This window comes from Bacteroides sp. A1C1 (assembly GCF_004328515.1).
Lineage (GTDB): Bacteria > Bacteroidota > Bacteroidia > Bacteroidales > Bacteroidaceae > Bacteroides > Bacteroides uniformis.
In genome coordinates this window covers 1211099-1672471 of the sequence record NZ_CP036491.1, presented here as the reverse complement: position 1 = coordinate 1672471, position 461373 = coordinate 1211099, and the positions used below count along the sequence as shown (strand labels likewise).

The following is a 461373-nucleotide window of genomic DNA, read 5'->3' as shown; positions in this document are numbered from 1 at the left end:
CAGATTGCTTTCATAATAAAAAGATTTGCCCCGCCCCCCTATGAAAGGGGTTTTGACACACTCTTGAAAGGGGAAGGGGATAATTAATCGGGTTAATTGTTCTTGAAACTATTCTTCTTCCTCTTTAGTGGCACGAGGGGCTCTGTACGCATCCACTGCCTTCTTCACCGAGCCGTGCATCAACAGCAGTGCCTTGGCTTTGCCATAGTCCAGTCCAAGTTCCTCTACAATCATACGGGTACCACGGTCCACAAGCTTTTTGTTACTGAGTTGCATATTTACCATTTTGTTGCCTTTCACGCGTCCCAACTGTATCATGACGGAAGTGGTAATCATATTCAGTATCATTTTCTGTCCTGTTCCCGATTTCATGCGTGAGCTTCCCGTCACATATTCAGGTCCTACAATCATTTCGATGGCTACATCTGCCTCTGCTGCCATTGGAGAGTCCGGGTTGCTGGTGATACAGCCGGTCAGTATGCCGTGTTCGCGTGCCTCGTGCATGGCACCAATCACGTAGGGGGTGGTACCGGATGCAGCAATACCGATGACCGTATCCTTATCTGTAATATTGCGTTCCGTCAACTCTTCCCAACCGCGGTGAATGTCATCTTCGGCATTCTCTACCGGATTTCTCAATGCAGTGTCACCACCGGCAATCAAGCCGATAACCAGCGTGGGGGGCATACCGAAAGTCGGTGGAATTTCCGAAGCGTCGAGTACGCCCAGACGTCCACTGGTACCCGCACCCATGTAGAAGATGCGTCCGCCTTGTTTCATGCGGGGCACAATCTGGGTTACCAACTTTTCTATTTGAGGGATTGCCCTCTGTACGGCAAGCGCCACTTTCTGGTCTTCGGTATTGATGTCTTCCAGAATTTCACGGACTGATTTCTTTTCCAAGTCATTGTAGAGCGATGGTTGCTCTGAGATTTTTACGAACATAAGGCTATTTACTATTTGACGATTTACTATTTACGATTTGTCACTTTCAGTTGTGATATTTGATGAGTCCTTCCATGGGGCTCTTGATGATTGCACCCAGTTGGATACCCATTTCTTTGGCAGCTTCTGCCAGAACTTCCTTGTAATAGAAGGCTACGGAACCGATGAAATGTACTTTTTGATGCTGATAGTCTTCATATTGCATGACATTGCGTTTAAGGAATGCCTTAAAGCTGTTCAGTACCAGAGCGCGTACACAAGGTTCACCCAGATTCTGTGCAAGAAATGGTGACAAGCTTGCCAGGAAACGGTTGGGGAAAGGTTTACGGTAGACACGGTCGATGATATCAGCAGGTGTCAGGTCGAACTGTTTGAGGAATTTCTCTTTCAGCTCGGGTGTCATCTGATTTTTCAAGATATCGCCTACCAACAGTTTGCCCAAGCAGGCTCCGCTGCCTTCGTCTCCCAAGATGAATCCCAGAGGAGATACATTGGTGACAATGCTTTTTCCGTCATAATAACATGAGTTGGAGCCGGTCCCCATGATGCAGGCAATGCCTGAGTCATGTCCGCAGAGGCCACGTGCGGCAGCCAGCATATCGGTATTGACTTCCACTTCATTTTTCACACTGAGGTGTTTGGTTATGGCACGGTGCACCATACTTATCTTGTCGGGAAATCCGCATCCTGCACCATAAAAGTATACGGCATCCAGCTCACTTGTCTTCAGCTGAGGTAATAGCGCTGTTGCTATTTCATTACTGATTTCCTCTTCCGACTGAAAGAAAGGGTTCGTCCCTTTCGTGAATATCTGTTGGAGAAGTACTCCATTCTCTACAACACACCAATCGGTCTTTGTAGAGCCACTGTCTGCTATTAGAATCATATAAATAATGTTTAATGATTAGGGATTAGGGGTTAGTGATTAAGGATTAGTGATTAATGGTAGGTGATACTGTTTCTTAATTATAGGCAACGTATTAATCACTAATCCTTAATCACTAACCCCTAATCCTTATATTTTGATATATATTTTTCGTTTGTACAACTGGTAGCCGATACACCAGTTAATGGCGATAAACAGCAGGGCAAAGGCAAGGGAACCGGCGGTTTCACCGAAAACGGGCATGAGGACTATATTGTATAAGAATCCGTGTATGCTGATGCTGCTGTTTCCCCACGGGAAACTGATACTACCGAAAAGTATGCTAAGTACGCCGCCCAATACATACATGAACAGCGGATTCACACCGAATGCCTCGAAAAACATGCTCCACTTCTTATAGCCTTTCACATCAATAATCCAGATAAGCAATGCCAGAAAACTGGATGCCAGTCCGCAAGTGACGAGTACGTAGGTAGGAGACCATATTTTCTTGTTGATGGGGCAGCCGTAGCTTAGCAGGAAACCGGAGAAAGTAAGGATAACACCTACCAGAAACAGTGTGATAAGCTGCGAATTGAGAAATGAGGCACGGTCTTCCGACTTGTTGCCATCCAGCATCAGCCGCCCTACACAGAAGCCCAGCAACACATGTGCAATGGCAGGAATGGTGCTTAACAAACCTTCGGGATCTATGCCGTTATCCTTGTACATGTGTGCAGGGGTCAGGATGGCACGGTCTACCACGGAAAGAATGTTTGTTTCATTATAGGCGAAACCGTTGCCGCACATCAACAGTATGAAGTAGCCTGTCAATAGGCCGGCTATCAGATAAGGTATATGTTTATGCTTCATGGTTAGTGCAATGATGGAGGCTGCTCCGTAGCAAAGGGCCAGCCGTTGCATGACACCCAGAATACGGATACGGTCGAATGTCCAGACGGAAGCCCATAGCTTCTCTCCGAAACTGAGGTCGTCCGGAGCGGAGGCCCAGTAATAGCAGAAACGCGAGAACCAGCCGATAGCCATGCCTATAAGGAAAATGACGATGGTGCGTTTCAGTATCTTCATGCCGGCGGCGTGGCTGAACTCGAAGTTGTATTTCTTCAGGGAAATGTATGTGGAAATTCCCATGATAAACATGAAGAAGGGAAAGACGAGGTCGGTGGGGGTCAGACCGTTCCACTCTGCATGCCGCAAGGGGGCATAGATATGTCCCCACGAACCGGGGTTGTTTACCATAATCATACCTGCGATGGTGACACCACGGAGAATGTCGAGTGCAAGGATGCGTTTACTTGCTTTTGTACTGTTCATTGTAATATTTGTGTGTTAAGTTAATTATCAATCCTAATTATCAGCTGCCTTTGTACATTCGTCTACCAGATAGGCAATGGATACATAGGGGATACCTGAGTTTGTTGTCAATCCGATTTCACAAGTACGGCTGTTAGAGTAGCCTATATTCACTCCGGACGCTTCTATTTGCGGGCGGAGTTTGCGTAGGGCGTACGAGTTCAGCTCAGGATAGGTGAATCCCCGGTCTCCGGCAAAACCGCAGCAACCTACTTCTTCCGGCACGATGACTTTACTGGAGCAAAGGCGTGCAAGGGCTATAATGGTATCTGCCAGTCCCATTTTCCGCATGGAGCAGGTGATGTGGATTGCTACGGGGCGGTTAATAGGTGTGAAAATCAGCTTCTCACGTAAGAATGTATAGATGAATTCTGCAGGTTCATACAGTTTCATCTTCTTGATACATTCGCGCATGCGGTGCAGACAAGGGCTTTGGTCACAGAGGACGGGGTATTTGCCTTGTTCGCTGGCTTCCCAAAGTGCGGCCTCCAGTTCGGCTGTCTTGCGATCGGCAATGTCCAGCATCCCTTTACTTTCCCAAATGGTGCCACAGCAAAGCTTGTCCATATCTTTCGGGAAGATGATTTCGTAACCGGCTTTTTGCAACAAGGACACCATTTTATTTACCAATGGCTGCTCTACGGGAGACTTCTTTGCCAGACCCATAGTCTGGTTGATGCAGCTGGGGAAGTAGACGACTTTGTAGTTACGAGTTACAGAGCTACGAGCTACAAGTGCTGCGCTATTATGCTGCATAGTGCTTGTAGCTTGTAACTCCGTAGCTTGTAACTGATAACTTTTCGGCATAGCCGGCGTCCATAGAGGTATGCCTAATGCATTGTGCAGCCCCTTGGTAATGCCGCTCATCGCCTTTGTCCCTAATAGTGAATGTCCGAAGTTGGCTAAGGACAATACGGGACGCAGTGCACTCTTGACACCAGCGAAATGATTGGCGACAAAGTCTCCGGCTTTGTATCCCAGACTGCCTTTGGGTAATGCTTCCTGGCGGATTATATGGGTAAGGTCGCCCGTATTGATACCCATCGGGCACGACATGGAGCAGAGGCCGTCTCCGGCACAAGTCTGGTTGCCGGGATAGCGGTATTGTTTTTCGAGCAGTGCAAGGCGTGTCGGGTCCTCGCCGCTTTGTTTCAGCCGGGATATTTCGCGCTGCAACACGATACGCTGGCGCGAGGAAAGGGTAAAGCCGCAGGAGAGACAGTTGACTTCGCAGAAACCGCACTCGATGCATTTGTCAGCTACGAGTGACGTAGCTTGTCTCTTGTCACTCATCACTAATAAAGGCAGCGGCTTGAAGTTCTTGATATGGCATTGCGGGTCATCATTGAAAATGACACCGGGGTTTAGCAATCCTTGTGGGTCAAACAGCTCTTTGACGGCTTTCATGGCTTTGTAGGCGTCATCTCCCCATTCATGGCAGACAAAGGGAGCCATATTCCGGCCCGTGCCATGCTCGGCTTTCAGGGAACCGTCATATTTATCTACTACCAAGGTCTTGATGTCATTCATCAAGTCTTCGTAGCGTTTCACTTCCGCTTGGGTACTGAAGGACTGGTTGATGATGAAGTGGTAGTTGCCTTCGAGAGCATGGCCGTAGATGCAGGCGTCATTATATCCGTGGCGGGCTATGAGCTGTTGCAGTTCTGCCGTTGCCTCCGGAAGGTCTTCAATGTGGAAGGCGATGTCTTCGATGAGGCAAGTGGTTCCCGGCTGGCGCGTACCTCCCACAGAGGGGAAGATGCCGGAACGGATGGCCCAGTATTTGGAATATTCCTCCGGACGGTCGGTGAAGCGTACCGGAATATAGGTGGTGAAGGCTTGCAGGCAAGCTTCAATGGCAGATATGTTCTGTTGCAGTTCTTCCGGGGTACGGGCTTTGGTTTCGGTCAGCACTGCTGTCAACCCGGTTTCGTCGCCGGGCTCCACGCCGGGGAGGGCAGAGGAGGCAACTTCGCCTTTGTATTTTAGGAATACGGGGTCGTTGACGGAAGAAAGGCTCTTATAGTCTAGCATTTCAGCCCCTTTTACTGTCCATTCGCCGGTTTCGTCGACCAGCTTCTTCATGGCTACCACAGCGCGGCTCGCTTCTTTGATGGTCTTGAAGTAGAGCATAGCGCTGGCCTTGTAGGGATAATCATATTCAGTCTTCATCGTCACTTCCGAAAGGAACGCCAGTGTACCTTCGGAACCTACCATGAGGTGGGCAATGATTTCGAATGGGTCGTCGAAACGGACGAAGGGCAACAGATTGAGCCCGGTTACATTTTTGATGGAATATTTGTAACGGATGCGTTCGGCCAGTTTTTCGTTGGTACGTATTTCATCGCGCAGTTCGCAGATGCGGCGAATGAAGTCACGGTGACTCACTTCGAAGGAGGCGCGGCTGACGGGATTTCCGGTATCCAGCAGGGTACCATCCATCAGGATAATACGGGCGGAAATAAGCACCTTGTCGCTATTGGCGTGCGTACCGCAGTTCATGCCGGAAGCATTGTTCATGACAATACCGCCTACCATGGCGCTTTTCACCGAGGCGGGATCCGGTGCAAACTTACGGCCGTAGGGAGCCAACAGTTCGTTCACACGTTGTCCGATGATGCCCGGTTGGAGGGTTATCTGTTCGTAGTCGGCGGATATGCTGTATTTTTCCCAATTCTTGCCGGCTACGATGAGGATGGAGTCGCTAATGGCTTGACCCGACAAACTGGTCCCTGCCGCTCGGAAGGTGACGGGCAGCCCGTGGCGGCTCGCCAGTTTCAACAGTTGTGAAACTTCATCTTCGTCTTTCGAACGGATTACAATCTGGGGAATCAGTCGGTAAAAACCGGCATCCGTACCCCAAGCCAGCCGGCGAAGTTCGTCGGTGTAAATCCTTTCCTGCGGAATGAATTGTTTTGCTTCCTGCAGGAAAGCCATGTAACTATGCTCTTTCATGTTCACTTTTTTTATTGCATCACTTCGCTTTAAAGTGCTCTGTAAACGTGTCTTACGAGGGGGTACATTCAGTCGTATACTGAATATATTTAAGTATACGCCTGAATGTGGTTCTGTATACGACTGAAATAGTCTCCGTATCAGGCTCTTTTCCCTTCCTTATTTATCTGTAAATTTATTTATATAAATAATACTTTTTCGACAACTTACGGAAGTCTTCGGCATCTTTATACCAGTAGTCGCGTATGTCCTCCCAACGGTTCCGTTTCGAGAAGCGCTCGCGTATCTGCCGCGAACCGCTTACTTTGTCGAACATGTTGAAACGCCCCTTGTCGGCATGGTCAAACACGGCACGGTCAGGATAGAGGGCGGCGACTTCCTGCATGACCAGGAATTGCAGGTCGCTCAACGGTGCTTTGCCGAAATCCATGATGTGCACTTGCACACCTTGCAGCAACTCGCCTTTGCCTACGCTATAGAACGGCTTCAGGTACATCGGTCTGAAGATGACCCCCGGTACGTTCAGACGGTTCAGGTTTCCGGCCAGCTTTTCCGCTTCCATCCATGGTGCGGCAAACATCTGGAACGGAATGGTATACCCCACGCCGATAGACATATATCCCAGTTCGCCCAGAATGCCGCTGACGGGGTAGAAGAATGCAGAATGAGGATGTGGAATGTGTGGAGAGGAGGGAACCCATTGCAGTCCGGTTTGGGTATAATCCATCTTGCGTTTCCAGCCTTTCATCTTCACTACGTGGAGATTGCATTGTTCCCCATCCTTCAACATCTTCTCGCCATTGAGCATCAGTGCCAGCTCACCGCAAGTGAGGGCGTAAAGGTACGGAATTTTAAACTGGCTTACAAAAGAAATGCAATCATCTTCAACCAAGTTGCCTTCAATCTTCAATCCGCCTACGGGATTGGGCCGGTCCAGCACAATGAATTCCTTGCCGTTTTCGGCAGCGGCTTCCATGGCCAGTCCCATGGTGCTGATGTAGGTAAAGGAACGGCAACCGATGTCTTGGATATCATACACTAATACATCCACATCTTTCAGCATGTCCGGCGTGGCCTTGCGGGTCTTTCCGTAAAGCGAATAGACGGGCAGTCCGGTAGTCGCGTCTTTGATGTCCGTCACATGGTCGCCTGCGTGCACATCGCCGCGCACGCCGTGTTCGGGGCCATAGAGTGCCACAAGGTTCACGTTGGGCGCCTCGTGCAGGATGTCAATGGTGGACCTCATCCGGTTGTCCACCCCCGTCGGGTTGGTAATCAATCCTACACGCTTACCTTCCAGGCATCGGAAATTCTGTTCTTTCAGTACCTCGATACCGGTCTTTATTCTGATCTTCTGTGCTTGCATCGCACCTCCGCAAAGGAGGCAGAGCAAGGATATAATAATAGTCCTCTTCATAACCAATCACTAAATATTACTCACAAAACATTAATCATTAACCATTAATCATTTTTTTCCATATTCCGGGTCTATCCTTCTGTCTGCAAAAATGGTGACAGCAACCGTGGCGAAACAGCATATCATTACCAACCAGAAGAAGTCCGTATATCCGATAGCCTCCTGGATATATCCCGCAAACATACCTGGTATCATCATGCTTAGTGCCATGAATGCGGTACAGATGGCATAGTGGGATGTTTTGAATTCACCTTCGGAGAAGTACATCATGTAGAGCATGTAGGCCGTGAAACCGAAGCCGTAGCCAAATTGCTCGATGGCGATGGCGGTTGAGATAGCAAACAGATTGTCGGGCTGGGCAATGGCAAGATAGACAAACGTCAGGCATGGCAGAGTCATGCATCCTGCCATCCACCAGATGGATTTTTTCAAGCCAATGCGTGATGCGAACAATCCTCCGAGGATACCGCCCAGGGTGAGGAATATGACTCCGATGGTGCCGTATACGATACCTACTTCTGCTGTCGATAGTTCCAGACCTCCCGATTCTTTGGAGGCAACCAGGAAAGGCATACACATTTTGATGAGGAATGCTTCAGGCAGGCGGTACAGCAACATGAACACGATGGCCAGCAATGCGCCCGGTTTGGTAAAATAGGTGGCGAATGTTCGTCCGAATTCTCTGAATATAGCTCCTGCAGTGGCGGCATCGGCAGCCAGTGTTGACTTATCTGAGGTGGGTTTGGGGACTGCAAAGAGGTGATAGAACGTCACCAGGCTGAACAGAACGGCTGTAACCAGCATCGTGATGGTCCATGACAGCGGAATGTTTTCGGTTCTCAGTTCGATGGCGCCGGCAATGGCTACGAGCACGCCTTGTCCGAAGATAGAGGCGAGCCGGTAAAACGTGCTTCGGATGCCAACGAAGGCTGCCTGGTCACTCTGTTTCAGTGCCAGCATGTAGAAGCCGTCGGCGGCAATGTCGTGTGTGGCAGAGGCAAAAGCCGTGATGATGAACAGCATCAGCGTGATGCTGAACATGCTGATGGGGGTTGTTCCGGCCGCCATAGTCGCCTCGTCCGGCCGTGGAATGGACAGCGTCAGCAGGATGAATGCCACAGACATCAGAATCTGCATGGAAAGGGTCCACCATCTTTTGGTCTTGATGATGTCGACAAACGGGCTCCAGAAGGGTTTGATAGTCCATGGCAGATAGAGCAGGCTTGTGAACAAGGCCATTTCTCCGTTCGGTACGCCCATTTTGGTAAACATCATCACGGAGATGTTGTTTACGATAAAATATGGAATGCCTTGTGCAAAGTACAAGGTGGGTACCCATGCCCATGGCGATATGTTTTTTGTATGGTTCATGATATTGATTTATTGTGTTCTATTCGATTATTCATACAGCTTGTCAATGCTGGCACCTATATAGTAGTGCAGCAGTATTGCATCATACTTATACCCTTGCTCGCCCATCACGGCTGCACCTATTTGGCAAAGTCCCACACCATGCCCCCAACCGGCGCCGGTGAGGATGAAGCGTCCGGGAATGCCTTCGGCGGACAACTCCTCTTTGTCTACCACGAAGGCAGAGCTGTAGAGGTGTGAAGTGGAGAACGTGCGGCGGATTTCCAGTTCCTTGCCGATGGTGAGTGTGCGTTTGGTTCCCACAATCTTCAGTTTCCAGAGGCGTCCGCTGGTTCCGCGGGCTATGGGGATAAGGTCGATGATTTGTCCGTAGTCAATGCCTGAACGTTTCAGAATGAGGGCTGAAAGCTCTTCCTGGGTATATTCCACTTTCCAGCGATAGAAGTCCGTAGTCTCCTGGTCATAGTTATTGAGTACCTGCGAGAGGATTTTCTTGTCGGTGGTGTTGCAGAATGCTTCGGGGGAGGTACGAATCCAGCGGTCCGCTTCGACTTCCTGCGTCAAATCGGGCAGTGTGGCGTGCGTTTTGCTGTCTCGTTGTTGGGCAAGATAGGGGTATTTGATGTCTTCCCAGCAGTATTGGAACTCCTCGAAAGCACCGCCGCAGCATTTGGAGAAACGGGCGTCGCAAATCTTACCATCAGATGTCAGTACCTGGCCGCGGGTAGCGGAGATGGCTTGTTTCACAATATCGGTAGAGGCACGTGTAATGCCCTGGTAGCGTTGACAATGGTCGTCGGCGCATACATCGAAACGTGTGTGGTCTTCTCGGTCGTACCAGCGAATCAGCTCTTCGTCGGTCTGCGTAAAGGCCGAGTAGTTAGCTTGGGCTTCGGTGATTTCCTTATTCTTTTGTATTTGTGCCAGTAGCCAGCTTCGGGAGATGACAGCGTGTGCCTTGAGCAGCTCCAGAGAAGCGGTGGCACTCATCTCGGAGGAGATGACGCTGGTCAGATAATCTTCTACATGGATGACGTTGATGCCGGTGAGCTTTCCATTCTCAACGATGATTTTGAGAGCACCCAGAAAACGCTGGTCTTCCTTGCGCTCCCAATGGAAATTGATGCCGATGGTAACGTCCAATAGTTCGAAGGCATCGGTCTGCTCGTGTTGCGGTTCAAACAGCAGTTCGTCATACCGGCGTCCATTCCAGAGAATCTTGCCTTCGTCGTAGGTCACTACCTGCTTGCCGCTGACTTCCGTTCCGTCCATGCGATACGGATTCAGCAAAACGAATTCTATCTGCGGTTCAAACAGAATGCCTACTTGTACTTTGGGCTCTTTCATAATGGTATTTCTTTAAAATTAGAGTTCTTGGATTTCAGAAGTCATATTTTTTCCCTGATACGCTGCCGTACCTTGTGGAAATCTGTGGCAGAGAGGCATACTTCACTTAATATCTGCGCCACGTCTTCCGCAGTGATTTTCAAGAAATCCTTTTCTACGGGGGTGATAAAGACACCTCCCAAGTCGACGGATGCCGGGCTGCTCAACAGATTGGCTTCTCCTTCGGCAGTATAGCAGGCGGGGCGGTGTTTCTCGCGCGGGAAGACAAAGACCACCCAACGGTCGGCCTCGTATAGGACCAGTACGTTCATCATCGGCTCGTCTTCTTCGGGTTTCACGTCCAGAGAACGGTAAATGATGTCGAACAAGTCTGCCGCGTCCTCTTTGGAGATGGATTCAATCACAAGTGTGGCACGGGGAGCGTCGTCAAGATACCACAGTGCTGCTTTCCTATAATCGGCTATTTTCCCGGCAGTCTGTCCGCGCCAGTCCTTTTCAATAGGCATGAACCCTTTGTTTCCTGCCTGGAAATGAGCATGGTCGGGGGCGGAAGCACCACATTTGGGACCGTTGTAGAAGATGGTGTAATCCGTCAGCGCCTCGGCCAGCTCCAGCATGTCGGTGAAGCGGGTGGCTATGCGTTGAGGGGTATGTGCCAGTTCCGGTACTGTCAGGTGGCGGGGGAAGATGGGGAACGGATTCACCAGAATATTGTAGTGTCCTCCGAACGGGATACCTTTCTGTACCGGCGGCAAATTGGCCGGGCACAGAAAGCATTTCCGTTCCAGGATGGACTTGGCATCCACTTTGGCACCGGAGGAAACGATGCGTGCGGGGTTGAACTGTACCTTATAAAGTATCCCGTTTACATTCAGCTCTTTCACCCGCACACCGGAGAGGGCGGCATAGTTGTTGCGTGCCGTCTCCCAGGATGCCAATTGTCCAGTCAGAAGATGGTGTATCGTTTGATTCATATCACTTGTTTTTGTTCATCGCTATGCGTGCCTGAAGTTCCCAGGTACGGATGCGGTCTTTGTAGAGGTTGTGTCCGTTCATTTTCACGATGTCCAGTGAGGCATCGGAGTTGTCGTCCCAACGGCGGCAGAGGTAGACCACGTCGTACACACGTCCTATCTGGTATTGGCGGGAGAAGTTCAGTCCCAGTGCATAGTCTTCGCCATAGCTGGTATTGGGTACTTTCACTTCGCGCAGCACCGGGGTATAGAAGGCGCGCGGGGCACCCAGACCGTTGATGCGGAGGGCGTTGTTGCGTCCGTTTGCCGGAGTCCATTCCTTGTGGTCGATGATGCCCGGAGCAATCATGTTCATGTTGAAGTCCGTCATCATATAGGTGCCTACTACCATGGCGCAGTTCTGCTCGTAGAAGGCGCGGACCATGATGGCGAGTGTATTTTCGTCTTTGTATACGTCATCGCTGTCCAGCTGCACGGCAAACTTGCCGCACTTGGGGTGGTGTACCCCCATATTCCAGCAACCGCCGATGCCGAGGTCGGTACGTTCGGGGATGATATGGATGACGCGTTCGTCATCCTTGAATTCATCGATGGCCTCCGTAGTGCCGTCTGTGGAATGGTTGTCGATGATGATAAGATTATATTTAAAGTCTGTCTTCTGCATCAATACAGATTTGATGGCGTCACGGATGGTACGGATACGGTTGCGTACCGGAATGATGACGGAGGCCTCATATTCGAAGTTACCGGCAGAGAACTCAATCTTCTTGAACTCCGGTGCCAGATATCCCCCGATTTCTTTCAGATGTTCGGTACATGCCTGCTCCATCTCAATCTGGCGGTCACGGTTTTTGGGGTCTACATAGTCGAAAATCTTTTCGCCGCTCTTGCGGGTATCGTTTTCCACCTCGCTGTATAAGTATTCGTTGATATGTACCAAGTCTGAATGTTGGCTCAATTTCAAGCGCAGGTCGTAAAGTCCGGCGAAGTTGTAGTCAGACTTCATGTGTCCGGCGGCTTCCTTTAGTTTTTCGGTGTTGAAAAGGAGCAGGGAGCCAAAGTTGAAGTCATCCCTCAAGGAACCGAATTGGTAGTCGATTACCGGAGCGTTGCTCTGCTTGCCGTCTGCTATTTGGTAGTGGTCGGCATATACCATACCGGCGCTTGAATCTTCAAGGATGTGTATCATACGTTCCAGTGCAAACATACCCATTTCGAGCGTAGTCTCTTTGGTATAAAGCAATGTGTATTCTCCTTTGGCTGCATTAGCAATAGCTTTGAGGGTTGCACTGCTGTAGGGCATGTCAACAAACAATATTTCGCAGTCCGGGAGCGATTCCAGAGTGGCATCGGTCGTGATTAACCGGATTTCTTCTATAAGTCCTGTCGCCTGTAGGCTATTCACTGTTTTTTCTACTTGTTCTTTTCCTGCGTAGGGAAGAAAGCAACTGATTTTATTCATGATATATCTTTTAATTTTTAATTCTCAATTTTTAATTCTCAGAAGTCCCACTTCCCCGCTGGTTGCCGTGAATAGAACTTCGTGGCCGTTCAACGGAACTACGGTACTGATGAGTGAATTTCCTATTTTATGTTTCCACAGTACTTTGCCTGTTTTTCCTTCCAGTGCGAAGATAAGTCCTTCTTTGGTACTGCCAAACATTACCCCCTCTTTTTCCACTTGCATGGAGGGGGCATGCTCATAACCGAAACCTACATTGGTTGCCCACAACTCCCGCGGAGTATCTCCTTGAGCTGCATAGCAAACAATGCTGTCGTTCATCGTTTTGCTATAGATACGTTCACCGTCTTCGGAAAGTCCGATGGTCTCGCGCACCATGGACTGGAAGGTGCGCCACACGGTATTGCCCGTATGGATGTCTATGGCGGTCATGGCGCGTTGCGGGTCGGTAATGAATACTTTGCCGTCGGTGGCTACCGGCCATACGGCGGCTGGAGAGAAGTGCATACGGGTCAGTCCGCCCGTCCATTTCCATAGTTCATGCCCGTTTGCCTTGCTCAGGGCATACAGTGTATTGTCCCATGCGCCGAAGATAACTTTGTCTTCCGTCACCAACGGCTTGGTCTCGATGTAGCCCTTCACGCTGGTGTAGGCCCAGATTACTTTTCCCGTATGGATGTCTATGGCACGGAAAGTGGCGTCACTGGCACCGATGTATGCTCTGCCGTCTGCGATGGTCACGGCTCCGAGCACCGGTTCGGCGGCTTCTACCGTCCAGAGCAGGCTGCCGTCTTTGGCGTTCAATCCGTAGATGCGACGGTCAGCAGACCCGAATACAACGATACCCTCGCTTACGGCCGGAGTACCGACAATGCGCTTGCCGGATTCAAAGCTCCATAGCTTTTTACCGTTTTTCAGGGCGTAGGCTGTCAGCTGTCCCATATCGTCTCCTACGAACACTTTATCTTTTTCTACGGCGGGAGAGCAGTAAATGCCTGCGCCCGTCTGCACCATCCATTGCTCCTTTACTTGCGGATACTCCTTGTTGACCGAGAAGTCAGGATATTTCTCTGCCTTTCCGTTGCGGTCGTAATACTGTCCGGTCAGCGAGAATGCTGTCCACTGCTTCTTGGGCTCGCCGATACGTTGCGTGTATACCCGGATGGAATCCCCGGTTACTTCATAGATGCCGTAACCCGGTTTCCCTTCTTTGTCGCACAGGTTGCTGCGCATCAGTACGCCCGGAATGCCGTCGTAACGTAAATCCCGGTTGCTGTGGTAGTGTCCGCCGATAAACAAGCGCACGTTGTAGGGGCGGACGGCATCCGTCACCTCATACCAATTGTCCACATCACCTTCCATTAGCGGGTAGTGGGTGACAAGTATCACCGGTTTGTCTTTGCCGTTTTTATCCATTTCTTCCGTCATCCAACGGATATCTTGCGGCACTACATGCCCGTAGGCCATACGCATCAGCGGACCGGAGTTGAAGCCGAGGAAAAGGAATCCCTTATGCTCGAACTCGAAGCGTTCGCCGCCAAAGATTTCTCCGAAAGCGGTACAGCCGGAGTCGCTCCATTTCGTTTCATGGTTGCCTAGGACTACGTGGTAGGGGACCTTCAGCAAGTCAAGGCACGATTTCACTTTTTCCATGGTAGTACGGTCGCCTTCTTCGGTCAGGTCGCCCGTCACCAGGACAAAGTCGATACTGTCGGTGGCATTAATCTGTGCCACGGAACGCAGCAGGTCCTCTGTGGGATTCGGATTGTTCGGGGTCAGATGAATGTCCGTCAGTTGGGCAAAACGGAATGTCCCTTGCTGTGCCTGCATCCCCAGGGGGAGCAGGCAAGCCATCAGGACGATTATTAACAGTCTTCTGTTCATAGATGATGATTGGTTGATATTACTTGTTGTCATTGAAGAATGTCAGTACAGCATTCATGAATGCCTCTCTTTCAGAATCAGTACGTATGGATTCAAAAGGGAATCCCAATACAACAGTCTTGTAGTCGCCTTGGTAGGCCACACCGGCACTCAGGTTGTTTTCAGAATACCGCATCACGGTGTGTGCATCTTTGGTTGCCGGTTCAATGGCGTCCGGTGATTCCACCACATACGAATCGGCATTCAGCTCATTGTGATAGGTATAGTTTCCTGAAAGGGCGGGGAACGGAGAAGCTACGCTTTTCACCTTACCCATTGTAGCCGCTTGTCCCACACGCCACTTATATTTCAGTACTTCCATCGCAAATTTCTTGTCGGCTTCGTCGGCGGTTGCAAGGCGGTTGTCCCATAAATCCGTTCCTACAAAAGCGCCCGAAACAAAGATATTTCCACCTTGCTTACAATAAGCCGCAATAGCCTCCTGCATCGGTTTGCTGAAAGTCTTGAACTCCAACGGTTTTACGCCTCCCCGTCCCATCTTGGTCTGGCATTGCTTCCCAAGTATCAAGTCCACATACCTATACTCCCTCATATCCACCGGAATATTCTTCTCTCCCTTTCCTACGGGGGAGAGACTTTCATTACTAACCGATACAAACGAATATCCCGCTTTCAGGATAGCGGCACCATGTATGGCAGGATAATCGAACGTATTTCCTGCGATGACTTGGGTCTCGTAATTTCCATAACTGTCGCCGAAACCGGAGGCGTCGTCGTCCATCCAGGGAATGGAACGGCGGTATTCCTTCATCTTGCCAATGTAGCTGATGTCATGGATATAGGGGACCCCGTGGTCCTGCTCATCCAGAAATCCGGCAAGGAGGGTGTCGGCGGGGGCGGGGGCCGTAAAGTCGGCAGGGGCACTGATGCGGTCGAATCCGTTTATCACCAATACGGTACCTTTGGAATTGAACGCCCGTCCGGCGGAAAGAATTTCGGAAGGGAAACTCTCGCCGCCCTTGTTGACAGCGGTAACCTTGTAGCTGCATACCATGCCGGCGAGGAGCGTGGTTCGGTAACTGTTGCCGTCCACCAATACTCCGTTGTCGAAATCCCCGTCGCCGATACGGGTATAAACAATGTATTTCTCTGCTACGGCAGTTGGTTCCAACGCATCCGCTACGGGTTGCCAGGTCAGTTCCACTTCGTTCTCGCTGGTCATGCGCAAGGTCATGTGGTCTACCGGTAACGGTTGCACTACATAATCCATGTTGTATTGTGAGCAGAGGAACTGAAGCATACCTTTGTAGATGGCGCGGCTTACGGTGAAACGGAAACGCGGGTCCAGTCCGTAGCGCATGTCTGCAAAGTTTTGATGGGAAAGTAGTTCGAGTAGCATGGTAGGTACGCGGGGTACACGGGCCTCATAGTAGGATTGGTTCCATTTGCCCCGGCGTGTCCATTGGGGTTCGTAGAGGGTACGCACGTCACGCACGATGTTGGACTGAATCAAGTCTGTCAGGTCGTGGCTCAAGTAGCGGGATGCTCCGTTGGCGAATTTCTCATTGTAGGCGTTGGTATAGTAGATGCCGAGTGTCCCGATGATGGAATCGTTCAGTGTAGTTCCTGCATCGGAGTGGAAGGCAAAGGCCATGTTGACAGGGATGTTCAGCCCTTTTTCCGTCGGGTTCACGGCAGAGCCTCCGGAAAGGTAGTTCACCCAGATACCACGGCATTTATAGTCGTCGGTATAGTCATTCTTGCCGTTGCTTTCTGAATATACGCTGTCCGGTATGCCTGCCCATTGCAGCCAGTAGCGGGCGGCTTCGCAGAAACGGGGATAACCGCTGACTTCTCCCCGGGCTATGTTCCCCATGCCGCCGCCTATCTTCACGGCGTCGGCAGTGATGATTCTTCCTACTTTGGAGGAAAGGTTGCTCAGAACGACTTTGCATTCATTGTTCCGGCCGGCATTGAAGCCGAAGGTGCCGAGGTAAATCCAGGTGCCGCCTCCCATTTGCTGGTTTACCTTGAACTGCGTGGTGCCGCCTTTGTGATAGACGGTGTAAAGGGCATCGTCCGCGCTGTTTGGCAAGGTTTGGTAAGAGACGTATACGGCGTATTGTCCGGTCGAAGGGATTTCGGGAATCCATTCGGCGGTGCTTGCGTTTCCTTTCTTGATGGTTTCTATGGCGCGGTAGGTGCCTTCCTTGAAAGGATTCTCAAAGTCTATGTATTGGGGGCGCAGGTGGGCGAAGCCTTGTCCTTCTCCCTGACTCCAGAGCTTGTCACCGGAATTTTCTGTATAGACGGAACGGCCGGTCAGGCAACCGTCATTGTCTACGATGACTTCTGCCGTCTGGCAATCGCGTTCGCGGGGAAGCAGCACATTGGCACCGGCATTTTCCAACATCGGTACGAGGAAGGGCAATACGTAGCTCTGGGTGTAGAGGTCTTCCACTGTCTGGAAGATACGCGCACGCTGCCATTCCCAGCGGTCGAGTTTTGATTCGTAGTACCAGCCGTGGCTTTGCCATAGGGCGATATGCCGGTTATGCAAGCCGTTGGTGGGGGTGTAGGGGGAGGAAACTTCGGTAACCAGAGGCTTGGAAGCGACGGGGCTGAATGTCTTCGTCTTTTTGTCTTTTTTACTGCGCAGGGCTTGGGGAACCAGTTCTTCGATACTGCGCTTGTTGGTACGGATTTGCAGCTTGTATTTGGCAAACTCCACCGGCAGCAGGGCGCTTACGCCTTGGTAGATTTCGGCCACATTGTCCTCACGGAAAGGAATATAGGCACAGTTCATGTTGGCAAACAGTTGCAGTGTATTTCCTTCCACAGCCACTGAGTCGATGCTGATACGTCCTACGGAAACTTCTTTTCGTGCGGTGGTATCCAAGAATTTCCCGATTGCCTGGCGGACATCCGTCGGAAGTCCTTGCGCGCCTCCCGCGTGGGGGAAGAGGGAGGCGGCAAGCAGACTAAGTAAAAACTGACGTCTTACATTCATAGATGATGTATTAAGTTAATTGTTCTTTTTATCTTTCTTAATCAATAGACAGAGACCGATGAAAGTGAACAGTGCATTGAAAATCAGCAATTCGTAGCTGAATTGATAACCTCCGAACCAGACTTCGGAATTCTTCTGCAGAATGAAGCAGAGAACCGGGGAGGCGATGGCAACTAACGGGATGTACTTGTCACGCACTTGTTGTTTCATGAAAATGCCGAAAGCAAACAGACCCAGGATAGGACCGTAGGTATAGCTTGCCAGAATATATACAGCGTCGATGACACTGGTGTTGTTGAGAAGATTGAATACGAAAATGGTGATTCCCATGACAACCGCCATGCCGATGTGCACTTTCTTGCGCATCTTCACAACCGTCTCTTCCGACTTGCCTTTCGTTCCCAGAATGTCTACGGTGAAGGAAGTGGTCAGCGCGGTGAGTGCCGAGCCTGCGGCTGAATAGGCAGAAGAAATCAGGCCGATGATGAACAGTATGCCCACAATGGCAGGGAAATAGTTGCCGGTGGCAATCAGCGGGAACAGTTCGTCACTCTTCTCCACCGCAATCTGCTGGTTGGCGGCAAAGATGTAGAGCAGCACGCCCAGCATCAGGAAAAGCAGGATGACGAAGAACTGCGAAATGACACTGGTAATCATGTTCTTCTGTGAGTCCTTGAAGTTCTTGCAGCTCAGGTTGCGCTGCATCATGTCTTGATCCAGCCCGGTCATGGCAATCATGGTGAAGGCACCGGCGAGGAACTGCTTGAAGAAGTACTGCTTGCTGTTCACATCGTCGAAGAAGAAGATGCGGGACATGTCACTGTCGGCAATGGTGCTTACCATACCGGTAAATGACAGATTGAGGTCGGAAGCGATATACCAGATGCAGAGTACGACCGACACCACCAAGCAGAATGTCTTCAGAGAGTCTGTCCAGATAAGAGACTTTACGCCACCCTGGAAAGTGTACAACCAGACCAGTGCCACCGTGATGGCCACGTTCAGCAGGAAAGGCAGTCCGAAAGGTTCGAATACCAGCAGTTGCAGCGTCAGGCATACGAGGAACAGACGGACAGCGGCACCGAGCATTTTGGAGATGAAGAAGAACCAGGCACCCGTGCGGTAGGAAGACATGCCGAAACGGTTCTCCAGATATTCGTAGATGGATACCAGGTTCATTTTGTAGAACAGCGGTACCAGCAGATAGGCTATGATGAGCTGTCCGGCAATGAAGCCCAACACCATTTGCAGATAGCCGAAGCTGCTGGCGGCAACCATGCCGGGTACGGATACATAGGTCACACCTGAAATGGCGGAACCGACCATGGCGAACGCCACGACATACCAGGATGACTTGCGGTTACCCACAAAGAAGCCGGCGTTGTCTGCCTTCCTTCCTGCAATATAGGATACCGTGAACAGTATCGCGAAGTAGGCGGCTATGGTGATGATTACGGATAGTGGAGTCATAATGTTTATTTACAATTTGTTCATTTACAATTTACAATTTGCCATGCGGCGTTTCTTTAGTATAAACTGTTGTACCTTCCCATTTACTTTTGAATTGTACCTTCTCTGAAATTGTACATTGTAAATAGTGAATTGTACATGTCTTTATTCTTCGTAGAGCAGGTAGGGCTTGCGCTGTACCTTGAATTTCTCTACGTCGTCTTTCCATCTTGCCTTGATTTCTTCGGCGCTCTTCCCTTCCTTTATCATTTTGCGCACGTAGTCGGTGCCTATCAACAGTTCGAAGAAGGAACGGAAGAAGTGGTCGTCCATGTTCAGATTCCGGTAAGCGTCTATCACGTAACTCAAGTCAATACCGCGTTTCCAGATTTCCTCGTCGCTCATGTTGCTCAGGTTCACGCCGTGGCAAAGCTTGCCCAGCTGGGGCGGATTCTTGGCTCCGGGAACACTGCGCGGGGTGAAGCTGTAGCTGTAGCCCGTCATGTTGGGATGCCCGTAGACCTGGAAGGGGAGGTCGGTTCCTCTTCCCAGACTGACCGGAGTGGCCTCGAAATAGCAGGTCGAGGGGTACAGATAGATGGACTTCATGTTCGGCAGATTGGGGGACGGGGGAATCGGCAGCTTGTATAGGGTCTGGTGCGTATAGTTCTTGCAGGGAATGACGGTCAGGTCGCAAGTGCGTGACGCCGGCAACCAGCGTTCGCCGTTTACCATCAGGCCCAGTTCGCCCAGCGTCATGCCGTGCACCACGGGAATCGGCAGCCAACCTACACCGGATTTATATTTCATGTCCAGTATCGGGCCGTCCACGTAGTGTCCGTTCGGATTGGGGCGGTCCAGTATCAGCACCTTACGGTTGTATTCTGCACAAGCGTCCATCAGCCGGCACATAGAGGCATAATAAGTATAGAATCTCAGGCCTACATCCTGGATGTCTACCACAAGGATATCGAACTTGCGCATGGATGCTTCGCTTGGTTTTCCGGATTTCCCGTCGTACAGCGAGAGGATAGGTACTCCGGTCTTCTTGTCTACCGAGCTGGACACGTGTTCGCCTGCGTCGGCATCTCCTCTGAAACCGTGTTCAGGGGAGAAAATGGCTACTACATTGAACTTGTTTTCCAGCAGAATATCCAACAGATGCTTGTCTCCTATCATTCCTGTATGATTGGAGAATATGGCAATTCGTTTATCTTTTAGGATTGGAAAATACTCGGAAGTCTGTTCATCACCTAAAATAATTCGTTCTTCTTGTGCCCGGCACAGTAAAGAACTACATAGCACAAAGGCTAAAAGCAGCAGTTTCTTCATAATAGTATTATTAAGGAGGACGTTGTTTGCAACAAAGATACGGTTTATTTTAATATCAAAAACACTTATTTGGGTATTTTTAGTATTATCAATCATAATTTGCAAATAGTCAACTGTTCACCTTATTAATAATGGTTGAACTGCATCAACTGCGTACGGAAATACTTTTTATAAAAAGAGTGAGGGCCAAGTTTGCCCTCACTTTGGTACAATCGGTGGGAGTGCCGGTTCATTCTTCTATTCTTACCAGATGATAAAGTGTTCCCCGGTTCGATTTCTTGTTGAGGATGTCCAGCTTGCGGAGCGTGCGCCCGAAAGCTGCTATCCGGTTGATGGCCAACTTATCCCTCGTTTTCTGTTGCAGGTCGTTGAAAATCTGCATGGCTGTGAGCCATTCGCCTTCTTCGCTCTCCTCCGCGCCACGGAAATGGCAAAGGAAAAGTTCTTCCAATGGGTCTACCCGCTCGAATTCCCGGTTGTACTCCTTTACGATTGCTTCGTCAGTGTCGTCCAGCCAGTAGCGTTCACCCTTCATGATGTCGTGCATGGCTTGGGCATAGAGCTGGTGATAATTGATAGTGACGTTTGTCTGGATAGGACCGGTCACTTCGATGCAGATGAAACGGCGACTTCCCGACGGGTCGGTCAGCAGGTCTTTCAGATTGCTGGTCCCGATGAAGGAGGCATAGCGGCGCATTTCCTGAATAGTGGTACCGTAGGGCTTTCGCAGGTTGGCAACCGGTTTTTGCAGGAGGTGCTTCAAGAAGCCTTGCTGATTGGCGTTTATCTGGTCGAATTCGTCGATGTTAATCAGAAAAAAGCGGCCAAGGCTGCGCTCCGCTTCCTGCTTGCTCTTGAAGTCGATACTGTCGGTGTAGCCGAAACGCAGTTCCGGTGGCAATAGGATGCGGCAGAAAGTACTTTTGCGGTAACCTTGCGGACCTACGAGCAGGGGCGAGGTATTGTTGCCGTGCTGTTTGTCGGTTCCCCGCCAATGTGCCACCATGCCAAGAAACCACCGGTAGAACAGTTCCCTCCAGTGGGGATTGTGGCAGGGCACGAGGTCGGCCAATGCGCGGATGCGGTCTTTGCCGTCCCAGCGTCCGGTGTTATAGAGATATTCTTCGATGGGGTTGTATAGCGGCACGTAGTCCGAAGACAGGAAGCGGGTGATGTCGCGGTCCCACACACGTACTCCCTCTTTCAGTGCCTTCATGGCGATGCTGCTGCGTACGCGCTGGTCGGCAGGTTGGAAGTAGAAGTGGATGGAGTCGCGCTGCCGGTATTCCAAGTCGCCAAGCACGGTGTTGTAGCGGAATTCGTAGCGGCGTTTCATGAACTCCTCCAGCCGGAAAGCAGTTTCCTGGTCTTTGTTCAGGCTGCTGCGGGTGCCGAAGCCTTTCAATTCCCCGTAAAGGTTATGCAGCGTCAGGCGTACAAGGGGTTCGTCTGCCTCCCGGTAGTAGTGCATCAGTGTCTGGCGCACCGCTTCTTCTTCAGGAATGCCGGCTTTGAAGCAATGTTCGGCAAGGCGGGACAGCAGCGGGCGCAGGTCGTCGCCCCGTCGCCAGTTGTCCAAATCGCGGAAGGCACGGTCGAGGGCGGCCTCGAAGAGCAGGTTGCATGTGTCCGCCACTTCGTAGCCGGGAGTCATTCTCAGCAACGGATTGCTTTCCTGCTGTTTCCGTTGGCGGTAGTTGTCTTCCGAGGGCAGGGCGCAGGGCTGTTCCGGGCAGAAGGCCACGGCGGTGGGGCTATAATAGGGCTGTTCGTCCACGGTCATCCGGCAGCTTTGTAGGAGTGAAGGAGCCTGGAGGGTGATGGGGAAAGGGAGAAGGGGTTGGTAGCACTTCACTGCCAGGCGGTAGGCGTGGGCGTGGAATAAGGCGATATCGTCTTCATTCTTTGGAAGCCCTCCGTCGGGCAGGGTGAAGCGTACCCATATTTTGGCGCTTCGTCCGCTGGAGCCACAGAAGGCGGCAAAGGTTTGCGGCAGCAGGGCGGCTTGTTGTTTCACCAGTTCGGCTTCGGCCACCCCGGCCAGATTGTTTACTTCCAGTAGTATCAGCCCGTTGTAGGTCTTTATCCGATGTTCTCCTGCTTTGGTGCGGGTCATTTCTACGGCGGGATAGAGACGCGGCAGTCTGTCGATATGCTCATATCGGGCGTTGGTCCCTTTCAAATGCGGGATGATGCTACGCAGCTCCGTAATGTATCCGGTCTTGTTCTCGGTTTTCAGCTTTTCCATCAACATGTCCGTTTCTTGTGTGCTGACGGCCTCTTTTCCGCTTTCGCGTTCCTCTCTGATCAGTGTGATTTTCATTCTTTATCGTGTATGTAATATTCTTGTAAAGATACGCCGGGAAAGGGGGGGATACAAGCTTTTCAAGGATTATTTTCCGATTGGCTTCTTTTTTGGGGTGGAATGTCTATATGTTTCTTTTATAAAAGGTGTTTGTTTCTTTGCTTATCCCCATAGTTTTGTCTATTTTTACACCAGAGTTTATGAACAGTCCACTAAAGTGGTCTTTCTTGTTCATATTAGTGAACGGAGCAGCTCACTACAGTGAACGGTTCTGCTCACGGGCTGGGCTGTGATATAACCTTTGTACTTCAACAGACTGCGTACGTACTTCGCACGTGTTCCGTGCAGTGCTTTATCGTATAATGTAACCCTTTAACGCAGTTTGAACTATGGCTATTTTGTTTGATTGGTACGAGAATCCGGACTCGTACGACAAATCTCCGGAAGATAAAATCCTTCATCCCCGTCTCCGCCTAAATGGGAGCAGGTCTACCGATGAATTGCGGCGGGACATCCAGGCACGTTGCTCATTGACAGAAACCGATGTGACGGCTGTGCTTGATGCTGTGTCGCACGTCATGGGCAGGGAACTTGCCGAAGGAAGGCAGGTGCATCTCGACGGCATCGGCTACTTTCGCGTGTCGCTCACCACGACCGAACGGGTAGTGGCTGCTACCAAGCGTAAGTTGACGAAGGTGAAGATGGCGGGTGTGAAATTTCGTGCCGACCAAAAACTGAAAAATGAAATTGGTACCATCAAGGCAAAGGCTTTGAAGGCAAACGAGCATTCGGCTAAACTGACGGATAAAGAGATAGACCGTCGGCTGACCAACTATTTCGCCACTCGCCCTTTTATGACACGGAATGACTTTCAAAGCGTTTGCGGCATGATGCGTACTACTGCCATGCGGCATATCCGTCGGCTGCGCACCGAAGGAAAGTTGAAGAATGAGGGAACAATGCTGCAACCGATTTATGTACCCGTTTCAGGATATTACGGTAAGAATGAGTGACTTATAACTTTGAACGAAGAAATCTTGTGGTGAGGGCAAATTTTGCCCTCACTTTTTAAATTTGCTCTCACCCACCTCTTGAATGCCGATGAATAGGGCGATGCGTGCGAAAGGTGAGGGTGGTGAGGGTGGATGTGTGAAATTTAGTTTAGTTTGATGGGCGGCTGAATATGGGTATTCCCATACGGTGTATATGTTCCAAAAGGTCGGCATTCTTTAATTTGCCATAGATGGAAAGGTCTACGCTGTAAGGCAAAAGCAGGTCGTCTATTTCATCGGAAAGGCTGCTTAAAGTATTATACGTAAGTCTGTCTCCCATCAGCGTGATGTCTATGTCAGAAAAAGGCTTGAAATTTCCTTTGGCTCGTGAGCCGTACAAAACAGCCTGCTCTATTTCTTCATGTTTCCGGAAGAGATTGCATAGCTTTTCCAGTTCATTGTCGGTCAATCCGTACATAGCTCAATCGAATAAGGATGGTGTATTCAAGGATTGCATTTTCTCTTCAGAGACTACATCGTTGTCATGATTGTGCGATGTCAGATTTCGGGCTTCTATAGTCTCCGTCCATTGCTTGTCATCAATCAATCCCATTTCAAGGGCTTTGCGTATGGCATCACGGGAGCTGCGGATGTCGGTATACCCCTGATATTCTGCATAGTCCTTCATCACTTTCCAGGCCAGTTCGTGGGTATATTCAAAACGCTGTATCCATCGTATGTCTTGCTGTACCATGATAGCTGTCTGTTTTTAAGTAAGCAAATATAAGCTTCTTTTGTGTAACGAGCAAATGGATGGGGGCTTTTTCGTGAAAGCTGTCTGGGGCTATTTTGGAGAAAGGCTGTTTTTAGGTGTGGAATAAGTTCCTGAATTTGTTGAGCCGATGTCGAAATAGTTATATATGTATGTTCTGGTTCCACATGCATTTATGAAATCAACCGTTACGCAAACTCGTTCAATTTCATGACTGTTCCGACTGCTGAAAGTAGTGAAATAATATCCTTGCATGTCTACCTCCCAATCGCAGTCAACACTCCAATGAAAATCATGCGCACCTTCAGGAATAGGATTCAATCCGCATTCACCTCCGCTTTGTGACAGATAGCCATATATAATGTCATGGTCATTTTCTTGTATTCCTGATACATTGAAAGTAATTGGTTTGGAAAACTGAACAGTGTATTCCTTTGTGTGTACTATTGCGGTTAAGGTCGTATAAATGGAACTGCCTCCGGGTGTCCCTAAATTATTCAGGGTGATAGCAGGTGATGCCTGATTTAATTGCGAATATAAATCGTTGCCAACAATCCAATCCACTGTTGCTTTTGTGGGAAAATTCTTGATACTGAATGTCCCGTTGTCACAGATTACGTCAGGGCCAATCAGTTGCATTGATGTCTTAGATACACTCAAAGGTAGCTCATTGGTAAAATTATCGGTTTGATTTTTATATTTGTAGCTCACTTTGACACTTGCGTTACCGGGTTGTGTCGGTACGATTGTTACCGTAGAGCTGTTCTGACCACTTACTATCTTAATATTCTTCCCGGTCCAATAAAATGTATGTGCCTTGCTGTCATTGATGGAATATATGTATTCTTTATATTGTTCAATATTTCTGTAGCCATCTATTTGAGGACCCATATTGGGAAAACTGATATTGCTTTTCCGAGCCATGAAATACTCTTTTGCTCCGATAGAATTTATGTAGAAATCATGGACTTCTACTCCGACATCGCTGTTCTTGAAGGCTTGCTTTGATTTCAAATTTATTTGGAATCTACTTTGTGTGACAGATGCACTTTGAGAGACTTCAGCGAATAGATTTTTATCGTAAGTCCACTTTATGCCCGTATCTTTGTTTATGGAATAATTGCACCAAAGTGTTATCGTATCTCCCAATTCAAATGTTGAAGGGGCATTGATTGGCATAGGTTTCATTTTGACATTGATGTTTCTTAGATCTGCGGTAAGTTCGATTGTACTTTTTTCAGGACGTACCATCAGGGTAGAATTACTACCTGCTTTAGTCCATAATACATTTATTGGAAAATGGTTTTTTCCTGCTGGAATTTGGGTTACCCATGTACTCTCGAATCGTTCTTGGTAGTTTGTTTTGAATCGTGCTTCTCCACCGACTGCTGAAATTCTTATACCTACAGATTGTTTTTGTATAGGAATACTTAAATCATAAGTGTAGTAACCATCACTAACATAGGGGTTCATTTCGCCCGTAATAGTACCGCTTATGTAGGAAGCACGTGTTGTGACATCAGAATAGAAATCCTTATCTTGTAACTCGTCTGTTTGTTCTTCTTTGTTGCAACTACTATTGATGAAGCAGATTAGTAGTACGAAAAATATGTTCTTCTTTTTCATGATATGTTTCTTGTTAGTATGTTATGAACGAAGGGAAAGTATATGATATTGATTTATGGTTCCTTTTAGAAGGTGCTATTCGTGTTTCTATACACCTTTTAAAGGGAATAACAAAAGCGTCCATACATTTGTATTTAGATACATGGAATGTATGAACGCTTTAATTAAATCCAAACGAGGTACAGCGCGATATGCTGTTTTTAGTTGATTACCAACCCGGATTCTGCTTCATGTTTTTATTCAGGGTCAACTGTGTAGTTGGAATCGGGTAGAAATAATGTTTGGCTTCATAAGTACGGATTTGTGCATCGGAGGCATCTATATATCCGTTCTTGGTCGCTTCTTCACAGTCAGGCACATTGCTTACGTTGGCGCCCAACATGGTGTTCGGGTACTTGGTTGAATCCAATTTGTCGAGCTGGTGCCAACGGATTAAATCCCAATATCGGTACCAGTTATCCATAATCAGTTCGCAACGGCGACAGCGGCGTATCTCCCAAATCAGATTGCTTACTCCCATATTATTGGCAGGATCGGCATCTGGAGTAGTTGTCATAGCCGGCAGGCCGGCACGAGCTTGAAGCTTGTTTATGGAGTTGTTGAGATCGTCTTGTGTGAGAGAACCCATTTCGGCTTTGGCTTCTGCAAAGTTCAGATAAATAACTGAAATCCAATAGAGCGGGCAGTCGGTGTATTGGTAGCCGATGTTGTTTCGGTCGCTTACACTCAATTCTTCGGGGTTATCATACTTGGCGATGCCATAACCGGTCGATGTGGTGAAGGCTGCTACACCGGCACGGCTGTAGGCGTGGCCTCTGAAAGAAAGTACCGGGTCAAGAATTTCGGACAGGCGCTTGTCGCGTACGGCCAAAACCTCTCTTATAGAGTAATTTTTGTCTGCATCCAATACGGCTGCATCGTCCTTGTTTTTCGAGGTTGTTGCCAACGGTTTTCCATCAAGGAAAAGGAAACTGTCGAATGCGTCCTTTGAAATGCCGTGCGTACCACTTGTGTTGATTGTGTAGTCAATGGTGGAGTGCCTTAGCGAACTTTGTGCATAAGGCTTGTAGAAAATCATTTCCGGATTGCTTGCCAGGCTGACAGAATTATAGTTGGCTTTGTAACTATTACTTAGAGAGTAGTTTTTGGCCATAAGATATTCGCAGGCTGATACACATTCTTGCAAGTATTTGTTGGCGCGGCTCTCATCAGCGGCTTTGCCATTCTCGGCTTGAGTGCGATATTTGCAGTATGTACCTTCATATAAGGTGATGTCTGCTTTCATGGCATATGCCATGTCGGTGCTGAAACGTTGCCGATTGCTGTTTGCGGTAATGTGTTCGCACGCATAATTGATGTCTGCCAGCACATGGTCCATCACTTCATCCCGGTCGGTGCGTGGTCCGTAGAGGGCTTCGTTGTCGGCTGGGTCGATAACTTTGTCTATCCATTGAACATCGCCGTACATACGGACCAACTGATAGTATTCCCACGCACGGTTCATGCGTGCAAGACCTTCATAGTGGGCCTTTGTTGCTTCATCAAGAGAGGAAGACTGTACACCGGCAATGATATAGTTGGCGCGTCGGATTTCTGTGAAAGGGGCTGACCAGTTTGTGGAAGATGCGACCACGTTAGTGTAAGTCCAGTTATGGCTTTCTGCATCTACCTGGTCATCGCTTATTGTTTTGAAGTAGAACCATCCTCCACTGGCTCCGTTGCCAAAGCCGGTAAAGTTGTTATAAAAAGTATTGCACTGATTATCCAAATTATCGGTGTTGCTCCAGTATGCCGGAGTATTCGTGAAGGTATCCAAGGGGGATTTGTCCAGCAAATCGTTGCAACCGGTTAACATCGCCAGCGCTGTGACCCCATATATAAATAATTTCTTCATTGTTCTTAAGTTTTTGAGGTTGTTATAATGTTACCTGGACTCCAAATGAGAATGTGCGTGTAATAGGAGCTATACGTCCCCATCCACCGGCTGTAAGTCCATTGCCTGTACTGATTTCGGGGTCGACTGGAAGGTCATTCCCTTTGTGGAGCAGAAAGAGGTTGCTGCCACTGAAGTAGATACGTGCTTTCTCAATGTAGGCTTTGCGTGTCCACTCTTTCGGAAGGGTATATCCCACAGTTACGTTCTTCAGACGAAGATAGGACATGTCTGTCAAATAGCGGGATTGGGGATAGTAGTTGTTGCAGCCGTTAGCTATACCGGATACGGTACCTCCACTATTATTTGTACCACGATAAAGACGTGGATAACGGTTGCCTTGATTTACCTCATAACCGGTAATGGCGGTATAGTCTGAATTCCAAAGCACTTTGTTATAGCTTGTTTGGTGGGAATAGATGGCTACGTCGGCATGTACCATGGCGGGAAGGTTTAGGGAAGAAGTCGTCCAGTCCTCACGTTTGCCTACACCTTGGAAGTAGAGGTCAAGGTCGATACCTTTCCACGCTCCGCCTAAATGGAAGCTGTATTCGTAGCGTGGCATAGAGTTTCCGATGACTTTCAAATCGCCGTGGTCGTCTGCTGTGCCTTTTCCACCGTCAATCTTGCCATTGCCGTCCAAATCCTTGAACTTGACGTCTCCCGGGCCGTAATGGAAATTACCGGATTCCAGTCCTGCCTGGCTTGCAATGCCGTTTGCATAATTCCATGAACCGTCTGCATTTTGGCTGGTGAAGTCTTTTTCCTCGAAGTAACGGTCGGTTTCAAAACCGAAAATGTCACCGTAGGTTTTACCGGTGTAATAGGTGCTGAGCAGTTTGGAATCATTGTCCCACTTTGTTACTTTAGTCTTGGAGTCACCGATGTTGAAGTTGGCATATACGTCGAAGTCGCCGAAGGTATGGCGCCAGTTCAAGTTCAACTCCCATCCACGTGTACGTAAGGTACCGGCATTTTCATAAGGAGCAGAAGCACCCAGAGTGTTCGGCAATACTTGTGCCGGTGCCAGCATGTCACGATTCTCACGTTGGAACCAGTCGAAACCTATAGTCAGTTCGTCATTCAAGAGACCCAGGTCAAGACCTATATTGAGGGTGCGGATACGCTCCCAGGTCAAAGTACTTGATACCAAATCCGGCATGTTATACATGGTCAGGAGATTAGCGTTGGCATTATTGTTTTCAATCCAATAGATATAGCCGGTACTTTTATTGTTCAACCGTTGGCTTATTAATTGTTCGAACATGTAGTCGCCCACAGCCTCGTTGCCGATTTCGCCAAAAGAAGCACGCAACTTACCATTGCTGACAATATGTTTCAGTGGGGCGAAGTAGGCTTCTTCGGAGAAGCGGTAGCCGATGGATGCAGAAGGGAAGAAGGCCCACTGGTCGGTATGGGGGAAACGGGAAGAACCGTCGTAACGTCCGTTCAGTTCCAATAAATAAATGCCTTTGTAGTCATAATTGATACGGCCGAAATAACCGGCAGAAGCGCGGGATGTATGATTCCAACTCAAATCTTGTCCATCCTTGCCAGCCATATTCAGTTCGGGGTATCCCTCTTGATCGTACATCACATTGCGGGTACCATACAGATATTTGTATTCCTCTTCTTCTGCGTTGACACCTGCCATTACATTCAGATTGTGTTTTTTGGCAAATGTTTTGGTATAGTTTACGTATGCGTTGGCCGTCCATGTGTTCTGTTTGGAAAAGTCTCTCCAGATACCGCTATTGCCTTTAGTGACGATGTAAGAGGGTACCGGTTTCCCGCTCCAATTGATGCCGTAAACGGAGTTGTCCTGCGAACCGCTGTTCATATTCTGAATGGCATATGTAAAGTCTGCATTAAGGGTCAGTCCTTTAACGATTTCAGCTTTCAAGAAAGTGTTCATACGGGTCAGGTCTGTTGTCACTTCACGATCGGCAGCTTGCTTCTGCATGGCCATGACGCGTGTGTCATAGCCGTCGATTGTGCCCGAAGGAATGAAATAAGAACCCCAACGCCACAAATATTGGTAGGTGTTGGCCCATGTGTCCGGGCGTTTATAGTTCTTACGACTATAGTTGATGCGTGCACCCACCTGTAGCCAGTCGTAAACATTAGTGGTGACATTGACTGAGGCATTGTACTTTTTTAGTTCGTCCGGGTGAATCTTCATCTGTCCTTGCTTTTCGTTGTAGCCGAAAGATAGGTAGTAATTGGTCTTACCAGATGTTCCTTGTATAGAAACATTGTGGCTCATGGAAGGAGCAGCTTTGTTGAAGTAGATGTCCTGTACATCCCAGTCAGCATAATAAAAAGGAGTGCCGTCCAATACGATATAGTCACCCACGTTACTATCGCTTTGGTAGAGGTTCATAGGACGGTAGCCGGTCTTGCCGCCGTTCTGTTGCTGCCACTTTTCGGCGTAAGGTAACAATTTGTCGAAATACATACCGAACAATTCAGGCATACCGGCACCACCGTTCATACTGGCTTCGATACCCATCTTTAATTGTGTGGGTACATCGGGATAGTCCGGCAGGTAAGTAGCTTGATCCCATGCAAAATTGTTGCTGTAATTGATGGTAACCTTTTCGCTAGGCTTTGCGCTCTTGGTATTGATTAGAATCACACCGAAAGCGGCGCGCGTTCCATAAATGGAGGAAGCGGAAGCGTCCTTCAGTACGGAAATATTTTCGATGTCTTGCGTATCGAGGAAAGAAATGTCATCCATCGGAACGCCGTCCACTACAATGAGTGGATTGCTGACTTCTCCATTACTCAATGTCCCCAAACCACGTATACGCATGGAGGCTGTCTCGTCGATGGCACCACTTGTGGTGAGAATGCTTAGTCCCGGAACAGCCCCTTGCAATGCTTTGGCTACATCTTGTTGTGGACGACCTGCCATTGTCTTGTTTAAGTCCACTGTAGAAACTGCTCCTGTCAAGTTAGCCTTCTTTTGTACACCGTAGCCTACTACTACTACTTCATCCAGCATCTCGGTATCTTCTTTCAGAGTTATTCTCATCGTTTTGGCTGCCTTCACTTCTTGTGTCTGATAGCCCACAAATGATATTTTTAGTGTTGCTCCCGGTGTTATGGTCAATGTAAACTTACCGTCTAAGTCGGTAATTCCGCCGTTGGTAGTCCCTTTTTCTACTACGCTGGCACCGATAATCGGTTCGCCGGCTGCATCGACAACTAAACCGCTGATGGTGATAGCTTGTAATTGTTCTGTTACACCAAGCGATTTATCAGGATTGGCTTGTGCAGCCATCACGTTGCCGCTACTTAATAACAGTGAGCTGATTGCCACTACTGTGAGGAGTTTGCTATGTGTTAGTCCTCGTTTTTTGTGATCTTCATTCATAAATGATTGATGATTTGTTGTTAATTAAATACTTCTTAAATTTAGGGTAAGGGTAATAAGGGCCGAATAGTGAGACTATTCAACTTGCAGGATTGTTTCTTCTTCCATAGGCATTTTCTCTTTTTAAAGGTTCATAACTTTATATTATCTCTTGTTTTCCTATTTGTTTGCTAAGTTCAGATGGAACTTGGAATTCAGTCAGATAGTATCTTATTGTTAGTCTGTTATCGTCTTGTTTTGACTAAAACGCGGTTGCGTTGGAAAAGTGGGAATACTTTGTTGGATGATTGAGGATATGAGCAAAAGGGAGATGTATGGCCAGTAAAATGATTTTTTCTTGAAATAGCCTTGGAAAGATTAAAAAAAGCTATATATTTGTATTCAATTCTAAAACTAACTACCTATGAAACTAATTGCAGAAAGTGGTTCTACGAGAACAGAATGGGCGCTGGTTGAAGATAATCGTCTGATACAGCGAGCCTTCACAGAGGGCTTAAATCCTTTCTTTCAAACGAGAAGAGAGATTAGCCGAAGTGTGCGGTTAGGATTACCCGAGCATTTTTTCAAAAGGAAATTGGAACAAGTCTATTATTATGGTGCCGGATGTACTTCTTATGAAAAGAAAAATGTATTGGGAGCTTCATTGGTAGCACAATTCAAAACTCCAATTCAGGTAGAGAGTGATTTGCTGGCAGCTGCACGTGGCTTGTTCAAATGCGAGGCCGGCATTGCTTGTATTTTGGGAACCGGCTCAAACTCATGTTTTTATGATGGGAAAATCGTTGTAAAGAATGTCCGGGCAGGAGGTTACATTCTGGGGGATGAGGGTAGTGGTGCTGTATTGGGCAAAATGTTTTTGTCTGATGTACTGAAAGGTTTGGCTCCTAAAGATGTAACGGCGGATTTCTTTGAGAAGTTCCGTATAAGTCCGAATGAGGTTATGGAATCTGTGTATAACCGCCCGTTCCCCAATCGCTTTTTGTCTACTATATCTTATTTTTTGGCTGATTATACCAATGATGACTATGTATTTGAGCTGATTACCGGTAATCTGAGAAATTTCTTTACTCGTAATGTCTGCCAATATGACTACAAAAATTATCCTATTCGTTTTGTGGGTTCATTGGCTTACAGCTACGCGGCCATTTTGCGGGAAGTTGCCCGTGAATTTGGCATCGAACTGGAAATCATTGAAGAAACACCAATGAATGGCTTGATTGAATTCCATTCTTTAAATATAGAAGAACCTTAAATTCTTTATATAATAAGGTGTATAACTTCCTTTTTGCAAATGTATAAATATAAAGTTAAATAAATGCAAAGGAATGTTCTTGATATTAAATAATAATGTATCTTTGTTAGGACGAAATGAATGAATCATTTCTCACCTTTGTTAATAACGAGTTTTTTATCTCTTAAAACAACCAATAGAGTTAAGTAATTAACAAGATTTTAACCTTGTATAATATATAACTAAGTTCCATCTGGACTTGGTAAATAAATAGAAAAAAGAGAGATAATATAAAAATGTGAACCTTTAAATAAAGAAAACGCCTATGAGAAATTAAAGAAGCCTTCGGAAATAGTCTGACTAATCCGAACTATATGATTCCCTTACCCTAATTTTGAAAAACTGGTTTAATTAACAAAATCATCAATCACTTATGAATGAAGATCGCAAAAAACGAGGACTTGCCAATGGTAAGTTCTTTACGGCGGTGGCAATCTGTGCTCTGTTTTTAGGCAGTGGCAACGTGATGGCTGCCCAAACAGCATCCAACGACTCACAAGGAGTACAAGAACAGATGCAATCTATCTCTGTGACTGTCACAGTTGTAGATACAAAAGGTGAACCTATTATTGGCGCCAATGTCATTGAGAAAGGTACGACCAATGGTGGTATTACGGATTTGGATGGAGTTTCCAAATTAAATGTAAAGCCCGGTGCTATTCTGCAAGTATCATTTGTGGGATATACTACTCAAGAAGTCAAGGCAACTTCGGTAATGAAGGTTGTTTTGAAAGATGATACGGAATTGTTGGATGAAGTTGTCGTAGTAGGTTATGGTGCACAGAAAAAGGTGAACCTGACCGGTGCGGTGGCTTCCGTGGATGTGAACAAAACAATTGATAGCCGTCCTATCACGGATATAGGCCGTGCCTTGCAGGGGGCGGTACCGGGATTGACCATTACTACTAACTCCGGTGAGATAGGTGGTGCGCCTACTATCAAGATTCGTGGTAGTATCGGTTCTCCGAATGGTGACTCCAAACCGTTGATTCTGGTAGATAATGTGGAAGTAACGGATATTTCTATGGTGAATCCGGACGATATTGAAAGTATTTCTGTATTGAAAGACGCCGCTTCTGCTTCTATTTACGGTGCCCGTGGTGCATTTGGCGTATTGCTGATTACCACAAAATCAAGAAGTAAACATGAACGTCTCTCTGTAAAATATACCAATAACTTTGCATGGCGTACGCCGACCAAGACACCCGAACAACTTCCGGGATGGCAGCAGGCTGATATTAACTTGCAAGGTGTAATCAATCAGACTAAGGGGTCTACCGCATTTTATAACGTAGTGGGTAATATGCGTGTGGATGCTACACATGTGCAGAAAATGAAGGATTACTGGGACAAATATGGCTATGGTGACCAGTTTGGTCGTGAGATGGAATTGGGTCGTGACTTTGAGTTCCGCGATGGCGGTATGTTCTTTATCCGTACTTGGGACTGGTATGATGAATACATCAAGGACTGGGCTCCGCAGCAGAACCATAGCCTTTCTATCAACGGTGGCAACGGAAAGACTAATTACAATATCGCTTTGGGATATCTGAGCCAGGATGGTATGATGAAAGTCAATTCGGACAACTATAAGCGTTACAATGCCAATATCTCTTTGAACTCTGAATTAAACAAATATGTGTCTATCCGTACAGGTGTCATGTTCACCCGTTCTGACTACGACAAGCCATTCAACTATAATACTGATCTTTACGACCCGATGTACTATCTGTATCGTTGGCAGCCGATGATGCCTTACGGTACTTTTGAAGGCAAGGAGTTCCGTAACGCCTTGACCGAACAGAAAAGTGCTCCTATTACCACAAAAGAACGTGAGTATCTGCGTTTGACAGGTGGTGCAACTATCAAGCCTATCAAAGATTTAACACTGGATATAGATGTTGCTTATAGCAGCGTGGAAAATCGCTATAAGAAGTATGGTACACCGAGCTTGACCAGTGGTTATGAAATCTTCACTGCCCGTCCGTCTGTTGAGGCATTACGTGATTCTTATGGCAGTTATCTATCTGCTGCTACTTATGATTATGTATATCAGGAAACCGGACGCACGGAGAATCTGACAGCCAATTTCGTGGCAACTTATGCCAAACGCTGGGGAGATCATGATTTTAAGGCAATGGCAGGTTCCAGCCTTGAAAAGAGCGAATATGAATATTACTGGGCGCAACGCAAAGGTCTGCTCGACCCCGCAAAACCGGAATTGAATCTGGCTACAGGTGACCAGACTACAAGCTCCTCGCATACTTGGTGGTCTGTAGCAGGCTTCTTCGGACGTCTTAATTATTCTTATAAAGACCGATATATGTTGGAACTGAACGGCCGTTATGACGGTTCCTCCCGTTTCCCCTCTGGGAATCGTTTCGGTTTCTTCCCATCCATGTCTGCCGGTTACCGTATTTCTGAAGAACCGTTCATGCAGTCACTGAAGCCTTATCTGAGTACGTTGAAGATTCGCGGCTCTTGGGGTATGATTGGTAACCAGGATGTAGGTACCGACCGTTATATCTCCACTCTGTCCACTTCTGTAGACAGTTGGATTATCGATGGAAAGAAAGTACAGTCAACACAAAAACCGACTATTGTGTCTTCAACCCTTACTTGGGAGAAGGTTACTACACTTGACCTTGGCTTGGATGCCCGTTTCTTCAATGACGCTTTGGGAGTAACGTTTGATTGGTATAACCGTACTACCAGTGATATTTTGACTACTGCCAACCTACCTGCCACATTGGGTGCTGACGCTCCATATGAAAATATGGGTACTATCCAGACCAAAGGATGGGAACTTGCCATTGACTATCGCCATACCTTCAAGAATGGTCTGCACTTTGGCGTGACGGCTTCTGTTGCCGATGACAAGACTGAAGTAACCAAGTGGACGTATAATACAAAGATTCCTTCTTATGGAGCTACCGGCTGGTGGGATAAGAGTGCTTATAAAGAAGGTATGGTTTTGGGAGATATCTGGGGCTTGCAGTTCGACCGTTTCTTGACGGAAGATGACTTTAATGCTGACGGTTCTTTGAAAGCCGGTTTGCCCGACCAGACTAAAGTATTCCCTGCCGGTTATCAATTTGCTCCCGGTGATGTGCTTTATAAAGACCTCGACAACAACGGTGAAATCGTAAAACAGACCAATACAAATGACAAGGGTGACCTTAGTGTTATAGGTAACGCCCTGCCGCGTTTACAGTTTGGTTTGAATCTGGATGCTGCTTGGAAAGGCTTTGATATAAGCATGTTCTTCCAGGGGGTAGCCAAAAGAAAACTTTGGGCGGCAGGTAACCAGGTATTACCAGGCTTTACTACCGGTGAACCCTTCTACAAAGGTGCTGAGGATTATTGGACTCCCGAAAACACAGATGCTTTCTATCCCCGTCCGATGGATTACAAGCAGTCTGCTTCGGGTAACTATAGCGTGAATGACCGCTATTTGCTGAATATGGCTTATCTGCGTCTGAAGACGTTTACTGTAGGATATTCTCTTCCTAAGGTTTGGTTGAGTAAATTCAAAGTGCAAGGTTTGCGTGTTTATTTCACTGGTGAAAACCTTTTCACCATCGACGGTGTGAAACCTGCTATCGATCCGGAAATAGGAATACGTACGGCCAGTGGTAAGAGTGACCAGCGTAACTTTGGCCGTAGCTATCCATACCAGAAGACAGTGTCGTTCGGTATTCAGCTTAGTTTATAATCTAATAGTAATTGCAGTTATGAAAAAGAAAAATTTATTATACATCGTTTGTGCGTTGGCAATGGGCTCGCTCTGCGGTTGCGACGATTTTTTGAATAAAGACCCGCAGGACAAGCAGACCAATGACACTTATTGGCAGACTGAAACTTCTTTGCGTACTTATGCGCAAGACTTCTATTCTTCCTACTTTACAGGATATGGTACCGACTATACTGTTTTTGCCGGTTATTTCTCTGGAGATGACTATACGGATGATTTTATCAATCTGAATAATGCAAATACAAACGGTTCAGGATATATTTATTTCTCCACTTCTGCCACTACGGACTGGAATAGCCAGACAGGAACTTGGTCGGGCAATTATAGTGTTATTTATAAAGCCAATGTCATGCTTGAGAAGATTCCCGGAATGAATATTTCGGACGAAGCCAAGAGACACTGGGAAGGTATTGCACGCTATTTCCGTGCAATGGCCTATAGTACGCTGGCAAAGTATTATGGCGGTGTTCCTTACTACGATAAGGTGACAGACCCGGCAGACCCGGCTCTTTATAAAGACCGTGATTCTTATTTGTATGTAGCGCAGAAGATACAAGAGGATTTTCAATATGCATTGGATAATGTACGTACGGATGATACGAAGCGCCAAGTCAACAAATATGTGGTTGGTGCGTATATGTCACGCGAAATGCTGTATCATGCCACATGGCTGAAGTATCACGGTACTACTGTAGGTCCTACTTCAGAGAAGGTGGCGGATGGTGATATTAAGAACTTGCTGCAAGGAGCCATTAATGGTGCAGAGGTAGTGATGAACTCTGGTATCTATTCAATAGGCAATACCTATAATGCTTTGTTTACTACGGACGATTTGGCTAACAATCCGGAAGTCATCTGGTATCGTGAATATACAAGCGGTTTGCAGTGTAATGCTTTGATGTCCTACAATGGTCCGGAAGATCAGACTCAGGGTGGTGTGACGCAAGATGTAATCAACACTTATCTTTGTAGTGACGGTTTGCCGATAGGTCAGTCTCCGCTGTATCAAGGTAAGGAAGACCCGAGTATTCAGAAGTCATTTCAAGACCGTGACCCGCGTTTGTATCAAACAGTTGCCGACAGTCTTCGTATCATGAGCGCCATGGGGACAAATTATACCGAAGGTACATCACCAACGGGATATCCTACCAAAAAGTTCTTGAACGACGAGTGGTGGGTGGCTGGTCTGGATTATTGTACCGGTAGATTAAGTCCGGCTGATGCGCCGTGCATCCGCTATGCGGAAGTATTGCTGAACTATGTAGAGGCGCGTTATGAGATTGCCCAAGTGGGTGGTAACGCTTTCACTCAGAGTGACCTTGACAAGTCTATCAATGAACTCCGTGACCGTCAGCTGACGAAGTGGGGAGATACTGAAGCCAAGACAATGCCGAAAGTTCAACTGAACGGCGGCAACTTGAGTGTGAATGGAGTTGTTATCAATGACCCTGCCCGTGACCCTGATGTCAATCCGGTTTTGTGGGAAATCCGTCGTGAGCGTCGTATTGAGTTGATTATGGAAGGCCGTCGTGGTGAAGACCTCCGTCGTTGGGCCAAGTTTGAATACTTAAACTCAGAAGATGCAAATGGTTATCCTGCCATGTCTTTCCTGGGTGCTTATGTCAATATGGCCGATTATCCGGAAATATCTTCAAAAGATGATTCCGGCAAGAGAGTGCTCTATCTGTTCGACCCGGAGAATCCGGGTAATGAGGATACTGAAAAAGGGTATATTTATTATCTTCGTGAAAAGGAACTTCGCATATTCAAGGCTGGTGAATTGAATTCGGAACGCTACTATTTGCGTGCCATACCGGCTGCACAGTTGACTATTTATGAGAATAAAGGTCAGGCGTTGACTCAGAACCCAGGTTGGTAATATTATAAAGTAGATTATAAAAATAAGGGATGTCCTCACAAAACGAGGACATCCCTTATTTTTTATTCATTGTTCTCTTACAGTGCCTTTTCCTTAATCAGGTATTCTGCAATCTGCACCGCATTCAGTGCAGCCCCTTTTTTGATTTGGTCACCTACAATCCAGAATGTCAATCCGTTCTCATTGCTGAGGTCCTTACGGATACGACCAACGTAAACCGGGTCTTTGCCGGCGAGGAACAACGGCATGGGATATTCTTTTTCTGCCGGGTTGTCCATCAGAACCAAGCCGTCGCCTTTGGCAAATGCTTCGCGAGCTTCTTCAGTGGAGATGGGACGCTCTGTCTCTACCCAGATGCTTTCGGAGTGGGAACGGAGGGCAGGAACACGTACACAAGTAGCACTGACTTTTACGTCAGAGTGCATAATCTTGCGTGTCTCGTTGTACATCTTCATTTCCTCTTTGGTATAGCCGTTTTCGGTGAATACGTCGATTTGCGGAATGAGGTTGAATGCCAGTTGGTAAGCGAATTTCTCAACGGTTACGGGTTCGCCTGCCAATACCTGGCGGTATTGCTCGTACAACTCGTCCATGGCAGCAGCGCCGGCACCACTAGCAGCCTGATAGGTAGAAACGTGTACGGTCTTTATATGGGAAAGCTGTTCGATGGCTTTCAGTGCCACTACCATTTGGATAGTAGTACAGTTGGGGTTGGCGATGATGCCGAGAGGACGTTCTTTGGCGTCGGCGGCATTCACTTCGGGCACTACCAAAGGTACATTGTCGTCCATACGGTAAGCGCTGGAATTGTCAATCATCACTGCTCCGTACTTGGTAATGGTTTCGGCAAATTCTTTGGAGGTGCCTGCGCCTGCGGAAGTGAAAGCGATATCAACCCCTTTAAAGTCATCATTGTGTTGCAAGAGTTTCACCTCGATCTGTTTACCGCGGAAGGTATATTTGGTTCCGGCACTGCGTTTAGAACCGAACAATACTAACTCGTCCAACGGGAAATTTCTTTCATCGAGCACTCGCAGGAACTCTTGTCCCACGGCTCCGCTTGCTCCAACAATAGCTACTTTCATTTTTCTTTTGTTTTAAATTAAGTTTATAAAAAAGTGAAATACTATCTCTAAAAAGATAGAATCGGTCGCAAATTTATAACAAAATGCTGTATAGCACCGCATAAAGTGAAAAGTTTTTCGTTATTTTGCATTCAAAACCTAAAACTTATAGCCTATGGATTGGTTTGACTTCAGCTTGAAACTTCCCATCACCGACCCTACATGGATATTCCTCCTTGTACTCCTCATTATATTGTTTGCTCCCATATTGTTGAATAAGCTTCGTATTCCGCACATTATCGGAATGATACTGGCGGGGCTTGTCATTGGGGAGCATGGTTTCAATATCTTGGTGCGTGACAGTAGTTTTGAGCTTTTCGGCAAAGTAGGCTTGTATTACATCATGTTCCTTGCCGGTCTGGAAATGAATATGGGGGACTTCAAACAGAACCGGGGCAAAGCGCTTGTACTGGGACTCTTGGCTTTTATTGTGCCCATAGGCATAGGCTTGGTAACGAATATAGCTTTGTTGAAGTATGGGGTACTGACCTCTGTCCTACTGGCAAGTATGTATGCGTCGCATACGCTGGTGGCCTATCCCATCGTGATTCGTTACGGTGTGTCGCGGCATCGCAGTGTGAGTATTGCAGTGGGGGGGACGGCGGTTACGGATACACTCACTTTGCTGGTTCTGGCCGTTGTGGGTGGTATGTTCAAGGGGGAGTCGGACGGCTTCTTCTGGGTATGGCTTGTCATAAAGGTTATCTTCCTGGGTATTTTGATTGTATATCTGTTTCCACGCATAGGCCGTTGGTTCTTCCGGAGGTACGATGACAACGTGATGCAGTTCATATTTGTGCTTGCCATGGTTTTCCTCGGAGCCGGATTGATGGAGTTTGTGGGGATGGAAGGTATCCTGGGTGCTTTCCTTGCAGGTTTGGTTTTGAACCGGCTGATTCCGCATGTCTCTCCGTTGATGAACCATCTGGAGTTTGTGGGCAACGCCTTGTTTATTCCCTATTTCCTGATAGGTGTGGGTATGTTGATTGATGTGCATGTGATTTTCGGTCATGGCGATGCTCTGAAAGTAGCGGCTGTAATGATTGTGGTGGCATTGGCAGGTAAATGGATTGCCTGCTGGCTGACGCAGAAAATATATAAAATGGGAGGGATTGAACGGGAGCTGATGTACGGATTGAGCAATGCACAAGCAGCGGCAACGCTGGCGGCTGTGTTGGTGGGGTACAACATCATTCTGCCCAATGGGGAACGCTTGCTGAACGATGATGTTTTGAATGGTACCGTCCTGCTGATTCTTGTAACTTGCGTTGTGAGTTCGTTCATTACGGAACGTGCCGCACGGAAGATTGCCATGGAGGAGGCGCATCTGGAAGAAAACCGCTCCGTGGAAGCGGAGAAGATATTGATTCCGATAGCCAACCCCGATACGATTGAAGACCTGATAAATCTTTCTTTGGTGATACGCGACCCGAAGCAACGGGATAATCTGTTGGCACTGAATGTCATCAACGACGATAGCAGTTCTGAAAGTGCCGAATTGCGTGGGAAACGCTATCTGGAAAAGGCTGCTATGATAACGGCCTCGGCAGATGTGCCGTTGAGGCAAATCACACGTTACGACTTGAATATCGCTTCGGGCATTATCCATACGGCAAAAGAATATGCGGCAACGGATGTCATTATAGGTCTGCACCGTAAGGTCAATATTGTGGATTCATTCTTCGGTATGCTGACGGAGAATCTGCTGAAAGGCTTGCATCGCGAGGTGATGGTTTCCAAATTCTTGATGCCTATTAACACAATCAGGCGGGTGATTGTGGCGGTACCTCCGAAAGCCGAGTATGAGGCGGGATTCCTGAAGTGGGTGGAACATTTCTGTCGGTTGGGGAGTACTTTGGGTTGCCGGGTGCATTTTTATGCCAATGAAGAGACTACCGCCCATCTTCAAGGGCTGGTGAAAGCCAAATATGGACAGACATTGACTGACTTTTCTCGCCTGGACGATTGGGGGGATTTACTGATATTGACCGGACAAGTGAACTTTGACCATCTGTTAGTGATTATCAGCGCTCGTCGGGGCTCCATCTCCTATGACAGCTCCTTCGAGAAGTTGCCGGCACAAATCAGTAAATATTTTGCAAACAATAGTCTGATTGTGTTGTATCCAGACCAACTGGGTGAACCGCAGGATGCGGTATCCTTCTCAAATCCGCGTGGCAACAATGAGTCGCAGCATTACGAGAAGGTAGGCAAATGGTTCTATAAGTGGTTTAAGAAAAGCTAAAATGGAAGATTGGAAACAGCGAACACAACTCCTGCTGGGAGATGAAAAGATGGAACGGCTATGCAAGGCGCATGTACTTGTCGTAGGACTGGGTGGTGTAGGTGCTTATGCGGCCGAGATGCTATGCCGTGCCGGAGTGGGGCGGATGACGATTGTCGATGCCGATACCGTGCAGCCAACGAACATAAACCGTCAGTTGCCGGCTCTGCATTCTACCCTGGGGCAGAAGAAGGCGGAGATATTGGCATCACGTTTTAGGGACATTAATCCGGCTCTGGAATTGAGAGTGTTGCCCGTATTCCTGAAAGATGAGAACATACCGGAACTGCTGGATGCTGCGGCTTATGACTTTGTGGTGGATGCCATTGATACGCTTGCTCCAAAATGTCACTTGATAGTGGAAACCATGAGGCGGCATATCAAGATTGTGTCCAGCATGGGGGCGGGAGCAAAGAGTGACATTTCGCAAGTGCGCTTTGCCGATATATGGGATACCTATCATTGTGGATTGAGCAAGGCTGTGCGTAAGCGTCTGCAAAAAATGGGCATAAAGCGGAAACTTCCAGTTGTTTTTAGCACTGAACAGGCTGACCCGAATGCCGTTTTGCTGACGGACGACGAGATGAACAAGAAGTCCACCTGTGGAACAGTGAGCTACATGCCTGCAGTTTTTGGCTGCTATTTGGCCGAATATGTAATTAAAAGACTATAGTAATAGCACTTGAAAGAAAACTATCAAATAGTAAATAGTAAATTGTCAAATTGTAAATAGCCTAGTGATTCATTTAGAGAATATAACCAAGAGTTTCGGTAACCTGCAAGTGTTACGGGGTATTGACCTGGAGATAGAGAAAGGGGAGATTGTCAGCATTGTAGGCCCTAGTGGAGCGGGTAAAACTACCTTGCTGCAAATCATGGGTACGTTGGACATGCCGGATGACGGTTCAGTGGTTATTGACGGTACACAAGTCAACCGTATGAGGGAGAGGGAACTTTCCGCATTCCGCAACCGGCATATCGGCTTTGTGTTCCAGTTCCACCAACTTCTGCCGGAGTTTACGGCTTTGGAGAATGTAATGATACCGGCCTTTATTGCCGGAAAAGGACAGCAGGAAGCCAAGGAAGCAGCTACGGAAATTCTTGAATTCATGAGGCTTGCCGAACGGGCCTCCCACAAACCGAATGAGTTGTCGGGAGGTGAGAAGCAGCGTGTGGCGGTGGCCCGTGCTCTCATTAATCATCCGGCAGTGGTGCTGGCAGATGAACCTTCCGGCAGTTTGGATACCCATAATAAGGAAGAACTGCACCAGCTCTTTTTTGATTTACGTAACCGTTTCGGACAAACGTTTGTTATCGTAACCCATGATGAAGGACTGGCGCAGCTCACCGACCGGACGATACATCTGATAGACGGGGAAATCAATAAAATGGTCTGAGCCTGTCAGTGCGGTTTTTCCAAGTTCGATATGGTGGTTTGCCTCGTTGAGAGAGTGGCATGTTATTCAAAGCAGATGTAGTGGCTGATTCTCTCTAAGTCGGTATCGGAGAATTCCTCGTAAAGTGCAAAAGGTTTCAGGCTATGAAGGTCGCCTTTCTTCTTTCGGTATTCTACAAAGGCCTTTGCCTGGTAGAAGTTGATGTAAGGATGGTTGCGCAGCCTCTCTATGCTACTATGGTTCAGGTTGATGAGGCGGATGGCTCGGGTGTCGATGGAAAACCAAGACTGCAATTGGCTGGTGTCCAAATGGATTTCTTGTAGTTGCGTGATGTCGTAGAACCCTCCCAAGCGTTGCCGGTAACCGATGATTAGACGGGCAATGCCGCTACCGATGCCTGGTATTTTCTTCAGCTCTGTGGTGTCGGCGCGGTTCAGGTCGACAAGGATTCCAGCCGGATATTTTTCCGGTGCAATTCGGGAAGTAGCAGCGCTATTATTACTCGAAGGAGAGTTGTACAACTGGACGGTTCTTGTCTCTGTGTCTTCCGGAGTGATGTGGATATAGGGCAGGAGTGTCTGATATTGTTTTTCTGTCATTCCATATATTTTCCGGAAATTTTCTGCCTTATGGAACTTCCCTCCTTTACTACGGTAGCGGAGTATGTTCCGCGCCATCCATCCGGGCAGTCCCAGTCGGCAAAAAGTAACGGAGTCGGCAGTATTGGGATTGAAACGGACCAGGGAGACGGTTGTCGGTTGTTTTGGAGAGGAAGAATTAAGTCTGTTGTCCCATTTTTGTTCCTTTTCTTGTATGGATGCGATGAACGATTCGTATTCTGCCATGGCAGTGGCCTGCCGCCGGATTGCTTCATCGGAGAGAGGGCGGTGTTCTCTTTGGTATATATAAATATACCCGGAGAGAAAGACGAGAATGATGCCGATAATCAAAACCAGTATTCCGCGCCTTTCTCCCCGGGAGAAATAAAGGAATTCTTTGAAGGGGTTCTGCATGATGGCCTATTTCAGAAAACCCAGTTCATTGATAAAAATCAGTGCAATTCCTATAGGAGCAATGTATTTCAGGATGAATATCAATAGCTTGTAGACGGATACTTTCAGAGTGCCGTTGTTGCTGACTTCTTCCCATACGATTTTCTTGTCCAGATACCAGCCTATGAAGATGGAAATGAACAAACCGCCTAACGGTAACATTAGCTTGGCCGTTACAAAATCGAACAAATCGAATAGGTTTAACCCGAATACGGTATAGCTCTTGCCGATACCGAGAGACAGTGAGCAGAATACTCCTAAGAAAATACAACCTGCTGTCACATATCTGGCTGCTTTGCTGCGTGAGAACTTGAACTCTTCATGCAGATAGGCGGTTACCACTTCGTGCAGGGAAATGGTGGAAGTAAGTGCTGCCAATGCCAGTAGGATATAGAACATCAGAGACAGCAGTATCGCCAGCCAGGGAATATTGCCGAACGCTTGCTGAAAGACATTCGGTAGGGTGATGAATAGCAGGCTGGGACCCGCATCCGGTTTGATACCCACAGAGAAGGCGGCAGGGAAAATGATGAATCCTGCCAAAATAGCTACCATAGTGTCGATGGCGGCCACGTTGAGTGCCGTTTTGGGCAGGTTCGTATCATTGCGGAAATAGGAGGCATATGTACAGAGACATCCCATCCCCAAGCTCAAGGAGAAGAATGCCTGGCCCATAGCTCCAAGGAACACATTGCCGTCCACTTTGCTGAAGTCCGGTTTCAGCAGGAATTCAATACCTGCTCCTGCTCCGGGCAGAGATATAGAGCAGATGGCAAGGATTATCAATAGGACAAACAGCATCGGCATCATGATTTTGGCTGATTTTTCAATACCTTTTTCCACTCCTTTGACAATAATGAGATGGGTGGCCAGCAGGAACAGCACCAGCCAGATGACCGGACGCCAGGGGTTGCTGACAAAGCTGTTGAAGGATGCGATGAAATCGGCTGCCGATTTCCCGGCAAAACTGTTTGTGGCTGCTTCCCCGATAAACTCAAGCGTCCATCCTGCCACAACGGAGTAATATCCCAGAATAAGGAATCCGGCCAGTACGCCCATACGTCCTACCCAGCGCCAATGCGTGCCGGGTGCTAATTTTTGATAAGCCCTTGCTGTATTGGCACGCGAGCGCCTGCCGATGAGGAATTCTGCAATCATGATGGGGATGCCGAGAATGAGCACGCAAACCAGGTATACAAGGATAAATGCTGCACCTCCGTGATTCCCGGTCTCAAACGGGAAACGCCAGATGTTACCTAAACCGACTGCGGAGCCTGCCGAGGCAAGTATGACACCTAATTTGCTTCCGAAGTTGGCTCTGTCACTTTTTGTCATAAAACGTAGATTTTTCTTTCAATTCGTTATTAATACCACCTAAAACATGCAAATATAGAAAATGTTCTGTACTTTTGCGCACAGTTCGTTGATTATTTGGTATATGCTATATTATATTAAGAAATATCCGGTGTCGCTTTTTATTATTCTGACGGTGATTTATCTTTCATTCTTTAAACCGCCTTCTACAGAAATAAGCAAGATTCCCAATATAGACAAGGTGGTGCATATCTGTATGTATTTCGGCATGTCGGGAATGCTGTGGCTGGAGTTTCTTCGCGCTCACCGGAGAGACAACGCCCCTTTATGGCATGCATGGGCAGGGGCGTTTGTCTGTCCCGTTTTGTTCAGCGGAATGGTGGAGTTGCTGCAAGAATACTGCACGACATACCGCGGCGGAGACTGGCTGGATTTTGCGGCCAATACCACGGGAGCGGTGCTTGCATCAATGGTCGGCTATTTCATTTTAAGGCCAAGGATGAAATAGGATTATAAGTATTCAACTACGGAACTTAGCTTGATGCCGTTCGACCCTTTTATCAGAATTGTTTTCCCACAAGGTTTCTCTCTTTGCAGCTCTGCGATGAGTGCGGTTACATCGGGATAACTCTGATAAGAGTGGCGTGTGGCGGCAAACAATTTCCCAACAAGAGCTACGTCCTTGAATCCGCATTCTTCCAGATAGTCTGCAATCTTCTGGTGCTCGTCGGCACTGTCTTTACCCAATTCCCGCATATCTCCCAATATCAGCATTTTGTTTTTGGCCTGCATGTTCCGGAAGTTACTGATGGAAGCCATCATGCTTGTGGGATTGGCATTATAGGCATCGATAATCAGTGTGTTGTCCGCTGTTTTTTTCAGTTGTGAACGGTTGTTTTGTGGGGTATATCCGGCCAGTGCTTTATCTATTTGCTCCGGTTCCACACCAAAAAAATGTCCGATGGTGACAGCTGCCAGAGCATTGGGGAAGTTATATTCACCGATAAGTTGGGTTTGTACTTCGTGATATTTGCTTTCGTTTCCCGTTTTCCACTCGAAGGTGAGGTAAGGAGAATTGCCGGTGACGTGTCCGTTGATGTACAGCTCGTCCTCGCTGCCGTAGGCAATCTGGTGGAGTCCGTAGGCTATCTTTTTCAAGTAGGGGTTGTCGTTATGGATGAAGATGGTAGCTTCTTTCCGCGTCCGCAGATAGTCGTACATCTCTCCTTTGGTCTTGATGACTCCTTCAAAAGAGCCGAATCCCTCCAGATGGGCTTTTCCTACGTTGGTAATGATTCCGTAGTCAGGTTCGGCTATCTCTACCAGCTCCTTGATGTCTCCCGGGTGGCTGGCGCCCATTTCCACTACGGCAAGTTCGTGTTCAGGGCGCAGGCGGAGTAAGGTGAGGGGAACACCGATGTGATTGTTCAAATTTCCCAAGGTATAGAGCACGTTGTGAGTTTGCGAAAGTACGGTGGACATCAGTTCCTTGGTAGTGGTCTTTCCGTTTGTACCCGTAATGCCGATGATGGGTGTACGCATCTGCCGACGGTGGTAATTGGCAAGTTGTTGCAAGGTTTTCAAGCTGTTTTCCACCACGATGTATCGTGTATCGCCTGCGGGGGCATAGGCTTCTTCATCTACTATGGCATAAGCACTTCCGCTTTCCAGCGCCCGGGCGGCAAAGGCATTTCCGTTGAACGACTCGCCTTTCAGTGCAATGAATAAAGAACCTTGGGGGCAGTTACGGCTGTCAGTAGTGACACTGGTACATGTTAGGAATATCTGATGTATAGCTGTTATATTCATGACTTTATAATTAAATCAATCTGTGTGAATCTGTGTAATCTGTGGTAAACCATCGTGCAAAGATATAGTTTTAATCCTCTCCCTTCCCGGGTACAAGCAAAAAACTTATCAGTTTTATGAGTTTATGTATTTTGAAACCACTTTTTTGTTTACATTTGCAGGTACTATATAGAACAGACTGCCTATGGAAATTACAACTGCCCGATATATAAATGTCAACGGTTCGCTGCTTGACCTTTCTCAACCCCGTGTCATGGGCATACTGAACGTTACTCCAGATTCCTTTTATGCCGGTAGCCGTACACAGACAGAGGCGGAAATAGTACGCCGGGTGAAACAGATAGTTTCGGAGGGAGCGGCCATTATTGATATAGGCGCTTACTCTTCCCGTCCCAATGCCGACAATGTCTCTGCCCGGGAGGAGATGGAACGGCTGCGTATGGGGCTGAAAATACTTTTTGAGATACAGCCGGATGCTGTGGTGTCGGTAGACACTTTCAGGGCGGATGTGGCAAGAATGTGTGTGGAGGAGTATGGGGTTGCCATCATCAACGATATTGCGGCCGGTGAGATGGATGCGGATATGTTCCATACCGTTGCGGCGTTGAATGTGCCTTATATTATGATGCACATGCAAGGCACTCCGCAAAGTATGCAGCAGCATCCTCATTACGACAATCTTCTGGAAGAGGTTCTCTTGTATTTTGCACGCAAGGTGCAGCAATTGCGTGACTTAGGTGTGAAAGACATCATTCTGGACCCCGGTTTCGGCTTTGGAAAGACAATAGAGCATAATTATGAATTGCTGTCCCATCTGGAAGATTTCCGTATTTTTGAGTTGCCTTTATTGGTAGGTGTTTCACGTAAATCGATGATATACCGCTTGTTGGACATTACTCCTCAGGAGGCGCTGAATGGTACTACGGTGCTCGATACCATCTGTCTGCTGAAAGGTGCTGACATTCTCCGCGTACACGACGTGAAAGAAGCCGTGGAAACCGTACGGATTGTGCAAGCTATGCGAAATAATTCCTAGTCCCTAACCCCTAATCATTCGATATCGTGTTTTTTGAATTTGGAATAAAAGATTTTATAGATATTCTGTTAGTGGCTTTTTTGCTGTACTATACGTATAAGCTGATGAAAGCCTCCGGTTCTATAAATGTGTTTACGGGTATCCTGGTGTTTATCTTGATATGGCTGGTGGTATCGCAGGTGCTGGAGATGAAATTGCTCGGTTCTATCTTCGACAAGCTGGTCAGTGTAGGCGTGCTGGCGCTTATCATTTTGTTTCAGGACGAGATACGGCGCTTCTTGCTGACACTCGGCTCGCATCAGCATGCCAGTGCGCTGGTGCGCTTCTTCACCGGTAACAAGAAAGAGAAGCTGGAACATGACGACATCATGCCGGTGGTAATGGCATGTATCAGTATGGGGAAGCAGAAGGTTGGTGCCCTGATTGTCATTGAACATAATCTGCCTTTGGATGATGTGGTGCGTACGGGAGAGATTATCAATGCCGATATAAACCAGCGTCTGATTGAGAATATTTTCTTTAAGAACAGTCCGTTGCACGATGGAGCGATGGTTATCAGTAAGAAACGTATCAAAGCGGCGGGATGTATCCTGCCTGTTTCCCATAATCTGGACATTCCTAAGGAACTGGGGCTGAGGCATCGTGCTGCCATGGGGATTTCCCAGGTGTCTGATGCGCATGCCATCATTGTATCGGAGGAGACCGGAGGCATTTCAGTGGCTTACAAAGGACAATTCTATCTGCGTCTGAATGCAGAGGAATTGGAAAGTTTGTTAACAAAGGAAAGCTGAGGTGTGACAAAATCTCCTATTTTTACGTCATATAACTATGATATAAAAAACAATATCTTATAACTAATAACTGAAAAGGATGGATAGACGAAATTTCTTGCGGACGGGAAGTCTGGCGATGTTAGGTTCGCTGGCAGTACCCTCGTTGGCTATGCCTGCGTCAGTACGCGGAGCTTTAGGAGGAGCAGATAATCAGTCTGCCGTAGCTTCGGCAATGGTTCACTTCGGTGTGACGGAGGCTGACTTGAAGAAAGTGATGGCTGCCGCTCTGGAAAAAGGCGGCGATTATGCTGACCTTTATTTTGAACACACATTCAACAACAGTGTGGTTCTGATGGACGGCAAAGTAAACAACTGTGGAGCTAACATTGACTTCGGTATGGGCGTACGCGTATTGGCAGGCGACCAGACGGGTTATGCTTATGTGGAAGGGGTAACTATGGAAGAAATGCTGCGTGCTGCACGTACTGCTGCCCGTATCGCCTCTTCGGGCAAGGCCGGAAAATCTGTAGGACTGACGGAAAAGACAATTGCCAAAAGCCGCTATGCCGTCACTGAACCTTGGGAGGACGTGAGTGTCAAGGCAAAGATACCTTATTTAGAAAAGCTGAACGAAAAGATTTTCTCTTTGGACAATCGTGTACGTAAGGTGCAGGCTTCTCTTTCTGACAGTACATCGCACGTGCTGTTCTGTAATTCCGAGGGCGTGAGCTACTACGACTACCGTCCGATGGTTTCTTTTATGGCAGTCTGCATCATGGAAGAGAATGGAAAGATGGAGAACGGTTATGCCGGTCGTTCTTACCGCAAGGGTTTTGAATTCATGACGGATGACATCGTGGATATTATTGCACGTGAGGCGGTGGATAAGACTGCTATCTTGTTCAAGGCTGTGAAACCCAAAGGTGGCGAAATGCCCGTCGTGATGGGGGCTGGCGGTTCGGGTATCTTGTTGCACGAAGCCATAGGACATGCTTTTGAGGCTGACTTCAACCGTAAACGTACTTCCATTTTCTGCGACCTTTTGGGAAAGAAGGTGTGCGATGAGCATATCAACGTGGTGGATGACGGTACCATCGCCTTCAATCGTGGAGCCGTGAATTTCGACGATGAGGGTGTGGAAGGTCAGAAAACCTATATCGTGAAGGAAGGTATCCTGACCAGTTATCTGCACGACCGCATCAGTGCCAAGCATTATGGGGTGGCTCCTACTGGAAACGGACGTCGCGATACTTTCCGTAATACTCCTATCCCCCGTATGCGTGCCACTTATATGGAAGCCGGCAATATGAAGGAAGCGGACATTATCTCCACCGTGAAGAAAGGTATCTATTGTGACCAGTTTACCAATGGCCAGGTGCAAATCGGTGCCGGAGACTTTACCTTCTTTGTGAAGTCGGGTTACTTGATTGAGGATGGCAAGCTGACGCAGCCCGTCAAGGATATAAATATCATCGGTAATGGTCCGAAAGCATTGGCTGACATCACGATGGTGGCAAATAACGATAAGATTGACAACGGTACTTGGACTTGTGGTAAAGACGGTCAGTCTTGTCCCGTTACCTGCGGTATGCCATCGGCACTAGTCAGCAAGCTGACTGTAGGAGGAGAAAGTTAATTATCAACTATCAATTAAAGACATGATTACAGACGACAATAAGAAATTGGCACAATGGGCAATGGAATATGCCTTGAAGAACGGTTGCCAGGCAGCCAAACTGGTGCTATATACAAATTCTAATTCTTCTTTTGAACTGCGTGACGGCAAAATGGACCGTTTGCAGCAGTCTACGGAGAATGGTTTGGGATTGAATCTTTATGTGGACGGACGTTTCGGCTCTTTTTCCACCAATCGGCTGGATAAGAAAGAATTGGAAACTCTTATCACGAATGGTATAGAGTCTACCCGCTATCTGGCGGTGGATGAGTCGCGTATGCTGGCCGACCCTGCACGCTACTATAAAGGAGGCAAGCCTGACTTGCAGCTTTTTGATAAGAAACTCTATGAAGTCAACCCGGATGATAAAGTGGCGATTGCCCGTGCTGCTGCAGAGGAGGTATTGGGCAAGGATGAGCGTATCATTTCGGTTGATTCTTCTTATAGTGATGGTGAGGGTTCTTCCTATCGTTTGATAAGCAACGGATTTGAAGGCGAGTCGAAGAGTACCTGGTTCTCTGTCTCAGCCAGTGTATCCATTAAGGGAGAAGGTGAAGCGCGTCCTCAGGATTACTGGTACGACTCGGCTCTGTTCTATGATAAATTGACGAAGACGGGAATCGGTGCCAAGGCATTGGAACGCGTATTGCGCAAGCTGGGACAGAAGAAAGCAAAGTCGGGTAAATATACAATGGTGGTTGACCCTATGAATGTGGGAAATCTGCTCAGCCCGATGCTAAGTGCATTGTATGGCAGTGCTCTGCAACAAAAGAATTCCTTCCTGATGGACAAGCTGGATGCGAAGGTGGCTTCGGACCTCTTCACGTTGCGTGACGAGCCGCATGTCATCGGTGCAAACGGTTCGCGCTACTTCGATAATGAGGGTGTGGCTACTGAACCCCGCACTGTCTTTGATAAGGGGGTGCTGAAAACTTATTTCATCGATACCTACAATGGTAAGAAGATGAATATGGCTCCTACTATCAGTACGCCTTCACGCCTGATTCTGGTACCGGGTGATAAAGACCTGAACGGGTTGGTGGCAGATGTTAAACAAGGCATTTTGGTTACGGGCTTCAATGGCGGTAACAGCAATAGCAGTACCGGTGACTTCTCTTATGGTATAGAGGGGTTCCTTATTGAAGACGGTAAGCTGACACAGCCTGTCAACGAAATGAATGTGACGGGTAACATGGTTGCTTTGTGGAATTCCTTGGTTGCTGTGGGCAATGACCCTCAACCAAACCGCTCATGGCAGATTCCTTCGTTGGTATTTGAGGGAGTCGACTTCAGCGGATTGTAATGCTAGTTCAACATCAAGCTCATATATGGGCTTGATGTTGCAAATATTTTTTCGGTGAGTTCACCGATTGTAAGTGCCAAGTGGCTGCCTGGCAGACGCTTGGCACTATTCATACATTTACCATTGTTGAGGTAGTAGTAACCGTTATTGGCACTGACTTGCTCATCAGTAAGATGAATGCTGAGTTCCAGTTCCGGATGGACCGTAGCATAGAGTTGCAGCATGGTTTTGGCATTGATGATGCGTGCCATGCCCAAAAGTTGGCTTTTATCGGTAGTGGGAGGAGTGAGAACCCGGATGGACGGGAGATTCAGGCTTTGGCAGATATGTTGAAGCAGTAAAGTGTTTGTTACGGGAGTATCCGACACGATTTCTCCAATGTGCCAGTTGGCTTTCCCTATCGGATAGGTAATGGCCAAAGCCGTGATTTCCTTCCCATTGCTCAAAGTGCAAACGAAGCCCTGCCCCAGTTGTAAATCGGCAATGATAACCTGAAAATCCTCTTTCGTATGCTGAATGCAGCAAGGGCGCTCCCGCAATTTCCGGTCGAGATATTCATATCTTTTTTCACTATACTCGGCAGACATTTCCAAAGTAAGGCCCGTATCGGCTGCCGGTATGCCGGAAGCGATAAAAGTCTCTTCGGCATAGCGGAATACGGGTGCATAACCACTGCGGGCATAGTAGTCGAACAGCCACGGCTCTGCCGGTATCAGGGTGGATAAGGCGACATTATTGTGTAGCATCCGTGCAAAGGCTTGTGATAACAGCTCGTGCATTACGCCCCGGTTACGGTAATCAGGGTGTGTGCAAGCGCCGGATATATAGGCTGTATGAATATCTTCTCCTTCGAACGTCATAGGATAAGGCAACATTTGTAGGGAGGCAATCACTTCTTCGCCGCTTTGGATGGCAATATTGATATCATTGTTGTAGCGGAGCCGAAAATACAATTCAGTAAATTCCTCACTATCATTGAAACAGAGCTTCCATAGCTTCTTTACCTTTTCCCGCATCATCAATCCCTTATTCTTTTAATCCTTAATCCTTACTCTCACCACTTAATCGCTTCCACCGGCTCGTCTTTCAGACATGCCACGTATTTTTCCAGAATAATGGCAGGCTGGTACGAAAGTTTGGCCTTGCGCAATCCTTCAATACCCAAATCCTCTTCACGGTTGAGGTAGACATATTGTTCGGGGATGTGGTTGGCAAATTCATAGTTAATCATTGCGTATGCTCCGTCTATGCTGGTATCGGCCTTTTCCACATGTACCCCGAAGGTATCTTGGTTGATGGGCATTCCGAAAGTGAAGGCGGCAATTTTGCCGTCTACATGCAGGATGCCTCCGGTCAGTCCCAGTTCTTCAAAATTGTGGAGGGCGTAGACCAGTGCGCGACGTTCGTTGCCCGTTCCTTCATGCTGGTCGCAGTTGTTGGCCTTACACCATTCAGCTTCCAGGTCCAGACATTCCTGGATGCGGTCGGGAGTGATGGGAGTATATTCGTAATTATAGGTGCGTTTAAATTTGTTGACATGATTCCGTTTGGACTGGAATTTCTTTCCGGCAAGCGTAGCGAGCTCTGTACGCAGATAGAGGTAATCGGCATAATCCCGGTCTGCTGTGAACTGGAATTTTCCGGGCATGAAGGCTTCCAGTTCCGAGCACATGCCCGAACATATTCCCAGCAGGCAGAAAGGTTCTCCTTCCCGGTGTGCGTCTTCGACCAGTGCGTCCAGTACTTTTGTCAAATCTCCGTTGCCTATCGGCATCATGTACACCAGTTCGTCGTTTGCCCAGAATTTCAGTAGGAGGAAGCCGTCCATGATGGCAAACTTTGTATTGTATAGAAAACGCCAGCTGCATAGGTTGGAGAAAGAGAGGTCGCAATTCCGTCGCGGACTGTTCTGTGTATAGGAGGTAATCAGTTTTTTGTCTTGTAATTCGATATCTTTAAATGAAATCATACGTTGTTTTTAGTTGGTTATGATTATAGATAACAAAAATAAGAAGATTTTGTTAGAGTAGCCCTAATAATCGCAGGATAGTTGGGGTCAGCAATGCTGTGAAGATACCGTTCAGGGTCAGGCCGAGGCTGGCGAATGCGCCGTATTTGCGGCTGATGTCCATGGCAGTGGAAGTTCCTACCGCGTGGGCGGCGGCTCCCAAGGAAAGGCCTTGTGCCATAGGACTGCCGATGTGGGTCAGTTTCATGGTCTTGAAGCCCAGTATTCCTCCCAGTAAGCCTACGCAGACCACTACGGCGGCGGTAAGTGAGGGAATGCCGCCCAGCGACTTGGTTACTTCCATGGCTATCGGCGTAGTGACCGACTTGGGTGCCAGGGAGTAGATTATCTCGTCGGAAGCCCCCATCAATTTAGCTATCAGCACGACAGAGATAACTCCCACAATGCAGCCGGCAAGTTGTGACAGCATGATGGGGAGCAGTTGTTTCTTAATCGTTTCCAATTGGAGGTATAGGGGGACGCCCAGAGCTACAACAGCGGGCTTTAGCCAGAATTCTATCAGATGTCCTCCTTCATTGTAGGTCTCATAACTGATATGTGTCATCTTCAGGAAGACAATGAGGATGGCGATTGTCAGCAGGATGGGGTTCAGCAACATGATGCCGGTCTTTTTCTGCAGGAGTTTGGCTAGAAAGAAAATCCCGAAGGTGACAGCCAATAGGAAAAATTCGTTTTCTAAAAAGTTCATTTGATTTTACGTGTTAGTTGGTGAACCCATCCGGTGACTACAATCACCAGCAGGGTGCTGATTATGGAAGCGGTTACTATCGGCCAGAACTCGGAGGCGATGACATCGAAGTAAAGCATGAGGGCTACACCGGGCGGTACAAAGAAAAAGCCCAGGTTGGCAACCAGGAAGTCGGACATACCCTGCACCCAGTGCAGTTTAATCCAACCCAATTTCAAGAATAGGGTGAGCAGCAACATACCGATGATGCTGGAAGGCAACTTGATACCTGTAAGGAAAACAATCAGTTCACCCAAAGCTAAGCATCCGAAAAGGATGGCGCATTGACGAATCATACTATTATAATACCTATTGTTATATGTTGAAAACGCTGCAAAGGTAGGTATTCTATGTATTGCTTGTTATCGTTATAACCTGATTTTTTTCATGTCGTTTGCAGAGTCGGGTAGGTTATTCCTGCCGGACGGGTAATTGTTTGTTGCAGAGGGGTACGTGCGCGTACACACGAATGCGGGGAACAGCTAATGTTAAATAATATAATAATTATGGACTGAACAGTAAAAAGACCGACATTTGCAATGTAGATATTGCAAAATTGTGTACTTTTGCGGCGTGAATAACACATACTGCCGATTCTTAATAGACAATTAAAATATCATGCAAAGATTAATTAATGAAATTGTTGAGCGCGCCAAAGCAAACCGCCAACGAATTGTTCTTCCCGAGGGTACGGAAGAACGTACATTGAAAGCTGCCAATCAGATATTGACTGATGGGGTGGCCGACTTGATTATCCTTGGAAAACCTGCTGAGATAGAGGCTTGTGCCAAAGAGTGGGGATTGGGGAACATCAATAAGGCTACCATTATCGACCCGGAAGACCATCCTAAGAAAGAAGAATATGCCCAGTTGCTTTGCGAACTTCGTAAGAAGAAAGGCATGACCATCGAAGAGGCTCGCAAGCTGGTTGTCGACCCGCTTTATTTAGGCTGTCTGATTATAAAGAATGGAGATGCTGACGGCCAGTTGGCAGGTGCACGCAACACTACGGGCAATGTACTTCGTCCTGCTTTGCAGATTATCAAGACTGCTCCGGGCATCACTTGCGTTTCGGGTGCCATGCTGCTGCTGACGCATGCTCCTGAATATGGAAAGAACGGCATCCTGGTGATGGGTGACGTGGCTGTGACTCCGGTGCCCGATGCAGAACAATTGGCACAGATTGCCGTATGTACGGCACGTACAGCTCAGGCAGTTGCCGGTCTCGATCCGAAAGTTGCCATGCTGAGCTTCTCTACCAAGGGCTCTGCCAAGCACGAAGTGGTGGATAAAGTGGTTGAGGCATTGAAGATTGCCAAGGAAATGGCTCCCGACATTGCCATCGATGGTGAGTTGCAGGCCGATGCTGCTTTGGTGCCGGAAGTAGGTGCAAGCAAGGCTCCGGGTTCTTCCATTGCCGGACATGCCAATGTACTGGTTGTTCCCAGTCTTGAGGTGGGTAATATTTCCTATAAGCTGGTACAACGTCTGGGACATGCCGATGCTGTAGGTCCTATCCTGCAAGGTATTGCCCGTCCGGTGAACGACCTTTCACGCGGTTGCTCCATCGAGGACGTTTATCGCATGATTGCCATTACTGCAAATCAGGCTATTGCAGCCAAAAAGAACGCTGAATAACTTCTAAATCTGATATATAATATGAAAATCTTAGTATTGAACTGCGGTAGCTCGTCCATCAAGTACAAATTGTTTGATATGGACCGGAAGGAAGTTATCGCCCAGGGTGGTATTGAAAAAATTGGTTTGAAAGACTCTTTCCTGAAGTTCACCTTGCCCAGCGGTGAGAAGAAGATTCTTGAAAAGAATATTCCCGAACATACTGTAGGTGTGGAATTTATTCTGAACACCTTGACAAACCCTGAATATGGAGCCATCAAGTCTTTGGACGAAATCAATGCCGTAGGCCACCGTATGGTGCATGGAGGCGAAAAGTTCAGCGAGTCTGTACGACTGACGCCGGAAGTGCTTGCCGCCTTCACTGCCTGCAACGACCTGGCTCCGCTCCACAATCCTGCTAACCTGAAGGGTGTAAATGCAATATCTGCTATTCTGCCGGATGTTCCGCAGATTGGTGTATTTGATACGGCTTTCCACCAGACCATGCCGAAGCATGCCTATTTATATGCCGTGCCTTATGAGCTTTATGAAAAGTATGGTGTACGCCGTTACGGTTTCCACGGGACATCCCATCGTTATGTATCACAGCGCGTCTGCGAATTCCTGGGTGTAGAGCCGGCAGGAAAGAAGATTATCACTTGCCACATCGGTAACGGCGGTTCCATTACTGCCATTAAGGACGGCAAGTGCGTGGATACCAGCATGGGCCTGACTCCGCTTGAGGGGCTGATGATGGGTACCCGCAGCGGTGATATCGATGCCGGTGCTGTTTCCTTCATTATGGAAAAGGAAGGTCTGGATGTAAACGGTATATCCAACCTCCTGAACAAGAAGAGTGGTGTGCTGGGTATCTTCGGTGAATCCAGTGACATGCGCGACCTGGAAAATGCCGTAGCTGCCGGCAATCCGAAGGCTGTCCTGGCTGAAGAAATGTACTTCTACCGTATCAAGAAATATATCGGTGCCTATGCCGCTGCTTTGGGTGGTGTGGATATCGTAGTATTTACCGGTGGTGTCGGTGAGAATCAGGCAAGTGCCCGCTGGGGTGCATGCGAAGGCCTGGAATTCATGGGTATAAAGCTGGATGCTGAGAAGAACAAAGTACGTGGTGAAGAAATGGTTATTTCTACCGAAGATTCTCAGGTGAAGGTAGTGGTAATCCCCACTGACGAGGAGCTGATGATTGCTTCGGACACGATGGATATTCTGAAGAAGTAATATCGCTGTAATATCTCCCGGTTCCGGCTTCCCGGAGTCCGGATGTGGTTTCGCCCCTGCAAATATGTAATGTATTTGTAGGGGCGAAATGTTTTCCGAATCCTTTAAAATTGCTATCTTTGTTACTCGGTTAAAAACAATAAAGGCAATTTTCCGAATAACTTTAAATAAGAACTGCTTATGAAACGATTAATGTATGTGTTGTTCTTTGTACTGCTGACCAGCGGCATGGCCTATGCCCAGCAGGCGAAGTACGTGTTTTATTTCATCGGTGATGGAATGGGTGTGAACCAGGTGAACGGTACGGAGATGTATCTGGCCGAACAAGAAGGGCGCATCGGTGTAAAGCCTTTGCTGTTCACTTCTTTCCCGGTTGCCAGCATGGCGACTACCTTCTCTGCTACCAACTCTGTGACTGACTCTTCTGCTGCTGGAACAGCCTTGGCTACCGGTGTTAAGACTTACAACGGCGCTATCGGTATGGACGATAATAAGAGTGTGCTCCAGAGTGTGGCCGAGAGAGCTAAAAAGTCCGGTAAGAAAGTTGGGGTAACTACCAGCGTCAGCGTGGACCATGCTACTCCCGCCGCATTCTATGCCCATCAGCCGGACCGTGGCATGTATTACGAGATAGCCCTCGACCTGCCGAAAGCCGGTTTCGACTTCTATGCAGGCGGTGGTTTCTTGAAACCGACTACCACTGTCGACAAGAAAGAGGCTCCGAGCATCTTCCCTATCTTTGAAGAAGCCGGTTATACCGTTGCAAGAGGCCTTGACGAATATAAGTCGAAGTCTGTCCAGGCGGACAAGATGATTCTTATCCAGAAAGAAGGGGCAGAGCCTTCTTGCCTGCCCTATGCCATCGACCGCCAGGAAGGCGACCTGACACTGGCCGAAATTACCGAGAGTGCCATCTCTTTCCTGACCAAAGGCAGTAACAAGGGTTTCTTCCTGATGGTTGAAGGTGGAAAGATTGACTGGGCCTGCCACGGAAACGACCCCGCCACAGTCTTTGAGGAAGTGGTGGATATGGACAACGCCATCAAGGTGGCTTACGAGTTCTATAAGAAGCATCCCAAAGAAACGCTGATTGTGGTAACTGCCGACCATGAAACCGGCGGTCTGGGGCTGGGTACCGGTAAGTACGAGCTTCAACTGAAAGCCCTTGCCAAGCAGAAGCAGTCTCAGGATATCCTTTCACGTTCCATCACGGACTTACGCAAGATGCGCAAGGTTATCAACTGGCCGGAAATGAAGGAATTCCTGGCAGAAAAGATGGGTTTCTGGAAAGAACTGCCGGTAAGCTGGGAGCAGGAGAAGATGCTGCGTGATGCTTACGAAGAATCATTTGTGAACAAGCATGTAGTGTTTGAGGAAAGTCTTTATGCCAAGACTGAGCCCCTGGCCGTTGCCGCCAAGAAGGTGATGAGCCAGATTGCCATGGTAGGCTGGACCAGCGGTGGCCATACAGCCGGATATGTGCCGGTATTCGCAGTAGGTGCAGGTTCCAAGCTGTTCGTGGGTAAGATGGACAACACGGAAATCCCGAAACGCATAGCCAAGGCTGGCGGATACAAATAATAAAAGGTCACCACAGATTACACGGATTCTCACAGATTGGAAGCTCTGAAATCAAGTATAAGAGACTAATCTGTGAGAATCTGTGCTATCTGTGGTGGCTGTCAATTTATTCCTTAAGGTCCTTCTTTATAATTTCATCCATCTCCCGGATACGTTTCTCCCGTTCCTTGGCGGATTTTATTTTCTGGTCCTTGTATCCGGTATCTGTCCGTTCGGAGACCTCTTCGCTCCATTCCTCGAATTCATCCGTTGCCGGACGTCCGTGCGGGTCTATGTTCTCTTCGGCAATCGGGTCGTTTCTGTAAATCATATCATCCATGACGCTAATGTTTTTAATGTTATGATATTACTACAACCATGCCGGGAAAAAGTTCCGGTGACCTTCACTTTTTTGTAATCATTTATAAGAATAAACGTTTTATAGCGCGGGCAGCAGGTACTTCCATATTAGATTCAGCTCTGCCTGCATGTCGGGGATGTTGGCGGTGACGGCAATGACGGCATCCTTGTCCGGCAACACCAGTATGTATTGTCCGTTGGCACCATCGGCACGGTAGGCGTTGTGGCGGCAGCGCCACATCTGGTAGCTGTAGCCCTGCAGCCAGTCGCTTGTCTTGGCGCTCATCTTCGCTTTCTTCAGCATCTCCGGTTTCATGCCGGCGGGCAGTGAGGGCACTTGGCAGGCAGATGCCTCCTTTACCCATTTTTCGGGCAGAATCTGCTGTCCGTTCCAGTTTCCTTTCTGCAGGAACAGTTGTCCCATCTTGGCAAGGTCTTCCGTTTTGAGGTACAACCCCCAGCCTCCGGTATTGATGCCTTGCGGGCTTTCCTGCCACCGGGCGTTGACGATGCCAAGCGGGCGGAACAGACGGGGATAGAGATAATCCACCACTTTCTCGCCCGTCACTTTCTGTACGATGGCTGAGAGCATGTAGGTTCCCAGGCTGTTGTAGGTGTAGAAGGTACCGGGCTTGTGCTCCACGGGGAAGGCAAGGAACTCCTGCACCCAATCGGCGTCCGCCTTTTTGCGTACCGTTCCGGTGGGGTCGGTGTCGTGCCCGCAGTTCATGGTCAGCAGGTCGCGTACGGTCATGGCTGCCAGATTTTCGCTGACGGTTGCCGGAAGCTTGTCGGGGAAGAAGGAGATGACCTTGTCCGTCAGCTTCAGCCTGCCTTCGGAGGCGGCAAGTCCCACGGCGGTGGCGGTGAATGTCTTGCTGACGGAGTTCAGGATGTGAGGCTTATCCTCTTTCCCTTCGCCCATCCATTCTTCGGCAATGACATTGCCGTGTTGCACAATCATGATACTGTGCAGGTCTTGTCCGGCTTTCTTTACGGCATCCAGATATCTGTTCATGGCCTTGTCCAGCTCCGGAGTAGCGGCGGTGCGGGGCAGGCCCTTGGTCAGTTGGTTGATGGAAATCAGCTTTATGCCTTTGTCCTCAATGGCTTTCCGGACATGGGGGCTTGTCAGCAGGTCGGTCACTCCCTGGCGGTCCAGCGCCACGTCCTCATATCCGACGTGGAAGACGGTTTTCATTTCATCGTTGTCCAGTGCCGGGTGGTCTAAGAAAAGGTAGCGCTGGCCCGGCTGCAACTTCTCCAATGCTTTGATGAAGCTGGCCTCCTTTTCTTCGGCGGTTCTTTTGGGGCCGTCGTATCCGATGTAGGTAAACCGGTAGTCCTTGGAGGAGTCCATGCGGTCGATGGACGGCAGGTTGTATTCTTTGGCGAGCCGTTGCACCAGCTCGTTCACTTCTTTGCTGAAACCGGTGGAGAGCATGTGTCCGGACAGATGGCTGAGTTGCGGAATGCTTTTCAGCGTCGTCTCTATCTGCGCGCGGAACTCCTGCTCTATCTCCTTGATGTCCCATTTCTGCTCCATGATGGACTGTCCCGGATAGGCGGGGTTAGGGGACATCATCGGGTAGAAATAGCCGTTCTCGTCCGTCAGGCTGGGGCAGTGGGTCAGCGGACGCCACTTCACGTTCTCCCACTCGCTGGTGATGACGAGGTGCAGGCCGACGTCCAGTCCCGGATTTTCTTTCAGCATCTTGATGGCTTCCGGATACCAGGCTGCTACGGGCATCACTTCCACGCTGCGGGCAATACCCGAGCGGTAGGTCTGGATGCAGGCTTCGTTGACGGAATGCAGGGCACCGAGATCGTCAATGCGGATGACAAGTGTCGGGGCGCCGGATTGTCCCCATACCGGCAATGCTCCTGCTGCGAGCAGGCATCCGGCAATCATGTTTTTCAGTCTTAAAGGTTTCATGGGTGGTAATGGTATGATGGTTAACAGTTTGGAAATGCGGGTTATAGCTTCGTCTCTCCCTCCACAAAATTCTCAAGGAAGAGGTTCTCGCCGTCAAAGACGGCGTACGAGAAGTAGTTTATCCAGTCGCCGAGGATGAGGATGCGGGCGGTACTGCTCAGCATTAGGTCCAGTTCGATGTGGCGGTGACCGTAGATGAAGTAGTTGATGTTGGGATGGCTTTTCAGGTATTCCTTGGTGTAGAGCACCAGGTATTCGTTGTTTTCTCCCATGTATGCGGGTTCTTTCCCGTCTATGCGTTTCAAGCGGCTGTGCTTGGCCCAGTTCAGTCCCAGCTCCATGCTCCAGCGGGGGTGCAGGGCAGAGAACAGCGTCTGTAGGGTACGGCTGCGGAACATGGCGCGCAGCATCTTGAACTTCTTGTCCGGGTCGCCTAGCCCGTCACCGTGGGCAAGGTAGAACTCTTTTCCGAAGATTTCGGTGGTCAGCGGTTCGCGGTGTATCATGACGCCGCACTCCTTGGTCAGATAGTCGCCGCACCAAAGGTCATGGTTTCCCGTGAAAAAGTGGACTTCTACTCCCAGGTCGGTCAGTTCGGACAGCTTGCCCAGAAAGCGGGTGTATCCTTTGGGCACTACGGTACGGAATTCGTACCAGAAGTCGAACATGTCTCCCAGCAGGTATACGGCCGATGCCTTGTGCTTGATGCTGTCCAAGAAGTTGACCAGCCTCCGTTCTTGGGTTCGTCCGTGTTCGATGGCTCGTGAGCCCAGGTGAGCATCCGAGAGGAAATATACATTCTTCATTTTCAACTTTCCATTTTCAACTTTGAACTTTCAACTGATTTAAAGGAATCCCAGCTCCAGTTTCGCTTCTTCGCTCATCATGTCCTTGTCCCACTCGGGTTCGAAAACGAGATTGATGGTGGCGGAGGTTACGCCGTCGATGGATTCCACCTTCTGGCGCACATCTTCCATGATGAAGTCGGCTGCCGGACAGTTGGGGGCAGTCAGCGTCATGTCGATGGAGGCTTCTCCCTGGTCGGAGACGTCTATTTTGTAAATCAGTCCCAGGTCGTATACATTTACCGGTATTTCCGGGTCGAATACGGTCTTGAGCATGGAGACTATTTTCTCTTCTATTTCAAATTTGGTCATATTCGTAGGGTTTTATATATAGGTTTTCAAAGAACAAAGCTATGGAATTTAATTGAAAATGCAAAGGAACGCCCTCCTTTTCATTACTTCGGGGAGGGTTTGACGGTGGGTGAACATGCTTCACCTTCTGGGGGAACTCCCTTTACCCCTGGGGAAACTCCTTTTACAATACGCGGTAAAGGTCTTTACAATATGGGGTAAAGGACGTTACAATATAGGGTAAATACGTTTACATACTGTGGTAACGGCTTTTACATTGGCTGGTAAATAGCAGGTAAATACAATGTGCTGATAGTTAGTGTTATGACCGCTTTTGTCTTTCGTATAGTATGTCCGTAACTTGGATTATTTATAGCAATCCTTCGTCGTTGAAGCTGTAATGGCTTCCGTCCGTGACGATGACGTGGTCGGTCAGGTGTATGTTCATGGTTTGGGCGGCTTTCCTCACGAGTTCCGTCAGCCGCTGGTCGTCGTTACTGGGGTGCGGGTTGCCGGAGGGATGGTTGTGGATAAGGGCTATCTGTGTGGCGCGTTGCAGCAGGGCTTCGCGCAGGATGCTGCGTACGTCGGCGGTAGTCTGGTCGATGCCGCCGCGGCTGATGCGTACCTTGTCTATCACTTTGGCGGCGTGGTTCATAAGCAGTACCCAGAATTCTTCTGTGGCAAGGTCGCAGAGCAGGGGATGGAACAGCTCGTAGATGTCGGCGGAAGAGCGGATGGCGGTACGTCCGGAGCGTTCCTGCAGCTTGCGGCGTTTGCCCAGTTCCAGGGATGCCATGACGGTGATGCTTTTGGCGGGGCCCATGCCTTTGAATCGGGAGAAGTCCCGCACCTCCCATTTGCCCAGGCGGTTGAGGTCGTTGCCGCAGGCGGCGAGTATGCGCTGCATCAGTGTCACGGCGGTTTCTTCCGTATTGCCGGAGCCGATGAGGATGGCTAGCAGTTCGGCATCGCTCAAGGCTTCCGCCCCTTTCTGCATCATCTTTTCCCGCGGGCGGTCCTCTGCAGCCCACTGGTTGATATTCAGTTTCTCCATATCATCCCTAATCCTTAACCCCTAATCCTCCTTATTTGTAAAAGTTCTTTTTGAATGCCTCGAACTCGTCCTTGCCAAGTATGCAGCGGTTCCACCAGGCGCGCAGGAACCCCGTCCCGTATCCGATGAGCTGGATGAAGGAGGCGGCGACGGAGTAGAGCCCGATGCTGAGGCTACGGTTCCGGATAGTGGAATCGATGCATACCAGAAGCGCATAAAGAGCGATGGGCAGCAGGCTGTACGGACAGAAGAGCGTTCCCAGCAGGAATATGGCCACTCCCAGGGTAAATGCGGCCGGCAGCAGGTGGACGAGCTTCAGCGATTCCGGATACTTCTTGTACAGATTGATGCGGGCAATCCCGGAATTGTGTACCTGCTTGAAGAACTTCCGAAAGTCTGTCCGGCGCTTATGGTATACCCAGGCACCGGGGAACAGCCGGCATGTATATCCTCCCTTGAAGATTCGGATGCTGAAGTCGATGTCCTCCCCGAAGCGCATCCGCGAGAATCCGCCCAGGGCTTGGTACACTTCCTGCCGCACACCCATGTTGAAGCTGCGCGGATAGAACTTGTCCATCTTCTTCTTCCCCCCACGGATACCGCCGGTGGTGAAGAAGGAGGTCATGGAGTAGTTGATGGCTTTCTGTATGTTTGTGAATGATTCGTGCGCGCGGTCGGGGCCTCCGAAGGCATCGGCGGCTTCGTGCTGCAGCTCTTCTTCCACAGCAAGGAAATAACCTTCGGGCAGGATGCAGTCCGAATCCAGTATTATCAGGTATTCGCCCTTGCTTCGTTCCGCCCCGTAGTTACGGGTCTGCCCGGGGCCGGAGTTGGGCTTGTCATAATAATGCACGTCCAATAGTTCCTGATACTTCTCTGTGACCGGCTTGCAGGGGATGGAGGAGCCGTCCTCCACCACAATCACTTCAAAATCCTTGAAACTTTGCTGCGTCAGGCTTTGCAGCAGTTCGTCTACCTCATCGGGGCGGTTGTATACGGGGATGATGACGGAGTATCTCATGGGTATGGCTCTATGTTTTGGTTATCTCCGCAAAGATATATCATTTAAGCTTTGCAGATGAATAAATGGAAAAAAAATCCCCGGATGCCAAGTGGAGCACCGGGGATGATATGAAAAGGGCATTTGCCTGATTTCCAAAAGGGATTATGCTTTTACGCGGCTTACGTAAGAACCGTCGCGCGTATCGATTTCGATAGTCTCGCCTTCGTTGATGAACAAAGGAACGCGGACCGTTGCACCTGATTCTACCGTAGCGGGCTTCAGCGTGTTGGTGGCTGTGTCGCCTTTCAGTCCCGGCTCCGTATAGGTAATCTTCTGCTGAACCTTGATGGGCACATCAGCATAGAGTACGGTTTCTGTAGAAGCGTCTGATACCACGTCTACTATCATTCCTTCGAGCAGGAAGTCAACACCGTTGATGAGGTCGTGGGCGATGGGAATTTGGTCAAAAGTCTCCTGGTTCATGAATTGGTAGTTGTCACCGTCATGATAGAGGTATTGGTGGGGACGACGTTCTACACGTACGTCTTCCAGTTTCTCACCGATGTTGAAACGGCGTTCCAGAACGTAGCCGTTCACTACGTCTTTCAGCTTGGTACGCATGAAGGTATTACCTTTTCCTGGCTTTACATGCAGGAAGTCGATGCAGAAATACAGCTTGCCATCCATGCGGATGCAAGTTCCGATTTTAATGTCTTGGGCATTAATCATACTTATAGTCTTTAATATTATTATATTGGTATTTACTTCTTTAGTGCTGGTTTGCGGGTGCAAAAGTAATGGAATTCGGTAAAAAACACAAAAACTTTTGAGAGAAAATGAGTTATCTCTTGGTTTATTTGAAAAAAGTACCTATTTTTGCAGCCCGAATTCGTGAGAATAATAACATAAAACAAGATACAGTAATGAAAAGAACATTTCAACCCTCGAACAGAAAGAGAAAGAACAAACACGGTTTCCGTGAGAGAATGGCTACAGCAAACGGCCGCAGAGTATTGGCAGCACGTCGTGCTAAAGGCAGAAAGAAACTGACTGTTTCTGACGAATACAACGGAGTAAAGGCATAATAGGCCGTTCTCGTTCGTATTAAAGAAATAAGGGAGCTGCAAAAGACTGATTCTGGTCTTTTGCAGCTTTTCTTATGTTTTGTGCCTGGTTCTCCGGAAAAAACTATTGCCAACTCCGTGTACTATGTGGTGAAAATTGTATCTTTGTCCCAAATAATGCATTATCGATTATGACAATAAAAGATTTTTTCTCTTTCCGGCAGAACCGGTTCTTCTGGGCGAACATCCTTGCGATGGCCGTTGTGGTAGTGGGATTGCTGTTCGGAGTGCTGAAAGGACTGGATATATATACCCGCCACGGCGAGGCTGTGATAGTGCCCGATGTGAAGGGCATGGGAGTGGAGGAAGCCGAGAAAATGTTCCGTAATCGCGGCTTGGTCTGCATCGTTTCGGATTCCAGTTATGTCAAGACTCTTCCTGCAGGCTGCATCCTCGAATATAATCCGGCAGCCGGACAAAAGGTAAAGGAAGGACGTACCATCTATCTTACAATCAATACGATTGAAGTCCCTCTGCACATAGTGCCCGATGTGGCGGACAACAGTTCGCTGCGGCAGGCGGAAGCGCGTATTCTGGCTTCGGGCTTCAAGCTGGCCGAGATACAGTATATTCCGGGAGAGAAGGACTGGGTGTATGGCGTGAAGTATAAGGGCCGTCAGCTTTCCATCGGCGAAAAAGTGCCTACCGGCGCAGTGCTGACGCTGATGGTGGGAGATGGGGGCGCCTTGAAGGCAGACTCCCTGGGAGTGGATTCCGTGGGAGGTACCGTTGAACCCGTGTTGTCCGAAGACTCTGCGGCAGATGAGTCCTGGTTCTGATAAACATCTGACTCCAATCGTAAATTGTAAATAGTCAAATTGTAAATGCCGTGATGATAGAAGAATTGCCGGATGATATAGATAATGATGAGCTGGACGACGTAGAGCCGGTGGGTGACGAGGCGCAACTCTATGAACACTTCCGTGTGGTGGTGGACAAGGGGCAGGAGATGATGCGGGTGGACAAGTATCTGTTCGACCGCTTGACGAACTCTTCGCGCAATCGCATCCAGAAGGCTGCCGATGCAGGCTTCGTGATGGCGAACGGCAAGGCTGTGAAAAGCAGCTATAAGGTGAAGCCGATGGATGTAATCACTGTGATGATGGACCGTCCACGCTATGAGAATGAAGTCATCCCCGAAGACATCCCCCTTGATATAGTATATGAGGACAAGTATCTGATGGTAGTGAACAAACCTGCCGGTCTGGTGGTGCACCCCGGTCATGGCAACTATCACGGTACGCTTGTCAACGCCATAGCCTGGCATATGAAGGATAATCCCGATTATGATGCCAATGACCCGCATGTGGGACTGGTGCACCGCATCGACAAGGACACCTCCGGCCTGCTGGTGATAGCCAAGACTCCGGATGCCAAGACGAATCTCGGCAACCAGTTCTTCAACAAGACGACAAAACGCCGTTACCGGGCGCTGGTCTGGGGAAATGTAGAGCAGGATGAAGGGACCGTTGTCGGCAATATCGGTCGTAATCCCAGAGACCGCATGCAGATGACCGTCCTCCCCGACGACCAGGGAAAGCATGCCGTCACCCATTACCGGGTGCTCGAACGTTTGGGATACGTCACACTGGTGGAATGTATCCTTGAAACGGGACGCACCCATCAAATCCGTGTGCACATGAAGCACATCGGACACATACTTTTCAACGACGAACGTTACGGTGGACACGAAATCCTGAAAGGAACCCACTTCGCTAAATACAAACAATTTGTAAACAACTGCTTCGACACTTGTCCGCGGCAGGCATTGCATGCCATGACGCTGGGGTTTGTGCATCCCGTCACCGGAGAAGAAATGTACTTCACTTCGGAATTGCCCGATGACATGACCCGGCTGATAGACAAATGGAGAGGCTATATCAGTAACAGAGAATTAGAATGAAACGCACGATTGCTATTGTAGCCGGAGGAGATACCTCCGAATTCCACGTCTCCCTGCGTAGTGCACAGGGGATTTACTCCTTCATCGACAAGGAGAAGTATACCTTATATATTGTAGAAATGCACGGACTGGACTGGCATGTACAGCTGCCCGACGGCGCTAAGGCTCCGGTAGACCGCAATGACTTCAGCTTCGTGCTGGATGGCGAGAAAGTGACATTCGACTTTGCCTATATTACCATCCACGGAACTCCGGGTGAGGACGGCCGTCTGCAGGGCTATTTTGATATGCTCCATATCCCTTATTCGTGTTGCGGAGTACTGGCAGCGTCGCTCACGTACGATAAGTTTGCCTGCAACCAGTATCTGAAAGGTTTCGGTGTGCGCATTGCCGAATCGTTGTTGCTGCGCGGCGGACAGTCGGTAACGGATGAAGATGTGATGGAGAAAATCGGTCTGCCTTGCTTCATTAAGCCCAGCTTGGGAGGTTCCAGCTTCGGCGTGACCAAGGTGACGGTGAAAGAGCAGATACAACCTGCCATAGCCAAGGCATTTGCGGAAGCGCAGGAAGTACTGGTGGAGGCCTTTATGGACGGAACCGAGATTACCTGCGGCTGTTACAAAACAAAAGACAAGTCCGTAGTGTTCCCCATTACGGAGGTGGTGAGCCACAACGAGTACTTCGATTATGAAGCTAAGTATAATGGTGCGTCTGACGAGATTACTCCCGCCCGCATCTCGGACGATTTGACCCGCCGGGTGCAGACGCTGACTTCTGCCATTTATGATATACTTGGGGCCTACGGCATTATCCGTGTGGACTATATCATTACCGAAGGGGAAAAAATCAATCTGCTGGAGGTGAATACCACCCCCGGAATGACTGCCACCAGCTTTATTCCCCAGCAGGTTCGTGCTGCCGGAATGGAGATGAAGGATGTAATGACAGATATTATAGAAAACAAGTTTAAGGATTAATCATTATTCATTATGAATGCGAACGTAGAATTTGATGAAATCCGTCCTTATCATGATGAGGAACTTCCTCAAGTCTATGAGGAACTGATTGCCGATGCGGCGTTCCGACAGGCAGTGGATACAGTGATGCCTGGTGTACCTTTTGAAGTCTGGTCGCAGAAAATGCGCGCGTGTAAAACCAAACTGGAATTTCAGAAGACCTTCTGCTATGGGCTTCTGTGGAAGCTGGCGAAGGAGGCTACGGATGGATTGACTTTGGACCATACCGCGTTGCCGGCAGACAAGTCGGCGGCGTATACCTATATCTCCAATCATCGCGACATTATTCTCGATTCCGGTTTCTTGTCCATTCTTTTGGTAGACCAGGGTATGGATACGGTAGAGATAGCCATTGGCGACAACCTGCTTGTCTATCCGTGGATTAAGAAATTCGTGCGTGTCAACAAGTCCTTCATTGTGCTGCGTGCGTTGACCATGCGCCAGATGCTGGAGGCTTCCGCACGCATGTCCCGCTATATGCATTATACCATCAGTGAGAAGAAACAGTCTATCTGGATTGCACAACGTGAAGGGCGTGCCAAGGATTCCAACGACCGCACGCAGGACAGTGTGCTGAAGATGCTGGCAATAGGCGGTGAAGGCGACGTCATTGACCGCTTAATGGAAATGAATATAGCTCCGCTTGCCATTTCCTATGAATACGACCCTTGCGACTTCCTGAAAGCGCAGGAGTTCCAACTGAAACGGGACATTGAAGGCTATAAGAAAACGACGGCTGACGACTTGCTGAATATGCAGACCGGACTGTTCGGCTATAAAGGGCGGGTACATTTCCAGACGGGTGCCTGCATGAATGATGAATTGGCGAAGATAGACCGCTCGCTTCCGAAGCCCGAACTCTTTGCACGCATGTCTGCACTGATAGACAAACGCATTCATGCCAGCTACCGGATGTATCCCAATAATTATGTGGCGCACGACCTTCTCGAGGGGAAGGAGGATTTTTCCGGCCATTACACTGCCGGGGATAAGCAGCGCTTCACGGCCTATATAGAACAACAGTTGGAGCGTATCTCCATTCCTAATAAGGACGTGGACTTCCTGCGCGGAAAAATGCTGCTGATGTATGCCAACCCGTTGAAGAATTATCTGGCGGCTATAAAAGAATGAATACATGAAGAAGTACTGTGATTGGTGGCTTTTGCCTTTGTTGGCCTGTCTGTTGACTGGTTGTGGCGATGATGATTATCATTATCCTTCCGTGAAGCTGGAGTTCCTGACTGCCTTTTCGGGGGCTGACGGCTATCTGCAGTCTGTTGTGACGGATGAAGGGGAAACCTTGCCGGTAGTGGAGGACAAGACAAAGACGAACATAGAGGCAAACGCCTCGGTACGTGTCATCAGTAATTATGCTTCGGAGGTAACTGCCGATGGAACTGCCGGTGCGGTGCTGTATGCCTTGAGCGGTGTTCTTTCTGTCGCTCCCCAAACGGCTGACAAGTTCGAGGAGGGCGTCAGGACAGACCCTACTGATGTGCTGGGTATCTGGATGGGACTCGACTATCTCAATATGACACTGATAGTCAAGGAGAATGGTGAGCATAAGTTCCATTTTGTTGAGGATGAAGTGATTGTGGATACTGCTATCGGGTGTAGTGAAGTATATCTGACGCTGTATCATGACGCAAAGGAGGAGGTAGTGTCTTATACCAGACGTGCCTACGCTTCCGTACCTTTGCGGCAGTATGCGGCAGTGGGTATACAGAAGGTTATGGTTCATTTCAGTGTGCACACTTATTCCGGTGACATCAAGACTTACGATTTTGTTTATAACCCTGACTAAAATGAAATATTCGATGAAGACATTGTTCGCGGGCCTTTGCCTCGTTTTTACCACCCTCTTTTCCTGCCAGCAGAAGGAGGGACAGTTCAAGTCTGTTTCGGTAGATGACTTTTCCACATTGATAGCCAATCCGGAGGTGCAGCTTCTGGATGTGCGTACTGTTGCCGAATACTCGGAAGGACACGTGCCCTACAGTATCAATATCAATGTGCTGGATGAGTCGTTTGAAACGATGGCCGACTCCACTCTGCAGAAGGACAAACCGGTTGCAGTATATTGTCGTAGTGGTAAGCGTAGTAAAAAGGCCGCTGCCATACTGAGCAAAAAAGGATATATAATCTATGACCTTGACAAAGGTTTCATCGGTTGGGAAGAAGCGGGCAAGGAAGTGGAAAAGTAATAGCGGTGCAGCTGAAATGCATTTGCTATAATTTCTTTTTAGGCGCGGATTACGCGGATTTCACGGAAAAATTTAAGAAAAGAATCCGCGTTTTCCGCGTAATCCGCTCCTAAAAAGAATAAAGTAGTCTTGTCCTCTGGTTAGAGGCTTTCAAGCAGTCTCTTCAGCACCACTGTTGCTGAAATCTCCCGGTTGGCCGCTTCGGGGATTACGATGGACTGCGGGCTTTCTATCACATCATCCGTCACAATCATGTTACGTCGAACCGGCAGGCAGTGCATGAAGTAGGCATTGTTGGTAACGGCCATCTGGCGCTCGCCTACTGTCCAGGTGCGGTCTTTGCTCAATATTTGTCCGTAGTTGTCGCCTGTATAGGCCGCCCAGTTCTTGGCATAGACAAAATCGGCTCCTTCAAAAGCTTTCATCTGGTCATATTCTACGCGGGCATTTCCTACGAACTTGGGGTCGAGTTCATAACCTTCGGGATGTGTAATCACAAAGTCATAATCAGTTGCATTCATCCATTCGGCAAAGGAGTTGGGGACAGCCTGGGGCAATGGACGCGGATGTGGAGCCCATGTCATCACTACTTTGGGGCGTGCCGTCTTCTTATATTCCTCAATGGTTATCAGGTCGGCAAAACTCTGCAGCGGATGGCGTGTGGCAGCCTCCATGGAGAATACCGGCCGACCGGAATGCTTGATGAACTGCTCCAGTATCACTTCGTTGTAATCGTCTTCCTTATTTTCGAAGCGTGCAAAAGAACGTACGCCGATGACGTCGCAATAGCAGCCCATCACGGGAATGGCTTCCAGTAAGTGTTCCGGTTTGTCACCGTCCATGATGACACCACGCTCTGTCTCCAGTTTCCAGGCTCCCTGGTTGATGTCCAGTACAATTACGTTCATGCCCAGATTCAATGCAGCCTTCTGTGTACTGAGGCGGGTACGCAGGCTGGAGTTGAAGAAAATCATCATCAGCGTTTTGTTACGTCCCAGTTCCACATATTTGAAACGGTCTTTTTTAATCTCGAATGCTTCGTCCAGTGCAGACTTTAGGTTACCGATGTCCTGCACGCAAGTAAAGTTCTTCATATTTACAGTCTTTTTAGTGTATCTATATCTTTGTTATTCGGCTGTCAAGGTCTGGTCTGTCCGGAACCTTCGACAATCCATTTGTATGTGGTGATTTCTTCCAGAGCCATCGGACCGCGGGCGTGCAGCTTCTGTGTGCTGATGCCGATCTCGGCACCGAGCCCGAATTGTGCGCCGTCGGTGAAAGAGGTCGGCGCATTGACGTATACACAAGCAGCGTCCACTTCCCGACAGAACCATTCGGCACGTGTCTTGTCGTCCGTAATGATGCATTCGCTATGTTTGGAACCGTACTTCCGGATATGTGCCAATGCTTCCTGGAAAGAATTCACGGTTTTAATGGCTATCTTGTAGTCCAGGAACTCTCTGCCGTAGCAGTCTTCAGTGGCAAGTCTCAACAGCTCGACGGGATATTTGTCACGCAGACTGTGGTAGGCGGGTTCATCGGCAAATATCTCTACATTGCTTGATTGCAGAGGCAGGCATAGGTCGGGCAAATTAGCCAGGCTGTCGGCTTCGATAATCAGGCAATCCAAAGCGTTGCATACACTGACCCGGCGTGTCTTTGCATTGGCAATGATAGATGGACCTATGCTTATATCGCCATAGCGGTCGAAGAACGTATGGCATACGCCGGCACCTGTCTCTATAACCGGTACTGTGGCATTCTGGCGTACGAAGTTTATCAGGCTGCTGCTGCCGCGCGGAATTATCAAATCTACATAATCGTTGGCATGCAGTAGTTCGGCAGTCGCCTCTCTGTCGGCAGGAAGCAGTTCCACGATATGTGTATCTATGTTGAAATGCTCCAGTACCTCGTGTATCACGCTGATTATGGCACGGTTGGAATAGTCTGCATCGCTTCCGCCTTTCAGAATACAGGCATTGCCGCTTTTAAGGCAGAGTGAGAATACATCGAAACTGACGTTGGGACGGGCTTCGTAGATAATGCCTATGACACCGAAAGGTACACTGACCCTTTTTATCTTCAATCCGTTGGGTAATACGTTCTCTTTAAGGACTTTTCCCAAAGGAGAAGGGAGGGCGGCTACGTTGCGGATGTCCGCAGCGATGTCCTGCAAACGGCTTTTTGTCAGTTTCAGGCGGTCGTATTTAGGGTCGGTAGAAGGCATACGCTCCAAATCCTTCTGGTTTTCACTCAGAATGAAGTCTGTTTTGTTTATGGCAGCGTCTGCAACAGCCAGTAATATTTGATTGATTTCTTTGTCGCTCAACGCTAACATGTTACGGCTGGCATCTTGTACGGCGACAAAAGTTTTGTTTAAGTTCATTTTTTTATTGAATATAGAGTGATAAATATGCAAGTATATATATCGTGGGATAGTATCCGTCTGTGGCTTATTCTATATATAGGTAGTCGTAGTGCACTACGGGTTTCTTTCCATGTTTTCCCATCGTTTCCCGTGCCTGGCTGGAGTCACAGTTGGCTTTTCCCACACCGATGGGTTTACCGCCGAAGTCGATAATCCGTACGATGTCGTCCTTCTCGAACTCGCCTATAACGTCAGTGATACCTACCGGTAGGATGCTTACTGCTTTGTCCGAGAAGAGCAGTTCGGTGGCACAATGATTGATGTGCAGTTCCCCTTTGGCAAACCCTTCGCTGTGTGCAATCCATTTCTTGATGCTCGATACCGGTTCCGGAGACGGAATGAAACGGGTATAGTTTAATTCTTCATTCTTCATTATTTTCACGAGGATGTTGTCCCGCTTCCCGTTGGCTATGATTACTGTGATGCCCTCATCCGCCACTTTGCGGGCAATGTTGGTTTTTGTCAGCATGCCGCCGCGTCCGAAGCTGGATTTGGAAGTTTGTATGTAGGAGGAGAGATCTTTGCCTTGTTCTATTTCACGGATGACTTGAGAATTCGGGTCGGCGGGTGAACCGTTGTAGATACCGTCTATATTGCTGAGAATGATTAGTGCCTGGGCATCCATCATGGAGGCTATCAGGCCGGACAGCTCATCGTTGTCAGTGAACATCAGTTCACTCACGGAGATGGTGTCGTTCTCATTGACAATGGGAATGACGCCGTTCTCCAGCATTACGGTCATACAGTTTTTCTGGTTGAGGTAATGGCGGCGGGTGGAAAAGTTCTCTTTCATTGTGAGCACTTGTCCCACGGGGATGCCATGCTCCCGGAACAGCTCGTAGTAACGGTTGATGAGTTTGGCCTGCCCTACAGCGGAAAAGAGCTGGCGCTGGTCTACGCTGTCCAACTTCTTGGTGGGGCGCACTTCGCTACGTCCCGAAGCAACGGCTCCGGAAGAAACAAGTATTATTTCTATGCCGGCCTTGTGCAGCTCGGCTATCTGGTCCACCAAAGCGGACATACGGGTGACGTCGAGAGTGCCGTCACGACGTGTCAAAACATTGCTGCCTACCTTGACAGCAATTCTATTGAAATCAATCTCCATTTTCTCTCTTTTCGTATTCACGGACTACTTCCATGGCGGCTTCGTAGTCCTTCTCATTGACGAGAACGGAAACATCTACCGCAGTGGCAGGCAGTACAACGTTTACTACCATTCCGTCTTTTGTTACAGCTTCAATATCACTATTTCCCAGCAGGCTCTTTACAAGTTCTGCTTCCCACGGTGAACCGGTGAACACCTCAATGAGTTTGCTTTTATCTTCTTCTTTCATGATGGTAAGAATTTAGAGGTTTCTGTCTTACAAATATAACAAATGTTTTTGTTTTAATGTTTAATGCTGATGGATTTATAGTTCAATCCTCTCAACTCTTATCGATTCATTCAGGAAAGTGGAAGCCGATTCTGTGAATTTCTCCTCCGATTCTGTGGTGCGGTAGACGCATCTTCCACCTTTGGTGCATTTTCTGTCCATTTCCGGATGACGGTGAAGATAGTCTTTCAGACTGTCTGCCACCAGTTCCCCTTGGGTGACGGTCGTGATGCCGTCGGGCATGTATTGTTGTATCTTAGGCAGCAGCAGCGGGAAGTGCGTGCAGCCTAGAATGACGGTATCTATCTGTGTGTCTTTGGCCAGCAGGTTGTCGATGTTCTTGCGTATGAAGTAGTCGGTACCCTCACCTTGTGCCTCGTTGTTTTCTACGAGGGATACCCATAGAGGGCAGGCTTCACCGCTCACTTTGATGTCGGGGAAGAGTTTATGCACTTCCAGCGGATAGGATTCAGACTTGATGGTTCCTGCTGTGGCAAGCACTCCCACATGGCGGCTTTGGGTTATGTTCCCTATGCATTCTACGGTTGGGCGGATTACTCCCAACACACGACGCATTGGGTCGAGGCGGGGCAAATCATTCATTTGTATGTTGCGCAGGGCTTTTGCCGAAGCTGTATTGCATGCCAGGATGACGAGATGGCATCCCATCTCGAACAGTTTGGTGACTGCCTGTAAAGTGAATTCATAGACAATCTCGAACGAGCGGGTCCCGTAAGGCGCACGTGCGTTGTCGCCCAGGTAAATGTAGTCATATTGGGGAAGAGCTTCCCGTATCTTGCTTAGGATGGTCAGTCCGCCATATCCGGAATCGAATATTCCGATGGGACCGGCTGCAGAAGGTAATGTCTGTTTCATGCTTTCTAAAGACTATGTACCATGCAAAGATAATTCAAATTTCTCAGTAATGTATAAAAAATAAGCGCGGATAAAACTATCCGCGCTTGCTTTATCATAAATAATTCTATTATTTAATGCCCAATTGCGTTTTGACTTTGGCAGTTACATCAACGCTCTGTGCTCCTACGAATGGTATCGGGGTACGGGCTAAGTCGAAAATGTAGACAACACCTTCAGTTTTGCCGACAGCTTGGATGGCTTCGTCCAGTTTCTTATAGATGGGAGCCATAGCATCTTGCTGTGCTTTCTGCATACTTTGATAAGCTTCTTGTTGGAACTGTTCCTGACGTTGAGCCATATCCTGCAGCTCTTTCTGACGTCTTTCTGCAATGTTTTTCGGCAGAGAGTCGGCTTGTGCCAGGAATTCTTGGTACTTCTTTTGGAATTCTTCGTTGGTACGCTGCATTTCATCCTGGTATTTTTTAGACATGGCGTCCAAGTCAGCTTGGGCTTTGGTAAATTCAGGCATAACAGCGATTACATCTTGAGAATTCATGTGAGCGAATTTAGCTTGCGCCATAGCTCCCAGCGGGAGGGCGAACATAACTACGAGTAGTGCGATTTTTTTAAGCATAATGTTTATTATTTATTTGAATGATTATTCGTCGGGGGCAAATATAGCGCAAACTGAACGCAATACAAAATAAGCAAGCTTATTTTTAATCTTGAATGCAGTCTATATTCTGAAACAAATGTATGAAATTAATTTGAATATCCCAGTTTTGCAAGTACTTCATTGCTGACGTCAATACTTGGCGAGGCAAAAATGATACTTGATGCGGAAGCACGGTCTACAACTACCGCATATCCGTTCTGTGTAGCAATTTCCTTTACAGCATTGTATATTTCATCTTGAATGGGTTGCATCAGACTTTCACGTTTTTTATACAGTTCGCCTTCCGGACCGAAGTATTTGCGGCGTAGCTCGGCTGCCGATTTCTCTTTAGCGACAATCTCTTCTTCCTTTTTGCCTCTTTGTGTTTCAGAAAGGGAAGCAATCTGAGACTGATAGTTCTTGTACAGAGTCTTGGCTTCTTCGGAAATCTTTTCGACTTCACTCTGCCATTGTCTGGAGGCTTGTTCCAGTTGTTCATTGGCACGTTCGTAAGCAGGAATATTTTTCAGGATATATTCCATGTCAATCAAGGCGAACTTCTGTGCACCGGCTGTTATACTTACTGCAAACAGCGTAAAAAGGATCAATAAACTCTTCTTCATAACGATATTTATTTAATTGACGATGGATAATTGTCTATCGTCCATTGCTTAGAATTCTTGTCCCAGGATGAAGTGGAACTGGCTACCGCCATATTGCGAGGAACCCATTATTTTGTCGAAACCGTAAGCCCAGTCAATCCCCATCATACCAATCATCGGGAGGAAGATACGGACACCGACACCGGCTGAACGTTTCAACTCGAACGGGTTGAACTTATTGACATCATGCCATGCATTACCGGCTTCCACAAACGTTAACGCATAAATACTGGTACTTGTTTCGAGCATCAAAGGATATCTTAATTCCAGTCCGAGACGTGTATAGGCATAACCTTCAGAACCGTATGGAGTCAATGAACTGTTCTCATAACCACGAAGTGCGATACTTTCTGTAGCATAGCTGGAGTAGCCGGTCATACCGTCACCACCCACGTCAAACGTTTCGAACGGAGACTTTTTGTATTTGTTGTAATGTCCCAGCAAACCGAATTCTACACGTCCCATCAATACCGGAGTACGTTTAACGGTAATCGGATCCATTAACGGGATATAGATTTTGGATTTGAATTTCCACTTGTGGTATTCAATCCACTTGTGCATCTTGTTCATGTCTTCCTGGCTGCTGGTGCTGTACTTGCTGTAATCGGTACCGTCGAACAGAGAGAAAGGCGGTGTGATTTGTGCAGACAACGAGAACTCGGAACCTTGGCGCGGATAAATCGGGTTGTCGATAGAGCTACGGGACAAGGTCAAGTTGAGGCTGAGGTTATTACACTTACCGTTGGTAACCGGGAAGTACTGCCAGTCACTCAGAACATAGCGTTGGTAAGACAACTCGGCTGTGAATTGGAAATAGTCATCCGGCCACTTCAAGCGCTTACCGAACATCACTGCAAGACCATACATCTGGATAGATTTGTCCGGGTCGTAATAGTTCTCGTAGTTGTTGTAATTGCCGTAGTTGTACATACCGTAGCCATACATACCACTATAATAGCTGTTGTAATAGCTGTTCATGTAGGCCGAATTGTAATAACGGCTACTGATGTCGGTCTGGCGGGAATAGAAAGCCGATACGGAGAATGCATTCGGGCGTTTACCGCCAAACCACGGGTCGTAGAATGAAACGCTGTATGACTGATAGTATTTGGCATTGGTCTGGCCGCTGATGGTCAATGTCTGGCCGTCACCTTGCGGGAGGATACCGCGGTAGTTCTCACCCGGGTGAAGCAGGTTGGCCAGAGAGAAGTTAGTGAACTTCAGACTTAACTTACCGATAATACCTGTTTGTCCCCAACCGGCGGAGAACTCTACCTGGTCGTTGGCTTTGGATACAAGGTCATAACCGATGTCTACCGTGCCGTCTTCCGGTCTCGGCTGGATGTCGGGTTGGATTTGTTCGGGGTCGAAGTGTCCCATCTGCTGGATTTCACGCATGGAACGCATTAGGTCTTCACGGCTGAAGAGTTCGCCCGGACGGGTACGGAGTTCACGGCGTACTACGTTTTCATACAAACGGTCGTTACCGTTGATGCTGACTTTATTGATGGTAGCCTGGCGGCCTTCGTAGATACGCATTTCCAGGTCGATGGAGTCGCCCACGATGTTTACTTCCACCGGTTCGAGGCTGTAGAACAGATAACCGTTATTGTAGTAGAGGTTGCCGATGGCATCGTCATCGGTCATTGTACGTTCTTCAAGTAACTTTTGGTTGTAGACGTCACCCTTCTTCATCTGGAGGAGGAAGTTCAGTTGTTCGGAAGGATACAGTGTGTTACCTACCCAGGTTACATTGCGGAGGTAGTATTTCTGTCCTTCCTCAATCTGCATGAAGATGTCTACCGTGCGGTCATCGTAGGGCTTGATACTGTCTGTCACGATGATGGCGTCACGATAACCCAGTTCGTTGTATTTGTCGATAATCAGTTGTTTGTCCGCTTCGTAGTTGTCCTCAATGAATTTCTTGGTGCGGAACAGATTGAGCAGCTTGCCCTTTTCGTTTGTTTTCTTCATCACACGCTTCAGCTTCTTGGTCGTGAGGGCCTCGTTGCCTACAATGGTGATTTGATGTACTTTCACTTTCTCCTTCTTGTCGATGTCGATGTTGACAATCACTTCATTCTTCTTTTCCGGATCATCACGTTGGGTGATGATTACATCTGCATTCTTGAAGCCCTTGTCGTCAAAGTAGCGCTTTATCAGGGTCTTGGCGCGGTCCACCAGGTTAGGTGTAATCTGACCGCCCTTTATCATGCCGATTCTGCTTTCCAGGTCTTCACGCTCCGACTTCTTCACACCGTTGTAGCGTATGTCGGAAACACGCGGACGCATGGTCAGATGAATGGTCAGCCAAATTTGGTCGCCTTCAATCTTGTCTGCTGTAATTTCCACGTCAGAGAACAGACCGTGGCGCCAGTAGCGCTTACAAGCTTGTGTAATCTCGTCACCCGGCACGGTGATAGTCTGCCCTTTGGATAGTCCGGACAATCCGACAATTACATAATCTTCATAGTTCTGGGCTCCTTCGACCTTAATGTCGGCTATTTCATACTTCTTGGGGGTTCCCGAATAGAGTATAACCGGCTTTTCGGTTTCATCGGTGTTGTTTACGTCCTGTGCTGCTGTTGTCAGTGCGCAGCCGAAAAGGCAGACAAACGTTACGAGTATGGAGAAAATACGATAGTGCATCTTTTTATTTACTATTTTACAATTTACTATTTACTATTTGTGTGTCCGGTGATTAATTGATTTGCTCGCTGGTCTTGCCGAACCTGCGTTCGCGTTTCTGATAGTCACATATGGCTTTGCGTAGTTCTTCTTCACGGAAGTCGGGCCAATAGGTATCACAGAAATAAAGTTCCGAATAGGCGCATTGCCAGAGCATGTAGTTACTGAGGCGGAGCTCTCCTCCGGTACGTATCAGCAGGTCGGGGTCGGGCATGAAGTGGGTCGTCAGATGACGGGATATGAGCTCACTGTCGATTTGTTCGGGTTTCAACTCACCTTTCTGTACCAAACCGGCTATTTGCCGGGCAGCCTCCGTTATTTCCCAGCGGGAAGAGTAGCTCAATGCCAGCACCAGGCACATTCCCGTGTTGTGGGAGGTGTGTGCCACGCAAGTGTTGAGCCGTTGCTGTACGTTGGCTGGCAGTTTTTCAATATCTCCTATTACTCGGAAACTGATATTGTTCTTCATGAACGTCTCTTCCTCTATGGAGTCGAAGAGTAGCCCCATCAAGGCAGCTACCTCGTCCGACGGACGATTCCAGTTCTCGGTAGAGAACGTATATAAAGTAAGGTATCTGACTCCTAATTTAGCGGCTTCCTCTGCAATGACGTGCACAGTCTCTGCGCCGGCCTGATGTCCATAGCTGCGTTCGTGTCCACGTTGCTTGGCCCACCGTCCGTTACCGTCCATGATAATCGCCACGTGCTGGGGTATCCGGTTTAGATCGATTTCTTCCTTATATGACATCATTATTATTGTATTTCGAAGCCCAATCTGTTAAGACGTCCGCGCCATACTTCATTTTTGGTGCCGTTACCGCCGAATATCACCCAAATGAAGTCCCGTTTGTCTGCCGGGGCCACAGTTTTGTCTTTTGTCGGTTCCACTATAATGGAGTACGCGCCTTTTCCTTTGAATTCCTGGGGTAACAGGAATTTGGTTTCTGTCTTGCTCCATGCAATGCCGGTGATGGAGCTGTAGATAGCGTCAAGTTCCCCTCCGAAGCAATAGAACATGCCGCCATAGTACATGATGGCTGGGTTGTCCATGCCGGGACAATATGTGTCATACATGGTGTTGGCCAGGCTTGCCCAACCTTTGCCGTCCAATGAGAACCAAGGTGTTGTCTCTTTTTCGTTGGCTAGCGGCATTCCTGCCAGAACCACCTTCTCTACACCATTGCCGGTGCTGGTCTGGGTGGTGGATATGTTTTCGGTAGGGAATCCTGCCGGGACTTCTTCAAGGATAAGGTTGTCAGCAGTGTTTTCCGCTTCCCAATTCTTTCCGTCTTTACAGATGTTGAAATATTGCTTTCCGTTGATTTCCACAATACCCGAGAGCCGGTCGGAGAAACCATTGATGAGGACTATAACATTGTCTCCCAATGTAGTGACTTCTGTCCAGGCGGCGCCGTTGGTGGAACTGAATACTCTTTTGCTTTCTGTAACCATATAAAGCGCACTGTTATACTCTACGGCAGATGTCAGCTTTACGTCTGAGGGGAGGTTGCTGACATTGACTTTGCTCCAGTTGTATTTATCGGGCGCAGTCGATGTCTTGTAAGCAGTAGTGTTGGAAGTGTAGACAAATAGTTCGTCTCCCAGTACAACCGCTTTTTGCTGACCTGAATTGATGGTATTGGAGAATACATTTCCTCTTTTCTGCATGTCTGTCCAAACGAGTGAGTCCGGGTCTTGCAGATGTACATTAACTTTCAGTTTATATTCGCGGACTGTAACGCCGTCGGCGGCATGTGCTTTGAACAGCATGCCGGCATCGTTGTTCATGGCGGGTCTCAAATCCACGGAGTCCGATATGACGAATACCGTGTCGGTAGGCGAGCCTGAAGTTATCCAACCGGTAACGGTCATAGTATCAATCAGAATACGGTCAATGATGGTGTCTGAACCTACAGGCAATGAGTCTCTGTTATAGATGAGTCTATTGAGCTGGTCAATTGTAAATTTGTAATGTTTGCCATGTATGGTATCGATACCAAAAGCATGTATAGTAGCATCGGAGCTGAATTCATAATTGTCGTCAGAGTCAAGGCATGAACTTAGAGCAAATGACACAATAAGAAAACTCACAATTACTGATAGAAACTTTATTCTCATTTTGAAAGTTAGTGTTTATTTACAAGTTGCAAAAATAGGAACATTTTTTTCTATAAACAGCTTTACGGGGAAGTTTTATATAAAATTATAGATAATATCCCCCTTTTTCTCGATAAAAAAGCCCTGAAATGAGGCTATTGACTGTTTCTTGAGGCCGTATAATGGCGAAAACTCCTGCCAAAAGAATACTCTGTTGCAAATGGATATCCGTCACTGATTTCGGGTGCTTTGACGCCGGAATGAAGAAGGTACGGAGCTTCTTCCACAAAGATTTCGTCCCACAATCCGGCATCAATGAAGGATTGGAGCGTTTGGCTGCCACCCTCTACCAAAAGGGATTGTAATCCGCGTGTATACAGCGTTTCCATGATTTCGGGGAGTACATCCCGCCGGTAGTCGCTGACTGGCAGATACTCTACATTCGGTAGCGGAGCGTGCGGGGCTTCTGTAAAAACGAGGGTCGGCACGCTACCGTCAAATAGGTGAAGGTTGGGGGATAGCTTTTGTTGCCGGTCCAGCACGATACGTACCGGTGAACAGCCGTACCAATGGCGGACATTCAGGCCGGGATTGTCCAGTTCAGCCGTACGGGTACCTACTAATATGGCACTGTGCTCTGCCCGTTTCTTGTGTACCAGCATCGAAGTCAGCAGGCTGGAGAGGATAACTGGTTTACCGTCCGTGCGGGAGTAATCGATATATCTGTCAGAAGATTCCGCCCATTTTAGGGTGATGTAGGGGCGTCGCAAAGTATGGAAAGTGATGAACCTGCGGATGAGCTGCCGACATTCTGTTTCCAGCACTCCGACAATAACTTCACGTCCGGCATCCTTCAGTTTCTGTATGCCCCGGCCCGCAACCTTAGAAAAAGGGTCCCGGCACCCGATGACGATACGTGGAATCTGCTTCTCGATGATGAGGTCTGCACAAGGAGGAGTTTTGCCATAGTGCGAACACGGTTCCAGGCTGACATAGATGGTGGAACGTTTCAGCAGGGACGTGTCTTTCACGGAACGGATGGCGTTGACCTCGGCGTGGGCTTCTCCACAGCGCACATGGTATCCCTCGCCTATGATTTTCCCGTCACATACTATTACCGCCCCCACCATCGGGTTGGGTGCTGCATTGCATAGCCCGTTTTGTGCCAGTTGGATACATCGCAGCATGTATTTCTCTTCTTCTGAATTCATATCCTTGCTTACCTTTTGGTTGAATAATCAAAATTAATGATTACTTTTGCAGCCCGAATAAAACCGGACCCCGAATGAATGTAACCGTTTCACATATCCGCAGTGCTTTGCAGGAATGCTACCCTCCCCGGGAGGCGGCCAATCTTTCCCGTATTGTCTGCTGTGAAATGTTTGGTCAGGGTAATATTGACTATTACCTGGGCAAAGATATGATTTTATCTCCAAACGATGAAAGGGAATTGGAAAGCATTCTTTCCCGTCTGTGCAATTTTGAGCCCATACAGTATGTGCAGGGTACTTCCCGTTTCCTGGGGCGTACTTTTCGGGTGGCTCCGGGGGTGCTTATTCCCCGTCCCGAAACGGAAGAACTGGTGGAGAGGATGCTGAAGGAAGTCGCTCCGGTTTCCCGTATTCTCGACATTGGCACCGGAAGCGGGTGTATTGCCGTCACTTTGTCTAAGGAGTTGCCGGAGGCGGAAGTAACAGCTTGGGACATTTCCGGAGAAGCTCTTGCCATAGCCGGCGACAATAACCACCTTTTGCAGGCCTCCGTGCTATTTGTACAGCGTGATGTCCTGACGTATCAACCGGTTGAGGGTGAATGTTTTGATGTAATCGTCAGTAATCCGCCTTATGTTACGGAAACAGAAAAGCGGGATATGGAACCAAACGTCTTGAACTGGGAACCCTCACGGGCTTTGTTTGTTCCAGATAGCGACCCGCTCCGTTTCTATCGGCGTATAGGTGAACTGGGACGGAGCATGCTGACGGCCGGCGGCCGACTCTATTTTGAAATCAACCGGGCATTTGGAGAGGCTGTCGCTTCGATGCTTCGCAAGCAAGGCTATACGAATGTCCGTATCCGAAAAGATATTTCCGGCAACGACCGGTACGTAATTGCAGAACGATGATAGAAATAACTGAAACTGAAGCTTTGAACAGAGTGGCGGCATATTGCTCCACTGCCGAGCATTGCCGGGCGGAGATTGCGGAGAAACTGCAACGCTGGGGCATTGCCTATGATGCCATAGACCGTATCATCAACCGTCTGGAACAAGAGAAGTACATTGATGAAGAGCGCTTCTGCCGCGCTTTCATCAACGACAAATACCGTTTTGCCAAATGGGGCAAGATGAAGATAGGGCAGGCGCTCCAGTTGAAAAAGATATCTTCATCTGTCTATTGGCCCTATTTGAACGAGATTGATGAGGAGGAATACCACGCCGTCCTGCAGAAGCTGCTGGTGGCAAAGCGTAAAAGCGTCCGTGCCGAAAGTGAGTATGAGTTGAATGGCAAATTGGTGCGTTTTGCCTTGAGCAGAGGGTTCGAAATGAAGGATATATGTCGTTGCATAGAGGTTTCTGAGGAAAATGACTACTCCGAATGAAAATTATCGGCTTTCTCTTTTTTATTCTCATTCTGTTTCCGTATTTTTGCGCCATATTTATCATATATAGATTAGTTTTGCTATGAAAACTTTAGAAAGATTGTTTGCAGAGAAGTTGCTGAAGATAAAAGCGATTAAACTACAACCGGCTAACCCGTTCACTTGGGCATCCGGATGGAAGTCTCCGTTTTATTGTGATAACCGCAAAACCCTTTCTTATCCTTCTCTCCGTAGTTTCGTGAAGATTGAAATTACGCGTCTGATTTTGGAACGTTTCGGACAGGTGGATGCCATTGCCGGTGTGGCAACGGGGGCTATCCCGCAAGGTGCCTTGGTGGCCGATGCATTGAACCTGCCGTTTGTATATGTACGCTCCACTCCGAAAGACCATGGACTGGAGAATCTGATTGAAGGTGAACTTCGTCCCGGCATGAAGGTGGTAGTCGTGGAAGATTTGATTTCTACGGGTGGAAGCAGCTTAAAGGCTGTAGAGGCTATCCGCCGTGACGGATGTGAGGTCATCGGCATGGTGGCTGCCTATACTTATGGTTTCCCGGTTGCCGAAAAGGCCTTCAAGGATGCCAAAGTGCCTTTGGTGACGCTGACCAATTACGAGGCTGTGATGGAAGTGGCGTTGCGTACGGGCTATATCGAGGAAGAAGATGTGGAGACTCTGAATGAATGGCGTAAAGACCCTGCACATTGGGAATCCGGGAAATAAGAACTTATTTGTAAAAATGTTAATATGGATAAAAGAACCATTCGGATAGATTCTGTCCGGATAGTTCTTTTTTCTTTTTGAATACGATTGATTATGACGAAATTTGAGAGTGGAGTGAAAGTTGTACCGGCTTCACAAGAAGCTGTTTATGAAAAGCTTTCCGACTTGAGCAATCTGGAGAAGGTGAAAGACCGTCTGCCTGAAGACAAAGTGAAGAACTTGAGTTTTGATGCGGAGAGCATGACGATAGAGGTGGCTCCCGTGGGAAAGATTACGTTGCAGATTGTGGAGAAGGAACCTTGCAAGTGTATCAAGTTTGCAACAACCACTTCACCGCTGCCCTTCAATTTGTGGATACAGATTGTACCCGTCACTGAAACCGAATGCAAGATGAAGCTGACCATCGGCATGGATATAAATCCGTTTATGAAGGCCATGGTGCAGAAACCCTTGCAGGAAGGATTGGAGAAGATGGCAGATATGCTGGCGATGATACAATATTAATCATTAATCATTAGAAACAACGTGGCTCAGAAACTTTGGGAAAAATCCGTTCAGGTAAATAAGGATATCGAACGCTTCACGGTAGGCCGTGACCGTGAAATGGACCTTTATTTGGCAAAGCACGATGTGCTGGGTTCCATGGCGCACATCACGATGCTCGAAAGCATTGGCTTGTTGACGAAGGAAGAACTGCGGCAATTGCTGGCCGAATTAAAGAAAATCTACGCGATGGCCGAGCGTGGAGAATTTGTGATAGAAGAGGGAGTGGAAGACGTTCACTCACAAGTGGAACTTATGCTGACGCGCAACTTGGGTGATATAGGTAAGAAAATACACAGCGGACGTTCGCGCAACGACCAGGTGTTGCTCGATTTGAAGCTCTTTACCCGTGCAGAGATAAAGGAAGTGGCGGAGGCTGTGGAACAATTGTTCCATGTGCTGATTATGCAGAGCGAACGCTACAAGGATGTACTGATGCCGGGTTATACACACTTGCAGATAGCCATGCCATCTTCTTTCGGACTCTGGTTTGGGGCATATGCCGAGAGCCTGGTGGACGATATGATGTTCCTTCAGGCAGCTTTCAAGATGTGCAACCGCAATCCTTTGGGTTCTGCTGCGGGATACGGTTCCTCGTTCCCGCTGAACCGTACGATGACTACCCGTCTTTTGGGATTTGATTCCCTCAACTACAACGTAGTGTATGCCCAGATGGGGCGTGGCAAAATGGAGCGTAATGTAGCTTTCGCCCTTGCCAGTGTGGCCGGAACCATATCGAAATTGGCTTTTGACGCATGTATGTTCAACAGTCAGAACTTCGGTTTTGTGAAGCTGCCGGACGATTGCACTACCGGCTCCAGCATCATGCCTCACAAGAAGAACCCGGACGTCTTTGAACTGACGCGTGCCAAGTGCAACAAACTGCAATCCCTTCCCCAGCAGATTATGATGATAGCCAACAATCTTCCTTCCGGCTATTTCCGTGACTTGCAGATTATCAAAGAGGTCTTCCTGCCTGCTTTTCAGGAACTGAAAGACTGTCTGCAGATGACGACTTACATTATGAATGAAATCAAGGTGAACGAACATATTCTTGATGATGACAAGTATCTGCTTATTTTCAGTGTGGAGGAAGTCAACCGCTTGGCACGTGAAGGGATGCCTTTCCGCGATGCCTACAAGAAGGTGGGACTGGATATTGAAGCCGGAAACTTCTCGCACAGCAAAGAGGTACATCATACCCATGAAGGCAGTATCGGAAACCTTTGCAACGATGAAGTCTCTGCCTTGATGCAGAAAGTGGTAGATGGTTTCAATTTTGAGACCATGCAAGCTGCAGAGAAAGAGTTGCTGGGCAGGTAAAAGGTTCTGCGGGTTCAAGTCCCGCTGCGAGTACTGTACTTTTATAAAAAAAAATTTGGCAGAAACGGGAAAACTGTTTATCTTTGCACCCGTTCTCCAAATGCGGAAATAGCTCAGTTGGTAGAGCATAACCTTGCCAAGGTTAGGGTCGCGAGTTCGAGTCTCGTTTTCCGCTCTCTTTTCCCTTTTTAGGATGCTCGAATGGTGGAATGGTAGACACGAAGGACTTAAAATCCTTTGGCCATTGCGGCTGTGCGGGTTCAAGTCCCGCTTCGAGTACTCGATTAAGCTCTGTGAATCATTGATTTGCAGAGCTTTTTCTTTATAAGCTCTTGATATGAAAGACCGTTTCTCTATAGCGAACAAAGTGTTTCCCTTAATAGAACAAGTTGTTTCATTATGGCGAACACTTTGTTTCCCTTAACAAAACATTTCGTTTCATCATATGAAAACAAACTGTTTTTCCTTATTGGAACAAACTGTTTCTCTATACTTGAACAAAGTGTTCATCGCTGTGAACTAACAAACTAACTATAATATATAGTAGATGATATGCGCGTGGCACTTGCTAATATGTGCTTGCAGATGAAATAAAAGAATCTATATAAATAGCCTCCTCTTTATTGTTCAGAACAGCTTGGGGCGTTTGTTATTGAACCGATAGCCGATACCCAACATCAGATAATTGGGCTCATGAAATTCCCGGAGGTTATATCCTATATGGAGATACGAATTGCGTGTTACGTCTATTTTCAGGGCAAGAATCTGATAGAAAGACTTCATGTCACCGCCGCCGTGCAGAACGTTGGCTCCCAGACCGATACCTACCGTGAAGTAAGGCATGACAAACTCTCCGCGGGCAGATAAGCCCAGCGCCATCTGCTTTTTGGCAGGCGGGGTATAGAAGCCGTTCTCTTCTTCGTACGATTCTTTCATGTTCGCACTGTGGTCGTATACGCCGTCCAACGCCACACCGGCGCGGAATTTATAGCCGAAGTTGTACATGGGTGCAAAGCTGAAACCGAACACGTTGTAAGTGCCGGGTGCGGGTACCTGGCCACTACTGCCTTCATGGGCCACTGCTTTCTTTCGCCAGGAGCCGAACAAAGTCAGGTCGTAGCTGACGTGGCGGGGGAATGGAGGAACGATAGGGCGTTGCCATGACTGGGCAAGCTCATCCGCTCTGCGGTTAAAGTTATATACCAGCCCCACTTTACAGTCCACCGTGTTCAGACCGGAGTTGGGATATTGGGTGTTTCCGTTGGAAAAGTGGCTTCCGGTAGCTCCTATCATCAGGTCGAACTTGGGGGAGAGTGCCCACTTTAAGTAGAGGTTCACATTGAGATAAGCATTCACTTTCGAGCCGATAATCTGGTTCTCCGGGTTGTCGTATTCATCGTAGGGTTTCCAGCCGAACGATGCGCCGAAGTTCCATTCATAGTTCAAGGATATGCGGGGGCTGAATTGGGCGATACGTCCCCCTTGAAACAGATAGACCGCCAGCGGGTTGCCCAGCTCTTCCGGATTGCCGAAGTTGAAATAGCCGACTCCAATCCCTTGATAGGCTCCTATATAAGCCTGGTCGGCAACGGTGTGGGGACGGAGCTGGAAGGAGTATTTCAGATGGCCGGCATAGGCATTTTTCATGGGCTTGTATTGGTGGTTGGAGTACTCCAGAAAAGGGTTGGTCTGAAAAATATAGCCAGCACGCCCTTCTACGCCTAATCTGTGGATGAAGCGCTGTGAGAAAGGGAGTGTGTCCCGTTTGTATTCCGAATGGCTATCGGATGTCCATTGTTGGGCGTATATTGTATCAGACAAGAAAAGTACCGCTCCTAAGAAAGCCAGTATTTTCCATATCTGCATGCTATTTTTCATATGCCGTGTCGGTCTTTCTTGTTTATAAATGTTCCGAGTGAAGTTTAATTTCGTGCAAATATAGTTTTTTTATCCTTTTGACATTCACAATGAGACAACTATTTGTAAAAAGAGGGGGTAAAACTGAAATCGCCAATAGAATGGCCGACTTCGGTTTTACCCCCTCCTTATTCATTCACCCGGATGCTGTCTTATGATTCGGATGCTGGGTGGCGAGCATTATTTCCGGTCGTTCTCCCGGATTTCCACCCGGCGGATTTTCCCGCTGATGGTTTTGGGGAGCTCATCAACAAATTCGATGACACGTGGGTATTTGTAGGGAGCCGTCACTTTCTTCACATGGTTCTGCAACTCCTTGACAAGCCCTTCTCCAGCGCGTGCCTTGTACTCTTTTGCCAACACAATCGTAGCTTTTACCACTTGGCCGCGGATTTCATCGGGCACACCGGTAATGGCACATTCCACTACGGCTGGGTGGGTCATCAATGCACTTTCCACTTCGAACGGACCGATGCGGTAGCCGCTACTTTTGATGACGTCGTCGGCGCGGCCTACGAACCAGAGGTAGCCGTCTTCGTCCTTCCAGGCTACGTCTCCCGTGTAGTAAATGCCGTTGTTCCATGCCTCGTGGGTGCGGTTGGCATCGCGGTAGTATTCCTTGAACAATCCCAGCGGTTTGCCTTTGTCGGTACGGATTACAATCTGTCCCTGTTCACCGGCTTCCACGGAACGTCCTTCGTGGTCTATCAGGTCTACCTCGTATTGCGGATTGGGCAATCCCATGCTGCCGGGTTTCGGTTCCATCCATGGCATGGTGGCAACGGTAAGGGTCGTTTCGGTCTGTCCGAATCCCTCCATCAGCTTGATGCCCGTCAACTTCTTGAAGGTCTCGAATACGGCGGGGTTCAATGCTTCTCCGGCGATGGTGCAGTATTCCAGACTGGATAGGTCGTACTTCGTGAGGTCTTCGTGAATGAGGAATCGGAAGATGGTGGGCGGCGCACAAAGCGACGTGACGTGATAATCTTGTATCTTCTCCAGTATGGCTGCGGGAGTGAATTTCTCGTGGTCGTATACAAATACGTTGGCGCCGGCAATCCATTGTCCGTAGAGCTTGCCCCACACGGCTTTTCCCCAACCGGTGTCGGCAATGGTGAGGTGTAGGCTGCTCTCTTTCAGGTTGTGCCAGAAGCTGCCGGTGACGATGTGTCCCAACGGATAGGTGAAGTCGTGGGCCACCATTTTGGGCTCTCCGGTAGTGCCGCTGGTGAAGTACATCAGGGAGATGTCATCGTTCGTATTCGGATGTTCAGGTTTCACGAAAGGAGCGGCAGCCTCGATACCTTTGTGAAAGTCTTCGAATCCTTCGGGAACTTCCGGCCCGACGCTTACGAGGCGTTTCACAGAAGGAGACTCCGGCATGGCTGCCGTGATATGGTCGGTGATGACGCTTTCGCCGGCGCAGACTATCATCTTGATGTCTGCGGCGTTGCAACGGTATACGATGTCTTTCTTCGTCAGCAGGTGGGTGGCGGGAATCACCACTGCACCGAGTTTGTGTAGTGCCACAATGCTGAACCAGAATTCGTAACGGCGCTTCAGTATCAGCATCACCATGTCTCCGTGGCCGATGCCGAGGCTTTGGAAATAGGAAGCCGTCATGTCTGTGTACCGTTTCATGTCGGCAAAGGTAAATTGCCGGCATTCGCCCTGGTCATTGGTCCACAACAGTGCGGGTTTGTCGGGTTGCTCGGCGGCCCAGGCATCCACTACGTCGTAGCCGAAGTTGAAATTCTCCGGTACGTTTATCTTCAAGTTCTTGATGAAGTCCTCCTGTGAGGTGAAGGATGTTTGAGATAAAAATCTTTCTACCATAACTTTATTACATAATTACTGCCAGGAATTTTACAGTCTTTCCGTCAAGCGCCTTCATGCCGTGCGGCAGTTTGGAGTTGAAGTACAGACTGTCTCCTTCATTTAAGATTAAGTCTTTGCCGTCGATGCTGACCATCATACGGCCTTCCAGTACGAGGTTGAACTCCTGACCGGCATGGCTGTTGTAATGTATCGGCTCGCTGTCCGGTTTCGGTTCTACGGTCACAATGAATGGGTCTGCCGTGCGGTTGATGAAACCGGCTGCCAGCGATTGGTATTTATATGCCTTGGTACGTTCTATACTGGTTCCTTTTCCGGCACGTGTCAGGAAGTAGGAGCTCATTTTGGGCTCTTGCCCAAACATCAGTGCGTCCAGTGATATGCCGTAGTGCCGTGCTATCTTCTGTAGCATGCTGACCGAGATGTCGAATTCTCCGGTTTCGGCAAGGCGGTACTCTTCTGCAGAGATGTCGCAGTCGCGGGCGATATCGTCGGCAGTCAGTTCCAATACGTCACGCAGTCCGCGCAGGCGTTCGGCTATTTGTCTGATTTGTTCGTCCATAATTATATTTGTTTTAAATGGGTTGTTATTGAAATACACCGTTACACCGCAGGGCATTGGCATATTGGCACATTAAATACTCGCTTTGATGGCTTTAATCACAGTGGAGGTGAATCCTTCGTGTTCCAGTTCGTTGATTCCCTTGATGGTAATTCCTCCGGGAGTACACACCTTGTCAATCTCAACACTGGGGTGTGTGTCACTGTTCAGAATCAGCTCGGCTGCTCCCTTCACGGACTGTGCCACCATGCGCATGCCGTCTTTGGGGTAGATGCCCATTTCAATGCCGGCCTGCATAGCTGCCTGGATGTACTTCAGCACATAGGCGATGCCGCAGGAAGTCATGGCGGTGGTTGCCGCAATCTTTTCCTCGGGAATGAGCATGGCAAGTCCCATCTGGTTGAAAATGTCCAGCATCAGCTGCTCCTGCTCCTTGGTGGCATTGCGGCTGGCGATGAGTGTCATGCTTTCCATTTCGCTGATGGCTGTATTGGGAATAAGACGGAACATGGTCATTTCCTTGTCTGCTGCATAGTGTGTCAGTTCTTCGAAGGGAATACCGGCTGCAACGGAGATAAGAATCTGTGTGCCTTTCAGTTTCAATTCCTTTACTACAAGTTTCATCAGCCATGGCTTCACGGCAAAGATTATCATATCCGCACCGGTCACTGCTTCCTGATTGTCATTAGTTACTTGCAAAGCGGGAAATTCTGCTTTCAGTTTGTCTAATTTGTTCTGGGTGGGGTTGGAGACAATGATGTCACTGGCAGGGATGATTGTTCCTTTTGCCAGCCCGCGGGCGATGGAGCCTCCCATATTTCCGGCACCGATAATTGCTATTTTCATATTTTCTTGTTGTTAAAAGAGTTGTCTGTTGGCAAAGGTAGATAAATTAAAGAACTTTCTTGAAGCGTTTCAAGAATTCCTTTGCTTCGTCCATGCTGAGGCACAGAGGCGGCAGCAGGCGGAGCACATTCGTACCGCTTACGCCGGTGAATACATGTTGCTCTTTCAGCAGTCTTAGGCGCAGTACCTTGATGGGGGCTTCAAATTCCAGTCCTATCATCAGTCCTCGTCCGCGAACATCCTTGATTTGCGGGAACTTTCTCAGTTCTGTCATCAGGAAGTCACCGACTTGCGCTGCATTTTCTATCAGTTTTTCTTGCTCTATGACGTCCAGTACGGCAAGGGCGGCACTGCAAGCCAGGTGGTTTCCACCGAAAGTGGTTCCAAGTTGCCCGTATACCGGTGTAAACATTGGGCTGATGAGTACGCCTGCCATCGGGAAACCATTGCCGATGCCTTTTGCCACGGTGACGATGTCGGCTTTGATGCCGTTGTACTGATGGGCGAAGAACTTGCCGCTGCGTCCGTAGCCGCTTTGGATTTCATCGAGAATCAAGACCGTGTTGTGTTCCGTACAAGTCTGGCGGAGAGCCTGCATGAATTCGTCTGTCGGCAGTTGGATGCCGCCTACACCTTGTATGCCTTCGATAATCACTGCGCAGACATCTCCTTTGGACAATTCGGCCTTCATGGCTTCGATGTCGTTCAACGGGAGGTAGGTGACGTGCCCGCAGTTGTTGATGGGAGCGATGATTTTAGGATTGTTCGTTACTTCCACCGCCAGTGAGGTACGTCCGTGGAATGCTTTTGAGAAGGATATCACACGGGTACGGCCATTGTAGAAAGAGGCGAGTTTCAAGGCGTTTTCATTGGCTTCGGCACCGCTGTTGATGAGGAAGAGTGAGTAATCATCATAGCCGCAGACCTTTCCCAAACGCTCTGCCACTTGCTGTTGCAGCTTGTTGATTACTGAGTTTGAGTAGAATCCTAACGTAGCAACTTGATTGCTCACCATCTCTACATAATGTGGATGTGCATGTCCGATTGAGATGACTGCATGGCCACCGTAGAGGTCGAGATATTCGGTACCGTTCTCGTCCCATACATGGCAGCCTTTTCCTTTGACGATGTTGATGTCAAAGAGAGGGTATACGTCGAATAAATTCATTTTTTTTTAGAATGCAGAAGGTTTCAACCGTAAACCTACGGTCTCTTCCAGGTTAAACATTAAATTCATGTTATGGACAGCTTGTCCGCTGGCGCCTTTCAGGAGGTTATCGATGCAGGAAATGATAAGCAGTTTGTCGCCGTGCTTCTCCAGATGGATGAGGCACTTGTTGGTGTTTACCACTTGCTTCAGGTCGATATTCTTCTCCACGATGTGGGTAAAGGAATCTTTGGCGTAATATTCTTCGTACATGCGGACGATTTCTTCCAGGGCCACTTTGGTCTTCACCACAATGGTGGTGAAGATGCCGCGCGGGAAGTCGCCGCGGTAGGGGATGAAGTCAATGTCCGCATCAAAGCTGTTCTGCAGCTGTTTGAGCGATTGCTTGATTTCGGGCACATGCTGGTGCTCGAAAGCTTTGTAGACACTCATGTTGTTGTTGCGCCAGCTGAAGTGGCTCGTGGCGCCCGGTTTCACACCGGCGCCGGTACTTCCGGTAATGGCGTTCACCATGATATCATCATTCAGCATCAGATGTTTGGCAAGCGGTAGCAGCCCCAGCTGTATGCAGGTGGCAAAGCAGCCCGGATTGGCTACGTGCTTCGCTTTGCAGGTGGCACGGCGGTTCAGCTCCGGCAGGCCGTAGATGAAGTCGTGTTCGGGAGAGGCTATGCGGTAGTCCATGGAGAGGTCGATGATTCTCAGTTCCTCGGGCACGTTGTGGCTTTCGAGGAACTTCTTCGTGTCGCCATGTGCCGTACAGAAAAAGAGTACGTCGATTTCTTCCAGCGGGAGCTGGTCGGTAAATACCAAGTCTGTTTCGCCGTACAGTCCTTCGTGTACGTCGGTAATTTTGTTGCCGGCGTTGCTTGAGCTGTTTATGAAAACGATTTCCGCTTCCGGATGGTTGAGCAGCAAACGTATCAGTTCGCCTGCCGTGTATCCGGCTCCGCCGATGATTCCTACTTTAATCATTTCGATAATATCTATTTGGTTCTTGTGGTATAACAATTAGCATTATAATGTATATGGGTATGCCTGCAAATGCAGTAAAGATCGTGGCGAACGTATAAACGATACGCACCAATGAGACATCGAGTCCGAAAAAGTTTGCCAGTCCTGCACATACGCCTGAAAGCATCCTTCCAGTCCGGGGACGTGTCAGTTTTTGCTTCCTGCCGGTCATTTAGATTTTCTCGTCTTTATGATTTGAATAATAAGCACGCAGTGCTGTGGAGGTTACTTTGATGAAGCCCTTGGCATCTTCTGCCGTCCATCCTTTCTGCATCTCACCGTATTCACCAAACTTGTTTTTCACAAGGTCATCTTTGCTTTCTACACCTACGGTAGAAAAGCAGAGCGGGTGAAGTTCGAGGATAGCCGTACCGTTTACGTTGCGTTGCGAGGATTCCAGCATGGCTTCGATGTCGCGCATTACTGGTTCCAGATATTGGCTTTCGTGCAGGAACATGCCATACCAGTTGGCTACCTGGTCCTTCCAGTATTGCTGCCATTTGCTCAAAGTGTACTTCTCGAGGAACTTGTGTGCTCCGATAATCAGCATAGGTGCGGCAGCTTCGAAACCTACGCGGCCTTTGATACCGATAATCGTGTCGCCTACGTGCATGTCGCGACCGATACCGTATGCCGCACCAATCTCTTCTACCTTCTGGATGGCTTTGATGGGGGCGTCGAATGTCTCGTCGTTCACGGCTTTCAGCTCACCTTTTTCAAAAGTGAGGCGCAACTGCTCGCTGCCCTCTTTGGTGCAGTGCTTCAGATAGGCGCTTTCGGGCAACCCTTGCGCGGAATCCAGAATCTCGCCACCGCAAATGGAAGTGCCCCACAAACCTACGTTATAGGAATATTTCAGTTTGGTGAAGTCGGCGGCAAAGCCGTGTTTGTTCAGATAATCAATCTCTTCCTGACGGCTCAGTGCCATGTCGCGTGTCAGCGTGATGATTTCCACGCCCGGAGCCATGACGAGGAAAGTCATGTCAAAACGAATCTGGTCGTTACCCGCACCCGTAGAACCGTGGGCGATGGCATCCGCGCCGATTTCGTTGGCATAACGTGCAATGGCCAATGCTTGGAAGATACGTTCGGAACTTACAGAAATAGGATAGGTACCGTTACGCAAAACATTGCCGAATACCATGTATTTCAAGCTTTTCTCATAGTATTCCTGCGTCACGTCGAGGGTGACGTATTCTTTGGCGCCCAGCTTGTAGGCATTTTCTTCGTTTGTCTTCAACTGTTCAGCACTGAAACCGCCCGTATTGGCACAAGCTGCATATACTTCGTACCCTTTTTCTTTGGTAAGATACATCACCGTAAACGAGGTATCCAAACCTCCGCTGAATGCGACTACTACTTTCTTCTTCTTTTCCATATCCTTAGTATTTTTATATTTTATCCTCTTCGTGCAGCTTCGGGTCGTAAAGCATTGCTGTGCAAATGCAGAATTTACGGTTCTTAGCTACCAATATATCATGGTTTATACAGCCTTCGCAACCTTTCCAGAACGATTCGTCATCGGTCAGTTCGTTGAAGGTGACGGGCACATATCCCAGCTCGGTATTCATTTTCATGACAGCAGCTCCGCTGGTGAGACTGAAAACTTTAGCATTAGGCCAGCGTAGGCGTGCCAGGCGGAAAGAAGCGGTCTTGATACGTTTTGCCAGCCCCAGTCCCCGATATTTGGGGTGTACTATCAAACCGGAGGTTGCTACATATTGCTTGTTACCCCAGCTCTCTATGTAGGTGAAACCGGCAAAATCATCTCCACACAAGGCTATGATGGCCTTTCCTTCTTTCATTTTAGTAGCTACGTATTCGTGTGTGCGTTCTGCGATGCCCGTTCCGCGTACCTTGGCAGCTTCCCGGATGGTATCCAAAATCTTGTCTACGTAAACTTCATGTGAGGCGTCAGCCACCATCACATCAATTTGTTTCGAATCCATTTCTTATTTAATTTCTTGTTTTTTGTTGTTATCTATCATTTAATGTTCGGGATGATTTGCGATAGGAAGCTGCGTACCTCGTCATGTGACGCTGCTTCGTGCACCACCAGCATGATGGTGTCATCTCCGGCAATGGTACCCAGAATGGCGGGACACTCTCGGTTGTCGATGTCGTAGGCCATGCTGCTGGCATATCCGGGCCGGGTACGGATGACGGCAATATTGCCCGAAAATTGAAGTGAAACGAATCCGCTTGTCATCAGCATTTCACTTGCACTCTGGTCGTTCGAACGTTTATACATGATGTTGTTGGGCAGCACATATACGTATTTACCGTTCATGTTCGCTGCTTTCGCTACTTTCAGCTGTTTCAAGTCGCGTGACAAGGTGGCTTGTGTCAGTTCAAAGCCTTCCTTGCTCAAAGCTTGCAACAGTTCTTCCTGAGAACTGACGTCTTTGCTTGAGATAATCATCTTGATGGCGTCTAACCGATTGGCTTTTTTCTTCATTTTCTGTATAATTATTCTAAGAGTAGTGCAAAATTAGGGATTATTTCGGAAAGAATATGCAAAAATGAGAGCTTTTTTATTCTTTTTATACATCGGGCGTACTGTATATGTTGTTTTTGTTCTCTTTGTTGGAGTCTTGTTTGTTCTTTTACGTTATTGGAGATTGTTTCCGTATGTCTTTGGTAAATGTTGATATAATATAGAATAGATATGCAATTGTCAAATCTGACACCCTTTCAATCAAAAACTGTACAAAAATTATATGCATAGAAATAGAATCCCTCAGGTTTTTACGTTGGTCCCAGATTGTTACGTTGCCCCCCCCCTCTCTTATGGTCGGGAAACCGGAGGAGAGGAGGGATGAAATAAAAAAGGCTTAACTTCTAAAAGTTAAGCCTTTTCTGTCGGAATGAGGCGACTCGAACGCCCGACCCCTACGTCCCGAACGTAGTGCGCTACCAACTGCGCTACATTCCGATTGCTTTTGAAAAGTGGTGCCACCAGGAATCGAACCGGGGACACAAGGATTTTCAGTCCTTTGCTCTACCAACTGAGCTATGGCACCTTTTTCGTTTGCGGGTGCAAAGATAAAGAGTTTTTTTTATACCGCAAGGCTTTTTGAGGAAAAATATCTAAAAAAGGTGCCTCTTGCTCTATGGAGCGAGGCACCTTACTTCTAAAAATCATTTGCTATCGAAGACATCAGTCGATATTCGGATTGATGCTGTGCCAGTCTTTGATGGCAGGCAGTACTCCCATTTCTATCACTTCGTCACGAAGTTTGCAGAGGTGGGCATAGCTTTCTTTCAGTTTGGCTTCTTCTTCGGGTGTGCCGTTCAGTTCCTTGTAGTGTACACCGTCTTTGGTAATTTCAGTTTCCATTGCCATCATGATGTGGTCGAAGCCGTGGCTGTGTACATATGTACCGGCAGGCCAGCGGAACGGTTTGCCACCCATCGCTGCAGCTATCATTTCGATAGAGACGTATGCCGGACTCTGGAAGGAAGAACGTCCACGGAGGGCGATGATGTTGGCACCGCCTTTGGTTACCTTAGTCTGGATTTCGACCCACTGCTCTTTAGTCAGGGCAGGGGTACCGATGATATCAAGTAACGGTTTACCGTCCACCTTGGCGGTAGAGGCATATACAGCCATCTGTTCACCATGACCGCCGTAGGTACGGCAATTTTCGATTTTGTCGGGGGCAATGCCGAAGTGCTTGGAAAGTTCACTGCGCAGGCGGGTGCTGTCGAGGGCAGCCAGTGTGGTCACTTGTGAAGGTTTCAGGCCGGAATACAATAGGGTAATCAGACCGGTGATGTCGGCAGGGTTGAAAATGACAACCACGTGCTTCACATCCGGACAGTAGGCTTTTACATTCTTACCGAATTCTTCGGCAATAGCGGCATTGCCTTTCAAAAGGTCTTCGCGGGTCATGCCGGCCTTGCGGGCGGCACCGCCTGATGATACCACATACTTGGCACCGGTCAGCGCTTCTTTGATATCGGAGGTAAATGTGATGTTCATTCCTTCGAATCCGCAGTGGAACAGCTCTTCGGCCACACCTTCCAGTCCGGGAGCATAAGGGTCGTACAGACATAGGTTGGGAGTGAGATGCATCATGATTGCAGTCTGTGCCATGTTTGAACCGATCATGCCGGCTGCGCCGACGATTGTCAATTTGTCATTTGTCAGAAATTCCATAATCTTTTTTATTTAAAGGTGAGTAATATCTTTTCTTGCTGATTGTCACGATACAAAGATAACCCTTTTTGAAGAGAGTTGTTCATAGAAAAAAGTTATCTTTTAGAGCAAAAAGTTATTTCTTCTTTCCGAACTGCTGTATTGTACCTAAATTACTTATCTTTGTTGGGAAAATGAAGATAAGTAAGAAACTATGAGCATTAAGTTAGGAAAGTACAATACGCTGGAAGTGGTGAAGGAGGTAGCCTTCGGCATGTATCTGGACGGTGGCGAAGAAGGTGAAATTCTGCTTCCGTCGCGTTATGTCCCCCAAGACTGTAAGGTGGGAGCCAAACTGAACGTTTTTATATATCTTGATAACGAAGAACGCCTGGTAGCCACTACTCTGACACCATTAGTGCAGGTCGGGCAGTTTGCCTGCTTGGAGGTGGCGTGGATAAACCAGTATGGCGCTTTCCTTAACTGGGGATTGATGAAGGATCTTTTCGTCCCCTTCCGCGAACAGAAAATGAAGATGCAGGTGGGAAAGAAGTATGTGGTTCATGCCCATTTGGATGATGAAAGCTATCGTATCGTGGCATCGGCCAAGGTAGACCGTTATCTTTCCAAAGAGAAGGCCGCCTATGAGTCGGGGCAGGAGGTGGATATCCTGATTTGGCAGAAGACGGATTTGGGATTCAAGGCGATCATCAACGATGAATATAGCGGCTTGCTATATGAGAGCGAGATATTTCAGCCACTGCACACGGGCATGAGGATGAAAGCCTATGTGAAGCAGGTACGTGAAGACGGCAAGATAGACCTGCTGCTTCAAAAAACGGGGCAGGCTAAAGTAGAAGATTTCTCAGCTACGCTGCTGGACTATATCCGTGAACAGGGCGGACGGATAGCTTTGAATGACAAGAGTCCGGCAGAAGAAATCTATGCAACTTTCGGTGTCAGCAAGAAAACCTTCAAAAAGGCTGTGGGAGATTTGTACAAAAAACATCTGGTTGTATTGGAGGAAGATGGAATCAGGATTAGGAATTAGTCCCAGTCATTAGGAATTTCCCTACTTGTAAATAGAGACAATCATTAGGGAGGGGAATTTCCTCTCCCTATTTTTGTCGTACAATAAAAAAGAAAAGTCATGATACGTCATTTGATATTAAGTGTTTGTCTAGTTCTGGTAGCGTTTCCCGCAATAAAAGCGGCGCCCATAGACGGAATCCGTATAGAAAGTCCATACCGTAGAGTGGTGGTATTGGTCGACGGACAGCAGGTTTGCCTGCCTACTTTCAGTTGTTTTGTAGCCAATCTGCGTGGTAGTTGTCGGGTGGAGGTTTATGAAGCGCCATCCCGTGGGGGGAATCCTCGAAGAGGAAAACTCCTATATGATGAACGTGTGCATTGCTCCATCAATGAAGTGGAAGATATTTTCATTCCAGAGGACAAAAGACCTGGTGGAAACTGGGGTACTTCTAATCATCACAAGCCTGGCAGACCCGGTGACAGACCGTCAGGGGGCGGGCAGTATGAACGGGTAATGTCTCCCTCTGCCTTCGAACAGTTTATGGGGCTGATGGAAAAACAGAGTTTCGATTCAGACCGTAAGGAAGTGCTCGACCATGCCTTGCTGACCTCTTGGTTCACTACTGACCAGTGTATCCGTCTGATGGATTTTTATCGTTTCGACAGTGAAAAGAAGCAGTTGATGAAGAAGATTTATCCTAAAATAGTCGATAAACCGAATTTCTATTATGCGATAGACAAGCTGACCTTCTCGTCGGACAAGAACGAGATAAATGCCTTCATCAAACAATATCATGAGAAGAATAACTAAAAAAGGAGGGATTATGAAACGGATTATATTTCTTGCCGCTATGATGAGCACAGCTGTTTGCAGTGCGGCAATGAGCAACAGCAAAGTGCGTAAAGAGACCCGCTTTCTTACGGACAAGATGGCCTATGAATTGAACCTGAATACAGAACAGTATAATGACGTGTACGAAATAAACTATGATTTCATTTCCGGTATACGCTATCTGATGGATGACGTTCTTCGGGGGGAGGAATGGGCCTTGAATCGCTATTACGATTATCTGGATGTGCGCAATGACGATCTTCGATGGGTGCTGAATAACCGGCAGTATGGCCGTTTCATGCAGGCCGCCTATTTTTACCGTCCGGTTTATGTAAGTGGTGGGCGTTGGTCTTTTAGGGTTTACATCACTTACACCAACCATAATCATTTCTATTTCCCGCGGCCGTATCATTACCGTACATATTGCGGTGGGCATTGTCGTACGCACTATCACAACAGCTATTATCGCGGTCGTTACCATCATCCGCACTATACCGGTTCGTGGAGCATTCGGAATGATAAGTCGTACCACACCAGCCGCCGTTCAGATTTCGGTTCGGTGAACATCCGCCCTAATTCGCATAAGCGTCCGGCAGGCAGGGATGATGTATATACCACGCGACGTAGCAACGGTAGTAATAATCGCATTAGTACAGGTACACGTAACAGCAGTACGCGACGTAGTAGTGTGGATAGTGGCAGAAAGTCGAGTAAAGAGAAAATAGAAACCACAAGAACTAAAAATAATGATAAGAGCCCCAGCCGTAGCAGGGTAAAGACGGAAAGTAAGGAAAGAAGAAATGCTTCCGGCGTACGGAATTCCGAAAGCCGTCGCAGCAGCTCTTCAAGCACTACCCGCAGTAGCTCTTCCCGTTCTTCGGAAAATACAAGGAGATAGAAGAACAAAAAACTCCCCTCTCGCCTGCATGAAGCAGGGAGAGGGGAGAATCAAACACAACAACTAAAATTATACTTCGTTTTTTACTCAATCGGTTCTCCTTTATAGAAATCCAGAATCTTGGTACGGAACAGATAGTCATACTTGGCCTGCAGTTCGTCTGATTGGGATTTCATAAGGTTTTGTTTTGCTTCATTGTATTCCACGGCATTTGCTTTACCATTTTCATATTTCTCGCTCATCAGCTTGAAAGATTCTTCGCTGGCAACGGTGGCTGTATGGCTGCTGGTATATTTGCTTTCGGCAGCGGCGGCGTTGTACCATGCTTGCTGGATTTCCTTGTAAAGCGTCTTTTTGGCATCATCCAGTTGCAAGGCATAGTTTTCACGTTGCAGGCGTGCCGTGCGCACCCGGTTACGGGTAGAGAGGCGGTTGAAAATAGGTACGCTGAGGTTGAAGCCTACATATTTGTTGAAGTTATCGTTCATCTGCTGGCTGAAGGTGCGGTCAATGGTAGAATAGTAATTCGTACCGAGGCTACCGTTCAGGCTCAGTTGTGGGTAGTAGTTGCTCTGGGCGATGCGGATGCTGTGCTTGCTGCCTTCCAGACGGAACTGTGCAGCCTGGATGGAGGCTTTGCTTACCATAGCTGTTTGGAATATTTCATCCGGAGGAGTGAGAGGAACCAACTTCAGATTGACTGCCGGAGATTCCAGATTGAACCCTTCAGGTGTTTCCAGCTCGATAAGCTGGCTGAGGTCGAGCAGAGCCAACTTATAATTATTGTTCGTCTGTACCACATTCATCTCGTCTTGTGCCACACGTGCTTTGGCTTCTGCCAGTTCTGCCGGAGAAGCCTTGCCCAGTTCTGCCAGCCGGCTGATACGGACATATTGCTCTTTACTCAGTTGTACTTGTCCCAGCGCCACCTGGTGGAGCTCTTCATTGAACAGCACTTGCAGGTAGGCCGAAGCTATATTGATGGCAATATCTTCCTTGGCTTTGTCCAGGTCGGCAATGGCAGCTTTGAGGTTCAGTTTGGCCAATGCATACTGGTGGGGAATTTCCAGACCGGTAAAAATAGGTATGCTGGTATTGACGGACATGTTGGTTCCGTGACTGCTGGTGTTGACGTATACAGTGGAGTAGTCTCCCGTATCCTCGTTCTTGATGGCTGTTTGCGTACGTCCCCAGTTCCAGCTCTGGCCGGCACTGGCATTCAGGTTCGGCAGTCGTGCCCATTTGGCTGTATTTACCTCGACAGCACTCTGTTCGGCAGCGTTGGCTGTTTGGCGGATACTGATGTTATGCTCGATGGCATAGTCTATGCATTGGCGCAAAGACCAGCGTTCCTGCGCCTGCACTGAGATACTGCCGAATATGGCGAGGTATAAGAATATCTTTTTATTCATGTCGTATATCTTTTTAAGCTATTCCGTTTGTTAATCCTTTTTCTCTGCACCGCGAAGCTTATCCTGGGCACTGATGCCGCTTTTGATGGCAATCTTTATGCCGTCGCTCATGCCGACCTGGATGGGGCGGCGTTCGAACTTTTGTACCGGTACGCTGTCCGTCATTACATATACAAAGGTACTGTCCCCATTGAATTCAACAGTACTTTCCGGAACGGCAAGCGTTTTCTGGGCACGGTCCAATACGATTTCTGCGTTGGCAGAATAGCCGGAACGTATCTGTACGCTGTCCGGTGCGGCAATGGCAGCTTTGATTTCAAACTGGTTGGCACCGTTTTCTTCCACACCCTTCGGAGATATGTATTCCAGTGTGGCATCGAACGAAAGATTCTGCAGGGCGCCGATTGTCAGTTTCACCGGCATACCTTCGTGTACACGGCCCACTTCCGTTTCGTCAATGTTGCCGCGGAAAATCAAATCGTTCATGTTAGCAACGGTAGCGATAGTGGTTCCGTCATTGAAGGTGTTACTCATGATAACCGAGTTACCGACTTTGATGGGCACATCCAGAATCAGACCGGTAATGGTGGAACGAATCAGCGTACTACTGAAAGAGGCGCTGTTCTTGGTGATGCCTTCCTTTACAATTTCCAAGTTGTCTTTTGCAGTCTGCAGTTCCTCGCGTGCTTGCTTTACACTTACCTCTCCTTTTTCATACTCTTCAGCGCTGATAAGCTTGTCGTTGTACAACTTCTGGGTACGTGCGAAGTCTGTTTCGGCTTGGGCAGCGTTGATTTCCGCCAACCGTACGCGGCTTTCGGCTGAGTTTAATGTGCCTAGTTCTGGAATAACCTTCACTTTGGCAATCACTTCGCCTTGTTTTATGCTTTGTCCGGCCTCCTTGTACACTTCAGATATGATACCGGAAATCTGCGGTTTAATGAGTACTTCGTCTCTTGGTTCCACTTTGCCGGTGGCTACGGTGGTCTTTTCGAGGTCTGTCACTTCCGGAACTACTGTTTCGTATACCTTTACTTTAGGTTGGGACTTCTGATATAGGAATATAAATGTCCAGATAAACAAGGCAGCTATTACTACCAATAATGCAATTTTCAGATACTTTTTAGTTCTCATCTTATATTTATGATTTAATTATTTACTATTGATATAGTAACCATTGTTTCATGGTTTACGGTTGATAATCTTTTATAGGTTTATTCATCCCTGATTGCTTCAATTGGTTTGATTGCCATGGCGCGATAGGCAGGTGCCAGTCCGGCAAGCACTCCCAATGCGATGAGGAGGATGCAAGTTCCGATAGCCAGTCCGAATGAAACCTGGTAGTGGGTTTTGATAACTCCAGGGTCGTTGGCAGCCTTTTCAAGTATTTGCAGTACAAATACGGCAAAAGAAATGCCTGCCATACCCGCTATAGTGGTCAGTACCATGCTTTCCGAAAGAATTTGTTGCAGGATGTCTTTAGGACGGGCACCGATGGCACGCCGTATGCCTATTTCCGTAGTACGCTCCTTGACGGTTACCATCATGATATTCGATACGCCGATGGCTCCGGCGAACAATGTACCCAGACCTACCATCCAAATAAGAAAGTGTACTCCGGTCATCAGGTTGTCCATCATAGAGAACATAGCTTCCGCATTCAGGAACATGACGGCTTGTTTGTCATCGGGAGCAATGTAATGCGCTGCTTTTACGAGGCGTTCCACTTCGGGCTGTACGTCTTTTACTTTTATTCCCGGTTTCATGATGAAACATACCACATCCAGTTTCTTTCCGAGGTTGTAGGTCTGCTGCATGGTGGAGAAAGGCAATACAATGGCTTCGGAGGCTTGTCCTTGTATGTTGACATTGCCTTCGGATGAACACATTCCGATAATCCGGTAATAGATTCCGTTCACCCGAACGTATTTGCCGCAGGGGTCTTCTCCCGGTTTAAAGAGACTTTCGTATACACGTTTGCCGATAACACACACTTTACGTGACTCTTTGATGTCGACGTCGTTGATAAAACGGCCGTAAGTCATTTCCTGATGTTCTATCTGCTCATACTCCGGGTACAGCCCCTTTACACTACATTCATATTTGTTTTCTCCATAGACAGCGGTCTGTCCCCAAAGGGCAAATGAAGGCGTGGCGAGTGCGATGCCGTCCACACTGCGCACACGGTCCACATCTTCCATCTCCAAGTCCCACCAGCGTCCCTTGCGGAATCCCTTGTAGGCTTCGCTTGTCTTTTGTGCGGCGATAAAGCCCGAGTTGGTCGCAAATCCTTCGAACTGGGATTTCAGTTCTTCCTGCATGCCTTGTCCGCCACCGATGAGTGCTACCAGCATAAAGATGCCCCAGAATACACCGAATGCAGTCAGCAGGCTTCTTGTCTTGTTTCTTGTTATTGTGATGAGGATTTCCTCACATGTATCTATGTCTATTTTCATAATCTTTAATCTGCTCTAAGTGCTTCGATAGGACTGATACTCACGGCTTTCTTTGCCGGGAAGAATCCGGCAAGTGTACCTGCTATGATGAGGGTCAGTGTGGCTTGGACGGCAATGCTGAGGTCTACGGTGGGATCGGAGAACATGGTCTGCTGGAACATGCCGGCATCCATCGTCTGGTTACCGAAAGCAGAGTTCATCCATTCCGTCACCCCGATGCCTGCCACCATACCGATATAACCGAATAGCGTAGTGATAGTCACGCTTTCCACAATAATCAGCCAAAGGATGGAGAAGGGCTTTGCTCCCAGTGCCTTGCGGATACCGAATTCACGGGTACGTTCTTTAACGGTAATCAGCATGATATTCGATACACCGACAATACCGCTCAACAAGGTAAAGATACCGATAACCCAGATGGCGGTGCGTAGAATACCCATTGCGTTTTGGGCTTGCAGATAGTTGGTGAAACGGTTCCATATCCAGATGGCGCTGTCGTCGGTAGGGTCGAAGCGATGGTTGGTGGCAATGGCTTTACGGTATTCTTTTTCAAAGGCCTCATTGCTTTCTATACTGCTCAGGTTCTTGGTCGTGAAGATGATGTTATTCAACTTGTCTCCTTTATTGTAGATGGTCTGTAAGGTGGAGAAAGGAATGTAGGCCTCGTTTGCCTCGCGGTCTCCCTGGTCATTGTAGAGCCCCACTACCTGATAGGCCACTCCACCTGCATTGACAAATTGTCCGATAGGTTCGGTATGTGTTTTGCCGAAGAGGATATCTGCGGATTTCTTATGGAGGATGATTACTTTACGCCGGTCTTTCAGATCGCTGTGGTTGATGAAACGTCCGTCTGCCGTCTTCACGGTTTCCACTTCTGTGTAGTTAGGGTATACGCCCAGCAGGGAGATATTGATATATTCTTGTCCAAAACTGACGTTTACATTGCTCTGGCGTACTGTGGCACCGGCACTAATGACATTTTCTGTAAATTGCTTTTCCGTGTCGTCCATGTCCCGATTGTCCAGTTGGATGAAACGTCCTTCCTTCAGACCGTCGTATGATTTGGTAGTCCAGCCGGGAAAAATGCGGATGGAGTTCAAGGCACGTTCCGACGCATTCTGTTCGAAAGCATGTATGATGCCGTTCCCGGCTCCGAGCAATACGATGAGCATGAAGATGCCCCATGCTACGGCAAAGCCCGTCAGGAACGTACGCAGCTTGTTACGTTTGATGGTTCCGTATATTTCTTGCCAAAGGTCTATCATTGATAATTAAAGATTAAGAATTAAAAATTAAAGAAAGAAGGGAAAGAGGGCTCTTCCTTCATTATTTCATGAACCCGTCTTTTCCGAACGGGCTTGCATCGTGATTCAAGTTTGTTTCGATGCTGCCTATGACGCCGTCTTTGATGTGGATAATCTTGTCCGTCTGGTTGGCAACGCCGCTTTCGTGGGTCACGACTACGATGGTCATGCCCGTATCGTGCAGTTCCTTCAGAATCTGCATCACCTCTACGGAAGTCTTGCTGTCGAGCGCGCCGGTAGGTTCGTCGGCAAGGATAATCTGCGGCTGGGTGATGAGGGCGCGGGCGATGGCTACACGCTGTTTCTGTCCGCCGGACATTTCGTTGGGCATGTGGTGTGCCCAGTCTTTTAAGCCCAGGCGGTCGAGGTACTCCAATGCCATCGCATTGCGTTTCCGTCGGCTCACTCCTTGATAAAAGAGGGGAAGTGCCACATTTTCTACTGCGTTCTTGAATGAAATCAGATTGAAGGACTGGAAGATGAAGCCAATCATGCGGTTGCGGTACTCGGCAGCCTTCGTCTCGCTGAGATTTTTGATAAGAGTACCGTTCAGATAGTATTCTCCGGTGTCATAATTATCCAGAATGCCCAGTATATTGAGTAAAGTGGACTTTCCCGAACCCGATGAGCCCATGATGGAAACAAATTCACCCTTCTGAATGTCGAGGTTGATGCCTTTGAGCACGTGCAGTGGTGCTCCGTTGTAATAGGTCTTGTTAATGTCTTTTAGTTGTATCACTGTTTTCCCTGTTTTTTTGCTTTACTCTTATTAATTTTCACTATTAGACGCAGCTATGCTACGAAAAGTTGCAAAAGTTGCAAACTTTTTTAAAAAAAGATTTTGCAGTGTCGTTTTTCTTTGTGATTTTTGTAACCATGAATATGATTAACTAACCCTTTAAACAAACGTAGTATCATGAATTCAAACATGGAAAAGCCCTATGTAGTGGGCATTGACATAGGCGGAACGAACACCGTCTTTGGTATTGTAGACGCACGCGGAACTATTATTGCAAGCAGTTCCATCAAAACCGGAGCTTATGAAGACGTCAATGATTATGTAGACGAAGTTTGCAAGAATCTGTTGCCGCTCATTATTGCCAATGGCGGTGTAGACAAGATAAAAGGTATCGGTATCGGCGCTCCTAACGGAAACTATTACAGCGGTACCATTGAGTTTGCTCCGAATCTTCCTTGGAAGGGCGTAATTCCTTTGGCTGCCATGTTTGAGGAGCGTTTGGGTATTCCTACCGCTTTGACAAACGACGCCAATGCTGCCGGTATCGGTGAAATGACTTACGGTGCGGCTCGCGGTATGAAAGACTTTATCATGATTACGCTGGGCACCGGTGTAGGTAGCGGTATCGTTATTAACGGTCAGATGGTATATGGCCATGACGGTTTTGCCGGAGAGTTGGGACATACTATTATCCGTCGTGAAAACGGTCGTCTCTGCGGATGCGGACGTCACGGTTGTCTGGAAACTTACTGCTCGGCTACGGGTGTGGCACGTTCTGCCCGTGAGTTCCTGACCAAGAGTACCGAGCCAAGCTTGTTGCGCGACATTCCAGCAGAAAACATTACTTCCAAGGATGTGTATGATGCAGCTGTGAAGGGCGACAAGATTGCTCAAGACATTTTTGAGTTTACCGGAACTATCTTGGGTGAGGCTTTGGCCGATTTCATTGCTTTCTCCAGCCCGGAAGCTATCGTACTGTTCGGTGGTCTGGCAAAAGCGGGCGACTATATCTTCAAGCCTATCCAGAAAGCCATTGATGACAATGTATTGAATATCTACAAAGGCAAGACTAAGTTGCTGGCTTCCGAGTTGAAGGACTCTGATGCCGCTGTGCTGGGTGCCAGTGCATTGGGCTGGGAGCTGAGAGATACCAAGTAATCGATATCAGGGAAACTGATAAAGGAGGGGGATGTGTCAAAACTCCCCTTTTCTCGAAATCACCCTCGCTACAACTACCTGTGGCGAGGGTGATTTTTAGTTTAGGAGAGTTTCGACACACCTTTTTTCTTTAGTGGCACATATTCCTCAGCAATAAAGTTATGTCACAAGTTGCTTCCACACTTCCACCCATTCTCTGTATCCCTTTATTCATCGGGGTTGCGGATGCTGTGGAAGCAACTTGAAAAGGTGGAAGCAAAAGTTGCTTCCACCTTAAATTTACACCAAATAATCTATTAATATATTGTAGTACAATAAATTAATAGGATCTGGAGCAATTTGCCAATATCGTGTAAACAAGCTATTGGTTTCCTGCAAACACGGTATTAACTTTGTAAAAGCCCGTGCGATAATAGGTGGAAGCCAGGCATTCGGTATGGATAAGATAGGTATTCAGTATGGAAAAGCTATGCCTATGACAGCTGTTTAACGGCCGTGAGGCGCTCGTCTAACGGCCATAAAGCACCTTGTTGACGGTCGTTAGCAGAGCGTCTCACGGCCGTTGGGCGCTGATAAACTAACATATCAGCAAGAAGGAAGGCTTATGTGAAAGGAAAGGAGCGCAGGCTTACAATGTTTTGAATGAGGGAGTAGCAGTAGAGTATCGCATGGTGTGTATGCCTACTGTGTATATCACTAAAAAAGGGAAACTGACATTGTCAGTTTCCCTTTTTTATTTCGAAATAGGAGTCTGGAATTAACCGTTAACTCTTTTTTCTTTGATTCTTGCTTTCTTACCGGTAAGAGCGCGCAGGTAGTACAGTTTAGCGCGACGAACTTTACCCACCTTGTTCACTTCGATGCTGTCGATAGCCGGTGATTCAATCGGGAAAATACGTTCTACGCCTATGGTTCCTGACATCTTACGTACTGTAAAACGCTTCTTGTCTCCATGTCCGGCAATCTTGATAACAACACCACGGTACAGCTGTACACGTTCCTTGTTACCCTCGACAATACGATATGCTACTGTTACAGTGTCACCTGCCTTGAAGCTCGGGTGCTGTTTTCCGGTAGCAAATGCTTCTTCTGCAATTTTAATTAAATCCATTGTTTTTATTATTAAATTGTTTCATCGTTACAACGCAACATACCAGGCTTCTCTCTTGGTGTCCTGACAGCGATTGCGCGAAAGCGGTGCAAAGGAACGAATTATTTGCCAGATACACAAGTGCTTCAAGCTTTTTTTCGCCAGTTGGGATGATTTTTGAGCGTTTCATTCTGCTAAACGCAAGTCTAAATAATCGGTTAATTGTGTGGCTCAGTCGCAAAAGAAAAGTATATTTGTAGCAATTTAAAACTAAATGAATATGAAGAAACAAACTTTCAGTCTCCTTGCGGGGGCAGTGTTGGCGGTTGCACTTCTATTGGTTTCCTGCCATTCTTCCTACGAAGTGACCAAGGTAGAGGGAGGCAGAATTCCCATGAACTCTGTCTGGGATGCCGAGCCGGATGCCGAAGCCGTGGCTCTGCTGGCGCCTTACAAGGCCCGGATGGACAGCGTTATGTATCATGTGGTGGGAACCGCAGAAATGTCGATGGACAGATTCCGGCCCGAAAGCCTTTTATCCAATCTGATTGCAGATGTACTGCGTGAGGCTGCGGTGGAAGTGCTGGGCAAACCGGCAGATATGGGGCTAATCAATATCGGTGGAATCCGGAATTCCCTGACGGAAGGAGATATCACTACCGAAAACATCTATGAGATATTGCCTTTTGAGAATTCGCTCTGTGTGCTGACGATGAAAGGCTCTGCCATGAAGCACTTGTTTGAAAACATTGCGGTGAGACTTGGTGAAGGGGTGAGTGGTATACAGTTGGAAATCAGCAAGGATGGCAAGCTGCTCCAGGCTTCCATTGCCGGCAAGCCGGTGGAGGATGACCGTGACTATACGGTTGCCACGATTGATTATCTGGCTGATGGAAACGATGGAATGACGGCTTTCCTGCAGGCGGATAAAAGGGAGTGCCCGGATGGGGCTACACTGCGTGGTCTGTTCATGAAGTATGTGGAGAAGCAGACGGCAGCCGGCAAGAAGGTGACTTCGCGCATGGAGGGAAGAGTGGTCGTTAAAGAGTAAGCATTAAAAAAACAGAAGTTCTATGAAACATATGTATTCCTTGGCAGCCCTGCTGCTTTTCATGCTCCCCGCATCGGCACAGCAAGAGGGGCGTGTCATTACTGAAGAACCCCTTTGCCTGGTGTCCGCCGATTCTGTATCGTCCGGCCAATCCGGAAAACAACTGTTTATCCTGCACACCAGCGATACGCACAGCCGTATAGAACCCATCAGCGCCGAGGCTGCCGACGAGTATGCCGGGATGGGCGGTGTGGTGCGCCGTGCCGGTTTTGTAAAGCAGTTTCGCGGCAAGCATCCGGATATGTTGCTGCTGGATTGCGGAGACATCTCGCAAGGTACCCCTTATTATAACTTTTTCAAAGGCGAGCTGGAGGTCAAGATGATGAACCTCATGGGCTATGATGCCATGACGATAGGTAATCATGAATTTGATTTCGGACTTGAGAATATGGCGGAATTGTTCCGTATGGCGGATTTTCCCGTGGTCTGTTCCAATTATGACGTGACGGGTACGGTACTCGAAGGGCTGGTGAAGCCTTATATCACCTTGGTGCGCGAAGGGGTGAAAATCGGAATCTTCGGCCTGGCCCCCAAGATGGAAGGGCTGGTGCAGGCGGATAAATGCATAGGCATTGTCTACAACGACCCGATAAAGGTGGCCCAAGAAATGACAGACCTTCTCAGGGAGAAGGAGAATTGCGAGGTTGTGATTTGCATGTCTCATTTGGGTATCCGCAGTGCAAATCCCGAAGGCGCTTCCGACGAGAACCTGGTAGGCAAGACGCGTGGCATTGATGTCATTTTGGGAGGACATTCGCATACTTTTATGGAAAAGCCTGCCGTTTATCTGAATGCGGACGGCAAGAGCGTTCCCGTGCTGCACACCGGAAAGAGTGGCATCTACGTAGGAGAAATGGTACTTACTTTAACTGAAAAATAGCATGATGAAAAGACTCACCCTCCTTTTATGGGTTGCAGGATTGTTTATATTGGGATTATCTTCACTTCACGCCCAGACGGGAGGCCCGTTTCTTCCTTCGGCTGCAGACAACCGGTGCCGGCAATGGGTGGACTCCGTGTTGTCAGGTCTGAATGTACACGAAAAAGTGGGGCAGCTCATCGTTGCCACCATTCCGGCCAGAGCAGACAAGGCCACGAAAAAGCAGATGCGCGAGCTGGTAAAGAAATACAAGGTCGGTGGCTTGCTGTTTTCCGAAGGTACTCCGGAAGAGCAGGCTATCTTGACCAATATGGCCCGGAAGGATGCCAAGATTCCCGTTATGGTTACTTTCGATGGAGAGTGGGGACTGTCAATGAGGCTGAAAGGCGCTCCGGACTATCCCCGTAATGCCGCCTTGGGATGTATCGAGGACAATGGCCTGATTGAAGAATATGGACGTGAGGTGGCCCGCCAGTTCCGCGAATTGGGGGTACACGTCAATTTTGCACCCGATGCGGATGTCAATACGAATCCGCTGAACCCGGTGATACACGTACGCTCCTTTGGCGAGAACCCGCAGCGGGTGGCGGAAAAGGTGGTGGCATACAGCCGTGGGCTCGAAAGCGGGGGCATACTTTCCGTTTGCAAGCATTTCCCCGGGCATGGCGATACGGATGTGGATTCTCATAAGGCGCTTCCCGCCTTGCACTACGACCGTGCACGCCTGGACAGTGTGGAACTTTATCCCTTCAAGGAAATGGTACGTGCCGGATTGGGGGGTGTCATGGTAGGCCATCTGCAAGTGCAGGCGCTGGACCCGGACGGGGTGACTCCTTCTTCCTTGTCGCGGAATGTGGTGACCGGGCTGTTGAAGGATGAACTCGGCTTTAAAGGGCTGGTGTTTACCGATGCCTTGGACATGAAGGGTGTGTCTGCCATTCCGCAGGTAACTACCAAAGCGCTGCTGGCGGGAAATGATATGGTGCTGGTACAGTTCAATACGAAGAATGCGGTGCAGGAGCTGGTAGATGCAGTGGAGTCGGGACAACTGAGTAAGGACGAACTTGATGCCAAGTGCCGCAAGGTATTGATGTACAAGTATATGCTTGGCTTGAGAAACCGCCAGCCGCAACTTCGGGTCAGCGGAATGAGCTATCGCATCAATACGGAGGAAGCGCAGGCGTTGGCTGCCAAGTTGCGCCGTTCGGCAGTGACTGTATTGAACAATTATTTCGATGTCCTCCCGCTGGCACCGGTGGAAGGTGATATTGCCGTGCTCAGCATCGGAGAGAAGGAGGCAGATGCTCCCTTTGTGGAAGCTATGAAAAAGAATGCAGGCATCAGCCATTTCCACTTGCCTTGGAATGCCGATGAGGCTCTCTGGCAGGAAGTGCAGGGGCAGTTGGCTGCTTTCCGTCGCGTGGTTATCAGCATCACCGGTTCGGCTTATGTCAGCGACCGTGATGTGGCCTTTCTGGAAGGCTTGAACCTGCGTGCTCCGCTGGTCTATACTTTTTTTACCTCTTACCGTACATTGCAACCTCTGATGCCCGCACTTGCCAAATCTAGCGCTGTGGTGCTGGCACATTCGGCAGAGACGGATTTGCAGCAATACGTGGTTGATGTTCTTTTTGCCAAAAAGCCGGCCAGTGGCAGAATGTCGATGAGTATCGGTAAACTGTTTCCAGCGGGAACGGGCTGTATGATTGAACCGGGCATGAAACCGGGGAAGACTGTTCCGGAAGATTACGGCATGAAATCGTATGTGCTGCAAAGTATCGATGCCGTTGCCCGGAAGGGACTGGAAGCGGGAGCTTATCCCGGTTGCCGCGTGCTGGTGTGGAAAGACGGACTGCCGGTATATGACAAAGGCTTCGGAACCCACTCTGATAAGGATACCACTACTGTCCGTTCTTCGGACCTTTTTGATTTGGCTTCGCTGACCAAGACTACGGCTACGTTGCTTGCCGTCATGAAACTGTATGATGAGGGCAAGATAAAACTGGATGACAAGGTTTCCGCTTATCTGCCCTTCTTGCGCAATGGCAACAAGCGGAACATTACCATCCGCGAACTTTTGTTCCACGAATCGGGGCTTCCTCCCTATATCCGCTTCTACCTGGACATCATAGACCCGAATTCGGTACACGGTCCGTACTCCCAGAGTTGGGTGGACGAGTGGCATCGTACGCAGGTAAGCGAGCATAGCTATTATTGTTCCGATTTTAAGTTCCGGAAAGGGATGGTGTCCGACAAGAATACACCGGTCTATACCCTGCACATGGCAGATGGCATGTGGCTGAACAAGAGTTTCAAGAATTCTATCCTTCAGCGGATAGCCAAGTGCGAGTTGGATGGCAAACGTTATGTTTACAGCGACCTCGGCTTCGTGCTGTTGCAGCAGGTAGTGGAGAAGGTGACGGAGCTGCCGATGGATTTGTACCTTGCCCGTGAGTTCTATGCCCCGATGGGATTGCAACGTACTATGTTTCTGCCTTTGACGAAGTTCACCAAAGCGGAAATCATGCCCACGGCATCCAATGACTTCCTGCGTCGCCAGGATATATGCGGATATGTGCATGACGAGACTGCTGCCTGCATGGGTGGGGTGTCCGGTAATGCAGGACTTTTCTCTACGGCCGAAGAGGTGGCAAAGGTTTATCAAATGTTGCTGAACGGCGGTGAATTCAATGGCAAGCGTTTCTTGAGTGAGGCAACCTGCCGTTTGTTTACGACGGAGAAATCTGCCATCAGCCGTCGCGGTCTGGGATTCGACAAGCCGGATGTATCCATTGTGAAGCGCAGCCCTTGTGCTCCTTCCGCTCCGGAAGCAGTATATGGACATACCGGATTTACCGGTACTTGTGCTTGGGTGGACCCGGAAAACAAGACAGTGTATGTATTCCTCAGCAACCGCTTGTGCCCCAATGTATGGAACACGAAACTGGGTGACATGAATATAAGAAGAGATATCCAGGAATTGATTTATAAAAGTATTATTCCGCAAATCCCCTAAAAACAATCTATCTATAAGGAATGAAGAGAATATACCTGCTTGCCTATATCACTATATTGTGTTGTCTTTGTCCGCTTCTGAAAGCGCAGCTTGGCCCGATGCCGTTTACTCCGGTGCCGCCGAACGACCCTTCGCTTGTACGTCTCTTGAACAGTGACGTGCGGTGCAGGCAGTGGGTGGATTCCGTCATGCAGCGTCTGACTCTGAAAGAACGCATCGGACAACTGTTCATCTATACGATTGCCCCCCAGCAGGACAAGGCCAACAAGGAACTGCTGCGTAAGGTGGTGGAGGACTATAAGGTAGGCGGTCTGTTATTCTCCGGCGGATTGATGCAGAACCAGGTGATGTTGACCAATGAGGCGCAGCGGATGGCGGAAGTTCCGCTGATGATTACCTTTGACGGTGAATGGGGACTGGCTATGCGCCTCCGCGGTACTCCGAACTTTCCGCGAAACATGGTGCTGGGCTGCATACAGAACGATACACTGATTTATGAATATGGGCGCGAAGTGGCCCGCCAATGCCGTGAACTGGGGGTGCAAGTGAATTTTGCTCCTGTAGCGGATGTGAATATCAATCCCAAGAATCCGGTTATCAATACCCGTTCCTTCGGTGAAAGTCCGTTCAATGTGGCGAACAAGGTTGTTGCCTACTCCAAAGGGTTGGAGGATGGTGGTGTACTTTCTGTCAGCAAGCACTTTCCGGGGCATGGGGATACGGATGTGGATTCTCATAAGGCGTTGCCCGTGCTGCCTTTTACCCGTGCCCGTCTGGACAGTATAGAGCTTTATCCTTTCAGAAAAGCCATTCGTGCCGGATTGGGAGGAATGATGGTGGGGCACTTGGAGGTGCCTACCATAGAGCCGCAAAAGGGGCTCCCGTCTTCGCTTTCGCGTAAGGTAGTTTCCGGTCTGTTGGTGAATGACCTCGGCTTTCAGGGGCTTGTCTTTACAGATGCCCTTGCCATGAAAGGGGTATCGGGCAATGAAAGCATCTGTTTGCAGGCGCTGAAAGCCGGCAATGATTTGCTGCTTGTCCCCCGGCGTATTAAGGAAGAAGTGGAGGCTGTGCTTGCCGCTGTGAAAAAAGGGGAGCTGACAGAGAAAGAGATAGAGGCGAAATGCCGTAAAGTACTGAAATATAAATATGCCCTTGGGTTGGAAAAGAAACCCCATGTACAGCTTTCAGGTTTGGGGACCCGCATCAATACTCCGAAAACGCGTGATTTGATGCGCCGGCTGAACTTGGCGGCCATCACTGTGCTGGATAACCGGGACGAGGTACTTCCGCTGGACCCTTCCATCGGTGAAGTTGCCGTGCTCAATGTGGGAGAAGCGCAGGAAATCCAGCCGTTCCTCAAGGAACTGTCGCAGTATACCCGTCCTGTGGAGTTCCATTTGGGCAAGAATCTGCCGGAGGCTGACGGGAACCGTTTGAGGAATGCGCTGGCCAAGTACAAACGTATTCTGGTCTGTGTCACCGAACACCGTTTGACGCCCTATCAGAATTTCTTTGCAAAGTTCGCTCCTGACGTACCGGTGGTTTATCTGTTCTTTATTCCTGGCAAGCAGGTATTGCAGATAAAACAAGGGGACGCTGCTGCTGAAGCGGTGATTTTGGCACACTCCTCCAACGAGGAGGTACAGCGGCAGGTTGCCCGGATTGTTTATGGCAGCGCTTGTTCAGAGGGACGCTTGTCTGCCAGTATCGGTAGTCGGTTTGCTGCCGGTGCGGGAGTGACGCTGACTCCTCAAAGCGCCCCCCGCTTTGTACCCGAAGAGCATGGTATGAATTCCCGTCTGCTGGCTGAAATAGACAAGATAGCTGAAGAAGGCATTCGTGAAGGGGCTTACCCCGGTTGCCAGGTGGTGGTGCTGAAGGATGGTAGGGAGATGTATAATAAAGCTTTCGGTACCCACGTCTGGAACGAGGCCGGAAGCAAGGCGCTTCCCGTAAAGAAGACGGATGTATACGACATCGCTTCGCTGACAAAGACCACAGCCACGCTGCTTGCTGTGATGAAGTTGTACGATGGCGGACGCCTCAATCTTACAGACCGGGTGTCGGATTATCTGCCTTTCCTACAGGATACGGACAAGAAGAATATTACGGTACGCGAACTGCTGATGCATGAATCCGGTCTACCTTCTACCTTGCTATTCTATCAGGAAGCGATTGATGAAGAGAGCTACACCGGCACTTTGTTCAAGGCACGTCCCGATGCCCGGCATTCCGCACGCATCGGACGGCAGACTTGGGCGAACCCTAAGTTCCGCTTCCGTCAGGGACTGACGTCGAAGGTGCAGACACCGGAATATACGATGCAAGTGTCCGACAGCCTTTGGCTGAACCGTTCCTTCAAGCAAGAGTACTTGCAGAAGATTGTGGATACTTCGCTTAGAGATAAACGTTACCGTTATAGTTGTGTGGGCTTTATCTTGTTGCAGCAGTTGGTCGAGGCGCGCACCGGCATGTCTATGGACGAATATCTGGCCAAGGAATTCTATACTCCGATGGGATTGGAGCGTACGGGGTATCTTCCTCTGCGCTTCTTGAAGAAGGAAGATATTGTACCTTCATCAACAGATCCTTTCTTGCGTAAGACTACCTTGCAAGGATTTGTACATGATGAATCTGCAGCTTTTCAGGGCGGCGTTTCCGGTAATGCCGGGCTGTTCTCCACTGCCGGAGAAGTGGCAAAAGTCTATCAGATGTTGCTGAATGGGGGTGAACTGGACGGTAAGCGCTATTTGAGCAAGGAGACTTGCAGGGTATTTACTACCACCGTCTCAAGGATAAGCCGCCGGGGGCTGGGATTTGATAAGCCCGACCGGCGTAATCCCCAGAAGAGTCCCTGCGCAGAGTCTGCCCCTGCTTCTGTCTACGGTCATACCGGTTTCACGGGTACTTGCGCCTGGACAGACCCGGAGAACGGCTTGGTTTATGTCTTTTTGAGCAACCGCACCTATCCGGATGTGTGGAATAACAAGTTGATGAGGCTGGATATAAGGATGAGGATTCAGGAGGCGGTATATAAGGCGATGCTGAGAGGAAAAAAATAATTGGTACAAATTAAAAAGAGCCTCCCTTGCTCACGCAGGAAAGGCTCTTTTCTTCTTCAATTTTGAAACAATTAAATTCTATCTGTTAAGCTTTAAGTGTGTGTCTTATCAGAACGCAATACCTACGCGCAGACCGAAATTGCTCAAACCGTCTACGCTGTACGTAAAGAGGTCACCTTTGTTCGTACCGTAGCTGTAATAGGCTGCGAAATGCAAGCCCGGTCCATAAGCCCAAGGATACACATTGAAACCAATTTCAGGAGATACATAGAAACCCCATGTATCTTTGTTGGCTTCGAATACGTTGAAAGTTGACTTCAACTGTGCATATTCAGCACCCAGTTTTACACCGGCATACGGCTGGAATGCACCTCCACGGTTCCATACATAGCGGGAGGCCAGCCCGAAAGGCAACTGGAATGCAGTGTGCTGCTGGTCGGTATTCAGACTGCCGCCTTCGCCTACGGGAAGTGTCTGCCGACCGAAATACTCATGGTTGCTATGGTAGTTCAAGAAAGCTCCCAATGCAAAATTGTCTGTCAGGAAGTAACCGCCTTCAAAATTCATACCCCAGCCGCTTGATTTGTCGGCGAAGTTGTTGCTGAGAGGAAAGTTATATTGCCAGTCGATATTGGCATAACCGTTATCGGTCATCTGTGCCTTCGTCGGTAGGGCGAAGACGAGAGCAAGAGCGGTAACCGCAAATACTCTCAAGGAAAGATATTTTATTGTTTTCATACTTTGTTCTTGTTTTTTGGTTCAATGGCAACTTCCCAGTCCGGAAAGGATGCTGCCGTATTATTCTTGTTACCTTAATATTGGGTAACCCGTCATTTGTCACTTATAGCTCGTAGCTTGTCACTACTTGTTAGTCAGGTAAGTTGATTGAGTGAAAGCTTGGTTCACACCTTGCACGGCAAGTTTGGTATTGACAGAAGTAGAACCACTCAGCAAGCCGCTCATATAGCTGGTCCACAGAACAGGAAGTTTCTCGCTCTGGCCTTGCGGCGCCTCCAGATTCAACAATTCGCTGATAAAGGAACCGGTGCTGTAGGAATAGTTCACGGCATAGGGATAATACCATCCGCCCCAGTTGCCCCAGTAAGGAGCATCCCAGTAGCCTGGATAGTTCCACCACCATTCGGGACGTCCGTAGTCGGTGAAGTAATAGGTACTTCTGACATAGCTTACCTGCAAGCCAAGGTCGGCTTCTTCCCGGTCATCCACACGGATGTAGCCGCGGCTATTCATGTTAGTGACATAAGCGTTGAGAATTTCCTGGGCATTCTCATCTTTCCAGTATTCGGCGTTTTCCTTATCACCGATGACCAGAATGCTGTCCGGCAAGTAATAAGTTTCGAAGGTTTTGAAATCCGCCTTCTTGTCATAGTTGGTATAAACCAGATAATTATTGTCCAGCTTATCCATGTCAGGGTCTTTTTCGCAAGATGCAAGCGTCACTGCAAAGACCGCTAATAATAGGGGAATAAATTTCTTCATACTTTTATAATTGTTTAGGTTTAATATAAATTCCTGCCCTATGGTACCTTAGGCTTTTGTGAGAAAAAACAAGATAGGATATAAAAGGTTCACGTAGAGGTATGTTAAAAGTGATAAAGGAATAGGGTGACAGCACTTTTAACGTAACTGTCACCCTATTGCACTTATCATGTCATTACTTTATCCCCCTGTCATCTTTTCCATATCCGTGCTGTCCATCCTCCTCCGGGTGCCATGTGTATGTTCAGCTTGTCCCCCGAGGTCACGGTGCGTACTTCTTTCTTGTAGTCGGTTGCTTCCCGGTCGGCATTGATGCCGTCGGAAAAGATTTCGGCTTCGTAACTTCCTTCTCCGAGGAAGGAAAGGTCGATGGTACAGTCGCGTGGTGTCCAGTCGGTCATGGAGGCGACGTACCAGACGTCTCCCTTGCGGCGTGCCAGTGTAAGGTATTCACCTACTTCACCGTCCAGTGCCACGGTCTCGTCGAAAACGGTAGGCACTTTGGCAATGAAGTCCGTGCATTCCTGCTCCTTCATATATTTGCTGGGGCTGTCGGCAAGCATTTGCAGCGGGGCTTCGAAGAGGGTGTACATCGCCATCTGGTGGACGCGTGTACCCTGGCTCATCGGATGGTCGTTGACGGCACGGAAGGTTTCGCGGGTTGCGTTCATCATGGCTCCCGGTGTGTAGTCCATCGGACCTATAAGCATGCGCAGGTAGGGAGCAGTCACGTCATAGCGCGGGAAGTTGTGGAGGGGGGCTCCGTTCACTATCGGTTCCCATTTGGCGTTCTCCAGTCCCTTTACACCTTCAAAGTTTAGGACGTTGGGATAGGTGCGCTGTATACCGTATGGCTTGAGTCCATGCAGGTCTAATACCAGGCGGTGCTCGGCGGCGCAGGCTACAATGCGTTCTACGGACTGTACCAGTGGCTGGTCGTCACGGTCGAAGAAGTCTATCTTGAAGCCTTTGATACCCATCTGTGCATAGTGGCTGAATGCGGCTTCCGTATCTTTGGCAGAATTTCGCCAGCTTGCCCAGAGAATGATGCCGACGCCCTTCTGGTTTCCGTAGGCTACCAGTTCCTTTAAATCGATATCCGGATTCAGGTCTTTCAATAAGGATTCGTTTCCGCTCCAGCCGTCATCGATGATGATATATTCCAGGTTGTTGTCGGCGGCAAAGTCGATGAATGCCTTATAAGTCGGAGTGTTCATGCCGGCTTTGAAGTCTACTCCAGTCAGGTTGCAGGTGTTCCACCAGTCCCAAGCCACTTTGCCGGGTTTAATCCAGGAAATGTCTTTGATGCGGCAGGCGGGGGCAAGACGCTGTGCCATGTCGTTGTCGGCAAGCTGCGTGTCCTTTTCGGTGACGAGCACCACACGCCAGGGGAGCTCCTGCTTGGCACAACGGGCGATGTAGTCTGCACGCTTGGTCGGTATCAGGTTCAGCCGGTTGTGTCCGCCGATTATTTCTTCCAGCGGATAGGGGGCAAATGCTGCCTGCACTCCTTGACGTGTCTGGGGATTTACAGTGAGGAACATGCCGGGATAGTTTTCCAATCCGGCTTCCATGATAACGGCTTTCTTTCCTCCGTCCAGGCAAACCATCAGTGGGGTGATGGAGAGTGAGTCGGTGTGCATTTTGGACAACGGGGCTTCGTCGTAGTAAGACTCGAAGGAGAAGCAATAGCGCTCACCGTTGCGGTTGTCGTTTATGTAAGGTACAAATGCCTGGTAATCCTTGTCGAAATTGAAGTCCGCAGTTTCGTTGAGGACGATAAACGGCTTGTTCTGTTCGGAAATGAAGCGGTAGGCAGCGCCGTCATCGTATGCGCGGAACTGTACGCTGTAGCCTCCTCGGCATTTCAGTGTCAGCTGGTTGTAGACATCCTCCACACTTGCCTTTTTGTAGAGGGGAGTGGGGAAGGAGGACTCCACAGACTTGCGTTCTGCACGGATTACTTTTACATTTTTACCGAAAGTTATTGCTTTCTTGGCTGATTTTTCATCTCTGCCTTGCAGGGCGATGACAGAGGGTTGCAGCACTGTGGTGCCGTCGTGTGCAATCTGCCAGGTGAGGGCTTCTCCGGCATCTACCGTAACGGATAGTTTTCCGTTGGGTGATACAAGTTGGTATTGCTGTGCACGGACCGTGCCCAAGCAAAGGAATAATAAACAAAAGGTTTGAATAAGGAGGCTTTTCATGTTGATTTATTTTTGAATGATTTTCTTTATCTTCTCCAGTTCCTCGGCAGAGAAGTCTGTATTTTCAGTCGCTTTCAAGTTATCTGCCAGTTGGGCAACGGAGCTCGCTCCGATGATGACACTTGTCACCAGGTCGTCCTTCAACAGCCAGGCAAGTGACATCTCGGCAAGGGTTTGCCCGCGTGAGGCAGCAACTTCGTTGAGTGCCTTGATTTTTTGCAGCGTCTCGTCGGTCAGTGCTTCTTTCTTCAGGAAAGCCCCCTTTGCCATGCGCGAATCTTCGGGAATACCATTCAGGTAGCGGTTGGTCAGCAGGCCCTGCGCCAGCGGGGAGAAGGCGATGAAGCCGGTTCCGTTCCCTTTGGCTTGCTGCAGGATACCTTCTTCTTCCGGTTCGCGGTTGAAGAGATTGTATCTGCCTTGATAGAGCAGGCAGTGTACATCCCGTTCTTCCAGGTATTTGCAGGCAAACTCGGCCGCCTCTTTGGGATATTTGGAGATTCCTACATAGAGTGCTTTGCCTTGCCGTACGATATCAACCAGTGCTTGCAGGGGCTCTTCAAGCGGAGTATCCGGGTCGTAGCGGTGGGAGTAGAAGATGTCCACATACTCCAGGTTCATCCGTTTCAGACTTTGGTTGAGGCTGCTCATCAGGTACTTGCGTGAGCCCCACTCCCCGTAGGGGCCGGGCCACATGTCGTGTCCGGCCTTGGTGGAGATGAATAGTTCGTCCCGATAGGGCATGAAGGATTTCTTCATAATCATTCCGAAAGTCTCTTCGGCGGAACCGTAGGAAGGACCGTAATTGTTGGCGAGGTCGAAATGCGTGATTCCACGGTCGAAGGCATAGTGCGCCATGGCCTGGGAATTGGCAAATGTGTTCACGTCGCCGAAGTTGTGCCACAATCCGAGTGATATTTCCGGCAGCAGGATGCCGCTTTGCCCGCAACGGCGGAATTTCATGCCGTTGTCATAGCGTTCGGGCGCTGGAGAATAAATAGGGTTTATCATGATATTGTATTTTGTGGGTTATCCCATTATTACTTCTACTGTATGCGTGCCCGGCAGATGGTTCACCACATTGCCTTCTATCGGCTGGCCGTCTACTGTGACGGACTTGATGCCTTTGCACACACCATCGGGATTCTTCACGGTAATATGATATTCTGCCCCGCGGAACCTACGCTTCACGTTGAAGCCTTTCCAGCCTGCCGGGATACAAGGATTGATTTCCAGACCTTCATACGAAGGCTTGATGCCGAGTATGAATTGCGTGATGGCATACCACATCCAGGCAGCCGTTCCAGTCAGCCAGCTGTTCTTGCCTTCACCAGGGCGGGCGGCGTCCTTGCCGGCCACCATCTGGCAGCATACGTAAGGTTCTACTTTATGCAGGGCACTGTGCTCTTCGGTGTACGACGGGCATATCTTGCGGAAATACTCCCAGGAACGGTCACCCCGTCCCAGTACGGTTTCTCCGATGATGACCCACGGGTTGTTGTGGCAGAAGATACCCGCATTTTCCTTGTAGCCGGCGGGATAGGTGGAGATTTCTCCATACTCCACAACATAGCGGGTGAAGGGTGGATTGTTGAGTACAATACCGTGCTCGCAGTCCAGGCGTTCCTTTACGGAGTCCAGCGCTTTTTTTACCATGCCTTCTTCCAGTCCGATGCCTGCCATGGTGCACCAGCCTTGCGATTCGATGAAGATTTGTCCTTCTTCGTTCTCTTTGGAGCCTACCTTGTGGCCGAAGTAATCGTAGGCGCGCAGATACCAGTCTCCGTCCCAGCCGTGTTTTTTTACGGCTTCCACCATATTGTCTATGTAGGTTTGCGCTCTGTTTGCTTCGTCGTCTTTACCCAGGCGGCGGCACAGCTCCACGTAGTCGCGTCCGCATACCACGAACAAGCCGGCAATCATCAGCGATTCTGCCTGGCTGCCTTCCGTCTGGTTTTCCGTGGTCTGGAAGGATTCATTCGGATCCCAGGAGAAGCAGTTCAGGTTCAGGCAGTCGTTCCAGTCGGCACGGCCGATGAGGGGCAACATGTGGGGGCCGAGGTTCTCGATGACGTGGTTGAAGGAGACGCGCAGGTGCTCGAACAGAGACACTTCCGAACCTTCTTTGTTGTCGAAGGGGACGGGCTCATCCAGGATACTGAAGTCTCCCGATTCCTTGATGTATGCCACCGTACCGAAGATAAGCCACATGGGGTCATCGTTGAAGCCGCCGCCGATGTCGTTGTTGCCGCGTTTGGTCAGCGGTTGGTATTGGTGGTAGCATCCTCCGTCGGGGAATTGGGTAGAAGCTATGTCGATGATTCGTTCGCGGGCTCGTTCCGGTATCTGATGCACGAAGCCCACGAGGTCCTGGTTGGAGTCGCGGAAACCCATTCCACGACCGATGCCGCTCTCGAAGAAAGAGGCGGAACGGGACATGTTGAAGGTAATCATGCACTGATACTGGTTCCAGATGTTCACCATGCGGTCCAGTTTTTCTTCGTCGGTCTTCACGACGTAGATGTCCAGCAGGCGGTCCCAGTAGGCTTTCAGTTCGGCAAAGGCAGCATCTACTTTGGCGGTAGTGTCGAAGGCCGAAATCATCGCCTTAGCCTTTACCTTATTTATAATAGGTGAAGAGGGTACACTCTGCTTGAACGCTTCATGCAGAGATGCTTCACGTTCCTCGAACTTTGCCTCCTGCTTGTTTTCCACATAGCCCAGCAGGAAGATGAAGTCGCGGCTTTCGCCGGGTTGCAGTTCTACTTCCAGATAGTGCGAGGCGATGGGACTCCAACCGTGGGCAATGCTGTTGCCCGGTCTGCCTTCTACTACCCGTTCCGGGTCGGCAAACTCGTTGTAGAGTCCCACGAATGTTTCGCGGTCGGTATCGAAACCGTCTACGGGTGTATTGACACTGTAGAAGGCGTAGTGATTGCGGCGTTCCTTGTATTCCGTCTTGTGGTAGATGACAGACCCGTCCACTTCCACCTCTCCCGTGGAGAAGTTACGCTGGAAGTTCTCCATGTCCGTAGCGGCATTCCACAAGCACCATTCGGCAAAGGAGAATAGTTTGAGTTTTCTCACTTTGGCAGAAGTATTCCGCAAGGTCAGCTTCTGCACCTCTCCCCAGGTCTTCAGTGGGACGAAGAAGAGCAGGCTGGCTTCGATGCCGTCTTTGGATCCGGTGATGCGGGTGTAGCTCATGCCGTGGCGACACTCGTAACTGTCGAGTGCAGTCTTGCAGGGCTTCCAGGTGGGAGACCATACGTTGCCGCCTTCATTGATGTAGAAGTAGCGTCCCCCGTTGTCCATCGGCACGTTGTTGTAGCGGTAGCGGGTGATGCGGCGGAACTTGGCGTCCTTGTAGAAGGAATAGCCTCCGGCAGTATTGGAGATGAGTGAGAAGAAATCTTCATTGCCCAGGTAGTTAATCCATGGCCAAGGTGTCTTGGGGTCGGTAATGACGTATTCGCGGTTGTCGTCATCGAAATATCCGAATCTTTTGTCTTGCATATTATTTCTTGTATTTAGTTTGATACATTCTTCATTAGTTGTGCCATCCGGCCATTTTCCCGGAAGCACGCTTCAAATTTAAAAACTTTTCTCCTATCACCCTTGTTTGCCCGGCGTGTTTTTTCCCCTCGGAAACATGAAGTACCGGAAAATGATACAAAAGTATCACCGCACGAATCTTTTTCGCTCTATCTTTGTAAACACATTTTATGATTAACCGATATGAAACACTTATTCGCATTTCTGTTCCTTCTTGGAATTACCTTTTCTCTTTCTGCCCAATCCGTCCGCGAACGTATTTTGCTGGACGACGGCTGGCAGTTTGCTTTTGGCAATGCTTCCTCACCGGAGAAAGACTTCGGCTGCGGAACGGAGTACTTCAACTATCTGACCAAGGCAGCCTCTATCCATAATGAGGGCCCTTACTCTCCCAAGTTCAATCCGGAGAAGTGGGGTGTGGACTGGAAGACGGTCAATCTTCCGCATGACTGGGTGGTTGATTTGCCTTATGCCAAAGAAGCGAGCCACAGTCATGGCTATAAAGCCGTCGGCTATAAATTCCCCGAAAACTCTGTGGGATGGTACCGAAAGACCATCACCGTGCCACAAGAGGACCTCGGCAAACATCTTTATCTTCAGTTCGACGGTATCTTCCGTGATGCCCGTATCTGGATAAACGGTTTCTACCTGGGACACGAACCGAGCGGCTATGCCACGCAGGTGTATGACATTACGGAATACCTGAATTACGGAGAAGAGAATCTTATCTGCGTCCGTGCGGATGCCACGCTCGAGGAGGGCTGGTTTTACGAGGGTGCGGGCATCTACCGCCATGTATGGCTGAACAAGACGGCGCCGTTACATGTAGCTCCTTTCGGAACCTTTGTGCACAGCACGCTGGCCGCACCTTTTGACAAGGCCAAGCTGACGATAGAGACCACTGTTGAAAACTCCGGTCTGCAAACGGAGGATTACCGCCTCTGCCATATCCTCCGGGATGCCGACGGCAAGGAAGTGGCACGCTGCGAAACGGCCGGTAAGCCGGTACTGCCGAAAGACCGCCAGCTCACCGTCGGTGAAATAGCGCTGGACAAACCTCATCTTTGGAGTGTGGATACACCTTATCTATATACACTGCTTACGGAAGTCTATCAGCATGGCAAGCTGGTGGATGCTTATACCACTACTACGGGTATTCGTGACATCCGCTTCGATGCCGACAAGGGCTTCCTCTTGAACGGACAGCCTCTGAAACTGAAAGGTGTGAACATGCACCAAGACCACCCCGGAGTAGGTGCCGGCATTCCCGATGCCCTGCAAGTGTACCGACTGAAGGAACTGAAGAAGTTCGGCTGCAATGCCTACCGTTCTTCCCATAACCCGATGACTCCCGAAATGCTCGATGCCTGCGACAGCCTCGGCATCCTTGTGATAGAAGAAAACCGTCTGACGGGTGTCAACGAGGAACATACTCGCCTGCTGAAACGCATGATAGACCGCGACCGCAACCATCCGTGCATTATCCTTTGGAGTGTAGGCAACGAGGAGTGGGGCATCGAGTGGAAAGAAAGCGGTACACGCATTGCTGCCACGATGCGCGAATATTGCCACCGTTTCGACCCTACGCGCCTCATGACCGTTGCTTCGAGCAGTGGCCCTGCCATCTTGATTCCCGCAGACGTGGCCGGTTATAACTACATCCTTCAGAATCCAGTAGAGCAGCACCGCAAGGATTATCCCGGCCGCCGTGCGCTCGGTTCGGAAGAGACTACGGGCTGTGGTACGCGCGGCATCTACTTCGATGCCCACGACAAAGGCCACATGGTGGCGCACAACCGCAAGCCGAACGGACCTGACAGCCTGCTGAACTGCATCGAGCGTGGCTGGAAATTCTATGACGAACGTCCCTATTTGGCGGGTCTTTTCTATTGGACGGGTTTCGACTACCGCGGCGAGCCCAACCCCATGAAGTTCCCGGCTACGGGCTCACAATTCGGCATTCTGGACTACTGTGGCTTTCCCAAGGACGAAGCCTGGTATCTGAAGTCCTGGTGGACGGATGAGCCGGTGCTGCACATCCTTCCTCACTGGAATCTGCAAGGTCACGAAGGTGATAGCATTGATATTTGGGTATACAGCAACTGCGATGAAGTGGAACTGACCGTGAACGGCAAGAAACTGGAGCGCAAACCGATGCCCCGAAACGGTCATCTTTCTTGGAAAGCCGTTTACCAGCCCGGTGCAGTGAAGGCTGTAGGCTATAAGAACGGCAAAAAAATATTGGCCCGTACTGTGGAGACTACCGGTGCTCCTGCCCGTATCTCCCTGACGGCAGACCGTTCCGTCATTCAGGCAGACAATCGGGATGTGGCAGTGTGTAACATTGAGTTGCAGGACAAGAAGAAACGTTTTGTCCCCACTGCCTGCAACGACTTGACGATAACCGTCTCCGGTCCGGTACGCATCCTTGGGGTGGGGAATGGAGACCCCGCTTATCAGGCTACGGAACGTCCGGCCGACGCCGATGCCCGCACCTATCAGGTAAAAGCATTCAACGGACTTGCACAGGTGCTGTTGCAAAGTATCGGCGAAGCGGGAGAAGCCACACTGACGGTCGTTTCGAAAAACCTGCCGGAAACTTCCTGCGTTTTGAAGCTGCAGAAGTAAGCAGCTTATCATTCATATCATCCGGCGAAGCGGAGATCTTTCTTTTGTCTATGGGGCAAGAGAGGGATCTCCGCTTCTTTCTTCCTCAAACTATAGTGTGTAAGTGTGCGAGATGTGCATCTCGTGTTGTATGAGATGTATATCTCGTACAACATGAGATATACATCTCATACATCCTTACATTAGAGCTTGAGGAGGAGAAGAACGGAAGTTTTGCTTTTCCGGGCGGGACTTTCCCGGGTATCTGCTCATATATAACAATTATTACCTCTAAATGTAACAAATGGTACTGTTGTGGGATTAAAAAGAATGAGTATATTTGTGGCATGATATTTTTTTAACCAATGCCTATGGAAAACCAGAACTATATCATGAGGGAGATAACCCCTCTGTCGGAACGTGACTGTTTCTATATTGCCGATCGTCACAAAACAGAATTTACCTACCCCATCCATTGTCACGCAGAGTATGAACTGAACTTCACGGAACATGCTTCCGGCGTACGTCGTGTGGTGGGCGATTCTGCCGAGATTATCGGTGATTATGACCTGGTACTGATAACCGGTAAGGAGTTGGAGCATGTATGGGAGCAACATGAATGTACCTCCGGGGATATTCGGGAGATTACCATCCAGTTCTCTCCCGACTTGTTCTTCGGGAACGTTGTCAACAAGAACCAGTTCGACAGTATCCGCCGGATGCTGGAGCGTGCACAGTGCGGACTTAGTTTCCCCATGCAGGCCATCATGAAGGTGTACAACTGGCTGGATAAGCTGGCTTCCGAGGAGCAGGGCTTTTATGCCGTGATGAACTTTCTCCGTATCCTTTACGAACTTTCCCTCTATGACAATGCTCGGGTGTTGTCCAGTTCTTCGTTTGCCAAGATAGAGACTTTCTCTGACAGCCGCCGGGTACAGAAGGTGCAGAAATACATTTCCACCCATTATCAGGAGGATATCCGGTTGGCTTCATTGGCCGATATGGTGGGCATGACCCCGGTCTCTTTCAGCCGTTTCTTTCGCCTGCGCACCGGCAAGACGCTTTCCGACTACATTATTGATATCCGTCTGGGCTTTGCCACGCGTATGTTGGTAGATTCCACGCGTACTATTGCAGAGGTGTGCTATGACTGCGGCTTCAACAATCTGTCCAATTTCAATCGTATGTTCAAGCGGAAGAAGGGATGCTCGCCGAAGGAATTCCGTGAGAATTATCGGAAAAAGAAGCTGGTGATATGATAAAAAAGTATTGGTATTCTTCATTGAAAGTGCCTATTTTTGCACCAATGATTAATACTAATATCTGATATCATGAAAAGAGTTTTTTCCTTATTTTTATGTCTGCTGTGTGTATGTGCTGTGACGGCGCAGATACGCGGCAATGAAATCCGTGTAGTCGTTTCACCCGACCATAGCGATTGGGTGTATCGTCTGAATGAGAAGTGTACGTTTACCGTCCGGGTGCTGAAGGCACAGAACCTCTTGCCCGATGTCAAGATTGACTATGAACTGGGCCCCGAAATGTATCCTACTGAAGTAAAGAAAGACATGGTGCTGAAAGATGGTACCTTGAAGTTGCAAGGCACGATGAAGACTGCAGGCTTCTTGCGTTGCAAGGTCAAGGCGCATGTGGACGGCCGGACTTATGAAGGGCTGGCTACATCGGCCTATGCTCCTGAGCAGCTGCAACCCGTGACGAAACTTCCTGCCGATTTTCAGGATTATTGGGCCAAGACCTTGGAAGAGGCGCGCAAGACTCCGTTGAATCCCCTTATGACGCTGCTTCCCGAACGCTGTACGGAAACGGATAATGTATATCAGGTCAGCTTCCAGACAAAAGCCTGGGGAGGACGTTTTTACGGTATTCTCAGTATTCCCAAGAAAGAAGGGAAGTATCCGGCTTTGCTGCGTGTGCCCGGTGCGGGTGTCCGCCCTTATGCGGGAGATACGTATACGGCTCCTGGAAAGGTAATTATATTGGAGGTGGGTATCCACGGCATTCCCGTCACGATGCAGCAGTCTGTATATGATGCGCTGGCAGGTGGGGCGCTGAGCAATTATTGGACGTTCGGCCGCGACAATCGGGATGCTTCTTACTATAACCGTGTGGTGGTAGGCGCTTTGCGTGCTGTGGATTTTATCTGTTCGCTGCCGCAGTACAACGGGAAAGCGCTGGGCGTTACGGGCTCCAGCCAGGGCGGTGCCTTGTCTGTGATTACGGCGGCTCTTGATTCACGCGTTACTTTTCTGGCGGCAGTTCATCCTGCCCTGTGCGACCACGAAGCCTTCTTCAAGAAGCGTGCTTGCGGTTGGCCCCATTATTTCTATTATTACGGTGCTCCCGATGAAAAGCAGCTTGAAACGGTACGCTATTATGATACGGCAAACTTTGCCCGCCTGCTGAATGTGCCCGGTTGGTTCAGTTGGGGGTATAACGATGAGGTCTGTCCTCCCACTTCCATGTATGCAGCCTACAATGTGATTGCTTCTCCGAAGGAATTGCATCCTTATCTGGAAACCGGACATTATTGGTATCAGGAACAGTGGGATGAATGGCTGGACTGGATACGGAGACAACTTGATGTGCCAATGTGATTAATCACATTGGCATATTAATCTGATAATATAGTATCATTTTTTATGATATGAGCCGCGTATCTTTGTGTATCGCTTAAAAACTGATAATATGAAGAAACAATTCCTTTTACTGACAGTACTTTTATTCCTTTTGGGAGCATGTGCCCCTAAGCCTGCGGAGCATTCGTTTATTAAGGTCAATGCCGATGGACAGTTCGTTCGCGACGGAAAACCCTATTATTTTGTAGGTGCCAATTTCTGGTATGGTGCCATTCTTGGTTCCGAAGGTGAAGGCGGCAATCGTGAACGGTTGCATAAGGAGCTGGACTTTCTGAAAAGCATTGGCATCAACAACCTGCGCGTATTGGTGGGTGCTGACGGTGAAAATGGCATAAAGACGCGGGTAGAGCCCTCTTTGCAAGTGGCACCGGGCGTCTATAATGATACTATCTTGGCCGGATTGGATTATTTCATGAATGAACTGCGTGAACGTGATATGACAGCTGTACTCTATTTGAACAATTCCTGGGAATGGAGCGGCGGCTATTCTGTTTACCTGCAATGGTCCGGACACGGTGATGCCGTGGTACCTGCCGTAGACGGATGGCCCGCCTATATGGAGTATGTCAAGCAGTTCCCCAAATCGGACAGCGCGAAGGCCTTGTTTGCCAATCATGTCAATTATATTGTTTCGCGAACCAATAGGTATAATCAGATAAAGTATGTGGACGACCCCACTATTATGTCTTGGCAGATTGGTAACGAGCCTCGCGCTTTCTCTGACGAGAACAAGGAGCCGTTTGCCCGTTGGATGGCTGATGTAGCTGCACAAATCAAGTCCCTCGACCCGAACCACATGGTGTCTTCCGGCAGTGAGGGCGCGTGGGGATGCGAAATGGACATGAATCTTTTCGAGAAGATTCATGCCGACCCCAACATCAATTATCTGAATATCCACATCTGGCCCTACAACTGGGGCTGGGTGAAGGCTGACAGCCTGACGGAACTTCTTCCGCGTGCCAAGGAGAATACTAAGAAGTATATAGATGACCACATGGTCATTGCCCGGAAGTACAGCAAGCCGATTGTTTTGGAGGAGTTCGGTTTTCCCCGTGACGGCTTCAGTTTCTCCAAAGAGGCGCCGACCACTGCCCGCGATGAATATTACCGTTATGTATTCGACCTCATCCGCCAGGATCGTGAGAGCGGCGGACTCTTTGCCGGATGCAACTTCTGGGCATGGGGCGGTTTTGCCGGACAGAATCCCGACCATGTATTCTGGGAAAAGGGAGATGACTATACCGGTGACCCTGCCCAAGAACAACAAGGACTGAACTCTGTCTTTGCCACGGACAGCACTATTGAAATAATTAAAGCGGAAAACCGGAAGTTGCAAAATTAAACCTATCCTTTCCGTGTAATCCCTGCCTGAAAATTAGAATGTAAGCGTGTACAAAGCGTTTGTACCGTTATATAAGAAAGATTATTACTCTAAATACTAAGTATGATATGAAAAGCATATGGAAAGTTATGTTGGCGGTTTGTTGCCTAGGTATGACCATTGGTTGTGGAACAAACCCGTCGAAGAATGAAAATGTAAAAGAAACACTACCGGCATTGGTGGTCAATGGTACGCAGTTGATGAATACCGAAGGAGACACGGTGGTATTGCACGGTGTCAGCTATGGCTGGCATCAGTTCTGGCCCCGTTTCTACAATGCCTCTTCGGTTGCTTATCTGGTCAATGACTGGGGCGCACAAGTGCTTCGGGCCTCTATGGGAGTGGATTTGGATAGCGCCTGCTATGTGAACAAGCCCGAGTTCGGTATTGAGTGTGTTACGAAAGTGGTGGATGCCGCTATCAAGAACGGCGTTTACGTCATCATTGACTGGCATAGCCACAATCTGCGGCAGGAAGAAGCAAAGGAATTCTTCACCCAAATGGCTACCCGTTACAAAGGGGTTCCTAATGTTATCTATGAGGTTTTCAACGAACCGGTGGAAGACAGTTGGGAACAGGTGAAGGCATACTCTGTGGAGGTTATCAAGACAATTCGTGCCATAGAGCCGGATGCCGTTATCCTCGTAGGTTGTCCGCATTGGGACCAGGACATCCATTTGGCTGCAGACGATCCTATTACCGGATATAGCAATATAATGTATACACTCCACTTTTATGCCAATACCCACGGACAGTGGCTGCGCGACCGCGCCGACTATGCTCTGGGCAAGGGCTTGCCGATTTTCGTTTCCGAATGTGCCGGTATGGAGGCAAGTGGGGACGGCCCCATCAATAAAGAAGAGTGGGGGAATTGGCTGGAGTGGATGCAGCGGCATTCCATCAGCTGGGTGGCCTGGTCTTTGTCTGACAAGGATGAGACTTGCTCCATGTTCTATCCGTCGGCTTCTTCCGAGGGAAACTGGAAAGATGCAGACATGAAAGAGTGGGGGAGAATGGTTCGTGACGAATTGACGACACTGAAAAAATAGCCCTTTAAAAACAATATGATTTAACCATTAATAATTAAGAAAAAAGAATTGTGCTTATGGAAGAAAAGAAGAATGATGCTGTGAAAACATGAATTGTTTGGAAGTAATTTTAAGTGTCAACGCCTTGATTGCATGTCACGGTTTCTTGACTTACTCTCATTTTGTTAACTAAAAAAATCTTCTTTTGGGAGGTTTTGTGTTTGTTTTAAATCTAAGAAATGCAGTATGAATTTAAATTTTAGAAAGACAGCGCTGCTTGCGGGTATATGTTCGGTGTTCAGCCTGGGTTATACCCCTCAGCTTTTCGCAGTATCATCGGTGGATACCGTTGAGGCAGTGCAGCAAACAAAGAAAATTACGGGTGTCGTCAGCGATGCGATGGGCCCTATCATTGGTGCCAATGTATTGGAAAAGGGCACTACGAATGGTGTAATTACCGACATTGACGGTAATTTTGCCTTGAATGTGAAACCGGGAGCTACCATCGTGGTTTCCTTTATAGGCTATGTCAGCCAGGAAATAAAGATAACGGACCAGACAACGGTGAACATCACGTTGAAGGAAGACTCTGAAATGTTGGATGAAGTTGTTGTGGTAGGTTACGGTACGATGAAGAAAAGCGACCTTTCCGGTGCTTCCGTTTCCATGAGTGAAGACAAGATTAAGGGCTCTATTATTACCAACCTTGACCAGTCATTGCAAGGACGTGCTGCGGGTGTGACGGCTGTCAGCACTTCCGGTGCTCCGGGCTCTTCCTCTTCTATCCGTGTACGTGGTCAGGCCACTATCAATGCCAATGCCGAGCCGTTGTATGTAATTGACGGTGTGATTGTACAGAGTCAGGGACAAAGCGGTTCATCTTATGGTTTGGGCGATGCATTGGGTAATGGCTCGGTTTCCACCATTTCTCCGCTTTCCACCATCAACCCTGCTGATATCGTCAGTATGGAAATTCTGAAAGATGCTTCGGCAACCGCCATTTACGGTGCGCAAGGTTCCAATGGTGTGGTTTTGATTACGACCAAACGTGGTAAGGCGGGTGAGGCTAAGTTTACTTATGACGGTATGTTTGCCGTTCAACGCCAGACAAAGCGTCTGGATATGATGAATCTGCGTGAGTATGCCACTTATTATAATGATTTGGCAAACATGGGTGAAATCTCTGACCCTAGTAATTATTATGCCGATCCTTCTCTGCTGGGAGTAGGTACAAACTGGCAGGACGCCATCTTCCAGACTGCTTTGCAGCATCAGCACCAGATTTCGGCACAAGGTGGTACAGAGAAGATACAATACTACGTATCAGCTTCCTATATGGATCAGGACGGTACCATCATCGGTTCAAACTTTAACCGTTACAGCTTCCGTGCCAACTTGGATGCCCAACTGAAGAAGTGGTTGAAACTCGGTTTGACTGCCACCTATACAGCAACGGGTGATGACCTGAAACTGGCAGACAGTGATGAAGGTTTGATTAACTACTCGTTGACCACTCTTCCTGATATACCTATCTATAATCTGGATGGCAGCTATGCCACCGTTGTTCGCGAAGGCTATACGAATCCTAACCCGATTGCCCTTGCCATGATGGATGACATCCTGCTGGACCGTCAGAAACTGACAGGTAATATTTTCTTTGAGGTCACTCCGATTAAAAATCTGGTATGGCATGCCGAACTGGGTTATGACATCAGTTCCAGCAAAGGTGAACGCTACAAGCCGATGGTTGATTTGGGTGGATGGGTACGTTCCAGCAATGAAAGCAGTATCCAGAAGAACAGCAGTACATTCTGGCAATTGAAGAACTATGTGACCTATTCCGGAAACATAGGCGACAAGCATCATTATACGGCCATGGTGGGTCAGGAGTGCTGGGAGTCCAGCTATGACTTCACGAGTGTGTTCAATAGCGGTCTGCCTTCGGATGAAGTGCACAATCCGGCCTTGGGTACGGGAACACCGACTATCAACGCAGGTTTTGGAAGTTCGTCCATGGCATCTTTCTTTACACGTCTGACTTATAACTATGCCGACCGTTATCTGGGTACTTATACCTATCGTTATGACGGTTCTTCAAACTTCGGCCCTGAAAACCGTTGGGCAGGCTTCCATTCGTTGGCTGCTTCCTGGCGCTTTTCCAATGAAACGTTCTTTGAACCGTTGAAGAAGGTAATCAGCAACGGTAAGCTGCGTTTGGGATGGGGACAAACAGGTAATGCCAACATCGGTGGTTATGCCTGGGGTACATCCATGAATCGTATGCCTTCTGGTCTGGGTATGGGGTATCGCCCCTCCAATATACCGAACACTTCCATCAAATGGGAGTCTCAGGAGCAATGGAACGTCGGGGTGGATTTGGGATTCCTGCACGACCGTATCAACCTGACGGTAGAGTGGTATAAGAAAACTTCCAGTGATATGTTGATGCCGTTGCAATTACCTTCTTATATGGGTACTTCCGGCAATGGTTCTTCTGCATTGGCTGCTCCGAAAGGTAATTATGGTGACATAGAGAATACCGGTTTTGAAATCTCTCTGAACACGCATCCCATTACGGGTAAGTTTGAATGGGACTCCGATTTCCAGATTTCTTTCAACAAGAACAAACTGAAAGGATTGGCAGGTACAGCCAATGCCCAGATTGTAGGTTACGGACAGTGGACCGATGTAGTCAGTGTGTCCAGTGTAGGCGAATCACTTTATAACTTCTATGGATTTGTCTGTGATGGTGTTTACAAGGACCTGGAGGACCTTCAGACTTCTCCGAAACCTGCCAAGTACCCGGCAAACGGTGTATTTGACCGTACCAATACCGTATGGGTGGGTGATGTGAAATATAAGGATATCAGTGGTCCTGACGGTGTGCCCGATGGCGTTATTGACGACTATGACAAGACCAATATCGGTTCTCCGATGCCTAAGTTTACTTTTGGCTGGACCAATACTTTCCGTTACAAGAACTTCGACTTGTCCGTTTTCATCAACGGTTCCTATGGCAACAAGGTGTACAACTACCTTTCCATGAAGCTGACGCATATGAACTCTCCATGGACCAACCAGTTGAATGCTGTAAACGGACGTGCACAGCTTGTTCCTATCAATCCGAACAAGGTCTACGAAGATGGAACCATGTGGTATAATGATGTGTCTAACGTCATGGTGGCAAACCCGGGAGCTTCCATTCCACGCGCCACTATCAATGACCCGAATGACAACGACCGTATCAGTGACCGTTATATTGAAGATGGTTCCTATATCCGTCTGAAGAATATCTCTTTGGGATATACTTTCCCGAAAAAGACGATTGACAAGCTGGGGCTGAGCAACTTGCGTATCTATGCCAATATTCAGAACCTGCTGACCATTACCGGTTATGATGGCTATGACCCTGAAATTGGTGCCAGTACTTCAAGCGTCAATGTATATGGTCTGGACAACGGACGTTATCCGTCTCCTACAGTTTATTCATTCGGCTTGAACGTTTCATTCTAACACTTTAATTTGAAGAAAACATGAAAATCAGATATATTAAATATTGGGCGTTTGCAGCTGTACTCGGTATGGGAACAGTTTCATGCGAAGATTTCCTGGACCGTCCTACTGAAGATAATTATAACGAATCGAATTTTTACCAGAATGACGAGCAATGTGTGCAAGGAGTCAATTACCTTTATAACTCACCTTGGTATGACTTTCAGCGCGGTTTTATTAAAGTCGGTGAAATCTTGTCCGGAAATGTATACGAGGGAAACAGCCCTTACCTGAATTTTACGGTGAATGGTACGGATGAGAACCTTGTGAATATGTCCTATTCTTTGTGGGCAGTTATCGGTCATGCCAATACCGTATATACTCGTTTGAAGACGGCAAATGCGTCAGAAGCTGTGAAAAATCAGTGTATGGGCGAGTGTCTGGCATGGAAAGCCATGGCTTACTTCTATTTGGTACGTAGTTTTGGGGCAGTACCCATTATCCATGATAATACGGCTGAATTGAATTCCGGTAATTATAACTCCAAATTCAAGGTGGAGACAGCCGATGTGTACGAGTATATCATTATGACTCTGGAGAAAGCTATGGAATTGCTTCCGGCCAGAGGCGAAACGGGACGTATTGACCGTTATTGTGCCGAAGGTCTTTTGGCTAAGGTGTATCTGACCAAGAGTGGTCTTTCCGGTACCCGCAATGCGGATGATTTGGCAAAAGCGGCAGAATATTCCAAGGATGTAATTAATAATTCCGGTCGTAATCTGCTGGCCAACTATTCCGATGTTTTCCGTTTGGCTAACAACAAGAATGAAGAGTGCCTCTTCTCTTGGCATTGGTCAGCAGGACGTGACCCTTGGACACAGCAGAATACATTGCAGTCGGACTTGGCAATGGTGGGATTCGATGAATTTGGTGACTGCTGGGGCGGTTATGCCGGTCCGTCGGTTGATTTGCAGGATGCATTTGGAATTTCCGCTTTGGAAAGCCCTGAGACTCGTTCGGATACGGATACCCGTCGTAAGGCTACCATGATGATGGCAGGTGATGTATACAGTTATTTCTGGCAGGACAAGGGCGGATTCGATTATCTGCGGTTTATCTATGATGCCGAATATGGCAAGGGTGGCCCTAATGGCGATTATCAGTCTCCTACCGGTGCCAATCATGTGAAGCATCTTTATGGTAACAATAATGACCATCTATTGGGCTTGGGCGTATCGGCTGGTAATATGTACAGCGGCCTGGCAACCCATATCCTGCGCCTGTCCGATATCTATCTGGTATATGCCGAGGCAAAAATGGGACTGGCTACCTCTACTACAGACCAGAGTGCATTGGATGCTTTCAATGCAGTACGTGGCCGTGCCATTCCGGGAGTTACTCCGAAAACCTCCATTACTTGGGAGGACGTCTGGAAGGAACGTCGGCTGGAACTGGCTTGCGAAGGTGACCGTTGGTATGATTATGTACGTTTGGCATATTATGATTCCCAGCGTGCTATCAATGAGCTGAAGGCGCAGCGCCGTGATGTTTATTATAATCTGGGCACTACCTACAAAGCTTATTATGAGAATGGTAGTTGGACGGTAAATCCGGATGAAACTCGTTACAACCCGGATGCAAAGGCACCGAATGTAACAGTTTCCAGTTTTACATTGCCGTTCCCGACAGAAGACGTGGTGTTCAATCCTAATTTGATGAAAGACCCGGTACACGTAGATGTGCGTTCTGAATTCAGTTATTAATTTAATGCTTGAAAAGATGAAAAATAATAGATATACGAATTGGTTCTTCGCGGCAGTTGTTGTCGCAGCAAGCTTTTCCATGGCAGCTTGTGAGGATGAGCCGGATAAATATGAGGTGGCAGGCGGAAAGCCTATTTTGAAGTATGTTCGTGTCCCTGATCCGGCTGCGGCAGATTCTTTGCTGACGGGGGCCTATATGGCGAATACGATTTGTCTGGTCGGTGAGAATCTGCGGAGTGTTTACGAGCTCTATTTCAATGACCAGAAGGCGATACTTAATACAAGTTACATCACTGACCATACACTTATGGTAGATGTTCCGAAAGAGATTCCTTCGGTAGTGACCGATAAGATTTATATGGTGACCAGAGCAAAAGATACCATAGATTATGACTTCAAGGTGTTGGTTCCGGCTCCTACCGTGAACTCCATTTCTTGTGAGTTTGCAAAGCCGGGTAGTGAGGTGACACTGATTGGTGACTATTTCATTGATGACCCGAATGTGCCACTGACCATTACGATGGCCGGTAATGTGGAAGTGACTAATATTACGAACATAACCAAGACTGCGGTCAGTTTTATTCTTCCGGACAATGCTCCTGCAGGCTATATCAACGTGAAGTCTATTTACGGTACCGGACGTTCCAAATTCCGCTATCATGATACCCGCAACATACTCTTTGACTGGGATGGCTCTCATGGCGGTATGGCTATTGCTCATGGTTGGCGTGATGGTAGTGCGGTATTGAAAGAAGCCGATGAAAATAGTATTGATGGTGCATATATTCGTTTTGCCGGGGAACTTAAAGGGGGAATCGGTGCTACTTGGGATGAAGAACATTTTTCATTCAATTACTGGCCGGAACCGTCTGCCGGTTATCCCGAACTTTCTGCACGTCCTGAGTTTGCAGAACTGCTCGAGGAGTATGGTGTCAATGGTTTGCAACTGAAATTTGAGGTGAATATTCCTTCTTCCAATCCGTGGCAGTCTTGTGCTCTGCAAGTAATGTTTACTGGTAATGATGTGGTGACGTATGCGACCGGAAACAATGCTTACTTTAGTGATACGAATGTGCCGCGAGGTTTATGGTTGCCCTGGAAGAATACGGGTTCCTATGATACGGGCGGTAAATGGACAACCGTTTCCATGAATCTGTCCGAGTTCAACAAGACGCATGAAGGCAATAAGTGTGATAGGGCTTTTGACAAGACTATGCTGACCGGATTGACATTCTTTGTCTGGGCAGGTGGTGTGGAAGGTAAGGATTGCAATCCGGTGATTATGATTGACAACATCCGTGTGGTACCTATTGAATAACCTTTTAAATAGAATACTGATATGAATAAAACATATAAATTTCCGGCACTGTGGATGATGTGCCTGATGCTCTTCAGTTGCTTGACGTTTACGGCCTGCGACAATGGGGATGATGAAGATACCAACCAATATAAAGGGGGAATCAATCTGAATGTATTCGGACCGAGTCCCGTAGCTCGCGGCGGTGTACTCCGTTTCCTGGGCAGTGGCATGGATAAGGTGACTGCCGTTGCTATTCCCGGTTGCGACGATATAACAGACATCGAAGTGGTCAGTGATACGGAAATCCGTGTCACTGTACCCCAGACAGCCCAGCCGGGGTTGGTTGTCTTGAAGACTCCGAAGGGGGATATTACAACAAAAACAGAGTTGACATTTACGGAGCCGATTGATTTGGCATCTGTTTCTCCTCTAGAAGTGAATCCTGGTGAGGTTATTACAATTACCGGCGAATATTTGAATCTCATTAAAGAAATTATTTTCGCGGATAACGTTATTGTGACCGAATTCGAAAGCCAAGAACGTAAGGAAATAAAAGTGAAAGTACCGGTTGAAGCTAAAACGGGGCAGATTATTATTTCGGACGGAGCTGAAATCCCTAATTGGATATATAGTGAGGAAACGTTGACTGTTGCACTTCCTACCTATACAAAAAGTAGTACTGGGACAATCAAGGCTGGTAGTTCATTGGTGATTGAAGGGGAAAACTTAAATTGGGTTTCTTCTGTGAAATTTGGAGATGTAGAAGTTTCAGAAATTACTGTTTCTGAGGATGCTAAAACATTGACTGTTGTTGTTCCGGCTACGGCTAAGAGCGGAGCTGTGACGTTGGTATGTTACTCTGGGGCTGAAGTTGCGGCAGGTAAAATTGCTACAGTAGTTCCTACGGACTTGTCTGCTGTTCCCGAAATAGTAAAGAATGGTACTGATATTACGATTACAGGTAAAGATTTAGATTTGATTGTCAGTGCAACATTCCCGAATGTTTCTGAGGCTGTTGAACTAAAACAGGGAGCGTCTGCTACTCAGATAACACTTACTGTTCCTGAATTGGCTCAAGATGGAGATATTGCTTTAAATTTGTTCAATGGAGAAAGTGTGACTATTGCCTATAAAACATTGAAGCCTACCATTGCTGTATTTACTCCGGCTGCTTTGACGGCTGGTGATACATTGATAATTGCTGGTACAGATTTGGATTTAGTTTCAGCTATTGTTTTTGCAGGTGAGGATTCACCGACAGCAATGCTTGCGAAGTATAATCATATAAGCGATGAACTGTTAGGCATAACAGTGCCGGGCGTTGCGGAAACATGTGCTCCAACTTTGATTCTAAAGAATGGAATGGAGGTTAAGACTACTCTGACATTGAATATCACTCCTGCCACTGATCCTGCTATTGCTACAATTAATCCGAGTGCTGTTGTTCAAGGTCGTGAATTTGTAATTACGGGTAAAAATTTGAATACCGTAGAAGCATTCTATATAGGTGAAGTTAAAGTGACGGCGTTTGGTAAACGTACGGAAACTGAGGTCGAAATGACGGTTCCCAAAACAGCGGCAACTGGTGTGACGGCTATTAGAATGGTTAATTATGAGGGTAAAGAATTTACATCTGATGTAACGATGGAGGTGTTGGCTCCAGAAGCGACCATTTGGGAAGGTTTCGTTGTACTAGGGAACTGGGCAAATGGGTGTCAAGACCTTGCATGGGGAGGATATGATTGGAATACGGTTGTCGTAGGACAAACTTTAAATTTCTATTTTGAAGAAGATACATCGAGCACTTGGTGGCAACTTAAATTGGGGCAAGGTGACGGTTGGACTACATTGCCAGATTTTAAGAAGGTTGCAGGTGGAGATGCTGTAAATATTGAGGCGGGAGCAACCAAATATTCTTATTCACTTGGTGCAAATGATTTAAAAGCATTGCAGGAAAGTGGTGGTCTTATTTTCCAAGGGGGATATTTGATTGTAAAGAAAATTACAATTGAAGTAAAATAAAAAATAGAAATATTGTTAGCTTATGAAAACTTTAAATATAAGATGGATGCTCATCCTGGCAATGGTCTTTATTTTTGCCTCCTGCGATACTGATGTCGATCATGATATCCCTGCAGTGGATGCACCGGTATTGGTGTCTACTACTCCTGAGAGTGGAGCTGCCAAAGTGAAAACGGGAGAAATCACCATTGAGGTGAAATATGACAAGAATATATTCTTTGCAACGGACAATCTGAGCGAAATCCAGTTTACCGGTGGTGAACTGATAAGTGCCGATGTGCTTGGCGCAAGCAATATACTGACTGTAAAAGTGAATGTTCCCAAGCGAGAGACGGCTTGTTCTCTTTCTATTCCCGAGGGAATAGTAACAGGACCGAACCAAATGCCTGCTCCGGCTGTATCGGTTCAGTTTTCTACTGTCGCTTTGGACAAGACACTGGTTGCCGCTACTTCGGCTAAAGCTGTGAAACTGTACAATTATCTATTGGATAACTTCGAGACGAAGACACTTTCTGCCATGATGGCCGATGTTGCCTGGAATACGGAAATGTCCGAAAAGGTGTACGGATGGACTGGAAAATATCCGGCTATCAACTGTTTCGACTATGTTCATCTGCCGGCATCTGTAGCTGGAGCAGACTGGATTAATTACGGTGACATTACTCCTGTTAAGGATTGGTCTGACAAAGGTGGCATCGTAGCTGCCATGTGGCATTGGAATGTACCCAAGAAAGTTGTAGGCGAAGCTTCTTCTACCCAAATATGGAAAGGAGAGACGGTAATGCCGGGTGATTGGAGTGGAAATGTACAGATGACGGATGATGCTGCAAAAGCTGTCTTTGCTGATGCGCAAGTGGGTCAGGTGATACGCGTGGCTGTGAAAGATGTGGCAGAGGGGGCGCAAGGTTCGTTCAAAAACAGTGGTTGGAGCGAGATTGCTTCAGGAACTGATTATTTTGACATATCCGGGGACTATACATTGTTGATTACCGAGGATATTTTGAAATCCCTGCAAGAAGGTGGTCTCATCATTGGCGGACATGATTATACAGCAGTTGCTGTTTATCTTGAAAGTAACGGTACAGCTCTTGACCCGAACAAGGATTATGCCTTCTATAAGGCAGATACGGAGTTTGACGCTGCCAATGCCACGGTGGAAGGCACTTGGGAAAACAAGGTATTTACCGAAGATTTGAAAAATACTGCCGCTTATTTGAAACTGTTGAGAGATGCGGATATTCCGATATTGTGGCGTCCGTTCCATGAGGCAGCCGGTGGCTGGTTTTGGTGGGGTAAGGATGCTGTCAGCTTTAAATCTCTGTGGATTGCTATGTTCAACTACTTCAAGGCAGAAGGACTGGATAATCTTATCTGGGTATGGACTACCGAGGGCAATGATGCTGATTGGTATCCGGGAGACCAATATGTAGACATCGTGGGACGTGATATTTATAATAAGGAAACTGCGGATTGTGTTTCAGAATATACTTCCATTGCCGGAAATTATGGAAATAAGATTGTTTCGCTGAGTGAATGTGGTACGGTCGGACTTATTTCCGAACAATGGGCATCTGGTGCGCGTTGGAGTTGGTTCATGCCGTGGTATGACGGAACAAATGAGGACGGCAGTCCGGTAGTCCATGCTGATGAAGCATGGTGGAAGGATGCTATGAACCAGGAATTTGTCGTTTCTCGTGATGAGCTTCCTTCTATGGAATAGCAATTTTTAATAATAAAATGGAAAGGGGTGTCTCTGGTTAGTATCGGGGCAACCCTTTCTGTTTTTTATAGCTTTTAGTTGTCTGTTGTGGAATTCATGCTTTATACTTTTAGGGGAAATAGTAATGGATGTTAAATGAGTGTCGTTATTTGATAAGATAGTATTATAAAGTTTGTTGTCAAAAGTCTACTTTTGTCAAGCCTGATTGAAATTTGATAATAATCATATAATGTTTAACCGTTAATGAAATGAAAAATGCTTATGGGAAAGGAGTAATATGTATACCAACCACTTTATAAATAAGGTATATTTAATTTTTCCTCAAAAAGAGAAGTTTAACCTTATATTAAACGGTAGATGCCGCCAGGCAATACCAATTCATTAATCTAAGAAAAATATAAGTATGAATTTAAATTTCAGAAGAACCGCGCTGCTCGTAGGTATCTGTTCGGCTGTCAGCCTGACTTATACTCCGCAACTTTTCGCCGCATCGGTCGATGCAATAGATGCTGTGCAGCAAGCAAAAAAAATCACAGGTACTGTAACAGATGCAATGGGACCGGTTATCGGTGCTAATGTATTGGAAAAAGGCACCACAAATGGTGTTATTACTGATATTGACGGTAATTTCACATTGAATGTTCAGCCGGGAGCAACGATTGTTGTGTCTTTTATCGGTTATCAGCCGCAAGAAATCGTAGTAGGCAACCAGACTAATTTCAAAATTCAGCTGAAAGAAGATACGGAATTGCTGGATGAAGTAGTCGTAGTAGGTTATGGTATTCAGAAGAAGAAACTGGTGACAGGTGCTACGGTTGAGGTAAAAGGTGAAGACATCGCAAAATTAAATACCACGCAGGCATTGGGCGCTTTGCAAAGCCAGTCTCCGGGTGTAAATATTCAGGCCGTTTCCGGTCAGCCAGGCGATGGATTTAAAATTAATATTCGTGGTGCTGGTACTAACGGAAATACAGCTCCAGTTTACGTCATTGATGGTGTAGCCGGTGGCGATATTAACGCCTTGAATCCTGCCGATATTGAACGTATTGATGTGTTGAAAGATGCTGCATCTTGTGCAATTTACGGTTCGAGCGGTGCCAACGGTGTTATCCTTGTTACTACGAAGCAGGGTAAGGTAGGAAAGGTTTCTGTATCTTATGATGGAAACGTAGGCTGGGCAAATGTATATAAGATGCCTGATATGCTGAATGCCAAAGAATATATGGCGGTAATGGATCAAGTAGCCTATAATAATGGAGGCCAACCGTATGATTGGTCAAAATTCGTAGATGCTGATTTGCTGACTGCTTATCAGAATGGTACCAATCCAGGTACAGATTGGGTAAAAGAATTCCGGAATAAAAATGCTGTGGTTACTAATCATGCGTTGAATGTAACAGGTGGTTCTGAATTCTCCAAGTTTTCGACAGGTATAGGCTATCAGTATCAGGATGGTGCATTCGGTGGTCCAGTGAAGACTGACTATCGTCGTTTTACTTTCCGCATTAATTCTGAGCATGTGATATACCGTAAGGGAGATATGGATGTGATAAAGTTTGGTGAGAATATATATTATCAGCACAAACAGAATCAAGGTGTGCAGTTAGGTAATCAATATTCGAATGACCTTTCTAATGCTTTGCGTGCTATTCCTCTGATTCCTGTATATAATGAGAATGGTGATTTCTTCATGTATGATGATTTGAAGAATTTTGGAACGAGTGCTAATGGTATACTTGATTATACTGCATATGCTTCTAATCCGATGGCTCACATGGTATATAATCAGGCTGGGAATAATAAGAATAAGAATTTTAATCTGAACACAGCGGCATATCTGGAAGTACAACCACTTAAGAATCTTATTTATAAAGGTCAGGTTAGTTACAAACAATGGTCAAGTTCATGGCGCTCATATCTTCCTGTTTACCGCATTAATAATCAGGGGGATAGCCGTGATAAAGACCAAACGATAAATAACGTGTCTTTGGGTTGGAACTGGAGTTTGACTAATACGTTGAGTTATCGGTTTGATATTACAGACTTACATCATTTTGATGTTTTGGTTGGTACAGAGTATTCTAAATCAAGACCAACTTATGGCGAGTCAGTAGAGGCAACCGGTTATAATAGTGCTTTTGGCGACTTTACGCATGCTTATTTACATAATACAGAACGTAAAGCTACTGCTACAGTAGATGGTTATCCCTCGGATTATGGTTCTAAGATGTCTTATTTTGGACGTCTGAATTATGACTTTAAGGAAACTTATATGTTTTCTGCTATCATTCGTGCCGATGGTTCGTCTAAGTTTGCGAAAGGCAATCAATGGGGATATTTCCCATCATTCTCTGCTGGTTGGGTTATTTCAAACGAGGCTTTTATGAAGAATACTGCTTCTTGGCTTGGTTTCTTGAAAATCCGTGCTGGTTGGGGACAGAATGGTAATGACAATATCCCTAATTCAAATTGGCGTGCCGGTTACGAGTTTGGCGATTATGGCCTTTATACATTTGGCTCAGATAAGAATGGAGGTACAACCGGAGCTTACCCGAATCGTCTGGCTAACCCCGATTTGACATGGGAAACTTCAGAACAGACCAATATCGGTATTGATGCCCGTTTCTTGGATAACCGTCTGAGTTTTACCATGGACTGGTATAACAAGCAGACGAAAGATTTGTTAGTGGAAGTGGGTACCAATGCGGCTTCCGGTTTCTCTTCTCAATATCAAAATGCCGGTACGGTAAAGAATACTGGTCTTGAACTTTCAATGGGCTGGAGAGATCAGATTGGTAAGGAGTTCAAGTATGGAGTGAATGTCAATATGGCCTATAATAAGAATGAAGTGACGGAGGTTAATAACGCCAATCATTTTATTGAAGGCGGTAATGATTTGTTGGCTCAGAGTACGGGTCGGTTTGTCCGTATGGAAGAAGGACATCCTATTGGCTATTTTTATGGTTATAAGACGGACGGTGTCATTCAGAACCAGAATGACTTGCAGGCATATCTTGACCAGAATTGTAAAGGCAATGCGGCAAACTCTAAGCAAGGTGCAAGTATTAAACCGGGCGATTTGAAGTTTGTGGATGTTGATGGAAATGGGGTGATTAATGATGATGATAAGACTGATTTGGGTAATCCTCATCCTGACGTGACAATGGGGCTTACGTTAAGTGCGGAATATAAAGGATTTGATTTCTCTGTAACAACCTATGGCGCTTTTGGTGCACAAGTGGCTCGTTCTTGGAGAAAGTTCTCAGACGGACAGTATGAAAACTATACGACAGAAGTTTACGATTACTGGCACGGAGAAGGAACCTCAAACAGATATCCGCTGCTTGCGCCGGGAAATAGTGGACAGAATTTCCAGGCCATTTCAGATATTTATATTGATGATGCCGACTATGTTCGCATTCAAAATCTGACAATAGGATACGATTTCAAGAGAATTTGGAAGAACTGTCCGTTCCAGCAACTTCGTGTGTATGCTGCTGCACAGAATCTATTTACTTTTACCGGTTATAAAGGGATGGATCCGGAGAATGGTAGAGCTCTCAATGACAAAGAACCGTGGGTAACCGGTGTTGATGTAGGTAACTATCCTCAACCTCGTACTTATATGGTAGGTGTTAATGTTAAATTCTAAAATTGATACATGATGAAAAAAATAGCATATTTAATAGGGGCAGCTTTGATGATGGCAGGAACGTTTACTTCTTGTAGTCTGGACTCGATGAGTCTGACGGAAAAAGATACGACCAATTTTCCTAAAACGGCTGAAGATGCCAATCAGGCTTTAGCTGCCATATATCAGAACCTGAATAATGTCAATGCTTTTCCGCAGCAGTCTTTCTTGTATAATTCCCTGCTGGCTTGCGATGATATGTTGGGTGGTGGTGGTCCCAATGACAAGTTGATGCAATCTTTAGACCTTCTTTGTAATACGGGTACAAATGCTACGCAGGATTACTGGGTGGCTCGCTATCAAGGAATCAACCGTGCCAATACGTTGTTGGAGGCTCTTGCCGGTATTGAAATGGATCCGGAAGTAAGAGCGCAGGCTGAGGGCGAAGCCAAGTTTCTTCGTGCTTTTTATTACTACGAGTTGGCTTCTATGTATGGCCGTGTACCTTTGGTGATTACTGCTTTGTTGCCCGAAGATACTACTCCTCCGACTGCCGCTGTTATCTGGGGGCAGATTCTGCAGGATCTTCGCGATGCGGCTGCAAATATGCCGGCTGTTCGTAAATCGGATGGGCATGTTGATAAATATACGGCTGAAGCTATGTTAGGACGTGCTTGGTTGTATTATACCGGCATGTATGGCAATGGTGAAACTCTGAACGATTTGGTTAGTACGAACTATAGTCCGTTGACTTCAGTTGATTTGCCTGATGGGACAACTTTGACCAAGCAGGATGTGATTGGATATATTGATGATTGTGTGAATAATTCCGGTTATAGTCTTGTTCCTGAGTTTCGTAATTTGTGGGCATATACCAATAGATGTACGGTAGAAGATTTTCCGTTTACTGCCGGTCAGGGGCTGAAATGGGTAGAAGATGATGCAGCGGTAAATCCCGAATCCATGTTTGCCATTAAATATAATAAACTTGCATCTTGGAGCACTACTATCGGTTATGGTAACGGTTATGCTCTGCATTTTGGTGTACGTGGCAATGATCAGGCCAATTCTTTCCCCTTTGGACAAGGATGGGGGGCCGGTCCTGTAGCTCCCAATCTTTATAATGATTGGAGTGCGGCAGAACACAATGATGCCCGTCGTCCGGCCTCCGTATTCAAGACGGAGGATATGCCGAGTTATAATAAAGGTGGTGGTGACGGCTTTATCCAAGAAACAGATTATTATCAGATGAAAATAGGTTCTATTATGGCTTATAATACGGGTGAGGCTGGAAATAAAACGATTGAACCGGTATTTGAGAAGATAATGTATGGTGCCGACGGCTGGATTAATGATAATCTGATGCAAACCGGTTCTATTCATGATTTGGTTTTGATTCGTTTTGCGGATGTATTGTTGATGCAGTCTGAATTGAAGGAAGATGTTAGCGGTATAAACAGAGTGCGTAGTCGTGCCGGACTTGAACCTATTGATACATATTCGTTGGCTGCATTGCAGAATGAACGCCGTTGGGAACTCTGTTTTGAAGGTACTCGCTGGAACGATATTCGCCGTTGGCATATTGCTGCCGATGCCCTTGAAAGACAGACGGGAGCAAAAGTTTATACAAATGGGGTTGAAAGCCGTAATGTGGCGCAGAACGGTGGTTATGCCGCACGTTATAAGGCTACGGCAGGTTTCCAGAAGATTCCCGAAAACCAAGTCCTCTTGAATGAAGGAAAGGTAGAACAAAATGCGGGTTATACGGATGCAAGTGCTGAGTATAATGGTTGGCAAGAATAGAATATGAATTTAAAATGAAAAAAGATATGAAAAAGATATTATTCGCAATGCCTTTGTTTGCAATGCTGCTGGTGGCTTGTGATCCGATAGTGGATGAAATCAGTCCGGATCCTAATGTCACACCGGAAAATCTTACTTTTGAACTTGTAGCCAAGAATCAGGGAAACAACAACATTCGGATTGTTCCTACTCCGTCACGTTATGTGAAGGTTTATGATGCTACGTCTGATACCAAGTTGGCAGAAGGTACGGCTCCGTCGGTTCAAGTAGCTCCTCCTAATAAAGAATTGCAAGTGTATATAACAGCCATTAATTCGGACGGCTCCATTACAAAATCGGCTTCCAAATCAATAGCAGTAACGGAGTACACGGATCTTCCTGCTATTTATGCTGATATCTTTGGTACAACTCCGGATGGTGGTTATGGCACAACAACTTGGACTTGGAATACAGAAGCCGAAGACGGCTGCTGGGGTAATGGTGGATTTCTGTCAAACACAGGTCCCGGTTGGTGGGTTGTCCGTAGTGGAGAAATTGATGGGCAGGCTATAGGTGCGGGACTACCTGATGACGGATTGAATGGTTGGTTCTCGCTTAGTCTGTCAGGTGTCCAGACAAGCCGTGGTGAAAGTGGCTCTGTAAAAGTTTCAGAAGATATGGTACAATCTGGATGGGATGTAGGTACAATTGAATTTTCTGGTACTATTCCTTTGTTGGGCGTACAACCTAATCAAGGAAATGCACGTCAGTATGTATATCACATCTTGAAAATCACAGAGGATGAACTTCGGCTTTGCGCACCTGAGCCAGGGGTGACTTCTGGAGGTGGTACCGCATGGTTCTGGAATTTCAAGAGAAAATAGTCAATATTGGATGTGCGGGCGGGTAATATCCGCCCGTATTCCTCAAGTAATAATCACATAAAAAACAAAGTGGTAAACAATATGTTTTGACAGCGTGTGAACTAGGATTCTCCATATTGTTATTTCTTGGCTCGTGGAATTTATCGTGTGATTGCATTAGAGATTATACGACATAGTCTAATTGGGGAACGTTTGTCGTAGGAAGTACTTTCAGAGCGTCAAGAGGATATCTCAATTTGGTTTATATAGGAGATCTTCCTTATACTCAAAGCATAGTTCAAACACTTGGTACTACTTTTACATTAATCCAGGCACATATACTATAAAATCTTTGAGTGCTACCAATGGAAATTATATTTATTGGGAGTATGGAAATGTTAGACAACCGCTTTCTGCAGGTAGGGCTTTCACAGTTCCTACGTCATTCTTCTCCACTGTGTTTTCTAAAGGAGCACTTTAAAATAATTAGATCTTATAAATAAGCTATTAAATTCAAAGCAGTTGTCGTTACCTCCGACCTCATTAGTCGTCCGTAACATCGGATAATTGTAAATGCATTAACCGAATAGTACAATTGTTTAATGGTTAAATCAGGAAAAGGCGGGTCGTGAGATTCGCCTTTTCGCATTCTTTCTCTATTGCCTTTCTGCATACAATTCACATTTCTTTTTGCATTACCCTTGATTTCCGGGCGCAGAATGTTCCTTTTTATCCCTTCACCTCCTTCTCCTATCCTCCTGTTCATCGGCTTTTTCGGTGAAACTGCTTTCCACCCTCATCGCCCCGTTTTTGCATCGCGCGACACACCGTAGTATCCCGGCATGGCCCGATAGATGGGTTGCGTGGGTTTCCCTACATTCTTCAGCTTGCCTTCTTGCTGCAACCGTTTCAGGTGGACGTTTGCGGTGGTGCGTGCCATGCCGCACAGCGCTTGGAAGTCACTGCGAATCAGCACGTCGTGGTCGGCAAAGTATTCTTTCAGCTTCATGTCTATCTCCACTTCCGAAAGCTTCAGGGAGTGGCGGGTGTATTTGCTGCGGATGGCACTGACTCCCGTCATCGCTTGTTTCAGCCTGACGTCGGGACGGAAGCTGATGCTCTTCAGCCGGAGTTTCAGGTGCTTGTTCGGGGTGCTGCGGGTCACTTTCTGTGTGGCTTCCAGGGTGGGGGCGAAGTAGCCCAGCCCTTCGATGTGCACCTCGTGCCCGTCGCGCAGTTCTTCGCCGCAGATTTGCGTCAGACAGTCTATCGCGTTCATTACGTCGCCCACCGTGAGCGAGCTGCGGGCATGTACGCGGTTGTAGAGCTGCCGCATGGTTATTTTCCCGTTGAGCAACGGGCGAGGATGGAGGCCTCTTTCTTCCGGGTCTTCCTCATTGGTGCCCGGATTCTCGTACCAGTCATATAGTATTGCCATATCAATAGGTTTTAGTGCGTTCAACGTATTTGCTTCTTCCCTCGGAAGTGTCTTTCTATAAGTGAACGACCCCGGTCGGCCGAACGAACAACTCTGGCTGTTCGATTGAACGACCTGGGTCAGCCGATTGGATAACTCGGGTCGTTCACTTATAAAGAATCGTGTAAAAGTACTGAAAATAAAGGGCTCTGCAGCATAAATAAGTATGTTTGTCGGCAGGAATGATTTTTGAAGAAAGCGGGACAACTGATAGCCTTTTCCGAAAGGCTGAAACATGCACAAAAAGAAATACCGAAACCGGGAGGAACGGGAAGAAAAGCGCCGCCGGAGCGCGAAAGCTGTAAGCGCACAACGAGGCTTTTTATCGTGTCAGTCTTGCCGAGGAAGCGGTCTGCAACTTGTTCCGTGCTCCGTTTCGGCAAAGAAGAGTCTTGACCTGACTGCTGCCGATATCTTCGACGAGCTGCAAAAGGCGCATCCCGCCCTGATGCGTGGCAGCAATCCCATGCAGTTCGGTTCAGTGCAGCTGCAGGCGGGACTGAAACGTCTACGGCAATGTATATGAGGTGGTGAGAAGGAAAAAGAAGTTTCACCAGAAAGGGCTGAATGATAGGGAAATAATGTGAATACTTATATACTAAGGCGGTCTTGTCCACATAGAAATAACCGCCTTTGCGCAGCTTCTCAAAGTCCTGGATGCCGATGTGATAAATATTTTCGCTCCTAATAACTGTATATTTTATACTTTTCTATAAAAGTAACTTTTTTATAAGAACAAAACAAGCGAAAGTTGCGATTTTCACTACTCCTTGTCGGATAAAAAACTTATCTTTGCGATTGAAACAATCTCTCGTTAATGATATGAAATACACATCATACTCTTATCCTTCAGGCAGGGCGGAAGTGGCTGCATTTGTTGTAACCGGCGGAGTGACGGAATACCATGTGATGATACATGCCACCGACCCGAAACAGACCTACCGTGAGCAGATGAATGCCGTGCTGGATGCGTATGCCGCTTTACTGAAAAAAGAATTGCCCGGAGCCGTGGCGGTTTTTAAAAGATATTTCTTGAGTGATGCCGCCAACCAGGCGGAACTGTTGCTTGCCGCTACGGCGGAAAGCTCCGATTGCGCGCTGTCCGTGGTGGAACAATCGCCACTGGATGGTACCAAGATTGCTTTGTGGGCATATCTGCAGACCGATGTGCAGACACGAGTGCTGCCAAACGGACTGTATGAAGTGAAACACGGTGCTTATCGCCAGCTCTGGATGGGAGGCAGCTTCAACCGTGCCGCCAATTCGGAATACCAGATGCGTCTTTTGCTCAACGACTATGCTATGCAACTGATGGAAGAAGGGTGTACCTTGGCCGACAATTGCCTGCGTACCTGGATATTTGTGCAGAATGTGGATTGCAATTATGCCGGTGTGGTCAAGGCGCGCAATGAGATGTTTGTCACTCAGAACCTGACGGAGAACACGCACTATATTGCCAGTACCGGTATCGGTGGGCGTCATGCCGACCCGAAAGTATTGGTGATGCTTGACGCTTTTGCCGTAGCGGGATTAAAGCCCGGACAAATCAAATATCTCTATGCCCGCACACATCTGAACCCCACTTATGAGTATGGAGTCAGTTTCGAACGGGGAACGGCGGTGGATTACGACGACCGCCGGCAAGTACTCATTTCCGGTACAGCGAGTATCAACAACCGTGGGGAAGTGATGTATGCCGGAGATGTACGCCGTCAGACAGAACGGATGTGGGAGAATGTGGAGGCTTTATTGAAGGAGGCCGATTGTGGCTTTGGAGATGTGGGGCATATCATTGTCTATCTGCGTGATATGGCGGATTATACCGTAGTAAAGGAGATGTTTGATGAATGCTTTCCCGATACGCCGAGAGTGATTACGCTGGCTCCTGTCTGTCGCCCGGGGTGGCTGGTGGAAATGGAGTGTATGGCGATGAAGAAAATCTCTGATTAAAAATATTATCTTTGGTTAATTGAATATTAGGCTGACAGTTGGTAAACGCCTACCTTTGTTGAAATTCTAATGTATAAGGATGAAAACACGTATCTTGCTTTTTTGTATCAGTTGCCTTCTTTGGGCAAGTTGTGGAAATTCCGGACAGAATTATGTGATTGAAGGAACGTTGCCGTCGGTGAAATACGACGGGGAATGGATATACCTCGTGCCGATGGAGAATGCACCGGGGCGGGTGGATTCTGTAAAGATAACCAATGCCTCTTTTTCTTTTTCCGGACAAGGGGAGGAGATGAGGGTGTTGCGTCTGCGCCATCTGCTGCGTATCTACATCCAGGAACTGCTGGTGGTGACGGAGCCGGGAACCATACATGTGAAGGCCGACTCTGTCGGTTCGGTAACGGGCACTCCGCAAAATGATGCCCTTCAGAAATGGAAAGAGGGGAGGGAAAAGAAGCAAGAGGCTTACCATTTCATCCGGACGGGACTACGGAATGCCACCGGAAAAGATTCACTGCATCTGATACGGATACGTGACAGTCTGAGGATGCAGGAGCAGGAAACGAACTTTCTGTTTTTGAAAGAGCAGGGAAACAATACGTTGGGGACATTCATGCGGAAGATGGTGCGTGGCTCCTTGACGGAAGAACAACAAAAACTGTTGGATGAAAGCTTGCAGAAGGAAATACATTGAATGGGGAGCGGCAGGAATCGGTGCTTTGGCGTTGTTTCTTTTTTTCTTCCGGATATTGCCCTATCATCTGTTCCATCGGGAGCAGACACAGCTCTTTTTGCTTGCCACCGAACCATTGACCGGGTATCTGCGGCATCCGGCGGCTCTGGCACGTCTGTCAGGAGATTTCCTCACTCAATTCTTTTATTACGAAGGGGGTGGCCCGACCATAATGGCTGTCGTGCTGTTGCTTTGGGGAGTGGTGGTGTTTCGTTTGTTGGCTCCGTACATGGGACGTTGGGCGTGGATTCCTACGGTGTTGGCGGTGGCTTGGGAGGCAGGAAGGCAATGCGGATTGAGTTATCCGCTTTCCGGCACAATCGCTTTAACCGGTATCGGAGGTATTTTGTTGTTGTGCCGTAGCTGCATGCGACGTTCGTGGAAGTCGGGCTTACCGGTAAGCATATTGGCGGTATTGTCCGGCTATTGGCTGTTTGGCTGTGGCGATTGGTCGTCACGATGGTACAATATGCCCGATTTAGGGCGGGAATATCTTTTGGCGTTGGATTCGGAAATGTATTTCGGCCGTTCGGAAAAAGTACGGAAACTGTTGGCAGAGGGTGAATACCGTTCTCCGTTCACTGCCTATTATTATAATTTGCTGAATGCACAGCAGAACCGGCTTCCCGACTGGCTGATGGATGGTTATCAACCGGCTTCGCAAGGGCTGTTTCTGCCCGTGGCTCCCCATTCTACCTACCTTACTATTTATGCAGCCAATGAAGTCTGGTTTGCGTTGGGAGATATGACGATGGCTGAACATGCCGCCATTTTGGGAATGATTTTTTCTCCGCACCACACTGGGGCAAGAGCTGTCAAGCGTTTGGCGGAAATCAACCTGGTGAACGGTGATGAGGCGGCGGCCATGAAATATCTTCGTCTCCTGCAAAAGACAATGTGTTACCGTGATTGGGCAGAACGGCGTATTCCCGGAAAACAGACGGCCGAAGTTTGCCAATGGCTGGAACGGAAGCGGTTGTTGTTGCCTGCAACGGATACTTTACGTTCTTCTGCCAACATTCCGCTTTCACTTCGTCATTTGTTGCGTAACAATCCTGATAATGTGTTGGCATGCGATTACCTTCTCTGCTTTGATTTGCTGAATAAGGATATTGGTGCTTTCGCCCGGGATTATCAAGAGTTTGCTGCCCATCGGATACCTTCCAGACTATATGCCGAGGGACTGCTTGTCTATCTTGCGGGCAACAAGTCTCCACTGGATGAAGTGAGGAAGTGGAATATTCCGCCTCAGGTATTGGATGAGTTTGGCGATTATACCCGACTGTACGAGGCGAATGGTGGTAATGGTGCCTCTTTGCAAGCCAAATACGGAAAAACATATTGGTTTTATTTCCACTATGCTACGATGAAAAAGGAGAAGTGATTTATGATGAGCGATGAATAGAGATATGAAATATATACAGGTTGTTGTGGAGCTGTTGCTGTGCTGCTGCCTATATGCTTGTAGTCCCTGTCCGGAGTCTGTACAGCCTGCAGACCGGTTATTGGAGCTCTATCCTGAATATCAGGATGTAACCATTCCCTGCAATGTGGCTCCTTTGAATTTCCTTGTGCGAAATGAAGGGGTGGATGCGGTGTGCGTGAGTGTAAAGGGAGCATCGGACAGCTTGCAGATAAACGCGCGTGGGAACAAGGCGGTGTTTCCCTTGAAAGCCTGGCGTGCATTGTTGGAAGCGGAGAAGGGGCATACTTTGGAAGTGACTGTTACTGCCCGTACCAGCGGTCGCTGGCTACGCTATCCTTCTTTTGCATGGCAGGTGGTGGCGGACAAGCTTGACGCCTATGTCAGTTACCGTCTGATAGAACCCGGTTATGAAGTATGGAATGCCTTGCAGATACGTGAACGGTGCATTGAGAATTTTGAAGAGCGTATTTTGGCGGATAACAGTCAGACAGACGGCAAATGCATGAACTGTCATGTGCACGGAGGAAATAGTGGCAACCTTTCGATGTTCCATCTTCGGGGCGAGGGAGGGGGGACTATCCTGAACCGTGACGGCAAGCTCCGTAAGCTTGCCTTGAAGAATGGACAGATGATATCTGCGGCTGTCTACGGGGATTTCCATCCTGACGGGCGGTATGGTGTGTTCTCGTCTAATGTGATTATTCCCATGTTCCATACGGAAAGTAACCGCCGTCTGGAAGTTTACGATACCGTCTCCGATTTGGCTGTCGCCGATTTTGACGGAAACCGGATGATTGTGTCTCCGCTTACGGCGGATTCCACCGTATTAGAAACTTTTCCCACTTTCTCTGCCGACGGGAAATGGATATATTACTGCTCGGCTCCAGCTGTTCCATTGCCGGACAGCGTACAGCAATTACGCTATTCGCTTTGCCGCATTGCGTTCGATGCCAATCACGGCACCTGGGGCGACCGCGTGGATACCCTTTGGAATGCCCGGCTGGAGAAAGGCTCCGTGTGTCATCCGAAAGCTTCACCGGACGGCCGCTACCTGCTCTATACCGTTGCTGATTATGGAACATTCCCCATTTGGCACCGGGAGACGGAATTGCAGCTGATGGATTTGCAGACGGGTGCCATCGATTCCCTGCCAATGGTCAACTCCAACCGTTCGGACACTTATCACAGTTGGTCGTCAGGTAGCCGTTGGTTTGCCTTTGCCAGCAAGCGGGGTGACGGGCAGTACGGGCGGGTTTATTTTGCCTATCTGGATGCCGAAGGAAAGGCGCATAAGCCTTTTGTGCTACCCCAGTCCGACCCTGAAAAAGACGATTTGACATTGAAATCCTACAATATCCCCGATTTGTCGGCCACTCCCGTTCCTTTTGATGCTTCTTCCATCAAGCGGATAAACCGGCAACTGAAGGCTGAGGAATTCAAATGACAAGACATACAGAGAGTAACAGATTGTAAATAATAAATTGTAAATAGTAAATGTTCTTATTTCTGAAAAAGACTTGGAAGATAGGGCTGTCGATACTTTTCGGCGTAGCGGTGCTTCTCTTTTGGGGAAACGTATATCCGGCCCATATTTCCTATCAGGAGCAGTTCCAGCTTTTTTTGTTCGATGCCGACTACTGGTGGAAACGGATAGCGGTTCCCGGTGGGTTGGCCGATTATATCGCTGAGTATCTGACGCAGTTCTATTATCACGTGTGGGCGGGAGCTTGTATTCTGGCTTTTTTGTACGTGTTGTTGCAACGGTTGGTTTGGAAACTGGCGAAGGAGCAGGGTGCGGCTGATGTGTATTATCCGCTGAGTTTTCTGCCTATCATTGTCTTGTGGCACTTCATGGGTGATGAAAATGCGATGCTGTCATTGGTGGTGGCTCTGCTGTTAGCATTGTCTGCATCCTGCTGGTATGCGGATTTAAAGGGGAAGTGGCTGCGTGTGGCGTACATTCTGATAGTCCTTCCGCTACTTTACTGGACAGCGGGTGCGGCACACTTTATCTTTATGGGCTGGGTGATTGTACGCGAGTTCTTGTTGAATCTTAAAGGTAAGAATTTCTGGGGTGGTGTCGGAGTGTTCTGGGGGGTAGGATTGTGGGGTATCGGCTGTCCGCTATTGGCAAGCATGTGGGTACAATTTCCTATTTACCGTCTGATGGGCGGTATAGGATATTACCGTTTCCCGGCAGTGATTCCCTGGATAGAGATAGGGCTTGCCGTATTGCTGGTTGTCCTCCCTTTCCTGCTGGCCGCTTTGCCCGCTTTGAAGAAGAAGCCGGTATTTTATGGAGTTCTGCAAGTGGTGGCGGTAACATTGTTCGGTTATTACTACGTGGCAGCCGGTTGCGATATGGATAAAGAGGAAGCGATGGAGTATGACCAGCTGGTACGTAATAAACAATGGCAGGAGGTTATAGAAAAGGCAGAAGAGAAGTCGCCGGTTTCACCTTTCGGCGTGACCTGCCTGAATCTTGCTTTGGGAAAGATGGGACAGATGGGCGACCGCATGTTCGAGTTTTACCAGAACGGGACGGAAGGGCTGCTACCGGAGTTTCAGCGTGACTTTACTTCGCCGTTGCCCACCAGTGAGGCGTATTATCATTTGGGGATGGTCAATACGGCACAACGTTTCACTTTTGAGGCGATGGAGGCCATACCTAACTTCAACAAGAGTGGCCGTTGCTTCAAGCGTCTGGCAGAGACGAACCTGATAAACGGGCAATACGAAGTGGCAGCCAAGTACCTGCGTTTGTTGAGGAAGACAATCTTCTATAAGGATTGGGCGGAGGATGCCATGACCTATCTGTATAATGAGGAAAAAATCAATGCCCACAAGGAGTGGGGTTGGTTGAGGCAGATACGCTATACGGAAGACTTCTTGTTCAGCAGCCAGGAAACGGACATCATGCTGGGGCTGCTTTACCAGCACAACCACCGGAACCGGATGGCATTTGAGTATATGCTGGCCTATGTCCTGCAGCAACGTGATTTGGAACGTTTCATGAAGTACTATCCGCTGGGTAAGCATGCCGGCTACGACCATATTCCCCGCAGCTATCAAGAGGCGTTGATATATGTATGGACACAGACGCACAAGAACTTCCAGGGTATGCCGTGGAGCATTTCGCCCCAAGTGGTGCGGGATGTAACGGAATTTGCGCGGATATATACCTCGCAGCAGAATGCCCGGCAGATGTTGGAGGCGCGTTTCGGCAGTACATACTGGAATTATTTGCTACTAAGAAAGTAAAATGAAAAAGATGAAGAATATAGCTGTTTGCATAATGGCTGCATGGTGGTTTGCCGCTTGCGGCAATCCGGTGACTTCCCCGGAAAGGGTGGATGAATGGCCGGATATCTATCCCGACTATATCGGTGTGACTATTCCTGCAACCATTGCTCCTATGAATTTCAATTGTATTGGTGGAGCGTACGAACGTGTGGATGTGACCGTGACCGGAGGAAAGTCCGGAGAGATGCACGTAAATGATAAAATAGTATCATTTCCGCAAGATGCATGGCAAGAGCTTTTGGAGGAGAACAAGGGTGATAGCCTTCTGTTTACGGTATGTATCCGGAAAGACGGCGAGTGGAAACAGTACCGCTCTTTTCCCATGTATGTCAGTCCGTATCCTATAGATTATGGGGTGGTATACCGCAAGCTGGCTCCCGGATATGAAGTTTATAGCAAGATGGGCATTTATGAGCGTGACCTTGCTTCGTTCGAGGAGCGTCCCTTGCTGGAGAATACCATGGTGCCGGGCATGTGCCTGAATTGTCATGCTTTCAACAAAACAAATCCGGACCATCTGAGCCTGCATATCCGTGGAAAGAACGGAGGGACCTTGATGCAGATAGACGGGAAGCGCGAAATGCTGGATACGAAAACGGATTCCACTCTCTCTGCGGGGGTGTACCCTTATTGGCATCCAAACGGCAAATATATTGCCTATTCTGTCAACAATACGCGCCAGTCTTTCCATGCGGTGAAGGATGAGCGTGTGGAAGTGCTCGACTTGGAATCGGATGTACTGGTCTATCATCCCGAGACACATGAATTACTGCTCTCTCCCTTGCTTCAGAAGAAGGAAGTCTTCGAAACCTTTCCAGTATTTTCACCGGACGGACGCAAACTGTATTTCTGTACTGCGGAGGCCAAGCCGATACCGGCGGAATATAAGGAAATACGTTATAGCTTGTGTAGTATAGATTTCAATCCGGAAGACGGGACATTTGGCGAAAAGATAGATACGCTGGTCAATGCGGCAGCTATGAAGAAAAGCATCTCCTTCCCGAGGCCCTCGTACGATGGCGAGTATATCATGTTTACTTTGTCGGATTACGGGAATTTCTCAATTTGGCATAAAGAAGCCGATTTATGGCTGTTGGATTTGAAGGATGGCGGTATGCGTCCCATAAAGGAGGTGAACAGCGATGATACGGAAAGTTTCCATAACTGGAGCAGTAACTCCCGATGGTTTGTGTTCAGTAGCCGCAGGGGAGATGGGCTTTATACCCGTCTGTATCTGGCAAGTATGGATGAGAATGGGGTGGTGGGCAAGCCTTTCCTGCTTCCTCAGGAAAATCCTTGGGAGTATTACGACCGTCTGGTCTACTCGTACAATGTTCCCGATTTTACAAGCGAACCGGTGAAGCTGGAACGCCGGAAAGTGGAACGGGGAATTGTCTCGCGGAAGCGCGTTCCGGTGAAAGTTAGATGATACGTTTTTTATATTCTGCTTTTTAATACAGTAAAGGGATAAAATTGTATCATTTTCTCTTGGTGCAATCCGCTATCTTTGTGCCAGGAATTAGTGTTACCAATAACAATACCAGATTGAAAAACATGGATATGAGAAAAGTAAAATTTGCTATGATGATTCTGGCGGCAAGTCTGTTGACCGCCTGCGGTTCTTCCAAGAAAGAACAGAGTGTGAATGAAGAGACGGCTGCTGCGCGTACGCAGGAAACGGAGAACTTACTGGCTAACTTGAAAAAAATCCCTTCCAAAGGTATCATGCTCGGCCATCATGACGATACGGTATATGGTATCGGCTGGGAAGGTGAGGAAGGCCGTTCGGATGTGAAAAGCGTGTGTGGCGACTATCCGGCTGTTATCAGCTTTGATTTGGGAGAGCTGGAACTTGGGAATGCCGCCAATCTGGATAAGGTTCCCTTCGATAAAATCAGGAAAGAGATAATCAATCAGTATCAGCGGGGCGGCATGGTTTCGCTCAGTTGGCATGCGCGCAATCCTGAAACGGGCGGTGATGCCTGGGATGTATCGGATACGACGGTGGTGAAGTCCATCCTGCCCGGTGGAGAGAATCATCAGAAGTTTGCCGGCTGGTTGGGAGGAGTGGCCGATTTCCTTCATTCGTTGAAGACGGCGGACGGCGTGAAGATACCCGTACTTTTCCGTCCCTGGCACGAACACAGTGGCAGCTGGTTCTGGTGGGGCGAGAAACTGTGTACCCCTGAAGAGTATAAGACATTGTGGCACATGACAGTGGACACTCTGCAGGCCAGGGGAGTGGATAATGCACTCTATGCTTACTCTCCGGGCACGGAACCCAAGGACACAACGGAATATTTGAAGAAGTATCCGGGCGACGAGTTGATAGACGTTATTGGCTTCGATACCTATCAGTTCGACCGGGATACCTATCTTGCCGGGATGGATAGGGCACTTTCCATTATCGACAGTATAGGGAAAGCACACAATAAGGTGATTGCTGTGACCGAAACCGGTTACGAAGGAATCCCCGATGCCAAATGGTGGACAGGTACTCTGCTGCCTGCGTTAAAGAAATATTCGCTTGCTTATGTGCTGGTGTGGCGCAATGCCCGTGAAAAGGTGACCCATTACTATGCCCCCTATCCGGGACAGACATCTGCGGAGGATTTTTGGGAGTTTTATAACAATCCCAAGACGCTGTTTGCAGCCGATGTAAATCTGTATCAATAAACAAACAATCAATATAACAGACATGGAAGCTTTTAAAGAAAAGGTAGAGAGGCTCTTTCAGAAACACGAAGAGCTGATTACGAGAAAGAATGTGGCCGTGGAAGACGGCAATGGCATATTCACACGTTATAAATATCCGGTAGTGACGGCTGCTCATACACCTGTATTCTGGCGGTATGATTTGGATGAGAAGTCCAACCCGTACCTGATGGAACGCATCGGTATGAATGCGGCCATGAATTCGGGGGCCATTAAGTGGAATGGCAAGTATCTGATGGTGGTACGTGTAGAGGGCGCTGACCGCAAGTCGTTCTTTGCCGTAGCCGAGAGTCCCAACGGCATTGATAATTTCCGGTTTTGGGATTACCCTATCACCATGCCTGAAGATACGATTCCGGCAACGAATGTATACGACATGCGTCTCACGGCTCATGAGGACGGCTGGATTTACGGTATCTTTTGCGCCGAACGCCACGACGACAATGCGCCCGCCGGTGACTTGTCCTCGGCTACGGCTACAGCTGCCATTGCTCGCACCAAGGATTTGAAGAATTGGGAACGCCTGCCCGACCTGAAGACCAAGAGTCAGCAGCGCAACGTGGTGCTGCACCCGGAGTTTGTAGATGGCAAGTATGCCCTCTATACCCGTCCGCAGGATGGCTTTATTGATGCCGGTAGCGGTGGTGGTATCGGCTGGGCGCTGGTGGATGACATAACCCATGCCGAGGTGAAGGAAGAGAAGATTATCGACCAGCGCTACTATCACACCATCAAGGAGGTGAAGAATGGTGAAGGTCCGCATCCCATCAAGACTCCGAAAGGCTGGTTGCATCTGGCTCATGGTGTCCGCGGTTGTGCCGCCGGATTGCGTTATGTGCTTTATATGTACATGACTTCTTTGGAAGATCCGACGAAACTGATTGCCACTCCCGGTGGGGCCTTTATGGTACCCGAGGGTGAGGAGCGTATAGGTGACGTAAGCAATGTGCTTTTCACCAACGGCTGGATTGCCGATGAAGACGGAACTGTATTTATTTACTACGCTTCTTCTGACACGCGGATGCATGTAGCCACTTCTACCATTGACAAGCTGGTGGACTATTGCATGAATACGCCTGCTGACGGCTTGTCTTCATCAGCCTCGGTAGAAACGTTGAAGAGACTGATAGACAAGAATCTGCAGATAATGAAATAATAAAAATACAACATACTATGGCAACACTAAAAGAGAAAATCGGTTATGGTTTTGGGGATATGTCTTCCTCTATGTTCTGGAAAATATTCTCCTATTACTTACCGTTCTTCTATTCGAATATTTTTGGCTTGAGCTTGGCTGATGCAGGATTGCTGATGCTGGTGACACGTATTTGGGATGCAGTGTCCGATCCGATGATGGGAGTCATTGCAGACCGTACTCATACGCGTTGGGGCAAATACCGTCCTTATTTGTTGTGGATTGCAGCTCCTTTTGCCATTGCCGGGATTTTACTTTTTACAACGCCCGACATGGGGACAACGGGTAAGCTGGTATGGGCTTATGTCACTTACATCCTGATGATGACGGTATATACGGCAATCAATGTACCATACGGGGCTATGCTGGGAGTAATGACTGATGATTCGAATACAAAAACGGTTTTCTCTTCTTACCGTATGTTTTTTGCATACGGAGGTAGTTTTATCGCTTTGGGAGCATGGGAGCCATTGTGCAATTGGTTTAAATCAATGGACTATAGCAATGCTTCCAGTTGGCAATATGCCATGGTATGTATTGCCACGCTCTGCTTTTTAGGCTTTCTGTTTTGCTTTAGCATGACGCGCGAGCATGTCAAGAGTGTGGCGTCCGAATCTATCGGCAAGGATGTGAAGTCGCTGGTGCGCAATTCGCCTTGGTGGATATTGAACGGTGCGGCGTTGCTGTCGAATTTCTTCAATACGGTGCGTGGAGCTACTGCCGCCTACTTCTTCAAGGACTATATCAGTGCCAATGCATTCCTCGATTTTGGGGTATTCAATCTGGTGTTGTATGCCGGTCTGTTCCTGATGGTGGGTGAAGTGTGTAATATGATTGGTGTGGCGCTGGCTGTGCCTCTTTCCGTGAAGTTTGGAAAGAAGTCAACCTATATCATTTCGCTCGTGTGCCTGGTAGTATTCAGTGTGCTCTTCTTCTTTGTGCCGAATGACGGGCTGGGATGGTGGCTGATGATGGTTTTCCAGGTGCTTATCTCCATTTGTACCGGTATCGTATCCCCGCTTATTTGGAGTATGTATGCCGATGTGGCCGACTATGCCGAGCAGAAGGACGGTACGTCATCTACAGGGCTGATATTCTCTTCTGGCTCTATGGCACAGAAGTTCGGCGGTGCATTTGCTGGCTGGGCAGTAATGGCGCTGTTGGCATTCTTTGGTTACAACACTGCAGAGAATGCTGTGCAGACGCCCGAAGCGCTGGATGGCTTGAAGTATCTGATGAGCTTTATTCCTGCTGCGATAGCTGTACTTTCCATTCTTGTCGTATTCGTCTACCCGTTGAACAAGACGCGTATGGCAGCCATCAATGCAGACTTGAAAAAGCGTCGTGAGAACCTTCAGCAGAATAACTTATAACTTAAACTCATAGAATAGTGGATATCAAGAAGATGAAGCAGGAGATGGAGGAGGAGTTGGTCTCCAATATCCTCCCCTTCTGGATAAACAGAATGACGGATGAAGTGAACGGCGGCTTCTACGGCCGTATCACGGGTCGAGAGGAGGTGAAGCCCGAAGCTGAAAAGGGGGCCATCCTGAACGCCCGCATCTTGTGGACCTTTTCGGCTGCATACCGCTTGCTGAGGAGGCCGGAGTATCTGGAAACGGCTACGCGTGCCAAACGCACTCTTATCGACCGTTTCTACGACAATGAATTTGGCGGAGTTTATTGGTCTCTCGACTATAAAGGCAATCCGCTCGATACCAAGAAGCAGATTTACGCTTTGGGTTTCGCCATCTACGGGCTGAGTGAATATGCTCGTGCCACGGGCGATGATGAAGCACTGGCATATGCCATCCGCTTGTTTGAGACGATTGAAGAGCATAGTTTCGACCCCGTGAAGAACGGTTATTGTGAAGCCTTGACCCGCGAATGGGGAGAGATAGCCGACATGCGCCTCAGCGCCAAGGATGAGAACGAGCGCAAGACGATGAATACCCATCTGCATATTTTGGAACCTTATACCAACCTTTTCCGGATATGGAAGGATGCTCGTCTGGAGAAGCAGCTTCGTAATTTGATAGGTCTTTTTACTGAACGGATTCTGAATATCAAGACCGGCCATCTAGAATTGTTCTTCAATGATGATTGGGTGAGCAAGTACCGAATTGTCTCCTACGGGCACGATATCGAAGCTTCCTGGTTGATACACGAGGCTGCCCTTGTTCTGGGCGATAAGGAGCTCCTGGAGAAAGTGGAACCACTTGTAGAATACATCGCTGCCGCTGCCGATGAAGGATTGACGCCCGACGGCAGCATGATATACGAGACTTTTCTGGATAAGGGAAAGACCGATACCGACCGCCACTGGTGGGTGCAGGCCGAGAACGTAGTGGGACATGCCAACCTCTACCAGCACTTTGATGACGAAGTGGCCATGCAGAAGGCTCTCCGATGCTGGGGTTTCATCAAGCAGCATCTGGTAGACTACAAGTACGGAGAATGGCATTGGAGCGTGCGTGCCGACGGCACGGTGAACACCGATGATGACAAGGCGGGGTTCTGGAAATGTCCGTATCACAACGGACGTATGTGCATGGAAATTATTGAACGTTTTTCATAGGTTTTCTATCATAAGAAGATGAATAGATTGATGGTTTTGGGGATTCTTGTCTGGATGGGGATTGCGCTGCACGCGCAATCTCTTTATCCGGACTTCAGCAAGCTGAACTTCGGGTGCGACGGAAACAGCATTACCGCAGGCGAACAATGGTCTAAGACTGTAGTGGATAAACTCGGATTCGCTACACATCACAACGTGGCGGTCGGTTCTGCCACATGGGCATGCCATCCCGATACTCAGGATTATGGCAGCGAAGCTTTTGCCGGCATCTCCGGCGGTTGGCAGGCTACGGAGGATAAGCATGAGTTGCAGATGCGGCACAACAACGTGTCAAAGGTGCATATCCAGAAGTTCATAGCCGAAGTGGAAAGTGGCGCTTACCCTGCGCCCGATGTCTTTGTGTTCTCTATGGGAACGAATGACCGTAACTTGGGTAGTGCCGAAGAGGCCCTTAAAGGGAAGACGCTCGATGAAGTAGATGTCAACACCATGGCGGGCGGTGTCCGTTGGTCCATTCAGACCATTCTGGAGCATTATCCCCAATGCCGCGTATTCGTGTGCACGCCGATTCAGACCGGCAACCCCGAACACAATGCACTGAATCTGCAGAAGATTGCCATCTTGCGTGAGTTGTGCCGGGCGCTTTCCGTGCAGCTGATAGACTGTTACTCCAACTGTGGTATCACCGAAAAGTTTGAGCAGCCTTCCGGTAGTGGGCGCTATCTGCGCGACGGGTTGCATCCCGACAAACCGGGGCAGGAGCTGATGGGCCGTTACATCGCGAAGGAGATACGGAACCATTTCTTTTAGTTCCGTTCTGCATATTCCGGTTGGAATAACTTATCATTTAGGGCTTGTAAAGCCCTTTTTTTGTCTGTATTCTTAATGACGAATGCCACGTCATTATTGCTGCTGCCATATGAAATCATCCGTAGGGGGATGTCCTTTAGCGCCTCCATAATCTTTGCCTCAAACCCGGCAAATTCCCATTGCATGTTGCCCACCACGGAGACGATGGTCATGCGGTCTTCTACCAATACATGGGCATATTGGCGTAGTTCGGAGATGATGTTCGATAAACGAGTGCAGTCGTCTATAGCCACAGATACGTCCAGATTGGAAGATACCAGCAGGCAGAGGGGGGTACGGTACTTGGCAAAAATGTCGAAAATCTTGCTGATGAACAGATAGGGACACAGATTATGGTTCGATTCGAACTTTATGTATATGATGTGGTCCTTGGCGGCTATGGCCTTGATGATATTGTCGTCCTGCAGGTTGGAAATCAGCGTGCCTTCTGCCGATGGTTCCATAGAGTTAAGCAACCGGACGGGAATATTCCTTAGGCGTGCCGGAGCGATACAGAAAGGATGCAGTATCTTGGCACCATAGAAGGCCAGTTGTTCGGCTTCGTTGAAGCTGAGGCGTTTCACGGGGCGGGTACCTGACACCTCGCGCGGATCATTGTTGTGCATGCCATCTATGTCCGTCCATATTTGTATCTCGTCTGCTTGGAGGGCGGTGCCAATGAGGGAAGCAGTGTAATCACTGCCGCCGCGTTTCAGGTTATCTGTTTCGTTATAGGCATTCTTGCAGATGAAACCCTGAGTGATGAAGAGATTGATGCCGGGATGGCAGGCAAGCTGTTCTCGGAGTTTTTGTTCTATATATTCCAAGTCAGGTTCGTTGTTGGGGCCGGTACGCATGAAGTCGAATGCACAAAGCAGTGCATTGGGAATTTTCAGCTCGCGCAGGTAGAAATGCATCAGAGCGGTACTGATAAGTTCGCCTTGTGCCAGCACCTCCTTCTCTTCGACGGAGGTGAAAGAGTTCTTGGTAAATTTCCATAGTTGCTGGAAGCGGTCGAGGATATAATCTATTGCTTCCCGTTTCAGTTTCTCGTCGGTCAGCAACCCATTGGCAAATTCGATGAACTGGAATTCCAGCCGGGTGATGCGGTCGTGGGCTTGTTCCATTTCACGGTTGAATAAGTTGGCGGCAATCTCCTCCAGATGGTTGGTAGTGCCTGCGGTGGCAGACAGTACCACAATCTTGGGTGTTGCATCTTTAATGAGTGTTGCTACATGTTTCATTCTCTCTACGGTGCCGACGGAAGTTCCGCCGAATTTACAAACTTTCATTTCTTGTTTCTTTTTTAACAGTTTCATAATTGCATTCATCCGGAGGTTCTTCCTTCCGGCTTTTCATTTCAGGTGGCCTCTTCCCAAAATGAAAGGGGGGGAGGACGGGGCTTGCCACCTGAGCTTGGCCTGCATAATGCCGTTGTAGCATTGCCGTGGTGGGATATTCATGCTCTGGCTGGTAGCAGGCTCTTGGCTTTTCATTTATAAAAGTTCAAAAGATGTGCCGTCGATATTCGGGAAAAGCCTTATATTTGCACACCCCTGTTTTTACCGTTATCAGTTTAAAAACTTATCGAATAGATATGAGTAAGATTCTAATCATTGATGATGAAGTACAAATCCGTACTCTTCTGACGCGTATGATGGAGTTGGAGGGGTATGATGCCTGTCAGGCCGGTGATTGTAGGGCTGCCCTGAAACAACTGGAACTCCAAAATCCTGATGTTGCTTTGTGCGATGTATTTCTGCCCGATGGAAATGGGGTGGACTTGGTGTTGGCTATCAAGAAGGCGGCACCCAATGTGGAAGTCATTCTGCTGACAGCGCATGGCAATATCCCCGATGGAGTACAAGCCATCAAGAACGGTGCTTTCGACTATATCACCAAGGGAGACGATAATAACAAGATTATTCCTCTGATAAGCCGTGCCGTAGAGAAAGCGCGTATGAATGTACGGTTGGAAAAACTGGAGAAGAAGGTGGGGCAGACGTACTCTTTTGATTCTATCCTGGGAGAATCCAAAGTTCTGAAGGATGCCGTTTCATTAGCTCAGAAGGTGTCGGGAACTGATGTTCCTGTACTGTTGACTGGAGAAACGGGCACGGGTAAGGAGGTATTTGCCCAGGCCATCCATTACAGTAGTAAGCGTGCACGGCAGAATTTTGTAGCGGTTAACTGTTCTTCGTTCAGCAAGGAGTTGCTGGAAAGTGAAATGTTCGGTCATAAAGCCGGTTCGTTTACCGGTGCATTGAAGGATAAGAAGGGACTGTTCGAGGAAGCGAACAATGGGACTATTTTTTTGGATGAAATCGGTGAGATGGCGTTTGAACTGCAAGCCAAGTTGTTGCGTATTCTTGAAACCGGTGAGTATATTAAGATAGGTGATACGAAACCTACCCGTGTCAATGTCCGCATCATTGCCGCTACGAACCGCAACTTGTCCCAGGAAATTGTTGCCGGACGTTTCCGTGAGGATTTGTTTTATAGATTAAGCGTATTTCAGATACATCTGCCGCCATTGCGCGAACGTGCAGGTGATATCCGGCTGTTGGCGAAGGCCTTTATAAAGAGTTTTGCGGAACAGCTGGCGCGTCCGGTGGTTGAAATAGCTCCTGCATTTCTTGAAGCATTGGACTCCCAACCGTGGAAGGGAAATATCCGTGAATTACGTAATGTGATAGAACGTAGTATGATTGTTTGCGAGAGCGGACATCTGGACATTGCTGATTTGCCGTTTGATATTCAGAATGCCCATTATGAACACTCCAATGATTCAAGTCCCGGCAGTTTTGAACTTTCAGCTATGGAACGCCGGCACATTGCCCGTGTACTGGAGTATACAAAGGGGAATAAGACAGAAGCAGCCCGGTTATTGAAAATAGGTTTGACGACGTTGTATCGGAAGATTGAGGAATACAAGATTTCAGAACGCCTTCTATAATAGGGGGCTCAGTATACGACTGAGGTACCTTCGATATAGGACTGTGGCAAGATTATTCTTGAAACAGTCTTAGAAGCAGAAAGTGCCTATGGACTAAAACATATCAAAACAGGTTGCACCTTTTCATTTTGAAAAGGTGCAACCTGTTTCTTTTTATACTTATGCAGTTTGTATTTTATTGATAATTAATGATGTATGGCATGCGCGCTCTTTTTGGCACATATTTGGCATATTCCCGGCAGACAAAAATATGTAGTAACATTTTAAAAGGTAAAAACATGGGAATAACAGTATCATTTATTTTTTGCCTATTGAGCGGCTTGTTCGCCTTTTGGCTTTTCTGGAAATGCGTAGATTGGTTTGAGAAGATTTAAAAGAGAGAATTATGTACACAGCTTTATTTGTATTAGGTATTGTAATGTTCGGGTATCTGACTTATGTGCTGATAAGACCCGAAAAGTTTTAATGAATGGAGAGTGGAGAAATGAACACTGAGATTTTAGGTGTAGCCTTGCAGATTGTTCTGCTGATTGTGATATCCTATCCCCTGGGAAAGTATATTGCCAAGGTTTACAAAGGCGAAAAGACATGGTCGGATTTCATGAAGCCGGTCGAGAGATTGATTTATAAAGTGGCCGGAGTCAATCCGGAGGAAGAGATGAACTGGAAACAGTTCTTGAAAGCCCTGCTGATTCTGAATGCCTTTTGGTTTGTATGGGGCATGGTGCTGCTCTGTACACAGCAGTGGTTGCCGTTAAATCCGGATGGAAACGCTAACCAGACACCGGACCTGGCATTCAATACATGTATCAGTTTTATGGTGAACTGTAACTTGCAGCATTATTCCGGTGAAAGCGGACTGACATATTTTACACAGTTGTTCGTCATTATGTTGTTCCAGTTCATTACCGCCGCTACCGGTATGGCAGCTATGGCAGGTATCATGAAGGGTATGGCTGCCAAATCGACGAAGACTATCGGTAACTTCTGGAAGTTCTTGGTTTTGAGCTGTACACGTGTATTATTACCGCTTTCGTTGATTGTGGGCTTCATCCTCATTCTACAAGGTACTCCGATGGGATTTGATGGTAAGATGGAAGTTCAGACGATGGAAGGACAGACCCAGTTGGTTTCACAAGGTCCTACGGCAGCGATTGTTCCTATCAAGCAATTGGGTACGAACGGTGGCGGTTATTTTGGATGTAACTCTTCACATCCGTTGGAAAATCCTACTTACTTGACAGATATTGCAGAATGTTGGTCTATCCTGATTATACCTATGTCTATGGTGATTGCACTCGGCTTTTACATCAAACGTAAGAAGATGGCCTACTCTATCTACGGCGTAATGCTTTTTGCTTTTCTTGTGGGTGTTTGCATCAACGTTTCGCAGGAGATGGGAGGTAATCCGCGCATTGATGAGATGGGAATTGCCCAAGACAATGGAGCAATGGAAGGTAAAGAAGTCCGTTTAGGGTCTGCTGCTACTGCTCTTTGGAGTATTGTGACTACAGTTACTTCCAATGGCTCTGTAAATGGTATGCATGATTCAACAATGCCTCTTTCCGGTATGATGGAAATGCTGAACATGCAGATTAACACGTGGTTTGGCGGTGTGGGTGTAGGTTTCATGAACTATTATACGTTTATCATCATCGCCGTATTCATCAGTGGACTGATGGTGGGACGTACTCCGGAATTCCTCGGTAAGAAGGTGGAGGCGCGTGAAATGAAGATTGCTACCATTGTGGCACTGCTTCATCCGCTTATCATCTTGGGCGGTGTAGCACTTTCTTGCTTTTTGTTCGCTCATTATCCTGAATTTGTGGCAGGTGAAGGCGGCTGGTTGAATAATCCCAGTTTCCACGGACTGAGTGAGCAGCTTTATGAATATACTTCGGCTGCGGCCAATAATGGTTCTGGCTTCGAAGGATTGGGCGACAATACTTACTTCTGGAACTATACTACCGGCTGGACGCTGATTTTAGGACGTTTCCTGCCTATCGTAGGTCAGGTAGCCATTGCTGGTCTGTTGGCCGGAAAGAAATATGTTCCGGAGAGTGCCGGTACGCTGAAGACAGATACAGTAACTTTCGGTGTGATGACTTTTGCCGTTATCTTTATTGTGGCTGCCTTGTCATTCTTCCCGGCACATGCATTGAGTACGATTGCTGAACATTTCAGTTTGTAATAGTAGTTTGTAAAAAGTAATTTCATAGGTATGAAAGATAATAAATCAGCTTCTCTGTTTCAGAAGGAGCAAGTAATGGAAAGTTTGAAGCAATCATTCGTGAAGCTAAATCCACGGGTGATGATAAAGAATCCGATTATGTTTACGGTGGAAGTCGTAACGGTTGTCATGCTGATTGTCTGTTTCCTTTCATTGGGTACTTCGGAATATGGAGCATTCGGATATAATTTATTGGTATTCATCATCTTGTTTGTGACGTTACTGTTTGCTAATTTTGCTGAAGCCATCGCTGAAGCTCGTGGTAAGGCCCAAGCTGACAGTTTGCGTAAAACCCGTGAAGAGACTCCTGCTAAAGTGTTGGTTGACGGTAAAATCCATACCGTTAGCAGTTCACGTTTGAAGAAAGGTGACTATTTTATTTGTGAAGCAGGAGATACGATTCCTGCCGACGGTGAGATTGTGGAAGGTTTGGCCTCCATTGACGAAAGTGCCATTACCGGTGAATCTGCTCCGGTTATCCGTGAGGCCGGTGGTGACAAGAGTTCCGTAACTGGTGGTACAAAAGTTCTTTCTGATAAAATCAAGGTATTGGTGACGCAGCAACCGGGTGAGAGCTTTCTTGACAAGATGATTGCTTTGGTAGAAGGCGCTACTCGCCAGAAGACTCCGAACGAAATAGCATTGACTATTCTTCTGGCTGGTTTCACTTTGGTATTTGTTATTGTATGTGTAACGTTGATTCCTATGGCTGATTATACGAATATTGACCATCCGGGAACTTATATCTCCATTGCAGCCATCATATCTTTGTTTGTCTGCTTGATACCGACTACTATCGGCGGACTGCTTTCTGCCATCGGCATTGCTGGGATGGACCGTGCTTTGCGCGCTAATGTAATTACAAAATCCGGTAAGGCGGTAGAAACAGCCGGTGACATTGATACCTTGTTGCTAGACAAGACTGGCACCATTACAATCGGTAACCGTAAAGCTACTAAGTTTCATTCGGCTTCGGGTGTTGACGAGAATTTGTTCGTAGAGGCTTGCTTGTTGTCCTCACTTTCTGACGAGACTCCGGAGGGTAAGTCTATCATTGAACTGGGACGTGAAAACGGTCATCGTATGCGTGATTTGAATACTACCGGTGCTCATATGATTAAGTTTACAGCCGAAACAAAATGTTCGGGTGTGGATTTGCAGGATGGTACTCAGATACGTAAAGGCGCATTCGACGCTATTCGCAAGATTGTGGAAAATGCCGGAAACAAGTTCCCGAAAGAGATTGAAGAGGTGATTGCTGTAATTACCAGCAACGGTGGAACTCCGCTGGTGGTATGTGTCAATCAGAAAGTTACTGGGGTAATTGAGTTGCAGGATATTATCAAACCGGGCATTCAAGAACGTTTTGAGCGTCTTCGCAGGATGGGTGTGAAAACTGTGATGGTGACCGGTGACAACCCTTTGACAGCCAAATATATTGCAGAGAAAGCTGGAGTAGATGATTTCATTGCTGAAGCCAAGCCGGAAGACAAGATGGAATATATCAAAAAAGAACAGCAGGCCGGTAAGCTGGTGGCTATGATGGGTGACGGTACAAACGACGCTCCCGCCCTTGCACAAGCTAATGTGGGTGTGGCAATGAACAGCGGTACGCAGGCAGCCAAAGAAGCTGGTAACATGGTGGACCTTGACAACGATCCGACGAAGCTGATTGAAATTGTGGAGATTGGCAAACAGTTGTTAATGACACGCGGTACGTTGACTACCTTCTCCATTGCGAACGACGTTGCCAAGTACTTTGCTATTATCCCTGCTTTGTTTATGGTAGCCATCCCTCAGTTGGCTCCTCTGAACATTATGGGACTGCATAGCCCTGAAACGGCCATTCTCTCGGCTGTCATATTCAACGCTATCATTATTCCTATCTTGATTCCGTTGGCTTTGAAAGGTGTTCAGTATAAGCCGATCGGTGCCAGTGCGCTACTTCGTCGCAATCTGTTGATTTATGGTGTGGGTGGCGTCATTGCTCCGTTTGTCGGCATCAAACTGATAGATATGATAGTTAGTCTGTTTTTTTAAAACTTGGATAAAATGAAAACTCTTTGGAAATCATTTAAAATAACAATTGCATTTTGCATATTTTTCTCTCTGTTCTATATCCTTGTCTTGTGGATATTTGCACAGTTCGCCGGTCCCAACAAGGGAAATGCAGAGGTGGCAACACTCAATGGTAAAGTGGTAGGTGCAGCCAATGTAGGCCAGATGTTTACGCAAGATATTTATTTCTGGGGACGCCCATCTGCGGGTAATTATACAGCCGATGCTTCGGGTGGTAGTAACAAGGGACCTACGAACGATGAATACCTGGCAGAAGTGGAAGCCCGTATCGATACTTTTCTGGTACATCATCCTTATCTGAGCCGCAAGGATGTGCCTGCTGAAATGGTAACCGCCAGTGGTTCCGGTCTAGACCCACATATCACACCTGCTTGTGCTTATGTACAAGTGAAGCGTGTGGCTCAGGCACGTGGCATGAACGAGGCTGAAGTGAAAGCCATTGTAGACAAGAACATCAGCAAACCCTTTTTGGGGGTGTTTGGTACGGAAACTGTCAATGTGCTGGAACTGAACATTGCATTAGAAGAAGCCGATCAGAATAAATAATTTTTTAGTTGTGTTTGTCATGTGTTATGGGCAGGAGCGGAAGTATTTCTGTTCAGGCAGCGAAAGACTGTCATTTTACAGGGGGAGCCGAAACTTCCTTCCTGCCTTTCAACGATTGATTAGTAATGGTAAATAAATAGTTGGATATGAAAAGTTTAAAAATATCAATTCTAGTTTTTGCGAGTATGGTAGCTGCTTGTTTTATGGGAACCGGCAAAGTGCAAGCTCAGGAATTTACAATACAAGGTGATTTAGTCAGTTCTTATGTTTGGCGCGGCTTTTACCAGACGGGAGTCAGTTTTCAGCCCACTTTGGGTTTTGGGGTCGGTGATTTTTCTTTGACGGCATGGGGCTCTACCGATTTTGACGGAGTTTCTTCAGGAGAAGGGGCTGCGGCTAAGGAGATTGATTTGACGGCTGCCTATGCTTTGGGAGAATCAGGTCTAACTTTTTCTGTTGCCAGCTTGTGGTGGGGCGGACAAGGAGCAAGAAAGTATTTTAATTTTAAGAGCCACGAAACAGCTCATCACTTTGAAGCGGGATTAGCCTATACATTGCCGGTTGAAAAGTTTCCTTTGGCAATCGCTTGGTACACAATGTTTGCCGGAGCTGACAAAGATGACAAAGGCAGGCAGAATTATTCTTCGTATGTTGAATTCAACTATCCGTTCAGTGTTAAGTCTGTAGATTTGAACTTGACTTGCGGATTTCTGCCTTATGAAGCTGGGGTAGGAGTATATGGTGTTCCTAACAGTGGATTTGCCGTAACCAATGTGGCACTGAAAGGTATTACGGAAATCAAGATTACTGACAGTTTCTCAATACCTGTATTTGCACAAGCCATTTGGAACCCTCGTATGGAAGATGCACATCTGGTATTCGGCTTTACTTTAAGGCCATGATTTATTTAGATATAACTTTAGAACTCATGAATTAGTGTTGGATGCCCGTGGCGGTCGTGATGATCGTTACGGGTTATATGGCATATATAAGACAAGTAAAAAAACAGAAGAAATGAGTAGGGAAGAAAGCGTACAGCATTTTCTTGATTTGATTAAAAAGTCGCGGCGTGGCAAGTTCAAAGTCTACATCGGCATGATTGCTGGTGTAGGTAAATCTTATCGTATGCTTCAGGAAGCACACGAGTTACTTGACAACGGAGTAGATGTGAAGATAGGCTATATAGAGACACACGGGCGTGCCGGTACGGATGCTATGTTGGAAGGATTGCCCGTTGTTCCTCGTCGTAAGATATTCTATAAAGGAAAAGAGCTGGAAGAAATGGATTTGGATGCCATTATCCAGATACACCCTGAGATAGTAGTGGTGGATGAACTGGCACATACCAATGTGGAAGGTAGCCGGAATGAGAAACGCTGGCAGGATGTGATGGATTTGCTTGATGAGGGTATCAATGTGATTTCTGCCGTTAACATCCAGCACATTGAGAGTGTCAATGAAGAAGTGCAGGGCATCTCGGGTATTGAGGTGAAGGAACGTATTCCCGATAGCGTTTTGCAAGAGGCAGATGAGGTGGTGAATATTGACTTGACTGCGGAAGAATTGATAGCCCGTCTGAAAGCTGGAAAAATTTACAAGCCGGAAAAGGTCTCTACTGCCTTGAACAATTTCTTTAAAACGGAAAATATTCTCCAATTACGTGAACTGGCTTTAAAAGAGGTGGCTTTACGGGTGGAAAAGAAAGTGGAGAATGAAGTGGTTACCAGTGTGGGAGTCCGTCATGAGAGATTTCTGGCATGTATCAGCAGCAACGAGAAAACACCACGACGCATCATTCGTAAAGCTGCACGTCTGGCAACCCGCTACAATACTTCGTTTGTTGCCCTTTATGTGCAGACTCCCAGAGAAAGTACTGACCGCATCGGTCTGGCAAATCAAAGGTATTTATTGAACCACTTCAAATTGGTGACCGAACTGGGAGGGGAGGTCGTTCAGGTGCAATCGCCGGATGTGCTGGGAAGCATTGTTGATACTTGTAAGGAGAAACAGATAACAACTGTCTGCATGGGAAGTCCGTCACTTTCTTTTCCGAAATCATTGTTCATGATATTGAAATACCGAAAATTTGTGCGTGATTTGGCACAAGTAAACATAGATTTGATTATACTTGCATAATATTAATTCTTAGGAACATTATGAATATTCGTACAAAATTGATACTCAGCGTAGGGGTATTGGCTGGAATGATTATTTTGTTGGTTGCTCTTTCTGTGGTGAATCTACAGATACTGACGGCTACAGAGCCGGATAGTCCTGCTGCTGTACCGGGATTGCAACGTGCATTGCTCTGGATTTCTGTGATAGGTGGGGTATGTATTTTTGCCAGTATCATATTGTTGGTATGGCTTCCCCGTTCCATCAGCAAACCTATTCAAGAACTGACGCGTGGGATTCTTGAAATAGCGAACCATAATTATGAGAAACGTCTGGATATGAGTGGACACGAGGAATTTCGTGAAGTGGCTGATAGTTTTAATCGGATGGCTGAACGACTGACGGAGTATCGCGCCAGTACGCTGAACGACATACTTTCTGCTAAGAAATTTCTTGAGGCTATTGTGAATAGTATTGATGAACCTATTATTGGTTTGAACCGTAATAGGGAAATTCTCTTTATCAATAATGAGGCTTTAACTGTGCTGAATTTAAAACGGGAAGAGGTAATTCGCCGTTCGGCTGAGGAGCTTTCTTTGAAGAATGATTTGCTCCGCCGTTTAGTTCGTGAATTGGTAAATCCGGGTGAAAAGAAAGAACCGTTGAAGATTTATGCAGACAATAAGGAGAGTTACTTTAAAGCTTCTTACATTACCATTATAAATGCAGAGGCTGATGATGACGAACCTCATAATCTTGGCGATGTGATTTTACTGAAAAATATTACAGAATTCAAAGAATTGGATAGTGCCAAGACTACTTTTATCTCGACTATTTCTCATGAACTGAAAACGCCTATATCCGCTATTCTGATGAGTCTGCAGTTGTTGGAGGACAAACGGGTAGGGGTGTTGAACGACGAGCAGGAGCAATTATCGAACAGCATTAAGGAAAATGCTGATCGCCTTCTTGGGATTACCGGAGAACTACTGAACATGACGCAGGTAGAAGCCGGTAAACTGCAGATGATGCCTAAAATAACAAAGCCCATTGAACTGATAGAGTATGCCATCAAGGCTAATCAGGTACAGGCTGATAAATTCGGCATTCAGATAGAAGTGGAGTATCCGGAAGAAAAAATGCCTAAATTGTTTGTCGATAGCGAAAAGATTGCTTGGGTACTCACCAATTTGTTGAGTAATGCTATCCGCTATTCCAAAGAGAACGGGAGGGTGGTTATCGGCGCCAAGCATGACGAGGATTTTGTGGAAATGTATGTGCAGGATTTTGGAAAAGGTATCGACCCGCGTTATCACCAGAGCATTTTTGACCGTTATTTCCGAGTGCCGGGCACTAAAGTGCAAGGTAGTGGCTTAGGACTTTCCATTTCGAAAGACTTTGTGGAAGCGCATGGCGGTACACTGACTGTTCAGAGTGAGCTGGGTAAGGGGAGCCGCTTCGTTATCCGGTTGAAAGCGTAACGTTTTCTATTTTTTGCGGTACTGTTGCGGAGACATGCCTGTTTGTTTCTTGAAAAATGTACCAAAATAAGAAGCATTGGGAAAATTGAAGAAATCGGCGATTTCCTGGATATTTTTCTGGGTGTTCTTGAGTAGTGAGATGCTTTTGCGGATGATGGATTTGAATATCAGTTCCTGTACGGTGAATCCGCAGACGGACTTGGATAGTGCAGAGAGGTATTTGGGTGATAAGCAGAGTTTGTCTGCATAAAACTCTACACCGCGTTCTTCCGTGTAGTGCGCATCTATCAACTGAATCAGCCGGATAAAAATTTCATGTTTGTGGCCAACCGTTGTTTTAAGGTTCATCAGTTTACGGTTGTAAATGGAACAGATGCGGTATGTGAGTCCCAGCAGAAGCAGCCTTTGTTCGTTGTCGTTGAAGGTGTTGTTGTCTAAGTGCAGGGTATTGTCCAGTAAGGACATGTATTTCAGAACTTCTTCTTCGTCTCCGGTGTTCCATACGTAGCATGGTTCGGTCCGGAGCTGCATGTATAGGTACATGGTTGCCACTGAATTGCCTATGATGTCCCTTATCGGTTCTATCTGGTAAATGAATATGAATAGTTGCAGGTCTTCCGATTCGCTCAGCACTTGGAAGAGGGAATCTTCCGGAATGAAAACTGTTTCGCCAGCCTGGGCCGAGAATACTTTCATATTGAGCGAAAAGGTGAAGTTACCCTGGCGGCAAACTATCAGTCCTGCTCCATTAATCATAAAAGGTTTCTTCAGGGAGGTGGGAAAGGAGCAGAGCATACCTTCTGAACTACAAATGTTTTCTCCGTTTGACAATGCGTGGTCCAAGTGGGATAAACGTTCTTGTTGGGTATCCATAACAGACAAAATTACAGGTTGTACTGAAAATTGTCCGCTAAGTTAGTAATTTTCGTTTAGGATACCGCACGACAAGCACAAATATCATGCAAATCAGGCAGGCATAGAGTGTCCATCCTGCCATTTCCTTTATAGCAGAGAGAGTGGCTTGTACTTGGATGCGTCCTTTGGTGGATATGGCAGCCATGTTGATTGCTTCTTGTTTGCTCTTTCCCTGATATTGCATACCTTGTACAGTTTGGGTAAACGAGGCGGACGCTTCGGGGTGTAGCATGTCTACATTCTGTGCATAGCGGGTGACGTAGTGCTGCTGGCGTTCTTGCAGTACATTCGTATAGAGTGCGGCTCCGATGCTGGGAGCCAATACCATGCGTACGGTAAGCATGGTGCATATCCAGGAAGAAAGATATTTGTAAGGCATGCGTTGGGTGGCGTAGGTTGGAATCAGCGAATAGAGGAACATCATACCGGTAGAACGGATGATGACCGGATACTTCATCCGTTCGTACAGTCCTGCACCTTGTACCTCGAAATACATGAACATGGTGGAAAGCCCCAATAGAAGGAAACCGGCGGCAAAGAGATATTTGAAGTGTACGCCTTTCACACTGAGCCAGATGGTGGCTATACCGCCGATGAGGTAGCCCAGCATGGACCAGTTGCCTAGGGTGGCGTTCTGAAAGTTGTCCAGTTTCATGCCTATGCCTGTGAATACGTTGACAAACATGGCGCTGGAATTCAGTACCATTAACAGAAAATAGAATAGGAAACCCATACGGATGGTGCGCAGTTTGAATACATCGAGTTGATAGTAAGGATTGCGTTGGGTAGACTCGATGTAGAGGAATATACCACCAGCAATGATGGCGCAGACTGTGGCCCATCGTATGGTTGGGTCGTCGTACCAGTCGAGCACTTTGCCATAAGTAAGCACGTAGGTAATGCAAGCCAGTGTGATGCAGAAGATGGAGGCATTGCCAAACTGCTTGAGGTTGATGGGGAAGCGGCGGGTGGTATATTTATGATAAGGCATAGTGATGAATGTGATGAGGATGCAAAGTAATAGTAGCCCCATCATAAAGTAGTGTATGTACTGCCATTCGTACTCAAAGGCGAGCCAGGCGGTGAGCGAGGTTCCCAATTGTCCCAGTACCATGAAGAATAGGTAGATGGCAGGTTGTGCCGCACTCCGTTCGATGTCCAGCTTGTCCCAGCCTTCGCCGGTTACAGGCTCGTTGCCGGGTGTAATCTTATCGTACGCTTCGATATGCCCTGCATACTTTATGAGGGTGAAGAGGTTGACCATCATCAGTACCATTCGTAGGAATCCCATAAAGATGCTGCATAGTGCCAGCAGGAAAACACTGTCTGTCTTGGCACAGATATAACTGAAGATGTACATCAGGGAGAATCCTGCCAGACACATCATTTTCTGCCGGCGTATGACTACCAGCCTATATAGAAAGGGGCAGAATGCCGCCATACCGATGGAAGTGGCGAAGTTGGCAAACTGGATATGCTCGGAAATGATGCCGAGCCCGCTCATCATTTCGGTGCTTGCCACCGAGTAGGTACCGCCTACAGTCAGTATCGGCAAAAAGAATACGAATAGGATGATGATACCTACCGGCTTAGGTACCCAGTTGTAGAAGGGATAGTTCTTGGGGGATGAGGGCATGGATAATTAAAAATTAATCATTAAACACTAATCATTATTCCATCTTCGCTTTGACTATTACCATCATACCGGCGGCAAGGCTGCTGTTGTCTTCTTTGGACAAATCGGTAAAGTCGATGCGGACTGGGATGCGTTGCTGTATCTTCACGAAGTTGCCGGCAGAATTATCCGTGGGCACTAGGGAATATTTGGAGCCGGTGGCTCCGGAGATGGCAGTGATTTTTCCTTTGAATTCTTTGTCGCTGATGGCATCGACGGTAATGACTACTTCTTGTCCCAAGTGCAGATTCTCAATCTGGGTTTCCTTGTAGTTGGCTATAATCCACTTTTGTGTGTCAGGCAGAATGTAGGTGATGGTTTGTCCGGCAGTGATGAATTGTCCTTCTTCAAGAGTACGCCGCCCCAATTTCCCATCACAAGGAGCTACTACTACGGTGTAGGAGAGATTCAGTCGTGCCATTTCGAGTGCGGCTGTTGCCCGTTGTATGGCAGCTTCGGTATTTTCACGGCGATGTGACACTTCGTTCACACCCGACAAGGCAGCTTTCTGTTGTCGTTTCACGGCTTCCAACTTCTTGTGGGTAGCTGCATATTCGGTTTCTATCTGTTCCAATTGAATGGGGGTGGCAGCGTTTCTCTTCACCAGATTCTGGTATCGTTGGCGGTCTTTCTCCAGCTTGGTAAGGCGGATTTCTATCTCTGCTATGGAGGCGTCGTAGACAGAGGCTGTAGTTTGCGTGGTTTGTAGTGTGGCACCAATGACTGTGGCACCGGCTTGTGCATCCTTGAGTGCAGCTTCAGCTTCCATGACTCTGATTTTATATTCCCGGTCGTCCAATATAAGTAAGGTATCTCCTTTGTGTACTTCTTGGTGTTCTGTGAAACAAATTTTCTTGATATATCCTGATGCGCGCAGATTGACGGGAGATATGTATTGTTCAATCTGTGCATCATTACTGGTTTCCGTCCGTTTGTAGTTCAAAAAGAGGCAGACCACTTGAATAATTCCCCAGATAAGGATAGCTATTCCTAATAGGCTGACAACGATTTGCCAACGGCGAAGCTTCTTCAATTTCCGTGCTTTTTCTTGGTGGGTACTTGCGGTGTTATTGTTCTCTTTTGTTTCCATATTTTCTATATTATATTGTTTACTTATTATTATATATACATCCGTCCTTGAATACGGGCTCTATTCATCTTCCTCTTTAATGAATTGAGGGGCTCAACGTCTCCAGCTGTCCCGTCAGCTTCAGCAAAGTCAGATTGGTTATCCGGTAATTGTAGTGGGCACTGATATAGTTGTTTTGGGCTTCGCTCATCCGCATTTCGTCCTGCAACACTTCGGTCATTGAGGCGATTCCTTCCCGATAACGGTCCATGGTAACGGTATATACATCTTCAGCAAGCAGATAATTGTCCTTCTGCTTCTTAAAGTTACGCTGGCTGTTCATCAGGTCATTGGTAGCATTCAGATATTGTGTCTGAAGATTTTTTCGGGTATTCTCTTGAGCGAGTTTGATGTTCTCTATGTCAATGGTTGCCTTACGCATCTTGTAGCGTTTGTCCAGTCCGTCGAAAATGGGAATGCGCAAGGAGAGTCCCACTCCATAGGAGCGATACCAATGGTTGGAAGGGCCGGAATGGAACCAATGGTAAGCTTTGTCCGTATAGGCAGAGAACATCCAGCTTCCCGTCAAGCTCAAGGAGGGGATGTAACCGTTGCTGACTATTGTTTTTTGTTGCTCTGCGAGTTGTTTCTGTGATTGCAGCAGCTGTAGTTCATATAGTGTTTCAGATAGCCCGGTGAGTGCTGCGGGCGTAATCATTTCTGTATTCACCGGTACCAGTGCTATATTTTCTTCTGCCGGATAGTCGATGATGTATTTCAGTAGGTTCAGTTGCTGTTCCATCATGGCTTGTGCGTTGTCGTGTTGCACCTTGAGGTTCTCCAGGTTGATGTTGACGCGTTTCACATCTACTTCCATAGCCATACCGTTGTCATAGAAGGCCTGAGTGATATCTCTCAACTCTTCTAGGCGAGTGATGTTGGCTTTTATCAAAATAATCTGTTCAGCTGTAACCTGTCCTAGGTAGTACATTTGACTAATTTGAAGGATGAGGTCTTCTCTTGCCTTTTCATAAGAAAGGCGATTCATCTCATCCATGGTTTTAGCTATGGACAGAGTGGTGTAGAGTGTTTGGTTATAAAGTGGTATCTGCAGCTGTAATCCGAAGTTGGCGTTGTATTGCAAAGTTTGGGTTACATTATAGGGATTGCCATACGCTGAACCATCGGTAACGGATACGGGTGGATCGATATTGTCGTTATAGTTGGCAAAACCATTGATTTGGGGCAGTAGTTTGGCTCGATTCTCAGAGATGCCGTATTTCCCTTTTTGTATTTCCTTCCGTTTGCTTTGCAAGGACAAATTGTTTTCGATACCTATTTTGAGGCAGTCCTCCAAGGTTAGGGTATCTTGTGCTCTTGTACCTAGTGCAAGCAGACACAGAAAGGAAAATGTGAACAGTTGTCTTTTCATAATAGTCACTTGATATTTGCACACAAAGTTAGTGGCTTAAAATGCAAGAGGACTATCCATATATCAACTGTTTGTATTCATATTTTCCTTTTTACTATAATTTGAAAACAAACCATAGTAAAAAACGAGTATTAAAAACAAAAAAGACCGCCAAGAGTGGAAGCCTCCTAACAGTCTAAATCTTCTTTGTAGCGGGACCCGGGATTGAACCGGGGACCTCATGATTATGAATCATTTAGGATGATTTTTTATGATTATTCTTGCACTTTATATTTGCTTGTTAATCAAATATTTGCTATTTTTGTGATGCCGTCTGATTGGAATTGATTTTAAAAAAATGGAGCTTTTTGTGTTCCCGTTGTGTTCCCACTTGTGTTCTCGGATGAGTGATTATAGTATTTTGTTTAAATGTATAAAGGAGGAAAACTATGGTTGAAAAAAGTAAAGAGTATATAAGTTGTTTGGCTAATGATAAGGTTGGTATTTGTGTAATAAGTTTGGTCTTGGATAGAAGGCACCTAAAGAGTGATAATAAATACCCTATAGCTTTACGATTTACTATAGATCGGAAAAGGTTGTATTATTCATTAGGGGAAAAATATACAGAAAAAGAATTTGATGCTATTTGTAGAGCAAAGAATACTGGTCGTAGAACCAGTACAAAAAATGAAAGGGAAACGAATTTTGAACGTAAAGTGCAATTAGAACGAACATTCAAATCTTATGTTGATATAGTGCAGGATTTGGATAAAACTGCTAAATTAAGTTTGGCTATGATTATGACCCGATTGACAGGAAAAAATGAAGAAGATTCGTTTCTGCAAATTTGGGATGATATTGTTAGAAATAGATCTGTGGGAACTGCGGACAGTTATGCAACAGCAAAAAAATCATTTATCAAGTATGTTGGTGTAATATCAGGCTTTAATGTATCTAAGACTTTGATTGAAAAATGGATTAAAGGTATGGAAAATGATGGATTTACGAAAACGACTATTGGAATATATCTGAGAGCATGTAGGGTTGTATGGAATGAGTGTACTCAGAGAGGTTTTCTTAGTGGGAAAGAATATCCATTTGGTAAAGATAAAACTTTAATCACTATACCTACAGGTAGTACGCGGAAGAAAGAATATTTGAATGTAGCACAGATGACGGAGTTGTATCAAGTATTTATTAATAAGCAATATCCAGAATCGTGGCAGAAGGTTTATAGAGAAAAGGTACATTTTTCTTTAGGTTTATTTTTGTTACAGTATTTGTGTAATGGCTTTAATTTGGCAGATGCTGCACGGTTGAGATATAATGATTACTATTTTTTTAGCGGTAAAAAGGCGTTTCAATTTATGCGATATAAAACTAAAGATAGAAGTGAAAATAATAGTGAAGTCGTGATTCCAATTATTGAGCCTTTAAAGAATATTTTGTCGGAAATCGCTGCTCCAGAAGAAAAAGGTGCTTTGGTGTTCCCTTCTATATTGAAAGGTGAGACTGATGAAATGGCCATTCGTAAAATGATAGCATTGGAGAACAGCAATATTCAAGACCGTATGAAGAAGTTGGTCGTTTTTTTGGGGTGGGAGATTTTTCCGAGTAGTACATGGTGTAGACACTCTTTTGCTACCAATCTGACTCATGCCGGTGTACCAATAAACTATATCAGTGAGAGTATGGGGCATTCTCATAATGAAAGTGTAACCGCACGCTACATAGATATTTTCCCTCATGAACAGCAGGTGTCATATAATAATAGGTTGTTGGATATTTCGTCTGATGATAGGTCTGACCTGACAGAAATTCTGAAATCCCTTAGTCCAGCAGAATTGAATAGTATTTTGGATGCTGTAAGACATAAAAACTCCTTGAGTAGGCTATAAAATACATGATTGTGGCTATTTTTGACAGTGCGGACGATATGGTGTGATTATATTTTTGCTATATTTGGGGCGTTCTCTAAAAATGGTGATCGTTTTTGAAAATTTAAAGATATGGAAACCGCATTTGGCTATATTGCTTGCAATGCATGTAACTACATGTTATACGCTGCGAGTAGACGGCTTTCTTTGGCTACTGTTACTGCATTAGGGAAAGTAACTGAGAAAGTAACTGACTTCGTTTTTGATGCCGCTGTAAGCACTGCTTTGATTATCACAAGTGTGAGGATACGGAATAAACTGTCCGCTGTGTCTAATTCCAAGACTTCCAAGGCATCCTCTCCGGATGATTCTTCCTGCAAGAGTCGTACATCTGAAGGAAACGGTTGTCATACGAATGTTTATACTACAGTCTATGTAAACCAGATCAATGTGACGAATACCACGAATATTACAATCAATTCCGCTGACAGCCCCCATAAAGAGGACGTGCGTTTTTCCGAAAACAATCATACGGAAACATCCCGTGAGCCTTTGTCAGAGGATACGGTCGCCGCTTCCGGTTCATCTGTCTCTCAAGATTCCGAAACTATGAGTCCCCAGTCATCCGGAAATCCAGCTTCCGGGGGGCTTTTTCGGGCAAACGACAACCCGTTGAATCCTCCGTTGCCTTTTCCACTTCCACTTTTTGCCTTTCTCTTGATGAAGGGGTTATCAAGGAATTGTTCGATAAAATGCATGGCAAGTACTTCCATAAAAGGACATCCCTGGAGCAGTTTACCTATGTGTTGACCGGTAAAGGTAAGAAGCCTGAAGGTGTCATATCCATTGAATGGATTGCCTCTCCCAGGAGCTTCTCACTGTTCATCGGCATTGTATGTGCTCCTTACCGTGACAAATGGAAAATATGCAAGGGACTCTTTACCGGGAATATAAACAAGAATCCCTCATGTGACTTCAATAGGATGGTCAGTCATGATTTAGTGAAAAACAACAGGGTATCTTCTACACTAAAAGAGAATGCCCGCTTTATAAGTGAAAAGGATAATGACTTGAAATCCCTTCTTGTGCTTCTTTCCGGATTCCCAACCTTCTGAAACCATCTTTCCATTTTTTCTTTATCCGCTCCTCTTGTCCTTTCCCGGACAAGGGGATTTTTTGTTTTTCTGCAAATTATTCCTGCTATTTTTAAGCTATCTCTCTGCTATATTCCTGCTATTCCAAATATCTCAATTATATCTTTGTAAATAGCTGTAATTCAATTTGTTGTATTTGAATAATCTCTATATTTGCTCCCGCGATTCAAGCTTGATAAGATTTTATTAATTAAAAAAACATATAAAATGAAAAGCGAAAATAATATATCTGATATGCTTAACAAGCCTTTGTTCCAGGCCACAGTTTCCGACCTTGTCGAAGTGTTCAAGCTCTGCGGGTGTACCGGTGAGCATGAGGTGGTATCTTCCGGTGCCCCTTCCGTCAAGAAGAATTATGTATACGGCCTTTCCGGTCTCTCCAAGCTGTTCGGCTGTTCAGTCTCCACTGCCCAGCGTATCAAGAGCAGCGGTATTCTGGACAGTGCCATAGTGCAGCACGGGCGTCTCATCGTGGTTGATGCTGACCTCGCTCTGGAGCTTGTGAAGGCTTATCACCGACAATGACACCTCTCCGTTCTCCGGCTTTCACATGAGGGAAAGCATGCCGGCTATCTTTCTCCAGTGGCGGTCGGGGTATCGAATCTGAGTGTATTATTATAACCAATAAATAAATAATTAATATTATGAACATTAAAAGAATATTCCTAATGGAACTTGGCATGGCTGTCATCGGTCTTGCCGGTATATTGGCCTATAAGAGGTCTGTAAAGAGATACGGTCGGATAGTGGAAACACCTGCCGTAATTGATAAGGTGGGAAATGATGCGGAAGAGCTTGTGCCATCACAGGTTCCCCTCTCTACCAAACGTACCAGGAGCAGAACAAAAGTCACCCGTGGCATGGTGAGAGAATGGTATCTGGCGTCGAAGAAAGGGATGACCCATAGGGAAATCGCTACCATGTATGTCGTCTCATTGGTAACCGTGGACCGTCATCTGGCAGATGTCAACAGAAGGCAGGCCGTCAAAAACGTGAAGTCTCCGGTCTGTCTGACAGTCCCGACAGACGATGCAGTAATTAAACAAGATTTATCAACTTTAAAAAATCACATTGATTATGAGTAGAAATTTTTCAAATGCAAGTGCCCCTTCCACCATTAAAGCGAGAGCGAGTGTAGGACCGGGTGGAGTAAGAGGGAGCTATGAGGGCACCGTTTCATCTTTCTGGAAAATCGGTGGTCCCGTTGTCGGCATCACGGTTGCAGTCGGGCTGTTCGTATTGCCCGAAATCAGGAAGAAGTTGGGAAAGGCCAGGATTGAGAACGAGAAACAGAAAAGCGTAATTAGGAAGGATGAGGCATGCGAGAACAGCAGGATCAAAAAGGACGAGGCTGAACAGCAGTGCGACCTTGATATCCGGAAAGCAAAAGGGCTCAGCCAGGTAAGGATTGACGAGACGCGTGCTCTGTTTGAAATCCGTCGGGAGTTCGGTCCAATGGGGAAAAGTACGGGGCAAGAGCAGAACCCGCACGAAGATGTCAGTCTTGGAGAATGGCTGCAATGGTTCAACCGGGAATTCCCCATGCCGTGCCACTCTGCCATCCCCCACATCAGTACCATTCTTGACGGCTGTCCTGAAGGTTTCAGGCCTGCCATGCTCTTCCATCTGCTCGGTGGCCACGGTGCACTGGCCTTCTCAAATGTACGGGCAAGATATCTGGATGGACGGTATCATTCACCCAGCCTGCAGGTGATTATCGAGGGTAAGCAGGGTTCCGGAAAGAGTGTGTTCAAGGACGTGTATGAGCAGGACCTCTTTCAAAGGGTGGTCATGGACAACAGGCTAAAATCCAGAACCGGCAGGACAGACCGGATTGTCCAGATAGTGGGTACCGACATTTCAAAGGCAAGGCTGATGGAGGTCATCGCCAACAGCCGGGGTCTTTCCCTCTATGCACTGGAAACGGAGATCGACACCATACGGAAATCCGCTTCGAAAGGTGGCGGATTCTCGAGTGACCTGCTACGCAAGGCATTCTCCGGTGAGGCCGTCTCCCTGGACAACAAGCATACCCGTGATGACTGCCGCGGTGATTTTTCTGTCCGTTTGAACTATACCTTCACCGGTACTCCCGGAGCTGTCGGACGCTTCTTTACGGATGAGGACTACGAGAACGGCACCGCATCCCGTATCTGCTTCTGCGCGATTCCCGAACAGGACCGTTCAATTCCCGAGTTCGATCTGCCGGAGGGTGAGGAACTTGAGAGAATGCGCGACCAGTTAGGGGAATGGCGGGAGAAATACTGCCTCAGGACTGCGGAGGATGGCACGGACATTCCCGCCGACGAGTATCTTACTGACCTCTCCTATGTACATGGCCCACTGGGCAACTGGATCGGGGAACAGAAGAAGGCTGATGACAGGATGAGGAGAATGGTCTCCCCCCGTATGGCCACCATTGCCTTCCATGCCGCCATCGTGCTGCACATGCTCGCCGGAGAACCCGGTGAGGACAACCCGAAGATGCGCAAGGCAGTCTGCAAACTGACCGTATATATTGCCAACCACTGCATGGAACGTTTCCTCCACAAATACTATAAGGGGGCGTATCCGAAGATGGAGAAGATGTCCTGCCCACCTCTCAGGCGTAAGCTGACAGACGAGGAGGTTGAATGCTGGTATCCTCTATGGCATACTCCCGGTGAGGACGGCCAGCCGTTGGGATACGGGAGGATAGCAAAAATGATCGGAGTGGACCGGGACAGCGTAAAAAATGCTTTCAAAAGATATGAGAGAAGAAACGGTTTGAGATGAAACGAACCAAGGAGGGTATACGAAAGGTGCCCTCCTTTTTCTTTTTTCAGGGGGGTAAATATCATTCGCTGGTGGGTAAATACTATATTTCAGACGGGTAAACGTTCAAAATACAGCTCCTTGGAAAATACAATATGATACGACTTTTTGAATTGAATATTAATTGGTTAAGCGACGCAAAACTATCTATCCCTAGAGTGTGTAAAACGCTACCCACCTATATATAATATAAATATAAGAAAAAAGACTGTCTTTTCATGCCCAACAGAACGGGTATAGTATTATATGATATATAAAATATTTTACATTATTCCATTTTCCAAGTAGCCATATAACCAACACTTCATCCCAAATCCGTACGGGTAATGATGAATAGAGTGGATGAGTGGCCAATACAGAGTCCGGTTACCGGATTAGTTTCTGTACTGATACTGAGATACCCCTTCTACCGATGCTGAACTTATATCCTATACTCATCGCCTCTTTATGACCAGCTGTTGTATTAAGTATTTATCCTTACCGGCTGAATGATAATATCCCTTCAGTTTCATACCTTAATACTCCACAAGGCAAGGGGGATGAACGGGCAATAGATAAACGTGCCTGGTGTATGTGGAGAGAGTTTTATATTTCCTCCACCTGTTTTCCGGCACTGTCATAGGTTTGCCCGTCGATTATAGCCGTGAAGTAACCATATCAGCTCTTCAACATTACTCTTTCATTCCATTCACCGGGGCAAGGACTATCTCGCAATATTAACGGGAAACATATGTAGCCTGGTTTAAACCGGATCCATTGTAAGGGTGATGGGAGTGGTTTATCGGATCCCTGCTTATACTGATACACTTTTGCCCATACTTCCCGATGCAATATGTATATGGCAAATGAGGAGTTGAAACAATGTATAAGTATGCCAATTCAGCCAGGGAAAAAAGGCAAGGTCATCATTCATGCATTATCCAAACGGTGAGATGGAAGAGTTAACTGCAAGCCCATTGTATCATACTGTTACTATAATTAATAGTAATATCTACTCAAGCGGCGTGAGCCTACAACAAACGAAAGAGAAAATATTATATCCCAAAATCAACTTTTTTTGCTGAAATGTGGATTATTACTTAAAAGAGAAAGATTTTATTGAGAAAAAAAGTGATGCGTACCGTTAACTCATCCAGCAGTAATTTGGTTATACAGAAAAATTGCATTGTCCGATTTGCTATATCTTCATTTATAGCAATCATACCTTGGCTAGAATGAATAAAATCCCAATTCTTTTGCTACCTTTTGGGAATATATAACCGGAAGAATAAGTGGCAAGTTTGGCAATAATACACTTTTTCCGTATTATCAATTTTTCCAGTTCTCCAAATCATCATTGAAAGGGTAAACGGAACGCATCAATCAATTTTTTTCCTTTGAAACATATCATTTATAAGTAATTTCCCTCATTCTGGCAAAAAAAGTTGATTTGAAATTATATACTATTCTCTTCTTCGTTTGTTGTAGGCTCACGCCGCCTGAGTGGATATTATCATCAATTGTAATAATCATATGGTATATAATTGGCTTTCAGTTAACTCTCGCATACCATTATTTATGTGATATATGGATAATGTGACTTTATATCCCCTTGCTTCCATTGGCTGAACAATATCAGCATACATCCGGCAAGAAAAAACGAGCAGTACCATCCATTGTATGAACGTACTGCCATGTCATTTGTTTATATATTCAGAGTTTCGATAAAATACACCCTCTTGCCCTCTTCATTCAATTTCTGCCTTTCACGAACAGGAAGATACAGTTTCAGTTCTGTTGCCTTGGCTGTTTTCCCGGAAAGTCCCAAGTTGTCGTATATCTTCTGTAACTTGGCCTTTACCTCCTGTTTGGAATAAAGCATACCTGGAACGAACTCCTGCCTGCAAGCCTCACTTATCGGAGCCTGTGCACAAAGAACATTATAGGCATCCTCAACATCAGCCTCACGAAAATCAAGACTTGACAGGGTATCATAACCAAGAGTTCCATACCACCCGTGAAATCTGAAATCAATGAACGGATTTTGTAAGAGCAGGGTGTCATATTGCGGACATTGGTTTCTGAAATTCGCATATCCTGCAAGCCTGTCCTTGTCAGATGCACTATAATACCACTGCTCGAACTGCTTCACCTCATCCGGCTTCTTCCGCATCCCGACCGCAGACTGAATGCTCGTCAACAGTTGGCAGGAATTATTATAATAGTAATTCCTCTGGTACCACCTGTTCCACATTGCCGCCATTACCAGATGATTGTAACCTATCGTCGTTTGCCCGTTCTCCTGTATGAGGTCAGTATAATCATCTGTAAACTTCTTGTCTGGTTCCATTTTTCTGTAAGAATCTATTAATACAGTTCTGTATTCTTCAGGAGCACTATTGAATACATTGAGGATGTTATTTGTTTTCAAATCCATCATCTTCTGCTTCTGTTCAAACTCCGCTTCCGTCATAGTGGCAGGGTAGGTCTTGTAATATATCGTGGCATCATGCCGGAACGGATTTGTATCAAGCCTCTGTCTGCCGAGTATCTGAGGTATATCCAGCATGATGTCCAATGTCTGCCACTCCTTCCCTGCATTGATGAAGATATAGGTACTTGCATTATCCGAGTAGAAATCCACACCTTCAAAAGATGACTTCGTGCAGAAAGTGAAAGGCTTGTTCCTGGGATTGTTCCTGTCCGTATCCAACCCGCCTATCGTGAATCCTTTGGGCAGCCTTGAGGACTGGCTTTCAGAACACAGGATAGTCACCTCATCCGGCTTCAGACTGTTTTGCCCGATTATCCTTATGATCGACTTGACCTCATTGAGAAATATGCAGGCTTCACGGGAACAGACTATATTTCCATCCACTATTTTCCTTTCAAAATATCCGTCCCTTCTGTAACGTTGTATCAGTTCCCCACACAGTTTCTCCGCAGTCTCACCGTTCCTCATCTGCCTCTCCTTCAATGTCGGCTCCACAATCACATCAGGATCCCATTCCAGTTTATAGTAGGGAATGTTGGCGAATTGAGGTATGTAGTCAAGGTAGATGTCAGGGACAGGTGTAGCTGACAGGTAACAGATACGTTTCACTTCATTGTCAAGCCGGATGAGAAAATTCATGTCCGTACTCCCCTTGAATGTCGCATCACCCATAAGACACTGGAACTCATCGACCACAAAGAGGCATGGATCCAGCATATTATTTCCTCTAAGGACACTAAGAACCTTGTCCGATGAATCCAGTGTGACCAGTATCTTGGCAGGTCTCATTGGCAAGGGGGTAAATGGTGTGCTTCCATGATGACAGTCCAAGTACGAATCAAGATCCCGCATCATTTGGATTATTGCTTGTCCTCTATTACCACACAATGGGACATGGAAGTGGAAGCTGTCGGGGTATTGTCTGTGCTTCTCTTTCAACACCTGAAGCCGTGGCGAAATTATTACCACAGGAAAGTTCGAATTGAGAAACAGAGATGTACCACCACAACCGGTTATAGTCTTGTTCAGGATAAACTTACCATCCAATGGCAATTCCCCATTCAAGAGATTTTCATAATCACTCATATACCTGCAACCTTTCGGCATACTAATTGATATCATATTATTTATATTATTATCCATAATTGTTTTATTTTTGTTTATACTCATTCATATATAAAGGTTTGCAATGTTTTTATATACCCTTTTTACACTTCGATGAGTAAACGGAACGCATCAATACTTTTCTTTATGCAATCTATTTCTTTTAAGTAAAATCTCTCATTTTGACAAAAAAAGTTGCATGAAACTATTGTATATCTTTCTTCTTTCGTTTGTTGTAGGCTCACGCCGCCTGAGTGGGTATTATAATAAAATATGCAGTATATGTATAATAAACTTGCCTCCGGTTAACTCACAAGGTGTTATTTTGCAATATTTTTCACCTGTATCCTTGACATATGGATTCTTTATTGGCTTTGACGAAATTTTAAAGGAGAGCTTATGCAGCATCTCCTTTATCTTTCCAATCAGTCAGTACATTCTCAAATCCAGCACTTGGCATTGGATTTGACTACCACTTTGGTAAATTTCTGAAGTTCGGTTATCAATGCCTGCACTTCATTCCTTGTCGGTTCGGGAAGGGTAATGTCCTGTCGTGAGTTCCTGCCGATATTGACTTGTACAGGAGAACACATGCTGACAAGTTCAACCATTTCGGGCAAGTCGAATTTTATCAGAGGTTCACAGGTCACATAGGTTCTCATTCCAAGGCTCGCCAGTTTTTGCATGGCTTTGGCACGTTTCCGGGTACCTGGAGCATTCCTTACGATGTCCGGATAAAAGACATTGGTTTCTATGGTCGTGCACAAAACCGATTTCTGTATTACCGGATGACCCATGAACTCCAAAAAACGTGAAGGGTCCTTGGACTGGAAAAGATAGTTGTTATTAAACAGGTTACAATAATCCAGGAACCGGGTAATCCAGTCCGAAGGTATATCGAAAGCCCAGGCATCCGTTCCGCTACCAACGAAAATAAAATTGCCGTTACCCAGGTTTACTTCCAGTTCCTTGGGGTCAAACCGTATAGGAAGCAGACCATCGAATTTTTTCATGTAACAATAGGGGCAGTCATGAAAACATATCCCTTTTATTGCATTCCACGTGTGGGTAACAAAAGGATACATGTTACCCCGGCTTTTTGTCAGTGCCATAATTGTTTTTTAAAGGGTTGATTAAATCAGTGTATTGTAAACATCAATGTTCCGAAGTTCTTCCCTTCGGTCTTATAGGCATTTCCCACATGGCTTCTGATTTCCTTTTCATCCATTGTGTCATCTTCCCAGCCATCAATGAAATACTCAGTAGCCAATTCCTCGTCAACACCCCATTTGCACATCCAGCAGGCTAACCTGAAGATGCAGTTTCCCCTGTTGCCTTTTTTCCAATATTCAGGATTGTTCCTTTTCCAGTGGGAGTTCATGATGCTGATGATGCTTTTGTCCGACACTGTTCTTGTCCCGGATGATTGTGGCATCTGTACCTGTGGCTTTATGGTGGGGACATAAGGGTACGGTTCAGGATTTGGATTGACCCATATGTCCGGATCGTAGCTCAGATAATTTCTGCGTGCCAGGTCTTTACAGCCTGCATCATTCCTGTCAGCCACATAGAACATGTTTAGTAGCTGCTCATATAAATCCCCATGTCTGGCCGGATCTGTATTGTCATGCAAAACCAGAGCCTTCAGTCCATTTCCACTGGGTGTAACAAAAACACTCAGGACACATTCGGTTATCATCAGCTTGTTCCGTAACCGGATCATTTCATCCGGTGTTGCTATATGGTCAAAATCCAATGCCGTCACACGCGAGTATTCAATCAGTCCCGCACCGTTAAGTTCCCTGAATGTACCGTTATAGGCAACAGCGGGCAGGAGTCTGGCTTTCCATTTCTGCATGTCACCCGGGGCTACACTCCTGATATGCTCTATTGCCTGCTTCAATGTATAGCCATCAAACTCATTGTCATGTAATTGCATGTCTCCCGTACGAATCATCTGTATAATATCACCCAGCCCCGGATAAGTCAGGTTGTACTTTGTCCAATTAATCTTTTCTGTCAATGTTACTTTCATATTCCTTACCATAGACTTTATTGCTTTTTTATCCATCTGAGATTATCAGCCGCATTGTTGGACATGTCGCCGTCAATATGCTCCACTTCCGTATAGGCCTTCGGATCAGGATTGACCAGGAATGTCTCAGCAACGAGGAGATCGACATATGCCTTCTCCCCGCCGATGATGATGTACTGTCTGCCGTTTGCCTCCCCGAATACCGGTACATTGCCTCCGTTTGCGGATGATGGCATTGCCAGACCGGTACGGGAACCTCCTTTTTCAAGGCTTTTTCTGACATCCGACCATAACCTGTATTTCCTGATGTCCCTCATGCCCCGTGAATACAGACCTTCATACAGGTCACAGAGGAAATCCACACTGTCATATATCCCCAGTTCATAGGCCTTCTCGAACCATCCTGTCGCTTCCTTGTACATTACGGGAGTCCCAAACAGCCCTTTGAGGCGTATATGCCCCATTGTGAAAGCCGACAGTCCGTCACCTGAATCCGCAGCCTGCCCGAGTAACCCGATACCTTTCCCTATATCCTGCGGACATCCCTGCCCTTCCAGGTATATATGGCCCAGATTGGCTTTTGCTGTGGGTTCCTTTTCCGCGATGCTTTCTAGAAGAGTGATTGCCTTGCCGGTATCACGCTTTACAGCCATCCCTTTCAGGTAATATATGGCGACGGCGTTGATTCCATATACGAATCCCTGCGTAGCCGACCGTTCATACCATAGGAAAGCCTCGTCGATATTTTCCTTGTCCTCATAATACAGACCGGTTAAATACTGGGCCTCGGCATCACCTGCCCGGGCCTTTTCCAAAATTCTTTTTGTTTCTTTTTTCATGTTTCTTTCATTTTTGAAATTGAACATTTTTTTTAAATCACACATGTAAGGATTTCGGGGTTTTGTCAGACGGCAGTTTTTTATGTGTGTAAGTTGAAGCGGGGAGAATATGCGGATGATGGTCCAATGAATTTGTCCGGCAGCCATTTCGGTGTGTCAAGACTTCCCGGCAAAGTTATCAGATGAGAGTAGTTGATACTGAAAGTGTAAGTATGGCTCAGAGATTAAAAAAGGAGTTCGAGTTGTAGGAGATAAAGGATAAGGGAAAGGCTGTGTATGGCTTCCCTTTTACTCTTTTGTTGGATAAGAAGGAATAACCCGAAGAGAAAGGAAGCACTGGAATTGATTGAAGTGGCTATGGTAGGTGTAAATGAAAGATTGAAGAAGAGAGGCTACTTCGTACCCTGCCAGAGTGGAGAGAGAAGAATTTATTTTGTTTTTCTTCTTCTCACTTTTGTAGACTGCAAAGCCGGTCTACTCTTCTATATCCTCATTTAGTCATTATTTCACCCGTATTTTTTTACTTCTCTCTATATATTTAGTATGTACATCAAAAAAGTCCGGGTAACAATTTTTTCTTATTAGCCATCTTCCATAAATCAAAAAATAAAAAGAAGAGCTTCCCATCCTATTACAGACAGAAAGCCCTCCAACACAACAACTAAAATCTTGTTAATCAAAAGTACTGTGTCTAAAGAATCTCACAATTCCATGGCAAAAATAACGATAATGCACATGATTTTCAAAAATAAACTGATAATATATATCACTTCCGCCGGTTTTATTCCCCCACAACTTGAATATCCATCATTTGGAGAACTGGAGATATACTTAGTGGGGAAAATGTACGGCGGCGGTGGATATGTCTGGATTTCGTATTATCTTTGTGCCATCAAAATGCTCTCTCTTTATACAATAGACTACTGTTGATATGCTCTGTCTGGTGATGGATGGGGCATATCGTTTTTTTGTACCGCGGCATCATCGTTACTATTGATTTTATCCATTCTCTGAAAAGTGCTCTCATCTACCTCGTACTAATGCACTAAGCGGCTATTGTTATTTATCTTTAAAAGTCCAATCATATAAACCCCATTGTTGGTATAGATTTGTGTATGTCTGATACCATCAACGGTTTTATAATTGTAAATTCCGATAGCGGGTTACTTTTTACTTACTTCTATTGTAAGTGTATCTCCCTGCTTGAAATCGTTATACCTTTTTCGGAATTTTATAGGTGCCCCTTCTTCCATACAATTTATTATTTCATCCAAATTCTCTCCTTTAAATGTTGCTCTATATGTATATTGTTTTATATCAAGGTCTTTCATGACAAATCGGACCTTATAGACTTGTTCTAGTCGATCAAGAATAGTTTCTAAAGAATCATCTCTAAATGCGATGATCCCATCTTTCCAGGCTGTATATTTAAATGTATCGGTGGAAGTTATTTCCATACGTTTGGTGTTTCGCTGGTAGGTTAATTGTTGACCAGGAAGTAGGTGTTTTGTTTCTTTGCCTTGTGAAACAGATACTTTCCCAGATATTAATGTGATTTTTTGCTCCATGCTATGTGTAAAACTAGCAACGTTAAAGGCCGTACCAGTGGCTGTAATTTCCAATTCATCAGCTTGAATGATGAAAGGGTTATTTTTATCAGCGTGTACTTCAAAGTATGCCTCGCCACTCATGCATACCCTTCGTGTGTTATTTATAAATTGCGAAGGGTATTCCAATGTACTACCAGCATCTAACCAAACCTTCGAGCTGTCCGGCAAAATAATTTCCGAAATAGATCCGTAAGGTGTACTCGCTTTATAATAGGTCAGCGACTCTTCTTTCTTATTCATCATTAGGGTGAACAAGGTTATCAGAATAGGAAAAAAGAGAATAGCAGCTATTCGTTGAAAATAGAGTACTATTTGTTTGGGTGTGGGAACATTCGTTTTTCCTGGTTCGATTCCTGCTTTGACTTTTGTTTTGAGTAATGCCGACTGTATGTCAATGTTCATTTGACTAGTGGAAGGATCTGTCATTTCCCAAATATTTCTCATTTTTTGAAAAAAAATTCTATTTTCTTCCGAAAGACTAATCCATTCTTTTAGTTCAGTTATTTCCTCTAGCGATGCCTTTGTTTCTAAATATCTCAGAATAAGTTCAGCTATTCTATATTGATTCTCTTCTCTCATATTTTAATCTCGTTTCAAATTATCAATATTTCGGTAAATTTTTACCGAAATATTAAAAGTTAAATAATAGAACCGGCAAGAGTCGGTTCGAAAACATTAAAGAGGTCATTGAAATGTTGTCAAAAACGAATGGTTAAGCATGAAGAAATGTGCTGAAAAAAAGTGAGCTAGCATGCTGATAACAAAGGTAAAAGTGCTGCATGATTTGTTGATTTTTTAGTAAATTAAAAGTTAACTATTCATCTGGTTATGGCTAAAGAAACACTCCTTATGCAATACCAATCCGAGTGCCTGTCGGCTCTCAAATCAGTCGTGAATATACACAAACCTTTTGAAAAAACGTTCATGGACACCATGAAATTATTCATGGCCATCCCGGATCGTATAAATTTCCTCCAATTGGGCAGGTATGGATGTTTTTCGGAACAGACATACCGTAACCTTTTGGGGAATGAAACTTTCGACCGGTTTGCGTTCAACGCCTCTATCATCAGCAAGCATCTCATAGGCAAAAGAAAAGCCATCACCATCGATCCTTCCTATATCCCCAAGTCCGGTCATAAGACACCTTGGATTGGTCTTCTGGTCAGGCTGTGCCGGGGATTATAAGCGAAGATTGGAAATCATGGGCATCGGTGTCATTGACATCGACAACGATGAATGCATGACTTTAGGTTCCATTCAGACGTCGGATTGTAAGACCTTGGATAATATGGGTAAGAACCTAGTTGACTGGTATAGCAACTATCTTATCAGTAGAAAAGACGAGCTACAGAGCATATTCAGAACGGTGGTTGCAGACGCATTCTTTTCCAAGGAAACGTTCATAACGCCTATGTGTGAGAGTGATTTCCATGTCATCAGCCGCTTCAGGAATGACGTAGTCCTGTACTATCCAACATTGGAAAAGAAAACAGGAAAACCTGGCCATCCCAAGTGGTTTGACGGCAGGATTGACTTTGCCAATCTAGATCTGACCCGGTGCAAGGAATACGAGGTGAACAAGGGAAAGCTGTACGGATTGAGTGTATATGCAAAAGCTCTCAAAAGGTATGTTTCCTTAGCCGTCTGATATCCGATGGACGGGAGGACAGACAAGTGGCAGCTTTATTTCTCTACAGACGATTCCATGGATGGACGCGAAGTCTTGGATTATTACAGAACCAGGTTCCAGTTGGAATTTTGCTTTAGAGATGGAAAGCAACATGCAGGAATCACCAACTGTCAGTTAACTGACTTCAGAAAGTTGAATTTTCACTTCAATGCATCGCTTGCAGCTGTCAACTTGGCCAAAGCGGCATGTAAGAGGCTCGGAATAGCCTATTCCATATCCTCTTGCAAGTCATTCATACACAATGCTTATATGCTTGAACGATTTATTTGCGTGTTTGGGATTAACCCAGACATGCAAGTTATTGACAAACTTTTCAAAGAACTCATTTTATTTACAGCCAGAGCCGCTTAAGCTTGGCGAATTCTTAACAAACTATTAATTATAAGACTGTTGTAAAAGAATATACCACCATTTTTTTATAAAAAAGAATATAAAATAAAGTTATAAAACCCTTTCATGTTCTTTCTTAAAACCTCTAACACCTTGCTGATTCGATTTTCTATTGTTCTCACTGATACATTTAATTCATTGGCAATTTCATGGTATTTCTTATTCTTAAATCGATGCATTTCAAATACTTCCCTCATTTCTTTAGGGAGTTTATTCAGTTCCTTTTGAAGTTGTTGATTTAATTCTGAGTATAAAATATAGTTTTCTACATCATAGTCAAATGGGTCATTGTGAGCAATTGCATAATCTTGATAGACCCTAATAACATTCTGATGTTTGAGTTCTTCTAAACTATTGTTTTTCACGGCAGTCATAAGATACGATTTTAAAGCACCTTTAATATCGAGATGTTCCCGATTTTCCCATAAGCGTGCAAAGATATCCTGTACCAAATCTTCACTATTTTCTTGGTCCTTTAGAAAAACGTTGCAAAAATAGACAAGGTCTTTATAATACTTATTAAATAGAAACTCAAAGGCTTTTATATTTCCTTGTTTAAGCTCTTTTATGTAAAAAGAATCTTCTGACGCACTTTTTGTCCTATTTGTTTGTTCATCTTCCATTGCGTGTTCTATAACTATTAGATTTATAATTGTTTGGTAAATATGTAAATAGATGACAAAAAATAAAGTTATAACTAACTAATTAATTAATAACTAAGTATTTAAGTTGGTAATATCCTTAAATTCAGTAAGTTAAAGAAAAGTCCCCGCTTTTCACATGAAAAAACTGAACCATAGAACATGGTCAAAATTAGCCAAATCCTTTTAATTATGCAAGATCCTTTTGGAAAAATCTATCAATTGGATATGTGTTAAGGTATGCTCTATATGGCTCATTCCTTGTGTTCAGTTTGACATAGCTTTAGCATACATAACCTTTATTATTTAATAGTATATCTGTCTTCTTCATATTTATAATTATAGAATGATCTGGTAGATTGGCAGTTCTTTTTTTGAAGTAAGGTATGTAAATAGTTTGATATCTATATATAAAAAAGTGTTAATATACTGTGGTGATCACGTTGTTAACCGTCTTAAAAATGTTATGCGTGGAATACTATGGCCGCCTAAATCTTTTAATGGAGGAATTGAGTTCATGAGTCTATAAATCATGAATAGGTGGAAATTTATAGTGTGTGGTTACTTAACACATTATGCGTATTATTCTTTGTATTACAGATAGCATTACTATAAATATATTAATTAACCTTTTAACTATTAGTCCATGAGCAGATACTTTAATGGTTACACTTGCGCTGTGCGCCCGCCAATCTTTGCGTATCCGTTTATTTCTTTAAATGAAAATCCGAGTACAATTTACTAGAATGTGTTTAACTGAATAATTTAAAACAATGAAGAAAATCGTTTATGTATTATTGTTATGCTTGTTATATCCTGCTGGTATTCTTCAGGCATGGAATGGCAAAGTACTAATTTCTACTCCCCGTTCATCTATTTTATTGAATACGTGGGGAGAGGGTCAGCAATTGCAATTTGCTTATTTTGGTGACAGAATTAATGAGAATCAAATAGATCAGGTCTTTGATTCGTGGAATGGATTGAGCCGTCCAGCTTATCCGGTATTTGGTACTTCATCTTATGAAAGTTCAGCATTACAGGTGGTTCATGCTGATGGTAACTTAACATTGGATTTGATTGTAGACAAAGTGGAAACTTTGGATGAAAAAAGCGCAAAGCTTACAGTGATTCATTTAAAAGACAGAGTTTACCCTTTTTATGTAACGTTGAATTTTCGGGCTTTCAACAATTTGGATATTATTGAAACATGGACTGAATATTCTCATAACGAAAAGAAAGCGGTAGTACTTAAGCGCTTTGATTCAGGTCATTTTATGATTCGTAGAGGCGACGTGTGGATCTCTTCTCTATCCGGACATTGGGGTACTGAGACTCGGATTACTACAGAACCGTTGACTTCTGGGATGAAAGTTATAAAAAATATGGATGGAGTACGTAACGGATTGGGTGAACACTCAGAGGTTATGTTTTCATTGGATGGTAAACCTCAGGAAAATAGTGGACGTGTTATTGGAGCTGTTCTGTGTTGGGGTGGACGTACGAAAATTAGGATAGATTCTGATGATACGTATGGTAGTCATGTGCATCATGTTTTTGCCGGTATGAATGAAGAGGCTTCTGAATACAAACTTGAACCACGTGAAGTATTTACTACTCCTAAACTTGCTCTTACTTATTCTTGTGAAGGATTAGGTGAAGCTAGTAGGAACCTCCACCGATGGGCTCGTATGGGTATGGTATATAGCTGTGATAAGCCGAGAGATATTCTGTTGAACAGCTGGGAAGGGGTTTACCTTAATATCAAGGAACAAGAAATGGATCAGATGATGAAGGATTTCGCAGCCATGGGTGGTGAACTATTTGTAATGGACGACGGATGGTTCGGGAATAAATATCGTCGTATACAAGATAATTCATCATTGGGTGACTGGGTAGTAGACACTCAAAAACTCCCTCATGGTATTAAAGGACTTACAGATACTGCTAAAAAATATGGGATTAAGTTTGGTATTTGGATCGAACCGGAATTTACTAATACAAAAAGTGAGTTGGTTGAAAAGCACCCTGATTGGGTACTGCGTTCTATGAATAGAGAATTAATGTGTGGCCGTGGTGGTACACAAGTAGTACTGGACTTGTGTAATCCTAAGGTTCAGGATTTTGTTTTCAGTGTAGTAGATGGGCTATTGAGTAAGAATCCGGAAATTGCTTATATCAAATGGGATGCTAATGGAGAAATAATGAACTATGGCTCAAGCTACCTGCCAAAGGATAAACAATCACATATTTATATTGATTATCACCGTGGCTTAATAAATGTATTGGAAAGGATTCGCGCTAAATACCCTGATGTAGTTATGCAAGCTTGTGGTAGTGGTGGCGGACGTGCCAGCTACGGAGTGATGCCTTATTTCAACGAGTTTTGGGTTAGTGATAATACAGATGCTTTGCAGCGCCTCTTCATCCAATGGGGAACATCTTACTTTTATCCATCTATAGCAATGGCTCAGCATGTAAGTGCATCGCCCAATCATCAGACAGGCCGTCTTGTTCCATTGAAATTTCGTTTTGATGTTGCGATGACTGGTCGCTTAGGTATGGAAATTCAACCTAAGAATATGAATGCAGATGAAAAAGAATTTTCCAAAAAGGCCATTGACACTTATAAAGGGATTCGTACGGTTATTCAGTATGGAGACCAATATCGTCTGATTTCTCCGTATGAAAAGAAAGCGGTTGCGTCAATGATGTATGTTACTGAGAATAAAGACCGTGCAGTGTTCTTTGCTTTTAAAATGGAACACTATGTTAACCCACGATTACATCATGTGCGTCTGGATGGTTTGGATAAAAACAAGAAGTATCAAATAAGAGAATTAAATTTGGCTGCAGATGATAAACCTTGTTATTTACACAATCGGATTTTTTCCGGTGATCTTTTGATGAATGCCGGTTTTGCTCTTGATTTAAATAAGGAGTATGATAGCTGGGTGTTGGAGCTGACTGAGGTTAAGTAAGTCATAATACATCTTTAACTGTATGGATGCAGTGAATATGGCTGCATCCATACTTCGATTAATAGAGCTCATATGTTAAATATAAAGTGCAAATTATTAGTTTTTTATGTATTGTTAGGTGGGCAATTCTTTTCGTCGTGTTCACTGAACAATACGAAAGCTGTTCAAGAAAGTGGCAATCCGTTATTTGAAGGATGGTATGCCGATCCTGAAGGGGTAGTGTTTGACAACCGTTACTGGATTTTTCCTACTTATTCAGCTCCATTTGAGCAGCAACTATTTTTAGATGCTTTTTCTTCACCCGATCTTGTGACTTGGAAAAAGCACTCCAAAATTCTTTCGGTAGAAAATGTATCCTGGTTGGAAAAAGCTCTATGGGCACCCGCAATTATTTATGCTAATGAAAAGTATTATCTGTACTTTTCTGCTAATGATGTCCACGAAGGTGAAATTGGTGGTATCGGCGTAGCTGTTGCTGATAGTCCAGAAGGGCCGTTTAAGGATGCTTTGGGTAAGCCATTAATCAATGAGATAATAAACGGGGCACAACCTATCGATCAGTTTGTATTCAAGGATGATGATGGCAGTTATTACATGTATTATGGAGGTTGGGGGCATTGCAATATGGTGAAATTAAGTGATGATTTGTTGCATCTTGTTCCCTTTGAAGATGGCTCGCTTTGTAAGGAAGTAACTCCAGACAATTATGTTGAAGGGCCTTTTATGTTAAAGCATCAAGGGAAGTATTATTTTATGTGGTCAGAAGGTGATTGGACTGGTCCTGACTATTGTGTAGCTTACGCCATGGCAGATTCGCCATTCGGGCCTTTTAAGCGAGTCGGAAAAATATTGGAACAAGATGAGGAGGTTGCTACTGGAGCTGGACACCATTCTGTGATAAAGGGGTTGAAAGATGATGAATGGTATATAGTGTATCATCGCCATCCCTTAAATGAAACAGATGGGAATGCCCGTGTTGTTTGCATTGAACGGATGTTTTTTGATGATGAAGGTTATATAAAACCTGTAAAAATGACGTTTAAGGGGGTTACGCGCAGCTCTTTAACTTCTTTGAGATAAGTGGTAGCTTTCTTTCAATAATAGACTTTGTTACAATTCAAAAATGCTAAATATGAAAATTAAAACACTGAAAACTATTACATTTTGCGCTTTTGTGTTTTGTGGTATATCCGCTTCAGCGCAAACTCCAGTCTATTTGGATAAAAATCAACCAATAAAACAGCGTGTGGAGGATGCTCTTTCTCGTATGACTTTACAGGAAAAAATAAATATTATTCATGCGCAATCTAAATTCAGTGCTCCTGGTGTGCCCAGATTGGGTATTCCGGAATTATGGTGTACTAATGGTCCAATGGGCATACGTCCTGAGGTCATGTGGGATGAATGGGATCAGGCAGGTTGGACCAATGATTCTTGCATGGCTTTTCCTGCACTTTCTTGTCTGGCGGCTACATGGAATCCCGACATGGCTTTATTTTATGAAAAGCATTGGAAAAGAGGCTCGTTTCCGCAACAAAAGTGTATTACTAGGTCCTAGGATAAATGTTTATAGAACTCCTCTTTGTGGACGTAATTTTGAGTATATGGGAGAAGATCCATACCTGATTAGTCGTATGGTGGTACCCTATGTTTAGGGCGTGCAAAGCAATGGGGTTTCTGCCTGCATGAAGCACTTTGCTTTAAATAATAATAAAATCAACCGTCACACTTCCAATCCGATAGTTGATGATCGTACGCTTTATGAAATATACCTTCCAGGTTTTAAGGCAGCTGCAGTAGAGGGTAAGGCTTGGTACTTTATGGGAGGCTATAATTTATTTCGAGGCGAACACGCTAGTTATAATCCAATACTGATGAATCAGATTTTGAAAGAAGAATGGTAGTGGGATGGTGCGGTCATATCAGATTGGGGAGCTGTTCATGATACACAAACTGCTATTATTGGAGGCTTGGATATGGAGTTCGGAAGCTGGACAGATGGGTTAACAGAGGGGGCTAGCAATGCCTATGATAACTATTGGTTGGCAAACCCATATTTGAAAGGTATAAAAGAAGGCATTTATACTGATAAAGAATCAAACGAAAAGGTCGTACTGCCATGAATAGTGATCGACCCTGGGGATCAATGGTCGCAGATGCACATAAAGATGCTTGCCGAAAAGTAGGAGCAGAAGGTATGGTACTTTTGCAAAACAATGAAAATTTACTTCCAATTGATTTATCAAAGGTAAGACGTATTACTGTTATTGGTGAAAATGCCATTAAAATGATGACTGTTGGAGGTGGCTCTTCCTCTTTGAAAGCCAAGTATGAAGTTACTCCTTTGGAAGGACTGAGAAAACGTATTGGTAAACAAGCTGAAATCATATATGCCCGTGGATACGTAGGTGATCCTACTGGGGGTAAAAACTGGGCAAAACTTGAAGGATGACCGTAGTCCAGAAGAAATCAGAGCAGAAGCTCTGCACGCAGCTGGTAATGCTGATATCGTTCTTTTTATAGGAGGACTAAATAAAAGTAACTATTAGGATTGTGAAGGTACGGACCGAACAACAATGGATTTGCCTTATAATCAAAATGGATTGATTATGGATTTACTGCAAGTTAATAAAAAACTGGTTGTAATCAACATCAGTGGAACAGGTGTAGCTATGCCTTGGAAGAATCAAGCTTGGTACCTGGGAAGTGAAACTGGCAATGTTTGGGCTTCTATACTCATGGGGGATGTTAGTCCTAGTGGTAAGCTTCCATATACTTATTATGCGGGTCTTGATCAGTGTGGTGCTCACAGGGTGGACGAATATCCAGGTCACAAAGGTGTCGATGCTTTAGGAAATGAGGTTTATGACATACCCTATAACGAAGGATTATTTGTTGGTTATCGCTTTATTGATAAAAACAAGTTAACACCCAATTTCCCTTTTGGTCATGGCTTAAGCTATACTACATTTGAGTATGGAAACCCCAAGGTAAGTAGCACGTCTATGGACAAGAGTGGGCAGTTATGTATTACTCTTCCAATTACAAATACAGGCAAACGTGTTGGGGCTGAAGTTATACAGCTATATATTAAAAGTCTGAAATTTTCTGTAATTTGGCTCATTAAAGAATTGAAGGGCTTTTGTAAAGTAGAACTTCAGCCAAATGAAACGAAAGAGGGTTTGTTTACTATTACAGCTGAAGAACTATCATACTTTGACGACAAACAGCATAAATGGGCTGCTGAGCCAGGAAAATATGAAGCTTTGATAGCTTCTTCATCTGCTGATATTCGTTCTAAAGTTTGTTTCGAACTGAAATAGTTTCATATTTGCCATATCATTAATATATAGTATTACAGATATTTACGATGATATTGGTAGGCTGACGAAAAAAACTAAAAATTTTTAGGTGTTTTTATGTGGGGTTTTCTTTCTAAACAGTCTTTAATATAAACGGGAAAGAATTGGCTAAAATTAGCAAAGCAATAAAGACAAAATATAATTATCAAATTTTTAAAACTATGAAAAATAAAAAGTATCCTTTTTTATTCTTTTTAATTGTGCTGTTATCTACTGGAATTGGTTGGGCACAGAACGAGAAAATAACGCTTCATTTGGATAATGTATCATTGGAGCATGTGTTAAGCAAGATCGAAGAGAAAACAGCGTATTCTTTTCAGTATAGTAAACAGGTGATTGATGTTCGTCAAAAGCGTACTATACATGTTGATAAACAAACAATACATAATGTATTGGAAACCTTGCTGAAAGGAACTTCTATTCAGTATCAAATCAAGAATAGACAGATTATACTGAGCGCAAAAAAAAACGGTAAAGACCAATACAAAAATGTTGAAAGGTATAATCAAAGACCGTAAAACGGGGGAACCTATAATTGGGGCAAGTATCGCGGTGGAAAAGGAATCAATTGGCGCAATCAGCGATATTAATGGTAATTTTGCAATAAATGTTTCAGCAGATAAGAAAATTGTTGTTTCTTATATTGGATATGAGTCGCAAGTGCTTGATGTGCTGGATAAATCGTTTTTAGAAATTTATCTGAGTGAAGATATAAAACTCATTGATGAAGTTGTAGTTGTGGGTTATGGCTCTGTGTCGAAGAAAAATCTTACGACCGCTATTGCGCAAGTGAAAACTGATAAAATTTCACAAGCTGGTACCAGCCATGTCAACCAATTGTTGATGGGACGAGCTGCTGGGTTACAGGCAACAGTGAATAGTATGCAGCCAGATGGAAAGGTGAATATATCAATTCGTGGAGGAGGAAATCCTATCTATGTAATTGATGGTATCGTTATGCCGAATAACGCCCTTAGTGGTAATTGTGGCCAAGTGGGTCTTCCGAATAATATCGATCGTAATGGTATTGCCAATTTAAATCCGGCAGATGTGGAGTCTGTAGAAATTCTTAAAGATGCCTCTGCGGCTATCTATGGTATTGGAGCTGATAATGGAGTTATATTGATTACTACTAAGAAAGGAAAAGAAGGAGCACCTAATATTGTGTATGATGGCAGCTATTCTTTTGTACGTAACTATCCATATCTAGATGTTCTGAATTCAAAAGAGTACATGGAGTTAGCTAATGTTTTCAATAAGGAAAACTATTTGTATAATAACAAGCAATATCCTTATGGAACAACTCCTTATGATGGAAAATGGAAACCCCAGTTTACTGAAGCGGATATGCAAAATGCAACCGATACGGACTGGAAGGACTTGGTATTACGTAATGGTTTCCTTACCAAACATAATCTGACGATTAGCGGAGGACACTCTAAATTTAAGTATTATCTAGGAGGAAGCTACCTGAAGCAGCAAGGTACTGTATCAAGATCTGGCATGACTAAATATTCAGTTCATGGTAATTTAGGTTTGGATTTGTTCCCTTTCTTGAACTTGACATCGGTTTTTAACGCTAATCAGAATACATATGATAATGGTATAATTGGTACTGATACAGGAAATCAGGGTGATGTTGCTCCTAGTGTTTTGACATCAGCTCTTCTGTATCCATCTTATTTGCCGGTGAAGCAGGATGATGGGAGTTATACAATTTTCCGTAATATTCCTAATCCCAAAGCAATGGAGGATATTGTGGACTATAGTAAAGAGAATGGATATAGTTTAAATTTCTCTATCAACGCGAAGTTGTATAAAGACATTCTAGTATTTAAAGGGGTATATGGCATGAATCAAGAAAATGTCAGAAGATCAACATTCATTCCATCCGATGTGTATTTTGCCAGAATGTATAAGTCAAGAGGAAATATTTACTCACAGCGTAGACAGACACAAACCCTAGAAGCGATGTTGTCATTTTCGAAATATATGTTTAATTTCGTACAAGTGGATGCCATGGCTGGTATGGGAAAATATTTGGAAAGCAATGAAGGATACGGTATCTCTTACGAAGATACACACGACATGATTAATGAGCATGATATTAGTTCAGCAAAAGGAAAGATATATCCAACTTCTCATACATTGAAAAATGAAAAAAGATCTCAGTTCTTTAAATTAAGCTTCGATGTCTTGGATAGATATGTCATTTCAGCGACCCTTCGTCGAGATGGAACCGATAAGTTTTTTCCAGGGAAAAAATATGCTTTGTTCCCTTCTGTTTCAGCAGCGTGGAAAATTTCAAATGAAAAATTTCTTAAGGATGTTTTTTGGATTAATTTGTTAAAACTGAGAGCTAGTTATGGTAAAACAGGACAGGATAATTTAGGTAGTTCACTTTATGGTGTTTATGAGCCTAGCGGATTTAAGGTAGGCTTCAATGATAATGGCCTTTTTTATGTACCTTGTGTCTCAATGGGAACTAATTATCCTGACGTAAGTTGGCAAAAAACTATCATGAAGAATATCGGTTTGGATTTCTACTTGTTCAAAAACCGAGTAAGTGGTAGTATTGATGTATTCCGCAATGATGTGACCAGCTTATTGGGTTATGCATCAACATCACCTCTTGCCATTTACCCAACTCGTCCTATAAATGGAGGCCATTTCTATCGTCAAGGATGGGAAATTATGCTTGATACTAAAAATATGGTCGGAGATTTTAATTGGAACACGCAACTGACTTTCTCGAAAACGAATTCGTTCTGGAAAGAAAGAATGCCGAACTATGATTATCGTAGCTATCAAAAAAGAAACAAGGAACCTATGAATGCCTACTATTACTATAAGATGACTGGTATTATTAACGCTGACCGCAGCAATATGCCGGAGTCACAAAAAACATTGCAGGCAGAAGCCCAATTTCCAGGTTGTCCAATTATTGATGATAAGAACAATGATGGAAAAATTGATGAAAATGATATCTACCTAAAAGATAATACACCAGATATTTATATTGGTTTTGGCAATACATTCACTTATAAGAATTGGGAGTTCAGTTTCTTCATGTACGGACAATTTGGAATCCTTAAGTCTAATATTGCGTATAGAGCTGCATTACCTGGTCCGTTAGCGGTAGACTATCCGGAAAATACTAACAAATATGCTTACCTGCTTTGGAACTCTCAAACCAATCCCAATGGTACTCGTCCTGGACTGGCCGTGGATCGCATGGGTGCATTGCCTGGAGGTGCTGGCGTTAATATAGACATGGAAAATGCCTCGTTTGTGAGAATGAGAAATATAACTTTATCCTATAATTTCAGGGATAAAATCTTGGGTAAACTCAAAAAATATGTGAAAGGCATTAAAGTTTATGCAGATGTTCAAAATCCGTTTGTCATCAGTAAATTTAAGGGCTTTGACCCCGAAATATATACAGGTGGGGGTGGAGCAAACAATGCATCCAGAGGCGAATATCCTCAAGCTCGCACATTCACACTTGGAACAAACATTGTATTCTAATTAATATTAATAACTGTGATTATGAAAAATATAAAATCCTTCATATTGTTTTTTATTACATCATTAGCCTTATCTGGCTGTGAAGATAATTTCGATCCTAAACTTTTCGGAACATTGAATCCGGAAAACTATCCTAAAACAGAAAGTGAATATGAAGATTACACGATGACGTGCTATATTCCTTTTACAACAACATGGCAGTATCAAATAGGAAACGATCCGGGTCAGCATAGTTTCTATATCCCTGAAGGGGGTATACTGAGAGTTTTTGAGGCTCCGTCTGATAATATGGCCGCATGGAACTTAGGCTGGGGTTCATGGATGAAACTTTCTCAAGCAGATTACAGGGATTGTGTCTACGCAGAACGTTCATGGGTGGGTGAGCATAATATCAACCATATTCCTAAGTTAGCCCAGATTACTCGCTTTACTGAGATTATCTCTACTTTAGAGCAGGCAGACGATCAAATTTTCAAAACAATCAGCAAGGAAAGACTGTTAGGTGAAGCTCATTTGTGTAGAGGCCTGATGCTTTATTATCTCATGCATATTTATGGACCATTGCCTGCAATTGTGGATAAGGATAATATAAATAATGAAGCAGCTTTGACTAACCTAGTCAGACCTTCGTTGGACGAAATGAGTACCTGGATTTATAATGATTTTCAGTTTGCTGCGGATAATCTGCCTAATGAAGTAAAGGAACGCGGTCGTTATACTTCAGATTATGCTAAATTTTGTATGATGAAACATTGCCTTAATGAAGGAGAACATATGACAGGCTATTATGATAAAGCCATGCAGATGTATCAAGAATTGAGTAAAGATAATCGATATAGTTTGTTTAAGAAGGGGGATAATCCTTATGTTGATATGTTTAAGGCTGCGAATGATTTTAATTGTGAAATCATTATGGCTTTAAGTTGTGATCCTTCTGCCAATGGGGACGTTAGTAGCGGTAATTTCTTTCCATTGTCTATGCTTGCTACGCCTAACGATGCTTCTAAAGTTGATGACAAGGGAAATCCTACACCTTTTAACTATCAAGGAGGTGGATGGATGCAGGCATACAATGTTTCACCAAAACTGTATGATAGTTATGAACCAAATGATAAACGTCGGGCTGTGATATTGGATGAGTATTGGGTCAATAATCAAGGCACGGTTACTGGGAAGGTGACCAAAGAAGATTTGGGTCAGCGATGGAGTGGATATATTATTTATAAGTACCCCATTGAAACTAATACGACTTTCCAGGGTAACGATTTTCCATTGGCTCGTTGGGCTGATGTATTGCTGATGATGGCGGAGGTAGATGTTAGGCGATCTAATGCTGCGCCTTCTTCTCAAGCTGTAGATGCTGTTAATCAAGTGAGAAGAAGAAGTGGTTTAAGTGATTTGTCAGCTCAGCAAACTGCCACCAAGGAGGCTTTCCTAGATGTCATATTAGATGAAAGAGCAAAAGAGTTTCTCTATGAAGGACATCGAAAAATAGATTTGATCCGCTTTAATAAATATGCACAAGCATGTTTCAAGGCTAAAGAAATGCTTCCTACTCATCAGTACATGCCACTTCCAAATTATTTGGTGGAACAAGCTAAATCGTACGGAAAGGATTTGAGTCAAACTTATAGTCGTCCTCACTGGGAAGATGATATTGCATTGGCTAATTAAAATTTAGATGCATGAAATTTAAGGACTTACTTATTAGCACTTTCTGTGTATGCCTTGTCAGCATTTACTTTTCGAATGTTCAGGGACAGTCTCATAATACGCAATTTCAGGGAGGGTACCTTTTTGCCCATATGCGACATGAAGACTATGGGCATATGTACTACTACATAAGTAGAGATGCACGCAAATGGACTAAACTGAATAATAATCAACGAGTAAATGCTGAATACAGAGGACATCCTGATATAATCAAAGGTCATGACAATAGGTATTATATGATCGGTGTTTCAGAGAAAAACCAGAAACCATTGCTTTGGACCTCAAGTGATCTTGTAGTCTGGAGTATTGAAAAGGAACTTCCAGTATCTCCTTTTATCCTTACTGATAATTATTATACTGAAAGAAATTGGTTCGGTGCACCTAAATTGTATTATGATGAGGATTCCAGACAGTATATTGTTACGTGGCATGCAGCTAAAAAAGGAGCCAAAGGAGATGATGAATGGAGAAGCATGCGTACATATTATGTGCTAACTGAAGATTTTAGCTCTTTTTCTTCTCCAAAACGTTTGTTTGATTTTTCAGACAAGGATGAATCTGAGATGGCCACTATTGATGTCATAATCCGCAAAATTGGTAAAAACTACTATGCGGTTATTAAGGACGAAAGGTGGCCGGAAGATGGTGTACCTACAGGGAAATCTATTCGATTGGCTAAGTCATCATGCTTGACCGGCTCTTATGCTTTGATAAATCCAAAGCACCCTGTCACTACTCCCAGTACTTATTTTGAAGCTCCTATTCTCATGCCAAAACCCGATGGTAAGGGATGGATGATTTTTTCAGAAAGATATCCATACGAGTATGTACGTTTTGATGCTGAGCATATAGAGGCAGAAAAATGGGTAGTTTGTGATTGTAAGATTCCCGACTCCCGGCATGGGGCTATGGTGCGGTTGAGTGAAAAGGAGTATAATCACGTTTTATCATCATTCTCACAAAAATAATAAAACATGTGTATGAAGAAATATTATCTGTTATTGTTAATAGGGCTACTTGCTACGGCAGTATATGGCAAGAAAAAAATGACTTTGTTTTCTCCTGAAAAGACTATAAAAGTGGAGTTTTGTTTATCAGATAAGATTTATTATGATATTTACTATAATGATGAAGTTTTATTAAAGGACAATTATCTTCGCTTATTATTAGATGATGAAATTTTGGGAGATAACCCAAAGTTGTTGCGGCAGAAGCGTAATAGCTTCTCAAAAGAGTTGAAGCCTGTAGTTCCTCTTAAATTCTCTTCTATTACGAGTTGTTATAATGCTCTTACTCTTGATTTCAAAGGTTATTCCGTTGAATTCTTCGCTTTTGATGATGGGGTAGCTTATCGTTTTATTACTCGTAAGACCAATAAGGTTGAGGTACTTGGAGAAGATTTTGCTATTTCCTTTCCAGAAGAGTATCTGCTCCATTTACAACAGCCTTCAGGTTTTAAAACACCTTATGAAGAAGAGTATACACATGTTACCTGTCAAGAATGGAGGGGTACGGACAAGATGTCCGTACTTCCCATCTTGATTGATACTCGCAAGCAATATAAAATATTGGTGGGCGAATCCGATCGTTTTGATTATCCTTGTATGTTTTTAAAGGGAAATGGTTATAATGGATTTAATGCCGTTTTCCCCAAAGCACCTTTGGAGTTTGCAGAAGATGGAAATCTGAGTATGAAAATTACTAAAGAGGCTGATTATATAGCAAAAACTGAAGGAAATCGGAATTACCCATGGCGTTATTTTGTTATTAGTAGCGACGATTCCCAGCTCATTGAAAACACCATGAATTACAAATTGGCTACTAAAAGTGTTCTTGAAGACAATTCATGGATTAAGCCAGGGTTGGCTAGTTGGGAATGGTGGCATGATGCAGCTCTTTATGGTCCGGATGTTAATTTTGTGTCGGGATGCAATTATGATACTTATAAATATTACATAGATTTTGCTTCATCCTTTCATGTTCCATATATTGTAATGGATGCCGGATGGGCTGAAACTGTGCTTAATCCTAACAAGCCCAATTCACAAATGCGCTTACCGGAATTGATTCAGTATGGAAAAGAAAAGAATGTAGGCATTATCTTATGGCTATCGTGGGTAGCTGTGGAACAAAATTTTGATTTGTTCAAGACTTACGAAGATTGGGGGATTAAAGGGGTTAAAATCGACTTTATGGATAGAAGTGACCAGTGGATGGTGAATTTCTATGAACGTGTAGCTAAAGAAGCTGCTAAGCATCATCTCCTAGTTGATTTTCATGGATCTTTTACTCCTGGAGGTTTAGAATATAAATATCCCAATGTCGTTTCCTATGAAGGAGTGAAAGGTCTGGAACATATGAGGGGATGTTATCCAGATAACACTGTATACCTTCCTTTTATGCGTAATGCGGTAGGCCCTATGGATTACACACCAGGACCCATGATAAGTATGCAACCTGAACTCTACAGTGCTTTACGTCCAAATTCGGCGGGTGTAGGAACACGGGCTTTTCAATTAGCTACATTCGTTCTTTTTGAGAGTGGATTGCAAATGTTGGCTGACAATCCGGTTAATTACAGAAAAAATGAGGATTGTACTCGTTTTATTTCACAGGTCCCTGTAACTTGGGATCAGACCAAGGCGCTTAAGGCTAAGGTTGGGGAGTATGTAATTGTAGCCAAGCGCAAGGGGAAGAAGTGGTTTATTGGAGGTATAACCAACAATGCAGTACAGGAAAGGAAATTTGAAATTCCTCTTGATTTTCTGGAAGAAGGGCGCTCTTATCGAATGAGTAGTTTTGAAGATGGCATTAATGCTAATCGGCAAGCTATGGATTATAGACACAAGCAGACTCCCGTTACAAAGACTTCGTCTATTACTATTACCATGAAGAGAAACGGTGGTTTTGCTGCTGTTATAGAATAAAAACAATAATTGTTAATCTGAATATGAAAACATATTGGCATTTTCTTCTAGCATTCCTTGTTGCTATATTAGGAGAAGCATGTTCCTCTCCTCGAATTGATGTGACTGATAATCAAATGGATAAGTGTGTCAGTGATTTGATGGATCGCATGACGTTGCGTGAAAAAATTGGTCAGTTGAATTTGCCTTCTGGGGGTGATATCACAACAGGAACTGTGAAAAATGGAGAACTGAGTGAAATGATTCGTAAGCAGGAGATAGGTGGCTTTTTTAATGTGAAAGGCATCGATAAAATTTACGAATTACAACGTTTGGCCGTGGAAGAAAGTAGGCTGAAAATTCCCTTGCTTGTTGGTGCAGATGTAGTTCATGGCTATGAAACAATTTTCCCTATTCCATTGGCTCTTTCGTGTAGTTGGGATACGTTAGCTGTCGAAAAAATGGCTCGCATATCTGCTATTGAAGCTAGTGCAGATGGTGTGAATTGGACATTCAGTCCGATGGTAGATATTTGTCGTGATGCACGTTGGGGGCGTATAGCAGAAGGAAGTGGAGAAGATCCTTATCTTGGTTCTTTAATGGCAAAGGCCTATGTACGGGGATATCAAGGAAACAATTTACAACGGAACGATGAAATTCTTTCCTGTGTAAAACATTTTGCTCTTTATGGAGCCTCAGAATCAGGACGTGATTACAATACGGTAGATATGAGCCGATTACGAATGTATAATGAATACCTTGCTCCTTATAAAGCAGCTGTAGATGCCGGGGTGGGTAGTGTTATGAGCTCATTCAATATTGTTGATGGAATTCCAGCCACTGCGAATAAATGGTTGATTTCTGACTTGCTCAGAAAAGAATGGGGATTCAAAGGGTTGTTGGTTACAGATTATAATTCCATTGCCGAAATGTCTTCGCACGGCATTGCTCCTCTGCAAGAAGCATCAGCACGTTCTCTACAGGCAGGAACGGATATGGATATGGTATCCTCTGGTTTTCTGAACACATTGAAAGAATCTCTTCAAAAGGGAGAAGTGACTGAAGAACAAATCAATATGGCTTGTCGTCGTGTATTGGAAGCTAAATATAAATTAGGGCTGTTTGACAATCCTTATAAATATAGTGATACCCTACGAGCATCGAAACAGCTTTATACTACTGAGCATCGTTCTATTGCTCGCAGCATTGCATCTGAAACATTTGTTCTGCTAAAAAATGAGAAGTCATTGCTTCCCCTTTCTACTAAAGGAAAAATAGCACTGATTGGTCCGATGGCTAATGCACGTAATAATATGTGTGGAACGTGGAGTATGATGTGTACTCCTTCTAAACATCGTACGTTACTCGAAGGAATTCGTGATGCGGTAGGTGATAAAGGAGAAGTCCTTTATGCTAAAGGAAGTAATGTTTTCTATGATGAAAATCTTGAAAAGGCAGCTGCGGGTATGCGTCCATTGGACCGTGGAAATAATCAGACTTTATTGAAAGAAGCATTGCAGATAGCTGCCCGAGCAGATGTTATTGTAGCTGCTTTGGGTGAATGTACTGAGATGAGTGGGGAGTCTGCTTCACGAACTATGCTGGAAATTCCAGATGCTCAGCGTGACTTGTTAAAAGCATTAGTCAAAACAGGAAAACCTGTTGTGTTGCTTCTCTTCACGGGGCGTCCTTTAGCGCTAGTTGAAGAATCAGCTATTGTTCCTTCCATTCTAAATGTTTGGTTTGCTGGTAGTGAAGCTGGAGATGCCATTGCTGACGTGTTGTTTGGAAAAGTGAGTCCCAGTGGAAAGCTTACGACTTCATTCCCACGTTCTGTAGGGCAACTTCCGTTGTATTACAATAGTCACAATACAGGTCGTCCTGATCCGGATAGATGTACGTTTAATCGTTATACAAGTAATTATTTAGAAGATAGCAATGACCCATTATACCCATTTGGTTATGGATTGAGTTATACCCATTTCCGATATGACGATATGGTATTAAGTTCTAATGTTTTAAAGAAAGGTGGAAAAATAATTGTTTCTGTTACTGTTAGAAACGAAGGAGGTTATGATGGTTATGAAGTCGTGCAATTGTATTTGCGTGATATCTATGCCGATGTTGTTCGTCCGGTAAAGGAACTGAGGAAATTCGAACGCATTTTCTTAAAGAAGGGGGAAAGCCGTGAAGTTAAGTTTGTAATTGCAGAGGAGGATTTAAAATTCTACAATTCGAAATTGCAATATGTTTATGAACCTGGAGATTTTGAAGTCATGGTAGGTACAAATAGTCGGGACGTACAGTCTAAAACATTTTTTGCAGAATAGCTTTTATCTGTCTTCTTTGTATCATATTCGCTTTTAGAACATTAGTATTAGATATAATATAGTTATGAAAAAAAATATACTGTTAGCTTTGATATGGATAGTGTGTGGATTTACTTTTGTTTATGCCCAAGATCTGTTTTGGAGTATAAAGACATCAGATTATCATAGCACCTATTATGGTACTGCCGTAGGAAATGGAGGAATTGGTATTTTACCTTGGAAAGAACCTTTCTCTGTCAAGCAGGTAGTACTGAATCATGTGTTTGATGCAGGTGTTCCACATGATGTTAGTAGGCTGATTTGTGGTATTAACCCGTTCTGTATAGATATGAAAGTGGATGGGGAAGTATTGGATGGAAAACTTTTATCCGATTGGGAACAATGTATCAATATGAAAGAAGCCATACACCAGACTCGATTTGTTTATGCCAATAAGTTGGAAGTATCTTATAGTATCTGCGCCTTGCGCAGTATGCCTTATGCAGGTTTGGTGAGAGTGAACGTAAAAGCTTTAGATCCTGTCGGCTTGTCGGTGGAAAATAGTGCTGATGTCCCCGATGATTTTTTGCAGCCTGTAGTGCACCGGAAGAGTATTAAGGATTTTGGACTCAATTTGAAACTTTTACGTACCTCCGCTTTGACTAGGCATAGAAAACTGCAGGTCTCTGCTACTTCGACTTTCATTTTTGAGCATGAAACGGAAGTTACAGAGACTGGTAATGGTCGAAACGTATTTACAAAGGATCTAAAGAAAGGAGAAACATTTTCTTTTGCTTTGTTAGGTGCTGTCTGTACGCATCGTGATTTTATAGATCCTTGCAATGAATCCGATCGAGAGGTTATTTATGGAGCTAAGGAAGGGGTTGATAGGCTGATGGATTTACATTTGAAACAATGGAATGAGTTATGGGAAGGGGATATTCAAATTGTAGGTGATGCCGAAGCGCAGCTTGCCGTGCGTTTTGCTCTTTTTCACTTATATTCAAGCGCTCGTTCAGGTAGTCGCTTGAGCATACCACCGTTCGGATTGACATCGCAAGGGTATAATGGACATATTTTTTGGGATACGGAGTTTTGGATGTTTCCTCCTATGCTTTTTCTCAATCAGGGAATAGCACGCTCAATGATGGATTATCGTACCGATCGGCTGAAACCAGCGTGTCAGCGGGCATTTAGCTATGGTTATGATGGTGCCATGTTCCCTTGGGAAAGTGACGATGCTGGTGAGGAATCATGTCCTACTTTTGCCTTGACAGGTCCTTTTGAACATCATATATCGGCAGATATTGCTATTGCTGCTTGGGATTATTATTGTATGAGCCGTGATATGCGTTGGTTGCGAGAAGAAGGATATCCTCTGATGGAAAAAGTGGCTGAATTCTTGTCAAGCCGTGTGGAGCAGAATGAAGACGGTTCTTACTCAATTTGCAATGTTGTTTGTGCCGATGAGTATGCTGAGGGGGTCAATGATAATGCATTTACCAATGCGGCTGCGATGTGCGCTCTGCAAGATGCTTCCAAAGCGGCAGTTCTTTGTGGTGTAACACCCCCTGTTTCTTGGAACATTATTGCAGAGAGACTGCGAATACCCAGATTCTCAGATGGAGTGACTAGAGAATATGATGGATATGATGGTCAGGTTATTAAACAGGCAGATGCGAACTTGTTGGCATATCCGTTAAAAGTCATAACTCAACCAGAGGAAATAAAGAGAGATTTACTCTACTATGAGCCCAAAATCGATAAAACAGGGCCTGCCATGTCTTATTCTGTATTGGCTCTGCAGTATGCTCGGTTGGGTGATGGTGAGAAGGCCTACGAATTGTTCGTGCGTAGTTTCCGGCCAAATCAGTTGCCGCCTTTCGGGGTAATCTCTGAAGGTGCAGGAGGAACAAATCCTTATTTTACTACTGGGGCAGGCGGATTGCTTCAGATGGTGATTAATGGTTTTTGTGGTTTGGACTTGACCGATGAAGGTATTAAACAGTTGCCTTCAGCACTGCCTAGGCATTGGAAGAAAATCGTTGTAAAGGGAGTGGGAGCAAATCGCAGAACATATGTCCGTGAACAATAAATACTCTTCATGAAAATATAGTTTTTGATTTAGTGCATGATTAGCTTAAAGAGTTTCAATAGGAAAGGCCTTTAAAGATGTTTGCATTTTCTATGTTTAGTTTTAAAGAATCGGTTTCTTTTAACCGAAGTATTGATTGTATGAAGCGAATTCTTTTTTCCCAATTATATACTTTAATATACTAATTTTTATTCTATCTATTTATATCTTATTTCAATAGGGGAAATCTTTTAGGCTTCCCTACTTTTTTTATGCCCGTTTTCAAGTGAATCAAAGAATTTTGTTAAAGAATTCTAAGTGGATAACACTTAAGATCGGATTTGGGTACTATTACAAAAAGTGAAATAGGAATCCGATTGTTTCCGGCAGTCGGGTTCTATTTTTTATATAGATATGATAATTATACTCAGATAAAAGCCAAGTGTTCCAAGTATCGTATTGGAAGCACTTGGTTAATGTTTAAATGAGCAATAATTACAGGATATATGTATATGATAATTATACCCAATTGTTTTATTTAAGTATCTATTTTTTAATAACTTATGTTCTGTGTGTTAGGTTTTTTTTATTATGTTTATATAATAAAAATAACATGTCAATTGGAAACAGAAATAATCAATATTGTAGAAATAATAAAGAAGAATAAACAAATGCGAGGAGTAAAGTCATTTATTGATTTGATGAAATCCTTTTATGATGAAAAATTATGCAGAGAATTTCTTGAAGATATTAAATGGCATGGAGAACCAATTTGCCCACACTGTAATTGTCAAACGAAAGAGCATTATAAGTTAAAGTCTAATGGAGAATTTAAAGGACTATATAAATGTAAACAATGTAAGAAAAGATTTACGGTTACTCTTGGTACAATGTTTGAAGGTAGTCATGTATCATTAAAGAAATGGTTCTATGCATTGTATATATTCTTAGCCCATAAGAAAGGAATAAGTAGCATACAATTATCTAAAGATATCTTTCTATAAGGAGAAGGTGGGTGAACCAATAAAGAAATAACCATAGTATTAACCATAGTTGCCTAGTCTGGAGAGATTGGTAGAGGTTGTGGTGAGTACAAGATTTTAGTGAAGTAATAGATATGAGTTGCAGGCTCAGAGCTTACCAGCATAGTGTAAGCATCTGATAGTTAAGCCAGCTTTTCAACGATGCCTTTAAGTCATGATGGAAAATCCATCAAACTTTAAACTTTAAATAAACATTCGCTTACACAGGAAGTGTTTGCAATTGATTTTCATAGCTATATTAGAGTGGCACAGGCTGCCATTGAAGGCTGATACCAATAATACTGAATAATGAATTTATGGACTGCATGCTTTACTTGGTAATGGCATGCGGCCCATTTTGTTGGAAAAAAAAACTGTAGTTTCTATTAATTTATTTGTATTTTCTTTAGTATATTTGCTTCCTATAATTTTATAGTTTTCCAATAAGCAAGCAATAAACGATGATGCTAACAATTACGGCAGCATATGATGTCTGGACCAGCGGCCTCTATCAGAAGGATGAAGCATTGATATACAGTTTTGGCATGATTGTCATTCTGCTTTTGGTCATCATGATAATCATTTCCATCAGTAAAAGCAAAAGGTTGAAGACGTTGCAGCGCATTAATGAGGTTGCCGAAGAATCCAACCAGCTGAAGAATGCTTTCATAGCTAATATGACTCACGAAATTCGTACTCCTTTGAATGCTATTGTAGGCTTTACAACTATGCTTGCCGAAATGGATGATCTGGACAGAGAAACCCGTATGGCTTTCCTGAAGGAGATTAATGATAACAAGGACTCGCTGCTGCAACTGGTCAATGACTTGCTGGACTATTCAAAGATTGAGGCAAAGACCCTGGAATATAATGATGGAGAAGCGGATGTGAACGCGCTGATTGATGAAGTCTGCACGACAGAGAATATGCGCTCGCATCCCACAGGTATTCAGGTGGAGTTTGTAGAACGGCTGCCTCAATGCCGTTTGGTGGTAGATCGCGTGCGTTTTGCCCAAGTTATAGGTAACTTGGTGAGGAACGCCTTGAAGTTTACGGAGATGGGCAGTGTGAAAATCGGTTGTAGGAGATTGAGTAATCATAACTTCTATTTTTATGTGGCAGATACAGGCTGTGGCATTGATGAAGTGGGAAGACATGCCATCTTTGAACGGTTTGTGAAGATGAACTACAATATTAAAGGTACGGGGTTGGGGCTTTCCATCACTAAATCCATTGTGGAACACTATGGGGGAGGTATAGGTGTGGAGTCCAAGAAAGGGGAAGGCTCCACTTTCTATTTTACGTTGCCTGCCGGTATTGAATAATGGAAGTTCCGACAACAATCATTGCTTTTGTCTGTATAATCCTATTCGTTTTTATAAAGGAATGGATGGTCATATTGTTTCATCGTGAGCGCATGGAAATTATACACACAAATCTCTTTTTCTTGTCTGGTCAGTGATGACAGGATGAGAGTTTTTTTGTATGATTTCATTTGCATATTTCATCTAAATCTTCTAACTTTCAGATACGGTTTTAGAATTTGTATTCAAGGGTGGTCTGGGTTGGTATTTTTCCGTGAGGATGAATTATCACAATAAACTGTTTCATGTTAACTGACCGCCCTTAATATTGTTTGAGTAATTTTATGCCCGTTCTGCCAGTGATTGGTCGGATGGGCATTTGTATATCTCGTCCGGTTGTTTTATCTTTGTGGATATTGATTGTAAGGTAATTAGATTGGAGACAGCCTAAAGAATCTTATTGCCTGTGAAGATAGTGTTTCATAAGCTCTATACGTGGGCAGGCTGTCTTCTCACTTTTCAAAAAATAAAAGCCTCCTGGAATACAGTAAACACTATCGATAAGAGATGTAACTATAACCATTATACACCATTATCCGGAAGGCTTGGATGGATAGAACAGAAACCATGTGGAGAATGTTCGGTTATCTTAAGGGCAATATGAGAAAGTGCCTCAGATTATCGGGAAAATACAAAATCGAGTAATAAGAAAAATAAAATAGTAGTATTCTTCCTACTCTATTTTTCGTTATAGACACATGTTTTGATATTGTGTCCACTCCATGACACAGATGAATAAAATATAGACTATTAAAAGGAAATAGGGCTTTATTTCCACAAATTCCCGGAAACAGAACACTTCAAAATATGAGAATTTACCACTTATTTCTTTTTCAATAAACTGTATTTGTGCAGATGTTTTTGCACTGTTTTAACAGTGTGGTATATGATATGAACAATAGACGGAGTTACCGGTTGTCCGTTCTGTGCAATTAGGACATGCACATTGTTTATTTCCAGTTATAATCTTCAATATAGTTGAACACAAAGAGAACAGTAATAAGACGCCTGAACTTAGAAATATAAGAGTTATTTTCTTTTTCATTGTTGTTAAAGTAAATGCTATTACTAAAGTTTCCCATCTTCAATTAAGCAGGTGGGAAATAACAGTAATTCATAAAGTATTATCTATATGTCTACTATTTGCAGAAAATAATCGCAAGGAAACGTTATAAAATTTCTTTTGCAACCTATCCATTGCAAAAGTTCATTATATCAAACTTTTTCTTGGCTGTCATTTCCTTTTTCTTGGCCTTGTTCCTTTTTTTGTACCATATTAATAAAAGAAGAACTGATAATACCGGTCGGAATAGCCACCATTGCTACCCCCACCAAACAAATGATACAACCTAGAAGTTTGCCCAAAGGGGTAATTGGATAAATGTCACCGTATCCTACCGTAGCAAATGTAATAATAGCCCACCAGATTCCGTCTCCTATGTTTTCAAAAACTTCAGGCTGGGCTTTTCTTTCAATATAATACATAAGAATGGCTGAAAAACAGATGGTGATAAAACTGGCGACATAGGCAGTTTCAAGCTCTTCCTTAACGGAAGCGAGAGCTTTTCCAATAAGCCGAAAAGCTCTTGAATGTCGTATTAACTTGAATATAATAAAAATATATGGCAAGATAATGATATGCACCACTTCCGTATCCCAATATATATAAGTAAGCACACAAGGAAGTACCGCTACAAAATCAACAAAGCCATAAAAAGAGAATGTATATTTTAAACGTGCTTTTACTGACTTATCATTCGGATAAAGTGCCGGTGCAGACAAGATACGGGCTATATATTCGATTAAAAAGACAAAAGAAGAAACATAGGTTATCCCAAACAAAGGAAGTCTATATATAGTCATTTCTTCAAACGAACTTGCGATAACCGCCATGATGGAAATCAAAATAAAGAAAAGAACAAAATATTGAACCGACCTTCTTTTCAAAAAGCATTGGATAAATACATATAATTTCATTGAAATCAATTTTTTATAAAAAACACCTTCTATTCTATTTTCACCAATTCAAATGCTATCGTACTGTCCGAAGGTATAACCCCACATGTCCATTAACAAGCAGACCGAAAGTTCTTACTTCTTTTAAGGCATTCAATACGGTTTGTTCTGTTTTTATATCAAGAAAAGTGATAGAATTCCTCTTACTGCTTTCAGTTTCAAAACGACCTGCTATCCAACGACCACCTGCATTTCCGCATATCTGTTTCGATGTTATATTAAAAGCTATGAACGGACTTTCTCCTATCGTATCAGACACAGATTCTCCATAAATTTTCTCAATATTCCATTTACCTTGCAAATCATCCAAAGGTATTTCATAACACCGCCTTTCAAGTATAATTAATGGTTTGTTCACCGAATCACATAGAACAATCCTATTGGTCTCCCCATGTTTGACATTCCGAATTTTAACAAGTGCCTCCAACATGTCTGTTTCCAATTCCATGTCCGGACAAGGCGTCATGGTTGTGCTAACTTTACTCATTGCCATCTGTGTAGATTGTGGCGACAATTCAAATTTTCCCGTCAGGCGATTGCAGCCGTAATTCCCATAGATGTTCATTTCTTGAGTAAAACCGATGAACGGCTGTTGTATAGCCGTAACTGACTGCCCGTTCAGTTCTATCACTGTCCATTCACCTGCCAGTTCTGACAAGGTTACATTATCCTTTTCATTACATGAAAAAAACAGCAAAAGAACAGGCATCATTCCGTAAATTATCACTTTATTCATTTTTACCTTTAATCAAATAGTCATATCGTATAATAAAAATGCATCATCCAATAGTAAACCAGATTCCAATATAAAAGCAAAGTTAACAATATATTTGATGGAGAAGAAACTGAAATAATACGAGAAATTGATTGAAGCGAAAAAAGCACAAAAAAAATGATTTTTTTACCAATAATACCGTAATCCATGCCATTATGTCTTGACCAAAATCCATACCTTTGTATTATAATAACAATTATTAAAAATAAAATGAGAAAAGTTTTTTATCTGTTATCTTTTTTAGTATGGCTGTGTCCTGCTATTTGTATGGCTCAGGGACTTCATTTGGGATTGAAAGCTGGTATACTTGGTAACAAGGCTGATATTCATGGTATAAGCAACTGGGTTAAAACAGAGAATATGACCGGTTTTCAAGTAGGTCCCATGCTGCAATATCAGACCGGTTTCTATGGACTAACCCTAGATTTTTCCCTATTGTATGTACAACGTGGAGTGAAATTGACAAACACCTCAAATGATGCCAGTGCCGACATCAAAACACAAAGTATCGACATCCCCATAGAACTGAAATGGGAAATGGGACTGTCTGACAATTTTGACTTATTTTTAGGAATAGGACCTTCTTTTTCTTTTTTGGTGAATGAGGACAATTGGGGACGCAAACTAGCCCATATAGCCGTAGATGCCATAGACAAGAACCTTTCTTCTATGGGATGGCGTTCCACCGAAGTCGGTCTGAATCTTGGCGGTGGCGCAAAGATTATGAAACATCTGATGCTAAGCTGCTACTATAATATCGGCTTGACGGAATCCGCCAAACACCATATTGGAGGAGACAAACATGACACCATAGACCAAATTTTCGATGGTGATATTTTCAAATCAAAAAACAGATATTGGCAATTGTCTCTTGCTTATATTTTTTAATCAAGTAAAACAATAAAATCCTATTTAAGAGTTTTTATCGTTTATAAATATAAACCTTCATGTAAAAATCAAACGGCAGTATCTTCTATACAATGAAAGGCCTAATATTGATGACATAATTATCGGAGTATACATCTGATTTTGCTTCCATTATTGATTTATAACTAAGAGTAATCTTCCGAAAAAGGACTTCCCTCCATTATTCTATGACCACTTTGAAAGGGTTGGCTTTGAATGCTGCTTTTCGGAAAAAACAGATGTGCCATAACAGTGAACCGGAGGAGATAATCATACCGCAGGGAGTCACGAGGATTGAAGACATGGCTTTTCAAAGATGTCCAGGGCTTTCCTATGTGGATCTTTTCCCCTTCGTTGCGCTTGTCTTCGACCATTGTAGTCTCCTATAATCATTAGTCATATCAAGAAAGAACATGCTGTTCTGCGGAAACCACGAAGCGGCTGAGAAGACGGCTATAATCTGTTCCTTGCTTGGCTCATATAAGGAACATGGTGTCACTCCCGGAGAATGGTTGAGTGATATGACCGGCAGACTCCTTTATTATCAGGCTCCCAAATCAGACAGAGACTTGAAGGAACTACTACCGGATGTATGGAGGAAATAATCGGGACAATTCCGGGAAAATGCAGGAAAAAACGGGAAAAAATGAGATTACCACTCTCAAAGATACCCCTAAGATAAATTGGTATATGAAAATTAAGATGCACTTACAATGGAGTGCATCTTACAGATAAATCGAATACACAAGATGTAGTTGAGCAGTCGCTTACATTTCTCGGAAAAATAAGTATTTTTGTTGAAAAACGATTATCGCACATTTTTTTAATTATTAATATATGTTATAAAAATAAATATTTCAAATTATGCATTTACCTTTAAATAAAGATATAACAATAAATTAGGTAATTTTGCAATTATGCATCGTAAGTCTATTGCAAATATCATTGGTCAATATATTATCATGAATCTAAATAAACAGACAAATAAAAACAAGAGAATAACAATGGAGTTATCCACTATATGCTGTATAATTTATCTTTTTATATATTGTGGCAATTTATATGCACAACACACATCAAAGCTTTATTTCAAAACATTGGATATATATAATGGCCTTTCTCACAATAGTGTATTAGCTATTATGCAAGACCGACAAGGATTTATATGGTTCGGAACCAAAGATGGACTGAATCGTTATGATGGAATAAAGTTCAAGATTTTTAAAAAGGAGAATTCTACTCTTGGAAACAACTACATCACTACTCTCACCGAAGATTCTCAAGGTAATATATGGATAGGAACTGATGTGGGAGTGTACATCTATAATACAGAAACGGAAACATTCAGTCCATTTCGAGTAACTACCCCTCAAAAAGAAAGTATTCGGTCCACCATTACTCAGATATCAATAGAGGAAGGAGGAGACGTCTGGATTGCAGCGGACTTCCAAGGCTTGTTCTGTTACAATATACATAAACATACACTCACCAACCAACTGCCCATACATAAGAGAGGAAAAAATATTCCCCTTCCAAACATCAATCATTTTTGGAAAACAGGAAAAAAGTATTGGTTAGGGTTGTATGACAATAATCTCTATTATTCCGAAGACAACTTCCGAACATTGTCACCATTTAAAGATGTCAATGGAAATGAGCCATTCAAAAATGATAATATAACAGTACAAATCAAGGGAAAACACCACTACCGATATATAGGTTCTGTCAACGGACTCACAGAAGTAAATTTAACTACTCATAAGACCCGTAGATTAATCAACGGATATGTACGTACATTATGTTATAGGTCAGACAATGAATTATGGATAGGAACTGAAAATGGATTGTATATCTATAATACAGAAAAAGATACTTGTTTACACATTACTGCACCGGAAAACAATACTTCTTACGCCATGAGTGACAATGTTATTTATGCTATCTGCCATGACCGAGAAGGAGGAATGTGGCTAGGAACTTACTTCGGAGGAGTCAACTATTATCCTTACCCCTACAACCATTTTGAGAAGTTCTATCCTGAAAGATACCACGGATTCGGAAAAAGGGTAAGCAAATTTTGTGAGGCCAGTGATGGTAATCTATGGATTGGTACTGAGGACAAAGGGCTATTTTATTTTGATCAAACCAAAGATAGCATCATCCCTTTCAAACATCCATATCTATCAAGTAATGTACACGGATTATGCCTAGATAAAAACTGGTTATGGGTAGGAAACTTTTCCGGCGGGCTAAGCCGAATAGACTTGTGTACAGGAAGAGTGAAACATTATAGTAAAAGCAATGTACTAAATGGGCTGAACACTAATGATATATTTGCTATAAAAAAAACGACTGGAAATACATTATGGATAGGTACTATACATGGGTTGCTACAATATAGCTATGATACAGATGACTTCAGATCCGTGCCACAATTAGAAGGGTGTTGTATATACGATATCCTTGAAGATTACCAAAACAATATCTGGGTGGCCACTTATGCCAATGGAGCCTATCGTTATGATATCCATAATGATACCTGGAAGTTTTTCAGAAATGACCCAAACGATCCTTCTTCACTTCCTTATAATAAAGTAACTGATATCTATGAGGACAGTAACCGGCAGCTTTGGTTCTTGACACAAGGAGGAGGTTTTTGTCGATACGTACCTCAAAACGATAGTTTTGTTTGCTATAATAGCGAAGATGGATTTCCAGGCAACACCTTCTACTGCATGCAAGAGGATGATCAAAAAAATTTATGGCTCACTACTAACAACGGATTAGTGTGTTTCAATCCTAACAAGAATTACAAGCGAATTTATACTGTAGATGATGGAATCCTAACCAACCAGTTTAATTATCAAGCCAGTTATAAGGACACTGAAGGGCAAATCTATTTTGGCTGTATCAATGGATTCATACGATTTAAGCCGAGTACTTTCACAGATAATAACTTCAATCCACCTATTGTCATTACTGACTTATCCATCCTTAATAAGCCGGTAAATGTCAACTCAAGACAATCTCCCCTTAAGAAAAGCATCTGTTTATCTGATAAGATTGAGTTACAAGCAAACCAAAATTCGTTCTCATTACACGTAGCAGCTTTGGGCTATCAATCCCCCAGTTTACACCAACTGGTTTATTGTTTAGAAGGTTTCAATGAAGAATGGTATGAAGTGGAATCTACACATATCATCAACTACTCACATCTACCCTACGGTACCTACACTTTGCATCTGAAGAATACCTATAAACCGAAATCAGGAGAATATATTCATAAAAAATTACAGATTTGTATTCATCCTCCATTCTACCTTTCGGTTTGGGCATACTTGCTGTACATTTTTTTTATAATAGTTATCATTATTATCAGTTTAATAATAATCCGTAAAAAATATATAAAGAAACAACAAACTCTGGTTGAAAAAATTGAGCGCAAAAAGGAACATGATTTATATAATGCCAAAATAGAATTCTTTACTCATATTACTCATGAGATACGTACTCCGCTAACTCTCATTAAAGTACCTTTGGAAAACATACTTGCTACTCCGAAAAATATCCCGGTACAAATGCATGAGAATCTGCAAATCATAGATATGAACACCAATAGATTGCTCAATTTGGTAAATCAACTGCTTGATTTCCAAAAAGCAGAGACATTGGGTGTAAAACTACAATTGGCAGAATGCAGAATAGATATTATTCTGGAAAATCTCTATAAACAATTTCTCCCATTGGCTGAGTCACAAAATATAGAATATATCATTGAACGACAAGAAGATATTACCACATATGCCGACAATGAGGCTATTACCAAAATTATCAGTAATCTTTTCAGCAATGCTATTAAATATGCAGAAACCTATCTACACATTCGTCTGTGGACTGAAGATGGTCACTTTTTGTTATCCATGTGTAATGATGGACCAGAAATCTCCCCTGAAATGAGAGAGGAGATATTTAAACCCTTCGTACAATGCAGGGAAAAAGCATCCGGTACTGGAATCGGACTTCCGCTGGCACGTTTATTGGCAGAATTGCATCATGGCGCTTTAACATTAGATCCCAATACTGCACAAACTCGATTTATCCTTTCTATTCCTATCATCTCAACATGCCCCACTTCATCTCAGATAACAAAAGAATACAATATTATTGAACAAGGAAAGACTGGAACCTCTTCTCTGCCACAGTACACCATCATGGTAGTAGAAGACAATAAAGAAATGTGTACATTCATTGCTCATCAATTATCTGCCACTTATCATGTATTAGTAGTTGCAGATGGTAGGGAAGCGATCTATTTACTTGAAAATGAAAATATAGACCTCATCATATCGGATGTTATGATGCCCGATATAGATGGACTGAAATTATGTCATCTACTCAAATCTAATTTAAAATTTAGTCATATTCCGCTAATATTGCTCACCGCCAAAGTTGATTTACAAGATAAAATTGATGGCTTGAAATGCGGAGCTGATGCCTATATGGAAAAGCCTTTTTCCATAAAACTATTACATGCCACCATCAATAATCTATTGGAAAACCGTGAAAAACTGCGAAACAACTTTCTACAATCTCCTTTCGTATCAGCCAAATCCATAGGATTGAATAGTGACCAACGGGAATTCTTACACAAGCTTGCGCAAATAGTGGAAGAACATATGCAAGACCCAGATTTCAATTTGGAACAAATGGCAGAGCTAATGCATGTCAGTAATTCCACTTTGCATCGTAAAGTTAAAAGCACACTTAATATAACTCCCAATAATTATATACAATTAGAACGCCTGAAAAAAGCAGCCTATTTGTTCAGAGAAGGAAATCATCGAATTAACGAAGTAAGCCAGATGGTAGGATTCAACTCTTCTTCATATTTTGCTCAATGTTTTCAGAAGCAGTTCGGTATGTCGCCTAAAGAATTCGTCGACCATTTGTAAGGTCTTTCATAATATCAACAGTATATTTCATACATATGCTATGGCAAGAAGTTACTTTTTCGCAAAATAGGGATAAATTTAAAACGACTTTTTGTTCTTACAGTAAATTTCATGTGTTAGTGTGATATAAAATCAGAAAATAACCAGTTACCTGTCATTAATAAATTTGATATCAATAGCTGTTTTTTAAAGAACAGTAGGTAACAATAGCCACAAGGGATTTACAATGAAACTACTAAAAAATGGTATATGAGGTGTTCAATTTATGCAATGTTCTTCAGTTTATCATTGACGGTTTCCATTAATGCTCCTTTTTCTGAGCAAAATCTTACCGACTTATATTCATCAAGGAGTTCCTATTGTTTTTAGCTTTAGTAACAAACTGTATGCCGTTGAAAAAATAAGCTTTTACATATGGTCTAACCGATATATCCTTTGTATACACAATTTTTTCTTTCTAATATTTTCAAGAACTTAGCTTATTTCAATGTCTCCCAATTATTTACATTCTTCGAGGTGAACATAAATTAAGTATTTCTTCTTTGTCATTGATAAGTATGCAACTTGAATCCAAAGAACCGTTCCATAAAACATTTTCCACGTAGGGCAAGTCCTTCGAGAGTTTTGTGAATCAATATCCGTTAGTTACGGAGACATACAGGAGAGTGGAGTTGATAAAGCCAATTTCGGTACAGATTCCCAATAAAACTTTCTTAATGAAAAAGGTCAGAGGAAGCAAGTCTTCCCTTTTCTATCCCACAACACGATTATAGGATACACATCGTGGAAACAAGCCCTTCAAGTGTTTGCAAGCATGCTTCTTTTAATAATGCTTGAAGTAGCAAAAAAACGGAATGGAATAGGATAAGAATCACCATTATTTCGACATCACTCATATGGTTGGACTTGTTACGATACATAGTTTTCTTATCTTCAATCATATATTTTTCCTATTACTACAACACAAATTCCTTACAAAAATCATCAACCATACAATAAGTCTCTGTAACTTTAGAGTCTAAGAACATAGTGATAATCGTGTTAAAGTTATAATTAGTCACTATAAATTTGTCACTTTTACCACTATATCCTTAATTTTCAATAAACTATTTATTTACTTATATCGTATTTACATTATTTAATGGTTGGCGCCTTCTGGGGGTTATGGGAAGGATGATTGCCCTGCACCATAGGCCATCCATCCTTCCAATAAATACGGTCCAACAATAACACTCGCCCATCCTCCGGTCTGGCAACATTATAAGCATGATACATAATCCATTCGTTTCCACTATCATCGTTCACAATCTCTGAATTGTGTCCTGTTCCCACAAAATAATCGTTATTGGAAATTAGCACTTCGTGCTTATTATCCAACATACGTTCACCTTTCCGATTTACATAAGGACCCCAGTAACTATCCGAACGCCCCACTACAGTAGTATAGGAAGAATTCAGTTCATCGCAACAGCTCCCCGTAGAAGCAAACAAGTAATAATGAGCATTATGTTTGTGTATCATTATGCCTTCATAAGCATCTCCTGCAAGTTTTACTGTTTTACATCCTGCTTTCACACTAAGACCGTTATTACTCAACTCCACTGCATACAGCCCATAGAAACTTCCCCAAGAAAGATATTTCACTCCATCTTCTTCAAAATAATGAGGATCAATGCTGTTACCTACTTTGATTTCTTCTGAAGTGAAAAGCTTGCCTTTGTCAGTGTAAGGTCCTTCCGGTTGATCGGCTATTGCCACTCCCACTCCATTTTTCCAGTGCTCACCCCATTCAGAGAGTGCATAGTACATCACATAATGATTACCACACTTTGTCACATCAGTAGCCCAAATATCACCTTTCGTCCACTTGGGAGTAATATCAAATGCCCAACGATTACGACGCTCCCAATTGACCAAATCCGGTGATTCTAAAACCATAGAACCAGAAAATACGTAGAACATACCATTGTCTCCCCGTACCACCGACGGATCTGGCGAATTTTCAGAATAGACTGGATTCTTGTAAGTAGCTGTTACTGACTTTATAGAGATATTTCGTTTTTCCTGAGAACTTGTTTTTGTTGTACAAGACGTACACACAAAAGAAATCATAATAAATAGCAACAACAAATTTTTCATATCTTCTCGTTATCTTTATTTATCAACTATTGGAGCCTTGGCACTAACAGATGGAGTACCATCATTGACATAAGGCCATTCGTCCACCCATTTTACCATGTCCATGCTGACACTTCGGCCATTGTCCCCAGTAGCCCAAGGTTTATAATAAGCATGATAAATCATCCATGTCTGCCCGGCATCGTCTTCCAGCAATATAGAATTATGCCCAGTACCTTTAAAAACATTATCCACACTACTTCGAAGTACCACTTCATGCCGATTGTTTAGCATTTGTTCTCCAGCCTTATTTTGATAAGGACCGAATAGACTTTTCGAACGCCCCACCACCGTTTGATATGTACTCTTGATTCCTTCACAGCAAGAGCCAATAGAAGCAAACAGATAATAGTACTCGTCCCGTTTCCATACATTAACACCTTCATAGGCATTACCAGCAATAAGTTTCATGGTTTCTTTCTTTGCCGTGATAGTCATATCATCTGCCACACTCAATTCTACGATATATAGACCGAAGAAACTTCCCCATAACATATAATGTTTGCCATCCTCTTCATAATAGAATTGGTCAATAGAATTTTCTACTCCCATTTCTTTGCTGGTCAGTACATAACCTTTGGGAACAAAAGGTCCTTCTGGCTTGTCAGACAAGGCATATCCAACTGTACTAACCCAATGTTCCCCCCACCGTGCCAACGAATAGAATAGAACATATTTCCCTTTAATATAACGAATTTCTGGTGCCCAAAGGCTGGCCTCTGAGGCAGAAACTTGCGCAGGAAATTGAGGGCGAGTAATATCCGTGAAAGCGGTACTGACGAACTTCCAGTTCACCATATCTTGGGAATGATATATAGGTATATTACGTGTATCTTCCGTTCCATACAGATAGAAAGTTCCATCAACTGCACGAATGGCTGTAGGATCGGGAACAGAAATATTAATAATGGGGTTCCAATAACGTTCTTCCTTTATTTCGCTTTGTTCTTCTTCTGAAGATAAATTGTGACTTTTACAGGATATCCCACATAGGGATACTAGTAGCATCAAGATAATTTGATTGATTTCTGATTTCATAATTTTAAAAACAAGTATTAAAAGTAAAATTGGGTACTTTTTGACCAACCTGAAAATGTTCATTACACAGACAAAATCCGTAATGATGTGACAAAACCATGATAAACTGACCAGATAGCAAAGCAACCGGCTTTGCCACATCTTTCTGCAATGACATTATTCACCATAGAAATAGACCTCGGAAAGATTTATCTGTCCGTCAGAACGTCTGGAGTCTAGAAAGCACAACTTCACGTACCGTCCCTTCATCGGTGTAATATCTGCAATTAATTCGTCGGTACTACGTTCTGCAAAACATCTGCCTGCTGATACCCAATTTTTTTTGTCTGAACTGATGAATACTTCATAATTTTGCACACACAGTCCCCAATCGCTATTATTCCGTTGAATGATTCCGACTTGTGTAAACATATGTTCGCTTTTTGTATCGAAAACAGCATAATGGCTTTCATTCGGATGATTACAGAATGGACCGCTTTGCCAGCTCGTATGCCAGAAATTATCGTGGTTACCATCCAGCACATCCATGATGCGACCAGTCGTACCTTCACCCGTCATTTCTTCAGAACAAGCTTCGGCAGTCCATCCCGAACGGTCAAGCCGTTTGCCCAGTAGCCTTACTATTGGAGCATAGAGATTTGCCTCAGCGGATAGCTCAAACCTCGAAATATCGGCAATACGGATAGGAAGCATAAAACAGCCGGATTTTCGATTTCCAAAATCAGAAATAGAAATGTTTATAGAAACATTCTGCATATTCGAAGACAAAGTCACGTTTTCATCAATACTATATGAACCATCGGCAGGTATCTGGTAGTTTGTGTTGTTGTTGTTATTATATTCCTTTACGTAATTTTTATCCACTTTAATGGTGGCATTGATGTCCCACTTGTTGGTTACTTCCAATAAGCCAAAAGGTACTGAAGTGACAAATGTGCCAGATGTATAATCATGATTGATGATTTGCGTTCCAGTTTTTTTAAAGCCAGCCAGCAATGTCATAACATCGTTTATCAGTAAAGTATAGTCTCTTTTATCAATGTTGATCGAATCGTTCTCACTTACAGCAACAAGCGGAAGGAGCCAGCGAGTATTTACTTCGGAAGGGAGTTCCATTATCTCTTTTAGTTTCTCCGGATTGATTGCGACAGTAACTTTTTTAGAAATATCAGAGGAAGCAAATGTCAGTTCAGATGGTTCATAAGTAAATGTTTCAGATGGAATGATTTTATAAGGAATTCCTTGATTGTTGGAATATTTTACATCAACATCACTTTGTGACATTACATCAATACGGACATGAGCCTCAAGTGATGGGTCACTGCCAGCCTTGCATACTGTAAATGTATAAACATTATCTTCACCTGTATTGTAAAGTGTAACCTCTTGTTCTCCACTTTCCTGTATGTAAAGAATTTTATGATATTCAGTAGGAAACCAATCTTGTATGTCTATATTGTCATTGCAAGCCGACAGCAAGAAGGGCAAAATCAATGTTATTTTTACAACTTTCTTCATAGTCTTTTTATAATATTAATTACATTTTATTGGGCAAATCAAGTTAGAAAGGATTACCATACTTCCTATCCATTCTTTGATTTATTAATAGTAAGGAGCTTGTACCAGTTGTGGATTAGCGTAGACTTCAGAATTAACAACCGGATATAAGTACATGCGGTCGTTCCACTTGAATGGCTGGTCGATAACTTCAATTTGGTTGAATTCTTCAAACGTAGGATTAGTTACCATACAGTTCAACTTGCGATAATGGCTTTTGCTCATATATTTGTCCCCCTCTACGTTGCGGCGAATTTCTAATTGGCGACGAGCTTCAAAATAGAATTCGGAGAAAATCTCGTTGCGTACGGCTTCCAGCAACTGTCCATTTCCACTCATTTCACTTTCACTGAAAGCCTTCAGACCCGCACGGGTATGTACTTTATTCAGGTAGCTTAATCCTTCATCCAAATGGTTGTTCTGCCGGGCACAGCACTCAGCATACATCAAATACAAGTCGGCCACACGAAATAAAGGGAAGGGATGATCATATCCCAGCGCCAGATTGTTGTTGCCATCAATACCTGTATAACGTACATTGGGATGTACCATTTTCTTGTTTAAAAATCCCGTCTGCGACTGATTGTTAGCCCCAAAATTCGGATTGTAACCATTCTCTTGACTGTTTTTCATATCCAAAATAAGCGGAGCACCGTTTTTGATAACCGGAGAATATTCATCGCCATCAAAACCAATATAGGCATAAAAACGGGGCTCGCGGTTTACATAGAGATTGACAATGTCCGGATTATTGAGTCCGGCAGACTTAAACCAGTTTTCTTCAGAAGGAAAGTTCTCATCTTCGGAAGGCACTTTCCCATTGGCCGTGAGAAAGTGCTCTACAGTATAGAGCGTAGGGCTTATCCATCCCCATCCACCGCGCAAGATACCATTTTGATCAGTGATAACATAGTGTGGTATGGAAGCATTATCCATATCGGGAGCAATATCTAACATTCCCCAGATAAACTCAGAACTCCCTTCGTTGGGACCTGCTACTGGCACATAGCGCATCAACATCACTCGTTTGGCAAACTCTTCACCTTCTGGAGTAGTGGTATCCAGACCAGGTATTTGCGGCAATGGGATATTGTCAGCAAGACGCCGAGCTTCTGAAGCTTCCAAATCATACAGTTTATGTCCGGCAGCATCAGCTTCACGTATAGCCTCCAAACATGCTACTCGTGCTGTTTCCCATTTTTGAGCGTCATAAGTACGACTTACCAGCTCTGTTCCATAGCCCGGAGTTTCATACTCTTCGTTGCTCCATGTCGTATGTGGGAACTCTCCGTTATAAAGTGGTGAAGCAGTCAGCCAATAGGCCCTTGCTTTCAAAAACTTAGCCATTGCTTTTGTAGCACGTCCATAATATTGTGGATTACTGTGGGCAATCGGTAAGTTGGCATAAGCTTCGTCGCACAAGTCCGCAATATACTTGGCACAATAATCAATATGTGAACGTCCAGGCAAATCTTTTTTTGAAATGTCCATTGGCAACATCACATCCATAATGGGAATAGGACCATATTCTTCCATAGCTTTGTAATGAAAATAAGCCTTGAGGAATTTAGCTTCAGCAATATACTGTGCGGCATCAGATGGATTTAGCTCAACTATTTCCGCCTCACTCAAATCTCGAATGAATTGGTTACAATAGCCGATAGCGTCATAATAATTTACAAAGGCTCCGTAATAGGTGTTGGCACCTGAAGGTTGATCCCACTGATAGCGCTGCCAATCTGTGTTTTGAGGGGCCAATGCAACAAATTCATCACTTCCCTGCCGCAAGTTGAACGGGCGAAAAGCCCTTATTGAATTATCACATTGTATAGGACCATAGCAACTATACAGATACTTCAAAGCATCTACTTGTGTCACGAGCATGTCATCTTTATCTACTGTTTCCGCTGGAGATACATCCAAATAGCTACACGAAACTATTACGGGCATCAGGAGAGCGGAAGCAATGGCCACATACATTTTAGATTTAAATCTATTCAGTTTCATATTAAATATCGATTGATTCTGTTTTGTTCTTAATTGTTTTTCCATGACTCAAGTTTTAGAAGTTCAGTTGTACGCCAATGTTGAAGGTTCTACTTAACGGATACATGTTGTAGTCCAGTTCAGGATCCCAGTACTTGAAAGGTGACCATACGGCCAGGTTGTCTCCGCTAAAATAAATACGGCAATACGAAATTGGCCGATAACCTATTTCCAGCGTTTTAAAGCGCAAGAAATTGCCGTTCCTCATCCACCAACTACTGGGCTGTAAGTTATTAGCTATTTGCGCTTGCGAGATACCCATACGTGGCCATACAACATTAGCATTGTCTCCATCAGCTGTCCAGTGACTGTCGGCAATCCACTGCATCAAGTTTGTACGTCCATGATGTTGTGTTTGTACGAACGGATAAATCCTATCTCCACCATCCATAAGACGAATACTTCTTTTGGCCGAACCATTGAAAAAAATATTGGCATCAAACTTCTTCCACATCACACTGACTCCAAGGCCATACTGGATACGGGGGGTCCAGCCATAAGGAGACAAGACTACTTTATCTTCCTCGCTAATTTTACCGTCACCGTTTACATCACGGTACTTGATGTCTCCAGGCATCACGTCGCTACCAAAGTTGTTTTGGACAGCATGTGAGTCAATGTCGGCTTGATCTACAAACAGCCCTTCGGCAATATAGCCTCGTACACAGTCCAACGGTTTTCCGGTTTCTGTTTGCCATACATAAGGATAGTCTGGTTCGTCCTTATATACGTACTTATTCTTTGAATATGTATAGTTGACACGGAGGTCTACTGCCAAATCGCGGTTAAGCTGTTTTCTCCAGTTCACACTCAGTTCCACACCTTCATTATCCACGCGCCCCATGTTGGCCCACGGAGTGGCTACTTCATAACCCAGAATCCGTGGGAAAGACGCACGGTTCAGCAAAATGCGGTCTCTCTTATACTTATAATAATCGAAGTTCACGTCCACTTGATTGAAAAATTGCATATCCACACCAATATCAAACTGTTTAGAGCGTTCCCACGAAGCATTGGTTATGGGATAATCTTTTATGCGTAATCCTTGGTAACTTTGACTATTGGAGTTATTCGTACCGGATTTGAATCCCCATCCTCCGGATAGGTCTATGTCATATTTGTAGAGGAAGTGTGGTGCGCCACTAGCCAATCCAGTTTCATCGCTACCTACCAAGCCATAGGAAGCCCTCACTTTAAAATGGTTCAGATATTTTCGTATCGGCTTCCAAAACTTCTCACCGCTAATAACCCATCCCAATGAAACGGCCGGAAAGAACTCAAAACGTTCACCTTTAGCCATACGTTCAGTACCGTTGTAACCAAAGTTGAACTCAGCCAAATACTTATGGTCATAATCGTAGGTGAAACGGCCGGAAAATGTTTGATTGCGGTTAGGCAACACATTATTTCGGAATTCACGCATCATGTACATCAACATACCGGTCACTCCATGTTTACCAAATGTACGACTGTAGTTCAGGCGTGTATCAAAATAGAATGTCTGGTCACTTTCTTTCGAAATGCCCGATTCGTTAAGATAGTCCGAACCTTCTTTTAAACGTTGCAACTCATAGTAGTCAGGATTGTCTGGTGACCAGCTTCCGTCCACTACCTGATAATAATAAGGAGACATGGAACGTGTGTAGTAACTTTTTGACCAGTTCTTAAAGTTCACCAGTCCCGTCAGAGAGAGTCCTTCGGTAATGAAGTCCAGCTGTTGTTCAAGATTCAAAGTGACGTGCATCATATTCTGATTGTCTTCCTTGAACGAGTTGAGCATATTAGCATAAGGATTAGGATATAAATCCTGTCCTTGTAAAAAACCGCTACCGAAATAGATATGGGATTTGTCATCTGTAGGATAGTAGGCCGGGAACTGTACCGGATTGTTTAAATAGAGTGAACCGAAAATATCTGCTGAACTTGTATTGGGTGATTTGGAGTTGGTTATCTGTGCATTCATTCTCAATCCCAATGTTGTAGTAGAGGTTACCTTATAGTCAATATTATTTTGAAATGTATACATCCATCGATTGTAATTGTTATTCATCGAATAATTCTGCGGTACATTTAGAATTCCGTTATCGTGGTTAGCCTGCAAACTGATATAATAGGTAACCCGTGATCCACCGCCTTGGATGTTAATATTGGCACGCTGATTTTGTGACATTTTATTGAACATCAAATCCTGCCAATCTATATCAGGGTAAACATATGGATTGATACCACTTGCTGTATAATTGATTTTGTCATCCGAATAAGATGGTGTTTCATTTGGGTTGCGGCTCAATTGGGCCTCATTATAGAGTTTCATATAGGTAGTGCCATCCGCATACTTCACCATTTTGGTCGGTTTTAGGAAAGAATGTTCATATGTCACATTGATTTTGGCTTTTGTGTTTTCCATTCCAGCTTTTGTAGTAATCAGCATCACACCATTAGCTCCACGTGTACCATAAATGGCCGTTGCCGAAGCGTCTTTTAGGATGGAGAAGCTCTCAATGGTTTCTGGGGGGATATTATTTAAATCACCTGATGAAATCTCTACACCATCTAACAGAATCAGTGGAGTGGTACGGCCGCCGAAAGTACTGATACCACGGATGTAGAACGAAGATGCACTACCTGGTTCACCACTGCCGGTTGTAGCTATCACACCTGCCAATTGACCAGCTAAGTTATTGGTTAATGAAGAACTGGGAACTTTTAGTGAGGCACCTTTTACTGCGGTTATGGCTCCAGTTACTGACACTTTTTTCTGTGTGCCGGCACCCACTATTATCACTTCGCTCAACACCTCATTGTCAGGCATCAGTCTTATACTGACAATCCCCTGATCCGTGATATATATTTCTTGAGTTTTATATCCTATATAGCTGATCTCAAGTGTACAATAAGAGTTGGGAATAAAGATAGAAAAATTTCCGTCTACATCTGTGACGCTTCCATATTGAGTACCTTTTACCTTAATCGTAGCGCCTATTAACGGCGTATTATCACTTGCATCCACAACACTTCCTTGCAGGGAGCGTTTCACCGAATCTATTACAAACTTCTCTTCATTGGATAAAAAAGCGATATCATACCCATCTGCTGTAGCATAAACTCCCGTTAGCGGAAACGGAAGTATGGATAATGCCAATAAGCTTTTTTGAATAAATCTACATTTCATACATTAGCATAAATTTTAAGTTAACAATTGTTTTTAATTTTTCAAGTCTAGAAGAACTTGAATGAAATCTGAAGTAAATATAGGAAGGAGATTTATTATAGATTGATTTTTTTTTGCCAAAACAAGTTAGAATCCTATCAAAAAACTATCATAAGCGTATTCCTGACAGTAATAAAACATTTTTTGAAAGAATTCTTGTATTATTTAGAAATACATTATTTATTTAGAAGCAAAAAGATTTGTTTTGGTATATTTTCAAAGAACTATATATTAATTTGATTCGTCATTTTGTACTTTAAAAGGACTGTATTCAAGAATATCAAAAAGGACGAATCCCCCAAAACGCTTTATGAATGCACAGTTTTTCATCAACGAGATCGGATGCAAATTCAACCTTAGAAAACCCAAGTCCGAAAAGCCGACGAACGTTTATTTTGTAGCACGCGTCAGGAACAAGCAGATAAAACTTTCTACTGGAGTAAGGGTATATCCGGACCAGTGGAACGTCAAGAAACAGGAGGCTTATATCAGTTGCCGGTTAACTGAGCTGGATAACGAGAACAATACCATCGTCAATGAAAAGATTGGCAAACTGAAACTTTATTTTTCGGAATACAAGCAGTACCTTTGCGACCACCCTGAGGAGATAGAACGCAGGGCCATCATTCTACTTAAACAATATATCTATAAGGATACTATGAAGAAAAAAACGGAAAAGCCTGCCACCTTCATCATGAAACAGATCGTAGAGGAGAAGGATATCGTGGATAGTTCCAAAATCCAGTACCGATCCAATATCAACAAGTTCAAACGGTTTCTGGACGAGAACTCCATACCCGACATTTGGGAAAGTATGAACCTGGATACATTCACCAAATACCAGCAACACTTGATTGAAGAGGGTAAGGAGGACAATAAGGAAGGTAAGAAAGCTTCTACCATAAAGAATATTATCAAAGGTACATTCTTTGGGGTGCTTAGAGAGGTTTCCAAACGACTTGACATTCCTTTCAAGTGGGAAGAGAGTAATCTTGAAAGCTTTGACCTTGTGAAAGACAAATCCAACAAGGAACTGGCGCGTAATAAGGAAGTAGCACTGACAGAAGAGCAGATTAAACAACTCTATGAGTACCAACCGAGCGGTACCGAGAATCAAATCAAAAAGAAAACGGAGATAAAGGACTTGTTCGTACTTCAGTGTCTAGTTGGTCAGCGTATCAGTGACATGTATAAGTTCTTCAACGGTGATAACGAGAGGGATGAGGAGAACGGTACAATATCTATCGTCCAGCAGAAGACCGGAGCCAGGGCTATCATTCCTCTAGTGCCATTAGCAGAAGAAATCATAGACAAGTATACCGGTGCAGAAATCAAATATTATAAGGAGAGACGTTCCGCATTGAATGGTGAGTTAAAAGTCATAGCCCAGGAAGCAGGCCTTAACGAACTTGTGACCTATGAGGAGAACGGTACCAAATATACCAAGCCCCTCTATGAACTGCTTCACACCCATTCTGCACGGCACACATTTTCTACTATCATGTGTCGCAAGGGCATTCCAAGAGAGGATATAATTATTGCGACAGGCCATGAAGATACCCAGATGTTGGATAAGATATACGCCCACCTGACCGCCAAGGACAAGTCCAGGAAGGTGACGAATGCTTTCAAGAAGAAGCTAGGTGACGGCATTTTCGATATGGGAGTCCAGCCAGAACCGGATGAAAATGAACAGAAGTCAGTTCCGACCGCTCCAGTCAAACCCAAGCAGAAGGCAGACGTATTCAACCACGTCTTTGCCGGTGATCTGCTGCTGAAACTCTCCAGGCTGAAGAATAAAGGTATAGACATCACCAGACTCCCCGACACTGAGGAAGCCGTGAAAATACTCAAGGACGTCGGCAGGATAGATGAGATAGACAAGGATAAATACAAGGACAATACACGATTGCGTGACAAGGTAGCCAGAATTGCCTCCGTCGTATGGTTCATCGCATTCAAACGGAATGACGCGGTACTGATACAGATGTTCCAGAACAATATCACGGAGCTGGGCCTTAGGAACATCTTTCTCAACGGGGAGATTATGAGGGAGGCCAGGCTCGAATCCCTGATGAACGGCGATGAAAAGGTTCTGAAATTCGTGGAGGTGCTGAATATCAGAAGTATGGAGGAACTGGAGGAGTATAAGAAGCGGCATAAGGAGTGACTTGTTTATCCTTCTCAATTGATGATTCCGCGTTCCAGGTACCGGTTTGTTGCCCGGGCGTATCTTTTCTTAGACAGTGCAGTATGAGGCTGATAGTATAAAGAGAGGGAACATGGAATCTCCACTTCCCTCCCGATTGGTTGTGCCACTATTTTTCTCCATGGACAAGATACCTGACAAGCCCTTCATTTTTTTTGCTTCCTGTCTTCATGCGTTGCAATTCCCTCTTGGCCGTTTCCGGATTGATTATTGAGCCATCCCTGAGACGAAAGAAGACGCCTGACTTTACCCAGATTTTACCGTCATCCGGCACCAGCTCTTTCAAAAACATATACAGCAGGATATTGGACTTGCACCATTGGAGGAGAACAGTGATAAAAAGGTTCCCTTTCTTTCTGCCGGTCAACCTGAAACAGAAAGTTTCCCTTCCCCACTCCTGAGCCATAAGGCATCCCTTCTCCACCAGCCGGTCATAGACAGCCCCGGCTTTTTCCCAGGTGTAGTTTGTATATTCATGGGCATAGGCCAAGTTCTCCTCCGCCAATCTGGCGATATGAACCTCCTTCTGTTCAAAGCAGCCTTGCAGCTCGGTCATTTTTTTCCGGAGCAACCGGAGCAATGCAACAAAGATCCCCAAATTATCCGCGTCATCCCTGGAACGGTAATATTGGAAGACCGGATTGTCTCCATCCATGAAATCGTAACCCTCCCTATCGAACACGTCTGCCGGATATTGGTCCATAACCTTCTGGAGTTGCTCCTGATAATGCGTGAAATACCCCTTGAAAGAATAGTACTCGGAGTTCTCACTCATTTCCTGCAACAAATCAAACCAGTTGATATTCTTCAACTGCTCATACAATCCTTCCGCATTCATGACTCTTTCTATGTCCCTACTCTCCGGATTATTGATGTCGGCCAAACGGATTGCCCTGTCCATAATCTTTTGGCATTGATTTAAAATGTCTGTTTTCATTGTTACTCTATTTATATTGTACTTTTCATGTATCATGTGCACTTCCACAACATCCGTGCCAATCTTACCAAGTTTTATCCTTAGTGGAAATAAAAACCGCTAAATTCTGTATTCCCTCCCTTCTCTTACAAAAATGCTGTACCGCACATGTACTATACTGTATATTAGCAACTTATGTAATTGAAAAGACTTTGTGTCTCAAAAAATACTATTTACATTTGCCGCCGCTTAAAGCTTCGGCACGCTCTTTGAATTTTTGTACAATATATAATATGTGCAGGCGTATGAGTCTGCACTTTATGGCCGCGACTCTTTAAGGAGGAGTCCGGCAATGCTCTCCAATACTTCTCCCGGTACATTTGTAAGTCCGGGATCAGTGTTGCCTAATGATTGTAACAAGGATACAGTTGCAGGATATAAAAATACACCATTCAAAAGTAATGGTGGATAATCTTAAAAAAATAGACATGAAATTACCAATTTTAGAATTAGCCCAGCTGAAAACGAAAGCTGAGCGCAAACCGTTTTGTGAAGAATACGGTCTCAGCCATAAACAATTGAAACGGATCATCGATGACTATAACCAAGGAAAGTATAAAGTTGAAAACGAATACATCGAGGTTGCTCCTCCGTCCGGTGAGGCTCGGGAACTCCCCAATGTACCTCAGACAACCATCGGGCAGGAACCGGCAGTAAGAAAGGTTCCCCAGGCTCCGTCCCAGGGAGGATGGTGTTATGAGATCCAGAACGATAAGTCCCACCAGAAAATAAGTGGAACAGATGGGAAGATACCGGAAAAAGTCGTGAACGCATTCATGTTCAACCAGATCGTTTCCGGGCTGAAAGCTTTTGCGGAAGCGGTCTGTTTATTCAAGGAGCTGTTCTTTCCCAATAAATGAGTTCATTAACAGGGCGTGGAGGAGATACACCGAAGTGCTCCTTTTTTAACTTTTAAACAGAATGACAAAAATAAATTTAGGTCTGACATCAGACCGAGAGAAATATGTTTCTGATATGATACAACTTATAATCACAGTATGTAACGCTTGCCATAACAGATTACATGATACCGATGCCATCCATATCGTATCGGAGAAGCATGTGGACAGTATGGGTGGTCCCCAGGAGGAATTCCGGGCCTATATGCATTCCCAGGCCGGTATTCTTAATCCGGTGGGTGTTGTCTTCCAGCTCCGCGCTCCATGGCCGCAGTTCCGTGACATGCAGTCCCCATATGAAGAGAACCATGCGCCTCTTTTCGATCCGGACAGATACGGTTACAGCCATGCTGCAATTGACCACGCCGCGCTCATGCTAAAGAATACTTTTCCGGATATGAACCTTTGGGTAAAACATTGGGACCGGATTATACTGACATTTATAACCTGGACAGAGTAAAAACATTATAAAGTATTGAATTATGGATATTATTAAAAGTCTGCCGGTGGCTTCCCTGTTAAGCCCCGGCCTTGCAGACGATCTGGAAGTGTTTTTCCCGGAGTGGCTGTCAACCCTTCTCCCTTTTTACAACGAGGCCAGAAACGGCGGTGATTTTGCCTTCCATATGATGAACACCTGTGGTAGCGGTTCATCTTATACTGTCGGAGTATATGACTTTTGCAGGACCAGACATTATTACGGTAACGGATACCATACGCTGCTTTCCTTCTACGGCGGGAACAGACTCTTCGGACTTGACTGGGAGGAGATGTTCCGGGCGCGTTATGGTTATGACCCATCCCTCTATGACAAGATCAGCCTGTTGGACTATGTATCGAGGATGGACAACAAGAGAGCCCCCTACGATGCCCTGAACAACAATCTTTCCGGCTGCTTCCGGGCTTTGACCGGTGATCCGGATGTGTTCATCTCGCTCGGTTCGTGGGGAACCTATATAGCACTTGATTCCGGAATATTCTGGAAGCACGAGGAACATGAGGAGAAGTGGCGAATGCATTTCTAAAAAGTGAAAACAAACGGGGTGGTATCCTCACCGGTACCACCCTATATTATCAAACGACAATTAAATCTTAACTGAAATATGGAGAAGAAAAATATGCCTACAGAAAAGACTATGGACAGGATGGAACAGATCCTGAAAAAGATAGAGGATGGAAGAACCGTAACACTTGAGGAACTCCGGTCAGCCGGATTCATACTGGTTGTTGATAAGGATTTCGGAAGGGTGGTCAACAGGCCCCACCTGAAAAAGCTGAAAGGCAGCCTGACAAAAGACGGCTGTATAGAACCTGTTTCCATATTCTTTGGAGCGGAATATTTTGAAGCTTATCCTGAACGTGAACTGACTGACCTCAACGACGGAGATAAAAAATATACCAAGGACTCTCCCGAAGTTCCCGAGGTTATCTTTGTTGCAGACGGAGTTCACAGGGTACAGGCACACGTAGAATTACTTTCAGAGGATGAGAGCTACAAGCACACCCTGAGATTCAGACACGTGGAGACTGTTCTTCCCATAGACCGCTGGATCTATGTCAGGAACACCAACAACCGTAACTGGGACTCGAAGGACTGCTCACGTTACATAGCAGCGCAGACCGGTTATGAAAAAAGCAATCTTACCACCGCCGTCAAGTGGCAGGAGGAACTGAAGCTGGGTGAGAAATACGCGTACACCATCCTCAACCTTTCCGACACCTATAAGAAAAAAATGCTGTCGGAGTATATGGAAGCCCCCGACAAGGGACTCCCCATGGTATTGAAAGGTGTGGAGGAAAACATCGACCGTGGCGGGCGTATCCTCCATGCCTTCAGGGTGTGCTGGCGTGATATTCCGAAGATGGTAAGGAACAGCGCGTCGATCAATATGTTCATCGAGGTCTATAACGCGTGCGGTGACAGCATGAAGGAAGCCGTGGTGAGCCTGCTGATCCTGTTCTTCACCACCCTGGACAAGACCGATGCTGAAAGCGTTGCAGGTGAGAAGGACAATGACGGGAAGGTCAGGCTGTTGAAGGAATGCTGGGACAAGTTCAGCAAGGATATTGAAGACGGGAACCTGAAAGCGGAATATGAACGGAGGGCTTCTGAGGCGGAGAAGGAGTTCGATGACTTGTTCGGAGAGAAGGAGGAGGCTACCGTAAGTGAGGCTGTTCCTGAAAATAACAAATATCATGGAAAAGCTATATACCAGCCTAATGGAAAAGCTGGAGAATATAGTGGATGGGCCTGCAATTTCTATAACGGATGCAGCAATCAGTGCTCCTATTGTTACCTGCAAAAAGGAAGGAACGCCAAGATTTATACCCCGACACCAACTCTTCAGAAAGCTTTCAAGGATGAGGATGACGCAGTGGAGCAGTTCGGGAAGGAAGTGCTCAGGAATCTTCCCGAGCTGATGAAACATGGACTGTTCTTCTGCTTCACCACCGATCCTTTACTTCCTGAGACGATGGGATTGACGGCCAGGGCTGTGAGGATATGTATGGAAAACGGCGTGAACGTGAAGCTGCTGACCAAACGTGCCGATTTTGTGGAGCCTTTCTTTGATTACCTTTCAGCCGGCGGAGGATTTGATGAGGAGCTTTGCAGGAAACACGTGGCTTTCGGGTTCACCCTTACCGGACATGACGAACTGGAAGGTAACTCGTCACCGAACCTGGAGCGTATCAGCACGATGAAACTGCTTCATGACAGAGGCTACCGGACCTTCGTGAGTGCTGAGCCTGTCATTGATCCGGTTTCTTCATTACAGGTAATCAAAGGCACTCTTGGTTTCTGTGATCTCTACAAGGTCGGTCTGTTGTCCGGCAAGAAGGATTACGGAAAAACAGATGTGCAGGGGCTTGTGGATGAGTTGTTGAAGTTACCGGAAAAACCAAAGATTTACCTGAAAGATTCTGTGGTGGGGATGCTTAAACTGGACCGCAGCACTCTTCCAGACAATTTCGTGGGGAGTGATTACAATATGTTCGGGTGAGAGAAATGAATAACCATGGGGAGTCCTGACCGTAGGGCCTCCCCATCATGGAAAACAATGTGCAATGATATACTGTCCGGTTGATTATAATGGAGTGAGATTCTGCATATCCCACTCAGACAGCCTGATTTTACGGATATTCGTATATAAAGAAGCCTCCCAAAATACAGCGCCTCTGCCTGCATGAGATATAATCTAACACTTAACTCTACAGACCGCACCATTATCCGGAAGGCTTGGATGAATATAACACCATGTGTGGAATGTTCGGTTATCGGAGGGCAAGGAATTAAAAGTGCCTTGGATTATCGGGAAGTGGGGTTATATATTATTCCCGGAGACTCAAGGCACATCCTTAAATTGCCCTAGAAAAGAAGAGAAGTTACTTTTTCTTGACAGACATCTTAATTGTGCCTATCTTTGCGGCATGATATATTTTACTTCTATGAGAACGGAACTGATAGAGAATATTTGTTTTACTGAGGTGGAGTACAATATCAAGACCGAGGGTGAGGATTGTGCTTCCTTCGACGGGTTCATTGATACGGTCCTTATGTTTGTCAATGAGAGTGGAGGCTCCCTTGAAGATGCGGTGGATATGGCGAATGAGGCTTTCCTAGGGTTATGAAAAATAAGAGGCAAGCCATCATAAACTTACCTCTTGTACACTGCCTTGATCCTTACTGAAACGGTGAATTTTCCCTCAACATCCGATTCCTGTACACCACTCCCCGTTCCTTCCTTGAATACAGTTCCATCCTTGAGACACCAAAACTTTCACGGTTGGCATTATAGTTGTTGATTGCCATCCCTTCAATGTCATCCTCAGAGATACCATGCCTGCCGAATGTACCGATGAGATAGTTCAAGGCAGCATCATACAAGACACCGTACAGACACAACCATTTTGCCCGTGAGAGGATGGATTTATGTCTGTTGCCGTCCTCATAACTATCCGGATACTCTTTTCTCCATTTCCTGTCCACGTAGTTAATCAGTGTCTTGTCCTTCCATAACCTCTGAAAACCTGTATTCCTTTCAATCTCTTCCGGCGTATGAATGAAACAACCGCCTGAACCACCATGATTATAACTCTTTGCAGCAGGTTCGGGAATAGAAGGGTCATATTCAAAGTGGTAGGGAATCAACGTGTCTTTCTCCGGGTTGATATAGACATCAGGATCGAAACTTAGGAAGAACGTGCGGCTTAGATTATGACAACTCTTATCGAATTCATCAGTCCTCGGGTATAACCTTTGCTTCACCTGCCGGAAAAGATTGTAATGATGCTCCGGGTTGGTGTTGTCGTGAACCATAGCCGCCTTCACACCCTTGTTGCTTGGAGAGAACCATACTGCGTAAAGATGGAGAGGATTGGCATATTGAATGAGTCTTTCCTTGAATTCTCCTGCCGCCTCATGTGATCCGAAATCGTCAAAGTCAAGCACAAGGATATTGGAATACTGGCGCAGGTTGGTCGGGTCATCGTTCCTATAGTCGAATATTCCGGAAGGTGCTATCATGGGGAGTCTGTGTTTCTCTTCCTTGTAAGCCTTCTCTGTTGTCTGTTTTCTAACCATGTCTGTCTGCTTGGAAAGTTTAGTGTCGGATGCTATAAGTTCAAGGATATGGTCGAAGTTATAATAGATTCTACTCCTTGAATCGCTTGAATTAAAGTAGTAGCTTATGTTTTTGTTTATCATATTATTGGATTTTAGATTGTTATTGTATCGTGAACCTTCCTAGAGACCGGACCTGGCTTTACTTTGGAAGAAAGCCGGTCCTCTCAGTATCTTCGTCTCTCAGGAAGAACCACTATTTTTCAGTAAAGGAGCTATAGGAACTGTCAATGGAAGATTGAAGAGAAAGGCTACTACGTACCCTTCCAGAGTGAGAGAGAAGAAGGATGTTTTTTGTTTTGTTTATTCTTTTCTTCTCACTTTGGTAGACCGCGAAGCAGGTCTCTTTCCTCACTCTCTATTCTATACTCCTTTCATTTACTATATTACCCCCTTTTTTTTACTTCTCTATATATATTAGAATGTCCATCAAAAAATAGGGGGTGTCACAATAAATCTTATCTTAGCTCCTTCACTGTAAAAAAGGAATCCGGAATATGCTATGCTATCACCAGATTTATCCCCATAGTCTTCAGAACATCAATCAGGGCTTTATATCTTCCCCTTTCTCTTTTGCCTCTTTTTATACCAATCATCTCCAGATAGGCAAATGTCACTTCTTTTGTATACTTCTGCTCCATAACGATAGCCCTCTGCATATCCCTGTCATATCCAGTCAACAGTCTGATCTCTTTTTTAATGTTGCTTCTGATCCTCATCCCCTCCAGCCTCTTTTCCCAGTCATTGTTGGAGACCGGACTTCTTCCAATGACCCTGTTCTCATTGAAGTAGGCGTCCATCCTTTCTATGAACCTCCCGTCAAAGTCATCCGTATACCAGACCGTATATACCTCACCCTGAATATGCTTCCTGATGCCTATCCTCGTTATGAGCTGTGAGAAATACCAGTCCTTCTGACTGTGCGGGTCAGTGGAGGTACCATAGGCCCTCCGGATCTTTGCCGATTCGGTGTTCGGAAGGTTCCAGTCACCACACAGGAGAATCTGTTCAACATCCCTGTATGAGTTGGTGCTCTTGTTGTCGGTCGCTCCATAATAGGTGACGGTGAACAACCCGGGACCGACACCTTCGGCAACCAGTAACCTCCTGAAACGTTCCGCATATCCGGATTTTCCCGGGCCGTCATCGTCACCGTTTATATCCTTCCAGCATACAATCAAGGAAGGTTTGTCTATCAGCCTGCCTATCCTCTTTACGAATGTGCCGAACCCCGCCTCATCAAAACACTTTCTGGACAGTCCGAAATCCATCCTCCTGAAATCCGTTACGGTGTTGTACTTGCTTTCCGTATCCAGAAGGGTGAAGCGGGTGGAGCCTCTGAAAAGGATATTGCCCGCCCCCTCGAATATGAGTACATGCGTGGAGATTGTCATGTCCTCGGGGCAGAGGTCAACCGGGTAGAATGTAATGCCTACCTTGTCGGTATCGGACATCATCCATGAGCCATAATACTTTGGAATGAGCCCCAGCACCACGTCACGCTTCATACGGTTGATCCTGTAGGCCTGGTTGAAGAGGTCGTTCCTTCCGCCCCTGATGAAAAGGTCATAATACCGGTCCAGCTCTTCGGGGGGCTTGCAGACGATATTGCCGTTCTCATCAGTCTTTCCGAATATCCCCAGCATGCTCCTGTCGAACTCCACAAAGGGATTGATGAAGGTCGGCGTCTCGTCGAATATGACATATCCCCTCAGGTCATCCCTTCCCATCAACGTCCTGAAGTCACCGTCGAACGGGGCCACCTCCTTCTGTGGCTTATAGATGAGGAAATGGTTTATCAGGTCTGTCCAGAAGCGTACATGAGTTATCAGAATCACCTTCTTTTCCATGAGCACTCCGGGGTTGTCCCTGTATTGCCCCAGGAAATCGGCTCTCCCGGGGTCACTGGATATGATCATCACATCCTCCATCCTCAATACCCCTTCCACCACAAGGTTCTCCACTATCCAGCCGAACATCTTTTCCAGCTCGTCTTTGGTATCGACACAATATAGAATACCCTCATCATGTTTGTGACGGATCAGGCTCTTGATGCTCTCGGTCTTTCCCGAACCCATCCCCGAGCTGACGATGTATCCGCCACGCCCATCGGGAACATCTATCTCCCCGGTCTTGAGCCTCATCCTGAAACCGGGGCCCGTGGAATGGGGAGTGATGTCAAACAGCTCCCTCATCGCCGCCTCCTTCCCTGGTATCGTCGATTATGACCCACTCGTCCCGGTACTTATTGACCAGGAACTCATAGTATGATATCACGTCCGACTCGTCGAAGTAGTTGTCGTCAAAGTCGGGTTCCGCCTCCTCCCATGCCTTGAGGTCGGCTCTGATCTGTGCGAGGAGTTCTGATTTCCTCACAATTTCTTTCTTGTCAGTCTTCATTGTTTAAAAAAATTGGTTTGATTAATCGATTGGACATGCTCACTGGAACATGCCCTTATTACACAGATTAGGGCATGACTGGAAATGGCGCGCGTTTTTCATATTTGGAGCGCTATTATATATATAAGGTATAATTGCCCAACGTCCAGCATCCTCCCAAAGCCTTATTACCGAAGAAACAAATACTCACAATGAAGGGCGCCGAAACAAATACCTGAATATAAATTGCCATAGCCGGGAAAAGGCAAAGGGAATTACCGGGGAAATGAACGGCGCTCTTCTTATTTTTTTTCTCTTCCAAATCGCTAAAACACCATTCACTGCCTGCCAGAACCTAATAACTGAATAATAAAATAGCATAAACCCTATGTTTAAAGAGTTCATAAATCAGCTATTGGGACTTGAGCGGGAGCCTATGCCCAATCGTCAGGATACTTTTACCGCACCTGATGTCACCGAAAAAGCGGTATCATCCGAACCTATCCCTAAGAAATACCAAAGAGACATTGAAGCGCTCCGACAGAAATATGGAGACGCTTTTAAAACCGGTCTCTGTATTAATCTGACCCTACAAGAGGCTTTATCAATCATGCATAGAGAAAGGAGACGTATTGACTCCTATTCCGGTCTTGTCTCTTATCTGAAAAAGGAATGGAATATCACACTAACAATCACATCACAAAAAACTAAAACTAAATCATTATGAAGAACTATTTTATAGCAAACGGTGAGATTCTGAACACCAATATGAGCATTAAAGAAATGGAATCACGAGTACAGGCAACATTAGATGAGAACACCTCTGGAATGGCACAATTCAGAATCAAGGAAGTCAGCGAGAAAGAAATCAGAATGTTCTTTGTCAGAGACTTCGACTATGATCCCGACGTACCAATCATTTTTGACGCTGACATGGCCTTGATAACCGGAGTGGGAATAGGAGCATTCCAGCCACAACAAGTCGGAGGATACCCGATGATTTATCCCTTGAGTTTTGCCGGGAAGAATTTCTACACGGATGTAACGGCTTTCATCAGGTTCTATAAATTCCAGCTGTTTGAAGAGACGGGGCAGACAGTGGAGCATATAGGCCTGAGATGCTATTCGGACCGGATTTTGATGCAGATAATCTTTTAATCTTTATGAATGTCTTGGTAGCATGTGAGGAGAGAAGAAACCTGAGAAGCAAGACCTTTCCCGGGATAGCGGATGCGATGGTTCTCCAGTGGGGAGGAAAAATGGCGGCATAATTACACTATAATGTATGGATCAAAACAAGAACAGATAACAAAATGGCACAATATTTCAGAATAGCGACAAAGGACTTCTGCAACACACTCAAACCCGGCTCTTTCACGGGAGATACGATGATGTGCCCTACAAGAAGTCAAATTGAATCGGCCGGGTTGCATATAAAGAAGGGTTACACCTATGCGGCCGACCAGCTTGTTCCCGAAGACCATATAGAGCGTCTTGACTGGGAATATACCTTCTCCGTGACTCCTGCGACAGCTACCATATCCGCGGCGGGAGGTTCACGGAAATTCACAGTGACCTCGTATAAGAGACAGTACAGTTACAGTAATGCGGGAAACCGTATCTATGTGGAGGGCTCACAAACAAACGTAGCTTATACCTCAGAAAATTCAGGCTCCGGAACATGGACCGCCGCGAGTGATACTGTCAGTTATTCCTCCAATCCCGGTGGAGCGGAGAAAAATGGTATTATTACATGGACCCAATCCGAATCTTTCGGTTCTGATCCTAAGAAAATAGCTACTGCAACTCACAAACAAAATGCAGACTCTATCAAACCGGATGGAGATGGTTACAGCAATCCAAGAATTACCAGATTTGAATATCCTACAGTTATTCCAGCTTCTGGAGGTAGTTCGGCACCTAGTTACTCCTATGAACAGACTGTATATTGGATATCAGGAAAAACTACGACACTCACATCCGGCGGAACTTTAACTTTTAATAGAACTTCAGGAACAGCAACTGTAAATTCCTCAAGTGGTTTGGCTGATATTGGATCTAAAGGTATAACCCGATCCGGACAAACTACTGTGGCTGTTGTTTCATTAACCGTTACAATGAATGGTAAATCCAGTCCAGCATCGAGTGCGGATGTTAGTCAGGCTGAGAATAAGATTGAAGAAACATCCTGGAACCTTTGGAATGTCTCTGTCAGTGCTGATAGAACAAATTTCTCCAGGGAGGGTGGTACTACAACAGTAAGGGCAAGTGCGACAAGAACCGGTACACATACTTGGAGTTCGGATTCGACATCTTCAGCAAATGATACGGGAACTCCTTCACTGAGTTTGTCCGATACTTCCGGTTTCTCCTTATCATCCGGCTCTGGAACTTCTGTAACATTAACGGTATCAGTTAACAATGGTGCGGAAAGAAGCACCAGAATTACGGCATCCTATGGAGGAGCCAATGATTGGGTTGAAATTGATCAGGAAGCAGGTGTTCTTAGTCAAAGTGATACTCAGATAGTCTATAGCATTTCTACAACTCCTACATCATTGAATTGGGATTATGACAGTACGTCCGGAAAGTCCTTCTCGGTAACGTCAAGAGCCCAGGATCAAATAAGATATAGATATTCATATGATGGAGGTAGTACCTGGGGAGATTGGGGAGACTGGCAGAATAATGGAAGTTCATATTCTGCATCCTATAATTCATCAATAACTTCAGGAAGCTCTTATTTCTCCATCTCAGGTAATACAGTGACTCCTGAAGGAAGCAACACGACATTCAGTGCAAATACCGGTACTGTTACAGTTTCCAATGCCGGAGATACAGCTTACGTCTCATTAAGTCAGGATGGTGCACCGGCTGATTATGATTACAGAATCTCAATTTCTCCAATTTCTCATAATTTCTCATCCAGTGCAGGTTCCCACGATTTTACTGTAACTGTTGAACAAAGGTTCAAACCGGTAACATCTTCTTCTTGGGGTTCTTGGAGTACAATAGGAAATAATTACAGTTCTTCCATTAGTGGGACAGGATTTTCCAGATCACAAAGTGGAGGTACAGTCACTGTCAATGTAACTTCCAATACAAGCACTACATCCGGAAGAAGCGGAACCCTGACAGTTACCTGTGACTATACTTCCGATCTTACTGGAACAAAACCATCGGCATCCGCCAGTCTGACTCAAGATAAGTATGTAGATATAACTACAAAAACTGAATATCAGTATGAGTTTTCCGTAAGTCCTGCCTCATTAAGTTTCAGCGCAGACGGTGGAACGCAGTCTGTAACAGTTACTTCCAGGAGACGACCGGTTACATTAACTTATACCAATGGGAGTCTGACTGATGAAAGTGAAGGTTCCTGGTCTACTTGGTCAAGTTATTCCGGAAGAATAAGTAGTGGAGCAGGATTTTCTGTCTCAGGAACTTCTGTAACAGCAGGTGCAAATAGTAGTACATCAAGTCGAGAGGGTAATTTGGAATTGACTCAAACACAGACATCTGATTATAGTGGTTCTACTAGTAGTTATAAGTCAGACTCTGCCAGCATAAACGTTCCTTTGGATCAGATGGGTGCAGATATCAAGTCCGTCAACTTCATACATCTGAGTTACAGCTGGCAAAGCAAGGATGGTGCCTATGACATTTACAGCGTATATGCATCTGCCAGTTATAAAGTCGCCTCCACTGTCATCGTGGAATGCAGGCTCAACTACGGTTCCTCCCTCGGGGCGGGTGCGGAGAACTACGCTTTCACGATATCCTCCGGAAGCGCGACATCGTCAGCCCGAAAATGTTATACTTTCGCCGGGAACTATCCGGGTGTGGTATCCGGAACCGGCAGTGTCAGGCCTTCAGAGGATGAAACCTACCGCTACTCCTTCCTGGAGTAGACTCTGTAGGAATCCGGCAGCAATACCGTCTCCTGATGTCGGGTAATAGCGGATGCGATGTGCCCCTGCCGGATAAAGGGTAATAATTAACGAAATAAAAAATTAATGTATGGACAAGAATATAGCCAATAACAGTCTAATAATGGATAAGAAAATATTTATAGCAGGCAAGGTGTATGACCTGCAAGTGATGGACAAGAATGAGGTCGAGGCATCGGTGCAGGCGTATCTGGACAGTGCAATAGGCAAGGACAAGGCAAGGTTCGAGCTATGCACAATCGGAAATATGACCGCCATGTTCTTCCACCGGGGATTTGACTACAGTTCCTATAATGCAGATCCGGCGAAAGATATCATGGATGCGGATGCCTTCATGATGACCGCCCACGAATACAAGGGTTTTATGATGCCCAGCCCTTTTCCGGCACTTCCTGTTCCAGGATTCGGCTATCCCTATCATATAAATCAGACCGACTTTCTGGACGCATACCGGAAGAGTGCCAGGATTCTTGGGGCAAGCAGGATTAAGAACGTTTCCCTGGATATAGCCTCTCAGTCCATTGTGTTGAGGGTGCAGGTAGGATAGAGAGTGATGGAAAATAGCGCCAGCTCCTTACAATTCATATGGAGAAAACGTTTTAGGCAAATCCGGATTTTACAGGTAATAGAATGTGCCCTTGAATGTTTTTTCCATAGTCTTTACCGTCAGTCTTAAGTGTGGGAGCTTTGAGCAATATAGAAGGAGGATGTGTCATAACTTATCACAGATTAGCACAAATTGATGTTAAGCCATTGATTGTCATCGTGTATAATCTTCAGTAATCTGTGGTGAAAAGTACTTTTGACACACCCTCTTTCTTTTTTGTTACGACAAAAGACGCATCGGTTATATATTCACTAATAGGGCATCACAAAGTTGCCGGAGTGAACTTCAAAAAAATACCTTCTTCACTTCCTCAGCCACATACATGAATATGACAATGATTATATAAGAGATCTTGCTGAATTGCTACCTCACAATTTGAAAAAGCCGGAACTTCTTTAAAAAGAAATATTCAGTAAATGTCTTAAAAAAGTAAGATGGTATATGAAGATGACTTACTAATATCATCTCATATGCCTTTTTATTATTTTTTCTCTCTCTGACTGAAGACCTTATTCATTTAGTCATGATATTCCGGAAGAAGCTTGACAACTTCTTCTGATAGATTCTTTATAATCCTGCTATGCGACTTTCTTCTGTCTGTTTTGATTTTATCAATCATCAATATGGCGTTTGCTGTATGTATTCTAAAGAAAATCCATAGGATTTCCGTCTTCATGTTCCTGGCCTTTATCCTTGAAAGCGAGTAATGTTGCTTTTGAGTACCGAAGCTTCCTTTAAGCCGGGTGGCCCTTTCTTTTGGGAGTTCACTTTTGAGCACCTTCCTCAAGAACTCATCTTTTTCCGCCCTTCCCTTGGGTACAAAGGAAGTGGATATCCCGTATTTCGTACAGAACTTCCTATTGGCATAAATGGAATCGGCAGCCACACATCTTACCCTTACATTCATGAGCTTCTGTTGCATGCAGATACAGTCCTTCAACCTTATACCCTCATTGAAGGCTTTGAACGATGCCGCCTATCTATATATTGTTGACCTTTGCATCGAACTCGACGGATTTGGTTCCCTTGCCTCTTACGATGGGACGTATATAATGGCGGTCGATGCTGACGATGCAATCACTGACTTTCTGCCCCTCAAACATCTCCTTTTCCTATACAAGAATCTTTCTGATGATGGAAAGACGCTTCCGGTAATCCTATGTATACAGAGTGAAGTGCCATATCGGCTATGAATCCCATCCCTTTGACCGATGAGCTTTTCAAGAAGCCTGATTATACGGCGCTTGAGTATCCTCGTTCTTGAGGCCTTCCTTTTTCTTTTCTTGCAGTAGAACAGATAGGATTCCGCTACATTCTTGTATTTGTTGCGCGGATGCCTTATGCCAAGCTCACAGCAATGCCAACAGATATGTCTGTAGAGCCATTCGATGCTTTCCCAAAGAAGCTTCATGTCCGTAGGAAAACGCATGTGATTCTCATAGCATGTGGCATCGGTCATACAGACGTGAAGGTTCTCAAGAAGAGGTTTCCATTGTGAAGCCAGGACCTCCTGAAGGGAATCAATGTCAAGACGAAATGCTATCTCATTACGGATGGCACTGACTATCTTGAAGTTGGTTATGGAAAAAGACGGGGCTATCATGATTCCGCAGAAGATCTGGTAGTGTATGTTCCCGTTGAGATGTTCCACCAGCTGTCTGTCGGAGAACCCGGTGTAGGCCTTTAGGACCATAAGGGCGATTTTTGCACAAGGACTGAAAATGTTTCTGCGCCCCAGACGCCGCTCCGACAATCCTGCGGCTTCTGCCATATGCTCAAACGGAAACACGGAATGAAGTCTGCCAAGCTCACTTTCATTAAAACTCTTGCGGTATTGTTCCTGAATATCAAATTCTGTAAAGCCCAAAGTAGAGTGAATTTCTGAAATATTTTGTATCTTAGCCATATCTTGATTCGGAGATTTCCTTCGTTTTGGCTTCCAAACCTTATTTTCGGGGGAAAACCTAAAGATACAAAAAGCCAACTAATTCGCAATGCTTTGTCTATGAATTGGTTGGCTGATTTTATACTATTTACTGAATGTCCCTAAACATAGGAACTTTTTATCCCCTTTTTCCCTATTCCTTCTTTCTCTTAAGATTGGAAGGAAAATAATAACATGTTACTATCGATGAATATTTTGCTATTTGGGTTATTGACTCAAGTACATTGTTTAAAATCATTTTTCTATCTTATTATAGTTAGAGTTTCTTATATTATACAAACATATACTTCCACTTGTCGTATAGTTTGGAGGTAAGCTGTTTTGTTTTATTATGGCATCTTTACAACCATTTAATATGAACAAAGTATGAGGAGCATTACCATGGTGTTTCCAAACAAGTTTCACTTCATTATTTTTAAATAACAATCCTCCAGTACTTTTGGCATATAATATAGGATTACCTTGTGTTTTAAATTTATTGCCAATAATATGTACATTTTGATGTACTGGAAGATTAGCATTTATGTAGCTATTTGACGGATTTAAGGCTATAACAGCGTTGCTGGGGCCACCGTTATAGGCACATTCTATAAATGTATTGTTTTCTATTCTTACATTTTTCACTGGTCCAGATTCATACCATCCTTCTGCATCTCCTTCTATTAAAATAGCACTCATACCAGTTTTATAATATGTATTGTTTGCAATTACAACTCTTCTTGGAGTAGTCACTAATGTTCCTCGTGTACTGGTCCGGGTAAAATAACAGTCTCGTATTTCAACTTCGGGCGTACATGTCATATTCTCCACACAGTCTTCATTTAGTTTGAGCTCTTTCGGAACATTTTGGTCTAAAACAATTTCTAGTGTACGGTCTGTTAACCGTTTGACTGATTTTACTATTGAATAAGAAAAACGCTGCATGGTACTTGCTTTAACAAATGCAATCGTATCTCCAGGAAAAAAAGCATTGAAACCGTAACTTTGCCCGTGCATGAATTTCAAAATCAAAGCTTTGTCATTTGTCTTTTCTACGACTCGTAGATTGGTACCATGTATATTGATTGCGTCGTCTTGAGCCCCTTCATATCTGCAGTTTAAAATACTTATCTTTCCGCTACATCCGGAAAAATGCATAAAATCCGCAGAAGAAGCCAGGATTCGTCCGCTGTTTTTCCGGGGTGCACATATAACATTTGTCATCAATATGTTTTTGGAATATTGACTCACAATGCCCAATCCATGCATATAGTGCACAGCAATATTTTCATAGATTATATCCTGGCTTTCAAGAATAAACATTCCGACTTGGTCTCTTATGATATCTCTAATAGTTAATGTATTGCCTACCTGAGGCTTAAAATCAGATGGAGTCTTGAAGTGTACAAGACCTGGTGCAATGTCTGTTGCGGGTGCCGCTGCCAATATGTTCCAGCCTTGGCTGTAGAAAAAATGGTCATTGTTTGGATCATATTCAATACAGTGATTTTTGTTGGATCTCCATCCTTCTCCATACAAATGAATTTTATTATCAACTATCTCATAATATGAGTCTTGGTGTATTTTCACTTCGACCCCGTCTTTATCTATTTGGGTATAAGTCATTTCTGTACCACCTGGACGTTGAAAATCAAATTTTAGATTCTTTAATTTTATCTGTTGACAATGAACGAATGCGATCATAGTCATTTTTCCATGAAACATTAAGGTTGCACCATTTCCTTCAATTGTGATACCTTTCATTTCTTCAAAAAGTAATCCAATAGTTTTTTCCTTTGATGGACATTCTTGTTCCGTAGAAGTGTTAGTTATGAAGTATTCCTTTTTGGTAGCACCTTCCGGCCAAAAATCGTATCTTCCTTTATCAAATACAATTACTTTGGTGCTGAGTCTTTTGCAGTCACTTATTACAGTCTGCATTTTTCGTGTCTGATTTTCAAAAGAATAAGGAATGATATTATAATCGGATACAAATAGTGTGTCCTTTTGCTCGGCTTGTATGTTACTATAAGTTATAAATAGTAGAAAAAGGAAGTAAATTCTTGGCATAAGCGTATATAAAATATTTTATTGATGGTAAGTTGAATTATATTTACTTTATTAATTTGATTTTGAAATATAATCATCATCAAAACATAATCCCTATTTTTGTAGTATCTGTATATTATTGTTGACTTATATATTCCGTACATTATTTTTTAGTTCCCTCTCCTTATATTGGGTAGGAGAGCATCCCATGTTTTTTTTGAATACTGCGCTAAAATAGCGGGGAGTAGAAAACCCAACCTGATCTGCTATTTCATTCACTGTTAAAGAACTATGCAGTAGTAAGTTGGCGGCATGGTCAATGCGCAACTTATTTATATAGTCATTTGCCCCCATTCCTGTTAACGCCTTTAATTTGTTATAAAGTGAGGCACGGCTCATACCGAGTCTATCACATAAGAAGGGAATACCCATATTAGGTTCATCAATGTTCTCAGTAACAATCTTATTCATTGTATTTAAGAATTTCTCGTCAGCTACACTAAATGTACTTTCTTCCGGCGTTGGTACTGTTTCGTTTCCAATATACTTCTCTTGTATACGCTTACGATTCTTTAATTGGTTATATATAGCCGTGTAAAGAGTGCTTATCTCAAACGGTTTTGTAAGATAGGTATCAGCTCCATTTTTATAGCCAAATACCCGGCTTGCTTCATCATTTCGAGCAGTAAGTAGAATTACTGTGGTATGGCTAATGTCTAAATTTTCCTTAATTTGTTTGCACAACTCATAACCATTCATTTTAGGCATTTGTATATCGCTGATTATAACATCCGGATGCCATTGTCTGCACATCTCCAAAGCTTCTTCACCGTTATAAGCAGTGCGTATATCTTTAAAATAGGGTTTCATAGCACTAGTCAGATAATCAACTAATTCTATATTGTCATCCACTACCAAAATTGTATAATCTCTAGTTTCTGATCTAAAAGTAGACTGGTCAGGTACACTCTCAATGTTTTCTGTAGAAGCAAGCAATTCGTTAAGATAAGGTTGTGGCTGTAAAATAAGCTTGCCAGGCTTAATGTTCAGTGGCAGCTCAAGCCAAAAAGTAGAACCTGCAGAATCAACATTATTAAGTGCACCAACGCTACCGCCCTGCTGCTCTGCCAAAATCTTTGAATACGAAAGCCCTATGCCAGATCCAGGACGGCTGTTTTCACCCTGATAGAAACGTGTAAACAATTTTGAGATATCAATGTCTTTTAGTCCCGGACCTTGATCTGAAATAGAAATCCGCACTCTGTCTCTCTTTTCGGATAGTGAGGTAATAATGTTTATTTCTCCTCCCTCATTACTGTATTTTATAGCATTAATTAACAAATTGGTTATTATGGTGGTACACTTTTCCTTATCACAATAGAATGACTCTATTCCGGCTAACGGGTGACGAGTGAGTGTGATATGCTTCTGGGAGGCTTCGGGTATAAAATCTTCAACTATTTCTTCCAACCATTTTTCCAAATAGGTGCTTTCTATATGCAAGGTACTTTGGCTGACTTCCATTTTACGTACATCAAGTACCATATTTAACAAATTCTTCATACGGTCAGATTGACGAACAATATTCTGCAAGATCCGATAGCTGGCATCTTTAGCAGGAAACTGTTCGATCAGTTGTTTTAAAGGAGCATGGATTAGCGTGAGAGGTGTGCGTAACTCATGATTGATATTTATCAGGAAACGAATCTTTTCTTCATACACTTCTTGCTCGTGCTCCTTCATTGCTAATTTCATTCGATTCTCTTTGCGGCGTAAAATGCTGTAAATGGATAAGCCCACTGCTAATAAAGCAGTCAGTACACACACTAAAATGAACCACCACGTACGATACCAAGGCGGGAGTATGGTAAGTTCGGCAATGGGATAGTCATCTGTCCATTCACCGGAACGGGTAGTGCATGAGGCTGTTATCTGATAGGTACCTGCAGACAGCGTATTCAGTACCAGTTCTGGTAAATAAGAATAAATAGGCTCTTTTTCATATCCTTGCAAATGGTAACAATAGGCTGGTTTACGGAAAATATCTTTATTGTGCGCCTTTATTCTAATTGTTATCGTTCTGCTTTGCTCTGGAATCTTTAAAATAGGCTTCTTGCCTGAAATATATTCCATACGTTCACCGCCAACAAACACATCAGCCAGTTCAAGCACTGGAGGTTCAGAGTGCTCTTTGGGGAGTGTGGAAGCAATGCGTAATAATCCATTTACACTACCCAAATATACATCTCCTTCTGATGAAAGTAAGCGGGGTTTCGGAAGATACTCGTTAGGGGCAACTCCGTCTGGAATACCATAAAGAATAAAGTGCTTTTGAGTGGTCATCCAGGAAAGTAAGCGTTCATTACTGCCAATCCATAATCGTCCATGTTGGTCACTGGTAACAGACATCACTTCATTAATCAGCGAGTTTGAAATATGAGTATACGAACTGTCCTTGGGTGAGAAACAACTCAACCCATAGTTTCCTCCCATCCAAATAATACCTTTCTCGTCAGCAGAAGCTGAATGAATCACGGTATCCCGTTTACAGCGATAAAGGACGTGGAGGGCATTGTCACTGTGATCTATACGATAAATACATTTGGAATCATGCAGGTAAGAAAATGTTCCCTTTACACATATCGGGAGCAACTGCCCTACTATGCCATTTTCAAGGTGGTCTATATGAAAGGGTGTGAATGTTTTTTGTTTCCAGTTATAACTGTATGGACTCTCGGAAAGTAGTAAGATAGTTTCCGGTGTATTTTGTATAAGATTAACCGTTTTACCTTGTTGGCACAATCGGTTGTTAATATTATTATTGACAATAACCAAAGGAGTACAATATCCAGTTTGCTTATTATAGAAAAATATTCCTTTACCAAAGAGTGATATCAAAAGGCGGTTTTTATCAACACCTGTGATAGAGGCAACTTTCTCTCCATATGTAGATGGAATATGGCGAAATTTATTGGTATCGGCATTAAAAACATTCACCCCCCCACCGTCCGTTCCTATCCATATATCCTTCTCATTTTCTCCTTGATAAAGGCTTAATACCGATTTTTCGCTGAGTCCATAATCGGCATTAAGGAGTGCGTCCGCATATAGTTTAATGCCCACTTCCTTGATATTGAACATTCCGCTACGTACGCTGCCAGCCCAAATTCCATTTCCTGGATCTGCATAAAAAGACAAAATAGAATTGCTGGGTAGGGAATAGGCATCCCCCGGAATATGTGTCAATAAATCCATTTGATTGTTTTCAGGATTTAGGATGGCAATGCCTTTGCCGTCAGTACCTATCCAGATATGGTCATCATATTCTGCCAATGCAAGTACAATGTCACTCTGCATTGACGAATTACCAGTATGATAAGTGTGAAGAAGCTTGCCATCCTTGTTGTAACATCGTACTCCTCTACAATACGGAGCCACCCAAAAATTACCTTTAGAATCAGTCAACATCGTAACCATATCACGACAATCAAATGGAACATCGTGTGTGTACCCGGTGCGAATATCTATCAGAAAGGCTCCCATCCAACGATTGGCGGCCAGCAGAGTATGATTGTCAAAACGGTAAAGGTCAGTGATAGGGAATTTTGTATTATTAGAAGTAAGCGAACAGAAAAAAGTGATTTGTTCTGTCTTATAATCATATTTGTATAATTTATCAAATTCTCCAAAAAAGACGCCGTCGTCCCAAAGGCAGATAGAGTTGGCTGATATAGAGTTACCTTTTAAGTCGCATGCTCGATGAAAGGTATCATTGATTACATCATATAGAAAAATCCCTTCGCTACTAAGTGCCCAAATATTATTATTATGGTCTTCCACCAATTGGTCTATATTGCAATTTAAATATTTTTTTAGTTCATATCCATCGAAGCGTCCGATACCGTTTTTGGTACCCATCCAAGCATAGCCTGTACGGTGGCTAACTGTCATGCAATTGACCTGGTAAGAGAGTCCCTCACGGACGTCAATCCGTTGGTATATATATTGCTTGTCATTTAGTTGTTTTCCCCATATAACTATTGGAAATACTCCAATAAGTATAGTTAACAAAATCTTATTCATAGCTTTTTTAAAAAAAAGTAGAAACAAAACAAAAATATTGTTTTTGCCTTAATAATGCAAGCATTCCTATAGATTTCTTCAGTTAACTTCAAAGTCCTTCCTTTATTATATCATCATCTTACTGAAGTTTCATAAGTTTATTAATAGATTGTAGTTAAGAAGTTAAGCTGATACCTTGCAAAACAAAGCATTCAGAGCGTATGTCCAAACTATTGGTTTTAACTTCTTCAAGTTTCGCATGTTGTTCAATTTTTTAGTAGGCAAGGATTCGGCAGATTCGATAAAGGGTGAAATAGTTATTTTTGGAGCAAAAATAGCCATTTCTGCACCTCGTATTCATAGTGGACAGCTACATTTGCAAAAAATATTACATATAACTAACACCTTTGTTAAACGATGAATTATATCCATAAAATTCTTCAGAAAATCTTGGTTGGGATTATGTTTTTAGGAGTCGGCAAGCTGTCAGCTCAAATCACGGTTCCTGAATGGCAAAGCCAATATGCTATCGGTAAAAACAAATTGCAACCTCATGCTTACGTATGGCCTTACGACGAGGCTGCAGATATCCGCCAGGCGGATTATGAAAATTCAGCTTATTATATGAGTCTGAACGGTCAATGGAAATTCCATTGGGTAAAGAATCCGGATAACCGTCCTAAGGATTTCTACAAGCCGGAATACTATACGGGCGGATGGGCAGACATTCAGGTGCCCGGTAATTGGGAACGTCAGGGATATGGAACAGCTATTTATGTGAATGAATCCTATGAATTCGATGACCCGCTGTTTAACTTTAAAAAGAACCCTCCTTTGGTGCCTTATCATGAAAATGAAGTGGGTTCTTATCGGCGAACTTTTACGTTGCCGGTGAATTGGAAAGACCGTAGGACGGTGATTTGCTGTGAAGGTGTCATCTCCTTTTATTATATATGGGTAAACGGACATTTTCTGGGCTATAACCAAGGCTCGAAGACTCCTGCAGAATGGGACATTACTCCGTACGTGCATGAAGGAGAAAACACTGTGGCACTGGAGGTATATCGATGGAGTGCCGGCTCCTATCTGGAATGTCAGGATATGTGGCGTTTGAGTGGCATTGAACGTGATGTATATCTGTATAGTACCCCCAAACAGTATATTGCAGATTACCGAGTGACTTCCACCCTGGATAAGGATACATATACCGAGGGAATCTTTAATTTGGAGGTTGCTGTGGAAGGTATGACCGAAGAGGGGGCAACCTTGTCTTATTGCTTGAAAGATGCTTCCGGTAAAACCATTTTGGAAAAAGAATGTGGGGTGCAAGAAAAGAACGCCGGTAATACGATTTCATTTCAACAGGAGTCCTTGTCCGAAGTGCAGCGTTGGAGTGCCGAAGATCCTAATCTTTATACACTGGCTATTTCTTTAAAAGGTTCTGACGGCGAAATAAAACATCTGACCGGATGTAATGTAGGGTTTCGTACATCGGAAATAAAAGGTGGAAGATTCTGCATAAACGGGATGCCTGTCTTGGTGAAAGGTGCCAATCGTCATGAGCATTCTCAGTTAGGACGTACGGTCAGCAAGGAACTGATGGAGCTGGATGTCCGTCTGATGAAGCAGTACAATCTGAATACCGTGCGAAATTCACATTACCCCACTCATTCGTATTGGTATCATCTCTGTGACCTTTATGGCTTGTATATGATAGATGAGGCAAACGTGGAGTCGCATGGTATGGGTTATGGGGTCGCTTCGCTTGCTAAGGACAGTACATGGCTTCCGGCGCATATGGACCGTGTGCAACGGATGTACGAACGGTCTAAGAATCATCCTGCCATCGTTATCTGGTCACTGGGTAATGAAGCGGGTAACGGCATTAACTTTGAACGTACTTACGATTGGTTTAAATCGGTGGAAAGCACTCGTCCTGTTCAGTACGAACGGGCAGAACAACAGTATAATACAGATATCTATTGTCGCATGTATCGTAGCGTAGAGGAATTGTTGGCCTATGCGCGTCAGGCAAATCCGAAAGTATACCGTCCGTTCATCATGACGGAATATCTACATGCCATGGGGAACAGTGGTGGGGGATTGAAAGAATATATGGATGTTTTCGAGAGTGAACCCATTGTGCAAGGTGGATGTATTTGGGACTGGGTTGATCAGTCGTTTAGAGAAATAGATGCCGACGGAAAATGGTATTGGACGTATGGAGGCGATTACGGTCCGGATAATGTCCCTAGTTTTGGCAATTTCTGTTGTAACGGGTTAGTGAATGCCGTACGGGAACCTCATCCTCATCTTCTGGAGGTGAAAAAGGCTTATCAGTATATTAAATGTACCCTTAAGGATGCCGGAAATTTGACTTTATCCGTAAAAAACTGGTACGACTTTACCAATCTGGATGCCTATATACTGAAGTGGAGCATCGTTGGTGACAATGGTGAAACGATAGCCAAAGGGGAATGTTCTCTAGAGGTAGCTCCCCATGCTACTGCTGAGGTTTCACTGGGAGGAGTACGTCTGCCAGAAAATATACGTGAGGCTTATCTGAATATAAACTGGACTCCCAAACATGCAAGTGCATTCATCGGGACAGATGACGTAGTGGCTTATGACCAGTTTGTACTACCTGCCAACAGCAAGTATCTACCAGCAAAGGCCAAGCTGTCTGAAAAACCGCAAATTCAAATTGACCCGAAAACCGGAGCATTGAAATCATATATGTATGAGAGCCAGGAATATCTCGCCTCGCCTGTGCGGCTGAGTTTGTATCGTCCTGCAACGGATAACGATAACCGTGAAAAGAAAGGTGGGGCAAAAATCTGGCGTCAATCAGGGCTGAATCATTTGGCTCAACGAGCATTGTCGGTCAAAACTTCAGGACGCACCACGTGCAGTGAAGTGGAACTGCTGAATGATAAAAATGAAATCATAGGAACAGCTACATTCGAATACACCATTCGCAGAGACGGAACATTGTCTGTTCAAACGCATTTCGTTCCAGATACTTCGTTTGTCAGTTCGTTGGCTCGTGTAGGCCTGACTTTTGAAATGCCCTACAGATTCAATCGTGTTACCTATTTAGGCAGAGGAGAACATGAAACTTATGCTGACCGAAAACTCTCTGGACGTATCGGTATTTACCATACGGATGCAGAACGGATGTTCCATTATTATGTACGTCCGCAGGCTACCGGAAATCGAACCGATGTGCGTTGGATGCGGGTGGGTGATGAATACGGCAAAGGATGGTCGGTATGTGCAAAAAGGCCCTTTGAATTTAGTGTTTCTCCTTTTACGGATGAAAATATTGATGTTGCAGGACACATTAACAAGCTTGAAAGGAAAGGCACGGTAACTGTGCATTTGGATGCTTTGCAAAGTGGTGTGGGAACGGCTACTTGCGGACCGGGTGTGTTGCCGCCTTACCAGGTTCCGGTAAAAGAGCTTTTGTTTGGTTTTGAAATACGTCCTTTGAAATGATAAAGTGCTTTTGAAGGATTTAATATCTGTTATTTATGAAGAGATTTTTATTTTTTATCTATATTTGGTTTGGCATGAGTCTTGCAGCTGTTGCTCAAGAATCTTGTCCACAGATTATTCCGGCTTTGCAACAGTGGCGTGGAACAGGTGGTACTCTTTCCTTGCCAGTAAGGGGGAACATCGTCATTCGTACAGCTGACGAGGAGGCACTACAGCCCACAGCTCTTATCTTGATTTCAGACTTGAAGGATTTAATGGGGTGGGAGTATACGTTGCGTGTCGGAAAACCCCGAAAAAACGATATTTTTCTCTCTCTCACTTCGTATGATGAAGAGTTGGGGGAAGAGGGGTATCTGCTTGACTTTTCAGGCTATGCTGCAATTAAAGCTCCCGCTGTGAAGGGGGTGTTCTGGGGAACGCGAAGTCTGCTGCAGATTTTATCCAATCATCAAGGTGCGCTCCCTAAAGGCACTGCATGCGATTTTCCCCAGTTTCCCAATCGGGGATTTATGCTGGATGTTGCCAGGAAATTCTTTACCATGGACTATTTGAAGCAATATGTAAAGATATTGTCTTTTTACAAAATAAACGAGTTTCAGATACATTTGAATGATAACGGTTTCCCGCAGTTTTTCGAAGACGACTGGAACAAGACCTATGCAGCTTTTCGGTTGGAGAGTGAACGCTTCCCAGGCTTGACATCCAAGGACGGGTCGTATACCAAAAAGGAGTTCACGGACTTGCAGAGAATGGGTGAGGCCTATGGAGTAAACATCATTCCTGAAATAGATATCCCTGCTCATTCTTTGGCTTTTACTCATTATAAGCCGGAATTGGCCAGTAAAGAATATGGAATGGACCATCTTGACCTTTATAAAGAGGAAACCTATCAATTTGTAGATTCCTTGTTGGATGAATATCTTAGTGGTGACTCTCCGGTATTTATAGGACCGGATGTGCATATAGGAACAGACGAGTATAACAAAAAGGAGACCGAACGGTATCGTTATTTCACTGACCGCTATCTGAAATACGTAGCTAAATATGGTAAGAATCCACGTATGTGGGGGGGGCTGAAATGGCTCCCTGGCAAGACTCCGGTTCAGGCAGAAGGGGTGACCATCAATGCGTGGTCGTATGACTGGATAGATCCGGAGGTGTCTTTAAAGGATGGATATAAGTTGATAAACACTTGTGACACTTATCTTTATATCGTACCCGCTGCTGGGTATTACCGAGATTTTCTGGATCATCAGTGGCTGTATGAAACGTGGTCTCCATGGTTGATGAATAAAAAACTTACGTTGCCCGAAGGTACTCCCGGAGTGTTGGGAGGCATGTTTGCCGTGTGGAATGACAAGTGTGGTAACGGTATATCGGAGCAGGATGTGCATGTGCGCTCTTTCCCGGCTGTACAGGTATTGGCAGAAAAGATGTGGAAAGGCAGTCAAGCAAAGGTTTCCTTTGAGCAGTTTGAGGCATTATGCCGTAGGATGCCCGAAGCTCCGGGTGTGAATCTGCTGGGACGGATTCCCCCCAGTGTACCACGGACGGGGTCAGGTGAGGTGCAACTTACGCCAGAGGGTGAAATGTGTGTGCTCAACGGAGTCGACTCTATTTCCACTGTGTTACAGGAAGTGGGATATCCGTATTCAGTTTCCTTCCAAATTTGTCCCGATCGAAACAGTCCTCACAGTACCATATTGTTCAAGGGACCTCATTCGGTGGTATATGCCAATTGGGAGAACAAAGGCTGCTTGGCATTCAGCCGTGACGGCTATTCATTTGTATTTCATTCCTACCGTCTGCCAGAAGAAGAGTGGACTGACATCCGTATTGAAGGCGATTATAAGGGAACTTCCCTCTACGTGAATGGAAAGTTGCAGGAACGTTTGGAAGGCCGTACCAAGAAAGTATACCGTCGGCAGTATAAGCGTATGGAGTACATGGAGTATCAGGAAACGTTGATCTTCCCCTTACAGTATATAGGAGATGCGTTGAATGGATTTAAAGGTAAGGTTAAAAATGTCGTTTGCAGGCAGTTCTGATAAGAACGTTTGTCGTGGCATTTTTTGCAATAAATTTGGGGAGTGTATCAGCATACACTCCCTTTTTTATTCAGCCTTCCTGCTGATCCATCAGAGTTGTTTATTTTACGGAAAATTTAGGATTTAAGCATTGATAAATAGTGCTTTTTGGACTTATAATAGTGATTTTTGACCCCTTTCACTGGTTCCTATCGCCTACCTTTGTTGCCGTTACTTAAATCAGTTGAAACTATTAAAAACATTCTTTCTGTTTATGTCAATTAGGATTGTATCCATATTGGTTGGCTTTTGTTGCTTGTTGATAGCCTGCACGCCTGAAAACCGACAAAATGATTTTTTATTTGCGGTACCTTCTGGAGTCACTATTAGTGCAGTGTTGCCACAATCCTCCATTAAGCCGACCATAGGCCATGCAGGTGCCTATTATATTCTATCGGTAATAGATCATCGCACTGGAAAGGAATGCTTTCGTCAAAGTACCTATATCTTTAATAAAACAAGGACGCAGGGGATATCTAAACAGAACATTTTGCAGCTCCCGTCCGGACAATATTCTTTTTTGGCCTGGATAGATTACCGTGTGAGTCCTGAACATTCATTTTATGATACTTCCGATTTGGAACGGGTCACAATGATTAAACAGCAAGGAAGAGAAGATATGCAGGCTTATGCAGCTTGTACACATGTGCAGGTGGATGAAAATCAATGGCAGAAGGTAGAACTTTTATTCTATCAGCCAGTATCCTTTTATCGTTTTCTGATAGTTGAGCATGCGGAAAAATATGTCGGAAAAACGTTGCTAATACAGCATGGTGCCTATTATCCGATTGCGTATAATGTGTTGGAAGGCCGATGCACAGCTGCTCTTTTTCGGCCCAAGTGGACAGGGAAAATCTATAGCCTGGAAAATGATAAAGCCTGCTTGTTTGAAGGCGCACAGTTCACAGACTACTTTTCAGCCTGCAACAGCGACTTTCAGCTTTATGTAGGAAATGAAGCAGGATACCTGCTATTTGAAATGAAGCGGGTGAGTGTGCATTTATCTCCTGGGAAAGTGAACGAAATCCAGCTTCGGGATGCAGACTTTCAGAATTATACGGAAGGAGGCATTATCGACGGTGATTTTTCGGGTGATATTGATATAGAAATTTAATTTATTCATTATTCTATAAACCTATAAATCATTATTTGTATTATGAAAGAACTAGTATGGTTAATGTTGGCAACAATGACATTTTTGGGGTTCGGCTGTACTGATGAAACAGATTCAGTGGCTTTGTCAGAACGTACTGTAGTGCGTCTGACTCCCGAAGTGAATGTATCTACTCGTAACCAGGCAGCCCCTCAACAGGTGAACGGTTATCACTTACGTTACATTCTGGAAGCCTACGAACAGGAAGCAGAAGGGACTTTGGGCGCAAAACAGGTCCATCTCTGCCAGACGTCTTCTACTTTCGAATTGGATTTGATGCCCGGCAAAAATTATATATTTTTAGCTTGGGCTGACTACGTAAGCAGTGGGGGGGACAATGCAAATCTGAATAATGTAAATGATGAATTCTACATCACTGCCGATTTGCAGAACGTGTCTATGAATACAGCTAAATGGGCTTTGAACACAGCAGCCAAAGATGCTTTCTGTGCTGTGAAGAAAGATGTTCAGGCAGGTACTCCGGTTGAACTGACCTTGAAACGTCCGTTGGCTATGATGAATATCCGGACGAAAGAACCGGTTGTTAGAGTCAAGTCTGTGCAAATCAGTTACCCTAATGTCTATACTGCCTATAATGTACTGGCTGCTGATGTAGTGGGAAAGGCTAGTGCGCAGACATTTGCAGCATCCGTTTTGACTGGTGACGACAATAATCGCATTGCTTACGACTATCTGTTTGTTCATCCGCTGGCTGATCCCAGCAAATACGAACAAGGCAGTAGTTTGTATAATGTAACTATCAATCTGTTCAGTGTAGCAGAGACAACAGATACACCAGACACATCTTATGAAGTGGAGTTTGTGCCTTTCTCTCCGAACTATCGCACCAATCTTACTTGTTCGGATATTGCAGAATCGGCAGTACAGACACAGGTGAATGTCTCTGTGGATGCAGCTTTTGAAACTCCCGAACTGACAGATCCCAAACAGTTTATCAATAGTTCGTATATCCGTACCAGTTTCTATGAAACTGGCCGTATCTTTACTAAAAGTCTGCAGACTTGCAATGATTTGATTTATCTGGTAGCTAATCCTTATTTTGGTGGCCCTTTGTATTTTGAAATACCCGAGAGTTCTTTCTCTCTCCCAGCTGGTGCTACCTGGATGACCAGCTATGCAGATCGCAAAGGTGTGGTTTCTCTGGATGGAACAGCACAATTGGATGCGAGAGCTGATATCTTGAATAAAGCAACCGGTGAGTTCCCGAAATTCACATTTGCTACATGGGTGTATCTTGATGAATGGCATGCTGGCTCTTTCCTTTTTAAAAAACAGAATGGAACCAACGCCCCTAAGGTGGGCTTGAAATTGGGTGAGAGCGCAGGGCAGTTGATATTCTTTGTGGATAATACGACTCACACCTATACTGCATCCTCCCTGCAAACCGGTGCCTGGCATCATGTGGCACTGGTACATGATGGAGTAGCCAAGAGTACAGAACTGTTTGTGGATGGGGGATCAGCTGGAAAAGTTGCGGTATTTCCGAAACTTCCGTTTATGAATGCCTATTTTAATATGTATTTAGGTACTGAGCTGAGAGGCAAACTGGACGAAACTTTCTTTAGCATGTTGCCGATGTCGGCTGCAGAAATCAATGCGGTCAAGACTGATGGGCTGAACTTTAATAACTGGAACCATACTAAGGTACAGGCTTACTGGAAATATGATGAAGAACAAAATCCCGGAAAGGATTCTCATAGCTGGGTGACTATCATGGAAAACATTCGCCAGAAGTTGGTCGGTAAGGATATCAAGTTTCGTCTAGGTGTGTCTGGCGGTGATTGGGCTGCCATGATAGGCAATGCTAACAACCGTACATCATTTGCTAAAAATATCAAGACTGTGTTAGACAAATATCAGTTGGATGGGGTTGACTTGGATTTTGAATGGGCGTCTACTACTGACCAATTTACCAATTATAGTTTGACGATTCAGGAAATTAGGAAAGTGATTGGTTCAGATTATCTGTTTACAGTTTCCCTGCATCCCATCTCTTATAAGATAACTTCCCAGGCAGTGGCTGTTTGTGATTGGATTTCATTCCAATGCTATGGTCCGAAAGCTACAGAATTTCCTTATGAGAATTACACCAGTCATCTGCAGGCTGCTGTTAATTATGGCATTCCGGCAGAGAAGCTGGTGCCAGGATTACCTTTCTATGGCACCAAGAACTGGAATTCAGGTGGTTCAGAAGGAACGGCAGCCTATTTTGATATGGTAAAGGAAGGTTCCGTCAAGAATACAATCGATGATCAGGTAATCCATAAAGGAACCACGTATTATTTAAACAGTGTATCCACTATTCAGAAAAAAGTAAGATATGCGCTTGATCGGTATATGCACGGTGTGATGTCATGGGATTTGGCTACTGACTGCGACTATGATAATTCGCTTTCTTTGCAGCGTGCAGTAGTAAACGAGATCAAGAAGTAACAGGACCTTTGTATTTCTAAAAAAAGTATAATATTTTTATTGCTTGCTTCTAGGAATATGTCCGGTTTTTATCTGTGTTCAACACAAAGAGCTTGCCCTTGAACTTAAAACTGTTTCAAAGTTTTACTACACATGTGAAGGGGATGAGATTTATTCTTAATTCTTTAGAAATGCTGTTTTAGTGATTTTTGCTCTGATGCAACTCGTCTATAGCTTATTTTGCGGTAGAAAAATCACTTAAATCTGTATTAATCGAATGAAAAAAATCATATCTACTGTTTTGTCATTAATTTTTGCCTTGTCGATGTTTGTACGATTTTTTGTATTTTTGTTTAAATCGCTATAAATGAGATTGATAAATAAGTAATGGATACGGTATTTAGATTGGTTTTTGTAGTATGTATAATCCCGTATGTGTTCATGAACTTTCCTAAGGTTATAGTAAATGTTACCTCCATTTGTAATTTCAGACTAAGATTAATGTTAGGAAGCTATTTCTGTAGCAAAAAACGGCGTCTTGCTGTGACAGTATAACAATTATCAATATGCAAAAACAGAATGGTATGACAGTGATATAATAGAAGCCATGAACAATTCCGTACGGAAAAATAGTCGTGAATGAATCGAATTTTTATAGTGGAAAGTCGGTCAGAAACAGATTCAACAGATTGTGCAGGCAGTTCTGATAATGATACTGACTATGTTCCGTTTAATGAAAATGATACGATTGCTGTGGACGAAGACATATCGCATGAATATTTTAACAATCAAAAGCGCTATGTAGCCAGCCAGGTGTTATCAAAAGAACCGGAAAAAGCTGGTGAAAAGTTGTTGCGTGGAAAAGTCTGGTTCGAGATAGCAAATTATAAAGATGAATTCTATATTACTGTGTATTATGAAAATTTATAAGTTTATAAGTATGGGGTTGTTAATGAACTTGAGCGTTCAAGCCCAGACTACGCAACCACCTTTGTATTACTGGTTTGATACTCCTACAACATTAAACGGAAAGGCTGTATGGTATGGCAGAAATCCAGAATTATGGAAGAATAAGAAACCCATTTCAGCAGGAGACCGTGCTAAGAATCCGGATGCAGAATGGGAGTCTGCATCCTTGCCTATTGGGAATGGTAGTATAGGGGCTAATATTTTAGGGTCGATAGAAGCAGAAAGAGTTACCTTTAATGAGAAGACATTATGGAGAGGAGGACCGAATACCAGTAAGGGGGCTGCCTATTACTGGAATGTGAACAAGCAGTCAGCTCATATTTTGGATGATATTCGTAAAGCTTTTATTGAAGGAAATCAGGAAAAAGCCGAACGATTGACCTGTCAGAATTTCAACAGTACAGTTCCGTATGAATCCTATAAAGAAGAACCTTTTCGATTTGGGAACTTTACAACAATGGGAGAATTCTACATCGAAACGGGGCTTAGCAGTGTAGGAATGAGCCGATATCGACGTGAATTATCTCTCGACTCCGCTCGTGCAATAGTGCAATTCCGCAAAGATGGAGTGGAGTATAAGCGTACTTCCTTTATATCTTATTCAGCTAATGTTTTAGTGATGCGTTATAGCGCTGACTGTCCAGCCAAGCAGAACTTGACATTCAGTTACGCACCTAATCCTGTCTCAACTGGCACATTGCAGTCCGAAGGAAAAGATGGTTTAGTATATCGCGCCAGATTGGACAACAATAACATGGAGTATGTAGTGCGCATGAAGGCTTTAACACAGGGTGGAACTATTACAAATGCCCATAATCAGCTTCGTATCGAAGGGGCTGATGAAGTCGTTTTTTTGGTTACGGCTGATACTGACTATCTGATTAATTTCAATCCAGACTTTAGCAATCCAAGAGCGTATGTGGGAGTGAATCCGGATGAAACGACAGCTCGCTGGATGAATGATGCAGCTAAACAAGGATATGAGACCTTGTATCAGTCTCATTATAAAGATTATATTGCGCTATTTAATCGTGTAAAACTTAAGTTGGGAAACTCGACGGAATTTAGTGATATACCGATAACCCAGCGCTTGAATCGTTATCGCAAAGGTCAAAAGGATTTCTATCTAGAGCAACTATATTATCAATTCGGACGATATCTACTGATATCAAGTTCTAGGCCAGGTAATCTTCCTGCGAATCTGCAAGGTATATGGCACAATAATGTAGATGGTCCGTGGCGTGTAGATTATCATAATAATATAAATTTGCAGATGAATTATTGGCCGGCTTGCTCTACTAATTTAGAGGAGTGTATGTGGCCGCTCATCGACTTTATACGTACCTTGGTTAAACCTGGTGAGAAGACAGCCCAAGCGTATTTTGGAGCTCGTGGATGGACAACTTCCATTTCAGGAAATATTTTTGGTTTTACTACACCGTTAGAAAGTGAGAAGATGTCTTGGAACTTCAATCCGATGGCAGGACCTTGGTTAGCAACACACATTTGGGAATACTATGATTACACCAGAGATGAAAAATTTCTCAGAAAAATAGGTTACGAATTAATAAAAAGCAGTGCAAATTTCGCCATGGACTATTTGTGGAAAAAGACTGATGGCACCTATACAGCTGCTCCATCAACTTCTCCAGAGCATGGTCCTATAGATCAAGGGGCAACGTTCGTGCATGCAGTAGTTCGTGAAATCCTTCTCAATGCGATTGATGCCAGCAAAGTATTGCAGGTGGATGCCAAAGAACGTAAGCAATGGAAGCATGTATTGGAAAAGTTATTTCCTTATAAAATTGGACGCTATGGCCAGCTGATGGAATGGTCCAGTGATATGGATGATCCGAAAGACCAACATCGCCATGTGAACCATCTTTTTGGCTTGCATCCCGGACATACGGTATCACCGGTAACTACTCCTGCACTTTCTGCAGCTTCTAGAATTGTGCTGGAACACCGTGGTGACGGAGCAACTGGTTGGAGCATGGGTTGGAAACTTAATCAGTGGGCACGCCTGCACGACGGTAATCATGCTTATAAACTTTTGGGGAATCTTTTAAAAAATGGAACATTAAACAATCTTTGGGATACGCATCCACCTTTCCAGATTGATGGAAATTTTGGTGGTACAGCCGGCATTACGGAAATGTTGCTTCAAAGTCACATGGGATTCATTCATTTGCTGCCCGCTCTGCCCGATGTTTGGAGTGACGGTTCTGTTTCCGGACTTCGTGCCCGTGGAAATTTTGCATTGGATATGTGCTGGAAAGATGGAAACCTGCAACAAGTTGACATAACTTCCTATGCGGGAACACTTTGTACATTGAGATATCAGGATGCTGTGCTGATTTTCAAGACCCAAAAAGGGAAAACGTATTGTGTATCCTATCAGAATGGTTGTTTAATTTTAGATAAACGATAGATTTCTCTTATCCGTATAAGTAAAGTTTATGAATTCTTCTTCTAGTTGAAAATGAATATAATCCCGATGAAATGGACACAAATGCTTCATTTCAGAAGTTTTGAATTCTCCCCAAAAACGAAATGAAAATATAGTGATTTTTAGACCAATTAATAGTGATTTTTGTACTTCAATTTTAGGATTGTTTTGCAATTTTGCAGCGTTAAACAATAACATTTATTTAAATTTAATTCTATGAGACAAAGACTTCAAAAGGTGATGCTTATGATGGTGCTATGTCTGTTGGCTGTAACCACAGCTTTCGCTCAGGCCATTCAAGTGAAAGGTATCGTGTACGATGTTAATGGGGAAACGATGCCTGGTGTAAACGTACAAGTAAAAGGTGCCACTACTGGTACAATAACCGATGTTAATGGTAATTATACTGTTTCTGTTCCAAATTCCAATTCTGTATTGGTGTTCTCTTTTATCGGATATGCTATGCAGGAGATAAAAGTAGGTAACCGTGCTAATATTAATGTAACGTTAAAGGATGACCTTCAGCAATTGGATGAAGTAGTGGTGGTAGCTTATGGTACGGCTCGTAAAGGCGACTTGACCGGTGCGTTGACCACTATGCGTCCGGATGGCGATGAAGCCATGAAAGCTACTTCTATCGATAACCTGTTGGACGGTAAGGTGGCTGGTTTGGTGGTAAATACTGCTTCGGCTACACCTGGTGCAGCTTCCTCCATCACTATCCGCGGTGCCAGCTCCTTGCGCGGCGATAACCAGCCTTTGTATGTAATTGATAACATACCGCAGGCCTCTACCGGTGAATTTGCCTCTTCCGGTATCTCCGGTGACTTCCAGATAGCCCAAGACCCTTTGGCTTCTTTAAATCCCGCTGACATTGAAGATATTACTATTTTGAAAGATGCTTCTTCTACTGCTATCTACGGTTCTCGCGGTGCTAATGGTGTTATCTTGATTACTACTAAGAAAGGTAAAGAAGGAAAGGCCAAGATAAGTGCTTCAGCTAATTTTACGATAGCTGAACCTTCTGAACTCCTAAATATGATGAGTTTGCGCGAGCATGCTTTGTATCGTAATTCCCGTCAGGCAGATGAGAAGAACTGGCAGTTCCACTTTGTCGGTGATGAAATACGTTATGTATTCGGTGATGCAACCGGAGCTTATGATCCCAACAAACCGGAATCTTATCACGTGCTGACCGAACGCAACTGGCAGAAAGAGATTTATCAGACCGCATTTTCTCAGAACTACTCTGTTTCCGTGAACGGTGGTACCGGCAAGACTACTTATTATATCTCAGCCAATTTCAAGGATATTGAGGGAACGGTGAAGCAGACCGGATTGAAACAAGGTGATATACGTGCCAATTTGAATGCCGAACTCTCTAAAGCTGTTTCTCTCCGTCTGTCATTGGCTGGTTCGCTGCGCCAGAACGATATGATGGCCGGTGGTAATACGTTGGGTGGTTCTACCGGTGCAGTCTCTCGTACGGCTTTGGACTATGCTCCTTATGAAATGCCGGAGGATGACCCTGCTTTTGATCAGGAAGCCAAGACTACCGTATTCAGTTGGCTGAACGACTACGTGGATTTGGCGGATGACAAGACTTTCAATGCCAGTTTGGATTTGACTTGGAAAATCAACAAATTTCTGCGTTACAACCTCCGTAGCGGTGGTAATATCAATATGAACGAGCGCAAGCGTTGGTATGGATTGGAACTTTATCAAGGTATGAACAACCAAGGTTACCTAGCTATCTCTAATCTGGATAAGAGTAACTACTCGGTGGAAAACCTGATTATGTATAATACAAAACTTGGTTCTTGGGGACATTTGGATGCTACAGCCGGTATGACTTATGAAGATTATAACTTCTTGAACAAGAATGTGGTAGGTACTAAGTTCTCTATCATGGAACTGCGCGAAAACGGTATGCACATGGCCGGCTCACGCGAATATCAGACACCTATCCAAAAGGACTATCAATTGCTGTCTTACCTGGGACGTGTAAATATCAATTTGTTTGAAAAGTACTTGATTACTGCATCTATTCGCGCCGATGGTTCCAGCAAGTTTGCCAAAAGCAACCGGTGGGGGTATTTTCCATCTGCTTCTGTTGCTTGGCGGATGGAACAGGAAGAGTTTATGAAGGATTTGAAATGGTTGAATCAGTTGAAAGTTCGTGCCAGCTATGGTGTAACCGGTAATCAGAGTATCAATCCCTATTCTACTTTTGCCATGTATGGTGGTGGTATTATTATCTATGCTGACAAACAAGGTAATGCTTTGAATACACTCACTATCACAAACTTGGCTAATAATAGTCTGAAATGGGAAAAGACAGCATCCTGGAACGTGGGTGTGGATTTTGGATTGTGGAACTCACGATTGAGCGGTACCATTGATGTCTATAACAAGAAAACTACAGACTTGCTCATCAGTCGTGACCTTCCGGGCTCAGCAGGTTTCACTTCCACTTATTACAACCAAGGTTCGTTGACCAATAAGGGCGTGGAATTCTCACTGAACGCCCGCATCGTCGACCATAAAGATTGGAAATGGAATGTGAGCGGAAATATAGGCATCAACAAAGGAGAGATTGGTGATTTGGGTATGTTGCCCGGACAGTTTGGTGCATTGGGCGAAAGAGTGGGTTATCTGGGCAACTCTTTGGGAGACCACTTCGGTGTAGGTCATATCTTCCTGGCTGGTGAAGCTCCGGGACAGTTCTACGGTTATGTGACTGATGGTATCGTGCAGACAGAAGATGTAGTAGAAGGAAAGGGTATCCGTTATACCAAAGCCGATGGTACAGAAGGGTATTATAAGACCGCAATGGGGCAGACCTTGAAGGCCGGTGATGTGAAATTTGTAGACAGAAATGAGGACGGTGTGGTGGATGATAAGGATAAAGATATCATCGGCAACCCCAACCCAGACTTCACCTATGGTATCCAAACCAGTCTTTCTTGGAAATCGCTGACTTTGAAAGCAGCTTTCAACGGTGTGCAGGGACGTGACATTCTTAACACCGGTAACCGTTATGTAAACACGCCGGGTATGAAGTCCAACAATATCACTTCGGAAGCTTATCAAGGCATGTGGACGGCAGAAAATCACAGCAATCTTTACCCCTCTGCTAATTTTGAGGTACAGAACATGATTATGGATCGTTATGTAGAGGATGGAAGTTACTTCCGCTGCTCAGACATTACCTTGAGCTATACTTTGCCCAAGAAGTTGATTTCCAAAATCGGCATGAAGAATATGTCTGTCTTTGCCAGTGTAAAGAATGCCTTTATCATCACAGATTATAGCGGCTATGACCCAGAAGTAAATAGTTTCGCTTTCGATGGTCTCCGTCCGGGTGTAGATATGAATTCTTATCCTACGCCGCGTTCTTACATCTTCGGTTTGAACCTCACGTTTTAATCTCATAGAATTAACAACTTAAATGATAGAATAATATGAAGAATCTTAAATATATTGCTTTTTCTTTTCTGATCGCCGGAAGTTCAGTGTTTACCGGCTGTTTGGACGAAGAGCCTCTCTATTCTCAAAATAATTCGGTGATTTTCAGTACCGAATCCAATGCTAAACAAGCCTTGTTGGGCTGTTATGGTTATATGGCCGCTCCGAATGGCTATGGACAGCAGTGGCAGGAGCTGCCTATCAGTGCTTCCGGCTTTGGATGGACAAACCGTAATTCTGGAGAAGACCCTAATGTTAGCTTGAATGTAATGACCTCCAGCACGCAGGTGGATTATGCTTGGCAGGGCATGTACAAAGTCATAGCCGAGGTAAATGCTTTTCTGGATAATTTAAATAAAAGTAATCTTTCTGATGATGTAAAAAGCAAGCTGGGAGCAGAAGCTCATTTTCTGCGAGGCGTTGCTTACTACAATCTGGTAGCGCATTTTGGTGATGTCCCTATGCGTACTTCAGCATCTTCTTCGGATGGTATCGCCATGCCGCGTACGCCTAAAGAACAGGTGTTCGGATTGATAATCGATGATTTCAAGGCTGCGCTGGTCTTGCCTGAGACTCCCAACGACGGTTATGCCACTGGATTGGCCGCCAAAGCTTATTTGGGAAAAGTATATCACAAGATGGCCTGTCTGGACATTGACAAGCAGGCTAACTTGACCAATGCCAAGGCTATGTTCGATGAAGTGTATGGCAAGTATCAGTTACAGCCTAAATTTGCAGACTTGTTTGTAGACCATGTTAATGGTAGCAAGGAGTCCATCTTCCAGTTGAACTATAATGCAGAATCTACGCTGGTGTTCAATCGTGCATGTAACCGTTTTGCCCCAGCTCATTCCAACAGCGGTATAGCTTGGGGTACGTATAAGACCACCAAGGCTCTTTACGATTGGATGCGTGCCACCTATCCCGGTGACCCCCGTATTGCAGTAAGTTTCCTTACCAGCTGGCGGCAGCATAAAAATAATCAGGCCAATGACGTGCCTCAAAAGGGTGACAAACCTTGTGCCAATGATTCTACCTACTCTTATCCCTATATTACTTATAAGGTGAAAGGTGTTTATGTAATGAAGAATGGCAAACCTGTTATGGAAAGCGGTAAGCCCCTTCAGCAGGATTTTGTAGCGGAATTGCCTTATGCAGATATGGCAGACCCCTCCAATCCTTCTATCGCTAAGTTTGCCGATTATACTAAACAGGCCAAGGAGATGAACACGGGTAATATTCCTTTGACAGGTCAAGCATTGAAAGACTCCACCCGTTTGGCCCGGATTGGTGAAAGCGTAAAAAAGGATTATGCTGCTTCCGGTAAAGAGCATGCATCTCCTTATTTCGGAAAGATGTTTGATAAGAAAGCTACGGGTACACGCAGCCACAAGAACTTGATTGTCTATCGTTATGCGGAAATGCTACTCTTGATGGCTGATGTATATAATGAGTTGGGCAATAAGGATCGTGCCATAGAACTGGCTAATGAAGTGTTGAAACGTGCTCGTCAGTCAGTAGCGGGTGCTAAAGAGCCAGCTGACTGGCCGAAGAGCCTGACACAAGGGCAAGTAAGAGAGAAACTTTACTATGAACGTATCTTCGAGTTTGTAGGCGAACCCAATATGTATGACATGGTTCGTTTGAAAGGAGTTGATTTCTTGAAGAAAGCTTTGGAAAAGCATAATAACCATGAGATAACCAAGGAATCCGCGAAGGTTTATCAGGAAACGAAAAACAACAAGCAGGATCGTCTTTATAATGAAGTGGAAGGTGGGGCTTTGACACCAGATTTTTTGAAGAAGAACCTGTTGTTGCCGATACCTCTGTCTGAAATCAATTATAATGAAGGTATTACTGTCGATCAGAACAACTTCGGTTACTAATATTGGAATATGAGCAGCAACTGCTGCTGGCTATACTAGAGGCATGGAGTGTAAATTCATTCTGTGCCTCTTTTTTGAGGTGTGTTTTCTGGTGGAATTTGTCGTGTACTGAAATGGGAGAACAGCTATAATAGTGATTATTGGAGTTTTTATAGTCAATATAGGGCTATTTCTACGTAGGGAGCTGGCTACTTTTGCAAAAGATTTCAAAGACATAGTATGTATTAACCATAATTTGTAATTCCAATAGTATGAAAACTTCACATCTGATCTTATCAATAGCAGAGCTAACTACAGTGTCTCCCTTACTTGTATCTTGCCAACATCAGCAGGAACAGAATACCAAACCGTATAATATTGTGTATATTATGACCGACGACCACACCGCTCAGATGATGAGCTGTTATGACCGTCGTTATGTACATACTCCCAATCTGGATCGTATCGCATCCGATGGTGTACAGTTTACCAACAGTTTTGTGGCGAATTCCCTCAGTGGACCCAGCCGTGCCTGTATGTTGACAGGCAAGCACAGTTGTAGCAATAAGTTTTATGACAACAGTACCTGTGTCTTTGACGGTACTCAACAGACTTTTCCGAAGATATTGAGGGAAAACGGCTATCAGACCGCTCTTATCGGAAAATGGCACTTGGAAAGTCTTCCAACCGGATTTGATCATTGGGAAGTTGTTCCCGGCCAAGGTAATTACTACAACCCTGATTTTATAAATATGGATAATGATACCATTCGCAAAAAGGGGTACATCACGAATCTTATTACAGATATGAGTATTGATTGGATGGAAAATCAGCGGGACAAGGATAAACCATTCTGCCTGCTGATCCATCATAAGGCTATCCATAGAAATTGGTTACCGGAAATCAAGAACCTGCCGCTTTATGAAGACAAGGTTTTCCCGTTGCCAGACAATTTCTATGATGAGTACGAAGGACGTGCGGCTGCGGCTGCGCAGGAAATGAGCATTGCCAAGGATATGGATCTTATCTATGATTTGAAAATGCTCAAGGAGGGGAAAGATTCACGTCTGAAAAAAACATATACATGGATGCTCAGTCGTATGGACTCGCTGGAGCGCAAGCAGTTTGAAGATTTCTATGCTCCTATTACGGAAGATTTCTATAAGCGTAACCTGAAGGGAAAGGAATTGGCGGAATGGAAGTATCAGCGTTATATGAGAGATTATATGAAAGTGGTAAAGTCGTTGGATGACAATGTAGGAAGGGTGCTGGATTATTTGGAAAGTAAAGGAATGATGGAAAACACCTTGATTGTTTACACCTCTGACCAGGGATTCTATATGGGTGAACACGGATGGTTTGATAAACGCTTCATGTACGAGGAGTCCATGCATACGCCGCTGGTTATGCATCTGCCGAAGGGCTTGAATGCCAAAGGTGAAATACACGAAATGGTACAGAATATAGACTATGCACCCACCTTCCTGGACTTAGCCGGTATTTCCGTACCTGAGGATATGCACGGAGTGTCTTTGCTGCCGCTTCTAAGAGGGGAACATCCGGTGGATTGGCGCAAAGCCTTATACTATCATTTTTATGAATACCCGGCAGAGCACAAGGTTAAACGCCATTACGGAGTGCGGACTGACCGTTTCAAACTTATCCATTTCTACAATGATATTGATGTCTGGGAATTATATGACCTGATAGAAGATCCTGCAGAAATGCACAATTTGTACGACAATAAGACTTATGAGTCTGTCGTAGACAGTTTGAAGGAAACCATGCTGCAATTGCAGGAACAGTACGATGATCCTGTACGCTTTTCGCCTGAACATGATATAGAATAACTTTTTACCATATAAACGTAGAAATGAAAAATAACATCTTCATCTTGATTCTGTCCTTTTTGTATGTCAGCACTTTTCACGTCACCGGTGCAGAAAGAAATATGCATACATTAAAGGTTGTACCGGCACCGCTCAGCGTTATGCCTGAAAAGGGGTGCTTTCAGTTTAAGGTCAGTACGGTAATTGCTGTAGAAGATACGGCTATGATATCTGTGGCAGAGCAATTTGCTTTGCTGTTTCAAGGCTCAGCAGGTTTTATTCCTAAAGTGAAAGCTGGCGAAAAAAAAGGAGACGTATGCCTTCGCTCGGATGCTTCCTTGAAAAAGGAGGCTTATCGGCTGGTTATCACTCCTAAGCGGGTTGATGTGTATGCCTCAAGCAAGGAAGGGGCATTTTATGCATTTCAGAGTCTGCGTCAACTTCTGCCTCCTGAGCTGGAGGGGGAAGAACGGGCAAAGAATGTCAGCTGGACTGTACCGGCTGCTACGGTGAACGACAGTCCTCGTTTCGGCTATAGAGGTGTCATGATTGATGTGGCCCGATATTTTATGCCGAAGAAAGATCTTCTGCGGCTGATAGACTGTATTGCGATGCTGAAACTAAACACGCTTCACTTGCACTTGACCGATGACAACGGTTGGCGTATTGAGATAAAAAAGCATCCGTTGCTGACAGTTGTCGGTTCCCGTCGCGTAGAACGGGAAGGATTGCTTTTTCATGAGCGGCACAACCAGCGGCAGGGAGAGCCTACCGTGGAAAAAGGTTTTTACACTCAAGACGATATACGAGAGATTGTAGCTTATGCGTCTGCCAGATGTATAGAAATCATACCCGAAATTGATATGCCGGCACATAGCAATGCGGCACTGGCTGCTTATCCCATGCTCGTTTGCCCTGTGGTGGACAAGTTCATCGGTGTGTTGCCCGGCCTCGGAGGTAATCATGCCGACATCATTTATTGTGCGGGCAATGAAAAAGTGTATCATTTTTTGCAGGAGGTGCTGGACGAGGTTATGATGCTTTTCCCATCCCGATACATTCATTTGGGGGGGATGAAGCCTGGAAAACGCATTGGAAACAATGCCCGCTCTGCCAGAAACGGATGAAAGAAGAAAAACTGTCCAATGAAGAGGATTTGCAGGGTTACTTTATGCGTCGTATGAGCAAGTATGTACAAAGCAAAGGGCGCGAAGTGATGGGTTGGGACGAATTGACCCAATCACAGATTCCTGACAATGCGATTGTCTTCGGTTGGAGAGGATTAGGGGATGCTGCTTTGAAAGCAGCCAGACAAGGGCATCGCTTTGTGATGACTCCTGCTCGTGTGATGTATCTTATCCGTTATCAAGGGCCTCAGTGGTTCGAACCTTATACTTATTTTGGAAACAATACATTGAAAGATGTCTATGGCTATGAGCCTGTACAGCCAAGCTGGAATGATGACATAAAATCATTGCTGATGGGAGTGCAGGGCTCTATGTGGACAGAATTCTGTAATCAGACAAGTGATGTGGAGTATATGTTATTCCCCCGATTGGCGGCTGTGGCAGAAGTCGCCTGGACTTCAACAGAGAAGAAAGATTGGAAGGGTTTCTTGAATGCGTTGGACTGTTTTACCAAACGGCTTGCCGTAAAGGGGGTGAATGTATCCCGCGCCATGTATAATATTCAGCATACGGTAAAGGCTCGCGACGGCAAATTGCAAGTAGTATTAGATTGTATACGACCCGACGTGCAAATAGCTTATACCTTGGACGGAAGTGAACCCACAGCTCAATCTCCGCACTATGCCTCCCCATTGACTGTACAACAGAATACTGTGCTGAAATGTGCAACTTTCTCTAATGGAATGCGCATGGGGGAAACACTGACGCTACCGATTTCTTTCAACAAAGCGACCGCATGCAAGGTATATACCAACAGCTCTGCAAGTAATGTACTGGTCAACGGTGTGAGAGGAAGCGTTCGAAGCTCTGATTTCGAATGGGCTTCTTGGACTGATAATGATACCATTCTCATCACCCTTGACTTAAAAATGAATATCCGAATGAAAAAAGTATCATTGGGAATCAATAACAGTTATGGTATGGGTATTCATAAACCACGTAGGATAGAGATATGGCTCTCGGCGGACGACAAGCAATATCGTAAAATAGCTGAGCAGTTTTTTGAGGATGCCGAAATCTTCAGAGAGGGTATGTTTGCAGAGGAGATCCGGTTTGATTTGAACGATGAATCGCGTTTTGTGCGTATTGTTGCCTATGGGGCTGGAACAAATCCGCAGACGCACGTCCGTCCAGGACAAACCACGAAAGTATGTATCGATGAGATTATTATTGAGTAGAAATAGAACGACCATGAAAAAAGCAGTTATTTTAGCTCTCGTGTTGTTGAACTGTTATATACAGTCCGGTGCACAGGAATTTTACGAAAAATATGTGAAATTTCCGCCACAAGCTACTGTGGAGGAAAAAATAGAAATGGCCTCGAGACTGGTGCCCACTCCTCAGCAGTTGGAGTGGCAGCAGATGGAACTGACAGCTTTCCTGCATTTTGGTATCAACACCTTTACAGGACGGGAATGGGGAGATGGCAAGGAGAACCCGGCCCTGTTCAATCCTACCGAATTGGATTGTGAGCAATGGGTACGTGCTCTGAAAGAGGGGGGCTTCAAAATGGCTATCATTACTGCCAAGCATCATGATGGTTTTTGTTTATGGCCCACCAAGACCACTAGGTACTCCGTAGTATCTTCTCCTTGGAAAAACGGCCGGGGAGATGTGGTACGTGAATTACGGGATGCTTGTAAGAAGTATGGCTTGAAGTTTGGTGTTTATCTTTCACCCTGGGACCGCAATGCCGAGTGTTATGGGCAAGGGGAGGCTTATAATCAATTCTTTATAAAACAGCTTACGGAATTGCTTACTGATTATGGGGAAGTGCATGAAGTATGGTTCGATGGTGCCAATGGCGAAGGTCCCAATGGTAAGAAGCAAATTTATGACTGGGAGGCTATAGAGCGCACCATCCGACGTCTGCAACCCAAAGCTGTGACTGCCATTATGGGCGATGATGTCCGCTGGGTAGGCAATGAAAAAGGTATCGGGCGTAAAACAGAGTGGAGTGCAACAGTGCTGACCCCTGGTATCTACTCCCGCGCCGTTGCACAAAATAAAGAACTCGGGGTTTTCGGCAAATCAAAGGATTTAGGCAGTCGGGAGATTGTGGCACATGCTAAAGAACTTTTCTGGTTTCCCTCGGAGGTGGATGTCTCTATCCGACCGGGCTGGTTCTATCATTCAAAAGAAGACAATCGTGTGAAATCCCTTGCCCATCTCACGGATATTTATTTCAAGTCGGTGGGTTACAATTCGGTATTGTTGCTTAATATTCCACCCAATAAACAAGGACTGATTCATGAAAATGACTGTCGCCGGCTAAAGGAGTTCTCTACTTATCTTAAAAACACTTTTGACAAGGATTATCTGAAGAAAGGAAGGAAAAAGTGGAATGCTTTATCGGGAGCATCGAAAGAATATGCAGTTCAGGAAGGTGCTCTGGTCAATACGTTTATGATTCAGGAGGACATTACCAAAGGCCAACGTGTGGAAAGCTTTTTGCTGGAGGGCTACATGGATGGCAATTGGCAGACTTTGGCCGAAGGTACTACGGTGGGGTACAAACGATTAGTGCGTTTCGCAGAGTGCCAACCCGAGAAAATCCGTCTGACGATACAATCATCGCGCAATGAGGCTCACATCCTACGTACCGGACTCTTTTATGCACGTCCGCTGACCGACAACAGTGCTGCTATTCAGTTGGGTAGTATTCCGGTTAGCAAGTGGAAACCTTTGGACGGTGATGAAAGTATGAACAAGGCTTTCGATAAAAATGTACAGACCGTATGGCGTGCCGAAGGACTGAAGCCTTTGACCGTGGATTTGGGACGTGATGCGGAAATCACCGGGTTCAGTTATACACCTGCTCCAGATGACAATTTGATAGGGACTATCTACAAATATCGTTTTGAGGTCAGTATGGATGGTTCGCATTGGAAGACGTGTGCTACAGCTGGGGAGTTTAGTAACATTATGAACAATCCTATAACCTATTTTGTACATTTTGAACAAAGTTATAGAGGACGTTTCTTCCGTCTGGTTCCTCTTGTCGAAATAAACGGAAAATCATATACCTCGATTGCTGAAATAGGAATATTCGCTATCGCTTTGCCTGCTAAAGATGATGAATCTACAGTCTATCCTATTCCTGGTGCACCGCTCGATTTAAAAGTTGGAGATGCACATCCATCAGTGGATGGATGGAGCTTTTTCACTGCGCATGAATTTCTGGAACGGGATACCCGTAATGGATTGCCATTGGGATTCATTGAACATCAAGGTAAGCACATGAGTCGTGATGCTCGGGTGGATAATAGTCGTTGTTCAGAAGTGAAGAATGGTGTATTACAGATTCGTAGTGTAGAAGAAACCGATTCAGTAGATAATCGTTTTGGTAAGCGTGTAAAATTTTCGCATGGATGTTATCGAACTGCTCTGCCTGGAAGTAGTGAGGAGTGGTGTAATTTCACAGAAAATATGCGCATTGAGGTGCGATTCAAACGTAATGCTTATGTAGGATTTAACGATGCATTGTGGTTTATGGGAAATAACAATCTCCCTTGGCCTGCCAATGGTGAGATAGATCTTTTAGAGAACCCCAAAAAGAAATTGAACAATCGTGCTCATTTCACCCTGCACTCGGAAAATCATTATGCCGGTGTAATTGGTGGTACAGGAAGTGTTACCTCGTCTATTGAAATTAAAGATATGTCAAAATGGAATATCTATTGGTTGGAATGGTATCCTGACCGTATAGTAGGTGGGGTAAATGGAACTACTTATTTTGAGCACAAACGAGGGGAAAATGGTAATATTGATTGGCCGTGGAGTGATCCTAAAGGTTTCTTCATGATTTTTAGCACCGGCATCTCAACTAATCCCGAAGCATGGGCAGGAGCTGTGAAACCTGCACAGTGGGACAAAAATGCCATGCCTTGTATGTACATAGATTGGATACGGGTTTATGTCAATAAGCAATATAAAGGAACTGTTGTTCCTTCTGTAAAATATTATTAAAACTAATAAGTGCTAAAAATGGGAATTGGGATACCGTCCTTTATGTAAAGGCAAGGTATCCCTCTTAATATTTATATATAAGAAACTTTTTGTTGTTTGAACTATACTTTTGACATTTTATCAAGGAGAATATTTTATAACAATTGGGAGGGGTGGTATGGATATTTTATATAGAGTTCAAAATCTGGTTAAGAGAAAGGCATGTTATTTTTACAATATTGTCTAGACAGAATGAAAATTCTGATTTACGGTACTTTCTAGTCTCTTATTCAAATTCTCAATGATTATAAATTGTTTCCTAGTTTTGAAAAGAACTAGAGAGGGATTTCAAGGTATTGTTTGGGTGACTTCCAAATTGGTCATAGAGTATAGGATAATGGTGGAGCACATTCCCAGAGAATCACTCTTAAAAAGATACAGCTTCACAACCAAAGAAAAATAAGAGAAACCGGACATTAAACCCAATTTCTCTTGTTGTCTTATCGATTCTACGTCACTATCCTAATTTAATGGAAGGAATATGACATGTCCTGATTACCCGGCAATCTCATATATCCCTTCAGGGCATTGTTTATGGCCTTCATCTTGAAAGGCACCCTTTTCCTCACTATCCCGGAAACATATCGGGCGGCCTCTCCGATAGTCATGAAAAACTCCGGTTGGTTGTCAAAGGAGGCCAGACAGTAAGGTTCCGGAAAATACATGCCGGTCGTATCATTGGTAGAACAGACATTGTTTGCAGGTTCACACTCACGGAAATATACCTTGACGGACGGAAATACCCGTTCTATGGTTTCCCTGAGTCTGGACTGCTCGTGCCATGCCGTATAATGGTTGATCGTGAGCACGTTGTCGTCCAGCCCGTAACCGGTTATCTCCCCACGGCAGTTGAACGTCGTCCAGTCCCCGCCAAGCCTGTCAACCAGATTCCCCAGCCACCCTTTGCCAAAATCGTTCTTTATGATTGAAGTATTACATTTGTCAATATACTCCAATACCCCGTGCAGTGACCTTACTTCCTTCGGGTCACCGACACACTTGTATTCCACATCACACCAATTCGGCATGGCGTACCTCCTTTCTCTTTTGACCATATAGAACTCCGGTATCTCTGCTGACATCATTTGTCAGCTCTGTAAATTTTGAGTGCAGTGGAATAATCTTCCCGGCACTTCTCTGATTCTTGATTTTCTCTTTCATATCAAATTATTAATTAAGTTATTGTTCCCAAGAAAGCACACCTTCAGGAAGTGGTGAAATTCTTCATGTCCAGCACAGTATCCAGTAAGGTGTGTCTCTTCTATTATAAGAATATGAAGCTTTACAACCTCCCTTTTTATTGTCCGGATTGTTATCCGTTTATATCCGATACGGTATTCAAGGTGCATTCTATTATTGCAGCAATATTATCTATTTGAAAAAATATCGACATAAAACAAACTGTGGAAAATATTGTACGGTACTGGTCAGACAGTTGACCGGAGGCAGATTATATGATAGGAGGTACTATTGTTTATATCTTCATAATATCCACTCAGGCGGCGTGAGCCTACAACTAGCGAAAGAAGAGAAAATATTATATCCCAAAATCAACTTTTTTTGCTAGAATGAAGGAAATTACTTATAAATGATATGTTTCAAAGAGAAAAAAATTGATTGCGCTCCGTTTACTCTCCATTGGCCAGATTGAATACCTGAAATTGTTGCATATGTAAAATCAATAATAGACCGGTATGACACAATTTATTCTACATTACCATTCATTTAAATGCTTAACGGAATTTAAATAGGTAAAACTTTACAAACATTAATAACAATTTATTTTTAACGATTATACTTTCGCCAAGCATTTACAAATTGACTTTAAAATTTTATGAGTATAAAAAACATATTGGCTGAAACTGCAATTTTCTTTGTAATATATTTTTGTTTCAGTTTCTATTTTGAAGGATTAAGCATTGGTACCATTGCAACATCATTTATAGCATCTATCATTTTCTACTTGTAATATACTCACTTAATTGACTTCAAAGAAGAAAAGTAAGACTACTCTAACAAGAAAGCGGAGAATGCCACTGTTAAAAACTATAACGAAAACCATCCTAATGAAAAAAATATATTTAATTATAGCATACGTTTTATTCATATGCTTATTTGGCTCTGCCACATGGGAACATAACAGTTTTATAATTGCTGCATTACCTCTTTTTATTTTTGCGACATGGGGCTTTTTATACTTATGGAAAAAGGCATCCTAATCTAAATGATAAATCATCATATAAGACTAAGTGGAGAAAAACTATTTACTTCTTAGCAATATTCATTCAATGCCTCTCTTATCTCTATCTCGGCTTTTTCAAGTTCCGACATATCCACTTATACTTCCGTTATGTCCTCTATTCGCATTTTACAGGCTTCCGTACGCTTCAATTCTTGAAACACCAGTTTTACTGCAAGCTGTGGATTTACTCTGGGTGTGGTGTCCTCTCTTTTTCGGAGATTGTATCGCCCCTGCTTATAAGTGCAGTCCTCCGTCTTTGGGTTTGAAGGGGACCATAATTCCTGCTGATTGAGTCATACTTCAAGTTTTTCTGTGTCTTTTCGATGTGGGAAAGCTGGCTGGTGTTCAAAATACCGGAGAAAGATATTGTCTGGCGAAGTGGAAACCCAGTTGAAGCAGCTTTTGTCAGAGAGTAGCGCAAAGAACGGATGGTAATTGGAAAAGATGGAAGTCATGCCCGATCGTGTATGCCTCTTCATCAAGGCTACTTCGTCCGATTCTCCGGCGCATATTGTCTCCCGACAGAAAGGATATACATCCTTCAAAGTCTGGGAAGAGTCTATTCACTTGAAGAACCATATACCTGCTTTGTGGAGCCGATTCTATTCAGAAAGTGCTATCATCCGATATATTGAAAGTCAAAAAAAGTGTAATATAAGGGAATGATTCATTCCCATCCCTTTAGGGATGGGCTTTCTCCCACATATTAGATTAGGTACAAGAACTTATCCGGTTAAGAATATGGTGATAAATAAACACTCTCATTTGCCTTACCCGTTTCATGGAAATATTTTATCAACCATCATAGTAATATAATCAGGGGTAAGTCAGAGACAGAAGTACAGACGAAGTATGAGTATGATACATAGCCGTAGGATGGAATAAATTATTTACATAAATGCTTACTATTTAAGCTTTTGTACATCATTTGCACACTTATTTATTCCACCTTGTCTTCCAGTTATGTATAACATTTCACTACGTTCCATACTTCCGGCTCTGCCAACCCCCTGATTATATCTTATACCTATACCTGCCTCCAAAAGAACTGTTTTAAAGCAGGGTATCGAAAAATAGGAATCAAATGCTATTCAAAATCCGGATAATATCTCTATCTTTAAGGAAGTTTCATGAATCAATGGGAGGTACCATTAATACTATAGACATATGAAAACAGAGATGCTATATATTCTAGTATGTTGTCTTTTTCTGACCGGTTGTAATGGAAAAAGTAATAAAGAGAGCCACGCTGATGTTACTGACACGGTCTTTGAGGAAATATCTCCTGTAGATAATGAAACGGACAGTCTGATAAAACTTGAGAGAGAGAATTTATGGAAAGAGGCGAACAGGTATAAGTCTTCTATAACCGATACCACTTTCCTTAGAGCAAGAGGGACAATGTCCTATGCTGCAATAGATATGTATACAGGAGAAGGTTTCAACAAGAACTACGCCTTTAACCAGATTGTTTACCTGAAAGCGTTGGATAGAGCCAGGAAGTTTCTTTCTGTGGAGAATGACAGACTGAAATTCAATATCAAATCCGGTAAAGAAATCCATATTTCAGAAGATTTGTACCTGTTCATATCCGATTTGTTCAATGAATGGAATAAATGGTTGGAATCGGGCAGTCATAAAATATTGAAAGATGAACAGGGACTCTATACTGTATTGCCTAAAGAATACAATCGGACTCAACCCATAATAGTTGAAGAGGGTCCCAAACAAGATCCGAAAGATACAGGAGCCATCGAAATTGAATATATTCCTCCCGTGGATACCGCTCCTCCTGCAAAGAATGCGAGGCTTGTAAAATGGGGACATTTGATAGATGATACAGAAGGAGTGGTCAAAGTTTCTTTGGGCAAGCATAAAAACCGGATAAACCATGAAAGAAGTGAGGATATCATAGTAAATGGTACAAGCATTTCCGGAGGCAAGGTTTATATTTCCATTGTCAGTCCTAAATATAATCTGATATATAAAGGTGAAGCAGATTTCTATCTGGAGGATAAACAGAAGAATTTACATAAGATTCCCGATAAGGACGTGGATAAGGAGTCGGTTGCCCTTTGTCTTGAAAAAGGGGAAACAGCCGAGATAGGTGTTGATTTCCCTGATAACTGTCAACCGGGTGATTATCTTTTGAAAATCAGGGCCTATAATGAGAATGAGGAATGTTATTATACAATCCATCAATGGTTTGAAGCCTATACCTCTCATCAGGTTTCGTCCAGGGACAAACCTATTCCAGTAGGCCCCGCACGGTCTTCGGATTATAAGGCACCTTCAGGCGAGGATGATATATTTGATGTTGTTCAGAATATGCCTGAGTTTCCTGGTGGTATGCCTGGACTGATGGAGTTTATAAGACAGAATATCCGGTATCCACAAGCTGCAAGACAAAGCAGACTGGAAGGCAGGATTATTGTACAGGTTGTTATAGACAAGGATGGAAGTGTGATACAGCCCAGAATTTTCCGTAGCGTCAATCCTGTACTGAGTGCTGATGCCGCTTTATGTGAGGAAGCATTACGTATCGTTTCGATAATGCCAAAATGGAAACCCGGCAATCAGCATGGAGTGAATCTGAAAGTAAGGTTCACGTTCCCGATAAGATTTGAATCTCCCACTAGTCAAATTACCTGAAATAATGAAAGTATGCCATGAAAATGATATTTGTAACCATACTGCTCTGTGTTTTGATGGTCGGATGTACAAGCAAACCTAAACATAATCCGATTGTGGATACCATAAACAATAGCATAGGAATAAATGATACCCTCGGATTGTCTTTGCATCCCGAATACCCTGTATATTCCACCAGACAGAAACAAGTGACTTTTGTATTACATAACAATAGTGGAACTGAGATTAACTTTGGGGGATATTACGACTACACTTATGAGGATGAAAAAGGTATATGGAGAGAAGTTCCTATGCAGCTTGTTGTATTTGATGTAGAAACTGTACTTTTTCAAGGCAATACACATTATTATAATGCGGATTTGTTCAGGCATATTCCCGGCCGTTATCGTTTTTTTCTTACAATAAGAAGATATAACAGAAAATATACTTTAATGGCTGAATTCCAATTACAAAATAATACTATTGAACTTTTGGGAAGGCATTCCGATAACCGGCAGAAAGATACTTTACCTCCGGAAGAGGAAATTGTTGGGCAACCAATCTATAATGTAGTCGACCAAATGCCAGAATTTCCCGGTGGTATGGATAAACTGTTGCAATTCATCAACGGCAATATGCAATATCCGGCAGAAGCACGGAAGAAGGGAATACAAGGAAGGGTTACTGTTCAATTTATTGTAGATGAAGACGGTCACATAACAGAACCTAACATAGTGAGAAGTGTTGACCCTTTTTTAGATAAAGAGGCATTACGTATCATAAAAACGCTTCCCCAATGGAAACCCGGAACATTGAAAGGGAAAGCTGTAAAGGTGAAATATACAGTTCCGGTAACTTTCAGGCTGGATAAAACAAAAGAGATCCCCCAAGCCCCACAATCAATGAGACAGACATTGCATCCGGTACCCTGTAATATTCCAATCGGGAAAAACATGAATCCCGATTCGCTTTCCATGAAAACTGAATATGCCTGCTATCCGCCGCCAACTACGGAAGTGAGAATATTTGTCACCAATCACTCCCGGCAAAAGTACACATGTGGAAATGACTACAGCCTTGCTTTTTATAATGGCAGCAAACGACAATGGGAAACAATATCTGCCAATCCAACTATTGAGGATATTGGTTGGGTATTGCTGCCCCAATATCCCCCTCATCGGCAGACAATCAAACTCTGTACTTCTGAAATATCCAATCGTCCGGGGAAATACCGAATTTATAAAACATTCTATAATAGAGATGCCAAAGAAGTAGCCTATGCGGAGTTTGAAATAACTTCATCCGAGTGACATCAGAAATAACTTGATAAGGCGATGTGATATTAACCCAATGGAAGATAACGATGAAATATTTACTCTTTATATCGTTGATACTATTTTGCTCTTGCCATTCCGATTCTTCCAGGAAAGGACAGGGAGAGAAAACAGACAGCATTCGTTTACAAAAGGAACTATACGCTTTACATCGGTATGTGGACAGCATTATTAAATCCGATGCCATCCTGCAACAACGCTTTCATTGTTCAGGGGCAGGTCTGACCAAAGACAAAGTGTCCATTGACTTTCTGGATATACCGGAAGATTCTTTTGAGGCCTTTAAATCGGCATTCAAGAAAGATGTTTTTGATTCTCCGTTGTTGGAATTCAATATAATGTCGGATATCACATTTGGTCCTGAGATCATTCCGATAAAAGAGGATTCTCTCGGACAGTCTGTAAATATAGTGCTGAGTCCTATACCACGGGATATTCCTCAAGGAGAAGCCATAAACCCTGATTCCCTTTCAATGCGTGCTGAATATGACTATTATCCGTTATCGACAACGGAAGTAAAAGTAATCATAACCAACCACTCCCGTTATGAATATGATTGTGGTGAAGGTTACAGTCTTACCTATTACAATGAAAGGCAAAAAAAATGGGAAGCGCTACCGACCAATCCGATCAGGAATGATGTTTTATGGATATTTCCACCGGACTGTCCCACCCATGAGCAGACAATCAGACTTTATACTTCTGAAGTGCCCAATCGTCCAGGGAAATATCGTGTTTACAAATCCTTCAATAGGAATACGAAAGTGGCTTATGCTGAATTTGAAATGGTGGATACGAAAGGAGTTGAACAAATCAGAAAACGGATTGATGATTATTGGATGGACAGAATGGATGATGAAAAAGATACTACAGCACAAAACATTCAAAGTACAGGTATTTATGACAATGATACTATTGGAGTATCATTAATGAACAATTCACTGTATTTTCAGGAAATGTTCAGGCGAAAAGTTGTTAGTTATTCGGCTATCAATCATGGAAGAATTCAATCAGCAACACCTTTTACAGCACCTGCATTCTTGGATACTCTGCAAATATCTATGAAAACAGATAGCGCTGTTTATCCGGTAGGCACGAAAAGTGTGTCGGTGGATCTGAATAATAATAATTCCGAAGTCCTGTTCTTTGGAGAGGATTATATGGTGGCACGTAAAGAAGGCAACCAATGGCTGTTACTGAATGGCGACAATGCTTGGACTGATATAGGCATTAGAGTTGGACAAGGGGAAAAATATCAATTTACAGCAAATCTTTATCCTCTTTTTAATGATAACAGACCTGGAAACTATAGGGTATATAAGGAAATAGGTTTTTATGATTCTAAAGAAAAATGGTTTATGGTGGCAGAATTCAGAATAGAGTAGGCAAACCCCTTATCATATCCGGATATTTTCTGGTATTGGATGAATTTCCGTATCTTTGCAACCCTTTAAAAAACGGATAAGATTATGACAAAAGCAGAAATTGTAAATGAGATCTCCCTGAAAACGGGAGCAGGTAGAAAAGAAGTACTTCAGATAGTGGAAGGATTCATGGAGAGTGTGAAAGCGTCCTTGGCAAGCGGAGAAAATGTGTATCTGAGAGGATTTGGCAGCTTCATCTTGAAACACCGTGCAGAGAAAGTGGCCCGGAATATCACTAAGAATACTACCATGATTGTTCCGGCCCATGATGTTCCCCACTTCAAACCGTCCAAAGACTTTTCTTTAGATTAATTGATCTATGAAAATAGTTTCGGTGGATGACTCATTGCTTGTTTTGGGTCGTGGAATAGGGCAAGTGATGTTCCAGAATAATGCGTTTTCCGGTCTGTTGATGCTGATTGGAATATTCTTGAATTCATGGGAAATGGGAATATTGGCTTTGAGTGGTAATATGATAAGTACATTGACAGCTTATTTTTCCGGCTATGGACGTGATGATATAAAGGACGGACTGTATGGTTTTAACGGTACATTGGTGGGAATAGCAGTCGGAGTTTTCATGGAACTGTCGATAGGTTCCTTATTATTGATGGCTGTGGCTTCATGTATTTCAACCTGGATATCACGACTTTTCAACCTGCAACGCTCACTTCCCGGATTTACAGCACCCTTTATCCTTTCTATATGGGGATTATTGGGATTTTGCGCCTGGATAATGCCTGATGTTCTGTTGGTTTCTGATGCGGTTAATGATACTACACAAAGGATTAATTACTTTCAGACCCTCAGTTTTAGTATCGGTCAGGTAATGTTTCAAGGGAATATCTGGACTGGCCTGTTCTTTCTTGTCGGTATTCTTGTAAATTCACGGACTGCTGCTTTCTATACTGTAATTGGAACACTTCTTCCTATCCCTTTGGCTATCTTGCTAGGAATAGACGCTGATACGTTGAATATGGGCTTGATGGGTTATAACGGTGTATTGTGTGTGCCATAGCTTTAGGAGATAAAAGCTGGGAAGGTCTTGTATGGGCTTCATGTTCCATCTTGCTGTCCATTATCTTGCAGATTATAGGGATGAACTTGGGGATTGCCACTCTGACCACCCCTTTTGTCGTATCTGTATGGATGATAATGGGAATACAGAAATTGGTGAGTGTCAAAATAGAAAAGATTCACAAATAATATAAAGTATGGTTTTTTACCACGAAATTCCTTTATTTTACATTCGATATATTGTTCCTTTTCCAACTTTTCATTTGAATCTGAAAAAAGGTAGCTTGAGACGATACACCTCTTCACTAAATCTGAGATCTTCAAACTCATAATATTTTAGATTGTCCCGTTTTTGCTTAACCTTAAAAAGATATGTCTTATCCGAATTATTATGTAAGCGTCTCCGTTTTGGTTTATTGTCTTTCTAGATAAAAATAATATAAGCCTTCTTCTTTACTTATTCTATAGGCTTTTCCCAATTATCCATTTGTCAGGAAGCATGTCCCTATATTTGTCATGAAAAGTATCCGCAGACCAGTTTCCCATCCGGTTTATTACATCCACTGCATATTTAAAAAAATTGATGCCATTCATTTTACATGAGAGTGCTAAAGTATAGAGCATGGCTGCCCGTTCGGCTCCCGCATGGCTTCCGAAAAAGAGTGAGCTTCGTCGTGACATTGAGAAGTACCTGTTGTATCGTTCTATGAGATTGTTGTCCAAACTTGTATCTCCATAATTAAAGATATTTACCATCGCATCCCATTCATTCCGCATGTAGTTCGCGGCTGTCGCCAGTCTGCTCTTGGGAGGAAGATCCGGTTTGTCCAGTATGTCTGTCAGAAAGTCTTTTATTTCAGCAAGGATTTCAGGAGCATATTCCTGCCGGTATCTAAAATTATCCTCAACCGTCCATCCGTCAACTCCTATTTTGTGCTCCTTTTCTTTCATGTAAAGCCGATTGATGAGAAATATCATCCGTACTGCATCAGGATCCCCCTCGCAGTCGATGAACTTTCTTTTTATATGCTGGAGACAGGCTATTCTGATTATGTCAGGGAAATCTTTCCCTTCAAGCTTTTTGTATCCGGAGTAAGCGTCGCTTTGCAGCAATCCGGCATACCTCCCCAGTTCTTTCAGAATCACCTCATCACGGCGTGAACCGTCCTCATACAATACATATATCAACTTCTTTCTCATGCCTGCCAATACCCAGAAGTATCCTTTACGCACCCCTTTGCCTTTCTCGTTCTTTATGGGAACGAGTATTCTGTAATAGGTCTCGTCCGAAGCGATGTAGCTGTCCTCAAGAACGCATTTACGGACAGCCTTATATAGATTTTCAATAAGTCCGGAAGCCTTTTCTATTAGTTTGTGGGCAGTCGGTTTGTTCAGTTCAAACCCATGATCCCGGAAGTACTTGATTATACGTTCCACAGGCATGGCCTGCATATAGCGGAGTTCCATCAGGCCCGCCACGAAAGAGGCGTCATAATTGGAATTCAGGAAAGCCGATTCAGGTGTCTTTCCTTTATAGATACAGTCACCCTGTGCATAGCAGTGGATTGTATAGACATGTTTGATGAAACGCATCGGTATACATTCATAACGTACACATGTGCGTTGGTATTTCTTGATTTCAGTGGCAAGGCTGATGTTGAAGTCGGGGGCATCAGGATAGACATCATGCTCCTCCACCTCCAATTCCGGATGCGTTTCACGTCGGGCCCCGTTATTCTTACGTGCTTTTCTGGCGGCAGCCTTTTCCTCCTCCTTTTTCAAACGTTCCTCCCCGGATAAGACCGGAACAGTCTGTCGCTGTTTTTCCGATGTATTGGATGCGATCCGGGTCAGACCTCTATTGATATTTTTCTGTTTTTCAAGAGACTCCTCCTTATCCAGCAGGGCTTGTTCCAATGACCTGACACATGCGGTCAAATCATTGATTCGGTTCAGAAGTTCCGTTATACGCTTATTGGCAACTTCCAACTGTCCTGCTAAAAGAGTTATTATCTCATCCTTTTTCATGCTATAAATATACGAAAAAAATGAGAAACAAGCAAAGTGCTTTACAATTAATTAGACGTAAAATGCTGAATAATAGATAATATATTATAACTGTAATCGTTTGCGAAATCTGACAGAATGAAGTGATATACCTTCCATTATAAGAGAGGCCGTAAGAGAAAAAGAAAAATCATCTTGAAGCTGCTGGATATAATTATTCCAGTATTGTTGATAGATTTGATTTTCTGTAAGCATCATTATTACATTTAAATTGTGATTGTACAAAACTAGCAAGTAACAAACCGATATACAATAAACCAAAATGGAGACGCTTACGATTTCTGAATGGATGAAATTGAAAAAGTTATAAAAAATAGGCTTTTCCACCCCCATTTTCCCTCCATTCCCCTTTGAGGCAGGTAAAGAAGAAATAAAAAAAGAGAACCTGGCATTACCTCAGCTCTCCTTTTTATCTTATTCATCCACTACAGTAAACTCGTGGAAAGAATACCGGACATCCTCATCGTTCTGTTCTTCCATATATTCATCCAAAGCCTCCCCGACAGCATTCTTGTCAGGTTTTACATCTTTCCCTATTATCCCAGAGACATACGCTGCCGCCTCTTCGATGGTTGTAAAATGCTCTGAATCATCATCGTAAGAATCCAGGTAATATCTCTCAGGAAAATACTTGCCGCTTGCATCATTGGTATGATACACGCCACATCCGGGTTCTTCTTCACGATAATACACACTCCACGGACAGGATTCCAGTTTCTCGGTTGAGATGAAAGGCAATGACACCGATAGTTTATTACAGGAAATCGAAGAATATTACGAAGGCTTCGACCTTGACTATGAAGCCTGCCTATGGATTGGCAAGAACGGCGCACCTTACCGAATCAAAGACATCGTGAACGATATGGAGCAGGCAGAAGCCATGATAGAAAAACTTTATGAGACATTAAAAACAACCATGCAATGAAAACGAAAAACCTCTACACACGAGACGCCGAAAAGGCAGGGATAAGCCGTTCCCAAAACTTTCACCGCACGGGGTTTACAACGTCTCGAGCGAACCCGAAATTTACTACAACATGGCTCATTAAATTGATATTCATTATGAAAAGAACAAGTTACAGGAAAGATTTTCAGAGTTGGAAAGGTATGGTGGCTCTAAAATTACTCTGTTGCAATATAGTCGCAGGCCGTTTTGATTGGAAGAAGTACGCTGCTATGACAGAGGGCGGGTTGGCAATGAAATTATTCAAGGAGTGGTGTATAGTGTTTAATATTCTTACTTTTAGTTATATGTCTTTTCCTGAATTTTTGCAAATTCTTTGGAAAAACCAACCGCCATACAATAAATCTTCGTAACTTTAACCTCTGAAAACATAATGATAATCGCTTAGAATGTCAGTTGAATACTACAAATATATTGCTTTTATTATTATATTGCTGATTTTCAAATGAATAAATTTAATCTTTATTACCGACTCACATTATATTTACAGAATTAGAAGCAACGGAATATGGCACAGACTTTTTATACCAAATGGCAATCTTCTGTCCTTGCAGACGCAGAAGCTTATGTTTCAGATGAATACAGCAATTTTCAAACAGCATTGTTGCGTGAAATATCCAGATATGCAGAAGCCGTGGGTGCAGTGGTCGTATCCGAGAATAAGGGGCATTACTATACAAGTTGCTTCATTGAACGTAACGGTAAGTTCGTATACCTGAATCATTCCGCAGATATGCGGATGGATGATGGGATAAGGATAGAACTCGGTTCGTTCATGATACGGACTGCCCGGCACGCAAAGGATTATACCGGTGGAAGCAATCAATATTGTGATATGCCGCAGTTACAGTCAATGATTGACAAACTATTGTCGTAATGATAACATATAGCCCGTAGCGGAATGGAAAACCGGTAGGGACTATAAGAATGCGGAGCGATTTCACTTACTTGACTATGACACTTTTGTCTTCCAGTTATGTCATACATTCCACTTACGTTTCACACTCTTGTCTCCGACCAACCCGAAGAAAGAAAAAAAGAAACCAAGTATTACCTCAGTTTCTCTTTTTGGTTTGACTATAACAGATTGAGTTCTGTCTCTTCTCCGTTCTGATAGCAATGGATGTCCAGATTTTCTGTAACCATCCATTGGCAACTGTTAAGTCTGAATCCGTATCTCTCCTCGATGGTTGAAAGGAAAGATTCAAAGTCCTCATATTCCTCTGATTCTCTCAGTTCTTCGTCCGTCAGCTTTATGATATTCAGACAGCCGACAAAAAAGTCTAGAATCAATACATACTTAGGTTCCATAATTTCAATCCTCTTTTAAGTTATACCTTTTAATCAGTTTATATACAGTTGATTTGGAGAAGCTGCATCCCTGGGAAGTAACGAATCCCTCCCTGTTCAGAATATCCGCTATCTCCTTCAGGGTATGGTTCTCCTTGATTAATGTACGGAGCATTGCGACAGCTCTCGTATTATTAGGGTTATTGTCCGCTTTCCGCTTACAAGTCTTGATACTGTTCCGGATAGCTTGCTTATGCTTATCCATCAAGTGTTCCGGATTGCCAAGTCTGAATCCTCTTGCTTTCTTGGCCTGCAATGATGCTTTCGTTCTGGCTGCTATCAATTCAGCTTCGTATTGAGATATTGCGGACAGGATATGCAGCATCATCTTGTTTGCCTGTGGGAAATCGCAGAATACTATATCCACATCACTTTCTAACAGGTTGGACAGAAATGAAACCGACCTTGCCAGTCTATCCAGTTTTGCTACAATCAACGTTGCTCCATCTTTTCTACATAGGGCCAACGCTTCCTTAAGTTTGGGTCTGTCCTTTTTCCGGCCCGATTCAATTTCGATATATTCAGCAACCGGAGTTTTTCCACAGAGGTATTTCTGTATTATCTCCCTCTGTGCGTCAAGTCCCAGTCCTGAGTATCCTTGTTTTTGTGTGCTCACCCGAAGATAAGCCACATATTGGTTTTCATTCTTCATCGTCTTTTTTTTAATAGTTTTAACAGTGGTTCCACAGGCTGGATGTTCGTCTAATCTATGGAACCATTCACGTTGGTTCATAAAAAAGGCTTTCCATGAGATTTCGAGTTCCAATAAAATCTACTCCCTCACAGAAAGCCCGTTGTCACATTTCCCGATTTTTCAGGGAACTGCTAATACCTTATAATATTATATGTTTCAGCAATCCTCTTTTCATAATCATCGGTTTTCTCTACAAGTTCATCCACCTCGGAAACAAGCATGTCAAAGTAGATGTCTTCCCTCTTATCCCTGATTTCTCCATCCTCACCAATCAGACAGACTTCAAACAGGTCCGCACCTTCATTCAAGACTATCTGAACTTTTCCGGTGTGCTTGAATCCGTTGACCTTGAATTCAATACCACACTTTATCACTTTCACTGTCTCAATCTCAACTCCCCAGGACATAAGGACGGGGAGATCGGATTTCAGGATTGACCAGATATACCTGGCCAGTTCCAAATCGTAATTCATGTCTCTTTCCATACTTCCAAAGTTTTTAGGTCCGTACTTTTTTCTTCATATATATCTTCTTCATCATCACACCAGAACATCCGGTAATCCTCACATATCCTTCGATAATCCTCCAGCCCGAAATGAGGAAAATTGGTGGAATACATGTCATGAAGGTCTTCAGGGGTTAAAGTCGGGTCATGGTTCAGCATATCGTAAACCTCATCCTCAAATTCATAGGGGCTGAAATATGAATCAGTCAGTACATGAGGATATACATCAGTACAATCCTCTATGATATGCTCTACAAACAGCAGGCATTTCAGCAGGTCTTTCTTTATTGTTATCTCCTCGTCAGAATGGGCATTGTAGTAACCGCATGAGACATTGATGCAGGAGACCCCAAGTCCGTTTTCTTTCAATGCCAGAACATCGGTCATCAAGCCGTTCTCCTCCCTGTAACCCCATTTTTCAGGTTCAAGGGCTTCTATAAACTTTTCGGAACACAAGTCAGAATATCCGATACTTGTAATCAGATCCGAATTACCCTTTCTGTCAGGCTGGATAACGAACCTCACGTCATCGAAGAGGGACATCGCCGCTTCAGAACTTCCCCTGCATCCGGTCTCCTCCTCTCTGAAAAACATTACTTTAATAGAATCATACTTCTTCAGGCATTCAAGGCAGATGAACACTCCGTTCTTGTCATCGGCTCCCAGATTCTCAAATCTCCTGTTCTTGGGCGAATAACCGAATATGATTTCCCTGGTCTCCACCGCCTTGAAATCCTTTGAATGCTTGCAGTGTGAAACCTGGTCGATATGGCTCACCAGGCAGGGATAAGTTTCAGCTTTACCCTTGACTACATACAGGTTCCCGAATTTATCCTTTGATATTGATATGTGTCCGGGGAGTTGTTTTATATAGGAACAGAGGAACTTCACCATCTTCTGTTCCTTTCCGCTGGGGCTGTAGATACTATACAGCTTCTTCAATAATTGTATATTCATGATTTATTTCTTTTTTAAGTTTATAACCATACGGGAGATTGGTACTCGGATTTACTGTATCAAATACATCCTCACCGAACTCCCATACATCTTCATTCTCAATCAATCCATCCAAAGTGTCTATACCAATGGATTTCTCTTCATATACTCCTTCCGAGTCATTCCAGATATTGATCCGGGTTATATCATCAAGGTTCTCATACCATGCTTCATCATACTCGGAATAATACCAGTTCTTCCGCTTGAACTCATTTTCCGCTTTCTCCATACATTCCTTGCAGCAATAATGCTCTTCTGTCACCTCGGAGTATTCCGCATTATCTTTCAGCAGGTTCTCTCCACAATTGTCACAGCATACACAATCGTTCTCATGGTGATATTCATTCTTTGATTCAATCCATACAAAATCATCCAGGTTCTCTGAATCCACCCAGATCTCCCTTCCGTTCCGATAGCAACAAATTGTTGCTGAACAATAGTATTGGTGGTAAGCATCCCATTCCCCATCATCTTCATCATCATCCCCGTAAAGATTAAGGTCTGTTGTATCAAGGTTGTATGAGGTCCCGGAGTTTTCGTAGTTATAGGCTTTGTTCTGATTATAACTATACCATTTGAAAGAATCCTGATAGGAAAGCGTGTCTTCCAGTTCCAGTTCACAATCTATTTCAAATTTTCTGTCAGACAACGAGTTGCCACAAACATCCACAAATGCGTTCGCCTCATGACAGGAAGCACCGATCACCTTGTAGCCGTCAATATAATCTTCCTGAATAAGTTTATCCACAAGCAGGCGTTTCAATACATCATCACCTTCCGAGGAATACTGCCTTTCAAGCAGCCTCCATTTCTTGCCGTCCTGATCCGTAACATCGGTAAAAAGAATGGCTCTCGCTACAATCAGACCTGTTTTATCAGTTATGTAAGCCGCCTTTGCCTTCACCGCATCATGATAGAACGAAGTCCTGTTCTCATCCACCATGCATGAACCGAAACTCCCTTTACAATAGTTACTATCATAGATTCTCCCAAAATCATTGTTGACATGAAGTTCCATATCAGGTGATTTCCCATGAGTATAAGTACACCATTGCTGGGTGAAAACATCCCCTGCAATCCAGTTTACGACACAAGGCGAGAGTAGTTTCCCTATCCCTGTTTCAAGTATAAGCTCCCTCATGAACTTTCCGGCTCTCATCTTGAAAACCCGGTTACGTTCAATGTTGACATAGCGGACCGAACTTTTATCCAGATCCTCACACAGGCCTTTGGCTTCGTCAGTCCTATATTTGGCGGAATGGTATGTCTTGCCTATCAGTTCCACCTCATACGGTAATTCTTCATCATTCTTGCCCGACCCGATAACGGCTTCAACCACTCTTTTCTGCAGGGCAGCCATATCATATATATGTAGCAGGGCATAGTCGTCATGTTCCCTGCAATACTTCAGTAGTACAGGATTTTTCAGGTGGGCCAGCAATATCCTGTTCTTTCTTACCGCCACACCATTTTCTCTCTTTTCAAGTCCGAAACGGGCCTTGAATTCTTCATAACCATAAAAATTATAGTATAACATAATCTTCTGAATTTTAAATTGTCGGTAAATAAAAAAGGAGGGATACTTCCTTTTTATCGGAAATATCCCTCCCCGGAATATTAGTCTTGGTATCTCTCAACCGTTTCAGATGAATGGTATCGTCTCGTCCTCCAGAACTCCCGATTCCACTATCTTCTTACAAATCTCATGCGAAGCCTTGTTTCTCAGGTCATATCCGTAATCTTCACTTCCCATAATCTTAATCACTTCAACCATACTTCTGAATAAGGTCTGTTGCAGGGTCCTGTGGAATGTGGTAACTGCAATAGCGAACCTTTTCTCATTCCACCCATAGTCGTTCAGGGCATGTTCAAGTTCTTTTGCAGCCTTGAACTCCCTGCTGTTTTCCAATTCGTATCTTTCCATAATATTCATTATTGTTTATATATTATTCCTATTGCAATGATTTAGAATAAGCACCTTTCCTACATTCATCTATACGTGACTGACATTCCTCCGTTACTTCCTTTAGAATCTCGGCACATCTTTTATCAGAACAGCCTTGCAGCAATCTGTCTATGTATGTCATAATATCATTCACTTCCATATCATATATCTGTCAAAGGGTTCAACAAAAAAGGGAGAAAGAACCGGTTTGCCATATTTTAGTTCTTTCTCCCTTGTGAGTTAATTTATTTTCAGGTCTAACTCAAAAACCATCCGTAATTCTCAGTATCTTCACCGTTTAAAGCTCTCTGGATACCTACAGAAAAATCAGTACAGTTCTGATTGCGCTCCAGGAACTTGTCTATGTAGGATTGTTTGGCGGCATCATTGAGTAGCTGCATCAAATCCCAACAAGTAATATTCTCTCTGCCACGTAACCCGAAATTAGGGTTCTCTATATAGCCTTTCGTAGCTGCGTTTACATTGGAATCACCCAGGATTACCTTCGGCAGTTCTCTGAGTTGTGAAGCAGGCAAGGCTTGATACAATCTGAGCCTGCCTATTATCTGACAGAACTGTTCTTGTGAAATCTTGGTTCTTCCCAGGTTTTCAAGAAGTCTCAAATTTTGCTCCGGTTTGAAATCTTGAAATAGTCTGAGTGCTGAACTATAAATATCTGCATCACTCATTACTTCCAGTCGTCCGGTCAAGCCATCGTTGGTCAGCATCAGATTTGAGCACACACGAACCCTCCACCCGATAAAGATCTTGAATTTCTCGGGTGATTTTCGGGCGTATAAGTTTTCCTCGTTCAGGCTTCTTACACCTCCGATACATAAATGTACTTCCTCGCCGTTCATCATTCTGCTCATGGAACGGATATGAAAACAGAAAGCCATACGTTGATAATAGATGGTCTCGTCCTCCGGTCTAAGCTCTTCTTTCCTTTTTGTCAATGCTCCCGGAACCCTGCCTAAAATCTTATGTGAAACTCTGATTTCCGTGTTTCCAAAGTTCTCTCCGGTAAAATACATTCTTGCAGCATCTTCTACCTGGTGGATAAATTTCTGGTGGCTGATTGTTAGCTGGTTGTCTCCGAAGCTGGGTACAATACAGTTCCTTTCAAGTTCTTCAAGTGTTATTCCCGAAGTGTTGCTCTCAATAAAATTAGGATGCTCTTTCTGTTCTTCTTCAGATACGATTATAGCATCTTCGACACCAATTGCATCCATCATTCTTGTTACCATTCCGATTGTTCTTGGAATGATAGTAAGTTCATTAGTCATTGTTTCCATACTCTTGTTATTTTTTAGTCGGTTAATAAAATGCGGTGAAAAACAAAAAGCCAAGAGGTGTTATTTCTTTGCTTTTATAAATATTCCTCTTAGCTTCTTTATCCCTTTGAGTATTGAAGTTGCTACCTCCAATACCGTTATTATCACGTCCGCTTTCTTGTCATAATCCATTCATCAGACGTTCTATCAGTTTTCAGTCGCAGCATCAACGGCCTTGACTTCACCCGTGGCAATCTTCTTTTTTCCGAATTTGCCACAATACTTTTCTGCAAGCTCGATTACTACGGAACCTGCCACGATAATCTCGGCCACATAAGCTGCGACCTTCAATCCTTTAATTAAATTTCCCATGTCTCTTAGTTGTTTTAAATTGTTAGTTATTATGTTTCTATTCTCTATTTCTCTTATATACTTTTCTCATATATAAGGCTTTGAAGGGAAATCAAGGAAGGGAAGAAGAAAAAAATAGACCAATCTTTCGACTGGTTGTGATAGTTGAACCGTTGTAAATAGCTCCTCGCATTTACTTGGCCTATCATGCGGCATACATTCTTTCGTGGGGAACTTTATGTCTTGTCCACATACTGGAATTGCTACGCATCATCGAATCTCCATCTTATCCATCGTCTGAAAATAAGAGTGACCCGGTAATTGTTTTTATCATTAATGCTTGAAGCTGACGCACCTTATCTTAATGGTGCTGAATTATACTCCAAGCCATTTTCTCATATATAAGGATTTGAAGGGATTGGAGAGGGAAGATTATAAAAAATACAGCTTTGTCTTCATGTGAATATTGAGAATATATTATATAAAATAACTTTTAGCAAAAAGATGCTTGGGGGTGAACTTTAGTTAAAACTATTTCAAGAGAGTAATAGGCTTGTATTAGCAAAATAGCTCTATTTTATAGCATATGAATATCTTAAATTATAGATATCAACAATATCTTTACACAAACTATCCAAAGAAGGCATTATAAATGACCTTGTGATTCCTATTTTTTTAAGTTTGCGCAATATCTCTCTCTTATTATGTGCGCGGATTATATATTTGGCAAAAATGTATCCGAAATCTTCTTTCCATGGTTCTGGATAAAGTACAAATAAACCGTTTTGATTTTTATATCTAACATCTGTCATATTAGGAACTAATAAAGTTATTGCGGGAAATGAAAGTATGTCATCTTTATCTTCATTGAAAACCCTCATTGAGAATGGATAACTATGATAAACAACTCCATCTTTATCAAAATTTGAACAACATGCAAAATATAATGCAATCAAGGGATTATAAGTCCAATCAAGAAGTCTCGTTGGAAGTCCATAGTGCTGTGCAAGAAACAAAAATTCTTTATCATTCTTCGGACGCGTATCTGTAAACATTGAATATTTTCTTTTAAAATCTACAAATATCTTCCTCTCATATTGTTTCAGTACATCCTCTTGCCCTTCATTAAACCTTCGACCTATTGAGGGAATTAATTTATATTCAGAAGATGACTGTCCTCTGAAGAAATCTATTTCAGGGACTCCATATTGAACAGACATAAAATCTTCCAAAGTTTGTATAATTAATTTTTTCATCAATGGTATTATTATGTATTTAGTTATAAGATAGCTTATATTCACTGCAAATATACTCATTTTGTAAGAAGTGACACATAAGGATACTTCAAAACGCTATAAAATACTTCCTGCTATTTAAAGTAATTGGAAATGAAAGTTCAAAGATTTATATGAGGCTCTCCCCTTATGCAATTTGGTACTCTGAATCTTTTTGTTTACCTTTGTAGTAACCAATATATTAGACAATTATGAATAGCAACAATAAGAATCAGATAATCCGTTTTGACTGGGCTATGAAACGCCTGCTCAGAAACAAGGCCAATTTCAGTGTCCTTGAAGGTCTGCTCACTACTTTATTGGGTGAGAAAATCATTATTCAGCGACTCCTGGAAAGTGAAAGCAATCAGGAGGATGAGTATGACAAGTATAACCGTGTCGATATGCTTGCCGAGAACTCCAAGGGTGAACTGGTGCTGATAGAGGTGCAGAACAATAATGAATACGCCTACTTCCAGCGTATGTTGTTCGGCACTTCGAAGCTGGTGACTGAATATATCAATAGGGGAGAAAGCTATGACAAGGTTCGTAAGGTATATAGCGTTAATATCGTCTATTTCTCTCTGGGACATGGTACGGACTATGTGTATCATGGAAAGACGGAGTTCAGAGGCATCCACACCAACGATCTTCTTGAACTCACTCCATTCCAGAAGCAGACATTCAAGGTGGATACGGTAAGTCAGCTATATCCTGAATATTATATCCTGAAAGTAAACGGTTTCAATCAGGTAGCCAAAAGTCCCCTGGAAGAATGGATCTACTACCTGAATACCGGAGAGATACCTTCCAGTGCTACAGCTCCCGGTCTTGAGGAGGCCCGTGAAAGGTTGAAACTGGATAGCATGACTAAGGATGAGCTTGCTGCCTATTATCGTCATCTGGATAATATTGTAATCCTTCGTGATAATATCAATACTGAACGTGAAGAAGGAAGGGCAGAAGGATTACTTAAAGGTCGTGAAGAAGAAAAAAGAGAAAGTGCTCGTAATTTAAAGAAGTTAGGAGTTGCTATTGATATTATCTCAAAAGCTACTGGATTGTCTCAAGATGAAATTGAGTGTTTGTAGTATTTGCTATATTTATCTATTGAAGGGGCAATGTCATGGTATTAAATGCATTGCCCTTTTTCGATGTATTAGTGATTTTTTTAGTGTTCATGTTTTAGTATTTTTGCTTTAGGTTATTAGACTTGTGTTCCCGTTTGTGTTCCCTGCCTTAAAATTTTATATATTCTCTAGTTTTTATCTAAGAATGATAATTGTATAGTGGCTATATATACATACTTTTTTATTAGTATTACTAAATTGAAACAAGATGGATTGTGATTATCAGCAAATAAAATGGGGCTTAAAGGTGATTTTTTTGTGTTCCCGCCGTGTTCCCATGAATTCGAAATAAAAAAGACCGCCAAGAGTGGAAGCCTCTCAACAGTCTCAATTTCAATGATTTATTTTGTAGCGGGACCCGGGATTGAACCGGGGACCTCATGATTATGAATCATGCGCTCTAACCAGCTGAGCTATCCCGCCATCATTTCTCGATTGCGGGTGCAAAGATATAGCTTTTATTTAAATTGCCAAAACTTTTATGGATATTTTCTGCTTTTTCTTTTGCTGATAGGGTGCTGAAGTGGTTTGCAGTACTTTTTATTAAAAGTCTTTGTATAACATTATCAATGAATTAGGGGTGTATGGAAAGGGAGGTATAAATAAATTTGATGATTTATTTTCTGTAATTAGAAAAAAGTATTTATCTTGGCTGGCGCAATAAAAAGCAGAATAGACTATGGAAAGAAAGAAAATACATTTGGAATATCTCTTGAATGCGACTTCTAAAAGTATTCTTTGGGCAGCGATAAGTACCCCTACTGGTTTGGAGGGCTGGTTTGCTGATAGGGTTCAGTCAGACGATAAAACAGTAACCTTTTTTTGGGGAAAAACAGAAAAACGTGATGCCGAGATTATTGCCGTGCGGGCGTATTCATTCATCCGCTTCCGCTGGCTGGACGATGAGAACGAGCGAGAATACTTTGAACTGAAGATGACAAACAATGAGTTGACCAATGATTTCGTATTGGAGATAACAGACTTTGCCGATATAGACGAGGTGGGTGATTCGCGTGAATTATGGGAATCGCAAGTGGATACTTTGCGAAGAACTTGTGGTTTTTAGTTAACTTTAGATTAAAAATTTCCCGTACTCCCTTTTTTTGTACTACTTTTGTGCTCTCATTGCATGAAACGAGTAAAATGCTGCGCATAAAAAAGTTAGATATATTTGTTTTGAAGAGCTTTTGCATGCTCTTTATGGGTACTTTCTTCATCTGCCTCTTCATCTTTATGATGCAGTTTTTATGGAGGTATGTGGACGAAATGGTAGGAAAAGGATTGGAGATGACTGTCCTTGCACAGTTTTTCTTTTATTCTGCGCTTTCGTTGGTACCTGCGTCGTTGCCGCTGGCTATTCTGCTGGCTGCCCTTATCACCTTTGGAAATTTCGGAGAACGTTTTGAATTACTTGCCATGAAGGCAGCCGGTATTTCTTTATTGAAAATCATGCGGCCCCTGATTATCTTTATTTGTTTCATCTGTTGTGTCTCTTTCTATTTCCAAAATGTCATAGGACCAAAAGCCCAAACAAAATTATGGACTTTGCTTATTTCCATGAAGCAGAAATCTCCCGAAGTGGATATTCCTGAAGGTGTGTTCTACGATGAAATAGATGGTTATAATCTGTATGTGAAGCATAAGAACCGCAAAACTGGTATGCTGTATGACGTACTGATATATAATTTTGAGAAAGGTTTTGAGAATGCTCAAATTATCAAGTCTGATTCGGGACGTCTGGAGATGACGGCTGACAAACAGCATTTATATTTGCATTTATACAGTGGTGAGCAGTTTGAGAATTTGAAATCGCAGAACATGAACCAAAGGAATGTGCCTTACCGGCGTGAGACATTCCGCGAAAAGCATGCAATCATTGAGTTCAATTCGGATTTTAATATGGTGGATGCAGGTATCATGAGTAATCAGTCCAACAGTAAGGATATGAGAATGCTGCAGGCGGATATTGATTCCATGAAATTGCAGAATGACAGTGTGGGACGTGGTTATTATAAAGAAGCTATGGCAGGAACTTATAAGGTGACAGCCAGCTTGTCTAAAGAGGATACATTGAAGATTGAAAAGGCCTATTTAGGTGAGTACAATGTAGACAGCCTCTACAATGTGGCTACACTGATGCAGAAACAGAAGGTTATATCCACGGCCGTCAGCCGTGCAGAGAGTGCGGGGAGTGACTGGAGTTTTAAGAGCTTTAATATATCGCAGACTGAAAGCAGCCTTCGACGGCACATGACTTCCTGGCATGAGAAACTGACTCTTTCTCTGGCATGTCTCATCTTCTTCTTTATTGGTGCGCCACTCGGAGGAATTATCCGTAAAGGAGGCTTGGGAATGCCGGTGGTGGTTTCTGTATTGATTTTTATTATCTATTACATCATCAACAATACGGGGTATAAGATGGCCCGTGACGGACAGTGGGTTGTCTGGATGGGTATGTGGACCAGTACTGCTGTCTTGGCTCCATTGGGTGCGTTCTTGACATATAAATCCAACAATGATTCAGTGGTATTGAATGCTGATGCTTATATAAATTGGTTCAAGAAGGTTGTGGGTATTCGCAGTGTACGCCATCTGTTCCGTAAGGAAGTAATCATCCATGATCCTGATTATACACGTATTCCGGAAGAGCTGAAGGCTTTGTCCGTAGACTGTCGTGAATATGCTGATAGAAAGGGGTTGAAACGTGCTCCCAATTACTTTAAATTGTGGATGACTGATAGCCAGGATGAGGCAGTGGAAGATATTAACGAACGTTTGGAGAGTCTGATAGATGAGATGTCGAATACAAGATCCGTTACTTTGTTGACAGCGCTGAACACCTATCCGGTCATCCCCATCCATGCGCATGTCCGTCCGTTCCGCAATTATTGGTTAAACTTGCTCTGCGGTATTGTTTTCCCGATAGGCTTGTTCTTTTATTTCCGTATCTGGGCATTCCGTATCCGTCTGAATAAGGATATGGAGCGGATTATCAAGACAAATGAAGATGTGATTGGAATCATAGAAAGAGATCAGAATAAATAAAAACAAAATAGATTATGGAAAATGTAAAGTTGAATACGATAGAAGAGGCCATTGAAGACTTCAAAGCCGGTAACTTTGTGATTGTTGTGGATGATGAGGACCGTGAGAATGAGGGTGATTTGATAATTGCAGCTGAAAAGATTACACCGGAGAAAGTAAACTTTATGTTGAAGCATGCCCGTGGTGTACTTTGTGCTCCAATTACAGTTTCGCGTTGCAAGGAACTGGATTTGCCGCATCAGGTATCGGATAATACTTCTGTATTGGGTACTCCCTTTACGGTGACTATTGACAAGTTGGAAGGTTGCAGTACCGGGGTTTCTGCGGCAGACCGCGCTGCTACTATCCAGGCGTTGGCCGATCCGGCTTCTACTCCGGCCACTTTCGGGCGTCCTGGCCACATTAATCCATTGTATGCCCAGGAGAAAGGTGTGTTGCGCCGTGCCGGACATACGGAGGCTACTATTGATATGGCACGTTTGGCTGGACTTTATCCGGCGGGAGCCCTTATGGAAATAATGAATGAGGATGGTACAATGGCCCGTTTGCCCGAATTGCGCAGAATGGCAGATGAATTTGGCTTGAAATTGATTTCTATCCGTGACTTGATTGCCTACCGTTTGAAGCAGGAGTCTATTGTAGAAAAAGGAGTGGAAGTGGATATGCCTACAGACCACGGTCATTTCCGTTTGATTCCTTTCCGCCAGAAGTCGAACGGTTTGGAACATGTAGCTTTGTTCAAGGGTACTTGGGAATTGGATGAACCGATTCTGGTGCGTGTACATTCTTCTTGTGCCACTGGTGATATATTCAATTCCAAACGCTGTGATTGTGGCGAGCAGCTGCATAAGGCAATGGAGATGATAGAGAAAGCCGGTAAGGGGGTAGTTGTATATCTGAATCAGGAAGGTCGCGGCATTGGCCTGATGGAAAAAATGAAAGCATATAAATTGCAGGAAGAAGGCATGGATACTGTGGATGCTAATATTTGCCTGGGACATCTGGCAGACGAGCGTGATTATGGTGTGGGTGCCCAGATTCTTCGTGAGATAGGAGTGCACAAAATGCGGCTGATGACCAATAATCCCGTGAAACGTGTGGGCTTGGAGGCTTACGGTTTGGAAATAACGGAGAACGTAGCTATTGAGACTACTCCGAATCCATACAACGAGCGTTATCTCCGTACCAAGAAAGAACGTATGGGACATACACTTCATTTCAATAAGTAACTGTCTTTTTGTTTTCTTATATCAAAGAAAATCGCTTATTTTGCAACCGGATTTGCGTAACAATCATTAAATAGTAACAAAATGAACCAATTATCAGATCGTTTAAACAGTTTGTCGCCTTCTGCGACACTGGCTATGTCTCAAAAGAGCGCAGAGCTGAAGGCTCAAGGCGTAGACGTAATTAACCTGAGTGTGGGAGAACCGGACTTCAATACTCCCGACCACATTAAAGAGGCTGCGAAAAAGGCGATAGACGATAACTTTTCTCGCTATTCTCCAGTGCCGGGTTATCCTGCCTTACGTAATGCAATTGTAGAGAAGTTGAAGAAGGAAAACGGTCTGGAATATACCGCCGCACAAATTTCTTGCGCCAATGGTGCCAAGCAGTCGGTTTGCAATGCAATCCTGGTATTGGTAAATCCGGGTGACGAAGTAATTGTACCTGCTCCCTATTGGGTCAGTTATCCGGAAATGGTAAAGTTGGCTGAGGGTACGCCGGTTATCGTACCTGCCGGTATCGACCAGGACTTTAAGATAACACCTGCACAGCTGGAGGCTGCCATCACCCCGAAGACAAAGGCGCTGATTCTTTGCTCTCCCTCTAACCCTACGGGTTCGGTGTACAGCAAGGAGGAGTTGGCAGGCCTGGCCGCAGTATTGGCAAAGTATCCGCAGGTTGTTGTGATTGCCGATGAGATTTACGAACATATCAACTATATCGGCAAGCATCAGAGCATAGCACAATTCCCCGAAATGAAAGAGCGTACGGTCATTGTGAATGGTGTTTCCAAAGCATATGCAATGACTGGTTGGCGTATCGGTTTCATTGCAGGTCCGGAATGGCTTGTGAAGGCTTGCAATAAATTGCAGGGACAGTATACTTCCGGTCCTTGTTCTGTATCTCAGAAGGCTGCTGAGGCTGCTTATACGGGTACACAAGTTCCGGTGGAGGAAATGCGCAAGGCTTTCGAGCGTCGTCGTGATTTGATTGTAAAGTTGGCCAAGGAAGTTCCGGGTTTCGAGGTGAATGTACCGGAAGGTGCTTTCTATCTGTTCCCTAAATGCGATTCATTCTTCGGTAAATCTGCCGGAGAACGTAAAATCAATGATTCAGATGATTTGGCCATGTATCTGTTGGAAGTGGCTCATGTGGCTTGCGTAGGTGGTGCTTCTTTCGGAGCTCCCGAATGCATTCGTATGAGTTATGCAACCAGCGATGAAAATATAGTTGAAGCTATCCGTCGTATAAAAGAAGCACTGGCTAATCTGAAGTGATTCTAACTTCTTCTACAAACTTATTTTAGCAAGACATCTGTCATGCTGTCACGAACAGTTCGTTTCATCAAAGCGGACTGTTCGTTTTGTTATGACGAACACTTTGTTTTGTTATGACGAACACTTTGTTTCATTATAGCGAACACTCTGTTCTATACAGTATAAACACTTTGTTTTATATTATACGAACATTTTGTTTTCTACTATATGAACACTTTGTTTTATACTTATGGAACAAAGTGTTCATGTCTGTGAACTAACGTATTATCCGTATATAGAAAATAACAATGAGGGGGGTGAAGGTACTGAATCTCACGTGGGGGATATAAAAAAGCGCAGGCAGTTTATCTACCCACGCTTTTGTTTTTGATACTGGGATTGTATTATTCTCCCGGATGAATTGCTTCAGAAGGACAAACATCTGCACAAGTACCACACTCTGTGCAAGTCTCAGGGTCGATATGATAGATATCACCTTCAGAGATAGCGCCAACCGGACACTCGTCGATACAAGTTCCGCAAGCAATACAATCGTCACTAATTACGTAAGCCATTTTCTTTTAGATTTAAATTATTATTAGTACTAATTCGTTTGGCAAAAATAGTGGTTTTCTTTATTACTTGCTATCAATCTTGATTAAAAACGTATAATTTGTATGTCGTCTAAATAAGGAGTCGAGAAAGCGACACAGCATACCGCAGAGACTGAAAAATGTTCGTTTTTGAATTTCGTAAACGAATTGCTCTGATACTATTGGCTTTAGCTGGAGCTTAAGCCGATTTTCAACTTTTAAGAAAGAGTCGGATAGGTAAAAGTAATCACTGCGATTTCTCCTTCTTCGACATTCTCGGTTTGATAGGTACCTTTGAAATGTTCAAAGAACAACTGGTTGATTTTCTGTTGCACTGATACTTTTTGAGAGGCAAACCTGGGATCGGCTATCGGGCTGTTCTCTATCCGGCATGCTATGATGTGTTTGTCCGGATGGTTGACCAAGAACATGCTGACTTTGCGCGTTTCTTTACAGTCGTTCGGATAAAGCAGCATACTTGTCACTATTTGTGTAAGGCGGTTGACGTCGGTATGGATACGCGCATCTCCTACCTCCACTTGTAGTTTCAGGAGGATATGGCCTTCACTGCGCATTTGTATTAGAAAACCTAGTTCGTTGCACCATTCTTTTACATAACAATCCTGCAATTGAAATTTCATCATATTCGCTTCCAGGCGTGAGAGGTCCAATACGTCGTTTACCAGTTGGATAAGCTCACCCGAATTGGCCTGGATAATACCGGAATACTCTTTTCGCTCTTCTTCATCCAGCTCGTTGTCGGTGGAAAGCAGTTGGGAGAAACCGACTACATTGTTCAGTGGAATACGGATATTATAACTCATATTGGCAAGGAAACGGCTTTTTACTTCGTTGGCTTCTTCGGCAATAATTGCCAATTTACGCATTTCCTTCTCATCTTGTTGCAGCCGCTTCCTGCTTCTATACATATGTAGGTTGAAAAGTAACAAGGCTATAATGATGATAATGGAGGTGACCAGACAGATACGGTGAAAACTGGCTTGCCGCTGTTCTTTTTGGAGAAGCAGTTGGTCCATATTATATAGGCTTTGTATCTGTTCTATCTGTGAGGTGGAGAATACTGTATATAACGAATCTCTTGCCTTGGTTATTTGTTTATAGATAGGAAGTGCGTCGTCCGGAAACCCCATCTTTACTAGTATATCCGCTTTCTGAAGTCCATAAATCATGGCATCATCCAGTGAAATAGGGGTTACAAGTTCAATGGCGTCTTCTAAATAAGCCAACGCTTTGTCGTATTCTTTTGTCAGTTGGTAATATTCGGCATATGCTGCCAAACGTATCAACCGATAAGGAAGAAATGAAGATGTACTGAGATGCCGTTCTGATTGCTGCAAATATTCCCATGCTTCCGCAGGCCGTTGAAGGCGGGTATAGTAAAGGGCGTATTGTAAATCTATGAGCAGATACAAATTGGTATAGCCGTTTGTCAGTACGGTGGTGCCTTCTTCCTGCAATCTATTTTTGGCATTGTTGAGTTCCTCCAGATACCGGAACATGTTGCCATTGTCATGCAGATATGAGTAAGCCAGTACCGCTTTTGTCAATAAATCAATCTGAGTGGCAAGGGAGGAGTCCGGATTTGTCAGTTCAAAAGCCTTGTTCAGGTAGGTGATTCCTTCTTTGTAACGTAAGGTATTGAAATATCCGGTCATCAGGCATAGGCATGCTTCGCGCATACCGTCATGGTTGCCGAGACTTTGAGCTTTGTCGTACATGTCTTGTGCTTGTTTGAGGGCTAATTCAATCTTCTGGCTGATGATATAGCATTCTATCATCATCTTTTTGCCTCTGAAGTAATGGCGGTAGTAGTTGTGCTCTTCAGACAACTGTTCGAGCCTCCTCAGCCATTGTTCTGCACGTTTTTGGTCCAGTAGGTTGTAGTAATAAATAATGTGCGCATATATGGCCGCACTCTGGTAAAGTATATTTTTCTGGGCGATGGCCTCTTCCAGTAATTTGTTCTCGTAATAGATGAATGTCGGTGACAGTTGGTCAAGCAGTGCTATCTGATATAGGGTTTCCAATCTGGTGGTATCGGCTGGGGAGGCTAGATATATACGTAGCAGGCTATCCTTGACTTCTGCCCGTCGCACATCTGCGTGTGTGGACGGCAACAGCCAGCATAAGGCAATGAGCAATGTAAATATCTGTTTCATTTTCTGTTCTCCTTTCTGGCTGTCTGGCTTATGGGGTGGGTGAAACAGAAGCGTGAGCCTTCGGCATACTCTGAATCAATCCATATTTGTCCTCCGATATGTTCTATGATAAGTTGGCATATGGAGAGCCCCAACCCACTGCCTTGAACATTTTCATTCAGCTTTTCAAAACGTTGGAAAATGTTGGTTTGCCTATCTTTGGGAATGCCGCAACCGGTATCTGTTACGGTGAATAGTACGGTGTCGTTCGTTTCTTTTTCCAGCTTTAGGACAATGCTGCCTTGTGGGGTAAATTTGGTAGCATTTATCAGTAGGTTAATCAGGACTTGCTGTAGGCGTGAGTCGTCAGTCTCGATGGGCATTTCTTCCAGCTCGGTGGTGAATGTAAGTTCAGCTTGTGTCTGTTTCACTTTATTCACGGTATCTATCACGTTTTTGCAAATGCTTACGGCATCATGTTGTGCAATACAGAATTGCAGTTTGCCGAATTCAAGACTCGATAGATCTATCACGTCGTTAATAAGCTTCAGCAATAGTTCTGAGTTCTGTTGGATAACTTCATTGCACTGACGGCGTGTCTCATCGTCCAGTCCCTCTTCCGTCAATAGGGATGAAAAGCCCGATAATGCATTGAGCGGGGTACGGATTTCGTGGCTCATGTTCGAGAGGAACACGCTTTTTGCACGCATGGCATTTTCGGCATTTATCCGTGATGTTGCCAGTTTTTGGGTGGAGAGCTTCACCTTTTCCCGCTGCCTTTTGAGTAGGATGGCAAGTAGAACAAATAACGTTACTAATGCCATCGTTCCTACCAATATGCTGGTTATGATTTTATTGTATTCGTTATTGCTGGCCGTCTCTATCTTATCTACCTGGTATTTTGCCTTTATCGTATTGATTTGCCGGATATAGTTTTGTGAAGCGAGTGTATCTATAGGAGGATACAATTCCTGGTAGATTCGGCAGGCTTCCATGGCCATGCCTTGTATTTTGCAGAGATAGATTTTTTCCAGCGAAGTCCAGCGGTAATAAGTGGAGCGTTTATTACCGGAGTATTCTGCTTGCAATTTGGAGTAGATGTCCAGAGCTTGTTTCCAGTATTGTTTGTCCCAATTTCCCATGGCTCTATAGTAGGCGGCAGTGGTGTAATCCAAGTGAAACCGGTAGAACTTCTCTGGGTGCAGTTGGTAGATGGAATCCATTTTGTGGAGCCAGATGTTTGCTTCATTAAGATAGTCTTGTGAGAGGTGTCCATGGGAAATGGCAAAATTCGTCTTTTCGATGCAGAAAAAGAAGTCTGTCGGGTAGTCAGGCTCCTGATATAATATTTTCTCCAGTTCTTCCAGGATTTTTTCCGCTTCTTCCAGACGTCCTTTCCGTTGCAGAACGTTGGACATTTTTAAAAGAAGCTGTGCCCTATATGGATGCTGGCCTGAAATGTTGGATAGTTCAGTCAAAGCATCTTGGTATGATTCCAAGGCTTTATCCCCCATGTTGGCTATTGTATTATAGGCGTCTCCAATGGCCTGGTTGGCCACTACCATACCAAATTGGTAGTCTGTAGCTTTGGCTTCTTCGTACATAAGTTGTGCCCGGTTCGTTGCTAAGCTGATATCGCCGCGCAATGTGTAGGCATTGGCCAATTGAAGTTGTAATAGAAAATACGTCGTTCTATCTTCATTTGATTGTAGGGTGGAAAGAAGTTGCTCACTCCACGTAATGACGCTGTCTATGGATATGGAGTCATCATAGAGAACTTGTCTTTTGACCAATGATTGCAGAATACTCTGCTTTTCTTGATTGGCTATTGTATGTGCTGATAAGACAGAAGTATACAATAGCTGCCCCAATAGCATCCATATAATCATTTTTGTTCTCAAATGTTTGTTTGCCTCTTTTGTTTATTATTGGCAAAAATAAATATAAATGAGTAAATAAAAAATTAAATAGATGCTTTTTTCTCCTTTATACTCAATTTGTTAGCAACTTTATGCAGTCGATTGGAAGGAATTAATACAGTTCCAAACCAAACTCTTCTTTTAGTTGTAACAGTGCACTGTTCTTTTGTGCCATCATCTGGAATTTTTCAACGCGTCCATAGGCACGTACCTTTTCGGTAGGAGCACTAATCCGGACAGTCATGGTGACTTTGCGGTTCTTTAGCCGGGTACGTAGGTAATTTTGCAGAGTGGGTATCATGCCGGTAAATTCCTTGGCAACGATTTCATTATCTACCACAGCCTCAAAAGTTGTGTCATTTATTAAAGTGATGCGCATGTTCTGCATACGCTTGGCTATGGCTACTTGCTCCTTGGGCATACGTCCGGCATACTCCTGCCAGTAATAGTTCAAATCCCTTTCATTGAAGATGTAGTCTTCTTCCGGTTGTGCTGCTTGGTGGGCGGCAGTAGGGTTAGATGAAGGGTTTCTTTGTTCCTCTTCTATATGGGGGCGTTTGATGGAGACCCCTAATCCGGACATTTTCATGACCGGAATTTTTTTCTCTTCTCTCCCTTGCGCCATTAATACGGCAGCAGGTGTAGCATGTGGAGTTGTAGTATTGCCATGCTGCGTAGCAGCAGGTTGAGGAGTTCTGTTTGGTTGTACTGCCGGCTGTACAGTTTGTTGGGGCATGGCAGCAGTGGCTTGTGGCTGCTGAACGGCGGCAGGCTGCGTGAATATGGGTTTTATAGCTTGTTTAGGGCTGCGCCCATTGGTACCGTCGTCCTCCTCGGCGGTCAGTTGTGCCACTTGTATCAGAGTAAGCTCTACCAGTAGCCGTTTGTTTTTACTGGCACGGTAGTTCAGGTCACAATCGTTGCAGAGCTTCATGGCACGGTAAAGAAAAGGGAGGGGGCATTGCTGTGCTTGTGCTTGGTAACGTTCGCGGATGCTTGCGCCCACTTCAAGCAACGGCAGTGTCGCCGGGTCTTTGCTGACAAGCAAGTCGCGCAGGTGGGATGAAAGTCCGGTGATGAAGTGGCTGCCGTCGAAGCCTTTGTTGAGCACATCATTCAGTAATAGCAACGCGTCACTGATTTTGTTCTCAAGAAAGAATCCGGTTAGTTTGAAGTAGTATTCATAGTCCAGCACATTGAGGTTTTCAATCACGCTCTTATAGGTGATGTGTCCTCCGGTGAAGCTTACCACCTGGTCGAAGATGGATAGTGCGTCGCGCATACCGCCGTCTGCTTTGAGGGCAATGACATTCAACGCTTCCGGTTCAGCAGTGATACCTTCTTTGGAGGCGACATATGCGAGGTGTGCTACGGTATCTTCCACACCAATCCGGCTGAAATCATATATTTGGCAGCGTGAAAGGATGGTGGGCAGTATCTTGTGCTTCTCGGTAGTGGCAAGGATGAATATGGCATGGCGTGGAGGCTCTTCCAGTGTTTTCAGGAAAGCATTGAAAGCCGAGGCGGACAGCATATGTACCTCGTCAATGATATATACTTTGTATTTACCTATCTGAGGTGGTATGCGTACCTGCTCCACCAATTGGCGGATGTCATCTACAGAGTTGTTTGAGGCGGCATCCAGTTCATGGATATTGTAGGAGCGTTGCTCATTGAAGGCAGTGCAGGATTCACACTGGTTGCATGCTTCACCGTCTGCTGTGGGACTCATGCAGTTGATTGTTTTAGCAAAGATACGGGCACAGGTCGTTTTTCCCACGCCTCTCGGACCGCAAAAAAGATAGGCATGCGCCAATTTTCCGGTGGCAATGGCATTCTTCAAGGTAGTGGTCAGTGCACGTTGGCCTACCACAGACTCAAAGGTCGAGGGACGATATTTCCGTGCAGATACGATATAGTTTTCCATATTCGGGATATTCTTTGCTTTTTGTGCAAATGTACACAAAAAAAAGAAATCTTTCGGTTATTCCTCTTATCTTTGTGACGTGAAGTTATATGATGGGCAAGTTCCATCATGAATGATAAATTGCTAAATAGTAGATAACGAGATGGATAAACTTGCTTCTCTCTGGTCTTTTGTCCGCAAGCATAAATATTTGATTACGCTTGCGTTGTTTGCTGTAATTATCGGGTTCCTGGATGAGAACAGTGTTGTACGCCGTTTGGGTTACGCCCGGGAAGAAAGCCGTCTGCGCGATGAAATAGAAAAGTACCGCAAGGAATACGAGGAGAATACCGAACGGCTCAATGAACTTGCCGTCGACTCCGGTGCCATCGAACGGATTGCCCGTGAGAAGTATCTGATGAAAAAGCCCAATGAGGATATTTATGTATTTGAAGAAGATATAGAAGAATGAAACAACTGATACCCGCCCTTTTTGCAGTAGGGGCCGTGATGCTCCTGGCTGGAGCTGCCGTTTATATTACGGGCTGGCCTCTTTCACCTTATATATATACTGTCGGTGCTACGATGGTTGCTTTGGCACAAATCAATTCTCCGTCCAAGTGTAAAAGTCCCACCGTCAAACGCCTGCGTCGGCAGCAAATATTCGGTGCACTTTTGCTGGTGCTTACGGGGGCATTTATGCTCTTTACAAGGGGCAATGAATGGATTGTGTCTCTGACGATAGCCGCCATTCTTGAGCTTTACACTTCGGTACGTATTCCACAAGAGGAGGCGAAAGAAGGTTTAAGCTAAATCCGGAACATATATTCTGCATAAACAAGAGGGGCTGAACTCTTTTATAGAGCCAGCCCCTTTCTCATTTAGTTAATCTTCTGCGTTATCCGTCTATCTTTCTACCTTTTCTACTGTCAGAACTGCCGAAGAGATACCTGCCGTTACGTCAACAGTGAACCGGTAAGCAACACCGTTTTCCAAACTTTTGCCTTTTACGAGTCCCAAGTTGCCGGCATCACGTCCATTGGTACCGTCACCTATAAATACTAGGTCACTGGTGGTAGACAAGGCATCGTTTTTATATTCACCTCCCCAACCTTGCTGGTGGAAGAACTTGAAGTTGATGTCATCTGATTTGATTTGCTCTCCCGCTACTACCGTCACCTGATATTTCTTTGCTTCAATCTGTGACATGCAGAGCCCTTTCTCTGTGGTCCAACCTACGGCATTGGTTGCTACTGAGGGCTTACCGATGCCATCACCGATAATCCAAAGGGCACCGGTTCCGTCATCGTTCAGTGTATCGGTACTTGTTCCGTTCATTTTCAATACTTCCAAATAATTTAGGTCCAGATTGGCAATGATACGGTAAGTTCCGTCGATGGGTAAAAATTTCAGTGAACCGTCTTCATTCTTTTTGAAGAAGTCGGGATCTATCCAGTACTGGTTGAAGTTGGGAATATCTGCGGTGATGTTGTCCCCTTGTTTCAGGTTGAGGTCGATGCTGTAATGGTTATCATCCACCATTTCCATTTCAGAGCCGTTCAGTAACAATTTCACGAAAGGGGCGGCCGCATAAGTCAGCGTGTTGAAGGAGATGGAATACTTCCCGGCTGACAGACTGGAGAAAGTAATCTCACTGGAAGTACCTTGTGTGATGGCACCGTTACTCCATCCGAAATTGATTTCATTGCCGTTGGCGCCTACTTTAGGAGCTTTGATGTAACCTTTCACTTTTTGTGCAAATTCACTGGTCACACTATACTGATTGGCTGCGACTTTTTCCATGCGGTATTCTTGGTCTCCGGAAATCAGAGTCAGGTAGGAGAAGTCCGGACGACTCAGCGCCACGTCGTAGCTTTTTTCTGTAATCGTAAAGTTGATGTTCTGCAGGATAAACTTCAGTGTAGCTGTTCCGTTGGGAATGTTTGCCAGATAGGGAACATATATTTTCCCGTTATACTCTTGTCCGCTAACTTTGGTACGGATTACAGTTTCGGAAACCATTTCGTCACTGAAGTATAACTGTGCTTTCAGTGTAGAAAGAGGTACATCTGCGTCCGAAGCTTTGATTGTAAAAGGCAGACTGTCGCCGAACAAGGCTGAAGAAGGTTCTGCCTGAAAGTCCATTGTCGGGTTGCCGGGAACCGGATCGTCATCGCTGCAGGCATTCAGCATGGCTATGCTTGCCAATGCCATCAGATAGTATTTAAAGTTTTTCATTATAATCTTCTGTTTAATTTGTTAGTCTTATTTTTTCCAACGATAAGAAACGACTGCTTTAGCCGGTACTTCGTAGGAAAAGTAGTGAGTGCCGTCACTTACAGTAATTCGTTTGGCATCTGCATTGTTGTTTGCCAATACGAAGGCATAGGTGCCGTCAGTGTTTTCAAAGGCCGAGTAGGTGACCCCATTGGCAGTGTAACCAGTCGTTCCGATACGTACAGCACCTGGTTTCACGACTGAAGACATGTGGCCGATAAGGTAATAATGGGAATTGCGGACAATTTTAGAATAGTTTGTATTGTCGATATCTACTGCACCGTAGCAGGTCTTGCAAGAACCGTCTGAAGGGCTTACCGGTCCCAGGTCACTGTCTAACATCAGGTTCCACACAATGGCACCGCGGCACCAGTTGTTGGCTGTCCCCAATGCTATTTCTTCCATATCGTTAAGCAGACGTGCTTCTAAATCGCGGCCGGAGTTCCAGGTGCCGATGGATGTTTCTGTGAAAAGCAATTCCTTGTTGGGGTAAAGCTTATGGATGTTCAGCAGTTCGGAACGGTTACCGCCATAATTGTGGTAGGCAGCACCTGCAATGTACTGTGAGGCTTCCGCATCATCATAAATCTTGGTGGGGTAACTTTTTTGATCGGCCAGATTGTCGTAGTTATAGTTATGGTCGAAAACATAAATCTTTGTGGCAACTCCGGCTTCTTTGAAAGCGGGACCCAGGCCGGTCTTGATGAAGTCACGGGCTTCTTCCCATCCCATAAACAAGGATGCTGAGTTACCGTGGTTCAGCGGTTCGTTCTGCGGAGTCACAGCGTGGATTTTGATACCTTCCTTTTCGAAAGCTTGTATCCATTTTACGAAATATTCGCCATACGTTCTGTAATATTCGGGGTTCAAGTGTCCGCTGGTCCATGAGTCAAAGGGTACACGTTCTTCCAGGCTTTTCACTTTCATCCACTTCGGACATGTCCATGGAGCAGCAATCACTTTGACAGTAGGATTGATTGCTAGAATTTCCTTCAATATAGGAATTACATACTTGGTGTCTTCCATCGGAAGGGCAAAGTGCTCAAGTCCCTTTTCGTCACAGCAAGTAAATTCACTGAATGAGAAGTCGGAACAACCGATGGCAATACGTACATAGCTGAAGCCGTAGCCTTCTTTATCCGAGAATGTCTCAGTCAGAAACTTCGTGCGGTTCTCTTGTGTCATTTGCATCAGGTTGTAACTGGTAGAGCCAGTAATGGCTGCGCCAAAACCGTCCATTTCCTGATAACGGGTGGTGGGGTCGAGTGTCACGGTAGAAGGTGACATGTTGCTTCCGGTGCCGAAGGCCAGTCCAGACTTTTTCAAGTCGTAAGTACGGCTGGTGTTCGTCACATAGATAGTAACATCTTTTGCCTCTTCTGTAGGTTGGTCTGGTGTAGGAGTGACGTCACTGTCATTATCATTGCCGCAGGCTGCCAATACAGCGAAGCAGCCTAATGCGGTAGTGAATATATTTTTCAAATTCATATTCTATTGATTTTTATATTACTTTTTATTGTTAATAGCCTGGATTCTGTACCAAATTCTCATTCTGGTCAATGGCTCCCTGAGGGATTGCGAGTAGATAAGAGTTTTCATTAAACAAATTCTCTTGTGCAAGGCGGCCACTGTCTTTGGCATAAACGGCGTTCATCACTTCTTCTACCTTATTGAGGCGGCAAAGGTCGTACCAGCGTTGTCCCTCAAAAGCAAGTTCCATACGGCGTTCGTCCATATAAGCTTGGAGCAATGCTTCTTTACTGCTACGGGTGCTTTGTGGAAGTTTACCCAGTCCGGCACGGTTACGGATGCGGTCAATAATGTCGGCTGCACCGTTCAGGTCGGGAGTTTCTCCCATAATTTTGGCTTCAGCCTTAAGAAGTAGGATGTCGGCATATCTCAGATAAATGATACTGTTGAAAGCAGAGCGGCATTTGTACATGAAAGCATAATGGTCTGCCGGATAATAGTTGCTCCATCCGCACTCGTACCATACAACAGACTCATTGTAGCGTTTCGTGTCTCCTTGCTCCTCATAGAGGCGGATAAGGTCGCGGGAAGGGGTAATCCATTTGGCCCAGGTAAAGCTTTCATCCCAGTTGCTTAAGTTGCGGCCAAACATCCACGTACACCAGTTACCTGAACCAGGAGGAAAATGAGCTTCGAGAATAGCTTCTTTAGTATTGCGTACCCGGCAGTCTTTTTTTTCTGTATCATAAGCCCAAAGGTCGCTGAAGTCTTCTACAAGGTCGAAGCCGTCGGCAGCCAATTCGTCGGCATATTTGATAACTTTTGCATAATCGCGCAGAGGCTTTTCTGCATAGACTTTGGCAAGCATGGCACGTGCCACCGATTTGGTAAGTATGCTCTTGTCGGATGCATCGTTTGTCGGTGTGTTGGGGTTTTCCACAGCTTCAGTCAAGTCTTTTTCTATTTGGGCATAAGCCTCTTCAGCTGTATTCTGTGGAGGAAAGTAGGTCGGGTACATCTCTTCTACGTTGTCTTCGGTGATGTCACCACCCACGGTAGTGATGACAGGGAAATTCCCCCATAAACGTACCATATCGAACATTACCATGGCACGGAATATCTTGGCTTGTGATTGATATTTGCCACGTTCACTGTCGCTGAGGGCCTTGAGTTGCTCACAGCCTACGATGATGCGGTTGGCTTCGGCAATATCACCCAGAAAACGGTCCCAGTCACGTTTTAGTACGGAATTAGATCCTTCAATGGAATTGGTTTCATAAGGTACTACTTCTGCACCCGTTGTTCCGGCGTATGCATTGTCGGAGTGGGCGTCACCGATAAGCAGTTTGTCGACATACCAGTGCTCCTGCTGGTCGCGGAATTTTTTATGAAGGGTTACCATTGAGGTTTCCACATCTTGCACACTGTTGAAAATAGGTTTTTCATCTGTTTTGTCCACTCCTTCCGTTACATCCGAGTAGCTGTCTACCGGATTATAGTCCAGATCACATGAGGTTGCGGTTAGTGCCAACAGTACACCGCAAGCTATACTTTTATATATATGCTTTGATTTCATAAGTTATTTCTTCTTTTTTTTAGAATTCAACATTGATACCGAAAACGAATGCTTTACTCTGTGGATAGGTTCCATAGTCGATACCTTGTACGGAACCGCTGTTGCCATATTGGTTTACTTCAGGGTCCATACCGGAATAACTGGTCCAGGTTAGCAAATTGCTTGCAGTGAAGTAGGGTTGTACGCGGCTGATACCCCATTTCTTAAACTGGCGGCAACGGATGTTGTAAGAGAGTGAGATGTCTTTGACACGCAGATAACTGCCATCTTCTACAAAGTAAGTGGAGTTCTTGATGTTGAAGTTGGCTCTCGGAACACTGGTAATCTGTCCGGGAATCCTCCATCGTTTCAAAACTTCTGTTGATTGGTTTTTACCGTCATACATACCTTCGGTTTCCATGCGGGACACATTGAAGATGTCGTTTCCGTAGCTTCCCTGAATGAAGATGCTCAGACTAAGGTCTTTCCAAGTAAAAGTGTTCGTCAATCCGTAGATGAAGTCGGGATTCGGATCGCCGATATAGGTACGGTCAGAAGTGGAAATTTTGCCGTCTTCGTTGAGGTCGCGATAAATCAAGTTACCGGTTTCGGGATCTACACCGTCACTGATGTAGCCGTAGAAGCCACCCAAAGGACGTCCCGGTTCATTGCGTACGATGTTTTCCTTTACTACCTCGGCACTGCTTGCTGCTGTATAGACTTTTTGTAATGATAGCTTAGTCAGCTTGTTCTTGTTGAAAGATATGTTGAAGTCTGTGTCCCAAGAGAATTCGCCGGTCAGGTTGTGAGAATTGAGTGAGAATTCAAATCCTTTATTGGTCATTTCGCCTTCATTACGGGTGATGCTGGTAGTTGCTGCTGCACCTGCAGGCAGACTTACATTCATCAACATGTCTGTTGTCTTCTTGTAATAGTAATCCATGCTGAAGGTCAGTCTATTGTTCAGCACAGTTAAGTCAAGACCGATGTTGGTTTGGCTGGTGGTTTCCCATTTCAGGTCACTTGTTCTAAGGTTGGCTTGGCTGATACCGGGAACTGCATGGTCGTTGCCTTCTTCAAACCACGGTATGCGGTTGATGTTGTAGCGTTGCAGATATGAGTAATCACCTATGCCGCTTTGGTTACCGGTCTGTCCCCAGCCGCCGCGAAGCTTCAAGTCATCAATCCAAGTAATGTCTTTCATGAATTTCTCTGACGAAATACGCCAGGCAGCCGAGAAGGAGGGGAAAATGCCCCAGCGATGGTCGGGATGCAGCTTGGATGAACCGTCGGCACGCATGTTCATGGTAAGCATGTACTTACTGTCATAATTGTAGGACACACGGGCAAAATAGGAAGAGATAGCCCACTGTGAGGCTCCTGATCCGGTACCGTCCCATGAAATTTTATTGGCGGCATTCAGAGTGTGTATTTTATCGTCCCGGAAGTGTGAACCATTAATATAGCTGTTGGTATAGTCTGATTTGGTGTAGGAAGAACCTGCCATGACGTCGATACCATGTTTCTTGATGTTGGTGTTGTAAGTTAATACATTATCGAAAACCAATACGGTATTCATGTTTCGGTTGTCAGAGGCTGTTCCGAAACTGTTGCGTCCGTCGGTAGTTGATATTGGATCGAGAAATGTAGTGCTTACACCGTTGCGGCGGTCCAGTGCTACAGATGATTTCAACTTCAGGTTGGGCAGGAAGCTGATGGTAGCGGCTCCGGATGCGATGAGGCGGTTTTCCTTGTTTTTGTTGTTTTTCTGGCGGGCTAGGTTTTCCATCGGGTTCATGATATTTACCCCATAGAAGTTCTTATTGTATTGATTCGGCTTTTCAGGGTCCCAAATAGGAGCATAGGTCGGTGTATTGATAACCGAAAGGACTACACCTCCACGGTTGGCACCTGTTCCGGAAATGATGCCGGTGTTTCCGATGTTATCGGAGTAGGAGATATTGGCACTTACATTCAGCCAACTGCGTATTTGGTTGTCGATATTGGCACGGAAGCTGTATCGTTTGAAGTACGTACCTTCCAAAATACCTTTTTCATCCAGATAACCGGCAGAGAGGAAGTATTTCATCTTTTCGTTTCCGTTAGACACGGACACTTGATAGTTCTGAGTCTGTCCGGTTTTGTAAACCTCGTCAAACCAGTCTGTTTGGTCTGTTAAACCTTCAAGGTCAGCGGGATTGACGGCGCCAATCTCTTTCTGTAATTCACGGTATTGCTCTGTATTCAAAGCCTCCATGCTTTTGGCCACTTTCGTCATACCATATTGTACGTTCAGTGCTACTTTGGCATTGCCTTCTGCTCCGGCTTTGGTCGTAATTAGTACTACACCGTTGGCTGCACGTGAACCATAGATGGCTGCCGATGAAGCGTCCTTTAAGATAGAGAGGCTTTCGATATCATTGGGTGATAAGAAGTTGATATTGTCTACAGGTACACCATCCACTACGTAGAGCGGGTCGTTGCTACCATTGAATGAGGTGGTACCACGTACACGGATACTCATACCACCGCCCGGTTCGCCGCTGGGCTGCATAACCGACACACCGGCTGCTTTGCCTTGTAGGGCTTGGGCGGCCGATACAATGGGGCGCTGATCCAAATCCTTTGTAGAAACCGTAGATACGGCAGTGGTTACGTCTTTGCGTTTTACACTTCCATAGCCGATGACTACCACTTCGTCCAGCAGTTCGTTGTCTTCCTGCAATGTGACATTCATGTTGGTGGTTGCTTTTACCTCCATCGTTTTATAGCCGATGAAAGATATTACCAGTGTGGCATTTTGTTCTACACTTAGGGAAAACTCTCCGTCTAGATTGGTGACAACACCGTTTGTTGTTCCCTTTTCCAATACAGATGCGCCGATGACCTCCAGGCCTGCGGTATCTACTACTTTACCCGTAGCTGTCAATCGTTGGGCAAATGCATTTGTTGACATTAGCAGTACGAGTAATGTCAGAAGGAGCTTGTAACTCCGCGTAAGAAGATTTCTTGTAATCATTCTCATAGTACTTTTATTAAAAGATTTGATTTATTTAGAAAAGTATGTTCTAATAGGGATTAGTTGTTTTTCCATAGTACACTTTCCTTTCTGTTTGCAAAGATAGTGGACAACCCTATTTGTCTGATAGGTGGGTAATGTGTGGAAGTAAGTCTGTATAAAATTTAAATATCATAAAATCAGTGTATTATAATGTTTGTGGTTAGTGGGTAAAGTAAAGGTTTGCTACTATGGAAGTAGGTTTGGACATACTGTGTTATTACTTCAAACGATCGAAATAGCTCTTAATTTTAGTGTACTTTTTTAGGGTAGAAGTAGCTTATCTTTAGATAGATTAATTTATCTTTGTGCTCTCTGCTTTATGTAAATAATAGAAATGAAAAGAAAAATCATAGCTTTGCTGTTTTTGCTGGTGGGGTGTACTTTCCTGAATGCGGCACCTTACAGTGAAAAGATAAAAGAACTACTGGTACGCCTTGACTCTCTGATTGCGCAGAAAAACACGTTTGTTATGCTTAAAGAGGCGAAGATTGCTCAGTTGCACAAGCTTCAAAAGGATGTGCGTACTTTGGAGGAGAGATATTGGCTGAATAAAAATCTTTATGATGAGTATTGTGTCTATAATGCCGATTCTGCAATGAATTATGTGGTAGATAATTTGGATATAGTTTATAGGCAGAATGATAAATACCGGCAGATGGAGTGGAAGATAAAAAAGTCTTTTCTGTTGGCTGCCACCGGTTTGTTGAAAGAAGCCCAGGATGAATTGCGCGGAGTTTCAGGCGGTTCGCTCCCCAAAGAATTGTTAGTGGACTATTATGGACAAATGCTGTATCTGTATTCGCATTTCAATCAGTATACCGGTAGTGAAATGGCCATTTTGCATGAACATTATGCACAGTTGGAACGTGTTTACAAAGACTCCTTGAATATGGTTCTTACCCCTGAACATCCCTTGTTCTTGTGGTATAAGGGGCAGGTAGTGCAAGGTACGGACAGTATGTATGTTTTTAAGGAGCGTTTGCAGAAGGGAATCTTTAATTCTGCATTCGATACTCGGCGTGATGCCATGAATGCTTACGTGCTGGCTTGCTTTTATCGCGAGTCCGATGAGCAAGAAAATTATCTGACTTACCTGATATATTCTGCTATGGCCGATGTACGTATCTCCAATAAAGATATTGCTTCGCTGGAAGAGCTGGCGGGGGTGCTTTTTAGTTTGGGTGATATTGACCATGCCTATGTCTACATGAGTTACTGCTTGCAGAATGCCTTGGCATATCGGAACCGGGTGAGAGTAGTAGGCATCTCTGCGGTGCAGGACACCATTCATCAGATTTATCAGGAACGTAATCAGAAGCAAGAAGCGCGGTTACGTATGTATTTGGTATTGGTCAGTGTCTTGTCCTTGATATCCTTGTTTGCTTTTCTGTATATATATAAGCAGATGAAGCGGTTGAAGCAGTCGCGCCAACAGCTGAATGAGGCAAACAACCGCTTGAATAAGCATGTGGAAGAACTTTCGAAAATGCACGGACAAGTGGCAGAAACGAATGTACAGCTTACTTCTTTGAATGAACAGCTGAGAGATACCAATAATCAGCTTCGTGAATCCAACTATGTGAAGGAGGAATACATAGGTTATGTTTTTTCCATTTGTTCCAATTATATCAGCAAGCTGGATGAGTATCGGAAAAATATCAATCGTAAGCTTAAGGCAAATCAGTTGGAGGATGTGAAAGCATTAACCGATACTCATTCTATGGCACAGAATGAGCTGAAAGAGTTCTATCATAACTTTGATGCTATCTTCTTGCACATTTATCCGGATTTTGTAAGTGACTTCAATGCCTTGCTCCATCCTGACGAGCAGATTGTGCTAAAAGATGCTGAGTTGCTGAATACGGAATTGCGCATTTATGCTTTGGTGCGTTTAGGTATCACTGATAGTGTGAAGATTGCCGAATTCTTGCATTATTCACCTCAGACCGTTTATAATAATCGTTTGAAGACACGTAATAAGGCTATCATTCCTCGGGAAGAGTTTGCTGCCGCTGTGCGTTCTTTGGGTAGGGCACAGAAGTGGACTTGATAAAGGCTTCTACTGATTGTCGCTGTATGACGTATAGATGGTAGCTAAGAATTAGGATACAAACTGCGATGTACCACCTTATTTTTCCCTAAGAACTAATCTTTCCACACCCGTGTTTCTTTCTTACCACAGCTGTGGTAAGAAAGAAACACGGGTGTGGAAAGAAAGCAACATATCTGTGGTGAGAAAAGTTGTTCATTAGTTCCCGTTTAGTTTCCGTGCTTTCCGGATGTAGCCTTTCGCAGGTTTATTGTCAGTTCTCTTTGTGTTCCGCAAGCGCGGTGCCTGTCGTTCAGTGGTCTATGTCAAGGTATGAATTGGAGCTTGTATTGCGCGCGCGTATATATATAATGTGTCCCTTCCTTTCCTTATCCCAGTTTCCTTTAAAAAACATGCTTTAAAACATATCTATCAATCAGTGAGTTATGAAAAAGTTCATGGAATCTCTCAAAAAAACCGTGTATAAATTTTGCAGATGTCCATAAAAGGCCTACTTTTGCATCCGCTTTCGGGAACGAAGGCGGCGATGTTTTGACATTCTGACAGTAAAACGGAGCGGTAAGCTTCCATTTTTCTCTTCTTTGCCATCGGTTTCTTCCGGAACTTCGGCCTTGGAAAAGAAAAATAAAAAAAAAACTTCTGAAAATATTTGGAAGTTATGCTTTAAAGTTCTTACCTTTGCACCCGCTTTTGAAAATGAAAGCAGCGCGAGTTGACATTCTTTTAAAAGAAACGGTGCCTGGTTCTTCTTTCTTTTTCTTTTTGCCTCCCTTTCGACAAGAGAGACGACGAGGAAAGAGAAAAGAGAGAAAAAAAAACTTCCGAAAATATTTGGAGGATATACTTAAAAGTTCTTACCTTTGCATCCGCTTTCTGAAAAGAACAGCAATCGTGAAACGAGCGATCTTTGAACAGATTTACATAAACAATACAAGTAGTACAAGAGCAAGGTTTTTCCTTATCAATGGGGAAAGCCTTGGGTAAAACAAGAGAACCGTCAATACTTATTTTATATAGGTAAAGATAAACTTTTGAATTCGAGCGTCCTGAACAGATAACAAGCTGTCGCATATTAATTTTTTTAATTTGCGCAGTCACGATACTTTTACAATGAAGAGTTTGATCCTGGCTCAGGATGAACGCTAGCTACAGGCTTAACACATGCAAGTCGAGGGGCATCAGGAAGAAAGCTTGCTTTCTTTGCTGGCGACCGGCGCACGGGTGAGTAACACGTATCCAACCTGCCGATGACTCGGGGATAGCCTTTCGAAAGAAAGATTAATACCCGATGGTATATCTGAAAGGCATCTTTCAGCTATTAAAGAATTTCGGTCATTGATGGGGATGCGTTCCATTAGGTTGTTGGCGGGGTAACGGCCCACCAAGCCATCGATGGATAGGGGTTCTGAGAGGAAGGTCCCCCACATTGGAACTGAGACACGGTCCAAACTCCTACGGGAGGCAGCAGTGAGGAATATTGGTCAATGGACGAGAGTCTGAACCAGCCAAGTAGCGTGAAGGATGACTGCCCTATGGGTTGTAAACTTCTTTTATACGGGAATAAAGTTAGGCACGTGTGCCTTTTTGTATGTACCGTATGAATAAGGATCGGCTAACTCCGTGCCAGCAGCCGCGGTAATACGGAGGATCCGAGCGTTATCCGGATTTATTGGGTTTAAAGGGAGCGTAGGCGGATGCTTAAGTCAGTTGTGAAAGTTTGCGGCTCAACCGTAAAATTGCAGTTGATACTGGGTGTCTTGAGTACAGTAGAGGCAGGCGGAATTCGTGGTGTAGCGGTGAAATGCTTAGATATCACGAAGAACTCCGATTGCGAAGGCAGCTTGCTGGACTGTAACTGACGCTGATGCTCGAAAGTGTGGGTATCAAACAGGATTAGATACCCTGGTAGTCCACACAGTAAACGATGAATACTCGCTGTTTGCGATATACAGTAAGCGGCCAAGCGAAAGCGTTAAGTATTCCACCTGGGGAGTACGCCGGCAACGGTGAAACTCAAAGGAATTGACGGGGGCCCGCACAAGCGGAGGAACATGTGGTTTAATTCGATGATACGCGAGGAACCTTACCCGGGCTTAAATTGCAAATGAATGTTCTGGAAACAGATCAGCCGCAAGGCATTTGTGAAGGTGCTGCATGGTTGTCGTCAGCTCGTGCCGTGAGGTGTCGGCTTAAGTGCCATAACGAGCGCAACCCTTATCGATAGTTACCATCAGGTTATGCTGGGGACTCTGTCGAGACTGCCGTCGTAAGATGTGAGGAAGGTGGGGATGACGTCAAATCAGCACGGCCCTTACGTCCGGGGCTACACACGTGTTACAATGGGGGGTACAGAAGGCAGCTACACGGTGACGTGATGCTAATCCCTAAAACCTCTCTCAGTTCGGATTGGAGTCTGCAACCCGACTCCATGAAGCTGGATTCGCTAGTAATCGCGCATCAGCCACGGCGCGGTGAATACGTTCCCGGGCCTTGTACACACCGCCCGTCAAGCCATGAAAGCCGGGGGTACCTGAAGTGCGTAACCGCGAGGAGCGCCCTAGGGTAAAACTGGTGATTGGGGCTAAGTCGTAACAAGGTAGCCGTACCGGAAGGTGCGGCTGGAACACCTCCTTTCTGGAGTGACGTCTCGACTCGATCGTTGGTTCTTGAAGTTATGCTTCCATAAGAACCTCTTGTACTGCGCGTACTTGTTTATTAAAATATACGAGAAAAGTAGAAGCCGAGCCGTAAGGCGAGGGTTTGACTGACAGTCCTATAGCTCAGTTGGTTAGAGCGCTACACTGATAATGTAGAGGTCGGCAGTTCAACTCTGCCTGGGACTACTTCTCAGTTGGTGACCGACCGGTTACGATTTAGCGGGTCTTTCATCAATGGTGAAGGGGGATTAGCTCAGCTGGCTAGAGCACCTGCTTTGCACGCAGGGGGTCAACGGTTCGAATCCGTTATTCTCCACTTCTCAAGATTAGGAATTATCTTTAATCCTTAATCCTTGACAACGATCTTTGACATGATGTGACCAAAAAAAGTAAAGTTGAAAGCTGAAAGTATATATCGACCATACGTGATCGGTAAGACAAAAAGTAAGTAAGGGCACATGGCGGATGCCTTGGCTCTCGGAGGCGATGAAGGACGTGATAAGCTGCGATAAGCCGCGGGTAGGTGCAAATGACCTTTGATCCGCGGATTTCCGAATGGGACAACCCGATATCCTGAAGGGATATCATCCCGCAATGCGGGAGGCTAACGCAGGGAACTGAAACATCTTAGTACCTGCAGGAAAAGAAAATAAATAATGATTCCCCCAGTAGTGGCGAGCGAACGGGGAACAGCCCAAACCATCCATGTTACGGCATGTGTGGGGTTGTAGGACCACGTTGTGGCAAGAAAGTTGGTGAGCAGAATGTTCTGGAAAGTACAGCCATAGAGCATGATAGCTGCGTATGCGAAGCCAACCGAAGCCTAGTGGTATCCTGAGTAGCGCGGAGCACGAGGAATTCTGCGTGAATCTGCCGGGACCATCCGGTAAGGCTAAATACTCCCGAGAGACCGATAGTGAACCAGTACTGTGAAGGAAAGGTGAAAAGCACTTCGAACAGAAGAGTGAAATAGTTCCTGAAACCATGTGCCTACAAGCGGTCGGAGCACTTTTAGTGTGACGGCGTGCCTTTTGCATAATGAACCTACGAGTTACTTTTTCCGGCGAGGTTAAGGATCTCAGATCCGCAGCCGAAGCGAAAGCGAGTCTGAACAGGGCGTATAGTCGGAAGGAGTAGACGCGAAACCAAGTGATCTACCCTTGGGCAGGTTGAAGGATGGGTAACACCATCTGGAGGACCGAACCAATAAGCGTTGAAAAGCTTCTGGATGACCTGAGGGTGGGGGTGAAAGGCTAATCAAACTTGGAGATAGCTCGTACTCCCCGAAATGCATTTAGGTGCAGCCTTGACTTATACTGACATGAGGTAGAGCGACTGATAAGATGCGAGGGCTTCACCGCCTATCAAGTCTTGACAAACTCCGAATGCGTGTCAGTTCTATGTCAGGAGTGAGGGCATGGGTGCTAAGGTCCATGTCCTAAAGGAGAACAATCCGGACCAACAGCTAAGGTCCCGAAATGAATACTAAGTTGAACTAACGAAGTCAGATTGCTAAGACAGCTAGGATGTTGGCTTGGAAGCAGCCATTCATTTAAAGAGTGCGTAACAGCTCACTAGTCGAGGAGTTTGGCGTGGATAATAATCGGGCATAAGTATTCTACCGAAGCTTTGGGATGAGAAATCATCGGTAGGGGAGCATTCCACTCAGCGTCGAAGGTAAGGCGTGAGCCTTGCTGGAGCGTGTGGAAAAGCAAATGTAGGTATAAGTAACGATAAAGGGGGTGAGAAACCCCCTCGCCGAAAGACTAAGGTTTCCTGATCAACGCTAATCGGATCAGGGTAAGTCGGGTCCTAAGGCTCAGCCGAACGGCGAGGCCGATGGCAGAACCGGTTAATATTCCGGTACTACCTTAAGGAGTGACGTGGAGACGGAGTCGTGACAGCGCCGCGGACTGACGGAATAGTCCGTTGAAGGGTGTAGATGTTGATTGTTCCAGGCAAATCCGGAATGAGAGTCGAACCTGACAGTATGGAGCGTCCTTCTGGACAATCCAATAGTGCGTGTAATCATACTTCCAAGAAAATCCGCTAAACTTAATCCTTACGGTACCCGTACCGCAAACGGACACACGTAGTCGGGTTGAATATACTAAGGCGCTTGAGTGATTCACGGTTAAGGAACTAGGCAAACTGACCCTGTAACTTCGGGATAAAGGGTCCTCAAGCAATTGAGGCGCAGAGAATAGGTCCAGGCAACTGTTTAACAAAAACACAGGGCTGTGCAAAATTGAAAGATGAAGTATACAGCCTGACACCTGCCCGGTGCTGGAAGGTTAAGAGGAGACGTCATCGCAAGAGAAGCGTTGAATTGAAGCCCCAGTAAACGGCGGCCGTAACTATAACGGTCCTAAGGTAGCGAAATTCCTTGTCGGGTAAGTTCCGACCTGCACGAATGGTGTAATGATCTGGACGCTGTCTCAACCGTGAGCTCAGTGAAATTGTAGTATCGGTGAAGATGCCGATTACCCGCGATGGGACGAAAAGACCCCGTGAACCTTTACTATAGCTTAACATTGAATTTGGGTAATTGATGTGTAGGATAGGCCGGAGGCTTTGAAGCGGGCACGCCAGTGTTCGTGGAGCCGCTGTTGAAATACGGCCCTTTGATTATTTGAGTTCTAACCCGCTGTTGCGGGGACACTGTTTGGTGGGTAGTTTGACTGGGGTGGTCGCCTCCAAAAGCGTAACGGAGGCTTCTAAAGGTGCCCTCACGACGATTGGTAACCGTCGGCAGAGTGTAATGGCATAAGGGCGCTTGACTGGGAGACTCACAAGTCGATCAGGTAGGAAACTAGAGCATAGTGATCCGGTGTTTCTGTATGGAAAGGACATCGCTCAAAGGATAAAAGGTACTCCGGGGATAACAGGCTGATCCCTCCCAAGAGCTCATATCGACGGAGGGGTTTGGCACCTCGATGTCGGCTCGTCACATCCTGGGGCTGGAGAAGGTCCCAAGGGTTGGGCTGTTCGCCCATTAAAGTGGCACGCGAGCTGGGTTCAGAACGTCGTGAGACAGTTCGGTCTCTATCTATCGTGGGCGCATGAAATTTGCGTGGCTCTGACACTAGTACGAGAGGACCGTGTTGGACTGACCTCTGGTTTACCGGTTGTGCCGCCAGGTGCATTGCCGGGTATCTAAGTCGGGATTGGATAAGTGCTGAAAGCATCTAAGTACGAAGCCAGCCACAAGATTAGATTTCTCAGGGTCGTTGTAGACTACAACGTTGATAGGACGCAGGTGTACAGGCAGCGATGTCATAGCCGAGCGTTACTAATTGCCCGTTCACTTTTTGCCTTGCCTTGTATGGAGGTATATACGTTCAGCCATAAATGAATGCTTTGCTTTTTTCGCATCATGTCTACCTTATTCAGGTGACTACAGCACCGGGGTTCCACCTCTTCCCATTCCGAACAGAGAAGTTAAGCCCGGTCACGCCGATGGTACTGCGTAACAGTGGGAGAGTAGGTAGTCGCCGTTTTTCAGAAGAAGCCTCCGTGTCTGATAAGGATACGGAGGCTTCGTTCGTTTACATATATCTCCTCTAACATTCCGTTTCTACCGCTAATCACTATACCTTATTATATATAATTATTCATCGCATGTTCATCAGATTAATTCCCGAATTAAGGTGCTAAATAATGATTAAAAACGCTTAGTTCGTTTTCTTTACATATACTTGGATGCTGGTATGGATTGTTCTTGTGTTTTAGTTCATGAGTTTTCTGCTGATTTGTAGTGATATCTGGGTGAAATGAACATAAAAAAATGAATATTTTACTCTAAATACTACATAATGAGGATAATTATTCGTATCTTTGTCGCCCGAATAAACAAAAGAAGCTTTGGGAAAGTTTGATAAATACAAAATAGACCTGAAAGGTATGCAAGCAGATTCATGCAAATATGAGTTTGTGCTAGACAACCTTTTCTTTGCCAATATTGATGGACCGGAAGTGCAGAAGGGTAAAGTCAATGTGGTGTTAGTTGTAAAGAAAACATCTCGTGCTTTCGAATTGAACTTCCAGACAGACGGAATGGTGTGGGTGCCATGTGACCGTTGTTTGGACGATATGGAACAGCTTGTCAGCTCGACAGATAAGCTGCTGGTTAAGTTCGGTCATGAATATGCCGAAGAAGGTGACAATCTCATAGTAATTCCCGAAGAGGAAGGTGAGATTAATGTAGCATGGTTTATGTACGAGTTTGTAGCTTTGGCCATCCCCATGAAGCATGTGCATGCTCCGGGTAAGTGTAACAAGGCAATGACCAGCAAATTGAGTAAGCATATGCGCACCACTCCGGATGATGATATGGCTGAGGATACATTTGCTCCGGAAGAAGAGGTGGAGCTGATGAATGAAGAAGAAACGCAGGTAGACCCGCGTTGGGACGAATTAAAGAAAATATTAGATAACAATTAAAGATTAAAGAAAATGGCACATCCTAAGAGAAGACAGTCAAAAACAAGAACTGCGAAGAGAAGAACTCATGATAAAGCAGTAGCTCCTACACTGGCTATTTGCCCGAATTGTGGTGAGTGGCATGTATATCATACTGTATGTAGTGCATGCGGTTACTATAGAGGTAAGCTTGCAGTTGAAAAGGAAGCTGCCGTATAATTACGGTCAGTTTGACTAAAACTTATACTTGAATATCGGGCGTCTAAAAAGATTTGTAATTTAATAAGCAAACCTTTTTAGACTACCGTTGTTTCAGTAGTTCTATAAGTAAACAAGATTTTAATGGAAAAAATAAATGCAGTAATTACAGGAGTCGGCGGTTATGTACCTGATTACGTCTTGACAAACGACGAAATCTCAAGAATGGTGGATACCAATGACGAATGGATTATGACTCGTATCGGAGTAAAGGAAAGACGTATCCTGAATGAAGAGGGGCTAGGTAGTTCCTATATGGCGCGTAAAGCTGCCAAACAGCTGATGCAACGTACTGGCGCAGACCCGGATGATATAGATCTGGTGATTGTAGCTACTTCTACTCCGGATTACCACTTCCCTTCTACAGCTTCTATTTTGTGTGATAAGCTAAGGCTGAAAAATGCATATGCTTTTGACTTGCAGGCAGCCTGCAGCGGATTTCTCTATCTGATGGAGACTGCGGCCAATTTTATCCGTTCTGGTAGATATAAGAAGGTTATCATTGTGGGAGCCGACAAGATGTCGTCAATGGTTGATTATACAGATCGTGCTACTTGTCCTATCTTTGGAGACGGCGCTGCAGCTTTCATGCTCGAGCCGACAACAGAAGATGTAGGTATTATGGATGCTATTCTGAGAACCGACGGCAAAGGTTTGCCTTTCCTGCATATGAAAGCGGGTGGTTCGGTTTGTCCTCCCTCTTATTTTACTGTAGACAATCACATGCATTACATTTATCAGGAAGGACGTACTGTGTTTAAGTATGCCGTATCCAATATGTCGGATGTTAGCGCGGCCATTGCCGAGAAAAACGGTCTGACAAAGGATAGCATTGACTGGGTGATTCCGCACCAGGCCAATCTTCGTATCATCGATGCTGTGGCACATCGTCTGGAAGTTCCTCGTGAGAAAGTGCTGATTAATATCGAACGTTATGGCAATACTAGTGCTGCTACGTTACCTCTTTGCATCTGGGACTTTGAAGATAAGCTGAAGAAAGGCGACAACCTTATTTTCACTGCATTCGGCGCAGGATTTACCTGGGGAGCTGTGTATGTGAAGTGGGGATACGACGGAAAGAAGCAGTAACATGCTATTGCTGAATATAATATGATAAAAACGCATCCTATCTCGATTCGATGCGTTTTTTTGTCTCAATTCAAATACTGAAGTCATGCACAAAGCAGGTTTTGTAAATATCGTAGGAAATCCGAATGTAGGCAAGTCCACATTGATGAATGTTTTGGTAGGTGAGCGTATTTCTATCGCCACTTTCAAGGCGCAGACCACCCGTCATCGGATTATGGGCATCTATAATACGGATGACATGCAAATTGTGTTTTCGGACACTCCGGGTGTATTGAAGCCAAACTATAAGTTGCAGGAGTCCATGCTGAATTTCTCCACTTCGGCATTGGCGGATGCGGATGTGTTGCTGTATGTGACGGATGTGGTTGAGACTCCCGACAAGCATAATGATTTTGTGGAGAAAGTAGGACAGTTGGACGTTCCGGTATTGTTGCTTATCAATAAGATTGATTTAACCAACCAGGAAAAGCTGGTGGAACTGGTGGAAGCGTGGAAGGAATTGCTGCCGAAGGCAGAAATTATTCCTATCTCTGCTACTTCGAAATTTAATGTGGATTATGTCATGAAGCGGGTGAAGGAGCTGTTACCCGACTCTCCTCCCTATTTCGACAAGGACCAGTGGACGGACAAGCCGGCGCGTTTCTTCGTGACCGAAATAATCCGTGAGAAAATTCTGTTGTACTATGATAAGGAAATCCCTTATTCGGTGGAGGTGATGGTAGAACAGTTTAAGGAGGAGGCAAAGAAAATTCATATCAGTGCCGTAATCTATGTGGAGCGTGATTCGCAAAAAGGTATTATCATAGGCAAGCAAGGAAAGGCTTTGAAGAAAGTGGCTACTGAAGCGCGCCGTGATTTGGAGAGGTTTTTCGGGAAAACGATATTCCTGGAGACGTTTGTGAAAGTTGATAAGGATTGGCGGAGTTCGGACAAAGAACTGCGTAATTTTGGTTATCAGTTGGATTAAGAGTTATTCATACGACTGTGACAGTCGCAAAAAACAAAGAGAGTGAGCTATGGGAAATTTAGTTGCAATCGTAGGACGTCCCAATGTGGGAAAGTCTACATTATTTAACCGCCTGACCAAGACACGTCAGGCAATTGTGAATGAGGAAGCGGGAACCACCCGTGACCGCCAATATGGAAAGACCGAATGGTTGGGACGTGAGTTCTCAGTGGTAGATACTGGCGGTTGGGTAGTGAACTCTGATGATATTTTCGAAGAAGAGATTCGTAAGCAGGTATTGATGGCGGTGGACGAAGCCGACGTGATTCTGTTTGTGGTGGATGTGATGAACGGAGTTACGGACCTCGACGAGCAGGTGGCTGCCATCTTGCGTCGTGCCAAGAAGCCTGTGCTGCTGGTTGCCAATAAGACCGATAATCATGAATTACAATATAATGCCCCTGAGTTTTATAGCCTGGGTTTGGGTGATCCTTACTGTATTTCTGCTGTAACGGGTAGCGGTACGGGCGATATGATGGACCTTATCGTCAGCAAGTTCAAAAAGGAATCTGATGAAATTCTGGACGAGGATATTCCCCGCTTTGCAGTAGTGGGACGCCCGAATGCCGGAAAGTCTTCCATAGTCAATGCCTTTATTGGAGAAGACCGCAACATCGTGACGGAGATTGCCGGTACCACGCGCGATTCTATCTATACCCGCTACAATAAATTCGGTTTTGATTTCTACCTGGTAGATACGGCGGGTATCCGTAAGAAGAACAAGGTGAATGAGGATTTGGAGTACTACTCTGTAATCCGTTCCATTCGTTCCATTGAGAATGCAGATGTATGTATTTTGATGGTAGACGCTACGCGTGGCATCGAAAGCCAGGATTTGAATATCTTCTCTTTGATTCAGAAGAATGCCAAGGGGCTAGTGGTTGTGGTAAACAAGTGGGACTTGGTGCAGGACAAGACTGTGAAGGTGATGAAGACTTTCGAAGATGCTATCCGCAACCGTTTCGCTCCGTTTGTGGATTTCCCTATCATCTTTGCTTCGGCACTGACCAAACAGCGTATTCTGAAGGTATTGGAGGAGGCGCGTGATGTGTACGAAAATCGTATGACGCGTATTCCGACAGCTCGTTTGAACGAGGAAATGCTGCCGCTTATTGAGGCGTATCCACCCCCTTCAATTAAGGGTAAGTATATCAAGATAAAATATATTACGCAGTTGCCCAATACCCAGGTGCCGTCATTTGTTTATTTTGCAAATCTTCCACAATATGTGAAAGAGCCTTACAGACGATTCTTGGAAAATAAGATGCGTGAGAAATGGAAGTTGACCGGAACTCCGATAAATATCTATATCCGGCAGAAGTAAAATATATCGTGATGATATAAGTCGATTCTATTAACTGGTTTTATGAAGAGAAAGCGTTCGGAATATAGTTTCCGGACGCTTTCTTATGTAATAGGTTAGAAAATGAGGTGCAGTTTTATCCTTCAAGGTTCTGTATCTCCACTTCTTTGACTTTCCGGAATAGGTCGGATGCAAATATGAAACTGTTCAACCGCTCGTTGGTGGAAGTGAAGATGTCGTCTTTATTGCCTTCCCATTCTTTGTGTCCTTCGTAAATATAGATAATTTTTTCTCCGATGCCCATTACAGAGTTCATGTCATGAGTGTTGATGAGAGTAGTCATATTGTATTCCCGGGTTATATCTTGTATCAGTTCGTCGATGACAAGCGAGGTCTTGGGGTCAAGTCCTGAATTAGGTTCGTCACAGAACAAGTATTGCGGATTTAGGGCAATGGCACGGGCAATGGCTACGCGCTTCTGCATACCGCCGCTGATTTCTCCGGGAAATTTGTCTTTGGCTTCAATCAGGTTTACACGTTCCAGGCAGAACATGGCACGACGAGTCCGGTCGCGCAGGGTATCGTTGCTGAACATGTTCAGTGGAAACATTACATTGTCCAGTACCGTCATGGAATCAAACAGCGCGGCACTTTGGAAAATCATTCCCATTTCCCGGCGGAGCGCTTTCTTTTCCTTCTTTCCCATGGCGAGGAAGTTGCGGTGGTCATACAACAGTTCTCCTTTGTCTGGTGTCAGCAGACCCACGATACATTTCATGAGTACGGTTTTTCCCGAACCGCTCTGCCCTATAATCAGGTTGGTCTTTCCATTCTCGAAAGTGGCATTGATATCTTTCAGTACCTCTTTTTCTTCAAATGATTTGCAAAGTCCTTTCAGTTCAATCATCCCATTAAAAGTTGAGTTAATATTAGGTCGGCGAATAAGATAAGTACGCTGCTGCATACTACGGAGTCGGTGGACGCCTTACCCACTTCGATGGAACCGCCTTCGACGGTGTAACCGAAGAATGCCGATACACTGGCAATGATAAAGGCAAAGAACAGCGACTTGATGATGCCGCACCAAATAAACCATTCGACAAACATGTACTGCAAGCCGTATTCTAAATCTACTGCCGACATGATGCCGCCGAACCAGCAAGTACAGAAGGCACCTATGATACCAGCGAATATACTGAACGTCACCATCAGTGGAATGGTTGTCACCATAGCAGCAATTTTCGGTAGGATAAGGTAGTTTGCAGAATTGACACCCATAATTTCAAGGGCGTCTATCTGCTGGGTGACCCGCATGGTGCCCAGCTCCGAGGCGATGTTTGATCCGACCTTTCCTGCCAGAATCAGACACATGATGGAGGAAGAGAATTCCAGCAGCATGATTTCACGGGTTACATATCCCACTGTCCAACGGGGCATGAAGGGACTCTCAATGTTCAACTTTATCTGTATGGTGATTACAGCTCCGATGAAGAAGGATATCAGCAATACGATGCCGATAGAGTTCACGCCGAGCTGTTCCAACTCGTTGACATATTGGCGGAAAAACATACGCATACGTTCGGGACGGGCAAATACGCGCCCCATTAGTATGATATATTGTCCCACTGTCTTAAGTGCTTTAAACATAACATATAAGTATTTGAATGCAAATGTACACTATTTCGGCTTATTTTTGCTACATTTGCGGCGAAAACCTTTAGAGTATGGAAGAAGAAAAAGGCATAAAGGACAATGTAGAGGAAGTTAAGGAAAATCTGCAGGTCGGACTAGGCTTGACTGCCGGGGCAGAGCCACGGGAGGAAGGTAGCATGGTGCTGCGTACAGAGGATTTGGTGAAAAAGTACGGAAAGCGTACGGTAGTGAGCCATGTGTCTATTGATGTGAAGCAAGGGGAGATTGTTGGTTTGTTGGGACCGAATGGCGCCGGTAAGACAACTTCGTTTTATATGACCGTAGGGCTGATAACTCCCAATGAGGGACGTATCTTCTTGAATGATTTGGATATAACGAAATATCCGGTATACAAGCGTGCACAGACGGGTATCGGTTATCTGGCGCAGGAGGCTTCCGTATTCCGTCAAATGAGTGTGGAAGACAATATTGCATCTGTACTGGAAATGACCGACAAGCCTTTGGAGTATCAGAAAGACAAGCTGGAGAGCCTGATTGCAGAGTTCCGCTTGCAGAAGGTAAGGAAGAACAAGGGTAACCAGTTGTCAGGTGGCGAGCGGCGCCGTACAGAAATTGCCCGTTGTCTGGCCATTGACCCCAAATTTATTATGTTGGACGAGCCTTTTGCCGGTGTAGACCCGATTGCAGTGGAGGATATTCAGCAGATTGTGTGGAAGTTGAAGGATAGGAATATCGGCATTTTGATTACTGACCACAATGTGCAGGAGACGCTGAGTATTACCGATCGTGCTTATCTGTTGTTTGAAGGAAAGATTCTGTTCCAGGGTACGCCCGAAGAGCTGGCCGAGAATAAGATTGTGCGTGAAAAGTATCTGAGTAACAGTTTCGTGCTTCGTCGCAAGGATTTTATGAAGTGATCCGAATACTGCCATTGATAGAAATAAAAAAAGACCACTCATTCAGTGGTCTTTTTCATTTCTCCTTAAATCTCTATGATTAATATTTTGGAGGTCTTGCTTCTTTCACTACCATCTGGCGGCCGAAGAATTCAGCACCGTCTAGTTCGGCAATAGCTTTAGCTGCAGCAGCGTCATCTTCCATTTCTACAAAAGCGATGCCTCTGAAACGTCCGGTGGTGCGGTCATTGATAAATTTTACAGAAGATACTGTGCCGTAATCTTCCATTGCCTTCTGCAGGTCATTCTCCTTAACGCGGTAGTTAAGGTTTCCAACATAAATGTTCATAATGAAAATGATAAAATAAATATAATGAATAAAACTCTCTTGGAAGGAAGGCTGAATAATAAATGGATTACAACGACAGAGAGTTTACAAAAGCGTTCTTGAAAACGGAAGTAAAAACCATGTAATGGAAATCGAAAAACTAATGCGCCATCATTCCGCGACAAAGAAACGCATAAAATTCGGATAAACAATGTTTTTCTTTAATTATTTTTGTGGATTGTCGTGTCTTCGGGCAACTCTCGTTTCTCCTCATAGAAACCGGACGATTCGGTTTATCATCGTCTTTTCCTCGAGTATCTTTCCAGTAAACTTCCTCTGTTGTCAGCCCGATTGTTGGGCTCTTCTACCGCTCTATCCAAGAATTAAACTGAAATAAATCGGCAATGTTCTTTTGATAATTGAAAGAATAACGCTAATTTTGCACGCTCATTTGAGATATGGAACAAAGTATAAATCAAATAAATAATTGTCAGAATGAACGTTTCATTACAAAACATTGACAAAGTAAGCGCACTGCTTACTGTAAAGCTTGAGAAAGCAGATTATCAGGAAAAAGTAGACAAATCGTTGAAGAGCTTCCGTCAGAAGGCACAGATTCCCGGTTTCCGTAAGGGAATGGTTCCTATGAGCCTGGTTAAGAAAATGTATGGTAAGTCTGCATTGGCCGAAGAGGTGAACAAACTGCTTTCAGAAACAGTATATAAGTATATCCAGGACAATAAGGTAAATATATTGGGCGAGCCTTTGCCCAACGAAGACAAGCAGCAGGAAATAGATTTCGATACTATGGAAGAGTTCGAATTCCTGTTTGATATTGCTTTGGCTCCGGAATTTAAAGCAGAAGTCAGTGCAAAAGATAAGGTAGATTACTATACTATTGAGGTTACAGACGAGATGGTGGATAACCAGGTCAAGGCTTATACTCAACGTAACGGCAAGTATGACAAGGTAGACGTTTACGAGGACAATGACATGCTGAAAGGTTTGCTTGCTGAACTGGATGAAGAAGGTAATATCAAAGAGGGTGGCATTCAGGTGGAAGGCGCTGTAATGATGCCTTCGTACATGAAGAATGATGAACAGAAAGCTATTTTTGCTGGTGCAAAAGTGAATGATGTGCTTGTATTCAACCCGAATACTGCTTGGGACGGAAATGTTGCCGAATTGTCTTCTTTATTGAAGATTGACAAGGAAGCTGCTCCCGAAGTGAAATCCAATTTCAGCTTCCAGGTAGAAGAAATCACACGCTTCGTTCCGGGTGACTTGACTCAGGAAATTTTCGATCAGGTATTTGGCGAAGGCAATGTGAAAACGGAAGAGGAATTCCGTGCCAAAGTGAAGGAAGTTATTGCTAACCAGTTCGTGGCAGACAGTGACTATAAGTTCTTGATTGACGCACGTAAGATGCTGACTGAGAAAGTAGGCAAGTTGGAATTCCCGGATGCATTACTGAAGCGCATTATGCGTCTGAACAATCCTGACAAGGAAGAAAGCTTTGTAGAGGACAACTATGACAAGAGCATCGAAGAGCTGACTTGGCACCTGATTAAAGAACAGCTGGTGAAAGCCAATGATATCAAGGTTGAGCAGGAAGATATCACAAACATGGCTAAGGAAGCTACTCGCGCACAGTTTGCACAATATGGTATGATGAGTGTACCTGAAGAAATCCTGGAGAATTACTCAAAGGAAATGCTTAAGAAGAAAGAGAGTGTAGAAGGCTTGGTTAATCGTGTGGTTGAATCTAAATTGGCTACAGCATTGAAGTCTCAGGTGGAACTGGAGCACAAGAATGTTTCTGCTGAAGAGTTCAATAAGATGTTTGCGTAAGAGCAATGTGAGCCTACGGCTAAAATTTATAAAGAAACACAGAGTTTGACAAACTATAACTCTGTGTTTTTTTGTGTCTCTGTGTTCTTTTTTGTTTCTTTGTATCCTTATAAATTAAAAAAATAGAAAGAAATGGATGATTTTAGAAAATACGCTACCAAGCATCTTGGTATGAACAGTTTGGTACTGGACGATGTGATTAAATCACAAGCCAGCTATTTAAATCCCTATATCCTCGAGGAACGCCAGCTCAATGTAACACAGTTGGACGTGTTTTCCCGTCTGATGATGGACCGCATCATCTTCCTCGGTACGCAGGTTGATGACTATACGGCCAATACTTTGCAGGCTCAGTTGCTTTATCTGGATTCGGTGGATCCGGGCAAGGATATTTCCATCTATATCAATTCGCCGGGCGGTTCAGTATATGCCGGTCTGGGTATTTATGATACCATGCAGTTCATCAGCAGTGATGTGGCTACTATCTGTACAGGTATGGCTGCAAGTATGGCAGCCGTACTGCTGGTTGCCGGTGCTGAAGGCAAACGCTCCGCATTGACCCACTCCCGGGTGATGATACACCAGCCGATGGGAGGTGCCCAGGGGCAGGCTTCGGATATTGAAATCACGGCACGTGAGATCCAAAAGCTGAAGAAAGAACTTTATACTATTATCGCTGACCACTCCCACACTCCCTTTGACAAGGTATGGGCGGATTCTGACCGTGACTACTGGATGACAGCCCAGGAAGCCAAAGAATATGGTATGGTAGATGAGGTTTTGATTAAAAAATAATATGGCAGATTCAAGAAAAAATAAAAATAGATGTAGCTTTTGCGGCCGCACAGAAGATGAAGTCGGATTTCTCATAACGGGGATGAATGGCTATATCTGCGACAGTTGCGCCACCCAGGCTTATGAAATTACTCAAGAGGCTTTGGGGGCTGGCAAGAAGGCAAGTGCCACGAAGCTGAATCTGAAAGAACTTCCTAAACCCGTAGAAATAAAGAAGTTCCTCGACCAATATGTCATTGGTCAGGACGATGCCAAGCGTTTCTTGTCTGTGTCGGTGTATAACCATTACAAACGCCTGCTCCAGAAGGACGGCGGTGATGATGTGGAGATTGAAAAATCGAACATCATCATGGTAGGCAGTACTGGTACGGGAAAGACGTTATTGGCGCGTACTATCGCCAAGTTGCTGCGTGTTCCTTTTACTATTGTAGATGCAACAGTTCTGACAGAGGCAGGTTATGTAGGCGAGGACATTGAAAGCATTTTGACGCGTCTGCTCCAGGTGGCGGATTATAACGTACCCGAGGCAGAGCAAGGCATTGTGTTTATTGATGAGATAGACAAAATAGCACGCAAGGGTGATAATCCTTCCATAACGCGTGATGTGAGTGGTGAAGGCGTGCAGCAGGGATTGCTGAAATTGCTGGAAGGTTCTGTGGTGAATGTTCCTCCCCAGGGTGGGCGCAAACATCCCGACCAGAAAATGATTCCGGTCAATACCAAGAATATTCTGTTCATTTGCGGTGGGGCTTTTGATGGCATTGAAAAGAAGATTGCCCAGCGGCTGAATACACATGTTGTCGGGTATAGTGCTGTACGCAATACGGCAACCATTGATAAGAGCAACATGATGCAGTACATTGCTCCGCAGGATTTGAAGTCGTTCGGACTGATTCCCGAGATTATCGGCCGCCTTCCGGTGCTGACTTATCTGAATCCGTTAGACCGTGCGGCATTGCGCTCCATTCTTACGGAACCGAAGAATTCCATCATCAAGCAATACATCAAACTGTTTGAGATGGACAATGTGAAGCTGACTTTTGAAGATGCTGTATTTGAATATATCGTGGATAAAGCAGTAGAATATAAGTTGGGGGCCCGCGGCTTGCGTTCCATTGTGGAGACAATTATGATGGATGCCATGTTCGAAATTCCGTCAGAACAGAAGGGGCATTTTGTTGTGACGTTGGACTACGCCAAGCGCCAGCTTGAAAAGGCAAATATGGCACGACTGCAAAGTGCTTAAGAATCAGATGGTAATACGGGGTAAAACCGACTATTTTGCTTTTTATTGAAAAATATTCGATGGATTATGCTTGAAATTTAAGAAGTTGTTTATAACTTTGTTAGGGTGCTTTGTGAAAACATGGCGGAGTACCACTATTAAAAGTTAACTCAATAAACAACAACCTAATGAATCATGGCAGGGAAGAAGATTAATTTGACAGACCAGCTGAAGAAATACTTCGGGTTCGATACATTTAAAGGAAATCAGGAAGCAATCATAGAGAATCTGTTGGCGGGTAATGATACATTCGTGTTGATGCCTACCGGTGGTGGAAAATCTTTGTGCTACCAACTGCCGTCCTTGTTGATGGAGGGCACGGGTATCGTGATTTCTCCTCTGATTGCCTTGATGAAGAATCAGGTCGATGCGATGCGTAACTTCAGCGAAGAGGATGGGATAGCCCACTTCATCAATTCTTCCCTAAACAAGAGTGCGATAGACCAGGTTCGGTCTGACATACTCAGTGGTAAGACAAAGCTGTTGTATGTGGCTCCGGAATCACTGACGAAGGAAGAGAATGTGGAGTTTCTGAAAACGGTGAAGATTTCGTTCTATGCCGTGGACGAAGCCCATTGTATCTCTGAATGGGGCCATGACTTCCGTCCTGAGTATCGCCGTATCCGTCCCATTATCAATGAAATAGGAAAAGCCCCTCTGATAGCGTTGACTGCGACGGCCACACCGAAAGTGCAACATGACATCCAGAAGAATCTGGGTATGGTGGATGCGCAGGTGTTCAAGTCATCGTTCAACCGCCCGAATCTTTATTATGAGGTACGTCCCAAGACTGCAAATGTAGACCGGGACATCATCAAGTTCATTAAGAACAATCCCGAAAAGTCAGGCATTATCTATTGCCTGAGTCGGAAGAAAGTGGAGGAACTTGCTGAAATCCTGCAGGCAAACGGAATCAATGCCCGTGCCTATCATGCTGGAATGGATTCGGCTACACGAACACAGAACCAGGATGATTTCCTGATGGAAAAAATTGATGTGATTGTAGCTACCATTGCTTTTGGTATGGGGATTGACAAACCGGATGTGCGCTATGTCATCCATTATGATATACCCAAAAGTCTGGAAGGATATTATCAGGAGACCGGACGTGCCGGAAGAGATGGAGGAGAAGGGCAGTGTATTACTTTCTATACCAATAAAGACTTGCAGAAGCTCGAGAAGTTTATGCAAGGCAAACCTGTAGCAGAGCAGGAAATTGGCAAGCAGCTTCTGCTGGAGACTGCTGCGTATGCCGAATCTTCCGTATGCCGCCGAAAGGCGTTGCTTCATTACTTCGGCGAAGAATATATGGAAGAAAATTGTGGTAATTGTGACAACTGTTTAAATCCGAAAAAACAAGTGGAAGCTCAAGAATTATTGTGTACCGTGATTGAAGCTGTTCTCGCGGTGAAAGAAAATTTTAAAGCGGACTATATTATAGACATAATACAAGGTAAGGAAACTTCAGAAGTGCAGGCGCATCTGCACGAAGATCTCGAAGTATTCGGCTCTGGCATGGGCGAAGAAGACAAAACGTGGAATGCTGTGATCCGTCAGGCGCTTATTGCCGGCTATCTGAGTAAGGATGTCGAAAACTATGGCTTGCTGAAAGTGACGGATGACGGTAGGAAGTTCCTTAAACATCCTAAATCATTCAAGATAGTGGAAGACAATGACTTTGAGGATGTGGAAGAAGAAGCACCTGCACGTGGAGGCGGTGCGTGTGCGGTAGACCCGGCATTGTACTCCATGTTGAAGGACTTACGAAAGAAGTTGTCCAAGAAGTTGGAAGTGCCTCCTTATGTTATTTTCCAGGATCCGTCTTTGGAAGCAATGGCGACCATATATCCGGTGACTTTGGACGAGTTGCAGAACATACCGGGTGTAGGAGCCGGAAAGGCAAAACGCTACGGCGAGGAATTCTGCAAACTCATTAAGCGTCACTGTGAAGAGAATGAGATTGAACGTCCTGAGGACTTGCGTGTGCGTACTGTAGCTAATAAGTCAAAAATGAAGGTGGCCATCATTCAGGCTATTGACCGTAAGGTGGCGTTGGATGACATTGCCATGTCAAAGGGTATTGAGTTTGAAGAGTTACTGGATGAGATAGAAGCTATCGTTTACTCCGGAACGAAATTGAATATTGACTATTTCTTGGAGGATATTATGGATGAAGACCACTTGCTGGATATCTATGATTATTTCAAGGAATCTACCACTGATAAGATTGACGATGCTCTGGATGAATTGGGTGATGACTTTACGGAAGAAGAGGTACGTTTGGTACGCATCAAGTTTATTTCAGAGATGGCAAATTGATTGGCTTTAGTTGATAAAAAAGAAAAAAATGTTGCGTGCAAGTATACGGAATGGAATAAAAACCGTATATTTGCACGCAATAAATTTTAAACGCATAGCCCTATGTCATTTATTGCTGATAAGATTGTAATGGATGGATTAACTTATGACGACGTACTGTTAATCCCCGCTTATTCTGAAGTCTTGCCCAAAACTGTCGAACTCTCGACTAAGTTTTCACGAAACATTGAGTTAAAAATCCCGTTTGTAACTGCTGCCATGGATACGGTTACCGAAGCGAAGATGGCTATTGCCATTGCCCGTGAAGGTGGTATCGGAGTTATTCATAAGAATATGTCCATTGAGGAGCAGGCACGTCAGGTAGCTATTGTGAAGCGTGCCGAAAACGGTATGATTTATGACCCGGTAACTATCAAGAGAGGTTCTACGGTGGCTGATGCGCTGGCTTTGATGGCTGAATACAAGATTGGTGGTATTCCGGTGGTAGATGATGAAAGATATTTGGTAGGTATTGTTACCAATCGTGACCTTCGTTTTGAGAAAGATATGAATAAGCGTATCGACGAGGTGATGACCAAGGAGAACATCATTACTACCAATCCTACGACGGATATGGAGGCTGTTTCTCAAATTCTGCAAGAACATAGAATCGAGAAGTTGCCGGTAGTGGATAAAGACAACAAATTGGTAGGTCTGATTACCTATAAGGATATTACCAAGGCAAAGGATAAACCTATGGCGTGCAAGGATAGCAAAGGTCGTCTGCGCGTTGCTGCCGGAGTGGGAGTGACGAATGACACTTTGGAGCGCATGCGGGCTTTGGTGGATGCAGGGGCGGATGCCATTGTCATTGATACGGCTCACGGACATTCTAAAGGGGTTATTGAAAAATTGAAAGAGGCCAAAGAACATTTCCCTCATATTGACATTGTTGTTGGTAATATTGCTACCGGTGAAGCTGCGAAGGCATTGGTCGAGGCTGGTGCTGATGGAGTAAAGGTGGGCATCGGTCCGGGTTCCATCTGCACTACCCGTGTAGTTGCCGGTGTGGGTGTTCCTCAGTTGTCTGCGGTTTATGATGTGGCAAAGGCACTGAAGGGCACGGGTATTCCTTTGATTGCCGATGGCGGTTTGCGTTACTCGGGCGACGTAGTGAAGGCGTTGGCTGCCGGTGGTTACAGCGTGATGATCGGTTCGCTGGTTGCCGGAACGGAAGAGTCTCCGGGCGATACGATTATTTTCAACGGTCGTAAGTTCAAGTCCTATCGGGGTATGGGGTCGCTGGAAGCTATGGAAAATGGTTCCAAGGACCGCTACTTCCAAAGCGGTACCAATGACGTGAAGAAATTGGTTCCGGAGGGCATTGCTGCCCGCGTTCCTTATAAAGGTACTTTGTATGAAGTGATTTATCAGTTGGTTGGCGGTCTGCGTGCCGGTATGGGCTATTGCGGTGCAGCCAATATAGAGAAACTGCACGATGCCAAGTTTACCCGCATTACTAATGCAGGTGTACTGGAAAGTCATCCGCACGATGTGTCTATAACCAGTGAGGCACCGAACTATAGCCGTCCTGAGTAAGATAATAACAAAATAATAGTGAATGCCCGGAGAGAGATTGCCGCTTTCCGGGCATTTTGTTTATATTTGCAGCCGTATAAAAAGAACGGATGGTGCTTATGGTTAGATTGTTTTGGGTGTTTTTCTTCCTCGGGTTCGGATTGGCTGTTTCGGCCCAGGACGATCCGGTACTGATGCGTATCAATGGAAAGGAGGTCCTCCGTTCTGAATTCGAACGTAGCTATAATAAGGGCGGTACCTCTGTCGGTGCAGGCCGGAAGGCATTGGATGCATATGTGAATAAGTTTATAGACTTCAGGCTGAAAATAGAGGCTGCCGAAGTTGTGGGATTGGATACTTCCCGTGTCTTCCAGAAGGAGCAGGATGAGTATCGCCGCTGTCTGATTAAATCATACTTGACAGATGAGGAGACGGCAGAGCAGGAGGCACGGCAGTATTATGACAAGATGAAATCCGGCCGGCGTGCGGGCCGGGTATATGTGAAGCATATTTTTAAATATCTCCCCCAGAATATTTCCGGTCATACCTTGCGTGAGATGGAGTCCAGGATGGATTCTATCTACAGGGCTCTTGCAAAGGAAGGGGGAGCTGTGCCGTCTTTCGATGCTTGCGTCGAGCAATTTTCCGATGAGAAGAAAGCGTTTTGGGTGGGTTGGCTGCAGATGCCGGTGGAGTTTGAGGATATTGTATTCGGGTTGAATGCCGGAGAGATTTCCCGTCCGTTCCTCACTCCTCAAGGCATTCATATCGTGAAAGTACTCGAACAGCAGGAAATCCTTCCTTTTGAGAGGATGAAGGACAAGATAATCCGTTGTCAAACCCGTCGTCATGGAATGGATAAAGGAACGCGGGCTTTTGTGGATAAACTGAAGAAAGAATATCACTATATGCCGGATAAAGCCGGTATCGACGAACTGCTGGCCAAAGGAAGCACTTCCCGTGTATTGTTTACACTGGATGGCAAGGCATACGGTGGAAAAGAGTTTGCCGGATTTGCCGCTGTTTATCCGGCAGGGACGCGCAGACAGTTGGAGGCTTTTACAGTAAAAACGATTCTGGACTATGAAAACTCCCGTCTGGAATTGAAGCATCCCGAATTCTGTGCGTTGGTGCAGGGGTATCGTGACAGCATGTTGCTTGCCGAAATCACTGACCGTGAAGTGGGAAAGAGGAGTGTGGTGGATGAAGCGGGATTGAAAGCATATTTTGAGGCGCACCGTTCGGACTTCCATTGGGACGAACCGCGTTATAAGGGTATTGTGCTGCATTGTACTACCAAGCGGGTGGCGAAGCAAGTACGGAAATTTCTGAAACAGATTCCGGAAGAGGAGTGGATGGATGCCATCCGTCTCACTTTCAATGCCGGCGATACTCCCAAGGTGCGGGCAGAGCAAGGATTATTTGCTCCCGGTGATAATGCATATGTGGATGAATTGGTGTTCAAAGGGAAGAATGCAACCCCGGTTTTGTCATTTCCCTTTACTGCTGTACAAGGTCGTAAGCAGAAGGGACCAGATAGTTGGCAAGAGGTGCGAGAGCCGCTCGTAACCGCTTATCGGAACTATTTGGAAACGCATTGGGTGGCAAAGTTGCGTGCTGCCGGTAAGGTTGAAATTGACCAAGAGGTTTTAAAAACCGTTAATAATCACTGATGCAACCGATTAAAACACTATCTTCGTACCTCAAAACGAAGTAAATATCAGTTGGTGATGCGAACAACCTGCTTTGGGCTTTTAATTTTCCTTCTCTGTGCGGCGTGCAGCGAGCAGCACGACCATAAAGGGCGGACACCGTTAGTGGAGTTGGACGGCAATTTCCTTTACCGGGAAGATTTGCAATCGGTACTTCCTGCCGGTTTGTCCAAAGACGACAGTCTGTTGTTTGCAGAACATTATATCCGTAATTGGGTGGAAGATATTTTGCTGTACGATAAAGCGCAGAGCAATATTCCCAATAACGGTGAGATTGATAAACTTGTGGAGAATTATCGCAAAGCATTGATAATGCATACCTATCAGCAGGCTTTAATACATCAGCGGCTATCAGAGGAGATTTCAGAACAAGACTTGACGGAGTATTACGAGAAGAACCAGGCGCTCTTCAAGGTGGAACGTCCGTTGATGAAAGGCTTGTTCATCAAAGTTCCTTTGACAGCCCCGCAGCTGGGTAATGTTCGTCGCTGGTACAAGACGGAAACCCGTGAGGCGGTGGAACATCTGGAAAAGTACAGTCTGCAGAATGCTGTGAAGTATGAGTATTTTTATGATAAATGGGTGCCGGTATCGGAAGTGCTGGATATGCTGCCCTTGAAGGTTCCTGATGTGGACGAGTATCTGGACAAGAATCGCCATGTAGAGCTGAAGGATACGGCTTTCCATTATTTCCTGAATGTGAGCGATTATCGCCCGATGGGAGAGCAGGAACCCTATGAGTTTGCCCGTGGGCAAGTGAAGGATATGCTGCTGAACGTGAAGCAGGTGGAATTCATGAAGCAAGTGAAGGATGATTTGTACCAACGGGCGGTGAAAAGAGACAAGATTAAATATTATTTAGAATAAGACACCAAGAATGAAACAGTGTATGAACTTTAAGTTTGTAATTTTATTTGCCTTGACGCTATTAGTCGGTTCTACCGTTTATGGACAAGACAACGTGATTGACGAGGTAGTGTGGGTAGTAGGTGACGAGGCTATACTGAAGTCCGAAGTGGAAGAGGCACGTATGAGTGCATTGTATGAAGGACGCAAATTTGACCGTGACCCTTATTGCGTGATACCGGAGGAGATAGCCGTGCAGAAGCTGTATCTTCACCAGGCTGCCCTCGATAGTATCGAAGTATCCGAGAGTGAGGTTATCCAGCGTGTGGACTATATGACGAACATGTACATCGCCAACATCGGTTCGCGCGAGAAAATGGAGGAATACTTCAACAAGACTTCCAGCCAGATTCGTGAAACGCTGCGCGAGAATGCCCGTGAAGGATTGAAGGTTCAGAAGATGCAGCAGAAACTGGTGGGTGAGATTAAGATAACTCCGGCTGAGGTGCGCCGTTACTTCAAGGATTTGCCGCAGGACAGCATTCCTTATATCCCTACCCAGGTGGAGGTGCAGATTATCACTCAGCAGCCCAAGGTTCCTTTGGAGGAAATAGAAGATGTAAAGAGGCGTCTGCGTGAGTATACCGACCGTGTCAATAAGGGCGAAAGCTTTTCCATGTTGGCTCGTCTGTACTCCGAGGACCGTGGCTCGGCCATGCGTGGCGGTGAAATAGAGTTTTCGGGACGCGGTATGCTGGACCCCGCTTATGCCAATGTAGCTTTCAACTTGCAAGACCCCAGCAAGGTTTCCAAGATTGTAGAGTCTGAATATGGTTTCCATATCATTCAGTTGATAGAGAAGCGCGGTGACCGTATTAAAACACGCCACATTCTGTTGAAACCGCATATTCCGGAAGAAGCTCTGGCTGCCGGTTGTGCCCGTTTGGATTCTATTGCCGATGATATCCGCAATAACAAGTTCTCTTTTGAAGAGGCTGCCTCAGTGCTTTCGCAGGATAAGGATACGCGTAACAATCATGGTTTGTTGCCGAATCCCAATACGAACACTTCCCGTTTTGAGATGCAGGAACTTCCCCCTGAAATAGCCAAGGTGGTGGATAAGATGAAAGTGGGCGAAATCTCCGAAGCCTTCACCATGATTCCGCAAAAGACCGGAAAAGAAGAGTGTGTGATTGTGAAACTGAAGAGCCGTACGACGGGACACAAGGCTACCATTGCCGATGACTATCAGAACTTGAAAGAGATTGTGTTGGAGAAACGCCGCGACGAAGTGCTGGACAAGTGGATTCGTGAGAAGCAGAAGCACACATATGTCCGTATCAAGGATAATTGGAAGAATAACTGTACGTTCAAGTATCCGGGCTGGATTAAAGAATAATCCGGAAGAATTTACATAGATTTGTATGCAAAAGAAGAATACAAAAAATCATTTCCTGAACAAGCATAGATACCTCCTGGTAGGTATTCTATGCTTGTTTGGTATCTGTCTGCTGAGTGCGCAGGACAAGAAGAAGAGTACTGGTGCACCAGAGAAGAAGAAAGTGGACTCGATTGAACAGAAAAAGACGGAGACGCCGGAAAAGAAGAAGACGCGCGTCGATTTGTTGTACGCAGATGAGGCGCAGGCGGACAAACAGTTGCGTCCTGATGTGCAGGTACTCATCGGCTCGGTGAGGATGAAGCATGACAGTATGTACATGTTCTGTGACAGTGCGCTGATATTCGAAAAGATAAATTCTGTGGAGGCATTCGGCAATGTGCGTATGGAGCAGGGCGACACCTTGTTTATCTATGGAGACTATCTGTATTATGACGGCATGTCGCAGCTGGCCATGCTGCGTGAGAATGTACGTATGATAAATCGTAATACGGTGCTGACAACCGACAGTTTGAACTATGACCGTCTGTACGATTTGGGCTATTACTTCGAAGGCGGTACGCTGACCGACGAGGATAATGTGCTGACTTCCGAATGGGGAGAATATAGCCCTGCCACCAAGTTGGCTGTCTTCAACCACGACGTGAAGCTGGTCAACCCGAAGTTTGTTTTGACTTCGGATACCTTGAAGTATAGTACAGCTACTAAGATTGCCACAATTTTAGGACCCTCCGACATTGTGAGTGACCAAAATCATATTTATTCCGAACGTGGCGTGTACAATACGACTACTGAGCAGGCAGAACTGCTCGACCGTTCCGTACTGACTAACGAAGGCAAGAAACTGACCGGTGACAGCCTTTTCTACGACCGCATCTTGGGATACGGCGAGGCTTTTGACAATGTACAGATGAATGATACGGTCAACCGGAACATGTTGACTGGCGACTATTGTTTCTACAACGAACTGACCGGAAGCGCCGTTGCCACCAAACGTGCCGTAGCTATCGACTATTCGCAGGGCGACAGTCTGTTTATGCACGGTGATACTTTGCGGCTGATTACCTACCATATGAATACCGATTCCATGTACCGGGAGATGCGTGCCTATCATAAGGTGCGTGCTTATCGCACGGATGTGCAGGCCGTATGCGATTCGTTGGTGTATAATTCCAAGGACTCTTGCATGACGATGTACACCGACCCTATCTTGTGGCACGGGGAACAACAGTTGTTGGGCGAGGAAATTAAAATTTACATGAACGATAGTACCATCGACTGGGCACATATCATCAATCAGGCCCTGACGGTAGAGAAAAAGGACAGTATTCACTATAACCAAGTTTCCGGTAAGGAGATGAAAGCTTTCTTCATAGATGGAGACATGCGTCTGGTGGAGGTAAACGGCAATGTACTGGTGGTGTATTATCCGGTAGAGGAGAAGGACAGTTCGCTGATTATGATGAACTATTCGGAAGGTGGACTTTTGAAAATGTACTTGAAGGAGAGAAGAATGGAGCGCGGAGTCTTTGTTGGAAAGACTACCGGTACAGCCTATCCTTTGGACCAGATTCCACCAGATAAGAGCAGGCTGCCTTCTTTTGTTTGGTTCGACTACATCCGTCCGCTCAACAAGGAGGACATCTTCGAGTGGAGGGCTAAAAAAGCAGGTGAAGTATTGAAGAAAAGTGACCGGAAACCTGTAACTTCGCCAAGGAATATGCATATTAAACGAAATAATAAGTAGCGTCATGGGAATGTTTGCAATGCGGAAGCCTCGTGGCTTCAATCATAGCTATATCTATGTGGATGAGCGGAAAGAGAAGTTGGCGAAGATGGAAGAAAACGCCAAGCGTGACCTGGGTATGCTGCCGGAAAAGGAATTCTCGCCCGAGGATATACGGGGCAAATTCATAGAAGGAACAACTCACTTGAAGCGGCGCAAGGAGAGCGGACGTAAGCCGATGCATTTGGGCATAATCCTTGTTGTCATAGCTGTGCTGATTTATCTGTGGTATGCCATCAGTAACGGAATCATTTAATAATGATTAATCATTAATCTCTAATCATTAAACATTATCATGAGCGATATCATTCATTTGCTGCCCGATTCGGTTGCCAATCAGATTGCTGCCGGAGAGGTGATTCAGCGTCCGGCATCTGTTGTGAAAGAATTGGTGGAAAATGCAATTGATGCCGAAGCAGGGGAAATACATGTGCTGATTACCGATGCGGGCAAGACCTGCATTCAGGTGATTGATGATGGGAAGGGTATGTCCGAAACGGATGCGCGCCTTTCTTTTGAACGTCATGCGACTTCAAAGATACGCGAGGCTGCCGATTTGTTTGCCCTACGCACCATGGGCTTCCGTGGAGAGGCGTTGGCTTCTATAGCAGCGGTAGCTGAAGTGGAGTTGAAAACACGTCCGGTCAGCGAGGAGCTGGGGACGCGGCTGCTGATTGCCGGCTCTAAAGTCGAGAGCCAGGAAGCCGTTTCCTGCCCTAAGGGAAGCAATTTTTCCATCAAGAACCTATTCTTCAATATTCCTGCCCGGCGCAAATTCCTGAAAGCGAACTCTACGGAGTTGAGCAACATCCTTACGGAATTCGAGCGTATAGCGTTGGTGCATCCTGAGGTAGCCTTCTATCTGTATAGTAATGATACGGAATTGTTCAATCTTCCGGTAATGCCTTTGCGGCAACGCATCATGGCAGTCTTCGGAAAGAAGCTGAATCAGCAGTTGCTGTCCGTCGACGTCAATACGACCATGATAAAGATTTCCGGTTTTGTAGCCAAGCCGGAAACGTCGCGCAAGAAAGGAGCGCACCAATACTTTTTTGTGAACGGGCGCTATATGCGTCACCCCTATTTCCACAAAGCGGTGATGGATGCTTATGAACAGCTGATTCCTGCCGGTGAGCAAATCTCCTACTTTATTTATTTCGAGGTAGACCCTGCCAATATCGATGTGAACATCCATCCGACGAAGACGGAGATTAAGTTCGAGAATGAGCAGGCTATCTGGCAGATTCTGTCGGCTGCGGTCAAGGAATCCTTGGGCAAGTTCAGTGCTATACCTACTATCGATTTTGACACCGAGGATATGCCGGATATTCCTGCATTCGAGCAGGCTCGTCCGATAGAGCCTCCGAAGGTACACTATAACACGGATTTCAATCCCTTCAAGACGTCTTCCGCTTCTTCCTATGGAGGCGGTGGCAATTATTCGCGCCCCAAAGTGGAGTGGGAGGGGCTTTATTCCGGTTTGGAAAAAGCCAGCAGGATGAACGAGCCGATGGAGGAAGAACCTTTTGTAGAGGATACGGTTACCGGTACGGCTCCAAGAGAGGAGGAGAAGGTTCCTTATTTCCAGGAAACGGTTCCTTCCGGGGCAAGCGCCTCTTTCTATGGCAATGAGGCAACGGTAGAGAAAGGAGCGCAACACTTCCAGTTCAAGGGGCGTTTTATTCTGACTTCCGTTAAATCGGGTCTGATGCTGATAGACCAGCATCGGGCGCATGTCCGGGTATTGTTCGACCGCTATATGAGTCAGATTCGACAGAAACAAGGGGTATCGCAGGGGGTATTGTTTCCGGAGATTATCCAGTTGCCGGCTTCGGAAGCTGCCCTACTGGACGGTATATTGGAAGATTTGTCGGCAGTAGGCTTCGATTTGAGCCCGCTGGGTGGCGGTAGCTATGCCATCAACGGCATACCTTCGGGCATAGAGGGGTTGAACCCGGTAGAATTGGTCCGGAATATGGTACATACTGCTATGGAAAAAGGAAATGACGTTAAGGAAGAGGTGCAGACAATTCTTGCATCGACCTTGGCGCGTGCTGCGGCCATCGTCTACGGACAAGTGCTGAGCAACGAGGAAATGTCCAATCTCGTGGACAATCTGTTTGCATGCCCATCCCCGAATTATACTCCGGACGGAAAGACGGTGCTGGCGACCATTAAAGAAGACGACATAGAAAAGCTTTTCTCCAAATAAGGGAGAGTGCTTTCTTTTGCATCAAGGCAAAAAAAGTACAAATATTCAGAACCTTTTAGTTCTGTTGGCGTTAATTAGACAGTTTGAATGATAAAGAGTTTAATTAACCACTTAACTATTTTAAGGTATATGAAAAAGATTCTAATGTTACTGGCTTTGGCTGGTGTGTCTTCTGTTGCCATGGCGCAGCAAAAGACTGAAGTTGTGGAAGAATTTGGTGTTATCCAGGTTCAGGATAAATATCAGGTAATCACTAACCCGTTCTGGAGTAACTGGTTTTTCTCTATAGGCGGTGGTGCCGAAGCAACTTTTGGAGATAATGATAAGGCAGGAAGTTTTGGCAAGCGTATCAGTCCGACGCTGAATTTTGCCATCGGCAAATGGTTCACCCCGGGACTGGGAGTACGTCTGCAATATAGCGGCCTTCAGGCAAGAGGATATACGTATGATGCAGGTGCTGACTACGTGAAAGGCACTCAGATGGATGACGGCTACTACAAACAGCGTTTCGACTATATGAATCTGCACGGAGATGTGATGTTCAATCTGAATGCGCTGTTTGGAGGATACAACCAGCACCGCGTATATGAAATCATTCCTTATGTAGGTGCGGGGTTCACTCACAACTACACAAAGCCTCATCGCGAAGCTTTGTCCGTAAACGCAGGTATCATCAACCGCTTCCGTATTTCGAATGCGATAGATATTAACCTGGAGCTGAGCGCAATGGGCGTTGAAGACAAGTTCGATGGCGAAGTTGGCGGCGATCATGGATATGATGGCGTGCTGAGTGCAACGGTGGGGTTGACATACCGTTTCCCCGCCCGTGGATTCCGTCGCCCGATGCCCCAGTTGATTTCTCAGGTAGAGCTGGCTGCCATGCAGGCGCAGCTTGCAGAGATGGGAGCTGCCAACCAACAGTTGCAGAATGCACTGGTGGCTGCACAGAACCAGCCGGTGGCCGAAGTTACGGAAACCGAAGTGATTGTTCCCGATCCGGATATAGCACCGCGTACCGTATTCTTCAATATCGGTTCTGCCGAAGTTTCTCCACGTGAAGCAATGAACTTGTCTTATCTGGCAGACCAGATGAAGCAATTCCCGAACGCCACTTACACTGTAAACGGATATGCAGACTCTGCAACCGGTACGCCGGCATTCAACAAAGAGTTGAGTTTGAAGCGTGCACAAGCCGTGGTTGATGTATTGGTAAAACAATACGGAATCCCTGCTGACCGCCTGAAGGTAGATGCCGGTGGTGGTGTCGACAAGTTCGGACAACCGATTCTGAACCGTGTAGTGTTGGTGAAATCAGCCAACTAGGAGACGGGATAAAAGAAATAAGCTACAAGTTACTAGCTACAAAAAAAGAGGGGCATGCGTTACCGTGACGCATGCCCCTTTTCTTATTAACTTATGTGTTCTTCCCTTATTCCCCTCCGAATTTCTTTATTTGCTCTGCAATCAGTTCCGCATCATCAAAGTAGTTTATCTTCATAGCCTTGCGTACATCGTCCAAGGTTGCGGCAGCGGTTTCCCTGGCAGTTTCGCAACCTTTCTTCAGCATGTCGTAGATGGCGGGGATGTCTTTTTCAAACTCCTTGCGGCGGTTGCGGATAGGCTCCAGTGTCTCCTGCATAATTTCGTTGAGGAACTTCTTCACTTTCATATCGCCCAGACCGCCACGTTGGTAGTGGGCTTTCAGTTCGTCCAGATTCGGATATTCGGGCAGATAAAGGCCGAAGTGTTCCGGACGGCAAAAGGCATCCAGGTAAGTGAATACGGTGTTGCCTTCCAATTTTCCGGGGTCTTGTACACGCAGGTGGTCGGGGTCGGTATACATGCTCTTCACTTTCTTCTGCACTTCGTCGGCAGAGTCCGAAAGATAGATACAGTTGCCGAGGCTCTTGCTCATCTTGGCTTTGCCGTCCGTTCCCGGCAGGCGCAGGCAGGCTGCATTGTCAGGTAACAGGATTTCCGGTTCCACAAGGGTTTCACCATATATATAGTTGAAACGGCGTACGATTTCACGAGCTTGTTCAATCATCGGTTCCTGGTCTTCGCCCACGGGCACGGTAGTGGCGCGGAAGGCGGTAATGTCCGCTGCCTGGCTGATGGGGTAGGTGAAGAAGCCTACGGGGATGCTTGTCTCGAAGTTACGCATCTGGATTTCGGTCTTTACCGTCGGGTTGCGTTGCAGGCGGCTCACGGTCACCAGGTCCATGTAGTAGAAGGTCAGCTCGCAGAGTTCCGGTATCTGCGATTGGATGAAGATGGTGCTCTTCGTCGGGTCCAGTCCGCACGCCAGGTAGTCCAGTGCCACCTCGATGACGTTCTGGCGCACCTTTTCCGGATTCTCCATATTGTCCGTCAGCGCTTGTGCGTCGGCGATGAAGATGAAAATCTTGTCGTACAAGCCGGAGTTTTGCAGTTCCACTCTTCTTCTCAATGAGCCTACATAGTGTCCTATGTGCAGGCGTCCTGTGGGGCGGTCGCCCGTAAGGATGATTTTTTCTTTTGCCATATTATGTATTTTTTAGTTTCTTCATTGTATAAAAGCCATTAAGACCGGCAAAGATACCTATAATTATCGAAACCTCAAGGGATGACGCTTTCTTTCCTTTTCACGTATACCTTATGGCTTCCGATGCCGCTTGTATCGATTCCGCTGCCGGGAGTATGTGCCCATTTGCGCAGTTCCACGGTGGCGGTGGAGCGGACGAGTCCGGTCAGTTGCCGGTAGATGCTGACAGTAAGGAAGGCGTGCTTGTCCAGATACTGATGCGCCAGAGCCAGACGTTGTTCGGGGGTGTATTTCTTCGACGAACGTGCGGGTTTCCAGGAGGCACGTTCCAGTTCGCACCAATGGTTGGTTTCTCTAATCAAGGCCTTGTCCGTGCGGAAGTTCACGCCACTTACGTAGATGCTCCGCGCGTTTCGCTTCGTGGTGCTTTCTTGGGGCTGTTCGCGTTCCTTGTCGGGGTAGATGGACAGTGCGGGGGTGAATACGCCCAATCCTTCTATCTTCACCGAGCGTCCCATTCCCATTTCGTGGGCCAGGGCTTCGCCCAGCTCGCAGATAATTCCTTCGGTTACGCCTTTAGAGAATCCCGAGGTCATGGCGATGTATTCCGCCAGTTCGCGCGTGCCGGTCTGTCCGGTCATCACCATCTTGGGGTAGGTGATTGGTTCGCCCGTGCCTTGCAAGTCGGGCATTTCTTTCATTTGGTAGCGTGTGGTCATTGTTGCGTTCTCCTTTCTTTTCTTTCCTTCGTTGCAAAGTCCTTTTCCCTGCGGAGCAAAGTTCTTTTGGTGGCGGAGAAATCTTAGAATAAAGCCTTTATTCCAAGGAATAGAAATTTTATTTTTAAGAATAAAGGCTTTGTTTGTAGAAACAGAATCCTTGTTCTATTTTTGTATAGGCACAAAGGTAAGTTTCCGTGGCGAGAAAAGCAAGTTTTGGTGGGGAGAATCTTCATATTTATCCGCAAATGCCTTTACTGAGATATAGTCTTTCTTTTTTATATGGAATCGCATTTTTCGGAAAAAGATTTCGGTTGTGGGCGACGGCCGCTCTTCTATTATGGAGGATGACGTTTCTTTTATGCAAAAAAATATGCCACAATTTGCTCTTTTCGTAAATAAGTCGTTACTTTGCACAAATTTTAAAGAGACTATGCAATCGCAGGAAATGAGAAGCAAATATAACCTCCGTTCGAATGAATTTCATTCGGGAGCCGTCAGTTTCTCTTTTTTCGAGAAAGATATTTTTAGTTCTTTGGTAATGCGTTAATCCTTTATTGGGTGACGCATTTTTTTTGTGAAATAGCTACAACTCGTAGTTCGTAGCTTGTAACTCGTAACTTAATAGACAACAAGAGAATATGGAAAAGAATTTAAAGAAAGTGCTTGTCTTGGGTTCTGGTGCGCTCAAGATTGGTCAGGCCGGAGAGTTTGACTATTCCGGTTCGCAGGCGCTGAAGGCGTTGCGCGAAGAAGGTATCGGTTCTGTTTTGGTAAACCCGAACATTGCTACTATCCAGACATCGGAAGGTATCGCCGATCAAGTTTATTTCTTGCCGGTAACTCCTTATTTCGTGGAAGAAATCATCAAGAAAGAACGTCCCGACGGCATTTTGCTGGCATTCGGCGGACAGACGGCGCTGAACTGCGGTACGGAACTCTACCAGAACGGAATTCTTCAGAAATATGGCGTGCGTGTGCTGGGTACTTCCGTTGAGGCGATTATGTACACCGAAGACCGTGACCTCTTTGTGAAGAAGCTGGACGAGATTCCGATGAAGACTCCGAAGAGTCACGCTGTAGAGAGCATGGAGGACGCACTGAAGGCAGCCCGCGAGATTGGCTACCCCGTGATGGTGCGCTCGGCTTATGCTCTGGGTGGACTGGGAAGCGGTATTTGTCCGGACGAGGAAGCCTTCATTAAATTGGCCGAAAGCTCTTTCACTTTCTCCAAGCAGATTCTGGTAGAAGAGTCTCTGAAGGGTTGGAAGGAAATTGAATTTGAGGTAATCCGCGATGCCAACGACCACTGCTTCACGGTGGCAAGCATGGAAAACTTCGACCCGCTGGGTATTCATACGGGTGAGTCCATCGTAGTGGCTCCCACTTGCTCATTGACCGACGAGCAGGTGAAAATGTTGCAGGAGCTTTCCACCAAATGTATCCGCCACCTGGGCATCGTGGGCGAATGTAACATCCAGTATGCGTTCAACGCCGAGACAAACGACTATCGTGTCATCGAGGTGAACGCCCGTCTGTCCCGTTCTTCCGCATTGGCTTCCAAAGCTACCGGTTATCCGCTGGCATTTGTGGCTGCCAAGATTGCGTTGGGCTATACGCTCGACCAAATCGGCGAGATGGGAACTCCCAACTCGGCATACGCAGCTCCGCAGCTTGACTACCTGATTTGCAAGATTCCGCGTTGGGACTTGACAAAGTTCGTAGGTGTCAGCCGCGAAATTGGTTCCAGCATGAAGTCGGTAGGCGAAATCATGTCTATCGGACGTTCCTTTGAAGAAATTATCCAGAAGGGCTTGCGTATGATTGGTCAGGGAATGCACGGATTCGTGGGCAATGAGGGAGTGGAGTTCGATGACTTGGATTACGAACTGTCACATCCCACAGACCTGCGCGTCTTTGCCATTGCCGAGGCTCTGGAAAAGGGATATGCCATCGACCGCATCTTTGAGCTGACCAAGATTGACCCCTGGTTCTTGGGCAAGCTGAAGAACATCGTAGACTACAAGCAGAAACTTTCCCAATATAATAAGGTGGAAGACATCCCCGCCGACGTGCTGCGCGAAGCCAAAGTGCTTGGCTTCTCCGACTTCCAGATTGCCCGCTTCGTGCTGAATCCGCAAGGCAATATGGAGAAGGAAAACCTTGCCGTACGCGCCCGTCGTAAGGAGCTGGGCATCCTGCCCGCCGTGAAGCGCATCAATACGGTGGCCTCCGAACATCCGGAACTGACGAACTACCTCTACATGACGTATGCCGTTCAGGGTTATGATGTGAACTATTATAAGAATGAAAAATCAGTGGTTGTGCTTGGTTCGGGCGCTTACCGCATCGGTTCGTCTGTAGAGTTCGACTGGTGTTCGGTGAATGCCATCCAGACTGCCCGCAAGCTGGGCTACAAGTCCATCATGATTAACTATAACCCCGAAACCGTTTCTACGGACTACGACATGTGCGACCGTCTCTACTTCGACGAGCTCTCCTTCGAACGTGTGCTCGACGTTATCGACCTGGAGCAGCCGCGCGGTGTCATCGTGTCCGTGGGTGGACAGATACCGAACAACCTGGCTATGAAGCTTCACCGCCAGTCAGTTCCCGTGTTGGGTACTTCCCCCATCTCCATCGACCGTGCCGAAAACCGTAACAAGTTCTCTGCCATGCTCGACCAGCTGGGCATCGACCAACCGGCTTGGCAGGAACTCACCAGCCTGGAAGATGTGAAAGGCTTTGTAGAGAAGGTGGGCTATCCGGTACTGGTGCGTCCGTCTTACGTACTCTCCGGTGCTGCGATGAACGTATGCTACGATGAAGAAGAACTGGAAAACTTCTTGAAGATGGCTGCTGAGGTATCTAAGGAATATCCGGTGGTGGTATCCCAGTTCTTGCAGAACACCAAGGAGATTGAGTTCGACGCTGTTGCCCAAAACGGTGAAGTGGTAGAATACGCCATCTCCGAGCACGTAGAGTTTGCCGGTGTACACTCCGGTGACGCTACGCTGGTATTCCCGGCACAGAAGATTTACTTTGCAACGGCACGCCGCATCAAGAAAATCAGCCGCCAGATTGCGAAGGAACTCAATATTTCCGGTCCTTTCAATATCCAGTTCCTGGCACGCAACAACGAGGTGAAGGTTATCGAGTGTAACCTCCGTGCATCGCGCAGCTTCCCGTTCGTATCCAAGGTGCTGAAGCGTAACTTCATCGAGACTGCTACCCGCATCATGCTGGACGCTCCCTATACACAACCGGACAAGTCGGCATTCGACATCGACCGTATCGGTGTGAAGGCAAGCCAGTTCTCCTTCTCCCGTCTGCACAAGGCAGACCCGGTATTGGGTGTGGACATGTCGTCTACGGGCGAGGTAGGCTGTATTGGCGACGACTTCTCCGAAGCATTGCTGAATGCCATGATTGCTACCGGATTCAGAATCCCCCGTCCCGAGAAGGGCGTGATGTTCTCCTCCGGAGCCATGAAGTCCAAGGTGGATTTGCTGGATGCCAGCCGCATGCTCTTTGCCAAAGGCTATAAGATTTATGCTACGGCAGGTACAGCCGCTTTCCTCAACGCCCATGGCGTGACGACGGAAGCCGTTTACTGGCCGGATGAACGCCCGGATGCGGAAAACAACGTGATGACGATGATTGCCGACCATGCCTTCGACCTGATTGTCAACATTCCGAAGAACCATACGAAACGCGAGCTGACCAATGGCTACAAGATTCGTCGCGGTGCCATCGACCACAACATTCCGTTGATTACCAATGCCCGCCTGGCAAGTGCCTTTATCGAGGCATTCTGCGAAATGAAGCTGGAAGATATCCAGATTAAGAGCTGGCAGGAGTACAAATAAATTGTTTGCTCTATAAACGATTGCAGGAGCGGAAAGCCGAAAGGTTTTCCGCTCTTTTGGTATACTGCGTTTATTTCCGTATTTTTGTTCGGGGCTGAGTCTCTGTATGAATCAAAAGAAGAAACAATATGAATGAAGTGGAAAAAATGCGTAGCTCCCAGTTGGCGGATATGTCCGTTCCGGAGATACAGGTGAAGTTCGAGCATGCCAAGCGCTTGCTGGCAAAAATGTGTGTGATGAGTACTTACGATGAGGATTACCGGAGCTTGCTGGAGGAGCTGGTACCGGGCATTCCCGCCACGTCCGTCATCTGTCCGCCGTTCCATTGCGACCATGGGGATGGTATCCGGCTGGGTGAGCATGTCTTTGTCAATGCCAATTGCACTTTCCTGGACGGGGGATATATCACGATTGGTGCCCATACGTTGGTCGGTCCATGCGTACAGATATACACTCCCCATCATCCGATGGATTATATCGAGCGTCGTACGGAAAAGGAATATGCCTATCCGGTGACGATAGGAGAGGATTGCTGGATTGGCGGCGGTGCCATTTTGTGTCCAGGCGTCACCATCGGCGACCGTTGTATCATCGGTGCGGGTAGTGTGGTGACGAAAGATATTCCATCCGATAGCATAGCCGTTGGTAATCCGGCAAAGGTCATCCGGAAAAATGAGGCAAAAAAGTGAACGTACTAAATGCTTGAGAAACAGAGCGTGTCGCTAAATGACTAAAAAAATATCGAAAAATATTATGCAAAAGTTTTGGTAATGTCAAAATAAGCTGTACCTTTGCATCGCTTTTGAAACGGAAGTGTACGGGCGTTTAGCTCAGCTGGTTCAGAGCATCTGCCTTACAAGCAGAGGGTCGGCGGTTCGAATCCGTCAACGCCCACACAAAATCCAAGCACTTTCGTTCATCAAAAGGGCGTTTAGCTCAGCTGGTTCAGAGCATCTGCCTTACAAGCAGAGGGTCGGCGGTTCGAATCCGTCAACGCCCACTGGAAATTTTCATTCGAAGGTGGTCTTGCAAGTGATTGTAAGGCCATTTTTTTTATCCGTTAACTTCCTTTTCTTAAAATCTTTATCCTTTATGTCTTGTTACTCAGAAAAAAGCAGTAATTTTGCAGTCCGATAATTATCATCATAAATACGACGTATGAAACTTGATTTACTTACCGCAATCTCTCCGATTGACGGTCGATACAGAGGCAAAACGGATGTTTTGGCTGCCTATTTTTCAGAATTTGCACTGATTAAATACCGTGTACAAGTTGAAATAGAATACTTTATCACGCTGTGTGAGCTGCCTTTGCCGCAACTGAAAGGGGTGGATAAGGGCGTTTTCGAAACCTTGAGAAACATTTACCGTAACTTCTCCGAAGCCGACGCGCAACGCATCAAGGATATTGAGAGCGTGACGAACCATGATGTGAAGGCTGTGGAGTATTTCTTAAAAGAAGAGTTTGACAAGTTGGGTGGTATGGACGACTATAAGGAGTTCATCCATTTTGGCCTGACTTCACAAGATATCAACAATACGTCTGTTCCTTTGTCTGTAAAGGAGGCGCTGGAGCAGGTGTACTATCCTCAAATAGAGGAACTGATAGCGCAGCTCCGTGCTTATGCGGAAGAGTGGGCCGCTATCCCCATGCTTGCCAAGACACACGGACAACCGGCTTCGCCTACCCGTTTGGGCAAGGAGGTAATGGTGTTTGTCTACCGTCTGGAACGCCAGTTGGCAACGCTGAAGGCTTGTCCGGTGACAGCAAAGTTCGGTGGCGCTACGGGTAATTACAATGCCCATCATGTGGCTTATCCGGAATATGACTGGAAGGCATTCGGCAATAAGTTCGTTTCCGAAAAGCTTGGCTTGGAACGCGAGGAGTATACTACCCAGATATCCAATTACGATAATCTGTCTGCCATCTTTGATGCCATGAAGCGCATCAATACGGTGATGATTGATATGAACCGTGACTTCTGGCAATATATCTCTATGGAATATTTCAAGCAGAAGATTAAAGCCGGTGAGGTGGGCTCCAGCGCGATGCCGCACAAGGTGAACCCGATTGACTTTGAAAATGCGGAAGGAAACCTGGGCATGGCGAATGCTATTCTTGAGCACTTGGCGGTAAAACTGCCGGTTTCCCGTTTGCAGCGTGACTTGACGGACTCTACCGTGCTCCGCAATGTGGGTATGCCGTTCGGGCATATCATTATTGCCATACAAAGTTCTTTGAAGGGTTTGCGTAAGTTGCTGTTGAACGAACCGGCCATCTACCGTGACCTGGACAATTGCTGGAGCGTGGTGGCCGAGGCTATCCAGACCATTCTGCGCCGCGAGGCCTATCCGCATCCTTATGAAGCGTTGAAAGCGTTGACCCGTACCAATCAGGCCATTACGGAAGCGTCTATCAAGGAATTTATAGAGGGACTGAATGTAAGTGAAGAGATAAAGAAAGAATTGCGGGTGATTACCCCCCATACTTATACGGGAATTTAAGCAACCACAGAAGTGTACCGGAGGAATTTCAACTTTTTACTCCGGCAATTGTTATAGAAACATATAAAATTCAAGGTATAATAGAGACAATGAATGGCCGTGAGGCCAAGGTTTAATTTTATTCGAATAAAAAACAATGAGTACAGAAAACGAAACTTGGCGTGATGCTTCTTCCGCAGAGGAGAACTCAGGTGCCGGCCGCGATGGTAACCAATTTAACAAGGAAGGTGGCTACAGCCGTCCGTCTTACAACCGTGATAATGGCGACCGTCCTTATCGCCCCAGATTTAACAGTGAAAACGGGGACCGCCCGCAGCGTCCTTATAACAGTGACCGTCCTTATCGCCCGCGCTTTAATCCTGGTGCGGACAATGGTGACCGTCCGCAGCGTCCTCGTTACAATAATGATAATGGCGACCGCCCTTATCGTCCGCGTTATAACAGCGAAGGCGGCGACCGTCCGCAACGTCCTTATGGAAACAATTCGGGGGACCGCCCTTACCGTCCGCGCTACAACAGCGAAGGTGGCGACCGTCCGCAACGCCCTTATAATAGTGACCGTCCGCAGCGCCCGCGTTATGGTAATGAAGGTGGTGACCGTCCGCAACGTCCTTATAACAGTGATCGTTCTTATAATACAGACCGTCCCTATCGTCCGCGCTATAACAGTGAAGATGGCGACCGTCTGCAGCGTCCTCGCTACAATAATGAGGGTGGTGATCGTCCTTATCGTCCACGCTTCAATTCGGGTGGTGGAAGGCCTGGCGGATATGGTAACAGAGATAGCTATAGTCGTCCTGTCCGTCGTTCGGCCGATTATGACCCCAATGCTAAGTACAGCAAGAAGAAACAGATAGAGTATAAGGAGCAGTTTGTGGACCCGAACGAGCCTATCCGTCTGAACAAATTTCTGGCCAATGCCGGTGTTTGTTCCCGTCGCGAGGCTGATGAATTCATCACTGCCGGAGTTGTTTCTGTAAACGGAGAGGTCGTGACGGAATTGGGAACCAAGATTAAACGTGGTGATGAAGTGAAGTTCCACGACCAGACGGTCAGTATCGAACGTAAGATTTACGTCCTGCTGAACAAGCCGAAAGATACAGTGACTACTTCGGATGACCCCCAAGCACGTCGCACGGTGATGGATTTGGTGAAAGGCGCTTGCAATGAACGTATTTATCCGGTAGGTCGTCTGGACCGCAATACTACAGGTGTGTTGCTGCTGACAAATGATGGTGACTTGGCTTCCAAGCTGACGCATCCCAAGTATCTGAAGAAGAAAATATATCATGTGCATTTGGACAAGAATCTGACAAAAGCCGATATGGAGCAAATTGCGGCCGGTATTCAACTGGATGACGGAGAAATCCATGCAGATGCCATTAGCTATACGGATGACGTCAAGAAAGATGATGTCGGCATTGAAATTCACTCCGGTAAGAACCGTATCGTGCGTCGTATCTTCGAATCGCTGGGATACAAAGTGATGAAGCTGGACCGTGTATATTTTGCCGGTTTAACGAAGAAAGGCCTGCGCCGCGGCGAATGGCGTTACCTCACGGAGCAAGAGGTGAACTTCCTGCGCATGGGTTCTTTCGAGTAATATATAATAAGGTATAATAACTGTTTTATGGAAAAGATTAGTAGAACAAAGGTGGTTGACCTGCTGAAGCGTGAAGATTTTGGCGCTATGGTCAACGTGAAGGGCTGGGTTCGTACCCGCAGAGGTAGTAAGCAAGTAAACTTTATCGCGCTGAATGACGGTTCTACAATAAATAATGTGCAGATTGTAGTAGACTTGGGTAACTTCGATGAGGAGATGCTGAAAGAGATAACTACCGGTGCTTGTTTGAGTGTAAACGGGGTGCTGACGGAATCTGTCGGTTCCGGTCAGAAGGCCGAAGTGCAGGCCCGCGAGATCGAAGTGCTGGGAGCTTGCGATAACACGTATCCGTTGCAGAAGAAAGGTCATTCCATGGAGTTTCTCCGTGAGATAGCCCATCTGCGTCCCCGTACCAATACGTTCGGGGCGGTGTTTCGTATTCGTCACAACATGGCGATTGCCATCCATAAGTTCTTTCATGACAGAGGGTTCTTCTATTTTCATACTCCGATCATCACGGCTTCCGACTGCGAAGGCGCAGGCCAGATGTTCCAGGTAACTACAAAGAATCTGTATGACTTGAAGAAGGACGAGAATGGTTCCATTATTTACGATGATGACTTCTTTGGAAAGCAGGCCAGCCTGACGGTTTCCGGACAGTTGGAAGGCGAACTTGCCGCTACTGCATTGGGAGCCATCTATACATTCGGTCCTACGTTCCGTGCCGAGAATTCCAATACTCCCCGCCACTTGGCAGAGTTCTGGATGATTGAGCCGGAAGTGGCGTTCAATGATATTGCGGACAATATGGACCTGGCGGAAGACTTCATCAAGTATTGTGTGCAGTGGGCTTTGGACAACTGTGCCGACGATGTGAAGTTCCTCAATGACATGTTTGATAAGGGATTGATTGAACGTCTGCAAGGTGTCTTGAAAGAAAACTTCGTGCGCCTGCCCTATACGGAAGGTATCAAGATACTAGAAGAGGCTGTTGCCAAAGGACATAAGTTTGAATTCCCGGTGTACTGGGGAGTTGACTTGGCTTCCGAACACGAGCGCTATCTGGTGGAAGACCACTTCAAGCGTCCGGTTATCCTGACTGACTATCCGAAGGAAATCAAAGCGTTCTATATGAAGCAGAACGAAGACGGCAAGACCGTGCGTGCCATGGATGTGCTCTTCCCGAAGATTGGAGAAATCATTGGCGGTTCCGAACGTGAATCGGATTACAACAAGCTGATGACGCGCATTGACGAACTTCACATCCCGATGAAGGATATGTGGTGGTATCTCGATACCCGTAAGTTCGGTACATGTCCCCACTCCGGATTTGGTTTAGGCTTTGAGCGCTTGCTGCTGTTCGTTACGGGCATGACGAATATCCGTGATGTCATACCGTTCCCGCGTACGCCGCGCAACGCTGAGTTCTAAGTTTCGGAATATACAAACTGGATAAAATCATCCGCACAAACATTCTGTTGTTTGTGCGGTTTTTTTATACCCAAAAATGTTATAATCTCAAAATAAATCTTTATATTTGTGTCTAGCGGAACGACATAACGTTAACCAACATCATACGAATATGAAACGGAACTATTTCTTTACCATGCTGGCAGCGGTGCTGCTTGCGGTAGCGGGAGCCAATGCGCAGGAGAGCGCAGAGTTTAGGCCTGCGGAACTGGCAGGAATTTGGCAGTTATGTCATTATGTGTCCGAAATCCCGGATGTTCCCGGGATATTGAAACCGAGTAATACCTTTAAAGTGCTGAGTGATGACGGCCGCATTGTCAACTTCACGATTATTCCTGGCAAGGATGCCATCATCACGGGGTATGGGACTTATCAGCAGCTGACGGATAATTCCTATAAGGAAAGTATTGAGAAAAATATCCATCTGCCCATGTTGGACCACAAAGACAATATATTGGAGTTTGAAATAGGGGACGACGGGGTAATGTACCTGAAGTATTTTATAGCTAAGGACTTGAATGAGAATGAACTGAATACATGGTTCCATGAAACATGGAAACGGGTGGGCATGCCCGCGAAATTCCCCGAGGACCTTGTCCGTTGATATTTCTTTCTCTTTCCCGTTTCTTTCTCAATGCAGCTTTGAAGGCCTTCTATGACGGCATTGGCCGATGAAGGCCGCATCATAAAGAGTTGTTCTGCGGAGATTCTTCCCTTTCTCCGCAGGATAACTTTGTCTGTTGTATATCAGCCAAGTGGCTCTCTAAAAAAAAGTGGAAAACTTTTGCCAGTTCTAAGAAAAACCGTACCTTTGCAAGCCGATTATTATCTCGAAAGGATAAGCATTTAATTCATAGCGAGTTAATCTTCCATTGTCCGGGATGACTGGCTTGCGGTGAAGAAAAAATTTAGTAGTAACATTTTAAAAAACAATTAAGAGTGGATACTTTAAGTTACAAGACCATTTCTGCAAACAAAGCTACAGTGACTAAAGAATGGGTCATTGTTGACGCTACAGACCAGGTATTGGGCCGTCTGGGCGCAAAAGTTGCGAAACTGTTGAGAGGAAAGTATAAACCTAACTTTACCCCTCACGTAGATTGTGGCGATAATGTAATCATTATCAACGCCGACAAAGTAAAATTAACCGGTAACAAATGGAATGACAAGGTATATCTGTCATATACAGGTTATCCCGGCGGTCAGAGAGAAATCACTCCTGCCCGTTTGCAGGCAAAACCGAACGGTGATGATAAGTTGCTGAGAAAAGTAGTAAAGGGTATGTTGCCTAAGAACAAGTTGGGCGCAAAATTGCTGGGCAATATGTATGTATATGCCGGCAGTGAGCACAAACACGATGCTCAGAACCCGAAAATGATTGATATTAACGTACTTAAATAAGAGATAATGGAAGTAGTAAATGCATTAGGCAGACGTAAAAGTGCAATTGCACGTATTTTCGTAAGCGAAGGTACCGGAAAGATTACTATTAATAAGAGAGACCTCGCAGAGTACTTTCCATCAAGCATTCTTCAGTATGTAGTTAAACAGCCGTTGAACAAGCTGGGTGTTGCTGAAAAGTACGATATCAAAGTGAACCTCTGCGGTGGTGGTTTCACTGGACAGTCTCAGGCTTTGCGTTTGGCAATTGCCCGCGCACTGGTGAAAATCAATGCTGAGGACAAGGCTGCTCTCCGTTCTGAAGGCTTCATGACTCGTGATCCTCGTTCTGTTGAACGTAAGAAACCGGGACAACCGAAAGCACGTCGTAGATTCCAGTTCAGTAAACGTTAAGAGTTGGAGAACGGTTGGGGCGGACAAGTTGCTTAATTCTCGACTTTCACCTCTCAACTCTCAACTGAAAAAGCGTTTAGTATCTAAACTACCGGGACTCTTCAGATTCAGACTACCCGGCGGTTGGTTTAGAAGAAACAAAAAAGAAAGTAAACGATTAATTTAAAAGAAAATGTCTAGAACAAATTTTGATACATTATTGGAAGCCGGTTGCCACTTCGGTCACTTGAAAAGAAAGTGGAACCCCGCAATGGCTCCTTACATCTTCATGGAGCGCAATGGTATTCATATCATTGACCTCAACAAGACGGTTGCTAAAATTGACGAAGCTGCTGAAGCTTTGAAGCAAATCGCTAAATCAGGAAAGAAAGTCCTGTTTGTTGCTACTAAAAAACAAGCTAAGCAGGTGGTTGCCGATAAGGCTGCATCTGTAAATATGCCTTATGTAATCGAGCGTTGGCCGGGTGGTATGTTGACTAACTTCCCGACTATCCGTAAGGCTGTCAAGAAGATGGCTACCATCGACAAGCTGACAAGCGACGGTACCTATTCAAACCTCTCCAAGAGAGAAATCCTTCAGATTTCACGTCAACGTGCAAAGTTGGACAAGACTTTGGGCTCTATCGCTGACTTGACTCGTCTGCCGTCTGCTCTGTTCGTTATCGACGTAATGAAGGAAAACATCGCAGTTCGTGAAGCTAACCGTCTGGGTATTCCTGTATTCGGTATCGTTGATACAAACTCTGATCCTACGAACATCGATTTCGTAATCCCGGCAAATGATGACGCTACTAAGTCAGTAGAAGTTATTCTTGATGCTTGTTGCGCTGCTATGCAGGAAGGTCTGGAAGAACGTAAGGCTGAAAAGGTAGACATGGAAGCTGCCGGCGAAGCTCCTGCCAACAAAGGCAAGAAGAAAGCTACAAAAGCAAGACTCGACAAGTCCGACGAGGAAGCAATCAATGCCGCTAAGGCTGCTGCTTTCATGAAGGAAGAAGAGGCTTAATCATACTGTTGAGAGTTGAGAATTGAAAGTTGAGAGTTACTTTACGGCAATTCTCAATTCTCTATTCTCAACTCTCAATTACTTTATAAGGATATTATTAACAATTAAAATAAAAAGATATTATGGCTGTAAGTATGGCTGATATAACCAAGCTCCGCAAGATGACCGGTGCTGGTATGATGGATTGCAAGAATGCTTTGACTGAAGCTGAAGGCGATTTCGACAAGGCAATGGAAATTATCCGTAAGAAGGGACAAGCTGTTGCAGCTAAGCGTTCAGATCGCGAGGCTTCTGAAGGCTGTGTGCTGGCTAAGACTACGGGTGACTTTGCCGTTATCATCGCTTTGAAGTGCGAAACTGACTTCGTGGCTCAGAATGCTGATTTCGTGAAACTGACTCAGGACATTCTGGACCTTGCCGTAGCTAACAAGTGCAAGACTCTGGACGAAGTAAAAGCTCTGCCGATGGGCAACGGTACTGTACAGGATGCTGTAACAGACCGTAGCGGTATCACTGGCGAGAAGATGGAGCTGGATGGTTACATGACTGTAGAAGGCGCAAGCACTGTGGTTTATAACCACATGAACAGAAACGGTCTCTGCACTATTGTTGCTTTCAACAAGGCTGTTGAAGAAGGACTGGCTAAGCAGATTGCCATGCAGATTGCTGCCATGAATCCGATTGCGGTAGACGAAGATGGTGTATCTGAAGAAATCAAGCAGAAGGAAATAGATGTTGCTATAGAGAAGACAAAAGCTGAACAGGTACAGAAGGCTGTTGAGGCCGCTTTGAAGAAGGCTGGTATCAACCCGGCTCACGTGGACAGCGAAGACCACATGGAAAGCAACATGGCTAAGGGCTGGATTACTGCTGAAGACGTGGCAAAGGCAAAGGAAATCATTGCTACTGTTTCTGCTGAGAAGGCTGCACATCTGCCTGAACAAATGATTCAGAATATTGCTAAGGGTCGTCTTGGCAAGTTCTTGAAAGAAGTTTGCTTGCTGAACCAGGAAGACATCATGGATGGCAAGAAGACAGTTAGAGAAGTCTTGAAAGAAGCTGATCCTGAATTGAAGGTTGTTGACTTCAAGCGTTTTACTTTGCGCGCTGAATAATTCCGCTTAGAAACGATTCTATAAAAAGAAGTGGCCGTATATGGAGTTGAATTCCTAAACGGTCACTTTTTTTATGCCTCTACAGTTGCAGTGAGACGGATGATGGTTTGGTTTATCCTACGGGCTTAGTTTGCGTGTATCCTTCAGCTTTCAGCAGGTCAATGACACGCTGTTTGAAGTCGCCCTGCACAATGATTTCTCCATCTTTGGCACTTCCACCCACTCCACATTTACTTTTCAGCAATTTGCCCAGTTCTTTCAGGCCATTGTCGGTGCCCACGAAACCGGTGACAAGAGTGACGACTTTGCCGCCTCGGTTCTTGCGGTCCAGCTGCACGCGCAAGCGTTGTTGTGCAGGGGGGAGGGTAGCTTGCTCCTCATCGTCATTCATCTCATATTTGTAGTCCGGGTTGGTGGAATAGACTATATTCAACCGTTCTTTCCAATCATTATTCTTCATACTTTTTTTTAAAAAACTTCCCAAAAGTACGATATTATGTGGAATTATGCAATTAGAAATTATGTTAAGCTTTTGTTGCATCCGTGTTACTGATTAGAAAAAAAGCACTACTTTTGTCAATCGCAATATTGAGAACTTAAATAAGAAACTATGAGCAATCCGTTACAGAAAAAAGAAACCATGAAGGTGCCGGAACCTACTTTGCGCCGGCTTCCGTGGTACCTTTCCAATGTAAAGTTGCTGAAACAAAAGGGGGAACGATTCGTATCATCCACCCAGATTTCCAAGGAAATCAATATTGATGCTTCACAGATTGCCAAAGACCTTTCGTATGTCAACATCTCCGGACGTACGCGTGTGGGCTATGAGGTGGACACACTAATAGCTGTACTGGAGGATTTCTTGGGATTTACCAATATACACAAAGCCTTTCTGTTCGGTGTTGGAAGCTTGGGAGGTGCCTTGTTGCGCGACTCGGGCCTAAGCCATTTCGGTTTGGAGATAGTGGCTGCTTTTGATGTGAAGCCTGAATTGGTGGGTACGACATTGAGCGGCATCCCCATCTATCATTCGGACGAGTTCAAGCAGAAGATGCAGGAGTACGATGTCAATATAGGCGTGCTGACGGTGCCTATCGAAATAGCCCAGCAGATAACGGATTCCATGGTAGAGGGCGGTATCAAGGCCGTATGGAATTTCACCCCGTTCCGTATCCGTGTTCCCGAAAACATTGTCGTGCAGAACACTTCCCTTTATGCCCATCTGGCCGTGATGTTTAACAGACTGAACTTTAACGAAATCAAGTAATGAAGATTATTGCTGTAGGAATGAACTATGCTCTGCACAACAAAGAGCTGGGACATACACACGAGAATAAGGAACCGGTTATTTTCTTGAAACCCGATTCGGCCATTCTGAAAGATGGCAAGCCTTTCTTTATCCCTGATTTTTCTGATGAGGTGCATTATGAGACGGAAGTGGTGGTGCGCATCTGCCGTTTAGGCAAGAATATTGCTCCCCGCTTTGCTCGTCGCTATTACGATGCGGTGACGGTGGGCATCGACTTCACGGCACGCGACTTGCAACGCAAGTTCCGCGAGGCGGGTAATCCGTGGGAGCTTTGCAAAGGTTTCGACAATTCGGCAGCCATCGGCACCTTCATCCCGTTGGAGCAGGCGGGTGGAGACGTGCAAAATCTGGACTTCCATCTGACGATTGATGATAAGGAGGTGCAACGCGGTCATACAGCGGACATGCTGTTCCGGGTAGATGAAATCATTGCTTATGTCAGCCGCTTCATGACCTTGAAAATCGGTGATTTGCTGTTTACGGGTACACCTGTGGGAGTAGGCCCTGTCAGCATCGGACAGCACTTGCAGGGTTATCTTGGAGAGGAGAAAGTGCTCGATTTCAATATCCGCTGATTATCTTCGTCTTGTTTTTTCTTGTTACCTCGCTTTTTTTCCGTACTTTCGTGTCAACTTAAAGAAGCAACGATATGAAGATACGTGTAGGTTTTGGCTTTGACGTCCACCAACTGGTGGCAGGGCGCGAGCTTTGGCTAGGCGGTATTCGCTTGGAACATGAAAAGGGATTGTTGGGGCATTCGGATGCGGATGTGCTCATCCATACTATCTGTGACGCATTGCTGGGTGCGGCGAATATGCGCGACATCGGCTATCATTTTCCCGATACTGCCGGTGAGTTCAAGAACATAGACAGCAAGATTCTGCTGAAAAAAACAATAGAACTGATAGCTACCAAAGGTTATTCGGTGAGCAACATTGATGCCACCGTCTGTGCCGAACGTCCTAAGCTGAAAGCACATATTCCCGAAATGCAGCGCACGCTTGCCACTGTGATGGGCATAGACGAGGACGACATCTCCATCAAGGCCACTACCACGGAGAAACTCGGCTTTACGGGCAGAGAAGAAGGTATATCTGCCTATGCCACTGTGCTGATAGTGAAAGAATAATACTATGCTGAAATGATACCGACTAATTTTAATCATCCACTTATATGAAGAAAATCTCCTTGACCTTTTGTCTGGCATTTTTATCCTTCTTGTTCAGCCCGGCACAAGTATCGCCTTTACGGTTCAACAAGAACGGAGAGTTTAAAATTGTCCAGTTTACAGACATCCACTTCAAGTATGGCAATCCGGCTTCGGATATTGCTTTGAAGCGTATTGGCGAGGTGCTCGATGCCGAGCGCCCCGATTTAGTAGTCTTTACCGGCGATGTGGTCTATGCCGCACCTGCCGATACAGCCATGCGCAAGGTGCTTTCCTATGCTACGGACCGTAAGATTCCTTTTGTCGTAACCTTTGGCAACCATGACAACGAGCAAGGAAAAACACGTGCCGAGCTTTATGACGTTATCCGTTCCATGCCTTTCAATATCCAGCCCGACCGTGGCGGAGTAGAATCTCCCGACTATGTCCTCACATTGAAATCCTCGGATGGCAAGAAGGATGCAGCCCTGCTTTACTGCATGGATTCCCATTCCTACTCTAAACTGCCCGACGTAAAGGGGTACGACTGGCTCACTTTCGACCAGGTGAACTGGTACCGTCGGCAGAGTGCCGCTTATAAAGCAAAGAACGGTGGCCAACCTTTGCCTGCACTGGCATTCTTCCACATCCCTCTGCCGGAATATAACGAAGCCGCTTCCGATGAGAACGCCATACTGAAAGGTACCCGCATGGAAAAGGCTTGCGCTCCGGAGCTGAATACGGGCATGTTCACTGCCATGAAAGAGGCCGGTGATGTGATGGGTATGTTTGTCGGACACGACCATGACAACGATTATGCCGTAATGTGGAAAGGCATTCTGCTGGCTTACGGCCGTTTCACCGGTGGCAATACCGAGTACAACCATTTGTCCAACGGTGCCCGTGTCATTGTGATGAAGGAAGGTGCCCGTACTTTCACCACCTGGATTCGTCTGAAAGATGGTGAAATCATTGATAAAACAGTCTACCCGGATAGCTATGTGAAAGACGATTGGCGTAAGCGTCCGTTGGTGACGGAATAAGGGTGAACTTAAAAAAGAACGATATGGACAAGATAAGAACCGGATTAGCCGCTTACGGAATGTCGGGACGTGTTTTCCATGCTCCCTTCATCTCTACCAACCCTCATTTTGAATTGACTGCCGTTACGGAGCGCAGTAAGGAACTCTCCCGGGAGAAGTATCCCGACGCTTGTATTGTGCGGAGTTTTGAGGAACTTATCGGACTGGAAGGGTTGGATTTGGTTGTCATCAACACACCGGACAGCACTCATTATGAGTATGCCCGCCGCGCCCTCGAAGCAGGTAAGCATGTGGTTGTGGAGAAGCCTTTCACCACCACCGTAGCAGAAGCTGAGGAACTTGTGGCACTTGCCGCAAGCCGGGGGCTGACCTTGAGCGTTTACCAGAACCGCCGGTGGGACTGCGATTTCCTGACAGTTAAGCAAATACTGTCCAAAGGCTTGCTGGGGCATCTGGTGGAGTTTGAATCCACCTTCCCCCGTTATCGTAATTTTATCAAGCCGAATACTTGGAAGGAAACCGGACAAGATGGGGGCGGCTTGACCTATAACCTGGGTGCCCACGTCATAGACCAGGCTGTGCAGCTGTTCGGTATGCCCGAAGCCGTCTTTGCAGATATTGCCACGTTGCGCAAGGACAGCAAGGTAGACGACTATTTCATCATCCATTTGCTACGTCCCTCAAAGGCGCCCGAAGTGAAGATAACGCTGAAATCCAGCTATCTGATGTGTGCGAGCGAACCCCGTTTCGTCCTCCACGGTAGGGAAGGTTCTTACGTGAAATATGGTTTCGACCCGCAGGAAGCCGCCTTGACCGAGGGCGTATTGCCCGGCACTTCGCACTGGGGCGAGGAGGACAAATCCTCTTGGGGACTGCTTTATACGGAAAAAGACGGTAGAATTGTTTATGAACCCTATCCAAGTCTTCCCGGTGATTATGCAGTTTTTTATGAGAATATCTATCGGCATATCCACCACGGCGAACCTTTGCAGAGCGATGCCCGCGAGGTGGTCGGAGTCATCCGCTTGATTGAGGCAGCCTGGGAAAGCAGCCGTATGCAGCGTGTGGTTCGTATCTGATAGAAAATCTTTTACCTGGTAGGGACGTGTAACTTTACATGTGTCAATCGGGTGTATTTCGTACTTCCTATTATATAGGTACGCGCGATGCGTGCCGATGCTATCTTCATTACTTCTCCCATCTGGTAGGCATGTTCCACGGCGGGCAGCTGGCATGATTTCCGGCTTGCCGTGCGTGCATTCAGCCGGATGCTGACGAAGTTGCCGATGGAGTCTTTCAGTTTCAACACTTGGCGTACATAGAAATAAGGAGTGGTCCCTTTGAGCTGCGTCTTGTAGGGGTTGTCTTCCAGTCGCACGCTGAGTACGGTCAGTGTCAGGTTCTCCACTTTTTCCCCTTCCTTCCCCAGGAAACGTCCGCCGGTGGTTTGGTACGTTTTTCTTCGTTGTATGTCGAGGTGGACTGAATGGTAAATCTTGGCAATCTGTACGAAACGTTCCTGCTTGGGGATGCGTGGCTGGAATTTGAAGGCTATCCACGTAAGATAGGCTGGGTCTATACGGAGAATTTCGTGCAGGAAATGTCCGTGGTGTTTGCCTATGGAGATAATGTCGTCCCCTTTGCTCTGCATTCTTTTGGCATTGTACTCCACAAGCAGCAGGCTGCGCGGTGAGTAGAAGCATAGCGTGCTTGCCATCCGCAGCGTTTCGTGAATGTCGGTGGAAAGGTCGCAAATGTAGAAGATGGACTGTCTCCCGGGCAGTGGAGAGTAAATCCACAAAGTATATTGGAGATACTCAGGCCGGGGCAGTACGATAAGATAGGCGCCTACTTCCTTATAAGAGGCTCTCCCTTGATTGTATGCATTCAGTTTACTATACAATAAGTCTTGTTCAGTCTGCGGTATACCGGGTATGATTGGATTTGCCATAGCTCGGAATAATTTATTCCAAATATACATTTTTGGAATGAAAGAAACAAGGGGAAGCCAAGAAATATCAGAAGCGTATCATCAATTCCAATACTACTTTGTCTTGTTCCGACTCCTTCGCTATGCTGTTTTTGGCATAGAAGTATTTCTCGTAATTCAACCGGAGGTCTGTGCGGAATGCTTTGCTGAGGCTGAAGGTGATGCCGCCCGTTAGGCGTTGGCGTTTGTAGTCGGTCACCGTCAATCTGCCGGTTTCTTCATCGGCGGTTTTGGCGTCGCTCTGGTCGGTCATCATGTCGTAGCGCAGCAGGAAAGACATTTTGTTGAATACTTTCCGTAACGGCAGATCGTAGTTGATGAAGGTGTTGACAACGTGTACATCTTTGAAAGCGTTGTCGGAATATTGCTTGTACAAATATTCGCCTTCGATATGGAAACGGCCGGTTTCATAGTAGGCACCGATGTCGTAGGATTGCATACGTACTTCTTCCGGCTGGATGCTCTGCACGCTCAGTGTTAGGTTCAGTCCTTTGGTGAAGAGAAATTGGGCTTTGGCGGAGTAGTTCACTTCCTTGTGCCATTCTTTCTGGTTAGTCAGTCCGGAACCGTTGAAAAGTCCTCCTTCCACAGTGATAGGTACACCGGTAGGCAGGGTATATCCTACTGTGAACCCCACGTCCCGTACATTGCCCACTTGCTTGGCGATGAACGAGCGGTTGGGGAAGTATTGCTGGTGCGGTGAGCGGTGGGCGTCGATGGTGAAGGGGACGCGCATTTGTCCGGTGGTGACTGTCAGTCCTTTTGTCGGGAAAAGCCGGGCGTAGGCATCCAGCATCTTGATTTGACCTTCGTCGGAGAGGTCTATCTCGGCTTTGTAGGCTACGCTAGGCAATACGTTACCCGTCACGCTGATGCGGGCATTGCGTACTTCGAAACGTCCTGCACCCATGGTGGTCTGATATTCGTATTTGGCGCGGATGGTTCCGTGGACTTCCGGTAGGTAGTCTTTGGTTTCCATCTTCTCCTTTTCAATCTTTTTTCCGTCCTCGTTGATGGAGGGCGTTTGGGCAATTGCGGCCAGCGGCAGCAGGGCAATTAGTACTGTCAATGCACTTTTTTTCATAATCTGTTGTTGTCGAATGATTTGTCGGTGACAAAGTTCGGACATGCGTGTTGTGTTTTTGTGTCATATATGTTGCATTGTTGTTACAAAAACTGTTAGAGAGAAGAACTGTGATAGGTGCCGTTTTAATCTTTTTATGGCTTGATTTAGTTTCTTGCTTTTATTAAAACGTTGGTTGTTAGGATTATATGTGCACTGTAGCAAAAGTTTCAGTCTGAAATATCAATGAAATATTCCTATCTTTGAAGAAAATATCAAGAACGTTTGTTTTAGAACTCTGATGCTTATGAAAAGACAGTTGTTTTTAGCAGGAATAAGTTTGATGCTGGGCGGCATGCCGATGCTTGCTCAAGATATATCTCCGGTGAATTCCGTTTCTTACGAATGGAAGAGTGTACCGATAGTGGGAGGAGGCTTTGTGGACGGTATTGTTTTTCACCCAGAAGCTCCCGGTGTCCGTTATTGCCGCACCGATATGGGAGGAGCCTACCGGTGGGACGCTGCTTCCAACCAGTGGACGCCCTTGCTGGACTGGATAAGTCTGGATGAAAGCAATCTGCAGGGGGTGGAGAGCATTGCCATCGACCCGCAGAATCCGCAGAACGTGTATATTGCCTGCGGTACGTATACCAGTAGCTCCAATGGGGCCATACTTTGTTCTTATGATGGCGGCAGAACCTTTGCCCGTGTCGATGTGCCCTTTACGATGGGCGGCAACGAGAACGGGCGTGGTAATGGGGAACGGATGATGGTGGACCCGCAGAATGGGAATATCATTTATATGGGAACCCGTTTACATGGTTTGTGGCGCAGTATGGATAAGGGGCAGAGCTGGGCACGGGTGGTGTCTTTCCCGGATGTCTCCGAGAAGTTCAATCCTGCCGACCGTGCTGCATGGGGGAATCGCGGTAGTGGCATTGTCTGCATAGTCTACGATGTACAAGGTACTCAAGATGGGCGTGGTACCCGTGACATTTATGTGGCGGCTTCATTGATGGGAAGGGAAAATCTGTTCGTGAGCCACGACTATGGTGAAAGCTGGCAGCCGGTTGAGGGGCAGCCGGTGCAGTATCGCCCCACGCATATGGTCTTGACCGGTGACGGGCAATTGATTCTGACGTATGGGGATACTCCCGGTCCAAGCCAGATGGGGGATGGAGGTGTGTGGAAATACGATATCCGTAAAGGCAAATGGACAGACATTTCTCCCGTCAGACTGCCAGGTGGCGAAAAGGCAGGATTTGGCTATGCAGCCGTATCTGTAGATTCTCGTAATCCGAAGCATCTGATTGCCAGTACACACAGTCTAGGGGGCAAGCACGGTTATAAAAGTGATGAGATGTTCCGTACGACTGACGGTGGCAAGAGCTGGAAACCGATTTTCAAGACGGGATATGAGTATGATTATTCCAAAGCTCCCTATACAAAGGTAGCGCCCCTACACTGGATGTTCGACATAGAGATAGACCCTACCGACGCTGAACATGCCATGTTTACCACCGGTTTCGGCGGTTGGGAAACTTTCAACCTCTCTGCCGTGGAACGTGGGGAACCGGTGAAATGGAGTATCATGTCTGCCGGTATCGAAGAGACCGTGCCTCTCGAACTCTATGCTCCCGAAAAAGGGGCGCGTCTGATTTCCGGTATCGGTGATTATGGTGGCTTTACGCATTTCGACCTCAATCGGCCCGATTCGTTGGGCAGCCATGCCAATCCTCATTTCGGAAATACGAATGGAGTGACGGGTGCCTGGCTGAAGCAGGATTTGATAGTCAGAGTTGGTACACTGTTCGGCCATCAGCCGGGTGCAAAGACCATTTCATATTCAGAAGATGGGGGCAGGCACTGGACTATGTGTGCCACTGTTCCGACGGAAAAGTCTCGTAATGGGCATATCGCCGTGGCAGCAGACGGCTCTTCTTGGATTTGGACACCCGACCGCTCGGAGGCTTATCTGACCCGTGATAAGGGGGCTTCTTGGCTATCTTGCCGTGGTTTGCCTAAGAATATCCGCGTCATTGCAGACAAGGTGAACCCCCAACGTTTTTATGCTGTAGATGCTGTGGCCGAAATATTGTATAGCAGCGAGGATGGTGGGGCGACTTTTCATGCCGACACATTGAATTTAACTGTTAAACGGTTCCAACGGGGTAATGCCGGTGCCGCCGTACGAAGAGGAGATCCGCGTGGAGGACAAGACCGTATCTACGCTACTCCCGGTCATGAAAAAGATTTGTGGATTGCAGCTTATGATGGTTTGTACCGCTCTGCTGCTTCAGAAAAATTTGATTTCCGTGCTTTGGATAAGGTACGTACCATCTATGCTTTTGGTTTCGGCAAGGCAAAGCCAGGCAATGATTATCCTGCCATCTATCTGATAGGCGTAGTCAACGGGCAATACGGTTTCTTCCGTTCTGACGATGCGGCGAACTCTTGGGTACGTATCAACGATGATGTCCATCAATATGGCCTGGTATTGCATATCTGCGGTGACATGCAGGAATATGGGCGGGTCTATATAGGGACACATGGCCGGGGAATTGTGACGGGAGTACCCGCGTCATAGCTTTTCTTCATGCAGTTCATGTAATCTCCTTTGTGCCTGCTTTTCATCAAGTCCGTACATCTGCAGCCTTTATGGGCACTGAGATGATACGGACTTTTAGTTTCTTATATTGTCATTATGTACTGTAGGTTACTGCCGTCATTTCGGTATTTGCAGTCATTACCTCCATAATCTCTTCTCTTACGAATATTGTCTTTTCATTTAGTATAAATTTAGTCAACATCCGTTTGGAAAGTCTTGTGACTGTATGATATATTACTTTTTCAAAGAAAATATTTTTCGTTCGTTTATATTTTAATATATTTGCATTCCAATCTTCCCATCATTTATTAATAAATGTTGGCTAGTGTTTGATGATGGTATTGCATAACCTTAAATGAAACCTAATGGTACACTTGTATAGATATATCATTTTTATAATTGGCCTTTGCACTACCCAACTGGTTTCCGCATACGGATTAAGATTTCGTGGCGCGGTCAGTCCTATTGATCAAAGAACATCCTATGATGTGTTTGCTCATAGTTATCCTTCTTTCAGAGACTATTTTGACTTGGAGTTCAATATAGCTTTGTATTCTACCGAGAGCGTCGGTTATATCTTGCGTGTTAAGGGGAAGGATGAAGGACAGATTTTCAATCTTTTTTTTGATTTTCGTGGTGATGATATCTTGTTCCGTTTGAATCAAGAGGGGAAGTGTGTGTTGATAGCCTTGCCTGTCAATAAGGCTGGAGCGATGAAATCCCATTGGTTCAGGGTGAAGATAGCCTTTAACTTGAAGCAGGATGAGATTACTCTCAAGATTCATGATCAGGAAAAAGTATGCAAGGGTGTAGCACTTGCCGATGAGTTCAGCCCGAAAATAGTGTTCGGTAAGAGCGACCACATTATTGACGTTCCAGAGATAGCTATTGATAAGTTGGTTGTGCACGCTGACCACACTTACACGTTTCCTTTGGATGAGGCGGAAGGAGAATCGGTTTTTGACCGGGAAGGGATTCTTTACGGTAAAGTGGAAAATCCGGTGTGGCTGATTAATGAGGCCTTTCACTGGAAGCGGGAGGGCGGTTTTGCGTCGGCTTCAGAAGCAGGTTCTTGTTATAATATTGGTAGAAATGAGATTTATTATTTCAATCGTGATTCGTTGTTTGTCTACAATATGGAAACGGGAAATATTTCTGCCAAGGCTTTTACCGAACGGTGTCCTGTGAAGTTGTTTCTTGCCGGTAGTTTCTTTGACAGTGCCAGTGAAAGGTTATATGTCTACGAGGTATATACAGAGAATGGGGATGCGGAGCCTATGATAGCAAGTCTGGACTTGAATACATTGGGCTGGAGAGTAGAGAGTTACAGTCGGCTCAGCATGCAGTTGCATCATCATTGTTCCTATTATGATGCAGTCCGCAAGCGTTACACCATCTTCGGTGGTTTCGGCAATATGTATTACAGTAATAAATTCTATATATTCGATCCGGAAGAAGCGCGTTGGGATACACTTGGTTCTCTATCCGGTGATTTTCTTTGTCCCCGTTATTTCTCTTCGGCCGGTTATTTGGACAGTAACCATTCTGTCTATATTTTTGGCGGTATGGGCAATGAGTCGGGTGACCAGGTAATAGGCCGCCGTTATTTTCACGATCTTTATAAGGTGGATTTGCAAGAGATGCATGTGCAGAAACTTTGGGATATTTCGGAAGGGCAGCCCAATGTGGTGCCGGTGCAGGATATGCTGATACAGAATGATTCTTGTTTTTATGTCTTGCGTTATCCCGAGAGTGTGTCTAACTCGTTTTTGCGTCTCTACCGTTTTCTTATAAAAGATGGCAGCTGTCAGATATTGGGTGATTCCATTCCCATTTACTCTGATAAAATCACGACAAATGCTCGTCTTTATTATAACGAGCGTTTAAGCAGGCTTTTTGTGACGGTGCAGGAAACACGTGATGACGTATCTTCCAAATTTTCTGTTTATTCGTTACTCTTTCCACCGGTTTCTCTTGAAAAATATATTGCGAATAACAGTGGAGGAAGTGTTTCACGTGTATGGCTAGTGCTGGCGGTCGCGGTTGTAGTTGGTGGAGGCGTATGGATAGTGTACAAGTGGCGCCGAAACTCCGGTAAGGGCGAGGCCGGCAAAGCTGTGAGACAAGACAAGGAACAGCTTCTTGATGCTTCTGATACCACTAAGATGGAGAGGCAGGCAGTAGATGCGGGAACTGCCAACTCCATGTATTTATTCGGTGATTTTTCCGTTTTCGACCGGAGTGGTCGCAACATCTCTTATATGTTTTCCTTGCGTATCAAACAAATATTCTGTCTCATTTTGCGTTATAGCGATGCCGACGGAATTTCTTCCAAACAACTGAGTGACTTGATATGGCCCGACAAGCCAAAAGATAAAGTGAAAAACTCGCGTGGAGTAGCCATCAATCATTTGCGCAAGATTCTGAAAGAACTGGATGGCATAGAACTGGTTTATGAGAAAGGATGTTTTCGTTTCACGCTGTCTTCTGTCTTTTATTGTGACTATCTGCGTTTTATGGCGATAGTTGCTGAAAACCGGGTAGAGAATTGCCGGCAAGAGTTCCTGCATATTGTAGGGCGTGGCAAGTTTGTCGGCTTTATGGACGATCCGTTGTTCGACGGTTTTAAGCAAGATGTGGAGTGCCGCCTGGAAGTGCTTGTTTTACAGTTGATGAAAGAGGCTTTTGAGGCTCAGGATTATTCGGAAGCTGTGAGTTTGGCTGAAGCGGAATTCAATATTGATCCGGTGAACGAAACAGCCTTGTCTTGTTGCATCAAGTCACTTTTCATGCTTAAGCATGAAAATGCTGCTATTGGTACTTATCAAAGATTTGTGGCAGAATACAAAAAACATACGGGGGAAGACTACCCTACTCCTTTCAGCCTTTATTGGAATTAGCTTTCCCGGTATGCTGCATCCGGTATTTTTTGTCTTTGCTTTTTCTTTTATTTTTCTGTCTGCTTTCCTGAAGTTCTTGTTGTTGTTCTTATATGCAATTGAAAAGTATTTATAAAATATTTTTAAGTTTAGGCACATATGTAGGCTATCTCAGTCGTATACTGAGATAGCCCATTATTTCTCCTCTGATAATTAGGCTCCCAAAATCGATGAATTCAATATGGTAAATGAAGACAAATGGGCTGTTGAAAATAAAGATTTAGTAGGACTTATACGATAATTGTTTTATTCGCGGCACTACTTTTGTGGCTTAAAGTGTTAGGCGAAGTCTGTACTTTCTTTTATGGGTTAAAATGATCTGGATTAATGTTTTTTTTATGCCATTATACCCAAATTAACCCTAAAATTAACCCATGTGGAATCAATTTTGCAAATAAGGGGGCGGTTTGCAACACCCTGAAGCTGATGTGGGCGATTGGCATCGGCTCCTTTGTTATATTAACTTCTAATTAATAATTTAAGCTATGAAACAGTTGAAAAAGCTGAAAGTTTTTGGACTGATGGCCATGCTTATAAGTATGGTCATCATGGCGAGCTCTTGTTCGGACGATGATACGGGCGGAAGGGCTTTATCTTATGGAAAGGTGACGGGTGTCGTCACGGATGATTTATCTTCCCCTCTTGAAGGGGTCACAGTTTTAGTCGATGGTTCCGGTATAACGGCTGCACCGGACGGTCCTCAGACCACGACAAATTCGCAGGGTGTATATACACTCGAAAATATTTCAATAGGTACACATATAATTACATTTACGAAAGCCGATTACCAGACGGTAAGTGTTACCGTTGTGGCAGGAAAATTCAATGAAGAACAAGTGGCTGAAGTTAGCCCTAAAATGGAGTATGCAGCCGCAAAAATCAAAGGAAAAGTAGTTGATGCAGGAAAGGGAAATACTCCGTTGGAAGGAGTGATGGTCAGCATCAGTTCCACACAGACTGCCACCACCGGAAGCGACGGTACATTTGAAATTGGTAATTTGCCATTGGCAGACTACACCGTTACTTTTACCAAAGCAGGCTATGCTTCCATTGCGAAGAAGGTAGCTATAGCTGACTTTGTGGATGGCATTGCCGCTATAGAGGTTCGCATGGGTGGGACAGAAATATTGCGCGGACTAACTCTTGATGATTTGAAAGCTGCAGAAAAATGGTATTATAACGAATACCGTGGCGGACGAAACGCTGAAAGCTATCCCCACTGGGATTGGGCTTGCAACTACATGTGTACGATGGACTTCCGTGGCGACTGGGAAGAGCAGAACGAAGGAACCACTCTCCGCATTCGTAACAATGAAGAGGAACGCAAGAATCCTGCTGACTTGGAGATGTTCGATTCCTTTGTATTCGGAAGCAAGCTGATTACAGAAGATAACTACATGATGACCCTCCAGATCCGTACGCACAGTGCCGATGAAGCTGCTCCGGTATATTATGGCGTGCAGGTGGTAGACCTGACTGCTACCGATCCGAAGGCTGAGATGGTGGGTGATGTCAGAACCTATGCCTCGGAAAATTACACTTCTGTTCCGGTAGACTTGAGCAAATACATCGGTAAGGAAGTAATCATTGCCATCGGTACATTCCGTGCCCAGACTGGTGATTACTGGAAGCAGTTGGTATTGCGCCGCATCGCTTTTGCTAAAGAAGCCGTTGAAGGATGGGGCTGGTTGCCCGGAACATCGGTCGAAGAGTTGGATGGTTGGGAGATGACCCGGGAAATGGTACGCTCTACCATGCCGCAAATGAAGTCGAAGTTCACTGGCTTGAGTCCGGTTGAGGGAAATCGCGATAACTATGTGGACGCCTATCGTGCATGGCGCGAGGCGGACCATATTTGTGCCGAGTGGTCGTATATGCCGCTCAGTAAAGATCCTGAGGTATTCCCTTCCGAAGGCTATCTGATAAAGACACGTAGTGGAAACAACGTAAGTACCACCGTTCCCGAATCTTATTTCTATGCCAAATTCTCCATTGCGTCTGGGTGTGATAGGATGACGTTGAAGACTCGCAACTTCAGTGGAACGAATGCTACCTTCTTCAAGGTGACAGCTATCCGTATGGACGGAACTGTCGTACACTTGGCACCTGCATCCCATACGGCTCAGTTTGCTGAGGCTGCTGCCGACGGTTGCTGGAAATTTATCCATCAGGCCGGAGGAAAGGGGGATCCGGAGGCATATGCCGATTTTGTCTATGATTTGTCTCAGTTCAACGGAGAAGATGTAATGTTGACTATTGGTGTCTTTAAGGGAGAAGAGAACGGCGACGAGAACAAACTGGTGCTGCGTGACATCACAATGGGGTGACAAACTGCTGATATTTAATTTTTTTGTTTTTCCCTCTTTATCTCCTTTTGCATCTTGTGAGGGGAGAGACGGGGACTGAAGAAACTAATTGTATGAATATAATGAAAAATTTATTTACTTTATTGACTTTGCTCTTATTGACGTTAGTGGCTTGCAGTAATGATTCTGCTGTTGATGAAAAGCCGGACAACGGAGGTACGTATGTTCCAGGCAATCTGCCGGTGCAGAATGTGGCACGTGCCATAGAGCTGATTGACAATGCTGTAGAGTGCTATTTTACGGGTACGGGCATGGCTATGTCACGTTATTATAACCCTTATACCGGAAACCGTTCCAGTGAGTTGGGCAGTGTGTGGATGTACACTAGCTCCATTGAGGCCGTGAATGCTGCGATGAAAGCCATGAAGACCGGGAAGACAAAGGGAGAGACGGTTCTTTATGACTCTCACTTTAACCGCTACAAGGAACTTTTAGCTCAACTTTATGACAATCTGGAGTTTTATGCAGGTACTTTTACGCTGACCTCTTATACGCAGACCAAACAGTGGACGGTATACGGCGTAAACCGCGGCAACGGCAAGGGAGCTGCACAAGTGGAAGGTACCCTCAATGTTTACGATGACCAGATGTGGCTGGTGCGTGAACTGTTGGAATCCTATCATATTACTGGTGAACAGCGCTATCTGGAAAAGGCAGAATACCTGACTGAATACGTGCTTGACGGTTGGGACTGCACCCTTGATGAGCAAGGTAGTCCATTGGGAGGCATCACATGGGGACCGGGGTATATCACCAAGCACTCTTGCAGTAATGGCTCTATTGTCAGTCCTCTGGTGTGGCTGCACGAAATTTACAAAGGAAAACCTGACGAAGTGACCTATGGCTACGTGGCTGCCGACAACAGTCGCAAGCTACGCACTGAGAAGAAATCTGACTATTACTTGAATTTTGCCAAAGCTGTTTACGATTGGCAGAAGAAACATTTGCTGAGACCAGACGGGGTGTACGACGATATGATGGGTGGTTATGATTCACCGGACATAAAATATGTTACCATTGATGGTGAACGCTACCGGACTGGTTCCAAACTGCGTGATCGTGTAGGTCCGGCCATCACTTACAATAGTGGTACGATGCTTTCCGGTGCTGCCGACCTTTTCAGAGTTACAAGCGATGCGACTTATCAGACGGACTTGGCGGAATTGACCGATAATAGTTTTGCTTACTTTGCCAAACCTGAAGCTGCCAAACCGGGCTGTTATACATTTGATGTCAGCGGATTCTGCAACTGGTTCAACGGTGTACTGATGCGTGGGTATGTGGATGCTTATTCAACCCACACTGCTGCCGCAAGCTGTATCGAGGCATTCCAGAATAATCTGGATTATGCCTACGAAAACTATCAATACAAACATATGCTTCCCACCAATCTGCTGGTGGGGTGGTACAAAGCTGAAAAGAACAAGAACAACGTGGAAGGAATGTTCACTTTTGCTTTTGCCGCCGAATATGCAGTGTTGGCGAATTATGAATGGAGCAAGAAATAATTTTAAAATTAATGGACTATGAAGAATTTTAGCAAGATGCGACAAGGATTATCCTGCGTGGTAATGGCATTCCTTCTGATGCTGATTCCGGCAGGTGTTTTCGCACAAAACTCTATTTCCGTTTCAGGAATAGTTATGGATGACACCAATGAACCTGTCATTGGCGCTGCCGTTATGGTGAAGGGCACCACTATAGGTGTCATTACCGACATTGACGGACGTTACACCATCAGTACTCCTGCAGATGGTATTCTCAGTTTCTCTTATGTGGGATTGAAGGACAAGGAAGAGAAAGTGAACGGACGTACCACTATCAACATCATTATGCAGACTGACTCCAAGATGATAGACGAAGTAGTGGTGATAGGTTACGGAACACAACGCCGCGGATCGGTGACGGGTGCCGTTTCTGCCGTCAAAGGGCAGGATATGATAAAAACCAAGAACGAAAATCCGCAGAATATGCTGACAGGACGTATTCCTGGTTTGCGCGTATGGCAGAAGAGTTCTGAGCCCGGAACTTTCAATAACAGTTTCGATATTCGAGGTATGGGATCTCCATTGATTATCATCGATGGAATTCCTCGGAGTACGGAAGAATTCCAGCGTTTGAATGCAATGGATATCGATGATATTTCTGTGTTGAAAGATGCTTCTGCCGCTATTTACGGTGTACGTGCAGCCAATGGTGTAGTATTGGTGACCACCAAAAAAGGAGGAGCTGGAAAAACGGAATTCTCTTACAATGGTTCCTACACTTTCCAACAACCTTCACGTATGCCTGAACTGTGTGATCCTTATGAATCTATGACGCTGTTCAACGAAATGTCGATGAATAACATCAATGGCGGTTCATGGGTCTTCAGCGAAGAGAGCTTTGAAGCATTCCGTAACGGTACGCGCCGTACGACGGACTGGAATGACTTGATTATCTCTAATGTGGCTCCACAGACACAACACGACATCAGCATTTCCGGTGGCAACGAGAAGACGAAGTTCTATATCAGTATGGGCTACTTTTACCAGGAAGGTATCTTCCGTTCGGGAGACTTGAATTATAATAAGTTCAACCTGCGTTCCAACATTTCAACTGAAGTTGCTAAAGGTATAAAATTCGAACTTGGTGTAAGTGGCATCTCCGACGAACGCAATACGCCTTACAGCAGCGCACAGGATATCATTCGTAACTATTGGCGCCAAGGTGTACTTTATCCTGCATACGCTGATCCTGAAGGGACGATGTTGAACTACAACGGTTTGGACATGGAACAGAATACTGTGGCTATGATGACGGCCGATATTTCCGGTTACAAGAAGTACAAGCAGAAATATTTCCAGTCCTCGGCTACTTTGACGGTAGATTTCTGTGAATACACACCGGTATTGAAGGGATTGACTGCCAAAGCTATGTTCAGTTACGATTATCGTGCTGACAACAACGAGGCTTTCCGCAAAGAGTACTACCAGTATGCTTATGACGAGCAGACCGGTACCTACAATCAGAAGGTTTATAACGAAAGTTCGCCCAGCAACATGCGTCGCGAGTTCTATGACAAATCACAGATGTTGGGACAATTCACAGTGAACTACGACCGCACTTTTAACGATGTCCACCATGTGGGTGGTGTTGTCGGTTGGGAGGTACAGAAGCGCAACGGTGACAACTTCTACGCTGTCCGCGACCTGGCATTCTCTATGCCTTACCTGCTGGCTGGTGTGACTGAAGGACAGATCGGCGCCATGCAGACTGGTAATAATGATTTGTATGAACAAGCTAACGAAGCTTTGATAGGTCGTGTCAACTATTCGTTTGCCGACCGATACCTGCTGGAAGCACAGTTTCGTTACGACGGTTCCAGCAAGTTTGCCAAGGGGCATCAATGGGGTTTCTTCCCTTCAGTATCGGCTGGGTGGAGAGTATCCGAAGAACCTTTCTTCAAAAGCATAGATGCTTTGAAGTTTGTCAATCAGCTGAAGCTGCGTGCCAGCTACGGTGTGCTGGGTGATGATGGTGACTTGAATTATGACTGGGCTATGGGGTACACTTATCCTGCAACCAGCGGTAACATGTCTAATGGCGACTATAACGGTTATTCACCGGGCTATATCTTCGGTGGCAAATTCATCAGTGCAGCAAGCCCGATGGCATTACCTAATGAGAACATCACTTGGTTCAAGTCGAAGACATTCGACGTGGGTTTCGATTTTGAAGCTTGGAACGGTCTGCTGGGTGTTTCGTTCGACTATTTTAATCGTCTGCGTACTGGCCGTTTCGCTCGCCGTACCGGTGATTTGCCTACGGTGGTAGGTGCTTCTGCTCCGCGCGAAAATTTGGACAGTGACCGCCAATTCGGTATGGAATTGGAATTGACCCACCGCAACAAGATTGGACAAGTGGCCTATAATCTGAAAGGTATTGCTACCGTTACCCGTCAGAAATACCTGACTGCTTCGGAAAAAGGTCCTTGGGCCAATTCCTACGACCGTTGGCGTAATGACAACTTGACGAACCGTTATCAGGGAGTACAGTTCGGTTATACTTCTGCCGGACGCTACACCAGCTGGAATGATATTTGGAGCTATCCTGGCTACAAGGAACGTGACATTCTGCCGGGTGACTACAAATATGAAGACTGGAATGGTGACGGTGAGATTAACGGTCAGGACGAACATCCGTTTGCCTTTGACCAGACTCCATGGTTGCAGTTCAGTTTAAATGCCGGCTTGCAATGGAAGAACTTAGATTTCAACATGCTGTTGCAAGGCTCTGCGCTGGGCTCTATGGAGTACAAAGAGCCTTTGCATGAAATTTGGGGTAAGAACGGTGGCGGTGCATTGACACAGTTTCTTGATCGCTGGCATCCCGTAGACCCGAAGGCCGATCCCTATGACCCTTCTACTGTCTGGACTTCCGGTCACTACGCCTACACAGGTCGTTGGGCGAAAAACAATTCAGCTTTCAATCGTGTAAGCACCGCTTACCTTCGTCTGAAGAGTATCGAGCTGGGTTATACATTCCCGAAATTGAAACAGATTCCCAATGCCAGTCTGCGTATTTATGCCAATGCTTACAACCTGCTGACATTTACGGGTGTGAAATTTGTAGACCCTGAGCATCCCGATGATGATTTGGGACGCATGTATCCGTTGAACAAGACCTATACATTGGGAGTTTCCCTTTCTTTCTAATTAATGATATAAACCTAAAAAATAATAAATATGAGACATAAACTGATATCCGCGATGTTGTGCATGACTCTTGCCACTTCATGTGTCGATATGGATATTGCTCCCAAAAATATCGTGACTTCCGAGTCGTTGCTTTCCAATGAGTCTGGTATGGACATCTATATGGCACGTTTGTATAGCAATATGCCATGGGAAGACTTTAAATACCTCTCACAATGGGGGGTGAACTTTAATGGTTGGTTGAATGCCATGGGTATTGACGGTACTGGTGAAGCCATGAACAGGGACGGTATTTGCTGTGCGTTTACCGGTGAAGACAATGCTTACTGGGGCAAGGCTTTTGAATTGTTGCGCGATGCCAACTTCCTGCTTGAGAACCTGCCGAAATATCAGAGTTCCTATGCAGAAATTACTTACAACCACTACTTGGGCGAAGCCTATTATGTGCGTGCCACAGTTTTCTATGCCATGGCCCGTCGTTTTGGAGGTATCCCTTTGGTGACAAAAGTCATCCAGTATCCTGGAGACGGAAATTTGGAGGTTCCCCGTGCCAGTGAGGAAGAAACATGGAACCAGGTTTTGGCAGATTATGACAAGGCCATTGAATTGATGATGTCTAGTAGCCCCAAGAGTGGTTACAGTAATAAGTATGTAGCATTGGCTTTCAAGTCAGAAGCAATGCTCTATGCCGGTAGTGTAGCTAAGTATAATGAAACGGTAACCGGACGTTTGACCGGTTTGGGTACCAAGACGGGAGTACGCGTGATCGGATTCGATGAGGACCGCTGGCAAGAGGCTTCCAAGAAGTATTTCACTGAAGCCTACAAAGCCGCTTCCGAGGTGATTAAAAGCGGTGTATACTCACTTTACAAGAAGAAATGGGCCGCTAATGATCCGGAAGCACAATATCAAAATATGGTGGATATGTTCTCCGATCTTAGCAATAATCCTGAGAACATCTATGTGAAGGAGTACGTTTACCCCACCAGTACTCATGCTTACGATTCTTACAACTTACCGCTCACCTTTAAGGCTCCGCTGAACTGTGGTGTTTGCCCGACAGCCGACTTTGTTGAGTTGTTTGATGGTTTCGACCGTTATCCCGACGGTACCCTGAAGGTGACGACAGGCAATTCTTGTACCGAAGGTAATTACGTTATGTATGATAGTCCCATGGACTATTACAAGAATGCTGAACCTAGATTGCGTGCTTACGTCATCTTCCCTGGTGATGTGTTTAAGGGTAAGGAAATTGAAATTTATGCCGGTGTTTATACGGGGGCCGCGCCTGTCAAACCGCTTCTTAGTGACTATTCGTATGGTGCTGCCACTACCAAGTACAATCATCTGAGTGCTTATAAAGAGAAGCCCAAAACGCTTTATCTCAGTCCGAAACCTGAAGATCAGCAGGAAATTGTAACCCTGCCTGATGGCTCTACGATGAAGGCTGCTGGCCAGAACGGTCCTTTCTATGAAGATGGTGGAAGTGCTATGACCGGTCTGCTGGCACGTAAATGGTTGAACCCTGATCCTGCATTTGTTCCTCGGGAAGGCAATAGTGCACAACCTTTTATTTTGATGCGTTATGCCGAAGTGCTGCTGAATGCAGCCGAGGCTGCTGTGGAACTTTCGTTAGCGGGCGTCTCTTCTCCTGATGGTACAGATATGTTGAGTGTGGCAACGAAAGCCATCAATGATATTCGTGAGCGTGCCGGTGCCCGGTTGTTGACTGCCTCGTTGACTGGTACAACAGACAGCCGTGATATCGTCCGCAAGGAACGTCGCAAGGAGTTGGCCTTCGAACATAAGACCAAATGGGACTTGCGTCGCTGGCGTGTGAATCACTATGAAGGTCGCGATGGATTCTGGGGTGAGCAACGCAATAAGGACCGTTTCAGCAACACGACTCGTTATCGTTTCCGTGGTATCTATCCGTTCTATTCGACGGCGACCGGCAAGTGGTTCTTTGATGTTTGTTTCAACTATACGACTGCCGGTGACAAGGACTTCGGTTACACTCCGGTGGACTATTATTTCTCGATTCCGGGTGGTGAGGTTTCTAAGAGTCCTGTGATTGACCAGCAGCCTAATCGATAAAATTCAATAATTAAAAAACTTAAAACGTATGAAAAAGACAATATTTTATAGCTTATTCAGCGCCTTGTTCATGTTAACCTCATGCAGCATGTTCGAAATAGACAACTATGAGGAACCGGCAGAAACAATTTGGGGCGAAGTGGTAGATGAGGCAACTGGTAAGCGTGTATTGACCGACCAGGGCAGTGAGGGTATCCGTGTCCGTCTGACCGAATTGAGTTGGGGTGACAATGTGCAACATAATCCCGATTTTTACTGTATGATGGACGGTACATTCCAGAACACGAAGCTCTTCAAAGGTGAGTATAATGTCCGTATCGACGGCCCGTTCATTCCATTAGTGCGTGAAAATACAGACGGTACCTTGCTCCATGATGGTTCCGTCAATACTGAAATCAGTGGTACGACGAAAGTGAAATTTGAAGTACAGCCCTTTCTGAACGTTGAGTTTGTAGGTGATCCGCAGGTGAGCAATGGGGTCATCAAGGCACAAGTACGCGTGACACGCGGTGTGTCGGATGAAGTTTTCCGTGAAAAAATCCAGCCGATGGGCAATTGGAAAGACGAATACTTGAATGTAACTGACATCCAGTTCTTCGTCAGCTACTCAAACACAGTAGGCTACCGGGCACGCGACGAGCGTTGGTCGAGCAGCATCAGCTATGAAGGTAAGAGTTTCGAAGATTTACTGGGTAAGGAAGTTATTGTCCAGTCTAACGGCAGTATACCTTCGGGTCGCAAAGTGTTTGTACGCGCTGCCGCACGTATTAACTACGACACACCTGTAGGTAGCGGCACACGCCGTTGGAACTACAGTGAGCCGGTGGAAGTACTTATTCCGTAGCTTGATGGCATACAGCCGAGGCTTTGCTGCTATAGTGCCAAAGCCTCGGCTGTTGAGCAATCTTTTGCCATTATAGTGGTAAGGACAATGATTAATACCATAAAAACAAGAAACCAATATGAAGCAAAAACATTTTTTGATAAGTTTGGCTGTCTTGGCAATAGGCATCTCTGTAGATGCTCAGACCAAGGACAATGTTAAAACCACTTTTCAAACCTCACGCGAGTGGAAGCCTTCTATAGACAATAGGGCCGATGCGGTGATGGTGTATGGAGTAGGGGGAAATCCTTCGGATAAATCACGCAAACTATCTTTTGAGGAACGGGTGAAGTCCTGGAAAGAACGTGGATATATCATACACTTTATGACCGGTATTGCTTGGGGTGAATATCAGGACTATTTTACCGGACAATGGGACGGGAAATGGCATTTGGATGAGGGACAAGTCACACAGACCGGAGATACGATATGGCACGGTCACATGGTGCCCTATATCGTACCGTCGGAGAATTTTTTAAGTTATCTGAAAGAGAGACATGTGAAGAGGGTAATCGACGCCGGTGTGGATGCCATCTTCATGGAAGAGCCTGAATTTTGGGCAAGAGCCGGTTACAGTGATTCTTTTAAGAAGGAATGGAAAAAATACTATGGCTTCGAGTGGAGACCGCAACACGAGTCTCCGGAAAATACTTACTTGTCGAGCAAACTCAAGTATTACTTGTACTATCGTGCACTGAATGAAGTTTTCACCTTTGCCAAAGAATATGGTAAAAGCAAAGGGATGGACGTGAAGTGCTACGTTCCCACCCACTCGCTGGTGAACTATTCGCAATGGCAGATTGTCAGTCCAGAAGCAAGCCTTGCCTCACTTCCTTGTGTGGACGGTTACATTGCTCAGGTGTGGACCGGAACTTCGCGTGAGCCGAATTTCTTTGACGGTCGCAAACGTGAGCGTGTGTTCGAGACTGCCTATCTGGAGTATGGCTCTATGGAGTCAATGACTGCTCCTACTGGTCGCAAGATGTTCTTTCTGACCGACCCTATCGAAGACTGGCCGCGTGACTGGGCAGATTATAAGAAAAACTATCAGGCTACCTTTACTGCACAATTACTCTATCCCAATATAGCCGATTACGAAGTGATGCCTTGGCCGGAACGTATCTACGAAGGACTATATCGGACAAGTGCCAATAGCGACAAGAAAGAACGTATTCCCCGTTTCTATTCCACACAGATGCAGGTGATGATTAATGCCTTGAACCGTATGCCTCTGACTGATAAAGAACTGACCGGAAGCAAAGGATTCAGCGTACTGATGGCAAACTCCTTGATGTTCCAGCGTTTCCCTACGCACAACGGATATGAAGACCCACAATTGGCGAATTTCTACGGTCAGGCGTTGCCTTTGCTCAAACGAGGGGTACCCGTCAAGACCGTCCACATTGAGAACCTCGGCTATAAGGAAGCGCTGGCTGACACAAAAGTGTTGTTGATGACTTATGCGAACATGAAACCGCTTGAGCCTGAAGCGCACAGCCACATAGCCGATTGGGTGAAGAAAGGGGGAGTATTGATTTATAGTGGAACGGACAACGACCCTTTCCAGAATGTAAGGGAATGGTGGAATACCAACGGGCATAACTATGCTACCCCTTCCGCACATCTTTTTGAGCAGATGGGGCTTCCTGCCTGGCCGAATCAGGGAGAATATAGTTACGGTAAGTGAACTGTATGTGTTATTCGTACCGATCCTAAAGATTATGTCCTGCATGAGGGTGGTGACAAATATTTTTTGTATCTTGCGGCCCGGATGTACGAGCAGAACGCGAAAGCGGGAAAGCTGGAGTTCAAAAACAACTTCTATCTGCAAAGGGGAGATTACGACTTGGCTGCTGTGCTTGAAGAGAGTGTGAGCGACGAGCCGTTTACTGTGGAAGGATGTTTGATTGACCTTTTTGATCCCAAATTACCGATATACACTTCCAAGCGGATAAATCCGGGTGAGCAAGCCTTGTTGCTGAATGTAGAACGTGTAGCCGGTAAGAAGAAGCCTCAAGTGCTGGCTTCGGCAAGTCGCGAAGAACAGGAAGAACGCGGAAAAGGCTGGTATTCCTATGTGGCGAAAAGTCCTGCCGAGACTTCAAACGTATCGCGGGTACTGTTGCCGAGTTGTCCTAAGAGTGTGACAGTCGATGGCAAAGAAGTATTCGATACCAAGCGTTGGCATGCAGCAAGTCATACCTATTTGATAGAGTTTGAGAATAATCCTGACGGAGTGTCGGTGAAGTTTTGCTGGTAATCTCAGACCTTTTATTTTTTAGCATTTAACAACATAAACAATTATATTATATAAACGATATGAGAAAAAAGCTTTTATACCCCTTGTTGGCATCATGCCTTTTTGCGTGCAGTGACAAGGATACGTCTTATGAAGTCGTCAAGAATGACTTGAGAGCTCCAGCCTACCCGCTTGTTACCATCGACCCTTATGCCAGTGCATGGTCCATGAGCGATAACCTTTATGACAGCCCCGTTCGCCATTGGACGGGTAAGGATTTCCCTCTGATTGGCGTGGTGAAGGTAGACGGTGTTTCCTACCGTTTTATGGGGACTGAAGAATTGGAGATGAATGCAATCGTGCCCACCTCTCAGCAAGGGGACTGGACTGGACGGTATATCACAGACAAGCCCGCTGGCGACTGGACATCTGCCGATTACAATGATTCCGGATGGAAGTCGGACCGTGGTGCCTTTGGTACCAAAGAAAATGAGCCTACAGCTAAGACCCAATGGGGGACCCGCAATATTTGGGTGCGCCGTACGGTAAATATCGACCGCGATTTGACCGGCATACCTGTCTATCTGGAATTCTCCAATGATGATGATGCCGTATTCTATATCAACGGAGTGAAGATACACAGTACGGGAACCACATGCAATAAGAACAAAGTCGTGAAACTTTCCGATGAGGCTTTGGCTGCTTTGAAACAAGGAGACAACATCATTGCCGCCGAGTGTATCAATCCGGTCGGCAACGGTCTGCTCGACTTCGGCCTGCAGATTCCGAAACATCAGGAAACCGTGTTTGGCAACACAGCCGTGCAGACCTCTGCCGACGTGCAGCCCATGCAGACACACTACGCTTTTACCTGTGGTGATGTCGACTTGAAAGTCACTTTCACGGCACCTCTTTTCATGGAAGACCTGAAGCTGTTGAGCCGCCCCGTGAATTACCTTACTTACAGTGTTGCTGCCCGTGACGGCAAGGAACACGATGTGGAGGTGTACTTTGAGGCCTCGCCGCGCTGGGCGCTCGACCAGCCTTACCAGCAATCTGCAAGCGAGGGATATGAAGCTGACGGGCTGCTTTACTTGAAGAGCGGAAGCAAAGAGCAGAATATCCTGGCTAAGCAGGGCGATGACCTTCGCATTGACTGGGGATATTTCTACATGGTTTCCGGTAAAGAAAACACAGCATACAGCATCGGCAACAGTACCGAACTGCGCAAGAACTTCGTGAACGGCACCTTTAATTCAGCTTCGCTTGCGGGTGAGGACAGCAACGGGAATATGGCCTTGGTGCGTGACTATGGTAAAGTGAGGAAGGTTACCGACAAGATTATGCTGGGATATGACGACATCTATTCCATCCAATACTTCGGTACAAACTTGCGTCCTTACTGGAACTCGAAAGGCGACCGTACCATCGAGTCGGAAATGCTGGCCGCCTACAATGAGTATGACGAGTTGCTGGCACGCTGCTATGCCTTCGATAAAAAGTTAATGGAGGATGCTTCTGCCGTAGGCGGCAAGGAATATGCCGAACTCTGCGCGTTGGCCTACCGTCAGTCCATTGCCGCCCACAAGCTGGTGGAAGCCCCCAACGGTGACCTTTTGTGGCTGTCGAAGGAAAACAACAGTAACGGCTGTATCAATACGGTGGACCTGACCTACCCCTCGGCTCCCCTCTATCTGATCTATAATCCTGAACTGGAGAAAGGCATGATGAACGGTATCTTCCATTATAGTGAAAGCGGCAAATGGACCAAGCCCTTCGCCGCCCATGATTTGGGTACCTATCCTCTTGCCAACGGACAGGTTTACGGAGGCGATATGCCGGTTGAGGAGAGTGGAAACATGCTGATTCTTACGGCTGCCATTGCTGCCGTAGAGGGCGATGCCGGCTATGCGGCCAAACATTGGGAAGTGCTCACCACCTGGACCGACTATCTGGTGGAAAAGGGACTCGATCCTGAGAACCAGCTCTGTACCGATGACTTCGCCGGACACTTTGCCCATAACACGAATCTTTCCATCAAGGCAATTTTAGGGGTGGCCTCTTATGGCCGGTTGGCCGAAATGCTCGGTAAGAAGGATGTTGCCGAAAGCTATACAACGAAGGCCCGTCAGATGGCGGCTGAGTGGGAACGTATGGCCAACGACGGTGACCATTATCGTCTGACCTTTGACAAGCCGGGTACCTGGAGCCAGAAGTACAACCTTGTCTGGGATAAATTGCTCGGACTGGACATCTTTGACACAAAAATTGTAGAAATGGAGATACCTTATTATCTGACGAAGCAGAATATTTATGGTTTGCCTCTGGACAGTCGTGAGACTTATACCAAGACCGACTGGATCATGTGGACTGCTACAATGGCTCCTGACCTGGCCACTTTCCGTGAATTCATCGTCCCCCTGCATAAGTTCATGAACGAAACGATAGACCGCGTGCCTATGTCCGACTGGGTGTTTACCGACAAGCCCAACTGGCGTGGCTTCAAGGCCCGCTCGGTAGTAGGCGGATATTACATGAAAATGCTTGAAGGCAAGCTGATTGGAAATAAACAATGACAAAATCTATTAAACGAATGAAAAGACTTTTTGCATGGGGAACCGCCCTCCTTCTTGTAGGCGGTATGCAGGCGGCCTTACTGCCGGTTGACGAGCCGATTACTCCTGTTGATTACGTCAGCACCTTGGTTGGCACGCAATCCAAGCATGCCCTTTCTACGGGCAACACTTATCCTGCTGTGGCAATGCCTTGGGGTATGAATTTCTGGACACCACAGACCGGTACTATGGGGGATGGATGGGCTTATACTTATGATGCCGACAAGATTCGCGGATTCAAGCAGACACACCAGCCCAGTCCGTGGATTAACGATTACGGACAGTTTGCCATTATGCCTATCACCGGAAAGGTGGCTTTCGACCAGGACGAGCGTGCCAGTTGGTTTTCTCATAAAGCCGAGACTGCCACTCCTTATTATTATAAAGTCTATCTTGCCGACCATGATGTGACGGCGGAATTTGCTCCTACCGAGCGTGCCGCTGCCTTCCGTTTCACTTTCCCTGAAACGGAGGAAGCCTATGTGGTGATCGATGCCATGGACAATGGCTCTTTTGTGAAAATCATTCCGGCTGAAAAGAAAATCATAGGCTACACCACCAAGAACAGTGGTGGTGTGCCAAGCAATTTCAAGAACTATTTTGTATTGCAGTTCGATAAGCCTTTTACTTATACTGCTGCCGTGAAGGACGGAAAGATTGCCCCCCGTACCACCGAGGCAGGTGCCAATCATGCCGGTGGCATCATAGGTTTTCATACCCTCCGTGGCGAGCAGGTGAATGTACGTGTGGCTTCCTCATTCATCAGTCACGAGCAGGCCGAGTTGAACTTGAAGGAACTGGGTGACCGGACGCTTGAAGAGGTGGCGAAAGCCGGGCGTGACGAATGGAACCGGGTACTGGGCCGCATTGAAGTGCAGGATACCGACCTCGACCGTCTGCGTACTTTCTACTCTTGTTTCTACCGTTCGGTGCTTTTCCCGCGCAGTTTCTACGAGATAGATGCGCAAGGTCAGGTAATGCACTACAGCCCCTATAATGGTGAGGTGCTGCCCGGCTATATGTTTACCGACACCGGTTTCTGGGACACTTTCCGTTGTCTTTTCCCTTTCCTTAATCTGATGTATCCATCCATGAATGCCAAGATGCAGGAAGGGTTGGCCAATACTTACAAGGAGAGCGGTTTCCTGCCCGAATGGGCCAGTCCGGGACACCGTGGGTGCATGGTGGGCAACAATTCTGCCTCTGTGGTGGCAGATGCTTGGCTGAAGGGACTGCGCGGCTACGACATCGAGACATTATGGGAAGCTGTGAAGAACGGTACGGAGAAAGTGCATCCCGAGGTTTCCTCTACCGGACGTTTGGGACATGAGTATTACAATAAGCTGGGTTACGTGCCTTATAATGTGGGAATCAACGAGAATGCAGCCCGTACGCTGGAGTATGCCTATGACGATTGGTGCATCTACCAGCTGGGACTTTCGCTCGGCAAGTCGAAGAAAGAACTGGCTCCTTTTGCCAAACGCGCGCTGAACTACCGGAATCTTTTCGACCCTGCCCATAAGTTGATGCGCGGCAAGAATGAAGACGGTACATTCCAATCGCCGTTCAATCCCTTGAAGTGGGGTGACGCCTTCACCGAAGGAAACAGTTGGCATTATTCATGGTCGGTTTTTCACGATCCGCAAGGACTCATTGACCTGATGGGTGGCAAGGACTTCTTCAACCAGATGATGGATTCCGTGTTTGTGTTGCCGCCTGTGTTCGACGAAAGTTATTATGGTAGTGTCATCCACGAAATTCGGGAGATGCAGATCATGAATATGGGTAACTACGCTCACGGCAACCAGCCTATACAGCACATGATTTACCTCTATAATTATTCCTCCCAGCCGTGGAAGGCGCAGTACTGGCTGCGTGAGGTTATGGAGCGTATGTACAATGCCAATCCCGACGGCTATTGCGGTGATGAGGACAACGGCCAGACATCTGCTTGGTACGTGTTTTCAGCTTTGGGATTCTATCCCGTCTGTCCGGGTACAGACCAGTATGTGCTGGGTGCTCCTCTTTTCCGTTCTGTGCGTCTGCACTTGGAAAATGGCAAGACTGTGACGATTGAAGCTCCTGAGAATAGTCGTGCCAACTGCTACGTGCAGAAACTTACAGTGGATGGCGTTGACTATACACGCAACTTTCTGACACACGAGCAACTGACGAACGGCTCCTCACTGCGCTTCACTATGGACAATGTGCCCAACAAACTGCGTGGGACAGGAGAGGAGGATGCTCCTTACTCCTTCTCGAAAACGCTTAAAAAGAAGAAGTGACCTCAAAGCCAAAACCATAGCAATTAATGATGAGGGTGTGCCGAATGTCTGACGGAGTGATAGCTGAAAAATGTTTTGACACACCCTCTCTCTTTTACGATAAATCACTGTTTGAAAACCCTATTTACCATGAAACTTAAGAAACTTACTATTTACTGCTTGGCATTGTTTTGCTCCTCTTCTTCCGTTTATGCGCAATCTGGTGAAGAAGTTCAAAAGAAACGTAGCGGCAATCCGATTTTTCCCGGTTGGTATGCCGACCCTGAGGGAGTAGTGCTGGACGGGAAGTTCTGGATTTATCCTACATATTCCGCTCCTTATGATGAACAGACTTTTATGGATGCCTATTCTTCGCCCGACTTGGTGCATTGGACCAAACATCCACGCGTGCTTTCAAAGGAAAATATCCCATGGTTGCGCCGTGCTTTGTGGGCGCCGGCTGTTATCGAGGCCAATGACCGCTATTATCTTTTCTTCGGAGGGAACGATATACAGAACAACTCTGAGATTGGCGGCATCGGTGTGGCTGTGGCAGACAATCCGGCAGGTCCTTTCAAAGATGTGCTGGGCAAGCCCCTGATTGATAAAATTGTGAATGGCGCACAGCCCATCGACCAGTTTGTGTTCCGTGATGACGATGGCACTTACTATATGTACTATGGCGGATGGGGGCATTGCAACATCGTGAAACTGTCTTCCGATTTACTTAGTGTCGTTCCTTTTGATGATGGCACAGTCTATAAAGAAGTGACTCCTCAGGACTATGTGGAAGGTCCTTTCATGTTGAAACGTAACGGAAAGTATTACTTCATGTGGTCGGAAGGCGGTTGGGGAAGTCCCGACTACCGTGTGACCTATGCCATTGCCGACTCTCCTTTCGGGCCGTTCCATCGCGAGGGAATCATTCTTCAGCAGGATGCCGATGTGGCTACCGGTGCCGGACATCATTCAGTGGTGCGTGGAAAAGGTAAGGACGAATGGTACATCATTTACCACCGTCGCCCGTTGGGAGAAACGGCAGCAAACAGCCGTGCCACCTGCATTGACCGGATGTACTTTGACAAAAAAGGAAAGATAAAGCCGGTGCGCATGACTTTCGAGGGAGTGAAAGCTACCACCCCTCCACTTGACTAATAGCAATTTTCAATTCGAATTTATATAGAAGAAATATGAGTCTTAATTCCAAAAAGATTTGTTTCAGTCTTGTTCTGGCTGCGGCTGCCGGGATGGTTCAGGCTGTCAATAGTAGCTGCCTTCTTGCCGATGCGGGCTTTGTAGCCGTGCAGGATAATACGGCATCTGCTGGTAACTATACCTCTAACCGTCCTAAAGAGAAACAACGACTTTTCCGTTCCACTGCCGTGGAGAAAGAGATTGTCCGTGTACAGAAACTTTTGAAGAACCGCAAGCTTTCCTGGATGTTTGCCAACTGTTTTCCAAATACGCTGGATACTACTGTGCACTTCCGCAAGGGCAGCGATGGAAAGCCTGATACTTTTGTATATACGGGTGACATCCATGCTATGTGGTTGCGTGACTCAGGGGCGCAAGTATGGCCATATGTACAGCTTGCCAATAACGACCCGAAACTGAAAGAGATGCTGGCCGGTGTTATTCTACGCCAGTTCAAATGTATCAATATCGACCCATATGCGAATGCTTACAACGATGGTGCGCTACCCGATGGGCATTGGATGAGTGACCTTACTGACATGAAGCCCGAACTGCATGAACGTAAATGGGAAATCGACTCGCTTTGTTATCCTTTACGGTTGGCTTATCACTACTGGCAGGTGACGGGTGACACTTCGGTTTTCGGTGCTGAATGGCTGGAAGCCATCCGCAATATTTATACTACTTTTTGTCAGCAGCAGCGCAAAGAGGGTGCCGGTCCCTACAAATTTCAACGCAAGACGGAGCGTGCGCTCGATACGCTGAACAATGATGGTCTGGGTGCTCCTGTCCGTCCGGTGGGACTTATCGTGTCCTGCTTCCGCCCGTCGGACGATGCCACAACGCTTCAGTTCCTTGTGCCTTCCAACTTCTTTGCTGTCACTTCCTTGCGTAAGGCTGCCGAGATTCTGGAAACAGTGAACAAGGAGACTGCTTTGGCTGCCGATTGCCGTGCCTTGGCCGATGAGGTGGAAATGGCTTTGAAACGCTATGCAACCTACAATCATCCTGAATTTGGTACCATTTATGCTTTCGAGGTTGATGGTTTCGGTAATCATTTGCTGATGGACGATGCCAATGTGCCTAGCTTGCTTGCCATGCCCTATCTGGGAGATGTAGACGTCAATGACCCTATTTATCAGAATACCCGCCGTTTTGTGTGGAGCGACAGCAATCCTTATTTCTTCAGCGGCAAAGCCGGTGAGGGTATCGGCGGACCGCATATCGGCTATGACATGGTGTGGCCTATGAGCATTATGATGAAAGCTTTCACAAGCCGGGATGATGCCGAAATCAAAACTTGCATCAAGATGCTGATGGATACGGATGCCGGTACGGGCTTCATGCACGAGTCGTTCCATAAGGATGATGCAACTAACTTCACCCGCCCTTGGTTTGCTTGGCAGAACACCCTTTTCGGTGAGTTGATATTGAAGTTGGTTAATGAAGGGAAGGTGGATTTATTGAATAGCATTGATTAAGATATAACATGAAGAACTTATATACATGGGTGGCTGCCTTCCTTTTCGTGGCATTGGCAATTTCGGTTATGGCTTGTACTTCTGCCTCTTCTGCTGGTACGGTGACGGTGGTTGACCGGCCGGATATACATGCTGTCAATACTAATTATATGGGTTACCGTGCCCCGCTTCGTCCATTGAACTTTATAAAATTGCCAGTAGGCAGCATCCGTCCCGAGGGGTGGGTAAGGAAATTTCTGGAGTTGCAGCGCGACGGCCTGACCGGACATTTAGGGGAAATCAGTGCTTGGTTGGAAAAGGATGACAACGCTTGGCTTACGACCGGTGGGGACCATGGTTGGGAGGAAGTTCCCTATTGGCTCAAAGGGTATAGCAGTTTGGCATATATTCTGAATGATCCGAAGATGATAGAAGAAACCAAATACTGGATCGAAGGCGTATTTGCCAGTCGCCAGCCGGACGGTTATTTCGGCCCGGTCAACGAACGCAATGGAAAACGCGAACTTTGGGCACAGATGATTATGCTCTGGTGCCTGCAATCTTATTACGAGTATTCTCAAGACCAGCGTGTCATAGCCCTGATGACAAACTACTTTAAATGGCAGATGACGGTTCCCGACGACCAACTTCTGGAAGACTTTTGGGAGAATAGTCGTGGAGGCGATAATATCATCAGCATTTACTGGCTTTACAGTCATACGGGAGATGCTTTTTTGCTCGAATTGGCCGAAAAGATTCATCGCAATACTGCGGACTGGACTCAGTCGACCTCTTTGCCCAACTGGCACAACGTAAACATTGCCCAATGTTTCCGTGAGCCTGCTACTTATTATATGCAGACCGGTGATTCTGCCATGCTGAAAGCCTCTTATAATGTCCATCGACTGATTCGTCGTACTTTCGGGCAAGTGCCCGGTGGCATGTTCGGGGCAGATGAGAATGCCCGTTTGGGATATATCGACCCCCGCCAAGGGGTGGAAACCTGCGGGCTGGTTGAGCAGATGGCTTCTGATGAAATTATGCTTCGCATAACGGGCGATCCCTTATGGGCCGAGCATTGCGAAGAAGTTGCATTTAACTCTTATCCGGTTGCCGTGATGCCGGATTTTAAAGCGTTGCGCTACATCACTTGCCCGAACCATGTCGTCAGTGATTCCAAGAATCATCATCCGGGCATTGACAACCGCGGACCGTTTCTTTCGATGAATCCTTTCAGCAGTCGTTGCTGTCAGCACAATCATGCACAAGGCTGGCCCTACTTTGCCGAGCATCTGGTTTTGGCAACTCCCGACAATGGAGTGGCAACGGCTCTTTATGCAGCTTGCAAAGCTGTGGTGAAAGTAGCTGATGGAAAGGAAATCACTTTGCACGAAGAGACGAATTATCCTTTTGAGGAAGACATCCGTTTTTCTGTCTCTACCGAGGGAAAAGTCGTCTTCCCGTTCTATTTCCGAATCCCTTCATGGACTCAAAAGGCGAAAGTGTGCGTGAATGGTGAGGAAGTGGATGCGGTTCCCGTGGCAGGGAAGTATCTCTGCATCCATCGCGAGTGGTCGGATGGTGACTGTGTGGAATTGACGTTTCCGATGTCTTTGTCCATGCGCACCTGGCAGGTCAATAAAAACAGCGTAAGTGTGGATTACGGTCCTCTCACGCTCTCTCTTAAGATTGCTGAGAAATATGTGGAGAAGGACAGCCGCGAAACGGCCATCGGTGATTCTAAATGGCAAAAAGATGCTGACCCTCAAAAATGGCCCACTACTGAGATATATTCCGGCAGCGCGTGGAATTATTCGCTGGTGTTGGACAAGACAGAACCCTTGAAACACTTCGAGGTAATCCGTAAATCATGGCCGGCCGACGACTACCCTTTTACGGTGGCCAATGTACCTTTGGAGGTGAAGGCTGTCGGCCGATTGGTTCCCGAATGGGAAATAGATGAAACCGGGTTGTGTGGCGTGTTGCCCGAAGAGGATGCAGCGAGAGGCGACAAAGAAGAAATCACACTCATCCCTATGGGAGCTGCGCGGTTAAGGATATCTGCGTTCCCGAATACAAGAGAATAAATTGATGAATGATGCGGACAGTAGTGAAGTGCTGACATCTTTAACTCCTGACTTGCATAAATAGAAAACTTAAAATAAACACATAGCGAAAAAGTAAATTTGGGCAAAGCGTAGCGAATTAGCTGATAGAGCGTTCGTTACGCTTTGTTTTTCTATGGGGCAGAGCCAACGAAATACCACCTCGAAGCCAAACGGTGCAGAAGTTCAGTTACCACCTCGTTACTCCCGTAACGGATGCAGATTTCTTGCTAAAAGGTTCTTTTTCTGCGTTTTGTGTTGATTTACATAGCTGTCGGTAACTCACTAAGAACTAATTTTGTAACCAAAAAAAGGAGTGAGTTATGTGAAGTACATTCAAGGTATTATTTTACGTGAAGAAAGGCAGCGAGAAGCCGAACGGCAACCTGCCTCTGATGTGCCGTATCACGGTGGACGGCGAGATTAAACAGTTCAGTTGCAAGATGGACGTTCCCCCACGCTTGTGGGATGTGAAGAACAGCCGTGCTTCGGGCAAGAGCGTCGAAGCGCAGAGAATCAACCTTGCAGTAGATAAAATCCGTGTGGAGGTAAACCGCCGCTATCAAGAGTTAATGCAGACGGACGGTTATGTTACCGCCGCCAAACTCAAAGACGCCTATCTCGGTATCGGCATCAAGCAAGAAACCTTGTTAAAGCTATTCGAGCAGCACAACGCCGAATTTGAGAAGAAAGTCGGGCACAGCAGGGCGCAGGGTACATTTACCCGTTATCGGACGGTCTGCAACCATATTCGGGAGTTTTTGCCCCATACCTACAAGAGAGAGGATATTCCGTTAAAGGAACTCAACCTTACGTTTATCAACGACTTCGAGTATTTTTTGCGCACGGAGAAGAAATGCCGCACCAATACCGTGTGGGGCTACATGATTGTGTTGAAACACATAGTTTCCATTGCGAGGAACGACGGGCGTTTGCCGTTCAATCCCTTTGCCGGATATATCAACTCTCCCGAAAACGTGGACAGGGGCTACCTCACCCAAACGGAGATACAGACGCTCATGAACGCACCCATGAAGAACGCCACCCATGAACTTGTACGGGACTTGTTTGTCTTTTCTGTGTTCACGGGTTTGGCGTATTCAGACGTGAAGAACCTCACCACCGACCGCCTGCAAACATTCTTCGACGGCAATCTTTGGATAATCACCCGAAGAAAGAAGACCAACACCGAATCGAACATCCGTCTTTTGGACGTTCCCAAACGTATCATAGAGAAATACAAGGGGCTGGCTCGGGACGGTCATGTTTTCCCCGTTCCGAGTAACGGCAGTTGTAACAAAATACTCAAAGATATAGGCAGACAATGCGGCTTCAAGGTGCGTTTGACCTATCACGTTGCACGCCACACGAACGCCACGACCGTACTTTTGTCGCACGGCGTACCCATCGAAACGGTGAGCCGCCTTTTGGGACACACGAACATAAAAACCACCCAAATTTACGCCAAAATCACCGCCCAGAAGATAAGCCAAGACATGGAAACCCTGTCGCACAAGTTGGAGGATATGGAGAAGAATATCTGCCGAGCCATCTAATTAAAAACAGAATACCGATGAAAGAAGAAAGGAATATTATCACGATGGACGGGCAGGGCAATATCTTCCTGCCGAGCGATATAGGTGCAACCGCCATGACCGAGTGGGAAATCTGCGAACTGTTCGGGGTTATCGCCCCGACGGTTCGGGCAGGGATAAAGGCACTCTGCAAAAGCGAAGTTTTGAATATATATGATATAAAGCGCATTATCCGCATATCGGACAGATACAGCGCGGAGGTTTACAACCTCGAAACGATAGTCGCCCTTGCTTTCCGTATCGAATCGTTCGGGGCGGCGAAAGTCCGCAGGGCATTATTGGAAAGGATTATACACGGGCGAAAAGAGAAAACGACGGTATTCGTGTCGGTTGTTTCGGACGGCAAGCCCAACAGCCGTTGGAAAGCATGATGATATATCAACATACCAACATGCAAACATACCAACATACCAACATGCAAATCTATCACTATGGTGATATATATTGCAGGTTCTATTCCTCTTTTCAGAGGAAAGCGGAGCAATCATTTCCGTTTACAAAGGCAAAGCAAGCACGGGGCTTTATGTCGGCTAAAAGGTCGGGCGGCTGCGCCGTTTCCCGATAAATCTTCCTCTCGCTTCGCTGCGAGCGTATTTATCGGGAAAACCTTGTATCCGACCGCCCCATGCAAAAGAGCCTTTGAAAACGGAAACGACCGCCCACATCCACCGACCGAAAGGGAAAAAATTAGGTGGGGTTATATGGGTAAGCAGGTGGTAGGAACAGCCACCGCAGAAAGGCAGACGGACGGCACGCCGCAGGGTATTTACGGAGAAAATACCGTAGCTTATTAGGGAATTTTCCGAGCCGCAATACTACGTATCGCTGAAAATTCCCCAATAAGGCAAGGGGCAAGCCCCTCTGCACACCCCATCGGGGACGGCATTTGCCGCCCCCGAAGATACAAAAAATCATTGTTTCACAAGCCAAAAAAGAAAGGAAGAATATATGGGTTTCGTAGTTTTACACATGGAAAAGGCGCACGGCAGCGACAGCGGAACGACCGCACATATCGAGCGTTTCATCATACCGAAGAACGCCGACCCCACACGCACACACCTAAACCGCAGACTCATCGAATACCCCGACGGGGTGAAAGACCGTTCGGCGGCTATACAGCAGAGATTAGAAGAAGCGGGGCTGACACGCAAAATCGGAAGCAACCAAGTACGGGCTATCCGCATCAACGTATCGGGAACGCACGAGGACATGAAGCGGATAGAAGAAGAGGGGCGTTTGGACGAGTGGTGCGCCGACAATCTGAAATACTTCGCCGACACGTTCGGAAAGGAGAACATCGTGGCGGCTCACCTGCACAGGGACGAGGAAACACCGCATATACACGTTACGCTCGCCCCCATCGTCAAGGGAGAGCGAAAGCGCAGGAAAAGGGAGGAACAGACGAAAAAGCGATACCGCAAGAAACCGACCGACACCGTGAGGCTGTGCGCAGACGATATTATGACACGGCTGAAATTGAAGTCCTACCAAGATACCTATGCCGTGGCGATGGCGAAATACGGGTTGCAAAGGGGCATAGACGGCTCGAAGGCTCGCCACAAGTCCACGCAGCAGTATTATCGGGATATACAGAAACTCGCCGACAACCTCAAAGCGGAAGTGGTGGATTTGCAACAGCAGAAAGAAACGGCACGGGAAGAACTAAGACGGGCGAAAAAAGAAATACAGACCGAGAAGCTGAAAGGGGCAGCAACCACCGCAGCCGCCAACATCGCCGAGAGTGTCGGTTCTCTTTTCGGCAGCAACAAGGTCAAGACATTGGAAAAAGAGAACATCGCCCTGCATAGGGAGGTAGCCGACCACGAGGAAACCATCGAAGCCCTGCAAGACAGAATACAGAACATGCAGGCAGACCACAGCCGACAGATGGCAGAAGTAGAACGGAAGTACCGCAGGGAGATAGCGGACAAGGAAACGAAGCACAAGGAGGAAATATCTTTCTTGAAAACGGTAATCGCAAGGGCGGCGGCATGGTTTCCCTATTTCCGTGAAATGCTCCGTATCGAAAACCTATGCCGCCTTGTGGGATTCGATGAAAGGCAAACCGCAACGCTCGTCAAGGGAAAGCCGTTGGAGTATGCAGGGGAACTTTACTCGGAGGAACACGGACGGAAATTCACGACCGAAAAGGCAGGGTTTCAAGTCGTGAAAGACCCCACGGACGGGACGAGACTGGTTCTTGCCATTGACCGAAAGCCCATTGCCGAGTGGTTCAAGGAACAGTTCGAGAAGTTAAGGCAGAACATACGCCGACCTATACAACCGCAAAAAAAAGGTAGGGGAATGAAGATATAACCGTTTTATCTTGCTGGAAAACAATAAAAAAGTGCTGTTCATAATGCCTTATGAATGGCACTTTTTATATATTTGCACACAAAATAAGGATAGAGCAAATAAAAGTAAATACAGAATCGTAAAATTTGATAGATATGAAAACTCAAAAATTAGAAATACTGATATTATTTCTCTGTATATTCGGCTTTATAGGTTGTGATAACAAAGATGAAGAGGGTGAGAAAGTGACAGACTACAAGGAATATTCTTTAACCATTGCATCAAAGAAGATACCCGGTGTTTGTTGGTCAGACGGATTTAATTATTTGTCTGATGTATATGCCGTAAAGAAAGAAAATGCCCAAGAATGGGAGAGCCTTGGAGTCATTGATGAATTTGAGTTTGAGAAAGGATATGAATATAAGGTAAAAATCAGTGAAACAAATTATTTGGATTATAGCATGGGAAATCCCGCATGGACGGAATATGAACTACTTGAAATAATATCTAAAGATAGGAAAGATTCAGAAAATTTGCCTTTACATTTTATCCCTAAATCATACTATGAGAATGTACAGCTTCCTAAATACAGATATGTAGTAGATGCAGATAATAATCAAAAACTTATTGAAGAAGAATTGAAAAAAAAATCTTTTATTCCTTTGGATTTTCATTATATGCTTTGGCGGAGCGAAGACAAATTCCTAAGATGTATTGCAATAAAAGACGATAATAATACATTGGGACCGTGTATTATAAAAAACGAAAACAAAGCCCCGGAAGAAATGCCAGAATCTTACAAATTACTTCCTCCAGAAGGAAATGTGTTTGGTTATGGGAAATGGACTTTTTTAGATGAACATGGAAATGAAACGAATTATCTTTCATTTGATGTGTTTATGGGTCGTTCTGCTAAATCAAGAAACGTAGATTTAACCCCCGATGTAGCTTATCTTTATAAAGACCTTTCTGAATACTACAAAAATAAATATCCGCAAGCCGGAGTGAAAACAGTTGTGGTTTCTTATGCCATTTCTATTAAATAACATAAAATCTTCAGCGAGCATCAATCATCCTAATTATAGTCAAACAGAATTGGTTTGAGAGGGATTTAAATCGTAATTTGTTGATAATCAATTCTTTTTTTGTGTAAAATTCTCAAAATAACGCAGTTTGACTATATCATTGCAACTATTATAAGAATCTATTAAAATGAGAACTATAGAATTAAGCACAAAAAAACGTATGAAAAGAATAAATCTGACCGTTTTGTTGTTAAGCGGTGTCTGTTTGTTATGCCAACCCCTTCAAGCCCAGCAGAGCATTGATGCTTGTGACGGTCGTACTTATAAAGTAGGCGACACGCTCCGTATTGGCGAACCATTGCCTTCGGGCTATCTATTTATAAAGCAGATAAACGCCGATAATAAATTCGACAAGTTGAATCCGAAAAACTCAACCGGACGGACTGCCGTCATTACCGACATACCTGCTTACCAGCCCAAACTCTATCAACAGTTCGGCATTTACCAACAGCCGGAAACGCCCCAAATAGTCTTTGCCGAACAGGGCGATTTCAAGATTGGCGTATATCTAAACATGGCTTTAACCAAAGGAAACATCATGTCCGGACATCATGTTTCCCATATGGATGGAGCTGTCGACCTTACCCCGGCTATCTTGTTCGCCTACACACATAAACTTTACGGCAAACCTATCGACACAGCATCAGTCGAGACCTATGCCTCTCTCTCTGCTCCCCAACAGTATGCAGAAGCAGCCAATGACCCGTTTGCATTGGAAGAACTTCGTACAACATATCGGAAAGAACTGGAACAAGCTGTGGCAAATGCAGATTTCAATAAGGTTTTCCGTATCAAATGTTTGTCGGAACTCCAAATGTACGACATCAATCAACAGCGTTTCCCGCTTTCGGGCTTAACGTGTGTCAATGTGGAAACCAAGCAGAACAGAGAATTATCCCAACAAGGTTATTGCTTATGGGGAACTTGTGCCTTTCATTTCACTAACGCTCCGTCATTTGCCACCCTACCTTGCAAAAAAAACATTGCCCAAGGCATTTATACTATGCGTAAAATGACCTCGGCGACCTTGCCACCAACAGCTACCCTATACGTATATGTGCGCATCCTCCAACAGCCAGTATCACTTCCTGATAAACGTACCATGGTGATGTGTCCCGGAACATCATTCGATTTCGAGTGGTCAACACTCCGTAAAGCATACGGTCAAAAAGCTTTGAACATGGAAATTATACAAACGGACGGTTATTATAATGTCTTCCCTTATAACATACAAGAAGTGACATACAATTATCTTGGTACACAAACGCTACCTAAAAAGAACAATAAATAGTAATATGAAACTAAAAAACATCATTCAGACTACATTGCTAACAATCGTCTTGACATCATGTTATACATCCAGTCGAATAAGTAAATTCAGCTCTGAAAATATAAATTTGGGCATAGATAAAAATCTTTTCATAAAAAGATATGGAAAGCCTTTTAATAAGGAAATATCCTATACACAAGACAATCAAGAGAAAGAAAAACTCTTCTATAAAGAAGAATTAAACAAAGGTACATGGTATATTATAACAACAGCTTTTACTTTTATTGATGATAAACTTATAAAGCAAGAGGTTGTAAAAGAAGAAAGGACTTTTCAAAAATGTGATTGTAATAAATAAAATGAAACGTATTGCTTTTTTGGATTACGTGCGCGTGTTTGCGTGCTTCTTGGTCATGTTGGTTCATGCCAGTGAGAATTTTTATGGAGCTGCCGGCTCTACAGATATGGTAGGACCGCAGTCTTTCCTTCAGAATGAGGCCGATAGGTTGTGGGTATCAGTTTATGATGGTTTCTCTCGTATGTCTGTGCCTCTGTTCATGATTGTTTCGGCTTATCTGCTTGCACCGATGAAGAAAGGACAAAGCTGTTGGCAGTTTTACCGCAAACGTTTCCTGCGCATCATGCCGCCGTTCGTCTTTTTCATGGTACTATATAGCACGTTGCCCATGTTGTGGGGACAGATAGACGGCGAACAATCTCTGAACGACCTTTCACGTATCTGGCTGAACTTTCCTGCGCTTGCCGGGCACTTCTGGTTTATGTATCCGTTGATAAGTCTTTATCTGTTCATTCCGGTCATTTCACCGTGGCTGGAGAAGGTTTCGGCCAAAGAAGAACGTTTCTTCATCGGATTGTTTCTGATTTCTACTTGTATACCTTTCCTCAACCGTTGGTTTGGTGAAGTATGGGGACAGTGTTTCTGGAACGAATATCACATGTTATGGTATTTTTCGGGTTATTTAGGCTATCTTGTGCTGGCACATTATATCCGCGTGCATCTTACTTGGGGGCGCTCCTTGCGTCTGCGGGTCGGTTTCTTGCTTATGCTGGTCGGCGCGGCGGCTACCATATGGTCGTTCTATGTCCAGGCTGTTCCAGGAGTGGTTCATTCTACACCGGTCATTGAGGTGGGATGGGCTTTCTGTACCCTTAATTGCGTGGCGTTGACGGCAGGCACATTTTTGTTGTTCGGCTGTATCAGCATTCCGCAGCCTCCGCGCATCATTGCCGAAATGTCTAAACTCAGCTACGGCATGTTTCTTATGCACATTTTCTGGCTTGGCTTGTGGGTGTCGGTGTTTAAGTCTACATTGGGATTGCCCACTGTGGCTGCCATTCCGGTTATAGCGGTATGTACGTTTATCAGTTGTTTCGTGGCAACCAAGCTCATCTCGTTGATACCGGGCAGTAAATGGATTATCGGGTAAAAACCTTGTATTCGCTTTCCCGTTGAAGGCTCGGGAGCTGTCAATTGCCTGCTGCTAACCTCACTGTAGTAGGGGCGTAGCGTCACTGCAAAATGGTTGCATTCTTTTTGCACTGATTATCTGCTGATTCATAAATGGTTATGCTAAGAGGAAAGGAGGTGTAATCAAAGACAGATGCGTAATTGATAAGAAAACGCCGGAACACCTATGAGGTGCGGTAGTGCGAAGGAAAGAGGTCTTACCGGAAAAGCCGATGAATAGGAAGGTTGAGGAAGAAGGTGAAGGCTGTGGAGGATGAAAATACTCTCTCTTTAGCTGAAAAGCTGTGTATTCTGCTTGAAAACGTGTACTTTTGCAGATTATATGAATGAATGGCAGAATATGAACAAATCCGAAAAGCGAGTATTAGTGGGAATGAGCGGAGGTATAGACAGTACCGCCACTTGCCTGATGTTGAGGGAACAGGGCTATGAGATAGTCGGCCTCACCATGTGGGTGTGGGGAGACGAACCGGTGGAAGCCCGCAACCTTGCCGACAGTATGGGAATTGAACACCATGTGGCAGATGAGCGTGAGGCTTTCCGGCAGATTATTGTTCAGAACTTTATCGATGAATATCGTCGGGGGCGTACTCCCAATCCTTGTGTGATGTGTAATCCGTTATTCAAGTTCCGTATCCTGACGGAGTGGGCGGACAGGTTGGGGTGTGCGTTCATTGCTACCGGGCACTACACCCGTCTGGAGGAACGGAACGGGAAGGTTTACATTGTTGCCGGGGATGATGATAAGAAAGACCAGTCCTATTTCCTCTGGCGACTGGGGCAGGAGGTGTTGAAGCGATGCATCTTCCCGTTGGGAGCATTCACCAAGATGCAGGTTCGCGAGTATCTTCGTGATAAAGGATATACGCTCAAGGCGGAAGAAGGGGAAAGCATGGAAGTCTGTTTCATCAAGGGAGACTACCGCGACTTCTTGCGCGAGCATTCCTCGGAGATAGACAGTGAAGTGGGGCCGGGATGGTTTGTCAATTCGGAAGGCGTCAAACTGGGGGAGCACAAAGGATTTCCTTACTACACTATCGGACAGAGGAAAGGCCTGGAGATAGCTTTGGGCAAACCTGCCTATGTGCTGAAAATTAATCCGCAGAAGAATACCGTGATGCTGGGCGATGCGGAACAATTGAAGGCCGGATATATGCTGGCCGAAGAGGAGAATCTGACGGATGAAGACGAATTCTTTGGATCGGAAGAACTCACCGTGCGCATCCGTTATCGCAGCAAACCTATTCCTTGCACCGTGAAGCGCCTGGAGGACGGGCGTCTGCTGGTGCACTTCTTGTCGGAGGCTTCTGCCATTGCTCCAGGACAGTCTGCCGTGTTCTATGTCGGCCGGCGTGTGGTTGGAGGCTCATTCATCGCTTCCCAACGGGGCATCGGGATGTTTCTTTAATTTTTAATTTATAATTTCTAATTGTGAAAAGACTTGTACTTCTTTCAGCCTTTGTCCTGTTTGCGGCGGGAGCATCGGCACAACAAGATACTTTGAAGTATCGTATCAGCCTGAAGGATAAGGCTGCCACCACGTATTCGCTGGAACATCCGGAAGCGTTCCTTTCTGAAAAGGCGATTGAGCGTCGCCGGAAGCAGAATCTTCCGATAGACTCGACAGACCTTCCGGTATGCCGTAAGTATGTGGATGAGATTCGCAGGCAAGGCGCGAAGATTGTCGTTACCGGCAAATGGGAGAATTTTGTTACAGTGTCCTGCAACGACTCTGCATTGATAGAGCGTATTGCCGCCCTGCCTTTTGTTCGGAAGACGGAAAAGGTCTGGATAGCTCCCGGAGGTGACGGGCCGTTCATGGCGACAGAGCGCGACTCTCTGATAAACCGCCCGAGCGTGCATCCCGACAGCATTTATGGATTGGCTGTCGACCAGATACGGCTGAGCAATGGCGATAAGCTGCACGAAGAAGGCTTCAAGGGACAAGGAATGACGATTGCCGTTATCGACGCGGGTTTCCACAATGCCGACAAGATAACCGCCATGCAGAATATCCGCATCCAGGGTACGAAGGATTTTGTGAATCCCCAATCGGATATATTTGCCGAAAGCAGCCACGGCATGGCGGTGCTCTCGTGCATCGCCATGAATCGCCCCGGTGTCATGACCGGTACAGCTCCCGAAGCTTCTTTCTGGTTGCTGCGTAGCGAAGACGAATACTCCGAGCATCTGGTAGAGCAGGACTACTGGGCTGCTGCTGTGGAATATGCCGATAGCGTGGGAGTGGATGTGCTTAATACTTCATTGGGATATTACGCTTTCGATGATAAATCCAAGAATTATAAGCTCCGCAATCTGGATGGGCACTATGCGCTGATGTCACGTCAGGCATCGCGCATAGCCGATAAGGGCATGGTATTGGTATGCAGTGCCGGAAATTCGGGCACCGGTTCTTGGAAGAAGATTACGCCTCCGGGCGATGCCGAAAATGTGCTGACGGTGGGTGCTGTCGACAAGGAAGCTGTTCTGGCTCCTTTCTCGTCTGTAGGGAATACGGCAGACCATCGGATAAAGCCGGATGTTGTAGCCGTCGGGCTGGGTGCCGACGTTATACGTACGGACGGCAACCAGGGAAGGGCGAACGGTACCTCTTTTGCCTCACCCATTATGTGCGGTATGGTGGCTTGCTTGTGGCAGGCTTGTCCCGAACTTACGGCAAAAGAAGTGATAGAGTTGGTGCGCCGTTCCGGTGACCGTACGGATTATCCTGATAATATCTATGGCTATGGCGTGCCCGATATGTGGAAGGCGTATCAGGATTATCAGTCCGAAAGAAACAAATAACGAGAATTTCTGTTGGCTTGCCAATAGTGTATTGTCACTTTATCACGAATAAAGTACCGCTTTATTACGGATAAAATTTTATAAAGTTATAACTGGTTGAATGATAGCTGTATGGAAGCCTTGTCTTTACAAGAGTTGAATGCCCTTGTGCGCCGTAGTCTGGAGCAGTGTCTCCCCGATGAGTTTTGGGTGCAGGCAGAGTTGAGCGATGTGCGTACCAACAGTACAGGGCATTGCTATCTGGAATTTGTGCAGAAAGATCCCCGTAGCAATAGTCTGGTAGCTAAGGCGAGAGGCACCATCTGGGCAAATGTGTTTCGGTTGCTGAAGCCCTATTTTGAGGAGGCTACGGGGCAGGCATTTGTTTCGGGCATCAAAGTGCTGGTTCAGGTCACTGTCAGTTTCCACGAACTTTATGGATATAGTTTGACAGTGCAGGACATAGATCCCACCTATACGTTGGGCGATATGGCGCGTCGCCGCAGGGAAATATTGAGGCAGCTTGAGGAGGAGGGAGTCCTCACTCTTAATAAAGAACTGGATATACCCCGCCTGCCGCAACGTATTGCCGTCATATCTTCACCGACGGCGGCGGGCTATGGTGACTTCTGTCATCAGCTGGAAAACAATTCCCGGGGGTTCTACTTTTATACGGAGCTGTTTCCTGCCTTGATGCAGGGTGACCGTGTAGAGGAGTCTGTCCTTTCTGCTCTCGACCGGGTGAATGCACGCTTGTCCGAGTTTGATGTGGTTGCCATTATTCGCGGTGGAGGCGCCACGTCCGACTTGTCCGGTTTCGATACCTATCTGCTTGCTGCTGCTTGTGCACAGTTTCCGTTACCTATCATAACGGGTATCGGTCACGAGCGGGACGACACGGTGCTGGATTCTGTGGCACATACCCGTGTAAAGACCCCTACGGCCGCCGCCGAGTTCTTGATAGACCTCATGAACAATGCCGCCGATGAACTGGAAATGCTTGTTTCCCGCTTGCATGAGGGGGTCAGGAATCTGTTGCAGCAGGAACAGCGCAAGTTGTCTGTTTGCAAGAACCGGATTCCTTCTGCTTCATACCGTTGCATATCCGATGCAAAAATAGCTTTACTGACTGCGCGGAAAGATGTAGTGCAAGCTGTCACTTCCTATTTGTCCCGCCATCGCCACCGTCTGGAATTGTTGCAGCAGCGCTTGGTGGATGTTTCACCGGAAAAGCTGCTTGCCCGCGGTTACAGCATCACGTTGAAAGACGGGAAGGTTGTGAAAAATGTCGGCTTGCTGAATGAAGGAGATGAAATCACCACCCTGCTCCAAAAAGGAGAAGTAACCTCAATCGTAAATCGTAAACCGTCAAATCGTAAATAATATGGTGTCCAAGAAAAAAGAAACCTACTCCGAAGCCATGGCACGTTTGGAGAAAATTGTCAGCCAGATAGACAACAATGAACTGGAGATAGATGTGCTTGCTGAAAAAATAAAGGAAGCAAATGGAATTATAGCATTTTGCAGCGATAAATTGACCAAAGCTGATAAGGAAATTGAAAAATTACTGTCGGAGAAGCGGGAATCTGAAGAATAAAAGCTATTTTTGTTGCAAAATGTACGTAATAGAAGTAACTAATACTTTGAGATATGAAAGAACTTGATTGGGCTAATCTGCCGTTCGGATACATGAAGACAGATTACAATGTGAGAATTTACTATCGTAACGAACAATGGGGCGAACTGGAAGTTTGCAGTGAGGAAACCATTCCTATGCATATGGCTGCCACTTGTTTGCACTACGGTCAGGAAGCGTTTGAGGGTTTGAAGGCTTTCCGTGGCAAAGACGGTAAAGTGCGTATCTTCCGTTTGGAAGAGAATGCAGCCCGCCTGCAATCCACTTGCCGTGGCATCTTGATGCCGGAACTTTCTACAGAGCGTTTCAAAGAAGCTATTCTGAAGGTGGTGAAGCTGAACGAGCGTTTCATTCCGCCTTATGAATCGGGTGCTTCTCTGTATATCCGTCCGTTGCTGGTGGGTACCGGTGCACAAGTAGGCGTACATCCTGCCAGCGAATATCTGTTTGTGGTGTTCGTGACCCCGGTAGGTCCTTACTTTAAGGGTGGATTCTCAACCAATCCGTATGTCATTATCCGCGAATTCGACCGTGCTGCTCCATTGGGTACCGGTACTTATAAAGTAGGTGGTAACTATGCAGCCAGTTTGCGTGCCAACAAGAAAGCGCACGATTTGGGTTATGCCTGCGAGTTCTATCTGGATGCCAAGGAAAAGAAATACATGGACGAATGTGGTGCTGCCAACTTCTTTGGTATCAAGGACAATACGTATATCACTCCGAAATCTACTTCCATCTTGCCCTCCATCACCAACAAGAGCCTGATGCAGCTGGCAGAGGATATGGGTATGAAGGTAGAGCGTCGTCCGGTTCCTGAAGAAGAATTGCTGACTTTCGAGGAAGCGGGTGCCTGCGGTACAGCTGCCGTTATCAGCCCCATCGAACGTATTGACGACGTAGAGAACGGCAAGTCATACGTTATTTCCAAAGATGGAAAACCGGGACCGGTATGTACGAAGCTTTACAACAAGCTGCGTGCCATCCAGTATGGTGACGAGCCAGATACTCATGGTTGGGTAACGATCGTTGAATAATACGGTAATGTCTATCGTATAAGACTTGCCGGGACTTTGTTTTTATACTTTTAGGCACGGATTGCGCGGAAAACACGGATAGATTTAAGAGAAACCGTGAAAATCCGTGCAATCCGTGCTTAAAATAATATGTTTTATGTTTCAATACTTCTTAAATGGGAAAAAACAAGTTAGAGAAGTTTGCCGATATGGCGAGTTATCCGCATGTTTTCGAGTATCCGTATTCCGCGGTAGATAATGTGCCGTTTGACATGAAAGGAAATTGGCACGGGCAGTTTTTCAAAAATGACCATCCTATTGTCCTGGAACTGGGCTGTGGTAGGGGAGAATATACTGTCGGATTGGGACGCATGTTTCCCGACAAGAACTTCATCGGAGTGGATATAAAGGGAGCTCGTATGTGGACGGGAGCTACCGAGTCGCTGCAATCGGGCATGAAGAATGTGGCCTTTCTGCGTACGAATATCGAAATCATCGACCGTTTTTTTGCTTCGGATGAAGTGAGTGAGATCTGGCTTACTTTCTCGGACCCGCAGATGAAGAAGGCTACCAAAAGGCTTACTTCCACTTATTTCATGGAGCGCTACCGCAAGTTCCTGAAGAATGACGGTATCGTTCATCTGAAGACGGACAGCAACTTCATGTTTACCTATACCCGGTACATGATTGAAAGAAACCGGTTGCCGGTGGATGTGATGACGGAAGACTTATATCACTCCGGCATGGCTGATGAGATACTCAGCATCAAGACCTATTATGAACAACAATGGCTGGATCGTGGTTTGAATATCAAGTACATCAAGTTCCATCTTCCGCAAGAGGGTGAGTTGCAGGAGCCGGATGTGGAGATAGAGCTGGATGAGTATCGCAGTTATAACCGTAGCAAGCGTAGTGGACTGCAAACCAGTAAATGATGTGAATCAGTGGTTAAAACTACTGCTGATTCGCATAAAAATAGTAAATAGTAAATCGTCAAATAGTAAATACAATGACATTATATCCAAAATTAATCCTTGATGCATTGGCAACAGTGCGTTATCCCGGCACTGGAAAGAATCTTGTTGAGGCTGAGATGGTGGCCGATAACATGCGGATTGAAGGGATGAAGGTCAGCTTCTCGCTGACATTTGAGAAACCGACCGATCCTTTCATGAAGTCGATGGTGAAAGCTGCCGAGATGGCTGTACATACGTATGTTTCTCCCGAGGTGGAGGTTGTGATTACGACTGAAAGCCGTCAGGCGGCACGTCCGGAAGTGGGTAAGCTATTACCTCAGGTGAAGAATGTTATCGGAGTGTCTTCCGGAAAAGGTGGGGTAGGCAAGTCCACGGTTGCTGCCAACCTTGCCGTGTCTTTGGCAAAGTTGGGTTATAAGGTGGGTCTGCTGGATGCTGATATCTTCGGACCTTCCGTTCCTAAGATGTTCCAAGTGGAAGATGCCCGTCCGGTGGCGGAGAACATTGGTGGACGTGATTTAATTGTTCCGATAGAGAAGTATGGTATCAAGCTGCTTTCCATCGGTTTCTTTGTCGATCCCGATCAGGCCACCTTGTGGCGCGGAGGTATGGCAAGCAATGCTTTAAAGCAATTGATTGGTGATGCCGACTGGGGAGAACTGGATTATTTCCTTATTGACCTTCCTCCCGGAACGAGTGACATTCACTTGACTGTGGTGCAGACATTGGCGCTGACGGGGGCTATCGTTGTCAGCACGCCGCAGGCTGTGGCGCTGGCAGATGCACGCAAAGGCATCAATATGTTCACCAATGACAAAGTGAATGTGCCTATTCTCGGTTTGGTAGAGAATATGGCTTGGTTTACACCTGCCGAACTGCCGGAGAATAAATACTATATTTTCGGTAAAGAAGGAGCCAAGAGGTTGGCGGAAGAGATGAATGTACCGTTGCTGGGGCAGATACCTATTGTACAGAGCATCTGTGAGAGTGGTGATAAGGGCACTCCGGTTGCTTTGGATGAGAATACGGTGACCGGGCGTGCGTTCCTGCAACTGGCTGCCGCCGTAGTCCGCCAGGTAGACCGCAGAAATATGGAAATGGCACCGACACGGATTGTGGAAGTGCATAAATAAACATGGATATTTCCTTTATGAAAAAGGAGCAATTGCCCGTCGCCGGGTAACTGCTTCTTTTTCATTTAAACTTGTTTGGAGAGAGAATTAGTTTATTTAGTTGGAGTAACAGTGGCGTTCTGAACAGCAGGACTCTTTTCCGGTTCTTGCAGACGGAACATGATGGGAACTGTATATTTTACATTTACAGCTTGTCCTCTTTGCATGCCGGGCTTCCACTTAGGCATAATGGTAGTCAGGCGGATTGCTTCGGCATCCAGCAGAGGGTCGGCACTGCGGAGAACTCTGGGATTGATGATGTTGCCCTCTGTATTTACAATAAACTGTATGGTAACTCTTCCCTGAATCTTAGCTTGCTGTGCAGCTGCCGGATATTTGATGTTTTTGCTGATGAATTCCATCATTGCGGGCATACCGCCGGGATATTCGGGCATTTGTTCTACAACTTCAAAAATGGTTCCCTCCTCCGGTACCGTTGTACCTTCCGGAGCATAACCCACTACCACCAGTTCATTTATTTTGTTTTCAATGGGAGCATACTTCACCGGGATCTTGTCTTCTGTCAATCGGAACATTACTGGTACCGTAAATCTTACGCGTACTGCTTCTCCGCGTTGTGTACCGGGTTTCCATTTAGGCATGGCACTGACTACGCGCACGGCTTCTTTGTCCAATTCAGGGTCAACGCCACGCAGTATTTTTACATTGGTAATACTTCCATCCTTCTCCACAACAAATTGCACGATACCCCGTCCTTGTATACCTTTCTTCATAGCTGCTTCCGGATATTTGATGTTCTTGCTCAAGTATTCCATCAGTGCAGGCATACCTCCACCAGTGAATTCGGGCATATGCTCTACTACCTCGAAAATCGGATTGTCTGGAGTTCCCGGGTCGCTTTGCATGACTTCATTCCATTTCTCATTGTAAACGATTGTCCAATTCGTTTTGTTTTCTTTGGGTAATCTTTCATCAGTGAAAGAGATGCCTTTCTTTTTGTTTCCGTCTTGATATAAGAATAATAATTTTGCTTTGGGAGAGGCTTTGAATTCAAAACTTCCATCGGCTTGGGTAGTGACTTCGGTAGGAGTAGAATTAGGAACACTTAGTATTTTCACACCTTGTATTGGCTTTCCATCCTTGTCCACTACCTTTCCTTTGTAAGTCACGGTTTTCGTGTCTTGTTCCGGTTGGGGAGCTACTTGAGGGTCTTGAACTTCCGGTGCCGGTTGTTCGGTTTGGGGATCTACAGCTTCTATGACTTCCACCGCAATCTTCTTTGTGGTACGCGCTACGGTTTCGATATTGCTGACAATCATAAGTAAGGCCGCTAAAGGAAGGAACATCAAATATTTGGTTCTTCCTATTTCTTTGGTTCTCTTTTTGTTCATCATCTTGATGCGTTTTTTTAGAGGTAAAACATTGAAACTGTTATAGATGGTTACTGCAGCCTTTTGATGTGACAATCCTAACAAATGGTATTGATAGGTTTTGGAGTCATAGCCGTTTTCCAATACGCGGGCGTCGGCCATATATTCCAGATTGGTACGGATTTCCCGTTTCATGAGCCAGGCAAATGGATTACACCAGCAGAAAATGCACACCAGTTCACTGATGATGACATCAATGGAGTGCCATTGCCGGGCATGTGTCTGCTCATGGGTCAATATTTCGTTGAACTCCTCTTCCGTATGCGAGGACGGGTGGATAAAAATCCAGTGGAAAAAAGAGAAAGGCCCGTCTGCTTTGGGAAGTAGATGTATACTTGTGTTGCCTATTTGTATCTTGCGGCATCGGCATGTTAGGCGGATGATGCCTGCCAGTTGCATGATGAGGCGTATCATCAGCAATGCCACTATTCCCCAATAGGCGATATTGGCATATTCTGAAAGGATGCTTTTCCAGTCGGTCGGAGCCACTTCTGTGCCTACTGTGAGTTCCGGTAGCACAACGCTGGCATAGAGATCTGCCATGGCCACCATCGGTTCCTGCTCCGTAATCCACGTTTGTATGTTCAGCAAAGGTACGGCAGCGGAAACGGCAAAGAAACAAAGCAGTGCGGTTCTGCGCCAGCCGAAAAATGTGTCTTTGTAGAAGAACAGCCGATAGAATGCATAAAACAGTACTATCGCTACATTCACTTTCAGAAAATAGGCTAACATGTTTACTCCTTTCCTTTCTCTATCATATCTATAATGTCTTTCAGGTCATTGGCCGAAATCTTCTGGTCTTTGGCGAAGAACGAAACCATTTCCTTATAAGAATTTTCAAAGTAGTTGCGCACAAAACCGCTCATAAAGGTACGTTTGTATTCGCTTTCGCGTATAAGCGGGGTATACTGGTAGGTATTGCCTACACGTGCGGCACGGATATATTGCTTGCGCTCCAGGTTTTTCACAATAGATGCTACTGTTGTGTAGGGAGGCGCCGGTTTGGGATATTTGGCAACAATGTCTTTTACGAAGCAACTGCCCAGTTCCCAAATGTACAACATTGCTTCTTCTTCTTGTATCGTTAACTTTTCCATGGATAAAGTATTTAAATGAATTCAATACAAATCTACGAATATTTCGTAAACTGGCATCAAACAGTGAGTTAATTAATCTAAATGCGTTTACTGTATGTATATTCTTTTGTCTGATTGAAAAGAACATGGCTGTTGATAATCTTCTTTTGGTTAAGATTGTCTATCTTTGTTGCAATTAATTCTTTTACCTTAAATAAAGCAGAAATATGGGAACAGTTAAATCGTTGTTGCTGGGAATGTGCTTCGTATTGGGTGCATGCACAAGCCAGACTTCTACTGTGCAAACCACAGAGAAGGGAACTCAATGGGAATGGCAAAATGGTACCATTGTTGTCAAGACTCCCGAGCGTCCGGAAGGACAAAAGAGTGTATTGGGACTGACTACTCCGAAGCTGGAGGCAGTGCGTGTGGGTTTTGTTGGTTTGGGGATGCGTGGTCCCGGAGCAGTGGAGCGTTTCACTTATATTCCGGGTACGCAGGTAGTGGCTCTTTGTGATTATGAAGAGGCCCGTGCAGATAAATGTCAGGAGCTCTTGAAGAAGGCATCCATGCCCAAAGCCGCCATCTATTCCGGTGACAAGGGATACGAGGAACTTTGCAAGCGTGATGATATAGACTTGGTTTATATTGCTGCGGACTGGCTGCATCACTTCCCCGTTGCCAAATGTGCGCTGGAGAACGGAAAGAATGTAGCGATAGAAGTGCCTTCGGCCATGAACCTGCAGGAATGCTGGGATTTGATTAACTTGAGTGAGTCTACCCGCAAGCATTGCTTCATCTTGGAGAACTGTTGCTATGACTGGTTCGAGATGAATACGCTGAACATGGCGCAGCATGGCGTATTCGGTGAAGTTATCCGTGCACAAGGTGCTTATATACATAACTTGAGCCCGTTTTGGGACTATTACTGGAAGAATGGAGAAAATGACAAGTTGGGCTGGCGTTTGGACTACAACATGAAGCATCGCGGTGACGTGTATGCCACTCACGGCCTTGGTCCGGTGGCGCAAGCACTGGATATTCACCGTGGTGACCGTATGGAAACGCTGGTAGCCATGGACACCAAGTCTGTGGTGGGCAAGGAGTTGGTAGAGAAAAGAACCGGCGAGGAGTGCAAGGAATTCCGTAACGGTGACCATACCACGACCATGATTCGTACAGCCAATGGAAAGGTGATTGAGATTCAGCACAATGTAATGACGCCACAACCCTATAACCGTCTGTATCAGCTTACGGGAACCAAGGGATTCGCCAACAAATATCCGGTAGAAGGGTATGCGCTTGACGCTGACCAGCTGAGTGCATCGGGCGTTCAGCCCAAAGTGGATGATTTGAATTCACACGGTTTCCTACCGGAAACGGAGATGGAGGCACTCGTGGAGAAATACCAGCATCCCATTTTGAAGAAGTACGGTGAGATGGCGAAGGAAGTAGGAGGTCATGGTGGCATGGACTTCGTGATGGACAGCCGTCTGGTATATTGCCTGCAGAACGGTCTTCCTTTGGATATGGATGTATACGACCTTGCTGAGTGGTGCTGCCTTGCAGAACTGGGAGAACTTTCCATGGACAACGGTTGTGCGGCTGTGGCATTCCCCGATTTCACCCGTGGTGAATGGAATGTGGTGAAAGGCTACAAGCATGCGTATGCAAGTCCGGAAGAGGAAGCGGCTGCTATGGAGAAGGCAAAGGCATTCACTGCTAAACTGAAGGAGCAGGGAGCCAAGGAATGGGCTGAAAAGTAATAACGGTATACTGATAAAACAAAAAACAGCAGGCCTATCCCTGCTGTTTTTTGTTTTATCAGTTTGTCATTTAGTAACTTTCAATAATTCCTCCTTCATCTTTTCCACTCCCGGGAAACCAGTTTGCCTGAACGTGGTGTTTCCTTCTCGGTCTACAATCAGATAAGTCGGTACCCCTTCTATCTTGAATGCGTCCGAGAGGTATTTCCATTGGGTATCTGTCAGGCGGAAGTGTTCGCCGTGGATGTCGGGAATCATATTCTCCCAGGTCTTCAAGGGGGAGGTTTCACCGGTGATGTACAGATATACAATGTCCTTACCTTTCAGTTCCTCCTTCATGGGGACCATCATCTTGTTTGCCATACGGCATGGACCGCACCAGGTGGCCCAGAAATCTACTAACAATACTTTTCCTTTGAATTTGCTGATGATGGAAGTAAACAACTCTTCGTTGTTGACGTTGGTATCCACTTGGTTGATGGTGTAACCCGTCTTTTTCTTGTTGGCTTCGAGCTGTGCAAGCAACTCGTCATTGGCAGCAGTCAGCATTTCGCGGTATGCGGCGGGCATGGCGGCAACGGTTGCCTTTTGCTCGTCGGTGAGTGGGGTGAAGTTCTTGATACCCCGGTAGAGGGTGACATTACGGGCTATATCGAAGAAGATGCCTTTATCTGTTCCCCATGCTTTGGCCAGTTCCTCGCTCCGTTCTACATTTCTTGGAGCCATTTGTACATACTGGTTGGACAAGACTGCCTGCGGTACATTCAATATGCTCATGTCCTCGTCGGACACGTAGTTGGAGGGCACTTTCCGGGAAAGTTCCTGATAGTAGTTGTTTGCTTCCTCCCGTTTGATGAGATTGGCTTGTAGGGCAGCCGATGTCAAGATGCTGGCAACGGAAGACAGCATGGCATTCGTAGTCAGTTTGTTATTGATGGTCAGAAGTTGTCGGGTAGAAACACTGTAAGGTAACTTGTCTATTGCTTCTTGTGTTTCGCCGGATATTTGGAGTACGTATGTTTTGGCTGCATCAATATCCTTGCCAGCCAGTGCAGCTATGTTTTGATAGAGCTTGTCTTGCATGTTGATGTCGGGGTGGTTTCCGTTCAACTCTTGTGCCACGGTTTCTAGAGGCCCGTTGATGTATACCATTTCTCCATAGGTTTTCCCCTTGCTGTGGAATTTAGACTTGCGTCGGGAAGCTTCGCGTAGATTGACGTATATTTCTGTTGTCTTGCCCGGTTCCATGAAGAACTGGAGCATATGTTCTCTACCCAGATACATGGTACATGGGGTAGTGCCGGGCAACGTTATTTCTTTGGTGAAACTGCCGTCAGGCTGGATGTCGAGTGGTATGTCCATGATGTCTCCTTTGATATTCTCCCACACGGCAATACTGATTGGCATTGCCATATTGGGGCGTGAATCCAGGAGTTTCCCTTTCAGCATGGCTTTTCCATATTGGATGACCGGTTCGGGAAGTTCGGCATTAGGGTCGGTTTTGTGCACTACGGCGTTTTGGGGAAGTGCCAATTCCGGCAGTTTCTTGCTTTTCAGCTGTATTCCCCAGATGCTGAATCCGTTTTCCACCTTTTCGCCTTCGGTGAAGTCGAAGGAGGTAGCATTGTCGGATAGGGGAGGAAAGACCAGTTGGAATTCCGCTTCGCCCGATTCGGGCATCCAAAATTCCTTGCCTGGTGTGATGCCTATGCCGGAACGCAGTTGGTAGGTTTCTCCGTTATTGTCTGTCAGGTAGCTGTCGGGTGCAATCTGTATCCAGTACTTGGGACGATACTTGGCATAGATGTGGAGCACGGTTGCCGTGTCACTGATGACTACTTTGCTCACTTCGATGGAAGTCGTGTTTCTTACGATGAACGGTGGTTGGTCAATCACACGGTTTTTGGCTTGCAGGGTACAGCAGATGCACAGTAGGAAGCCTGCTAAGAGGAAATGGATGTGTTTCATATGAATTGTTTTTTGCGAAAATACGAATGTTTCGTAAAGAAACAAGCATGTGGGAGTTAATTGATGTAAAATGCTTCCATTTCTTCGTTTTTCAAAGAAACCTTGTATCTTTGCCGTCTGATACTTAACACTTAATATCTTGTCATATGAAAACCAGAATTCTTCTGATGGGCTTGTTGTTGGCTGCTGTTGCCGATGCACAGACTGTCTATCATGATGTTTCCGCCTTCCCCCTTTTGGGCAAAGCAACAGAATCTACCCTTACCCGCTATGAGCGTCTGCCGGACTCTCTGCAGAACATCTCCCGCAAGCCTTTGTGGGACTTGGGCCGCAACAGTGCCGGACTTGCCGTGCGCTTCCGTTCCAACTCTACAAGCATTTCCGCCAAATGGGAAGTAAGGAACAATATGAGTATGAACCACATGACGCCTACCGGTATTAAAGGCCTCGACCTCTACTGCCTGCAAGACGGCAAATGGATATTTGCCGGTAGCGGTCGTCCGCAGGGCAAGGTCAGCAAGGCGACTATCGTAAGCAATATGTTGCCCGAGGAGCGCGAATACCTTTTGTACCTTTCTTTATATGACGGGGTTACCTCGCTTTCCATCGGAGTGGATTCCCTATCTGCCATCACTCCACCGGCAGTGGACTTGCCGAAACGTGAGAAGCCGGTAGTATTCTATGGTACCAGCATCTTGCAGGGAGGCTGCGCTTCCCGTCCCGGCATGGCACATACCAATATTCTGGAACGTTGGCTCAATCGTGAGTGTATCAATCTGGGCTTTAGCGGCAATGCCTTGCTCGACCTGGAGATTGCCGATGTCATAGCCGGTGTGGACGCTTCTATGTTTGTCCTCGACTTTGTGCCCAATGCTACCGTGGAGCAAATGAGAGAGCGTGCCGATAAATTCTATACCATTATTCGCAGCAAGCATCCCGATACGCCTGTTCTTTTCGTGGAAGACCCTCTCTTTACCCACTCTCCTTTTGACACCAGGATTGCCAAGGAGGTGAAGGACAAGAATGAGACATTGAATGCCTTTTTTCGTTCTTTGAAGCAACGTGGAGAGAAAAACATCTATTTCCTTTCTTCCCGTGACATTATTGGCCACGACGGGGAGGCTACGGTAGACGGCATTCATTTTACCGATTTGGGCTTTATGAGGTATGCTGAGATACTTTACCCAATATTAGAGAAACACATGCGACCGTAATTAGGTATTACAGCCCCGTTTGTCTGTTTGCTGCCTTGCCGATGCTGTAGGGCAACTATTTGTTTCCTTTAACAAAACAGTCTGTTCCCTTATAGGAAACAGACTGTTTCAATATGGCGAACAAACTGTTTTTATATATTGGAACAAATTGTTCTGATACGCTGAAACAAAGTGTTCAAACGTATGTGAACACTTTGTTTCGTAGGCTTGGAACGATGTGTTACGCTTCTATACTCTTATGCTTCTTATACTCTTCAATTACATGTTTCCTGCTCTGCAATATCTGCCAGCGATATACCAGACACGTGGTGATGAAGTAGAAGCCCGTTTGTATCCATAGTGCCTGATACTCGAAAGAGACTTCATTGAGTGTGGCTCCCATACTGTTGATGCGTACGTAGCCGTTGATGCCGAAGGTAGAAGGGAAGATGTACGAGAAGTACTTCCAGAAAGCAGGCATGGCGGCTCCCGGCCACGAAATGCCGGAGAGGAACAGCAGCGGCACTGAGGTGAACACGAACAGCAGCATGCACGTTTCGCGGTTGCGGATGGCAATGGATGCTGTCATGGCAAAGAAAATACAAGCGGCCAGGTAGGGCAGGGTGAACAGAGTCAGGACACCGGGTATCGCTATTTGGTTGAGGCTGAAAAGCCATGGAACCACACACTGTATATATACCGATACCAGTGAATATACCATGAAGTAGCTCAGCCCTTTTCCCATCACAATGCGTAGTGTGCCGTTGTAGTGGCGGTTGATAGGCACCAGGTCGCGGAAGCGGTTCTGTTCGCGTGCCGTCCCGGCAGACAAGCCGATGCCGAGTAGCAGCGTTTGCTGGATAATCAATACCAATACTGCCGGAATCAGGAAAGCGGCAAATCCGTTGGTCGGATTATAGAGGGCGACATCCTCATACTCTATCGGGTAGGCGGTAATCTTGTCCTGGCGGTCGGTGGTATTGGCGCTTCGCTCCACTTTGATGTCTGCGTTCATGGCGAGCGACACGTTGGTGTTGGCGGTCAGCAAGGCTTTGTAATACAGCAGTCCGCTCATGTCGCAGAAGATACTGACCTGCGTCTGCTTACCGCGTACAATGTCGTCGTTGAAGCTGGAGGGGATGTAGATAATGCCGTATGCCCTGCGGTCTTTCAACATCAGTTTGGCTTCTTCCATATCGGCGCAGTAGCTCACGAGGCTCACTTCGGGACTGGAGTCCACTTTCCGCAGGTATTCGCGGCTCAACGAGGAGCGTGAGTCATCCACCACGACAGTGGGCACTTCGTGGATGGTTTCGTTGGTATAGATGAAAGCATATATCAACGGATAGACCAACGGAACGAGCACGAAGAAGATGAGCACGCCCTGGTCGCGGAAGGTTGTACCGAATTCCCGTTTCCATATATAGAACAAGTCATGAATGCCTTGTATCATTTTCTGTCTGAACGTCAGGTCTTTCATTAGGGCATGTATTTATAGTAAACCAACGCTCCTTTCAGCCTATGGGCTATAAGGAACGGGAGCATCATGAAAATAAGCAGCGCTACGTAGTTGACCCACGAGTAAATCATGGGGTATCCATTCAGTGCCTGATCCACATAAATCAGGAAATAGTGGCGCAGGGGGAACAGATTTGCCAATGCCTGCAATACGGGGTGCATGCCCATGGCGGGGAATGACAATCCGCACATGGAGAAAGAGAGTACGCCCCATAGGGAAGCGAAACTGAGTCCCAGACGCAGGGTAGGCAGGGTTCCTATCATCAATATTCCCATGCCTTGCGATGCCAGCACCAGGCAAAGGGTGGCAAGCAGCATCGGCAGGATGCCGCTGTTGCAGGGAAAATGGAGGAAACCGTAGAGGTATACATTATATAATATTCCCATCAGGAAGAAGATGGCGGTATGCGGCAGCAGTTTGCCGGTAAGGGAAATCCAGATGGAGTTGTTGCCCATGCGCAGCCATTCGCGGGCCGTGCGGTCTTTTATCTCAACTCCGATGGAATAGACGGTCACCATGAAGATAAGCAGCATCAGTACACCCGGTGCAAAGGTGTTGCACAGATATACGGAGTAGTTCAGCCACGGGTTATTGAGTGGATGCGTATCTATGACGATGGGCTGGAGGAAGGCCATCGCTTGCTCCTCGGTAGCGCCTTTGGCATAGAGGGCGGTGCGGGCGGCGGCTCCCGATGCCAGTTCGCTCATCATCTTCATATCTTTGAAGAGCAGTGAGCCGGCAATGAGTAGTGTGTTGTTGGTGTAGAACGAGAGTTTGGGCTGCCGTTGCGCCTGCGCCTTGGCGGAGGTGCCTTCGGGTATATAGAAGAAGCCGTAAATCTCTCCGCGCTGCATGGCGGTGCGGGCTTCGTTGATATTGGGATAGCGAGCCACGACGGCTGTCTGCTCAAAAGCGTCCAAGTTACGTATCAGCTGGCGTGAAGTGGCACTCATGTCCTGGTCTACCACACCTACGGGCATGTCCGTAGGAAGCCCGGAGTCCATCAGCGTGGTGAAGAATATGTAGCAGAACAACGGTGCTATCACCATACAGAACAGATAGAGCGGGCGGGAAACAAGACGGCGGCATTCGCGTCTTGCTACATTCCACAAAGCCGTATGTTTCTTATCTCTTTCCATCATCCTCCCCAATAACTCATAACTCCTTTTATTTCTCCAATATCACACTCATTCCCGGACGCAGTCCTTCCACCTTCTCTTGCGGAGCGGCTTTTACTTCGAATGTTTTCAGGTCGAACTGGCCGGTAGTCTTGGTCGCTTTCCAAGCGGCATATGTGCCGAGGTCTTTCATGTAGTACACTTTCAGGCGGATATTCCTATCGAGGGCAGGGATGAACGCCTCGAATTCGGTATTCATACCCAACCCTTGCAGCAAGTCCTCGCGTACATTGAAGGTTACCCACATGTCATCCAGAATAGCGATGTTCATAATGGGAGCACCCGTGCCCACAAGCTCGCCTACTTTGGGGAATATCTCGGATACCTCACCGGCAGTCTGTGCAATCAGGTAAGTTTCCTTGATGTACGATTCAACTTCGGCCACAGCTCCTTTAGCACGTTCCACCAAGGCAGCGGCAGCGGCTTTGTCCTCGCGTTCCGCACCGTTCTTGGCCATATCATACTGGGCTTTGGCGGCTTTCTCTGTAGCCTGGGCTGCATTGCGTTGGGCGGTAACTTCGTCAAGCTTTTGTGCAGACATCACGCCTTGGTCGTGCAGGTTCTTCACACGCGTGTAGGATTTTTCGGCAATCTCCAGTCCGGCCAGTGCCTTTTGCCACATTTCATAGGCAGCTTGTATCTGTTCCCGACGGGCGCCTTTCAAAGCTTTTTCGTTCTGGGCCTGGGCTGCCGATTCGGCGGCGCGTGCTTGTTCCAGTTTGGCCTGCACGTCCGGAGCCTCCAAAATGGCAAGGGTGTCTCCGGCTTGTACGCTTTGTCCCTCTTTTACACGAAATTCCAGAATACGTCCCGGCACTTTGCTCGATACTCGATACTCCGTTACTTCTGCTTGTCCTTGCACAATCTCCGGCCCTTTACGCAACATGAAGAAACCTACAAGGGCAACGATGGCAATAACTCCCGTCAGTGTGAGGAATGCCAACAACATGTTGCTGTTTTGTGATTTTGTATCTAACATATTATTTACTATTTACAATTTATGATTGAAGAAACGATCAATTATCAATTGTCAATTCCCCCGTTGCCTTTCTCAGATAGATTTCCGTCAGTTTTACGTCAATCTGTGCGTCTATCTTTTCCGATTGAGCAGAAAGCCATGCGGTATGCGCTTCGAGCACATTGCTGGCGGGTATAACGCCTTCCTCAAAGCCGAGTGTGGCGTATCTCAGGTTCTCGTTGGCTTTTTCCAGGTTCTTTTCGGCCATGGTCAGTTTTTTGGCAGCTTCGTTCACTTGGAAAGCAGACTGGTTGACCTGCAGCTCTATCTTTTCTTTGGCGTCATCCAACTGGTATTGGGCGATGCGTGCTTCCGATTTGGCTGCTTTTACTTTATAGATGCCTTCGCCCCAGTGCCAGATGGGTACCGATACCATGACACCCACGTTCCACATTCCTTTGAACTTCTTCTCAAAACTATTGAAGACGGAAGGGTTGGTTGCCATATAGCTGCCCATTAGTGCTATGGAAGGAAGATATTCCGAACGGGTGACATTTACTTTTTGCTTGTAAATCCGTGTGGCAAGTTCCAGGCTGCGTACTTCGGGGCGAGTGGCATAAACGTTGTTGATGTCGATGGCACCGTTTTTCAGAGTTGTGGGGGCCAGGTCTTCCTTCTGTTCGTCTGCGAGCATGATAGGAGTGGAAAGGTCAAGACCACACAGTTGGCACAGCAGCATCCGGGCAAGGCTCAAGCCATCGGTTACTTTGGTCAGAGTCATTTCGGCTTCATTCACTTTTACTTTGATGGAGAGTCCGTCTGCTTTGGTGGCAACGCCTTGGGCAATCATTTTGTCGACGTCGCTGTCGAGTTTCTGCAGTAGTTTCAGATAACCTTCTGCCAGCTTCTTTTTATGGGCAAGGGATACTACCTGCCAATATGCCTGGTCTGTACTCAGGATTACTTCCTGCATACCGGTGTTGTGCTGCTGGCGGGCCAGCTCTTCGGCGTATTTGGTGATTTTATTGTAGGCACGTATCTTGCCGCCCATATATAGGGGTTGGGTCAAGGTCAGTGCGCCCGCATACATGTTGCGGGTGTCTGTACGAAAGGCGTCAACCAAGGATTGGCCTGCACCGTCGAGGGCACCTACCAGGCTTTGTCCTAAAGCCGGCAGTTTCCCCGCTATTTCAGGATGAAGCTGCGCTATGACTTGGGCGGCTTGTTGCAAGGGGCCGCTGAGGTTTGTACCCAATCCGGACAAGGCCCCTTTTTGGGCATCACTGAGGATAGACAACTCTTTTTGGCTGCGCATATATCCACCGGTGGCCGAAATGTTGGGAAGGTAATTGGTGAATGCCGCCTTTTTTTGATAATGTGCAGCGTTGATTTTTTCTTGGCTTATCAGCAGTTCTTTGTTGTTGGAAATTGCCAATGCACGGCAACTATCCAAGCTCAATGCTTCCTGGGCCTTCACGGGGAAGGACAGGTATGCCAAACAGATGAAACAGAAGAACTTTTTCATTGGGCTATACATTAATTAAGGTGATGAATCGGTTACTTATACAACAACAATAATTGCATAAACAACGATGCAAATGTATAGGCTTTCAATGATATTGCAAAATAATTTAGAAATTTTTTTAGGCATAAGAACAAAAGAACACATTTTGCAGCGTTACGAAATCAGTAGTATGCCGCATGTTTTATGCTCTTTTGTTCTTACTTGTCTGAAAAATGTATTAATTCAAGTTGAATGATTGTGAACCGATAAGGGTGCCGTCAGTAAAAATGTCTACGCGGTAGGTACCTGCATAGAGGTATTCTTCTACATCCCAATATACGGTGACGGTTTGCTCTTCTCCGTTGTATTCTATATACTTCTTGATGGAATATACCAGTTCCCGGTTCTCGTATGGGAAGGTGTTTGAGGGACTTTTGGTCAGCACGTCATTGTCCGGTTTGGTGATGCGGATGTAGAGGGTGCGTTCGCCGGTTTCTGCAGTGATGTTTTTCACGATGGAGAAGTTTATTTTGAACTTCACGATGTCTTTCACTTTCTTGGCAGTCTTGCCGCGTTTGTTGGTGGGCTGCACAGAGATGTTGGTGGCGTCCAGTTGTGCGGCAAGCGTCACTGTCTTGGTCAGGTTCTTCTTTTCTTCGGACAAGTTGCTGATTTGCCGGGAAGCGGCGTTGTACTTTTGGGTGACATCGGCTATGATTTCCTTCTGTTGGGCAGTCAGGCGGTTCAGCGAGTCAATCTGGTTGATATAGCCTATCATGACTTTGCGGAGAGAGGCCAGTTCCTTCTTCAGACGGCGTATCTCGGTGGCATTGCTGCTCTTCACGGTGCGGAGTTCTTCCAATAAACGTTGGGTCTTCAGTTGTTCCTGCTCCAAAAGTACGGAGAGGGAGTCGTTGGAGACGGTCAACTTCAGTTCGTCATATTGTCTGACGAAGTCTGTGTATTGATTTTCAAGGTCTTCTTTATCCAGATTGAATTCCATCACCAGTTCCTTGTTGGTTTGCTTTTCGGAAATCAGCAGAATGGTAACTCCTATTAATAATAAGATAAGGAGGCTGCCTGCCACGATGAGAAGTGTATTCTTCTTAACTGCCATTTTTGATAATGATTAATGGTTAAGTGATTAATGGTTGGTGACTGATTATTCGTCTTACGTTCACTAATCGTCCGCAAAATTAATCATTAATCATTAATCATCGTCCACTAATCGTTGGCTAAATGTGTATTTAACTAAAATTATTACGGAAATATTTCTCTAATTACGAAGTTCGCTGTACTTTTGTATCATCTTTAAAGAATACTTATAAACAAAAAACTTTAGAAATTATGTCAAAAGTAACCGTAGTAGGTGCAGGTAACGTAGGTGCTACATGCGCTAATGTGTTGGCCTTTAATGAAGTGGCTGACGAAGTGGTAATGCTGGACGTGAAAGAAGGCGTTTCAGAAGGTAAGGCAATGGATATGATGCAGACTGCTCAACTGCTGGGCTTCGACACCACTGTTGTAGGTTGTACCAACGATTATGAGAAGACTGCCAACTCCGACGTTGTAGTGATTACTTCCGGTATTCCCCGTAAGCCGGGTATGACTCGTGAAGAATTGATCGGTGTTAATGCAGGTATCGTTAAGTCGGTTGCACAGAACATCTTGAAATATTCTCCGAATGCTATCCTCGTGGTTATTTCTAATCCGATGGATACCATGACCTATCTGTCATTGAAGTCTTTGGGCTTGCCGAAGAACCGTATCATCGGTATGGGTGGTGCTTTGGACAGCTCTCGTTTCAAATATTTCTTGTCTCAGGCTTTGGGCTGCAACGCCAACGAAGTGGAAGGCATGGTTATCGGTGGTCATGGTGACACTACCATGATTCCGTTGGCTCGTCTGGCTACTTACAAGGGACAGCCGGTAAGCACACTGCTGAGCGAAGAAAAACTGAACGAAGTGGTAGCTTCTACCATGGTAGGCGGTGCTACACTGACTAAGTTGCTGGGTACTTCTGCATGGTATGCTCCGGGTGCGGCAGGTGCTTATGTAGTTGAGTCTATCATCCACAACCAGAAGAAGATGATTCCTTGCTCAGTATATCTGGAAGGAGAATACGGTGAATCAGACATCTGTATCGGTGTTCCCGTAATCCTTGGCAAGAACGGCATCGAGAAAATCGTAGAACTGGAACTGACTGCTGACGAAAAAGCTAAATTTGCTGCCAGCGCTGCTGCCGTTCACAAGACAAATGCTGCTTTGAAGGAAGTAGGAGCTCTCTAATTGAGGGTAACTTAAAGAGAAATAAGCAAGCCTCACGGACTTTTTCTGACAAGGAAAAGACGTGAGGCTTTTTTTTATCCCCCAAAAAAAAATCATTATGAAAAAACTACTATTAGGTATTGCTGCCGCTTGCCTGGCAGGTTTTACTTTTGCGCAGGATGCTCCGCTCTGGATGCGTCATAGTGTCATCTCTCCCGATGGGACCACCATTGCTTTTACGTATAAGGGAGACATCTATACGGTGCCGGTTGCCGGTGGACGTGCCATGCAGATAACTACCAATCCTGCATATGATACGGCTCCGGTATGGAGCCCGGACAGTAAGCAGATTGCTTTTGCTTCGGACCGTATGGGAAGCCTGGACGTCTACATTGTGTCCAAAGACGGAGGCGAACCACGACGGCTGACTACCCACTCGGGAAGCGAAACACCGCTTGCTTTTACAGATGCCGGACATGTCTTGTTCTCTGCGGGCATCATGCCGTCTGCCGAGGCTGTTGTCTTTCCCTCTAACGGGCAGTTCAACCAGGTCTATCGAGTATCAGTGGAGGGAGGGCGTCCGACGATGATTTCGTCCATGCCTATGGAGTGCATCTCCATCAATAAGGAGGGAGCGATGTTGTATCAGGATAAGAAAGGTTACGAGGACTACTGGCGTAAACATCACGTATCGCCCATTGCCCGGGACATCTGGATGTATACTCCGGGAAAAGAACCGCAGTACCGCCAACTGACTACTTTCGGAGGAGAAGACCGTGAACCGGTTTGGGCTCCTGATGGAAAAACATTCTACTATCTGAGTGAGGAAAACGGCTCTTTCAATATCTACCGACGTACTCCCGGAGATGCGAAGGCCGTGCAGTTGACGCACTATACCAAAAATCCGGTACGTTATCTCAGTGCCGCTACGGACGGAAGGTTGTGCTATGGATTTGATGGTGAGATTTATACCCTGCTTCCCGGTGGAGAAGCGCAAAAGGTGAACATCTGCATTGTTTCCGACAGAAACGACAAGGATATTATCCGCCAGATTAAGAGTAGTGGCGCCACGGAAATGGCAGTGTCTCCGGATGGTAAGGAAGTGGCTTTCGTTTTGCGTGGCGATATCTACGTCACTTCAGTGGAATATAAGACTACGAAGCAGATAACGAATACTCCCTATCAGGAACGCACTGTAGACTTTGCCCCCGATGGCCGGACACTGGTTTATGCTTCCGAACGTGGCGGGCTTTGGCAACTTTACACTTCGACGATTGTGCGTAAGGATGAAAAGCTGTTTACCTATGCTACAGAGCTGAAGGAAGAACGCCTGACGAATTCGGATGTCGCTTCTTTCCAACCCCAATATAGCCCTAACGGCAAAGAGATTGCCTTTCTCGAAAACCGTAGCGCCATCCGTGTCATCAATCTGAAGACGAAGGCTGTACGTACCGTTATGGATGGCAAGTACCAATACTCTTATTCGGACGGTGACCAGTGGTTCCAATGGAGTCCGGACAGCAAATGGATTCTTTCGGACTATATCGGTGTAGGTGGATGGAACAACAAAGATGTTGTGCTGCTGAATGCCGATGGCAAGGGTGAAATGGTGAACCTGACCGAAAGCGGGTACAACGATGGCAATGCCAAGTGGGTATTGGACGGCAAAGCCATGATTTGGACCAGTGACCGTGCGGGGTATCGCAGCCACGGCAGTTGGGGAGCCGAAGACGATACTTATATCATGTTCTTTGATGCTGAAGCATACGACCGTTTCTTGATGAACAAGGAAGAAACCGCTTTGCTTGAGGAAGCGGAGAAGGCAGAGAAAGAAAAAGCCGGAAAGAAAGACGAAAAGGATGCCAAGAAGAAAAAAGAGGATGCCGACAAAGATAAGGAGAAAAAGGTAGAACCGTTGAAGTTCGATCTTGCAAACCGCTTTGACCGTATTGTACGCCTGACCGTCAATTCCTCGCATATGGCAGATGCCATGCTTTCTGCTAAAGGGGATAAACTCTATTATCTGTCTGTTTTTGAGGATGGGTACGATCTTTGGGAGCACAACCTGAAAGAGAATGTTACAAAAGTTCTTTTGAAGAAAGTAGGTGCAGGCGCTTTGCAGCCAGATAAGGAAGGGAAGAATATCTTCCTTTGTGCCCGCGACGGAATGAAGAAGATAGAGATTGAAGGCAGCAAGATTTCTCCAATTGAATTTGAGGCTTTCTTCGATTACCGTCCTTACGGTGAGCGTGAATATATCTTCGACCACATCTGGCAGCAGGTAAATGATAAGTTCTATGTGGCAGACTTGCAAGGTACGGACTGGAATGGATACAAAGAAACTTATAAGCGCTTCTTGCCTTATATCAACAATAACTACGATTTTGTGGAAATGCTGAGTGAGATGCTGGGTGAATTGAACGGTTCTCATACGGGAGCGCGTTATTATGCTTCGGGCGCAGCACTTCCTACGGCAGCTTTGGGAGTGTTCTATGATGAAGCTTATGCGGGCGATGGACTGAAGATTAAAGAAATTATAGCTCAAAGTCCATTGACGAAGAAAAAGACGGATGTCAAACCGGGGTGTATTATCGAAAAAGTGGATGGTGTTGCCATTAAGGCAGGTGCCGATTATTTCCCGTTACTCGAAGGTAAGGCAGGGCGCAAGGTGATTCTCTCTGTTTATGATCCTGCTACCGGCAAGCGGTTTGAAGAAACCTTGAAGCCCATATCTTACGGTGCCCAGAATGAGCTATTGTATAAGCGCTGGGTGGAAAACTGTCGCAAGAAGGTGGATGAATATTCCGGCGGGCGCATTGCTTATATTCACATCAAAGGTATGGATAGTCCGAGCTTCCGTAAGATTTACTCCGATTTGTTGAGCGAAAGCAGTCGTAAGAAAGAGGCTGTTGTGGTGGATACCCGCCATAACGGAGGCGGATGGCTGCACGAACAAGTAGCGACGTTACTTAGCGGCAAGGAGTATGAACGCTTTGTGCCGCGCGGCCAGTACATCGGCAGCGATCCTTTTGATAGATGGCTGAAACCTTCGTGTATGTTGGTTTGCGAGGATAATTACAGCAATGCCCACGGTACTCCTTTTGTGTACAAGACGTTGGGTATCGGTAAGCTGATAGGTGCTCCAGTGGCAGGAACCATGACTGCTGTCTGGTGGGAAAGCCAGATTGATCCAAGTATTGTATTCGGTATTCCGCAGGTAGGTTGTGTGGATATGCAGGGTAACTATCTGGAGAACCGGACTTTACAGCCGGACATCTTGGTTTATAATGTGCCGGAAGCTGTTTTGAAGGGAGAAGATGCACAGCTGAAAGCGGCGGTGGACCACTTGCTGAAGGGGTTGCAACAGAAGAGATGAGTTGTTAAAGCGTTGATTTTTATATAGAACTCAGATTATTTAACGTGAGTCCGACGAATTCAGACGCTCTGTTGATTCGTCGGATTCATGTTTTTTAAAGTTTTCTCACGTCAGTGTTCTATCTGCAAGAGTGTATGACTAAGTCCCTATGTAAAGGAAACAAAGTCCCGGACTATTGTATGCTGGGTTTCGTTATCCTGTCCGGGCGCTCATTTCTTTATTCCTGGTGACTCATATCTCTCCGAATGTCCTGAAGGGGAAGTTTCTTATTTGCCTTTGAACCATTTATCAGCGAACCAGATGTATTGTTCCCAATCATAAACCGTAATGTCATGGATTCCGGTGCGGATATGGTAGGCAATGCTCCCATCTCGGACGGGGGTATCTGTAGCAGGCATCTCTGTAGACTCTAATCCTTTCTTGCCAAAAAGCTCATATACGGGAGTGGCATATACTCCGGATAGGAATTCGCCTTTGGGGTCGGCCCAGCGGTCTTCGGTTGCACTGGCTATGTAGACCGGACGGGGAGCTTGCAGGGCAATGAGCTCGTGTTGGTCGAACGGTAAATTTTCCTCCTTATCATTGTATTTCCAGAAGTTGCGGCAGAACCAATGCGTGAATTGCCGGTTGACGGCACGGACTGTTTCGCCAAAGGCACGGCGGGAGAGCGCTGCACCTCCGCAACCGGAACAGTTGGAAATGATTAGGGAGAAACGTGGATCTGTAGCACCGGCCCATAATGCAGCTTTGCCATGTCGGGAATGACCGAAGACAGCCACTTTGGATGCATCTATCTCTTTGTCCGTCTCAAAATAGTCCATGGCACAACTCATGGCCCATGCTGCAATGGTTCCCCATTCGTTATCGGCAGGGCGGCGTTGTCCCTTTTTGTAGAACAAAGGATGAACTCCGTTTTTAAAGGCGTCATCGAAATCAGGATCGATGTCTCCCCGGTAAATAGTGGCAAGCGCATAGCCGTTCTTCATAATCGTTTCTATGGGCCAGCGTGCCGAGGCGATACCTCTTTCGGGGAGCTTCCTCCATCTGAACTCTTTTTGTTTTTCAAGTGTAGGATATGATATGCCGGGGTCGGTGTTGATGGTGTGGTTACCTTTGAAGTTGAGTCCGAAGAACAACGGTACGGTTCCCGCACGTTGGTTGGGAATGTACATGAGTATGGTGAAATACTTTTTGTTGTCCTTTGTAAGATAGACATTGACTTCTTTTCGAGTAGCCAGTCCTCCAAGTGCATGGCTGTCTTCCGTCAATACTTCGAAATGCATGTCCTTAGGATGTTTGGGAGCCTTACCGAACATCTCTGTTTCAAAGAGTCGCAATAGTTCGGGACGGCGTTTCTTCGTCCATTGTTCTGCTGTTGTTACCGGTTTTCCGTTTTCCAGTGTCAACGCATCAGGCAAGGTGTATTCGGGAACATTCACTTCATTGTAATTGGCTTTGGCGGCCGGCTGCTTCAGGTCGACCAGATGGGTGACCTTGTCCGGACAAAGTATGGCTGCGTGTGCTGCTGTCTGGGCTACTTCCTTCTCGTCATAGTTCATGCCTTTTGGGGAGTAGGGGGCTCCTATGACATTTTGGCCGGTCAAAGCTTCGAACCAGGTACAAGCGGCGGTATATCTGCCTATTTTCAGGTCCAGATGATAGCCATCCCTATTCATGTGGTCGCCTATAAAGGTGGTGCGGGCATTCTGGATGGCAGTGCCGGAGGGGATGATTTTTTTGATGCCCACCAATCCGGCTGCTTCCTTAACGGCATTGACAATATCGGTGTACATTTTCATCTGACTTGAATTGTAGTTCTTGAATCCCGAATGAGTGCTGTTGCCGGCATAGGCCCAAGTTTGATGCATCATTAAAACTGTCTTTTTACTGACCCGTGGTTTGACATAATCCACCAGTTCAGGGAGGGACGCTTTGTATGTTTCGTAAATGCCTGATACCGGACTTGCTTGTTGCAGGCTTACATAGTCCCATGGTTCGTCGGCAAGGGCTTTCTCAATGGTCATTTCTCGGATTTCTACCCTTTCCCCATTTTTGTCTACTTTGCGGTAGGCGTAGGCCGGTGTATTGTTGCGTATATTTTTTACATGCCGTTCCAATGAACATCCTCCGATATACATGTTGCCGATAATCATGATATAACCTTCGGACTTTCCCAGTTCGTGCAGATATTGTTCCACTGCATCTTGTGAGAAACTGTTGCCTATGGCCAGCACTCTAAGAGTGTCTGCGTCAGTTGCTTTTGCCTGCAATCCTCCGGGGGAGGCAAGCAGCAGGGCAAGCAGCAGGAGGAGCCTTGCCGATAATCTTGAAACATGAAAGTCGTTTCTTTTCATCATACCTTTGTGTGTTTTTAATGTATTTACTTTATAGTTACTTCTGCCAGTTTCAGCCAACCGGAGTTTGTGTAAGTACCTTTGGCAGAGATATTCAGTCCTTTTACATTACTGCCATTGCCTTTGGTCGTATCTACCAAAGCCACTGCCCAAGTATAGTTGCCTTTCTTGACTCCCTTGATTTTAGGAGTAAACTCATAAGAAGTGGGATGGTCTTTAATCCAGACCGACAAATCGGTATTGCTGTCCAGATAGGAGTAGGCTATCTGATTGTCTTGATTCAATAAGGCAAAGGCTACTTTGTATTTCTGATTCCATTGTGGTATATTGGTAGGACAGTATCCCCAGCCTAAATTGTTCCAACGATGTGCTATTCTTATTCTTGTCCCGTTCTTTATCTCTTTGGGAACCACAATGGAATCGGGATACAAACGATAACCTCCTTCGGAGATGAAACGCTCAACCAGAGGATAGGCATCACGGAACCAACTCATGGTTTCGTCTCCTACACGGAAATCCATCATATTGACATGAGCTTCCTGGCCGTCTTCAAATTCTCCTATACGAACTTCTTTGGCTGTTTTGTAACCGCTCGGGTCATTGTGGTAAGGGTGTTTGCTTACAATCCAGCCACCTTCCAGCAATACCGGACGCTTCATAATCCAAGGCTTTACATAATTCCGTTCCCACTGGCCGTAATACTCTCTCATTCCGAAAGCATCATGGCGTAAAGAAAAACCTTTCTCACAAGCACTGTCCAACAGACGTTTGCTGTCGGGATCAAAATTCTCTTCACCGGCCCAGTCTTTACCTGCACCCATCCAACGGTGGTAGTTGATGACTAAAGGCACCTTCGTGAAATTCTTGAGATACAGGTCAATGATCCAGTTGAATACAGTTTCACGGTTTTTAGGGTCGATGTACTTCATGGTGTGTGCCTCGCCCCACTTGCCAAGGCCGTAGCCATCTATAAATTCTACCAAGTCGGGATTATTGTACTTCTGGGCAAACGCTTCTATGAATTTTGCATATTTCTCCTGAAAGATAGGGTCATCGGGATAGGGAGAACGTTTCCCGTTATCAGTATAGTATTTGGCTCCTGCATCGAATACATAAGCCGGAGTAGCTTCGTTCTTTCTGTCACGACTATCGACTATCACGCGGAAAGAAAGACGCATGCCTCTGTCGAGTGCACCTTGAATTACTTTTTTCAACTTTTCATCCGTGTCCCATCCGTAGACTCCTTCGGCAGGATTGAATGTACTCCAATGAGTACGGATATAGAGTGTACGAGCATAATCGGAAATCTTCACGGTCGTTCCTTTTTCCGGTACATAGATATGGTCGTATTTCTTCCAGAAGTCATCGCTTACATTCTCGTTTGCATAGATTACCCAGCCACTCAAAGGATTTCCCTGCATGGTTTTCTTGTCCGGCCAGATTTTTATGTAATCGGCTTCCGTATCTACAGCCATCTTGTAAATCTGGCATCCTGCTGCAAGAAAAGCGCCGACACCGTAAACTTCTGTCATGTCACGGGTGACTTTACGAGGATCGGCACCGATCGGTTGTACCCAGCCAAGTTTGCCGTTTGCATCTACAGCATTAGTCAACGCTTTCCATCCTTTTATAATGACTGGCATAAAGTCATCTTCGTCCAAGATACCTGCATTCACACCATATGCCAGTGCATATACAAAGAAACCGGTAGAACTGGTTTCGGGAGAAGGGTAGGAAGCCGGGTCCAAAAGGCTGGCATGCCAATAACCGTCTTCGTTCTGCAATCCGGCAATACGGGTACATAACCGGACAAACAGTTCTTCGTAATAAGCGCGTTCCATCAAGCCTTTGGGCAACTCCTGCAATACTTCTGCCAATCCGGCCAGTACCCAGGCATTTCCACGTCCCCAGAACACCTTTCTGCCATTGGCTTCTTTTTTGCCGAAATAATGCCAGTCTCGGTAGAAAAGGTTCTCTTCCTTATCGAATAGATATTCGTAGGTAGCCCGGTATTCATTGTCCATGAATTGGAGGTATTTCCGGTTGTTGGTTTCGCGGTATAGCTTGGCATAAACCGGGGGGGCCATGAACAAGGCGTCACACCAGGTCCAGCGTTCCAGGGTTTTGTTGTCACCGTACTCCAGTTTGAATGTACCGTTGGATGGATGGTTGACGATCCATTCCGTACGTGCCAGGGTAGGAGCTAGTATTTCCTCTTTTTTATATTTACGGTATAAATCAATGAATGATTGGGAAACGGTTATATCGTCTGCATGGTACAATCGCTGATGGGGTTGCCAGCAGTTCCGTCTTCCTATTTTATAGAGCCATTGATAGTAGGTGCTGTCATTGTACTCCTCTTCTGCCAGTTTTGCCCAATCTGCCATACCTACATAAAGTGCTCCATTGGTCCAGTCCAGGTCGTGGTGTTCGTGGGCAGTGTTAGGATTGGAAATTTGCCAGTCCGCCACTTGCTTCATTTTCTCTTTTACTTCCTTTTTGCTGAATGGCACTTGTGCCATGATTGCCATACTGATAAACAGAAAGGCTGTTGCTGTTAATTGTCTGTGTATCTTCATGATTGTTTGTTGATAAAATTAAGGGAATTGCCTTTGTTCTCAACGGACGCGGACAATTCCCTTTATGAGAATCTTGAAAACTATCTTTTTACCTTTATTCGTGTTTTATTTTGTCTTTGTGCTGTTAATATCCTTCGTTTTGCGGGAATTCTGCTCCCGTATTTGAATCGATTATGCTCTGAGGAATCGGCCATAATGTATGGTAATCACGCATAACGGGACCCGATTCTGTATTGTATTTGCGGGTACGCTCCAATAATTTGCCGGTACGGCATAAGGTAAAGCGGCGTGATTCTTCACCTACCAACTCGCGGATACGTTCGTCCAGCAAGAAGTCCATGGTCATTTCACTGTCTGTAATCTCAGGAGCATGTGCGCGACGGCGTACTACATTGATTGCTTCGCGGGCACCTGAAATATCCTTCAAACCCAACCTAGCCTCGCAGAGTAAGAGATAAGTTTCGGACAAACGGAACTTCATACGGTCACGGTAGGAACCGGTCAAAGAAAGGTTCTCGGAACGGCCATAGAAGAATTTTGTCAGAGCCGGATAAAGACGGAAGGTAGTAAACCATGTTTCGTCTGTAATCGTAGCCTTTTTACCATAAAGGTCGGGCATGTTCTCGTTGTTGTAATACCAGTTACGTTTAATGTTGTATTCGGAATTACGGATATCATTTTCATCAAAGAAACCGGTATCTTCGCCAATCCACCATTTCATTGGTACCAACTGGGACAAGCCACGGCCACCCAGTGAGTCTGCCAAAACAAAACCGGTAATCTCGAAGTATTTGGGTTCCCAGGCGCGGCGTGTCCAATCATCGGAATTTGTACCGCCACCAGTAGTGTTATATTCAAACTGCATGACCCAAATGCTTTCCATATTGCCGGATGTGCGATTTTGGTTGTTTTCAACAAATAGGTCGGAGAACACATCGCCGTTTGCTTTTGCCTTTTCACCGAAGCGATCCTCCATCAAGTGGAAATATCCGCTGTTGATGACATTTTCTGCAGCTGTTTCAGCCTTTGCATAATCACCTTGCATTAAGTAAACCTCACTTAACAAGTGTTCTGCCGCCCATTTGGTCAGCTTGCCAACTTTTACGGCATCAGGGTCGGTAGGCAGGTTCTCGACAGCAAACTGAAGGTCTTCTACCATGTGGGCAATAACCTCTTCCTTCGGTGTACGGGTAAAATCAATTCTGAACTGATCTTGAATCTTGTCCACATAAGGAACGTCTCCATACAGATAAACCAACGTACGGTATGCATAAGCACGGAAAAAACGTGATTCTGCTTGATAGAGCGCCTTGTCTGTGCTATTATCCCAGTTCGTGTTTATTTCAGAGTATTTCAACATCTCATTGGCTCCTGCAATCAGACTGTAGGCCCAATTCCAGTAGGAGCCTACAATACCGGTATTGGGAGTTAATGTCAAATAACCGAACGGTTGGATAGAACCGTCTTTGGTACCCATGGTAGCAAGGTCAGTGGCAATTTGTAATGCTTCGTAAGGGCAAGCGGCATTATGCATGAAGGCTCCGTTTTCACCCCAAGTGTTATATTCAGAACGTGCTTGGGCATAAAGTCCGGTGGAACCTACCTCGAAACCATAGGAACTTGTATATGTGTTATCCGGGGCCAGTTCACTTTTCAGTTTCTCATCCAGAAAGTCAGAGCAACCGGTAGCAGACAGAGCTACTAACAGAGCTAGAGTTGCTTTTGATATATAATTTTTCATTGTATATATATTTAAGTAAGTTTAGAATGATAAGTTCAGTCCAAGTACGTAGGAACGTGCAGTCGGGTAAGAGGCAAACCAACTGTTGTCATAGTTCAATACGCTGCGTATATCACAGAATGTATAAGGATTTTCCACGCTGATATTGACTCCCAAACCACTCAGCCCCAATTTCTTTACTAAATTCTTTTCAAAATTGTATCCTAAAGTGATATTTTTTATTTGGATGTATGTAAAGTCTTTGTAATAGCTGTGTCCGTCGAAGTTGTTATATACCGGAGAAGCATATTTGGCATTGGTATGTTCCGGCGTCCAGTAATCGGCATTATGCAGATAGTTGTATAAATTGTAACTCCAACTTCCGATATTGGCTTCATTCAGCTCACGTGTAACCTTGAATGTTCCGTTCAGTAAAAATGACAGATAGAAATTTTTGTAGGTTAGAGTATTGCTCATAGACATCAGGAAGCTTGGATTCTTTGAACCGATGATGACTTTATCGTTGGAATCAATGTAACCGTTTCCGTCTGCATCTTTCACTTTGGCAGAGCCTGGCTTGGCACCTTTTTGGATTTCTTTTTCGGTACCGTCTGCTGTAGTATAGGTGAATTTGTCACCTTCCTGCCAGATACCGTCAACGTCATAGTCGTAGTAAACTCGCAAAGGTTTGCCGATGAACCACTTATTGGTGATATCATCTTTTTTGTCACCACGCAGGTCTACAATCTTGTCACGGTTTAGTGAGAAGATGATTCCGGTGCTCCATTCGAAATTCTTATTGCGTATGTTGACAGTGTTTAAAGTGAATTCAACACCTTTGTTACGTGTTTTACCCACATTATCCCAAATAGTTTTATAACCGTTCATGATAGGAACAGTACGCTTCATCAGCAAGTCTTTTGTGTTGGCGACATACATTTCAATGTTACCGTTGATGCGGCCGTTAAAGAATGAATAGTCAATGCCGACGTTGAATGTTCGGGTTGTTTCCCATTTCAGATTCGGATTTCCAATGCCGTCATTGGCTAGATAAGCACCATTGACACCTGCTCCACCGTCACCCCAGATATAGTTTGTGAGATGTAGACGGTCCAGCGTCTGATAGGGGCTGATGGCTTGGTTACCGTTGGAACCATAAGATACGCGGAGCTTCAGTTGGTCCAACCAGTTTTGGGTATTTTCCATAAAGCTTTCGGAAGCAATGTTCCATGCAGTAGCCACTGACGGGAAGAATGCATACTTATTGTTTGCACCGAAGGCAGAATAACCATCGGAACGTCCGGTTAGGGTCAGCATATATTTTCCGGCATATGAATAATTCAGACGAAGCATATAAGATAACATGGAGGTTTCTGATAAACTGGACTTTACAGTCTTATTTTTCTCACCTGCATTGATATTATGATAGCTGGAGTCATCGTTTACAAAACTTTCGGCACTTGAATTGGAAGTTTTCTTCTGAGTCTGTTGTACACTGAACAAACCTGTAGCGTCGAAACGGTGCTTGCCAAATTCACGATTATACTTGAGCAAGTTTTCCCAAGTGTAATCCCAGTAGTGCTCATTATTGATGCTAGCTTTTCCGCTGGCTGTTCTACCGTCTTTGGTGTCACGGCCATAGTATGTGCCGGTAAAGTCGCTACGGTAGTTGTAACCAAAGGTTGTACGGGCTGAAAGACCTTTTACCGGCAACAGAATGTCAGCATAGGTGTTGATGAAAAAATTACGTCTTGTTTGATCTTGGTCAGCATTGACATTGGCCATCGGGTTAATAATCAAGGATTGATCCATAGGTTCTTCATAATACTTGCCGTTTTCATCTTTGTAGATACCATAAGGACTCTGTTTTACAGCATGTTCAATATTCGGGGTTATACCACCGCCATCTCTTTGAATAAATTGGGTCTGTATACCGATAGTCAGCCATTTGTTTAATACTTGTGTGACATTCAAATTAATATTGTAACGTTTCATGGCAGAGTTATAGACTACACCTTCTTGATCCAGATAGGAAACTGCCCCCATGTAAGTGGTACTTTCAGTACCTCCGGAAATGCCTACCTGATGTTCCATGGTAAATGCATTGCGGAAAATATAGTTCTGCCAGTCGTTTGTAACGTCTTTCTTGTAATTTATAAGTTCACTGGCACTCAGAATATTCTCAGGAGCCAATTGGTCACCACTCCATCCATCTTTCAGGCGTGCAATGTCTTGTTTAAATGTGATGTATTCGTCTGGAGTCATCACATCAATAGTCTGTTGGGGTTGCGACATTCTGAACTGCCCTTTGTATGTAACTTGGGGTGCACCTTTCTTGCCTTTCTTTGATTGAATCAAGATAACACCATTGGAACCGCGTGAGCCGTAGATAGCTGCTGCGGAAGCATCTTTTAAGACACTAAGGCTTTCGATGATGTTTGGGTCAATATCACTCAAAGAACCATTGTAAGGAATACCGTCCAATACGATGAGCGGTGCATTGTCGGCACTTAATGAGTTTTCACCACGTACACGGAGGGTTTGGTCTGCTCCCGGTTTCGCATCACCAGTAGTTACGCTTAAGCCCGGGATTTGTCCTGCGAGACGGTCCATCAAGTTACTGCTATTTATCATGTTCAGCTTCTTCTGGTCTACTGATACCAGACCTCCAGTCAGGTCGGACTTACGTTGTGTACCATAGCCGATTACCACGACTTCTGCCAGTGTTTTACTGTCTTCCACTAACTTTACGGTACTGTTTCTACCAGCTTTTACAGTCTGTGTCACATAACCGATATAGGAAATTTTGAGATTACTCCCTGCCGGTGCGTTGATCGTGTATTTTCCGTCAAGATCTGTGATGACACCAGTATTGGTTCCTTCCACCATGACATTTGCTCCGATAATTGGTTCACCACTTTCGTCAATTACTGTACCAGAGATGTTCTGTGGTTGCCCGGATATTGCCTTGTTATTCTTTCCGGTATATAAAATAATGTGTGTTGCGTCGATTTCAAATTTAACATTGGTCCCTTTCAATAAGGCTGCTATTGTCTTATTAATAGTTGCATTCTTAACATTTAGGCTGACTTTCTGTTTGATGTCTATTTGCTGCGATTCATAGAAGAAAGTGTATCCGCTTTGCTTTTCCACTTTTGGCATAGCCTCTGATAATGGGATGTTTGTGAACTTCAGTGTGATCAGTTTCTCTTTCTTTTGTGCAGAAACTGGGGCACATAGAAGTACTAGTATAAGAATGATGAGTTGTTTTCTTATATCCATAATTGTCTTAAATTTAAAGATTAATGTAGGTGTTTACTTTTCGTTAATTATTAAATAACGTGCATTTCTCATTTGTTTGGCATAAGTTTTTTGTTACTGTTTCATTTTACTTTTTGTTTTGTGTCTGCAAACGAAATTGTCAATTCATTCTCTTCGTTAAAGGTATATTTCATAGGTTGGATGCGTGACATGATACGGAGTATTTCGTCCAGCGGTTCGCTACGCAACGTAAACGTATAGAAATATTTATTGGATAATGTAGGATCCACGTCTATCTTTACCCGATACCATTTAGAAAGCAATTTGCAAATGTCTCCCAATGAACGGTTTCTGAATACGAGTTGTGTATTTGCCCACGAAGAGGCAAAATGTACATCATCTTTTTCTACCTTAAGTGTCAGGGTTTTCCGATTAAAAGTAGCTGTTTCGCCTGGTTTGAGGAAACGGTTCTCTGTCTCGGTTTCCAAAGAGACGGACCCTTCTACCAAACTCACTACTGTATTTTCCGAACCGGGGAATGCATCGACATTGAATTTGGTTCCGTGAACTACGATACGCATACCTTCTGTCTGCACGATAAAAGGTTTGTCAGCATCGTGTGCTACATCGAAGTAAGCTTCACCAGTTACATTTACGATACGCTCATCCTTATTCATTTGTGATTCGTATTGCAAAGAGGTCTCTGTATGCATCCATACTTCGCTTCCGTCAGGAAGGAGAACCTTAGACTTACCCGACAAATTAGAGTATAACTGCGGCATGGCTTCAAGCTGTCCGTTAAGGAATCCTATGTAGAATGAGCAACCGATGGCAACAGCTATACATGCTGCTACTGCGTAGCGGTATATCCGTTTCAGCTCGAAGCGTTTCTTTGCAGGTTTTTCAGTCTGCTTAGGCTCGCTGGCGTGCATACGGTTGACAAGTTCATTCCAATAATATTCGGTATTGGGCGTATAGTTTTCTACATTTGCCTGAATTTTTTCCCATAACAGTTGTAATTCCTTGAATAACGCTTCGTTGTTACTGCTGCGTAACCAAGTCTCCAATTGCCGCTCTTCGTCTGCGGAAATTTCCTGTTTCAACTTAGGAATGATTAAATTCCAAGGAACACTTTTTTTCATGATCATGATGTTTTTATAGGCCTTCACTTATATGACACATCACTTGAGTTTAACCCTTATTCCAATTCCAATTATTTTTTTAATAAATTTCGAGGAACGAATAATATTAGTATCTTTGCCGCTCAAGAAGCCCTTATCTAATATAACTTCGATATGCCTGCAGAAGATGATATCCTATTGTTACAGTTAATCAAACAAGATGACGAGAAGGCTTTCAAGCACCTTTTCGATACTTATTTTGTTTCACTCTGCCGCTTCATGTCCCTTTATCTGAGAGACAAGCAGGAGATAGAAGAACTGGCCCTTTCCATTTTTATGAATTTATGGGAGGGTAGGGCCGACTTGACTCTTAAAATCTCATTCAAGGCTTATCTTTTCCAGTCTGCACGCAATCGTTGCCTGAATGCTTTACGCGATGAAAAGGATACGGTTCCCATCGAGGGAGGAGAAGAATATGGATATGCTCTTGCGGCTGATACTTCGGTGGAGATGGAAGAACTTAATCGATTGATTGAAGAAGCTGTTTGTTCCCTTCCGAACAAATGTGGGCAGGTTTATCGCAAAAGTAGGGAAGAAGGGAAGACTAATCAAGAAATTGCCGGGGAAATGGGTATTTCTGTCAAGACGGTGGAGGCCCAAATAACCAAAGCCTTGAAGCATATCAAGAAATTTTTAGGAGAACAGTATACTTATTTGTTCTAAAAATAGAAATTGCAGGCCATCTGTCTTTTAGAATGATGAAAGGAGGATGGCCTACAATATAAAAAGAAGATTAATCTATAACCGTGAATTTTACTTTCTGGTCTTTCACTATTACATAATATTCTCCATTTTCAAGGAAATGTTCACCATTGGCATTTACAAAACCAAGATCACGTATCGGGTCTATTTCAAAGCGGAATATATGTGTTTCACCTGCTTTAATTAGTTGCTTTTCGAAGTGCTTCAACTCTTTGCATGGACGGGTAATCGTGCTAAATGGGTCTGAGATAAACCAATGCACCACTTCTGCACCGTCACGTTTGCCTACATTGGTGACTGGGATTTCCATTACCAACTTTTCACCGCGTCTGATGGTTTCTTTGGGCAAGTTGATATTACCATAATTAAAGGTGGTATAACTCAAGCCGTATCCGAATTCATACAGTGGGGAAGAGGGGATGTCTTGATATTTGCCACTTTGTGGACGGGCCGTTTTGCGCTGATTGTAATAGATTGGAATCTGTCCGGTGGAACGTGGAAAAGTAATGGAAAGCTTGCCCGAAGGATTTACCCGGCCGGACAAGACACCTGCCAATGGTTTACCGCCAGGTACTCCCGGTTGCCACATTTCAACGATGGCGTCACAGAGAGGTTCCACCTTAGAGAGTCCCAAAGGACGTCCGTTAGCCAGTACCAGAACAATCGGTTTGCTTGCTTTCTTCATTTCAGCAATGAATTCCTCTTGAATGGTAGGCAGTTCTATGATGGAACGCGATGCGTTTTCGCCACTCCACTTTTTCTTTTCACCCATGCAGAGTAGAATGACATCTGCTTTCTGGGCTACAGCCAGTGCCTCACTGAATTTGGAAGTGTCGTTACCGTCGAAACCACAACCCTCGGTATAAATCAGTTTGGCCTTGCCTGCAAATTCTGCATCCAGCGCCTTTTTGATGGGGAGGACATCTTCTGCATGTCCATGTCCATACCATGACCCCAGGAGCTCGGCACTGTTTTGTACCAGAGGCCCCATGACGGCGATAGTTGGCTTGTTTCCATTTACCAGAGGGAGTACCTTGTTTTCATTCTTCAGTAGAACAATGGTCTCCTCTGCCAGTTTCTCTGCAATAGCCAGGCTTTGTGGAAGGAGGAAGCGCTCTTTTTCTGTAGATGTCGGGGTGTAGGGATTGTCAAAAAGTCCAAGGCGGAATTTGATACGGAGCACGCGTTTCACTGCATCGTCCACCAGTTGCATGCTTATTTTACCTTCTTCCACCAGCTTTGCCATATGCCTGTCATAGCAATGCCCCATCATGTCCATTTCCAGGCCGGCGTTGAAAGCTAGACGGGCAGCTTCTTTGCGGTCGGCAGCATGGCCCTGGTCAATAAGTTGCGGTACTGCAGACCAGTCTGAAACAACAAAGCCGTCGTGTTTCCAACGGTTCTTCAGAATTTCTGTCATCGTGTAATGGTTGGCGCTTCCGGGAGTACCGCTGATGTCATTGAATGAACTCATTAAAGTAGCGGCACCGGCTTTTACGCCAGCTTCATAGGGAGGAATATAGGTGTCCCACAGAGTCTGATTGGAGATTTCCGTATAAACATAGTCACGTCCTGCTTCAGAAGCGCCGTATCCGATATAATGTTTAAGGCAGGCGGCTACTCGCTTGCTGTCGGACATGTCTTCACCTTGGTATCCTTTGATAGATGCGACACCGAATACAGCATTGGTATAAGGGTCTTCGCCATAGCCCTCTGCAACACGTCCCCAGCGTCCGTCTCTTGCCACGTCAATCATAGGGGAAAAAGTCCAGTCTACCCCGGACATGCGTGCTTCCTGGGCGGCAACGGCACATGCTTGTTCTACCAATTGGGGATTCCAAGAACATGCTTGTCCCAAAGAGATGGGATAAATGGTACGGAACCCGTGGATGACGTCGTATCCGAAAAGGATGGGGATACCCAGACGTGATTCTTCCATTGCTTTTCTCTGAGCCTCGTTACGCAGATTGGCATCTTCATCAAAATAAATGAGGGAGCCTAGTGTGGCAGGAATTTTTTTTACTTCCTCACCACGATTGTTCTCGTTGTTATTCCGCCCCAAAGTGTACTGGTTGAGTTGTTGTACCTTTTCTTCCAGTGTCATTCTGCTGACCAGGTCATTCACACGCTCCTCAATGGGAGCTTTGGCATCTTTGTAGATGGGTTGCTTTTTGTTTGCAGCCATTGCTCCGGCCAGGCAACCACTTAAAAGGAGGCAACTGATAAATGTTAGTTTCTTCATGATATATATAATTATGCTATTCTCATTAAATAAGACACGTTTTTCGGAATCTGCTCCTACATAAAGGTCGTTTTTTTAAGGAATATAAACAAGTACATGCAAGAGCTTATTTGAAAATAGGCTTATCGGTTAGTGTCATGGAAGCTTGTTCGTTATTTTTTAGTTCAAATACCACTATTTCATTATTACCTGCTATCAGAGCACCGGTAGGTATCTCCAGGGTCTTTTCTGCATTTTCTTCCCAGTAGGCACCCAAGTATTGCCCGTTTATCCAGACTTCTCCCATTCCCCAGCCGGATACGTCAAGAAAGGTCTCTTGTGCCGGGTTGCTTACTGTGACACAACCTTTACGGAAGCAAGGGATGGAGGAGGTACCTTCTTTGAAAGTTATTCCGGCCACATCGCATTCCTTAATTTCCAATGGGGTCATCTTCCAGCCTTCTAAATCTGTCTTTCCCAATGTTATGCTGCCGTAGATACCTTTTGAATTGTCCAGAATTTCAGGACCATAGGTAATACGTCCGATATTTTCAGTATAGATACTAAGTTTGTGTATGCCTATCGGTAGATTGGTTTTCAGGCTTTTACTGCTATCTTTTAAGTATCCTTGCAGTTTGCCGTCTGCATAGACCGCAGCATAATCCCGTACGTTTTCAATAGTTAGTGTGGGATTCTCCTCTTCCACATCAACGGTTGTCTCATAAAGGGCATAGCCAAAATCCATATCCAGTTCATTCATGGGCAGTAAGGCATCATCTTCTACTGTTTCTCCATAAACTTGTTCCAATGGAGCTGTTTGTGACATTTTTATCTCTTGTGCTGCTGCCGGTCCGACCGGCAGCAACAAAAGAGCCCAAAGCAAGAATAATTTCATCATATTTCCTTTATTTATTTCTTTAAGAATGATTCAATGTAGGACTCGTCAACGGTAATTTGCGGAGCGAATTTGTCACTCTTTACGTAGCGGTCAATGCTTTCCAGCAATTGCTGGGTGGCAGGACGTTCGTTGATGTTTTTCTGGGTATCTACGGCCAGTACCAGTAGACTGCCTTTCTTCACTTTTGCTTCGAAACCAATACCGAGCTTTTCATTATTGTCGTAATGGTCTATTACTTGTATGAAAGGCCGCAGTGCTGCCGGAGCATCCTTCATCTCAATAACCTTGGCATTTTCCAGAATGTCCCACCACTGCCAGTCAGTATGGTAGGAAGTTATGAAATGCTCGAATACAGGCTGGTCGTCATGAATCAGACAGCCAATGGTCATAGGAGGCCATTTGAACATTATCGGATTCCAGAAGTGATTGTGAAACACGGATTTACGACCTTTTACTTTGGAAGGTTTGGGGCAGAGTACCACTTTCTTGCCATCGGCAAGGTGTTGTTTTGCTTTTTCATCGAATACTGTGGTGTAGAGCACTTCACTAGTGGACTGCATTAAGTTGCTATGACGGGGATATACCCAGATATCCCAGCTGTTTTTTACGTGTGCAACAGAAAGATGGACCGTCAGCTTCTGTGGTTCAGTGATATTGTCCAATGCATAACTGAAACTGCCAAGTGGAAATACCCCGTTCTTTCCGACAGTTTGTGTTTTCAGTTTTCCGCTCTTAAGGGTTTTACCGTTGCTGTCGGTGATACTCCAATTGATTTTTGCGTTTTTCAATAGGGCAGGTCCATAATTGTATATTTCCGCTTTTCCTTCAAATACTTCATCATTGTAAAGTGCGCGTTTGTCGAAACGGAGCAACGCAACAGTCGGTGCACAGAACTCGCGCCACTTTTCCGGTGTGATGAGCCCTTTGGTATTCCAGAAAGGATCGAGAATGCCTACCGGTGCATATCCTTGTCCGGTAAAATCATTCAGAGACAGTAATTGGAAACCGCCTTTCAGATAAGTGCGCAACTGGGCTTCTATGACATCCTTGTACTCTATGGCGGTCAAGGCTCCAGAAGCACGGAAGAAGTCATGTGCTTGGTCGAGCATGTGGTTTTTGTCCAGCAGTTCACGGAATATCTCGAAATTACGCGCTTGTACGGGGCCGGTGAAGTTCTTTATTTCCTCGAAATTGGGATAGATGCACCGCTGTCCGGATTCATGCGAGATGATGGGCAGGCCTACTCCCAGTTCCTTGTTTTTGTCCCAGTTTGTATAAGGACGTCCTTCGTAGATGGCCATGTGTCCTTTGGTAGTCTGATGGGTAATGTAGAACTGGTCTGATTTGACACGTGTGCGGGCTGTGGAACCGCTGTATAGACGGCGGTTATCCAACTGGCGAGCCGTGGCGGTAAGCTCTTCTATGAAACTGAAATCGCCGGTAATTTCGTTTCCGTTACAGTAGAGAATGAAGGAAGGGTGATTCCCATATTCTTTCAAAATACCCCGCAGCTCGCGACGGAAGAAATTCCAGCGCTTCTCATCGGGTTGGGCATCTTTACCCCACATCGGCATTTCCACCTCCAGATAGACACCCAGCTTGTCTGCCATACGGAACGCAGCGGCAGGAGGACACCAGGAGTGGAAGCGCATATGGTTCATACCATATTCTTTCAGGATACGGAGTACACGTTCCCAAGAGGCATCGTCCACAGGAGCATAGCCGGTCTTGGGGAACACTGCGTTTTCAACGGTACCGCGCAGGTGTATGGGTTCGCCATTAAGGATGATATGGTCCTCACCGGCCTCTACTTCGCGCATACCGAAAGTTGTGCTTTTCTCATGCGCATAGGATTGGCCCTCTACACTGGAAGTCAGCTTACAGTCCAACGTATAAAGATTGGGATGGAACTCATTCCACAAATGGATATCCTTGCCCAAAAACATTTCTTCCTCGATATAAGTAATGGAATCGGTCACTGTTACCGGTACTTCCTTTTGTAGTCTATAGTCCTTTCCTGTCACGTGGAAGGATATTTTGCCGCTGGCGGTATGTTCTGTACAGTTGCGGACAGTCATTTTGACTTTGATGCTTTTGTTCTTGATGTCCGGATAGACCTGCATGTCATCTACATAGACCGGGTCTACAGCTACCAGTTTAATTTCGCCCAATACTCCGTTCCAGTTTATTTGGGTAAATTCGGAGTGGGCATGGTCCCATTTATGGGTATCGTACTGGTAGCGGTTGTCTATGCAGAAAGTTATCAGTTCTTTTTTGCCTGGATGTAGCCATTGGGTCAGTTCGTGGTTGTGGGGAATACTGATGTAGTCTATTTTACTCACTTCTTCTTTGCCTACATATACCGAACTGAGCCAGTGTGTACGTTCAAAATAGAGGAAAATGCGTTTGCCTTTC

General features: G+C 45.3%; 321 protein-coding genes, 9 tRNA genes, 3 rRNA genes and 13 pseudogenes (2 of these 346 only partly in view). 203 read left to right on the top strand and 143 right to left on the bottom strand.

Annotated features, from left to right (window positions below):
* From EYA81_RS06985 to EYA81_RS06910, 15 genes are all read right to left on the bottom strand, one after another.
* Nucleotides 1-14, bottom strand: the beginning of a protein-coding gene (locus EYA81_RS06985; protein WP_131225554.1) for a serine hydrolase. The gene continues 1843 nt to the left of window position 1, outside the view; the window shows 14 of its 1857 coding nt (coding positions 1-14); its start codon is at nucleotides 12-14; its stop codon lies beyond the left edge, outside the window.
* A gap of 94 nt (nucleotides 15-108) precedes the next feature.
* Entirely contained in the window at nucleotides 109-945 is an 837-nt protein-coding gene (murQ, locus tag EYA81_RS06980) for an N-acetylmuramic acid 6-phosphate etherase (RefSeq protein WP_117600240.1), read from the bottom strand.
* A 46-nt stretch (nucleotides 946-991) separates the two neighbouring features.
* Nucleotides 992-1831, bottom strand: a complete 840-nt coding sequence (locus EYA81_RS06975) for a BadF/BadG/BcrA/BcrD ATPase family protein (RefSeq protein WP_005824980.1) — start codon at nucleotides 1829-1831, stop codon at nucleotides 992-994.
* A 129-nt stretch (nucleotides 1832-1960) separates the two neighbouring features.
* The gene (locus EYA81_RS06970; protein ID WP_131225553.1) at nucleotides 1961-3145 is read right to left on the bottom strand and encodes an acyltransferase family protein; all 1185 of its coding nucleotides are present in this window, start codon (nucleotides 3143-3145) and stop codon (nucleotides 1961-1963) included.
* A gap of 33 nt (nucleotides 3146-3178) precedes the next feature.
* Nucleotides 3179-6139, bottom strand: a complete 2961-nt coding sequence (locus tag EYA81_RS06965) for an FAD-binding and (Fe-S)-binding domain-containing protein (protein WP_005824976.1) — start codon at nucleotides 6137-6139, stop codon at nucleotides 3179-3181.
* 175 nt (nucleotides 6140-6314) lie between these two features.
* Nucleotides 6315-7556, bottom strand: coding sequence for an exo-beta-N-acetylmuramidase NamZ domain-containing protein (locus EYA81_RS06960; RefSeq protein WP_005824974.1), 1242 nt, complete (start codon nucleotides 7554-7556; stop codon nucleotides 6315-6317).
* A gap of 48 nt (nucleotides 7557-7604) precedes the next feature.
* Nucleotides 7605-8927, bottom strand: coding sequence for an MFS transporter (locus EYA81_RS06955; protein ID WP_131225552.1), 1323 nt, complete (start codon nucleotides 8925-8927; stop codon nucleotides 7605-7607).
* A gap of 27 nt (nucleotides 8928-8954) precedes the next feature.
* The gene (locus EYA81_RS06950; RefSeq protein WP_131225551.1) at nucleotides 8955-10274 is read right to left on the bottom strand and encodes a SpoIID/LytB domain-containing protein; all 1320 of its coding nucleotides are present in this window, start codon (nucleotides 10272-10274) and stop codon (nucleotides 8955-8957) included.
* A gap of 41 nt (nucleotides 10275-10315) precedes the next feature.
* The gene (locus EYA81_RS06945) at nucleotides 10316-11248 is read right to left on the bottom strand and encodes a DUF4922 domain-containing protein (RefSeq protein ID WP_131225550.1); all 933 of its coding nucleotides are present in this window, start codon (nucleotides 11246-11248) and stop codon (nucleotides 10316-10318) included.
* Between the two features lies 1 nt (nucleotide 11249).
* Complete coding sequence (locus EYA81_RS06940; protein ID WP_005834677.1) at nucleotides 11250-12710, bottom strand: glycosyltransferase family 2 protein; 1461 nt, start codon at nucleotides 12708-12710, stop codon at nucleotides 11250-11252.
* 24 nt (nucleotides 12711-12734) lie between these two features.
* Nucleotides 12735-14594, bottom strand: coding sequence for a PQQ-binding-like beta-propeller repeat protein (locus tag EYA81_RS06935; protein WP_034523321.1), 1860 nt, complete (start codon nucleotides 14592-14594; stop codon nucleotides 12735-12737).
* A gap of 19 nt (nucleotides 14595-14613) precedes the next feature.
* Nucleotides 14614-17604 (bottom strand): xanthan lyase, encoded by a 2991-nt coding sequence (locus EYA81_RS06930; RefSeq protein ID WP_131225549.1) that lies wholly within the window; start codon nucleotides 17602-17604, stop codon nucleotides 14614-14616.
* A 15-nt stretch (nucleotides 17605-17619) separates the two neighbouring features.
* Complete coding sequence (locus EYA81_RS06925) at nucleotides 17620-19074, bottom strand: sodium:solute symporter (protein WP_005834684.1); 1455 nt, start codon at nucleotides 19072-19074, stop codon at nucleotides 17620-17622.
* Between the two features lie 144 nt (nucleotides 19075-19218).
* A complete protein-coding gene (locus EYA81_RS06920) occupies nucleotides 19219-20385 on the bottom strand; it encodes an exo-beta-N-acetylmuramidase NamZ domain-containing protein (protein ID WP_117600247.1) in 1167 nt (388 codons plus the stop codon).
* Between the two features lie 229 nt (nucleotides 20386-20614).
* A complete protein-coding gene (locus EYA81_RS06910) occupies nucleotides 20615-22708 on the bottom strand; it encodes a BT4734/BF3469 family protein (protein ID WP_131225548.1) in 2094 nt (697 codons plus the stop codon).
* A gap of 371 nt (nucleotides 22709-23079) precedes the next feature.
* Here EYA81_RS06910 and EYA81_RS06905 point away from each other — a divergent pair, with 371 nt between their 5' ends.
* On the top strand, nucleotides 23080-23703 hold the full coding sequence (locus EYA81_RS06905; protein ID WP_005834690.1) for an HU family DNA-binding protein: 624 nt from the start codon (nucleotides 23080-23082) through the stop codon (nucleotides 23701-23703).
* Between the two features lie 148 nt (nucleotides 23704-23851).
* On the opposite strand, the gene EYA81_RS06900 is transcribed toward EYA81_RS06905, so the two are convergent.
* The 5 genes from EYA81_RS06900 to EYA81_RS06880 form a co-directional block, all read right to left on the bottom strand.
* The gene (locus EYA81_RS06900; protein WP_005824948.1) at nucleotides 23852-24160 is read right to left on the bottom strand and encodes a nucleotidyltransferase domain-containing protein; all 309 of its coding nucleotides are present in this window, start codon (nucleotides 24158-24160) and stop codon (nucleotides 23852-23854) included.
* Between the two features lie 3 nt (nucleotides 24161-24163).
* Complete coding sequence (locus EYA81_RS06895) at nucleotides 24164-24436, bottom strand: HI0074 family nucleotidyltransferase substrate-binding subunit (RefSeq protein ID WP_005824947.1); 273 nt, start codon at nucleotides 24434-24436, stop codon at nucleotides 24164-24166.
* A gap of 90 nt (nucleotides 24437-24526) precedes the next feature.
* The gene (locus EYA81_RS06890; RefSeq protein WP_005824945.1) at nucleotides 24527-26080 is read right to left on the bottom strand and encodes a hypothetical protein; all 1554 of its coding nucleotides are present in this window, start codon (nucleotides 26078-26080) and stop codon (nucleotides 24527-24529) included.
* 208 nt (nucleotides 26081-26288) lie between these two features.
* Nucleotides 26289-27974, bottom strand: coding sequence for a RagB/SusD family nutrient uptake outer membrane protein (locus EYA81_RS06885; protein ID WP_005824940.1), 1686 nt, complete (start codon nucleotides 27972-27974; stop codon nucleotides 26289-26291).
* 22 nt (nucleotides 27975-27996) lie between these two features.
* Complete coding sequence (locus EYA81_RS06880) at nucleotides 27997-31392, bottom strand: TonB-dependent receptor (RefSeq protein WP_131225547.1); 3396 nt, start codon at nucleotides 31390-31392, stop codon at nucleotides 27997-27999.
* Between the two features lie 403 nt (nucleotides 31393-31795).
* Here EYA81_RS06880 and EYA81_RS06875 point away from each other — a divergent pair, with 403 nt between their 5' ends.
* The 3 genes from EYA81_RS06875 (at nucleotide 31796) to EYA81_RS06865 (ending at nucleotide 38316) form a co-directional block, all read left to right on the top strand.
* Complete coding sequence (locus EYA81_RS06875; protein ID WP_008662810.1) at nucleotides 31796-32644, top strand: hypothetical protein; 849 nt, start codon at nucleotides 31796-31798, stop codon at nucleotides 32642-32644.
* 412 nt (nucleotides 32645-33056) lie between these two features.
* Nucleotides 33057-36398 carry a TonB-dependent receptor gene (locus EYA81_RS06870; RefSeq protein WP_008662812.1) on the top strand — a complete coding sequence of 1114 codons (3342 nt, stop codon included), beginning with the start codon at nucleotides 33057-33059 and terminating at the stop codon, nucleotides 36396-36398.
* 19 nt (nucleotides 36399-36417) lie between these two features.
* The gene (locus EYA81_RS06865; protein WP_131225546.1) at nucleotides 36418-38316 is read left to right on the top strand and encodes a RagB/SusD family nutrient uptake outer membrane protein; all 1899 of its coding nucleotides are present in this window, start codon (nucleotides 36418-36420) and stop codon (nucleotides 38314-38316) included.
* Between the two features lie 77 nt (nucleotides 38317-38393).
* Here the strand turns inward: EYA81_RS06865 and EYA81_RS06860 are convergent, their stop codons facing one another.
* Nucleotides 38394-39401 carry an aspartate-semialdehyde dehydrogenase gene (locus EYA81_RS06860; protein ID WP_117965608.1) on the bottom strand — a complete coding sequence of 336 codons (1008 nt, stop codon included), beginning with the start codon at nucleotides 39399-39401 and terminating at the stop codon, nucleotides 38394-38396.
* A gap of 154 nt (nucleotides 39402-39555) precedes the next feature.
* On the opposite strand from EYA81_RS06860, the gene EYA81_RS06855 reads away from it, so the two are divergent.
* The 3 genes from EYA81_RS06855 to EYA81_RS06845 all read left to right on the top strand — a co-directional run bounded on the left by EYA81_RS06855 (nucleotide 39556) and on the right by EYA81_RS06845 (nucleotide 43121).
* Nucleotides 39556-41685 carry a cation:proton antiporter gene (locus EYA81_RS06855; RefSeq protein ID WP_117965605.1) on the top strand — a complete coding sequence of 710 codons (2130 nt, stop codon included), beginning with the start codon at nucleotides 39556-39558 and terminating at the stop codon, nucleotides 41683-41685.
* 1 nt (nucleotide 41686) lies between these two features.
* Nucleotides 41687-42397 carry a ThiF family adenylyltransferase gene (locus EYA81_RS06850; protein WP_117600250.1) on the top strand — a complete coding sequence of 237 codons (711 nt, stop codon included), beginning with the start codon at nucleotides 41687-41689 and terminating at the stop codon, nucleotides 42395-42397.
* Between the two features lie 64 nt (nucleotides 42398-42461).
* A complete protein-coding gene (locus tag EYA81_RS06845; RefSeq protein ID WP_117600251.1) occupies nucleotides 42462-43121 on the top strand; it encodes an ABC transporter ATP-binding protein in 660 nt (219 codons plus the stop codon).
* A 62-nt stretch (nucleotides 43122-43183) separates the two neighbouring features.
* On the opposite strand, the gene EYA81_RS06840 is transcribed toward EYA81_RS06845, so the two are convergent.
* Nucleotides 43184-44134 (bottom strand): helix-hairpin-helix domain-containing protein, encoded by a 951-nt coding sequence (locus EYA81_RS06840; RefSeq protein WP_117965602.1) that lies wholly within the window; start codon nucleotides 44132-44134, stop codon nucleotides 43184-43186.
* A gap of 6 nt (nucleotides 44135-44140) precedes the next feature.
* On the bottom strand, nucleotides 44141-45508 hold the full coding sequence (locus EYA81_RS06835) for a sodium-dependent transporter (protein WP_117600253.1): 1368 nt from the start codon (nucleotides 45506-45508) through the stop codon (nucleotides 44141-44143).
* A 103-nt stretch (nucleotides 45509-45611) separates the two neighbouring features.
* Here EYA81_RS06835 and EYA81_RS06830 point away from each other — a divergent pair, with 103 nt between their 5' ends.
* Entirely contained in the window at nucleotides 45612-45995 is a 384-nt protein-coding gene (locus EYA81_RS06830) for a VanZ family protein (protein WP_005824913.1), read from the top strand.
* A 2-nt stretch (nucleotides 45996-45997) separates the two neighbouring features.
* Here EYA81_RS06830 and murF read toward each other — a convergent pair whose 3' ends face one another.
* Complete coding sequence (gene murF, locus EYA81_RS06825; protein WP_117600254.1) at nucleotides 45998-47296, bottom strand: UDP-N-acetylmuramoyl-tripeptide--D-alanyl-D-alanine ligase; 1299 nt, start codon at nucleotides 47294-47296, stop codon at nucleotides 45998-46000.
* A gap of 184 nt (nucleotides 47297-47480) precedes the next feature.
* On the opposite strand from murF, the gene folP reads away from it, so the two are divergent.
* The 4 genes from folP (at nucleotide 47481) to EYA81_RS06805 (ending at nucleotide 52083) form a co-directional block, all read left to right on the top strand.
* A complete protein-coding gene (gene folP, locus EYA81_RS06820; protein WP_117965599.1) occupies nucleotides 47481-48332 on the top strand; it encodes a dihydropteroate synthase in 852 nt (283 codons plus the stop codon).
* A gap of 26 nt (nucleotides 48333-48358) precedes the next feature.
* Nucleotides 48359-49123: a diadenylate cyclase CdaA gene (cdaA, locus tag EYA81_RS06815; protein ID WP_005824908.1), complete on the top strand. Its 765-nt coding sequence runs from the start codon at nucleotides 48359-48361 to the stop codon at nucleotides 49121-49123.
* A gap of 79 nt (nucleotides 49124-49202) precedes the next feature.
* Nucleotides 49203-50741 (top strand): TldD/PmbA family protein, encoded by a 1539-nt coding sequence (locus EYA81_RS06810; RefSeq protein ID WP_117965597.1) that lies wholly within the window; start codon nucleotides 49203-49205, stop codon nucleotides 50739-50741.
* Between the two features lie 22 nt (nucleotides 50742-50763).
* On the top strand, nucleotides 50764-52083 hold the full coding sequence (locus EYA81_RS06805) for a TldD/PmbA family protein (RefSeq protein WP_117965594.1): 1320 nt from the start codon (nucleotides 50764-50766) through the stop codon (nucleotides 52081-52083).
* Nucleotides 52084-52085: 2 nt separating this feature from the next.
* On the opposite strand, the gene EYA81_RS06800 is transcribed toward EYA81_RS06805, so the two are convergent.
* Genes EYA81_RS06800 through EYA81_RS06785 form a run of 4 tightly spaced genes read right to left on the bottom strand, consistent with a single transcriptional unit; the run spans nucleotide 52086 to nucleotide 55135 of the window.
* A complete protein-coding gene (locus EYA81_RS06800; RefSeq protein ID WP_117965591.1) occupies nucleotides 52086-53102 on the bottom strand; it encodes a GNAT family N-acetyltransferase in 1017 nt (338 codons plus the stop codon).
* A gap of 35 nt (nucleotides 53103-53137) precedes the next feature.
* A complete protein-coding gene (locus EYA81_RS06795) occupies nucleotides 53138-54052 on the bottom strand; it encodes a DUF2156 domain-containing protein (RefSeq protein WP_117600259.1) in 915 nt (304 codons plus the stop codon).
* 52 nt (nucleotides 54053-54104) lie between these two features.
* Nucleotides 54105-54800 carry an LrgB family protein gene (locus EYA81_RS06790; RefSeq protein ID WP_005824898.1) on the bottom strand — a complete coding sequence of 232 codons (696 nt, stop codon included), beginning with the start codon at nucleotides 54798-54800 and terminating at the stop codon, nucleotides 54105-54107.
* On the bottom strand, nucleotides 54797-55135 hold the full coding sequence (locus tag EYA81_RS06785; RefSeq protein ID WP_117600260.1) for a CidA/LrgA family protein: 339 nt from the start codon (nucleotides 55133-55135) through the stop codon (nucleotides 54797-54799). The genes EYA81_RS06790 and EYA81_RS06785 overlap by 4 nt, the downstream gene beginning before the upstream one ends.
* Before the next feature lie 322 nt (nucleotides 55136-55457).
* On the opposite strand from EYA81_RS06785, the gene pta reads away from it, so the two are divergent.
* From pta to EYA81_RS06765, 3 genes are all read left to right on the top strand, one after another.
* On the top strand, nucleotides 55458-56477 hold the full coding sequence (gene pta / locus EYA81_RS06775; protein ID WP_117600262.1) for a phosphate acetyltransferase: 1020 nt from the start codon (nucleotides 55458-55460) through the stop codon (nucleotides 56475-56477).
* Between the two features lie 21 nt (nucleotides 56478-56498).
* On the top strand, nucleotides 56499-57695 hold the full coding sequence (locus tag EYA81_RS06770; RefSeq protein ID WP_117965588.1) for an acetate/propionate family kinase: 1197 nt from the start codon (nucleotides 56499-56501) through the stop codon (nucleotides 57693-57695).
* Nucleotides 57696-57875: 180 nt separating this feature from the next.
* Nucleotides 57876-59276, top strand: coding sequence for an alkaline phosphatase (locus EYA81_RS06765; protein WP_117965585.1), 1401 nt, complete (start codon nucleotides 57876-57878; stop codon nucleotides 59274-59276).
* Nucleotides 59277-59382: 106 nt separating this feature from the next.
* Here EYA81_RS06765 and EYA81_RS06760 read toward each other — a convergent pair whose 3' ends face one another.
* The 7 genes from EYA81_RS06760 to efp all read right to left on the bottom strand — a co-directional run bounded on the left by EYA81_RS06760 (nucleotide 59383) and on the right by efp (nucleotide 65476).
* On the bottom strand, nucleotides 59383-59595 hold the full coding sequence (locus EYA81_RS06760) for a hypothetical protein (protein WP_008662841.1): 213 nt from the start codon (nucleotides 59593-59595) through the stop codon (nucleotides 59383-59385).
* Between the two features lie 99 nt (nucleotides 59596-59694).
* Complete coding sequence (locus EYA81_RS06755) at nucleotides 59695-61551, bottom strand: ChbG/HpnK family deacetylase (RefSeq protein ID WP_131225545.1); 1857 nt, start codon at nucleotides 61549-61551, stop codon at nucleotides 59695-59697.
* Between the two features lie 41 nt (nucleotides 61552-61592).
* Complete coding sequence (locus EYA81_RS06750) at nucleotides 61593-62357, bottom strand: UDP-2,3-diacylglucosamine diphosphatase (protein WP_005824878.1); 765 nt, start codon at nucleotides 62355-62357, stop codon at nucleotides 61593-61595.
* 39 nt (nucleotides 62358-62396) lie between these two features.
* Entirely contained in the window at nucleotides 62397-62708 is a 312-nt protein-coding gene (locus EYA81_RS06745) for a metal-sulfur cluster assembly factor (RefSeq protein ID WP_005824875.1), read from the bottom strand.
* A gap of 349 nt (nucleotides 62709-63057) precedes the next feature.
* A complete protein-coding gene (radC, locus tag EYA81_RS06740) occupies nucleotides 63058-63744 on the bottom strand; it encodes a DNA repair protein RadC (RefSeq protein ID WP_005825180.1) in 687 nt (228 codons plus the stop codon).
* A gap of 31 nt (nucleotides 63745-63775) precedes the next feature.
* Nucleotides 63776-64765: a glycosyltransferase family 2 protein gene (locus EYA81_RS06735; RefSeq protein ID WP_131225544.1), complete on the bottom strand. Its 990-nt coding sequence runs from the start codon at nucleotides 64763-64765 to the stop codon at nucleotides 63776-63778.
* 144 nt (nucleotides 64766-64909) lie between these two features.
* Nucleotides 64910-65476 carry an elongation factor P gene (gene efp / locus EYA81_RS06730; protein ID WP_005825176.1) on the bottom strand — a complete coding sequence of 189 codons (567 nt, stop codon included), beginning with the start codon at nucleotides 65474-65476 and terminating at the stop codon, nucleotides 64910-64912.
* A gap of 194 nt (nucleotides 65477-65670) precedes the next feature.
* Between efp and rpmH the strand changes: the two genes are divergently transcribed.
* The 7 genes from rpmH (at nucleotide 65671) to EYA81_RS06695 (ending at nucleotide 70994) form a co-directional block, all read left to right on the top strand.
* Nucleotides 65671-65832, top strand: coding sequence for a 50S ribosomal protein L34 (gene rpmH / locus EYA81_RS06725; protein WP_004292199.1), 162 nt, complete (start codon nucleotides 65671-65673; stop codon nucleotides 65830-65832).
* Nucleotides 65833-66002: 170 nt separating this feature from the next.
* Entirely contained in the window at nucleotides 66003-66650 is a 648-nt protein-coding gene (locus EYA81_RS06720) for a PASTA domain-containing protein (protein ID WP_117600267.1), read from the top strand.
* 53 nt (nucleotides 66651-66703) lie between these two features.
* Nucleotides 66704-67774: an RluA family pseudouridine synthase gene (locus EYA81_RS06715; protein WP_005834741.1), complete on the top strand. Its 1071-nt coding sequence runs from the start codon at nucleotides 66704-66706 to the stop codon at nucleotides 67772-67774.
* Nucleotides 67771-68751 (top strand): D-alanine--D-alanine ligase, encoded by a 981-nt coding sequence (locus tag EYA81_RS06710; protein WP_131225543.1) that lies wholly within the window; start codon nucleotides 67771-67773, stop codon nucleotides 68749-68751. Before EYA81_RS06715 ends, EYA81_RS06710 begins: the two co-directional genes overlap by 4 nt.
* Before the next feature lie 12 nt (nucleotides 68752-68763).
* Nucleotides 68764-69921: a hypothetical protein gene (locus tag EYA81_RS06705; RefSeq protein ID WP_044467601.1), complete on the top strand. Its 1158-nt coding sequence runs from the start codon at nucleotides 68764-68766 to the stop codon at nucleotides 69919-69921.
* A gap of 4 nt (nucleotides 69922-69925) precedes the next feature.
* Nucleotides 69926-70594, top strand: coding sequence for a NigD-like C-terminal domain-containing protein (locus EYA81_RS06700; protein WP_117965571.1), 669 nt, complete (start codon nucleotides 69926-69928; stop codon nucleotides 70592-70594).
* Nucleotides 70595-70607: 13 nt separating this feature from the next.
* Nucleotides 70608-70994: a rhodanese-like domain-containing protein gene (locus EYA81_RS06695; protein ID WP_016272508.1), complete on the top strand. Its 387-nt coding sequence runs from the start codon at nucleotides 70608-70610 to the stop codon at nucleotides 70992-70994.
* Between the two features lie 140 nt (nucleotides 70995-71134).
* Here the strand turns inward: EYA81_RS06695 and EYA81_RS06690 are convergent, their stop codons facing one another.
* From EYA81_RS06690 to ribD, 11 genes are all read right to left on the bottom strand, one after another.
* Complete coding sequence (locus tag EYA81_RS06690) at nucleotides 71135-72088, bottom strand: acetylornithine carbamoyltransferase (protein WP_005825157.1); 954 nt, start codon at nucleotides 72086-72088, stop codon at nucleotides 71135-71137.
* Between the two features lie 44 nt (nucleotides 72089-72132).
* Nucleotides 72133-73380, bottom strand: a complete 1248-nt coding sequence (locus EYA81_RS06685) for a glutamate-5-semialdehyde dehydrogenase (protein WP_131225542.1) — start codon at nucleotides 73378-73380, stop codon at nucleotides 72133-72135.
* Between the two features lie 67 nt (nucleotides 73381-73447).
* Nucleotides 73448-74527: a glutamate 5-kinase gene (gene proB, locus EYA81_RS06680; RefSeq protein ID WP_087332249.1), complete on the bottom strand. Its 1080-nt coding sequence runs from the start codon at nucleotides 74525-74527 to the stop codon at nucleotides 73448-73450.
* On the bottom strand, nucleotides 74517-74756 hold the full coding sequence (locus EYA81_RS06675) for a DUF2007-related protein (protein WP_008662868.1): 240 nt from the start codon (nucleotides 74754-74756) through the stop codon (nucleotides 74517-74519). Before EYA81_RS06675 ends, proB begins: the two co-directional genes overlap by 11 nt.
* Before the next feature lie 75 nt (nucleotides 74757-74831).
* Nucleotides 74832-75671 (bottom strand): glutamate racemase, encoded by an 840-nt coding sequence (gene murI, locus EYA81_RS06670; RefSeq protein WP_131225541.1) that lies wholly within the window; start codon nucleotides 75669-75671, stop codon nucleotides 74832-74834.
* 109 nt (nucleotides 75672-75780) lie between these two features.
* On the bottom strand, nucleotides 75781-76287 hold the full coding sequence (locus EYA81_RS06665; protein ID WP_005834750.1) for an OmpH family outer membrane protein: 507 nt from the start codon (nucleotides 76285-76287) through the stop codon (nucleotides 75781-75783).
* Between the two features lie 128 nt (nucleotides 76288-76415).
* Nucleotides 76416-76931: an OmpH family outer membrane protein gene (locus EYA81_RS06660; protein WP_005834752.1), complete on the bottom strand. Its 516-nt coding sequence runs from the start codon at nucleotides 76929-76931 to the stop codon at nucleotides 76416-76418.
* A 48-nt stretch (nucleotides 76932-76979) separates the two neighbouring features.
* Entirely contained in the window at nucleotides 76980-79619 is a 2640-nt protein-coding gene (bamA, locus tag EYA81_RS06655) for an outer membrane protein assembly factor BamA (protein WP_131225540.1), read from the bottom strand.
* 52 nt (nucleotides 79620-79671) lie between these two features.
* Nucleotides 79672-80406, bottom strand: coding sequence for an isoprenyl transferase (locus EYA81_RS06650; RefSeq protein ID WP_057258836.1), 735 nt, complete (start codon nucleotides 80404-80406; stop codon nucleotides 79672-79674).
* A 5-nt stretch (nucleotides 80407-80411) separates the two neighbouring features.
* On the bottom strand, nucleotides 80412-81776 hold the full coding sequence (locus tag EYA81_RS06645; RefSeq protein WP_119961423.1) for a DUF6242 domain-containing protein: 1365 nt from the start codon (nucleotides 81774-81776) through the stop codon (nucleotides 80412-80414).
* Between the two features lie 134 nt (nucleotides 81777-81910).
* Nucleotides 81911-82966: a bifunctional diaminohydroxyphosphoribosylaminopyrimidine deaminase/5-amino-6-(5-phosphoribosylamino)uracil reductase RibD gene (gene ribD, locus EYA81_RS06640; protein ID WP_057258828.1), complete on the bottom strand. Its 1056-nt coding sequence runs from the start codon at nucleotides 82964-82966 to the stop codon at nucleotides 81911-81913.
* Nucleotides 82967-83040: 74 nt separating this feature from the next.
* Here ribD and prmC point away from each other — a divergent pair, with 74 nt between their 5' ends.
* From prmC to EYA81_RS06605, 7 genes are all read left to right on the top strand, one after another.
* On the top strand, nucleotides 83041-83877 hold the full coding sequence (gene prmC / locus EYA81_RS06635; protein ID WP_131225539.1) for a peptide chain release factor N(5)-glutamine methyltransferase: 837 nt from the start codon (nucleotides 83041-83043) through the stop codon (nucleotides 83875-83877).
* The gene (locus EYA81_RS06630; protein WP_057258824.1) at nucleotides 83874-84353 is read left to right on the top strand and encodes a regulatory protein RecX; all 480 of its coding nucleotides are present in this window, start codon (nucleotides 83874-83876) and stop codon (nucleotides 84351-84353) included. The genes prmC and EYA81_RS06630 overlap by 4 nt, the downstream gene beginning before the upstream one ends.
* A gap of 82 nt (nucleotides 84354-84435) precedes the next feature.
* Entirely contained in the window at nucleotides 84436-85074 is a 639-nt protein-coding gene (gene pyrE, locus EYA81_RS06625) for an orotate phosphoribosyltransferase (RefSeq protein WP_057258820.1), read from the top strand.
* A gap of 93 nt (nucleotides 85075-85167) precedes the next feature.
* Complete coding sequence (locus EYA81_RS06620) at nucleotides 85168-85578, top strand: SRPBCC family protein (protein WP_117958816.1); 411 nt, start codon at nucleotides 85168-85170, stop codon at nucleotides 85576-85578.
* Nucleotides 85579-85599: 21 nt separating this feature from the next.
* Nucleotides 85600-86940, top strand: a complete 1341-nt coding sequence (argH, locus tag EYA81_RS06615) for an argininosuccinate lyase (protein ID WP_131225538.1) — start codon at nucleotides 85600-85602, stop codon at nucleotides 86938-86940.
* A gap of 102 nt (nucleotides 86941-87042) precedes the next feature.
* Nucleotides 87043-87115, top strand: a tRNA-Gly gene (locus tag EYA81_RS06610).
* A 20-nt stretch (nucleotides 87116-87135) separates the two neighbouring features.
* Nucleotides 87136-87219 (top strand) — tRNA-Leu (locus EYA81_RS06605).
* Between the two features lie 348 nt (nucleotides 87220-87567).
* On the opposite strand, the gene EYA81_RS06600 is transcribed toward EYA81_RS06605, so the two are convergent.
* From EYA81_RS06600 to EYA81_RS06540, 13 genes are all read right to left on the bottom strand, one after another.
* Complete coding sequence (locus EYA81_RS06600) at nucleotides 87568-88818, bottom strand: acyloxyacyl hydrolase (protein WP_131225537.1); 1251 nt, start codon at nucleotides 88816-88818, stop codon at nucleotides 87568-87570.
* 219 nt (nucleotides 88819-89037) lie between these two features.
* Nucleotides 89038-90693, bottom strand: coding sequence for an AMP-binding protein (locus tag EYA81_RS06595; protein WP_131225536.1), 1656 nt, complete (start codon nucleotides 90691-90693; stop codon nucleotides 89038-89040).
* A gap of 7 nt (nucleotides 90694-90700) precedes the next feature.
* Nucleotides 90701-91255 carry a helix-turn-helix domain-containing protein gene (locus tag EYA81_RS06590; RefSeq protein ID WP_016272528.1) on the bottom strand — a complete coding sequence of 185 codons (555 nt, stop codon included), beginning with the start codon at nucleotides 91253-91255 and terminating at the stop codon, nucleotides 90701-90703.
* Between the two features lie 72 nt (nucleotides 91256-91327).
* Nucleotides 91328-92101 carry a pyrroline-5-carboxylate reductase gene (gene proC / locus EYA81_RS06585; RefSeq protein WP_131225535.1) on the bottom strand — a complete coding sequence of 258 codons (774 nt, stop codon included), beginning with the start codon at nucleotides 92099-92101 and terminating at the stop codon, nucleotides 91328-91330.
* Between the two features lie 46 nt (nucleotides 92102-92147).
* The gene (locus tag EYA81_RS06580) at nucleotides 92148-93269 is read right to left on the bottom strand and encodes an aspartate aminotransferase family protein (RefSeq protein WP_117600277.1); all 1122 of its coding nucleotides are present in this window, start codon (nucleotides 93267-93269) and stop codon (nucleotides 92148-92150) included.
* 6 nt (nucleotides 93270-93275) lie between these two features.
* A complete protein-coding gene (gene argC, locus EYA81_RS06575; RefSeq protein WP_005825122.1) occupies nucleotides 93276-94244 on the bottom strand; it encodes an N-acetyl-gamma-glutamyl-phosphate reductase in 969 nt (322 codons plus the stop codon).
* On the bottom strand, nucleotides 94237-94455 hold the full coding sequence (locus EYA81_RS06570) for a PspC domain-containing protein (RefSeq protein ID WP_005825120.1): 219 nt from the start codon (nucleotides 94453-94455) through the stop codon (nucleotides 94237-94239). Before EYA81_RS06570 ends, argC begins: the two co-directional genes overlap by 8 nt.
* A complete protein-coding gene (locus tag EYA81_RS06565; protein WP_117600278.1) occupies nucleotides 94456-95661 on the bottom strand; it encodes an argininosuccinate synthase in 1206 nt (401 codons plus the stop codon).
* A 13-nt stretch (nucleotides 95662-95674) separates the two neighbouring features.
* Nucleotides 95675-96232 (bottom strand): GNAT family N-acetyltransferase, encoded by a 558-nt coding sequence (locus EYA81_RS06560; protein ID WP_005825115.1) that lies wholly within the window; start codon nucleotides 96230-96232, stop codon nucleotides 95675-95677.
* Between the two features lie 35 nt (nucleotides 96233-96267).
* Nucleotides 96268-96741: an arginine repressor gene (gene argR / locus EYA81_RS06555; RefSeq protein ID WP_005825113.1), complete on the bottom strand. Its 474-nt coding sequence runs from the start codon at nucleotides 96739-96741 to the stop codon at nucleotides 96268-96270.
* A 404-nt stretch (nucleotides 96742-97145) separates the two neighbouring features.
* Nucleotides 97146-97218: transfer RNA gene (locus EYA81_RS06550), tRNA-Pro, on the bottom strand.
* Nucleotides 97219-97233: 15 nt separating this feature from the next.
* Nucleotides 97234-97306 (bottom strand) — tRNA-Phe (locus tag EYA81_RS06545).
* 137 nt (nucleotides 97307-97443) lie between these two features.
* Nucleotides 97444-98445: a malate dehydrogenase gene (locus EYA81_RS06540; protein WP_025833211.1), complete on the bottom strand. Its 1002-nt coding sequence runs from the start codon at nucleotides 98443-98445 to the stop codon at nucleotides 97444-97446.
* A gap of 193 nt (nucleotides 98446-98638) precedes the next feature.
* Between EYA81_RS06540 and EYA81_RS06535 the strand changes: the two genes are divergently transcribed.
* The 3 genes from EYA81_RS06535 (at nucleotide 98639) to EYA81_RS06525 (ending at nucleotide 101186) form a co-directional block, all read left to right on the top strand.
* A complete protein-coding gene (locus tag EYA81_RS06535; protein WP_117878924.1) occupies nucleotides 98639-99475 on the top strand; it encodes a S1 RNA-binding domain-containing protein in 837 nt (278 codons plus the stop codon).
* Between the two features lie 99 nt (nucleotides 99476-99574).
* Nucleotides 99575-100267, top strand: a complete 693-nt coding sequence (locus EYA81_RS06530) for a DUF4476 domain-containing protein (protein ID WP_117601214.1) — start codon at nucleotides 99575-99577, stop codon at nucleotides 100265-100267.
* A gap of 13 nt (nucleotides 100268-100280) precedes the next feature.
* Nucleotides 100281-101186 carry a hypothetical protein gene (locus EYA81_RS06525; RefSeq protein ID WP_131225534.1) on the top strand — a complete coding sequence of 302 codons (906 nt, stop codon included), beginning with the start codon at nucleotides 100281-100283 and terminating at the stop codon, nucleotides 101184-101186.
* Between the two features lie 83 nt (nucleotides 101187-101269).
* Here EYA81_RS06525 and EYA81_RS06520 read toward each other — a convergent pair whose 3' ends face one another.
* The 5 genes from EYA81_RS06520 to EYA81_RS06500 all read right to left on the bottom strand — a co-directional run bounded on the left by EYA81_RS06520 (nucleotide 101270) and on the right by EYA81_RS06500 (nucleotide 107097).
* Nucleotides 101270-102598 carry a TolC family protein gene (locus EYA81_RS06520; protein WP_131225533.1) on the bottom strand — a complete coding sequence of 443 codons (1329 nt, stop codon included), beginning with the start codon at nucleotides 102596-102598 and terminating at the stop codon, nucleotides 101270-101272.
* Between the two features lie 30 nt (nucleotides 102599-102628).
* Complete coding sequence (locus EYA81_RS06515; protein ID WP_117601217.1) at nucleotides 102629-103732, bottom strand: efflux RND transporter periplasmic adaptor subunit; 1104 nt, start codon at nucleotides 103730-103732, stop codon at nucleotides 102629-102631.
* Between the two features lie 80 nt (nucleotides 103733-103812).
* Nucleotides 103813-105054 (bottom strand): ABC transporter permease, encoded by a 1242-nt coding sequence (locus EYA81_RS06510; RefSeq protein ID WP_117601218.1) that lies wholly within the window; start codon nucleotides 105052-105054, stop codon nucleotides 103813-103815.
* A gap of 5 nt (nucleotides 105055-105059) precedes the next feature.
* Nucleotides 105060-106319 (bottom strand): ABC transporter permease, encoded by a 1260-nt coding sequence (locus EYA81_RS06505; RefSeq protein WP_117601219.1) that lies wholly within the window; start codon nucleotides 106317-106319, stop codon nucleotides 105060-105062.
* A 61-nt stretch (nucleotides 106320-106380) separates the two neighbouring features.
* Nucleotides 106381-107097, bottom strand: coding sequence for an ABC transporter ATP-binding protein (locus EYA81_RS06500; RefSeq protein ID WP_117601220.1), 717 nt, complete (start codon nucleotides 107095-107097; stop codon nucleotides 106381-106383).
* 177 nt (nucleotides 107098-107274) lie between these two features.
* On the opposite strand from EYA81_RS06500, the gene EYA81_RS06495 reads away from it, so the two are divergent.
* Complete coding sequence (locus EYA81_RS06495; RefSeq protein WP_117601221.1) at nucleotides 107275-108255, top strand: ROK family protein; 981 nt, start codon at nucleotides 107275-107277, stop codon at nucleotides 108253-108255.
* Between the two features lie 757 nt (nucleotides 108256-109012).
* Here the strand turns inward: EYA81_RS06495 and rplS are convergent.
* Entirely contained in the window at nucleotides 109013-109366 is a 354-nt protein-coding gene (rplS, locus tag EYA81_RS06490) for a 50S ribosomal protein L19 (protein WP_004292313.1), read from the bottom strand.
* A gap of 259 nt (nucleotides 109367-109625) precedes the next feature.
* Between rplS and EYA81_RS06485 the strand changes: the two genes are divergently transcribed.
* From EYA81_RS06485 to EYA81_RS06470, 4 genes are read left to right on the top strand one after another with little or no spacing between them, the layout of a single operon-like run.
* The gene (locus EYA81_RS06485) at nucleotides 109626-110396 is read left to right on the top strand and encodes a 5'-nucleotidase C-terminal domain-containing protein (RefSeq protein ID WP_016273980.1); all 771 of its coding nucleotides are present in this window, start codon (nucleotides 109626-109628) and stop codon (nucleotides 110394-110396) included.
* A 22-nt stretch (nucleotides 110397-110418) separates the two neighbouring features.
* On the top strand, nucleotides 110419-111336 hold the full coding sequence (locus tag EYA81_RS06480; protein ID WP_005825055.1) for a bifunctional UDP-sugar hydrolase/5'-nucleotidase: 918 nt from the start codon (nucleotides 110419-110421) through the stop codon (nucleotides 111334-111336).
* A gap of 1 nt (nucleotide 111337) precedes the next feature.
* Nucleotides 111338-114352, top strand: a complete 3015-nt coding sequence (locus EYA81_RS06475; RefSeq protein ID WP_061411771.1) for a glycoside hydrolase family 3 N-terminal domain-containing protein — start codon at nucleotides 111338-111340, stop codon at nucleotides 114350-114352.
* 20 nt (nucleotides 114353-114372) lie between these two features.
* Nucleotides 114373-117417 carry a glycoside hydrolase family 3 N-terminal domain-containing protein gene (locus EYA81_RS06470; RefSeq protein WP_061411769.1) on the top strand — a complete coding sequence of 1015 codons (3045 nt, stop codon included), beginning with the start codon at nucleotides 114373-114375 and terminating at the stop codon, nucleotides 117415-117417.
* A 108-nt stretch (nucleotides 117418-117525) separates the two neighbouring features.
* Here the strand turns inward: EYA81_RS06470 and EYA81_RS06465 are convergent, their stop codons facing one another.
* The 5 genes from EYA81_RS06465 to EYA81_RS06445 form a co-directional block, all read right to left on the bottom strand.
* Nucleotides 117526-118155 (bottom strand): outer membrane beta-barrel protein, encoded by a 630-nt coding sequence (locus EYA81_RS06465; protein WP_061411767.1) that lies wholly within the window; start codon nucleotides 118153-118155, stop codon nucleotides 117526-117528.
* 123 nt (nucleotides 118156-118278) lie between these two features.
* Nucleotides 118279-118917, bottom strand: a complete 639-nt coding sequence (locus EYA81_RS06460) for a DUF4136 domain-containing protein (protein WP_061411765.1) — start codon at nucleotides 118915-118917, stop codon at nucleotides 118279-118281.
* Between the two features lie 191 nt (nucleotides 118918-119108).
* Nucleotides 119109-121124: a glycoside hydrolase family 97 protein gene (locus tag EYA81_RS06455; protein ID WP_131225532.1), complete on the bottom strand. Its 2016-nt coding sequence runs from the start codon at nucleotides 121122-121124 to the stop codon at nucleotides 119109-119111.
* A gap of 6 nt (nucleotides 121125-121130) precedes the next feature.
* Nucleotides 121131-122135: an aldo/keto reductase gene (locus EYA81_RS06450; protein WP_117601325.1), complete on the bottom strand. Its 1005-nt coding sequence runs from the start codon at nucleotides 122133-122135 to the stop codon at nucleotides 121131-121133.
* Nucleotides 122136-122153: 18 nt separating this feature from the next.
* The gene (locus EYA81_RS06445) at nucleotides 122154-124640 is read right to left on the bottom strand and encodes a GH36-type glycosyl hydrolase domain-containing protein (protein WP_131225531.1); all 2487 of its coding nucleotides are present in this window, start codon (nucleotides 124638-124640) and stop codon (nucleotides 122154-122156) included.
* 222 nt (nucleotides 124641-124862) lie between these two features.
* Between EYA81_RS06445 and galA the strand changes: the two genes are divergently transcribed.
* The 13 genes from galA to EYA81_RS06380 all read left to right on the top strand — a co-directional run bounded on the left by galA (nucleotide 124863) and on the right by EYA81_RS06380 (nucleotide 148946).
* Nucleotides 124863-127307, top strand: coding sequence for a beta-galactosidase GalA (gene galA, locus EYA81_RS06440; RefSeq protein ID WP_131225530.1), 2445 nt, complete (start codon nucleotides 124863-124865; stop codon nucleotides 127305-127307).
* 350 nt (nucleotides 127308-127657) lie between these two features.
* Nucleotides 127658-128545, top strand: coding sequence for an AraC family transcriptional regulator (locus tag EYA81_RS06435; protein ID WP_057256135.1), 888 nt, complete (start codon nucleotides 127658-127660; stop codon nucleotides 128543-128545).
* A 72-nt stretch (nucleotides 128546-128617) separates the two neighbouring features.
* Complete coding sequence (locus tag EYA81_RS06430; RefSeq protein ID WP_061411757.1) at nucleotides 128618-129901, top strand: acetylxylan esterase; 1284 nt, start codon at nucleotides 128618-128620, stop codon at nucleotides 129899-129901.
* A 91-nt stretch (nucleotides 129902-129992) separates the two neighbouring features.
* Nucleotides 129993-131285, top strand: a complete 1293-nt coding sequence (locus tag EYA81_RS06425; RefSeq protein ID WP_117601321.1) for a beta-mannosidase — start codon at nucleotides 129993-129995, stop codon at nucleotides 131283-131285.
* A 107-nt stretch (nucleotides 131286-131392) separates the two neighbouring features.
* Nucleotides 131393-132373 (top strand): glycoside hydrolase family 5 protein, encoded by a 981-nt coding sequence (locus EYA81_RS06420; protein WP_131225529.1) that lies wholly within the window; start codon nucleotides 131393-131395, stop codon nucleotides 132371-132373.
* A 225-nt stretch (nucleotides 132374-132598) separates the two neighbouring features.
* Nucleotides 132599-135865 carry a TonB-dependent receptor gene (locus tag EYA81_RS06415; RefSeq protein WP_117601319.1) on the top strand — a complete coding sequence of 1089 codons (3267 nt, stop codon included), beginning with the start codon at nucleotides 132599-132601 and terminating at the stop codon, nucleotides 135863-135865.
* A 20-nt stretch (nucleotides 135866-135885) separates the two neighbouring features.
* Nucleotides 135886-137607, top strand: coding sequence for a RagB/SusD family nutrient uptake outer membrane protein (locus tag EYA81_RS06410; protein WP_117601318.1), 1722 nt, complete (start codon nucleotides 135886-135888; stop codon nucleotides 137605-137607).
* Between the two features lie 16 nt (nucleotides 137608-137623).
* Entirely contained in the window at nucleotides 137624-138925 is a 1302-nt protein-coding gene (locus EYA81_RS06405) for a glycan-binding surface protein (protein WP_165491360.1), read from the top strand.
* Between the two features lie 21 nt (nucleotides 138926-138946).
* Nucleotides 138947-140929: an IPT/TIG domain-containing protein gene (locus tag EYA81_RS06400; RefSeq protein WP_131225528.1), complete on the top strand. Its 1983-nt coding sequence runs from the start codon at nucleotides 138947-138949 to the stop codon at nucleotides 140927-140929.
* A gap of 22 nt (nucleotides 140930-140951) precedes the next feature.
* Nucleotides 140952-142649: a glycosyl hydrolase gene (locus EYA81_RS06395; protein ID WP_117601315.1), complete on the top strand. Its 1698-nt coding sequence runs from the start codon at nucleotides 140952-140954 to the stop codon at nucleotides 142647-142649.
* Between the two features lie 403 nt (nucleotides 142650-143052).
* A complete protein-coding gene (locus tag EYA81_RS06390) occupies nucleotides 143053-146301 on the top strand; it encodes a TonB-dependent receptor (RefSeq protein WP_117601314.1) in 3249 nt (1082 codons plus the stop codon).
* A 12-nt stretch (nucleotides 146302-146313) separates the two neighbouring features.
* Nucleotides 146314-148083 (top strand): RagB/SusD family nutrient uptake outer membrane protein, encoded by a 1770-nt coding sequence (locus EYA81_RS06385; protein ID WP_117601332.1) that lies wholly within the window; start codon nucleotides 146314-146316, stop codon nucleotides 148081-148083.
* A gap of 26 nt (nucleotides 148084-148109) precedes the next feature.
* Nucleotides 148110-148946, top strand: a complete 837-nt coding sequence (locus tag EYA81_RS06380) for a hypothetical protein (protein WP_117601331.1) — start codon at nucleotides 148110-148112, stop codon at nucleotides 148944-148946.
* Nucleotides 148947-149721: 775 nt separating this feature from the next.
* On the opposite strand, the gene EYA81_RS06370 is transcribed toward EYA81_RS06380, so the two are convergent.
* Nucleotides 149722-150363, bottom strand: coding sequence for an HU family DNA-binding protein (locus tag EYA81_RS06370; RefSeq protein WP_117601313.1), 642 nt, complete (start codon nucleotides 150361-150363; stop codon nucleotides 149722-149724).
* Nucleotides 150364-150637: 274 nt separating this feature from the next.
* On the opposite strand from EYA81_RS06370, the gene EYA81_RS06365 reads away from it, so the two are divergent.
* Nucleotides 150638-150928, top strand: a complete 291-nt coding sequence (locus EYA81_RS06365) for a DUF3874 domain-containing protein (protein ID WP_226791241.1) — start codon at nucleotides 150638-150640, stop codon at nucleotides 150926-150928.
* A gap of 49 nt (nucleotides 150929-150977) precedes the next feature.
* On the opposite strand, the pseudogene EYA81_RS06360 reads toward EYA81_RS06365, so the two are convergent.
* Nucleotides 150978-151091 (bottom strand): annotated as a pseudogene (locus EYA81_RS06360) (AAA family ATPase); the annotation flags it as partial.
* A 133-nt stretch (nucleotides 151092-151224) separates the two neighbouring features.
* Here EYA81_RS06360 and EYA81_RS06355 point away from each other — a divergent pair.
* The 11 genes from EYA81_RS06355 (at nucleotide 151225) to EYA81_RS06305 (ending at nucleotide 165112) form a co-directional block, all read left to right on the top strand.
* The gene (locus EYA81_RS06355) at nucleotides 151225-152352 is read left to right on the top strand and encodes a Rid family hydrolase (RefSeq protein WP_131225527.1); all 1128 of its coding nucleotides are present in this window, start codon (nucleotides 151225-151227) and stop codon (nucleotides 152350-152352) included.
* Nucleotides 152353-152431: 79 nt separating this feature from the next.
* A complete protein-coding gene (locus EYA81_RS06350) occupies nucleotides 152432-153046 on the top strand; it encodes a DUF4369 domain-containing protein (RefSeq protein WP_005824998.1) in 615 nt (204 codons plus the stop codon).
* A complete protein-coding gene (locus EYA81_RS06345; protein WP_131225526.1) occupies nucleotides 153018-154469 on the top strand; it encodes a DUF6057 family protein in 1452 nt (483 codons plus the stop codon). Before EYA81_RS06350 ends, EYA81_RS06345 begins: the two co-directional genes overlap by 29 nt.
* Nucleotides 154470-154494: 25 nt before the next feature.
* Nucleotides 154495-155955 carry a PD40 domain-containing protein gene (locus EYA81_RS06340; protein WP_165491359.1) on the top strand — a complete coding sequence of 487 codons (1461 nt, stop codon included), beginning with the start codon at nucleotides 154495-154497 and terminating at the stop codon, nucleotides 155953-155955.
* Between the two features lie 50 nt (nucleotides 155956-156005).
* Nucleotides 156006-157772, top strand: coding sequence for a DUF6057 family protein (locus EYA81_RS06335; RefSeq protein WP_117601309.1), 1767 nt, complete (start codon nucleotides 156006-156008; stop codon nucleotides 157770-157772).
* 10 nt (nucleotides 157773-157782) lie between these two features.
* Nucleotides 157783-159243 (top strand): PD40 domain-containing protein, encoded by a 1461-nt coding sequence (locus EYA81_RS06330; RefSeq protein WP_005834841.1) that lies wholly within the window; start codon nucleotides 157783-157785, stop codon nucleotides 159241-159243.
* A gap of 131 nt (nucleotides 159244-159374) precedes the next feature.
* The gene (locus EYA81_RS06325) at nucleotides 159375-160490 is read left to right on the top strand and encodes a glycoside hydrolase family 26 protein (RefSeq protein ID WP_131225525.1); all 1116 of its coding nucleotides are present in this window, start codon (nucleotides 159375-159377) and stop codon (nucleotides 160488-160490) included.
* A 22-nt stretch (nucleotides 160491-160512) separates the two neighbouring features.
* Nucleotides 160513-161685 (top strand): glycosidase, encoded by a 1173-nt coding sequence (locus EYA81_RS06320; protein WP_117601308.1) that lies wholly within the window; start codon nucleotides 160513-160515, stop codon nucleotides 161683-161685.
* A 17-nt stretch (nucleotides 161686-161702) separates the two neighbouring features.
* Nucleotides 161703-163097 carry an MFS transporter gene (locus tag EYA81_RS06315; protein WP_117601307.1) on the top strand — a complete coding sequence of 465 codons (1395 nt, stop codon included), beginning with the start codon at nucleotides 161703-161705 and terminating at the stop codon, nucleotides 163095-163097.
* A 17-nt stretch (nucleotides 163098-163114) separates the two neighbouring features.
* Nucleotides 163115-164302, top strand: a complete 1188-nt coding sequence (locus tag EYA81_RS06310) for an AGE family epimerase/isomerase (protein WP_117601306.1) — start codon at nucleotides 163115-163117, stop codon at nucleotides 164300-164302.
* Nucleotides 164303-164320: 18 nt separating this feature from the next.
* Nucleotides 164321-165112, top strand: coding sequence for a GDSL-type esterase/lipase family protein (locus tag EYA81_RS06305; protein WP_117601305.1), 792 nt, complete (start codon nucleotides 164321-164323; stop codon nucleotides 165110-165112).
* On the opposite strand, the gene EYA81_RS06300 is transcribed toward EYA81_RS06305, so the two are convergent.
* Nucleotides 165109-166443 carry an aspartate kinase gene (locus EYA81_RS06300; RefSeq protein WP_117601328.1) on the bottom strand — a complete coding sequence of 445 codons (1335 nt, stop codon included), beginning with the start codon at nucleotides 166441-166443 and terminating at the stop codon, nucleotides 165109-165111. The two genes, EYA81_RS06305 and EYA81_RS06300, sit on opposite strands and share 4 nt — an antisense overlap.
* A 305-nt stretch (nucleotides 166444-166748) precedes the next feature.
* Between EYA81_RS06300 and EYA81_RS06295 the strand changes: the two genes are divergently transcribed.
* From EYA81_RS06295 to EYA81_RS06260, 8 genes are all read left to right on the top strand, one after another.
* The gene (locus EYA81_RS06295; RefSeq protein WP_117601304.1) at nucleotides 166749-168107 is read left to right on the top strand and encodes a sigma-54 dependent transcriptional regulator; all 1359 of its coding nucleotides are present in this window, start codon (nucleotides 166749-166751) and stop codon (nucleotides 168105-168107) included.
* A gap of 385 nt (nucleotides 168108-168492) precedes the next feature.
* The gene (kdpF, locus tag EYA81_RS19910; protein ID WP_055305132.1) at nucleotides 168493-168573 is read left to right on the top strand and encodes a K(+)-transporting ATPase subunit F; all 81 of its coding nucleotides are present in this window, start codon (nucleotides 168493-168495) and stop codon (nucleotides 168571-168573) included.
* A gap of 18 nt (nucleotides 168574-168591) precedes the next feature.
* Nucleotides 168592-170298 carry a potassium-transporting ATPase subunit KdpA gene (kdpA, locus tag EYA81_RS06285; protein WP_117601327.1) on the top strand — a complete coding sequence of 569 codons (1707 nt, stop codon included), beginning with the start codon at nucleotides 168592-168594 and terminating at the stop codon, nucleotides 170296-170298.
* A 30-nt stretch (nucleotides 170299-170328) separates the two neighbouring features.
* On the top strand, nucleotides 170329-172377 hold the full coding sequence (gene kdpB, locus EYA81_RS06280) for a potassium-transporting ATPase subunit KdpB (protein ID WP_005834857.1): 2049 nt from the start codon (nucleotides 170329-170331) through the stop codon (nucleotides 172375-172377).
* Nucleotides 172378-172389: 12 nt separating this feature from the next.
* The gene (locus EYA81_RS06275; protein ID WP_005834858.1) at nucleotides 172390-172962 is read left to right on the top strand and encodes a K(+)-transporting ATPase subunit C; all 573 of its coding nucleotides are present in this window, start codon (nucleotides 172390-172392) and stop codon (nucleotides 172960-172962) included.
* Nucleotides 172963-173108: 146 nt separating this feature from the next.
* Nucleotides 173109-173864: a hypothetical protein gene (locus tag EYA81_RS06270; RefSeq protein ID WP_131225524.1), complete on the top strand. Its 756-nt coding sequence runs from the start codon at nucleotides 173109-173111 to the stop codon at nucleotides 173862-173864.
* A gap of 112 nt (nucleotides 173865-173976) precedes the next feature.
* A complete protein-coding gene (locus EYA81_RS06265; RefSeq protein WP_118275044.1) occupies nucleotides 173977-175098 on the top strand; it encodes a sensor protein KdpD in 1122 nt (373 codons plus the stop codon).
* 20 nt (nucleotides 175099-175118) lie between these two features.
* Nucleotides 175119-176558: a PAS domain-containing sensor histidine kinase gene (locus tag EYA81_RS06260; protein ID WP_044468372.1), complete on the top strand. Its 1440-nt coding sequence runs from the start codon at nucleotides 175119-175121 to the stop codon at nucleotides 176556-176558.
* Between the two features lie 6 nt (nucleotides 176559-176564).
* Here EYA81_RS06260 and EYA81_RS06255 read toward each other — a convergent pair whose 3' ends face one another.
* The 4 genes from EYA81_RS06255 to EYA81_RS06240 all read right to left on the bottom strand — a co-directional run bounded on the left by EYA81_RS06255 (nucleotide 176565) and on the right by EYA81_RS06240 (nucleotide 181649).
* Nucleotides 176565-177431 (bottom strand): AraC family transcriptional regulator, encoded by an 867-nt coding sequence (locus tag EYA81_RS06255; protein WP_005834864.1) that lies wholly within the window; start codon nucleotides 177429-177431, stop codon nucleotides 176565-176567.
* A gap of 37 nt (nucleotides 177432-177468) precedes the next feature.
* Nucleotides 177469-179109 (bottom strand): hypothetical protein, encoded by a 1641-nt coding sequence (locus tag EYA81_RS06250; RefSeq protein ID WP_005834866.1) that lies wholly within the window; start codon nucleotides 179107-179109, stop codon nucleotides 177469-177471.
* A gap of 34 nt (nucleotides 179110-179143) precedes the next feature.
* On the bottom strand, nucleotides 179144-180238 hold the full coding sequence (locus EYA81_RS06245; RefSeq protein WP_005834867.1) for an HlyD family secretion protein: 1095 nt from the start codon (nucleotides 180236-180238) through the stop codon (nucleotides 179144-179146).
* Between the two features lie 76 nt (nucleotides 180239-180314).
* On the bottom strand, nucleotides 180315-181649 hold the full coding sequence (locus tag EYA81_RS06240) for a TolC family protein (RefSeq protein ID WP_005824723.1): 1335 nt from the start codon (nucleotides 181647-181649) through the stop codon (nucleotides 180315-180317).
* A 428-nt stretch (nucleotides 181650-182077) separates the two neighbouring features.
* Between EYA81_RS06240 and EYA81_RS06235 the strand changes: the two genes are divergently transcribed.
* The 6 genes from EYA81_RS06235 to EYA81_RS06210 all read left to right on the top strand — a co-directional run bounded on the left by EYA81_RS06235 (nucleotide 182078) and on the right by EYA81_RS06210 (nucleotide 187434).
* On the top strand, nucleotides 182078-183526 hold the full coding sequence (locus EYA81_RS06235; protein ID WP_073350139.1) for a tyrosine-type recombinase/integrase: 1449 nt from the start codon (nucleotides 182078-182080) through the stop codon (nucleotides 183524-183526).
* 111 nt (nucleotides 183527-183637) lie between these two features.
* Nucleotides 183638-184315: a hypothetical protein gene (locus EYA81_RS06230; RefSeq protein WP_131225523.1), complete on the top strand. Its 678-nt coding sequence runs from the start codon at nucleotides 183638-183640 to the stop codon at nucleotides 184313-184315.
* The gene (locus EYA81_RS06225; RefSeq protein WP_165491358.1) at nucleotides 184309-184620 is read left to right on the top strand and encodes a hypothetical protein; all 312 of its coding nucleotides are present in this window, start codon (nucleotides 184309-184311) and stop codon (nucleotides 184618-184620) included. Before EYA81_RS06230 ends, EYA81_RS06225 begins: the two co-directional genes overlap by 7 nt.
* Before the next feature lie 246 nt (nucleotides 184621-184866).
* Nucleotides 184867-185184: a DUF3853 family protein gene (locus EYA81_RS06220; RefSeq protein ID WP_033887025.1), complete on the top strand. Its 318-nt coding sequence runs from the start codon at nucleotides 184867-184869 to the stop codon at nucleotides 185182-185184.
* Between the two features lie 119 nt (nucleotides 185185-185303).
* Entirely contained in the window at nucleotides 185304-185744 is a 441-nt protein-coding gene (locus tag EYA81_RS06215; protein ID WP_025076071.1) for a hypothetical protein, read from the top strand.
* Nucleotides 185737-187434, top strand: a complete 1698-nt coding sequence (locus tag EYA81_RS06210) for a DUF3987 domain-containing protein (RefSeq protein ID WP_131225521.1) — start codon at nucleotides 185737-185739, stop codon at nucleotides 187432-187434. The genes EYA81_RS06215 and EYA81_RS06210 overlap by 8 nt, the downstream gene beginning before the upstream one ends.
* Before the next feature lie 1723 nt (nucleotides 187435-189157).
* Here EYA81_RS06210 and EYA81_RS06205 read toward each other — a convergent pair.
* The 5 genes from EYA81_RS06205 to EYA81_RS06180 form a co-directional block, all read right to left on the bottom strand.
* A complete protein-coding gene (locus EYA81_RS06205; protein WP_242672415.1) occupies nucleotides 189158-191068 on the bottom strand; it encodes a hypothetical protein in 1911 nt (636 codons plus the stop codon).
* Between the two features lie 422 nt (nucleotides 191069-191490).
* A complete protein-coding gene (locus tag EYA81_RS06195) occupies nucleotides 191491-192063 on the bottom strand; it encodes a hypothetical protein (protein WP_131226422.1) in 573 nt (190 codons plus the stop codon).
* Nucleotides 192064-192188: 125 nt separating this feature from the next.
* Complete coding sequence (locus EYA81_RS06190) at nucleotides 192189-193085, bottom strand: BT4734/BF3469 family protein (protein WP_227201743.1); 897 nt, start codon at nucleotides 193083-193085, stop codon at nucleotides 192189-192191.
* Between the two features lie 17 nt (nucleotides 193086-193102).
* A complete protein-coding gene (locus EYA81_RS06185) occupies nucleotides 193103-193924 on the bottom strand; it encodes an SEL1-like repeat protein (RefSeq protein WP_131225519.1) in 822 nt (273 codons plus the stop codon).
* 1163 nt (nucleotides 193925-195087) lie between these two features.
* Nucleotides 195088-196113, bottom strand: coding sequence for a FecR family protein (locus EYA81_RS06180; RefSeq protein ID WP_131225518.1), 1026 nt, complete (start codon nucleotides 196111-196113; stop codon nucleotides 195088-195090).
* Between the two features lie 249 nt (nucleotides 196114-196362).
* Here EYA81_RS06180 and EYA81_RS19905 point away from each other — a divergent pair.
* Nucleotides 196363-197578: pseudogene (locus EYA81_RS19905) on the top strand (transposase).
* Nucleotides 197579-197643: 65 nt separating this feature from the next.
* On the opposite strand, the gene EYA81_RS06170 reads toward EYA81_RS19905, so the two are convergent.
* Nucleotides 197644-198240: an RNA polymerase sigma-70 factor gene (locus tag EYA81_RS06170; protein WP_117599459.1), complete on the bottom strand. Its 597-nt coding sequence runs from the start codon at nucleotides 198238-198240 to the stop codon at nucleotides 197644-197646.
* 791 nt (nucleotides 198241-199031) lie between these two features.
* Here EYA81_RS06170 and EYA81_RS06165 point away from each other — a divergent pair.
* The 12 genes and pseudogenes from EYA81_RS06165 (at nucleotide 199032) to EYA81_RS06115 (ending at nucleotide 219475) form a co-directional block, all read left to right on the top strand.
* Complete coding sequence (locus EYA81_RS06165; protein ID WP_131225517.1) at nucleotides 199032-201236, top strand: alpha-galactosidase; 2205 nt, start codon at nucleotides 199032-199034, stop codon at nucleotides 201234-201236.
* A 72-nt stretch (nucleotides 201237-201308) separates the two neighbouring features.
* Nucleotides 201309-202316: a glycoside hydrolase family 43 protein gene (locus tag EYA81_RS06160; RefSeq protein ID WP_117599461.1), complete on the top strand. Its 1008-nt coding sequence runs from the start codon at nucleotides 201309-201311 to the stop codon at nucleotides 202314-202316.
* Between the two features lie 52 nt (nucleotides 202317-202368).
* Nucleotides 202369-204559: pseudogene (locus EYA81_RS06155) on the top strand (glycoside hydrolase family 3 C-terminal domain-containing protein).
* A 200-nt stretch (nucleotides 204560-204759) separates the two neighbouring features.
* The gene (locus tag EYA81_RS19505) at nucleotides 204760-205116 is read left to right on the top strand and encodes an STN domain-containing protein (protein ID WP_242672413.1); all 357 of its coding nucleotides are present in this window, start codon (nucleotides 204760-204762) and stop codon (nucleotides 205114-205116) included.
* Nucleotides 205088-208126 (top strand): SusC/RagA family TonB-linked outer membrane protein, encoded by a 3039-nt coding sequence (locus EYA81_RS06150; RefSeq protein ID WP_242672412.1) that lies wholly within the window; start codon nucleotides 205088-205090, stop codon nucleotides 208124-208126. Before EYA81_RS19505 ends, EYA81_RS06150 begins: the two co-directional genes overlap by 29 nt.
* A gap of 21 nt (nucleotides 208127-208147) precedes the next feature.
* Complete coding sequence (locus tag EYA81_RS06145; RefSeq protein ID WP_117599463.1) at nucleotides 208148-209800, top strand: RagB/SusD family nutrient uptake outer membrane protein; 1653 nt, start codon at nucleotides 208148-208150, stop codon at nucleotides 209798-209800.
* Nucleotides 209801-209811: 11 nt separating this feature from the next.
* Entirely contained in the window at nucleotides 209812-210807 is a 996-nt protein-coding gene (locus EYA81_RS06140; RefSeq protein WP_227201746.1) for a hypothetical protein, read from the top strand.
* A gap of 12 nt (nucleotides 210808-210819) precedes the next feature.
* Nucleotides 210820-212766, top strand: coding sequence for a glycoside hydrolase family 97 protein (locus EYA81_RS06135; RefSeq protein WP_131225516.1), 1947 nt, complete (start codon nucleotides 210820-210822; stop codon nucleotides 212764-212766).
* Between the two features lie 23 nt (nucleotides 212767-212789).
* Nucleotides 212790-215075, top strand: a complete 2286-nt coding sequence (gene bglX / locus EYA81_RS06130) for a beta-glucosidase BglX (RefSeq protein ID WP_131225515.1) — start codon at nucleotides 212790-212792, stop codon at nucleotides 215073-215075.
* Between the two features lie 64 nt (nucleotides 215076-215139).
* A complete protein-coding gene (locus EYA81_RS06125; RefSeq protein WP_131225514.1) occupies nucleotides 215140-217149 on the top strand; it encodes a glycoside hydrolase family 65 protein in 2010 nt (669 codons plus the stop codon).
* Nucleotides 217150-217748: 599 nt separating this feature from the next.
* Nucleotides 217749-218123: pseudogene (locus tag EYA81_RS06120) on the top strand (transposase); the annotation flags it as partial.
* Nucleotides 218124-218611: 488 nt separating this feature from the next.
* Entirely contained in the window at nucleotides 218612-219475 is an 864-nt protein-coding gene (locus EYA81_RS06115) for a sensor histidine kinase KdpD (RefSeq protein ID WP_131225513.1), read from the top strand.
* A 1254-nt stretch (nucleotides 219476-220729) separates the two neighbouring features.
* Here EYA81_RS06115 and EYA81_RS06110 read toward each other — a convergent pair.
* Together EYA81_RS06110 and EYA81_RS06105 are read right to left on the bottom strand one after the other, a co-directional pair.
* A complete protein-coding gene (locus EYA81_RS06110) occupies nucleotides 220730-221491 on the bottom strand; it encodes an ion transporter (protein WP_131225512.1) in 762 nt (253 codons plus the stop codon).
* A 55-nt stretch (nucleotides 221492-221546) separates the two neighbouring features.
* Nucleotides 221547-222266, bottom strand: coding sequence for an META domain-containing protein (locus EYA81_RS06105; RefSeq protein WP_131225511.1), 720 nt, complete (start codon nucleotides 222264-222266; stop codon nucleotides 221547-221549).
* Nucleotides 222267-222515: 249 nt separating this feature from the next.
* Here EYA81_RS06105 and EYA81_RS06100 point away from each other — a divergent pair, with 249 nt between their 5' ends.
* The 3 genes and pseudogenes from EYA81_RS06100 to EYA81_RS06090 all read left to right on the top strand — a co-directional run bounded on the left by EYA81_RS06100 (nucleotide 222516) and on the right by EYA81_RS06090 (nucleotide 228163).
* Nucleotides 222516-223193, top strand: coding sequence for a porin family protein (locus EYA81_RS06100; protein WP_131225510.1), 678 nt, complete (start codon nucleotides 222516-222518; stop codon nucleotides 223191-223193).
* Between the two features lie 410 nt (nucleotides 223194-223603).
* Nucleotides 223604-223816, top strand: a pseudogene (locus tag EYA81_RS06095) (IS66 family transposase); the annotation flags it as partial.
* A 399-nt stretch (nucleotides 223817-224215) separates the two neighbouring features.
* Nucleotides 224216-228163, top strand: a complete 3948-nt coding sequence (locus tag EYA81_RS06090) for a hybrid sensor histidine kinase/response regulator transcription factor (protein WP_131226421.1) — start codon at nucleotides 224216-224218, stop codon at nucleotides 228161-228163.
* 147 nt (nucleotides 228164-228310) lie between these two features.
* Here the strand turns inward: EYA81_RS06090 and EYA81_RS19900 are convergent.
* From EYA81_RS19900 to EYA81_RS06060, 6 genes and pseudogenes are all read right to left on the bottom strand, one after another.
* Nucleotides 228311-229191, bottom strand: a pseudogene (locus EYA81_RS19900) (transposase).
* 106 nt (nucleotides 229192-229297) lie between these two features.
* The gene (locus EYA81_RS06080; RefSeq protein ID WP_131225509.1) at nucleotides 229298-230302 is read right to left on the bottom strand and encodes a family 43 glycosylhydrolase; all 1005 of its coding nucleotides are present in this window, start codon (nucleotides 230300-230302) and stop codon (nucleotides 229298-229300) included.
* A gap of 15 nt (nucleotides 230303-230317) precedes the next feature.
* Nucleotides 230318-231379: a family 43 glycosylhydrolase gene (locus tag EYA81_RS06075; protein ID WP_131225508.1), complete on the bottom strand. Its 1062-nt coding sequence runs from the start codon at nucleotides 231377-231379 to the stop codon at nucleotides 230318-230320.
* A 156-nt stretch (nucleotides 231380-231535) separates the two neighbouring features.
* Nucleotides 231536-232897: a BT_3987 domain-containing protein gene (locus tag EYA81_RS06070; RefSeq protein WP_131225507.1), complete on the bottom strand. Its 1362-nt coding sequence runs from the start codon at nucleotides 232895-232897 to the stop codon at nucleotides 231536-231538.
* An 84-nt stretch (nucleotides 232898-232981) separates the two neighbouring features.
* Entirely contained in the window at nucleotides 232982-234943 is a 1962-nt protein-coding gene (locus tag EYA81_RS06065; RefSeq protein ID WP_165491357.1) for a RagB/SusD family nutrient uptake outer membrane protein, read from the bottom strand.
* A 55-nt stretch (nucleotides 234944-234998) separates the two neighbouring features.
* Nucleotides 234999-238154, bottom strand: coding sequence for a TonB-dependent receptor (locus EYA81_RS06060; protein WP_131225505.1), 3156 nt, complete (start codon nucleotides 238152-238154; stop codon nucleotides 234999-235001).
* A gap of 349 nt (nucleotides 238155-238503) precedes the next feature.
* On the opposite strand from EYA81_RS06060, the gene EYA81_RS06055 reads away from it, so the two are divergent.
* A complete protein-coding gene (locus tag EYA81_RS06055; protein WP_131225504.1) occupies nucleotides 238504-240363 on the top strand; it encodes a tyrosine-type recombinase/integrase in 1860 nt (619 codons plus the stop codon).
* Nucleotides 240364-240511: 148 nt separating this feature from the next.
* Here EYA81_RS06055 and EYA81_RS06050 read toward each other — a convergent pair whose 3' ends face one another.
* Nucleotides 240512-241339 carry a hypothetical protein gene (locus EYA81_RS06050; protein ID WP_131225503.1) on the bottom strand — a complete coding sequence of 276 codons (828 nt, stop codon included), beginning with the start codon at nucleotides 241337-241339 and terminating at the stop codon, nucleotides 240512-240514.
* Nucleotides 241340-241806: 467 nt separating this feature from the next.
* On the opposite strand from EYA81_RS06050, the gene EYA81_RS06045 reads away from it, so the two are divergent.
* The 5 genes from EYA81_RS06045 to EYA81_RS06025 all read left to right on the top strand — a co-directional run bounded on the left by EYA81_RS06045 (nucleotide 241807) and on the right by EYA81_RS06025 (nucleotide 245907).
* Complete coding sequence (locus EYA81_RS06045) at nucleotides 241807-242238, top strand: hypothetical protein (protein ID WP_131225502.1); 432 nt, start codon at nucleotides 241807-241809, stop codon at nucleotides 242236-242238.
* Between the two features lie 115 nt (nucleotides 242239-242353).
* A complete protein-coding gene (locus EYA81_RS06040) occupies nucleotides 242354-242737 on the top strand; it encodes a hypothetical protein (protein ID WP_131225501.1) in 384 nt (127 codons plus the stop codon).
* Nucleotides 242738-242759: 22 nt separating this feature from the next.
* On the top strand, nucleotides 242760-243302 hold the full coding sequence (locus EYA81_RS06035) for a hypothetical protein (protein ID WP_131225500.1): 543 nt from the start codon (nucleotides 242760-242762) through the stop codon (nucleotides 243300-243302).
* A 78-nt stretch (nucleotides 243303-243380) separates the two neighbouring features.
* Entirely contained in the window at nucleotides 243381-245279 is a 1899-nt protein-coding gene (locus tag EYA81_RS19495; protein ID WP_227201782.1) for a hypothetical protein, read from the top strand.
* Nucleotides 245280-245724: 445 nt separating this feature from the next.
* Nucleotides 245725-245907, top strand: coding sequence for a hypothetical protein (locus EYA81_RS06025; protein ID WP_131225499.1), 183 nt, complete (start codon nucleotides 245725-245727; stop codon nucleotides 245905-245907).
* 52 nt (nucleotides 245908-245959) lie between these two features.
* On the opposite strand, the gene EYA81_RS06020 is transcribed toward EYA81_RS06025, so the two are convergent.
* The 3 genes from EYA81_RS06020 to EYA81_RS06005 form a co-directional block, all read right to left on the bottom strand.
* A complete protein-coding gene (locus EYA81_RS06020) occupies nucleotides 245960-246982 on the bottom strand; it encodes a BT4734/BF3469 family protein (RefSeq protein WP_131225498.1) in 1023 nt (340 codons plus the stop codon).
* A gap of 416 nt (nucleotides 246983-247398) precedes the next feature.
* Entirely contained in the window at nucleotides 247399-249093 is a 1695-nt protein-coding gene (locus tag EYA81_RS06010) for a hypothetical protein (protein ID WP_131225497.1), read from the bottom strand.
* Nucleotides 249077-249298: a hypothetical protein gene (locus tag EYA81_RS06005; RefSeq protein ID WP_131225496.1), complete on the bottom strand. Its 222-nt coding sequence runs from the start codon at nucleotides 249296-249298 to the stop codon at nucleotides 249077-249079. Before EYA81_RS06005 ends, EYA81_RS06010 begins: the two co-directional genes overlap by 17 nt.
* Before the next feature lie 367 nt (nucleotides 249299-249665).
* Between EYA81_RS06005 and EYA81_RS06000 the strand changes: the two genes are divergently transcribed.
* From EYA81_RS06000 to EYA81_RS05985, 4 genes are all read left to right on the top strand, one after another.
* Nucleotides 249666-250004 carry a hypothetical protein gene (locus EYA81_RS06000; RefSeq protein ID WP_131225495.1) on the top strand — a complete coding sequence of 113 codons (339 nt, stop codon included), beginning with the start codon at nucleotides 249666-249668 and terminating at the stop codon, nucleotides 250002-250004.
* Nucleotides 250001-250435 carry a hypothetical protein gene (locus tag EYA81_RS05995; RefSeq protein WP_131225494.1) on the top strand — a complete coding sequence of 145 codons (435 nt, stop codon included), beginning with the start codon at nucleotides 250001-250003 and terminating at the stop codon, nucleotides 250433-250435. Before EYA81_RS06000 ends, EYA81_RS05995 begins: the two co-directional genes overlap by 4 nt.
* A 155-nt stretch (nucleotides 250436-250590) precedes the next feature.
* Nucleotides 250591-253188 carry a BACON domain-containing protein gene (locus EYA81_RS19340; protein ID WP_207389422.1) on the top strand — a complete coding sequence of 866 codons (2598 nt, stop codon included), beginning with the start codon at nucleotides 250591-250593 and terminating at the stop codon, nucleotides 253186-253188.
* Between the two features lie 109 nt (nucleotides 253189-253297).
* A complete protein-coding gene (locus EYA81_RS05985; protein WP_207389421.1) occupies nucleotides 253298-253774 on the top strand; it encodes a hypothetical protein in 477 nt (158 codons plus the stop codon).
* Nucleotides 253775-254417: 643 nt separating this feature from the next.
* Here EYA81_RS05985 and EYA81_RS05975 read toward each other — a convergent pair.
* The 3 genes and pseudogenes from EYA81_RS05975 to EYA81_RS05965 all read right to left on the bottom strand — a co-directional run.
* Nucleotides 254418-255740, bottom strand: a pseudogene (locus tag EYA81_RS05975) (transposase); the annotation flags it as partial.
* A 273-nt stretch (nucleotides 255741-256013) separates the two neighbouring features.
* The gene (locus tag EYA81_RS05970; RefSeq protein WP_131225493.1) at nucleotides 256014-257828 is read right to left on the bottom strand and encodes a right-handed parallel beta-helix repeat-containing protein; all 1815 of its coding nucleotides are present in this window, start codon (nucleotides 257826-257828) and stop codon (nucleotides 256014-256016) included.
* 126 nt (nucleotides 257829-257954) lie between these two features.
* Nucleotides 257955-261890 (bottom strand): response regulator, encoded by a 3936-nt coding sequence (locus tag EYA81_RS05965; RefSeq protein WP_131225492.1) that lies wholly within the window; start codon nucleotides 261888-261890, stop codon nucleotides 257955-257957.
* Nucleotides 261891-262331: 441 nt separating this feature from the next.
* Here EYA81_RS05965 and EYA81_RS05960 point away from each other — a divergent pair, with 441 nt between their 5' ends.
* From EYA81_RS05960 to EYA81_RS05910, 11 genes and pseudogenes are all read left to right on the top strand, one after another.
* The gene (locus tag EYA81_RS05960; RefSeq protein WP_242672411.1) at nucleotides 262332-265367 is read left to right on the top strand and encodes a glycoside hydrolase family 2 TIM barrel-domain containing protein; all 3036 of its coding nucleotides are present in this window, start codon (nucleotides 262332-262334) and stop codon (nucleotides 265365-265367) included.
* Between the two features lie 35 nt (nucleotides 265368-265402).
* Entirely contained in the window at nucleotides 265403-267415 is a 2013-nt protein-coding gene (locus EYA81_RS05955; protein WP_131225490.1) for a family 20 glycosylhydrolase, read from the top strand.
* Between the two features lie 223 nt (nucleotides 267416-267638).
* A complete protein-coding gene (locus EYA81_RS05950) occupies nucleotides 267639-268568 on the top strand; it encodes a DUF6562 domain-containing protein (RefSeq protein ID WP_165491356.1) in 930 nt (309 codons plus the stop codon).
* A gap of 42 nt (nucleotides 268569-268610) precedes the next feature.
* Nucleotides 268611-271061 (top strand): glycosyl hydrolase family 18 protein, encoded by a 2451-nt coding sequence (locus tag EYA81_RS05945; RefSeq protein ID WP_131225488.1) that lies wholly within the window; start codon nucleotides 268611-268613, stop codon nucleotides 271059-271061.
* Nucleotides 271062-271679: 618 nt separating this feature from the next.
* The gene (locus EYA81_RS05940; RefSeq protein WP_131225487.1) at nucleotides 271680-271970 is read left to right on the top strand and encodes a hypothetical protein; all 291 of its coding nucleotides are present in this window, start codon (nucleotides 271680-271682) and stop codon (nucleotides 271968-271970) included.
* Nucleotides 271957-274440, top strand: coding sequence for a glycoside hydrolase N-terminal domain-containing protein (locus tag EYA81_RS05935; RefSeq protein ID WP_370293365.1), 2484 nt, complete (start codon nucleotides 271957-271959; stop codon nucleotides 274438-274440). Before EYA81_RS05940 ends, EYA81_RS05935 begins: the two co-directional genes overlap by 14 nt.
* Before the next feature lie 234 nt (nucleotides 274441-274674).
* Nucleotides 274675-277887: a TonB-dependent receptor gene (locus tag EYA81_RS05930; protein ID WP_131225485.1), complete on the top strand. Its 3213-nt coding sequence runs from the start codon at nucleotides 274675-274677 to the stop codon at nucleotides 277885-277887.
* Nucleotides 277888-277922: 35 nt separating this feature from the next.
* On the top strand, nucleotides 277923-279812 hold the full coding sequence (locus EYA81_RS05925) for a RagB/SusD family nutrient uptake outer membrane protein (protein ID WP_131225484.1): 1890 nt from the start codon (nucleotides 277923-277925) through the stop codon (nucleotides 279810-279812).
* Between the two features lie 251 nt (nucleotides 279813-280063).
* The gene (locus EYA81_RS05920) at nucleotides 280064-281641 is read left to right on the top strand and encodes a sulfatase (RefSeq protein ID WP_131225483.1); all 1578 of its coding nucleotides are present in this window, start codon (nucleotides 280064-280066) and stop codon (nucleotides 281639-281641) included.
* A 23-nt stretch (nucleotides 281642-281664) separates the two neighbouring features.
* Nucleotides 281665-283985, top strand: a pseudogene (locus EYA81_RS05915) (beta-N-acetylhexosaminidase).
* Between the two features lie 13 nt (nucleotides 283986-283998).
* Nucleotides 283999-286776 carry an alpha-L-fucosidase gene (locus EYA81_RS05910; protein WP_131225482.1) on the top strand — a complete coding sequence of 926 codons (2778 nt, stop codon included), beginning with the start codon at nucleotides 283999-284001 and terminating at the stop codon, nucleotides 286774-286776.
* A 506-nt stretch (nucleotides 286777-287282) separates the two neighbouring features.
* Here EYA81_RS05910 and EYA81_RS05905 read toward each other — a convergent pair.
* On the bottom strand, nucleotides 287283-287900 hold the full coding sequence (locus EYA81_RS05905) for a hypothetical protein (protein ID WP_242672410.1): 618 nt from the start codon (nucleotides 287898-287900) through the stop codon (nucleotides 287283-287285).
* A gap of 1601 nt (nucleotides 287901-289501) precedes the next feature.
* Between EYA81_RS05905 and EYA81_RS19895 the strand changes: the two genes are divergently transcribed.
* The 6 genes and pseudogenes from EYA81_RS19895 (at nucleotide 289502) to EYA81_RS05865 (ending at nucleotide 295652) form a co-directional block, all read left to right on the top strand.
* The gene (locus tag EYA81_RS19895) at nucleotides 289502-289723 is read left to right on the top strand and encodes a transposase (RefSeq protein WP_227201756.1); all 222 of its coding nucleotides are present in this window, start codon (nucleotides 289502-289504) and stop codon (nucleotides 289721-289723) included.
* 501 nt (nucleotides 289724-290224) lie between these two features.
* Entirely contained in the window at nucleotides 290225-291709 is a 1485-nt protein-coding gene (locus EYA81_RS19490) for an energy transducer TonB (protein ID WP_227201753.1), read from the top strand.
* Nucleotides 291710-291726: 17 nt separating this feature from the next.
* A complete protein-coding gene (locus tag EYA81_RS05880) occupies nucleotides 291727-292998 on the top strand; it encodes an energy transducer TonB (RefSeq protein WP_131225480.1) in 1272 nt (423 codons plus the stop codon).
* Nucleotides 292999-293051: 53 nt separating this feature from the next.
* The gene (locus EYA81_RS19485) at nucleotides 293052-294407 is read left to right on the top strand and encodes an immunoglobulin-like domain-containing protein (RefSeq protein ID WP_131225479.1); all 1356 of its coding nucleotides are present in this window, start codon (nucleotides 293052-293054) and stop codon (nucleotides 294405-294407) included.
* 84 nt (nucleotides 294408-294491) lie between these two features.
* The gene (locus EYA81_RS05870; protein WP_131225478.1) at nucleotides 294492-294758 is read left to right on the top strand and encodes an HU family DNA-binding protein; all 267 of its coding nucleotides are present in this window, start codon (nucleotides 294492-294494) and stop codon (nucleotides 294756-294758) included.
* A 7-nt stretch (nucleotides 294759-294765) separates the two neighbouring features.
* Nucleotides 294766-295652, top strand: a pseudogene (locus EYA81_RS05865) (urea transporter).
* A 273-nt stretch (nucleotides 295653-295925) separates the two neighbouring features.
* On the opposite strand, the gene EYA81_RS05860 reads toward EYA81_RS05865, so the two are convergent.
* Together EYA81_RS05860 and EYA81_RS05855 are read right to left on the bottom strand one after the other, a co-directional pair.
* Nucleotides 295926-297491: an IS66 family transposase gene (locus EYA81_RS05860; protein WP_131225477.1), complete on the bottom strand. Its 1566-nt coding sequence runs from the start codon at nucleotides 297489-297491 to the stop codon at nucleotides 295926-295928.
* 453 nt (nucleotides 297492-297944) lie between these two features.
* A complete protein-coding gene (locus EYA81_RS05855) occupies nucleotides 297945-298268 on the bottom strand; it encodes a hypothetical protein (RefSeq protein ID WP_165491343.1) in 324 nt (107 codons plus the stop codon).
* On the opposite strand from EYA81_RS05855, the pseudogene EYA81_RS05850 reads away from it, so the two are divergent.
* The 3 genes and pseudogenes from EYA81_RS05850 to EYA81_RS05840 form a co-directional block, all read left to right on the top strand.
* Nucleotides 298219-298455, top strand: a pseudogene (locus EYA81_RS05850) (hypothetical protein); the annotation flags it as partial. The gene EYA81_RS05855 and the pseudogene EYA81_RS05850 sit on opposite strands and share 50 nt — an antisense overlap.
* Nucleotides 298452-298847 (top strand): hypothetical protein, encoded by a 396-nt coding sequence (locus EYA81_RS19170; RefSeq protein WP_165491342.1) that lies wholly within the window; start codon nucleotides 298452-298454, stop codon nucleotides 298845-298847. The pseudogene EYA81_RS05850 and the gene EYA81_RS19170, both read left to right, overlap by 4 nt.
* A 155-nt stretch (nucleotides 298848-299002) precedes the next feature.
* Nucleotides 299003-299371, top strand: a complete 369-nt coding sequence (locus EYA81_RS05840; protein ID WP_131225475.1) for a hypothetical protein — start codon at nucleotides 299003-299005, stop codon at nucleotides 299369-299371.
* Between the two features lie 200 nt (nucleotides 299372-299571).
* On the opposite strand, the gene EYA81_RS05835 is transcribed toward EYA81_RS05840, so the two are convergent.
* The 9 genes from EYA81_RS05835 to EYA81_RS05800 all read right to left on the bottom strand — a co-directional run bounded on the left by EYA81_RS05835 (nucleotide 299572) and on the right by EYA81_RS05800 (nucleotide 306865).
* Nucleotides 299572-299805: a hypothetical protein gene (locus tag EYA81_RS05835; protein ID WP_131225474.1), complete on the bottom strand. Its 234-nt coding sequence runs from the start codon at nucleotides 299803-299805 to the stop codon at nucleotides 299572-299574.
* Between the two features lie 4 nt (nucleotides 299806-299809).
* Nucleotides 299810-300496: a recombinase family protein gene (locus EYA81_RS05830; RefSeq protein WP_131225473.1), complete on the bottom strand. Its 687-nt coding sequence runs from the start codon at nucleotides 300494-300496 to the stop codon at nucleotides 299810-299812.
* A gap of 173 nt (nucleotides 300497-300669) precedes the next feature.
* Nucleotides 300670-301023: a hypothetical protein gene (locus EYA81_RS05825; RefSeq protein ID WP_131225472.1), complete on the bottom strand. Its 354-nt coding sequence runs from the start codon at nucleotides 301021-301023 to the stop codon at nucleotides 300670-300672.
* Nucleotides 301008-302000 (bottom strand): hypothetical protein, encoded by a 993-nt coding sequence (locus tag EYA81_RS05820; RefSeq protein ID WP_131225471.1) that lies wholly within the window; start codon nucleotides 301998-302000, stop codon nucleotides 301008-301010. The genes EYA81_RS05825 and EYA81_RS05820 overlap by 16 nt, the downstream gene beginning before the upstream one ends.
* Nucleotides 301969-303576, bottom strand: a complete 1608-nt coding sequence (locus EYA81_RS05815) for a hypothetical protein (RefSeq protein ID WP_131225470.1) — start codon at nucleotides 303574-303576, stop codon at nucleotides 301969-301971. The genes EYA81_RS05820 and EYA81_RS05815 overlap by 32 nt, the downstream gene beginning before the upstream one ends.
* Nucleotides 303577-303681: 105 nt before the next feature.
* Nucleotides 303682-303963, bottom strand: coding sequence for a hypothetical protein (locus tag EYA81_RS05810; protein ID WP_025074902.1), 282 nt, complete (start codon nucleotides 303961-303963; stop codon nucleotides 303682-303684).
* Between the two features lie 278 nt (nucleotides 303964-304241).
* The gene (locus tag EYA81_RS05805; RefSeq protein WP_131225469.1) at nucleotides 304242-305279 is read right to left on the bottom strand and encodes a DUF3871 family protein; all 1038 of its coding nucleotides are present in this window, start codon (nucleotides 305277-305279) and stop codon (nucleotides 304242-304244) included.
* A gap of 186 nt (nucleotides 305280-305465) precedes the next feature.
* Nucleotides 305466-305630 (bottom strand): hypothetical protein, encoded by a 165-nt coding sequence (locus tag EYA81_RS19165; protein ID WP_005824152.1) that lies wholly within the window; start codon nucleotides 305628-305630, stop codon nucleotides 305466-305468.
* Between the two features lie 551 nt (nucleotides 305631-306181).
* On the bottom strand, nucleotides 306182-306865 hold the full coding sequence (locus EYA81_RS05800) for an FRG domain-containing protein (RefSeq protein ID WP_131225468.1): 684 nt from the start codon (nucleotides 306863-306865) through the stop codon (nucleotides 306182-306184).
* A gap of 230 nt (nucleotides 306866-307095) precedes the next feature.
* On the opposite strand from EYA81_RS05800, the gene EYA81_RS05795 reads away from it, so the two are divergent.
* Nucleotides 307096-307974, top strand: a complete 879-nt coding sequence (locus EYA81_RS05795) for an Rpn family recombination-promoting nuclease/putative transposase (RefSeq protein ID WP_131225467.1) — start codon at nucleotides 307096-307098, stop codon at nucleotides 307972-307974.
* Nucleotides 307975-308362: 388 nt separating this feature from the next.
* Here EYA81_RS05795 and EYA81_RS05790 read toward each other — a convergent pair.
* Nucleotides 308363-308436: transfer RNA gene (locus EYA81_RS05790), tRNA-Met, on the bottom strand.
* A gap of 256 nt (nucleotides 308437-308692) precedes the next feature.
* Between EYA81_RS05790 and EYA81_RS05785 the strand changes: the two genes are divergently transcribed.
* The 4 genes from EYA81_RS05785 to EYA81_RS05770 all read left to right on the top strand — a co-directional run bounded on the left by EYA81_RS05785 (nucleotide 308693) and on the right by EYA81_RS05770 (nucleotide 313562).
* On the top strand, nucleotides 308693-309079 hold the full coding sequence (locus EYA81_RS05785; RefSeq protein WP_005824726.1) for an START-like domain-containing protein: 387 nt from the start codon (nucleotides 308693-308695) through the stop codon (nucleotides 309077-309079).
* Between the two features lie 77 nt (nucleotides 309080-309156).
* Complete coding sequence (locus EYA81_RS05780; protein ID WP_005824727.1) at nucleotides 309157-311058, top strand: LptF/LptG family permease; 1902 nt, start codon at nucleotides 309157-309159, stop codon at nucleotides 311056-311058.
* Between the two features lie 14 nt (nucleotides 311059-311072).
* Nucleotides 311073-312287, top strand: coding sequence for a bifunctional 3,4-dihydroxy-2-butanone-4-phosphate synthase/GTP cyclohydrolase II (locus EYA81_RS05775; protein ID WP_005824728.1), 1215 nt, complete (start codon nucleotides 311073-311075; stop codon nucleotides 312285-312287).
* Nucleotides 312288-312368: 81 nt separating this feature from the next.
* Nucleotides 312369-313562: a pyridoxal phosphate-dependent aminotransferase gene (locus EYA81_RS05770; protein WP_005834870.1), complete on the top strand. Its 1194-nt coding sequence runs from the start codon at nucleotides 312369-312371 to the stop codon at nucleotides 313560-313562.
* A 383-nt stretch (nucleotides 313563-313945) separates the two neighbouring features.
* On the opposite strand, the gene EYA81_RS05765 is transcribed toward EYA81_RS05770, so the two are convergent.
* The 4 genes from EYA81_RS05765 to EYA81_RS05750 all read right to left on the bottom strand — a co-directional run bounded on the left by EYA81_RS05765 (nucleotide 313946) and on the right by EYA81_RS05750 (nucleotide 320139).
* Nucleotides 313946-314116 (bottom strand): DUF362 domain-containing protein, encoded by a 171-nt coding sequence (locus EYA81_RS05765; RefSeq protein ID WP_005834872.1) that lies wholly within the window; start codon nucleotides 314114-314116, stop codon nucleotides 313946-313948.
* A 236-nt stretch (nucleotides 314117-314352) separates the two neighbouring features.
* A complete protein-coding gene (locus EYA81_RS05760; protein WP_119962288.1) occupies nucleotides 314353-316314 on the bottom strand; it encodes a HAMP domain-containing sensor histidine kinase in 1962 nt (653 codons plus the stop codon).
* Entirely contained in the window at nucleotides 316311-318182 is a 1872-nt protein-coding gene (locus EYA81_RS05755) for a sensor histidine kinase (RefSeq protein ID WP_119962289.1), read from the bottom strand. The genes EYA81_RS05760 and EYA81_RS05755 overlap by 4 nt, the downstream gene beginning before the upstream one ends.
* 142 nt (nucleotides 318183-318324) lie before the next feature.
* Nucleotides 318325-320139 carry a DNA polymerase III subunit gamma/tau gene (locus tag EYA81_RS05750; protein WP_119962290.1) on the bottom strand — a complete coding sequence of 605 codons (1815 nt, stop codon included), beginning with the start codon at nucleotides 320137-320139 and terminating at the stop codon, nucleotides 318325-318327.
* A gap of 142 nt (nucleotides 320140-320281) precedes the next feature.
* Between EYA81_RS05750 and EYA81_RS05745 the strand changes: the two genes are divergently transcribed.
* Together EYA81_RS05745 and EYA81_RS05740 are read left to right on the top strand one after the other, a co-directional pair.
* The gene (locus EYA81_RS05745; RefSeq protein ID WP_005824736.1) at nucleotides 320282-320590 is read left to right on the top strand and encodes a septum formation initiator family protein; all 309 of its coding nucleotides are present in this window, start codon (nucleotides 320282-320284) and stop codon (nucleotides 320588-320590) included.
* The gene (locus EYA81_RS05740; RefSeq protein WP_117601294.1) at nucleotides 320587-320931 is read left to right on the top strand and encodes a hypothetical protein; all 345 of its coding nucleotides are present in this window, start codon (nucleotides 320587-320589) and stop codon (nucleotides 320929-320931) included. The genes EYA81_RS05745 and EYA81_RS05740 overlap by 4 nt, the downstream gene beginning before the upstream one ends.
* Nucleotides 320932-321024: 93 nt before the next feature.
* Here the strand turns inward: EYA81_RS05740 and EYA81_RS05735 are convergent, their stop codons facing one another.
* The 4 genes from EYA81_RS05735 to EYA81_RS05720 are packed head-to-tail and all read right to left on the bottom strand — an operon-like array spanning nucleotide 321025 to nucleotide 328376.
* Nucleotides 321025-322356 (bottom strand): DUF5125 domain-containing protein, encoded by a 1332-nt coding sequence (locus EYA81_RS05735; protein ID WP_131225466.1) that lies wholly within the window; start codon nucleotides 322354-322356, stop codon nucleotides 321025-321027.
* 27 nt (nucleotides 322357-322383) lie between these two features.
* Nucleotides 322384-323883, bottom strand: coding sequence for a glycoside hydrolase family 30 beta sandwich domain-containing protein (locus EYA81_RS05730; RefSeq protein ID WP_117601292.1), 1500 nt, complete (start codon nucleotides 323881-323883; stop codon nucleotides 322384-322386).
* Between the two features lie 31 nt (nucleotides 323884-323914).
* On the bottom strand, nucleotides 323915-325441 hold the full coding sequence (locus EYA81_RS05725; RefSeq protein ID WP_117601291.1) for a RagB/SusD family nutrient uptake outer membrane protein: 1527 nt from the start codon (nucleotides 325439-325441) through the stop codon (nucleotides 323915-323917).
* A gap of 19 nt (nucleotides 325442-325460) precedes the next feature.
* Entirely contained in the window at nucleotides 325461-328376 is a 2916-nt protein-coding gene (locus EYA81_RS05720; RefSeq protein WP_370293446.1) for a SusC/RagA family TonB-linked outer membrane protein, read from the bottom strand.
* 439 nt (nucleotides 328377-328815) lie between these two features.
* On the opposite strand from EYA81_RS05720, the gene EYA81_RS05715 reads away from it, so the two are divergent.
* The 11 genes from EYA81_RS05715 (at nucleotide 328816) to der (ending at nucleotide 341287) form a co-directional block, all read left to right on the top strand.
* The gene (locus EYA81_RS05715) at nucleotides 328816-330531 is read left to right on the top strand and encodes a DUF6377 domain-containing protein (protein ID WP_131225465.1); all 1716 of its coding nucleotides are present in this window, start codon (nucleotides 328816-328818) and stop codon (nucleotides 330529-330531) included.
* Nucleotides 330532-331638: 1107 nt separating this feature from the next.
* Nucleotides 331639-333165, top strand: a 16S ribosomal RNA gene (locus EYA81_RS05705).
* 135 nt (nucleotides 333166-333300) lie between these two features.
* A tRNA-Ile gene (locus EYA81_RS05700) sits at nucleotides 333301-333374 on the top strand.
* Between the two features lie 56 nt (nucleotides 333375-333430).
* Nucleotides 333431-333504 (top strand) — tRNA-Ala (locus EYA81_RS05695).
* Between the two features lie 122 nt (nucleotides 333505-333626).
* Nucleotides 333627-336504 (top strand): 23S ribosomal RNA (locus tag EYA81_RS05690).
* Nucleotides 336505-336577: 73 nt separating this feature from the next.
* A 5S ribosomal RNA gene (rrf, locus tag EYA81_RS05685) occupies nucleotides 336578-336688 on the top strand.
* Together the 16S, 23S and 5S rRNA genes with 2 tRNA genes alongside form the textbook arrangement of a ribosomal RNA operon.
* Nucleotides 336689-337052: 364 nt before the next feature.
* Nucleotides 337053-337631 carry a DUF177 domain-containing protein gene (locus tag EYA81_RS05680; protein WP_005829530.1) on the top strand — a complete coding sequence of 193 codons (579 nt, stop codon included), beginning with the start codon at nucleotides 337053-337055 and terminating at the stop codon, nucleotides 337629-337631.
* A 12-nt stretch (nucleotides 337632-337643) separates the two neighbouring features.
* Nucleotides 337644-337829 (top strand): 50S ribosomal protein L32, encoded by a 186-nt coding sequence (gene rpmF, locus EYA81_RS05675; protein ID WP_072546213.1) that lies wholly within the window; start codon nucleotides 337644-337646, stop codon nucleotides 337827-337829.
* A 123-nt stretch (nucleotides 337830-337952) separates the two neighbouring features.
* Nucleotides 337953-338957 (top strand): beta-ketoacyl-ACP synthase III, encoded by a 1005-nt coding sequence (locus EYA81_RS05670; protein ID WP_005829534.1) that lies wholly within the window; start codon nucleotides 337953-337955, stop codon nucleotides 338955-338957.
* An 85-nt stretch (nucleotides 338958-339042) separates the two neighbouring features.
* Entirely contained in the window at nucleotides 339043-339924 is an 882-nt protein-coding gene (gene era / locus EYA81_RS05665; RefSeq protein ID WP_117600764.1) for a GTPase Era, read from the top strand.
* A gap of 49 nt (nucleotides 339925-339973) precedes the next feature.
* Complete coding sequence (gene der, locus EYA81_RS05660; RefSeq protein WP_117600765.1) at nucleotides 339974-341287, top strand: ribosome biogenesis GTPase Der; 1314 nt, start codon at nucleotides 339974-339976, stop codon at nucleotides 341285-341287.
* A 115-nt stretch (nucleotides 341288-341402) separates the two neighbouring features.
* Here der and EYA81_RS05655 read toward each other — a convergent pair whose 3' ends face one another.
* Together EYA81_RS05655 and EYA81_RS05650 are read right to left on the bottom strand one after the other, a co-directional pair.
* On the bottom strand, nucleotides 341403-342173 hold the full coding sequence (locus tag EYA81_RS05655; RefSeq protein ID WP_005829539.1) for an ABC transporter ATP-binding protein: 771 nt from the start codon (nucleotides 342171-342173) through the stop codon (nucleotides 341403-341405).
* Nucleotides 342170-342913: an ABC transporter permease gene (locus EYA81_RS05650; protein ID WP_117600766.1), complete on the bottom strand. Its 744-nt coding sequence runs from the start codon at nucleotides 342911-342913 to the stop codon at nucleotides 342170-342172. The genes EYA81_RS05655 and EYA81_RS05650 overlap by 4 nt, the downstream gene beginning before the upstream one ends.
* A gap of 182 nt (nucleotides 342914-343095) precedes the next feature.
* On the opposite strand from EYA81_RS05650, the gene lptB reads away from it, so the two are divergent.
* Nucleotides 343096-343836 (top strand): LPS export ABC transporter ATP-binding protein, encoded by a 741-nt coding sequence (gene lptB, locus EYA81_RS05645; protein ID WP_034523256.1) that lies wholly within the window; start codon nucleotides 343096-343098, stop codon nucleotides 343834-343836.
* A gap of 79 nt (nucleotides 343837-343915) precedes the next feature.
* Here the strand turns inward: lptB and EYA81_RS05640 are convergent, their stop codons facing one another.
* Complete coding sequence (locus EYA81_RS05640) at nucleotides 343916-344164, bottom strand: RNA-binding protein (protein ID WP_117600767.1); 249 nt, start codon at nucleotides 344162-344164, stop codon at nucleotides 343916-343918.
* Between the two features lie 474 nt (nucleotides 344165-344638).
* Here EYA81_RS05640 and tig point away from each other — a divergent pair, with 474 nt between their 5' ends.
* From tig to EYA81_RS05575, 12 genes are all read left to right on the top strand, one after another.
* Nucleotides 344639-345994 (top strand): trigger factor, encoded by a 1356-nt coding sequence (gene tig / locus EYA81_RS05630; RefSeq protein WP_131225464.1) that lies wholly within the window; start codon nucleotides 344639-344641, stop codon nucleotides 345992-345994.
* Between the two features lie 132 nt (nucleotides 345995-346126).
* Nucleotides 346127-346789, top strand: coding sequence for an ATP-dependent Clp endopeptidase proteolytic subunit ClpP (clpP, locus tag EYA81_RS05625; RefSeq protein ID WP_117600769.1), 663 nt, complete (start codon nucleotides 346127-346129; stop codon nucleotides 346787-346789).
* Nucleotide 346790: 1 nt separating this feature from the next.
* Nucleotides 346791-348035 (top strand): ATP-dependent Clp protease ATP-binding subunit ClpX, encoded by a 1245-nt coding sequence (gene clpX / locus EYA81_RS05620; RefSeq protein WP_117600770.1) that lies wholly within the window; start codon nucleotides 346791-346793, stop codon nucleotides 348033-348035.
* Nucleotides 348036-348209: 174 nt separating this feature from the next.
* On the top strand, nucleotides 348210-350393 hold the full coding sequence (gene recQ, locus EYA81_RS05615; protein WP_117600771.1) for a DNA helicase RecQ: 2184 nt from the start codon (nucleotides 348210-348212) through the stop codon (nucleotides 350391-350393).
* Nucleotides 350394-350495: 102 nt separating this feature from the next.
* On the top strand, nucleotides 350496-351971 hold the full coding sequence (gene guaB, locus EYA81_RS05610) for an IMP dehydrogenase (protein ID WP_131225463.1): 1476 nt from the start codon (nucleotides 350496-350498) through the stop codon (nucleotides 351969-351971).
* An 89-nt stretch (nucleotides 351972-352060) separates the two neighbouring features.
* Nucleotides 352061-353623: a peptidylprolyl isomerase gene (locus tag EYA81_RS05605; protein WP_022401783.1), complete on the top strand. Its 1563-nt coding sequence runs from the start codon at nucleotides 352061-352063 to the stop codon at nucleotides 353621-353623.
* 57 nt (nucleotides 353624-353680) lie between these two features.
* On the top strand, nucleotides 353681-354529 hold the full coding sequence (locus tag EYA81_RS05600; protein ID WP_022401784.1) for a peptidylprolyl isomerase: 849 nt from the start codon (nucleotides 353681-353683) through the stop codon (nucleotides 354527-354529).
* A gap of 10 nt (nucleotides 354530-354539) precedes the next feature.
* Nucleotides 354540-355907: a peptidylprolyl isomerase gene (locus EYA81_RS05595; RefSeq protein ID WP_005829568.1), complete on the top strand. Its 1368-nt coding sequence runs from the start codon at nucleotides 354540-354542 to the stop codon at nucleotides 355905-355907.
* 25 nt (nucleotides 355908-355932) lie between these two features.
* Complete coding sequence (locus EYA81_RS05590; protein WP_022401785.1) at nucleotides 355933-357654, top strand: OstA-like protein; 1722 nt, start codon at nucleotides 355933-355935, stop codon at nucleotides 357652-357654.
* Between the two features lie 4 nt (nucleotides 357655-357658).
* Nucleotides 357659-357949 (top strand): hypothetical protein, encoded by a 291-nt coding sequence (locus EYA81_RS05585; protein ID WP_005829571.1) that lies wholly within the window; start codon nucleotides 357659-357661, stop codon nucleotides 357947-357949.
* A gap of 39 nt (nucleotides 357950-357988) precedes the next feature.
* Nucleotides 357989-359905, top strand: a complete 1917-nt coding sequence (gene mutL / locus EYA81_RS05580; protein ID WP_131225462.1) for a DNA mismatch repair endonuclease MutL — start codon at nucleotides 357989-357991, stop codon at nucleotides 359903-359905.
* 129 nt (nucleotides 359906-360034) lie between these two features.
* Nucleotides 360035-361228: an OmpA family protein gene (locus EYA81_RS05575; protein WP_009037822.1), complete on the top strand. Its 1194-nt coding sequence runs from the start codon at nucleotides 360035-360037 to the stop codon at nucleotides 361226-361228.
* A gap of 106 nt (nucleotides 361229-361334) precedes the next feature.
* Here EYA81_RS05575 and trpS read toward each other — a convergent pair whose 3' ends face one another.
* Both trpS and EYA81_RS05565 read right to left on the bottom strand, forming a co-directional pair.
* On the bottom strand, nucleotides 361335-362429 hold the full coding sequence (gene trpS / locus EYA81_RS05570; RefSeq protein WP_016274446.1) for a tryptophan--tRNA ligase: 1095 nt from the start codon (nucleotides 362427-362429) through the stop codon (nucleotides 361335-361337).
* Nucleotides 362430-362503: 74 nt separating this feature from the next.
* On the bottom strand, nucleotides 362504-363148 hold the full coding sequence (locus tag EYA81_RS05565; protein ID WP_005833449.1) for an HU family DNA-binding protein: 645 nt from the start codon (nucleotides 363146-363148) through the stop codon (nucleotides 362504-362506).
* A gap of 641 nt (nucleotides 363149-363789) precedes the next feature.
* Between EYA81_RS05565 and carB the strand changes: the two genes are divergently transcribed.
* From carB to tsf, 12 genes are all read left to right on the top strand, one after another.
* Entirely contained in the window at nucleotides 363790-367017 is a 3228-nt protein-coding gene (carB, locus tag EYA81_RS05550; protein ID WP_005833447.1) for a carbamoyl-phosphate synthase (glutamine-hydrolyzing) large subunit, read from the top strand.
* A gap of 128 nt (nucleotides 367018-367145) precedes the next feature.
* Nucleotides 367146-367706, top strand: a complete 561-nt coding sequence (locus EYA81_RS05545; protein WP_131225461.1) for a sugar O-acetyltransferase — start codon at nucleotides 367146-367148, stop codon at nucleotides 367704-367706.
* 130 nt (nucleotides 367707-367836) lie between these two features.
* Nucleotides 367837-367911 (top strand) — tRNA-Val (locus EYA81_RS05540).
* A 31-nt stretch (nucleotides 367912-367942) separates the two neighbouring features.
* A tRNA-Val gene (locus tag EYA81_RS05535) sits at nucleotides 367943-368017 on the top strand.
* Nucleotides 368018-368175: 158 nt separating this feature from the next.
* Nucleotides 368176-369522, top strand: coding sequence for an adenylosuccinate lyase (gene purB, locus EYA81_RS05530; RefSeq protein ID WP_005829591.1), 1347 nt, complete (start codon nucleotides 368176-368178; stop codon nucleotides 369520-369522).
* 136 nt (nucleotides 369523-369658) lie between these two features.
* Nucleotides 369659-371125, top strand: coding sequence for a pseudouridine synthase (locus EYA81_RS05525; protein ID WP_098032871.1), 1467 nt, complete (start codon nucleotides 369659-369661; stop codon nucleotides 371123-371125).
* A gap of 27 nt (nucleotides 371126-371152) precedes the next feature.
* Entirely contained in the window at nucleotides 371153-372556 is a 1404-nt protein-coding gene (asnS, locus tag EYA81_RS05520; protein WP_098032870.1) for an asparagine--tRNA ligase, read from the top strand.
* 151 nt (nucleotides 372557-372707) lie between these two features.
* On the top strand, nucleotides 372708-373199 hold the full coding sequence (locus tag EYA81_RS05515) for a DUF4488 domain-containing protein (RefSeq protein WP_131225460.1): 492 nt from the start codon (nucleotides 372708-372710) through the stop codon (nucleotides 373197-373199).
* Nucleotides 373200-373534: 335 nt separating this feature from the next.
* Entirely contained in the window at nucleotides 373535-373996 is a 462-nt protein-coding gene (rplM, locus tag EYA81_RS05510; RefSeq protein ID WP_005829602.1) for a 50S ribosomal protein L13, read from the top strand.
* Between the two features lie 6 nt (nucleotides 373997-374002).
* Nucleotides 374003-374389 carry a 30S ribosomal protein S9 gene (gene rpsI, locus EYA81_RS05505; protein WP_005829603.1) on the top strand — a complete coding sequence of 129 codons (387 nt, stop codon included), beginning with the start codon at nucleotides 374003-374005 and terminating at the stop codon, nucleotides 374387-374389.
* A 172-nt stretch (nucleotides 374390-374561) separates the two neighbouring features.
* Complete coding sequence (rpsB, locus tag EYA81_RS05500) at nucleotides 374562-375395, top strand: 30S ribosomal protein S2 (protein ID WP_005829604.1); 834 nt, start codon at nucleotides 374562-374564, stop codon at nucleotides 375393-375395.
* Between the two features lie 122 nt (nucleotides 375396-375517).
* Nucleotides 375518-376510 carry a translation elongation factor Ts gene (tsf, locus tag EYA81_RS05495; protein ID WP_005829605.1) on the top strand — a complete coding sequence of 331 codons (993 nt, stop codon included), beginning with the start codon at nucleotides 375518-375520 and terminating at the stop codon, nucleotides 376508-376510.
* 112 nt (nucleotides 376511-376622) lie between these two features.
* Here tsf and EYA81_RS05490 read toward each other — a convergent pair whose 3' ends face one another.
* Nucleotides 376623-376970, bottom strand: a complete 348-nt coding sequence (locus EYA81_RS05490; protein WP_061411216.1) for a translation initiation factor — start codon at nucleotides 376968-376970, stop codon at nucleotides 376623-376625.
* Between the two features lie 150 nt (nucleotides 376971-377120).
* Between EYA81_RS05490 and EYA81_RS05485 the strand changes: the two genes are divergently transcribed.
* From EYA81_RS05485 to EYA81_RS05465, 5 genes are all read left to right on the top strand, one after another.
* Complete coding sequence (locus tag EYA81_RS05485; protein ID WP_087331477.1) at nucleotides 377121-377777, top strand: redox-sensing transcriptional repressor Rex; 657 nt, start codon at nucleotides 377121-377123, stop codon at nucleotides 377775-377777.
* Nucleotides 377777-378394, top strand: coding sequence for a fumarylacetoacetate hydrolase family protein (locus tag EYA81_RS05480; protein WP_087331480.1), 618 nt, complete (start codon nucleotides 377777-377779; stop codon nucleotides 378392-378394). The genes EYA81_RS05485 and EYA81_RS05480 overlap by 1 nt, the downstream gene beginning before the upstream one ends.
* A 74-nt stretch (nucleotides 378395-378468) precedes the next feature.
* The gene (ispF, locus tag EYA81_RS05475) at nucleotides 378469-378948 is read left to right on the top strand and encodes a 2-C-methyl-D-erythritol 2,4-cyclodiphosphate synthase (protein WP_044467241.1); all 480 of its coding nucleotides are present in this window, start codon (nucleotides 378469-378471) and stop codon (nucleotides 378946-378948) included.
* A 44-nt stretch (nucleotides 378949-378992) separates the two neighbouring features.
* On the top strand, nucleotides 378993-380009 hold the full coding sequence (locus EYA81_RS05470; protein WP_131225459.1) for a metallophosphoesterase family protein: 1017 nt from the start codon (nucleotides 378993-378995) through the stop codon (nucleotides 380007-380009).
* A 23-nt stretch (nucleotides 380010-380032) separates the two neighbouring features.
* Entirely contained in the window at nucleotides 380033-381088 is a 1056-nt protein-coding gene (locus EYA81_RS05465; RefSeq protein WP_131225458.1) for a Gfo/Idh/MocA family oxidoreductase, read from the top strand.
* 11 nt (nucleotides 381089-381099) lie between these two features.
* Here EYA81_RS05465 and EYA81_RS05460 read toward each other — a convergent pair whose 3' ends face one another.
* Both EYA81_RS05460 and EYA81_RS05455 read right to left on the bottom strand, forming a co-directional pair.
* Nucleotides 381100-381960, bottom strand: coding sequence for a hypothetical protein (locus EYA81_RS05460; protein ID WP_131225457.1), 861 nt, complete (start codon nucleotides 381958-381960; stop codon nucleotides 381100-381102).
* 67 nt (nucleotides 381961-382027) lie between these two features.
* Entirely contained in the window at nucleotides 382028-383083 is a 1056-nt protein-coding gene (locus tag EYA81_RS05455) for a porin (protein WP_131225456.1), read from the bottom strand.
* 286 nt (nucleotides 383084-383369) lie between these two features.
* Between EYA81_RS05455 and EYA81_RS05450 the strand changes: the two genes are divergently transcribed.
* From EYA81_RS05450 to EYA81_RS05315, 28 genes and pseudogenes are all read left to right on the top strand, one after another.
* Nucleotides 383370-385649 carry an exo-alpha-sialidase gene (locus tag EYA81_RS05450; protein WP_227187199.1) on the top strand — a complete coding sequence of 760 codons (2280 nt, stop codon included), beginning with the start codon at nucleotides 383370-383372 and terminating at the stop codon, nucleotides 385647-385649.
* A gap of 509 nt (nucleotides 385650-386158) precedes the next feature.
* Nucleotides 386159-388570 (top strand): hypothetical protein, encoded by a 2412-nt coding sequence (locus EYA81_RS05445; protein WP_227187197.1) that lies wholly within the window; start codon nucleotides 386159-386161, stop codon nucleotides 388568-388570.
* A 524-nt stretch (nucleotides 388571-389094) separates the two neighbouring features.
* Nucleotides 389095-390936, top strand: coding sequence for a collagen binding domain-containing protein (locus EYA81_RS05440; RefSeq protein WP_131225453.1), 1842 nt, complete (start codon nucleotides 389095-389097; stop codon nucleotides 390934-390936).
* Between the two features lie 92 nt (nucleotides 390937-391028).
* Complete coding sequence (locus EYA81_RS05435) at nucleotides 391029-392483, top strand: glycoside hydrolase family 76 protein (protein ID WP_131225452.1); 1455 nt, start codon at nucleotides 391029-391031, stop codon at nucleotides 392481-392483.
* Nucleotides 392484-392501: 18 nt separating this feature from the next.
* A complete protein-coding gene (locus EYA81_RS05430; RefSeq protein WP_131225451.1) occupies nucleotides 392502-395672 on the top strand; it encodes a TonB-dependent receptor in 3171 nt (1056 codons plus the stop codon).
* 30 nt (nucleotides 395673-395702) lie between these two features.
* Nucleotides 395703-397769, top strand: coding sequence for a RagB/SusD family nutrient uptake outer membrane protein (locus tag EYA81_RS05425; protein WP_098032189.1), 2067 nt, complete (start codon nucleotides 395703-395705; stop codon nucleotides 397767-397769).
* Nucleotides 397770-397797: 28 nt separating this feature from the next.
* The gene (locus EYA81_RS05420) at nucleotides 397798-398613 is read left to right on the top strand and encodes a DUF3823 domain-containing protein (RefSeq protein WP_098032188.1); all 816 of its coding nucleotides are present in this window, start codon (nucleotides 397798-397800) and stop codon (nucleotides 398611-398613) included.
* Between the two features lie 118 nt (nucleotides 398614-398731).
* Nucleotides 398732-400912 (top strand): annotated as a pseudogene (locus EYA81_RS05415) (hypothetical protein).
* Nucleotides 400913-400971: 59 nt separating this feature from the next.
* Complete coding sequence (locus EYA81_RS05410; protein ID WP_131225450.1) at nucleotides 400972-403467, top strand: glutaminase domain-containing protein; 2496 nt, start codon at nucleotides 400972-400974, stop codon at nucleotides 403465-403467.
* Nucleotides 403468-403484: 17 nt separating this feature from the next.
* The gene (locus tag EYA81_RS05405) at nucleotides 403485-405791 is read left to right on the top strand and encodes a GH92 family glycosyl hydrolase (RefSeq protein WP_131225449.1); all 2307 of its coding nucleotides are present in this window, start codon (nucleotides 403485-403487) and stop codon (nucleotides 405789-405791) included.
* A gap of 129 nt (nucleotides 405792-405920) precedes the next feature.
* The gene (locus tag EYA81_RS05400; RefSeq protein ID WP_131225448.1) at nucleotides 405921-406925 is read left to right on the top strand and encodes a glycoside hydrolase family 43 protein; all 1005 of its coding nucleotides are present in this window, start codon (nucleotides 405921-405923) and stop codon (nucleotides 406923-406925) included.
* A 35-nt stretch (nucleotides 406926-406960) separates the two neighbouring features.
* Nucleotides 406961-408445: a glycoside hydrolase family 125 protein gene (locus EYA81_RS05395; RefSeq protein ID WP_117600801.1), complete on the top strand. Its 1485-nt coding sequence runs from the start codon at nucleotides 406961-406963 to the stop codon at nucleotides 408443-408445.
* 8 nt (nucleotides 408446-408453) lie between these two features.
* A complete protein-coding gene (locus EYA81_RS05390) occupies nucleotides 408454-410511 on the top strand; it encodes a beta-L-arabinofuranosidase domain-containing protein (protein WP_117600802.1) in 2058 nt (685 codons plus the stop codon).
* Nucleotides 410512-410882: 371 nt separating this feature from the next.
* Nucleotides 410883-412085, top strand: a complete 1203-nt coding sequence (locus EYA81_RS05385) for a site-specific integrase (protein ID WP_131225447.1) — start codon at nucleotides 410883-410885, stop codon at nucleotides 412083-412085.
* Between the two features lie 17 nt (nucleotides 412086-412102).
* A complete protein-coding gene (locus tag EYA81_RS05380; RefSeq protein WP_054856488.1) occupies nucleotides 412103-412495 on the top strand; it encodes a hypothetical protein in 393 nt (130 codons plus the stop codon).
* Between the two features lie 60 nt (nucleotides 412496-412555).
* A complete protein-coding gene (locus tag EYA81_RS05375; protein ID WP_227187195.1) occupies nucleotides 412556-412918 on the top strand; it encodes a hypothetical protein in 363 nt (120 codons plus the stop codon).
* A 154-nt stretch (nucleotides 412919-413072) separates the two neighbouring features.
* Entirely contained in the window at nucleotides 413073-414440 is a 1368-nt protein-coding gene (gene mobV, locus EYA81_RS05370) for a MobV family relaxase (protein ID WP_117875855.1), read from the top strand.
* A 134-nt stretch (nucleotides 414441-414574) separates the two neighbouring features.
* A complete protein-coding gene (locus EYA81_RS05365; protein ID WP_008141172.1) occupies nucleotides 414575-415465 on the top strand; it encodes a DUF4377 domain-containing protein in 891 nt (296 codons plus the stop codon).
* 199 nt (nucleotides 415466-415664) lie between these two features.
* A complete protein-coding gene (locus EYA81_RS05360) occupies nucleotides 415665-416795 on the top strand; it encodes a DUF4852 domain-containing protein (RefSeq protein ID WP_242672409.1) in 1131 nt (376 codons plus the stop codon).
* Nucleotides 416796-416799: 4 nt separating this feature from the next.
* On the top strand, nucleotides 416800-417132 hold the full coding sequence (locus EYA81_RS05355; protein ID WP_008141174.1) for a hypothetical protein: 333 nt from the start codon (nucleotides 416800-416802) through the stop codon (nucleotides 417130-417132).
* 1 nt (nucleotide 417133) lies between these two features.
* Entirely contained in the window at nucleotides 417134-418222 is a 1089-nt protein-coding gene (locus EYA81_RS05350; RefSeq protein WP_117600803.1) for an acyltransferase, read from the top strand.
* Nucleotides 418223-418603: 381 nt separating this feature from the next.
* Nucleotides 418604-419671 carry a tRNA 2-thiouridine(34) synthase MnmA gene (gene mnmA, locus EYA81_RS05345; protein ID WP_098032197.1) on the top strand — a complete coding sequence of 356 codons (1068 nt, stop codon included), beginning with the start codon at nucleotides 418604-418606 and terminating at the stop codon, nucleotides 419669-419671.
* Nucleotides 419672-419694: 23 nt separating this feature from the next.
* A complete protein-coding gene (locus tag EYA81_RS05340; protein ID WP_131225445.1) occupies nucleotides 419695-421068 on the top strand; it encodes a S8 family serine peptidase in 1374 nt (457 codons plus the stop codon).
* Between the two features lie 111 nt (nucleotides 421069-421179).
* The gene (xseA, locus tag EYA81_RS05335) at nucleotides 421180-422430 is read left to right on the top strand and encodes an exodeoxyribonuclease VII large subunit (RefSeq protein WP_117600804.1); all 1251 of its coding nucleotides are present in this window, start codon (nucleotides 421180-421182) and stop codon (nucleotides 422428-422430) included.
* A 1-nt stretch (nucleotide 422431) separates the two neighbouring features.
* Nucleotides 422432-422644: an exodeoxyribonuclease VII small subunit gene (gene xseB, locus EYA81_RS05330; protein ID WP_117600805.1), complete on the top strand. Its 213-nt coding sequence runs from the start codon at nucleotides 422432-422434 to the stop codon at nucleotides 422642-422644.
* A 53-nt stretch (nucleotides 422645-422697) separates the two neighbouring features.
* Complete coding sequence (locus EYA81_RS05325) at nucleotides 422698-423717, top strand: branched-chain amino acid aminotransferase (protein WP_016273137.1); 1020 nt, start codon at nucleotides 422698-422700, stop codon at nucleotides 423715-423717.
* A gap of 155 nt (nucleotides 423718-423872) precedes the next feature.
* Nucleotides 423873-424631 carry a tRNA (guanosine(46)-N7)-methyltransferase TrmB gene (gene trmB / locus EYA81_RS05320; protein ID WP_117600806.1) on the top strand — a complete coding sequence of 253 codons (759 nt, stop codon included), beginning with the start codon at nucleotides 423873-423875 and terminating at the stop codon, nucleotides 424629-424631.
* Nucleotides 424632-424705: 74 nt separating this feature from the next.
* On the top strand, nucleotides 424706-425806 hold the full coding sequence (locus EYA81_RS05315; RefSeq protein ID WP_131225444.1) for an Mrp/NBP35 family ATP-binding protein: 1101 nt from the start codon (nucleotides 424706-424708) through the stop codon (nucleotides 425804-425806).
* 92 nt (nucleotides 425807-425898) lie between these two features.
* Here EYA81_RS05315 and EYA81_RS05310 read toward each other — a convergent pair whose 3' ends face one another.
* Nucleotides 425899-427968 (bottom strand): M56 family metallopeptidase, encoded by a 2070-nt coding sequence (locus EYA81_RS05310; RefSeq protein ID WP_117600808.1) that lies wholly within the window; start codon nucleotides 427966-427968, stop codon nucleotides 425899-425901.
* Nucleotides 427969-427970: 2 nt separating this feature from the next.
* Entirely contained in the window at nucleotides 427971-428333 is a 363-nt protein-coding gene (locus tag EYA81_RS05305; RefSeq protein ID WP_005829755.1) for a BlaI/MecI/CopY family transcriptional regulator, read from the bottom strand.
* 206 nt (nucleotides 428334-428539) lie between these two features.
* Here EYA81_RS05305 and EYA81_RS05295 point away from each other — a divergent pair, with 206 nt between their 5' ends.
* Nucleotides 428540-430078: a Gfo/Idh/MocA family protein gene (locus EYA81_RS05295; protein WP_131225443.1), complete on the top strand. Its 1539-nt coding sequence runs from the start codon at nucleotides 428540-428542 to the stop codon at nucleotides 430076-430078.
* A gap of 66 nt (nucleotides 430079-430144) precedes the next feature.
* On the opposite strand, the gene EYA81_RS05290 is transcribed toward EYA81_RS05295, so the two are convergent.
* Nucleotides 430145-432046 carry a TlpA disulfide reductase family protein gene (locus EYA81_RS05290; RefSeq protein ID WP_119961225.1) on the bottom strand — a complete coding sequence of 634 codons (1902 nt, stop codon included), beginning with the start codon at nucleotides 432044-432046 and terminating at the stop codon, nucleotides 430145-430147.
* Between the two features lie 146 nt (nucleotides 432047-432192).
* Between EYA81_RS05290 and EYA81_RS05285 the strand changes: the two genes are divergently transcribed.
* Nucleotides 432193-433260 (top strand): SGNH/GDSL hydrolase family protein, encoded by a 1068-nt coding sequence (locus EYA81_RS05285; protein ID WP_131225442.1) that lies wholly within the window; start codon nucleotides 432193-432195, stop codon nucleotides 433258-433260.
* Nucleotides 433261-433480: 220 nt separating this feature from the next.
* On the opposite strand, the gene EYA81_RS05280 is transcribed toward EYA81_RS05285, so the two are convergent.
* The 5 genes from EYA81_RS05280 to EYA81_RS05260 form a co-directional block, all read right to left on the bottom strand.
* The gene (locus tag EYA81_RS05280) at nucleotides 433481-434719 is read right to left on the bottom strand and encodes an ABC transporter permease (RefSeq protein ID WP_131225441.1); all 1239 of its coding nucleotides are present in this window, start codon (nucleotides 434717-434719) and stop codon (nucleotides 433481-433483) included.
* Complete coding sequence (locus EYA81_RS05275) at nucleotides 434719-435897, bottom strand: ABC transporter permease (protein ID WP_119961270.1); 1179 nt, start codon at nucleotides 435895-435897, stop codon at nucleotides 434719-434721. The genes EYA81_RS05280 and EYA81_RS05275 overlap by 1 nt, the downstream gene beginning before the upstream one ends.
* A 28-nt stretch (nucleotides 435898-435925) precedes the next feature.
* The gene (locus tag EYA81_RS05270; protein ID WP_131225440.1) at nucleotides 435926-436915 is read right to left on the bottom strand and encodes an HlyD family secretion protein; all 990 of its coding nucleotides are present in this window, start codon (nucleotides 436913-436915) and stop codon (nucleotides 435926-435928) included.
* A 37-nt stretch (nucleotides 436916-436952) separates the two neighbouring features.
* Nucleotides 436953-438419, bottom strand: coding sequence for a TolC family protein (locus tag EYA81_RS05265; protein ID WP_117974254.1), 1467 nt, complete (start codon nucleotides 438417-438419; stop codon nucleotides 436953-436955).
* Nucleotides 438420-438636: 217 nt separating this feature from the next.
* On the bottom strand, nucleotides 438637-439515 hold the full coding sequence (locus tag EYA81_RS05260) for a hypothetical protein (RefSeq protein ID WP_131225439.1): 879 nt from the start codon (nucleotides 439513-439515) through the stop codon (nucleotides 438637-438639).
* Between the two features lie 230 nt (nucleotides 439516-439745).
* Between EYA81_RS05260 and mdh the strand changes: the two genes are divergently transcribed.
* On the top strand, nucleotides 439746-440687 hold the full coding sequence (gene mdh / locus EYA81_RS05255) for a malate dehydrogenase (RefSeq protein WP_005829779.1): 942 nt from the start codon (nucleotides 439746-439748) through the stop codon (nucleotides 440685-440687).
* Between the two features lie 97 nt (nucleotides 440688-440784).
* Complete coding sequence (locus tag EYA81_RS05250; RefSeq protein ID WP_131225438.1) at nucleotides 440785-444042, top strand: S41 family peptidase; 3258 nt, start codon at nucleotides 440785-440787, stop codon at nucleotides 444040-444042.
* Between the two features lie 1481 nt (nucleotides 444043-445523).
* On the opposite strand, the pseudogene EYA81_RS19480 reads toward EYA81_RS05250, so the two are convergent.
* The 5 genes and pseudogenes from EYA81_RS19480 to EYA81_RS05225 form a co-directional block, all read right to left on the bottom strand.
* Nucleotides 445524-446396 (bottom strand): annotated as a pseudogene (locus tag EYA81_RS19480) (DUF4886 domain-containing protein); the annotation flags it as partial.
* Between the two features lie 1469 nt (nucleotides 446397-447865).
* Nucleotides 447866-448975, bottom strand: a pseudogene (locus EYA81_RS19475) (glycoside hydrolase family 105 protein); the annotation flags it as partial.
* Between the two features lie 124 nt (nucleotides 448976-449099).
* The gene (locus EYA81_RS05235) at nucleotides 449100-450716 is read right to left on the bottom strand and encodes a RagB/SusD family nutrient uptake outer membrane protein (protein ID WP_119961206.1); all 1617 of its coding nucleotides are present in this window, start codon (nucleotides 450714-450716) and stop codon (nucleotides 449100-449102) included.
* Between the two features lie 21 nt (nucleotides 450717-450737).
* Complete coding sequence (locus EYA81_RS05230) at nucleotides 450738-453977, bottom strand: TonB-dependent receptor (protein ID WP_119961205.1); 3240 nt, start codon at nucleotides 453975-453977, stop codon at nucleotides 450738-450740.
* Between the two features lie 101 nt (nucleotides 453978-454078).
* Nucleotides 454079-455098: a FecR family protein gene (locus EYA81_RS05225; protein WP_119961268.1), complete on the bottom strand. Its 1020-nt coding sequence runs from the start codon at nucleotides 455096-455098 to the stop codon at nucleotides 454079-454081.
* 153 nt (nucleotides 455099-455251) lie between these two features.
* On the opposite strand from EYA81_RS05225, the gene EYA81_RS05220 reads away from it, so the two are divergent.
* Nucleotides 455252-455800 (top strand): RNA polymerase sigma-70 factor, encoded by a 549-nt coding sequence (locus EYA81_RS05220; RefSeq protein WP_119961204.1) that lies wholly within the window; start codon nucleotides 455252-455254, stop codon nucleotides 455798-455800.
* Nucleotides 455801-455870: 70 nt separating this feature from the next.
* On the opposite strand, the gene EYA81_RS05215 is transcribed toward EYA81_RS05220, so the two are convergent.
* From EYA81_RS05215 to EYA81_RS05205, 3 genes are all read right to left on the bottom strand, one after another.
* The gene (locus EYA81_RS05215) at nucleotides 455871-458081 is read right to left on the bottom strand and encodes a glycoside hydrolase family 3 N-terminal domain-containing protein (RefSeq protein WP_119961203.1); all 2211 of its coding nucleotides are present in this window, start codon (nucleotides 458079-458081) and stop codon (nucleotides 455871-455873) included.
* Nucleotides 458082-458187: 106 nt separating this feature from the next.
* Nucleotides 458188-458958 (bottom strand): hypothetical protein, encoded by a 771-nt coding sequence (locus EYA81_RS05210; protein WP_131225436.1) that lies wholly within the window; start codon nucleotides 458956-458958, stop codon nucleotides 458188-458190.
* A gap of 11 nt (nucleotides 458959-458969) precedes the next feature.
* On the bottom strand, nucleotides 458970-461373 hold the 3' portion of the coding sequence (locus EYA81_RS05205) for a sugar-binding domain-containing protein (protein WP_131225435.1). It continues 317 nt past the right edge of the window; only the last 2404 of its 2721 coding nucleotides appear in the window; its start codon lies beyond the right edge, outside the window; its stop codon occupies nucleotides 458970-458972.

Excerpts from the sequence above, each read along its gene's own strand:
- murQ (WP_117600240.1), bottom strand. The coding sequence starts at position 945 with ATGTTCGTAAAAATCTCAGAGCAACCATCGCTCTACAATGACTTGGAA.
- EYA81_RS06975 (WP_005824980.1), bottom strand. The coding sequence starts at position 1,831 with ATGATTCTAATAGCAGACAGTGGCTCTACAAAGACCGATTGGTGTGTT.
- EYA81_RS06970 (WP_131225553.1), bottom strand. The coding sequence starts at position 3,145 with ATGAACAGTACAAAAGCAAGTAAACGCATCCTTGCACTCGACATTCTC.
- EYA81_RS06965 (WP_005824976.1), bottom strand. The coding sequence starts at position 6,139 with ATGAAAGAGCATAGTTACATGGCTTTCCTGCAGGAAGCAAAACAATTC.
- EYA81_RS06960 (WP_005824974.1), bottom strand. The coding sequence starts at position 7,556 with ATGAAGAGGACTATTATTATATCCTTGCTCTGCCTCCTTTGCGGAGGT.
- EYA81_RS06955 (WP_131225552.1), bottom strand. The coding sequence starts at position 8,927 with ATGAACCATACAAAAAACATATCGCCATGGGCATGGGTACCCACCTTG.
- EYA81_RS06950 (WP_131225551.1), bottom strand. The coding sequence starts at position 10,274 with ATGAAAGAGCCCAAAGTACAAGTAGGCATTCTGTTTGAACCGCAGATA.
- EYA81_RS06945 (WP_131225550.1), bottom strand. The coding sequence starts at position 11,248 with ATGAATCAAACGATACACCATCTTCTGACTGGACAATTGGCATCCTGG.
- EYA81_RS06940 (WP_005834677.1), bottom strand. The coding sequence starts at position 12,710 with ATGAATAAAATCAGTTGCTTTCTTCCCTACGCAGGAAAAGAACAAGTA.
- EYA81_RS06935 (WP_034523321.1), bottom strand. The coding sequence starts at position 14,594 with ATGAACAGAAGACTGTTAATAATCGTCCTGATGGCTTGCCTGCTCCCC.
- EYA81_RS06930 (WP_131225549.1), bottom strand. The coding sequence starts at position 17,604 with ATGAATGTAAGACGTCAGTTTTTACTTAGTCTGCTTGCCGCCTCCCTC.
- EYA81_RS06925 (WP_005834684.1), bottom strand. The coding sequence starts at position 19,074 with ATGACTCCACTATCCGTAATCATCACCATAGCCGCCTACTTCGCGATA.
- EYA81_RS06920 (WP_117600247.1), bottom strand. The coding sequence starts at position 20,385 with ATGAAGAAACTGCTGCTTTTAGCCTTTGTGCTATGTAGTTCTTTACTG.
- EYA81_RS06910 (WP_131225548.1), bottom strand. The coding sequence starts at position 22,708 with ATGAAAATCACACTGATCAGAGAGGAACGCGAAAGCGGAAAAGAGGCC.
- EYA81_RS06905 (WP_005834690.1), top strand. The coding sequence starts at position 23,080 with ATGGCTATTTTGTTTGATTGGTACGAGAATCCGGACTCGTACGACAAA.
- EYA81_RS06900 (WP_005824948.1), bottom strand. The coding sequence starts at position 24,160 with ATGTACGGATTGACCGACAATGAACTGGAAAAGCTATGCAATCTCTTC.
- EYA81_RS06895 (WP_005824947.1), bottom strand. The coding sequence starts at position 24,436 with ATGGTACAGCAAGACATACGATGGATACAGCGTTTTGAATATACCCAC.
- EYA81_RS06890 (WP_005824945.1), bottom strand. The coding sequence starts at position 26,080 with ATGAAAAAGAAGAACATATTTTTCGTACTACTAATCTGCTTCATCAAT.
- EYA81_RS06885 (WP_005824940.1), bottom strand. The coding sequence starts at position 27,974 with ATGAAGAAATTATTTATATATGGGGTCACAGCGCTGGCGATGTTAACC.
- EYA81_RS06880 (WP_131225547.1), bottom strand. The coding sequence starts at position 31,392 with ATGAATGAAGATCACAAAAAACGAGGACTAACACATAGCAAACTCCTC.
- EYA81_RS06875 (WP_008662810.1), top strand. The coding sequence starts at position 31,796 with ATGAAACTAATTGCAGAAAGTGGTTCTACGAGAACAGAATGGGCGCTG.
- EYA81_RS06870 (WP_008662812.1), top strand. The coding sequence starts at position 33,057 with ATGAATGAAGATCGCAAAAAACGAGGACTTGCCAATGGTAAGTTCTTT.
- EYA81_RS06865 (WP_131225546.1), top strand. The coding sequence starts at position 36,418 with ATGAAAAAGAAAAATTTATTATACATCGTTTGTGCGTTGGCAATGGGC.
- EYA81_RS06860 (WP_117965608.1), bottom strand. The coding sequence starts at position 39,401 with ATGAAAGTAGCTATTGTTGGAGCAAGCGGAGCCGTGGGACAAGAGTTC.
- EYA81_RS06855 (WP_117965605.1), top strand. The coding sequence starts at position 39,556 with ATGGATTGGTTTGACTTCAGCTTGAAACTTCCCATCACCGACCCTACA.
- EYA81_RS06850 (WP_117600250.1), top strand. The coding sequence starts at position 41,687 with ATGGAAGATTGGAAACAGCGAACACAACTCCTGCTGGGAGATGAAAAG.
- EYA81_RS06840 (WP_117965602.1), bottom strand. The coding sequence starts at position 44,134 with ATGCAGAACCCCTTCAAAGAATTCCTTTATTTCTCCCGGGGAGAAAGG.
- EYA81_RS06835 (WP_117600253.1), bottom strand. The coding sequence starts at position 45,508 with ATGACAAAAAGTGACAGAGCCAACTTCGGAAGCAAATTAGGTGTCATA.
- EYA81_RS06830 (WP_005824913.1), top strand. The coding sequence starts at position 45,612 with ATGCTATATTATATTAAGAAATATCCGGTGTCGCTTTTTATTATTCTG.
- murF (WP_117600254.1), bottom strand. The coding sequence starts at position 47,296 with ATGAATATAACAGCTATACATCAGATATTCCTAACATGTACCAGTGTC.
- folP (WP_117965599.1), top strand. The coding sequence starts at position 47,481 with ATGGAAATTACAACTGCCCGATATATAAATGTCAACGGTTCGCTGCTT.
- EYA81_RS06810 (WP_117965597.1), top strand. The coding sequence starts at position 49,203 with ATGGATAGACGAAATTTCTTGCGGACGGGAAGTCTGGCGATGTTAGGT.
- EYA81_RS06805 (WP_117965594.1), top strand. The coding sequence starts at position 50,764 with ATGATTACAGACGACAATAAGAAATTGGCACAATGGGCAATGGAATAT.
- EYA81_RS06800 (WP_117965591.1), bottom strand. The coding sequence starts at position 53,102 with ATGATGCGGGAAAAGGTAAAGAAGCTATGGAAGCTCTGTTTCAATGAT.
- EYA81_RS06795 (WP_117600259.1), bottom strand. The coding sequence starts at position 54,052 with ATGATTTCATTTAAAGATATCGAATTACAAGACAAAAAACTGATTACC.
- EYA81_RS06790 (WP_005824898.1), bottom strand. The coding sequence starts at position 54,800 with ATGAACTTTTTAGAAAACGAATTTTTCCTATTGGCTGTCACCTTCGGG.
- EYA81_RS06785 (WP_117600260.1), bottom strand. The coding sequence starts at position 55,135 with ATGATTCGTCAATGCGCCATCCTTTTCGGATGCTTAGCTTTGGGTGAA.
- pta (WP_117600262.1), top strand. The coding sequence starts at position 55,458 with ATGCAAAGATTAATTAATGAAATTGTTGAGCGCGCCAAAGCAAACCGC.
- EYA81_RS06770 (WP_117965588.1), top strand. The coding sequence starts at position 56,499 with ATGAAAATCTTAGTATTGAACTGCGGTAGCTCGTCCATCAAGTACAAA.
- EYA81_RS06765 (WP_117965585.1), top strand. The coding sequence starts at position 57,876 with ATGAAACGATTAATGTATGTGTTGTTCTTTGTACTGCTGACCAGCGGC.
- EYA81_RS06760 (WP_008662841.1), bottom strand. The coding sequence starts at position 59,595 with ATGGATGATATGATTTACAGAAACGACCCGATTGCCGAAGAGAACATA.
- EYA81_RS06755 (WP_131225545.1), bottom strand. The coding sequence starts at position 61,551 with ATGAAACCTTTAAGACTGAAAAACATGATTGCCGGATGCCTGCTCGCA.
- EYA81_RS06750 (WP_005824878.1), bottom strand. The coding sequence starts at position 62,357 with ATGAAGAATGTATATTTCCTCTCGGATGCTCACCTGGGCTCACGAGCC.
- EYA81_RS06745 (WP_005824875.1), bottom strand. The coding sequence starts at position 62,708 with ATGACCAAATTTGAAATAGAAGAGAAAATAGTCTCCATGCTCAAGACC.
- radC (WP_005825180.1), bottom strand. The coding sequence starts at position 63,744 with ATGGAGAAACTGAATATCAACCAGTGGGCTGCAGAGGACCGCCCGCGG.
- EYA81_RS06735 (WP_131225544.1), bottom strand. The coding sequence starts at position 64,765 with ATGAGATACTCCGTCATCATCCCCGTATACAACCGCCCCGATGAGGTA.
- efp (WP_005825176.1), bottom strand. The coding sequence starts at position 65,476 with ATGATTAATGCCCAAGACATTAAAATCGGAACTTGCATCCGCATGGAT.
- rpmH (WP_004292199.1), top strand. The coding sequence starts at position 65,671 with ATGAAAAGAACATTTCAACCCTCGAACAGAAAGAGAAAGAACAAACAC.
- EYA81_RS06720 (WP_117600267.1), top strand. The coding sequence starts at position 66,003 with ATGACAATAAAAGATTTTTTCTCTTTCCGGCAGAACCGGTTCTTCTGG.
- EYA81_RS06715 (WP_005834741.1), top strand. The coding sequence starts at position 66,704 with ATGATAGAAGAATTGCCGGATGATATAGATAATGATGAGCTGGACGAC.
- EYA81_RS06710 (WP_131225543.1), top strand. The coding sequence starts at position 67,771 with ATGAAACGCACGATTGCTATTGTAGCCGGAGGAGATACCTCCGAATTC.
- EYA81_RS06705 (WP_044467601.1), top strand. The coding sequence starts at position 68,764 with ATGAATGCGAACGTAGAATTTGATGAAATCCGTCCTTATCATGATGAG.
- EYA81_RS06700 (WP_117965571.1), top strand. The coding sequence starts at position 69,926 with ATGAAGAAGTACTGTGATTGGTGGCTTTTGCCTTTGTTGGCCTGTCTG.
- EYA81_RS06695 (WP_016272508.1), top strand. The coding sequence starts at position 70,608 with ATGAAGACATTGTTCGCGGGCCTTTGCCTCGTTTTTACCACCCTCTTT.
- EYA81_RS06690 (WP_005825157.1), bottom strand. The coding sequence starts at position 72,088 with ATGAAGAACTTTACTTGCGTGCAGGACATCGGTAACCTAAAGTCTGCA.
- EYA81_RS06685 (WP_131225542.1), bottom strand. The coding sequence starts at position 73,380 with ATGAACTTAAACAAAACTTTTGTCGCCGTACAAGATGCCAGCCGTAAC.
- proB (WP_087332249.1), bottom strand. The coding sequence starts at position 74,527 with ATGGAGATTGATTTCAATAGAATTGCTGTCAAGGTAGGCAGCAATGTT.
- EYA81_RS06675 (WP_008662868.1), bottom strand. The coding sequence starts at position 74,756 with ATGAAAGAAGAAGATAAAAGCAAACTCATTGAGGTGTTCACCGGTTCA.
- murI (WP_131225541.1), bottom strand. The coding sequence starts at position 75,671 with ATGAAACAGACATTACCTTCTGCAGCCGGTCCCATCGGAATATTCGAT.
- EYA81_RS06665 (WP_005834750.1), bottom strand. The coding sequence starts at position 76,287 with ATGCTTAAAAAAATCGCACTACTCGTAGTTATGTTCGCCCTCCCGCTG.
- EYA81_RS06660 (WP_005834752.1), bottom strand. The coding sequence starts at position 76,931 with ATGAAGAAGAGTTTATTGATCCTTTTTACGCTGTTTGCAGTAAGTATA.
- bamA (WP_131225540.1), bottom strand. The coding sequence starts at position 79,619 with ATGCACTATCGTATTTTCTCCATACTCGTAACGTTTGTCTGCCTTTTC.
- EYA81_RS06650 (WP_057258836.1), bottom strand. The coding sequence starts at position 80,406 with ATGTCATATAAGGAAGAAATCGATCTAAACCGGATACCCCAGCACGTG.
- EYA81_RS06645 (WP_119961423.1), bottom strand. The coding sequence starts at position 81,776 with ATGAGAATAAAGTTTCTATCAGTAATTGTGAGTTTTCTTATTGTGTCA.
- ribD (WP_057258828.1), bottom strand. The coding sequence starts at position 82,966 with ATGAATTCAGAAGAAGAGAAATACATGCTGCGATGTATCCAACTGGCA.
- prmC (WP_131225539.1), top strand. The coding sequence starts at position 83,041 with ATGAATGTAACCGTTTCACATATCCGCAGTGCTTTGCAGGAATGCTAC.
- EYA81_RS06630 (WP_057258824.1), top strand. The coding sequence starts at position 83,874 with ATGATAGAAATAACTGAAACTGAAGCTTTGAACAGAGTGGCGGCATAT.
- pyrE (WP_057258820.1), top strand. The coding sequence starts at position 84,436 with ATGAAAACTTTAGAAAGATTGTTTGCAGAGAAGTTGCTGAAGATAAAA.
- EYA81_RS06620 (WP_117958816.1), top strand. The coding sequence starts at position 85,168 with ATGACGAAATTTGAGAGTGGAGTGAAAGTTGTACCGGCTTCACAAGAA.
- EYA81_RS06600 (WP_131225537.1), bottom strand. The coding sequence starts at position 88,818 with ATGAAAAATAGCATGCAGATATGGAAAATACTGGCTTTCTTAGGAGCG.
- EYA81_RS06595 (WP_131225536.1), bottom strand. The coding sequence starts at position 90,693 with ATGGTAGAAAGATTTTTATCTCAAACATCCTTCACCTCACAGGAGGAC.
- EYA81_RS06590 (WP_016272528.1), bottom strand. The coding sequence starts at position 91,255 with ATGGACGAACAAATCAGACAAATAGCCGAACGCCTGCGCGGACTGCGT.
- proC (WP_131225535.1), bottom strand. The coding sequence starts at position 92,101 with ATGAAAATAGCAATTATCGGTGCCGGAAATATGGGAGGCTCCATCGCC.
- EYA81_RS06580 (WP_117600277.1), bottom strand. The coding sequence starts at position 93,269 with ATGAATTTATTCGACGTATACCCTCTCTTTGACATCAACATCGTCAAA.
- argC (WP_005825122.1), bottom strand. The coding sequence starts at position 94,244 with ATGATTAAAGTAGGAATCATCGGCGGAGCCGGATACACGGCAGGCGAA.
- EYA81_RS06570 (WP_005825120.1), bottom strand. The coding sequence starts at position 94,455 with ATGACCGGCAGGAAGCAAAAACTGACACGTCCCCGGACTGGAAGGATG.
- EYA81_RS06565 (WP_117600278.1), bottom strand. The coding sequence starts at position 95,661 with ATGGAAAAGAAGAAGAAAGTAGTAGTCGCATTCAGCGGAGGTTTGGAT.
- EYA81_RS06560 (WP_005825115.1), bottom strand. The coding sequence starts at position 96,232 with ATGGATTCGAAACAAATTGATGTGATGGTGGCTGACGCCTCACATGAA.
- argR (WP_005825113.1), bottom strand. The coding sequence starts at position 96,741 with ATGAAGAAAAAAGCCAATCGGTTAGACGCCATCAAGATGATTATCTCA.
- EYA81_RS06540 (WP_025833211.1), bottom strand. The coding sequence starts at position 98,445 with ATGGAATTTCTGACAAATGACAAATTGACAATCGTCGGCGCAGCCGGC.
- EYA81_RS06535 (WP_117878924.1), top strand. The coding sequence starts at position 98,639 with ATGAGCATTAAGTTAGGAAAGTACAATACGCTGGAAGTGGTGAAGGAG.
- EYA81_RS06530 (WP_117601214.1), top strand. The coding sequence starts at position 99,575 with ATGATACGTCATTTGATATTAAGTGTTTGTCTAGTTCTGGTAGCGTTT.
- EYA81_RS06525 (WP_131225534.1), top strand. The coding sequence starts at position 100,281 with ATGAAACGGATTATATTTCTTGCCGCTATGATGAGCACAGCTGTTTGC.
- EYA81_RS06520 (WP_131225533.1), bottom strand. The coding sequence starts at position 102,598 with ATGAATAAAAAGATATTCTTATACCTCGCCATATTCGGCAGTATCTCA.
- EYA81_RS06515 (WP_117601217.1), bottom strand. The coding sequence starts at position 103,732 with ATGAGAACTAAAAAGTATCTGAAAATTGCATTATTGGTAGTAATAGCT.
- EYA81_RS06510 (WP_117601218.1), bottom strand. The coding sequence starts at position 105,054 with ATGAAAATAGACATAGATACATGTGAGGAAATCCTCATCACAATAACA.
- EYA81_RS06505 (WP_117601219.1), bottom strand. The coding sequence starts at position 106,319 with ATGATAGACCTTTGGCAAGAAATATACGGAACCATCAAACGTAACAAG.
- EYA81_RS06495 (WP_117601221.1), top strand. The coding sequence starts at position 107,275 with ATGAATTCAAACATGGAAAAGCCCTATGTAGTGGGCATTGACATAGGC.
- rplS (WP_004292313.1), bottom strand. The coding sequence starts at position 109,366 with ATGGATTTAATTAAAATTGCAGAAGAAGCATTTGCTACCGGAAAACAG.
- EYA81_RS06485 (WP_016273980.1), top strand. The coding sequence starts at position 109,626 with ATGAAGAAACAAACTTTCAGTCTCCTTGCGGGGGCAGTGTTGGCGGTT.
- EYA81_RS06480 (WP_005825055.1), top strand. The coding sequence starts at position 110,419 with ATGAAACATATGTATTCCTTGGCAGCCCTGCTGCTTTTCATGCTCCCC.
- EYA81_RS06475 (WP_061411771.1), top strand. The coding sequence starts at position 111,338 with ATGATGAAAAGACTCACCCTCCTTTTATGGGTTGCAGGATTGTTTATA.
- EYA81_RS06470 (WP_061411769.1), top strand. The coding sequence starts at position 114,373 with ATGAAGAGAATATACCTGCTTGCCTATATCACTATATTGTGTTGTCTT.
- EYA81_RS06465 (WP_061411767.1), bottom strand. The coding sequence starts at position 118,155 with ATGAAAACAATAAAATATCTTTCCTTGAGAGTATTTGCGGTTACCGCT.
- EYA81_RS06460 (WP_061411765.1), bottom strand. The coding sequence starts at position 118,917 with ATGAAGAAATTTATTCCCCTATTATTAGCGGTCTTTGCAGTGACGCTT.
- EYA81_RS06455 (WP_131225532.1), bottom strand. The coding sequence starts at position 121,124 with ATGAAAAGCCTCCTTATTCAAACCTTTTGTTTATTATTCCTTTGCTTG.
- EYA81_RS06450 (WP_117601325.1), bottom strand. The coding sequence starts at position 122,135 with ATGATAAACCCTATTTATTCTCCAGCGCCCGAACGCTATGACAACGGC.
- EYA81_RS06445 (WP_131225531.1), bottom strand. The coding sequence starts at position 124,640 with ATGCAAGACAAAAGATTCGGATATTTCGATGACGACAACCGCGAATAC.
- galA (WP_131225530.1), top strand. The coding sequence starts at position 124,863 with ATGAAACACTTATTCGCATTTCTGTTCCTTCTTGGAATTACCTTTTCT.
- EYA81_RS06435 (WP_057256135.1), top strand. The coding sequence starts at position 127,658 with ATGGAAAACCAGAACTATATCATGAGGGAGATAACCCCTCTGTCGGAA.
- EYA81_RS06430 (WP_061411757.1), top strand. The coding sequence starts at position 128,618 with ATGAAAAGAGTTTTTTCCTTATTTTTATGTCTGCTGTGTGTATGTGCT.
- EYA81_RS06425 (WP_117601321.1), top strand. The coding sequence starts at position 129,993 with ATGAAGAAACAATTCCTTTTACTGACAGTACTTTTATTCCTTTTGGGA.
- EYA81_RS06420 (WP_131225529.1), top strand. The coding sequence starts at position 131,393 with ATGAAAAGCATATGGAAAGTTATGTTGGCGGTTTGTTGCCTAGGTATG.
- EYA81_RS06415 (WP_117601319.1), top strand. The coding sequence starts at position 132,599 with ATGAATTTAAATTTTAGAAAGACAGCGCTGCTTGCGGGTATATGTTCG.
- EYA81_RS06410 (WP_117601318.1), top strand. The coding sequence starts at position 135,886 with ATGAAAATCAGATATATTAAATATTGGGCGTTTGCAGCTGTACTCGGT.
- EYA81_RS06405 (WP_165491360.1), top strand. The coding sequence starts at position 137,624 with ATGAAAAATAATAGATATACGAATTGGTTCTTCGCGGCAGTTGTTGTC.
- EYA81_RS06400 (WP_131225528.1), top strand. The coding sequence starts at position 138,947 with ATGAATAAAACATATAAATTTCCGGCACTGTGGATGATGTGCCTGATG.
- EYA81_RS06395 (WP_117601315.1), top strand. The coding sequence starts at position 140,952 with ATGAAAACTTTAAATATAAGATGGATGCTCATCCTGGCAATGGTCTTT.
- EYA81_RS06390 (WP_117601314.1), top strand. The coding sequence starts at position 143,053 with ATGAATTTAAATTTCAGAAGAACCGCGCTGCTCGTAGGTATCTGTTCG.
- EYA81_RS06385 (WP_117601332.1), top strand. The coding sequence starts at position 146,314 with ATGAAAAAAATAGCATATTTAATAGGGGCAGCTTTGATGATGGCAGGA.
- EYA81_RS06380 (WP_117601331.1), top strand. The coding sequence starts at position 148,110 with ATGAAAAAGATATTATTCGCAATGCCTTTGTTTGCAATGCTGCTGGTG.
- EYA81_RS06370 (WP_117601313.1), bottom strand. The coding sequence starts at position 150,363 with ATGGCAATACTATATGACTGGTACGAGAATCCGGGCACCAATGAGGAA.
- EYA81_RS06365 (WP_226791241.1), top strand. The coding sequence starts at position 150,638 with ATGCACAAAAAGAAATACCGAAACCGGGAGGAACGGGAAGAAAAGCGC.
- EYA81_RS06355 (WP_131225527.1), top strand. The coding sequence starts at position 151,225 with ATGAAATACACATCATACTCTTATCCTTCAGGCAGGGCGGAAGTGGCT.
- EYA81_RS06350 (WP_005824998.1), top strand. The coding sequence starts at position 152,432 with ATGAAAACACGTATCTTGCTTTTTTGTATCAGTTGCCTTCTTTGGGCA.
- EYA81_RS06345 (WP_131225526.1), top strand. The coding sequence starts at position 153,018 with ATGAAAGCTTGCAGAAGGAAATACATTGAATGGGGAGCGGCAGGAATC.
- EYA81_RS06340 (WP_165491359.1), top strand. The coding sequence starts at position 154,495 with ATGAAATATATACAGGTTGTTGTGGAGCTGTTGCTGTGCTGCTGCCTA.
- EYA81_RS06335 (WP_117601309.1), top strand. The coding sequence starts at position 156,006 with ATGTTCTTATTTCTGAAAAAGACTTGGAAGATAGGGCTGTCGATACTT.
- EYA81_RS06330 (WP_005834841.1), top strand. The coding sequence starts at position 157,783 with ATGAAGAATATAGCTGTTTGCATAATGGCTGCATGGTGGTTTGCCGCT.
- EYA81_RS06325 (WP_131225525.1), top strand. The coding sequence starts at position 159,375 with ATGAGAAAAGTAAAATTTGCTATGATGATTCTGGCGGCAAGTCTGTTG.
- EYA81_RS06320 (WP_117601308.1), top strand. The coding sequence starts at position 160,513 with ATGGAAGCTTTTAAAGAAAAGGTAGAGAGGCTCTTTCAGAAACACGAA.
- EYA81_RS06315 (WP_117601307.1), top strand. The coding sequence starts at position 161,703 with ATGGCAACACTAAAAGAGAAAATCGGTTATGGTTTTGGGGATATGTCT.
- EYA81_RS06305 (WP_117601305.1), top strand. The coding sequence starts at position 164,321 with ATGAATAGATTGATGGTTTTGGGGATTCTTGTCTGGATGGGGATTGCG.
- EYA81_RS06300 (WP_117601328.1), bottom strand. The coding sequence starts at position 166,443 with ATGAAAGTTTGTAAATTCGGCGGAACTTCCGTCGGCACCGTAGAGAGA.
- EYA81_RS06295 (WP_117601304.1), top strand. The coding sequence starts at position 166,749 with ATGAGTAAGATTCTAATCATTGATGATGAAGTACAAATCCGTACTCTT.
- kdpF (WP_055305132.1), top strand. The coding sequence starts at position 168,493 with ATGTACACAGCTTTATTTGTATTAGGTATTGTAATGTTCGGGTATCTG.
- kdpA (WP_117601327.1), top strand. The coding sequence starts at position 168,592 with ATGAACACTGAGATTTTAGGTGTAGCCTTGCAGATTGTTCTGCTGATT.
- kdpB (WP_005834857.1), top strand. The coding sequence starts at position 170,329 with ATGAAAGATAATAAATCAGCTTCTCTGTTTCAGAAGGAGCAAGTAATG.
- EYA81_RS06275 (WP_005834858.1), top strand. The coding sequence starts at position 172,390 with ATGAAAACTCTTTGGAAATCATTTAAAATAACAATTGCATTTTGCATA.
- EYA81_RS06270 (WP_131225524.1), top strand. The coding sequence starts at position 173,109 with ATGAAAAGTTTAAAAATATCAATTCTAGTTTTTGCGAGTATGGTAGCT.
- EYA81_RS06265 (WP_118275044.1), top strand. The coding sequence starts at position 173,977 with ATGAGTAGGGAAGAAAGCGTACAGCATTTTCTTGATTTGATTAAAAAG.
- EYA81_RS06260 (WP_044468372.1), top strand. The coding sequence starts at position 175,119 with ATGAATATTCGTACAAAATTGATACTCAGCGTAGGGGTATTGGCTGGA.
- EYA81_RS06255 (WP_005834864.1), bottom strand. The coding sequence starts at position 177,431 with ATGGATACCCAACAAGAACGTTTATCCCACTTGGACCACGCATTGTCA.
- EYA81_RS06250 (WP_005834866.1), bottom strand. The coding sequence starts at position 179,109 with ATGCCCTCATCCCCCAAGAACTATCCCTTCTACAACTGGGTACCTAAG.
- EYA81_RS06245 (WP_005834867.1), bottom strand. The coding sequence starts at position 180,238 with ATGGAAACAAAAGAGAACAATAACACCGCAAGTACCCACCAAGAAAAA.
- EYA81_RS06240 (WP_005824723.1), bottom strand. The coding sequence starts at position 181,649 with ATGAAAAGACAACTGTTCACATTTTCCTTTCTGTGTCTGCTTGCACTA.
- EYA81_RS06235 (WP_073350139.1), top strand. The coding sequence starts at position 182,078 with ATGGTTGAAAAAAGTAAAGAGTATATAAGTTGTTTGGCTAATGATAAG.
- EYA81_RS06230 (WP_131225523.1), top strand. The coding sequence starts at position 183,638 with ATGGAAACCGCATTTGGCTATATTGCTTGCAATGCATGTAACTACATG.
- EYA81_RS06220 (WP_033887025.1), top strand. The coding sequence starts at position 184,867 with ATGAAAAGCGAAAATAATATATCTGATATGCTTAACAAGCCTTTGTTC.
- EYA81_RS06215 (WP_025076071.1), top strand. The coding sequence starts at position 185,304 with ATGAACATTAAAAGAATATTCCTAATGGAACTTGGCATGGCTGTCATC.
- EYA81_RS06210 (WP_131225521.1), top strand. The coding sequence starts at position 185,737 with ATGAGTAGAAATTTTTCAAATGCAAGTGCCCCTTCCACCATTAAAGCG.
- EYA81_RS06205 (WP_242672415.1), bottom strand. The coding sequence starts at position 191,068 with ATGATATCAATTAGTATGCCGAAAGGTTGCAGGTATATGAGTGATTAT.
- EYA81_RS06195 (WP_131226422.1), bottom strand. The coding sequence starts at position 192,063 with ATGAAAAAATTCGATGGTCTGCTTCCTATACGGTTTGACCCCAAGGAA.
- EYA81_RS06190 (WP_227201743.1), bottom strand. The coding sequence starts at position 193,085 with ATGAAAGTAACATTGACAGAAAAGATTAATTGGACAAAGTACAACCTG.
- EYA81_RS06185 (WP_131225519.1), bottom strand. The coding sequence starts at position 193,924 with ATGAAAAAAGAAACAAAAAGAATTTTGGAAAAGGCCCGGGCAGGTGAT.
- EYA81_RS06180 (WP_131225518.1), bottom strand. The coding sequence starts at position 196,113 with ATGAGAGAAGAGAATCAATATAGAATAGCTGAACTTATTCTGAGATAT.
- EYA81_RS06170 (WP_117599459.1), bottom strand. The coding sequence starts at position 198,240 with ATGGAAGATGAACAAACAAATAGGACAAAAAGTGCGTCAGAAGATTCT.
- EYA81_RS06165 (WP_131225517.1), top strand. The coding sequence starts at position 199,032 with ATGAAGAAAATCGTTTATGTATTATTGTTATGCTTGTTATATCCTGCT.
- EYA81_RS06160 (WP_117599461.1), top strand. The coding sequence starts at position 201,309 with ATGTTAAATATAAAGTGCAAATTATTAGTTTTTTATGTATTGTTAGGT.
- EYA81_RS19505 (WP_242672413.1), top strand. The coding sequence starts at position 204,760 with ATGAAAAATAAAAAGTATCCTTTTTTATTCTTTTTAATTGTGCTGTTA.
- EYA81_RS06150 (WP_242672412.1), top strand. The coding sequence starts at position 205,088 with ATGTTGAAAGGTATAATCAAAGACCGTAAAACGGGGGAACCTATAATT.
- EYA81_RS06145 (WP_117599463.1), top strand. The coding sequence starts at position 208,148 with ATGAAAAATATAAAATCCTTCATATTGTTTTTTATTACATCATTAGCC.
- EYA81_RS06140 (WP_227201746.1), top strand. The coding sequence starts at position 209,812 with ATGAAATTTAAGGACTTACTTATTAGCACTTTCTGTGTATGCCTTGTC.
- EYA81_RS06135 (WP_131225516.1), top strand. The coding sequence starts at position 210,820 with ATGAAGAAATATTATCTGTTATTGTTAATAGGGCTACTTGCTACGGCA.
- bglX (WP_131225515.1), top strand. The coding sequence starts at position 212,790 with ATGAAAACATATTGGCATTTTCTTCTAGCATTCCTTGTTGCTATATTA.
- EYA81_RS06125 (WP_131225514.1), top strand. The coding sequence starts at position 215,140 with ATGAAAAAAAATATACTGTTAGCTTTGATATGGATAGTGTGTGGATTT.
- EYA81_RS06115 (WP_131225513.1), top strand. The coding sequence starts at position 218,612 with ATGATGCTAACAATTACGGCAGCATATGATGTCTGGACCAGCGGCCTC.
- EYA81_RS06110 (WP_131225512.1), bottom strand. The coding sequence starts at position 221,491 with ATGAAATTATATGTATTTATCCAATGCTTTTTGAAAAGAAGGTCGGTT.
- EYA81_RS06105 (WP_131225511.1), bottom strand. The coding sequence starts at position 222,266 with ATGAATAAAGTGATAATTTACGGAATGATGCCTGTTCTTTTGCTGTTT.
- EYA81_RS06100 (WP_131225510.1), top strand. The coding sequence starts at position 222,516 with ATGAGAAAAGTTTTTTATCTGTTATCTTTTTTAGTATGGCTGTGTCCT.
- EYA81_RS06090 (WP_131226421.1), top strand. The coding sequence starts at position 224,216 with ATGGAGTTATCCACTATATGCTGTATAATTTATCTTTTTATATATTGT.
- EYA81_RS06080 (WP_131225509.1), bottom strand. The coding sequence starts at position 230,302 with ATGAAAAATTTGTTGTTGCTATTTATTATGATTTCTTTTGTGTGTACG.
- EYA81_RS06075 (WP_131225508.1), bottom strand. The coding sequence starts at position 231,379 with ATGAAATCAGAAATCAATCAAATTATCTTGATGCTACTAGTATCCCTA.
- EYA81_RS06070 (WP_131225507.1), bottom strand. The coding sequence starts at position 232,897 with ATGAAGAAAGTTGTAAAAATAACATTGATTTTGCCCTTCTTGCTGTCG.
- EYA81_RS06065 (WP_165491357.1), bottom strand. The coding sequence starts at position 234,943 with ATGAAACTGAATAGATTTAAATCTAAAATGTATGTGGCCATTGCTTCC.
- EYA81_RS06060 (WP_131225505.1), bottom strand. The coding sequence starts at position 238,154 with ATGAAATGTAGATTTATTCAAAAAAGCTTATTGGCATTATCCATACTT.
- EYA81_RS06055 (WP_131225504.1), top strand. The coding sequence starts at position 238,504 with ATGAATGCACAGTTTTTCATCAACGAGATCGGATGCAAATTCAACCTT.
- EYA81_RS06050 (WP_131225503.1), bottom strand. The coding sequence starts at position 241,339 with ATGAAAACAGACATTTTAAATCAATGCCAAAAGATTATGGACAGGGCA.
- EYA81_RS06045 (WP_131225502.1), top strand. The coding sequence starts at position 241,807 with ATGAAATTACCAATTTTAGAATTAGCCCAGCTGAAAACGAAAGCTGAG.
- EYA81_RS06040 (WP_131225501.1), top strand. The coding sequence starts at position 242,354 with ATGATACAACTTATAATCACAGTATGTAACGCTTGCCATAACAGATTA.
- EYA81_RS06035 (WP_131225500.1), top strand. The coding sequence starts at position 242,760 with ATGGATATTATTAAAAGTCTGCCGGTGGCTTCCCTGTTAAGCCCCGGC.
- EYA81_RS19495 (WP_227201782.1), top strand. The coding sequence starts at position 243,381 with ATGGAGAAGAAAAATATGCCTACAGAAAAGACTATGGACAGGATGGAA.
- EYA81_RS06025 (WP_131225499.1), top strand. The coding sequence starts at position 245,725 with ATGAGAACGGAACTGATAGAGAATATTTGTTTTACTGAGGTGGAGTAC.
- EYA81_RS06020 (WP_131225498.1), bottom strand. The coding sequence starts at position 246,982 with ATGATAAACAAAAACATAAGCTACTACTTTAATTCAAGCGATTCAAGG.
- EYA81_RS06010 (WP_131225497.1), bottom strand. The coding sequence starts at position 249,093 with ATGAGGGAGCTGTTTGACATCACTCCCCATTCCACGGGCCCCGGTTTC.
- EYA81_RS06005 (WP_131225496.1), bottom strand. The coding sequence starts at position 249,298 with ATGAAGACTGACAAGAAAGAAATTGTGAGGAAATCAGAACTCCTCGCA.
- EYA81_RS06000 (WP_131225495.1), top strand. The coding sequence starts at position 249,666 with ATGTTTAAAGAGTTCATAAATCAGCTATTGGGACTTGAGCGGGAGCCT.
- EYA81_RS05995 (WP_131225494.1), top strand. The coding sequence starts at position 250,001 with ATGAAGAACTATTTTATAGCAAACGGTGAGATTCTGAACACCAATATG.
- EYA81_RS19340 (WP_207389422.1), top strand. The coding sequence starts at position 250,591 with ATGGCACAATATTTCAGAATAGCGACAAAGGACTTCTGCAACACACTC.
- EYA81_RS05985 (WP_207389421.1), top strand. The coding sequence starts at position 253,298 with ATGGACAAGAATATAGCCAATAACAGTCTAATAATGGATAAGAAAATA.
- EYA81_RS05970 (WP_131225493.1), bottom strand. The coding sequence starts at position 257,828 with ATGCCAAGAATTTACTTCCTTTTTCTACTATTTATAACTTATAGTAAC.
- EYA81_RS05965 (WP_131225492.1), bottom strand. The coding sequence starts at position 261,890 with ATGAATAAGATTTTGTTAACTATACTTATTGGAGTATTTCCAATAGTT.
- EYA81_RS05960 (WP_242672411.1), top strand. The coding sequence starts at position 262,332 with ATGTTTTTAGGAGTCGGCAAGCTGTCAGCTCAAATCACGGTTCCTGAA.
- EYA81_RS05955 (WP_131225490.1), top strand. The coding sequence starts at position 265,403 with ATGAAGAGATTTTTATTTTTTATCTATATTTGGTTTGGCATGAGTCTT.
- EYA81_RS05945 (WP_131225488.1), top strand. The coding sequence starts at position 268,611 with ATGAAAGAACTAGTATGGTTAATGTTGGCAACAATGACATTTTTGGGG.
- EYA81_RS05940 (WP_131225487.1), top strand. The coding sequence starts at position 271,680 with ATGAATCGAATTTTTATAGTGGAAAGTCGGTCAGAAACAGATTCAACA.
- EYA81_RS05935 (WP_370293365.1), top strand. The coding sequence starts at position 271,957 with ATGAAAATTTATAAGTTTATAAGTATGGGGTTGTTAATGAACTTGAGC.
- EYA81_RS05930 (WP_131225485.1), top strand. The coding sequence starts at position 274,675 with ATGAGACAAAGACTTCAAAAGGTGATGCTTATGATGGTGCTATGTCTG.
- EYA81_RS05925 (WP_131225484.1), top strand. The coding sequence starts at position 277,923 with ATGAAGAATCTTAAATATATTGCTTTTTCTTTTCTGATCGCCGGAAGT.
- EYA81_RS05920 (WP_131225483.1), top strand. The coding sequence starts at position 280,064 with ATGAAAACTTCACATCTGATCTTATCAATAGCAGAGCTAACTACAGTG.
- EYA81_RS05910 (WP_131225482.1), top strand. The coding sequence starts at position 283,999 with ATGAAAAAAGCAGTTATTTTAGCTCTCGTGTTGTTGAACTGTTATATA.
- EYA81_RS05905 (WP_242672410.1), bottom strand. The coding sequence starts at position 287,900 with ATGATGTCAGCAGAGATACCGGAGTTCTATATGGTCAAAAGAGAAAGG.
- EYA81_RS19895 (WP_227201756.1), top strand. The coding sequence starts at position 289,502 with ATGGAAGTCATGCCCGATCGTGTATGCCTCTTCATCAAGGCTACTTCG.
- EYA81_RS19490 (WP_227201753.1), top strand. The coding sequence starts at position 290,225 with ATGAAAACAGAGATGCTATATATTCTAGTATGTTGTCTTTTTCTGACC.
- EYA81_RS05880 (WP_131225480.1), top strand. The coding sequence starts at position 291,727 with ATGAAAATGATATTTGTAACCATACTGCTCTGTGTTTTGATGGTCGGA.
- EYA81_RS19485 (WP_131225479.1), top strand. The coding sequence starts at position 293,052 with ATGAAATATTTACTCTTTATATCGTTGATACTATTTTGCTCTTGCCAT.
- EYA81_RS05870 (WP_131225478.1), top strand. The coding sequence starts at position 294,492 with ATGACAAAAGCAGAAATTGTAAATGAGATCTCCCTGAAAACGGGAGCA.
- EYA81_RS05860 (WP_131225477.1), bottom strand. The coding sequence starts at position 297,491 with ATGAAAAAGGATGAGATAATAACTCTTTTAGCAGGACAGTTGGAAGTT.
- EYA81_RS19170 (WP_165491342.1), top strand. The coding sequence starts at position 298,452 with ATGAAAACGAAAAACCTCTACACACGAGACGCCGAAAAGGCAGGGATA.
- EYA81_RS05840 (WP_131225475.1), top strand. The coding sequence starts at position 299,003 with ATGGCACAGACTTTTTATACCAAATGGCAATCTTCTGTCCTTGCAGAC.
- EYA81_RS05835 (WP_131225474.1), bottom strand. The coding sequence starts at position 299,805 with ATGGAACCTAAGTATGTATTGATTCTAGACTTTTTTGTCGGCTGTCTG.
- EYA81_RS05830 (WP_131225473.1), bottom strand. The coding sequence starts at position 300,496 with ATGAAGAATGAAAACCAATATGTGGCTTATCTTCGGGTGAGCACACAA.
- EYA81_RS05825 (WP_131225472.1), bottom strand. The coding sequence starts at position 301,023 with ATGGAAAGAGACATGAATTACGATTTGGAACTGGCCAGGTATATCTGG.
- EYA81_RS05820 (WP_131225471.1), bottom strand. The coding sequence starts at position 302,000 with ATGAATATACAATTATTGAAGAAGCTGTATAGTATCTACAGCCCCAGC.
- EYA81_RS05815 (WP_131225470.1), bottom strand. The coding sequence starts at position 303,576 with ATGTTATACTATAATTTTTATGGTTATGAAGAATTCAAGGCCCGTTTC.
- EYA81_RS05810 (WP_025074902.1), bottom strand. The coding sequence starts at position 303,963 with ATGGAAAGATACGAATTGGAAAACAGCAGGGAGTTCAAGGCTGCAAAA.
- EYA81_RS05805 (WP_131225469.1), bottom strand. The coding sequence starts at position 305,279 with ATGGAAACAATGACTAATGAACTTACTATCATTCCAAGAACAATCGGA.
- EYA81_RS19165 (WP_005824152.1), bottom strand. The coding sequence starts at position 305,630 with ATGGGAAATTTAATTAAAGGATTGAAGGTCGCAGCTTATGTGGCCGAG.
- EYA81_RS05800 (WP_131225468.1), bottom strand. The coding sequence starts at position 306,865 with ATGAAAAAATTAATTATACAAACTTTGGAAGATTTTATGTCTGTTCAA.
- EYA81_RS05795 (WP_131225467.1), top strand. The coding sequence starts at position 307,096 with ATGAATAGCAACAATAAGAATCAGATAATCCGTTTTGACTGGGCTATG.
- EYA81_RS05785 (WP_005824726.1), top strand. The coding sequence starts at position 308,693 with ATGGAAAGAAAGAAAATACATTTGGAATATCTCTTGAATGCGACTTCT.
- EYA81_RS05780 (WP_005824727.1), top strand. The coding sequence starts at position 309,157 with ATGCTGCGCATAAAAAAGTTAGATATATTTGTTTTGAAGAGCTTTTGC.
- EYA81_RS05775 (WP_005824728.1), top strand. The coding sequence starts at position 311,073 with ATGGAAAATGTAAAGTTGAATACGATAGAAGAGGCCATTGAAGACTTC.
- EYA81_RS05770 (WP_005834870.1), top strand. The coding sequence starts at position 312,369 with ATGAACCAATTATCAGATCGTTTAAACAGTTTGTCGCCTTCTGCGACA.
- EYA81_RS05765 (WP_005834872.1), bottom strand. The coding sequence starts at position 314,116 with ATGGCTTACGTAATTAGTGACGATTGTATTGCTTGCGGAACTTGTATC.
- EYA81_RS05760 (WP_119962288.1), bottom strand. The coding sequence starts at position 316,314 with ATGAAACAGATATTTACATTGCTCATTGCCTTATGCTGGCTGTTGCCG.
- EYA81_RS05755 (WP_119962289.1), bottom strand. The coding sequence starts at position 318,182 with ATGATTATATGGATGCTATTGGGGCAGCTATTGTATACTTCTGTCTTA.
- EYA81_RS05750 (WP_119962290.1), bottom strand. The coding sequence starts at position 320,139 with ATGGAAAACTATATCGTATCTGCACGGAAATATCGTCCCTCGACCTTT.
- EYA81_RS05745 (WP_005824736.1), top strand. The coding sequence starts at position 320,282 with ATGGATAAACTTGCTTCTCTCTGGTCTTTTGTCCGCAAGCATAAATAT.
- EYA81_RS05740 (WP_117601294.1), top strand. The coding sequence starts at position 320,587 with ATGAAACAACTGATACCCGCCCTTTTTGCAGTAGGGGCCGTGATGCTC.
- EYA81_RS05735 (WP_131225466.1), bottom strand. The coding sequence starts at position 322,356 with ATGAAAAACTTTAAATACTATCTGATGGCATTGGCAAGCATAGCCATG.
- EYA81_RS05730 (WP_117601292.1), bottom strand. The coding sequence starts at position 323,883 with ATGAATTTGAAAAATATATTCACTACCGCATTAGGCTGCTTCGCTGTA.
- EYA81_RS05725 (WP_117601291.1), bottom strand. The coding sequence starts at position 325,441 with ATGAAATCAAAGCATATATATAAAAGTATAGCTTGCGGTGTACTGTTG.
- EYA81_RS05720 (WP_370293446.1), bottom strand. The coding sequence starts at position 328,376 with ATGTCAACAAATGCATTTGCCCAACGATTGACAGCTACGGGTAAAGTA.
- EYA81_RS05715 (WP_131225465.1), top strand. The coding sequence starts at position 328,816 with ATGAAAAGAAAAATCATAGCTTTGCTGTTTTTGCTGGTGGGGTGTACT.
- rpmF (WP_072546213.1), top strand. The coding sequence starts at position 337,644 with ATGGCACATCCTAAGAGAAGACAGTCAAAAACAAGAACTGCGAAGAGA.
- EYA81_RS05670 (WP_005829534.1), top strand. The coding sequence starts at position 337,953 with ATGGAAAAAATAAATGCAGTAATTACAGGAGTCGGCGGTTATGTACCT.
- era (WP_117600764.1), top strand. The coding sequence starts at position 339,043 with ATGCACAAAGCAGGTTTTGTAAATATCGTAGGAAATCCGAATGTAGGC.
- der (WP_117600765.1), top strand. The coding sequence starts at position 339,974 with ATGGGAAATTTAGTTGCAATCGTAGGACGTCCCAATGTGGGAAAGTCT.
- EYA81_RS05655 (WP_005829539.1), bottom strand. The coding sequence starts at position 342,173 with ATGATTGAACTGAAAGGACTTTGCAAATCATTTGAAGAAAAAGAGGTA.
- EYA81_RS05650 (WP_117600766.1), bottom strand. The coding sequence starts at position 342,913 with ATGTTTAAAGCACTTAAGACAGTGGGACAATATATCATACTAATGGGG.
- lptB (WP_034523256.1), top strand. The coding sequence starts at position 343,096 with ATGGTGCTGCGTACAGAGGATTTGGTGAAAAAGTACGGAAAGCGTACG.
- EYA81_RS05640 (WP_117600767.1), bottom strand. The coding sequence starts at position 344,164 with ATGAACATTTATGTTGGAAACCTTAACTACCGCGTTAAGGAGAATGAC.
- tig (WP_131225464.1), top strand. The coding sequence starts at position 344,639 with ATGAACGTTTCATTACAAAACATTGACAAAGTAAGCGCACTGCTTACT.
- clpP (WP_117600769.1), top strand. The coding sequence starts at position 346,127 with ATGGATGATTTTAGAAAATACGCTACCAAGCATCTTGGTATGAACAGT.
- clpX (WP_117600770.1), top strand. The coding sequence starts at position 346,791 with ATGGCAGATTCAAGAAAAAATAAAAATAGATGTAGCTTTTGCGGCCGC.
- recQ (WP_117600771.1), top strand. The coding sequence starts at position 348,210 with ATGGCAGGGAAGAAGATTAATTTGACAGACCAGCTGAAGAAATACTTC.
- guaB (WP_131225463.1), top strand. The coding sequence starts at position 350,496 with ATGTCATTTATTGCTGATAAGATTGTAATGGATGGATTAACTTATGAC.
- EYA81_RS05605 (WP_022401783.1), top strand. The coding sequence starts at position 352,061 with ATGGTGCTTATGGTTAGATTGTTTTGGGTGTTTTTCTTCCTCGGGTTC.
- EYA81_RS05600 (WP_022401784.1), top strand. The coding sequence starts at position 353,681 with ATGCGAACAACCTGCTTTGGGCTTTTAATTTTCCTTCTCTGTGCGGCG.
- EYA81_RS05595 (WP_005829568.1), top strand. The coding sequence starts at position 354,540 with ATGAAACAGTGTATGAACTTTAAGTTTGTAATTTTATTTGCCTTGACG.
- EYA81_RS05590 (WP_022401785.1), top strand. The coding sequence starts at position 355,933 with ATGCAAAAGAAGAATACAAAAAATCATTTCCTGAACAAGCATAGATAC.
- EYA81_RS05585 (WP_005829571.1), top strand. The coding sequence starts at position 357,659 with ATGGGAATGTTTGCAATGCGGAAGCCTCGTGGCTTCAATCATAGCTAT.
- mutL (WP_131225462.1), top strand. The coding sequence starts at position 357,989 with ATGAGCGATATCATTCATTTGCTGCCCGATTCGGTTGCCAATCAGATT.
- EYA81_RS05575 (WP_009037822.1), top strand. The coding sequence starts at position 360,035 with ATGAAAAAGATTCTAATGTTACTGGCTTTGGCTGGTGTGTCTTCTGTT.
- trpS (WP_016274446.1), bottom strand. The coding sequence starts at position 362,429 with ATGGCAAAAGAAAAAATCATCCTTACGGGCGACCGCCCCACAGGACGC.
- EYA81_RS05565 (WP_005833449.1), bottom strand. The coding sequence starts at position 363,148 with ATGACCACACGCTACCAAATGAAAGAAATGCCCGACTTGCAAGGCACG.
- carB (WP_005833447.1), top strand. The coding sequence starts at position 363,790 with ATGGAAAAGAATTTAAAGAAAGTGCTTGTCTTGGGTTCTGGTGCGCTC.
- EYA81_RS05545 (WP_131225461.1), top strand. The coding sequence starts at position 367,146 with ATGAATGAAGTGGAAAAAATGCGTAGCTCCCAGTTGGCGGATATGTCC.
- purB (WP_005829591.1), top strand. The coding sequence starts at position 368,176 with ATGAAACTTGATTTACTTACCGCAATCTCTCCGATTGACGGTCGATAC.
- EYA81_RS05525 (WP_098032871.1), top strand. The coding sequence starts at position 369,659 with ATGAGTACAGAAAACGAAACTTGGCGTGATGCTTCTTCCGCAGAGGAG.
- asnS (WP_098032870.1), top strand. The coding sequence starts at position 371,153 with ATGGAAAAGATTAGTAGAACAAAGGTGGTTGACCTGCTGAAGCGTGAA.
- EYA81_RS05515 (WP_131225460.1), top strand. The coding sequence starts at position 372,708 with ATGAAACGGAACTATTTCTTTACCATGCTGGCAGCGGTGCTGCTTGCG.
- rpsI (WP_005829603.1), top strand. The coding sequence starts at position 374,003 with ATGGAAGTAGTAAATGCATTAGGCAGACGTAAAAGTGCAATTGCACGT.
- rpsB (WP_005829604.1), top strand. The coding sequence starts at position 374,562 with ATGTCTAGAACAAATTTTGATACATTATTGGAAGCCGGTTGCCACTTC.
- tsf (WP_005829605.1), top strand. The coding sequence starts at position 375,518 with ATGGCTGTAAGTATGGCTGATATAACCAAGCTCCGCAAGATGACCGGT.
- EYA81_RS05490 (WP_061411216.1), bottom strand. The coding sequence starts at position 376,970 with ATGAAGAATAATGATTGGAAAGAACGGTTGAATATAGTCTATTCCACC.
- EYA81_RS05485 (WP_087331477.1), top strand. The coding sequence starts at position 377,121 with ATGAGCAATCCGTTACAGAAAAAAGAAACCATGAAGGTGCCGGAACCT.
- EYA81_RS05480 (WP_087331480.1), top strand. The coding sequence starts at position 377,777 with ATGAAGATTATTGCTGTAGGAATGAACTATGCTCTGCACAACAAAGAG.
- ispF (WP_044467241.1), top strand. The coding sequence starts at position 378,469 with ATGAAGATACGTGTAGGTTTTGGCTTTGACGTCCACCAACTGGTGGCA.
- EYA81_RS05470 (WP_131225459.1), top strand. The coding sequence starts at position 378,993 with ATGAAGAAAATCTCCTTGACCTTTTGTCTGGCATTTTTATCCTTCTTG.
- EYA81_RS05465 (WP_131225458.1), top strand. The coding sequence starts at position 380,033 with ATGGACAAGATAAGAACCGGATTAGCCGCTTACGGAATGTCGGGACGT.
- EYA81_RS05460 (WP_131225457.1), bottom strand. The coding sequence starts at position 381,960 with ATGGCAAATCCAATCATACCCGGTATACCGCAGACTGAACAAGACTTA.
- EYA81_RS05455 (WP_131225456.1), bottom strand. The coding sequence starts at position 383,083 with ATGAAAAAAAGTGCATTGACAGTACTAATTGCCCTGCTGCCGCTGGCC.
- EYA81_RS05450 (WP_227187199.1), top strand. The coding sequence starts at position 383,370 with ATGAAAAGACAGTTGTTTTTAGCAGGAATAAGTTTGATGCTGGGCGGC.
- EYA81_RS05440 (WP_131225453.1), top strand. The coding sequence starts at position 389,095 with ATGAAACAGTTGAAAAAGCTGAAAGTTTTTGGACTGATGGCCATGCTT.
- EYA81_RS05435 (WP_131225452.1), top strand. The coding sequence starts at position 391,029 with ATGAATATAATGAAAAATTTATTTACTTTATTGACTTTGCTCTTATTG.
- EYA81_RS05430 (WP_131225451.1), top strand. The coding sequence starts at position 392,502 with ATGAAGAATTTTAGCAAGATGCGACAAGGATTATCCTGCGTGGTAATG.
- EYA81_RS05425 (WP_098032189.1), top strand. The coding sequence starts at position 395,703 with ATGAGACATAAACTGATATCCGCGATGTTGTGCATGACTCTTGCCACT.
- EYA81_RS05420 (WP_098032188.1), top strand. The coding sequence starts at position 397,798 with ATGAAAAAGACAATATTTTATAGCTTATTCAGCGCCTTGTTCATGTTA.
- EYA81_RS05410 (WP_131225450.1), top strand. The coding sequence starts at position 400,972 with ATGAGAAAAAAGCTTTTATACCCCTTGTTGGCATCATGCCTTTTTGCG.
- EYA81_RS05405 (WP_131225449.1), top strand. The coding sequence starts at position 403,485 with ATGAAAAGACTTTTTGCATGGGGAACCGCCCTCCTTCTTGTAGGCGGT.
- EYA81_RS05400 (WP_131225448.1), top strand. The coding sequence starts at position 405,921 with ATGAAACTTAAGAAACTTACTATTTACTGCTTGGCATTGTTTTGCTCC.
- EYA81_RS05395 (WP_117600801.1), top strand. The coding sequence starts at position 406,961 with ATGAGTCTTAATTCCAAAAAGATTTGTTTCAGTCTTGTTCTGGCTGCG.
- EYA81_RS05390 (WP_117600802.1), top strand. The coding sequence starts at position 408,454 with ATGAAGAACTTATATACATGGGTGGCTGCCTTCCTTTTCGTGGCATTG.
- EYA81_RS05380 (WP_054856488.1), top strand. The coding sequence starts at position 412,103 with ATGAAAGAAGAAAGGAATATTATCACGATGGACGGGCAGGGCAATATC.
- EYA81_RS05375 (WP_227187195.1), top strand. The coding sequence starts at position 412,556 with ATGGTGATATATATTGCAGGTTCTATTCCTCTTTTCAGAGGAAAGCGG.
- mobV (WP_117875855.1), top strand. The coding sequence starts at position 413,073 with ATGGGTTTCGTAGTTTTACACATGGAAAAGGCGCACGGCAGCGACAGC.
- EYA81_RS05365 (WP_008141172.1), top strand. The coding sequence starts at position 414,575 with ATGAAAACTCAAAAATTAGAAATACTGATATTATTTCTCTGTATATTC.
- EYA81_RS05360 (WP_242672409.1), top strand. The coding sequence starts at position 415,665 with ATGAAAAGAATAAATCTGACCGTTTTGTTGTTAAGCGGTGTCTGTTTG.
- EYA81_RS05355 (WP_008141174.1), top strand. The coding sequence starts at position 416,800 with ATGAAACTAAAAAACATCATTCAGACTACATTGCTAACAATCGTCTTG.
- EYA81_RS05350 (WP_117600803.1), top strand. The coding sequence starts at position 417,134 with ATGAAACGTATTGCTTTTTTGGATTACGTGCGCGTGTTTGCGTGCTTC.
- mnmA (WP_098032197.1), top strand. The coding sequence starts at position 418,604 with ATGAACAAATCCGAAAAGCGAGTATTAGTGGGAATGAGCGGAGGTATA.
- xseA (WP_117600804.1), top strand. The coding sequence starts at position 421,180 with ATGGAAGCCTTGTCTTTACAAGAGTTGAATGCCCTTGTGCGCCGTAGT.
- xseB (WP_117600805.1), top strand. The coding sequence starts at position 422,432 with ATGGTGTCCAAGAAAAAAGAAACCTACTCCGAAGCCATGGCACGTTTG.
- EYA81_RS05325 (WP_016273137.1), top strand. The coding sequence starts at position 422,698 with ATGAAAGAACTTGATTGGGCTAATCTGCCGTTCGGATACATGAAGACA.
- trmB (WP_117600806.1), top strand. The coding sequence starts at position 423,873 with ATGGGAAAAAACAAGTTAGAGAAGTTTGCCGATATGGCGAGTTATCCG.
- EYA81_RS05315 (WP_131225444.1), top strand. The coding sequence starts at position 424,706 with ATGACATTATATCCAAAATTAATCCTTGATGCATTGGCAACAGTGCGT.
- EYA81_RS05310 (WP_117600808.1), bottom strand. The coding sequence starts at position 427,968 with ATGTTAGCCTATTTTCTGAAAGTGAATGTAGCGATAGTACTGTTTTAT.
- EYA81_RS05305 (WP_005829755.1), bottom strand. The coding sequence starts at position 428,333 with ATGGAAAAGTTAACGATACAAGAAGAAGAAGCAATGTTGTACATTTGG.
- EYA81_RS05295 (WP_131225443.1), top strand. The coding sequence starts at position 428,540 with ATGGGAACAGTTAAATCGTTGTTGCTGGGAATGTGCTTCGTATTGGGT.
- EYA81_RS05290 (WP_119961225.1), bottom strand. The coding sequence starts at position 432,046 with ATGAAACACATCCATTTCCTCTTAGCAGGCTTCCTACTGTGCATCTGC.
- EYA81_RS05285 (WP_131225442.1), top strand. The coding sequence starts at position 432,193 with ATGAAAACCAGAATTCTTCTGATGGGCTTGTTGTTGGCTGCTGTTGCC.
- EYA81_RS05280 (WP_131225441.1), bottom strand. The coding sequence starts at position 434,719 with ATGAAAGACCTGACGTTCAGACAGAAAATGATACAAGGCATTCATGAC.
- EYA81_RS05275 (WP_119961270.1), bottom strand. The coding sequence starts at position 435,897 with ATGGAAAGAGATAAGAAACATACGGCTTTGTGGAATGTAGCAAGACGC.
- EYA81_RS05270 (WP_131225440.1), bottom strand. The coding sequence starts at position 436,915 with ATGTTAGATACAAAATCACAAAACAGCAACATGTTGTTGGCATTCCTC.
- EYA81_RS05265 (WP_117974254.1), bottom strand. The coding sequence starts at position 438,419 with ATGAAAAAGTTCTTCTGTTTCATCTGTTTGGCATACCTGTCCTTCCCC.
- EYA81_RS05260 (WP_131225439.1), bottom strand. The coding sequence starts at position 439,515 with ATGGCAGTTAAGAAGAATACACTTCTCATCGTGGCAGGCAGCCTCCTT.
- mdh (WP_005829779.1), top strand. The coding sequence starts at position 439,746 with ATGTCAAAAGTAACCGTAGTAGGTGCAGGTAACGTAGGTGCTACATGC.
- EYA81_RS05250 (WP_131225438.1), top strand. The coding sequence starts at position 440,785 with ATGAAAAAACTACTATTAGGTATTGCTGCCGCTTGCCTGGCAGGTTTT.
- EYA81_RS05235 (WP_119961206.1), bottom strand. The coding sequence starts at position 450,716 with ATGAAAAATTATATATCAAAAGCAACTCTAGCTCTGTTAGTAGCTCTG.
- EYA81_RS05230 (WP_119961205.1), bottom strand. The coding sequence starts at position 453,977 with ATGGATATAAGAAAACAACTCATCATTCTTATACTAGTACTTCTATGT.
- EYA81_RS05225 (WP_119961268.1), bottom strand. The coding sequence starts at position 455,098 with ATGAAAAAAAGTGTTCCTTGGAATTTAATCATTCCTAAGTTGAAACAG.
- EYA81_RS05220 (WP_119961204.1), top strand. The coding sequence starts at position 455,252 with ATGCCTGCAGAAGATGATATCCTATTGTTACAGTTAATCAAACAAGAT.
- EYA81_RS05215 (WP_119961203.1), bottom strand. The coding sequence starts at position 458,081 with ATGAAGAAACTAACATTTATCAGTTGCCTCCTTTTAAGTGGTTGCCTG.
- EYA81_RS05210 (WP_131225436.1), bottom strand. The coding sequence starts at position 458,958 with ATGATGAAATTATTCTTGCTTTGGGCTCTTTTGTTGCTGCCGGTCGGA.